Below are 461373 nucleotides of genomic sequence, written 5' to 3'. Positions count from 1 at the left end.
GTCGCTACGACGTGCCCATCCGCGGGCGCCATGTCACGGTGATCGGCCGCGGGCTCACCGTCGGCCGCCCGCTCGGGCTGCTGTTCACCCGCAAGGGACTCGACGCCACCGTCACGCTCACGCACTCGCGCACCGAAGACCTCGCTGCCGAGGTGCGCCGAGCCGACATCGTCGTGGCCGCCGTCGGCGTGCCGCACCTCGTGCAGCCCGAATGGATCAAGCTCGGCGCCGCCGTGCTCGACGTCGGCATCACGCGCGTGCAAGATGAAGACACGGGCAAGGGCAAGCTCACGGGCGACGTCGACCCCGCCGTCGCAGAAGTCGCCGGGCACCTGTCGCCGAACCCCGGCGGCGTGGGGCCCATGACCCGCGCGATGCTCCTCGCGAACGTCGTCAAGGCCGCGGAGCAGCGCCTGCACCGCTAGTCGACCTGCCGGTCGCCCGGTGTTCACCACGTGTGCACCGGGCGGCCGTCTGGCGCGCGTAGCTTCGCGCCATGGCCAGTGTCGAACTCGTCGAAGCGCCGCGCGCAGCGGTCCTGGCCGGGCGCGCTGCGGCGACTCGGGTCGACGGCAGCGAAGTGAGCTCCGGCACCGGGCGAGCGGATGCCGCGCCCGCGCGTGCGACCGCCATCATCCCGGCTCGGGGCGGCTCGGTGGGGCTGCCCGGCAAGAACCTCGCACGGGTCGGCGGAGTGCCGCTCATCGCCAGGGCCGTTCGCGCCGCGCTCGCCGCGGAACGCATCGGCCGGGTCGTCGTGACGACCGACGACGCCGGCATCGCGGACGCCGCCCGGGCGGCCGGGGCGACGGTCGTCGATCGGCCCGCCGGCCTCGCGGGATCCACCGCGTCGAGCGAGTCGGCGCTGCTCCACGCGCTCGATGAACTCGAGCTGCGAGGCGAGCTCGAGGTGCTCCCGCCCGAAGCGCAGGACGGCGGCCTCGACGTCGGCGACGGACGCCCCGTCACGGTGTTCATCCAGGCCACCTCGCCCTTCATCGACCCGGCCGATCTCGACGCCGCGATCCACCATGTCGCCTCCGGCGAGCGAGACGTCGTCTTCTCGGGTGCGCCGACCCACGCGTTCCTCTGGCGCGATGACGCCGACGCGGGCTCCATGGCCGGGGTGAACCACGAGGCATCCCGCCGTCTCCGTCGTCAGGAACGCGAGCCCGAGTACCTCGAGACCGGTGCGTTCTACGTCTTCACCACCGAGGGGTTCCGCGCCGCAGGTCACCGGTTCTTCGGACGTATCGGCGTGCAGCCGGTCGACGCCGACCACGCCGTCGAGATCGACGACCCCGCCGACCTCGAGCGGGCGAGGGCGATCGCGCCGCACGTGGATCGCGGCCTCGGCCCGAACGGCCCGCTGGTCGACGTCGACGCGCTCGTGACCGACTTCGACGGCGTGCACACCGACGACACCGTCATGGTCGACCAGCTCGGCCGCGAGTCGGTGCGGGTGAGCCGCAGCGACGGCGCCGGCGTCGCGCGCCTCCGCGCCGCCGGCATCCCGGTGCTGATCCTGTCGGCCGAGCAGAACCCGGTCGTCGGGCGCCGTGCCGAGAAGCTCGGCGTCGAGTGCGCGCAGGGCGTGGGTGAGAAGGGCGAGGTGCTACGCGAGTGGGCGGAGCGCCGGGGCATCCCCCTCGATCGCATCGCCTACCTCGGCAACGACCGCGGCGACCTGCCGGCGCTCGAACTCGTCGGCTGGCCGATCGCCGTGCCGGACGCGGCTCCCGAGGCGCTCGCCGCTGCGCGTCACGTGCTCTCCCGAACGGGCGGCCACGGCGCGGTGCGCGAACTCGCCGACCTGATCCTCGCCGCGCGCGACGCCGCGGCGGACGAAGAACCCGATCCCGCGCCAGCGCGCGATCCTGAATGAGGGAGCGAACATGTCCGTGCGCATCGGCCGATCGGTCGTCGGCAGCGAGTACCCGGTCTACGTCATCGGCGAGATCGGCCTGAACCACAACGGCGACGTCGAGATCGCCAAGCGCCTCATCGACGTGGCCGTCGAGTCGGGGGCGCAGGCGGTGAAGTTCCAGAAGCGGACCCCCGAGATCGCGACGCCCGAGCACATGCGCGACGTGCCGCGGGAGACGCCGTGGGGCACGATGAGCTACCTCGACTACCGGCGGCGCGTGGAGTTCGGCGAACCCGAGTACCTCGAGATCGCCACGTACGCGTTGCGCGCCGGCATCGACTGGTTCGCGTCGCCGTGGGACGTGCCCTCGGTCGAGTTCCTCGAGGGGCTCGACGTCGTCGCGCACAAGGTCGCCTCCGCCTCGGTCACCGACCTGGCGCTGCTCGACGCGATCGCACGCACGGGAAAGCCCGTGATCCTCTCGACCGGCATGTCGACGCTCGACGAGATCGACCGGGCCGTCGAGGTGCTCGGCACCGATCGCCTCGTCATCATGCACGCCACGTCGAGCTACCCGATGCCGCCCGAGGAGGCGAACCTCCGAACGATCGAGACGCTGCGGGGTCGCTACCTCGGCGTGCCGATCGGCTACTCGGGCCATGAGCGCGGCCTGCAGATCTCGCTCGCCGCGGTCACCTTGGGTGCCGTCGCCGTCGAGCGCCACATCACGCTCGACCGGGCGATGTGGGGATCCGACCAGGCGGCCTCGCTGGAGCCGACCGGCTTCGAGCACCTCGTGCGCGACATCCGCGTGATCGGCGAGGCGATGGGCGACGGCGTCAAGCGCGTGTTCCCCGGTGAGGAGGCGCCGCGCGCCAAGCTCCGCCGGGTTCCCGCGCTGTGAGTCGCGGCCGACCCACGGCGGCCGGGGGCGTGCCCGGTCCGCGGGCCCGCCGGCTGCTCGTGATCGCCGACTCGGATTCGTACGTGAAGTGGGGTGCCGCCTTCGCCTCGCGACTACCCGGCGGGTGGAGCGCAGAACTCGTCGTCCTCACGACGCCGGTGCAGCCGAGCGTCCGGCAGTTGCATGCGGCACTCGCCGGCACCTCGTTCGAGGCAACGGCGGTGCCGACGGTCGGCCTCGACGAACTTCCCGAGCTCCTCGACCGTTTCCGGCCCGATGCCGTGCTCCTTGCGCTGCGGGGCCCCCTCGTGCGGGTCGTCGCGCCGATCGCCGCCCGCGGGCCGGGACGGCCGGTGCTCGTGAGCGGGTTCCCCGGGCTGACGATCCCGGCCGAGCCCAAGGCGATCGTGTACCGCGAGCAGGTGGACCTCATCGTGCTGCACAGCCGGCGCGAGGTGCGAGCATTCCGCGCCAACGCCGTCGCGCTCGGCATCCCGGTCGAGTTCGGGCTCGCGACGCTCGCCTTCCTGCACGGCGGCAGGGCAGCGGATGCCGCGGCGCCCGAGCCCGCCACCGACCTCGTCTTCGCGGCGCAGGCCAAGGTGCCCGCCGAGCGCGACGATCGGGTTCGACTGCTCGGCTGGCTCGCCGATGCGGCTCGACGGCGCCCCTCGCGGCGCGTCGTCGTCAAGGTGCGCGCGCGGCGCGGCGAGGCCCAGACCCATGCCGAGGCCCACGACTACGCCGAACTGCTCGGGGACCCCGGGGTGCGCCGCGCGCTCGGCGGCTCGCTGCCGCCGAATCTCGTGGTGGAGGACGGACCCATGGCCGACCATCTCGCGCGCGCCGCCGGACTCGTGACCGTGAGTTCGACAGCTGCGCTCGAGGCCGTGGCATCAGGCCTGCCGACCCTGCTGATCGACGAGTTCGGCATCACGCCGAAGCTCATCAACACGGTCTTCGAGGGCAGCGGGCTGTTCGGCGGGGCGGATGCGATCGCCGGCTGGGAGTTCCGCAGGCCCGCGGAGGAGTGGCTCGCCGACAACTACTTCCACGGCGGCGAGCACGACGACTGGGCCGCGCGACTCGATGTGCTGCTCGATCGCCGGGCCGCGGGTGAGCTGCCGCTGCGGACGCGCGCGCACAACCTCTCGGGCGGAGCACTGCGCCGGGCCTTCGAACGCAAGCGCATGCTCGGCGAACACGACCGTTCGCTCGCGGGCACTGCAGCGATGGTCGTGGCCATCCCGACGCGTTGGGTCGTGCGCCGCGCTCGCCGCGTGCGTGCGCTGCTCGCCGCTCGCCGCGTGACCGCTGCCGGGGCTTGACGTCGGCCGGCGTCTCAGTCGACCGGCGCCGAGTGCTCCTCGACGTGGGCGAGGTAGGACGTGGCGTTGCGCTGGATGCCGGCGCGCTCGATGTCGCTGAGCTCACGGCGCACCTTCGCGGGAACCCCGGCGACGAGCGATCCGGGTGGAACGACCGTGCCCTCGAGCACCACGGCGCCCGCGGCGACGAGCGAGCCGGCGCCGATCACGGCCCCGTTCAGCACCGTCGCGTTCATGCCGACGAGACTGTGGTCCTCGACGGTGCAGCCGTGCAGCACCGCGCCGTGCCCGACGGACACGCCCCGGCCGACGGTCAGCGGGTAGCCGGCGTCGACGTGGCAGACGACCGTGTCCTGCAGGTTGGACCCCTCGCCGATGCTGATCGGCTCGGCCTCGGCACGGAGCACGGCGTTGTACCAGACACTCGATCCGGCGGCGAGGTGCACGTCGCCGACGATCACGGCTCCGGCGGCCACGAACGCCGTCTCGTCGAGCGAGGGTGCGGCGATGCCGGCGATGGTCAGGATGCGGGCCGAGGGATCTGCAGACATGCGCACAGCCTACGCGCGCCCATCGCGCGGTCCCTCGTGCGGCCCGGCGTCCCCGCGACGCCATCGTGCAGACCGCACCGCCCGGGCGAGGAGGCGGTACGCGGCGCCGATCGCGAGCACCGCCACTCCCGCGACGATCGAGACGAGCGGAAGGGTCGCGACGAGCACGAGGCATCCGATCGCCCCTGCTGCGGAGAGCGCCCGCGGGACCCGCCGTTCCGGTCGCGGCTGGGTGATCGCCGCGACGTTCGCGACGAGGTAGTAGAGCAGCACGCCGAACGACGAGAAGCCGATCGCGCCGCGCAGGTCGACCGTCGCGACGAGCACGATGACGACGAGCGAGACGGCGATCTCGGCGACGTGCGGCACCTGGAACCTCGGGTGGATCCGGGAGAGCGGTCGCGGCAGCTCGTCGTCGCGGGCCATGGCGAGGGCGGTGCGGCCGATGCCCGCGAGGAGGGCGAGCAGCGCTCCGAGCGCCGCCACGGCGGCGCCGACGCGCACGACGGGTGAGGCCCATCCCCAGCCGGCGGCGTCGACGACGTCGACGAGCGGGGCGACGGATGCCGCGAGCCGATCCGGGCCGAGGGCGCCGAGTGCCGCGGCGCCGACGGCGGCGTAGACGATCACGGCGACGGCGAACGCGATGCCGATCGCCCTCGGGATCGTTCTCGAGGGCTCGCGCACCTCTTCGCCGAGCGTCGCGATGCGCGCGTACCCCGCGAACGCGAAGAACAGCAGGCCCGCCGATTGGAGGATGCCGAGCCAGTCCTGGCCGGATGATCCGGCGCCGAGGACGGGTACCCCGTCGCCCGCCGCACCGCCGTACGTCGCCGTCGCGCCCGCGGCGACGACGAGCGCGAGCACCCCCAGCACGCCGATCACGATGACCGTCGCCACTCGCGCGGTGCGGGTGATGCCCCGCAGGTTCACGGTCGCGATCGCGATGACGGCGACGATCGCGAGAGGCCGCTGCCACTCGGGAGGGGCGAGGTAGGCCGCGAAGGTCATCGCCATGGCGGCGCAGCTCGCGGTCTTGCCGATGACGAAGCTCCAGCCGGCGAGGAACCCCGGCCACTCGCCCAGGCGCTCGCGCCCGTACCGGTAGGCGCCGCCCGACTCCGGATAGCGTGCCGCGAGCTGCGCCGTCGAACCGGCGTTGGCGAGCGCCACGAACGCCGCGATCGCGAGCCCGATCATGAGCCCCGCGCCGGCGGCCTGCGCTGCGGGGGCGAACACCGCGAAGACACCGGCGCCGATCATCGCGGCGAGGCCGATCGCGACGGCGTTCCGGAGCCCGAGCCGGCGGGCGAGGGAAGGCTGGTCCACGCTCGCACACTAGAGCATGGAGGTGACGAGCATGGTGCTCGCCGGGCGGGCCGTCGACGCGACCGTGCCGGTCGCTAGGATCTTCGGCATGCCGTCGCCCTCGCACACCGCCGTCGACCGAGTCGCCGATGCCCTCGCCGCACATGGGCTCACGCCCGAGATCGTCTGGTTCGACGATGCCGTCACGACCGCCCCGCTCGCCGCGGAAGCGCTCGGGGTCGAGGTCGGCCAGATCGCGAACTCCCTCGTCTTCACGATCGACGAGGAGCCGATCCTGGTGCTGACGTCAGGGTCGCACCGGGTCGACACCGAGTGGCTCGGGCAGCAGCTCGGCGGCGTCATCCGTCGCGCCTCGAAGGAGACGGTGAAGGAGGCGACCGGCCAGGTCATCGGCGGCGTCGCCCCGCTCGGGCATCCCGCGCCGGTGCGCACCGTCGTCGACGTGCAGCTCGCCGACTACCCGGTGGTCTGGGCGGCGGCCGGCCACGCGAAGACGGTCTTCCCGACCTCCTTCGACGAGCTCGTGCGCATCACGGGCGGTACGCCGCACGCCGTCGAGGCGCCGCGCCTCTGACCCGCCGCCTCGACGACGCAGCAGTGGCCCGGACGCACAGTCAGGAGTCGCGCCTGGCGCCCTCGCTCGGACGCACGACGAAGATCGTCGGTTCGCGGTAGCCCTGCTCGGCGAACTCGCGGCGGACCGCGCGCTCGATCACGGGCACGAGCGCGTCGATCATGAGCGCGATCGCGGAACCGCCGAAGCCGCCGCCGGTCATGCGGGCGCCGATCGCACCGTTCGCCTGCGCGGTGCTGACGGCGAGGTCGATCTCGGGGACGCTGATCTCGAAGTCGTCGCGCATCGACACGTGCGAGGCGTCGAGCAGCGGGCCGATCGAGGCTGCGCCATGCTCGCGCAGGGTGCGCACGGTGTCGAGCACGCGCTGGTTCTCGGTGACGATGTGGCGCACCCGGCGGAAGGTCTCGTCGTCGAGCACCGTGGCGGCGCGATCGAGGTCGCCGACGTGCACGTCACGCAGCGATTCGACGCCGAGCGTCGCGGCACCCGCCTCGCAGGACGCGCGCCGGGCGGCGTATCCGCCCGTGGCGTGCGCGTGCGACACGTTGGTGTCGATCACGAGGATCGAGAGGCCGTCGGCGGCGAGGCCGAGCGGGATCACCTCGGCGTCGAGACTGCGGCAGTCGAGGAAGACGGCCGCGTCCGCGTGGGAGAGGAGCGAGGCCGACTGGTCGAGGATGCCCGTGGGTGCGCCGACGACGCGGTTCTCGGCGAGCTGGCCGACCTTGGCGAGCGTGGGCCGATCGAGGCCGAGCCCCCAGTGCTCGTCGAGGGCGAGCGCGACCGAGCACTCGATGGCGGCCGACGACGACAGGCCGGCTCCGACGGGCACCGTGCTGGAGATGTGCAGGTCGACGCCGGCGAGTGCCGTGAGGTCGGCGCCGAACTGCCCGAGCGCCCAGATGACGCCGAGCGGGTAGGCCGACCATCCGGCGAGCGACTCGGGCGAGAGGTCGTCGAGGTGCAGTTCGACGGTTTCGGGCGCGAAGGTCGAGGAGACTCGCACGAGACGGTCGTCCCGCGAGCCGAGGGCGACGTTCGCACGCTGGTCGATCGCGAACGGGAAGACGAACCCGTCGTTGTAGTCGGTGTGCTCCCCGATGAGGTTCACCCGGCCCGGCGCCGACCAGACGCCGAGCGGCGGGCGGCCGTATCGCTTCGCGAAGCCGTCGGCGGTCTCTGCGGCAGCGGTGGTGGCGTCGGTCACGAGCGGGTTCCTTCGGGGTCGGAGTCGGGGACGGAGGCGATCGCGGTGCGCAGCGCCTCCGCCTGGGACTCGGGGGTGACGTCGCCGATCCATGCTCCCATCGCGGCCTCGGAGCCCGCGAGGAACTTCAGCTTGTCGGCGCCGCGCCGCGGGCTCGTGAGCTGCAGCATGAGCCGTACCTCGTCCCGGTGCTCGTGCACCGGGGCCTGGTGCCAGGCGGCGATGTAGGGAGTGGGGGTGTCGTACAGCCGGTCGATGCCGCGCAGGAGGCGCAGGTACAGCGAGGCGAGCTCGTCGCGCTCGGCGAGGGTGGTCTCGGCCAGATCGGGCACGTGCCGGTGGGGGAGCAGGTGCACCTCGATCGGCCAGCGCGCGGCGAACGGCACGTACGCCGTCCAGTGCTCGCCGGAGAGCACGACGCGGGGCCCGCCGCGTTCGCGCTCGAGGAGGTCGGCGAAGAGCGTCGGTCCGTACGCGTCGATGGAGGCGAGCAGCCGCTCGGTGCGCGGCGTCACGTACGGGTAGGAGTAGATCTGGCCGTGCGGGTGGCCGAGCGTGACGCCGATCGCTTCGCCGCGGTTCTCGAACGGGAAGACCTGCTGCACGCCCGGCAGCGCAGAGAGGGCCGCGGTGCGCTGGGCCCACGCCTCGATGACGGTGCGGGCTCGGGAGACGGTCTGCGTGCCGAACGAGCCCTCGTGCGCGGGGCTGAAGCAGACGACCTCGCAGCGCCCGATCGACGGGTGGGTCCGCTCGAGTCCGACGCGGCGGAGGTCGGCGAGGGCGTCGGCGTCCGAGGCATCCGGATCGGCGAGGGCTGGGCCGAACGACGGCGAGCGGTTCTCGAAGACGGCGACGTCGTACGTGCTCGGGATCTCCGACGGGTTCCCGGGGCGCTGCGGGGCGAGCGGGTCGAGGTCGGCGGGCGGCAGGAACACGCGGTTCTGGCGCGCCGCGGCGATCGACACCCACTCGCCGGTGAGCGGATCCTGCCGCATCTCGGCGTTCGCGGGCCGCGGGTCGAGCACGCGCTCGTCGACCGCGCGCTCGGCGGGCAGCGTCGAGTCCGCGTCGTCGAAGTAGATGAGCTCGCGGCCGTCGGCGAGCAGGGTCGAGGTCACGGTGATGCGCGGGTCGACCAGGGCAGCGGATGCCGCGCCGGTCACGTCGTTCGAGTCGGTCACGCGCACACCCTACGCGCCTTTCGTTTCGCAAACAAACGCATTTCGTATTGCAAAGTCGGGATGGAGCGCGCATGATGCCGGTATGTCCATCGACACCGCGGCCCCGAACGCGCCGCTCGACGCTCCGCGACGACGCGAGCTCGCACTCGCCCTCGTCGCCGAGCGCGGCTTCGTGCGCGTCGCCGAGCTCTCGCGCGCGTTCGGAGTGACGACCGTCACGGCACGTGCCGACCTCGACGCGCTCGAGCGGCAGGGCGGTATCCGGCGGGTGCACGGCGGCGCGGTTCCGCTGTCGTCGCCGCTCGCGGTGGAACGCCCGGAACGCGAGCCGAGCTTCGAAGAGGCGCTCGAGGCATCCGTCGAACCGAAGCGGCAGATCGGCGAGCACGCCGCCTCGCTCGTGCGCAGCGGGCAGAGCATCATCCTCGACGTCGGCACGACCACCCTGCAGGTCGCCAGGGCGCTGCGCGCCCGCACCGACCTCGAGGACCTCGTGGTCTTCACGAACGGCCTGTCGATCGCCCTCGAGCTCGAGCCCGAGATCCCGCGGTTCACGGTGGTCGTGACCGGCGGCACGCTGCGGCCGAAGCAGCACTCCCTGGTGCATCCGCTCGCCGGCTCGATGCTCGACGAGGTGCACGTCGACCTCGCCTTCATCGGATGCAACGGGGTCGACGCCGCCCACGGCGTCACGAACGCGAACCTCCCCGAGGCGTCGGTCAAGTCGCTCATGATGCGGTCGGCGGCCCGCTCGATCGTCGTCGCCGACGCCTCGAAGCTCGGCGAGGTCCACCTCGGCCGCATCGCGCCCGTCGACGATTTCGACGCGCTCGTCACGGATGCCGCTGCGCCCCCGTCGATCGTCGCCGAACTCCTCGACGCCGGGCTCGCGGTGCACCACGCGCGAGACTCTAGAGTGGATCCATGACCCTTCCCACGGGCGAGCAGTTCGCCCTCGAGACGTCGACGTCGAGCGGCGACATCCGCGCCACGATCACCGCCGTCGCCGCAGGCATCCGCACCCTCAGCATCAACGGCATCGACCTCGTGCCGCCGTTCGGCGAAGACCAGACGCCGCCGGCCGGGGCGGGCATCGTGCTCGTGCCGTGGCCCAACCGCATCCGCGACGGCCGGTGGAGCCACGACGGCGTCGACCACCAGCTCGTGATCTCCGAGCCCGCGAAGAACAACGCCATCCACGGGTTGCTGCGCAACACCGAATACCGCCCGATCGCCCGCGAACGCGACTCGGTGACGCTCTCGGCCACGGTGTACCCGCAGCTCGGCTACCCGTACCTGCTCGGCACCGCCGTGCACTACGAGCTCGTCTCCGACGGACTGAAGGTCACGCACTTCGTCGAGAACCTCGGTGCCGAGGCCGCGCCCGTCGCGATCGGCACCCACCCGTACCTGAAGATCGGCGGCGTGCCGACGGCCGACCTCGAACTGCGCCTCGACGCCGCGAGCCACATCGAGGTCGACGAGCGACTGCTGCCGACGGGCGAGGTTCCGGTCGACGGCACCGAGTGGGACTTCCGCGAGGGGCGCCGCGTCGGCGACGTCTCGCTCGACGACGCGTTCGGCGAGATCGCGAGCGAAGACGGCCAGGTGCTGCACACGCTCACCGCGCCCGACGGTCGCACGGTCTCGATCTGGGCCGACTCGGCGTTCGAGTACGTGCAGGTCTACACCACGACCACGTTCCCCGGCGAGAACGGCGACGTCGCGATCGCGATCGAGCCCATGACCGCGCCGGCCGAGGCGTTCAACTCCGGTCGCGGCCTGCGCTGGCTCGACCCGGGTGAAGAGTGGCAGATCTCGTGGGGCATCCGTTTCGAGGGCTTCGCAGCGGAGTAGCAGAGCTGACCTCTGCGGCCGTCCATCCGCTTCGAGGGGTTCGCAGCGGAGTAGCGGCGTAGCCGAGTCGGCTCTCAGCCGACGACGCACGACCCCGAGTCGACGGTCGCCTCGAGACCCGGCGCCGCATCTGCGAGCGGCGAGAGCGTCGACGTCGGGATCGCGAAGCCGACGTTGTCGACCGACTCGGACTTCGCGAAGACGACCGCGGCGACCTCCCCGTCGCCGGTGAGCACCGGCCCGCCCGAGTTGCCGTGATCGACATCGGCGGCGAGCGTCACGACGTCGCGGGTCGAGGTGACGCCGTCGGTCCGGATGCTGAGCGGGCCGCTCGACATGATGTTCGCGGGGCGCAGCTCGAACGGGCCGCCGAAGGGGTAGCCGGCCACCGCGACCTCCTGGCCGAGCGACGGCGTCGCGAGCGCGAGGGGCGGGGTCGCGAGGCCGTCGACCGCGATGAGCGCCAGGTCGTGCTCGGGGTCGTACGACACGACGCGGCCGGGCACTGCGGGCTGGCCGGGCGCCTCGATGATGGGCTCGGTCACTCCGGCGACGACGTGCGCGTTCGTCACGATGCGGTCGGGGGCGACGACGAAGCCGCTGCCCGAGAGCGTCGAGCCGCATTGGAAGGCGCTGCCGGTGATGCGCACGACGGATGCCGCGGCACGCGCGAGCTCGACGTCGTCGACCTCGAACGTCGGCAGCGCAGGGGCCTCGGTCGGTCCGCCGAGCACGTCGACGAGCCAGGGCAGGCCGTTGCCGAGCGCGGCGGTGCGGATCTCGGCGAGCAGCGTCTTCGTCGGGGCGGGAGTGACGGCGTCGAGGCCCTGGAGCACTCGTGACCCGGCGATCGCCGGGGAGAGCACGGGCACGCCCATCGCCGAGACTCCCGACGCGACGAGCGCGACGACGAAGGCGCTGACGAGGAGGTTGCCGATGGCGCCGAGGATGCGGTCGAGCACGCCGAGCTTGACCGCGCGCACGCCGCGGCTGAGCAGCCGGCCGACCACCGCTCCGAGCCAGGTGCCGAGGCAGAGCAGCGCGATGGCCGCGGCGATGGCCGCAGGCACCCGCCATTCGGGCGACGGCACGATGCCGGCGATCCACGGCATGACGAAGTACGCGGCGATGCCCGCGGCGACGAGTCCCACGAGACCGGCGGCGGTGCGCAGGAGCCCGGCGCGCCAGCCGTTCACGATCGCGCCGATGAAGACGAGCACGAGGGCGATGTCGAGCAGGATGCTCCAGACCATGGGGCTCCCTTCGCGGCCGGGGACTCCAGCCTGCGGCATCCGTCTTCGAGAGTCCTGAAGGCGCGCAGGCTGCGGCGGGCGCGACCGGCGCAGCGCACACGCCGAACGACCCCGTCGTTCGGGTCGACGAGGTCGTTCGGCCGTGCACGGGGGCTACATCGTCGGCATCAGCACCGAGTCGATGAGGTACACCGTCGCGTTCGCGGTGTGCACGCCGCCGCAGATAACCGCCGCGTCGTTGACCATGAGCGTGTCGCCCGAGCCCGTCACCTCGACGGTGCCGCCCTCGACGGTGGTCTGCGTGCCGACGACCTCATCGGGCGAGAGCTGGCCCGGCACCACGTGGTACGTGAGGATCTTCGAGAGCGTCGCCGAGTCGGTCTTCAGCGATTCGATCGTCGCCGCGTCGATCTTGGCGAACGCCTCGTCGACGGGGGCGAAGACGGTGAACTCGTCGCCGTTGAGGGTGCCGACGAGGTCGACGTCGGGGTTCAACTGCCCAGAGACCGCGGCGACGAGCGTCGTCAGCAGCGGGTTGTTCGAGGCTGCCACGGCCACCGGGTCGGTGGACATGCCGACCACGGATCCCGGTCCTTCGGGAACGGCCTCGGCGTAGGCGGCGCAACCGGGTCCGACGAGGTCGGCCGCCGGGTCTGCCGCCATGGGCTCTTCGCTGGGGGTGGTCTCCTCCGACGACATCGCAGGTTCGTCGTTCTCGGCGGCGCTGCCGCCCATGCTGCAGCCGGCGAGCCCGAGCACGGCGACGGCCGTGATGGAGAACGCGGCGAGGGCGGTTCGGGTGCTGCGGATCTTGGAACGCATCGGTCGACTCCTTCGTGAATGGCGACCGCGGAAGCGGGTCGTTGCGAGGGATTCGGCACGGGTCGCGGATCGGATTGGAACGGGAATCACGGGCCTTCCGACCAATCGGATCCGGCCTCCGCTGCGAATCACCGTCGACCCGAGAAAGCAGGACCCCGTGATCACCCTCGCCCTCATCGGCCTCCTCGGAGGCCTCATCACCGGCATCTCGCCGTGCATCCTTCCCGTGCTGCCCGTGATCTTCCTCTCCGGCGGGGCGCAGAGCGCGAGGGGCACGGCGGATGTCCCGGCGGCTGGCCGATGGCGGCCGTACCTCGTGATCGCGGGGCTCGTGGTGAGCTTCAGCGTCTTCACGCTCGTCGGCTCGCTCCTGCTCGCACTGCTCGGCCTGCCGCAGGACGTGCTGCGCTGGGCGGGGATCATCGTGCTCGTGCTCATCGGCGTCGGGCTCATCGTGCCGCGCTTCGAGGAGCTGCTCGAGAAGCCCTTCTCGTGGATCCCGCGGAAGAACGTCGGAACCGAGCAGGGCGGGTTCCCGCTCGGCCTCGCGCTCGGCGCCGTCTACGTGCCGTGCGCCGGACCCGTGCTCGCGGCCATCACCGTCGCCGGGTCCACCGGGCGGATCGGCGTCGAGACCGTCGTGCTGACCGTCTCGTTCGCGATCGGCGCGGCGCTGCCGTTGCTCGTCTTCGCGCTCGCCGGCCGTCGGGTGGCCGAGCGCGTGAAGACCTTCCGCAAGCACCAGAAGGGCATCCGAATCACGGGCGGCGTCGTCATGATCGGGCTCGCCGTGGGGCTCGTCTTCAACCTGCCGCAACTGCTGCAGCGGCTCGTGCCCGATTACACGAGCGCGTTCCAGCAGGAGCTCGCCGACTCGGAGGAGGTCACACGGGCGCTCGACCTGGGCGGTCTCGTCAACGACGAGAACGCGAAGCTCGACGAGTGCACGAACGGCGCCGCGGAGCTCGAGTCGTGCGGCACGGCCCCGTCGATCAAGGGGATCCAGCAGTGGTTCAACACGGATGCCGGTGCGCCCGTCGATCTCGCCGAACTGCGCGGGCAGGTCGTGCTCATCGACTTCTGGGCGTATTCGTGTATCAACTGCCAGCGCTCCATCCCGCACGTGGTCGCCTGGGACGACGCGTATCGGGATGCCGGGCTCGCCGTCGTCGGCATCCACTCGCCCGAGTACGCGTTCGAGAAGGAGCCGCGCAACGTCGAGGCGGGCATCTCGGCCTTCGGCATCGACTACCCGGTCGGCCTCGACAACTCGCTCTCGACGTGGACGAACTATCGCAACCGCTACTGGCCGGCGCACTACCTGATCGACGCCGAGGGCGTCGTACGGCACATCTCGTTCGGCGAGGGCAACTACGCGGCGACCGAGGCGCTCATCCGCGAGCTGCTGGAGGACGCCGACCCGGCGGTCGCCCTGCCCCCGGTCACCGAGCAGGCGGACGACACCCCCGAGGCCGGTTCCACGACGCCCGAGACATTCCTCGGCACCACGAAGCGGCAGAACTTCGGCGGCGCAGAACCGTATCGCCGGGCGACGACCGAGTTCGCCTTCCCGGGCGACCTCGCCGCCGACTCCTTCGCGCTCGATGGCGCTTGGGCGCTCGACACGCAGTCGATCTCGCCCTCGGCCGATGACGCCCGCGTGCGGCTCGACTACACCGCGAGCGAGGTGCGGATGGTGCTCGGCGGGGAGGGCACGATCGTCGTCGACGACGGCGAGGAGCGACGAGCGATCGCGATCAGCGGCGTCCCCCGCTCGTACGAGCTCGTGAAGACGGATGCCGCGGCATCCGGAACCATCACCGTCACCGTGAGTCCCGGTGTCGACGCCTACTCCTTCACGTTCGGATGAGCCATGCGATCACGGAGCACCGCGGGGCCGACGTGGCCCGCACGACGACCGCCGTCAGATCTGGCATGCTGGGGCGCGTGGCCGACCGCGACAGTGACCTCACTGCGCCGGCGTCCGTCTCGACCGCAGAGCAACTGCTCACGCGGGTCGGCGCAGGCGACCGGGAGGCGTTCGGCGAGCTCTACGACCAGACGTCGGCCAGGATCTTCGGCCTCGTGCGCCGACTCGTGGTCGACCCGGCGCAGGCCGAGGAGGTGACGCAGGACGTGTACCTCGAGATCTGGCAGACCGCGCCGCGATTCGATGCGACCCGCGGAAGCGCCCTCGCCTGGATGTTCACGCTTGCCCATCGGCGTTCCGTCGACCGCATCCGGGCGTCCCAGGCCGCGCGCGATCGCGACCTCCGCATCGGCGTGCGCGACCTCGACGTTCCCGTCGACACCGTCGCCGAGACGGTCGAGATCCGAGTGGAGCACGAACGGGTCGTCGGCGCGCTCGGGGATCTCAGCGAACTGCAACGCGAGTGTGTTTCGCTGGCGTACTACGGCGGACTCACGCAGAGCGAGATCGCCGACCGCCTCGAGGTGCCGCTCGGCACCGTGAAGACCCGACTCCGAGACGGCATGATCAGACTGCGAACCGCATTGGGGGTGACGACATGAGCGAGACCAACGAACCACGAGGCGAGCGCGGTGAGACGCGCGGCGAGTCCGCGCCCGATGAGCTCGACGCGCTCCGCGACGCCGTCGCGGCGTATGCGCTCGACGCGGTCGACGCCGACGAGCGGGCGGCCGTCGAGCGTGCGCTCGCCGACGATGCCGATCTCCGCGGCGACGCCGACGGCTTCGCCGAGACGGCAGCCCTGCTCGCCGGCATGGCCGCTCCCGTCGAGCCGCCGCCCGCGCTCAAGTCCCGCCTCATGGCGCAGCTCGACGGGCTGCCGCAGCAGCTTCCGGATGCCTCGGCGCCCACGGTTCAGGAGCCGACGCCCGTGGTTCCGGCGGCGGCGTCTGCGATTCCGGATCCGGCGACCGTTGCGCCGCCGCAGGCGCCCCGCGAGCCCGGCCCGGTGGAGCAGGCCGCGCGTCGGCGCTGGTTCCAGCGTCCGGGTGCGATCATCGCGGCAGCGGCGGCATCCGTCGTGCTCATCGCCGGGGCCATCATCGGCATCGGGTGGGCCGGACCCAACGGCTGGGGTGCGCAGCGCGAGATGGCGGCGATCGCCGAGGCTCCCGACGTCGAATCGTCGACGCACGAGATCGAGGGCGGCGGCGCCGTCACCCTCTACTGGTCGGCCGAGCAGGGCCGCTCGGGAGTCGTCGTCGAGGGCCTGCCCGACGTGGGCGACACGTCGACGTACGAGCTCTGGTACATCGACGATGCGGGTGCGCAGTCGGCCGGAACGTTCGACGTGGCCGACGGCGAGACGTGGCGCGTGCTCGACGGCGACTTCGCGCCCGGCGTCGCGGTCGGCGTCACCGTCGAACCCGCCGGCGGTTCAGCGCAACCCACGACCGAACCCATCGTCGTCATCCCGACGTAGTCGACCTGCCACAACGGATGCCCCGGTGCCGATGCACCTCGGTTAGGGTCTGAGTGCGCGTGGCCGATCGGCCGGGCCAGCACACGATGAGGAGTGACGGATGCGCGTCGGCATGTTCCTGAATTACGCGGGCGGCTTCCGTGAGGTGGCCGACGAGGTCGTCGAACTCGAGCGCGCGGGCGTCGACCTCATCGCGGTGCCCGAGGCGTACTCGTTCGACGCCGTGAGCCAGCTCGGCTTCCTCGCGGCTCGCACCTCGACCATCACGCTGGCCTCCGGCATCCTGCAGCTCTACACGCGCACGCCCACGCTCACGGCGATGACCGCCGCCGGTCTCGACTTCGTCTCGGACGGCCGGTTCGAACTCGGCATCGGTGCCTCAGGTCCGCAGGTCATCGAGGGCTTCCACGGCGTGCCCTACGACGCTCCGCTCGGCCGCACGCGCGAGCTCGTCGACATCTGCCGCATGGTGTGGCGCCGCGAGCCCGTCGTGCACGAGGGGCGCCGCTACACGATCCCGCTGCCCGCTGACCAGGGCACCGGCCTCGGCAAGCCGCTGAAGCTCATCAACCACCCCGTGCGGGAGCGCATCCCGATCACGATCGCCTCCCTCGGGCTGAAGTCGGTCGAGCAGACCGCGGAGATCGCCGACGGCTGGCTGCCGATGTTCTTCCACCCCGAGCGTGCCGCCGGCGTCTGGGGCGACGCGCTCGCCGCGGGCACCGCGAAGCGCGCACCCGAGCTCGCGCCTCTCGACATCTTCGCGAGCCCCGCACTGGCGATCACCGATCACCCCGAGCAGGTGCTGCCGCTCGTCAAGCCCCAGCTCGCGCTCTACATCGGCGGCATGGGTGCACGCGGCAAGAACTTCTACAACGAGCTGATCTCGAGCTACGGGTTCGAGGCAGAGGCCGCGCACATCCAAGACCTCTACCTCGAGGGCCGAAAAGACGAGGCGATCGCGGCGGTGCCCGACGAGCTCGTCAGCGCGGTCTCGCTCATCGGCCCCGCCGGTCATGTCGCCGAGCGGGTCGCCGCCTTCGCCGAGGCCGGTGTCACGACCCTCGCCGTGACCCCGCTCGCTCGCACCTCGGCCGAGCGCATCGCGCTCATGGGCGGGCTGCGCGCGATCGTCGGCTGACGTCGACGCCGCGCCATCCGCGTCCCCGCTTCCGTGCCGGATGCCTGGGCGCCCTGGTGGCGGATGCCCCGCTCCGAAACATTCCCCGTGACGGAAACTGCCTCTGGCGCACGGGCCGGGAACGGGGCTACCGTGAGATCGTGCTCGCGATGACGCGGGCGCAAGGGACACCTGGGGAGGAGCCGCCATGGCGGGAACGTTCGAGCTCTACGAGGATGCGAGCGGGCAGTTCAGGTTCCGACTGAAGTCCGGCAACGGTCAGACGATCGCGGCATCCGAGGCCTACACGACGAAGGCAGCCGCGAAGAACGGCATCGAGTCGGTGCGAACGAACGCCGCCGACGCATCCATCGTCGACCAGACCGAGTAGTTCGAGCGCCCGCCGAGGCGGTGCCCGGGACTTCGTCTCGCCTCTTTGACGAGCCGAAGGCGTCGATCAGCCGTTCGGGTCGCGATGGATCATCGTGAACGCGGCGATGCGGCGCACGTGATTCGGTCTTCCGCATGCCATCGTGTCGAGTGACGGCGGACGAATGTCACTGGTCGAACGTATGTTCGAAGCATGAGGTCATCGTCATCGGGAATACGCGAGTGCAGAGCCGATCGCGGTGGTGCCCCCGGGGAATTCCGACATCCCGACCCGCGGATTAAAAGTCCGCTGCTCTGCCTCTGAGCTACGGGGGCTGACATGACGCAGAAGCGTTGCTATTGCTGCAAGCAGTCTATGGCACTCGAAGAATTCAATCGGCTTCGTTCATCGAAGGATGGGCACACGCCACTCTGCAAGGCGTGCAATCGACTGAAAGCTCGCGAGTACTATGCCCGAAACCGCGAAGCCCACGTGCGCGTCATCATGGCTCGTAAAGCCGTGCAGCGCCAGCACGCGATCGAGGCTGTCGGCGCGTACCTGCTCGCGCATCCGTGCGTCGATTGCGGCGAGGCAGACGTGCGCGTGCTCGACTTCGACCATCGCGTCGGGAGCGGCAAGCAGGCTGAAGTGATGCGGCTGGTCCAGAACGGCTACTCCGTCACTCGCGTCATGGCCGAGATCGTGAAATGCGACGTGCGCTGTCGCAACTGCCATGCGAAGGTCACGTACGAACGCTTGGGAGACAACTGGCGTACGACGCTCATGCGACGTACGGCCGGCGACGAATGAACGACGGGTGAGCCGCGCGTGCGCGCGACCCACCCGTCGTTCGATGTCACTTCTTGGCGTGCGCCCCGCCCTTCAGCGGAACGACGGTGAGCTTCGCGGCGCCCGGCGCCAGCGATTCCGTCGTCACGTAGAGCGACTCGGCGCGGATCGAGACGGCCGAGGGCATCACGACCTCGATGACGGACGTCGCCGAGGTCGCACCGGGGGCGACGACCGCGACCTGTCCGGCACCCATCGGCCCGCCGAAGAGTTCGGCTACGTAGAGCGTGCCGTTCGGTGCCACGGCGATGCCGGTCGCGCCACCGAATCCGGTCGCGGCGACCTCGAGGTCACCGGTGCCGGGGTCGATCGCGTACACGACGCCGCGCGGGCCGAGCGTCGGGTCCTCGGAACCTCCGGGCAGGCTCGTCACGTACAGCAGGCCATCGGGGCCCATCTCGACGTCGGTGGGCACGGGCTCGGCGCTGTATTCGTGACCGTAGACGCAGGCAGGCCACGGGGTCCCGCTGGCGTTCTCAGCAGTGACGGTGATCGGTGCCGCCGGCGGCAGCACGGCGACAGTCGAGACGACGCCCTCCGCATCGACCTTCACGACCGCGTTCGCGCCGGCATCGGCGATGTAGACCTCGCCGTTCACGACCGTGGCGCCGTACGCGTGCGTGTCGAGGATGCCCGTGTAATTCGGCATCCCGAGCGGCGGGAACTCCGGGAACGGCGCGAACTCGGCCTCGCATTCGGAGCTGAGGTCGCTGAACCCGTAGGTGTTGACGGCATCGGGGTTCTCGGCGGCCTCGTACGCGGCGAGGTCGACGATGGGTGTCTCGACGCCACCCGTCAGTGAGGTCAGCCAGGCACTCGAGTGATCGAGGCTCGTGCGCACGAAGTAGACGGTGCCGCCGTCCACCGCGGGAGCACTGATCTCCTCGCCGGGTGCTGCGGCGAGCTCGGTGACGCCGCCCTTCTTGTCGACGAGCGAGAGCACGCCGGCGAAGTTCTGCGAGACGATCGCCCGGCCCGATCCGTCGATGGCGAGTCCGAGCGGAGCGTCGAGGTCGTCGGCCATCGTCACGGGGGCACCGGGCGGGGCGGCGAGCGCGGGTGTCGCTGCGGCGAGCGTGATGGCGGCCGCCATCGCCACGCCGATGAGTGGAATACGCGTGTGCATGAACGATCTCCTCGGGATGGAGTGGGTTCGAGGGCATGCCGGACGGCGTTCCCCCGGTGGCGTCGTCTGCGCCAGTCGGAGTCAGAGTATTCCTCGGTTCCGCGGTCGTCGAGGGAGATCCTCTACCCAGAACAGGGGGCACCCCCTCGGCTCCTACGGCTCCCGATCGAGCGCACGCCACTCCACGTACGCCGCGACCGCGAGCCCGAGCATCGGGCCCCAGAACCAGAAGGGCAGCATGAGGTTGACGAGCAGGGCGTCGATCGGCGCATCCGTCCGGCCGACGGTCGTCAGCAGCATCGGCACCGCGGCGATGCAGAGGATCCCGGCCGCGATGAAGCCGGGGACCGCTGCGACCCCGACCGGCACCGGTCGACCGCCGATCCGCGGCATCCACTCGGGGAAGACCCGACCCCACGGCAGGATCAGTCCGAGCGTCAGGAGACTTGCGGCGGTAGCGCCCGCGCCGATCACGAGCCCGGTGACGAGCATCGCCGGGTCGTGGTGCACGGTGCTCGGTGCGAAGAGGGGCCAGGGTGTCACCCAGCTCGCACGAGCCACCACGTAGGGGAGCGGGCCGAGGGCAGCGAGGATCGTGATCGTCTTGCGGTGGCGAACCATCCATGACGTCAGGCGGCCCGAGCCCGCGAAGCGAAGTGCCATGATCGCCAGCGCCGCCCACACCAGGGCGGAGATCAGGCCGAGTGCGACGATCGCGAAGCCGGGGAGGCCGGCGACGAGTGCGCCGCCCACCGTCACTGCGAATGCCACGACTCCGTCGATGTTCAGCCCGGCCCATAGCACCGCTGTCGCGACCAGGAGGATCAGACCGGCGAGCAGCGAGGCACCGAGGCGCGGCGCTCGCACCACGGTGACCCCGATGGTGACGAGGCCGGCGATCACGGCGGCGGCCCCGAAGAGGTACCCGGTGAGGGAGATGCTCGACATGCTGCCGAACAGGAAGGAGAACGTGATGGCAACGCCGCCGGCGGCGACGCCCGCCACCACCGAGCGTCGACGTGCCGCACGTCCTCGCGCGAGCAGGGCGGCGAGCGCGACTCCCGCCGCGCCGGTGGCGAGGGCGAGCAGCGCCGCCGCCGTCGGGTCGAGCAGCAGCGTCGCGAGGCTCGGCGTCACAGGGCTCACGAACGGGCTGAGCGTCGGATCGGCGAGCCAGACGATCGAGAGTCCGGTGATGACCGCCGAGGCGACGAGTGCGGCGAAGGCGAGCGGTCGGACTCGTCCCGGGGTCCGGCGGCGGGTCGCGCCGGGCCGTCCAGGGACGGCGCGGGCGGCGGATTCTGCGGTGGTCACGGTGCATCTCCTCGTGATCGGCGTTCGGCCGCACGGTGCGGCAACGGTCAGCGTGCCAGCGCGACGGATCGTGCGCCTCACCCCGACGGGTGAGGCGCACGCCGAAGCGACCCGGGTAGCGTGAGCGGCGATATGGATGCACCGTCCGGCCCAGACGCCACCCTTCGATCGTCGCGGAACCCCTCGCTCGCGGATCTGGTCGCCGCGCTCGCCGCGGCCGCGGCGCTGCTGCCGCTCACGATCGTCGAGGTGCTCGGTGCCGCGCCGTCGAACCCGGGCTGGACGACCGTCGTCATCGGACTCTTCGTGCTGCTGCACGCGGCCGCGGCCCTGCGTCGGCGTTCGCCGATCGGTGGGCTCTTCGTCGCCTCCGTCATCATGCTGGCGCTCACCGCGGCGAGCCTGCCCGGGAGCCCGACCGTCGCTGTTCTCCTGCCGAGCAGTGTCGTCTACCTCGTCTTCGTCTTCACGGCGGCGGAGAGCGGCACGCGGCTGGCCGATGTCGCCGCGATCGCCTTGGGGCTCGCCGGCGCCGCGATGATGACGGCGGTGGCGATCGCGCATGACGCGGTCGATGCGACTGGGTCCGAACCCGGGGCGATGATCACGCTCGCGGGGTTCCTCGTCGCGTCGATCGGGGCGGCATGGGCGCTCGGCCGCTCTCGGCTCGAGCTCCGTCGCGCTCGCGCGGCCCGGGAACTCGCTCGAGAACAGGGCGCGGAGCTCCGGCTGCAACGGGAGCGCGAGGCCGCCGCCGATGAGCGTCGCCGGCTCGGCCGCGATCTGCACGACGTCGTGTCGCACTCGCTCGCCGTGATGGTCGCCCAAGCCGAGGCGTCGCGCCTGCTGCTCGGCCGCGACGACGCTAGGGCCCGCATCTCCATCGAGCACGTCGTGTCGACCGGTCGCAGCGCGATGTCGGACATGCGCGGGCTCGTCGCCGTGCTCGCAGCGCCGACGGGCGACGCCGAGCACGGTGCCGCTCCGATGGAGCCCAGTCCGGGCCTCGCGGACCTGCCTGAGCTCGTCGCACGCGCTACGGCACCCGGACGCGCAGCAGCGTTCGAAGAGCTCGGGTCGCCCCGCCAGGTCAGCCCGGGCACCGAACTGACGGTGTACCGCATCGTGCAGGAGTCGCTCACGAACATCCTGAAGCACACGGATCCACCGACGCGCAGCACCGTGCGCCTGGAATGGGGAGTCGACGTGGTCGACGTGATCGTGGAGGACGACGGCGGCGCGGGTCGCGCACCGACCGATCGGCGCGAGGGCCGCGGCATCCGCGGCATGCGGGAACGGGCACGGCAGCTCGACGGCACCCTCGAGAGCGGTCCGATCGTCGGAGGAGGTTGGCGCACTCGCCTGTCTCTGCCCTCCGCGCCGATGGAGATGGTGCCATGAGCGACCTCGGCCACGCGTCATCCGCTCGCATTCGCGTCGCGATCGCCGATGACCAGGAACTCATCCGTTCCGCCGTCGCCGTCATGGTGGAGGCGCATGCCGACCTCGAACTCGTCGGTGCGGCGGCCGATGGTGGCGAGCTCCTCGAACTGGCCAGGGCGCATCGCCTCGACGTCGTGCTCATGGACATCCGGATGCCCCGCCTCGACGGCATCGAGGCCACCCGCCGCCTCGTCGGGGAGCATCCCGCGACGCGGACGCTCATCCTCACGACCTACGACCTCGACGAGTACGTGTTCGCCGCGATCCGGGCAGGAGCGAGCGGGTTCCTCACGAAGGACGCCTCGAGCGACGAGATCGCCGCGGCGATCCGGGCCGTGCACGGCGGTGATGCCGTGCTCGCGCCGCGCGCGACCGCGAGCCTGGTCGAGTTCGTCGCACTGGCACCGACGCCCGCCGACCCCACCGAGCTCCTCGCCGACCTGACCCCGCGCGAGCGGGAGGTGCTCATGCAACTCGTGACCGGCGCGTCGAACGAACAGGTGGCCGCGCGCCTCTACCTGACCGGCAACACGGTCAAGACGCACGTCCGCTCGATCCTCTCGAAGCTCGACCTCGCCGACCGTGTGCACGTCGTCATCTGGGCGTTCGAGCACGGCATCGCCGGCACGCAGGATCGACGGGGAACCCGGAAGGCTCCCGGCCAACGCGAGTAATGTGTGCGGCGATGGCTTCCGAATTCTCCCGCCCCACCAAGTTCCCGCCCGGCATGTTCGAGGCCTTCAAGGGTGCCGAGGATCCGGCGCACCTCAGCCGGGTGGCCCACGACACCGCCGCAGCCCTGCTCGCACGCGTGCAGGCCGACCCCGACCCCGAGGTCGTCGCCCGTCTCGTCGCCTACACCGACGAGCACGGCATCGATGCGATCGCCGAGCTGTGGTCGCGCGCGTCGGCGAAGAGCCTGCCGGGGGCGCTGTGGCGCGTCTACCTGCTCCGCGCGCTCATCCGTCAGGACCCGCGCAGCATGAGCCTCGCGTTCCAGCGCGGCTCAGAGGTCTCGCACACGATCGATCAGGTCGTCGCAGGAGCCGCCATCCCGGCGGGGCCCGACGAGGTCGTCGAACTCGCCGATCGCATCCTGCACGGCCTGTTCACGGGCGATTTCGCGGTCGCCCTCGAACGGGCCGCGGCATTCGCGCGCGTCGCGGCGACCGGCTCGGTGAGCCTCGCCGACGATGCGGACGAGTCCGATGCCGTGCACCCCGATCGGCCGGCGAAGCTCACGATCCGGGCCCATCGGCTCGTCGAGCTCGCCGACGAGCTGACCTCCTGCGCACGGCTCTGGCGGCGCGACGCGCTCGATTGACGTGCGTCAGCGGCCGGGCGGGAATGAACCGCCTCCCGACGTCGTTTAGAATTGACGTGGCCGGCCGCAGTAACCCCGGGCTCCAATATTCGCCGCTCCGAGCGGCCTCGCGCCGAGAGGCGTTCTGCGGCCGGCCTCTTGCATGTCCGAGCGCGTCCTGCGCCGCATCCTCAGGCGGTGAGCGGATGCCTCGATGCCCGCGCGAGCCCGCGGCATCCGCGTAGCATCGGAGGATGCCCGAGACCGTCACGCTCCTCATCGAACCCGCTCCCGCCGACGCACGCGACCTCGACGTCGCCGGGACCCTGCGCGACGTCGACGCGACCGCGCCCGCACTGCGGGTCGGCGAGCTGTCGACCCAGCGCGGCGACGGCATCTTCGAGACGATCGGCGTCGTCGACGGGCATGCGCAGGAGGCCGGGCCGCACCTCGCGCGCCTGCGCAACTCCGCGCTCATCTGCGAACTGCCGGAGCCGAACCTCGACCAGTGGCAGGCTGCGATCGACACCGCAGTGGCGCGACTGCCGCAACGCGGCGAGTTCGCGATCAAGCTCGTGCTCAGCCGCGGCGTCGAGCACGGTCCCGCCCCCACCGCCTGGCTGCACGCCGTACCTGCTGCGGACTTCAGCGGGGTGCGCGAACGCGGTGTGGCGGTCGTCACGCTCGACCGCGGGTACGCGCACGACGCGGCGGAACGCGCGCCCTGGTTGCTGCTCGGCGCGAAGACCCTCAGCTACGCCACGAACATGGCGGCGCTTCGCGAGGCCCACCGCCGCGGCGCAGACGACACCATCTTCGTCTCCTCCGACGGCTACGTCATGGAGGGGCCGACGTCGAGCGTCATCCTCCGCCATGGCGACGTCTACTCGACGCCGGCGCCCTCGGGCGCGATCCTGCACGGCACCACGCAGCAGAGCCTCTTCGAGCACCTCGAGTCGACCGGGCGGGCGACGGAGTACCGCGACATCCCGATCTCCGAACTCTCCACCGCCGATGCGATCTGGCTCGTCTCGAGCGTGCGGCTCGCCGCCGGGGTGACGAGCCTCGATGGCGCACCCGTCGCCTACGACGCCGCCGAAACGCGCGGGTTCAACGACTACCTGCTCTCGCCTCGCGACTGATCCTGGCGAGACCCGCGCTCCGCTTTCAGTTCGGTGCCGACGCGGATGGCGCGGTCTCGCGTCCCCTGAACGGGGAATTGCGCGCCGCGGAAAGCGCCCTCGACGCTCGTTTGTAAATGTTGCTAACATAACCGCACGCGATCAGTGAAGTGAGCGAGCGGAGGGTGGCACCCATGAGCGAGGCGCCGCGTCACGACTCCCGCCACCGCTCCAGCGGCGAGGTCTTCGAGGGCTCGAATGCGATCGTCGAGCTGCTCTCGCAGCACGGCATCACCGTCGCGCCGCACGTCGCGGCCCGACTCGGACTCGGCCTCGCCGGGGACGCCGGTGCCATCATCGAGGTGGCGACGGCCCTGCGCGCATCGCAGCGGCTGGGGCTCACCTCGCTCCCCGATCCGCTTCCGACCGTACCGGCGGTCGACGTGGCCATCGGGCCCGACTGCGAACGGCTCGTCAGCTGGGAACGACAGGCCCTCGTGATCGCAGCCGTCTGCATCGACGACCGCATCGACGTGCTGCTCGCGGCCACGGGCCGCTCGATGGCCGAACTCGTCGAGAGCGCACTGAGCCGGCACCTGCTGCTCGTCGCCGGACACTTCGCCTTCGCGGACCCGCGAACCCGCGTCTGGGTTCACGGGCATGCGTCGCTGGCCGATCGCACCGCGGCGCACGGCGCACTCGCCGACGCGTATCGGACCATGCGGATCCCCGAGCACGAGACCTGGCACCGCTCGCTCGCCACGCTCGAGGGGTCGAGCGACCTCGTCGGGCCCCTGCTGGACATCGCGGAGCGAGCGGATGCCGCGGGTGAAGCGGAATGGGCGCACACCGTCGCACGCGAGGCGGCGAGCCACGCCGGCGGCGAGCAGGCGGTCCGGGCGCGGAGCATCGCCGGTCGCGCCGCGCTGCACGCCGGATTCGTCGAGGAAGCCGAACGCTGGTTCGGCGACGTGCTTCGCCGGGGAGATGAGCCCTGCCGATCCGCGGTGCTCGGCGAGTACCTCATCGCCGTGGCGATGCTGAGCGGCGACGTGCCCGACCTCGAACTCGACGAACGACTCGAGAACGCCGAGTCATGCACCGAGGGCGGGCGGCATGCACTCGCCCGGGCACTGCTCATCGCCGCCGGCCTGCTCGCGGAACGGGGCGCGATGCACCGGGCAGTACAACGACTCGCGCAGTCACGCGAACTCCTCGACCGATCGGGCCTCCCACGCGACGAGTGGCGCGCAATGCGCGACTGGTGCGCGCTGTTCGGCAGGGCGGGCTCCGATTCCGAGCTCGCAACGGGCTGCCCGACACCCGGCACGGAGCCCATTCCCGAGACCACGTACTTCGGTGCCATCCGCGTGCTCGCCCTCGCCCTCGAGCGCGGACTGGCCGGAGACGCCGTCGGGGCGGCGCGTCGGCTCGCCGTGCACCGGGACGTCGTCGGCGCGACCGAGGGGGTCGCCGCCGCGGTCGAGCGGTCGCCGCTCATGCGCGCCGAGCGAGCGGTCGCGATCGCACTGCTCGAACTCTGGGCGGGGGAGGTGGGACGCGCGGCGAACGGCCTGAGGCAGGCGGCATCCGACCTGCCGATCGCGCTCGCGTTCGGCGGACTCGGTGCCGCCCTGGCGCGTCGGATCGAACTCGTCTCGACGGGCGAGATCGGGCCGTGGGCGCGCGCGATCGAGTCCGTGCTGCCGCAGCCGGTCCTCGGCGTGCGGCGCGAGGACCTGATCGATCGGGCCGTTTCGGCGCACCTGCACGGGCGCAGGGCGGAAGCGGAGACCCTCGTCGCGCTCGCTGACGAGCGGTCCCTTCGCGAGTTCGGTTGCGGCCTGCACGTGCCAGGTCTCGACGCCGCCTCCGAAGACCTCGGAGGCTCCGGCGATGCCCCCGTGCACGGCGTCGGGCGCACCGAGCCGGCCCATGGCGCAGGGCGGCGCACGCCCGACGCCCGGCTGGCGAGCGAGCTCCGGCATCGGATGCGGTGCATCGACCGTGCCGGCTTCGACGCCGACCACGCGGCCGTCGCCGAACTGGCGCGAGCGATCGTCTCGCCGTACGAGCGCGCGCGGACGGAGCTCATGCTCGCTCGGACCTGCGCCGCGTTCGGCGCGAGCGACCTGGCAGAGCGGCACCTCGTGGCGGCGGAGCACCTGTTCGGCGACTGCGGTGCGATCGGATGGTTGCAGGCAGTCGCCGCCGAGCGGGAGTCGCACGGCGGAGGCATCCCGGCCGGCGCGCCCGCGGCCGCCTCGCTCGAACCGCCTCGCATCGGATGGGATGCGGGCGCGCGCGGGGTCGGCCGCATCCCGCCGCCGATCGAGGCCGGGAACGCCGAAGGGGCACCGCGTGCGGCGTCGGCACCATACCGACGCGAGGCCGCCTCCGCACCCGCCGATGAGGCCTCGCCGCAGACGTGGGATCTCGCGGACTGCCGAGCGGCGTGGGCCCAGGTGCTCACCGACCGCGAACTCGAGGTCGCCATGCTCGTGGTCGAGGGCATCTCCAACCGCGACGCGGCCGCACGGCTGTTCGTCTCCGTCCGCACGGTCGAGGTGCACGTCGGGCGGGTGTTCTCCAAGCTCGCGGTGCATTCGCGTGTCGAGCTGGCGGTGCTCGCGCACCGGATGCACGGACGGATGTCGGGCACCCATACGTAGTCCTGCGTATGCGTGGATGTGCTGATTCGCCGTCGTCCTGCCTCCACTAGCGTCGGGCTGCCCGCGAGTCGCGTGGGCCGAGACATCCGAATCGGACGGGAACGACATGCGAACACCCCATCGAATGCGCGCGCGGCTCGTGACCGCCGCGGCCGGCATCGGCCTGCTCCTGGCAGCCCTCATCCCACCGTCGATCGCGAACGCGGCGGAGCCGTGCAGCGTCGCATGGAGTGCCACGACGGCGTACTCGGGCGGGGCGAAGATCTCGTACGAGGGCGTGAACTACACCGCGAAGTGGTGGACGCAGAACAACGTGCCGGGCACCGAGCAGTGGGGGCCGTGGGGGAGCGACGGTGCCTGCGGAACGACCACGCCGACTCCGACTCCGACTCCGACGCCGATGCCCACGCCCACGCCGACGCCGACTCCGACGCCGACGCCGACTCCGACGCCGACGCCGACGCCCGAGCCGGGCACGCCGTGGACCTCCAACCCCGACGAGAAGTGCCGTCCCGACGGTCTCTACCAGACGCCGGGCGTGAACGTGCCCTACTGCACGGTGTACGACGCGAACGGTCGCGAGAAGCTCCCGAACGGACTCGAGCATCGGGTGATCGGCTACTTCACCAGCTGGCGCACGGGCGTCGACGGCACCCCGCGGTACCTCGCGAGCGACATCCCGTGGACCAAGATGAGCCACATCAACTACGCCTTCGCGCACATCGACGGCGCCGGAAAGGTGTCCGTCGGTGCGGAGAACGCGAACGACGCGGCGACCGAGCTGACCTGGCCCGGCGTCGCCGGCGCCGAGATGGACCCGGCGCTGCCGTACCGGGGCCACCTCAACCTGCTCGAGAAGTACAAGAAGGCCAACCCGGGCGTGAAGTCGCTCGTCTCGGTCGGCGGCTGGGCCGAGACCGGCGGATACTTCGGTGCCGACGGCACCCGCGTCGCGAACGGCGGCTTCTACACGATGACCGAGTCGCAGGCGAAGATCGACGTGTTCGCGGACTCGGCGGTCGCGTTCATCCGCCAGTACGGCTTCGACGGGGTCGACATCGACTACGAGTACGCGACCAGCAACAACAAGGCGGGCAACCCCGACGACTTCGGGGTCTCCGACCCTCGCCGCGCCACCCTGTGGGCGAACTACGCCAAGCTCATGAAGACGCTGCGCGAGAAGCTCGATCGCGCCGGTGCCGCCGATGGCCAGCACTACCTGCTGACGGTCGCCGCCCCGGCCTCGGGCTGGTTGCTCCGCGGCCAGGAGGTGCACCAGGTCGTGCAGTACCTGGACTACGTCAACATGATGTCGTACGACCTGCACGGCGCGTGGAACGAATACGTCGGCGGCAACGCACCGCTCTACGACGACGGCAAGGACGCCGAGCTCACCGCGGGCGGCGTCTACACCGCCTACAAGGGCATCGGCTACCTCAACACCGACTGGGCGTACCACTACTTCCGCGGCGCGATGCAGGCCGGTCGCATCAACATCGGCGTACCGTTCTACACCCGCGGATGGACCGGGGTGACCGGGGGCACCGACGGGCTCGGCGGCAAGGCGCCATTGGCTGACCAGACCAAGTGCGCATTCGGCACCGGCCCGACCATCGGCGGCTCCGACAAGTGCGGCAACGGAGCAGGCGGCATCGACAACCTGTGGCACGACAACGACGCGTTCGGCATCCAGATGGCCGCCGGCGCGAACCCGATCTGGCATGTCCTCAACCTGCAGAACGGCAAGGTCGGCGACTACGCGGCGAGCTACGGCTCACCGACAGCCCCGCTGGTCGGCGCGTACGCGCACAAATTCGACCCGGTGTCGAAGACCGAGTGGTGGTGGAACTCCTCCACCAAGACCTTCCTCTCGGGCGACAGCGACCAGGCGATCCAGGCCAAGGCCGACTACGTGTCCCAGAAGGGCCTCGGCGGCATCATGATCTGGGAGCTCGCGGGCGACTACGGGTACGACGCCGCGAAGGGCCAGTACACGATGGGCTCGACGCTCGTGAACCGCATCCACCAGACCCTCTCGGCATCCCAGCCCTACGGGGCGTCGAAGGCGGCCGCCGCGATGCCGACGAAAGCGATCGACCTGCAGGTGTCGTACGACGAGTTCGCGCTCGGCGACAACAACTACCCGATCAACCCGAAGGTGACCTTCACCAACAGGTCCACTGCGGCGATCCCCGCCGGGACGAAGATCACCTTCGACACCGGCACGAGCGACACCGGCGAGCTGAAGGAGCAGAACGGCTGGGGCATCTCCAAGGTCGCCACCGGGCACACCGGCAACAACGTCGGCGGGCTGAAGGGCGACTTCCACACGTACACGATCACGGTTCCATCCGGGGGCATCCCAGCAGGCGGCTCGCTGTCCACGAAGCTGTCGTGGTCGATGCCGATGGCCCAGCTCTCGAACCTCCGCGTGCAGATCGGGGCCGAGACCTTCGCGACGCTGTACGACCTGCCGCGGAACGCGCTGGTCGTCGCACCCGGCGGATCGGGCGGCGGCCCCGGCGGAGGCACGGGCACGTGCGACGCGGCGGCGTGGAGCGCCGCGACCGTGTACACCGGAGGCCAGCAGGTGTCGTACGGCGGCGCCGAGTACACCGCGAAGTGGTGGACGCAGGGCAACACCCCCGGATCCTCCGATGTCTGGGGCACGGCGACCGCCTGCTGATCTGCAGGCGGACCTGACGGAGCCGAGTACGTACTCCTACGTACTCGGCTCCGTCGCGTTCACCGGAACATGTGTGGATCGTGCGGACGCAGCGCCGAGGCATCCGCTCGTAGCTTGGCGATGAGGGGCGCGACCGCGCCCGTTCCTCCTCGACGAAGGACACCATGCAGAGACAGAGAAGCACGCGACGGGGCCTGCGCACAGCGCTGGCCACCCTCGCCACCGGCGCGATGGTCGCCGGTCTCGCCGCGGTCGGTGCGGCCGCCCCCGCCGTCGCCGCCGAGACGGCGCCGAGTGCCGTCAACGGCTATCGCAACGTCGGCTACTTCGCCCAGTGGGGCGTCTACGGACGCGCCTTCCAGGCCAAGCAGCTCGAGACCTCGGGCGCGGCAGCCGACCTCACCCACATCAACTACGCGTTCGGCAACATCCACCACCAGGACCTCACGTGCTTCATCGCGAACAAGGCGCAGGGCACGGGGCCGAACGGCTCCGACGGCGCCGGCGACGCGTGGGCCGACTTCGGCATGGGCTACACCGCGGCGAACTCCGTCGCCGGCGTGGCCGACACCTGGGACCAGAAGCTCGCGGGCTCCTTCAACCAGCTCAAGCAGCTGAAGGCGAAGCACCCGAACCTCAAGGTCATGATCTCGCTCGGCGGCTGGACCTGGTCGAAGAACTTCTCGAAGGCCGCGGCGACGGATGCCTCGCGCAAGAAGTTCGTGAAGAGCTGCGTCGACCTGTACCTGCGCGGCAACCTGCCCGTCGTCGACGGGCGCGGCGGCGCAGGTGCGGCGGCGGGCGTCTTCGACGGCATCGACATCGACTGGGAGTGGCCCGGCTCGCCGAACGGCCTCGAAGGCAACTTCGTCGACACGGTCAACGACAAGGCGAACTTCACGGCGCTCCTGAAGGAGTTCCGCACGCAGGTCGATGCGCTCACGGCCGAGAACGGCCACCCGTACCAGCTCTCCGCGTTCCTGCCGGCGAATCCCGCCGACATCGCCTCCGGCGGCTGGAACGACCCCGAGAAGTTCCGCTACCTCGACTTCGGCAACATCCAGGGCTACGACCTGCACGGAGCGTGGAACCCGACCCTCACCGGGCACCAGGCCAACCTGTTCGACGACCCTGCCGACACCCGGCCGGCGACGCAGAGGTTCAGCGTCGACAAGGCTGTCAAGGAGTACCTGAAGACCGGCATCTCGCCGAAGCAGCTGGGCATCGGCCTGGCCGCCTACGGGCGCGGCTGGCAGGGCGCGACGTCGGCGAACGCCTGGGGCACCGCGACGGATGCCGCACCCGGAACCTGGGAGAAGGGCAACGAGGACTACGACAAGCTGAAGTCCCTCGGCACCGACCACTACGACGCCGCGCTCGGCGCGGCATGGCGCTACGACGGCAACCAGTGGTGGAGCTACGACAACACCCGGTCGACCACGCGCAAGTCGCAGTACATCGTCGACAACGGGCTCGGCGGCGGCATGTGGTGGGAGCTCGACGGCGACCGCAACGGCGAGCTCGTCGGCACCCTCGCCGACAAGCTGCGCGCATCGAAGCCGGGCCCGGCGACCGACCCGGTGGGGACCACGGATCCGACCGACCCGACCGATCCGACCGACCCGACGGATCCGACCGATCCCGGGGACTGCGCCGCGGCGGCGTGGGCCGTCACCGGCGTCTACACCGGGGGCCAGAAGGTGTCGTACAACGGGTCCGAGTACTCCGCAAAGTGGTGGACGCAGGGCGAGACGCCCGGAACGGCAGCCGTCTGGGCGCTCGTCGGCGCATGCGATCCCACTGATCCCACGGACCCGACGGATCCGACCGACCCGACCGATCCCGGGGACTGCGCTGCAGCGGCTTGGGCGGCGAGCACGGCGTACAGCGGCGGCGCACTCGTGAGCTACGGCGGTTCGACGTATCAGGCGAAGTGGTGGACGCAGAACAACACTCCGGGCGCCGAGCAATGGGGCCCGTGGGAGCTGAAGGGAGCATGCTGACGCGTCCTCCGGTCGGCTGAGCCGCCAGGCACGACGAGTCCACCGACACGGATGCCCCGGAGCGAAGTTCGCTCCGGGGCATCCGTCATCTCCGCGACTCGCGGATCAGCCGAATCGGCCCGACACGTAGTCCTCGGTCGCCTGGACCGAGGGGTTCGAGAAGATCGTCGTGGTGTCGTTGTACTCGATGAGGTTGCCCGGCTTGCCGGTGCCCGCGATGTTGAAGAACGCGGTCTTGTCGCTGACTCGCGAGGCCTGCTGCATGTTGTGGGTCACGATCACGATCGTGTACTTCTGCTTCAGGTCCTCGATGAGGTCCTCGATCGCGAGGGTCGAGATGGGGTCCAGCGCCGAGCACGGCTCGTCCATGAGGATGACCTCGGGGGAGACGGCGATCGCACGAGCGATGCAGAGTCGCTGCTGCTGACCGCCCGAGAGTCCGGAGCCAGGGCGATCGAGGCGGTCCTTGACCTCGTTCCACAGGTTCGCGCCGCGCAACGACCTCTCGACGAGCTCTTCGGCGTCGGGCTTGGAAATGCGCTTGTTGTTGAGCTTCACGCCCGCGAGCACGTTCTCCTTGATCGACATCGTCGGGAACGGGTTCGGCCGCTGGAAGACCATGCCGACCTGACGGCGGACGAGCACCGGGTCGACGTCGGGGTCGTAGAGGTTGTTGCCGTCGATGAGCACCTCGCCCTCGACACGGGCGCCGGGGATGACCTCGTGCATGCGGTTCAGCGTGCGGAGGAAGGTCGACTTGCCGCAGCCGGACGGGCCGATGAAGGCCGTCACGCTGCGAGGCTCGATCGCGAGGTTCACGCCCTCGACGGCGAGGAACTTCGAGTAGTAGACGTTGAGGTCACGGACCTCGATGCGCTTGGACACGGTTTTCCTTTGCTTGCGGGGTCAGCGGCCGAACTTCGGCGCGAAGAATCGGGCGACGAGCCTCGCGATGAGGTTCAGCACCATGACGATGAGGATGAGGGTGAGCGCGGCCGCCCACGCACGGTCGAGGTACGCCTGCGGCGGGTTGCCCTGATTCGCGTACTGGGTGTAGACGAAGACGGGCAGCGACTGCATACGTCCGTCGAAGAGGTTGTAGTTCACGCTCGCGGTGAAGCCCGCGGCGATGAGGAGCGGCGCCGTCTCACCGATGACGCGGGCGATCGAGAGCATGATGCCCGTCGTGATGCCGGCGATCGAGGTCGGCAGCACGACCTTGACGATCGTCAGCCACTTCGGCACGCCGAGCGCGAAGGCGGCCTCGCGGAGCTCGTTCGGCACGAGGCGGAGCATCTCCTCGCTCGAGCGCACGACCACGGGGATCATGAGGAGCGAGAGCGCCACGGCGCCCGCGATGCCGGTGCGGGTCCCGGGGCCCAGGAAGATCGCGAACAGCGAGTAGGCGAAGAGGCCGGCGACGATCGAGGGGATGCCGGTCATGACGTCGACGAGGAACGTGACGCCGCGGGCGAGGCGGCCGCGCCCGTACTCGACGAGGTAGATCGAGGTCATGAGACCGATCGGAATCGAGATGACGGCGGCCGCTCCCGTCATGAGCAGGGTGCCGACGATCGCGTGCACGATGCCGCCGCCCTCGCCGGTGATGTTGCGCATCGACATCGAGAAGAAGTCGGCGTCGAAGCGCGCGGCGCCGAGGCTCACGACCGTGATGCCGAGCGACACGAGCGGGATCATGGCGAGGAGGAAGGCGCCCGTCACGAGCGCGGTGACGAGGCGGTCCATCGCTCGTCGACGGCCCTCGACGAGCGTCGAGAACAGCCAGATGGCGGGGATGTAGAGCAGCGCGCCGATGAAGAGCGCCCCGCCCCAGTTGTAGCCGACGCCGGAGCCGAAGGAGACGACCGCGAACACCGACGCGGAGACCGCGATCGCGGCGACGAGGATCGTCCACGGCGCCGACTTCGGGAGGCGGCCGGCGGTCAGCGAGTTGGCGATGGCGACGCCGGTCTCGGGAGCCTGAGTGGTCTGGATGGTCATCAGTTGGCTCCCGAGAATTCCTTGCGGCGGCTGACGATCCAGCGCGCGAAGGCGTTGACCGCGAAGGTCACGACGAAGAGGATGAGGCCCGTGGCGATCAGGACGTTGACGTTCAGTCCGTACGCCTCGGGGAAGCTGAGCGCGATGTTCGCCGCGATCGTGTTCGGGTTGACCGAGGTCAGGAGCTGGAACGTGATCACCGGTGATGCAGAGAGCACCATCGCGACGGCCATCGTCTCGCCGAGTGCGCGGCCGAGGCCCAGCACGGAGGCGGAGATGATGCCCGAGCGGCCGAAGGGCAGCACCGCCGTGCGGATCATCTCCCAGCGGGTGGCGCCGAGTGCCAGGGCCGCCTCCTCGTGCAGCACCGGAGTCTGCAGGAACACCTCGCGGCAGATGGCGGTCATGATCGGCAGCACCATGACGGCGAGGACGAGCGCGGCGGTCAGGATGGTGCGGCCGGTGGCCGAGGGAGTGCCGCTGAAGAGGGGGATCCAGCCGAGGTTCTCGTTCAGCCACGCGTAGGCGTCGACGAGGGCCGGTGCGAAGACGCCGATGCCCCAGAGGCCGAAGACGACCGACGGCACCGCGGCGAGGAGATCGACGACGTAGCCGAGCACGGAGGCGAGGCGGCGGGGCGCGTAGTGCGAGATGAAGAGCGCGATGCCGATGGAGATCGGCAGCGCGACGAGGAGGGCCAGGGTCGCAGCCCACACCGTGCCGAAGACGAGCGGACCGACGTAGTCCCAGAAGTTCGTCTTGAGGATGGAGGCATCCTCGCTCGAGGCCACCACGGCCGGGATGCTCTGCACGATGAGGAAGATGGCCACCGCTGCCAGCGTCACGAGGATCATCGATCCCGCGAACACCGCCGAGCGGGAGAAGACGAGGTCGCCGATGCGGAGCTTCGCCTTGATCGGGGCCGGTGCGGACGTCATCTGGTGCGATCCTCGGAGTTCTTGAGTCGGGTTCTGGAGACGCGCGATCGTGCCCGACCCCGTCGCGAGCGATCGGGGGTCGGGCACGAACCTACTACTGGATCGAGTCGATCGCAGCAGTGATCTTCTCGCGGAGCGAGTCCGAGATCGGAGCCGAACCGGCGTCGGTCGCCGCGACTTCCTGGCCCTCGGGGCTCGCGATGTACGAGAGGTAGCCCTTGACGAGGTCGACGTTCGCCGGGTCCTCGTACTGGCCGCACGCGATGAGGTAGCTCACGAGCACGATCGGGTAGACCCCGGCCTCTTCCGAGGTGCGGTCGATCTCGATGGCGAGGTCGCCCTCGGCGCGGCCTTCGGCGAACGGCGAGTGGTCGACGATCGCGGCAGCGGCCTCGGGCGAGTACGGCACGAACTCGTCGCCGACCTTGATCGAGACGGTGCCGAGGTCACCGGCGCGCGATGCGTCGGCGTAGCCGACGGTGCCGTTGCCGTTGCTCACTGCGTCGACGAGGCCCGAGGTGCCCTGTGCGGCTTCGCCGCCCTCGAACGGCCACACGCCGTCGGCTTCCCAGGTCCACACGTCGGCAGCTGCGGCGCCGAGGTACTCGGTGAAGTTCTCAGTGGTGCCCGAGTCGTCCGAACGGTGCACGGGCGTGATGGCGAGGTCGGGCAGGGTCGCGTCGGGGTTCGTCGCGGCGATCGCCGGGTCGTTCCAGTTCGTGATCGTGCCGGCGAAGATGCCTGCCACGGTCGCCGCGTCGAGGTCGAGCGAGTCGACGCCCTCGAGGTTGAAGATGACCGCGATCGGCGAGATGTAGAGCGGGAGCTCGACGATGCTCGAGTCGGCGGCGCACTTCTTGAAGCCGCCGGCGGCGAGCTCCTCGTCCTTGAACGCGCGGTCGGAACCGGCGAAGTCGCTCGCGCCCTCGAGGAAGGTCTCACGACCAGCGCCCGAGCCGGAGGGGTCGTAGTCGACGGTGACGTCGGGGTTCGCGGTCTGGAAACCGGCGATCCACGACTGCTGGGCGGCGTCCTGCGAGGACGCGCCCGCGCCGACGAGGTTGCCCGAGAGCGTCGATGCCGACTCCGACGGCGCTGCGCCGCCTTCGTTCGAGGCACAGGAGCTGAGCGCGATCGCCGCAGTGACGGCGATGACGGCGGGCACGCCGAGACGCTTGAAGTTCACGTGAATTCCCTTCCGGGGTTCGATTGCAGGGTGTGGGCCGGTGCCGACCCGCCTGCGACGCTAATGAGCGCGCCTTACGAGCATCCGTTACGACGGTAAACAGCAGGTGAACGACCGCTGTCGCACTGGACTCGCACCGGGAGTTCCCAGGAACTCCGCGGTCTCAGGCGCGCGATGGGGTGCGCTCAGGCGCGTGGTGCGTGCGTCTCGATGGCGATGATGCCGCTGGTGTCCGCGGTCTCAGGCGCGTGGTGCGTGCGTCTCTCAGGCGCGTGGTGCGTGCGTCTCGATGGCGATGATGCCGCTGGTGTCCGCGGTCTCAGGCGCGTGGTGCGTGCGTCTCGATGGCGATGATGCCCGACCCAGGGCTCGTGGCGGAGAGGTGGACGACGCTGAATGCGCCGGTCTCGAGCCCCGCGGCATCCGTCACGTAGGACCCGAGCGGTGTGCCGGTGGCGAGCGCCACCTCGCGCATGATCTCGGGGAGCACCGGTCCGTGACTGCAGATGATCGCGCTCTTGCCGGCGCGCACCCGCTTGCCGACGACCCGTCGGACCTCGTCTTCGCCGGACTCCCATGCGTCTTGGCTGATGCCGGCGTCGCGCTTGATCTCGAGGCCGGCGGCGGCGGCGAGCGGGGTGACGGTCGTCACGCAGCGCACGGCCGGGCTCGACACGATGCGCTTCGGCGCCCACGCGCTGAGCGTCGCGACGAGGCCCGCCGCCTGTTCGACGCCGCGCTCGGTGAGCGGCCGTGTCGCGTCGTCGCCCGACCACGACGATCGGCTGACGGCCTTGCCGTGCCGTACGACGGCGAGCGAGAAGGTCGAGGTGACGTCTTGATCGAGGAGCTTGGCGAAGGCGTCGAGGATCTCGACGTCGGGTTCGTAGCTGAGGTAGCCCCGGGCCCGCTTGACCGTGACCCATTCGAGCGCTGCGACCTCGGCGTTGGGCTTGAAGGTCGAACGCTGCACGGCGCGGTCGCTCACCTCGGCCGCCCAGTAGTGCACGATCTTCTCGCGGCCGCTCGGCAGCGGATACCGGGAGACGCCGAGCGGTACGCCGAGGGCGACCGCGAGCCCGGTCTCCTCGGCGATCTCGCGCACTGCGGTCTGGGGGAGCGACTCGCCCGGGTCGACCTTGCCCTTGGGGATCGTGACGTCGCCGTAGACGGTGCGGTGGATGACCAGCACGTGCACCTTGCCGTCGATGAGGCGCCAGCAGACGGCTCCCGCGGCGTAGATCGCCGTCGTCACCGCCGTGAGCCCGATCGCGGGCGCTGCCCCGAGCGCGTGCGCTGGCCGATCTGCTGCATGAGCCTATTCTGCATGTCGTCGAGCGGATGTCCCGACTCGTCGGTCGCGTGGCGCACCCACTCGCCGGAGCCGTCGAGCCACCAGGAACTCGTGGTCTCCGCCATCGCGAGGTCGAAGAGCGAGTCGATCTCGGTCAGGTGGTTCTGGTCGGTCAGGCGCACGAGCGCTTCGACCCGGCGGTCGAGGTTGCGGTGCATCATGTCGGCCGAGCCGATGAACACCTGCGGGTCGCCGTCGTTGACGAAGGAGAAGATGCGCGAGTGCTCGAGGTAGCGGCCGAGGATCGATCGCACCGTGATGTGCTCGCTCAGCCCCGGAATGCCGGGGCGCAGGCTGCAGATGCCGCGCACCCACACCTCGACCGGGACCCCGGCGTTGGACGCGCGGTAGAGGGCGTCGATGATGGCCTCGTCGACGATGGAGTTCACCTTGATGCGGATGCCGGAGGGCCGACCGGCCTCCGCGTTGCGGATCTCGCCCGCGATGAGCTTCAGCAGCCCCTTGCGCAGGTGCAGGGGAGCCACGAGCAGCCGCTTGAACTTCTTCTCGATGGCGTAGCCCGAGAGTTCGTTGAAGAGGCGGGTCAGGTCCTTGCCGACCTGGTCGTCGGCGGTGAGCAGCCCGAGGTCCTCGTAGATGCGACTCGTCTTGGGGTTGTAGTTGCCGGTGCCGATGTGGCTGTAGTGGCGCAGGCCGCCCTTCTCCTGCCGGATCACGAGCGCCAGCTTGCAGTGCGTCTTCAGCCCGACGAGGCCGTAGACGACGTGCACGCCGGCCTTCTCGAGCTTGCGCGCCCACGAGATGTTGGCCTGTTCGTCGAAGCGCGCCTTGATCTCGACGAGGGCGAGCACCTGCTTGCCCGACTCGGCGGCGTCGATGAGCGCCTCGACGATCGGGCTGTCGCCGGATGTGCGGTAGAGGGTCTGCTTGATCGCGAGCACGTCGGGGTCGGCGGCCGCCTGCTCGAGGAAGGCCTGCACGCTCGTCGCGAAGGACTCGTAGGGGTGGTGCAGCAGCACGTCTTGGCGCGAGATCGCCGTGAAGACGTCGGCGCGCAGGTTCGAGTCGCTCGGCTGCAGCTGCAGCGCGGTCGTCGGCACGTGCGTGGGGTAGTGCAGCTCGGGGCGGTCGAGCCGGGAGAGGTCGAACAGGCCGCCGAGGTCGAGCGGCGCCGGGAGCCGGAAGACCTCCTGCTCGGTGACGTCGAGCTCGCGCACGAGGAGCCCGAGCGTCACGTCGTCCATGTCGTCGGTGATCTCGAGGCGGATGGGCGGGCCGAACCTGCGTCGCAGCAGCTCCTTCTCGAGCGCCTTGATGAGGTTCTCGGTCTCGTCCTCCTCGATCTCGACGTCTTCGTTCCGCGTCACGCGGAAGACGTGGTGCTCCACGATCTCCATGCCGGGGAAGAGGTCGCCGAGGTGATTGGCGATGAGGTCTTCGAGGGTGATGTACCCGGCGTCCTCGATGGACTCGCTCGGATCGACGCGCACGAACCGGGGGAGCATCTGCGGCACCTTCACGCGCGCGAACTCCTGGCGACCGGTGCGGCTGTTGCGCACGCGCACCGACAGGTTGAGCGAGAGCCCCGAGATGTACGGGAAGGGGTGGGCGGGGTCGACGGCGAGCGGCATCAGCACGGGGAAGATCTGCTTCGAGAAGTAGTCGCGCAGGTGCTCGCGCTCGACGTCGCCGAGCTCGGCCCACGTGATGACCCGGATGCCGGACTCGGCGAGCGTCGGCTTCACGAGCTGCTGGTAGGCGGCGGCGTGCCGCTCCTGCAGCTCATGCGCCTTGGCGGAGATGTCGCTCAGCACGTCGAGGGGCGAGCGGCCGACGTTGGAGGGCACGGCGAGGCCCGTCATGATGCGCCGTTTCAGCCCGGCGACCCGCACCATGAAGAACTCGTCGAGATTCGACGCGAAGATCGCGAGGAAGTTCGCCCGTTCGAGCACGGGGACCCGCGGGTCTTCGGCGAGCTCCAGCACGCGCTGATTGAACGCGAGCCAGCTGAGCTCGCGGTCGAGGTAGCGTTCGGGTTCGAGTTCGGGTGCGCCTTCGAGGTCGAACGGCTCGAAGTCGTCGTCGAAGTCGCTCGACGTGCGGTCGTCGAGGATGCTGTCGGCGGTCATCCTGACATCATGCCACTGGGGTGTGTCCGGCAGATGAGTCGGCGGTCAACGTGCGGTGACGGGGGCGTCCTCGTCGTCTTCGTGGACGTTGAAGCGGTAGCCGACGTTGCGCACGGTGCCGATGAGGCTGTCGAGGTCGCCGAGCTTGGCCCGCAGACGTCGCACGTGCACGTCGACGGTGCGGGTGCCGCCGAAGTAGTCGTAGCCCCACACCTCGCTGAGGAGCTGCTCGCGCGTGAAGACGCGCGACGGGTGCGCGGCGAGGAAGCGCAGCAGCTCGAACTCCTTGTACGTCAGGTCGAGCGTGCGACCGTGCACCTTCGCCGAGTAGCTCGCCTCGTCGATCACGACGCCGGAGGTCTGGATGCGCTCGCTCGGCTGCGTCGACTGCGATCGCCCGATCGCGAGCCGGATGCGGGCATCGAGCTCTGCGGGGCCGGCATGCTCGAGCACGACGTCGTCGATGCCCCAGTCGGGCGTGACCGCCATGAGGCCGCCCTCGGTGACGATCAGCACGAGCGGCACCGAGAGGCCCGTCGTGCGGAGGATCTGGGAGAGGGCCTTCGCGCCCGCGAGATTGGTGCGGGCATCGAGGAAGACGAGATCGGATTCCGGCGCTCTGACCAGCTGCTCAGGCGAAGCGGGAATGATCCGCGTTCGGTGAGTCAGGAGTGACAGGGCCGGAAGAACATCATCGTTGGCTGCCGGCGACAAGATCAGCAGCTGCGCCACGCATACCCTCCAGTAGTAAGGTGCGGTCAATACTACGGGACGCGAAGCGGCGCTCCGCGACACGAATGGGGAGACGTTTTGGATCAGACCGACACGAGCAGCGGATGGCTCGGAATCGCCGTCGTGTGGGCGATCGCGCTCGTCGGCGCGATCGTGGTCGTGGCGCTGGCCTACTCCGGAACCGCGGCGTGGTTCGGGGACGAGTCGCGGCTCGGCGTCTACGGTGCACTCGGCATCGTGCTCGCGGCATCCGTCATCGGCGCCCTCATCGTGCAGCTCGCGACGCGACGCCCAGAGGGGTTCGTGTTGCGGGTCAGCTGGAGCATCACGGGCGCCGCGGCGATCGTCGCGATCGCAGCTCTCGTCGTCGCGCCCCTCGTGGTGTCGTGAGCGGGATACACTCGAAGCATGTCTGAGCTGCTCGCCCTCGAACTCCTCTTCATCGGCCTGCTCGGTCTCGCGAGCCTCGCGATCGCGTGGATCAGCGGAGTGGTCGTCTACAAGCTCTTCAAGGGCCAGCGCTAGCAGGTGAAGACGTGGCGATGATCGATCTGCCCGTCGACCTTCCGGCCGAGCTCGTGCCGCTCTCCTGGCTGCTCGGCGTCTGGGAGGGATCGGGCGTCATCGACTACACGGTCGGCGAGGAGTCGGTGACCCATGAGTTCGGTCAACGCGTCAGCTTCAGCCACGACGGCCTGCCGCACCTGAACTACACCTCGTACACCTGGCTGTTCCCCGACGACGAGGGAGGCGAGCCGACTCCGCTCGTCACCGAGACCGGCTACTGGCGCCTCGCCCGCGAACTCGGCGAGGGCGATCAGGGCCCGGCGATGCTGCCGGCGCGCGGCGAGCCGCGGTACGCCGACGCCGAGTCCGTCGAGGGGCTCCGCAACGCCGACGGCGGGTTCGACGTCGAGGTGTCGCTCGTGCACCCCGGCGGCGTCAGCGAGCTCTACCTCGGCCAGGTCAAGGGACCGCGCATCGACCTCGCGACCGACGCCGTCATGCGAGGCAGCGGCGCGAAGGACTACTCGGCGGCGACGCGTCTCTACGGCCTCGTCGACGGACACCTGCTCTGGGCGTGGGACATCGCCGCCCTCGGCCAAGACCTGCGCACCCACGCGTCGGCACGTCTCGCGAAGGTCGACTGACTCATGCCCACCACCCCGTTCCTCGCACTTCCCGGCGCCGTCGCGGCGGAAGGCGTCGACACCGGCGTCGCGGGTCACTACGGCAACCCCATCATCGAACAGCGCCACCTCGAGCGCGGCGCCGCGATCGTCGACCTGTCCAACCGGGGGGTCGTGACCGTGGCCGGTCCCGATCGGCTGTCGTGGCTGCACTCCATGGCGAGCCAGGCCCTCGCGCGCCTGCAGCCGGGCGAGGGCACCGAAGCACTCCTGCTCGACGCCTCCGGCCGGGTCGAACACGCCGCGCACGTCATCGACGACGGCGAGACGACCTGGCTCATCGTGGAAGGCGACGAGGCTGCAGCCGTGGCCGCCTTCCTCGACCGCATGCGCTTCATGCTCCGTGTCGAGGTCGCCGACGCGAGCGGCGACGTCGCGGTCCTCGGCGCCATGTCGACGGCAGCGCTCGACGCTGCAGCTCCGGCTCTCGCCCCTGCGGGCGTCGCGCTCGACTGGGTCGACCCGTGGGCGCACCCGCGGCCCGGCTCGCACCAGTACGCGCACGACACCGGCCATCCGGCATCCGACTGGCGCTGGATCGAGCGCATCGTGCCGCGCGCCGCGCTCGCCGAAGCGGCCGCAGCCGTTCGGGCCGGCTCCGTCGAGGCAGCGGGCTCGCTGGCGTCCGAGGCGCTGCGGGTCGCCGCCTGGCGCCCGCGACTGGCGACCGAGGTCGACGACCGCACGATCCCGCATGAGCTCGACTGGCTGCGCAGCGCGGTCGACCTCGGCAAGGGGTGCTACAAGGGCCAGGAGACCGTGGCCAAGGTGCTGAACCTCGGCCGGCCGCCTCGTCGACTCGTACTGCTCCACCTCGACGGCAGCGACACCGTGCTGCCGGCGCCGGGCGACGAGGTCGTCGGCGAGAAGGCGCGCCCCGAACCCGCTGGTGGCGAGGAGCCCGAGCGCAAGGTCGTCGGCCGCATCACGACCGCCGTCATGCACCACGAGCTCGGCCCGGTCGCGCTCGCGGTCGTGAAGCGCGCGGTGCCGGCCGACCTGCCGCTCATCGTGCTGAGCCACGGCACCGAGGTCGCTGCGGCGCAGGTCGAGATCGTGCCGGCCGATTCGGGGGCGGCCGTCGAGGTGCCGCGGCTGCCCCGACTCGGCGTGCACAAGGGCTGACCGCGGCGAGCAACGCCGAACGCCGAACGCCGAACGGGCGAGCCCGGCGGAGATCGCCGTGCTCGCCCGTTCGGCGTCTGCAGTGCTGGTGCTCCCTTTCGAACCCGTCTTACTCGAAGAGGGAGAGGGTGAGGTTGGCGGTGTAGTCGCCGGCGGCGACGGTTGCGGGGGTGCGGAGGAAGAGGTTGGCGGTGGCGGTCCACTGTCCTTCGGTGGCGATGTCGCCGGAGTTCCAGGCGGCGGCGAGCAGTTCCTGGTCGACGAGGCCGACGGCGTTGGCGCCGGAGTCGAGGACGGTGTCGACCTGGTCGCCTTCGGAGACCTGTCCGGATTCGCCGCCGTCGAGCAGGTCGGGGGTCCAGCCCAGGTGTCCGGCGCTGATCGGGGCCTGTCCGGCGTCGCCGGTGAAGTCGGTGGAGCTGCCGAGCACGTACCAGGCGGCGTCGGCGGGGATGTCCTCGGCGGCGCGGGTGTCGGTGACGGTGACGGTGGGCAGTGCGCCGGTGAACTGGCGCACGGTGGCGGTGGAGCCGTCTTCGACGAGGTCGGTGCTGGTGCCGGCCACGGTCATGGCGAGGACGCCGGGTTGGGCGATCTCGGTGATCGCGACGTTCACGGCGACGTCGTGGTCGCTCGCGATGCCGGCGACGCCGACCAGCAGTGCGGTGCCGATCGTGACCGCGGTGCATCGTGCGGCGAATGCTGTCTTGCTCATGGGGATTCTCCTTGCATGTTCCCGGTTCGGCCGGGCGGGGGTGGTGGTCTTCCGGGGAAGGGGGCGGTGGCCCGTCGGCGACGACGGGCCACCGCCCCGGTGATCAGTTGCAGCTCGCGGCGTCGTACCCGGCGTCGACCGAGAACGTCACCGGCGCACCGTCGACGGTCGCGGTCGCCTCGACGGCGATCGTTCCCGCCGGCACGTCCGCGGCACGAGTCGTGAACGAGTGCACGGCGTTCTTGCCGGGGGCGACGGCGGTGAACGACTTGGTGCCGTACGCCGACTCGAAGGTCAGTGCCACGGGCACGGCCTCGTTGTTCGTCGCCTTCACCGACACGATCACCTTGCCGGCGATGCACCGCGTGCTCGCCACTGCCGTCACGTCGAGCGTGGGCTCCGGAGCCTCCGTCTCGAGGTGGAAGGAGTCGAACTCCACCACCACGGGCTGCTCCTGCTGCGGGCCGATGGCCATGAGGCCGAGTCCGCGCAGGGGCTTGTCGAAGGTGATCCCGGTGTCGCCGAGCGGGGTCCAGTTGACTCCGCCGTCGCTCACCTCGGCGGAGTACACGTCGCCGGTCTTCGTGACCCGGACGTACCAGTACCCGCTCTCGGTCGAGTCGGCGATGTTGACGTTGCGGCTGCCGTATCCGGCGCCGTTCGCCTCAGCCGCCAGCTCCGCCCGCAGGTCGAGTGCAGCACCCGGGGCGTTGTAGGCGACGATGTCGGCCTTGACGTAGTTGTCGTCATCGGCCCACATCATCAGTCCGGCCAGCTGGTAGCGGTGCTGCAACGGCGCCTTGAACTTCGTCGTCGCCACCCAGTCGCCCTCGGGCGCCTTGGTGAGGATGAAGTTCCGCGGCGACAGCGGGTTGTTCCCGTTGATGTCGCCCACCTGCGTCGTGATCTTCAGGTGACCGTCCGCGACCGCGGCGTGGTTGGAGTCGTACCGCACGCTCTCCGACCAGCGGCAGCCGTCGAGCGCGGCGCCGTCGAACTCGTCGCTGGGTGCGACAGGCTCTCCGGCAGCGGGCTCGGGGCTGAAGCGGAACCAGTCCACCTTCGCCGTGACGGGCGTCGTGCCGAGGTCGCCGCCGGCCATGATGCCGATCTTCGCGTTCTGCTTGAGCTGCAGCTGGCCGGTGAGGGCGCTCCACGTCTGACCGTCTGCCGAGTAGGCACCAGTCAGTACCGTGCCGTTGCTCGTGAGCTTCAGCTGGATCGTGGTCGGGAACCCGGAGGGCAGGGCGGGGGCTGCCGGCGTGGTGCGGGCACCAGCCGTCTCGCTCTGGAACTCCACCATCCGGGTGCCGTTCTGGGCGCGAACGAAGGCGAGCTTGTTGTACTCGTTATCGCTCTGGTGCACCACGAGCCCGGCCCACTGCCAGTGCGAGTTGTGCGGCAGCGTGATCTTCGTCGTCGCCTCCCACGCGCCGGCGGGCAGCGGCTTGCCGGCGAAGCTCACGGGGCCGGTCGAGGCCTCGTTGATGTCGCCGTTGGTGACCGGGAGGTTGAGCGTCCCGCCGCTCTGCGTGATCGGCTTCGCGCTGTCCTCGCGGATCGACCAGAACGGCGAGAGCGCCGGTGCGTCGAACTCGTCGGAGAGCGGGGCTGCTGCACACATCAGCGGCTCGAGCGGCTCGGTGGGCTGAGGGCCCTCGACATCGGTGTCGATCGCGAAGTCCGCGAAGTCGACCGTGCCGGCACCCGTGGCGTGCGAGACCGTGAACATGCCCACGTCCTGCGTGGTGGCGGCACCGGTCAGGTTGACCACGCCTCCGACCTGGGTCCAGGCGGTGCCGTTCTTGGAGAAGTACGCCGTGTAGTCCGCGCCGCTCCGCTTCAGCTTCACCCAGGTGGGGTAGCTCGTGGTGCCGCCCTGAACCGAGGTGTTGAGCTGTCCGTTCCCGTCGGGGTCGGCGAGGAACTCGATGCCGCCGCTCGGCCGGATGCCGACCATCGCGTAGCCGGGCGACGTGCCCGGCAGCGTGATGTCGTTGCGCACGATGAGGCCCGCCTTGGCGGCGCCGTTCGTGTTCTGCTGGGCATCGACCTTGACGACCGCCTCCCAGTCCTCATCGCCGCCGGCGGGTGCGTAGAGCGTCGAGTACTCGTCGATGCCCTGCCACGTGTCGTCGCCGGCGCCCGTGATGCGGAAGCGGCCGTCGCCGATCCGCTCGAAGGTGCCGTCGACGTTCGTGAAGGGGACGAGGTCCCCGAAGAGCTCGCCGACCTGCGCCTGCACGACGCGAGACGTGGTGGACTTGCCGGCCGTGTTGGTCGCGACGGCGGTGAGCTTGTAAAGGCCCTCCTCCGGTGCAGCCCACTCGGCGGCGTACGGTGCTGTCTCGTCGACGCCGATGGAGGTGCCATCGACGAAGAACTCGACCTGCTCCACGTCACCCGCGGCGTCGGCCTCGACCGAGACATCCTGCCCGGGCTCGAGCTCGACATCCTGCTCGGGCGCGGTGATGGCGACCGTCGGCGAGGCTTCGGGCGAAGCGCCCTGGCCGATCGCCTCGAGGAAGTTGAGCTTGATCTCGCCGCCGCGGAAGACGACGTAGAGGTCCAGCGTCTCATCGGGGAACGCGCTCACATCGACGAGCACGTCGGTGAACCGGGTCGAACCGGTCGCCGGCACTTCGACGGTGGAGAGGAGCTCGCCGTCGGCGGCCCCGCTCCGCAGCTCGATGCTCGTTCCGGCCGAGACGGCCGAGACGCGCAGCGCGAGGTCGTCGACCCGGTAGAAGTTCACCGGGTCGAAGTGCGCCCACGCGCCGTCGCCGCCGACGATAACGCGGTCGCTCTCGATGCCTTCGACATCCCGGCTGGGTGCCGTCGTCATGGCGTTCGCGCTGTCGAAGAACTCCGCCTGCTTCCGCTTCGGGAAGACGAGCGTCGTCTCGGATCCGGTCAGCGGGTTGGCGCCGGCCTCACCGCCGCCATCCGTGTAGCGGGCGTCGAGGGCGAAGAAGATGTTCTCGTCGGCCGCGTGGCCGCCGAGCGTCGTCTCCGTGGTGCCCGTGAACCCGCTCAGCGGGGTCGTGGGGTGCGCGTGCTCGTCGTGTCCGAGCGCGGGCTGGATGATGACGTCGTCACCGTTCACCGTGCCGTCCTCGGGATCCGTCACCGTGACATCCCACGAGAGGTCGTCTCCGAAGTCGAAGAACGCGCCGTTCGGGGGAAGGGTGAACGAGACGTCCGGTCGGGTGTTGCCCACCGTGATCGGCACGGTCGTCGTCGCGGACTTGCCGTCGGGGTCGGTGACGGTCAGTCGCGCGTCGAAGACGCCTTCGGTCTCGTACGTGTGCGTCGCCGTGGCCGTCGACGCGTCGTCGGTGCCGTCGCCGTCGAAGTCCCAGGCGTACGCGAGCTCCGCGTTCTCGGGGTCCGACGAAGAGGTGCCGTCGAACGTCACCGTGAGGGGCGCGGGACCAGAGTCGACATCACTCGTGGCCTTGGCGATCGGTGAACGCGAGCCCGAGATGTAGTCGATGCGGTGCAGCCCCGAGTTGGGGTTGTCACGGCCGAAGCCGCCGCCCCAGTCGAGCACGTAGAGCGAGCCGTCGGGGCCGAACCGCGAGTCGATCGGCGCGAGGAACTGCTCCTGCGGCAGGAAGGCGTTGACCTTCTCGACGGCGTTGCCGCCGCCGGTCGCGCCGTCGGCCAGCTGGATCGAGTACATCTTGTTGCGAGCCCACTCGTAGAAGAAGGGCTTGCCGTCGTACGAGGCCGGGAACTTCGTGTCCGACTCGAGGTCGGCGTCGAAGTTGTAGACCGGTCCGCCCATGGGGGCGAGGCCGCCGCCCTGGGGGATGATCCCGGGGACCGACGAACGCTTGTAGCCGTACCACATGTCGGCAGCGCGTGCCGCCGGCAGTTCGGTCAGGCCGGTGTTGCGCGGCGAGTCGTTGACGGGTGCGGCGCAGTCGAAGAAGTCGCCGACCGTGACCGGGCTCGTCGTGTAGTCGACGTTCCGGAACGGCTCGTTGTTGCCCATGCAGAGCGGCCAGCCGTAGTTGCCGGGGCTCGTGATGTAGTTCCACTCCGCGATGCCGGCCGGTCCACGCGTGGTGGGTGCGTCGGTGCCGTTGTCGGGCGAGTAGTCGGCGAGGCTGATGGCGCCCGTCGTCTGGTCGATCGAGAAGCGGAACGGGTTGCGGAAGCCCATGGCGTAGATCTCGGGCAGCGTCTTGCCGGCCGTGTCGTTCGCCTCGGGGAAGAGGTTGCCCTCGGGGACGGTGTATCCGGGACCGTCGGGGTTCGGCGTGATGCGGAGCAGCTTGCCTCGCAGGTCGTTGGTGTTCGCCGAGGTCTCGCGGGCGTCGTGGAACGTGCCAGGGCGGGCCGACAGCGGCGCGTAGCCGCCCGAGGGCTCCGAGTGGGGGTTCACGTCGTCGCCGACGCCGAGGTACAGGTTGCCCGCCGCGTCGAAGTCGAGACCGCCGCCGGTGTGGCCGGGCTCATCGGGCAGGCGACGTGCCGGCACCTCGATGATGAGCTCTTCCGAGGCCGGGTCGATCACGCCGTTGACCATCGTGAAGCGCGAGATGCGGCTCAGGAAGCTCGACGGGTCGGAGTTGTCGGCTGCATCGGGGGAGCGGTAGACGTAGATCCGCCCGTTCTCGGTGAAGTCGTTGTCGAGCGCGATGCCGAGGAGGCCGTCCTCGCCGCCGGAGTACACGTCGAGCTCGAGGGCCGTCGTGACCGCGTTCGTCGCCGGGTCCCAGACGCGGATCTGCCCGCGGACGAGTTCGGTGTAGAAGACGCGGCCGTCTTCGGCGATGTCCATCGCGAAGGGCGCGGAGGTGTTCTGGTCGAGCGAGACCTTCTCGAAGCTGTCCCAGACGGTGCCGCCGCAGTCGCCCTCTTCGAGGCCCGCCGCGTACTTCACGCCGCCGACGATGTGCTGCATGAACTTCGGCTCGGAGTAGTGCGATCCGTAGTGGCCCATGGCCGTCGTCCAGGTGCGACCGCCGTCGTAGGGCTTGCACCAGGAGATCGGGTGGTCGTAGCCCATGGCGTTACCGCCGGCGTCGTAGCTCGTCTCGTCCATCGACGCGAGCACGTGCGCGGTGCCGCGGACGTTGTTCGAGAAGTTGTACCACTCGTCGCCGCGGTCCCAGCGGGTCTCTTCGAAGTGCTCGGTGGAGGGGTGCGTGTCGTCCTCGATACGCACGGTGCCGGGCTGGCCCGGGTCGGAGCCGGTGGCGGCGTGCCCCGGCATGAGCGAGCCGACGAGCTCGTCCCACCAGGGGTAGTTGCCGCGCATGTCGGTGGCGTTGTGGATCGCCACGATGCCGCCGCCGCCCTGCTGGTACCGCTCGAGCGCGGCCTTCTGGTCGGCGTTCCACGGGTCGCCCGACGTCTGGAACATGACGATCGCGTCGAAGTGCGGCAGATCGGTGTCGTTGAAGATCGTCGAGTCCTCGGTGTGCGTCACCTCCATGCCCTCTGCCTCGAGTGCCGCGGTGATGAGCGGGGTTCCCTTGTCGATCGCGTCCGTGTGACGGTACTGCGTCGTCTTGGTGAAGATCAGGATCTGGGTCCCGTCGTGGGCCTGGGCCGGAGCTGCGACCCCGACCACCACCCCGACGGTGAGAACAGACGCGAGTAATACGGCGACCAGCCGTTTCGCGTCCGTGCGGAGCTGGGTGAGCATTGAGACCTCCATTGGTTCCGAATGGCTGGACCGCGCTCGATCGGTCGAGCGGCGTTGCACGTCCGATCCCGAACCTAGGGGGACTTCTGGCGAGCGTCAAGCAAAAGTTGCGCCGGGTTCTGCCGAATCCTGTTCTGTCGACAGGGGAATCCTGCGCAGGCCAGCGCAGAAATATTCAGGGCGACGGATGCCTCGCCGGTAGGCTGTTCGCATGCCTCACACCCTCGTGCTGCTTCGCCACGGCAACAGCGAATGGAATCAGAAGAACCTGTTCACCGGTTGGGTCGACGTGCGGCTCAGCGAACTCGGCACCGCCGAGGCCGCCCGCGCCGGCGAGCTGCTCGCCGAGTCGAATCTCCTGCCCGACGTGCTGCACACCTCGGTGCTGACCCGGGCCATCCAGACGGCGAACATCGCCCTCGACGTCGCCGACCGCGCGTGGATCGACGTGCGCCGCTCGTGGCGCCTCAACGAGCGCCACTACGGCGCCCTGCAGGGCCTCGACAAGGCCGAGACGCTCGAGAAGTACGGCCCCGAGCAGTTCCAGCTCTGGCGCCGCTCCTTCGACGTGCCGCCGCCGGTGCTCGCCGACGACGCCGAGTACTCGCAGGTCGGAGACCCGCGATACGCGAACCTCGACGATGCCGAGCTGCCCCGCACCGAGTGCCTGAAAGACGTCATCGCGCGCATGCTGCCGTACTGGCAGGAGGGCATCGTGCCCGACCTCGCGGCCGGCAAGACGGTGCTCGTGACCGCGCACGGCAACTCCCTGCGCGCCCTCGTCAAGCACCTCGACGGCATCAGCGACGACGAGATCGCCGAGCTCAACATCCCGACGGGCATCCCGCTCGTCTACCGGCTCGGCGACGACTTCATGCCGCTCGGCCCGGGCGAGTACCTCGACCCCGAGGCGGCAGCCGCCGGTGCGGCCGCAGTGGCGGCGCAGGGCAAGAAGTAGCCCAGGCTCCCACGAACGCGAAGGCCCGGCGGATGTCGCATCCGCCGGGCCTTCTCGCGTGCTCGGTGCCTGCCGCCGTCACGGCGACGATCGGGACCACTCGTGTCGCACAGGACCGTGGATATCGGGGGTCCGACGCGAAACGAGTGGTCCGGCGCTCAGAGCGCCGACTTCTCGGGGTCCCAGTCGCCGGTGGCGAGGTACTGCACCTTCTTCGCGATCGAGACGGCGTGGTCGGCGAAGCGCTCGTGGTAGCGGCTCGCGAGGGTCGCGTCGACGGTGTCGACGGCCTCGCCCTTCCACGTCTCCCCGAGCACCTTGTCGAACACCTGCAGGTGCAGGGCGTCGATCTTGTCGTCCTCGTTCCGGATCTCCTCGGCGAGGAGCACGTCTTCGGTGCGAAGGAGTTCCACGAGCCGGCGGGCGATCTCGACGTCGAGCCGGCCCATCTCGGCGAACGTGGGCCGAAGCGACTTCGGCACGACCTTGTCGGGGAAGCGGTACCGGGCAAGCTGCGCGATGTGGGTCGACATGTCGCCCATCCGCTCGAGCGAGGCGCTGATGCGCAACGCGCTCACGACGATGCGCAGGTCTCGAGCCACGGGCTGCTGGCGCGCGAGGATCGTGATCGCGAGTTCGTCGAGCGCGACCGTCTGCTGGTCGATGTGGTCGTCGTCGGCGATCACCTCCTCGGCCAGGCTCACGTCGGACTCGTTGAACGCCCGCGTCGCCTTGTCGATCGAGTCGGCGACGAGCCCGGCGAGCCCGACGAGCCCTTCCTGCACCTCGCGCAGTTCCTGCTGGAACACCTCACGCATGTCTTCGGATCCTTGTCTGTTCTGGCCCGTGCCGGGCGCGGACGTGCCCGGGCATTCCGGCCCTCGGGACATCCTCCCGGCGGAAGATGAACAACAGGTGCCGGGATTCTGAATAGTCGTTAACGTACCGCCGCACAGGCGGCCAACGGCGAATCGGCCGCCGACGGCTGGTTAGTGTTGAGCCATGGACTCCACCTGGTCGGTGCTCACCGCGCTGGCCTTCGGCATCTTCCTCGGCGCCGCGTTCATGGTCGTGCTGCACATGGCCGAACGCCGCGGATCGAGCGCGGCGAAGGTCGTCGCTCCGACGATCCCCGACGGGGTCGACCAGGTGCTCGACGTGCTGGAGTCCGCGGGAGTCGTGCTCGACCCGTCGAACAACGTGCTGCGGGCCTCGCCCGGCGCGCTCGCGATGGGCCTCGTGCGGCAGCAGTCGCTCGTGCATCCCGAACTGCTGGAGCTCGCGGCATCCGTTCGCCGTGGCGGCGAGCCCCTCGTCGACGAGGTGACGCTCGCCCGCGGCCCGTTCGGCGACTCGACGCTGCGTCTGCACGTGCGGGTCGCGAGGCTCGGCACGCGGTTCGTGCTGCTCCTCGCCGAGGACCGCACCGAGGCGCACCGGCTCGACGAGGTGCGACGCGACTTCGTCGCCAACATCAGCCACGAACTGAAGACGCCGATCGCGTCGGTGAGCCTGCTCGCCGAGGCGCTCGACCAGGCGGCCGACGAGCCCGAGCAGGTCCGCCGCTTCGCCGGCCGGCTCTCGGTCGAAGCCACCCGCCTCGCGCACATCACGAGCGAGGTGATCGAGCTCTCGCGCCTCCAGGCACGCGACGCCCTCCGGCCGGACCGGCTCGTGCGCGTCGACAAGGTCATCGCGGCCGCCGTCGACCAGAACCGGGTGGTCGCCGGTGGCAAGCAGGTCGAGGTCGCGGTGCGCGCGTCGACGAAGGCCGAGGTCTACGGCGACCAGGCGCTCCTCATCGTCGCGGTCCACAATCTCATCGCCAACGCGATCGCCTACTCGAATCCCGGCGGCCGGGTCGGCGTCGGCGCGAAGGTCGACGGCGACGTCGTCGAGATCGCCGTCACCGACCAGGGCATCGGCATCGATGCCGACGAGCTCGAGCGGGTGTTCGAGCGGTTCTACCGCGTCGACCAGGCGCGCTCGCGCAACACGGGCGGCTCGGGGCTCGGCCTCAGCATCGTCAAGCACACCGTGCAGAACCACGGCGGCGACGTGCGCGTGTGGTCGCAGCCCGGTCGCGGTTCGACCTTCATGATCCGACTGCCGCGGGCCGAGGCCGCGATCGAACACGGTTCCGACGATGGTCGAGCAACCGATCCCAGTGAACGAGGAGACCGTACGTGACCCGCATCCTGCTCGTCGAAGACGAGATCGCCCTGAGCGACCCGCTGAGCTTCCTGCTCGAACGCGAGGGCTACGAGGTGGAGGTCGCCGCCGACGGCCCGTCGGCCGTCGAGGCCTTCGACCGATCCGGCGCCGACCTCGTGCTGCTCGACCTCATGCTGCCGGGCCTGCCGGGCACCGAGGTGTGCCGCGAGATCCGCAGCCGCTCGACGGTGCCGATCATCATGCTGACCGCCAAGGACTCCGAGATCGACATCGTCGTTGGCCTCGAGCTCGGGGCCGACGACTACGTCACGAAGCCGTACTCGACGCGCGAGCTGCTCGCGCGGATTCGGGCCGTGCTCCGTCGGCGCATCGAGATCGAGGACTTCGACGAAGCCGTGATCGAGGGCGGCCGCGTGCGGATGGACGTCGACCGGCACACCGTCGAGGTCGACGGCGAGCCCGTGCCCATGCCGCTGAAGGAATTCGAGCTGCTCGAGCTCCTCATGCGCAACCCCGGCCGGGTGCTCACGCGCGGCCAACTGATCGACCGGGTCTGGGGCTCCGACTACTTCGGCGACACGAAGACCCTCGACGTGCACATCAAGCGCATCCGCTCGAAGATCGAGCAGCAGCCGTCGGAACCGGTTCAGCTCGTGACCGTGCGCGGCCTCGGGTACCGCTTCGAGGCCTGACCGGAACTGCGCCGAACGCGCCGGCAGGTCGAACGCCGGACACGCGAAACGGGTGGGGTGCCGAAGCATCCCACCCGTTCGACGTCGATGCGCCGAGGCTACGGAACGAGGTTCTCGTACTCGGGGAGCCGGCCGTCGAGCACCGGGATGAGCTTCTCGACGCCCTCGGCGCCGGAGTACTCGAAGAACATGGGCAGGAACGCGCCGGGAATGGTGTCGATGCCCTCGAGGACGATCGGCTCGACCTCATCGGTGCCCTCGACGTCGTCGACGCCGAAGGCGATCTCGGAGCCGGCCTCGACCTCGATGGTCTGCGCTTCGCTGCCGCCCTCGCCGAACTGCACGTCGAGCGACACGTCTTCGGTGCCGTTGTTGACGACCGTCATGACGAGCGTGCCGTCGACGCCGTCGTCGGAGACGACGAGGACGTTGCGGAGGTCGAGGTCGCCGACGTCGACCGAGACGCCGTCGCTGGCGTCGTAGTGCTCGGTCGTCGCCTGGTAGGTGACCATCGAGCAGCCGCTCGCGCCGAGCGCGATGCCGAGGGCCAGAGCAGCGGATGCCGCGAGACGCGCCTTCACAGAACCTCCAAGAGCGTGGTGCGCACGAGCGGAGGCCCGGGCGCGAATGGATCGCACCGAGCATATCGTACGAGCAGCGGCTGCCCTTGGAGGGGGCGGAACCTTAGCATGATCCCGAATGTGATATCCTGATAGTTGCCGAAAGGACATCTATTCATGCTTTTTGAGGTTGGCGAAACCGTCGTTTACCCCCACCACGGTGCCGCAACGATCACCGAGGTCAAGAAACGCATCATCAAGGGTGAAGAGAAGCTCTACCTCAAGCTGAACGTCACGCAGGGCGACCTCGTCATCGAGGTTCCTGCTGAGAACGTCGACCTGGTCGGCGTTCGCGACGTCATCGGCAAAGAGGGCCTCGACAAGGTCTTCGAGGTGCTGCGCGCCCCCTTCACCGAGGAACCGACCAACTGGTCGCGTCGCTACAAGGCGAACCTCGAGAAGCTCGCATCGGGTGACGTGATCAAGGTCTCGGAGGTCGTGCGCGACCTGTGGCGCCGCGATCAGGACCGCGGGCTCTCTGCAGGCGAGAAGCGAATGCTCGCCAAGGCTCGTCAGATTCTCATCTCCGAGCTCGCGCTCGCAGAGAAGACCGACGAAGAGGCGGCTTCGACCGTGCTCGACGAGGTCCTCGCCTCCTAGCGGGAGTCTTCACGAACGGCGGGTGCCCATGCACCCGCCGTTCGTCGTTTCCGGGAGCTCGGAGCCGGGCGGCGCTCGCGCGGCCCGACTACGCTCGAACCGTGAGTTCAGCGATCGCCGTCATCATCGTCGCCGCGGGCAGCGGCACCCGGCTCGGGCACGCCGAGCCCAAGGCGTTCGTGCCGCTCGGCTCGGGCACGGTGCTGTCGATCGCCGTCGATTCCGTGCTCGGCATGCGCGAGACGCCGCGGCTCGTGCTCGTCGTGCCGTCGGAGCGCGTCGAGTCGACGCTGGCCGGGTTCGCGGCGGTCGCCGAGGCGTCCTCGACGTCGATCGACGTCGTCGCAGGCGGCGAGTCGCGACAGGAGTCCGTCGCGGCGGGCCTCGCCGTGCTCCCGGCCGACGTCGACACCGTGCTCGTGCACGACGCCGCCCGCGCACTCGCGCCGGCACTGCTCTTCGACGAGGTCGTCGGGGCGGTGCGCGCGCGGAGGCGCGGCATCGTGCCGGCGCTCGCCGTCGTCGACACCGTGAAGCGGGTCTCCGACGACGGTCACGTGCTCGAGACCGTCGACCGCTCCGAACTCCGGGCGGTGCAGACCCCGCAGGGGTTCCCTCGGGCTTCGCTCGCCCACGCCTACGCCACGGTGCAGGGCGACTTCACGGACGACGCGGCGCTCGTGGCATCCGCCGGGCTCGTCGTCGACACCGTGCCCGGCGACGTGCGCGCCTTCAAGATCACCGTGCCCGCCGACCTGCACCGGGCGGAGCAGCTCGTCGCGGAGTCCGCCGGCCCCGCGGCATCCGCCCCAGCCGGGCCGCGGGTCGGCACCGGCACCGACGTGCACGCCTTCGCCGACGATGCGACGACGCCGCTCTGGCTCGCGGGTCTCGAATGGCCGGGCGAGCGCGGACTCTCCGGGCACTCCGACGGCGACGCCGCCGCGCATGCGATCTGCGACGCCCTGCTCGCCGCGGCCGGGCTCGGCGACGTCGGCCAGGTGTTCGGCACCGCCGACGCGCGCTTCGCCGGAGCTCATGGCGAGGTGTTCCTCGCCGAGACGCGGCGACTCGTCGAGGCGGCCGGATGGCGGGTCGGGAACGTCTCGGTGCAGATCGTCGGCAACCGGCCGAAGCTCGCGCCGCGCCGGGCCGAGGCCGAGGCGCTGCTCTCCGGCGTGCTCGCAGCGCCGGTGAGCGTCGCCGCGACGACGAGCGACGCGCTCGGCTTCACCGGCCGTGGAGAGGGCGTCGGCGCGATCGCGACCGCCATGCTGTTCCCGCGCAGCTGAGCCCGCGCAGGGGGCTGACACGCCCGGCCGGTAGGCTTGGCGGGTGACCGTGCGACTCTACGACTCGAAGGCTCAGGCCCTGCGCGACTTCGCGCCCCTGCGCGAGGGGCGCGTCGGCATGTACGTCTGCGGTCCCACCGTGCAGTCGAGCCCTCACATCGGGCACCTGCGCAGCGCCCTCGTCTACGACATCATGCGCCGATGGTTCGCCGCGAGCGGCAACGACGTCGTGTTCGTGCGCAACGTCACCGACATCGACGACAAGATCCTGAACGCGGCCACCGACAACGGCACCGACGAGCCGTGGTGGGCGCTCGCCTACCGCGTCGAGCTCGAGTTCACCGCCGCGTATTCCTCGCTCGGCATCATGGCGCCGACCTACGAGCCGCGGGCCACGGCGAGCGTGCAGCAGATGGTCGAGCTCATCGCCCGACTCATCGAGCGCGGTCACGCCTACGCCGCTCCGGATGCCTCGGGCGACGTGTACTTCGACACCGCGAGCTGGCCGGCGTACGGCGAGCTCACGCGGCAGCAGCGCGACAAGATGGAGGCCGCGGCCGACGCGGACCCGCGCGGCAAGCGCGACCCGCGCGACTTCGCGCTCTGGAAGGGCCGCAAGCCCGAGGAGCCCGAGTCGGCGTCATGGAAGTCGCCGTGGGGCGATGGGCGACCCGGTTGGCACATCGAGTGCTCGGCGATGGTCACGCGCTACCTCGGCTCCGAGTTCGACATCCACGGCGGCGGGCTCGACCTGCGCTTCCCGCACCACGAGAACGAGCTCGCCCAGTCCGCGGCCGCGGGCGACCCCTTCGCGCGGTACTGGGTTCACAACGGCCTCGTGAACATCGGCGGGCAGAAGATGTCGAAGTCGCTCGGCAACTCCGTGTACGCCGCCGAGCTGTTCGAGCTCGCCTCGCCGCTCGCCGTGCGCTACCTCCTCGGTGCGGCCCACTACCGCTCGACGCTCGACTACGCGCCCGGCTCCCTCGCCGAGGCCGAGGCGGCCGTCGACCGCATCCGCGGATTCCTCTCACGGGTCGAACGGCGCCTCGCCGGCACCCGCTTCGCGGGCGTCGGCGCCCCGGTCCTCCCCGACGCGTTCGCCGCGGCGATGGACGACGACCTCGGCGTGCCGCAGGCGCTCGCAGTTCTGCACGACACCGTGCGCGCCGGAAACCAGGCGCTCGACGCCGAGGAGCTGCACGACGCAGCCGTGGCGCACGGCCAGGTCGCGGCGATGGTCGAGGTGCTCGGCATCGACCCCCGCGACCCCCACTGGGCGACGGCCGACTCGGGCCCGGCGGCATCCGCGCTCGATGCACTCGTCACTCGCCTCATCGAAGACCGACAGGCTGCGCGCGAGTCGAGGGACTACGCTGCCGCAGACCGAATCCGCGCCGAACTCTCGGCCGCGGGCATCACCATCGAAGACAGTTCTACCGGAACGCATTGGAGCTTGGGACTATGAAGGGCAGCAGCGGAAAGTCGCGCGCCGGAGCCGTGCGGAAGGCGAAGAACAAGCAGGTCGGCTCGGGCGGCCAGGGCCGCCAGGCCCTCGAGGGCAAGGGCCCGACGCCGAAGGCCGAAGACCGCGCCTGGCACCCCGCAGGCAAGAAGAAGGCGGCGCAGGAGCGCTACGCGGCGACCGGCGGCGGCAAGCGCGTCGCCGGACAGGGATCGGGCCAGCGCGCCGGCGCCCCGCGCGGTGCGTCGGGTGCAGCCCGACGCGCGAAGACGGGCGACGAGTCGGAGATCGTGACCGGTCGTAACTCGGTCGTCGAGGCGCTGCGCGCCCGCATCCCCGCGACGACGCTCTACGTCGCCGCGCGCGTCGAGATGGACGACCGCGTGCGCGAGGCGATGAAGGTCGCCACGGGCCGCGGCATCCCGATCCTCGAGGTCATGCGCCCCGAACTCGACCGGCTCGCCGGCGAGGGCGGCGTGCACCAGGGGCTCGCGCTCAAGGTGCCGCCCTACGAGTACTCGCACCCGATCGAGCTGCTCGACGAGGTGCTCGCCCGCGATGAGACGCCGCTCTTCGTCGCGCTCGACGGCATCACCGACCCCCGCAACCTCGGCGCCATCCTGCGTTCGACGGGCGCGTTCGGCGGACAGGGCGTCATCGTGCCCCAGCGCCGCTCGGTCGGCGTGAACGCCGCGGCGTGGAAGACCTCGGCGGGGGCCGCCGCGCGTGTGCCCGTCGCGATGGCCCCGAACCTCACGCAGACCCTCAAGGCGCTCAAGGAGCGCGGCGTCTTCGTGCTCGGCCTCGACGGAGGCGGCGACGTGTCGCTCCCCGGCCTCAGCTGGGCCGACCGTCCGATCGTCATCGTCGTCGGCAGCGAGGGCAAGGGACTCTCGCGGCTCGTCGCCGAGACCTGCGACGCGATCGTCTCGATCCCGATCTCGGCGTCGACCGAGTCGCTCAACGCGGGCATCGCGGCCTCCGTCACGCTCTACGAGATCTCGAAGCTCCGCGCCGACGGCTGAGCCGAGCCGAGCCGGTTCGCCGGCGAGCAGTCGCTCGTCGGCGATTCGGGGCGCGCAGGTCCCGCCGCCCGGCAGGTGACGTTGTGCCCTCGCCGGTCATCGCGGCGAGCGGATGCCGCAGTCAGACGTTCGCGCGCCAGTCGCCGTCGTCATCGGGGTCGAGCGCGGCGAACGCCGCCGTGTCGGTCGACGGGATCGTCTCGATCGGCGACGTGAAGGTGCCGGTCGGCGGGCCGATCACGGTCGCCTCGTCTCGCCGGTGGCGCAGCACGGTGTTGATGTAGGAGCTCACGGCCTCGGCGAGCGGGATGTCGTGGCCCGCCTGCTGCGCGAGGAACCAGCGGTGATCGAGCAACTGGTGGAAGACCTCGGCCGGCTCGAGCTTGCCGCGCAGGTCGAGCGGGATCGCCCGCACGACGGGCTCGAACACGCGCATGAGCCACTCGTGCGCGACCATCTCCTCGTCGAGTTCCGTCTTGCCGTAGGCCGCCCGGTAGGAGTCGAGGTCGTTGAGGAGCCGTCGAGCCTGGTTCTCGCCCGCGTCGAGTCCCGTCAGCCGGAGGAGACGCCGCTGGTGGTGCCCCGCGTCGACGACCTTCGGCTGGATGCGCACGGTCGTGCCCGACTCATCCGTCTTGATCGCGAGCTCCTCGATGTCGAAGCCGAGCTCGTTGAGCCGATTGACGCGTTCGTTGATGCGCCAGCGCTCGGCGTTCGAGAACGACTCGGAACCGGTGAGCTCGAGCCAGAGACTGCGATACGCCTCGACGATGCCGTTCGAGATGTTCACCGGGTCGAGCTCGTCGGCGACCTTGCCGCCCGCCTCGAGGTCGAGGAGCTCGCCGGCGATGTTCACGCGCGCGATCTCGAGGTCGTTCTCGCGCTGGCCGTTCGAGAGGCCGCCCTCGTAGAGCTTGCCGGTCTCGGCATCGACGAGGTAGGCCGCGAACGCGCCGGCATCACGGCGGAAGAGGGTGTTCGAGAGCGAGACGTCGCCCCAGAAGAAGCCGACGATGTGGAGGCGCACGAGCAGCACCGCGAGGGCGTCGACGAGTCGCGTCGCGGTGTCGGGGCGCAGGGTCTGGGAGAACAGCGCCCGATACGGGAGCGAGAACCGCAGGTGCCGGGTGACGAGCACGGGCTTCAGTGCGTCGCCCTCGGCGTCGCTGCGGTTGGTGATCACGGCGACCGGTTCGACGCAGGGGATGTCGAGCCGCTGCAGCGTGCGCAGCATCTCGTACTCGCCCTTGGCCATCTCGGCCGTCGTCTCCTTGATCGCCACGATGTGCGCGCCGAGGTGGGCGAAGCGCACGAGGTGACGCGAGATGCCCTTCGGCAGCGCCGCGATCGTGTCGCTCGGCCAGGCCTCGAGCGGGAGGTCCCACGGGAGGTCGAGGAGGGCCGGATCGGCCATGGCCGATGTGATGGAGAGTGAACCGCTCATTGGTGCCTCAGCGTAGTCGGGTCGGGCCGCATTGAGACGACGTGATGGAGTGTGATCCGCTCATTGGTGCCTCAGCGTAGTCGGGGTCGAAGGGCCGCGTCGGATGCCGCGGAGAAACAGCGATGCCGGCCGGGCGGGAGCCCGGCCGGCATCACCGGTCGACAGTGTCGCGTCAGCTGACGACGGCCTTCGTGCCGAGGCGGTCGCCCGACTCGATGTCGAACAGGTGCACGTGGTGCGGCGTCGCGGTCAGGTAGACCTTGTCGCCGGCGTTCGGGTGCATGCGGCCGTCGACGCGCGCGACGATGTCGGTGCGCTTGCCCTCGACCATGGAGTGGCCGTAGAGGTAGCCGTCGGCGCCGAGCTCCTCGACGAGGTCGACCTCGACCGCGAGGCCCTCGCCCTGCACGGGGGAGACGGTGATGTCTTCGGGGCGCACGCCGATCGTGGCGACCTTGCCGCTCGACTGGGCGAGCGTCTCGCGGTCGACCGGAACGGTCGCGGTGCCGAACTTCACACCGTCGTCGACCAGGTCGGCGTGGAAGAGGTTCATCGCGGGCGAGCCGATGAAGCCGGCCACGAACACGTTGTTGGGCTTCTCGTACAGGTCGCGCGGGGTGCCGACCTGCTGGAGCAGGCCGTCCTTCAGCACGGCGATGCGGTCGCCCATGGTGAGGGCCTCCGTCTGGTCGTGCGTGACGTAGACGGTCGTGACGCCGAGGCGGCGCTGGAGCGAGGCGATCTGGGTGCGGGTCTGCACGCGGAGCTTCGCGTCGAGGTTCGACAGCGGCTCGTCCATGAGGAAGACCTGGGGCTGACGCACGATGGCGCGGCCCATGGCGACGCGCTGGCGCTGGCCGCCCGAGAGCGCCTTCGGCTTGCGCGCGAGGTACGGCTCGAGGTCGAGGAGCTTCGCAGCCTCGAGGACGCGAGCTGCGCGCTCCTCCTTGCCGACGCCGGCGATCTTCAGGGCGAAGCCCATGTTCTCGGCGACGGTCATGTGCGGGTAGAGCGCGTAGTTCTGGAAGACCATCGCGATGTCGCGGTCCTTCGGCGGCACGTCGGTGACGTTGCGGTCGCCGATGAAGATGTTGCCCTCGTTGACCTCTTCGAGGCCTGCGAGCATGCGGAGCGAGGTGGACTTGCCGCAACCGGAGGGGCCGACGAGGACGAGGAACTCGCCGTCTGCGACCTCGAGGTCGAGCTGGTCGACGGCGGGACGAGTGCCGCCGGGGTAGAGGCGGGTTGCCTTGTCGAACGTGACTGACGCCATTTTCGTGTTCTCCTTCACCGGCAGGTACGTGCCGGACGATCCGTAGTGATGGACTGCGTCGACGCTGACGCCCACTCAGTATCGCACGCGGGGAAGCGTGCTCCGAATCCGGCCGGGATCCGGGCACAGCCCGGATCCGGGGAGTTCCCGGAATCCGTTTGGGTGTTTCACAGCGATCGTCCCTACTATCGTGTGTGCGTCTGCATGCATACATGCGCGCCCACACAGCGACCGGAGTGACCATCGATGAGCAACGGCGGATCGAATCAGCCACGCCCCACCCGTAACGAGCAGCGCGAAGCCGCGCGCGAGAAGGCGCGGGTGCTCCGCGAGGAGCAGAAGAAGCGCGAACGGCGCAACAAGTGGCTCATCCAGGGCGGAGTCATCCTGGCCGTCGTCGCGATCGCGGCGATCATCGGCACCCTGATCTTCAACAGCGTCAAGCCGGCGGGCCCCGGCCCGGCCAACATGGCGAGCGACGGCATCCTGCTCACGGGCGTCGACGGCGTGATCACCGCGACCGAGACCCCGGCGCTGGACGCGGGCGAGGCGCCGACGCCGACCGTGCCCGACGACAGCGGCACGGTGGCCAACATCGTCACCTACATCGACTACCTGTGCCCCTTCTGCGGACAGTTCGAGACGACGAACTCCGACTCGATCCGCACGATGGTCGAATCGGGGGCCGCGACGCTCGAGGTGCACCCGATCGCACTTTTGACCAACAAGTCGGCCGGCACCCAGTACTCGCTGCGAGCGGCGAACGCCGCCGCGTGCGTGGCGAACACCTCGCCGAACTCGTTCTTCGACTACAACGAGCTGCTCTTCGCGAACCAGCCGGAGGAGACCTCCACGGGTCTCGACAACAGCGAGCTCAAGGCGCTCGCGAAGGAGGCGGGCGTGAGCTCGCTGTCGACGATCGAGCAGTGCATCGACGACACCTCCTTCAAGAAGTGGGTGCAGGATGCCACGACGCGCGCCCTGACCGAACCGGTGCCGAACTCCGACCTCGAGGCCATCAAGGGCACCCCCACGGTGCTCGTGAACGGCAAGCAGTACGAGGGCTCGCTGACCGACCCGGCCGAATTCCAGTCCTTCGTGCTCCAGGCGACCGGGGAGACGTTCTCCGAGTCGACCTCGACGCCCTCGCCGACGCCGACGCCGACTCCCGCGCAGTAGCGCGCACGGCGCGCGAGATCGCTTCGAAGGCCCGGCCATGTGCCGGGCCTTCGTTCGTCCGGCGACCGCCGACCTGGCCATGCCGGCTCCGCGCCCGGCCATCGGTAGGATGTCCGTGAGGCATGCCCTCGCCGGCTTGGCGCAATTGGTAGCGCACCGCTCTTGTAAAGCGGGGGTTGTGGGTTCGAGTCCCATAGCCGGCTCTTGACTCAGCACGCAGCAGAACACCGGCCGTCCGACGGCACCCCGCTCCCGCACCACCAGCACGTCGAGCACTCGCGCATCCCCATGTGGATCGCGCTCGTGCTCGCGCTCCTCTTCGGCGCCGGCACGGCACTCCAGTCGCGCGTCAACGGGCAGCTCGCCGTGGCGCTCGACGACCCGTTCGTCGCCGCGGCGTTCTCCTTCGGCAGCGGGCTCGTGATCCTGCTCCTCGTGCTTCCCATGTGGAAACCGGGTCGGGCAGGGCTCGCGAAGGTCGTCGGCGAGCTGCGCGGCCGCACGCTGCCCTGGTGGATGGTGCTCGGCGGTCTCGCCGGCGCGTGGTTCGTGACGACGCAGGGGCTCTCGGCCGGTGTCATCGGCGTCGCCCTGTTCACGATCGCCATCGTCGCGGGGCAGACCGTGGGCGGCATCGTGTTCGACCTCATCGGGCTCGGCCCCGGCGGGCGCCGCCCGCTGAGCGCGACGCGCGTGGTCGGAGCCGTGCTCGCACTCGCGGCGATCGGTTGGGCGGTGTCGGCCCAGCTCGCCGGCGACGCGCCGATCCTGCTCATGGTCCTGCCGTTCACGGCCGGCGTCGGCGCATCCTGGCAGCAGGCCGTCAACGGCCGGGTCAAGGCGGTCGCCGAGAGCGCCCTGACGGCGACGGTGTTCAACTTCGCAGTCGGGACGACGGCGCTCGTCGTCGTGATGCTCGTGCACGCGGCATCCGCCGGGTGGCCCTCGGCGCTGCCGACCGAACCCTGGCTCTACGCGGGTGGGGCGCTCGGCTGCATCTTCATCGCCGGCCAGGCGATGCTCGTGCGCCGACTCGGCGTGCTGCTGCTCGCCCTCTGCGGCGTCGCGGGGCAGCTCGTCGCGGCGCTCGCCCTCGACCTGCTGCTGCCGACGGCAGACCGCCCGGTCGGCATCGCGACGATCGGCGGCACCGTGCTGGCGCTCATCGCCGTGGGCGTGGCGTCGATCCGCTGGGGTCGGCGCAAGCACGCGCTGCCGCCCGCCGAGGTCACCGCAGCGAGCTGAACCTCGAGGCCGCGCCCACTTCGGGGCCGCGGTCGGCCCGCGCGCCGTCGGGCAGGCCGCCGACGTACAGCCAGCCCAGCAGGAGCTCGCCGTCGACCAGGCCGTGCATCTCGGCCACCAGCGGATGCCGCGTGTGCGGCCCCGATCGCCACATGACGCCCCACCCGGCGTCGTCGAGGAGCAGGCTCAGCTGGTGGGCGACGCCCGCGGCGACGGACTCCTGCTCCCAGGCGGGAACCTTGAAGTGCGAGGTCGTCGACGCGACGATCGCGAGGAGCAGCGGAGCTCGCAACGGCTTGGCGGCGAGACGCGCGCCGTGCTCGCCGTCGAGGCCGGCCGCCGCGGCGAGGGCATCACCGAGTCGATTCCGTGCCTCGCCGCGCAACGCGATGACCCGCCACGGCCGGAGCGCGGCGTGGTCGGCGACCCGGCCGGCCACGTCGAGCAGCGCGACGATCTCGGCGTCGTCGGGCGCGACCTCCGTGACCTTCGGCGAGGAGCGCCGCGCGAGCATCGCCTCGCGGACGGACGCTGCCACTCAGGACTCGGCGGAGAAGTCGAGGGCGATCGAGTTCATGCAGTAGCGGTCGCCGGTTGGCGTGCCGAAGCCGTCGGGGAAGACGTGGCCCAGGTGGGACCCGCAGTTCGCGCAGCGCACCTCCGTGCGCACCATTCCGAGCGACGAGTCCTCGATGAGCTGCACGGCCTCGGGGCGCACGGACTCGTAGAAGCTCGGCCAGCCGCAGCCCGAGTCGAACTTGGTGCCGCTCTTGAACAGCTCGGCGCCGCAGGCGGCGCAGGAGTAGACGCCGGCGCGCTCCTCGTCGAGGAGTTCGCCGGTCCACGGGCGTTCGGTCGCCGCTTCGCGGAGCACGGCGTACTGCTCGTCGCCGAGTTCCGCGCGCCACTCGTCGTCGGTCTTGTCCACGTTGTACGCCATGAAAGGTCCTCCCGGTGCTCGCGTCGGTGCTCCTCCATGGTCGCAGGTCCGCCAGTGAGTGTCCGACACGGGGTGCAACGCAGCCGCACGCCCGGGTGTTCCGGCCCGGCCGCTCCGGGTGCCGGATCGGGCGGGCCGGTACACGCCGTCGCGACTCGGCTCGTGCGGAGGCGTCGGTGTCTAGGATGACGTCAGGCGGTGCATCCGGCTCGCCTCGACGGGAGGACCGCATGAGCGCCGAGCGCCTGCCGCACCCTCCCGCCGAATCGAAGCTCGACGAGCGCGACGAGCGAGTGCTCGCGTTCGAGTCGCGCGCGTGGCAGCATCCGGGTGCCAAGGCCGAGGCGATCCGCGATGAGTTCGGCATCTCGGCGGCCCGCTACTATCGGATCCTCGGCGAGCTCATCGATTCACCCGCGGCGCTGAGGCACGACCCGATGCTCGTCAAGCGGCTGCAGCGGATGCGTGCGGCCCGCGCGGCGGCGCGATCGCGTCGCTCCCTCTCGATCGGCCGACCGCTCGACTGAGCGCGGCCCCGACAGACGACTGGACCCATGGCGCAGAAGTTCCCCCGCGATCGTTTCGACTCGATCCCGCACGGCATCGACCGTGTCGGTGCCCACCGGGCGCCGGTGCGCCGGGGCGCCGGATGGATCACCTTCGGCTGGGCTGCGCTCGCGACCGTCGTGCTCGTCGCCGTCGGCATCGGCGGGGTCATGATCTTCAACGACCGGCTGAACTTCGGCGACACCCCCGTCGCGACGCCGAGCGCCACGCCCGTCGTCACCGCCGAGCCCGTGATCGCACCCGACATCCCCGTGCTGGTGCTGAACGGCACCGCGACGGCCGGCCTCGCGGCGCAGGCCGCCGAGACGCTCACCGCGAACGGGGTCCCGGTCGGGTCGACGGCCAACGCGAGCGACGACACCCTGACCGAGACGGTCGTCTACTACGCGACCCCCGAGCTCGAGGGCGCCGCCCGCGGCGTCGCGCAGTTCCTGCCCGAGGCGGATGTGCGCGTGTCCGACCAGTTCGCCGCCACCGGCAACCAGCTCGTGGTCGTGCTCGGCTCCGACTACGCCACCGCCACGGCCGGCTGACCGCGCGACACTCGGGCGTCCGCGGCCTCGGCGTCGCCGCGAATCGTTGCCATTCCGATATCCGCTCCGCTCCGCAGACCCTTGTGCAGCAGCGCCCACTCGTGAGTATCTGGTTTCGGCCGCTCGCCAGCGCGAGCGCATGGTTCCGTCCCTGGCGCCCTGCGCTCGACCGAGTGGTCCGGCACAGGCCACGGGCGCGTGCTGATCGGACACTGCAACATGGGAGCAACGCATGGCGAACGGAACCGTCAAGTGGTTCAACGCTGAAAAGGGCTACGGATTCATCACGGTCGACGAGGGGGGTCAAGACGTCTTCGTCCACTACTCCGCGATCGACATGTCGGGGTACAAGGTCCTCGAGGAGGGGCAGCAGGTCGTCTTCGAGGTCGGCACGGGTTCGAAAGGGCCGCAGGCAGAGGGCGTCCGCCCGGCCTGATGAGATCCGCGAGCGCGCCGCCGGTCCGGCGGCGCGTTCTCGCGTCTCCTGAGAGGCGCGGGTCTACGCTGACCGCATGAGAGCGCTGGCGGGGCGTGCTCCGCATCGTCGGGGAGCGCGGATCGGCGCGCTGTTGGCGGCATCGCTGCTCTTGGCCGGCTGCCAGTCGGCGACGGAGCCGGATGCCGCGCCGACCGAGGCCGCTGCCAGGCCCTCTGCCGACGCCGCTGCGTCGGCGGTGTCGTTCGCGCCGTTGCGCGGAACGCCGGCGGAGGCGGCCGCGCTCGCCCACCCGTCCCTCGCGGTGAAGATCGACAACCACGAGGAGGCGCGCCCGCAGATCGCGCTGAATCGCACCGACATCGTCTTCGAGGAACTCGTCGAGGGCGGCCTGACGCGGTACGTCGCGGTCTGGCATTCGGACGTGCCCGACGAGGTCGGTCCCGTTCGGTCGATCCGTCCCATGGACCCCGACATCGCCTCGCCCTTCGGCGGCATCATCGCCTACTCGGGCGGGCAGGACCAGTTCGTCGCGATGATGATGGCGACGCCCCTCGTGAACATCGTCTTCGACTTCGACGAGACGGGGCTCTTCACCCGTGCCGATGAGCGGCCCGGCCCGCACGACGTGATCCTCGACTCCGCCGAGGCCGTCGCCCGCAACGCCGCGCTCGCACCGCCTCCGGGGCAGTTCAGCTACGGCACCGCCGATCCGCTCGCTGCCCCGGCGCTCGCTGCCGCGCCGACCTCGCGCATCGACCTCGTGTTCTCCGAGGATCGGTTCCCCGCGTGGGACTGGGATGGCGGGACATCCGCCTGGCTCCGTTCGCAGGAGGGCGAACCGGATCTCGAGGCGTCGGGGGAGCGCGTGCGTGCCGTGAACGTCGTGACGCTCCGCGTCGGGATCGACTGGAGCTACGGCGAGGTGCCGAAGACCGTCATGATCGGTTCGGGCGAGGCCTGGGTCTCGGCCGGAGGCCGGACGGCGCACGGCACCTGGGCGAAGGATGCCGCGGGGTCGCCGATCGTCCTGACCGCCGACGACGGCTCACCGTTGCGGCTTGCTCCCGGCAACACGTGGGTCGAGCTCGTGCCGAACGAGGGTTCGGCGACCTTCACGCCCTGAGCGGACAGCCTCGGGCTCGCTTGCACTCATGGCGGTCGAGTGCCAGAATCGATTTAGCACTCACTCGTTTTGAGTGCTAACCCAACGAATCTTTGAAGACGTCCGGGAAAGGACGAGAGAAACACATGGCAAAGATCATTGCTTTCAACGAGGAGGCCCGTCGTGGCCTCGAGCGTGGCCTCAACACGCTCGCCGACGCGGTGAAGGTGACCCTCGGCCCGCGCGGACGCAACGTCGTGCTCGAGAAGAAGTGGGGCGCACCCACGATCACGAACGACGGTGTGTCGATCGCCAAGGAGATCGAGCTCGACGACCCGTACGAGAAGATCGGTGCCGAGCTCGTCAAGGAGGTCGCCAAGAAGACCGACGACGTCGCCGGTGACGGCACCACGACCTCGGTCGTGCTCGCCCAGGCGCTCGTGCGCGAGGGCCTCCGCAACGTCGCAGCAGGCGCCGACCCCATCTCGCTCAAGCGCGGCATCGAGAAGGCCGTCCGCGCCGTCGAGGCCGAGCTCCTCGCCAACGCGAAGGACGTCGAGACGAAGGAAGAGATCGCCGCAACGGCTTCGATCTCGGCCGCCGACGAGCAGATCGGCGCGCTCATCGCCGAGGCGATCGACAAGGTCGGCAAGGAGGGCGTCGTCACCGTCGAGGAGTCGAACACCTTCGGCACCGAGCTCGAGCTGACCGAGGGCATGCGCTTCGACAAGGGCTACCTGTCGGCGTACTTCGTCACCGACCCCGAGCGCCAGGAAGCGGTCTTCGAAGACCCCTACATCCTGATCGTCAACGGCAAGGTCTCGAACATCAAGGACCTGCTGCCGATCGTCGACAAGGTCATCCAGACCGGCAAGCAGCTCCTCATCATCGCGGAAGACGTCGACGGCGAAGCACTCGCGACGCTGATCGTCAACAAGATCCGCGGCATCTTCAAGTCGGTCGCCGTCAAGGCCCCCGGCTTCGGCGACCGTCGCAAGGCGCAGCTGCAGGACATCGCGACCCTCACCGGTGGCCAGGTCATCTCCGAGGAGGTCGGTCTCAAGCTCGAGAACGTCACCCTCGACCTGCTCGGCTCGGCTCGCAAGGTCATCATCACCAAGGACGAGACGACCATCGTCGAGGGTGGCGGCGACGAGGAGGCCATCGCCGGCCGCGTCGCGCAGATCCGCAAGGAGATCGAGAACACCGACTCCGACTACGACCGCGAGAAGCTCCAGGAGCGCCTCGCCAAGCTCGCCGGCGGCGTCGCCGTCATCAAGGCGGGTGCGGCGACCGAGGTCGAGCTCAAGGAGCGCAAGCACCGCATCGAAGACGCCGTGCGCAACGCGAAGGCAGCCGTCGAAGAGGGCATCGTCGCCGGTGGTGGCGTCGCCCTCATCCAGGCCGGCAAGACCGCATTCGAGAAGCTCGAGCTCACGGGCGACGAGGCGACCGGCGCGAACATCGTCCGCGTCGCGATCGACGCTCCGCTCAAGCAGATCGCCCTCAACGCCGGCCTCGAGCCGGGCGTCGTCGTCGACCGCGTGCGCAACCTCCCGGTCGGCCAGGGCCTCAACGCCGCGACCGGCGAGTACGTCGACATGCTCGCTGCCGGCATCAACGACCCGGTGAAGGTCACCCGCTCCGCGCTGCTCAACGCAGCGTCGATCGCGGGCCTCTTCCTCACCACCGAGGCCGTCGTCGCCGACAAGCCCGAGAAGAACGCGGCTCCGGCCGGCGACCCGACGGGCGGCATGGACTTCTAGTCCGCGCCTCACGCAACGAAACGATGGGCGTCTCCCGAGAGGGAGGCGCCCATCGTCGTGTCAGCGGGTTCGTGCGCGCGTGTCAGGCGCTCGCTCCCACCCGCTCAGCCGGGTCGGTGCGCGCTCGTCAGGCGTGCGCGGGCGTATTGCGTCCGGATCACCTCACGCGTGTCGCTCGCGAGCTCTGCGTCGATGTCGAGCGGCCACGACGGGCGTTCACCGGTGAGCGCCCACCTCGCCTGCCTGGCGGCGCCGTCGGCGACGTACTCCCCGCGTGCCGGCGCGACGATCGGCACGTCGAAGACCTGGGCGGCGATGCCCTGCACCGCTGGATTCTGCGCCGCACCGCCGATGAGCAGGATGCGGGCCGCGTCGACGCCCTGCCCTCGCACGGCATCGAGGCCGTCGGCGAGGCCGCACAGGAGGCCCTCGATCGCAGCGCGCGCGACCGATGCCCGCGTCGTATTGGCGAACGTGAGACCAGAGAACGAGGCGGTCGCGTCGGGAAGGTTCGGCGTGCGTTCGCCCTCGAAGTACGGCACGAGCACGGCACCGGATGAGCCGGGCACGGCCTCGAGCGCGAGTCGGCCGAGTTCCGCGTGGTCGACTCCGAGCAGGGCGGCCGTGACATCGAGCACGGGCGCCGCGTTCAGGGTGGCGATGAGCGGTAGGCTGCGCCCGGTCGCATCGGCGAACCCGGCGACCGTGCCGGAGGGATCGGCGATGGCGGCATCCGTCACGGCGAAGACCGTGCCGCTCGTGCCGATCGAGACCACGACGTCACCGGCGGATGCATCGAGGCCGAGCGCAGCGGCGGCGTTGTCGCCGGCTCCGGCGCCCACGAGGATGCCGTCGGGCGTGCGTCCCGCGCCCGCGTTCGGGGCGAGTACGCGCGGCAGTACCGGGACGTGCCCGAGCGCACGGGCGACCAGATCCAGGTCGTAGCCGTTCGGGCCCCAGTACGCCGTGCCGCTCGCATCCGAGCGATCGGTCGTGAGCTCGTCCAGCCGGGGCCCGAGCGACGACTCGCCGACCGGACCGAAGCCCCGCAGGCGCCAGGTCAGCCAGTCGTGGGGGAGGGCCACCGCCGCGACGCGAGCCGCGGCATCCGGTTCGGCGTCGCGCAGCCAGCGGAGCTTCGTGGCCGTGAACGACGCGACCGGCACGACGCCTGTGCGCCTGGCGTACTCGCTCGCGCCGACCTCGGCGATGAGGTCGAGCGCCGCCTGGGCGGATCGGGTGTCGTTCCAGAGCAGGGCATCGCGGATGACGCATCCTTCGGCGTCCAGCACGATCATGCCGTGCTGCTGGGCGGCGATCGAGATCGCGGCGACGTCGTCGAGCCCGCCGGCGTCGGCGAACGCGGAGAGCATCGCACCCCACCACGCCGCGGGATCGACCTCGGTGCCGCCCGGGTGGGCCGCGCGACCGGAGCGCACGAGCGCTCCGGTCGCGGCATCCCGAATCACGACCTTGCAGGCCTGCGTCGACGAGTCGACGCCCGCGACGAGCCTGGCACGGTGATCCGCGAGCGGCATCGTCATCGAGCGCCCAGCAGGTGCTCGGTCGCGAGCTGCTGCAGGCGCACGAAGCCGCCGCCCTTGCCGCCGAGGTAGGCCGCTGCGTCGAAGTCCTCGTAGGCCGAGCGGTCGGCGAGGAACTCGTCGTAGGTCTCGCCCTCGTTCAGGGTCGGTGTCGACAGTTCGAAGACCTTCGCGGCCTCGAGCGCCTCCTGCACCTCGGGGTCGGCGCGGAAGGCCGCGGCCCGCTCTTTGAGCAGCAGATAGGTGCGCATGTTCGCGGCGGCGGACTCCCACACGCCCTTCTCGTCCTCGGTGCGCGAGGGCTTGTAGTCGAAGTGGCGCGGGCCCTCGTACGCGGGCACGCCGCCGGGGCCGCCGTTCTCGAGCAGGTCGACGAGCGCGAACGCGTTGTGCAGGTCGCCGTGGCCGAACACGAGGTCCTGGTCGTACTTGATGCCGCGCTGGCCGTTGAGGTCGATGTGGAAGAGCTTGCCGTGGAAGAGCGCCTGGGCGATGCCGGCGGCGAAGTTCAGGCCCGCCATCTGCTCGTGCCCGACCTCGGGGTTGAGGCCCACGAGTTCGGGCCGTTCGAGCGAGTCGATGAACGCGATCGCGTGGCCGAGGGTCGGCAGCAGGATGTCGCCGCGGGGCTCGTTGGGCTTGGGCTCGATGGCGAACCGGATGTCGTAGCCCTTGTCGGTGACGTAGTCGCCGAGGAGGTTCACGGCCTCGCGGTAGCGCTCGAGCGCCTGGCGGATGTCCTTCGCGGAGTCGTACTCGGCGCCCTCGCGGCCGCCCCACATGACGAACGTCTTCGCGCCGAGCTCGGCGCCGAGGTCGAGCTGGCGGAACACCTTGCGCAGCGCGAAGCGTCGCACGTCGCGATCGTTGGCGGTGAAGCCGCCGTCCTTGAAGACGGGGGCCGAGAAGAGGTTGGTGGTGACCATCGGCACGATGAGGCCGGTCGCGTCGAGCGCGCCCTTCAGGCGGTCGATCTGCTTCTGGCGCGCGGCATCGGTCGACCCGAATGCGAACAGGTCGTCGTCGTGGAACGTCAGGCCGTAGGCGCCGAGCTCGTCGAGTTTCTCGACGACGTGCACGACATCGAGGGGCGTGCGGGTCGGGCCGCCGAACGGGTCGGTGCCGTCGTACCCGACCGTCCAGAGGCCGAAGGAGAACTTGTCGTCACGGGAGGGCGCGGTGGCCATGGGTGATCCGCCTTTCAGCGTCATCGGTGATTTGTTGGCATGTACAACATAAACTGGGCGACCCGCCCGCGCAAGTCTTCCGGGTCCGCAACTTTCGCGATTATGATTCGAAACATGAAGACCGAAGTCGCGGGCGACCGAGTGACCCTCGCCGAGATCGCCGAGGAGACGGGTTCGAGCCTCTCGACGATCTCCAAGGTGCTGAACGGCCGTGCCGACGTGTCGAAAGCGACGAGGGAGCGCATCGAGCATGCGCTGCACGAGCGCGGATACGTGCGCCGCGGCGCGGGTCGTTCCGAATCCCGGCCCGAGCTGCTCGAACTGGTCTTCCACGGCCTCGATTCCATCTGGTCGATGGAACTCATCGGCGGCGTCGAAGCCGTGGCGAAGGAGCACGGGCTGAGCGTCGTGCTCACGGTGAGCGGCGACCGGCACGCACCCGACCCCGACTGGATCGACGGCGTCATCCGTCGTCGCCCGGTGGGCGTCGTGCTCGTCTTCTCGGAGATCTCGCCCGAGTATCGCGAACGACTCCGCGCCAGGGGCATCTCCTTCGTGATCGTCGACCCGGCAGGCGACCCGTCGCCCGACGTACCGAGTGTCGGTTCGGCCAACTGGTCGGGCGGCCTCGCTGCGACTCGCCATCTCATCGAGCTCGGGCACCGCCGCATCGCGACGATCACGGGTCCCGAGGACATGATGTGCTCGCTCGCGAGGCTCGACGGGTTCCGCAGCGCCATGAACTCCGCCGGGCTCCCCGTCGATCCGGCATGGGTTCGCTTCGGCACCTTCGAGATCGCGGGCGGTCGAGACCGGGCCCGCGAGCTGCTGGCGCTGCCGACCGATCTCCGCCCGACCGCGATCTTCGCCGGCAGCGACATGCAGGCGCTCGGCACCCTCGATGCCGCGCGCGAAGCCGGGCTCGCCGTTCCGCACGACCTCTCGATCGTCGGCTACGACGACATCTCGCTGGCACCCTGGGTGAGCCCGCCGCTCACCACGGTGCACCAGCCGCTCCGCCGCATGGGCGAGGAGGCCGCCCGACTCGCCATCCGCCTGAGCGATGAACAGCCCGAGACCACCCCGCGCATGGACCTCGCGACGAACCTCGTCGTGCGCGAGAGCACGGCACCGCCGGCCGAGTAGGGACGATCCGCCCGCGACACCGACGATGCTTCCTCGGCGAGGGCGTCGCCGGGGTCACGGATGCCGATGAACGGCGCCCCTCGGGAAGGCGAAGCCCCAACCGTCGGCGAGACGCTCCATCACGACCGTCTCCACTGCGGCGAGGGTGCCGGCCCGGTCGCCACCGCCGTCGTGCAGGAGCACGATCTCGCCGGGCCTCATCGCCGCACGCAGGTTCGACGTGAGCGTCGCGACATCCTGCGTCGCCCAATCGTCGATCGTGTTCACGACGGCGAGCGGCTGCATGCCGAGCTCGACCGCGACCCGCTGGGTGGCACCCCAACTGCCGTTGGGCGCCCGCCAGAACGGCACCGGCTGGTTCACGTCGCCGAGCGCCTCGCGGATGATCGCGAGGTTCGCGATGAGATCGGCCCGCACCTCTGCTGCCGGCCACGAGCCCATGTCGGCGAAGCTCGTCGAGTGGTTGCCGAGCACGTGGCCCTCGGCGACGATCCGCTGGAGGATCGCCGCGCCGCCCGGTGCGGTGACGTTGCGGCCGATGACGCAGAACACCGCCTTCACGTCGTGCTCGGCGAGGAAGTCCAGCAGCGCGGGCGTCGCATCCGGGCTCGGGCCGTCGTCGAAGGTGAGGGCGGAGACGTCGCCGGAGTCGTTCGCGTGGTCCACGGGAGTGGTGACGGGGTCGATCGCCCCGCCGGGGACGACCTCCGGACCCCGTCCGGTCATGCGGGTTCGGCCGTGTGCACGAGGCTCAGCAGGTCGAAGTCGGCCCAGGCCGCGCCTGCTGCGCCGTGCTCATCGGTGCCGGGAGCGCCGATCGCGAACGCCCCGCCCACGACGCCGGCGAATCCTGTTCCTCCGCCCGTGCTCGGGCTGAGGGGAGAGAGGTCGGCGGAGCCGACGTCGATGCGCCGCTCGTCGTGCTCGAGCCGGGCGATCGCCGCGAAGCCGTCGATCTCCAGGACGAGGCCGACTCGTCCCCCCGGCACCTCCGCGCGACCGAGCACCCAGTCCTCGCCGTCGACATGGAGCACGAGCTCCACGACGCGGCCGCTGCCACGCGCGCGCACGCCGAACGTCAGGTGGCGGTGCTCGGAGAGGCGCAGCGCGAGGCCGGCGAGCATGCCGGGCGGCGCGGCATCCGGCACCTCGACCACCGTCGCGAGGGTCGCCGTCGGCTGCTCGAGGCGGAAGCCCGCGAACGCGTGCGGGGCGAGTTCCGCGAGGCTGCCGGACACGGCGTGCAGACGGAGGTGTCCGGGCCGTTCGCCGAGCTGCACCCTCGGTGAGCCGACGGCGGTGCGCACCGTGAGCAGTTCGGGATGCGGAGCGAGCCCGTCGAAGTCGTCGACGAGCATCGTCGGCCCGGCGGCCGGGCCCTCGGCCCACGGGACGTCGACCTCGGCGCGCAGGCGACCCTCGCCGGGCGCGAACACCGGCCACCCGTCCTCGAAGACCACAGGGACGAGCCATGTCTCGCGGCCCTGCAGGGCGTCGGCGCGCGTGACATCGGCGTTCGGGTCGCCGATGGGAAGACGCCGGGTGGCGAGCGCGGTCGCCCACCAGCCGCCGCGGCCGTCGTCGACGAGGTCCGCGTGCCCGACGTTCGCGACCCCGACTCCGCCGCCGAGATGACGGTGGGTGAGCAGCGGGTTCGCCTTCGAGCCCGTGAACGGGCCCGTCGGGCCTGCGCCACAAGCCGCGCTGACCGCGTGGTGGCGATCGGTGCCGCCCTCGCTCGCGAGGAGCAGCACCTCGCCGTCGAGGCGGTAGAGGTGCGGACCCTCCGCCCAGACGGCGCCCTCGACGGCGCCGTGCCACACGACGTGCTCCTCGCCGACGAGCGTCATGGTCGCGAGATCGAGCTCCCGCACCCACACCTCGGTCTGGTCGTGCCATTCGCCGGGCTCGGCGAGCCGGGTGCCGCACCACCAGGCCCGACCGTCGTCGTCGAAGAGCAGGGACGGGTCGATGCCGGCTGCCTCCTCGATCCACGCCGGGTCGGACCAGGGGCCGGCCGGATCGGTCGCGGTGACGACGAAGTTGCCCTGCCGGCCTTCCCCGCCGACGAGCGTGCACACGACGAAGAAGCGGCCGTCGTGGTGGCGGATCGTCGGCGCGAAGAGGCCCCCCGACGCCGCCACCGTCGACAGGTCGAGCTGCTCCTCGCGGTGCACGACGTGTCCGATCAGTTCCCATTCGACGAGATCACGGGAACGGTGCACTGGCAGGCCCGGGAAGTACTCGAACGTCGAGGTCACCACGAAGAACTCGTCGCCCACTCGGCAGATGCTCGGATCGGGATGGAAGCCCGGCAGCACCGGATTGCGCGCCGCGGTCACGGCGAATCCGTGCCGATGCGCTCGGCGGTCCAGACGGGGTGGAGCGCTCGCGTCTGGTCGACCACGCGCACCGGCCCCGAGAGCTCGACCGCCGCGGTCAGGGCCAGGTCGCCGCTCGAATGCCCGAAGCCGAGCACGAGCGCTCCCGGCTCGACGATGCGGAGGCCGTCGCGACCGGTGAACGAGGCGAGGTCGGCAGGCACCTCGACCCCCAGCCGTACGGATGCCCCGGGCTCGAGTTCGACGCGCTCGAACCCGATGAGCCGCTGCAGCGGTCGCACGACGGAGGCCACGGGATCATGCAGGTACAACTGCACGATCTCGGCACCCGTGCGGTCGCCGGTGTTCTCGATCGTGAGCGACATCCGGAAGCTGGCGGCGGTCGTCGACTCGGTCTCGTCGATGACGAGGTCGCTCCACGCGAACGGGGCATAGCCGAGGCCGTGGCCGAACGGATACCTGGCCGTCGGGTCGATGTTCGACACCTCGCTGCGCCGCGCGAGCGTCGACGCGAGATAGGTCGACGGCTGCGCACCCGGCGTGGCCGGCACGCTCACGGGGAGCCGGCCGCTCGGATTGACCCGGCCCGAGAGGATCGCGGCGAGGGCCCGTGTGCCCTCCTCGCCCGGGAAGAACGCCTGCACGATGCCGGCGGCGCGCTCCGGCGCCGTGCCGAGCACGTACGGGCGACCGGCGAGGAGCGTGAGCACGGTCGGCGTTCCGGCGTCGAGGACGGCCTCGAGCAGGGCGCCCTGAGCGCCCGGAAGGTCGAGGGTCTCCGCATCGCAGCCCTCGCCGCTCGTGCCGCGGCCGAAGAGGCCGGCGCGGTCGCCGAGGGCGAGCACCACGACGTCGGCGGATGCCGCGAGCTCGGCGGCCTCGGCGAAGCCGTCGGTCTCGCCGCCGACGATCGAGGTTCCCGCCGCGAGGGCGATCTCGGCACCGGGGAACTCCTCGCGGAGTGCCTCGACGAGGGTGGGGAGCTCGATGCCCAGCCCGCTCTCGGGGTGGTGGACGCCGACGTGCGTCGGGAAGCCGTAGCATCCGAGGACGGCGAGGGGGTCGTCGGCCGTCGGCCCGATGACGGCGATCCGGGTCGGCGCCGCGAGCGGCAGCGTTCCGTCGTTGTGCAGCAGCACGATCGCCTGCTCCGCGATCCGGCGCGCGAGGTCGCGGTTCTCGGGGGAGTCCAGGTCGACGGACCCTTTCGTCCCGGTCGAGACCGCGTGCTCGGCCGGCTCGTCGAGGAGGCCGAGCTCGACCTTCTGCACGAGGACGCGGAGCAGCGCCCGGTCGATGACCGACTCGGCGACGCGTCCGCCCTCGACGGCGGCGATGAGCGGCTCGCCGAAGGCGTGCACGGTCGGCAGTTCGACGTCGATGCCGGCCTCGAGCGCGGCGACCGCAGCGTCGCCGAGGTCGCCCGAGGTGCCGTGCAGCGTCTGGAGGAAGGCGACCGAGAAGTAGTCGGCGACCACGGTGCCGTCGAAGCCCCAGGTCTCGCGCAGGAGTCCGGTGAGCAGGTCGCGGTCGGCCGCGGTCGGCACGCCGTCGAGGTCGGTGTACGCGTTCATCACCGAACGCGGCGCCGCCTCGCGCACGACCATCTCGAACGGCGGCAACAGCACGTCGGCGAGTTCCCGCGCGCCGACCGAGACGGGCGCCAGGTTGCGGCCGGCTCGCGAGGCCGAGTATCCGACGAAGTGCTTGAGCGTCGCCACGATGCCGGATGCCTCGAGCCCGCGCACGTACGACGTGCCGACACTGCCCACGAGGTACGGGTCCTCGCCGATCGTCTCCTCGACCCGGCCCCATCGTGCGTCGCGCACGACGTCGAGCACTGGCGCGAGGCCCTGGTGCACGCCGACCGAGCGCATGTCGGCGCCGATCCGGCGTGCCATCTGCTCGATGAGCCCCGGGTCGAACGTGGCTCCCCACGAGAGTGGCACGGGGTAGGCCGTGGCACCGTACGCGGCGAAGCCGGCGAGGCACTCCTCGTGCACGAGCGCCTGGATGCCGAACCTGCTCGATGCCGCGATACGCTCCTGCAGCCGTGCGAGCGACTGCGCTCCGAGTGCGGCATCGACCGGTGCCGTGCCGAAGGGGCGGGTGATCTGGCCGAGGCCCCGGGGAAGCAGGGCGTCGAGGTCCACCGTGCCGGTCATCTCGTGCTGGTGCGGGGCGACGTCCGCGCCGTCGTCGGAGGCGCCGATCCAGATTCCGTAGAGCTGGGCGACCTTCTCCTCGAGGGTGAGCACGGCGATGAGCGCGCGCGCTCGCTCGTCGGCGGGCAGCGAGCGGTCGCGCCACGGCTCATCGGCGGCGATGGGGGAGGTGGTCGGCGGCTCGGTCGCCGCGGCGGGTCGGGTCGTGGTGTTCGTCATCCTGGCATCCGTGTTCGTGGTGTCGTTCGTGGCGTGGGTCGTTGCATCCGTCGTCGTCGGCTCGGTCATCCCTTGACCGCTCCCGTGAGGCCGCCGACGATGCGCCGCTCGAAGATGCTGAAGAACACGAGCGCGGGGATCATCGACAGCGACGTGAACGCGAGCACCTTGGCCGTGTCGACGGAATACTGGGACGCGAACGCCTGCACGCCGAGCGGCAGGGTGAACGCGGCCTCGTTGTTCAGGATGAACAGGGGGAGGATGTAGCTGTTCCAGCTCGAGATGAACGCGAGGATGCCGACCGTGATCACGCCCGGCAGTGCCAGCGGTACCACCATCCGCCAGAAGAAGCCGAGACGCGAGGCTCCGTCGATCGATGCCGCCTCCTCGATCTCGTCGGGGATGGCCCGCAGGAACGGCACGAGGATGATGATCGTCGTCGGCAGGGCGAACGCGATCTGCGGCAGGATGATGCCGCCGAGGGAGTTCATGAGGCCGAGGTTGCGCACCACGAGGTACAGCGGGGTGATCGCCACCGTCATCGGGAACATGAGTCCCGCCGCGAACATCGCGTAGAGCAGGCCGCGGGCCTTGAAGCGGTAGCGCGCGAGCACGTAGCTCGCCATGAGTCCGAGCGCGACGACGCCCACAGTGGTCACGACCGCGGCGACCGTGGAATTCAGCACCTCGCCCCAGAAGGTGCTGCTGACGAGCACGTCGGCGTAATTCGTGAACACCCAGGGCGACGGCAGTGCCGACGGGTCCGTCGTGATCTGCGAGTTCGTGCGGAAGCCGCCGATGATGATGTACGCGATCGGCGCGAGCATGAGCGAGATCACGACGATGCCGACGAAGTAGATGGCGGGGCTGCCCCAGGGCAGCTTGCCGGACTGGCGCGGCCGCGGAGGCCGGGGCAGGGCGATCGATGCGGTCATCGGTCCGTCCGTTCGGTGAGGGCGCCGGCGGTATCGCGGCGGAGAACGTAGCGCTGGTAGACGAGGGCGACGACGAGCGAGATGAGGAAGAGCACGACGGCGACGGCGTTGCCGTAGCCGTAGTTGCCCGCGTTGCGCCCGTTCGCCACCATGTAGGTCGCCATGGTCGAGGTGCCGGCCGTCGAGGCGACGTACTGGCCCCAGATGATGTAGACGAGGTCGAACAGCTGCAGCGAGCCGATGATCGACAGGAACGCCCAGATGCGCAGGGTCGGGCCGAGCAGCGGCAGCGTGATGCGGCGCTGGATCTGCCAGTAGGAGGCGCCGTCGATCTGCGCCGCCTCGGTGAGCTCCTGCGGGATGCCCTGGAGGCCCGCCAGGAAGAGGATGACGGCGAATCCGATGTACTTCCAGGTGATGATGCCGAGGAGGGTCCACATGGCGATGCCCGGGTCGGCGAGCCAGTCCTGGGTGAAGGCACCGAGTCCGATCTTCTCGAGGAGCCCGTTCAGGGCGCCCTCGCTCTGGAGCATGAGGCTCCAGCCCGTGCCGACGACGACTTCGGCGATCACGTACGGCGCGAAGATGAGCACGCGGATCACGGACTGCCCGCGCATCGGGCGGTTCAGGAGGAGGGCGAGGAGGAGCGCCGCCGGGCCCTGCAGCACGAGGGACATCACGACGATGATCGCGTTGTGCGCGACCGCCTCGTGGAACGTGGGGTCCTGGAAGATCGTGACGTAGTTCTGCAGGCCGACGAAGTCGGTCGGCGGCCCGAAGCCCTTCCACCGGAAGAAGCCGTAGTAGCCGGCCATGACGACCGGGAAGATGACGAAGGCCAGGAAGATGAGGAGCGCCGGGCCCACGAGCACGGCGATCTCGATGGTCTTGCGGAGGTCTCGGCGGGGGCGACGTCGGGCGCCGGGCGACGTCGCGACGACCCGGCCGGCGGCCGGAGACGGCGAGCCGCCTCCGGCCGCGACGTCGTCCGCGTCGACTCGTCCCGCGACGGGAGAGTTGGTGCGAACGCTCATGGTGAGTTCGGCCTCAGCCCTTCTTGATCGCGTCGTCGACCGCGTCGACGATGCCCTGGGCGGAGCCCTTGCCGGCGAGCAGGTCGACGACGCCGACGTTCAGCGCGTTGCCGACGTTCTGGCCGAGGAGCGTGTCGAGCCAGACCGAGACGTACGGGGCCTCGTTCACGGCGGCGAGCACCTCCTGCAGGGCGGGGTCGGTCACGACGCCCTGGGCGTCCTTGTTGGCGGGCAGGGTCACGAACGCGTTCGCGTAGCCCTCCTGGTACTCCTTCTGCGAGGCGAACTCGAGGAACTCGCCGCACTCCTTGGGAGCATCGACGTAGCAGGAGAAGCCGTCGACGCCGCCCATGAGCGCACCGGCTTCGCCGTCGCCGCCGTCGACCTCGGGGAAGGGGAACCAGCCGAGGTCGGGCAGGGGCTTCTCATCGGGCGTGAGCGAGGCGATCACTCCCGGGTCCCAGGCGCCCATGAGCTCCATCGCGGCCTTGTGGTTCGCGACGAGGCCGGCGGAGGAGCCGGCGCCCTGCTGGGCGGTCGTGGTCAGGAAGCCCTGGTTGAACGGCTCGATGCCCGCGAACTCCTCGAGGTCCTCACCGGCGCGGAGCCAGCATTCGTCGGAGAAGCTGGGGTCCTCGGTCAGGCCCGTGATGACGTCCTGGCCGCACTCGCGGAGGGCGAAGAAGTAGTACCAGTGAGCGGCGGGCCAGGCGTCCTTCGCGCCGAGCGCGATGGGATCGATGCCGGCGGCCTTCAACTTGTCGACGGCCTCGCCGAGCTCGTCGAACGTGGTCGGCGTCTCGGTGATGCCGGCCTGTGCGAACAGGTCCTTGCTGTAGTAGATGCCGCCCGGCAGCACCGAGGACGGCACGCCGTAGAGCTTGTCGTCGACCGTGAACGCCGAGAGCGCGCCCTCGCCGAGGGCGGTCTTCGTCTCGTCGGAGAGCGCGGCGCTGAGGTCCTGCGCCTGACCGGCCTCGACGACTGCCGCGAGCTTGCCGCCGCCGCGCGCCATGAAGATGTCGGGTGCGTCGCCGGAGTTGAGGGCGGTCTGGAGCTTGCCGTCCATGTCCTCGTTCTGGATCGCCTGGATGTCGATCGTGACGCCCGGGTTCTCCTCCTCGAAGGCGGCTGCGGTCGCCTCCCAGTAGGCCTTGCCGTCACCGGTGGTGGAGTTGTGCCAGAACGTCAGGGACACGTCCCCGTCGCCCGATTCCTCGCCGCCGGCGCTGCACCCCGCCAGCGCCCCCACGGCAAGTGCCGCGGCGGCGCCGATGGCGGTGAACCTGCCGATGCCTCGTGTGTTCATCGTTGAACCTCTCGAAAGTTTCGGCCTCAACGCCGAAAGTGATCTGGACACCGGAACTCTAGCCCGGAGCGGATTTGCCGTCAAGCGCAACAAATTATGCGCGTCGACCGTCGGCCCGCGGCTCCGAGAACATAGAGTGGGCGAGTGGCAGACCGAACCGGCACGTTCGACGGCGTGCATCGTCGAAACCTCTCGAAACTTCTCGTGCTGGCGCATCTCGAAGGACCGCTCTCGCGTGCCCGGCTCACGGCGGAGACCGGCCTGAACCGCTCCACGGTCGCCTCGCTCGCCTCCGAGCTCGCCGACCTCGGTCTCGTCGAGGAGCGGGCGCCCGACCCGACGAACCGGGTGGGGCGGCCGTCGCCGGTCGTCGCGGCGCACCCCTCGGTGCAGGCGATCGTGGTCAACCCCGAGGTCGACGCCGTGACCATCGCCGCGGTCGGACTGAACGCGCGGATCGTGGTGCGCGAGCGCCTCGAGGTCGACCACCTCGTGACACCCGCAGAGACGGCGGACCTCGTTGCCGGCGTCCTGGCCCGATGGCGGACGACCGAGTTGCGCGACGCCCGCATCGTCGGGGTCGGCCTCGCCGTGCCCGGCCAGGTGCGTTCCGACGACGGACTCGTGCGCTGGGCGCCGCACCTCGAGTGGACGGATGCCCCGGTGCGGGAGCTCGTCGAGTCGGCCACGGGCCTGCCCGCCGGCGTCGCGAACGATGCGAGCCTCGGTGCTCGGGCCGAACACCTCTTCGGCGCCGGGCGGGGAGTCGACGACCTCGTCTACCTCAACGGCGGTGCGAGCGGCATCGGCGGCGGGCTGGTGGTCGGAGGTCGTCTCGTCAGCGGCACGCGGGGGTACGCCGGAGAGTTCGGCCAGAACCGTCCGGGCATCGCGAGGCAGGACGATCGCCGCGTGCCCGACGGCGTGCTGGAGGACGAGGTGAGTCGTGCCCGCCTGCTGCAGGTCGTCGGACTCACGCACGCCGACGAGCCGACGCTCGCCGCCGCGATCGCGGCGTCCGGCGGTCTCGCCGTCGCCGAAGAGCTCGCCAGGCAGCAGCGCATCCTCGCGACCGCGCTCGGCAACGCCGTCAACGTGCTGAACCCGTCGCTCATCGTGCTCGGGGGGTTCCTCGCCACGCTCGCTACGCACGATGCAGCGGCGCTCGAGGCGGCGGTCGCGGCGCAATGCCTGCCGGTGGCGAGCGAGGGACTCGACATCAGGGTCGCCGAGCTCGGCGAGAACCGGTTGCTCATCGGCGCCGCTGAACTCGCCTTCGCGCGGCTCCTGGCGGATCCGCTCGCGGACTGAGGCTCGGCGCGCGCCGGACGCCTCGGAAGGGCCCGCCCAGCCGGTCCCGCGATCCGTACATGAAACCGAATGCGACTCGGAGTTGCCTCGGGGCAACCGACCTGGGCTACAATCGAACCCTGTCGAATCGATTCGAGCCGCGCGAAGGCCGAATCCCACCCGGCGGTGTCCCACGGAACGCCGCCGCCCAGTCTCCCGGCGCCCGAGGGCGTGCGCCGCCGCATCCGAGCACGCCTGGAACGCACATGTCCTCAACCAGCTCCATCCCGATCATCCGCCCCGACGACACCAGGTCGACCCCCGTCGTCGGCGTGCACCCGGGCGACCGGCTGACCAGTCGGCAACGACTCGTCTACGTGCTCGTGCTCGGCGCGCTCACCGCCCTCGGCCCGTTCACGATCGACCTGTACCTGCCGGCCTTCCCGGTGCTGCAGGACGAGCTCGGCGTCTCGGCGTCGGCCGTGCAGCTGACGCTCACGGGCACCATGATCGGGTTCGGCCTCGGCCAGCTCATCGTCGGACCGTGGAGCGACAAGGTCGGACGGCGCCTCCCGCTCATCCTCGCGACGGCGCTGCACATCGCGGCATCCCTCGCGGCCGCCTTCGCTCCCGACATCGTCTGGCTCTCGGTCTTCCGCCTGCTGCAGGGCTTCGGCGCCGCGGCCGGCGGCGTCGTCGCGATGGCGATGGTGCGCGACCTCTTCGGCGGCAAGCCCCTCGTGCGCATGCTGTCGCGTCTCGCGCTCGTGAACGGGCTCGCTCCCGTGCTCGCCCCGGTCATCGGCTCCCAGCTCCTCCAGGTCATGGACTGGCGCGGCATCTTCGTCGTGCTCGCGGTGTACGGTGCGGTCGTCGTCGTGGCAGTCGCGTTCTTCATCGTCGAGACCCTGCCGCCGTCGCGCCGCGGGATCTCGGGCCACTCGACCCTGCGCGATCGCTACGCCGCGCTCTTCCGCGATCGCGTCTACCTCGGCGCTGCCATCATCGGCGGCATGACGTTCACCGGCCTGTTCGGGTACCTCTCGACCTCGTCGTTCCTCTTCCAGGAGGTCTACTCCTTCAACGCGCAGGAGTACGGGTTGCTCTTCGCCGTGAACTCGGTCGGCGTCATCGTCGGCGTGCAGGTCAGCTCGCGACTCATGCGCGGCTCCGTGCAGCCGCAGTGGATCCTCGCGGGCACGACGGTCGTGCACCTCGCGATGGCCGCGACGATCATGGCGCTCGACGCCTCCGGCGCCGGATTCTGGGGCACCGCGGTCCCGCTCTGGTTCTACATCCTCGCGTGCGGCTTCGCGTTCCCCGCGGTGCAGGTGCTCGCGCTTGCCCACCACGGCGCCGAGGCCGGCACGGCGGCGTCACTGCTCGGGGCGCTGAACTTCGGCCTCGCCGGTGCCATTTCGCCGCTCATCGGCCTCATGGGCGTCGGCAGCGCCGTGCCCATGGCGTTCGTGATGCTGCTCGCGGGCGTCGTGGCGATCGCGGCCCTGTGGCTGCTCGTGCGTCCGAAGACGGTGCCGCCGCTGAGCGACTGACGGCGCGCGGCATCCGTCGGCGAAATCGGCGGCGACCTCACGCGGATGCCGCGGGCCCGACGGTAGCGTGGGGGAATGAGCCTCGAGCCGGTGGAGACGTCAGCGACCCCGGCGAGGGCCTCTCGTCTCCTCCCGATCATCGCCGGAGTGTCGGCGCTCCTCCTCTCGGGCCTCATCGGCATGCTGGTCATGTCATCGTCTGGCGACAACCGATTCGCGATCGATGAGGCGTGGGCCGAGTTCATGGTGAGCGTCCGCACGCCGTTCGGTGAGTGGTTCTCCTACGTCATGAACGCGGTGGGCGGCGGCGTCATCGGCGTGTTCATCGTGCCGGTCGGAGCGGCGATCGTGCTGCTCATCGTCCGGAGGCCGTGGGGTGCGCTCTACTTCATCGTCGCGTCGGCGGCGAGCGCAGGCGTCGTGCAGGTGCTGAAGCACCTCTTCGGCCGGGTGCGACCTGAGGACATGATCGTCGTCTCCGATTTCGGCTCCTTCCCATCGGGCCACGTCGCCAACGCGGCGACGATCGCGGTCGTCATCGGCGTAATCGTGCCACGTGCCTGGGTCTGGGTGGTCGGCGCGGTCTACACCGCGCTGATGGCGTTCAGTCGCACCTACCTCGGTGCGCACTGGCTGACGGACACACTCGGCGGGGCACTCGCCGGGGCGGGAGTGGCGCTCCTCCTCTGGGCAGCGCTCGCCGGTCCGCTCGAGCGCGAACGAGTGGCCTGGGGCGAGCGGCGTCGCGCACTCGCGGCCTGAGCACCCGAGCGCGACCGCATGGCCTGCGGCGGTCAGGCGTGCGGTGCGATCACCGGCGCCGATTCGCGCTCGACGATGCGGAACTCGGCGAGCTGCAGCTCGGGCGCCGGTTCGGGTGATGCCTCCGTCGCGGCGATGCGCGCGAGGAGGGTCTCGACGGCAGTGCGCGGGGTGCGCCGCCCGCGCGAGGCGGTGCACCCGGTGCGGGCGGGTGGCACGGGCAGGGGATACGCTCGCACTCTGACGATGAGGGGAACCGCGTGACCGCGACATCCGCAGGCACCAACTGGGCCGGCAACCTGAGCTACCGCGCGTCGCGCGTCGTGCGACCGACCTCGATCGACGAGCTTCGCGAGGTGCTCGCAGGCGATGGGCCGTTCCGCGTGCTCGGCTCGCGGCACAGCTTCAACGACATCGCCGACACCGAGGGCACGCTCATCGAGACGGCTGGGCTGCCGGTGACGATCGACGCCTCGAGCGCACCGGGCGCTGTGCGCATCACCGGGAGCCCCCGCTACGGCGAGCTCGCCTCGGCGCTGCACGCTCGCGGACTCGCGCTCGGCAACCTCGCCTCGCTGCCGCACATCTCGGTGGCCGGCGCCGTCGCGACCGGCACGCACGGCTCGGGCGACCGCATCGGCTCGCTCGCGAGCGCCGTGCGCGCCATCGCGTTCATCACGGCGACCGGCGAGTCACGCACCCTCGAACGCGGCGACGCCGACTTCGCGGGCACCGTCGTGAACCTCGGCGCCCTCGGCGTCGTCACCGCGCTCGAGCTCGACGTCGAGCCGACGTACGACGTCGCGCAGACCGTCTACGAGCGTCCCGCGTGGAGCGCCGTGCTCGCCGAGTACGACGCCGTCACCGCGCTCGGTTCGAGCGTCAGCATCTTCACGACGTGGGCGAACACCTACCGCGCCGACCAGCTGTGGGTCAAGCGGCGGCTGCCGGTCGAGACGGATGCCGCGGCATCCGCTGCACTCATCGCCCGGCTCGGTGCGACGGAGGCGACGGCGCCGCGCCACCCGTTGCCCACCATGGCCGCCGATGCCTGCACGGCGCAGCTCGGCGAGCCAGGGCCGTGGCACGAGCGCCTGCCCCACTTCCGGCTCGATTTCACGCCCTCGGCCGGAGAGGAGCTGCAGTCGGAGTACCTGGTGCCCCGCTCCGACGCCGTCGCCGCACTCGAGGCGATGCGCGGTCTCGCCGCGCAGATCGCCCCGCTGCTGCAGGTGTGCGAAGTGAGATCGGTGCGCGGCGACGACCTGTGGCTGAGCCCGGCCCACGGCACCGACGTCGTGGGAATCCACTTCACATGGAAGCGGGAGCAGGCCGCCGTCGAGTCGCTGCTCCCGACGATCGAAGCGGCGCTGCCCGCAACGGCCAGGCCGCACTGGGGCAAGGTCTTCACCCTCGACTCCGATGAGGTGCGACGGCGCTACCCGCGCTGGGCGGACTTCGCTGCACTTCGGGAGCGGTTCGACCCCGAGGGACGATTCCGCAATGCGTACACGGCGCGGCTCGGGCTCTGAGGCGAGGCGACGCAGCCGCTGACGTCGGTGCGTCGCTCCTTCGTCAGCTGCCGGCCGGCGGCACCGTCTTGCGCATCACGGTCTTGCTCTTCCCGATGTGACGCTCGAACGCGAACCCCGCCTGCTCGAACATGGCCCTCGTGCCGTTGTGCAGGAACGAGGACGACGTCTTCTTGCCGGGGACGAGCTCGTTGGGGAACGAGACCACCTCGCCCCCGCCGGCCTGCGCGATCAGCTCGAGTGCGCCGTCCAGCGCCTCTCGTGCCACTCCGGAACGCCGGTGATCGCGGTCGACGAAGAAGCACGTGATGCGCCACGGCGCCGGGCTGGCCTCGCCCGCGTCGTACTGCTTGCGGTGGTAGATGTTCGGCAGTTCGACCGGGCTGCCGTACTCGCACCACGCGATCGCGTCGTCGCCGTCGAACACGAGCGCGGCATGCGCGACGCCCTCCGCAACGAGGCGCTGCTTGAACGTCGGCCGGTCGTGCTCGTCTTTGACGGTGCGCTCCGTGTCGTCGTGGAAGTACGAGCAGTAGCACCCGCCCCAGACCCCGTTGTGCTTCTGAGCGAGCGCGAGCCACGCCGGAAAGGTCTCGGGCGTGAGCGGTTCGATCCGGTGCGTCGTGACGCGATCCATGCGGTCATCCTGCCAGCATCGCCGAGCGATGTCACGGGTCTCATCGCCGGCCCGAAGATGCTCGGTGCGCCGCGGCCGCCAGCTGATGAGTCACCTCGCTGGATGGTCGCCCCCGGCGAGTTGATCGAGCGCGTGTTCGAGCACCTCGCCGAGCAGCTCGAGGCCGTCGCGGACCCCGCCCGCAGAGCCGGGGAGGTTCACGATGAGCGTCGACCCAGAGACACCCGCCAGCCCGCGCGAGAGCAGGGCGGTCGGGGTCGTCGCCGCACCGCGACGACGCAGTTCTTCCATGAAGCCCGGCAGCTCGCGATCGAGGAGCGGAGCCGTGGCCTCGGGTGTGCCGTCGCTCGGGGAGACCCCGGTGCCGCCCGTCGTGACGACGACCGACGGGTGGCCGGCCAGTGCCCGCTGCAGCGCGTCGGCGACGGGCAGGCCGTCGGCGACCACCTCGGGCCCGACGACGTCGAAGCCGCGCTCGGCCAGCCATCCGGTGATGACCGGGCCGGTTCCGTCGACCGCGACGCCAGCCGCGGCTCGCGTCGAGGCGACGATGACGACGGCGGTGCGCGGCATCCGCTCGGTCGCGGTCATTCGCGCGACCAGTCGCCGCTCTTGCCGCCCGCCTTCGCGAGCACCATCACATCGGTGATGACGGCGCGATTGTCGACGGCCTTGATCATGTCGTAGAGGGTGAGTGCCGAGACGGACGCCGCGGTGAGCGCCTCCATCTCGACGCCGGTGACGCCCTTCGTGGTGACCGTTGCGACGATGCGCACGCGGTCGCCCTCTGGCGTGATGTCGACGTCGAGCTTCGTGAGCGGCAGCGGGTGGCAGAGGGGGATGAGCGTCGAGGTCTGCTTCGCCGCCATGATGCCGGCGATGCGCGCCGTGCCGATCGCCTCGCCCTTCGGCAGGCTGCCGTCGGCGATGGCGTCGACCACCTCGGTCCGCGTGACGAGCACGGCCTGTGCGCTCGCCGTGCGCCGGGTGACCGCCTTGTCGGTGACGTCGACCATGTGCGCGGACCCGTCGCCGCGCAAGTGGGTCAGTCGTGGTTCAGTCATCGATCCTCCAGACGTCGACGTGGGCTCCGGCCGGCAGGTCGCCGACTCCCACGGGCAGGTGCACGAGCACGGTGGCGTTCGCGTAGGCGTGGAGCAGGTGCGAACTCGGCGCCCCGACCTCGACGTCGCCGTCGCCGTCGAGCACGCCGCGACGCACCTGGTGCTTGTCGAGGGGCGACGTCACGTCGTGCGCGAGCCGCAAACGCGCCCGCGCTCGGTCGGGAGCGAGCCCGGCGAGCTCCCGCAGCACCGGACGCAGGAACAACTCGAACGAGACGAGTGCGCTGACCGGGTTGCCGGGGAAGGACACCACGGGAATCTCGATGGGAGCTCCACCACCGTCGGGGTCGATCGCCGCGATGCCGAGGCCCTGCGGCCCGCCCGGCTGGATCGCGACCTTGACGAACTCGACGCCGAGCGGCGCGAGCGCCTCGCGCACCACCTCGAACGCGCCGGCGCTGACACCGCCCGTGGTCACCACGAAGTCGGCTGGGCCGGCTGCTCCGGACGGGGCCACCCGAACGGATGCCGCGACCGCGGCCCGCACGGACGCAGCGTCGTCGGGCGCGAGCGCTTCGGAGACCTCCACGCCGCACTCGCGCAGGGCGGCGCCGATCATCGCGGTGTTCGCGTCATGGATCTGGCCGGGGCGGAGCGGCTGCCCCGGAGGTCGCAGTTCGTGTCCGGTCGAGAGGAGGAGCACGCGGAGGGGTCGCCGCACGAGCACGTCGGTGACGCCGGCGGCGGCGAGCGAACCGAGCTGCGCGGGGCCCAGCCGGGTGCCGGCGGAGAGTAGCAGGGAGCCCGCGCCGATGTCGCTGCCGGCACGGCGGATGAACGTGCCCGGTTCGACGGCGGAGGTGAAGCCGACGACGGAGCCGGTGGGGGAGTCGTGGCGACCCGAGCCGAGGCCGAGGAAGGCCGGCGGGTCGACGGCCTCGATCGGCACGACGGCATCGGCGCCCTGCGGGATCGCCGCTCCGGTCATCACGGGAGAGGCGGTGCCCGGTTCCAGCGCGACGGGAGCATCACCGGCGGCGCTCGTGCGGCCGACGTCGAGGCGCACCGGCGCGCCCGGTCGGGCGCTCGCGAGTTCGGCGGAACGGACGGCGTAGCCGTCCATCTGGGAGTTGTCGAAGCCCGGCAGGTCGACGGGGGAGCGCACGTCCTCGGCGAGGACCCGTCCGCGGGCGGAACCGGCCGAGAGTTCGAGCCGCTCGGAGCCGGTCGCACCGAGACGGGACGCGAGCGGATCGAGCAGTGCGTGCACCGCACGTTGGTGTTCGACGTAGCTGCGCATGCGGACCTCGGCTCTCTGCGGTCGGTTCTGCGGTCTCTCGAGTTTCGAGGAGCACCGGCGTGTGGTCGGGTGCTCAGCCGCCGGCGAATGGCGGGAGGATGTCGACGGCTTCGCCGATGGGTGTCGCCGGATCGCGCTGCACGGTGCCGTCGACGAGGAAGGAACCGCTCTGGAGGACCCGCTGCATGTCGGCACCGTATCGTGCCGCCAGCTCGTCGCGGAGGGTGCCGACCGTGGCGTCGCCGTCGACCTCGAGGCGCTCCTCTTCGACGCCTGCCGCCTCGGCGGCCGCAGCGAAGTACCGCACCGTCACCATCGTCATGTGCACGATGCTACCCGAGCGCGGAACCGCGAATCCGTCACGCGGAAACCTCGCGCGTAGACTTGCGGGCATGACCGAGCCGCTCGTCGAACCCGGGCCAGCGCTGCCTCCGGCGCGACTCGCGCGCTTCAGTCGGCAGCTCATGCTCCCGGGCTTCGGCGAGCTCGCCCAACGGCGGCTGCAGGCGGCCCGGGTACTCGTGGTCGGCGCAGGCGGCCTCGGCAGTGCGGTCGTGCCCGCGCTCGCCGGATCGGGCGTCGGCACGATCGGCATCGCGGACTTCGACACGGTCGAACTCAGCAACCTGCCGCGCCAGCTCAGCCACGGCGTGGCCGACCTCGGCCGCAGCAAGGTCGACTCGCTCGCCGAGACGGTCGCCGCGAGCGACCCCGAGTGCCGCGTCGTGCGCCATCACGAGCGTCTGACCTCGGCGAACCTGCCCGGCATCCTCGACGAGTACGACCTCGTGGTCGACGGCAGCGACAACTTCCCGACCCGCTACCTGACGAACGATGCCGCGCATCTTGCGGGAAAGCCGCTCGTCTGGGGAGCGATCCTGCGGTACCACGGTCAGGTCGGGATCGCCTGGCGCGGCCATGGCCCGGGGTACCGCGACCTGTTCCCGGTGCCGCCCGCTCCGGGGGAGGTGCCGTCGTGCGAGCTCGGTGGCGTGCTGCCGAGCCTGTGCCTCGTCATCGGCGCGCTCATGGCGACCGAGGTCGTGAAGCTCGTCACCGGTGTCGGTCGACCGCTCCTCGGACGTGTCGTGAGCTATGACGCGCTCTCGGCTCGCACGCGCGAGATCCCGTACTCGGTCATCGCCGACGCCGACGAGATCACCTCGCTCATCGACTACGAACTGTTCTGCGGGGTCGATGGCGCGAGCGCCGCGGATGCCGCCGCCGACGGCACCCTCGCGGTCGCGCCGATCTCGGCGGCCGAGGTGCTGCAGCGCATCCGTGCGGACCAGCCGCTCAGGCTCGTCGACGTGCGCGAGCCGTCCGAAGCGGCGCTGCGACGCATTGACGGCAGCACCCTGCTGCCGTTGGCCGAATTGCTGGGCGGCGCCGAACCGCCACCGGGCGACGGCCCGATCGTCGTGTACTGCGAGGTCGGCATCAGGTCGCAGCGCGCCGCGCGTGAGCTGCGGCGGCGCGGTCACGCCGAGGTGAGCTCGCTCGACGGCGGTATCGAACGCTTCGCCGCCGTGGCCGACGACCTCATCGCGCGCTGAGCGGCTGACCTCGGAGGCGGAGGGTTAGGATCACGGGGTGATCGAACCGTACGCCGTCGTCTCCGACCGACCGCTCGACGAGGCCGCCGTCCGGCGAGCCGTCGAGTCAGATGCCAGCGGCGCCGTGGTCATGTTCTGCGGCGTCGTGCGAGACCACGACGGCGGGCGGGGTGTGCGGTCGCTCGACTACCGGGCGCACCCCGAGGCCGAGCGGTTCCTCGCCGACTGCGTGCGCCGCATCGCCGAGGAGACGGGCTTCGCCGTCGCCGCGGCGCATCGCGTCGGCGACCTCGCGATCGGCGACGTCGCGCTCTTCGCGGCTGCCGGCGCCGGTCATCGAGCGCAGGCATTCGACGCGTGCGAACGGCTCGTCGAGCTCATCAAGCAGGAGGTGCCGATCTGGAAGCGCCAGCACTTCGACGACGGCGTCTCGGAGTGGGTCGGCCTCTGACGACGGGCGCTCAGCCGCCGATGTAGCTCATCTCGATCTTGCTGCGTTCCGCACGCAGTTCGGGGGTGAGGGTCGCGCGGATCTCGGAGTACCGGTCGTCGCGAGCGCCCCAGATCGACGCCATCGCCGCGGCGAGCCCGTCGTCGTCCACACCGCTGCGCAGCAGCGCGCGCAGGTCATGGCCCTCGCTCGCGAAGAGGCACGTGAACAGCTTGCCCTCGGTCGAGATGCGGGCCCGGTTGCAGGTGCCGCAGAAGGCGTTCGTCACGCTCGAGATCACGCCGATCTCGCCGCCGCCGTCGAGGTAGCGCCAGCGCGCCGCCGTCTCGCCCGGTGCCGCTGCAGCGACGGGCTCCAGCGGGAGTTCGGCGCCGATGCGCTGCACGATCTCGGCCGACGAGACGACCTCGTCGAGCTGCCAGCCGTTGGACGTGCCGACATCCATGTACTCGATGAAGCGGAGCGAGAACGGCGAACCGTGGAATCGCCTGGCCATCGGCAGGATCTCGTGGTCGTTGAGCCCGCGCTTGACGACCATGTTGATCTTGATGGGGCCGAGGCCGGCGGCGTGCGCGGCGTCGATGCCGTCGAGCACGCGCGAGACCGGAAACCGCACGTCGTTCATCGACTGGAACAGCTCGTCGTCGAGCGAGTCGAGCGAGACGGTGACGCGGGTGAGCCCGGCGGCCTTCAGCGCGTCAGCCTTGACCGCGAGCGCCGAACCGTTGGTCGTGAGCGCGATCTCGAGCGGGCGGCCGTCGGGGGTGCGCAATGCGGCCAGCTGTTCGACGAGGCCCTCGAGGCCACGGCGCAGCAGTGGCTCGCCGCCCGTCAGTCGCAACTTCTCGACGCCGTGCGCCGCCGCGATGCGCGAGATGCGGGTGATCTCCTCGAAGCTCAGCAGCTCGTCGCGGTCGAGGAACGCGTAGTCGCGACCGAACACCGCCTTGGGCATGCAGTAGACGCACCGGAAGTTGCATCGGTCGGTGATCGAGATGCGCAGATCTCGCATCGGGCGATCGAGCCGGTCAGTGATCGAGCCCTGCGAGCTGCCCGTCGAGGGCAGCCGGCGCACGCCGATCGTCGCGCCCGCCGTCGCGACGCGGGGCGCCGAGACGGGAACGGCCGTGTCCGTCATCGAGTCACCCCCTGTTCGTGGAAGCCACCGTAACACCGGCTCAGGCGTGCTCGCGCACCGAGATCTCCGCCGCCGCGACGATGAACGCGAGTCGCGCACCCGGACGGAGCTCGAGGGCGACTGCCGCAGCGCCGGGCAGGTCGACCGCGAGTCCGGGATGTTCCTCGGTCGTCAACCGCACCCCTCCGGGGGCGGGCTGCAGCAGCGAGACGGTGCCGATCCAGCGGTTCGCCACTGGGCTGTCGGATGCCGCGGCGCCAGCTTCACCGAGCGGCGAGACGTGCACGGCCGCCGGGCTGAACACGGCCGAGGCGGGTGCGCCCGCCGCGGCGGAGCCGGCCGGATCGCCCCCGTCACCGAGGTGCTCGGCCGGCACGAGTCGCAGGAGCGAACCGTCGGCGCCCGAGACGGCGACGCCGCCGGATCCGGTCGCGACGCCGGTCGCGAGGTTCACGCCCGCGAGTGCCGCGACGAACGGGGTCGCGGGGTGACCGAGCACCTCGGCCACCGGACCGAGCTGCGCGATCCGTCCGTCGTGCAGGATTGCCGCGCGCTGCGCGAGCACGATCGCGTCGAGCGGGTCGTGCGTCACGAGGATCGTCGGGGTCGCCGTCTGGGCGCACAGCTCGCCGATGAGGCGTCGCATGGTCGCGGCGGTGGGCACGTCGAGTGCCGCGAACGGTTCGTCGAGCAGCAGCAGCTCGGGCCGGGCGGCGAGGGTCCGGGCGATCGCCACCCGCTGCTGCTGCCCGCCCGAGAGCTCGGCGGGGCGCCGACGCGAGAGCTCGGCGGCGCCGACGCGCTCGAGCCAGGTCATCGCGTCGAGCCGCGCCGCCGATCGGCCGCGCCCCTGTGCTCGTGGCCCGAAGGCGACGTTCTCGAGCACGTCGAGGTGGCGGAACAGCAGCGGTTCCTGACCGAGCAGCCCGACCCTGCGTTCGGCCACCGGGAGGTCGATCGCCGCCCCTGCGCCGCCGTCGCGCCGTGCCAGTTCGCGATCGCCGAGCCGCACGAGACCCTCGGCGGGCGCCAGGTGACCTGCGATCGTCGCGAGCAGCGTCGACTTGCCCGAGCCGTTCGGCCCGAGCACGGCGAGCAGCTCGCCGCGCTCGACCCGCAGGGAGGCCTCGACCCGGAAGGCGCCGCGCTCGCTCGCGAACTCCGCGACGAGGGCCCCGGATGCCTCGACACCCGTCATCGCGGCGCGTCCTCTCGCCAGCCGCGCATCACGAGCAGCACCGCGATCGCCACGGCGACGAGCATGAGCGAGAGCGCGATCGCCGTGTCCTCGCTGACCCCGGCGCCGTTGAACGCCGTGTAGATCGCCAGCGGCATCGTGCGCGTCACCCCGGCGGTGTTGCCCGCGAACAACGCCGTCGCACCGAACTCGCCGAGCGCCCGGGCGAAGCAGAGCACGGTTCCGGCGAGCACCCCAGGCCCGACGAGCGGCAGGGTGAGGCGCCGGAACACGGTCAACGGGCTCGCACCGAGCCCTGCGCCGACGGCTTCGAAACGGGTGCCGACCGCACGCAGCGACCCCTCGACCGAGATCACGAGGAACGGCAGCGCCACGAACACCTGTGCGATCACGACCGCCGCCGTCGTGAACGGCAGCCGCACGCCGAGCAGGGCGAGGCTCTCCCCGAAGAGGCCGGTTCGTCCGAGCAGGGCGAGCAGCGCGATGCCGCCGACGAGCGGCGGCAACACGAGCGGCAGGGTGACGAGGGCTCGAAGCACCGCCGCCGTTCGTCGGCCGGCGCGGGCGATGACGAGCGCGAGCGGAATGCCGAGGAGCAGGCAGCAGACAGTGGCGACGCCGGCGGTCGCGAGCGACAGCGAGAGCGCCTGGACCGCGGCGGGCGAGGTGACGGCCTCCGGGACGGCGCTCCAGTCGAGCCGCAGGAGGAGCGCGACCATCGGCAGCGCGAGCACGGCGATGCCGATGGCAGCGGGCACGACGAGCAGACCCGGGACCGGGCTCACCCGGCGACCGCCTCCCGTCCCGCGTCGCGTCGCCGCGACCGGAGTCGCCTCGGTCACGGTGCGCCGAAGCCGAAGGACTCGAGTATCGCCGCGCCGTCGGGGGAGGTGACGAACTCGGCGAAGGCCGCGGCCGCTTCGGGGTTCGGTGCGCCGGCGAGCGCGGCGATCGGGTACCGGTTCACCGCGGCATCCGCACCGTCGATCGCAACGCCTTCGACCTCGTCGCCGGCTGCGGCGATGTCGGTGACGTACACGAGCCCGGCGTCGGCCTCGCCGGCGCGCACCTTCGTGAGCACCGCGGTCACGTTCTGCTCCTCGCTCGCCGGGGTCACCTGCACGCCGGCCTCCTCGAACAGCGTCGTCGCCGCGGCACCGCAGGGGACCGCGGGCGCGCACACGATGACGAGCGGGGCCGGGGCCGCGTCATCTGCCAGGTCGTCGAGTCCCTCGATGCCGAGCGGGTTGCCCGGGGCCACCGCGATCTCGAGCGCGTTGGTCGCGAAGACCTCCGGCTCGCCGTCGACGAGGCCTTCCTCCGCGACCCGGTCGAGGTTCTTCTCGTCGGCCGATGCGAACACGTCGGCGCGTGCGCCCTCGATCAACTGGGTCGCGAGCACGGACGAACCGTCGTAGGTGATCGGTAGCACGTCGAGTGAGGGATGCAGGTGCTCGAAGCGCGCGGCCAGTTCGTCGAATGCGTTGCCGAGCGATGCCGCGGCGAAGACGGTGAGTTCGCCGTCGAGCGGGGAGACGGCGTCGCTCGATCCGCTCGCAGGCGCGGGGGTGGCCGACGCGGCATCCGTCGCCCCTCTCTCCGAGGTGCAAGCCGTCAGGACGACGGCGAGCGAGATGGCACCGAGCGCGAGGGCGGCAGCGGTGCACGCACGGTTCACGAGTGCTCCTGCTCGGTCTCGACGACGACCATCGTCGCCTTCACGATCGCGACACCGCGCGAGCCGACCTCGAGTCGGAGTTCGCGTGCCGCCTCGGACGACATGAGCGAGACGACCCGGTGCGGGCCGCACTGCAGCTCGACCTGGGCCATGAGGCCGTCGAGCTCGACACGGGTGACGAGTCCGACGAATCGATTGCGCGCGCTTCGGCGCACGGTCGACCGGTCGTCACCCGCAGCCGCGATCGCCTGGGCGCGCGCGGCGAGCTCGACGCCGGGCACCACCTGACGGCCGGCAGCGTCCCTTGAGACGCTCAGCACGCCGTCGCCGACCCACCTGCGCACGGTGTCGTCGCTCACGCCGACGAGCTCGGCGGCTTCACTGATCCGATATTGCGTCATGAACTGCACAATACTTCCGCATCTGCGGAGTGGCAACCGCGGTTTCCACAAATCGGAATCTCAATTCCAAAAACCTGTGGACGGTCGACCCAGTGGCTGCTACCTTCGAACTCGGCCGACGCAGCAACCCTGCCCATCGCTCGGCCGCCCATGAGTCGGATCAACGGAGATCCACCCGGTACCCCGGGGAAGTCCACCGCGCCGGCGATGAACAAGCAAGGAAGCCCTCTCATGGATTCGCTCGGACTCTCAACCGTCACGGCTACCGACGGCAAGCCCGCCACCGCCCAGCCCGCCGCCTCACCTTCCACCCCCGCGCCCACCCCGGCCGACTACCTCGCCCGCGCCGTCGCCATCGCGACCGAGAACGTGCGCAACGCGGGCGGCCCGTTCGGAGCCATCGTCGTCACCGCCGACGGCCGCGTGTTCGAGGGGGTGAACCGCGTCACCGCGAACCTCGACCCGACCGCCCACGCAGAGGTCTCGGCGATCCGTGCAGCCTGCCAAGGCACCGGCAGCTTCGATCTCTCGGGCGCCACGCTCTACTCGAGCTGCGAGCCGTGCCCCATGTGCCTCGCCTCCTCTCTCTGGGCGCGCATCGACAGCGTGCACTTCGCAGCGACCCGTGACGACGCGGCCGACGCCGGCTTCGACGACGCCGTCTTCTACCGCTACTTCGAGGGAGATGCCCCCGACCGGGAGATCATGCCGGTCTCCGACATCGAACTGCCCGCCGCGGTACGCGTGGCCCCGTTCACCGAGTGGCGCCGCACCGCCACCCGTACCGAGTACTGAGTGGAAGCGCACATGTCACAGGACACCAGCACCCGCGGCGCAGACCACGCGGACGAATCGAAGAACTCCCTGCCAGCCGACACCTTCGCGGTCGCGAGCATCCCGAACCCCCTGCCCACCGGCGCGACGACGACCGTCGACGCCGAGCCCAAGAACGCCTTCGACCGGTTCTTCGAGATCACCGGCCGCGGATCCACCGTCGGCCGTGAGATCCGCGGCGGCATCGTGACCTTCTTCACGATGGCGTACATCGTGATCCTCAACCCGCTGATCCTCGGCAACGTGCCCGACGTCGACGGCAACGTGCTCGACCCGGCACAGGTGGGTGCGGCCACCGGCCTCACCGCAGGCGTCATGACGATCCTGTTCGGTCTCTTCGCACGACTCCCGTTCGCCCTCGCGGCGGGCCTCGGCATCAACTCCTTCCTGGCGGTCTCGGTCGTCGGGCAGGTGACGTGGCCCGAGGCGATGGGCCTCGTCGTCATCAACGGCGTCATCATCGTGCTGCTGGGTGCCACCGGTGCCCGCACCGCGATCTTCAAGGCCGTGCCCCAGGCGCTGAAGGCCGCGATCACGGTCGGCATCGGCCTGTTCATCGCATTCATCGGCTTCGTCGACTCGGGCTTCGTGAACCGCACGCCGGGCGGCCCGCCCGTGCAGCTCGGCGACTCGGGCTCGATCACGTCGATCCCGACCCTCGTGTTCCTCATCACCCTCGTGCTGATCGGCATCCTCGTCGCGCGTCGTGTGCCCGGAGGCATCCTGATCGGCATCGTGACCGGCACGATCATCGCGATCATCGCGCAGGCGATCCTCGTGCTCGGCCCGAGCTTCGAAGACCCGAGCGGGTGGCACATGACGATCCCGCAGCTCCCGACCTCGCTCGTGACGATCCCCGACTTCGGCCTGGTCGGTCAGTTCGACCTGTTCGGCGCCTTCGGTCGCATCGGCATGCTGTCGGCGACGATGCTCGTCTTCACCCTCGTGTTCTCGAACTTCTTCGATGCGATGGGCACGATGACGGGTCTCGCGAAGAACGCCGGTCTCGCGCACAAGGACGGGACCTTCCCGCGCCTGCGCTCCGCGTTCATCGTCGAGGGCGCCGGCGCCATCGCGGGCGGCGCGACCTCGACCTCGTCGAACACGGTCTACGTCGACAGCGCGTCGGGCATCGGCGAGGGCGCCCGCACGGGCCTTGCCGCGATCGTCGTCGGCGTGCTGTTCCTGGTCTCGATGTTCCTGACGCCGCTGACCCTCGTCGTCCCGATCGAGGTCGGCTCGGCCGCCCTCGTCGTCGTCGGTGCGATGATGATGACGCAGATCCGCGAGATCAAGTTCAGCAACTTCGCGATCGCGTTGCCGGCCTTCCTCACGATCGTGACGATGCCGCTGACGTACTCGATCGCGAACGGCATCGGCGTCGGGTTCATCTCCTGGGCCCTCGTCAACGCCCTGTCGGGCCGTGCCCGCAAGGTGCACTGGCTCATGTGGGTCGTCTCCGCCGGCTTCGCGCTGTACTTCGTGCGCGGACCGATCGAGGCGATGCTGGCGGGCTAGGGTCGCAAGCGACGCACGAACGGCCGTGTCTGCCCCGGTGCGCACCTTTCGGTGCCCACCGGGGCAGACCGCTGCGCGGCGGACAGCGCGAGGCCGCCCGGTCGACGCGATTGCAGAGAAGAGAGGTACGGCACGTGCCGAAGACGACGCCATCGACGGATGCCTCGGGCGACGGGCGCCGTCGCGCCCTCGACCCGGCCGACCGCGTCGACTCGGTCTGGCGCTCGCGGGGCATGCCCGCGCTCCTGACAATGACCGCACTCGGCTTCGCCGGATACGCGGTCCTGCTCCCGGTCGCGCCGCTCTGGGCGGTTGCGGGCGGCGTGGATGCCGCCGGCGCGGGACTCGTCACCGGCGTCTTCATGTTCGCCACGGTCATCGGCCAGTTGTTCGTGCCCGCCGCCCTGCACCGGTTCGGGTGGGGCGCCGTGCTCGTCGTCGGCCTCGCGCTGCTCGGCGTGCCGTCGCTCCTGCACCTCCTCTCCGCCGACCTGCTGCCCGTGCTCGCGATCGCCGCCGTGCGCGGTGCCGGGTTCGCTGTGCTGACGGTGGCCGGCTCGAGCGCCGTCGCCGAGCTCGTCGAGCCCGCGCGCCGTGGTCGGGCCATCGGCGCCTTCGGGCTCGCCATCGCGGGTCCGCAGCTCGTGCTGCTGCCGATGGCGCCGTGGGTCGCCGAGGCGGTCGGCTATTGGGCGGTCTTCCTCCTGGGCTCACTGCCGCTGATCGCGATCATCCCGGCCGTACGCCTCGCCCGGCACCTGCACGCCTCGCACCACGACCCCGGCGAGCCTCGGCATGCCTCCGCCGCCGCGCGGTTCTCGGAGTTGCGCGCGCTCGCCGCCCCCGTCGGCGTCCTCCTCGGGGTCACGCTCGCGGGCGGCGCGCTGCTCACCTTCGTGCCGCAGCTGCTCGACGGTGCCGCCGCGGTGGCCGCACTGGCGTTCGTGACGGCGACCGCCGCTGCCGCCCGCTGGCTGGTGGGCGGTCTGGCCGATCGAGTCGGAACGCATCGACTGCTCTGGCCGTTCGTGCTGGTGACGGTGGCGGGCCTCGCGCTCGTGGCCTGGTCCGTCTCGCCGGGCGCACAGACGGTGCCGCTGCTGCTCACGGGCGCGGCACTCGTCGGGCTGAGCTACGGAGGCCTGCAGAACCTCACGCTCGGGGAGGCGTTCGCCGTCGTGCCGCGTGACTCGGTCTTCGCGAGCACCGTCTGGAACATCGGCTTCGACACCGGCACCGGCATCGGCGCCGTGGTCGTCGGCGCGCTCGCGGCCGGGTTCTCGTTCCAGGTCGCGTTCATCGCTGCGGCGGCGATCGCCCTCCTGACCCTGCCGCTCGCGCTGCTGCGTCGACCGGTGCTGCGGTGAGGCTCAGCCTCGGCCGATGAACGGCATGCCGGCAGCCGTGGCAGTCAGCTGCGGCACGCTCGCCTCGGCGGGCAGACCCGCGAGGTGCACGATGAGCCCGGCGACGACCGCGACGTCCATCATCGGCTCGACGTCCGGGCCACCGATGACGTCGTCGAGCAGCCCGGTGCGCGCGTTGCCCACGTCGAGCTGCGTACAGGTGATGCCGTACGCTCGGCCGTCGAGCTCGATCGACTTCGAGAGCCCGGCGATCGCGTGCTTCGTCGTCGTGTAGGCGACCGAGCGAGGTCGCGGTGATTGCGCGGCGATGGATCCGTTGTTGAGGATGCGCCCGCCCATGGGGCGCTGCGTCGCCATCTGGCGGAACGCCGCTCCGGCCGCGAGTACCGCGCCGGTCACGTTGACCGCGAGGGTCGCCGACCAGTCGTCGAGCGTCAACTCGCCGACATCGGCGGCAGGCCCCGGCACGCCGGCGTTGTTCACGAGCACGTCGAGTCGACCGAACCGGAGCACGTGGGCGGCCACGAGCGCGTCGACCGCCGCCGCGTCGGTGACATCGACCGGGGCGACGAGGGCATTCGGATGCCTCGCGCCCGAGTCGTCGGACGCGGCATCCTCGAGCGGTCTCCGCCGCCGACCGGCGAGCGTCACCGCGAAGCCGGCCGCGAGGAGCGCCTGGGCGGTCGCCCGTCCGATGCCCGTTCCGGCGCCCGTGACGATGACGGACCGGAGCGGCGTCTCGGCGCGCTCGGCGTTCACGCCGCCGTCTCCGGTGGCTGAGCCTCGGCGGCCTGCGACTCCTCGATGAGCTGCAGGATCTTGGCGGCGACGCTCACCGCGATGGTCGCCGGCGCCTTGCCGCCCACTTCGGGCACGCCGATCGGGGTCGTCACCCGGGCGAGATCTCGCTCGTCGTGCCCGAGCTCGGCCAGCTTCACCTGGAACCGCGCCCACTTCGAACGCGAGCCGATGAGCCCGATCGAGCCGAGGTCCCCTCGGCGCAGCGCGGTGTCGGTGACCGCGAGGTCCTCGATGTGGTCGTGGGTCATGATGAGCACGTGCGCGCCCGGAGGGAGCGCCGCGAGGCCGGCCTCGGGCACGGGCTCGTGGTGCACGTGCACCTCGGCGACGGCGTCGGCGAGCACGCCCGACTCGCCGGGCGTGCCGAGTCGTGCTGGCGCGAGCATCTCGGCGCGCGAGTCGACGAGGTGCAGGGCGAGCTCCTGGCGGGCGAGGATGCGGGCCAGTTCGAGGCCGACGTGCCCCATGCCGAAGATCGCGACGGACGGGACGACCCGAACGGGTTCGAGCATGAGGGTGACCTCTCCTCCGCAGCATTGCACGCCGTACTCGGTCGTGGCCTTGTCGCTGAGCTTCAGGGCGAGCAGCTCGGGCTCGGCACCGCCGTTCGCGAGCAGTTCACGAGCACGCTTGATCGCGGTCGCCTCGAGGTTGCCGCCGCCGACCGTGCCGAAGACCCGGTCGGGTGCGACCACCATCTTCGCGCCGCCGTTGCGGGGAGCGTGACCCCGCACGATCGCGAGCGTGACGATGACCGCCGGGGTCCGCTCCTCACGGAGCCGCTGCAGTGCGTCGAGCCAGTCCATCGGCCGGGCCCGCTCAGGCCTCGGTGGTCGCCAGCGCGGGCACGTCGGCGCCGACCGGTGCGGAGCCGGCCGAAGCACCCGTCGGGTCGTGCTCGGCCGAGGCATCCGCTGCCGGCGACGTCGCGGCGACCGACGCCGACCCTGCCGACCGCGCCGCCTCGATCGCCCAGTAGACCGCCTCGGGGGTCGCCGGCGACCCGAGCTCGACGCTGTGACCGGCGGGCGCGAACTCGCCGACCGCCTCCCGGATCGCCTCGCGGGCGCTGAACGCGAGCATGAACGGGGGTTCGCCGACGGCCTTCGACCCGTAGACGGCACCGTCTTCGCGGGCGTTCTCGAAGAGTCGCACGTTGAACTCCTCGGGCATCTCCGAGAAGCTCGGCAGCTTGTAGGTGCTCGCGGACTGGGTCAGCAGTCGGCCGCGATTCGGCCCGTCCGTCTCGTCCCAGAGGAGCTCCTCGAGGGTGAGCCACCCGACGCCCTGCACGTAGGCGCCCTCGATCTGCCCGATGTCGAGCATCGGCGACAGGGAGTCCCCGACATCGTGCACGATGTCGACCCGGCGCACCCGGTAGGCGCCCGTGAATCCGTCGACCTCGACCTCCGTCGCGGCGCAGCCGTAGGCGAAGTACTTGAAGGGGGAGCCCTTCATCAGGTCGGGGTTCCAGTGCAGCCCCTCGGTTCGGTAGTAGCCGGCGGCCCAGAGCTGCACGCGCTGCAGGTATGCCGCGTTCGCGACCTCGGCGAACGTGAGGCTCTCGTCGAACTTGCCGAGGCCCGTGATGAGACCGCCCTCGAAGCGGACATCCCGCTCGTCGACGCCGAGGAGCCGGCCGGCGACCTTCGCCATGCGTTCGCGGATCTGCTCGCACGCGTTCTTGACGGCGCCGCCGTTCAGGTCGGCGCCTGAGGATGCCGCGGTCGCGGAGGTGTTCGGCACCTTGTCGGTGCGCGTGGGGGCGAGCCTGACCTGGTCGAGACGCAGCCCGAGGGCAGTCGCCGCGACCTGCAGCATCTTCGTGTGCAGCCCCTGGCCCATCTCGGTGCCGCCGTGGTTGATGAGCACCGAGCCGTCCTTGTAGACGTGCACGAGGGCGCCGGCCTGGTTGAAGGCGGCGAAGTTGAACGAGATGCCGAACTTCACGGGCGTGATCGCGAGCGCGCGCTTCGTGTCGACGCTGGCGGCGTTGAACGCGGCGATCTCGGCGCGGCGCTCGTCGAAGTCGCTCTCGTCGACGAGGCGCTGCCAGATCGCCTCGAGGCGATCGGCGTCCTTCACGAGCTGCCCGTAGGGGGTGCTCTGCCCCGGCCGGTACATGTTCTTCCGGCGGATCTCCGCCGGGTCGATGCCGAGCACCGGCGCGACCCGGCCGAGGATGTCCTCGATGAGGAAGACGCCCTGCGGGCCGCCGAAGCCGCGGAAGGCGGTCTGCGAGGTCTTGTTCGTCTTCGCGATGCGGCCGTACGCGTGCACGTTCGGGATCCAGTAGGCGTTGTCGATGTGGCACAGCGCCCGGCCGAGCACCGGCTCGGAGAGGTCGATGCTCCAGCCGCCGTCGGCGGTCAGCGTGGCGTCGAGCGCCTGGATGAGTCCGTCTTCGGTGAATCCGGCCTTCCAGCTGATCTGGAACGGGTGGCGCTTGCCGGTCATCGTGATGTCCTGCGTGCGGTTCAGGCGAAGTCGCACCGGCCGGCCGGTGAGCTTCGCGCCGAGCGCGGCGATCGCGGCGAAGCCGTGGGGCTGCATCTCCTTTCCACCGAAGGCGCCGCCCATGCGAAGGGACTGCACGGTGACCTGGCTCGACGAGATGCCGAGCACGTGCGCGACGATCTCCTGCGTCTCGGACGGGTGCTGCGTCGAGCTCTGCACGAAGTACTGCCCCTCGGAGTCGAGGATCGCGAGCGAGGCGTGCGTCTCGAGGTAGAAGTGCTCCTGCCCGCCGAACTCCGTGACGCCCTCGAAGACGCGCGGTGCGCCCGCGAGCGCGGCCGCGGCGTCGCCCCGTTCCACCGTGCGGGCGATGCCCTGGTACGACTCCGCGGCGATGGCCTCGGACACGGTGATGTACGAGGGAAGCGGTTCGTAGTCGACCGTCACGGCCTCGGCTCCGAGCCGCGCCGCCTCCTGAGTCTCGCCGAGCACCCACACGAGTGCGTGCCCGTAGAACATCGCCTCGCTCGGGAAGAGCGGTTCGTCGTGCTTGATGCCGGCGTCGTTGATGCCGGGCACGTCGTCGGCCGTGAGCACGCGTACGACGCCGGGCACGTCGTACGCCGGTGCCACGTCGACCGTGACGCGCGCATGCGCATTCGTCGACTGCACGGGCCAGGCCGTGAGCACGCCGGCGGTGTGCGCGGCGAGGTCGTCGGTGTACATCGCGGCGCCCGTGACGTGCAGGGCGGCGCTCTCGTGCACGGCGCGCAGGCCGACGACGGGGTTCGCGGGGCGATCGGCGAGTGCGCTCATGCCGAGACCTCCTTCGACTCGATGACCGTGCTGCTGTACAGCTTCAACAACGAGCTGCCGAGCATGAGCGATCGGTACTCGCTCGAGGCCCGGTGGTCGGACATCGGCGTGCCCTCGGCCTGGAGTACCGCCGACGCGGCGCGCACGGTCGCGACGTTCCACGGCCGGCCCACGAGCGCCGCCTCGGTGGCGTAGGCGCGAAGCGGGGTGGCGGCGACGCCGCCGAGCCCGATGCGGGCGGCCGTCACGACGCCCCCCTCGATGTCGAGCGCGAAGCCGAGCGCGACGCTCGAGATGTCGTCGAAGCGGCGCTTCGCGATCTTGTGGAAGGCGGTCACGCGCGCCAGCGGCAGCGGGATGCGGATCGCGCGGATGAGTTCGTCGGCGCCGCGGATCGTCTGCCGGTACCCGGTGAAGTAGTCGGCGAGGTCGACCTCGCGCTCACCGCCGGCCGAGGCCAGCACGAGGCGCGCGCCGAGTGCGAGCAGCGCCGGCGGAGTGTCGCCGATGGGGGAGCCGGTGCCGAGGTTGCCGCCGAAGGTGCCGCGGTTGCGGATGAGCCGTGAGGCGAACTGCGGGAAGAGCTGGGCGAGGAGCGGCACCTGGCCGTCGAGTCGTCGTTCGACCTCGGACAACGGCAGGGCCGCGCCGATCTCGATGAACTCCTCACCGATCTCGAGCGTGCGCAGCTCGGGCAACTGCTCGATCGCGACGACGAGCGGGGCGCGTCGGCCGCGCAGATTCACCTCGACGCCGAGGTCGGTCGACCCCGCGAGGAGCAGTGCGGTGGGCTCGTCGCGGAGGAGGCCGAGTGCTTCGGAGAGCGAGGCGGGGCGGATGAATCGGCCGCCACCGCTCGAGAAGTCGGTCGGCACGGTTGCCGGGGCCGGCCGGCTGCGCCGGGCGGCCAGTTCGTCGTCGGCCTCGGGGGAGCCGAGCGTGTAGGCCGCATCGCGGATCGGGCGGTAGCCCGTGCAGCGGCAGAGGTTGCCGCTCAGGGCGTGCAGGTCGAAGCCGTTCGGGCCGTGCTCCTCGCAGACCTCATCGCCGGCGGCCGCGGGGGCTCGGTCGGCGCGGTAGTACTCGCCCGCCATGCTGCACGCGAAGCCCGGGGTGCAGTATCCGCACTGCGAACCGCCGGCCTCTGCGAGCTTCTCCTGCACGGGGTGGAGCTCATCCGGCGAACCGAGGCCTTCGGCGGTCACGATCTCCTGGCCGTTCAGCGCGGCGGCCGGAACCAGGCACGCGTTCACAGCCGTCCACGAGGTGCCCCCGTTGTCGTCCGGTGTCGCGACCAGCATCGCGCACGCCCCGCACTCGCCTTCGGCGCAGCCTTCCTTGCTGCCCGAGAGGCCGGTGTCGCGCAGCCAGTCGAGGGCCGTCGTGTGGGCGGTCGCGCCCTGCAGCGGGCGTTGCCGCCCGTTGACCGTCATGGTGATCTCGTCCATGGGATCTCCTCGGTTCGGCGCCCGCATGGACGCCATGGCACCGGGGCCCCGATGGCCCCACCTCGCGCCGCGTCTGCCCGGGGCAGACACTCGATACTACCGCGCCGCGACCGAAAATCCCCAAAAATTCGGAATCAACATTCCGCAGAGTGGATATTACGGCTCAGGCCGCCGAGGTGACGTCCGCGATCTCCTGCACGATCTCCCGGAGCACCGGGATGGCCCGCTCGGCGAAATCCTCGCCGACGCGGGCAACGGGACCTGACACCGAGACGGCGGTCGGCACCGGTGCGCCCGGCACGGTCATCGCGTAGCAGCGCACGCCGACCTCCTGCTCGCCGTCGTCGATCGCGTACCCCCGCTCGCGGGTCGTCTTCAGGTCGGCGATGAGCCCGTCGATCGTGTCGATCGAGTACTCGGTGGCCTTGGGCATGCCCGTGCGCGCGATGATCTCGCGCACGGTGCCGTCGTCGAGCTGGGCGAGGATCGCCTTGCCGACGCCCGTGCTGTGCAGGTGGGAGCGGCGGCCCACCTCGGTGAACATCCGCATCGCGTGCGGCGATGGGGCTTGCGAGACGTAGATGACCTGGTCGCCGTCGAGGGTCGCGAGGTTCGCGGTCTCGCCGAGTCGCTCGACGAGCTCCTTCAACTGCGGCTTCGCGAGCTGGCCGAACTGGCGGTTCGCGACCTCGCCGAGGCGCACAAGGCGCGGGCCGAGCGCGTAGCGGCGGTTCGCGAGCTGCCGCGCGTAGCCGAGTGAGACGAGCGTGCGGAGGAGCCGGTGGATCGTCGGGAGCGGCAGACCGGCCATCGTCGACAACTCGCTCAGCGTGACGTCCCCGCCGGCATCGGCGATCAGTTCGAGGAGGTCGAAGACCCGGGCCACGGATTTGACGCCTTCGGTGGGGCTGTCCGCCATCCGGTGCACTCCTGTTCCATCGTTGCGGCAATCGGAATCCGCATCGCGGAAAATCTGCCGTTCGCAGTCAAGATACCGCACCGATCCGGGGCGAGAACGGATGAATCGAGCGCGCCGTTCTCCGTGGTGGTACATTCGGATCGAGTTTCCGGAATACAGATATCTGCATCCACGATGCGAAAACAATTCGATTGACGAACGTCTCGTCGCAGGAGAGAGTGGCAGCATGACCATCGAGATCACCCGAGCCTCGACTATCGACGGAGCCGACGAGATCCTCTCGGATGGCGCCCTCGCCTTCGTCGAGGCGTTGCACCACCGGTTCGACGCACGCCGGCACGAGCTCCTCGAGGCGCGGCGGGTGAGGCGCGATCGCATCGCCGCGGGGGGCACGCTCGACTTCCTGCCCGAGACGCGGGCGATCCGCGAGGGCGACTGGCGCGTGGCATCCGCCCCCGATGCCTTGCTTGACCGACGTGTCGAGATGACCGGGCCGGCGGCCCCGGCCAAGATGGCGATCAACGCCCTGAACTCCGAGGCACGCGTCTGGCTGGCCGACCTCGAAGACGCGTCGAGCCCGCACTGGCACAACGTCGTCGGCGGCGTCAAGAACCTGCGGGATGCCGCGCTCGGCACGCTCGCCTTCACCTCGCCGGCCGGCAAGGTCTACGCGCTCCGCACCGACGTGCGCCGGCCCACGGTGGTGACCCGCCCGCGCGGCTGGCACCTGCCCGAGCACAACGTGCTCGTCGACGGCGTGCCGGGCTCGGCGGCGCTCGTGGACTTCGGCCTGCACTTCTTCCACACGGCGCAGCTGCTGATCGACAACGGCCACGGCCCCTACTACTACCTGCCGAAGCTCGAGAGCCACCTCGAGGCGCGCCTCTGGAACGAGGTCTTCGTGTTCGCGCAGGAGCAGCTCGGAATCCCGCAGGGCACCGTGCGGGCGACCGTCTTGATCGAGACGATTCCCGCGGCGTTCGAGATGGACGAGATCCTCTACGAACTGCGCGACCACGCGTCCGGCCTGAACGCCGGGCGCTGGGATTACCTCTTCAGTCTCATCAAGGTCTTCCGCGACGCGGGCCCCGAGTTCGTGCTGCCCGACCGCGCCTCGGTCGTGATGACGGCGCCGTTCATGCGCGCCTACACCGAGCTGCTGGTCAAGACCTGCCATCGGCGAGGGGCCTTCGCGATGGGCGGCATGGCCGCCGTCGTGCCGAACCGCAGCGACCTCGAGGTCACGCGAGCGGCGTTCGAGAAGGTGCGCGCCGACAAGACCCGCGAGGCGAACGACGGCTTCGACGGCTCATGGGTCGCTCACCCCGATCTCGTGCCCGTCTGCCGCGAGGTGTTCGACGCCGTGCTCGGCGATCGGCCGAACCAGCTCGAGAAGCAGCGTCCGGAGGTCGAGGTCACCGCGGCCGAGCTCCTCGACGTCGCATCGGCGCACGGCGAGGTCACCGAAGCCGGGCTGCACGGCAACCTCTACGTCGCGGTCGCCTACACCGCGGTGTGGCTGTCGGGCAACGGCGCCGTCGCGATCCACAACCTCATGGAGGATGCCGCGACGGCCGAGATCTCCCGTTCGCAGGTGTGGCAGCAGCTTCGGAACCAGGTCGTCTTCGCCGACACCGGCCGGGCGATCACGCCCGAACTCGTGCGAACGGTGCTCGCCGAGGAGGTCGAACGCCTTCGCGGCGAGGTCGACCCCGAACGCTTCGCCCGATACTACGAGCCGGCGGCCGCCCTCATCGCCGACATCTGCCTCTCCGAGGAGTACGTCGACTTCCTGACCCTGCCCGCCTATGAGCTGCTCGAGTCCGAACGATGAGCGCATCACCGGGCTCGCTCACCGCCGCCGACCTGGCGCGCGTGGATGCACGGCTGAAGGCCACCGACGAGCTGCTGGCCACCGCCTACCCCGGCGACGACGGCTCACGCCAGCCGGTGCACACCGTGTACGTGCCGGCCGACCGGTACACCCCCGAGCTGGCGGCCGTGTGGGGGCAGGATGCGCTCGCCGCCGTCGAGGCGTTCGGCGGACTCGAGGCGATCGCGGCCGCGGTGGGTCTCGACGACGGCATCGCGGCCGCCGTGGCGCCGCGCGTGCGCGAGAAGCTCGAACGCGAACCGATCGAAGACCTGCGCATCGACTTCGAAGACGGCTACGGCGATCGCGGCGACGAGGCCGAAGACGCCGATGCCGTGCGGGCGGCCAAGCGGGTCGTCGCCGCAGCCGGCGCCGGCTTCGCCCCGCCGTTCATCGGCATCCGCTTCAAGTGCTTCGAAGCGCCGACGCGGGCACGCGGCATCCGCACGCTCGACCTGTTCGTCACCACCCTCGTCGAACACGGCGGGCTGCCCGACGGCCTCGTGCTGACGCTGCCGAAGGTGTCGACCGTCGCGCAGGTCGAGGCGATGGCGGATGTCGCGGCAGCCCTCGAGCGCGCGCACGGCCTGCCCGAGGGGCGACTTCGCTTCGAGGTGCAGGTCGAGACGCCGCAGCTCGTGCTCGGCGCCGACGGCCGCTCGCCCGTCGCGCAGCTCCCGCTCGCCGCTCCCGGCCGCATCAGCTCCCTGCACTACGGCACGTACGACTACAGTGCGTCCCTGCAGATCGCCGCCGCCTACCAATCGATGGAGCATCCCGTCGCCGATCTCGCGAAGGGGATCATGCAGCTCGCGGTCGCGGGCACCGGCATCCGCCTCTCCGACGGGTCGACGAACATCCTCCCGATCGGGGATCGAACCGAGGAGGCGTGGGCGCTGCACGCCCGCCTCGTGCGCCGATCGCTCGAGCGCGGCTACTACCAGGGCTGGGACCTGCACGCGCACCAGCTGCCCACCCGGTTCCTCGCGAACTACGCGTTCTACCGCGAGGGGTACCCCGAGGCATCCGCGCGGCTCCGCGACTATCTCCAGCGCACGCCGGGTGCGGTGCTCGACGAGCCCGCCACCGCGAGAGCGCTCGCCGACGTCGTGCTGCGCGGCGTCGAGTGCGGTGCGATCGGCGAACCGGAGGTCGTCGCCGACATCGGCATCGACCGGCGGGCGCTGACACTGCTCGCCCACCCGAGGCTGGCGACGCGATGACCGGATGCACCGCACTCACCCCGAACGACAAGGAACACGCATGAGCTACTTCACTCCCGAGGGCGGTCTTCCGGCCCAGACCGAGCTCCTGACCGACCGCGCGATCGTGAAGGAGGCGTACACGGTCATCCCCAAGGGCGTGCTGCGCGACATCGTCACGAGCAACCTGCCGGGGTTCACGAAGACCCGATCGTGGATCATCGCCCGGCCCATCGCAGGATTCGCGACGACGTTCTCGCAGTTGATCGTCGAGATCGCACCGGGCGGCGGCGCCGAACGGCCCGAGGCCGAGGCCGGCGTTGAAGGCGTCGTGTTCGTGACGGCGGGTGCGCTCGTGGTGACGCTCGAGGGGGAGCGGCACGTGCTCGAGCCCGGCGGCTACGCCTATCTCGCGGCCGGCGCGTCGTGGTCGCTCGCGAACGAGGGGGCGGCCATCACGAGCTTCCAGTGGATCCGGAAGGCGTACGAGGCCGTCGACGGCATCGCGCCGCCGGCGTCGTTCGTCACGAGCGACCAGGAGGTCGCGCCGCGCGAGATGCCCGGTACGAACGGGGCATGGGCGACCACGCGCTTCGTCGATCCCGACGACCTCGCGCACGACATGCACGTCAACATCGTGACGTTCCAGCCCGGTGGCTCGATCCCGTTCGCCGAGACGCACGTCATGGAGCACGGACTCTTCGTGCTCGAGGGCAAGGCGGTGTACCGGCTGAACGACGACTGGGTCGAGGTCGAGGCCGGCGACTTCATGTGGCTCAGGGCGTTCTGCCCGCAGGCCTGCTACGCGGGCGGTCCCGGGCCGTTCCGGTACCTGCTGTACAAGGACGTGAACCGCCAGATCCGTCTGACGTAGCCAGGGATCGCGGTCCTCTCCGCCTGAAGCCGTTACTCGACGACGACAACGTAGGCGTCGTGCGATTCGGCCCAGGCGGTAGCCGCGGCGACCATCGCGTCTCGGTCGCTGTCGCCCCCGAGCTCGGTCCCGCCGGATTCGTCGACGGAGGAGATCGTGCCCCAGACACCGAAGCCCCAGTAGACGATGACGACGACGCGACCCAGCTCGTTCGCGTAAGAGCTTGCGACCTCGCGGATGCTTCGTACGCCCGCCATGGGCGCGAACTCGTCGGCCGTCTGTGTCTGCGCCGCGCCAGGAGCCGCGTCGGCGGCTATCTGGTCGTTGACCCGCTGCGGGAGGGGCTGTCCGGGTGTGACGACGACGACGGTGCCATCGTGGAGGGTGATGTCGCGCGGAGCGTTCGTCGCGAGCACCTGCTTCTCGAACTCGGAGAGCTCACCGTCCGCGTCTGAGTCCCCTTCGATCGGCGCGGGGGGCGCCGTGGCGGCCGCCTGCGGGGTCGTGCCTGCGTCCGAAAGAGACGAGACGTTCCCCGGGGTGCAGCCGGTGAGCACGGTCATCGTGAGCACGACTGCGGCGGCTGCGGTGGCGGTGCGGATGGTGATCATTCGGCGGTCCCCTCCGGGGCGGACTTTTGGAGGCCCCGCCCCCTCCCGAGAACCCACCCCACGACGAAAGCGGCGATGACTGCCGCGATGGCGAGGATCCCCATGCCCCAGAGTCTGGAGGCCGGCACGAATGGAGCCCCGCCAACGAAACCGAAGTCAGCCACAGGCTGGTATGCGAACCATCCGAAGGTGGCAGTCGGCCCCGGGAGCAGGACCAGAACGAGCCCGAGAACAGCGAGAGCCCCTGCCCCGATGATGATCGCTTTGAGACCGGTCGTCATGAGCTGCTCCCTTTGGGGTCGTGATCCTGACCAACGTATCCGAACGCGCGAATCGGCAGCGGACACTCGGCGCCGCTTTGATCGCGTTCGGCGCGTGCGCCCTTCCGTCGTGCCTCCGCGCAGCCGAGGAATGCGCAGCGCAGGCCGGCGTCAGGAGCAAGCCACGGCGCCGCCAACGCTCGTTCGCCCTCCGGCGAGCGGATCGAACGGATGCCGCGGCGTCCGCTCGATTCGAACGGTTGACGCGGCCCAACCGCTCGCTTACACTTTCACACAGCAGAAGGAATCTTCCGCATTACGAAAACACCGAAGGAAGCACGATGACGTACACGGTGAACTGCTCGATCCTCCTCACTGAGCTGCCCCTCCTCGAGCGGCCCGCTGCAGCACGCGCGGCCGGCTTCGACGCCGTCGAGTTCTGGTGGCCGTTCGCGGAGTCGGTTCCGAGTGACCGTGACGTCGACGCCTTCGTCGCCGCCGTGCGCGACGCCGGCGTGCAGCTCACCGGACTGAACTTCAACGCCGGCGACATGCCGGGCGGCGACCGCGGCCTCGTGTCATGGCCGGCCCGCTCCCGCGAGTTCCGCGACAACCTCGCCGTCGTCGCGGGCATCGGCGACGCACTCGGATGCCGCGCGTTCAACGCCCTCTACGGCAACCGCATCGACGGGGTCTCCGCCGAGGTGCACGACGGGGTCGCGGTCGAGAACCTGGCCGCGGCTGCGGAGGCCGTCGCCGTGATCGGCGGCACCGTGCTGCTCGAGCCCGTGAGCGGTGCTCCGCGGTATCCGTTGCGCACCGCCGCCGATGTGCTCGAGGTCATCGACTCGGTGCGCGAGGCCTCCGGCGTTCGCAACGTCAAGCTGCTCGCCGACTTCTACCACCTCGCCGTCAACGGCGACGACGTGGCCGCCGTCATCGAGGCGCACGCCGCCGACTTCGGCCACATCCAGATCGCCGACGACCCGGGCCGCGGCGCACCGGGCACCGGCGACCTGCCCCTCGACGACTGGATCGCCCGCAGCCACGAGCTCGGCTACTCCGGTGCGATCGGCCTCGAGTACAAGGCCCCGATCGCGTCGGCATTCGACTGGCTCGCGTCGGCACCCGCCGCCGAAGCCGCACGCTGAACCACAGCGCACCCACACTCGACTCCAACGAAGGATCCATCATGAGCAACATCACCGTCATCGGCCTCGGCATCATGGGACTGCCCATGGCCAAGAACCTCGTCGCCGCAGGCCACCATGTCACCGGCTTCAACCTCAGCCAGGATCGGATCGACGAACTCGTCGCCGCCGGTGGCCATGGAGCCGGAAGCATCGCCGAGGCGGTCGCGGCCGCCGACGTCATCATCACGATGGTGCCCGACTCGCCGGATGTCGCGGCCGCCGTCCGCGGCGACGACGGCATCTTCGCCAACGCGAAGGCCGATGCCCTCTGGATCGACGCGTCGAGCATCCGCCCCGACGTCGCCGCCGAGCTCGCCGACGAGGCGCGCGCCGCCGGCCTCCGCGTGGTCGACGCCCCCGTCTCGGGCGGCGAGCAGGGCGCCATCGACGCCGTGCTCTCGATCATGGTCGGCGGAACCGAGGCCGACTTCGCGAGCGCGCTGCCCGTGCTCGAGGCCGTCGGCAAGACCATCGTGCACGTCGGCCCCTCGGGCGCCGGTCAGACGGTGAAGGCGGCCAACCAGCTGATCGTCGCCGTCAACATCCAGGCGCTCGCCGAGGCGATCCTGTTCCTCGAGGCGTACGGCGTCGACACCGACGCGGCCCTGAAGGTGCTCGGCGGCGGGCTCGCCGGCTCGAAGGTCCTCGACCAGAAGGGCCAGAAGATGCTGAACCGCGACTTCGCCCCCGGCTTCCGTCTCGCGCTCCACAACAAGGACATGGGCATCATCACCGCCGCGGCCCGGCAGGCCGGCATTACGATCCCGCTCGGTGCCCACGTCGCCCAGCTCGTCGGCTCGACCGTGCAGCAGGGCGACGGCGGCCTCGACCACTCGGGCCTCTTCAAGCTGACCGCCGCCGCCTCCGGCCGCAACTGACTCTTCACATCCGACGCAAGGAAGACATCATGACTCGCATGCGTACCGTTGACGCGGCCGTGCTCATCCTCGAGAAGGAGGGAGCGACCGAGGCCTTCGGGCTCCCCGGCGCCGCCATCAACCCGTTCTATTCCGCGATGCGCGCCCACGGCGGCATCCGTCACACCCTCGCCCGCCATGTCGAGGGCGCCTCGCACATGGCCGACGGCTACACCCGTGCCGCCGACGGCAACATCGGCGTCTGCATCGGCACCTCCGGCCCCGCGGGCACCGACATGATCACGGGACTCTACGCCGCACAGGCGGATTCGGTGCCGATCCTCTGCATCACCGGCCAGGCGCCCGTCGCGAAGCTCCACAAGGAGGACTTCCAGGCGGTCGGCATCGACGCCATCGCGAGGCCGCTCACCAAGATGGCGATGACCGTGCTCGAGCCCGCTCAGGTGCCCGGCGCCTTCCAGCAGGCGTTCCAGCTCATGCGCTCGGGTCGGCCGGGCCCCGTGCTGATCGACCTGCCGATCGACGTGCAGATGGCCGAGATCGAGTTCGACATCGAGACGTACGAGCCGCTGCCCGTCGTCAAGCCGGCCGCGACCCGCGCCCAGGCGGCGAAGGCCCTCGACCTGCTGACGGCGAGCGAGCGCCCGCTCATCGTCGCCGGAGGCGGCATCATCAACGCCGGGGCATCCGATCGCCTCGTCGAGCTCGCCGAACTCCTCGGCGTGCCCGTCGTGCCGACCCTCATGGGCTGGGGTGCGATCGCCGACGACCACCCGCTCTCTGCGGGCATGGTGGGCCTGCAGACCTCGCACCGCTACGGCAACGAGAGCCTGCTCGCGAGCGACTTCGTGATCGGCATCGGCAACCGCTGGGCGAACCGCCACACCGGCGGCTTGGACACGTACACGAAGGGGCGTACCTTCGTGCACATCGACATCGAGCCCACCCAGATCGGCCGGGTCTTCGCACCCGACTACGGCATCGTGTCGGATGCTGCTGCGGCACTCGATGCGATGATCGCTGTTGCGCGTGAGCGTGCCACGGCGGGCGCCCTGCCCGACTACTCGGCGTGGGCGGGCGACTGCCGTGCCCGCAAGGCGACCCTGCACCGCAAGACCCACTTCGACAACGTGCCGATCAAGCCGCAGCGCGTCTACGAGGAGATGAACCGGGCGTTCGGCCCCGACACCACCTACGTGACCACGATCGGCCTCTCGCAGATCGCGGGTGCGCAGATGCTGCACGTGTTCGGCCCGCGCAAGTGGATCAACGCCGGCCAGGCCGGCCCGCTCGGCTGGACGGGACCCGCCGCCCTCGGCGTCGTACGCGGCAAGCCGGGTGAGACGGTCGTCGCGCTCTCGGGCGACTACGACTTCCAGTTCATGATCGAAGAGCTCGCGGTCGGTGCGCAGCACAAGCTGCCGTACATCCACGTCGTCGTGAACAACAGCTACCTCGGCCTCATCCGCCAGTCGCAGCGCGGCTTCGAGATGGAGGCGCACGTCTCGCTCGCGTTCGACAACATCAACACGCCGCACGTCGAGGGCAGCAGCGCGAACGGCTACGGCGTCGACCACGTGAAGGTCGCCGAGGGCCTCGGCTGCAAGGCCATCCGCGTCGAGCGTCCCGACGACCTCGGCGCCGCATTCGCGGAAGCGGGCGCGCTCATGGCCGAGCACCAGGTGCCCGTGGTCGTCGAGGTCATCCTCGAGCGGATCACGAACATCTCGATGGGCGTCGAGATCGACGGCGTCAACGAGTTCGAGGATCTCGCCGAGTCGCCGGAGGACGCCCCGACGGCGATCCTGTCGCTCGCGAAGGTCTGAGATGCGCATCGTCGTCGCTCCCGACAAGTTCAAGGGGTCGCTGACCGCCCCCGCGGTGGCGTTCCACGTCGCCGCGGGGCTGCGCTCGGTCGCTCCCGACGTCGAGGTGGTGTCGGTGCCGGTCGCCGACGGCGGCGAGGGAACGCTCGATGCCGCGGTCGCCGCGGGCTACGAGCTGCGCACGGCGGAGGTCGCGGGCCCGACGGGGGAACCGGTCGCTGCTGCCTTCGCCGTGCGCGGCAGTCACGCCGTCATCGAGATGGCTCGCGCCTCGGGGCTCGACCTGCTGCCCGGCGGCGTGCCCGACGCCCTCGGCGCAACGAGCCTCGGCACCGGCCAGCTCGTGCGCGCCGCGCTCGACGCCGGTTGCCGGGAGATCGTGCTCGGCATCGGCGGCAGTGCGTCGACCGATGGGGGAGCCGGACTCCTGCAGGGGCTCGGGGCGCGATTCGCGGATGCCGCGGGCGCCGAGCTGCCCCTCGGCGGCGCCGCGCTCGCCCGGCTCTCGGCCGTCGACCTCTCGGGGCTCGACCCCCGCCTCGCCGAGACTGAGATCGTGCTCGCGAGCGACGTCGACAACCCGTTGCTCGGCTCCGATGGGGCCGCCGCCGTGTTCGGGCCGCAGAAGGGCGCGACCGTCGCCCAGGTATGGATCCTCGACGACGCGCTCACCCGGTTCGCCCTCGAGCTCGCTCGCGCGTCGGCGGACGCGGGAAGACCGGCCCGTGTCGACGACGCAGCGCTCGCTCCCGGCTCAGGCGCAGCGGGAGGGGTCGGCTTCGCCGCCATCGCGGTGCTCGGCGCGCACCGGCGCCCGGGCATCGACGTGGTGCTCGAGTTCGCGGGCCTCGCCGATGCCCTGCAGGGGGCCGACGCCGTGATCACGGGGGAGGGCAGCCTCGACGAGCAGAGCCTCGGCGGCAAGACTCCCATCGGCGTCGCGCGCGCAGCGGCCGCAGCCGGGCTGCCGGTCTACGCCGTGTGCGGGCGAACGACGCTCTCCGCCGGCGACCTCGCCGCGGCCGGGTTCGCGGGCGTGCGCTCGCTCGCCGAGTTCGAGCCCGATTCGGGGCGCAGCATCGCCATGGCTGCCCCGCTGCTCGAGCGGGTCGCCGCCTCGCTCGGCGCGCAGATCGCCGCCGATGTCGCCGCTGGAACTGGGCAGACAGTCGCGCCGGCAGCCGGGTCGGCGGTTCCCTACGACCGCGTGCTGGTCGGCGAACGCGTGCTCGTCGACGGCGCATTCATCCCGGCCGAGGTCGGAATCCGTGATGGCGCGATCGCCGCGATCGTGCCGTTGGGCACCGGCCTCGCGAGCGCCGAGACCGACCGGCTCGCCCCCGACGAAGTGCTGATCCCCGGACTCGTCGACACGCACGTGCACGTCAACGAGCCAGGTCGCACCGAGTGGGAGGGGTTCGCCTCGGCGACCCGTGCCGCGGCCGCCGGGGGCGTCACGACCATCATCGACATGCCGCTGAACAGCATTCCGCCGACGATCTCGGTCGCGGCGCTCGACGAGAAGCGCGCGGCGACGGCCGGACAGCTCTTCGTCGACGTCGGGTTCTGGGGCGGCGTCGTGCCGGGAAACGCCGACGAGATCGAGCCGCTCGTCGCCGAAGGCGTGTTCGGTTTCAAGTCGTTCCTGCTGCCCTCGGGCGTCGACGAGTTCCCCCACATCTCGGCCGACGAGATGGAGGTCGCGATGCGCCGCATCGCGGCCGCCGGCTCGATGCTCGTCGTGCACGCTGAAGACGAACACGTCATCGACGACGCACCGCACAAGGGCGGCCCGAGCTACCTCGACTTCCTCGCGTCGCGTCCCCACGAAGCCGAGGACACCGCGATCGCCCAGGTGATCGAGCGGGCGGCGCGCACCGGGGTCCGTGCGCACGTGCTGCACCTGAGCTCGGCGGACTCGCTCCGGCAGATCGCCGAGGCGAGGGCCGCGGGCGTCGACCTCAGCGTCGAGACGTGCCCGCACTACCTCACGTTGTTCGCCGAAGACGTGGCGGCGGGAGCGACGGCCTTCAAGTGCTGCCCGCCGATTCGCGAGGCGTTGAACCGCGACGCGCTCTGGATCGGTCTCGCCGACGGCGTGATCGACTTCATCGTCTCGGATCACTCGCCGTCGACGCCCGAGCTGAAGTACGCGGGCGACGGCGACTTCGAGGTCGCCTGGGGCGGCATCGCCTCGCTGCAGCTCGGACTGCCGCTCATCTGGACCGAAGCGCGAGCCCGCGGCATCCGTCTCGAACAGGTCGTGGACTGGATGTCCGCACGGCCCGCCGAGCGGGTCGGCCTCACGACGAAGGGGCGCATCGCAGTCGGCGCCTCGGCCGACTTCGCGGTGTTCGCGCCCGAGGCGGTCTTCACCGTCGACGCCGCGGCGCTCGAACATCGGCACCCCGTGACGCCGTACGACGGGCGCGAACTGACGGGAGTGGTGCGCAGCACCTATCTCGCCGGTACGCCCGTCGATCGCGAGCGGGCGCAGGGCCGGATGCTTCGGAAGAACTCATGAAGGGAACAGAGCACGACATGATCAACTCGTCAGACGAACTCGAACCGGGCCAGATCGCGCCGGACTTCACGCTCACCGACGCGAGCGGCGCATCCCGCTCCCTCGCGGAGCACCGCGGCCGGCCCGTGATCGTGTACTTCTACCCGGCGGCGTTCACCCCCGGCTGCACGACGGAGGCCTGCGACTTTCGCGACAACCTCGCGTCCTTGCAGTCGGCCGGGTACGACGTGCTCGGCATCTCGCCCGACCCGGTCGAGCGGCTCGCGCAGTTCGCGGCGGCCGAGGCGCTGAGCTTCCCGCTGCTGTCCGACGAGGATGCCGCGATCGCGAGGGCCTGGGGTGCGTGGGGCCAGAAGACCGTCGACGGCCGCACGTTCGACGGACTCATCCGCTCCACCGTCGTCGTCGACGCCGAGGGGCGCGTCGTCTCGGTCGAGTACAACGTGCAGGCCGACGGTCACGTCGCGCGACTTCGTGAGCGGCTCGGCCTGCCGAGGCTTGTCTCGTCGGTCACCGTTCAGTAGAATTGTCGCATGCTGAAATAACAGTTCCACGATATGAAATCATTCGATTCATATTTCCATACGCCGTGGATGCCAGCAGAATCAGAGAGTGGATCAAGCAATGCTGCTTGAAGTATTCAATGGAGCCGATCGCCGAGCGGCGATCGCCGCGCTCCGCCCCTGCGTCGACATCGGCCGCTGGGGCGAAGCGATCGTCGACGGGCGGCCGTACGCCTCCGTCGACGAGGTCGTCGCCGCGGCCGAGTCCGCGGCGACGCCGTTCACGCCCGACGAGATCGAGGGCGCGCTCGTGCATCATCCGCGCATCGGGGATCGCGCAAGCGGTGATCATCGCGAGGCGGAGCTCAGCCGAGCCGAACAATCCGGGCTCGACCCGAGCGACGTCGAGGTGCAGCACGCGCTCGCCGAGGGCAACCGCGAGTACGAACGCCGGTTCGGTCGGGTGTTCCTCATCCGCGCCGCAGGGCGCAGCGCCGGGGAGATCCTCGACACGCTGAACGAACGGCTCGGGCATACGCCCGACGAGGAAGACGAGATCGTCGCGGAGCAACTCCGCGAGATCGCGATCCTCAGACTGAAGGGAATCCTCGCCGAATGAGCATCTCGCAGATCACCACACACGTGCTCGACGCGGTGCACGGCCGGCCCGCCGCCGGCGTGCCCGTCGAACTCCTCGCCCGCCAGGGCGACGAGTGGCGGCTCATCGGCACCGGGACGACCGACGCCGACGGCCGGGCCACGCGACTCGCCGCGAGCTCGGTGCCGAGCGGCGAGTACCGGTTGCGGTTCGACACCGGCGCCTATTTCGCGGCCCGCGACACCGAGACCTTCTACCCCGAAGTGCTGCTCACCTTCCTCGTCGCCGAGGAGGGACGGCACTACCACGTGCCGCTCCTGCTGAGCCCCTTCGCCTATTCGACGTACCGAGGAAGCTGAACCATGACCGATACACTCATCGCCAACGACTCCACCACGACCGTGAACAGCGCAGACGACTCCGGGATCATCCTCGGCGCGAACCAGTACGGCAAAGCCGAGGTCCGCGTCGTCAAGGTCACGCGTGACACGGCCCGACACGAGATCGAGGATCTCAACGTCACCTCGCAACTGCGCGGGGACTTCGCCGGGGCCCACCTCGAGGGCGACAACTCCCACGTCGTCGCGACGGACACCCAGAAGAACACGATCTTCGCCTTCGCCCGCGACGGGGTCGGCTCGCCCGAGGCGTTCCTGCTTCGCTTGGCCGACCACTTCACGAGTTCCTTCGACTGGGTGAGCGGCGGCCGCTGGGAAGCGGAGAGCTTCGCCTGGCAGCGCATCGAGGCGCATGGAGCCGGGCACGACCACTCGTTCGTCCGCTCCGGCCAGGAGATCCGCACGGCCGTCGTCGTCGCCGACGGCGCAGACCGCCACGTGATCGCGGGGCTGAAGGACCTCACGGTGCTGAAGACCACGCAGTCGGGGTTCGCCGGATACCCGAAGGATCGCTATACGACCCTGCAGGAGACGGCCGACCGCATTCTCGCGACCGACGTCGCCGCTCGCTGGCGGTACACGAGCCCCGAGGTCGACTTCAACGCCGTCTACGAGAACGTCAGGGCACTGCTGCTCGAGGCCTTCACCGAGCAGTACTCCGCCGCGCTGCAGACCACGCTCTTCGACATGGGGCGGCGGGTGCTCGAACGCCACCCCGAGATCGGCGAGATCCGCTTCTCGATGCCGAACAAGCACCACTTCGTCGTCGACCTCGCCCCGTTCGGGCTCGACAACCCCAACGAGGTGTTCTACGCCGCCGATCGGCCCTACGGGCTCATCGAGGCGACGGTCACGCGCGACGGGCTCGCGCCCGCGCCCGTCGCGTGGGAGGGCATCGCCGGCTTCTGCTGATCCGGGCGGACGGAACCAAGCGAAGGGCGGATGCTGCGGCATCCGCCCTTCGTCGTCGTTGTCGACGCGCTGCGGTTCGCCGCGCTAGCGTCGAGCCATGACGGAAGGTCGGCACGCGTGAGCGGGACGCCACCACAGCCCGCGACCGGGTGGCCCGCGGCGCGCTCGATCGCGGATGCCGCCGACGCACGCGCCGGGGTCGTGACGCGTCAGGCGACCGCTGACGAGCTCGACGGCGTGCTCGCGCGCTTCGAGGCGACCTGGGGCGAGGGGCGCGGACCCGATCGCTCGATGCTGCAGGCCATCGCGCACGCCGGAGGCACCCTGCTCGTCGCCGTGCCGCATGAGCACGCGGAAGTCGCCGGAATCCTCGGCGCCGCCCTCGGCTTCCTCGGCTGGGCCGGCGGCCTTCACCTGCATTCGCACATGAACGCCGTCGATCCCGCCGCGCGGGGACGTGGCATCGGTCTCGCCCTGAAGCTCCGCCAGCGCGCGATCTGCCTCGAGCACGGCATCGACGAGATCCGGTGGACCTACGATCCGCTCATCCGCCGCAATGCGCACATGAACCTCGTCCGGCTCGGCGCCGAGGTCGTGGCCTATCGTCCCGACTTCTACGGCAGGCTCGGCGACCGCATCACGGGCGCCGACCGAAGCGACCGCTTCGAGGTGCGCTGGCGGCTCGATTCCTCTCGCACTGCACGCGCGCTCGCCAGGCGGCCGCAGCCTGCGTGGTCGGCCGAGGGCGGCCTCGCGCTCGACGCCGACTTCGAGCGACTGCGAGCGGATGCCCCGGCCGACGCCGCTCGCCTCCGCGAACGTTCGCGAGAGGCCTTCGCCGCGCTCGCCGGCCGTGCGCTGCGGCCCGAGCTCGACGCCGCGGGCGACTACGTGTTCACGAACGACGACCCCGACCGGGAGACCGAATGACACCCACGACCGTGACTCCGCGCATCGAGGCGATCGAGTTGCATCGCATCGAAGTGCCGCTCGTGCGTCCCTTCGAGACGAGCTTCGGCCGGGAGACCGTGCGCGAAGCGCTGCTCGTGCGAGTGCGCACCGATGCGGGCGACGGCTGGGGCGAGTGCGTCGCCGGCCGCGATCCGTTCTACTCGGCCGAGTACGTCGGCGGAGCGGCATCCGTCATCGAGCGCTACCTCGCGCCGGCGCTGCTGGCCGCGCACGCCGTCGGTGCCTCGCATCCCGCCCCGGCTGACGGCGACCGATCGGCCGGCGTGCCGCTCGCAGCATCCGTCGGGCCCGCGCTCGCATTCGTCGCCGGTCACCGCATGGCGAAGGGGGCGATCGAGGCGGCCGTGCTCGACGCCGAGCTGCGGGCGCAGGGGCGGTCGATGGGCGCCGCGTTCGGCGCGGTGCGCGACTGGGTCGACTGCGGCGTCTCGGTGGGAATCGCCCCGACGCTCGAGGAGCTGCTCGACGAGGTGACCGGCTACCTCGAGCAGGGATACCGGCGCATCAAGCTGAAGATCAAGCCCGGGTGGGACCTCGTGCCCGTCGCCGCGGTCCGCGAGCTCATGGGGCCCGGCGGCCTGCTGCAGGTCGACGCGAACACGGCGTACACCGCCGACGACATCCCGCTGCTCGCGAGCCTCGACCCGTTCGGGCTGCTGCTCATCGAGCAGCCGTTCGCCGAAGAGGACATCGCGACCCACGCACTGCTCGCGAGCGCGTGCGAGACGCCGGTCTGCCTCGACGAGTCGATCCTCGACGCCGTGACCGCGGTCGACGCGATCGAGCGCGGGGCGACCTCGGTCGTCAACATCAAGCCCGGGCGCATGGGCGGCTACCTCGAGGCGCTGCGGGTGCACGACGCCTGCCGCGCGCTCGACGTGCCGGTGTGGTGCGGCGGCATGCTCGAGACCGGCATCGGCCGTGCGGCGAACGTGGCACTCGCGGCACTGCCGGGCTTCGTGCTGCCAGGAGACACCTCAGCATCGTCGCGCTACTACGCCGAAGACGTCACCGAGCCGTTCGTGCTCGGCGAGGGCGAGCATCGGGGGCAGCTCCGGGTTCCGGATCGCGCGGGCACGGGGGTCACCGTGCGCGACGACCTCGTGCACGACTGGGCGAGCGCGCCGCCCGTCGTGCTCGCGCGCTGACACCTCAACCTCCCGTGAGACCGACCGGGCGAGTCCGGCGCGGGGTCAACCCTCGAGAAGGGTGAGTGCACGCTCGCCGATGGCCGCGGCGGAGCCCGCACGCCCCGGATCGTCGTCGAGCGCGAACCAGGTCGACGACAGCGCGCACCACGCCACGAGCCACTGCGCGAGCCGTGACCGTTCGATGCCGCTCGCCTCGACGACCACGCCGAACTGCCGTTCGAGACGGCCCGGGAGCAGGGCGCGCTCGGGCGAGGGGTTGCAGAGCAGGTTGCAGTAGTCGAAGCCGGCTTCGCCGACGAGCCCCTTCGGGTCGATCGCGAGCCAGCCGCGTTCGCCGAAGTCGAGCACGTTGCCGTGGTGCAGGTCGCCGTGCAGCACGACCGGCTCGCGCGGGTCGTCGAGGAGTGCCGCCGCGACGTCGGCGCCGCGGCGGTGCTGCGGGCCCAGTCCGTCGGCCGCGGCGAAGAGCTCGCGGAACCACGTCGGCAGGTCGACGAGATCCGGTGGGTCGGTGCGGTCGAGCACGAGAGCGGATGCCGCGTGGATGCGGCCGGCCGCCGCGCAGATCGTGCGGGTGGCCTCGTCGTCGCGGCCATCGGCGACCATGCGCACGAGGTCGCGGTTGCCGGTCGCGCGTTCGAGGAGCAGGGCCTCATCGCTGTGGGCGAGGACCCTCGCGGCGCCGCGGCCGTCGAGTGCCACGAGGAGCTCGGCGCCGCGTTCCTCCTCGTCGGTGTGCGCGAGCTTCAGCATCGCCGGCGACCCGTCGCTCGTCTGCACGGGGATGAGGCGGCTCGAGGGCGTCGTCACCGGCTCGCCGTCGGGGCGTAGGCGCCAGTGCCGCAGCCATGCGGCATCGCCGGCGAATCCGGGGTTCACCGGGCCGAGGTCGCTCACTGGCGATTCCACTCCTTGCCGGCCCACGGGTCGTAGTCCATCTCGAGCGGCTCCTGCTCGGGCCGCTGCTCCTCGGGCACGTGCTGCAGGTTCACGCGGATGCGGTACCAGAGCGAGGAGCTGCCGCGCATGCCGTCGACGAGCACGTCGGCGGGGTGCAGGAGCGCCGCGACATCCGAGTGCCGCGCCTTCCAGCGCTCGAGGCCCTCGAGCGCCTCGGGCTTGGTCTCGGCGCGGGCGATCTCGATGAGCGGCATCGTCGAGGCGCGTCGCCCCGAGCCGTCGGAGGACTTGGGCGGCTTCTCGGCCGGTCCGAGCTCCTCGGCGAGGGCGAGCAGGCGGTCGAGGCTGCCGACGGCGTCGTCGATGCCGGCCGCCGGGTCGCCGAGGTCGGCGAAGCGCTCGAGCACGGTCGCCACCGTGAAGCGCTCGGGGTGGCTGCCGCGCACCTCGCTCCAGTCGAGCGGCGTCGAGACTCGTGCGTCGGGCAGCGGCCGGATGGAGTACGCCGAGGCCACGGTGCGGTCCTTCGCGTTCTGGTTGAAGTCGACGAAGACGCTCTCGCCGCGCTCCTCCTTCCACCACCTCGCCGAGGCCATGCCCGGTGCCCGGTTCTCGACCTCGCGAGCGAGGGTCTCCGCGGCGAGCCGCACCTCGCGATAGTCCCATCTCGGCTCGATGCGCACGTTGATGTGCAGGCCGCGGGAGCCCGAGGTCTTCGGCCAGCCGACGAGCCCGTGATCGGCGAGCACCTCACGCGAGACCATCGCGACGTCGACGATCTGGGCCCACTCGACGCCCGGCATCGGGTCGAGGTCGACCCGCAACTCGTCGGGGTGGTCGAGGTCTTCGGCCCGAACCGGGTGGGGGTTCAGGTCGAGGCATCCGAGGTTCACGACCCAGGCGAGGGCTGCGGCGTCGCGGATCACGACCTCCTCGGCCGAGTTGCCCGACGCGTAGTGCAGGGTCGCGGTCTCGATCCAGTCGGGCCGCTTCTCGGGGGCGCGCTTCTGGAAGAAGGCCTCCTGGTCGATGCCCTTCACGAAGCGCTTCAGCACCATCGGGCGCCCGCCGGCACCACGCAGTGCTCCCTCGGCGACGGCGAGGTAGTAGCGCACGACGTCGAGCTTCGTCAGGCCGGGCTCGGGGAACACGACCTTGTCGGGGCTGCTGATGCGCACCTCTCGGTCGTCGATCTGCAGCACCTCGGCCGTCGACGCCTTGGGGCTCACGCTCTCCACACTATTGCGCGAGGCCGCCGAGCGGGAGGGCGTGGCATCAGCCGGATGCCACGGAGGCCTCGGTCGACGCGGCGGCGGCGCGGGCGTAGCGCCGAGGGGTCTCGCCGATCACGGCCCGGAACTGGCGCGTGAAGTGAGCCTGGTCGGAGAAGCCGAGGCCGGCGGCGAGTTCGGCCAGCGACGGCGGCTCGGCGGACGCGAGCGCCTGTGACGCCTCCTGCATGCGATAGCGCCCGATGAGCCACTTCGGCGTGAGGCCGAGCCTGCCGCGAACGAGCCGCTCGAGTGCGCGGAGGCTCAGGCCCGTCGCCGCGGCGAGCCCGTCGGCGCGCACGATCGAGCGGTCGGTCTCCGCGAGCTCCACGACTCGGCGCAGCTGCGCGGCCTCGTCGTCGAGCTCGATGCGCTGGGAGCGGAGCCACGCCTCGAACCCGGCGATCGCGGATGCATCCTCGCCCGCCTCGATCTCGGTGCGCACATGTTCGGCGAGGCCGGAGGCATCCGTCACGCGGAGTGCAGCGAACCTGACCGAGGAGCCGACGAGGTCGCGCATCGGACCGGGTGCGAGGCGGTGGGCGACGCCGGGCTGCAGCAGCACGCCGAACGCCCAGCCCTCGCCCTCGAGCCGCTGGCGGCTGCGACCGAGCTCGGGTCCATAGAGGGCCGCCTCGTGCGGTTCGATCACGAGGTTCGCCGACGGGTAGTCGAGCACGCCCTGCTCGATGACGACGCCCGGCGGGAGCCGCCAGCGGGGAATCCACACGTGGCGCACGAGGCCCTCGAGATCGGCACTCACGGCATGGCGGGCGAGTCGGACCGGCGCGTCATCGGCGGCCGCCTGCGCCGCGGCCGCCGCCGCGAGCGGCGCGATGCCGGGCTCGCCCGGTCGGCCGGCGAGCACGCCCTTCGTGGCGGCGCCGGCGCGCGAGCGCCAGTAGTTCTCACCCGTCTGCATGGGGCAAGTATGGCGAGCCCCACCGACGCACCGCCGCCGACCACGTCGCCCCGTCGCGTTTGTGCAAGACGCGGGCACCGGGGCATCCGTAGCGTCGAACCCGACCAGTTCGACCACCAGGAGGACACCATGACCGACTTCGAGATGACGCTCTTCGTCGCCGCCGACCCTGCCCGCGTCTGGGACGCGATCACCGGCGAGGAGGGCAGCCGCGCCGTCATGTGGGGCTCGGCCCTGCGCGGCGACCTCGTGCCCGGCGCCCGCTACGAGTACGTCGGGCCCGGGCAGGACGGCGACGAGACCGTGCACGTCTACGGCGAGGTGCTGCAGGCGGAGCCGGGCACGGTGCTGCAACTCACCGAGCACCCCGGTCCCACCTACCGCGAGAACCACGCCGAGCTCCGCAGTCGCATGACGTGGCGTCTGGAGCCTGCGGGTGATTCGCTCACGAAGCTCACGTTCACCAACGACGAGTGGAGTGAGGGCCACCCCGCCGAGGCCGAGACCTCCGACACCTGGCCGCTCGTGCTCTCGAGCTTCAAGTCGTGGGTCGAGACGGGCAGGGCGTTGCCGTTCCCCTCGTGACCATGCGCGGAGTAGGTTGAGGCCACCACCGGTCGGCGAAGGAGACACCATGGCGAAGGCGCCCGCGTTCAGGATCGTGCGCTGGGAGCTCAAGGTGCTCTACATCGTCGTCGCGTGGATCGTCGGATACGCGCTCGCCGACCTGCTCCGCCGTCTGAACACGGCGGAGGTCGGCATCGGCATCGTCAGCCTGCTCTTCGACCTCGCCGCGTTCGTGTTCGCGGTACGGATCTTCCGCGGCCAGGGTGAGCCGATCGACCCGCCGCGAGCATGGTGGCGCATGACCGGGTGGCGGCCGCTCAGTCGCCGGCTCGGCATCCTGTTCGGCGCGGCCACGGCCATCGCGTTGGTCTGCTTCGTCGGCGAGATGACGGGTGCCGTCGAGCCGACGACGAACGGAGCCTTCAGTTGGCTCGGGATCACCCTGCAATGCGGCGTGCTCACGTTGCTGTACCTCAACTCGGCCGCGCACATGACGCGTCTCGGCATCGTGAAGCCCGAGCGACTTCGCCCGATCATCCGACTGACGTAGGCGCCCCAGCCACGCGAAGTGACGCGAATCGACCGTTGCTCGCCGAGGAGCGATCGATTCGCGTCATCTCACTGCGGCCGACGGTGCCGGTGCTCGCTAGGATCGCGAGCATGGCCGACGATCCGGTGAAGCAAGCGCAAGAAGCCGCCGCGGCGGCCGCTGAGGCGGCGGAGGAGCTGCAGGCGCAGGCCGCCGAGGCAGTCAGGAAGGCCGAAGAGGCGGCGGCGCTCGCGAAGGCGGCCGCTGAGGCCGCAGCGGATGCTTCGACGCCGGCCGCAGCCGAAACAGTCGCAGCCAAATCAGCCGCAGCCGCGACATCCGGCCCGCTCGACCAGACCCAGGTCGACGCGATCCGCGCCGGCTATGCCATCGAGGGCCGAACCCTCGAGATCGGCGCCCTCGTCAACGGCGAGGCGCTGCCCGACGTGCCCGTGCGCATCCCGCTCGCGATGACGAACCGGCACGGGCTCGTCGCAGGCGCGACCGGCACGGGCAAGACCCGCACGCTGCAGGTACTCGCCGAGCAGCTCTCGTCCCACGGCGTGGCCGTGTTCGCGGCCGACATCAAGGGCGACCTCTCGGGTGTCGCGACGCCCGGGGAGGGCAACGAGAAGCTGCTCGCCCGCACCGAGGGAATCGGCCAGCAGTGGACCCCGGCGAGCTTTCCGACCGAGTTCTACTCCCTCGGCGGCGTCGGCCGGGGCGTGCCGATCCGGGCGACGATCTCGGGCTTCGGCCCGCTGCTGCTCTCGAAGGCGCTCGGCCTGAACGAGACGCAGGAGTCGAGCCTCGGCCTCGTCTTCCACTACGCGAACACCAACAACCTCGCGCTGCTCGACCTCGAAGACCTGCGCGCGGTGCTCGCCTACCTCGTGAGCGACGAGGGCAAGCCCGAGCTCGAGGGTCTCGGCGGGCTGTCGAAGGCGACGGTCGGCGTGATCCTCCGGGAGCTCATCACCTTCGCCGACCAGGGCGCCGACGTGTTCTTCGGCGAACCCGAGATCGACACGGCCGAGTTCCTTCGCGTGGCGTCCGACGGGCGCGGCATCATCAGCCTGCTCGAGGTGCCGGGGGTCGCCGACAAGCCGGCGCTCTACTCGACCTTCCTGATGTGGCTGCTCGCCGATCTCTTCACCGATCTGCCCGAGGTCGGCGATCTCGACCAGCCGAAGCTCGTGTTCTTCTTCGACGAGGCGCACCTGCTCTTCGCCGACGCCTCGAAGGACTTCCTCGCCCAGATCACGCAGACCGTGCGGCTCATCCGCTCGAAGGGGGTCGGCGTCTTCTTCGTCACGCAGACGCCCAAAGACGTGCCGGCCGACGTGCTCGCCCAGCTCGGCTCGCGCGTCCAGCACCAGCTGCGCGCCTTCACACCCGACGACGCGAAGGCGTTGCGCGCGACCGTCTCGACGTACCCGAAGTCGGGCTACGACCTCGAGGAGGCGCTCACCCAGCTCGGCACGGGTGAGGCGATCGTCACCGTCATGAACGAGAAGGGGGCGCCGAGTCCCGTCGCCTGGACGCGGCTGCGTGCCCCGCAGGCGTCGATGTCGCCATCGCCCGATGCCGTGGTGGACGCAGCCGTCGCGGCATCGCCGCTCACCGCGAAGTACGGCACCGGCATCGACCGGGAGTCGGCGCACGAGATCCTGACCAAGAAGCTCGCGGATGCCGCGGCGAAGGTCGACGCCCAAGCGGCGGCGGAGGCCAGGGCGAAGGCCGACGCCGAGTTCGCGAAGATGCAGGCGAAGATCCAAGCGGATGCCGCGAAGGCCGACAAGAAGGCGCAGGCCGAGTACGACCGGCTCATGAAGCAGACCTCGACGACCTCGCGGTCGCGCTCCTCGCGATCGAAGGAGAAGTCGGCGCTCGAGCAGGTGCTCGGCTCGAAGACCACGCAGAACGTGCTGACGAGCGTCATCACCGGCATCTTCGGCATGGCCAGGCGCAAGTAGTCGCATGCCCGCCGGGCGCACCGGCCGGTTGGCCGCCGTGCGGGAGGATGGACCCGTGCCAGAGATCCGCCCGTACCGTGCCGCCGACCGCGATCAGGTCGCCCGGATCTGCCTGCTCACGGCGGCCGGAGGCGGTGACGCCGCCGGCGTCTACTCCGACGACACCCTGATGCCCGAGGTGTTCGCGCTGCCCTACGTCGAGTACGCGCCCGAGCTCGCGTTCGTCGTCGCCGATGGCGATCGGGTGCTCGGCTACGTGATCGGCGTGGCCGACACCGCCGCCTTCGTCGAGTGGTGGAAGCGCGAGTGGGGGCCGGCGTTCGCCACGAGGCATCCGTCGCCCGGCGCCCCCACCGGCCACGAACCGGACTTCACCGAGGCGCAGCTCATCGAGGCCGGCACGGCGCCCGAGCGCATGCTCATCGCCGAACTCGCCGAGTACCCGGCGCACCTGCACATCGACCTCCTGCCCGAGCTGCAGGGCCGCGGGTTCGGCCGTCGCCTCATCGACACCCTCCGAGACGCACTCGCCGCACACGGGGTGCCGGCCGTGCACCTCGGCATGGACGCTGCGAACACGGGAGCCAGGGCGTTCTACGACCGGCTCGGATTCCACGAGCTCCCGTCGAGTCGCCCGGGCTCGCCGCTGCTCGGCATCGCGACCACCGACGCGAGCGACGCGACGGCAACGGGCTCAGCCGTCAGCGAGTGAGCGAACGCCGCTCGAACCAGTAGAGCAGGCGCGGGTTCGCTTCGCGCAGGTCGGCGAGGGTCATCGGCTCCGAACCGACGGTCTCCTCGACGCCGAGCACCTCGGCGACCCGATCCATGGTGGCCTCGTCCCAGAACCTGCCGCGCATCCGGAACGCGCCGCGGCCGGTGCGTTCGACCACGAAGAGCTCCTGCGTCGTGTCGAGACTGTTCGCCCGGTACAGGTGCACCCGCAGCACTCCGGCGACGTCGCGTGCCGCGACGGTCGAGACACCGCCGAAGAAGCCCCGTTCGACGATGCCGTAGCGGCTGATCGACGCGTTCGCACGGCGGTAGCCGACCCATGCGACGAAGATCGCCGCTATGACGACCGCGGTGGTGGCGGCCATGACGGGCCACGCGTCGTGCGAGTCCATCAGCCAGATCTCGGCGGCGAGCACCGGTAGGGCGAGTGCCAGGAGCGGCAATCCGACGCTCCGTCCGAGGGAGCGGCGTGGCCTCAGGGTGAACACCCTGAGGCCGTCGCCCCCTGCTGCCGCCGCTCCGATGGAGGAGCCCCCTGCGTCCCCACTCCTCAGTTCCATCGCCGCCGCTGACATCCCTCTCATCATGGGCGTCGCGGCGGAATCGCACCATTCCGCATTAATGAGGACACGGGGCCGGAAACGACGAACGGCCCCGACGAATCGGGGCCGTTCTCGTACTCATCTACCGCGGAGGATGGGGGATTCGAACCCCCGAGGGCTTGCACCCAACACGCTTTCCAAGCGTGCGCCATAGGCCACTAGGCGAATCCTCCCGGGGACTCCCCACGCACCCGCCAGAGCCCGGCTGCCCTTGCTGCGTTTCCGCCCTGGGGGAGTTGACCTGGATGACGCCACGTGAGGAGCCGGAGACAGTCTACCCGAGCGCAGGCAGGTGTCTTGACCGCGGCCGGTTCAGCGAGCGGATGCCTCGGCCAGGCTGGCCGGAAAGGCCCGAGCGGGTGTCTTGACCGCGGCCGGTTCAGCGAGCGGATGCCTCGGCGCCGCGGGCTGCCCGCGCGGCGAGGAACGCGTCGAACGCCTCGCGGCTGGTCTTCGACGGCGTGTATCCGAGTTCGGCCTTCAAGCGCGTGTTGTCGAGCACCGGCCGGTACCGCAGGAAGCCGACGCGCTCGGGTCCGTGCACCGTGAGCCGGGTCGCGTGGCCCACGCGAAGCGCGAGGGTGAGCAACGACGGCGACACCGTGATCGTGCGCTTGCCGAGGGCCGCGGCGATCTCGGTGACCGTCATGCGGCCGTCGCCCGCGACGTTGAACGCACCGGTGACCTCGCCGGTCGCCCCGCGCACGATCGCGCCGACGACGTCGTCGACCCAGACGAAGACGAACGGGCTGTCGGAGCCGCGGATCGCGAGGATGCGCGGGCCGTCCCAGAGTGCGGTGATCTGGTTCGCCACCGACGGGCCGAGGATCGTGCCGATGCGGAGCACGACCTGGCCGAGCGCCGGGTGCGCGACCCGGTACGCGGCGAGCATCTCTTCGACGAGGCGCTTGTGCCGCGAGTAGCTGAACTCCTCGTTGCCACGGATGCCGTCGGTCTCGACGAGCCACTCGGGGTTGTCGGCGTGATACCCGTAGGCGGCGCCCGACGACGAGACCACGATGCGCCGCACGCCGAACGCGACGGCGGCGTCGAGCACGTTGCGCGTGCCCTCGACGTCGACGCGGTACTCCACGTCTTCGCTGAGGCCTCCGGGGTTCACGATCGCGGCGAGGTGCACGATCGTGTCGATACGGTGGTCGCGCACGACCGCGGCGACGTTCGCGGCATCCGTCACGTCGCACGGCTCGAACACGACGCCGTCGGGAAGCTGCGCGGGCGTGCGCACGTCGCCGGCGACGACGAGCTGGACGTCGGGATGCCCGGCGAGGGCGCGCACCGCGCTCGATCCGAGGAACCCGGCGCCGCCGGTGACGAGTACGCGCCTCATTCGGCGACTCCTCGGCCGGTCGGCTCGTGGTCGGTGGCCTCGATGCGCTCGCTTCGTTCGCTCCTCGACCGTCCGGCAGTCGACCGGCGGTCCGCTCGCTTCGAGTGCCTCGCCCAGAGGGTCGCGACCGTGAGGCCCGCGACGATGTCCCAGATGCCCCACCAGCCGGCGACGACGGCCATGCCGCCGAGCCCGCCGAAGAACGCGAAGACGAGGCCGAGGCCGAGGCCGGCGTTGCGGATTCCGACTTCGAAGGTGATGGCCTTGCGGTCGCGTACGCCGAGGCCGCCGATGCGCGCGCTCGCGTACCCGAGGCCGAGCGCCACGGCGTCGTGCAGGAACACCGCGAGCAGCACGACGCCGATGAACGCCATGAAGATCGCCCAGTTGCCGATGAGGGCCGCGGCGATGAAGCCGACGAGACCGATGAGGCTGACCCAGCGCGCGTAGGGCTGTACCTTCGCCGCGAAGCGGGGCAGCTTGGCGCGGATCAGGAGGCCGGCGAAGAATGGCACTCCGATGATCAGGAAGATCTCGAACAGCATCTGCCAGCCGTCGAGGCTCACCTCGTGCACCAGCTTGCTCGCCGTCGGGTGCAAGCCGCCCCAGAACGCGAGGCTGATCGGCAGCAGGAAGATGTAGATCACGTTCGAGACGGCTGTCATCGACACCGAGAGCGCCACGTTGCCGCCCGAACGGTAGGTCAGCACCTGCGAGATGTTGCCGGGCGGGCAGCACGCCACGAGGATCATGCCGAGCGCGATCGACGCCTGCACGTTGAGCAGCAGCGTCAGGCCGAAGGTCACGGCCGGCAGCAGGATGATCTGCGCCGCGAGCGCGATGATCATGGCCTTCGGCGCCTTGGCGACGGCCTTGAAGTCGGACGGCGCCGTGTCGAGCGCGATGCCGAACATGATGAGCCCGAGCACGATGTTCAGTGCGATGAGCGAGCCCGGGGTGAAGTTCAGGACGACGTCGTCGATGTTCATGCGGTGCCGCCCTCGGTGTGGATGGCCGTCGCGGTCGCCGCGACGAGGCTGTGGGGGAGGAGCGGGCCGCGCTCAGAGGTCGGCGGCAGCGTGCCGAGCAGTCGCTTCACGGTGCGCCGGTAGGCGTCCTTGTTGACGTAGTACGACATGCGGTCGAGACCGAGGTAGTCGTAGCCGCCGGTGAGGTCGGGCCACGGGGCATCCGCTCGCTGACGGAACCGAGCGGCGGCCTCTGGGGCGTCGTCGGCGGCGGCGAGGTAGGCGGCGATGAGCTCCGCCTGCTCGAAACGGCCCTGCCAGCCGATGCCCGACGCCTCGATCATGCCGAGCACGAAGAGGCCGTTGAACGAGGGCGGGAAGACGTTCATGAAGAGCGACGGCGACGCGCCCTCCCAGTTCAGGTGGGTGCGCTCGACGAAGGGGTAGTCGAGGTGGTAGCCCGTCGCGAGCATGATGAGGTCGTAGTCGCCCGAGGATCCGTCGGCGAAGTGCACCGTGCGCCCGTCGAACCGGTCGATGTCGGGCACGACCCGCAGGTCGCCCTGGCCGAGGTGGTTCAACACCATCGTGTTCACGATCGGGTGCGACTCGTAGATCTTGTAGTCGGGCTTCGGGAACCCGAACTTCACCGGGTCGCCCGTGAACGCCTTGAGCACGCGCGTGTCGATGAACTGCTTGATGCGCGCCGGCAGCGGGCGCCCCTGGTTCAGGGTGTCCGACGGGCGGCCGAAGAGGTAGCGGGGCACGAAGTAGTACCCGCGGCGCACGCTCAGGTCGACGGATGCCGCGTGGTGCACCGCATCGACCGCGATGTCGCACCCGGAGTTGCCGGCGCCGATGATGAGCACTCGCCTGCCGTCGAACGTCTTCGCCGACTTGTAGGCGCTCGTGTGCATGATCTCGCCCGTGAACTCGCCGGCGAAGCCCGGCACGTTGGGCTCGGCGAGCGTGCCGTTGGCGAGGATCACGCCCGAGTAGTCGCCCGTGATGGTCTCGCCGTCGGCGGTGACGGCGGTGACGCGCCAGCGCGGCGCGGCGGACCCGGCGCCGGCGCCGGAAACGGGCGTGCCATCAGGAACGGGGAGCGGCGAGACATCCGTCACCCTCGTCTCGAAGCGGAACCGCTCGCGCAGGCCGAACGCGTCGGCGAAGGCGCGGAAGTACTCGAGCAGTTCGCGGTGGCTCGGGTAGTCGGCGGTCGAGGCCATCGGGAACTCGGTGAACTCGGTCGTCGTGCGACTCGAGATGAGGTGCGCGGACTCGTACATGGTCGAGCGCGGGTTGTCGATGTTCCAGAGGCCGCCGACGTCGGGGCCGGCCTCGAATCCGTCGAAGGGGATACCGGCGCGGCTGAGCGCTCGCGCGCCGGCGAGGCCGGATGGGCCCGCTCCGATGAGGGCGATGTTGTTCACGGGTGGGTGTCTCTGTTCGGGTCGCACCGCTGGGGGAGACGGCACGGCACGTCGATGTGCCCGAACAGCATAAGCGAATACTGCTCGGGTTCTGGACGCCGCCGATCATCCGCTCGACGGATGCCCCGACCACGACGTTCGCACCGTGGTACGACGTCGTCGGCACCTGCCGCCGATGTGCTCGTCCGCCCGCTTTCCTAGCGTGGAGACAGTGCCCCACTCCTCCTCCGACATCCATGTCCCATCCGCTTCGAACTGGCTCGGCCACCCCGCTGCCGCGGCCCTCCGCCTGGGCGGCGCCGCGCTCGTGCTGCTCGCCCTCGGCATGATGTGGGCGTCCCGCATCGTCTTCCCGGGCAACACCTACGTGAGCGGGCTGGGGGCTGCGGGGGAGATCACGTCAGTCGCCTTCAACGTGTCGCTCGCGATGGTCGCGCTCGGCGGCGCGGCGTCGGCCGTCGGGCTCTGGGGCATGCGGAGCGGCCGCGGCCTGTTCGGCGCGTGGGCGGTGAGTACGAGCCTGCTCGCCGCGAGCGCGATGTTCGGGGTCGGCGCGGCCGTGCCGTGCAGCACCGGCTGCCCGATCCCGCTCTCGCCGGGTGCCGCCCCGCAGGACCTCGTGCACACGACGGCCGCGGTGCTCGGCTTCGCGCTCGCCGGGGTGGCGATCATCCAGACCCTCAGGTTCGGTCGGGTCTACGCGGTGCTGGCGGTGCCGAGCCTCGTGCTCGTGATCGCGGCCGCCTCGGCGGGCGGCATCCTCTCGCTCGCAGGCGTCGCCACCGGACTCGGCGGATGGCTCGAGCTCATCGCGACGACGTCGGCGCTCCTCTGGCTGACCGCCGTGTCGCTGGCGACCCAGCACCGCATCACGACCGCAGCCGTGCTCGGCCGATCGATGGCGGATTCCCAGACCCCGCATGCCGCGCGCCCAATAGGCTGGACGGGTGGCGCACCGCATCTACATCTGCTCGGCTGAGGGCAATACGGGCAAGTCGACCGTGGCGCTCGGCGCACTCGATACCCTGACCCACCGCACGACCCGGGTCGGCGTGTTCCGGCCCATCGCGCGATCGACCGCCGAGCGCGACTACGTGCTCGAGCTGCTGCTCGCCCACGAGGGCGTCGTGCAGATCCCCTACGACGACGCGGTCGGCGTGGGATACGACGACGTGCACGCCGACCCCGAGGGGGCGCTCGCGACGATCGTGAGCCGGTTCAAGGCCGTCGAAGACAGGTGCGACGCGGTCGTCATCATCGGCTCCGACTTCACGGATGTCGGCAGCCCCACCGAACTCGCCTACAACGCGCGCATCGCCGCGAACCTCGGCGCCCCGGTGCTGCTCGTGCTCGGCGGTCGGGTCGGCGATGGGCAGGGGCGCAGCCGGTCGGAGCGGCTCGGCTACTCCGATGCCCGCAGCCCCGAAGAGCTCGCACAGCTCACCGAGCTCGCCGTCGAGGAGCTCGAGCGCGAGCACGCGACGCTGCTCGGCATCGTCGCGAACCGCGCCGACCCCGAGCGACTCCCCGAGATCGTCGACGCCGTGGCGTCGGCCGCGCGGCCGAACAGCGCATCGATCGCCGTCGGGCGCGGCGCAGAGACATCCGTCGCCACCTGGGCGATTCCCGAAGACCCGTACCTCGTGGCACCGTCGATGCGCGCCATCATGGAGGCGGTCGACGGCACGCTGCACGCGGGCGACCCCGAACTCCTGAACCGCGAGGCGCTCGGCGTCATCGTCGCGGCGATGTCGATGGAGAACGTGCTCAACCACCTCACCGAGGGCGCCGTGGTCGTCGTGCCCGGCGACCGCAGCGAGGTGCTGCTCGGCGTGCTCACCGCGCACTCGAGCGCGACGTTCCCGTCGCTGTCGGGCATCGTGCTGAATGGCGGCATCCCGATCGCCGAGCAGGTCGAGCGGCTCATCGACGGCCTGAAGGCCGGGCTCCCGATCATTCGCACCGAGCTCTCGAGCTACGACACGGCGCTCGCGATCACGCACACGCGCGGCCGGCTCGCCGCTGAGTCGCAGCGCAAGCGCGACACCGCCCTCGCCCTCTTCGAGAAGCACATCGACGGCCAGGCGCTGCTCGACCTGCTCGAGGTCGCGCGGCCCGAGGTCGTGACGCCCCTCATGTTCGAGTACGACCTGCTCGAGCGGGCGAGGCAGACCCGCAAGCGCATCGTGCTGCCCGAGGGGTACGACGACCGGGTGCTGCGAGCCGCGGCGACCCTGCTCGCCCGAGATGTCGCCGACCTCACGATCCTCGGCGAGGAGATCGAGGTGCGGTCGCGGGCGATCGGCCTCGGCCTCGACCTCTCGAAGGCCGAGGTGCTCTCGAACCACGACTTCGTGCACGTCGCCCGCTTCGCCGAGGAGTACCAGCGTCGGCGCGCGCACAAGGGCGTCACGCTCGAGCAGGCGCGGGAGACCGTGCAAGACGTGTCGTACTTCGGCACGATGATGGTCGAGCTGGGCCTCGCTGACGGCATGGTCTCGGGTGCCGCGCACACGACGGCGCACACGATCCGGCCGTCGTTCGAGGTCATCAAGACGCGGCCCGGCGTCGACGTGGTCTCGAGCGTGTTCCTGATGGCGCTCGCCGACCGGGTACTCGTCTATGGCGACTGCGCGATCGTGCCCGACCCGACCGCCGAGCAGCTCGCCGACATCGCGATCTCGTCGGCCGCGACCGCGGCGCAGTTCGGCATCGAGCCGCGCATCGCGATGCTCTCGTACTCGACGGGGGAGTCCGGCTCGGGCGCCGACGTCGACAAGGTGCGCCGGGCGACCGAGCTCGTGCGCGAGCGCGCGCCGCAGCTCGCGGTCGAGGGGCCGATCCAGTACGACGCGGCAGCGGATGCCGCGGTTGCGCGCACGAAGCTGCCCGAGTCGGATGTCGCGGGGCGGGCGACGGTCTTCATCTTCCCCGACCTCAACACCGGCAACAACACGTACAAGGCGGTGCAGCGCTCCTCGGGCGCCGTCGCGATCGGGCCGGTGCTGCAGGGCCTGCGCAAGCCCATCAACGACCTCTCGCGAGGAGCGCTCGTGCAGGACATCGTGAACACCGTGGCCATCACGGCGATCCAGGCGGCGGATCCGGCATGAGCGTCGTGCTCGTCGTGAACTCGGGGTCTTCGTCGTTGAAGTACCAGCTCATCGAGGTCGAGCGATCCGAGACGCTCGCGAGCGGGCTCGTCGAGCGCATCGGCCGCGGCGTCGGGCACGCCCGGCATCGTCACGAGGGGCCTGAGAACGACAGCCTCGGCTCAACGTGGGACGCGGCCGTCGAGGTGCCCGACCACGAGGCCGCCTTCGCGGTGATGCTCGAGGCGTTCGCCGCGCACGGCCCCTCGCTCGAGGCGCACGCCCCGATCGCGGTGGGCCACCGGGTCGTGCAGGGCGGGGCTCGCTTCTTCGAGCCGACCGTGATCACCCCGCTCGTGAAGATCAACATCGACGAGCTCTCAGCGCTCGCGCCGCTCCACAACCCCGCGAACCTCGAGGGCATCGAGGCGGCGCAGCGTGCCTTCCCCGAGGTGCCGCACGTCGCCGTGTTCGACACCGCGTTCCACCAGACGATGCCGCCGGCCGCATATACCTACGCGATCGACCGCGAGCTCGCCGCGAGGCACCGCATCCGCCGCTACGGGTTCCACGGAACCTCGCACCGCTTTGTCTCGCGTGCCACTGCCGCGTTCCTCGAACGCCCGGTCGAGGAGCTCCGCATGATCGTGCTGCACCTCGGCAACGGTGCATCCGCCTGCGCAGTCGCCGAGGGCCGCTCGATCGAGACGAGCATGGGCATGACGCCGCTCGAGGGGCTCGTCATGGGCACGCGCTCTGGCGACATCGACCCAGCGGTGCTGCTGCATCTCGAGCGACGGGCCGGCCTCGACGCCGACGGCCTCGACCATCTGCTGAACTCGCAGAGCGGCATCCTGGGGCTGAGTGGTCACGCCGACATGCGCGATCTCGTGGCGGCGCGCGACGCGGGCGACGAGGCGGCGACGCTCGCGCTCGACGTCTACGCGCACCGGGTGCGCTCCTACGTCGGGGCGTACGCCGCCCAGCTCGGCCGGGTCGACGCGATCGTCTTCACGGCGGGCGTCGGCGAGAACTCGGCGGTCGTGCGAGAGCGCGCGCTCGCCGGTCTCGAGGGCTTCGGCGTCGAGCTCGATCCCGACCGAAATGCCGTTCGCGGCGGCGAAGCCCGGCGCATCTCGACGGATGCCTCGAAGACCGCCGTGCTCGTCGTGCCGACGAACGAAGAGCTCGAGATCGCGCGCCAGACGCTGGAGCTCGTCGGCGCCTGAGGTTGCACCCGATGCGACCCGGGGGAGCCCGTCGCGGCAGCGTGCGAATATCCACAAGAACTGTTGCACAAGGTTTCTTGTGGAACTATGCTGGCGGCATGAACGACCCACGCGAGACCATCGACCTGCACGATGCCGGCGCCATGCGGGCGCTCGCGCACCCGATGCGCCTCCGCATCCTCGGCCTGCTGCGGGTCGAGGGCCCGAGTACGGTCGGCGCCCTCGCCGAGCGCACGGGCGAGGCTCCGGGTTCGGCGAGTTACCACGTCGCAACCCTCGCCAAGCACGGCTTCGTGGTCGAGGCGCCCGAGCTCGCCCGCGACAGGCGCGAGCGGTGGTGGCGGGCCGCGCACCTCGTCACGAGCTGGCAGACCGCGGAGTTCCTGGAGGACCCCGAGGCCCACGCGGCATCCGATGCCATGCGGCGCGTCGTGCTCGACTCGTACCACCGCGAACTGCTCGAGGCGATCGACGCCGAGGCCGAGCTCGAGCCCGAGTGGGTCGCGGCCTCCGACTCGAGCGACGGCGCGGCCCGCCTCACGATCGACGAGTTCCGCGAGCTGAACGCCGAACTCGACGCGGTGCGCGAGAAGTGGTGGGCCGTCGGCCGTGAACCGCGCCCGGGCACGAGAGCCGTGCGCTGGATGACCCACACGTTCCCGAGGCCCGAGCGATGACGAATGACACCACGCGCACGACGGTCGAGCCTTCGACCACGGATGCTCCGCGCCGCCGCACCCCGCTCGTCGCCCTCTTCGCCGCGCAGCTCTTCTCGCTGTCGGGCAACGCGATCGCGCTCATCGCGATCCCGCTCATCGCGCTCACCCAGACGGGGTCCCCCCTCGCGGCCGGCGTCGCGGGCGTCTTCGCGACCGTGCCGCTCGTCATCGGCGGGGCACTCGGGGGAGTGCTCGTCGACCGGTTCGGCTACCGCACCTCGTCGATCGTCGCCGACGTCGCGAGCGGCGTCACGGTGCTCGCGATCCCGGTGCTCGCGGCGACCGTCGGGCTGCACTTCGGGGTGCTGCTCGCCCTCGTCTTCCTCGGCGGCCTGCTCGACGCCCCGGGCGACACCGCGAAGACCGTGCTCATGCCAGACCTCGCCGAGCTCGCGCGGGTACCGCTCTCGCGCGCTGCCGGTGCGCAGTCGACCGTGCAGCGCACCGCCATGATGATCGGTGCGGGCGTCGCCGGCGCGCTCGTGGCCATCGCCGGCCCGATGCCGGCGCTCCTCGTCGACGCAGCCGGCTTCGCGGTGTCGGCCCTGCTCGTCGTGTGCTTCGTGCCGCGGCGAGCCGCGGCATCCGTCCCCGAAGGGGAAGCCCCCGTGCAGGGCGGGTTCGTGGCCGGCATCCGATTCATCGCCGCCTCGCCGCTCCTGCGTTCGATCGTGCTGCTCGTGACCCTCACGAACGCGATCGATGCGGCGGGCATCACGGTGCTGAAACCGGTCTACGCGACGCAGGTGCTCGGCGACCCGGCGGTGCTGGGATTCATGGTCGGATGCTTCGCGGCCGGCGCGCTCACCGGCTCGGCGCTCTTCGCCGCCGCCGGCCATCGTTACTCGGGTCGCGTGGTGTTCGCCCTCTGCTTCGTGCTGGCGGGAATGCCGCCGTATCTCGCGATGGCGCTCGGCGCGCCGGTGCCGGTGCTGCTGCCGATCCTCGTGTTCTCCGGCCTCGCCGCCGGGGCCCTCAACCCGATGATGGCGACCGCGATGTACGGGCTCGTGCCCGACGGCGTGCGAGCCCGCGTGTTCGGCGCGATGACCGCGGGCGTCGCGGCCTCGATGCCGCTCGGCGCCTTCCTCGGCGGCCTCTCGGTGGAGCGGTTCGGGCTCGCTCCCACGTTGCTGGGGTGCTCGATCATCTACCTCGTGCTCGGCTCGAGCCCGCTCTACGTGCGCTCGTTCACGGGGCTCTCGGCCGCTCGCACCCCTACGGGGGTACGGGGTGCGAATGGCTCACCCGTGTGATGTGAGCGCTGCACCGGCTCCGTACGCTCGCAGCACGGTCGATATCGGCCGGTGAAGCACACCCCCGAAACGTTCGTCTGAGTTCCATTCGCACCTTCGGATGACGAGATGAGCGCACATGAGCTTGCAGGTCGTAGAACGCCCCGACGGTGCACTGGGCACCATGTCGCCCGTGATCCTCACGGCGGGTCGTCGCCGAGAGGGTGCCGACCCGGCGCAGAGCGGCTTCGCGCAGCTCTCCCGCCAGATCAAGGCCGAGGGCCTCCTCGACCGATTCGTCGGCTTCTACGTGCGCAAGGCCGCCTTCTGGACCGTCGTGCTCGGCGCCGTCATCGCGGCATCCGTCATGATCGGCGACTCGTGGTGGCAGCTCGTCGTGGCCGCAGCGCTCGGCGTGATCTTCACCCAGTTCGCCTTCATGGCGCACGAGGCCTCGCACCGCCAGGTCTTCCGCTCCGGGCCCGCCAACGACTGGGCCGGGCTCTTCCTCGCGAACTTCGTGGTCGGCATCAGCTACAGCTGGTGGATGAACAAGCACACGCGCCACCACGGCAACCCGAACGTGATCGGCCGCGACCCCGACATCGTCAAGGACACGATCTCCTTCCTCGAAGAGGATGCCGCGGAGAGCCGCGGGCTCGTGCGCATGATCACGCGCAAGCAGGGCTACCTGTTCTTCCCGCTGCTGCTGCTCGAGGGCATCAACCTGCACGTGCACGGCATCCGCCACGTGCTCGGCAAGGGCACGGTCAAGCGACGCGGCCTCGAGATCACGCTCATCGCAGTTCGCCTCATCGGCACGGTCGCGCTCGTCTTCTGGGCGTTCCCGCCGCTGCTGGCCGCCGTCTTCCTGTTCGTGCAGCTCGGCGTCTTCGGCGTCTACATGGGAGCCTCGTTCGCCCCGAACCACAAGGGCATGCCCCTCATCCCGCGCGGCATGCGCGTCGACTTCCTCGAGCGCCAGGTGCTCACGAGCCGCAACATCCGCGGCGGCAAATTCATGGACTCGTTCATGGGCGGCCTGAACTACCAGATCGAGCACCACCTGTTCCCGAGCATGGCGCGGCCCGCGCTCGCCCGCACGCAGCAGATCGTGCGCGAGTACTGCCGCGAGAACGACGTGCGCTACACCGAGACGGGCCTCGTCGAGTCGTACGCGATCGTCATCGCCTACCTCAACCGGGTCGGGCTCGCGGCGCGCGACCCCTTCGACTGCCCGATGATCAACTCGTACCGCCGGCGCGACTGACGCCCGCGGGCGAGCACGTCGCGGGCGAGCAGGTCGCGGACGCCCGGGTCACGGCACGACCGTGCACTGCGGGTTGGTGCCGGCGAGTCCCATCGACGCGTTGGCCTGCGACCAGGCCGAGGTCCAGCCGCTCGAGTGCACGAAGCGCACCGCGACCGACTTCGTCCCGCCGAGGAGGCCCGACAGGAGGCCCGAGTCGAACTTGGTCGTGTAGACGCCCGACACCGGCCCGGTCGTCGTCACCGAGCCGAGCAGCGGCCCGACGACGAGCTCCAGCCCGCTGAGATCGCCGACGCCGTACTGCGCGTTCGCGCTCGTGAATCCGGACCCGGCGGGCACGGTCCACGTGACGGTGATGACCGGCGTGAGACCGGCGAGGCCGGGAACCAGGGTGCACGTGGGACCGAGCACCGGTCGCGGCACCGTGAGCGCGGCGAACGAGCCGGTCGCTTGCTCCGGACCGCTCCACGCCGCATCCGTCTCCACCGCCGCGCCGAGCGCCCCCGTCGACAGGATGAGCGCGCCGCCGATGACGGTCGCGGCCGTGCCCGCCGCCCATCGCTTCACGGCGCTGTCCGCCGTCCGCGTCTCGCGACGAGTAGCAGGACCCCGCCGCCGAGCGCTGCGACCGCAGCGCCCCACAACGATGCGCCGACTGCCCATCCGCTCCGCGCCAACCCGTCGTCGCCGGTCGCGGTGCTGCTCCCGCCCGTCGCCACCGTCTCGCCGTACCCGTCGGCCGTGACGGTGAACACGGAGCTCGTCGGTGCCGGGTCGTCAGGCCCTGACATCCGCGCTTCCACTCGAAGCCATCGGGCCTCGGTATCGGGCATGGTGCCGAGGTCGAAGACGTCGCGCTCGAGGAGCGGGGTGGTCGGCACGAGCACCGACGCGTTCGGGCAGGTCCCGTCGACGGTGCGACGGTCGCACGCCGTCACGGTCACGTCGAGGAACGGGTTCGCCGAGCCCGCGGCGGCGAGGGACATCCGGATGGTTCCGGGCGACGGGGCGTCCGCCTCGACGCCGACGATCCACACGGCGCTCCCGCCCGGTGCGAGCGATCCCATGGCGGCGGCATCGCCGATCGACGTGAGGCGGATCACGTCGCCCTGCACGACGGTGACGGTCGTGGCCGCCTCCGCGCGGCTCGGCGATGCCGCGAGGGAGGTCGCGAGCACCGCGATCCCCACCGCGGCGACGACGGAGGTCGCCCCGCGGCCGCTCGACGATCGGGCGTGGCGAGGGCCGCTCGGCCGGCCGGCGGTCGAACCATGCGGGCCTCGCGGCCAGAACGCCCACACCACGAGAGCCGAGGCGAGAAGCGTCAGGGTGCCGAGCACGAGCGGGTTCCCGAGCGCCGCGATCGTCGGCGCCACGCCCGGCACCGCTAAGAGCACCACCCGGACCGTGGAGACACGATACGGTGCCGGGTCGTCGACCGGGTTGGCGTCGCCGCGCAGCGTCAACGCCCGCTCGGCTCCCGAGCCCGAGATCGCGACCACTCGGTGCGTGATCGGCAGCCGGCCCGGGCGGTCGACTGTCACCACATCGCCGACCTCGATCGATGCCGCCGGCACCTCTCGCACGAGCGCGGCGGCGCCGGCAGGGATCGCCGGCGACATCGACCCGGTCGCGAACAGCATGATCGAGACGCCGAACGCCACAGCGGCCACGACGAGCACGATGCACACGGCGCCCCCGGCTGCGGCGACGGTCAGCAGGACGTCCCCGATGACGGATGCCGCGCTGCGCCGCCGTTCCGACGCGGCCGCCTGCGGTGGCGAGGTCATGACGCCGACGTCGCGGTGACCGACCAGGTGATGACGCCGGTGCGACCCTGGGTCGTGTTCGGGGCGGTCGTCTTCAGCCGGACCTCGAAGCAGAACCGCACGGTGTTGCCGGCGTTCGCCGACAGCGCCGCCTGGACTCCCGCGGGCACCGCGTTCGCCGCGACGTACGCCCCCGAGTGCACGACGGCGGCGCACGAGGTCGCCGTCGTCGTGACAATCGCCCGGTACTCGAGCTGCCCGGTCAACTGGGTGTCGCCGGTCGGGACGGCCGAGGCGAGCAGGGCGGTGCCGCCCACCGTGCTCGCGGCGGTGGGCGAGTCGCCGGCGCCGGTGGTGCGCACGTCGAGACCGGCGGTGAAGAGAGCACCGGGCGACATGCCCGTCGCGGCGAAGGCGAGCGTCGCGGGGGACTGGTCGTGGCTGGCGAACGTCGTGTCCGTCGAGTTCTTCGAGACCGTGTCGAACACGCTGGAGCCGAACGTGCCGCTCGCGTTCTCGGCATCGTTCCACGCTGCGAGCGTCGCGGTCGCGCCGACTCCGAGCACGAGACCTCCGGCGAGGAGCGCTCGCCAGCGACCGGGCGGTCGTGACCGGGCCTTCGGGCCCCGGTGCCGAGCCACGGGACTCCCTACGGCAGCGGCGTCGTGGACGTGCCGATGAACACCCAGCTCACGGTGCCCGTGAGGTTCGGGTCGAGATCGGGGCCCGCCGTCACGACGAAGCAGAGGTTCACCGGGGTCGTCACCGCGGTGAGGTCGAAGGCGTCGGTGAGTCCGCCGGCCGTCGTCGGGGAGTCGGGCACGAGCACGGTGCCGGTGGTCGTCGAGTCGCATCCGAAGGCAGTCGGCTGAATCAGCCGGTACGTGAGGTCCGCGCTGATCGGGTCGGCACCGAGCGCTTCGATCTGCACACCCGCGGCGTTCGTCGACCCCGCCTCGAGCTGCACGGCGAACGGCGCGTAGACCGTGTCGCCGGGAGCGAGCGCGTCGGCGTCGACCTCGAACGCGAGTGTCTTGCCCGGTGACGTCGGGCTGCTCGAGAAGGCCGTGCCATCCGTGCTGCCCTCGATGCCGAACTGGCCCGACCCGAAGGTGCCGGTCGCGAACTCGGAGTCGTTCCACGCCGCCAAGGTGATGGCGGCGCCGACGCCGAGCACGAGCCCGCCCGCCAGAATGGCCGAAACCTTGCGCCGCCGGTTCGATCCCGGACGGGAACCGCCGTCGTCGATCCGCTCGTCGACCTGCGTGCCTGTACTCATGATGCGCCCCCCGGCTCTGGTCCCCCGACCACGTCATGCACGATGCTCCGGAGCCTATTCGCCGCATCCGCCGCTCCGAAGTCCCCTTTCCTGCGGACACGAATGACCCCCCGATGGGGGATTTCCCGCAAACTCTTCCGCCGGGGCCCGATCGCGCCCTAGGTTGTGCATGAGCGCACGGCGATGACGGCGGGTGCTCGGGGGAAGCACAACGATATCTGGGGGGGTATCCGATGCGTTCGGATCGTTCGACGACCAATTCGCCTGCGCGCCGTCGCCGCGGTGCGCACCGAGCCGAGCGGGTACCGCGCAGAGGTGCGGCATTCCGAGCGCTCGCATTCGGCGGCACGCTCGCCCTGCTGTCGGCCGGCGCGGTGATCCCCGCGCAGGCGGCGCCCGGCGACACCTCGCACGCCGAGGGGGAGTTCCTCTCGGGTTCGCTCCTCGATCTCATGAACCTCGACGCCGTCGTCGGCATCGACGGCGAGACGGCCACGAGCGACGGTGTCACGCCCGAGACGAACTCCCAGAACCTCGGCCTCGGTGCCCTCGGCCTGCTGAACGTCGACATCGGTGGCGGCATCCAACTGCCGATCAACTTCACGAATGCGGGCGTCGTCGGGCAATACGCGAGCGCCGCGACGGATGCCTCGTCGATCGGCGCATCGGGCCTCATCTCCGATGCCGGGGCGATCGGAACCGGTGTCACCCCGGCTCCCGGGGTCGCGCCCGGCCCGATGACGTTCGACCTCGCCCAGTTGCTCGGCACGGGCTTCGCAGGCACCATCTCCGATCTCGACCTGGCTCTCGGCGTCGTCAGCGCGAACGCCTCGGTGGCCGCGGGGGGCATACCAGTCGGTGACTACGAGATCGCGAGTGCCACGGTCGTGCTCGACAGCCCGGTGATCGAAGGCGTGACAGGCTCCGTGAACGGAGCCGTCGCCACGCTCGACACCGCGGTCGACGGGCTCGCCGGTCCCTCGGGCTCGCTCGTTTCCGGAGTACTCGGCGCCGTCGACAGCGTGCTGGCCGTCGGCGGTCTCGGTGATGCATCGGCCTCGGTCACCGTCGACCTGCCTGCGGCAGTGGCGCCGATCCTCGCGGCTCCACTCGACTCAGGCGGGGGCGTCGTCATCAACCTCGCCGCCGGCACCATCACCCTCGACCTCGACCAGCTCGTCGGAGGTCTCAACGGACTGGACCCCAGTACGGAGCTGCTCTCCGCTGCGGTCCTCACGGAAGTGACCACCCAGGTGGCTGCGCTCATCGACGGCCTCGTCGACGATCTCGGCACGGCGATCACCACGGCACTGAACAACGCGACGGTCACGATCGACGTCGACGTGAACGCGATCGGACTCGTACCGCTCGTCAACGTGACCGTCGACGGCACCCTGCTCCAGATCGCGAACGGCACGGCCGTCGTCGACATCACCGCGCTCGGGCTGCTCCCGATCACCGGGCTCACCGACGCCATCATCCTCGGGGCGCTCGCCCCCATCGTGAACGCCGTGATCAGCCCCACCACCGGTGCCCTCGGCACCTTCCTCACCTCGCTGACGACCAACGTCCTGAACCCTGTCATCAACTCGCTGAACCCGGCGATCGAGCTGCTCGACACGGTGGTGTCCCTGCTTGCGAACGTGCAGGAACCCGAGCCGCCGGTGCAGGGTGCGGTGTTCCAGGAGACGGCACTCCGGCTGAGCCTGCTGCCGACGACGATCGTGCCCGAACTGCTGCAGCTCAACCTGGCGCGCGCACTCGTGGGGCCCAACTCCCTTGCGCCCCCGGCGCCGGTCCTCACCGCCCTGACTCCTGACGAGGGGCCGGTGACCGGCGGCACATCCGTGTCGGTGACGGGCACCGACCTGGCCGGTGCGACCGGACTCACGGTCGATGGCGTGCCCGTGCCCTTCACGCAGGTGAGCGCGACGGAGGTCACGTTCACGACTCCGGCCCATGCTGCAGGAGCCGTCGATGTGGTCGTCACGACGCCGGGCGGGCCGAGCAACGCATTGCCGTTCACGTTCGTGCCGGTTCCCGTGCTGACGGCGCTCTCGCCCGATGAGGGCCCGGTCGCGGGTGGTACCCCTGTCACGGTGACGGGTACCGATCTCGCGGGTGCGACGGAGGTCACGGTCGACGGCGTGTCGGTGCCGTTCACGCAGGTGAGCGCGACGGAGATCACGTTCTCGACCCCGGCGCACGTCGCCGGTGCCGTCGATGTCGTGGTCACGACGCCCGGCGGACCGAGCAACGCGTTGCCATTCACGTACATTCCGGTGCCGGCGCTCACCGCGCTGACGCCCGACTCGGGTCCGGTCGCGGGCGGAACCATCGTGAGCATCACGGGCACCGGCCTGGCCGACGCCACCGGAGTGACGATCGATGGCGGATCGGTGACGTTCACGCAGGTGAGCGACACCGAGATCACCTTCACGACCCCTGCACACGCTGTCGGCCCGGTCGACGTGGTCGTCACGACGCCCGGAGGTGTGAGCGGCGCGCTGCCGTTCACCTACGTTCCCGCTCCAGTGCTCGTCTCGCTCGCGCCTGACGAGGGCCCGGCCGCCGGCGGCACGCCCGTCACGATCACGGGCACCGCGCTCGGCGAGGCGACGGGCGTCACGGTCGACGGCGTGACGGTGCCGTTCACGCAGGTGAACGACACCGAGATCACCTTCACGAGTCCGGCCCACGCGGCAGGAGCGGTCGACGTGGTCGTCACGACGCCCGGTGGGCCGAGCAATGCGCTGCCGTTCACGTACCTGCCCGGGCCGGCGCTGTTGGCCCTCGATCCCGACCTCGGCCCGATCTCGGGCGGCACGCCCGTGACGATCACCGGCTCGGGCTTGGCAGGCGCGACGCTCGTGACGATCGACGGGGCATCCGTGCCGTTCGCGCAGGTGAGCGACACCGAGATCACGTTCACGACCCCCGCTCACGCGGCGGGAGCCGTCGACGTGGTCGTCACGACGCCGCTGGGGGTCAGCAACGCGCTGCCCTTCACGTTCGTGCCGGCACCGTCGCTGACCGCCCTCGATCCGAACCAGGGTCCGACGATCGGCGGCACCATCGTCACCATCACGGGCACAGCCCTCGCCGGGGCCACGGCGGTGACGATCGACGGGGCATCGGTGCCGTTCACGCAGGTGAATGACACGACGGTCTCGTTCGTGACGCCGCCGCACGCCGCAGGAATCCCGATGAGGGGCCGGTGGCCGGTGGCACCTTGGTGACCATCACGGGCACCGACCTGGCGGGCGCGACCGAGGTGTCGATCGACGGGGCATCCGTGCTGTTCACGCAGGTGAGCGGCACCGAGATCACGTTCGTCACTCCGCCGCACGTGGCGGGTGAGGTCGACGTGATCGTCGTGACGCCCGGCGGCCCGAGCGACGCCCTGCCGTTCACCTACGTGCCGGCGCCTGCGCTGACCGAGCTCGATCCTGATGCCGGCCCGGTGGCGGGTGGCACGTCGGTGACCATCACGGGCACCGATCTCGCGGGTGCCTCCGAGGTGTCGATCGACGGGGCGTCCGTGGTGTTCACGCAGGTGAGCGGCACCGAGATCACGTTCGTCACTCCGCCGCATGTGGCGGGCACGGTCGACGTGACGGTGACGACGCCGGGTGGCGAGAGCGACGCGCTGCCGTTCACGTACTTCGAGGTCCCGGTGCTGACGTCGCTGGCTCCCGATGAGGGACCGGTGGCGGGTGGCACGTCGGTGACCATCACGGGCACCGATCTCGCGGGTGCCTCCGAGGTGTCGATCGACGGTGTCAGCGTTCAGTTCACTCAAGTGAGCGGAACCGAGATCACGTTCGTCACTCCGCCGCATGTGGCGGGCACGGTCGACGTGACGGTGACGACGCCCGGCGGCGAGAGCAATGCGTTGCCGTTCACCTTCGTGCCGGCACCGGTGCTGACCGAGCTCGATCCCGATGAGGGGCCGGTGGCCGGTGGCACCTTGGTGACCATCNGAGAGCAATGCGTTGCCGTTCACCTTCGTGCCGGCACCGGTGCTGACCGAGCTCGATCCCGATGAGGGGCCGGTGGCCGGTGGCACCTTGGTGACCATCACGGGCACCGACCTGGCGGGCGCGACCGAGGTGTCGATCGACGGGGCATCCGTGGTGTTCACGCAGGTGAGCGGCACCGAGATCACGTTCGTCACTCCGCCGCACGTGGCGGGTGAGGTCGACGTGACGGTGACGACGCCGGGTGGCGAGAGTGACGCTCTGCCGTTCACGTACGTGCCGCTGCCCGTACTGGCGGAGCTGGCGCCCGATGAGGGGCCGGTCACCGGCGGCACGCCCGTCTCGGTGACGGGCACCGGTCTGGCCGGTACCACGGAGCTCACGGTCGACGGCGTCTCGGTGCCGTTCACGCAGGTGAGTCCGACGGAGGTCACGTTCACGACGCCGGCTCACGCGGCGGGCGCGGTCGACGTGGTCGTCACGACGCCGGGCGGGGCGAGCAACGCGTTGCCGTTCACCTTCGTGCCGGTGCCGGTGCTGACGGCGCTCTCGCCCGATGAGGGTCCTGTGATCGGTGGCACGCCCGTGACAATCACGGGCACCGACCTGGGCGGCGCGACGAGCGTCACGGTCGACGGTGTCGCGGTGTCGTTCGTGCCGGTGAGTCCGACGGAGATCACGTTCACGACGCCGGCGCACGCTGCCGGCGCGGTCGATGTGGTCGTCACGACGCCAGGCGGGCCGAGCAACGCTCTGCCGTTCACGTACGTGCCACGGCCGGCGCTCACGTCGCTCACTCCTGATGCCGGGCCGACGGCGGGCGGCACGCTCGTCACGATCACGGGCACCGATCTCGCTGGTGCCACCGAGGTGACGATCCACGGGGTGTCGGCGGTCTTCACGCAGGTGAGTGACACGGAGATCACGTTCACCACCCCGCCGCACGTCGCGGGCAACGCCGTCGTCTCGGTGACGACGCCGGGCGGCTCCAGCAACGGCTTGCTGTACACGTACTTCGACGTTCCGGCGTTGACAGCACTGGCGCCCGATGAGGGGCCTGCCGCCGGCGGCACGCTCGTCACGGTGACCGGCACCGACCTGGCCGGCGCGACCGGGCTCACGGTCGACGGGGCATCCGTGCCCTTCACGCAGGTGAGTGAGACGGAGATCACGTTCACGACACCGGCGCATGCGGCCGGGCCGGTCGACGTGGTCGTGACGACGCCGGGCGGGGCGAGCAACGCGCTGCCGTTCACGTACCTGCCCCCGCCGGTCCTCACGGAGCTGACCCCCGACAACGGGCCGGAGACCGGCGGAACTCCGGTCACCATCGCGGGCACCCAGCTCGGTGGGGCGACGAGCGTCACGGTCGACGGGGTCCCGGTGCCATTCACGCAGGTGAGCGACACGGAGATCACGTTCACGACGCCGGCTCACGCCGCAGGTGAAGCCGACATCGTGGTGACGACACCGAACGGGGCATCCGCGCCGCTGGTGTTCACCTTCACCCCGGTCACGACGGTCGACGGGGTCACACCGCCGACGGGTCCGCCGGCAGGCGGCACCGAGGTCACGATCTCGGGCCACTGCTTCACGGGCGCCACCGCGGTGCGATTCGGTTCGACGCCGGCGACCTCGTTCCGGGTCGTGAACGACACCACGATCGTGGCCGTCTCGCCGGCCGGCACCGGCACCGTGGACATCACCGTGGTCGGCAGCGCGAGCTGCGGTACGGGAAGCCTGCCCGGCGGCTTCGGCTACGTCGCCGCCGGCGGCTCGTCCGGTGCTGCGGCGGGCGGCAGCATCGCGTCGACCGGTGTCGAGCCGATCGTCCCGACGCTGCTCGGGGTGCTCGCCCTCATGATCGGCGCAGCGGCGATGGTGGTCGCGCGTCGACGCCGAGGCACTCAGCGCTGATCGACGGAGATGGCCCGTTCGCAGCGGTTGCTGCGAACGGGCCATCCGCCCGTCGGGCTCGTCAGCGGGCGTGCCGCGCGCAGTCGATGCAGAGTTCGGCAGTGGGCCGCGCCTCGAGGCGCGGCACGGTGATGCGCTTGCCGCAATTGGCGCAGAAGCCGTAGCTGCCGTCGTCGATGCGCGCCAGGGCGTGATCGATGTCGGCGAGCTCCGCACGAGCGTCGGCGAGCACCGCAGTTCGCTGCGACCACTCCTGCGTCATCGTCGGCCCCTCGGGGTCGTGTTCGTCATCGGCGGTGGCGCCGGACCTGGCGGCCCGTACCTCGCTCATGACGTCGCCGAATTCGGCGAACCTGCCCTCCGCATCGGCCCGCTCCTGCAGGAGTTTCGTCCGGAACCGATCGAGCTGTGCCGGTGTCATCGTCGACGTCATGACGCCCCCTTCCGATTCCCGCATGGTACGCCCCTGACATCCGGCCGTGGTGTCGGACGCGGCAACTACGATTGATACGTGGTCACCGCCCTGTATCGCCGCTACCGGCCAGAGACGTTCGCCGAGATGATCGGCCAGTCCCAGGTGACGGAGCCGCTCATGACGGCGCTCCGCACCGATCGTGTCAATCACGCCTACCTGTTCAGCGGCCCTCGCGGCTGCGGCAAGACGACGTCGGCGCGCATCCTGGCGCGCTGTCTGAACTGCGCAGAGGGCCCGACGGATGTCCCGTGCGGCGTCTGCCCCAGCTGCGTCGAGCTCGCTCGGGGCGGCGGCGGGTCGCTCGACGTCGTCGAGATCGACGCGGCGAGCCACAACGGCGTCGACGATGCGCGCGACCTGCGCGAGCGCGCCGTGTTCGCCCCTGCGCGTGATCGCTTCAAGATCTTCATCCTCGACGAGGCCCACATGGTCACGCCGCAGGGGTTCAACGCCCTGCTGAAGCTCGTCGAAGAGCCGCCAGAGCACATCAAGTTCATCTTCGCGACGACCGAGCCCGACAAGGTGCTCGGCACGATCCGGTCGCGCACGCACCACTATCCCTTCCGCCTCGTGCCGCCCGGGCCGATGCTCGAGTACGTGCAGCAGCTCTGCACCGAAGAGGGGGTCGAGGTCGCGCCGGGCGTGCTGCCGCTCGTCGTGCGAGCGGGCGGCGGTTCGCCGCGAGACACGCTCTCGCTCCTCGACCAGCTCATCGCCGGTTCCGAGGGGCCCACGATCGACTACGAGCGGGCCGTTGCGCTGCTCGGGTACACGCATGGTGCGCTGCTCGACGAGGTCGTCGATGCGATCGGCGCCGGCGATGCAGCGGGGGCGTTCGCCGCGGCCGACCGGGTCGTGCAGACCGGCCAAGACCCGCGTCGCTTCGTCGAAGACCTGCTCGAGCGGCTGCGCGACCTCATCGTCGTCGCGGCCTCGTCGCCCGAGACCGCTGCTGCGGTCCTGCGCGGCGTACCCGAAGACGAGTTGGCCCGCATGGCGGCCCAGGCCGCGGCGTTCGGCCAGGCGGAGCTCTCCCGCGTCGCCGACCTCGTCAACCAGACCCTCACCGAGATGACCGGCGCCACGTCGCCGCGCCTGCACCTCGAGCTCATGCTCGCGCGCGTGCTCGTGCCGGCGGCCGACGACACCGAGCGCGGCGCCCTCGTGCGCGTCGAGCGGCTCGAGCGCCGGGTCGGCGTGGCCGACGCCGTCGGAGCGGCTCCTGCTGCGCCCGACGCGAGCCCCGCCGTTCGCGCTGAGCCGGCCACACCGGCCGCTCGGGTTCCCGCCGAACGGCCGTCGCCGCCGGCAGCGGTCGGCGACGTCACCTCGGCGTCGCGTGCGCCTGCGACATCCGCGGCCGCGAAGTCCGAGGCGACGCCGGCGGCTCAGGCGCCCGTGCCCGCGAGCGCGGGCACTGCGCCCGACGTGTCCGAAGCCGCTCGGCCGGCGAAACCCGTCGGACCGGTCACGCTCCAGCAGATCCGCGATGCCTGGCCAGAAGTGCTCTCCTCGCTGCAGCGCACGAAGCGCAGCGCCTGGATGGTCGCCTTCACCGCGCAGGTGCGCGACTTCCGCGACGGCGATGTGCTCGTCCTCGCCTTCCCGAGCGAGCACGACGTCGCCGGGTTCCGCGGCGGTGCGCCCGGGCAGAGCGTCAGCGAACTGCTCCGCGAAGCGATCGTCGACGTGCTCGGCGTCCGGGTGAAGTTCGTGGCGCGGGTCGACGGGGCCGGCGGCACGCCGACCGGTGGTTCGCCGGCCGCGACCCCGCCGGCACCCGCGACACCGCAGCAGCCGGTCACGCCGTCGATGCCGAATGCAGGCGCTCCGACGGCTGAGGCGACGGGTCCGGCAGCAGTGCAGGGGGAGGGCCTTGCAGCCGCAGCGCGTCCCTCGGCATCCGAGACGCGATCGAACCAGGCCTCGAGCTCATCCGCGTCGCGTCCATCAGCTTCCGACCCGGCGGCAACGGGCCCGGCGCCGTCGGGCCCGGTCGACTCGTGGGCGACCGTGGCGATCCCGCGCGATCCGAGTGAGAGCGACGGCGCCGAGTCCGCGGCGTCGGGCAGCCGCACCGCGACGGCACTCGCCGAGCGACCGGAGTCGCCCGCAGCCCGCTCTGCGCCATCGGCGACGGTCGTCGAGCCTACCGTGGCTCCTTCGGCGGCCGCGCGCGTCGACCTCGACGCTCCGCCCGACGATGCCGACGCGCCTCCAGAAGACCAGGAGCCGCCGTTCGATCCGGGGCCCGAACCCGATGTGATCGTCGAGGCCTCGTCCGCACCGGCGGCTGCACCGGCATCGGCTCCGGTTGCCCGTGCCGACCGGGCACCCCAGCGCGTCACCCGCCCGCAGCCGAATGCTGGCGGCGACGGCATCCAGCGGTACGGCGAGGCCGTCGTGCGCGAGGTGCTCGGTGCCACGTTCCTCGAAGAGATCGAAGCGCCGGCCCGGCCCGGCTTCGGGGAGCGTGGCTGATCATGTACGAAGGCATCGTCCAAGAACTGATCGACGAGCTCGGGCGTCTGCCCGGCATCGGCCCGAAGTCGGCCCAGCGCATCGCGTTCCACATCGTGCAGACCGAGCACTTCGACGTCAGCCGCCTCGCCGAGATCCTCATGCAGATCCGCGAGAAGGTGCGGTTCTGCGAGATCTGCGGCAACGTCTCCGAAGAGGCGACGTGCGGCATCTGCCGTGACCCGCGACGCGACCCCGCCCTCATCTGCGTGGTCGAGGAGGCGAAAGACGTCGTCGCCATCGAGCGCACCCGCGAGTTCCGCGGGTTCTACCACGTGCTCGGCGGCGCGATCAGCCCGATCGACGGCATCGGCCCAGACGAGCTCCGCATCCGCCAGTTGATGCAGCGACTCGCCGACGCGACGGTGACCGAGGTCATCATCGCGACAGACCCGAACCTCGAGGGCGAGGCGACCGCGACCTACCTCAGCCGCCTGCTCTCGACGCTCGAGATCCGGGTCACGCGACTCGCCTCCGGCCTCCCCGTCGGCGGCGACCTCGAGTACGCCGACGAGGTCACCCTCGGCCGCGCATTCGAGGGTCGCCGCGTCGTCGGCTGACCTCGGGCGCTTGACGCTCCGCTCGCGCGCGGCTAGAACGGAGCCATGGCGAGCAAGGGTGCGGAGTGGGTCGCGGGATACGTCGCGGCATGGCAGTCGAACGACCCGGCCGAGATCGGGGCGCTCTTCACCGATGACGCCCGATATCTCACGAGTCCCGATTCCGAGCCCCGCATCGGTCGCGACGCGATCGTCGCGGGCTGGCTCGAAGACCTCGACGAGCCGGGTTCGTGGGCGTTCGACTGGCACATCGTGCACGAGCACGACGACTTCGTCGTCGTCCAGGGGCGAACCGACTACCCGGCCGAGCGCGACTACCTGAATCTCTGGATCATCCGTCTAACCGACGACGGCCGCGCCACCGAGTACACCGAGTGGTACATGCCGCGGCCGCACGAGGGCTGATCGCGACTACCGCAGCACCTCGACGAGCACGACCCACGCGATGATCAGCGCCGCGATGATGCTGAGCACCGAGCCGACGGCCATGACGATGAGGCCGATCTCGACCGTGCCGCCGATCACGAGCATGGCGCCGGTGAGAAAGGCCGCGACGGGCAGCACCCCGGCGACGCTCTTCAGCGCCCGCTCGGTCGGAGCGACGTGGCGTTCCCCGGCGACCACCCGGATCGCGTGCACCTGGAAGACGCCGGCGACGAGCGCCGCGACGAGCACCTCGATGCCGTAGGCCATGGCAGGCTGACCGGGGACCAACCCGAACGCGCCCGCCGTGATCGCCAGCACGAGCGCCGCGATCGAGGAGGCGGCACGGGGCGGCAGCGTCACCGACTTCATGATCTCGGCGATGTTCACCGACATCGCGACGATGAGGAGGCCCGCGAGGGCGGCGGTCGCGCCCACCATCGCGACGTTGAACTCCGACCAGCTCGCCAGCGGCTCCGACATGGGACCACGCTACCGCCGCCTCGCTCTCGCGGACGTCACATAGCCGGGCGCGTATGCGGGCCCGCCGTATGATGGTGCTTCCGGCGCCGGCCACCCGAGCGGCAGCCAGCAAACCACCCCTGGGAGACCACGTGAGCTTGATCGTGCAGAAGTTCGGCGGGTCGTCCGTCGCCGACGCGGAGAGCATCAAGCGGGTCGCCAAGCGCATCGTCGAGACCCGCAAGGCCGGCAACGACGTCGTCGTGGCGGTCTCCGCGATGGGCGACTCGACCGACGAGCTGCTCGATCTCGCGAACGAGGTCACGCCGCTTCCCGCGCCCCGTGAACTCGACATGCTGCTCTCGGCCGGTGAGCGCATCTCGATGGCGCTGCTCGCGATGGCGATCAAGGGCATGGGCCACGAAGCGCGCTCGTTCACGGGCAGCCAGGCCGGCATGATCACGGATGCCACGCACGGCGCCGCCCGCATCGTCGACGTCACGCCGGTTCGCCTGCGCGAAGCCCTCGACGACGGCGCGATCGTCATCGTCGCCGGCTTCCAGGGCTTCAACCGCGACACCCGCGACATCACGACGCTCGGCCGCGGCGGTAGCGACACGACCGCCGTCGCGCTCGCGGCCGCCCTCGAGGCCGATGTGTGCGAGATCTACACCGACGTCGACGGCGTCTTCACCTCCGACCCGCGCATCGTGAAGAAGGCTCGCAAGCTCGACAGGATCACGAGCGAAGAGATGCTCGAGCTCGCGGCATCCGGAGCCAAGGTCCTGCACATCCGCGCAGTGGAATACGCGCGCCGCCACGGCGTGACCCTGCACGTGCGCTCGTCGTTCAACAACAGCGAGGGGACCATCGTCTACGACCCCGCGCGCCTTCCCGAAGGAGAAGCTGTGGAAGAGTCCGTCATCGCAGGTGTCGCGGTCGATCTGACCGAGGCGAAGATCACGGTCGTCGGCGTTCCCGACAAGCCGGGTGTCGCCGCGAAGATCTTCAAGATCGTCGCCGGCACCAACGCGAACGTCGACATGATCGTGCAGAACGTCTCGGCCGCCTCGACCGGTCGCACCGACATCTCGTTCACGCTTCCGAAGTCCGAGGGCGAGCGGGCGCTCACGGCCCTCGCCGGCTCGCAGGAGGCCATCGGCTTCCTCTCGCTGCAGTACGACGACCAGATCGGCAAGCTCTCGCTCGTCGGCGCTGCCATGCGCTCGGCCGCGGGGGTCTCCGCCCGCCTGTTCGAGGCGCTCTACACGGCCGGCATCAACATCGAGATGATCTCGACGAGCGAGATCCGCATCTCGGTCGTCACGCGCGCCGACAGCGTGCACGCTGCTGCCCGCGCCGTGCACTCGGCATTCGAGCTCGACGGCGACGACGACGCGGTCGTGCACGGCGGCACCGGGCGCTGATCGCCTGATCGCAGGTCGAGCGGATGCCGCATCCGCTCGACCATCGAAATCCTCGCGGAACCCGGGGCAATCCTGCCAAGGTTCCGCGAACCGCCGGGCGGCGCCGCCCGGGCTGGGACAATGGAAGAACGCTTCCCGGCGGCCGAGCGGCTGCCGGGCGATGGAGGAGTGCACGTGGCCAACACCAACGGAGTGAACATCGGCGTCGTCGGCGCCACCGGTCAGGTCGGCGCGGTCGTGCGACGCCTGCTCGAGGAGCGCGACTTCCCGGTCGCCTCGATCCGCTACTTCGCCTCGGCGCGGTCGGCCGGCTCGACGCTGCCCTGGAAGGGCGACGACATCGTGATCGAAGACGCCTCGACGGCTGACCCGAGCGGGCTCGACATCGCGATCTTCTCCGCCGGCGCCACGCTCTCGAAAGCACAGGCGCCGCGATTCGCCGCCGCCGGCGTCACGGTCATCGACAACTCGAGCGGCTTCCGCATGGACCCCGACGTTCCGCTCGTCGTGAGCGAGGTGAACCCGCACGCGATCGACCAGGCCGTGAAGGGCATCATCGCGAACCCCAACTGCACGACCATGGCCGCGATGCCCGTGCTGAAGGTGCTGCACGACGAGGCCGGTCTCGAGCGGCTCATCGTGAGCACCTACCAGGCGGTCTCGGGTGCGGGTCTCGCGGGCGGCGAGGAGCTGCTCGAGCAGGCCCGTGCGGCCGTCTCGCAAGACACGATCGGGCTCGTGCACGACGGGGCATCCGTCACGTTCCCGGCAGCCGAGAAGTTCCCGCGCACGATCGCCTTCGACGTGATCCCGCTCGCCGGTTCGATCGTCGACGACGGCGACCTCGAGACCGACGAAGAGAAGAAGCTCCGCAACGAGAGCCGCAAGATCCTCGAGCTGCCGGGGCTTCGCGTCGCGGGCACCTGCGTGCGCGTGCCGGTCTTCACGGGTCACTCCCTCACCATCCACGCCGAGTTCGCGAACGAGATCACCCCCGAGCGGGCGACCGAGCTGCTCGCCGTCGCCCCCGGTGTCGAACTCTCCGAGGTGCCCACGCCGCTGCAGGCGGCCGGCACCGACCCGAGCTACGTCGGGCGCATCCGCCAAGACCAGTCGGCGCCCGAGGGCAAGGGCCTCGTGCTCTTCGTCTCGAACGACAACCTGCGCAAGGGCGCGGCGCTGAACGCCGTGCAGATCGCAGAGCTCATCGCGGCGAAACTGCCTGCCGCGGTCTAGCACCATCACGAACGGATGCCCCGTGGCCGACCGGCCACGGGGCATCCGTCGTTCTCGCTGTTCGCCGGTCGAGGAGGTGCGCCAGCGCGTTTCGAGACCCACTCGAGGGTCTCGAAACGCTGCGATCCTCGACCGGCCGCCGGCAGCCGTTGCCGGTTCGTGACCTCGATGATCTTGACGTTTCTGAGTTTTGTATACAGAATACTGAGGTAGCAGTTCCCCCGATCCGGCGCTCGACGCCGGCCCTCCTGCAATGACGAAAGAGGTAGCGGAATGGCCCGCGCGAACTCGAAGATGAGACGTCTCCTGGCGATCGGCGCGGCAAGCGCTCTCGCCGTCGGCCTGGCGGCCTGCAGCGGCGGAGGAGGTGCGAAGGACGAGAACACCGTGGTGTGGTCGACCTGGGGCACCGCCGAAGAGCTCACCCGCTACCAGGACTTCAACAAGGAGTTCATGAAGCGCCACCCCGACATCACGGTCAAGCTCCAGCCGGTCGCGAGCTACGACGAGTACCACTCGAAGCTCCTCGCCCAGCTCGCCAGCAACACCGCACCCGATGTCTTCTACGTCGGCGACGACAAGATGGGCCAGTTCGTCGACTCCGGCCGGCTCATGCCGCTGAAGGAGCTCATGGAGGGCGAGGACAGCCAGACGAAGCCCGACGACTTCTTCCCGGGCCTCTTCGGTGCCGCTGAGAAGGATGGCGAGTACTACGGTGCGCCGAACGACTCGAACCCCGATGTGCTCTGGTACGACAAGCAGGCGCTCGAAGCCGCCGGCATCACGGAGGACCCGGCCACCCTCGCTGAGAACGGCGAGTGGACGACCGAGAAGTACCTCGAGATGAACGCCGAGCTGAAGGACGCGGGCCTGACCGGTTCGATGTTCTGGAACTACTGGGCGACGCACTGGAGCTGGTTGTCGTCGCAGGGGCTGCCCGCACCGTACGACGAGTCGGGCGCCTTCACGGCGAACAGCGACCCGGCGAGCGTCGAGGCGATCGACACCCTCGGTGCCCAGTTCCAGGACGGCACCTTCGTCGTCGCGGACACGCTGCCCGACGGCGCCGGCGCAGACAGCGTCTTCGTGACCCACAAGGCCGGATTCTTCGTGCAGGGCCGCTACACGATCGGCACGGTCGAATCGACCGGCGAGCAGGACAGCTACGACATCGTGCGCTGGCCGACGCCCGACGGCGAGGTCGCACCGACCGGCGTCGCGGTCTCGTTCCTCGCGATCAACGGCAAGACGGCGGCGCCTGACGCGGCCTTCACGTTCTGGACCGAGTTCCTCTCGGCCGAGGGGCAGACCTTCCGTCTCGAGGGCGGTGGCAACGCCGTGCCCTCGATCAAGGGTGCCGACGACGTCGTGCTCGAGGGCGACTACCCCGCCCACGCGCAGACCTTCCTCGACATGCGAGACGTCGGCTTCACGAACTACGCCGCCGAGGCCCGCGTGCCCGGTCTCTCGATCGACATCAGCGACCTCTTCCTGAAGCTCTACGAGGGCAAGCAGGACGCGCAGACCACCCTCGACGAGGCCGCCGATCTCGTGGCGGAGAAGTCGGGCGAGTAGCGTGACCGCACTCACCACCGGTGAGCGGATGCCGCAGGCCCAGCCTGCGGCATCCGCCCCACGCCGCCCGCGGAAGGAGTCGGCCTGGCGCCGACGGGACCGACGATGGGGCTACGTGTTCGTCGGCCCGCAGCTGCTCGGCATGTCGCTGTTCGTGGTGCTGCCGTTCGCGGCGAGCATGGTGCTCGCCTTCGCGAGCTGGGACGGACTCGGGGAGCTCACCTGGGTCGGCTTCGAGAACTTCAGCGCCCAGTTGCAGGACGAGCTGCTGCTGCGCTCCATCGTGAACACGCTCATCATCGCGTTCGTGACGGTGCCCATCGGCCTCGGCCTCGCCGTCGTCATCGCGGTCGCGCTCGAGAAGCTGAAGACGCGCACGCTCTACCTGGTGCTGTTCTTCGCGCCGGTGGTGACCTCGACGGTCGCGGTCGCGATGATCTGGCAGCAGATGTTCCGTGCCGACGGAGTGCTCTCGACGGCGATCTCGAACATCTTCGGCATCGCTCCGCCCGACTGGCTCGGCGACCCGAAGCTCGCCCTGCTCGCGGTCTGCATCGTGACCATCTGGTCGTCGCTCGGGCTCAACGTCATCATCTTCCTCGCGGGCCTGCAGAACATCTCGCCGTCGGTCATCGAGGCGGCCCGCATCGACGGTGCCGGTGCCTGGCGGCTGCTCACCAGCATTCGCCTGCCGCTGCTGTCGCCGATCGTGTTCTTCTCGTCGGTGGTCGCGTTCATCTCGTCGCTGCAGACCTTCGACACCGTCTACGTACTCGTCTCGAACGCCGGTCCCGACAACGCGACCCGCACGATCGTGTACCACATCTACGATCTCGGCTTCGGCAAGTTCGAGATCGGCCCGTCGAGTGCCGCGAGCGTGATCCTGCTCGTGATCACCCTCGTGATCACGGCGATCCAGTTCGGCGCCCAGAAGAAGTTCGTGCACTACGAGGATGACGCAGCATGAGCCTTGCGAACCCGCGCCTGGTCGACGGAACCCAGACCCCGCCCACGGACTCGACGGTCGCATTGAGCGCGCCCGGTTTCGAGCACCGCCCCACGGGCGCGCGCACCGGCAAGGGCGGCCGACGCCTCGGTGCCACGGCCCTGCACGTCGCCCTCATCGTCGCCGGACTCGCGATGGTGTTCCCGTTCGTCTGGATGCTGCTGACGTCGTTCAAGTCGCTGCCCCAGCTGCTGCAGGACCCGCTCGCGTTCCTGCCCCAGCCCTGGACGTTCGACAACTACGTCGAAGCATGGAACGCGGTGCCGTTCGGCCAGGCCTACGTCAACAGCATCTACATCGCGGCGCTCGTCGTCGTCGGCACGCTGCTCACCGCGTCGATGGCCGGCTACGCCTTCGCGCGCATCCGCTTCCGTGGCAGCCGGGTGCTGTTCATCGTGTTCCTCGCGACGCAGATGATCCCCAAGCAGGTCACCCTGATCCCGTTCTACATCCTGATGACGCAGCTCGGCTGGGTCGACTCGCACCTCGCACTCATCGTGCCGGGTCTGCTCGCGAACCCGTTCGCGGTGTTCCTCATGCGTCAGTTCGTGCTGTCGCTGCCGAAGGAGCTCGAGGAGGCGGCGATCGTCGACGGCGCCGGCCGCTGGCGGATCTTCTGGAGCGTCGTGCTGCCGAACCTGAAGCCGGGCCTCGCGGCGCTCAGCATCATCGTCGCGCTCGATGTGTGGAACGCGTTCCTGTTCCCGCTCGTGCTGCTGAACAGCCCCGACCTGTTCACGGTGCCGCTCCTGCTCTCGAGCTTCCAGGGGCAGTTCGGCTCGGTCAACTACGGGCTCGTCATGGCCGCCTCGGCGATCTCGACGATCCCGATGCTGATCGTGTTCGTCATCGGCCAGCGCCGCATCCTCAACAGCATGGCGGCCTCGGGACTGGGCGGACGATGAGCGTGACAAGGTCGATGACTGCCAGCCGGTCGAGTAGCGAAGCGTATCGAGACCAAGCGGATGCCTCGGAGCTGGCCGGCCTCGCCGGCCGCCATCTCGATCTCGTGCAGGCTCCGTTCACGTTGCCGCGCTCGCGCGTGCTCGTGTTCCGGGCCGACCGGGCGGAGCTGGCCGACCGGATCGGCGACGAGGAGGCCGTCGATCCCGCCCCCGCGACGGCGCTTCGCGTGCACACCTCTGAGTACGAGCGCTGGCTCGACGACTGCCGAGTGATCGACGAACTCGTGGTGAGAGGCGCCGACGGCGTAGCGCTGCCCGTCACGCGTGTGCTGCCGCACGTCATCGAGTTCGGCGGGGGAGCGGCGACGCTCACGTTTGCCGGACCCGGAGCGCTCGGCATCGCCGGCGTCGGCTCGAGCGTCGAGTGGACGGTGCCGGACGGCGCGCGCACCCGCGTGGAGCTCACCGCTGAGGCACCGGCCTTGCGTTTGCACGTCGGAGCCGACCGCTCAGTGCGGCACGAGGCATCCGCTGCGCCAGACGACGACCTCGTGGCGACCGAGCGCCTCTGGATCGACTGGTTCGCGAAGTGCCCGATCGTGCGCAGCGACCTGCAGCAGATGGCCGCCTTCTGCTGGTGGGTGCTCGGCGCGAACATCGTCGAGCTGCCGTCGATCGGCGAGGCGCGCGGGGTCGTGCCGTCGAAGATCGGGTACGTCGGTGTCTGGCAGTGGGACGCGTACTTCATCGCGGTGGGCCTGCGCCACGGCGATCCGGCGCTCGCCCGCGAGCAGCTCGAGATCGCCTTCCGATTCCCCGGTGACGACGGGCAGCTGCCCGACGTCGTGCACGAGCAGGGCGTGCTCGCCTCGAGCGACGACCTGCCCGCTGCCGACCGCGACCGCCTGCGCCGCGCCGGTTCGCAGATCGCCGATCCGAACGCCTCGGTGCCGCTGACCAAGCCGCCGCTCGCAGCATGGGCCCTTGCGAAGGTGCTCGAGGTCGAGGACGCGCCGGAATGGGCCCGCGCACAGCTCGAGACGATCCGTCGCTCGCAGGACTGGTGGTTCGCCGGCAGCGATCTCGACGGCGACGGGATGCCCGAGTACGGTCACCCCTACTCCTCGGGTCTCGACGACTGCCCCATCTTCGACGGCCCCTTGCCGACGACCGCGCCCGACCTCGGCGCCTACCTCGTGCTCCAGGACCTGGAGCTCGCACGGCTCGCCGAACGCTACGGCACGGATGCCGCGGGCGACCCCCGCGCGCACCGGGACCGCGCCGCTCGCACCCTCGAGCTGCTCCTCGGCATGTGGCATCCGGAATCCGGCCGGTTCCTCGCCCGGGCTGCGGGGGAGACGGTCGGCACTGACGCGATCGTCGGCTTCATGCCGCTCCTGACCGGCGGGCTGCCGCAGCCGGTCGTCGATGCGCTCATCGCCGCACTCGCCGACCCGGCCCGATACGGCCTGCCCTGGACGGTGCCGACGGTCTCGGCCGCCGATCCCGACTTCTCGGCCGAGCGGATGTGGCGCGGGCCGGTGTGGGTGAACACGAACACGCTCATCATCGAAGGGCTGCGGGCCTCGGGGCATCCGGAACTCGCCCGCGACCTCGCCGAACGCACGGTCGCGCTCGTGGTGAACGCCGGCGGACCTCACGAGTACTTCAACCCGGCCACCGGGCGGAAGGCGAGCACCGCGACGACCGCGTTCGGCTGGTCCGCGGCGCTCTTCATCGACCTCGCGGTCGGACTGTCGGCTCCGTCGGTCGAGCCCCTGCCGGTCGAACTTCTGCCGGTCGAGTAGCGAAGCGTATCGAGACCTCGTGCGGGGTCTCGATACGCTCCTTCGTCGCTCCTCGACCGGCGGAGCCCGGGGCCATCCCACCCACTGTGTGTATTCAATATTCAGATCAGACAAGGAAGTCCAGATGAACACGACCCGTACCCTGCTCGCGTCCGCCTCGACCCTCGCAGGCGTCGCGCTCCTCGCCGGCTGCGCCATGGGCGGCGGCCAGTCCGCCGGTCCCGTGGTGCTCGACCCAGACGCGAAGCTCGCGGGCGAGATCACCGTGTGGTCGTGGGACGTCGCCGCGACCGCGCTCGACCGCCTCGGCGCCGACTTCGAGGCCGAGCACCCCGGCACGACCGTGAACGTGGTCGACGTCGGGTACGACAACGCCTACGACAAGCTCTCGGTCGGCCTCCAGGCGGGCAGCGGCCTGCCAGACGTCGTGACGATCGAGACCGACCGCGCCCCCGGCTACATCAACGAGTTCCCGAGCGGCCTCGTCGATCTGGACCCCGTGCTCGGCGATGCGGAGGCCGACTTCGACCCGTTCAAGTGGGCGGCGCAGTCCGACGCCGACGGCGCGCTCAAGGTCGCGCCGTGGGACTCGGGCACCGTGGGCCTGTTCTACCGCACCGACTACTTCGAGGAGGCGGGCATCGACCCGGCCTCGATCGCGACGTGGGACGACCTCGTCGCGGCCGGCGAGCAGATCAAGGCCGAGAGCGGCCACACCCTCCTCTCCCTCGACGTCGCGACGGGCGGCGGGTTCCAGATGCTCCTGCAGCAGCAGGGGCAGGGACTGTTCGACGAGCACGGCGACATCACCGTCAACTCGCCCGAAGCCGTCGAGGCGCTCACGCTGCTGCAGACGCTCAACGAGAAGGGCCTGCTGAAGAACGTCAAGGGCTGGGACGGCCGCGTCACGAGCGCCAAGGACGGCGACTCGGCGGTCACTCCCGAGGCGGTCTGGTGGATCGGCACGCTGCTCGGCGACGCCCCCGAACTCAGCGGCAGCTACGGGGTGACCGAGCTGCCGGCCTTCGAGGAGGACGGCGTCCGCACGTCCAACAGCGGCGGCTCGGGTCTCGCCGTGCCGGCGCAGGCGAAGAACCCGCAGCTCGCGGCCGCGTTCGTCGACTTCGCGCTCGCCGACGCTGAGAACCAGGCTTCGATGATGGAGCACGAGGGCCTCTTCCCGTCCTACCTGCCGGCACTGCAGGGCGAGTACTTCGCCGAGCCGCAGGAGTACTTCGGCGGTCAGCCCGTCTACGAGCTCTTCGCCGAGCAGACCGCGAACATCCCCGCGATCACCTTCACGACCGACAACGCCGAAGCGAGCGACATCGTCGCGAACGCCGTCGTCGCCGCCGTGCTCAACGGCGCCGACCCGCAGCAGGCGCTCGACGACGCGGCGCAGCAGATCGCGACGGCGACCGACCGCGAGATCGCGGAGTAGCACCATGACCGCACCGACGCTCGCCACCGGCGAGCGCGGGCGTGGAGCGAACGAGGGGCGAGGCATCCGAGGCGACGAACCGGATGCCGCGCCCCGCCGTTCCCGGACGCTGGGGCGCAGGCTCCAGCGACCGGGGGCGTGGTTCGCCCTGCCCGCGGCCGCCCTGCTCGCGATCTTCTTCGCCTACCCGCTCGTCACCTCGCTCTGGCAGAGCTTCTTCGCCACCTCGGGCGGGGTCTCGAGCTGGGTGGGCCTCGAGCAGTACGCGCGGCTCTTCTCCGATCCGCTGATCGCGAAGAGCCTCTTCAACGCCGGCCTCATCCTGATCGTGCAGGTGCCCCTCATGATCGGGCTCGCCGTCGGGCTCGCGTACCTGCTGAACCAGTCCTGGCTCAGGTTCCGCTCCGGGTTCCGCCTCCTGACCTTCCTGCCCGCCGTGACGACGCTTGTCGCCTACGCCGTCGTGTTCCGCGTGATGCTCGCGACCGACGGGGGAGCGGTGAACCATATGCTCGGCCTCGTCGGCGTCGCACCCGTCGACTGGCTCAACAACGAGTGGTGGGCACGCGTCGCGCTCGTCGCGGCGATCACGTGGCGATGGACCGGCTACAACATGGTGATCATCCTCGCCGGGCTGCAGGCGATCCCGGGGGAGCTGTACGAGGCCGCCCGCATCGACGGTGCCGGGCGCTGGCAGATCTTCACGAAGATCGTCATCCCGCAGCTGCGGCCCGTGTTGATCTTCACGACCGTGACCTCGACGATCGGCGCGCTGCAGCTCTTCGACGAGAACTGGATCCTCACCGAGGGCGGCCCGAACGACGCCACGCTCACCCCCGTGCTCTACCTGTACAAGGTCGGGTTCCGCCAGTTCGACTTCGGCTACGCCTCCGCGATCGCGTGGATGCTCGTCGTCATCACCGCGATCATCGCGATCGTGCAGTTCCGCATCATGAGGGAGAAGCCGTGACCGCGACCTCGGCACTGACGTCCGTCAACCCCGAGGCGAGGGGTGCGCGTGAGTCGCGCCCGACCGGGTTCCGCCCGGCGCTCGCCCGCGGCATCCTTCGCCTGCCCGTCTACCTGCTGCTCGCGGTCGCGAGCGTCTTCTCGGTGCTGCCGTTCCTCTGGATGGTGATCGCCTCGACGCACTCGACCCCCGAGCTGTTCGGCACGCCGCTGCCCGTGCTGCCCGGCGACCAGCTGTGGGAGAACCTCGCGCGGCTGCAGGAGTCGGTGAACTTCAGCCAGGTCATGCTCAACAGCCTCGGCATCGCCGTCGTGTACACGGTGTTCTCGGCGGTCGTGAGCGTGATGGCCGGCTACGGACTCGCCACCTACCGGTTCAGAGGGCGCGGAGTGCTCCTCGGCGTCGTGCTCGTGACGATGATGATCCCGATGCAGGTGCTGCTCGTGCCCCTGTTCCAGATGATGGCGAGCGCCGGATGGATCGACAGCTACCAGGCCGTCATCCTGCCGTTCCTCGCGAACGCGTTCGGCATCTTCCTCATGCGGCAGTCGTTCCTCGACTTCCCCGCGACGCTCATCGAGGCGGCGCGCATCGACGGGGCCGGGGAGCTGCGCACCTTCTATCGCATCGTGCTGCCGGTGGCCCGGCCGCAGCTCGCCGCACTCGTGATCTACACCTTCATCAGCCAGTGGAACGCATTCATCTGGCCGCTGCTGATGCTGAACACCGAGGACCGGTACACGGTTCCGGTGGCGCTCAACACGATGATCGGCATGTCGCGCGTCGACTACTCGGGACTCATGCTCGGCTCCCTGCTCGCGACGCTGCCGCTCATGCTGCTGTTCCTGGTGTTCCAGAAGCAGTTCGTGTCGGGCCTGATGGGCGGCGCCGTCAAGGGCTGAGCGGGCGGCATCGCTGCTCGACCGGTGCGGGCGGGGCAGTCGGGTCAGGCGGAGAAGTAGGGGCTCGAGGCGTTGTCGAGGATCCGCTGCATGCCGTGCATCCAGTTGGCCTTGAGGGCCGCCACGGCACCCGGAACGTCGCCGACCTCGAGACGCGCGGCGATCGCGGCGTGCTCGGCGGCGACTCGCTCGACCATGACGTCGTTCGGTACGAGCAGCGACTCGTACCGGTGGAAGGCGCCCCGCACGCTCGCGATGACATCGAGCAGACGCACGTTCGGGCACGCGGAGAGCATGATGCCGTGCCACTCGTCGTCCTTCGTGACCACGAGCGCGTGCTCGACGACCTCCTGGTCGAACTCGGCCGCGAGCTCGGAGAGCCGCCCGCCGATCTCGCGCAGCCGTTCGATGGGGCTGAGCTCGAGCGCGAGCCCTTCGAGGGCGGCCATCACGGGGGCGAGGTCCTCGAACTCGCTCGCGCTCAGCGGCACGAACCGGAAGCCCTTGCCGTTCTCGCTCGTGATCTGACCCTCGCTCTCGAGCGCGATGAGGGCTTCGCGGAGCGGCGTGCGGCTGACGCCGAGCTCACCGGCGAGCTGCACCTCGTTGATGCCCTCGCCGGGTTGGACCGCACCCGATCGCATGCGCGCGAGCAGTTCCTCGCGCACCTGCGATCGCAGGTTCTTGCGTTCGATCGCCATGTATTCGCCTTCCGGGCCGCTCACGGCCGCTCGGGCCATCCGCGGCCAGCCTAGGCGTTTGCGAGGGCTTGACCGGTTCCGGCATTCCGTTTACGGTGTCTGTATACAGAATACATTCTGCACCGCAGCGTGTACACCCCAAGAGACCGAGGAGCAGGTGTGGCCGTCGACGTCCCCCGCAGCATCCGACTCGATGCGCTCGCCTACGGCGGCGATTACAACCCCGACCAGTGGCCAGAAGAGGTCTGGCACCAGGACGCCCGGCTCATGCGCGAGGCCGGCGTCAACATCGTGAGCCTCCCGGTGTTCTCATGGCCGCAGCTCGAGACCGCCCCCGGCGTCTACGACTGGGGATGGCTCGATCGCGTCATCGAGATCCTCTGGGAGGCCGGCATCCGCATCGACCTCGCGACGGCGACCGCGACGCCCCCGTCATGGCTCGTTCGCAGCCACCCCGAGATGCTGCCGAGCGACGAGAGCGGCCGGCGCCTCGAGTTCGGCTCGCGCCAGGCCTACTGCCCGAGCTCGCCCGTCTGGCGCGAGCACGTCGGGCGCATGACCCGGGCGATGGCCGAACGCTATGGCGAGCACCCCGCGCTCGCGCTCTGGCACATCTCGAACGAGTACGGCGATCACGTCTCGCGGTGCTGGTGCCCCGAGTCATCCGCTCACTTCCGCCGTTGGCTCGAGCAGCGCTACGGCACCCTCGACGGGCTGAACGAGGCGTGGGGTGTGAACGTCTGGGGTCAGCGGTACACCGAGTGGGCGCACATCGAGGCGCCGCGGCGCTCGACCGGGCCCGTGAATCCCACCCAGCTGCTCGACTTCGAGCGGTTCTCCTCCGACGCGCTGCTCGAGCTCTTCGAGATCGAGGTCGAGATCCTCCGGGAGGTCACGCCCGAGATCGGCGTGACCACCAACTTCATGAGCATCCTGCGCGACCTGAACTACTGGGACTTCGCGGCCGTCGAGGACCTCGTCACCGACGACGCGTACCCCGACCCGGCCGATCCGCTCGCGCACGTGCCCGCGGCGCTGAACTACGGCTACATGCGTTCGCTCAAAGGCGGACAGCCGTGGCTGCTGCTCGAGCAGGCTCCGAGCGGCGTGAGCTGGCGAGACGTCAACGTGCCGAAGGCGCCCGGCCAGATGCGCATCGGCAGCCTGCAGGCCATCGCGCACGGTTCCGACGGCGCCATGTGCTTCCAGTGGCGTCAGGCGAAATACGGGCAGGAGAAGTTCCACTCGGCGATGCTCGGGCACCGCGGCGAGGCCTCCCGCACCTTCCAGGAGGCGAAGGCGTTCGGTGCCGAACTGCAGCGTCTCGAACCGGTGCGCGGCAGCCGCGTGCGCTCCCGCGTCGCACTGGTCATCGACCACGACTCGTGGTGGGGCTCGTCGGCCGCCGAGTCGCTGCCGTCGCAGCGGCTCGAGTGGCTCGCGCAGGCGCGCGCCTGGAACGCGGCCCTCTTCGCGCTCGGCCACCCCGTCGACGCGGTGCAGGCGACCTCCGACCTCTCGGGCTACGACCTCGTCGTCGCGCCCAACCTCTACGTGACGGATGGCGCCCAGGCCGCCGCGTTCGCGACCTTCGTCGAGCGAGGCGGCCAGCTCGTGGTCGGCCCGTTCTCGGGCGTCGTCGACGCGACCGAGAAGGTGCACGACGGCGGCGCTCCCGGCCCGCTCAGGGGCCTCCTCGGCGTCGAGGTCGACGAGCAGTGGCCGGTGGCCGACGGGCGGGCCGAGCGCGTCGCCTTCGCCGACGGCCTCGCGGAGTTCGACGCGCCGATCTGGGGCGAGTGGCTAGAAGTGCACCCCAGCACCGACGTGGTGGCGGGCTACGCGAGCGGCGAGCTCGACGGTCGGCCGGCGATCACGCGGCGCCCGGCGTCGGTCGAGGCATCCGCTGGTCTCGACACGCCGAGCTCCTCGGCCGGCGCCGCCTGGTACGTCAGCTGCGTGCTCGAGCCGACGGGCCTCATCGAGCTCTTCCGCGCCGTGCTCGGCGCCGCCCGCCTGCCGGCGCGCGACCGCACCCACGCCGACCTCGAAGCCGTCACCCGAAGCGACGAGAACACCGACTACACCTTCGTCCTGAACCACGGTCGCGACGAACTCGTCGTCGACGTGCCCGAAGGCGCCCGCGACCTGCTCGCGCCCGAGGGTCTCGATACGCTCCGCCACTCGACCGGCGGGCGAGCCACCCTCACCCTGCCGCGTTTCGGCGCCGCCGTGCTCGCGACCCCGCGGGCCGGCGCCGCCCCGTTCATCACCCTGTCCGACATCGACGACTGAAGGCTCCCATGAACCAACCCTTCACCCACCCGTACCTGCCGAACACCGCACCCGACGTCAAGCAGGCCATGCTCGACGCCACCGGCGCGGCGTCGGTCGCGGAGTTCTACGCCGACGTGCCCGATGAGCTTCGCCTCAGCCGGCCGCTCGACCTGCCCGCGCCGTTCCCGGCCGAGCAGGATCTCGCGCGTCACGTGCGCGGTCTCCTCGCGAAGAACCGCTCGACCGAGGACCGCCTGAGTTTCCTCGGACACGGCACCTACCAGCACTACGTGCCGGCGGTCGTCGACGAGGTCATCAACCGGAGCGAGTTCCTGACCGCCTACGCCGGTGAGCCCTACGAGGACCACGGCCGATTCCAGGCGCTGTTCCAGTACCAGTCGCTCATGGCCGAGCTGCTCGCCATGGACGTCGTGAACGTGCCCACCTACGACGGCTACCAGGCGACCGCGACCGGTCTCGCGATGGCCGGTCGCATCACGGGCCGCAGGCGCGTGCTCGTCGCGAGCGACGTGCTGCCCGCGAAGTACTCGAAGGTGGCCGACTTCGTGCGCGTGCACCTCGACCTCGAGCACGTGCCCACGGTGAACGGCACCGCGGATGCCGCGGCGATAGCCGCCCGCCTCGGCACCGACGTGGCAGCGGTCTGGTTCGAGACGCCGAGCGCGACGGGCGCCGTCGAGACGGCGCTGCGCGCGATCTCCGACCTCGCCCACGAGGCGGGTGCGATCGTCGTCGTCGGCACCGACCCCATCGGCTACGGCGTGCTCACCCCGCCCGCCGAGCAGGGCGCCGACATCGTCACGGGCGACATCCAGTCGCTCGGACTGCACCAGTGGTACGGCGGCGCGCACGGCGGATTCATCGCCGTCGCCGACGACCCGACCTTCATCATGGAGATGCCGTCCCGCCTCTTCGGACTCGCCACCACCGACGTGCCCGGCGAAGTGGGCTTCGGCGACGTCGCCTACGAGCGCACGTCCTTCGCCCAGCGCGAGGAGGGCAAGGAATGGGTCGGCACGGCCGCCGCACTGTGGGGCATCGCCGCCGGCGTCTACCTCGCGCTCATGGGTCCGCAGGGCATGGCCGACCTCGGCGAGCTGCTGCTCGCCCGCACCCGCTACGCGCAGCAGCGGCTCGCCGCGATCCCCGGCGTCGTGCTCGCCGACGGCGCGCTGCACCTGCGGGAGTTCACGGTGAACGTCGCCCGCGCCGGCCTCACCGCCCAAGGCGTCGTCGAGGCGCTGCGCCGCGACGGCATCGAGCCCGGCGTCGTCGTCGGCGAGCACACGCTGCTCGTCTGCGTCACCGAACTCACGAGCCAGGCCGACATCGATCGGCTCGCGGCATCCCTCGCCGGTCTCGCGACCGCAGCGGATGCCTCGACCACCCCCGTCACCACTGCAACGATCCTCGAGGAGCAGAACGCATGAGTCTCCCACTCGCGCCCAAGCCGGCCATCCGCCGGTTCCACCAGGCCAGCTGGGACGAGCCGGTCATCTTCGAGCTCTCGACACCGGGCGAGCGAGGCGTGTTCGTCACGCCGATCGAACCGGGCGTGCGCGACGCGGTCGGCGACGTCGTGGCGGCGCTGCCCGCCGGTCTTCGCCGTGCGACGCCGCCCGCGCTGCCCGAACTCGGCCAGATGCGCGTGCTGAAGCACTACCTGCGCCTCTCGCAGGAGAACCTCGGCGCCGACCTGAACGTCGACATCGGCCAGGGCACGTGCACGATGAAGTACTCGCCGAAGATCAACGACCAGCTCATCGGCACCCCGCAGCTCACGGCGATGCACCCGCTGCAGGACCCGGCCGACGCGCAGGGCGTGCTCGAGATCGTCTGGAGCCTCGAGCGCATGCTCGCCGAGATCTCCGGCATGGACCAGGTCTCGCTGCACACGCAGGGCGGCTCGGCCGCGATCTGGGCCAACATCGCCATGATCCGCGCCTACCACGAGGCGAATGGCGAGGGCGAGCAGCGTCGCGAGGTCATCACGACGATCTTCAGCCACCCGTCGAACGCGGCGGCGGCGAAGGCCGCGGGTTACGAGGTCATCACGATCTTCCCCGACGCGGAGGGCTACCCCGACCTCGCCGCCCTCAAGGCGGCGCTCTCGCCGCGCACGGCGGCGATCATGGTCACCAACCCCGAGGACACCGGCATCTACAACCCGGCGATCAAGCAGTGGGTGGATGCCGCGCACGAGGTCGGCGCGCTCGCCGCGTACGACCAGGCGAACGCGAACGGCATCCTCGGCATCACCCGCGCCCGCGACGCCGGGTTCGACGTGTGCCACTTCAACCTGCACAAGACGTTCTCGACGCCGCACGCCTGCGGCGGCCCGGGCGCCGGGGCGAACGCGGTCAGCGCCGCGCTCGCGCCCTTCCTGCCCGGCCCGCGGGTCGTGCGCGAGGTCGCCGCCGACGGCGCGGTGCGCTTCGACCTGCGCGACACGGATGCCCGGTCGATCGGCTCGGTCGCGCCGTTCCACGGCGTGATCCCGAACATCGTGCGCGCCTACTCGTGGATCATGGCGCTCGGCGCCGAGGGCCTGCTCGCCGCGGCCGAGATCGCGGTGCTGAACAACAACTACCTGCTCGCGAAGGTGCTCGAGATCCCCGGCGCCTCCGCGCCGTACGCGGCGGGTCGCCGCCGCATCGAGCAGGTGCGGTACTCGTGGCAGGAGCTCTTCGAGGACACCGGCATCTCGTCGGAGGAGATCGGCATCCGCATGACGGACTTCGGCATGCACTACTGGACGAGCCACCACCCGTACGTCGTGCCGCAGCCCTTCACCCTCGAACCGACCGAGTCGTACTCGAAGGCCGAGATCGACGAGTACGTGGCCGTCCTCGCCGAGGTCGCACGCGAGGCGCGCGAGACCCCGGAGGTCGTGCGCACCGCGCCGCACAACCAGACGGTGCACCACACCCACCACGACGACCTCGACGACCCCGAGCGCTGGGCAATCACGTGGCGCGCGTACCAGCGCAAGTACTTCGGTGCCGGAACGCCGGCTTCGGCGGCGGAGCCGGCGGAGACCGCGGCCTGAGCGTGATCGCCCTCGTCGTGAACCCGATCGCCGGAGTCGGCGGGCCCGCCGGGCTCGCCGGCTCCGACGGCGCGGCCGTGCAGGAGCGGGCGGAGGCGCTCGGCTCCCGCCGTCGCGCCGCCGAGCGCGCGCGGCTCGCGCTCGAGACGGTGGCGGCGCGAAGCGCGGCGGATGCGTCGCGACCGGTCGTGATCACGGCTGCCGGCGCGATGGGCGAGGACGTGGTGAGAGCCGCCGGTCTCGAGCCGCGCGTCGTCTTCCGCGCGTCGTCGAGGGACGGGGCGGGTGAGACGACCGCGGCCGACACGACCGCCGCCGCACGTGCGCTCGTCGACGCCGGAGCGAGCCTCGTGCTCTTCGCCGGCGGCGACGGCACCGCGCGCGACGTCGCCGCCGGGCTCGGCACGGACGCCGCGGCGCTCGGCATCCCGGCCGGCGTGAAGATGTACTCGCCCGTGTTCGCCGTGAGCCCCCGGGCAGCGGGTGCGCTCGCCGCGTCGTGGGTCGCGGCATCCGAGGCCGGTCGCTCCCTGCCCGTGCAGGAGCGGGAGGTGCTCGACGTCGACGAGGCCCAGCTCCGGGTCGCCAGGGTCGAGCCGAGACTCTACGCGACCATGCCGGTGCCGTACCTCGCCGGCCGCACCCAGGCCCGCAAGTCGGCGACGCCGGCGAGCGAGCACGCGGCCGTCGTCGCGGCGGCCCGCGGCGCCGTTCGGTCACTGCGGCCCGGCGTCCGCTACCTGCTCGGACCGGGCGGCACGATGGCCGAAGTCGCCCGCGAGCTCGGCGTGGCGAAGACCCCGCTCGGCGTCGACGTCGTGCTCGACGGCGCCGTCGTGCGCGCCGCAGCGTCCGAGTCCGAGCTGCTCGACGAGATCGCCGCAGGCCCGGCGAGGGCCGTCGTCTCGGTGATCGGCGGGCAGGGCTTCCTGCTCGGCCGCGGCAACCAGCAGCTCTCGGCGCGCGTCCTGCGCGCCCTCGGCCCCGACCCGCTCGTCGCCGTCGCACCGGAGCAGAAGCTCATCGACCTCGGCGGGCGACCCCTGCTCGTCGACACCGGCGACGCCGCAGTCGACGCACGGCTCGCGGGATTCGTCCGCGTGATCACGAGCGCGGCCACCACCAGCATCTACCCTGTCACCGCACCCGATGCCGAGGCATCCGACCCCGAAGGAGAAGGCCATGCGCCTTGAGAACAAGCAGGCCATCGTCACCGGCGGCGCGGGCGGCATCGGCCGCGCCACGTCGATCGCCCTGGCCGCCGAAGGAGCGGCCGTCGCCGTCGTCGACCTGAACGCCGACGCCGCGGCAGCGGTCGCCGAGGAGATCCGCGCGGCGGGCGGCACCGCGATCGCGATCGCGGCCGACGTCTCGTCCGAGGCCGACATCGAGCGCGTCGTCGCGACGGCGGTCGCCGAGTTCGGCGGGGTGAACGTGGTCTTCAACAACGCGGGCATCATCCGGCGCACGACGGCCGTCGAGACCACCGTCGAGGAGTGGGATCGCGTCTTCGGCGTGAACGTGCGCTCGATCTTCCTGATGTGCAAGCACATCGTGCCGATCATGGCGGCCGCCGGCGGCGGTTCGATCGTGAACACCGGCTCGGGATGGGGTCTGAAGGGCGGCGGCCAGGCCCTCTCGTACTGCGCCTCGAAGGGCGCGGTCGTGAACATGACGCGTGCGCTCGCGATCGACCACGGCCCGCAGGGCATCCGCGTGAACTCGGTGAACCCGGGCGACGTCAACACGGGGATGCTCCGCGACGAGGCGCGCCAGCTCGCACAGGATCCCGACGCGTTCCTCGCCGAAGCCGCCGACCGGCCGCTGCAGCGCATGGGCGAGCCGCGCGAGATCGCCGCGGCCGTTGTGTGGCTCGCGAGCGACGAGTCGAGCTACGTCACGGGCTCCGCGCTCGTCGTCGACGGCGGCGGCATCGCGTAGCAGGATTCGGCCGAACGACGGATGCTCCGTGGCCGATCGGCCACGGGGCATCCGCTCTGTTCGGGGCTCGTGCGGGGCTCGCTCAGCCCTGGGGGATGGCGGCGACGACGTCGATCTCGACGAGGATGTTCGCGAGGCGCGAGCCCACCGTGGTGCGCACGGGGTACGGCTCGGTGAAGAACTCGGCGTACGCGACGTTGTACTCGGCGAAGTCGGCGAGGTCCTCGAGGTGGGCGGTGACCTTCACGACGTCGTCGAACGTCAGCTCGTACTCGGCGAGCACTGCGCCGATGTTGCGCAGCACCTGGCGGGTCTGCTCGGCGACGCCGCCGGGAACGACCTCACCGGTGGCGGGATCCTGGGGGCCGAATCCGGCGGTGTAGAGGAAGCCGTTGGCGACGACGCCGTGGCTGTAGGGGCCGGCGGGCTTCGGGGCGTTCGAGAGGGTGACGGCGATCTTGGACATGGTTCCTCCTGTGGGGTGATCGGTCGAGGTCGTGATGGTCTGCGGCGAGCCCGCGAACTCAGCCGAGCTCTCGGGCGATGGCGTCGGCGGTCTCCCGCATCGCGGGCAGGTTCGCCCGCAACCGGTCGAGGTCGGCGACCATGCGGATCGCCGTGACGGAGAGTGCGCCGACGATGCCGAGGGAGCTCCGGATCGGCACGGCGATGCAGTTGACGAAGGCCTCGAACTCGCGGTCGTCGGTGGCCCAGCCGCGGGAGCGCACGAGGGCGAGCTCCCGGTCGAGTCGCTCGCGCGTGGTGATGGTCAGGTCGGTGTACCGCTCCCAGGTGATGCCGGCGAGCACCGCGTCGCGGCCCGCGGTGTCGAGGTCGGCGAGGATCGCCTTGCCGACGGCCGAGCAGTTGGGGATGACGGCGCGGCCGATGCGCGAGTACATGCGCACGCCCGACTCGTCTTCGGCCTTGTCGACGTAGACGATCGATCGGTCCATGAGCGCCGCGAGGTGCACGGTGTTACCCGTGCGGCGCTGCAGGCGGCGAACGTGCTCGGCGCCGGCCTCGCGCAGGTCGAGCGAGTCGAGCGCTTCCTTCGAGAGGGCGGCGAGCCGGGTTCCGAGCGTGTAGCGCCCGGTGCTGCGGCGCCGCACCCACCCGACCTCCTCGAGCGCCTGCAGCTCGCGGAACATCGTCGAACGATGCAGCTCGAACGCCTCGGCGAGCTCGGCGACCGTGCGCGGGTCGGCCGCGATCGCATCGATGATGCGGGCGGCACGCTTCACGCTCTGCGACATGTCAGACCTCCTCTTCCTCTTCCGCGATGTCTCGGGACCATTCGTCTCCCACGGGACCCGGGATGTCTGCGGTCCGGTGCGACACGAGTGGTCCCGAACCGGGCGCGGCGTGCGTGGCGCGGGCGGCGGCGCGACGGATGCCTCGGCCGGGCGTCGCCCCGGTGAGCTCGCCGCCCGCGAGCACGGGCACGCCCGCCACGAGCACGTCGTCGATGCCGACGCCGAGGCCGAGCGGCGCGGAGTAGCTCGCGGTCGCGCCCACGGCATCGGGGTCGACGAGCACGAGGTCGGCGACGAAGCCCTCGCGAACGGCGCCGCGGTCGCCGAGCCCGAAGCGAGCCGCCGACCGGGCGGAGACGAGCGCCGCGGCATCCGCCCAGCCGAGCGTCGCCTGCTCGCGCACGAGCATCGCGAGGGAGCGCGGGAACGAGCCGCGCGCTCGAGGGTGCGGGTGCCGGCCGATGAAGATGCCGTCGGAGCCGCCCATCGCGGCCGGGTGCGAGAGGATCTCCGCGAGCCCGGCGTCGCTGCGTTCGTGCTGCACGGCCATCACGACGTTGACCTCGAGCCGCGAGGCGACGAGCACGTCGAGCGCGAAGTCGATCGCGTCGATCGAACCGCCGGAGCGAGCGGATGCCTCGGCGGCCCCTTCGGCGATCGTCAGGCCGTGCGTCCAGTCGTAGTCGGGCGCCGCGACGTGGGCGAGGGTCAGCATCGACGGCCACTCGGGCCCGAGGCTCGCGTAGCCGGTGATCGTCGGGAACCACTCCTCGCGGAGCATCGCGCGGATGCCGGGATCGGCGAGCTCCGCGGCGACCTCTGCTGCGGGTCGCACCGTCAGCGAGGCGGGCAGGATCGGCATCGCGAGGATCGAACAGCCGCGCGTGTACGGGTAGGCGTCGAAGGTCGCGTCGACGCCGGCGCGGTCGAGGTCGGTGAGGAGCTCCCGCACGAGGTGCGGCTCGGCGTGGAAGTGGGAGACGTGCACGCGCGCACCCGAGCTGCGTGCGATGGCGGCCACCTCGGCGATGCCCGCGGCGGAGTTCGCCTCATACCCGCCGCGCATGTGCGAGACGTAGACGGCCCCCGCAGCGGCGACGGGCACGGCGAGGGCGGCGAGCTCCTCAGTGCCGGCGAAGACGCCTGGCGCGTAGTCGAGGCCCGTGGAGAGGCCGAGGGCGCCCTCGCCGAGCCCGTCGGCCACGAGGGCCCGCATGCGAGCGAGCTCGGCGGGCGAAGCGGCATCCGTCGACCGGCCCATGACCTCGAAACGCACCGTGCCGGCGGGCACGAGGGTGGCGGCGTTCAAGGCGGTGGTGCCGTCGTAGGCGCCGAGCAGCGCGGCCACCCCGCCGCCGCGGTAGCTCGGGTGCGATCCGTTGATCGCCGCGAAGTACTCGGTCGCGTACGTGCCGTCGCCCGGGGCGTAGCCGACGCCGTCCTGCCCGCCGATGACGGTCGTGACGCCTTGCCGCAGCAGGGCGAGCTGCACCTCGGGGTCGAAGAGGGCGCCGTCGGCGTGGGAGTGCGCGTCGACGAAGCCGGGCATGAGGAGCCGGCCGCGCCCGTCGATGACGTGCGCGTCGCCCGGGGCGAGCGTGCCGGTGGGTGCGATGGCCTCGATGCGCTCGCCGGCGATGAGCACGTCGGATGCCGCGGCGCCGATGCCGTCGGCATCGACGACGACCACGTCTCGGATGATCACGGTCATCGCGAACCCTAGAAGAACGTGCGCACGAGCGCGACGACGAGATCGGAGCCGCCGCCCTCGACGACCGGGATGAGGCGCCACTTGTCGAACGCGGTGCAGGGGTGCGACAGGCCGAGCGACACGACCTCGCCGATGGCGAGGTCGAAGGGTGCGTCGGCGCGCAGGTAGGCGTGCTGGTCGTTGAGCGCGGTGACGGATGCCCCGGCGAGCGGTCGTTCGCGGGCCCCGGACGCCTCGGCAACACCGAACGGCACGGGAAGACCCTCGTCGTACGGGAAATCGCGCTTGCCACCGTCGAGCAGTGCGAGGCCCGGCTCGGGGTGCGAGACGACGCGGGCGTAGCCGCGCATCGCCGGGGTGAGCTCGCCGTCGATCGGCGAGATGCCGTGGTAGATGCCGTCGTCGTGGAGGAGGGAGGCGCCCGAGCGGAGGATCCAGCGGGTGCGCGGTTCTGCTCCCTGAGCCTGTCGAAGGGCGCCCGTGTGCGCCTCGGCTCCCGTCGACGGGCTCAGGGAACGGATGTGCGGTCCGAACACCTCGGCGACGAGTTCGAGATAGGCGCTGCCGCCGGCGCTGACGATGAGCTCGCCGTCGGCGAGACCGCGCACCGCCTCGTGCACCTCGAGCATCTCGGCGAGGTAGGTGCGCACCGCCTCGAGCGCCGCCGGGGAGCGATCATGGCCGAGGCTGCCCTCGTACCCGGCGGTGCCGGCGAGCCGGAGGACGGGCGAGGCGGCGATGCGCTCGGCGACGCGCACGGCCTCGTCGACGCTGCGCGCACCGGTGCGGCCGCCGGCTCCGCCGAGTTCGACGAGCACGTCGATCGGGCGGGGGAGCGTCACGCCCTCGAGCCCGCGCTCCATCGCCTCGACGGTCGCCACCGAGTCCGCCCACGAGTGGAACGAGAATGCGGGGTCGGCCAGTTCGCCGGCGATGAACTCGAGCGCGTCAGGCGCCACGAGCGTGTTCGCGAGCATGATCGAGGCGATGCCGAACGATCGCGCGGTGCGCACCTGCCCCGGGGTCGCGAGCGTGACGCCGGTGGCGCCGTGGTCGAGCTGGAGCTGCCAGAGGGCGGGGGCCATCGTGGTCTTGCCGTGCGGCATGAGCTCGAGTCCGCGCTCGTCGCACCAGCCCTGGATCACTGCGGCGTTGTGTTCGAGAGCGCGCGCGTCGAGTGCGAGGAGCGGGGTCCAGAACTCGGCGAGCCTCGGGCCGGTCGCGAGGAACTCGCTGACCGTGAGCCCTGCGGCTCGGGCGGGCAGTCCCTTGTCGGCCGCGTTCAGTCGCTCATCGTCGAGTGCCTCGAGTCGCGTGTGCTGCAGCATCCGAGCCCCTTCCCTCATGTTGCAGATACTGCAACGCGTTTGCGCTGAATCTGCACACCAGACAGCATAGGGGCGTGCTGGACATTCCGCTGCCCGACGTCGTCGCCCTCGGCGAGACGATGGCCCTCGTCGCCCCCGTGCTCGCCGAACCGCTCGAGACGGCCCACGAATTCCGCGTCGACTCGGCGGGCGCCGAGTCGAACGTCGCCGCGCATCTCGCGGCACTCGGCGGGCGAGCGGCGTGGGCGGGCCGACTCGGCGACGACGCGCTCGGCCGGCGAATCGAGCGTCACTTGCGCGAGCGCGGCGTCGACACCCGCTGGGTCGAAGCGGACCCCGAGGCGCCGACCGGCGTCTACTTCAAGGATCCGGGTCGCGGCGTGCGCTACTACCGGGTGGGGTCCGCGGCCTCCCGAATGGCCCCGCCCTTCCTCGACTCGCTCCCGCTCGACACCGCCCGCGTCGTGCACGTGAGCGGCATCACCCCTGCGCTCTCCGCGAGCTGCGACGCGCTCGTCGACGCACTCGTCGACCGCGTCGCCGCCTCGCCCGCGATGCTCAGCTTCGACGTGAACCACCGCAGCGCCCTCTGGCCGGCGGGGGTCGCGGCCGGTCGCCTTCGCGAACTCGCCTCCCGTGCCGACCTCGTCTTCGTCGGGCTGGACGAGGCCGAGGCGCTGTGGGGCACGGCGACGCCGGAGGCGGTGCGGGCGCTGCTGCCCGAGCCGACGCTCCTCGTCGTGAAGGACGGCGCGATCGGGGCCACCGAGTTCCGCGCCGGCGCCGGTGCGGACGACAGGCCGACCCACGTGCCGGCGATGGTCGCGGAGGTCGTCGAGGCCGTGGGCGCCGGCGACGCCTTCGCGGCGGGCTACCTCGCGTCGTGGCTCACCGGAGGCGACGCGCGCGAGCGTCTCGCCGCGGGGCATGCCCGAGCCGTGACCGTGCTCGGCGACACCGCCGACTTCCCCCGCGCCGAATCCAACCTGAGGAGCACCCGATGACCACCACGAGCAACGCCGAGTTCGACGAGATCTTCGAGGGGCAGCCGCTCATGGCGATCTTCCGGGGTCTGGGAGTCGAGCGGAGCCTCGAGCTCGCCGAGCGGGCGTGGGGGCTCGGCATCAACGTGGTCGAGCTGCCGATCCAGACGGAGGCCGATCTCGAGGCGCTGCGCGTGGTCGCGGCGGCCGGGCGGGCCGCCGGTCGCCTCGTCGGAGCGGGCACCGTGGTGTCGACGCGCCACGTCGAGCTCGCGGCATCCGCCGGCGCGGCCTTCACCGTGAGCCCGGGATTCGACCCGGCCGTCTCGCGCGCCTCGGCGCAGGCCGGCATGCCGCCGATGCCGGGCGTCGCGACGGCGACCGAGGTGCAGGCGGCGATGGCGATGGGGCTCACCTGGGTGAAGGCGTTCCCTGCGTCGCTCCTCGGACCGGGCTGGTTCTCGGCCATGGCCGGCCCGTTCCCCGGTGCCCGATTCGTCGCCACCGGCGGCATGGATGCGTCGAACGCCGGCGAGTTCCTCGCTCGGGGCGTGCGCGCGGTCGCCGTCGGCTCGGCGCTCGAGGATCCGGCGCAGCTGCCGGCGCTCGCCGCATTGCTCGCCGAGTAGCCGAGGCGTTCGGAGGATCCGAAGCGCGGTGCCGACCTGGTCGGCACCGCGCTTTCGTCGTCTTCGCAGCGGAAACGAGTGGGAAACGATGTGGAAACAGAAACAGGATGATTTGTTTCCAGTTACTATCTTTTCTGTTAGGGTCGCTTCCAGTAACGCGTGAGCACCGACCCCCCTGCGCACGGCGAACTGCACCACCTTCCACGCAACGAAGCACGAGAGGAATGCCGAGATGACTCGAACCAAACGCTCCCTCGCGGTGGCACTGGCCGCCGGAGCGGCCGCGATCGCCCTGGGAATGACCGGATGCACCCCGTCGGCCGGAGGAGGCGGCGACGACGCCCCGGTCCTCCGCGTCTGGGCGGGCAGCGCCACCCCGATTAACAACAACTTCAACCCGTTCGCCGTCGACACGGCCGTGCACGCGACCTTCGGCGTGATCTACGAGCCGCTGTTCTTCTTCAACCAGCTCTCGGCCGACGCACCCGTCGGACTCATCGGTGACAGCTACGAGTACAGCGAAGACGGCCGCACGCTCACCGTCACGATCAAGCCCGGCCTGCAGTGGAGCGACGGCGAGGACCTCACTGCCGACGACGTCGCCTTCACGTTCGGCTACGGCTCGAACAAGTCCGAGCAGTTCGTCTCGGCCGAGGCCACCGACCCAACCACCGTGGTGCTCACCTACACCGAGCCGCAGTTCACGAGCGCCTCGCTGACGCTCGGCTCGACGTACATCATCCCCGAGCACATCTGGGCCGACATCGACGACTTCATGGCCGAGACGAACCCCGAGCCCGTCGGCTCGGGTCCGTACGTGCTGAAGAGCTTCTCCGACGCCGCCTACACGGTCGAGGCGAACGAGCTCTTCCGAGACGGCGCTCCCGCCGTGACCGAGGTGCAGTACCTCGGCCTCGACTCGAACCAGTCGTCGCAGGACCTCCTGACGACCGGCAAGATCGACTGGGTCGGCCAGTTCATCGCGAACCCCGACGCCGTCACCGGCGCGGGTGACATCACGACGCTGAACCTCCAGCAGGACCCGACGACGATCACGACCTGCGCGAACGCCGACCTCGGCTGCAAGGGACCGCAGACCGACCCGGCCGTGCGCCAGGCGATCAACGTCGCGATCGACCGCGCCACGATCGCCGACAAGGCGTTCGCCGGGCTCGCGGGCGAGTCCTCGCCGTCGTTCACCCTCCAGCCGCGCGACGAGCAGTGGCTGAGCGACCCTGAGCTCGCGACGAGCCCCCAGGAGGCGGACGCAGCGGAAGCCGGCGCCATCCTCGAGGCAGCCGGATACACGAAGGACGCCGACGGCTTCTACGGCAAGGACGGCACGGCGATCGAGATCGACCTGTTCTCGCCCGACGGCTGGACCGACTACAACGACGCGGCCAAGCTCATCTCCGAGCAGGCGGCCGAGGCGGGCATCCGCATCAACGCCCGCACCGTCTCCGACGCCGAGTACTGGACGCCGATCCAGTCGGGCGACTTCCAGATGGCGCTCTACGGCCTCACGCAGAGTCTCGTCGCCGACCCGTACTCGAACTACCACGAGTACTTCGCCGGCTCCTCGACCGTGAAGGTCGGCGAGTCGCCGCTCGACGGACAGAACTACGCGCGTTACTCGAACCCGGCCGTCGACGCGGCCGTGCTCGCCGCGGGTGCCACGCAGGGCGTCGCGACGAAGCAGGCGGCCTATGCGACCATCCAGACCGAGATCGCGCGGGACCTTCCGTACATCCCGGTGGTGCTGAACGCCTCGCAGTCGTTCTTCAACACCGAGAAGTTCAGCGGATGGCCGAGCGAGGACGACCTCTACGCCGCGCCGCTGCCGTACCTCGCGGTGGCGAACGCGGTCGTGCTCGCCCACCTCACCCCGGCGAAGTAGCCCGGTCGGTCCCATGGAACTCCCCAACTCGAGGACGGCAGCGGCATGAGCTTCTACCTTCGGCGGGTCGCCTTCTACCTGGTGACCCTCTGGGCGGCGATCTCGCTCAACTTCCTGCTCCCGCGACTCCTGCCGGGCGACCCAGCGGCCATCATGCTGGGCAAGCTCCGGCGTGCCAGCGGCGGACGCCCGCTCTCCGAGGAGACGATCGCGGCGATCACCTCGATCCTGGGTGCCGGGAAGGACATGTCCCTCTGGGACCAGTACGTGGCGTACTGGGGCCGGTTGCTTCAGGGAGACCTCGGCGTCTCCTCCACGAGGTACCCGGCCCCGGTCGCCGATCTCATCGCGGCGGCACTGCCGTGGACGATCATCCTGGTCGGCGTCGCGACCGTCATCTCCTTCGTGCTCGGCATCATCGTGGGCGCATGGGTCGGATGGCGGCGCGGCACCTGGCTCGACCACCTCGTGCCGGTCACGACGGTCTTCCAGTCGATCCCGTACTTCTGGCTGGCACTCGTGCTCGTCGCGGTGTTCTCCGTGCAATTGGGGTTGTTCCCGATCGTCGGCGGCTACGACGTCTTCGAGTTCCCGGCCGGCCCAGAGCTCAGCTGGGCGTTCATCGGGAGCGCGATCTACCACGCGATCCTCCCGGCGATCACGATCGTGCTCTCCTCGGTGGGCGGCTGGCTCCTCGGCATGCGCAACATGATGGTGTCGACGATGTCGGAGGACTACGTCGTCACCGCCGAGGCGAAGGGGCTCACCCCTCGCCGGGTGCGCACCAAGTACGCCTCGCGCAACGCCGCCATCCCGAGCCTCGCCGGGTTCGGCATCGCCCTCGGCTTCGTCGTCGCCGGTTCCATCGTCATGGAGCAGGTGTTCAGCTATCCCGGGATCGGCAAGCTCATGATCCAGGCGGTGCAGGGCCTCGACTACGCGCTCATGCAGGGCGTCTTCCTCGTGATCACGCTCACGGTGCTCGCCGCCAACTTCTTCATGGACCTCATCTACGGCTTCATCGACCCGAGGGTGCGACACAATGGTTGACTCCCAGCCCACGCTCGAGCGTGCCGACGACTCCTACGCGACCGGCGACGACGCACTGTTCCAGTCACCCGTCTCGGCTGAGGCGGTGCGCGAGACGAACCGCGAGGCGACCGCCACCGCCGCGATCGCCGCTGCACGGGCGACTCGCGGAGGCCGCTTCCGGCACATCCTGCCGAGTCGCTCGGGCAAGCTCGTCACGGGCGTCGTGATCGTCGGCCTCATCACGCTCTTCGGCATCTTCGGCCCGATGATCGCCCAGCCGCCGCGCGACTCGAGCAACGAGGCGCTCCAGCCGCCCTCGGCCGAGCACTGGCTGGGCACGACCAAGCTCGGGTACGACGTCTTCTCGCAGCTCGCGTGGGGCACGCAGGGCTCGCTCTTCATCGGCATCGTCGCGGGCATCGTGGCGCTGCTCCTCGCCGTGATCTTCGGCGTCTTCGCCGGCTACTTCGGCGGGGTGCTCGACGAGGTGCTCACGCTGTTCACGAACATCGTGCTCGTGATCCCCGGCCTTCCGGTCGTCATGGTGATCGCCGCCTACGTGCAGAACGCCGAGGGCCTCGGGCCGCTAGCCCGGAGCTCCCTGCTCGTCGCGCTCGTGCTCGGCATCACGGGCTGGGCCGGATCCGCCGTCGTGCTGCGGGCGCAGGCGCGGTCGCTTCGCACCCGCGAGTACGTCGCGGCAGCGCGCGTGGCCGGCGAGAAGCCCGGCCGCATCATCTTCGTCGAGATCCTGCCGAACCTCGTGCCGCTGCTCGCGGCCCAGTTCATCTTCGGCGTCATCTTCGCGGTGCTCGGCGAGGCCGGACTCTCCTACCTCGGCCTCGGGCCGACCGGGTCGATCACGCTCGGCACGATGCTGAACGACGCCCAGACCGGCCAGGCGGTCGGCACCGGAGCCTGGTGGTGGTTCGTGCCGCCCGGCCTCATCATCGCCGCGCTCGGCGCCGGACTGTCCCTCATCAACTTCGCGATCGACGAGGTCGTGAACCCGAAGCTCAGGCTCGCGCCTGAGAACGCGAAGCGCCAGCGCCGGGCCGCCAAGGCAGGCAAGGGCGTCGCCGACACCGGAGCATTCGCATGAACGCCGATTCCATGAACGCCAACGCCAGGAACGTCGCCGTCCTCGGCGAGCCCGTCCTGACCGCACGGAACGTCTCGATCGAGTACGAGGTCGACCCGCCGGTGAAGGCCGTGCGCGGGGCGTCGATCACGCTGCATCGCGGTGAGATCCTCGGCCTCGCGGGGGAGTCGGGCTGCGGCAAGACGACCCTCGCCTACGGGCTCAACCGGCTGCTCAAGGCCCCGGCGCTCATGACCGGGGGAGACGTGGTGTTCCACGACGCATCCGGTGACGACGTGGATGTCGTCGCCCTCGACGGCGAGGCCCTGCGCCGGTTCCGATGGAACAAGGTGTCGATGGTCTTCCAGGGCTCCATGAACTCGCTGAACCCCGTCATGAACGTGCGGAAGCAGTTGCACGACGTGTTCTCGACCCACCGGCCGGAGATGCGGCGCGCCGAGCGAGAAGCCAGGAGCGCCGAGCTGCTGACCCTCGTCGGCGTCGACCCGACGCGGCTCTCGAGCTTCCCGCACGAGCTGTCGGGCGGCATGCGACAGCGCGTGATGATCGCGATGGCGCTCGCCCTCGACCCGCAGGTCATGATCATGGATGAACCGACCACGGCGCTCGACGTGGTCGTGCAGCGCGGCATCATCCGCGAGATCATGCGGTTGCGCGAGCGACTCGGCTTCGCCGTGATCTTCATCACGCACGACCTGCCGCTACTCATCGAGATCAGCGATCGCATCGCGATCATGCTCGACGGCGAGATCATCGAGCAGGGCGACGCCGAGCAGATCTACCGGGCGCCGGGGCATCCGTACACGAGGCGGCTCCTCTCGAGCTTCCCGAGCCTGCGCGGCGAGCGCGGCGACTTCATCCGCACCGGCGTATCGGCCGGAGGTGCTGCATGAGCGGGCAGGCGCAACCCCAGGCGCAGGCCCAGGCGACCTTGACCACGACGCTCGAGGCGCGCAACCTGGTCAAGGACTTCCGGCTGCGGAGCGGCACCAAGGTGCGCACGCTCAACGCGGTGAAGGATGTCTCGTTCACGCTCGAGCCCGGTCGCACCATCGCCCTCGTCGGCGAGAGCGGCTCGGGCAAGTCGACGATCGCACGGATGATGGCCAAGCTCGAGACGCCGACGTCCGGCGAGGTATTGCTCGACGGGCGCACGAGCGCGACTCGCGGCGGAGGACTCGCCCGGTATCGGCGCGACGTGCAGATGGTGTTCCAGGACCCGTTCAGCTCGCTGAACCCGTTCCACCCGATCCTGCACCACCTCGAGCGGCCGCTGCGCATCCACAACCCGCGGCTGTCGTCGCGGGAGATCCGCGAACGCGCCGAGGAGCTGCTCGAGCGCGTGCGCCTCTCGCCCGCGGCGACCTTCGCCGATCGTCGGCCGCACGAGCTCTCGGGCGGGCAGCGGCAGCGCGTCGCGATCGCGCGTGCGCTCGCCCCGGGATCGCGGTTCATCATCGCCGACGAGCCCGTGTCGATGCTCGACGTCTCGATCCGCCTCGGCGTGCTGAACCTCCTCGCAGAGCTGCAGCGGCAGGAGCACCTCGGCGTGCTCTACATCACGCACGACCTCGCGACCGCGCGGCACTTCTCCGACGAGATCCTCGTCATGTACCGCGGGGAGATCGTCGAACGAGGACCGAGCGAGCAGGTGATCCTCGATCCGCAGCACGAGTACACGAAGACGCTGCTCGAGGCCGCGGCCGACCCGGATCGACTCGGGCGGCTGCGCGACGACGTGCGGAACGGCGGGTGAGTCAACAAACAGTAAACATTCTTTTCAGATAGAGTGACCACGAACACGAAACGAGAGAGGCGGCCCGACGTGAACCAGATCGACCCCGGCACCCCGACGTGGCTCGCCGCGCGCAACGACCGCACCGCCTTCCGGCTCATCCTCGAGCACGGTGCACTCACTCGATCCCAGCTCGGCGAGCTCACGGGTCTCTCCAAGCCCACTGCGTCGCAGATGCTGGCTCGGCTCGAGCGGGTGGGCCTGATCCGACCCGTCGGCGAGCTGTCGGGCGGCCGCGGACCGAACGCGATCACCTACGGCGTGCGGACCGACCGCATCACGGGCGTCGCGATCTCGATCCTCGACCGGGCCATCCAGGCCGTCGTCGTCGATGCCGTCGACCATGACCACCCGATCGTGCAGATCGCGACGGACTCGCACGAGCGCTCTCCCGAAGGTGACGTGCGCGCCGCCGTGCGGGCGGCCTGCGCCGAGGCCGGCATCGACGAGAGCACGGTCAGTCGTGTCGTGATCGGCGTGCAGGCCGCCTTCTTCGTCGATGGCGACGAGCTCTCGTTCACCGACACCCTGCCGGGGTGGCCGGCCACCGGGGCTCGCGCGCGCATCGAGCGGGAGCTCGGCCTGCAGGTGACGATCGACAACGACGTCAACCTCGCGACCATGGCCGAGCGTTCGGCCGGTGCGGCTCAGCAGGCTCCGAGCTTCGCACTGTTCTGGATCGGCGACGGCCTCGGTGTCGGTCTGGATCTGGGCGGAGTCGTGCACCGGGGCGCTTCGGGCGGGGCCGGCGAGATCGGCTACCTCGCGGTGCCGCGAACGGCGGAGCCGCTCGCTCCCGCCGCGAACGACTTCACCGACCTGCTCGGGGGCCCCGCCGTGGTCCGCCTGCTCGGCGACGGCGGGAGCGGAGAGACGCTCGCCGAGGTGCTGCCCCGCCTCACCCACGACGACGACGCCCTCTCGGCGCTCGCCGACCGCGTGATCCTCGCCGTCAATCCGCTGCTCGCGATCCTCGATCCCTCGATGATCGTGCTCGGCGGGCCCACCGGCATCGCGGGCGGCGCCCGGCTCGCCGAGCTCGTCGCCGAGCGCGTCGATCCGGCGGCGCACCCGAAGCTCGTGATGCGCACGAGCGGAACGGGTTCCCAGCCGGTGCTCCTCGGCGCGCGCCAGCAGCTCGTCGAGCAGATCCGCGACCACCTCGAGGCGGACATCTCGCTCGCCTCCTGAATCGGCCGAAGGCGGATGCCACGGGGCATCCGTCGTCCGTTCACCGACCCTTCGCTCCTTGCGCCAGTGGCGCAGGCGACCCACGCACGAATTGAGGACCCATGAAGCTCGCCATCGTCGGCGGAGGCTCGACCTACACGCCCGAACTGATCGACGGGTTCGCACGCCTGCGCGACACCCTCCCGCTCGAGGAGATCCGCCTCGTCGACCCCGATGAGCGCCGTCTCGCGCTCGTCGCCGGCATGTCGCAGCGGATGCTCGAGCACGCGGGGCATCCCGCGAAGGTCATCGGCACGACCGATCTCGTCGCCGGCGTCGCCGACGCCGACGCGGTGCTCATCCAGCTGCGTGTCGGCGGGCAGGACGCCCGCCATGCCGACGAGACCTGGCCGCACGAGGCCGGATGCATCGGCCAGGAGACGACCGGACCCGGCGGCCTCGCGAAGGCGCTGCGCACCGTGCCCGTGGTGCTGCGCATCGCCGACGTCGTGCGAGCGCATGCGAAGCCAGACGCCTGGATCGTCGACTTCACGAACCCCGTCGGCATCGTGACCCGGGCGCTGCTCGAGGCGGGCCACCGCGCCGTCGGCCTCTGCAACGTGGCGATCGGATTCCAGCGCCGGTTCGCGTCGCTCTTCGACGTCGAGCACGACCGGGTGAGCCTCGGCCACGTCGGCCTCAACCACCTCACGTGGGAGCGGAGCGTCGTGATCGACGGTGCCGACCGGCTGCCGGGGCTGCTCGAGCACCGGCTCGGCGAGCTCGCCGAAGAGGTGCACCTCGCGCCGGCCCTCATCGCGCAGCTCGGCGTCGTCCCCTCCTACTACCTGCGCTACTACTACGCCCACGACGAGGTGCTGCGCGAGCAACTGCACGAGCCCACGCGGGCCGAGGCGGTGCGCGCCATCGAGCGGGAGCTGCTCGAGCTCTACGCGGATCCGGCCCAGCACGAGAAGCCGGCGGCACTCGAGGGGCGCGGCGGCGCGTTCTACTCGGAAGCGGCGATCGAGCTGCTCGCGGCGATGCGCGACGGCGCGAGCCGATCCCGCGTGGTCAACCTGCGCAACGACGGCGTTCTGCCGTTCCTGCCCGACGACCACGTCATCGAGGTGCCGGCCGTGTTCCGCGACGGGGGCTTCGTCGCGGAACCGGTCGCGCCCCTGCCCGACGACATCCGCGGGCTCATCGCTGGGGTCGCGGGCTACGAGCGCCTCGCGCTCGACGCCGCCGTGCACGGGGGGCGCGACCGCGTGCTCCGAGCCATGCGCGCGCACCCGCTCGTGCTGCAGCACGATCGTGCCGAGCAACTGACCGACCTGCTGATGGCCGAGAACGCACCGTTCCTCGAGTGGGCGCGATGAACGGCGTCATCGTCGCCGTCGACGGCGGCGGCTCGAAGACCGACGCGGTCGCGCTCACGATCGACGGCGAACTCGTCGCGCACGCGCGCGGCGCCGGCTCGAGCCCGCACTTCGAAGGGCTCGGCGAGGCCGTGGCCGTCGTCGACGAGCTCGTGCGAACGGTCGCGGCGCGACGCCCCGTCGCACATGGGGGCCTCTACATTTCGGGACTCGACCTCGCGGTCGAGGTCGAGCAGTACGCCGCCGCGATCGCCGGATTCGAGTGGTCCGGGCCGTCCACCGTCGTCGCCAACGACCTCTACGCCGTGCTCAGGGCGGGCACCGACGAACCCGACGCCGTGGCGATCGTCTGCGGCACGGGAGTGAACGCGGTCGGCGTGCGCGCCGACGGCGCCGAGGTGCGGTTCCCCTCACTCGGCCCCATCTCGGGCGACTGGGGCGGCGGCAGCGGCATCGGCGAGCAGGCGCTCTGGCACGCGGCGAGGGATGTCGACGGCCGGGGCCCGCGCACAGTGCTCACCGCCGCGATCCTCGAGCAGCTCGGGGTCGCCTCGGTGCCCGCGCTCATCGAGGACCTGCACTTCGGCCGGCGCGACTCCGGCGAGCTCACGGCGCTCACGCCGACGGTGTTCGAAGCCGCGCGGGCCGGGGACGCCGTCGCGACCGGGCTCGTCGACCGGCAGGCGGAGGAGATCGTGGCGTTCGCCCGGGCATGCGTGACCCGGCTCGGGCTCACCGATCGAGCCATCCCGATCGTGCTGGGGGGCGGCATCATGCGGGCGGGCGACGATCGACTCATCGGCGGCATCACCCGGGGCCTCGCCCTCACCGCTCCGCGTGCGCGCCTCGAGATCCTGGATTCGGCGCCGGTCGTCGGCGCGGCTCTCCTCGCGCTCGACCGGGCGGGGGCGAGCGCCGGCGCGCTCGAGCGAGCTCGCGTCGCGGTCGCGGCCGCAACGCGGGAGCGCATCGATGCCACGGTCGGGTCGGGCCGGTAGCGCCGAGACGTTTCGCTACTCGACCGGCCGCGCGCTGCCGAGGCGCCGCACCGCGACATCCTGGTGCGCGAGCCGGCGGAGCGCGAGCAGCACCGGTTCGTAGAGCGCGGTGCCGAGCACGGTGTACTCGACGGCGGTGTGCGGCTCGCGGGGCATCCGCTCGAGGTCGTAGGTGGCGAGGTCCGCGGCCGCCCGACCGTAGCGTGCGAGGCGCTCGGGCGTGATCGGCATGCCGGCGTCCTCGGCGGCGGCGAGGGCGCCCTCGAGCTGGGCGACCGCGGCGAACCCGGGATCGTAGACCTGGCCGAGCGCCTCGAGCGCGGCGCGCGCACGCGGAAAGGGGTCGGAGGCCTCGGCGGGTTCGGCTCCTTCGGGCGGCAGCGCGCCGACGGCGCGCCCGAGCGTGGCGTACAGGTCGTCGCCGGGCTCGTCGACGAGCTGGAGCACGGCGCGCGCCTGCTGCACGCTGAGCCCGACCGGACCCGTGAGGGCGCGCACGAGCCGGAGCCGGCGGAGGTGCCGCTCGTCGTAGCTCGCCTGGGTGGCCGAGGTCGCGACGCCCGGTTGCAGGAGCCCCTCGCGGAGGTAGTACTTCACGGTCGCGACCGGCAGGCCGGCCTCGGCGGCGAGTGCGGAGATGCGCATCGGAACCCCTTGCATTGGATAGTGCAACTCTCTAATATTGGAGAGTACAACTATCCAATCATGATTCCGCGAAGAAGGGACCGGCCATGCCGTCCGCACCAGATCTGATCCTCATCGGCGTCCTCCTGCTCGCGCTCGTCACGGTCGAGAGCGGCGGTTACTTCCTCACCCGGGTGGTGCGCGGGCTGGCGCCGGCGAACCGCCTGCAGACGAGCTTCTACCGTGCCGGGCACGCGCACGCGGCCGTGCTGCTCGTGCTCTCGATGGTGATCCTCTCCGTCGTCTCGTACGCCGCGCTCGACGGGTTCTGGCTGTGGCTCGCGCGCCTCGGTGCGCCGATCGCGGCGATCCTCATGCCTGCGGGCTTCTTCCTCTCCGTGCTCGGCCGCGAGCCCGAGAAGCCGAATCGGCTCATCGTGCTCCTGTGGATCGGCGCCGCGTCGCTCACCGCCGGGCTCATCGCGGCGGGTGTCGGCCTCATCTCGGGCGGCATCGCGGCCCTCTGAGGCCGAGGAAGGGTGCGCGATCGCACCGACCGGCGTAGCGTCGGCCCATGGCCATTCCGCAGCGCTTCTCACTCGTCACGCTCGGCGTCGCCGACGTCGAGGTCGCCACGGCGTTCTACCGAAGGCTCGGATGGCGCGAGGCGCCGTCGTCGATCCCCGGTGAGATCGCGTTCTTCGCCACTCCCGGGGGAGTCCTCGCCCTTTGGGAGACCGCCGAACTCGCGAAGGATGCCGCGCTGCCGACCATGCACGCGAATGCCCCAGGCTTCCGCGCGGTCGCCCTCGCGATCAACCTCGCCTCGCCCGAAGAGGTCGACGACGCGGTCGGCGACTGGGTGCTCGCGGGCGGTTCGATCTCCAAGGCGGCCGCCGCGACCGAGTGGGGCGGCTACAGCGGGTACGTCGCCGACCTCGACGGCAACCTCTGGGAACTCGCGCACAACCCGTCGTGGCCCCTCGACGAGCGGGGCCTGCCGGTGCTGCGCGGCGCCTGAACGCCGCTGGTCGGGGGCGGCATCCACGGCATCTACACTGGAATCCGTGACTTCAGAGGAAACCGTCGACGTCGTGCTGATCGGCGGGGGCATCATGAGCGCGACGCTCGGCTCCCTGCTCTCGCAACTCCAACCCGATTGGACGATCCGCGTCTACGAGCGACTCGGCGAGGTCGCGCAGGAGTCCTCGAACGCGTGGAACAACGCGGGCACCGGTCACGCAGCCCTCTGCGAGCTCAACTACATGCCCGAGAACCCCGACGGCACGGTGAGCGCCGACAAGGCGGTCTCGATCAACGAGCAGTTCCAGGTGAGCCGGCAGTACTGGTCGTACCTCGTCGAGCAGGGCGCGCTGCCCGAGCCGCACAACTTCATCAACACCGCTCCGCACATGACCTTCGTCAGGGGCAAGGCGAACATCGAGTACCTGAAGAAGCGCGTCGCCGCACTGGCCGACCAGCCGCTCTTCGAGGCGATGGAGTTCACCGAAGACCTCGAGCGCATCGCCGAGTGGACCCCGCTCCTCGCGAAGAAGCGCAACCCGAAGGCGCGCGTCGCCGCAAGCCGCACGGTCGCCGGCACCGACGTCGACTTCGGCGCACTCACGAAGCTCCTCTTCCGCGACATCGAGCGCCGCGGCGCCGAGATCGCGACCAACCACCAGGTCACGTGGCTGAAGCGCCAGAAGAACGGCACCTGGAAGCTGCGCCTGCGCCACCTCGTCGGCAACACCCCCAAGACCGTCAACGCCCGCTTCGTCTTCGTGGGCGCCGGCGGCGGTGCGCTCGCGCTCCTGCAGCACTCGGGCATTCCCGAGATCAAGGGCTTCGGCGGCTTCCCGATCTCCGGTCAGTTCTTCCGCACGACGAACCCCAAGATCGTCGCGCAGCACCACGCGAAGGTCTACGGCAAGGCTGCGAAGGGCGCCCCGCCGATGTCGGTGCCGCACCTCGACACCCGTGTCGTCGACGGCGAGACCGCGCTGCTGTTCGGGCCCTACGCCGGCTTCACGCCGAAGTTCCTGAAGAGCTCGACGTGGTTCGACCTGCCCTTCTCGATCCGGCTGCACAACCTCGGTCCGATGATCCAGGTGGGCCTGAAGAACTTCGATCTCGTCAAGTACCTCGTCTCCGAGCTCGTCGCCTCGCGCGAGAAGAAGCTCGCAGCGCTCCGCGAGTTCATGCCGACCGCCAAGAGCGAGGACTGGGAGCTCATCACGGCCGGCCAACGCGTGCAGGTCATGAAGAAAGATCCTGAGAAGGGCGGCGTGCTGCAGTTCGGCACCGAGGTCATCACCGGCGCCGACGGCACCATCGCAGGCCTGCTGGGCGCCTCTCCCGGTGCGTCGACCGCCGCGCCGATCATGCTCGACGTGCTCGGCCGCTGCTTCCCCGACCGCATGGCCGGCTGGGAGCCGAAGCTGCGCGAGATGATCCCGAGCTACGGCACGAAGCTCTCGAGCGACCCCGAAGCGGCCGCGGCATCCCTCGCGGCCACCGCGAAGGTGCTCGACCTCACCGCCTGAGGCGCTCGATCCAGGTCTCGACAGGCTCGACCAGCAGGTCCTCTGCGGGTCGAGCTTGTCCAAACCCCGAATGCTCTGGTACCGTCGTACCCGCTATGAAGTGAGCACACACCCCGTCCCGCGCCTGAGGCGCCGTCGACATCGGGTGTGCTCACGGCTCTGATCAGGCCGTGCCGGTCGCGACAGCGGCAGCGTGCACCCATCGACGGCAATGCCCCCGCGGGGTCCTTCCGCTCCCGGGCGGTCGCCGGCGCCGCGCGCCCGCGTTCCGCAGCTCGGTGCATCGTGCTTGCAGCACGCGCGCCGCGGCATCCGTCGACTGCCCGGGGGCATTCGCGCAAAGGGCGTATCGCATGGCTGTATCCGTCATCCATTCCCACCATCTCCGTGTCGACGGGCTCTCCGTCTCGTATCCCGACCGACGCGTGTTCTCCGACCTCGGCTTCGCCGTCTCACCGGGCCAGCGGCTCGGGCTCATCGGCGAGAACGGGGCCGGCAAGTCCACACTGCTCCGGCTCATCGCCGGCGAGTTCGAGCGAGCGGATGCCTCGGCATCCGTCGACTCAGAGGCCACCACCTCGGGTCGCATCACGAGGCCGCGGCGCACCGCGCTGCTCGCCCAGGAACTGCCGTTCGGCCCCGACGAACGCATCGGCGAGGTGCTCGAGGCCGCGCTCTCCGAGGTGCGGGCGATCGAGCTCGAGCTCGACGCCGCATCGGCGGCGCTCGCCTCGGAGTCCACCGCCGCCTCCACGGCGCGCTACTCGGCGGCCCTCGACGCAGCCGAACGTGCCGACGTGTGGAGCGCCGAGGCGCGGCGCGACGAGCTGCTCGACGGGCTCGGCGTCGGCTCGCTCGGTCTCGGCCGCCGCGTCGACGAGCTCTCGGGCGGCCAGCGATCGAGGTTCGCGCTCGCCGCGCTGCTCCTCAGCGCGCCCGACGCGCTGCTCCTCGACGAGCCGACCAACCACCTCGACGACGCCGCGGCGGCGTTCCTCGAGGACCGGCTGCGCACCTGGCGCGGACCGGTCGTGTTCGCGAGCCACGACCGGGCGTTCCTCGATCGCGCGGCCACCGGGCTCCTCGACCTCGATCCGGGCAGGACGGGTGCCCTCGCCCTGGCCGCTGGGGGATCCGAGCGCGGTGCGGCGGGCGGATCGGCCGACGATCTGCTCGCCGCCTCGGGCGGCACCGTGTTCGGAGGCGGATTCAGCGAGTTCCTCGCGGTGAAGGCCGACGAGCGTCAGCGCTGGCTCCGACAGTACGACGACGAGCAGGAGGAGCTGCGGCGACTCCGCATCGGGCTGGCCGAGACCGCTCGCGCGGTCTCGCACAACGCGCCCATCTCCGACAAGAACAAGATGGCGTTCGGGCGCCGCGGCGATCGCGTCGAGCAGCAGGTGAGCCGGCGGGTGCGCAATGCGCAGCTGCGGGTCGAGACGCTCGAGCGCGACCAGGTACCGAGGCCGCCCGCGCCGCTCGTCTTCGCCGGCATCCCATCGGGCTCCCACGCGTTCGACGAGGAATCCGGCCTGCTGCTGCAGCTGTCGGATGCGGTCGTCGACGGTCGGCTCTCGCTCGAGGCGCTGCACGTCGCGCCACTCACGCGGCTGCTCGTGACGGGAGCGAACGGCGCGGGCAAGTCGACGTTGCTGGGCGTGCTCGCGGGTGCGCAGCGGGTCGACGGCGGCATCGTGCACCGGCGGAAGGGACTGCGCGTGCAGTTGCTCGAGCAGGACGTGCGGTTCACGGATCCCGGTGCGTCGCCGCGTCGGCTCTACGAGCGCGCCCTCGGCGAGCGGCGGGCCGAGCAGGTGCCGCTCGGCAGCCTCGGCCTCATCGCCCCGCGCGACGAGTCGAGACCGGTCGGCGCGCTCTCCGTCGGGCAGCAGCGGCGACTCGCGCTCGCCCTCGTGATCGCGAGGCCGCCGCACGTGTTCCTGCTCGACGAGCCGACGAACCACCTCTCGCTGGCGCTCGCGACGGACCTCGAGGAGGCGCTCGGCGCCTACCCCGGCGCGGTCGTCATTGCGAGCCACGACCGGTGGCTCCGTCGCCGGTGGTCGGGCGAGGAGCTCGAGCTCGTGGCGGGCAGAGCCGTGGCGCGCAGCGCCGTGCCGGCCGGGGCGCTGCAGTAGACGAGCGGATGCCGCGGCGACACGCGCGCCGCGGCATCCACTTGCTTCCCATTCGAACATGTGTTCGAATGAGGGTATGCGGTGGAGCGGGCAGGAGCTGGGCGTCGAGCAGTCCGGCGCACTTCCCGGGCTCGTCAAGCTCAACAACCTGGTGCGTTCGGTGCAGACCCCCGATTTCGCGGGCGTCACCTTCCACGAGGTGCTCGCGAAGTCCGCGCTCAACCGGGTGCCCGGTCAGTCGGCGATGCCCTTCGGCTGGACCATCAACCCCTATCGGGGCTGCACCCACGCTTGCGCCTACTGCTTCGCGCGGCCCACGCACACCTATCTCGACCTCGATGCCGGCGACGACTTCGACCGGCAGATCATCGTCAAGGTGAACGTCGCCGAGGTGCTGCGGCGCGAGCTCGCGAAGCCGTCGTGGCGGCACGAGCCCGTCGCCCTCGGCACCAACACCGACCCCTACCAGCGTGCCGAGGGTCGATACACGCTCATGCCCGGCATCATCGAGGCGCTCGCGACGAGCGGCACGCCCTTCAGCATCCTCACGAAGGGCACGCTGCTCCGGCGCGACCTGCCGCTCCTCAGAGAAGCCGCCGCCCACGTGCCCGTCGACATCGCGATGTCGATCGCGATCTACGACGACGAGTTGCAGCACTCCGTCGAGCCGGGCACCCCGAGCACGAAGGCACGTCTCGCGACCGTGACCGCGGTGCGCGACGCGGGGCTCGACTGCTCGGTCTTCCTGATGCCGATCCTGCCCTACCTCACCGACACGAGAGCGCACCTCGACGAAGCGTTGCGCTCTGTGAAGGCCGCCGGCGGCACGAGTGTGCTCTACTCGGCGCTGCACCTGCGGGGCGCGGTGAAGCCGTGGTTCATGCAATGGCTCGAGCGCTCCCACCCCGACCTGGTCCCCAAGTACCGGTCGATGTACTACGGCACCAACGCCTACGCGCCGAAGGCGTATCGGCAATGGCTCGGCGAACGCATCCGCCCGCTGATCAGGGCGCATCGACTCGAACACGGTCGTGAAGACCCGGTCACCGGGGGAGTGCGCTCCTCTGCGCTCGCCGGTGGTCCGGCGCGCGGCGCGGCCGATGGCCGACGGTTCGCCGGGGCTGCCCGAATGGTCGCCACGGGCGATGAGCTCCCCGGGTCGCTGAGCCTTCCACCCGATCCGTCGGCGCTGTTCTGACCGCGTCGTCCCCGAGAGCCGCCCGGAAACTGGGATAATCCGCTGGAGGCCCGAACAGTGGTGTTCGCAGGCGGTACGAGCGGAGGTAACGATGACCCTGGGGTTGCCGGGGCACCTTGCGCGCGAATCGCTCAGTCGCGCGCTCGCGAACGCCGGGCATGCTGCGGCGTTCACCTGTCTCGGCGTCGGCGTGGTGCTCGGCGGTGTCATGGCGACGATCGGCGGCCAGCCCGAACGATGGAGCAGCGCGTTGCTGCTGATCGTGATGATCGTGCTGCTCGCGCTCGTCGCGCGGTACCCGACGGTGACGCTGACGGTGCTCTATCTCATCGTCGGAGCCGGCATCGTCCTGGCCGTCACGATCATGGTCATGCCCGGCGGCGAGTTCGCGACCACGAACAACGCGGTGCTCGCCCTTCCGAGCACCGCTCTCCTCCTCGTCGGGGGCGCGGGAAGCGGGTCGGCGATCGCGCTCACATGGGCGACCCTCGGCTTCGCGCTCGGCGAGGCTGCGGTGTTCCTCGGCGTCGTCGTGGCGGGCGGGACGTACGCGCCGAATATCGCAGTCTGCTTCGCCTTCGTCGTCGTCGTGATCGTCCGGGTGTTCGACGGCCTCACTCGCCGCATCGACATGCGGCGCGACACCGGCCTGCATCGCGCCAGCCAGCAGACGAGGGAACTCGCCATCCGTCACGATTACGAGCTGCGCGCGACCGCGAGGCTGCACGACACGGCGCTGAGCCACCTCGTGGCCATCGCCGCGGCCGGATCGGGGCCGGTCGACGAGCGCCTGCGCGTCGGCATCCGGCAGGACCTCGGCCTCATCGTCGGGCGCGACTGGGCGATCGACCACGCCCTCGGCAGCGACGGCTCCGCGAGTGCCGCGGCGCAGGGCGCGAGCACCCTGAGATCCTTCGCGCCGTCCGCGTCGTCGCCGACGTCCGGGAGGAACGGGCGGCAGAACGGATGGCGCGGCCGAGGGCGCGCCAACGGCGCCACCGACCCGCGCACGCCCGTCGAAGAGACGGTCCCATCGCTCGCCCACGCGTTCTCGGCGGCGGCCAACGCGGGCCTCGAGGTCCGCGTGACCGGCGATTTCACGGTGCTCGGCACACTCGGTCCGCGACGGGTCGCGGCTCTCGACGCCGCGGTCGCGCAGTGTCTCATCAACGTCGCCCGCCATGCCGGGGTCGCCGAGGCCGAGCTCGCGCTGGGCCTCGGCGGCGGCGAGGTGACGGTCGCCGTCATGGACAGCGGTGTGGGGTTCGACGAGAGCGAGGTGCCGCCCGATCGCATCGGGCTGCGCACCTCGATCCGCGCACGCATCGAGCAGGAGCAGGGCACCGTCCGCCTCTGGTCGACCAAGGGCATCGGCACGACCATCGTGCTGACCGTGCCGGAGGGCGGCGAATGAGCGGACATCTGCGACTGACCCAGCAGGAGGCCGACCCGATCGGGGCGATCAGCGCGTCGCCGATCGTGACGGTCGGGGCGATCCTCGCCTTCGCGCTGGCGGCCGTGCAGACGTGGTCGCACTGGAGCGAGGTCGGGTCGCCGCTGGCCGCCGGCCTCGCGCTGCTGCTCGTGGCGGCCGCGGGCACGGCGGCGATCATCGCAGCGGCTCCCGCGCGTGCACCGTTCACGAACGAGCGTCTCTGGATCATCGTGACCCTGGCGGTGGGCGGTGCGATCGCCGAGTACGTCAGCACGATCGGCAACAATCGCCAGCTCTACGACGACTTCGGGCCGACCGTCATCGGCATGCTGATCCTCTCCCTCGCCCCGTTCTGCACCTGGGTGTCGCTCGCGTTCGCCGGAGTGCTCTCGGCTGCCGTCGTCTCGATCCTCGTCGCCGGAGCATCGATGTACGCGGCATCCGAGGCGCCGGTCGCCGCACTCATCACGCTGAACTCGGCACCGGTACTCGCGATGTCGGCGGCAGCGGCGGGCTATTCGTACGGAATCGTGGCCGAGACGCTCGCATGGCAGCGCGAGGCCAACCGGGCGGCATTGCAGCGCGACGCGGAACTGCGGGCCGGCATCGCCCGATCGGTGCAGCAGAGCCGCGTCTCGGTGCTCGGGCGCGAGGTGCTGCCGTTCCTCGCGGGCGTCATGACGGCGGAGCGCATCTCGGTGGCCGATGCCGACCGGGCACGTGAACTCGCCGAAGCCCTCCGCCGTGCGCTGCGGGCCGGCATCGAATCGACCTGGCTCGACGACCTTGCGGCGAACATCCGGTTGAGCCGCGGTGTCGACACGATCATCGACGACCCGACCGGTGCGGCGGCGGCACTCACCGCCGACCAGCGTTCCGCCCTGACGGCGCTCATCTCGTGGCTCGGCGATGCCGCCCGTTCCCGGCTCATCAGGGTCGCGTTCACCGGCGGGAGCGACGGCGAGGGGCACGGCGACATCGTGCTCGTCTCCGATTCGGGAGCCTCGCCGCCGAGCCGGCGAGAACTCGATCGCTTCGTCGCGGTGGCGCGCGCAGTCGCCTTGCGTGCGGATGCGACGCTGACGCGAGAGAATGTGACAGTGGGGTTGAGTTATGACATCGATTGAGCACGCACCGACACCGGTTCCGGCTTCGCCGTATCGACTGGCGCTGCTCGACGACCACGAACTCATCGTCGATGGTCTGGCCCGCTGGTTCACCGACTTCGCGGCCGACTTCACGGTCGTGATCCGCGCGACGAGCTGGATGGATCTCGTCCGCGACCCCGAGTTCCCCGTCGACCTCGTGCTGATGGACCTGCAACTCGGCGACACCGTCTCGATCGAGTCCCGCATCCGTGCGTGCCGCGCCGCCGGGGCGAAGGTCATCGTCGTGACCGCGATCGACGACGAGGAATCGCGTCGGCGTTCGCTCGTGGCGGGCGCTGTCGGCTTCGTCTCCAAGACGTTGCCGGCCGATGAGCTCGTCGACTACGCACGACGCGTGATGCGGGGCGAGCGGGTGCAGCGCCATCAGCCGGCTCCGCGGGCGGATTCGGCGATTGCCGGCGATCGTCCCGACCGCCATGGCGTGGCACTGAGCGCGGCCGAGGAGAAGGCCCTGCGCTACTACGCGCAAGGGCTCAGCACGGTCGAGGTCGGCCGGCGCATGGAAGTGGGCTACGAGACGGCGAAGACCTACCTGCGACGTGTGCGGGAGAAGTACGCCAAGGCGGGCCGCCCGGCCAGTCGCAAGGCCGAGCTGATCCGTCGTGCGGCGGAAGACGGGTACCTCGAGTAGATGGCGAAGCTGTACTTCCGCTATGGGGCGATGAACTCCGGCAAGTCGACGGCGTTGCTCCAGGCGGCCTTCAACTACGAGGAACGCGGGCACGAGGTGCTCCTTGCGAAGCCTGCGATCGACACGAAGGGCGACCGCGACATCGTGTCGCGACTCGGTGTCATCCGCGAGGTGGATTTCACGATCGGACCCGAGTCGAGCGTGCGCGAGGGATTCGAGCGGCACCGCAGCCTCGTCGTCGAGCGCAGCGGTCGCGACGTGAGCTGCCTGCTCGTCGACGAGGCCCAGTTCCTGAACTCCGACCAGGTCGACGACCTGCTGCGGATCGCACTCATCGACGGCGTGCCGGTGCTCGCCTACGGCATCCGCACGGACTTCCAGACCGTCGCCTTCCCCGGCAGTCGGCGTCTGCTCGAGATCGCGCACAGCCTCGAAGAGCTGAAGACGATCTGCCGGTGCGGACGCAAGGCGATCTTCAACGCACGCCTCATCGACGGCCAGTTCGTCTTCGACGGCGACCAGGTGGCGATCGACGGCGAGGCGGTCACGTACGAGTCGCTGTGCGGCGTCTGCTACCTCGCCGAGAGCGGCGGCGTGCTGAACGGGCGTCACTGAGCGGAGTTCTCGCTCGGACGCTCGCAGCGTCCCCGCGGCGTGGGCTGGCGCTTTCGGTGCGCGGCGCGTGAAGATGGAGGAGGACTCCTCGGAGGTGCGCCATGAACGAGATCGCGGTGGGTGTCAGTACCGGCGGATCCGCCACGATGCGCGCCGTGCGCTGGGCGGCCGAGCGAGCGTCCGCGTCGGGCAGCAGCCTGCGGCTCGTGCACGTCGTCGACGACGACTCGGCGATCGTCGCGCGAGCGGCCGCCGCGCCGGGGGAGGCGACGAGCGTCGAGAGCATCGACGCCGAACGACAGGTGCGGCAGTGCCTCGACGACGCTGCAGCACTCGTGATGGCCATCGACGACGGCATCGAGGTCGTCACGACGCTCGAGCGAGGGTCTCCGGTCGACGTCTTCGAACACATCTCCGCCGATGCCGGAATGCTCGTCGTCGGCAGCGACTGGCACGGGGGGCGCCGGGCGAGCCGCCGTCGGGTGTTGAGCCTCCGCATCGCTGCGGTCAGCCGAACGGCGGTCGCGGTCATTCCCGACCTCGATCCCGGGGGTCGCCGTGGAATCGTCGTCGGGGTCGACGGCTCGCACATCTCCGATCGAGCACTCGCCTTCGCCGCCGACGAGGCCGATCGCACCCGGGAACCGCTCATCGCGGTGCACTCGTGGGACGTCGTCGCAATGGTCGGCGGCGAGTACGGGTACGGTGCTCCGGTCATCGCGGCGGATGACCTCTCGCTGGCGGAATCGGAGATGCTCGAGGCGGCACTCGCTCCGGTCATCGCCGCGCACCCCGGCCTCGAGATCGTGCGATCCGTCGTGGCGGGCGACCCGGTGCACGATCTCACGGAGGCTGCAGCGGGAGCGAGCATGCTCGTGGTCGGCAGTCACGGCCGCGGTGCGCTCGCGAGGTTCCTGCTCGGGTCCGTCAGCCAGGGCGTGCTCGCCGACCTGGTGGCACCGACGATCGTGCTCAGGTGACGGGCGCCGCCCGACTCGGCACGCCGTCCTCCCTCGCGCCCGTCGCGAGGAGAGTCGCCGGCGTGGACGCCGCTCGGGGACTCGCCCTGATCGGCATGTTCGTCGCGCACGTCGCGCCCGTCGCGGCATCCGCTGACCTGGTGTCGTTGATCGCGATCGCCGACGAACGGCCCCGACTGCTGTTCGCCCTCACCGCGGGCATGGGGTTGGCCTTCATCTCGGGCGGCATCCGGCCGATCGTCGACGGGCGGAGGACGCTGCGTCGTCAGATCGCGATCCGGGCGGTGATCCTCATCGTGCTCGGACTGCTCATCGCCGCGACCCTGCATCCGCTCGTGTTCATCATCCTCGACGTCTACGGGGTCGCATTCCTCGTCATGTTGCCGTTGCTCTTCATTCCGGCGCGCGCGGCGCTCGGCGTCGGCATCGCCCTGCTCGCGATCATGCCGGGACTCGCCGAGCTCGCGAGCGCCACTGATCTCGTCGCTGAACTGCAGCTCGGCCCGTTCGCGATCATCGTGGACTGGTTCGTCAGCGGCGCATACCCAGTGGTCGAGTGGGTACCCGTGATGATGATCGGCCTCGCGCTCGTGCGCCTCGACCTCGGTTCGCCGCGTGTCGTCGCGCTCGCCGCGCTCGTGGGCGCCGCCACGGCCGCGGTGCTGCTGCCCATCGTCGCACTCATGCCAGGAGGCGTCGCTGCGCCACTCGACGTCGAGGTCGAGGTCGATCCGGCGGTGTCGGCGCTGCGCACCTCGCTCGAGGCGCTCGGCAACGTCGGCGCCGGGGTCGTCGTCGTGGCGGGGATGCTGCTGCTCACGTTCTTCGCACGCCCGCAGGTGCGGCGAGTGGCGGGCGTCGTGCTCTCGCCGGTCATCGCCATGGGCTCGATGCCGCTGACCATCTACACGCTGCACCTCGTGGTGCTCGCCGCCTCGATCCGCGTCGAGAACGGCTACTACACCGACGACTCCGGTGAGCTCCTATTCGGGCTGGTCGTGGGGTCGATGGTGTTCGCGTGGCTGTGGCGGCACTACCTCGGCCGCGGGCCGCTCGAGCGGATGCTCAGGTGGGCGAGCGGTCGGAGCCGAGCGGATGCCGCGCGCGCGACCACTCCGGAATGAACCGCAGGCGGCGTTCGGATGGCGAGCCGCGCCCGTCCAGCGTAGGTGCGCAGTCGGTACGGCAGAATGGAACGGTTCGATCGGGAGGATCTCCATGCGCATCTCCGTCATCGGCTGCGGCTATCTCGGCGCGGTGCACGCGTCGGCGATGGCCGAGCTCGGCCACGACGTGATCGGCATCGACGTCGACGAGCGCAAGATCGAGGCGCTGGCTGCCGGTCGGCCGGCGTTCTACGAGCCCGGCCTGCCCGAGATCCTCGCCTCGGCGACGGCGAGCGGGCGGCTGCGCTTCAGCACCGACATCGCCGAGGCTGCCGAGGCCGACGTGCACTTCCTCGCTGTCGGCACGCCGCAGTCCGCCGAGACGGGGGCCGCCGACGTCTCGTACGTCGATTCGGCGTTCACCGCTCTGGTTCCGTACCTCGCTGAGGGGGCTCTGATCGTCGGCAAGAGCACTGTGCCCGTGGGCACGGCGGCTCGGCTGGCAGCGCGTCTCGCCGCAGAAGCCCCGCACGCCGGTCTGGCATGGAACCCCGAGTTCCTGCGCGAGGGATTCGCCGTGAAGGACACCCTCTCGCCCGATCGCCTCGTGTACGGCGTCGCCCAGGGCGACGGCGGCCGCGCAGCATCCGTGCTCGACCACGTCTATCGGGCCGCGATCGAGGCGGGCACGCCTCGCATCGTGACCGACTACGCGACCGCCGAACTCGTGAAGGTCGCCGCCAACGCCTTCCTCGCGACGAAGATCAGCTTCATCAACGCGATGTCCGAGATCGCCGACGCCACCGGCGCGGATGTCACGGCGCTCGCCGACGCGATCGGCCACGATGCGCGCATCGGTCGGCGCTTCCTGAACGCCGGCGTCGGATTCGGCGGCGGCTGCCTCCCGAAGGACATCCGCGGCTTCGTCGCGCGCGCGGAAGAACTCGGTTTGAACGACACCCTCGCATTCCTCGGCGAGGTCGACGAGACGAATCTTCGCCAACGGCGCCGCGTCGTGGACCTCGCTGTGCAGGATCTCGGCGGCTCGGTGGCCGGCAAGAAGGTCGCGGTGCTCGGCGTGACCTTCAAGCCCGATTCCGACGACGTGCGCGACTCGCCCGCACTCGACATCGCGGTCAGCCTCCAGGAGCTCGGTGCCCGGGTCGTCGTCACCGACCCCGAGGGACTCGAGAACGCCCTCGCGCGGCGCCGCGACCTCGGCACGGCGCCCACGACCCGGGAAGCGCTAGCCGGCGCCGATCTCGTGATCCTCGCCACCGAATGGAACGAATACCGCACGCTCGACCCCGAGGCGACCGGGCGACTCGTGGGGGAGCGCCGGATCATCGACGGCCGCAACGTGCTCGATCCCGCAGCGTGGCGTGCCGCCGGCTGGCAGTATCGCGGGATCGGCCGCCCGTAGGGGCCGGTCTTGCCGGGTCGCTGCAGCGGGAATGAGAAAACCCCCTCCCGAAGGAGGGGGTTTCACCCGGTCGGGGTGACAGGATTTGAACCTGCGACCTCGTCGTCCCGAACGACGCGCGCTACCAAGCTGCGCCACACCCCGGGTCGGCCCTTGCGAGCCTCAACAAGAATAGCCGATAAATCGGTCCCGCCAGACCACTGCATGCGGGCGGCGGCGGTTCGTGCGGAACCGTCGGCGAGCAGCGGGGCTACGCGGCGGGCACGAGGGTCAGCAGCGTGGCCTCGGGCGGGCAGGCGAAGCGCACAGGGGCATAGATCGAGGTGCCCAGGCCCGCAGAGACGTTCAGGAATGCCGACCGCAAGCCGTGGCGCCAGATGCTGAGGCCCTTGACCTGATCGCGGGGGATGTCGCAGTTCGTGACGAGGGCACCGATGCCGGGGACGCACACCTGGCCGCCATGCGTGTGTCCGGCGAGCAGCAGCTGCGCACCGTGGTTCACGAAGGAGTTGAGCACGCGCTGGTACGGCGCGTGGGCGACGCCCACGGTCACGGTCGGGCGATCGATGGCGGATGCCTCGTCGGGCCAGGTCTCATCGCCGAGCGGGTCTTCCGAGCGCAGCTCGTCGATCGCCGCGGTGATGAGATCCAGCCGGTCGTAGCCCTTGTGCGGATCGTCGACGCCGAAGAACTCGAAATGCGTGCCCCGCAGGTCGAGGGCGGTCGCGGTGTTGTCGAGGTCGCGCCAGCCGAGGTCCGCGAAGTAGGCGTGCAGTTCGCCGATGTCGATGGGCTTCGCGCGCAGCCCGAGGCGCGACGGGCCCGAGAAGTAGGCGAACGGATTCTTCAGGACGGGCCCGAAATAATCGTTCGAACCGTTGACGAAGACGCCTGGCACGCCGCGGAACGGCTCGAACGCCCGTCGGATGCCTTCGATGCCGCGTTCGTGCCCCAAGTTGTCGCCGGTGTCGACGACGAGGTCGGGTTTCAGGGCGGCGAGGCCGCGCACCCACTCCTGCTTGTCGCGCTGCCACGGTGCCATGTGCAGGTCGGAGAGGTGCAAGACGCGGATCGGGTCGGCGCCCGGAGGAAGCACGGGGACATCGACCCGGCGGAGTGTCCACCGGGTGCGCTCGACCAGTGAACCGTACGCGAAGGCGGCAGCGCCCGCCGCGGCGATCGCCAGAGCGATCGTCGCGACGGGCGGGATACGAGTCGTCGCCATCGATCGCGACTAGCCGTCGCCGGGGGCGTTGCCGCCGAGCTTGCCGACGCTGATCGTGATCTGGTCGCCGGGCTTGGCGAAACCGCCGCCCGCCGGGTTCTGCGAGATCACGACGCCCACCTTCGTGGGATCGGCCGTGTTCTCATTCTGGCGCTGCACCTTGAAGCCGGCCTGCTTCAGCGCGGCTTCGGCCTGATCACCCGTCATGCCGACGACGTTCGGCACTCCGGTCATCGAGCCGTTGCTCGTGAAGATGCGGATCGTTGCGCCCTTGCCGGCTTGGCCCGAAGGGTCCGTGCCGCTGACGGTGCCCGCCGGAAGGTTGGAGTCCTGCGGGCCGCCGTCTTCGGCGACGAAGCCTGCGGCCTCGATCGCCTTCTTCGCTGCATCGAGGGAAAGTCCCGCAACCTGCGGAATATCGGCGAGAACCTGTTTGAAGGCCGACTGGTCGGGGGCGGTGAAGTCGGCGCCGCCCCACTTGTTGTCGGCCAGTTCCATGATCGATGGCCAGATGCGGTGGCGGGCGGTCGCAGCGGAACCGCTGTCGAAACTCACGTTTCGAAGGTTCTGACGGCTGTCGCCACCGGTGACGTTGCCGACCCAGACCGCTGTCGAGGCGGTCTTGCTCGCGCCGACCATCCACGTGTCGAATGCGTCGTCCGTGGTTCCGGTCTTTCCGATGTGCTCGACACCCGTACCGGTGTTGGATGCATCGGCGGTGCCACCCTTGAACGTCTGCTGCATGGCGTACTGCATGGAGCGGGCTACTTCGGGGGTGACGGCAGCGGTGCATGTCGATTTCGGCGCTTCGACGGGAGTGCCGTCGCTCTTCGTGATCGACTCGATGGCGATCGGCGTGCAGGCCACACCGTCATTGGCGATTCCGGCGAACGCAGTGGCCATGCTGAGCGGTGCCACCTCTTCGGTGCCGAGCACCGCTGCCGGCTGGAACTCCTCGTTCGGGTCGAGGGCCTGGCTACCGTCAGGATTCAGGACGGGCGTGCCGTCGTCGTTCCACGCGTACCGCTCGCCGAGTCCGAGGCCGTCGGCACGCTTGACTCCGAACGCTTCGGCCGTCTGCTTGATACCGCAGAGGTTCACCTGTTGAGCCATGGCCATGAAGGAGGAGTTCACCGAGTACTTCGTCGCGTCGACGGCGTTGTTCGCAGTACGAGCGTCGTCGTTCCTCGGATTGAAGGACACGTTGATGGTGCCGCCGCTGCAAGCACCGGGGAAGGTCGTGAACGTGCGCCGAGAGCCGTTGAACGACTCGAGAAGCGAGTGTCCCTCTTTTACCCACTCACCCAAGGTGAACACCTTGAAGGTCGAGCCCGGCTGGAACCCACTCGAGCCGCCGTAGTCGAAATCCGTACTGTAGTTCACGGCCGAAGTCGACGGATCTGTCGCGAGTATCTCGTCGGTCTGTGAATACGTCTTGTTCTGCGTCATCGCCAGAATCCGGCCGGTGCCGGGCTGAACGGTCACGGCGGCGGCACCCACATCGAATCGCGAGTCGGTGAACGGGACGTTCTGAGCCATTGCGTCGAGTGCCCGCTGTTGCAGTTCGGGGTCGAGGGTCGTCTGCACCTGCAGGCCGCCCTCTTCGAGCAGTTGAAGCCCCTCGTCGATGTCGGGCGTATCCGGCAGGTCGTAGTAGTTGAGGATCACGTTCTTCACGTAATCGCAGAAGTAGGCGCTGCCCTGCGCCGTCTGGCAGCCGGTGCTCGGTTCCGTGATGACCGGGGTCACCGGAGAGGCGACGGCAGCATCATGGTCCTCCTGCGTGATTTTCCCGTATTTGAGCATCTGGCCGAGGATGTAGTCGCGACGTTCCTTGTTCGCCGCGTACGGTGTCGGCTCGCCCTTTTCGTTGACCGAGGCGACACCGTTCTCGGGGTCATCAGGCTGATCGAGTCGGAATTTCTCGGGGTGGTTGACGATCGCGATCAAGCTCGCGGCTTCGGGCAATGAGACGTTCGCGGCCGACTTGCCGAAATAGTATTGCGAGGCGGACTCGACGCCGTAGACGCGACCGCCGAAGGCGGCGATGTTGAGGTAGCCCTTCAGGATGTCGTTCTTCTCGAACTTCTTCTCGATGGCGATCGCGTACTTCATCTCCTTGAGCTTCCGGGAGATGCCCGCGTTGCCGTCGGATTCAGTCGCGGCAGCGTAGGCGGCGTCCTTCTCTTCCTGGGTCTTCGCTTCGCGGATGCCGTTGTTGATGAGCACGTTCTTCACGTACTGCTGCGTGATCGAAGAACCACCCTGGGTGTCCCCGCCGATGATGAATTCATTCATCACGGCTCGCGTCGTGCCCTGGATGTCGACGCCTGCGTGTTCGTAGAATCGGGGGTCTTCACCGGCGACCGCGGCATCCTTCAAGTACAGGCTCATGGCGTCGAACGAGACCACTTCGCGGTTGTCGCTGAAGAAGGAGGCGAGCAGGGTCTGCGAACCGTCGGCCTGAGTGGCGTAGATGTCGGTCTTCGCAGAGAGCTCTTTGGGCTCGAGGTACCCGGGCAGGTTCTCGAAGATCGAGATGCTGTTGTTCGCCGCCATGCCGGTGACGGCGAGGGCCGGGGTCACGGCGGCGGTGACGAGCACACCTGCGAGAGCGCTCATGCCGACGAAGCCGAGGATTCCGGCGCCGACGTCGCTCATCGTACGTTTTTGGGCAGACATATAGTGGAGCTTAACGGAGAAGGCTGACAAATCCCGCTATGCACGCTGTGCGTCGCAGTGCGGTGAAGGCGCGCCGACGCACGCGATTCCCGCGCTCCGTTCGACACCGCGCACATCCGACGGTCGCGGCCGTCGATGCATGCGACACAGAGACGAGGAACCATGACGACCTGGGAGTACATCACCACCCCGCTGCTCATCCACAACACGGCGGCGATCCTGAACAACTGGGGTTCCGAGGGGTGGGAGCTCGTGCAGATCGTGCAGGGCCCCGAGGGCGGCCTCGTCGCCTACCTGAAGCGCCCCACCGGCGGAGAGTCGTCCGCCGCGGCATCCGCCGGCGCGGCAGCCGCAGCCCAGGCCGCCAAGCAGTTCGAGGGCGAAGCCTGATGGCCGCCGTCGAGGCGCGGCTCGCCGAGCTCGGCATCGAGCTGCCCGATGTCGCTCCGCCCGTCGCCGCCTACGTGCCGGCCGTCGTCACCGGCGCCCACGTCTACACCTCGGGTCAGCTGCCCTTCACCGCGGGCTCGCTGCCCGCGACGGGCAAGGTCGGCGATGGACACGGACTCGTGCCGACCGACGATGCGAAGGCCTACGCCCGCACCGCTGTGCTCAACGCCCTCGCGGCGGTGCGCGCCGAGATCGGTTCGCTCGACCGGGTCACCCGCATCGTGAAGCTCGTCGGCTTCGTGGCATCCGACCCGTCGTTCTCGGGTCAGCCGGGCGTCATCAACGGCGCGTCCGAGCTGCTCGGCGAGGTCTTCGGCGAGGCGGGCCGCCACGCGCGGTCCGCGGTCGGGGTCGCGGTGCTGCCGCTCGACTCGCCCGTCGAGCTCGAACTCGTGGTCGAGTTCGAATAGCAGCAGGCAGCAGGCACGAATGACGGATGCCGCGTCGGGAGCGATCCCGACGCGGCATCCGTCATTTCAGGGCTGGAGGCCGCCCTACTTCACCTGCTCGCTGATGACCTGCATGATCGAGGTGTCGGCGAGCGTCGTCGTGTCGCCGATCTCGCGGCCCTCGGCGAGGTCGCGGAGGAGTCGGCGCATGATCTTGCCTGAGCGCGTCTTCGGCAGCTCGTTGACGATGAACACCTGGCGGGGCCGGGCGATCGCGCCGATCTGCTGCGCGACGTGCTTGCGCAGTTCGTCGCTCGCCGCTGCGACATCGGTCACCTGGTCGGCCTGGCTGGCCTTCAGGATGACGAACGCGACGACGGCCTGGCCGGTCGCCTCGTCGGACGCGCCGACGACCGCGGCCTCGGCCGTCCACGGGTGGGCGACGAGGGAGGACTCGATCTCGGCGGTCGAGAGCCGGTGGCCCGAGACGTTCATGACGTCGTCGACCCGGCCGAGCAGCCAGATGTCACCGTCCTCGTCGCGGCGGGCACCGTCGCCGGCGAAGTACTTGTCGCCGAACTTCTCCCAGTAGGTCTCCTTGAACCGCTCCGGGTCGCCCCAGATGCCGCGGAGCATCGACGGCCACGGCTCCGTGATCGTGAGGAGGCCGCCTCCCTCGCCCTCGATCGGCGTGCCCTCGTCGTCGACGATGTCGATCGAGATGCCGGGCACCGGAACCTGCGCCGAACCGGGCTTCAGGTCGGTGATGCCGGGCAGCGCGGAGATCATGATCGCGCCGGTCTCGGTCTGCCACCACGTGTCGACCACGGGGATGGAGCCGCCGCCGATCACGTGCCGGTACCAGATCCAGGCCTCGGGGTTGATCGGTTCGCCGACCGAGCCGAGGAGTCGCAGCGACCGCACGTTGTAGTCGCGCACGACGTCGCGTCCCTGCTTCATGAAGGAACGGATGGCCGTGGGCGCCGTGTACAGGATCGAGACGCGGTACTTCTCGATGATCTCCCACCAGCGGCCGGGATGCGGCGTGTCTGGCGTGCCCTCGTAGAGCACCTGCGTGGCGCCGTTGGCCAGCGGTCCGTAGACGACGTAGGAGTGGCCGGTGATCCAGCCGACGTCGGCGGTGCACCAGTAGACGTCGCGCTCGGGGTGCAGGTCGAAGACGTTCTTGTGGGTGAACGCCGTCTGGGTGAGGTATCCGCCCGAGGTGTGCAGGATGCCCTTGGGGTTGCCGGTCGTTCCCGAGGTATAGAGGATGAACAGCGGGTGCTCGGCGTTGAAGCCCTGCGCCTCGTGCTCGGCATCGGCCGCGGCGAGCTGCTCGCTCCACGACACGTCGCGCCCGTCGACCCATGCCACGTCGTCGCCGGTGCGGTTCACGACGAGCACCGAGCGCACCGTGGTCTCGGCGGCCTCGATCGCCTCGTCGACCGTGGGCTTCAGCGGGAAGGCCTTGCCCTTGCGGTAGCCGCCGTCGGCGGTGATGACGACCTCGGCCTGGGCGTCGTCGATGCGCGACTGCAGGCTCTTCGAGGAGAATCCGCCGAACACCACCGAGTGGACGGCGCCGATGCGCGCGCACGCGAGCATCGCGATGACGGCCTCGGGGATCATCGGGAGGTAGATAGCGACGCGGTCGCCGGACTGCACGCCGAGCGTGAGGAGGGCGTTGGCCGCGCGCTTGACCTCGGCGGTCAGCTCCGCGTAGGTGATGGAACGGCTGTCGCCCGGCTCGCCCTCGAAGTGGAGCGCGACGCGGTCGCCGAGGCCCGCCTCGACGTGGCGGTCGAGGCAGTTGTACGCGACGTTGAGTTCGCCGTCGTGGAACCACTTGGCGAAGGGCGGGTTCGACCAGTCGAGGGTCTGCGTGAACGGGGTGCTCCAGGTGAGCAGCCCGCGGGCCTGGTCGGCCCAGAATCCGAGCCGGTCGGCCGCGGCGTCTTCGTAGAGATGCTCGTCGGCGACGGCTTGGGCGGCGAACTCGGGGCTCGGGCGGAATCGCCGGATCTCCTCGAGCGCGTGATCGATCTGAACGGTCATGGTTCTTCAGTCGCTCCTTCGCGAGTGTTCTTCGGATGGGTCGCCTGCCCCACGCAGCACACTACCCGCCGCTCCGATCAGGCGCGGAATCGTGGCGTCGTGTAGCGTCGCAGACGGATTTCGCGGCGGAACGGCGCGCGTTCCTGTGTCTAAGCGCAGAGAATTCTGTATGTCGGCACAAATGAGGACAAAAAGTGCTTGCGCATACTTCTACAGGCCGTATGCTGAGTACCGCCCGAACACTCGTTTCGTGGCCTGCAGCGCTCGTGATTCCCCCCAATCCTTGCGCTGCCGAGGCGGCACCTGTTCCCCCCAATGGGTGCCGCCCCCTTTCGTTAACGGGCAGTGCCCGTGTGCACCGCAAACGAGATCGAGTCCTCCTCCACAATGATGTGGGGGAGGCTCTTTCCGTATCAGGGGTCGAACGGATGCCGCAGCGCCGCAGTCGGTTCGTACGCTCGCGACATGACCCTTCCCTTCGTCGCTTCGCCCTCCTGGCAACGTGAACCGCCGGTGCCGCCCGCCATCGAGCGTGCGTTCGGGCCTCGCGTCACCGGGCCCTCGCGTGAAGCCGAGTCGCGCGCCATCGCCGTCGACGCGCTCGAGCCCGCGATGCCGAGTTCCTCGCATGCCGCACCGGTGCAGCAGCATGGCGGCGATCTCTCGCTGCTCGGCCCGCTCGAGGCGTTCGCCGTCGATGGGCCGGTCACCGATCTCTTCGTGAACGGCGACCGCGGACTCTGGATCGACCGTGGCGCCGGAGCCGAGCCCGAACCGGGTTGGGCGGCCGATGAGGCGGAGGTGCGCGCGCTCGCCGTGCAGCTGATCGCTCGCGGCGGGCGCCACATCGACGAGGCGACACCGGCGGTCGACGTGCGACTCGGCGCCGGCATCCGCGTGCACGCCGTGCTGCCACCCGTCTCGGTGAGCGGCACGACGATCTCGGTGCGCGTGCCACGGGCTGGGGGATTCTCGCTCGCGGCGCTCGCGCGGGCCGGGATGGTCGATGAGGCGCAGCGGGAGGTGCTGCGGGACGCGGTCCGTTGCCGCAAGAACCTCCTCGTGACGGGCGCCGGCGGCACCGGGAAGACGACGCTGCTCGCCGCGCTGCTCGCGGAGGCACCCGATCGGGAACGATTGGTCGTCATCGAAGACGTCGCGGAGCTCCAGGTCGATCATCCTCACGTGGTCTCGCTCGAAGCGCGGCAGGCGAACCTCGAGGGCACGGGTCGGGTCGGACTCGACGCACTGCTCAGGGAGGCGCTTCGCATGCGACCCGATCGACTCGTCGTCGGCGAATGTCGGGGCGCCGAGCTCCGCGAACTCCTCGCCGCGCTCAACACCGGGCACGACGGCGGCGCGGGCACGCTGCACGCGAACTCGCTCGCCGACGTCCCAGCACGTCTCGAAGCACTCGGCTCCATCGCCGGTCTCTCTCCCGATGCGCTCGCCCGACAGACGGTGAGCGCGTTCGACCTCGTGCTCCACCTCGACCGAGCCGGCGGTCGGCGCCGCCTCGCGCAGATGGGGCGATTCGAGCAGCGAGGCGACCGGCTCGTCGTCGAGGCGATATGAACGGGCGGATGTCGGCGCCGAGACAGCTGCTCGACCGCGTCACCGGGCGTCGGCGCACCGACCCGGCGGCCGAGGTCGACGCGATCGCCGCCGTCACGGAGCGGCTCGCCGTGCTCCTCGCCGCCGGGGTCCCTGCCCCGAATGCATGGAGCCACGTGGGTGCCGACTCGATGTCGGTCGCCGATGCCGCCGTCCTCGAGACCGCGGCAACGGCGGCGAGAAGCGGCGATCCGGTTGCGCCGGTCATCGTCGAAGGGCTCGCCGACCGCCCGACGACGTCGTCGGCGTGGCCGGTGCTCGCGGCGGCTTGGGCGGTCGCCGCCGAGTCGGGTGCACCACTGGCCGGGAGCCTGCGCGACCTCGCGACGGTATTGCGCGACGAGGCACAGTTGCGACGGGAGGTGCGGTCGGCGCTCGCCGGCCCCGAGGCGAGCGCTCGCCTCGTGATGGCGTTGCCGGCGATCGCGGTGCTGTTCGGCGCGACGCTCGGCTTCGACACGATCGGCGTGCTCTTCGGCAACCCGATCGGGCTCACCTGCCTGGCGCTCGGCCTCGCCATGCTCTGGCTCGGACACCGGTGGAACCGGGCTCTCGCCGAGCGAGCCGGTCGTTCACGCGTCGATGCCGGCCTCGAACTCGAACTGCTCGCGATCGCGATGTCGAGCGGAGTGTCGATCGATCGGGCGCGAGGGTTGACCCGCGACACCATCGTGGCGTTCGTCCCGCATGCCGGGGACGGCGCAGAGGTCGAGGCCGTGCTCGGCCTCGCAGCACGAGCGGGTGCCCCGGTCGCCGAGCTGCTGCGCGCCGAGGCCTTCCGGCTCCGCAGGGCCGCGAGATCGGCGGGCGTCGAGCGGGCGGCCGCGCTCGGCGTGCGACTCATGCTGCCGCTCGGACTCTGCGTGCTTCCGGCGTTCGTACTGCTCGGCGTCGCGCCGCTCATGATCTCGGTCGTCACCGGCACGCTCGGCGGTGCCGTGTGACCCGATCCGATTCGTGCCATTCGAGAGCCGGCCAGCCGGCACCACAGGAGGGAACACCATGCACGTACGATCCGACACCGAACCCCGACGAGAGCGCAAGCGACCCGGGCCGATCTCTCGCCTCGTCAGGCGGATCGTCGTCCGCCTGGCGGGCGAACGGGGAGCCGCGACCGCCGAGTACGCCGTGGCGACGATGGCGGCGGTCGGGTTCGCCGGCCTCCTCGTCATCATCCTCCGCGGCGACGAGGTGCGAGGCATCCTCACCGATCTCGTGCGGAATGCGCTCACGGTCGGCTGACGGCGAACGCGGGAGCGTGACCGCAGAGTTCGCGGTCGCGCTACCCGCCATCGCACTCGTCCTCGCGGCCAGCCTCGCCTCGGTGCAGCTGGCGGGCCAGCAGGTGCGACTGACGGACGCGGCCGCGGACGCGGCCCGCGCGCTCGGTCGTGGCGAGTCGGAAGGCGCAGCGGCGGCCATCGCCGATCGCGTCTCGGGCGGGGCCGGGCTCTCCGCGGCGACCGACGGGCAGTTCGTCTGTGCCACGCTCACCGGTTCCGGCAGCGGGCTGCTCGCTGCGATCGAGTTGCGCGCGGAGTCCTGCGCGGTGACGGGAGGCCGGTGATGGTCCCGCGCCGATCCACCGACCGGCGTCGGGTCGCCGCCGTCGATCGCGCCGGAGATCCCGAGACGGGGGCGGCGTCCGTGGTCGCGGTCGGCATCATCGGGGCGATGACCGCGCTCGCCGTGGCGCTGCTCGTGCTGCTCGGCGTGTTCGTTGCGTCGCAGCGCGCGGCGAACGCCGCCGACGCCGCCGCGCTCGCGGCGGCGGATGCGATGTCTGGCGCCGTCGCCGGTGTGCCGTGCCGGCTCGCCGGTGCCGTCGCTGCTCGCAACGGCGCTCGGCTCGACGCCTGCGAGGGCGATGGTGCCGCCGCATCCGTCACGGTCGTCGTCGAGGCGGTGCCGGGAATCGCGGTCACGGCCTCAGCGAGGGCAGGGCCGCCCGGTTGGGCGGGTCAGCCGTCGGCGCCGCCGTGATCGGCGCGAACTGATCGATCAGTCGAACACGGTCTCGACGAAGCGGTATTCCACCGCCGTCGGTCGGTCGTCTCCCGGTTCTGCGAACTCCATGCCGGCCGCGCGGGAGTACACGTAGTGCTTGCCCTGATCCGTGTTCAGCTCGAGTCGCGGTCGAGGGTCTCCGGACTCGAGGAAGGCGGTGGCCACCGTCTTCCCCTCGAGCGGTCCATCGACCAGCATCGCCGTGTACGAACTCGTCGTTGAGGTGTCCATGATCGCCATTCTCCTCGGCGTGCCGAGAACCGCAAGGGGGCGCGTGGAGCAAGCGGGAACCGGTCCCGTCGTGCCGCGAGTGCGCCTCCTCCCGGCCAGTGTGTGTATGGTGTGGCTGTCGGCGCAGCATTTCGCCGGCTCTGGCACACCGCTCGGGGGCGCGGCATCGAATGTGCGTTCTCGTCCCAATTGTCAACAAAGAGGAGTCTGGTGTCAGGCGCGAAAAAACTGGTCATCGTCGAGTCGCCCACGAAGATGAAGTCGATCGCCCAGTACCTGGGCGACGGTTACGAAGTGCTGTCTTCCGTCGGGCACATCCGCGACCTCATCGAGCCCAAGAACCTGCCGGCAGAGCTGAAGAAGGGCCCGCTCGGCAAGTTCTCCGTCGACGTCGACAACGGCTTCGAGCCGTACTACGTGGTGTCCGACTCCAAGAAGAAGACCGTCGCCGAACTCAAGCGCGCGTTGAAGAATGCCGACGAACTCCTGCTCGCAACCGATGAGGACCGCGAGGGCGAGGCCATCGCGTGGCATCTCCTGCAGGAGCTCAAGCCGAAGGTGCCCGTGCGCCGCATGGTCTTCCACGAGATCACGAAGGACGCCATTCAGAAGGCGAAGGACAACACCCGCGAGCTCGACACGGCACTCGTCGACGCGCAGGAGACCCGGCGCATCCTCGACCGCATCTACGGGTACGAGATCTCGCCGGTGCTCTGGCGCAAGGTCGGCCCCGGCCTCTCCGCCGGCCGTGTGCAGTCGGCGGCCACCCGCCTCGTCGTCGACCGCGAGCGGGAGCGCCTCGCCTTCGTGGCCGCGGGCTACTGGGACCTCGCCGGGCGCTTCTCGGCCGAGGCATCCGACAACGCGACCTCGTTCGAGGCCAAGCTCGTGCGCCTCGGCGGCGAGCGCGTCGCGACCGGCCGCGACTTCGACGACGCCGGAACGCTGAAGAGCAAGGCCGTCGTGCTCGACGAGGCGACCGCGGCCGCTCTCGTCACCGCCCTGTCGGCGGAGAGCGTCTCGCGCACCGTCTCCAAGGTCGAGTCGAAGCCCTACTCCCGCCGCCCGGCCGCACCGTTCACGACCTCGACGCTGCAGCAGGAATCAGCCCGCAAGCTCCGTCTCTCGGCCCGCGACACCATGCGCGTGGCGCAGTCGCTCTACGAGAACGGCTACATCACCTATATGCGCACCGACTCGTCGTCGCTGTCGCAGCAGGCGATCACCGCCGCCCGCACCCAGGCGACCGCGCTGTACGGCGCCGACTCGATCCCCGACAAGCCCCGCGTGTACGCCGGCAAGTCGAAGAACGCGCAGGAGGCGCACGAGGCCATCCGCCCGTCGGGCGAGGTGTTCCGCACCCCCGCCGAACTGCAGAGCGTCCTGCGCGGCAGCGAGTTCAAGCTGTACGACCTCATCTGGAAGCGCACGGTCGCCTCGCAGATGGCCGACGCCAAAGGCCAGACGGCGACGGTCACGATCGAGGTCGGGCCCACGGCGACGGATGCTGCAGCTCCCGCCGAGGCATCCGCACCCGTCGGCGGCACGATCGCCGAGTTCACCGCGAGCGGTACGGTCATCACCTTCCGTGGCTTCCTCGCCGCATATGAGGAGAGCCGTGACGAGGAGCGCAACGCCGACGAGACTCCCGGCGAGGCGAAGCTGCCCCCGCTGAAGGAGGGGCAGTCGCTCGCCATGGCCGACCTCGAGGCCAAGGGCCACGAGACGTCGCCGCCGCCGCGCTACACCGAGGCGAGCCTCGTGAAGCGACTCGAGGAGCTCGGCATCGGCCGTCCTTCGACGTTCGCCTCGATCATCTCGACGATCATGGACCGCGGGTACGTCACCCAGCGAGGCCAGGCGCTCGTGCCGAGCTGGATCGCGTTCTCGGTCGTGCGACTGCTCGAGGAGCACTTCGGCGATCTCGTGGAGTACGACTTCACCGCCGAGATGGAGGACGACCTCGACCACATCGCCGCCGGCGAGGCCGACCGCGTCGACTGGCTCTCGAGCTTCTACTTCGGCTCCGACAAGCACCGGGGCCTGCGCCAGGTCGTCGACAACCTCGGCGAGATCGACGCCCGCGAGATCAACTCGGTGCAGATCGCGCCCGACATCACGCTGCGCATCGGCAAGTACGGCCCGTACCTCGAGATCGTCGAAGAGGGCGCCGCGCCGGACGCGACGCCGCGACGGGTGAACCTGCCCGAGGGCCTCGCCCCCGACGAGCTCACCGAGGCGAAGGCGCGCGAGCTCATCGACGCGCCCGTGCAGGAAGCGCGAGTACTCGGCGTGAACCCCGAGAACGGCAAGGAGGTCGTCGTGAAGGACGGCCGCTTCGGCCCGTACGTCACCGAGCTCGACCCCGAGCCGGCGGCTGCTCCTGAGGCCGAGGCCGCCGAGGCATCCGTCGACCCCGCCACCGGTGAGGTCGTCGACGCGCCGAAGCCGAAGGCCAAGCGCGCCGCGAAGAAGCCCCCGGCCGAGAAGCCGCGCACCGCCTCGCTCTTCAAGAGCATGCAGGTGGCGGAGATCGACTTCGAGACGGCGCTGAAGCTCCTGAACCTGCCGCGCGTCGTCGGGATCGACCCCGAGACCGAGACCGAGATCACCGCACAGAACGGCCGCTACGGCCCGTACCTGAAGAAGGGCACCGACACGCGCACGCTGCCGAGCGAGGACGCGATCTTCGAGATCGGCCTCGACGGCGCGCTGGAGCTCTTCGCCCAGCCGAAGTACGGCGGACGTGCCGCTTCGAGCGCCCTGAAGGAGTTCGACGCCGACCCGGTGAGCGGCAAGCCCATCAAGGTGAAGGACGGCCGATTCGGGCCCTACGTCACCGACGGCACGACGAACGCGACCATCCCGCGCGCCGAGTCGGTCGAGGAGATCACCTTCGAACGCGCCGTCGAACTGTTGCAGATCAAGCGGGACAAGGGTCCGGCTGCGCCGCGGGCGAAGAAGCCAGCCGCGAAGAAGCCCGCTGCGAAGAAGGCGCCTGCGAAGAAGGCCCCTGCCAAGAAGGCGGCGACCGACAAGTGAGCGACGGGCTCTTCATCACCCTCGAGGGCGGCGACGGGTCCGGCAAGACGACTCAGGCCGAGCTGCTCGGCGCCTGGCTCGTCGAGTCCGGAAGGACCGTGGTGCGCACGCGCGAACCCGGTGGCACCGACGTGGGCATCGAGGTGCGCGAGATCGTGCTGCACCACCGCGGCGACATTGCACCCCGCGCCGAGGCGCTGCTCTACGCCGCCGATCGGGCGCATCATGTCGCGACCGTCGTGCGCCCGGCCCTCGCCCGCGGCGAGGTCGTCCTGCAGGACCGCTACATCGACTCGTCGGTCGCCTACCAGGGCGCCGGGCGCGTGCTCGACGCCGAGGCGGTTCGCGGGCTCTCGGTGTGGGCGACGGAAGGGCTGCGGCCCGATCTCACGATCCTGCTCGACCTCGACGCCGCGTCGGCGCGCACGAGGCTCGACGACGCGCGCACGCGCTACGACCGGCTCGAGGCCGAGGCAACCGAGTTCCACGACCGGGTTCGCGGTGCCTACCTCGAGATCGCCGCTGCGGAGCCCGAGCGCTTCCTCGTGGTCGACGCGGCGCAGCCCGTCGAGGAGATCGCCGAGGCGATCCGTGCCCGAGTGGCCGGTCTCCTCTGAGCGCGTCGATCGCATCGTGCGCGTCGGGGGCGTCGAGCGCATCGTCAGCCGCTGACGGTAGCGTTGAACCGTGAGCGTGTGGAGTGAGCTGACGGGGCAGGACGCCGCGATCGCGCTCTTCCGCGCCGCTGCCGAGTCTGCAGGGGCGAGAGCGACCGCCGGCACCGGCACCCAGCAGATGACCCACTCGTGGCTCGTCACGGGCCCTCCGGGCTCCGGGCGTTCGAACCTCGCGTACGCCTTCGCGACGGCGCTCATCTCGGGTGCGCCCGACGGCGACGAGCGAACGCAGGCGCAGGTCGATGCGCGCAGTCACCCCGACCTGCACGTGCTCGCGACCGAGGGCGTCATCATCAAGCGCGACGACGTGCGCGACATCGTGCGCCGCTCGCACTACGCGCCGTCGATCGGCAGGCACCGGGTCATCATCGTCGAAGACGCCGATCGTATGACCGAGCAGACCTCCAACTTCCTCCTCAAGGAGCTCGAGGAGCCGCCGGAGCGCACCGTGTGGATCCTCTGCGCGCCGAGCGAGGCCGACCTCATCCCCACGATCCGGTCGCGCGTGCGTTCGGTGCGGCTCCAGGTTCCGAGCATCGCGGATGTCGCGGCGCTCCTCGAACGCCGCGACGGCGTCGATCCCGTGCGCGCCGAGCGCGCCGCGCGCGAGGCGCAGAGTCACATCGGCATGGCGCATCGGCTGGCCACGAACGAAGAGGCGCGGCGGCGCCGCTCCGAGACGCTCGAGCTCGCGCTCGCGGTGCGCTCGGCATCGGGTGCTGTGGCCACCGCGGCGAGGTTCATCGAGATCGCCGGTGAAGACGCGAAGGCCATCGGCGAGCTTCGCGACGCCGAAGAGCGAGCGAATGCCCTGCACTCGCTCGGCGTCGCGCCGGGTCAGGCGGTGCCGAACGCCCTCCGCCCGCAGCTGAAGGCGCTCGAAGACGACCAGAAGCGCCGCGCGACCCGCAGCCTCCGCGACGGCATCGACCGAATCCTCGTCGATCTCGCGTCGCTCTACCGCGACATCCTGCTTATCCAGCTCGGCGCCGACGTGCCGCTCGTGAACCGCGAGCTCGAGACGGGCATGCAGCGCGCCGCGGCATCCGCTTCGCCTGCTCGCACGCTCGCGACGCTCGACGCGATCCAGCAGGCGCGCACCCGCATCGACGGCAACGTCTCGCCGGCGCTCGCGCTCGAGGCGATGCTCATCTCCGCCATCCGACGAACGACCGAACGAGGGGCCGCATGACCGACACGACCAGCGCACGGCGACGGATGCCGCGTGGCGCGCGCGCGATCGCGATCGTGGGCGCACTCGCCGCGATGCTCGCACTGAGCGGTTGCGTGCCCGAATTCCTGAGCCCGAAGCAGCCGATCTCGACGCCGACCGGTGAAGAGGTCGCCGCCGACCTGGAGCCCTTCTACACGCAGGTGCTCGAGTGGGAACGATGCGGCGACGGTATGGGCTGCGCCACGGCGAAGGCCCCCCTCGACTGGAGCGACCCCTCGGCAGGCGAGACCGAGCTCGCCCTCGTACGCCACGTGGCCACGGGCGACAAGCTCGGCTCCCTGCTCGTGAATCCCGGCGGACCGGGTGGTTCCGGCTACGACTTCGTGATGGACTCCCTCGACTACGCCGTCGGCCAGCCGCTGCAGGATCGGTTCGACGTCGTGGGCTTCGACCCACGCGGCGTCGGCCGGTCGTCGGGGGTCGTCTGCTACGACGCTCCCGAGATGGACGAGTACCTGTACGGCATCACTCCCGGTGTTCGCGGCAGCGACGAGTGGATCGCCGAGGTCGAGACGACCGAGAAGGCCTTCGGCGACGCGTGCGCCGAGAACACCGGGGAGCTCCTCGGCAACGTCGACACCGAGAGCGCGGCACGCGACATGGACCTGCTGCGCGCGATCCTCGGCGACGAGCAGCTCAACTACCTCGGCTTCTCGTACGGAACGTTCCTCGGCGCGACCTATGCCGAGCTCTACCCCGACAAGGTCGGCAAGCTCGTGCTCGACGGTGCGATCGACCCCTCGGCCAGTGAGACCGAGGTGTCCCAGGCGCAGGCCGTCGGATTCGAGAACGCGCTGAAGGCGTACCTCGAGTACTGCCTCTCAGGAAGCGAGTGCCCTTTCGACGGCACCGTCGATGACGCCCTCGACGAGATCAGCGGGCTCCTCGCCTCGGTCGATGCGAGTCCGCTGCGCGGTACCGATGGCCGCCTCGTCGGCGCCGACACGCTGGTGACCGCGATCATCTACCCGCTCTACAGCGCCGATTCGTGGCCGTACCTGGGCGACATGTTCGAGTCCGTCATGTTCGGAGACGCCGACATGGCGCTCGCCTTCGCCGACGGCTACAACGGGCGCAGCGAAGACGGCACCTACCTCGACAATTCGGCCGAGGCGTTCACCGCGGTGAACTGCCTCGACTACACGTACCAGTCCGACGTCGCCGTGATGCGCGAGAAGGCCGCCGCGACGGCGGAGATCGCGCCGGTCATCGGCCCGTACTTCGGGTTCGGCGATCTCGGCTGCGTCAACTGGCCGTACCAGAGCGACGTCGAGCGCGCCGAGATCCACGCGGAGGGCGCCGCGCCGATCCTCGTCATCGGCACCACGGGCGATCCCGCGACGCCCTACGAATGGGCGGTCGCCTTGGCGGAGCAGCTCGAGAGCGGCACGCTCGTCACCTACGAGGGCGAGGGGCACACGGCCTACAACAAGTCGAACCCGTGCGTGAACGACGCCGTCGAGGCCTACTTCATCGACGGCACCGTGCCCTCCAGCGACCCGAAGTGCTGAAGGTGGTCAACGAGGCTCCCGAAACCCGCTAACATGGATTCTCGTGCCAGTCGGTGCGCTTCAGCGCTCCGGATGCCACGCCGCCTTAGCTCAGTCGGCAGAGCGTTTCACTCGTAATGAAAAGGTCGTGGGTTCGATTCCCACAGGCGGCTCCACATCAGGAAGACCCGGAGAGATCCGGGTCTTTCCTCGTTTCAGGCGCGCTGGAACGACCTCGTAGGCAGACGAACGGCCCGGGGTCTCCGGGCCGTTCATCGCGCAGGAGGAAGAGTCAGGCGCTCGTCGACGCTAACCCGCCTTCGCCGGCGCCGCACTGCCCCGAACGGGGGCATGTTCGCACACGGACGGCCCGGGGTCTCCGGGCCGTCCGCATCTCACGCGAGGAAGAGCGCGTGCGGTCGGCGGGTCATTGCAGGGCCGGGCGAAGCGCGACCGCGTAGGCCTGGTACCCGGCGGCGTTGGCATGGAACGAGTCGTTCGAGCGCAGCCAGCTCCAATCGTTGATCCAGGGCGAGCTGCTGCCGATGCCGTGACCCGCGAACGGCGACTCGACATCGACGTACACGGCTCCGGATTGAACGGCTGCCGCTTCGATCGCGTCGTTGAGCGCCGCGGTGCCGGTGTTGACCCGTACAGCCCACTGGTAGCGGGAGGTGGGTGCGAAGAGCAGCGGATAGCCGGTGACGGCGACCCGCGCGCCCGGTGCCTTCGCGATGATCGCCGCGATCGTGTTCCGCACGTTCTGGGCGAGAGTGCCGCTCTGGACGATGGTCTCACCCGCCACGATGTGCGACTCGCACGTGCTGTTCACGAGCACGAAGCAGTTCTGCATCACGTTCGCGAATCCCACGTCATTGCCGCCGACCGTGAGCGTGACGCGCACGGCATTCGCCGGAAGGGCGGGAACCTGCTTCGAGATCACGTCGGCCGTGGTGGCGCCACGGCAGGCGGGTCGAGCGGCGAGGGCGAGGTTCGCATCGGCGTCGAGCAGTGCCGGATACCCCTTCGAACTCGTGTAGCAGGTCGTCTCGAGGTAGCTGCCGGCGCCGAGGCCCGCCGCATAGGAGTCGCCGACCGCCGCATAGGCGAGCTGGGCGGTGCCTCCGCCGTTGCCGTTCCCGCCGCCACCAGGCTTGCCCTTTCCGGTCGTGGCGGCCAGTGCCGGCGAGGCGACCGACCCGAGTGCGACGACGGCCGCGACGACCGCCGCGATGAGTGCGACGCGGCGCCGAGATGCGGCGATCACGGGAGTGCCAGCGCGAAGAGGATCGCGTCGCGATAGGCGGAGTAACCGGCGGCGTTCGGATGGAGGAAGGTGATCGGGTCAGCCGGGTTCTCGCCGAGCCACGAGGCGCCGGAGCCGACTCCGTGGCCAGCGAACAGCCCCGTCACGTCGACGTAGCGGGCATCGATTCCGGATGCCGCGGCGCCTCCGACGCCCGCCTGGATCTGCGAGTTCATCGCGACGGTGAGCAGGTTCACCTGATCGGTCAGCTCGCTGTAGCCGGGCCTGAAGGGAATCGCGTACCCCGTCACCAGGATCTCCGCGCCGGGTGAACGACTCGCGATCGCCCCGACGAGTCCGCCGACATCGATGGCCAGCTGGTCCGTGGAGAGGTACGCCTGCGCGGCCCCGACGGCCGCGAGGCACGCCTCGACCGGTGATGGCGGCGTGCACGCCGCAAGGATTCCGGTCAGGTCGACCTCGTTCGCGCCGACGGTGAGGGTCACGAGCGTCGTGCCGCGGTTCAGCTGCGAGAGTTGGTCGGCCGCGACATCCGCGATCGTCGCCCCGCTGCAGGAGGGGTTCCGCAGCAGGTTCGTGCGCGGAGCCGAGTCGAGCAGGGTCGGGTAGCCGTTCGGGCTGCGGAAGCAGGCGTCGACGTAGCCGCCGGCTCCTTGGCCCGCGGCGACCGAGTCGCCGAGGGCGACGTACTTGGCGACGGCCGATGATGAGGAGGGGGAGGAGGGTGGCGCGGCTGCTGCCGGGCCGGCGATCCCCGCAGGGATGGCCACGAGGGCGATGATGGCCGCGGCGGCGATGCCGGTGACGCGGCCCTTCCAAGCGAGAACAGCCGTCATGACTGAACGTTAGACCTGATCGTGAGGATTCCACATGATCCCCGAACAGGGGGAACGCGCCGGCGCAATAGGCTGTCGTCATGACGGAACGACTGCGGTGGGGCATCCTCGCGACCGGCGGCATCGCGCACGCCTTCGCCAACGACCTGAAGCTCAACGGATTCACCGTGCAGGCGGTCGGGTCGCGCTCGCAGGAGAGTGCTGACGCGTTCGCCGCCGAGTTCGGCATCCCGAACGCGCACGGCAGCTACGAGGCACTCGCCGCCGACCCCGAGGTCGACGTGATCTACGTCTCGACGCCGCACCCGATGCATGCGGCGGGCGCCACGCTCGCGCTCGAGGCGGGCAAGCACGTGCTCGTCGAGAAGGCGTTCACGGTCAACGCAGCCGAGGCGCGTGCCTTGGCGGAGCTCGCCGCCTCCAAGGGCCTGCTCGTGCTCGAGGCGATGTGGACCAGGTACCTGCCGCACATGGCCCGCATCCGCGAGATCATCGCCGAGGGCGTATTGGGCGACCTCCGGACGCTCATCGCGGACCACACGCAGCTGCTCTCCGATGACCCGGCGCACCGCATCAACGCGCTCGAGCTCGGTGGCGGTGCTCTCCTCGACCTCGGCATCTACCCGGTCTCGTTCGCGTGGGACCTCTTCGGTGCGCCGGACACCATCCACGCCTCGGCGACGTTCCGGCCCACGGGCGCCGATGCGCAGATCGCCGTCGTCTTCGGATACGAGGGCGGTCGCATGGCGGTCACGCACTCGGCGAGCGATGCGCAGGGCGCGAACACCGCCGTCGTGCTCGGCACCGAGGCTCGCATCGAGATCGATCACGTCTGGTACACGCCGACGACCTTCCGGGTCGTCGCCGCCGACGGAACCGTGCTCGAGGAGTACCGCTCCGAGGTCACGGGTCGAGGCATGCACTTCCAGGCCGAAGCCGTCGAGCGCCTCGTCGCGGCGGGCACCCTCACCGGCGACCTGCTTCCGATCGACGAAACCGTCGCGATCATGGCGACGCTCGACGAGATCCGTCGACAGATCGGCCTCGCCTACCCGGGCGAATGACCGGCGGCGCCGACCTGTAGGCGATCGGGTGCATTACAGGTTCTCTTGAGGATGACTCCGTAGGATTCCCGGGTGATCGACGAGACGGATGGCGCGGGGGAGACCCCCGACGAGGGCGAGCCCTCGGTCGCGGCCGGCGACCCCTCGATCGCGGACCCCACGCCCGACTCGTCGGACTCCGAGACCGTCGTGCTCACGACCAGCGAGCCCGAAGCGTCGGAGGCTGCCGAACCGGCCGAACCGGCCGAACAGGCCGGGTCGGGCGTGCTCGCCGCGATCGCCGCGTTCGCTCGCAAGCACCGGCTGCCGCTCATGATCGTGGGCGGCGTGGTCGCCTTCGGCCTGATCGGTGCGGGCGCGATGGCGGCCGGCGTCGCGAGCAGCGGAGGGGCTGCGGCATCCGTTGCGGCCGTCACGACGCCGACGCCCACGCCGACCGTCGATGCGGCACGACCGGTGCCCGCAGCGGTCGCGGCAGCTGCCCGTCTCCGCACCTGCTCGGTCGCCGATCGCGCGGCCGACGGGCGCCTCGCGAACTTCCAAGCGCAGGTGATGAACGCCGCGACCGGCGAGGTGCTCTACGACCGTGGCGGCACGACGGCCTCGCGCACCGCGAGCGTCATGAAGGTGCTGACCTCCGCCGCGGCGCTCTCGGTGCTCGGCCCCGACTACCGCACCGCGACGACCGTCGTGAAGGGCGCCGAGCCGGGCTCGGTCGTGCTGGTCGGCGGCGGCGACGCGACCCTCTCCCGCACCCCTGGCGGCACGGAGACCGTGTACCCCGGCGCCGCGCACCTCGATGACCTCGCCGCCCAGGTCGAGGCTGCATGGTCCGCAGATCCGTCGAACCCGCCGCTGACGAAGCTCATCCTCGACGCGAGCTACTTCAGCGGCGACGAGTGGGAGCCGAGCTGGAACCTCAAGGAGCGCGAAGACGGCTACATGTCGAACATCGCCGCGCTCATGGTCGACGGCGATCGCGACAACCCCGGCTCGAACACCTCGTGGCGCAGCGGCGACCCGGTTGCCCGCGCTGGCGACGCGTTCGCGAGCGAGCTCGGCGGCATCAGCGTGATCGAGCGTGGCACCGCTCCGGCGGGCGCCCAGCAGCTCGGGCAGGTGCAGTCGCCGACGGTCGCGCAACTCGTCGACAAGGCGCTCGTCGTCTCCGACAACACGGTCGCCGAGATGCTGGCGCGCCTCGTCGCGATCGAGACGGGCGCCGGCAACTCATTCGGTGCGATCAACGCCGGCGTGCTGCAGGGCCTCGCCGCCTACGGCGTCGACACCACGGGCATCACGATCGTCGACGGCTCCGGCCTGTCCGACAACAACGCCGTGCCGCCCGCGTACCTGACCCGGCTCTTCGTGAAGATCAACGCGCGCGAGGGCAACCTCGGGGTGCTCATGGACGGGTTGCCCGTGTCGGGCCAACGGGGGTCGCTCGGGTACGACGACCGATTCTCGGGCGACAACTCGGTGGCCGACGGCGCGGTCTCGGCGAAGACGGGCTGGATCGACACCGGCTACACACTCTCGGGCGTCGTGCGGGCACAGGACGGCGCCACCCTGACGTTCGCGATCTACGCCCTCGGCGATGTCACCGACGAGGCGAAGCAGGCGATCGACACGCTGACGACGGGCTTCTACCTCTGCGGCGACAACCTCTCGAACCAGTGATCCCGCGGTTCGGCGAGCGACGAGTACCACCCGATGTCGTCACGTCGGCCGTCGTCGGGATGCTCAGGCTGCGTGCGTGCGCGCGCGGAACGAACTCGGCGGCTCGCCGAACTCGGCGCGGAATGCGCGGCTGAAGTGCGCGGCATCCGCGAAGCCCCACCTCGTGGCCACCTGGCCGATGGGACGATGCGCCGTCAGCGGATCGCCGAGTTCTCGGCGACAGCGGTCGAGTCGGCGCGCCCTGGTGAACGTCGAGACGGTGAGCCCCTCCTCGTGGAAGAGCGCGTGCAGGTGCCTGGTCGAGATGTAGACGGCCGCGGCGATGCTGCCGGGCGTGAGATCGGGATCGCTCAGATGGTCGTCGATGTAGCTCTGCACGCGTCGGAGCATGGCGAGGTGCGGTCGATCGGCATCGCGCGCCACGTCGAGTTCGCGCGCGTAGAGGGTGGTCACGAGGTCGACGGCGTTGCGTGCCAGCCGCCCGCCGATCGGGCCGTCGAGCTGCTGCAGGTCGCCCGCCAGTTCACCGAGGAAACGGGCAACGACCCGCGCGAGACCGGTGCCGCCGTCGATGGTGGCGGCGGTCATGCCGCGCACGGCGTCGGTCGGCAGTTCGAGCATGCGATGCGGCACCATGAGTACGAGGGTGCTGAACTTCTCCTCGAATACGAGCGTGTACGGCGAGTCGGTGTCGTAGACGGTGAGGTCGCCGGGGCGGAGGACCGCCTCGCGGTCGTCCTGGATGAGCAGGCCCGTACCGGCCAGTTGCAGGCCCACCTTGAAGCAGCGGTGGCTCGATCGGGCGACGAGCTCGGGCGTGCGGTGGATCTCGTGGCCGTCGGCGGTGACGACCGAGACGTGCACGTCGTCGTTGGTCGAGGCGCGGATGTCGCCGCGGAACGAGTCCTGCCGGTCCGAGCGCACCTGCAGCGGCACGAACGACTGCGAGACGAGTGCGCTGAACTCGCCGAAGCCGAGCGGCAGGGCCACCCGATCGAGTGGGGCGAAGCGCACGGATTCGTCGGGCACGTGCATGCACCTCATCTCTGGGGGAAGGGACGTCAACGTCCGAGTGGGGAGACTCTACGCCTGTTGAGGCAAAACCGACAGGTCGAGCCTGCGTTGGGGGTCAACCACCCTTCGCTCTGCGACAAGGCGGGAGACGCCCAGAGGGGAATCATGAGGCGGAACCGGGCGACGCCGCCGTGGCTCGCTCCCCGTCGGATAAGGAACCCCCTGCCATGACCTCCACGACGTCCACACCACCGAAGCAGAGCAGCGGCCTCGGTCGCCGCCGCCTGGGCGTGCCATCCGTCACCCTCATGATCATCGCCGCGTCGGCCCCCCTCACCGTCGTCGCCGGCGGGGTCACGACCACGTTCGCGGTCACGGGAGTGATCGGCGTGCCGATCGGCTTCATCGTGCTCGCCGCAGCGCTCGCCGTGTTCGCCGTCGGCTATGCGGCGATGAGCCGGTACGTGACCAATGCGGGCGCCTTCTACGCCTACATCGCGCAGGGAATCGGCCGGCCGTTCGGGGTCGGCGCGTCGCTCGTGGCGCTCGTCGCGTACAACGCGATGCAGGTCGGCATCTACGGGCTCTTCGGGTTCCAGATGTCGATGTTCCTCGAGGCGAAGCTCGGCATCACGACCCCGTGGTGGCTCTGGATCCTCGTCTGCATCGGCGTCGTCGCCGTGCTCGGGGTGAACCGGGTCGACCTCTCGGCGAAAGTGCTCGGCATCCTCGTGGCGCTCGAGTTCGTCGCCGTTCTGGTCTTCGACATCGTCTCGTTCTCGGTCGCGCCCGAGGGAGTGAGCACGGCGGGCCTCGAACTCTCGAACCTGTTCGTGCCGGGGGTCGGCGCCGTGCTCTCGTTCGGCATCGCCGCCTTCATGGGCTTCGAGTCGGCCGCGATCTACGGCGAGGAGTCGAAGGACCCCAAGCGCACGGTCGCCCGCGCCACCTACGCGGCGGTCGCGATCATCGGCGTCTTCTACGCGTTCAGCGCCTGGGCCTTCACCGTGGGGATCGGTCCGTCGCAGATCGCCGAGGCCTCGGCGACGTACGGCCCCGACCTCATGTTCGTCTTCATGAGCGAGCATGCCCCGGTCATCATCAGCGACCTCATGCAGGTGCTGTTCCTCACGAGCCTGTTCGCGGCCCTGCAGTCGTTTCACAACGCGGTCGCCCGCTACCTGTACTCGCTCGGGCGCGAGGGGGTTCTGCATCCCCGACTCGGCTCGGTGCGCGCCGTCTCCCGTGCGCCGTGGGCCGGTTCGCTCGCGCAGACGATCATCGCGCTCGTGGTCACGCTCGGCTTCGTCTTCGCGGGTGAGGTCATGGGGCTGAAGAACGATTTCGCGCCCACCGAGTTCCTCTATCCGGTGCTCACGATGTTCACATGGTTGACGAACACGGGTGCGATGGGCCTCGTACTGCTCATGTGCATCATCGCCATCTCGGTGATCGGGTTCTTCCGGCGCGACCGGCGCGGACTCGGCCGCTGGTCGACGTTCATCGCACCGCTCATCTCGGCGGTCGTCCTCTTCACCGTCTTCGTGCTCATCGTCGCGAACTTCAACGTGCTGCTCGGCCAGGCCGAGACGACCCCGGTGACGTTCGTGCTGCCCGCGCTGCTCATCGTGCCGGGCGTGCTCGGCGTCATCTGGGGCTTCGCCATCCGGAGTCGGAATCCCGAGCTGTATGCGCGCATCGGTCACGGCATCGAGGAGGCCGAGGTCGACCTGATCGACGGCGAGGGGCACCGCGGGATCTGAGCCGTGCGCAGGGCGGCCGGTGGCCGACGCGGCTATGAGCCGAGAGCCGCGACGGCGGCTGGGGCTGACATGGCGGCGAGCATGACGGTCATGCCCGCCGCCATCGCGCCGTGTCGCAGCGCCGCCCGTCCCGTCCGCACGGCCCTGGCAGCCACGCACGCGCCGAGCGCGATCACGGCGATCAGGGCCGGCCACTGGAGCGGCAGCACGGTGCCGCCGTGGTGGACGGCGGGCGAGGCCTCGGCCGCCCCGACGCCGGCGAGTAGCCATCCGGTCGCGATCAGGGCGAGGGCGTGGTGCAGGTCGGCGAGGGGGCGGCCGCATCGTGCCGCCGGGTCGGTCCGACGGGTGCCGCGTCGGGCCCGGATGCCGATGGCGAGACCCGTTGCGACGAGGAGCGCCGACCAGGCGAGCCCCGGCACCAGGTGCGTGACGGCCGTGTCGAACATGGCGGCGGTCATGACGAGGGCGGCCACGACGTCGAGAGCCCGTACCCGGCCGGGCGCCAGGGCGGCCGCCGTTCCCGCCAGGGCCCCGAGGAGCATGACGCCGTGCGCGATCTCGACCATTCGTCTTCCGAATCTTCCCTGTTCCGGCGCGTGCGGTTATATTACTCGACAAACGTAGAGAAAAAGGTCCAGCATGACGACGACGTCCACACACCACTCGATCGGCCGGCGCGACGAAGCCAGCGCGGCAGCGCCCCAGGCGCCGAACGGCCGAGCGCCGCACGCGGCGAACGACCCGCTGCGCGGACTCTCCGCCGACGAGATCGACGCAGCGCGCGACATCCTGCACGAGGCCGCGCTCATCGGCGAGGCGACCCGCTTCGTCTACGTCGGACTCGACGAACCGGCCAAGGCCGATGTGCTCGCGGGCACCGACCTGCCGCGCATCGTGCGCGCCCTGGTCCTCGACCGGTCGACGGGCGCGTCGGCCGACCTCCGCGTCTCGATCACCGACCGTGCAGTGCTCACGAACGAGCCGATCGACGGTGCGAACGGCCACGTGCCGATCCTCGACGTCGAGTTCGAGGCGATCTACGACCTCCTCGGGGCGGAGCAGGAGTGGCACGACGCCCTCGCCAAGCGCGGCATCACGCACGGGCAGGTCGCCCTCGCGCCGCTCTCGGCCGGCAATTACGGCTTCGAGGCCGAGGCGGGCCGTCGCATCATCCGGGTGCTCGCATTCAGGCGCGAGAACGAGCAGGACCACTGCTGGGCCCACCCTGTCGACGGCCTCTGCGCGTACGTCGACATGATCGAGGGACGCATGTTCGAGCTCATCGACCACCGCGTGTACGACATCCCGGCGGAGGGCGGGAACTTCGACGACCCCGCGGTGCAGGGCGCGCCGCTCGACACCCTGAAGCCGATCGAGATCAGCCAACCCGAGGGGCCGAGCTACTCGGTTGACGACGATCGGGTGAGCTGGGCGAACTGGCGCTTCTCACTCGCCTTCGATGCCCGGGAAGGGCTCGTGCTGCGCCGCATCCGCTACGTCGACGCCGACCAGGGCGGCGAGGAGCGCGACATCGTCTACCGCGCCTCGATCGCCGAGATGGTCGTGCCCTACGGCGACCCCTCGCCCGCGCGCTTCTGGCAGAACTACTTCGACACCGGCGAGTACGTGTTCGGCCGCTACGCGAACTCGCTCCAGCTCGGGTGCGACTGCCTGGGCGAGATCCGATACTTCGACGCGACGATCGCCGACGAGTTCGGCCACCCCCGCGTCATCCCGAACGCCATCTGCATGCACGAGGAGGACTACGGCACCCTCTGGAAGCACACCGACATCTACACCGGCTCGAACGAGGTGCGCCGCCAGCGCCGGCTCGTCATCAGCTTCTTCACCACCGTGGGCAACTACGACTACGGCTTCTACTGGTACCTCTACCTCGACGGCACCATCGAGTGCCAGGCCAAGCTCACGGGAGTGCTCTTCACATCGGCTTTCGACGCCGAGGCCGGCGACCACGCGAGCGAGGTCGCCCCGGGTCTCGGGGCGCCGTACCACCAGCACCTCTTCAGCGCGCGCCTCGACATGATGGTCGACGGCCTCGCGAACGCGGTCGACGAGGTCGACGCCGTGAGCGTGCCGATGGGCGAGGGCAACACCTACGGCAACGCCTTCACCAAGCGGACGACGCGCCTGCGCACCGAGGCCGAGGGCGCGCGCGACGCCGACCCCGTGGCAGGACGCACCTGGCATGTCGTGAACACCGAGAAGACGAACCGCCTGGGGCGTCCCGTCGGCTACGAGCTCATCGCCCAGGGATCGCCCACGCTGCTCGCCGACCCCGAATCGGTCATCTCCCAGCGCGCCGGCTTCACCCGGAAGCACCTCTGGGTCACGAGGTACGACCAGGCCGAGCGGTACCCGGCGGGCGACCTCGTGAACCAGGGCCCGGGCGGCGACGGCCTCCCGCGCTACACGGCCGCCGACCGCTCGATCGACGGCGACGACATCGTGCTCTGGCACACGTTCGGTCCGACGCACTTCCCGCGCGTCGAGGACTGGCCCGTCATGCCCGTCGACACCGCCAAGTTCACGTTGAAGCCCTACAACTTCTTCGGTCGCAACCCCACGCTGAACGTGCCGTCGTCGGCCTCGCTCGGCATGGCCTGCCACACCGGCGCCGCGCGCGCCGAAGCCGCCTCGGCCGGTCGCGACGCGAGCGGGCACGCGGCGCACGAAACCCGCGAGACGAGCGGATGCCACTGCGCCGCCGGGGCGTGCACCTGCGCCGGTCACGGGCACTGACCAGGGTGGAACAGGCCGGATGTCGCAGCCGCGGCATCCGGCCCCGTCGCCGTCGCTCGGCAGCGCGTCAGCGCAGCAGTTCGAGGTAGCCGTCGAGGAGTCGCGTCAGACGCGCGGATGCGGCGCTCGCGGGGGAGACGACGGCGATCACCTGCACGCCGTCGACGAAGGCCATGAGGTGGTCGGTCGCCACCGCGACGTCGACGTCGTCGCGCGCCTCGCCGAGCTGCTTCGCGCGCTCGAGATGATCGGCGATCTCGACCCGCCACTCGTCCATGGTGCGCTCGTGCAGGGCGAGCAGGTCGGGTTCGTTGGCCGCGTACTCCCAGAAGGGGATCACGATGCGGGCCTCGAGGATGCGCTCCTCATCGAGGGGGAAGATCTGCAGCATGAGCTCGCGCAGCGCGGCCATGCCCTCGAGGTCGGCGCGAACCGCCGCGAACCTGGCGTTGGTCGCCGCGTAGACATGCTCGAACGTGGCGCCGATCAGTTCTTCCTTGTTGCGGAAGTAGGGCACCAGTCCGCCGTTCGCGACCCCTGCCGACCTCGCGATCTCGCGCATGGTCGTCGCGCGGAAGCCCTTCTCGGCGATGAGTCGCCAGGTCGCGCGCACGATCTCGAGACGGCGTTCGTCGTGGTCGACGATCTTCGGCATGGTCTCCTCCCGTGACCGGCGGCTGAGCCGTCGAGGTCGCCGTCCACGATACGCGTGCAGGGTCGGCCGCCGGGGATGCACGCGGAAGGGCCGGGAGCGAAACGATCCCGGCCCATCCGCACGCGGTTCGCAGTGCTCGCAGCTCAGCCGTTGATGACCTGCGGCACGCCGAGCGACTTGAGGCCCTCGACGCCGAACTCCAGCCCGTAGCCCGACTGCTTCGCGCCGCCGAACGGCACCATCGGGTGGATCGTGCCGTGCGAGTTGATCCACACGGTGCCGGCCTCGATGCGCCCCGCGACCCGCCGGGCCTCGTCGCGATCGGTCGCCCAGACCGAGGCGCCCAGCCCGACCTCGACGCCGTTGGCGAGGGCGATGGCTTCATCGACGTCGTGATAGCGAATGATCGGCAGCGCCGGCCCGAACTGCTCCTCCTGGACGAGCGGGTTCGCGTCGTCGATGTCGGCGACGAGCGTCGTCGGGTAGAAGTGGCCCGGCTGGTCGCGGTCGGGCTCTCCGCCGAGCAGCACGCGCGCCCCCGAGGCCTTCGCCGACTCCACGAGCCGGTCGACGACGTCGAACTGCTGGCGGTTCTGCAGCGGGCCGAGCACGTTCGCCTCGTCGAGCCCGACGCCCATCGGCATTGCGCGCGCGACCTCGACGAGGGCCTCGCACACGGCGTCGTAGACGCGGTCGTGCACGTAGAGGCGCTTCAGCGCGGCGCAGGTCTGTCCGGTGTTGATGAAGGCGCCCCAGAACAGCCCCTCGGCGATCGCCTTCGGGTCGACGTCGGGCAGCACGATGCCGGCGTCGTTGCCGCCGAGCTCGAGCGTGAGGCGCTTGACGGTGTCGGCGGAGCTGCGGATGATCGCCTTGCCGGTCGCCGTCGAACCCGTGAACATGACCTTGCCGATTGCCGGGTGCGATGAGAGCGCTGCGCCGATCTCACGGCCGCCCGAGACGATCTCGACGACGCCCTCCGGCAGCACTCGGTTGATCACCGCGACGAGCGCGAGCACGCTGAGGGGCGTGTACTCCGAGGGCTTCACGACGACCGTGTTGCCCATGCGCAGTGCCGGCCCGAGCTGCCACACGGTGATCATCTGCGGCCAGTTCCACGGGCCGATGGCGGCCACCACCCCGATGGGACGGTACTGCAACTCGGCGTGCGTCTGGCCGTCGTCGAAGACCACCTCGGTCTCGAGCGGGGTGGCGGCGGCGGCGCGCAGCCAGCCCGACGCCCCGCCGACCTCGAACCGGGCGTTGGGGCCGTTCAGCGGCTTGCCCTGCTCTCGCGAGAGGATGCGCGCGAGCGCCTCGGCCTCGGCGTCGATCGCGTCGGCGGCCGACATGAGCAGTTCGCTGCGCCGCTCGTGGCCGAGCGCGGCCCACGACGGCTGGGCCGCCGCCGCCCGGGCGATCGCGCGTTCGAGGTCCTCGACCGAGTGCACGGGGGCCCGGCCGACGATCTCGCCGGTCGCCGGGTCGATGATGTCGCGTCGCTCTCCGTCGTGCGACTGGATCTCGGCGAGCAGGTCGTCATGCGTGCCTTCGAGCACGGGGGTCGGGCTGTCCATGGTTCCTCCACAATGAGTCGGGTTTCCACGGTAGGCAGGGCCGGCACGCCGAGCCTTGTCGATGCGTGCGGCGTGCTTGACCGTGCGCGCAGAACGAGGATGACGGGTGCGCTGCGTCGCGCGGCTTGCGACGGGTCGACCTGATCCCGCGGTTCGCGGTGCGCTGAACCGTGCCCTGAACCCTGCGCACGGTCCCTGATCGCTGGAAGAATGGATGCATCGGCCGAGCCGTGCCGTGTATGACGAGCGAAGGAGCGAGCCATGACCCGGGCCCTGTTCATCATCGACGTGCAGAACGACTTCACCGAGGGCGGTGCGCTCGGCGTCGACGGCGGAGCAGCGGTCGCCGCCGGCATCACGCGCCTGCTGCAGCAGCACCGCGGCGAGTACGCGCTCGTCGCGGCATCCCGTGACTGGCATTCGGGCGAGAACGACAACGGCGGGCACTTCGCCGTCGATGCGGAGCCCGACTTCGTCGAGACCTGGCCGGCGCACTGCGTCGAGGGCACCGAGGGCGCCGAGTACCACCCCGACCTCGACACCTCCGCCGTCGACGTGCACATCCGCAAGGGGCAGGGCGTGCCCGCCTACTCGATCTTCGAGGGCACGGATGACGCGGGCGACAGCGTGACCGAGGTGCTGGCCGCCCGGGGCATCACCGACATCGACGTCGTCGGCCTCGCCACCGACTACTGCGTACGGGCGAGCGCTCTCGACGCGGTCGAGCACGGCCAGCGCGTGCGAGTCTTCACCGACCTCGTCGCGGGCGTCGCAGCGGACTCGTCGACGGCAGCACTCGCCGAGCTGGGCCACGCCGGTGTCGTGATCGCCGAGTCGACGGTGCTCGACGAGGCCGCCTCGTGAGGCAGGCGGGCGCGACGACGACTCCGACCCTCTACGCGGAAGCCCCCGACGGGGTGCTGATCGGGTACCGCGTGCACGCGATCGAACCGGTCGATCCGGTCGAGCCGGCTGACCGTGCCAGTGGAACGGATGCCGCGCTGCCGCCCGTGCTCCTCGTGCACGGCTTCGCCTCCGACGCCGCGATCACGTGGGAGGGCACCGGCTGGGTGCGCGCCCTCGAGGACGCCGGCCGTTCGACGATCACGCTCGACCTGCGCGGCCACGGCTCGAGCGACAAGCCGGTCGACGCCGCGTCGTACGCCCCCGAGATGCTCGGCGCCGACCTCGTCGCGGTGCTCGACTCCGCCGGCGCCGAGGTGGTCGACGTCGTCGGCTACTCGATGGGCAACCGCGTCGTCTCGGCGCTCGCGACGAGTGCTCCCGAGCGGGTACGCCGGGTCGTCGTCGGCGGAGCCGGACCGAACGAGCTGTTCGCCACCTGGGCGATCGACGACGCCCGCGCCGTGCTGCTCCGCGACGAGACGCCGCGCGACCCGGTCATCGGCCAGGTGCTGCGCCCCGCGATCGCGGCGGGCGCCGACCGCGAGGCGCTGCTGGCCGTGATCGAAGGCGTGTCGGGCGCGCCCCTCTCGATTCCCGGTGACATCCCCGTGCTCTTCGTTGCGGGCGAGAACGACCCCGTTCCCGCCCGTGCGCAGGAGCTCGCCCGTGAGTGGGGCGCCGACTTCGTCTCCGTTCCCGGCCGCGACCACGTTTCGACGCTCACGTCACGGGCGTTCAAGTCCTCGGCGATCGACTTCCTCGCCGAGGACTGACCGCGGGCCGGGTGCCGAGGCACCCGACCCGCGGAGACGCGGCAGCGGTCAGATCGCCGCCTGCTTCGGCGCGAGCGGCGTCGGCTCCATGGGCTGGTCGTTCGCCGTCAGGTCGATGCCGTAGTCGCGCGCGTAGACGACCCGCGTCGCGATGTCGACCTCCTCGCCCGCCTGCGTGAGCTCGAACACCCGGCCGCCGCGCATGCGGTTGCGCTCCGCCCCCGCCAGCCCGTAGGCGCCGAAACCGGTGCCCGGCGCGTAGCCGAGCAGCACGCCGTAGTAGTTGCCCACGTAGTCGTTGACGTGGTCGTGGCCGACGAAGACGCCCTTGACGTCGCCACGCTCGAGGATCGCGTTGTACATGCCGGAGTTGAACGGTCCGGGGCACTCGTCCTCGTTGCGCTCGCCGACGATGGCGTGACGGGTGCGTCCGCGCGCGGCATCCGCTTCGGTGCGGGTGTCGACACCGCCCCACCACATGAACCGGTGCTCCCAGAGCGCGATGTGGATGAACATCAGGCCGGGCACCTTGCGCTTGAACTTCTTCTCGAGGCGCTGCGACTCCTCGCGGTACCAGGAGACCTGGTCCATGCGCAGCCAGTCCCACGTGGGGTAGCCGGCGAAGTCCTGCCCATCGATGGCTCCCGGGGCGTATCGGCCCGAGTCGAGGAGCCAGAGGCTGAAGGCCGTGTCGTTGCCGCGACCCGCCGTGCGGATCGGGACGATCGTGTTGCCGGTGCCCGTGACGCCCGCGATGTTCTCGGCGTTCATGTTGAAGTCGTAGCTGCGGTAGAAGTCGAGCATCATCGCCTCGTCGACCCCCGACTGCGGCAGCGAGTCCTCGTCGTGGTTGCCGTAGGTGACGGCCCACGGGATGCCGCGGCTCTCCATCGGCCAGACGACATTGTTGATCGCCTGCTTGACGGCCAGTCGCGTCTCGCAGCCGCCGGTGATGACGTCGCCGTTGATGAGCACGAAGTCGGGTGCCTCGGCATCGAGCGTCTTCTCGATCAGCTCCACGGTGCGGCGGTCGGTCAGCTCGTCGTCCTGCGTGTCGTTGAACTGCACGACCTTGAACGTGCCGTCGTCACGGAAGCGCAGCTTCGGCGCCTTGGCGCGCGGGCTGCCGGTCGCGCCGCGGTCGGCGTCGCCGGCTTCGGCGTTCGCGGCCGTCGGGAGTGCGGCGGCGCCGAGCACGCCGAGGCCTCCCGCGGTGAGGATGGTCCGGCGGCTGACGGGCGGCATGCCTGGCATCGATCGTTCTCCTGTTCGTCGGTGGCGGCGCGGGACGGCGCCGCGGTCGACGTTAGGGAGAGCGGATGACCCGGGGGCGACCTGCAGGTGAACGGAGAGGAGCGACGTGCGGCCGCGACGAGCGGATCGGGGTCGACGCGGATCGCGGCGCCGCGGAACGCACCGAGGCTCGCCGGATCGGCAAGAATGGTGCAATGGGAGACACGACCGCCGATCATGCGCCGAAGGCCGGCGTCGTCCGGCGCACGCGGTCGCCCGCTGGAACGGTTCGCCTCGCCGAGGTCGCCGCGTTGGCCGGTGTCAGCGAGGCCACCGTGAGCCGGGTCCTCAACCGCAAGTACGGCGTCTCGGCGAGCACCCGCGAGCAGGTGGAGCGCGCGCTCGCCGAGATCGGCTACGAACGCCCGGTCAAGGGCGAGATCGTGCTGCTGCTCGTTCCGGCGCTCAAGGACGCGATCTTCGCCGCGATGTGCACCGCCGTCGAGAGCGAGTTGAGCCCGCACGGGCTGCGCGCCGTCGTCTGCCCGGTGGTGCCGGGTTCCGTCGTCGAGCGCGACTACATCGAGGTCATGCTCGACGCGGGCATCGCGGCCGCGGTCTTCCTCTCATCGAGCAACACCCTGCGCAACGCCGACCCCGTCGCTCGCGAGATGCTCGAGGCGCGCGGCATCCCGTACATGAGCGTGAACGGTGCGTTCGCGAACTCGCGCACCCCGGTCGTCTCCACCGACGACTGGCAGGCTGCCGAGATCGCGGTGTCGCACCTGTACGACCTCGGCCATCGTCGCATCGGCATGTGCGCAGGGCCGGTCGGCAACACGCCCGCCGACCGTCGCGTCGAGGGGTTCCTCGAGGCCATGGATGCACGGGGACTGAGCGACGCCGAAGACCTGGTGGTGCGACACCACTTCAGCGTCGACGGCGGGCGCCACGCCGCCGATGAGCTCCTCCCGCTCGGTGTCACGGCGATCGTGGCGTCGAGCGACGACATGGCGCTCGGCGCCATCAAGGCGGCCACCCGGCGCGGACTCGAGGTGCCGAAGGACCTCTCGGTGATCGGCTACAACGACTCCTACCTGCTGGACTTCACCGATCCGCCGCTCACGACGGTGCGCCAGCCGGTCGAGAGCCTGGCCGAGAGTTGCGCGCGAACGCTCGTCACCATGATCCAGAATCGTGCGGTGCAGGCGACCGAGGCGCTCATCGATCCTGAGCTGAGGCTGCGGCAGTCGACCGGGCCCGTGCCGGTCTGAGTCCCCGCCCGCCGTCGGGGCCGAGACGGATCGTGCGCCGCTCGCCCGGCGCGACCCGGTGGGCATCGCCGAACGACGCCTCGCCGAGGTGCGGATCTCGGAAGCGGTCGTCGCGAACCGCGATCGGCACCCAGGCGAGGTCGCGCGAGGTGCCGTTCTCGAGCCACAGCTCGTGGCCGAGGTGGATGCCGACGCTGATGACGCCGCCACCGAAGGGGATGTCGTGCGCGGCGAGCCGGTGGATGCCATGGGGGAGTGCGGGCCGAGTGGTCACCGTGCGAGTGGGCGCGTCGGGCTCGAGACCGAGGAAGCCGGCGACGACCTGTGCGACGAGCGTGAAGGACACCTCGGGGTAGTCGCCGTTCGGGCCCTGCGCGGTGACCTCGTGCGGTGCGTCGCGGGCGTCGTACACGGTGCGCATCCAGTCGAAGGCGGTGTCGGGGCGGCCGTGGCGGAGGAACACGTCCGGCAGGTAGCTGAGCGCCTCGACGTTGCGCGGTCTGGTCTCGAGTGCTCGACTCGCACGATCGATGCGGTCGAGCACGGCGCTCCGGTCCGGGTGGTCGGCGTCGACGAGGCCCTTCATCGGTGGGAACCACGTCGCCTCCTTCATCCACTCCCGCAGCGGGAGCCCGTCGGCGTCGCGCGCCGACACGAGTTCGCCCTTGCCCGTCGGTCCGTCGGACGCGCCCCAATCGGAGGCGAACAGCGCGGCCAGTCGGTCGGCCGCAGACGCGAACCGAGCGGATGCCTCGTCGTCCCCCAGCGCGGACTCGAGGCGTGCGGCGTGGCGGTTCGCCGCATACTGTGCCGCGAAGGCGTCGCCCGCCTCGAGCAGCGGACCGGCCGGCCGTTCGTTGTAGCTCGCGGCGCCGTCGAAGATGCCCGGTCCTTCCGCCTCGGCGATTCCGTCGGGGAGGATGCGGTCGTGCGCCGCCACGAACTCCGTGAGGATGCCGCGCCAGTACCCGCGATGCTCGAGCAGCGAACGGTCGCCGGTCCATCGGAAGAGCACGTGGATCAGCTCCACGAGCTCGAAGACGGCGGGCAGTTCGCGCACGAAGTCGTCGGGGCCTCGGTAGTCGATGGCGAGCGGGGTCGCCCGGTCGAAGTTCAGCGCCCACACCGGCCACCCGCGATGCTCCGCCGTGGCCGAGCGCACGAAGCTGTGGAGCATGGCCGCATTGTGCGAGGCCAGCCCGAGCAACTGCGCGCCGACCGCCTGGTGCGCGAAGTCCCGCAGGTAGTAGCCGCTCCGGAACAGGTAACCGGCGTGATAGCTCGCGCGGTACTCGGCGGTGCGGCGAGGGCCGGGGTCCGCCTCGGAGACGTCGAGCGGTCCGCGCCGGCCGTCGGCCACCACGAACCGGCGGGCCGCCCGAGCAGCCCAGTCGAACATCTCGGCGAGCGTCGCATCGTCGGTCTCGATGCGGATGCCGGTCATTGCGCGACCAGCTCGATCAGTCCGGCTTCCTGCGGGCGGAGGATCGGCATCGGCAGACCGACCTCGGCGAGCACGATGCCCGGCCAGATGCCCGGTTCCGTCCACCAGTCCGGCTGGCGTCGGGTCGTCGTCGGGTCGGCGGATGCCTCCGGTCGAATTCGCGTCACGCGGTAGGCGGCTTCGGGGTCGAGCCCGGTGAGCCGCAGCGCAGGTCCGGGCAGGTGGGCGGGGGAGTCGACCGTCGCGATGGTGGCGATCGCGTGCGCGCGGTCGGCCGAGACGAGGGTCTGGGCGATGATCGACGGCTCGGTCTCGAGGCGATGGATCCTGCCGCGTTCGATGAGCGGGCGCAACCGCACGAACTCGGCGATCCATCCGGCGAGCGACGCCCGCTCATCAGCGGTCGCCTCCCGGATGTCCCACTCGATGCCGAAGCTGCCGACCATCGCGGTGATGGCACGGAAGTCGATCGAACTCGAGCGGCCGGTGACGTGGGCGGTGGCGGCGCCGACGTGCGCGCCGAGCAGCTCGGGGGGCATCAGGAGGCTGGTCCAGCGCTGGATGCGCTGGCGCTCCAGGGGGTCGTTCGAGTCGCTCGTCCAGAACCGATCGGTGCGCTCGACGATGCCGAGGTCGATGCGGCCGCCGCCGGCCGAGCACGACTCGATCTCGAGCCACGGGCACGCCGCGCGGATCTCGTCCATGAGTTCGTAGACGGCCCTCGTCTGACGGTGCACCCCGGCCCGTCCGGAGGTGCGGTCGACGGGCTCGACGAGGTCGCGATTGTGGTCCCACTTGATGTAGTCGATGCGATGGGCGGTGACGACGTCGACGATCCGGTCGCGCAGGTGGGCGCGTGCGTCGGGATCGCCGACGTTGAGCACGAGCTGCTGCCGGGCCAGCGGGGCATCGCGGTGCAGCGGCGCGAGGATCCAGTCGGGGTGCGCGCGCGCGAGCTCAGAGTCGGGGTTGATCATCTCGGGCTCGAACCAGATGCCGAACTGCATGCCGAGCTCTCGCACGCGTTCGACGAGTGGCGTCAGCCCGTTCGGCCACACCGCGGGGTCGACGGTCCAGTCGCCGAGTCCGGCGCGGTCGTGGCGGCGGCCGAGGAACCAGCCGTCGTCGAGCACGAAGCGCTCGACGCCGACGTCTGCAGCGAGGGCTGCGAGCTCGTGGAGCGGTGCGAGCGTGTGGTCGAAGTAGACCGCCTCCCAGGTGTTCAGCGTCACCGGGCGGCCGACGGCGGGATGCACGGGTCGAGCGCGCAGCGCCTCGTGGATGCGGGCGGATGCATCGTCGAGTCCCTCGCCGTGGGCCGCGTACAGCCACGGCGTCTCGTACTCCTCGCCCGGGCCGAGCACGACCTCGCCCGGGAGCAGCAGTTCGCCTCCGCCGAGGGCGGTCCTGCCGCCGTTCGTGCGGTGCGCCCAGAGACGCGCATTCCCAGACCAGCCGAGGTGCACCGCCCAGACCTCGCCACGGGCGAAGCCGAAGTCGGCGGTGCCGGCGACGAGCAGCGTGGCCGAGTCCGGGCCGGGGCGTCCGCGTCGTTGCTCGCGCAGGTGGGTGCCGTCGACGATCGTCGAGCGCTGCGGGCGGCGTTCGCCGCCGTGTCGTCCCGAGAAGTCGAGCAGCTCGACGGCGCGGCCGGGCACGGGCAGCGCGAGGTCGAGCCCGTCGACCCGATACCGTCCAGCACCGTCGTTGCGGACGACCGCGCGCGTCCGCAGCAGGCCGGAGCGGAGGAGCTCGAACTCGAGGCGCATCGCGAGCCCGTTCGCGGCATCCGTGGCGGTGGCGATGAGGCGCTGCGCGACCGTGGCCGAGTCGACGCGCTCGTACTCGTTGGCGACGGCGTCGAAGTCGGGGAACCCGGCGGCCCCGTCGCGATCCCCGGTGAGACCGGGCGGGCCCATCCAAGCCTGCTTGGGCTCGGGCAGCACTCCGACGGCGAGCGGCCGATCCGGTTCGCTCGTCACACGCGTGCCCGGCGCGTGCTCCGTGACACGGGCGAGTGCGCCGGCATCGAGCGGCCCGAGGTCGCGTCCCCAGTGGCAGATCACCGGCAAGGCGGTGTCGGAGGTCGCGACCACGACGCTCACGCCCCCCGCGCGCAGGTGGAACACCGCTTCAGTCATGTCTCCTCCATTGCAAGTTTGCAGACAGTCGCTGCATATATACACATAATATGTTACTGTCGCCGAGTCGCCGATGACGCGACTCACCGAGAAAGGACTGCGAACAATGAGGTTCACGTTGAACAAGCGAGCACGCGGGATGGCGGTCACAGCAGCCGCCGTCGCGAGCGTCGCCGCACTCGTCGGATGCTCGGCCACGGCCGCCGACGACGGCGCTACCGATGGCGACGTGTCGGGCAAGATCACGATCTGGACGTGGAACGCGCCCGGCGACGGCCTCGAGGCTGCGGTCCCCGCGTTCCAGAAGCTCTACCCCGATGTCGAGATCGACGTGCAGGACGTCGGCAACCCGGCGATCTGGGAGAAAATCACGACCGGCATGGCCGCCGGCGGGCAGGGCCTGCCCGACGTGCTCAACATCGGCATCGACTACATGGGCAACTACGTCGAGCAGTTCCCGGGCGAGCTCGTCGACCTCCGCGAATTCGGCGCGGATTCGCTCGAGCCCGAGTTCCCCTCCGGCGCGTGGAAGAGCGGTTCGGGCGCCGACGGCGCCGTGTACGGCATTCCCTACGAGGTCAACGCCACCGGGTTCTTCTACCGCAGCGACATCTTCGAGGAGGCCGGCATCGACATCGACTCGATCGAGACGTGGGACCAGCTCATCGATGCCGGCGTGATCATCAAGGAGAAGACGGGCGTTCCGCTCTACAACCAGGACAAGGCGGCGACCGAGGCGGACTCGGCCGGTCTCTGGCAGCTCCAGACGGCGCTGCAGGACTCGTTCTACTTCGACGAGAGCGGCGACATCACGATGAACGGCGATGCCGGCGTGACATCCCTCGAACTCATCAAGAAGGCGAACGACCTCGGCATCGTCGGCGACGTGCAGGGGAGCTGGGACAACCTGCTCGCGCAGCTGCGCGGCGAGAAGCCGACGGCGATCATGCCCGCGGGCGGCTGGATGGCCGGCGTCATGGAGAACGAGGCCCCCGAGATGGCGGGCAACTGGGGCGTGCGGCTGCCCCCGTCCGTCGAGCCCGGGGGCATCACCGCGGCGGTGAACGGCGGAACCTACCTGTCGATCCCGACGGCGAGCAAGAACCAGAAGACCGCGTGGGAGTTCGTGAACTTCGCACTCGGCACGCTCGAGGGCCAGAAGCTCGTCTACGAGGGCGGCGGCATGTTCCCCGGGTACAAGCCGATGCTCGAGTCCGAGGGCTTCGCCGCGCCGAGCGAGTACTTCGACGGACAGTCGCCGAACGCCATCTTCATCGCGGAGCTCGAGCAGGACACCCCCGTCCTGAACTACACGAGCGACTACGCGCGGGCGCTGAAGGCGTACACCGATGCGCAGACGCGAGTGCTGCTCTCCGGAGCCGACCCCCAGCAGGCGCTCGACGAGGCGGCCGACCAGGTCGTCCAGCAGACCGGCCGCAAGCTGGCCGACTGACGGACCGGATGCGCCGGTCCGCGATGTCCAGCGACATCGCGGGCCGGCGCGCCCTCCCATGGAGCGAACACACATGAATGTCCTGTCCTCGACCGCCCATGCCTCGGCCGGCCCGACCGCGGAGGCAGCGCCGTTCGCGGCCCCGCCGAGGCCCCCGCGGCGCCGCCGACGCTCTTCGATCGGCCACCCGCGGATCACGCCCTACCTCTTCCTGCTGCCGACGATCGTGCTGTTCCTCGGCTTCAAGCTCTACCCGTACCTCTCGGCCTTCTGGACGAGCCTCACCTCGAACATCGGCGGGGTCATCACCTTCGTCGGGCTCGACAACTACCTGCGCCTCCTGGAGGACCCGCTCTTCTACAAGGCGCTCGGCAACACCGCACTCATCCTCGTGGTGCAGGTGCCGCTCATGCTCGGCCTGGGCATCGTGCTCTCGGTCGCCTTCAACTCACTGCTCCTGAAGGGCCGCGCGTTCTTCCGCATGGCGTTCTTCGTGCCGATCGTCATGGGCCTCGTCGCCTACGGCATCCTCTTCAGTGCCCTCTTCGACTCCAGCGCCGGCATCGTGAACGAGCTGTTGAGCTATGTCGGCATCGGCCCTATTCCGTGGCTCGTCGATCCGTTCTGGGCGAAGATCTCGATCGTGCTGGCGATGACCTGGCACTACACCGGCCAGAACGCGATCATCTACCTCGCGCAGTTGCAGTCGATCCCCGGCGAACTCTACGAGGCGGCGCAGGTCGACGGCGCGAACGGATGGCAGCGGTTCGTCAACATCACCCTGCCGGGGCTCCGCCCGGCGCTGCTGCTGACCGTGGTCCTCTCGACGATCGGCACCCTCCAGCTCTTCGACGAGCCGTACGTGCTCACGAACGGCGGGCCCGACAACGCCACCCTCACGGTCGGGATGTACCTCTACCAGAACGGCTTCAAGTACTTCGACTTCGGGTACGCCTCGGCCATCGGGTATGCGTTGACCGTCATCATCGCCGTGGTCTCGCTCATCCAGTTCCGCCTCTTCCGCGAGCGAGCGCCGAAGCCGATCTCCCCGAAGAAGTCGATGTCCCCGAAGGAGAAGACCCGATGACCGAGTCGCTCATCGGCGTGCGCGGGCGCCGAACCAAGTCCCTCGTGCTCACGACGGTGATCGCCGCGGGGGCCGTGCTCATGCTGCTGCCCTTCTACTGGCTCATCATCGCCACGACGTATCCGTCACGCGAGATCTTCGCCTCCCCGCCCAACGTGCTGCCGGGTCCGGCGTTCTTCGACAACCTCACCGGGCTCCTCAGCGACACGCTCTTCGGCCGCGCGATCGGGAACTCGGTGCTGGTCGCATCCGTCTACACGCTGCTCGGCCTGGTCGTCTGCACGGCAGCCGGCTACGCGTTCGCGAAGTTCGAGTTCCGCGGGCGCGGCCTGCTGTTCGGTGCGGTGCTGATCACGCTCGCGCTGCCCTCGCAGGTGACGCTCGTGCCGCTCTTCCAGATCATGGTGACGCTCGGATGGCTCGACACCTACCAGGCGCTCATCCTGCCGAACCTCGCATTGCCGTTCGGCATCTTCCTCATGCGCCAGACCATGCAGGCGGTGCCCGACGAGCTGTTGCAGGCGGCGCGGGTCGACGGGGCGGGGGAGTTCCGGGTGTTCTCCCGGATCGTGCTGCCGACCGTTCGGCCGGCACTCGCGGCGCTCGCGATCTTCCTCTTCCTCGCCCAGTGGAACGAGTTCGTCTATCCGCTCGTCGTGCTGCGCACGCCCGAGTCGTTCACCATCCCCGTCTCGCTCGCCTCGTTGCAGGGCATCGGCACCACGGATTACGGGCAGCTGATGATGGGCACGTTCCTGTCGGTCCTGCCGATCCTCGTGCTCTTCCTGTTCCTGCAGCGTCATTTCGTCGCCGGCATCCTCGCCGGCGCAGTCAAGCAATAGGAGTTCCGCACGTGCTACTTGAAGACCACCACCTCTCGCTCATCGAGTGGACCGAGCTCCCCAGAGGCATCCGCCTCGGCACCGGCGGTGCGTGCCGGGTCTCGGAACTGAGCGAGGACGGCGGGCTCGTCCGTATCCGCCTCGACGCGCAGGGCGAGGGCCAGGCCGTGCTCGAGCTTCCGCTCGGCGATGCTGCCGGATACTGGAACCCCGGGCTCTCGGGAGGCCGGGGGCTCCCGGCCGACTGGGCCGGGCGCGACGCGTTCAGTGCGGTGCGGTCCGCCCCGATCGGAGCGCTCTACGACGCCGACGGCAGCAGCAGGCTCGCCTTCGGGTTCGACTGCCTCGTGCACGAGGGAGAGCTGCAGTACGGCGTCTCCGAGGAGGAGAAGACGTTCGTCGTGCGCCTGCCGATCGAGGGGCGCCTGGCCGAGCTCGAGGCCGGACTCGACCTCGTGGTCGTGAGCGAGGCGATGCCGTACGCGCGTGCCGTTCGCGCCGTCTCGGAGGCCGTGCGAGCCGACCTTCCGGTGCGTCCGGCGTCGACGGCGTCCCGCGAGCCGGTGTACTCGACCTGGTACGCCCACTCGCAGCGCATCTCGGAGGAGGTCATCGAGGCCGATGCCGCAGTGGCGGCGGAGCTGGGGTGCCGTTCGGTCTTCATCGACGACGGCTGGCAGCGCTTCGGCGATGGCCGGTGGTACGCGGGGTGCGGCGACTGGGTGCCCGACACGGACAAGTTCCCCGACCTCACCGCCCTCTCGGGCAGGCTCCACGGGCAGGATCTCGATGTCGTGCTGTGGATCGCGCCGCTCCTGCTCGGGGAGCAGAGCGAGGCGTTCGATCGTCTGCACCGCTTCGCTCCGCACCATTCCGAGTCGCTCCGGTGTCGCGTGCTCGACCCGCGCCATCCCGAGGTGCGCGCGCACCTCGTCGAGACCTGCGCCCGACTCGTGCGCGAGTACGACCTCGACGGGCTCAAGATCGACTTCCTGAACTCGGCCATGGTCTACGCGGGCGAACCGTCGTCCGGCGACGTGGCCGACGTGGGCGAGGCGATGACGCTCCTGCTCCGCGGCGTCGCCGATGCGGTCGACCTCGAGCGGCCCGGAGCACTGATCGAGTTCCGCCAGCCGTACGTGTCACCGGCCGTCGCGTCGTACGCCGACGTCGTGCGCGCCGACGACTGCCCGGCCGACGCCGTCCAGAACCGCCGGTCGATCCTCGACCTGCGCCTGCTCTCGAACGGGCAGGTCGTGCACGCCGACCCCATCATGTGGGATCCGACCGCGTCGCCCGATGCGGCAGTGCGGCAGTTGTTCGGCGCGTTCTTCGGCGTGCCCCAGATCTCGATGCCGCTCGTCTCGCTGCCGGCCGCCCACCGGGACGCGGTCGCTGCGGTCCTCGGCGTCTGGCGTGAGCTCAGCGGCGTGTTGATCGACGGCGAGATCACGGCGGGCCTGCCCGTCGACGGCTATCCGTCGGCGGCGGCACGACTCGGCGGGACGCTCGTCGTCGTGGCGTACGGCGGCAGCGTCCTCGACCTCGAGCTCGACGGCGTGCGCCGACTCGTCGTGCTGAACGCGTCGGGTTCGGCGCAGCTCGCCTACCGCTCGAGTACTCCCGCGACGTCGATGGCCGGGCTCACGGTCGTCACCGGTACCGCGGCCGGTGCCGCCGCGGGCCGTGCGGAGCTCGGGAGGCAGGGCTTCCTGCCGATCCCGCCGTGGTCGATCGCGGAGCTCATGCTCGACTGAGTTCCGCGTCGGGATCCTGTGCACCGCAGCGCGGCGCGCTCGGTGTCGAACGCGAACGCCGCCCGTCGCCCCGGGAATCGGGACGGCGGGCGGCGTTCGCCGTCGGAGGACCGAACAGGCCTACAGCGTGTTGCCGAGCTTGAAGCCCTTCTCCTCGTCGCCTTCGCGGGTGTACGAGAAGCCGTCGGCGCCGATCGTGACCTCGAGTTCGGAGTCGTCGGTGCGGGCGACGACCGGCTTGGGGTTGCCGTCGAGGTCGAGCACGAGTGAGGCCTCGGTGTACCAGGAGGGTACGACGGGGTTGCCCCACCAGTCGCGGCGCTGGTTGTCGTGCACGTCCCACGTGACGACGGGGTTGTCGGGGTCGCCCGTGTAGTAGTCCTGGGTGTAGATCTCGACCCGGTGGCCGTCGGGGTCGCGCAGGTAGAGGTAGAACGCGTTCGAGACGCCGTGGCGGCCCGGGCCGCGCTCGATGGCGTCGGAACGACGGAGCGCACCGAGCTTGTCGCAGATCGCGAGGATGTTGTGCTTCTCGTGCGTCGCGAAGGCGACGTGGTGCATGCGGGGGCCGTCGCCGCCGGTCATGGCCGTGTCGTGCACGGTGGGCTTGCGGCGCATCCATGCGGCGTAGACCGTGCCCTCGTCGTCCTGGATGTCTTCGGTCACTCGGAAGCCCAGGTCCTGCATGAACTTCACGGCGCGCGGCACGTCGGGGGTGACCTGGTTGAAGTGGTCGAGGCGCACGAGTTCGCCGGGGGTGTGCAGGTCGTACCGCCACGACAGCCGCTCGACGTGCTCGGTCTGGTAGAAGAACTCGTACGGGAATCCGAGCGGGTCCTCGACGCGCACCGAGTCGCCGATGCCCTTCGTGAAGCCCTCCGAGCGACGCTCGACGCGACATCCGAGCTCGCTGTAGAAGGCCACCGCGACGTCGAGTTCTTCGGGCGAGCGGACCCGGTACGAGAACGCGGCGACCGCGGCGACGGGGCCCTGGCGCAGCACGAGGTTGTGGTGGATGAACTCCTCCGTCGACCGGAGGTAGATCGCCGCATCGTCCTCTTCGGTGACGTAGAGTCCGAGCACGTCGACGTAGAACTCTCGCGATGCCGCGAGGTCGGTGACGACGAGCTCCATGTAGGCGCAGCGGAGGATGTCGGGCGCCGGCACCGATGGCGTCGGGATCGCATTGTCGGTCTGGATCGGGGCCTCTTGAGTGACGTAGAAGCCGGAGGAGGTCTTGACTCGGTCGTTGAGCGCAGACATTGGTTCGTCCTTCAGTTGTGGAGCGGTCGGTGGGGGAGGGCGGGGCCGGCTACTTGGCGCCGAAGCGCGGCGAGTGCGCCTCGTTGAGCGTGATGTGCACGGCCTGCTGGTCGGTGTAGAAGTCGATCGAACGGTAGCCGCCCTCATGACCGAGGCCCGACGCCTTGACACCGCCGAACGGGGTGCGGAGGTCGCGCACGTTGTTGGAGTTCAGCCACACCATGCCCGCTTCGACCGACTGGGCGAAGTTGTGTGCGCGTTTCAGGTTGTTGGTCCAGATGTAGGCGGCGAGCCCGTAGCGGGTGTTGTTCGCGAGCTCGAGCGCCTCCTCATCGGTGTCGAACGGCGTGATCGCGACGACGGGTCCGAAGATCTCCTCCTGGAAGATGCGGGCGTCGGGCGAGACATCCGCGAACACCGTGGGGGCGACGTAGTTGCCGGTCTCGAGCCCGTCGGGGCGACCGCCGCCGGCGACGAGCCGGCCCTCGGTCTTGCCGATCTCGACGTAGCTCATGACCTTGTCGTAGTGCTCGGGGTGCACGAGGGCGCCGACCTCCGTCTTCGGGTCGTGCGGGTCGCCGACCACGATGTTCTTCGCCCGCTCGGCGTAGCGGGCGACGAAGTCGTCGTAGATCGAGCGCTCGACGAGCACGCGGGACCCTGCCGTGCAGCGCTCGCCGTTCAGCGAGAACACGCCGAAGACGGTCGCGTCAAGCGCCGAGTCGAGGTCAGCGTCGGCGAAGACGACGGCGGGCGACTTGCCGCCGAGCTCCATCGAGAGGCCCTTCAGGAACGGTGCCGCGTTGCCGAAGATGATCTGGCCGGTGCGACTCTCGCCCGTGAAGGAGATGAGCGGCACGTCGGGGTGCTTGACGAGCGCGTCGCCGGCCTCCTCGCCGAGGCCGTTGACGAGGTTGAAGACGCCGTCGGGCACGCCCGCCTCGCGGAAGATCTCGGCCCAGAGCGACGCCGACAGGGGCGTGAACTCGGCGGGCTTCAGCACGACGGTGTTGCCGGTCGCGAGCGCGGGCGCGAGCTTCCACGACTCGAGCATGAAGGGCGTGTTCCACGGCGTGATGAGGCCGGCGACGCCGATCGGCTTTCGGTTCACGTAGTTCACCTGGCGACCCGGCACCTTGTAGGTGTCGTCGCGCTGGGCGACGATCAGGTCGGCGAAGAAGCGGAAGTTCTCGGCGGCGCGCTGCGCCTGGCCGAGCGCCTGCGTGATCGGCAGGCCGGTGTCGAACGTCTCGAGCTCCGCGAGCCGGGCGTCGCGCGCCTCGACGAGGTCGGCGATCCGGTGCAGCACCCGCGAGCGCTGGCGGGGGAGCATGCGGGGCCAGGGCCCCTCGTCGAACGCGCGCTTCGCCGCGGCGACCGCGAGGTCGATGTCGGCCTGCTGGCCGGCCGCGGCCTGCACGTAGGTCTCGTTCGACACGGGGTCGAGCACGTCGAACGTCTCGCCGCCGACGGAGTCGACGAACTCGCCGTCGATGAAGTGGCGGATGCGGTCGGGCAGGCCTTCGGGGATGTAGTGCGTCATGTCATGCGGCTTTCGTGGGGAGGGTGATGGTCAGGGTGACGGCAGCGGATGCCGCGACTGGGCGGCGAGCACGGCGTCGAGCGTCGCGGTGCGGTGGCGCCGCGCGGCGAGCTCGACCTGGAGGGCATCGGCGCCCGCCTCGATGAGCTCGAGGATGCGTTCGTGCTCCTCGACGGACTCGTGTGCGCGGCCGGGAACGAAGCTGAACGAGGAGTCGCGCAGCACCTTCATGCGGTTCCAGCCCCGGTGCACGAGATCGAGGATGTGCGGGTTCGGGCACTCCTCGAAGAGCACGGCGTGGAACTCGAGGTTGAGCTCGGTGAACCGGCTCGGCTCGAAGTCGTCGAGGGTGCGTCGCATCCGCTCGTTGATCTCGCGCGCGCGAGCGAGGTGGTCGGGGGAGATGAACGGCGCCGAGAGCGCCGTCGCCGCACCCTCGACGAGCGCGAGCGTCTGCATCGTGTGCAGGTACTCGGTCTCCTTGATGAGGGCGACCTGGGCGCCGACGTTGCGCTCGAAGGTGACGAGGCCCTCGGCCTCGAGCAGGCGGATCGCCTCGCGCACCGGCACGACCGAGACGTCGAGCTCACGGGCGATCGCCCCGAGCACGAGCCGGTAGCCGGGGACGTATCGGCCGTCGTCGATGCGCGTGCGGATGAACCGGTAGGCCTGCTGCGACTTGCTCTCGGTCGAGCGTTCGGTCTGCATCTGGGGGCTCACCATGCCTCCTGCGCGGCGCGGTAGCGGGCGAGCCATTCGGCGTTCATGGGGAAGAGTCCGTCGACGGATGCCCCGGCCGCGACCTGCTCGGCCACGTACGCCTCCTGCCGCTCCTGTTCGAGCGCCTCGGAGAGCACCTCAAGGGCGAGCTGCGGCGGGATCACGATGACGCCGTCGCCGTCGCCCACGATGACGTCGCCGGGCTGCACCGCGGCGCCGCCGCAGGCGATCGTGACGTCGACCTCCCACGGCACGTGGCGCCGACCGAGCACCGAGGGGTGCGGGCCTTGCGAGAACACGGGGATCTCGAAGCCTGCGACCGCGTCGTAGTCGCGGACGCCGCCGTCGGTGACGATGCCGGCGGCGCCGCGCACCTGGGCGCGAAGGGCCAGCACGTCGCCGACGGTGCCGGTGCCGCGCTCGCCGCGGGCCTCGACGACGAGCACCTCGCCGGGAGCGACGGTGTCGAAGGCGAGCTTCTGCGCGTTGAACCCGCCGCCGTGGCTCTGGAAGAGGTCGGGCCGGAACGGGATGAACCGGAGCGTCTTCGCGCGGCCGACGATGCGGTCACCGGCGTGGTTCGCGGCGACGCCCTCGATGAAGATGTCGTGGTAGCCGCGCTTGCGGAGCGCGACCGAGAGGGTGGCGACGGCGACGCGGCCGAAGTCCGCGCGCAGCTCGTCGGTGAGCTCGAAGGCGGGAACGGTGCCGGCGGCGGGAGCTGCGGCATCCGCTGCGCTGGTGGAGGCCGGAGCTGAAGCGCGCCCGGCGGCGACGGCCGCGGCGAGCTCCTCGTCACTGCCCCAGGCCTCGACGCGCTGCAGCTCGTCGGTCGCGGGCCGGGTTCCGAAGTCGCCGAACTCGGCGACGCCCTGCGTGATGGTCGTGACGAGCCGCCCGGTGCTCGGAGCCCCGGGCGCGTCGGGGGCGTCGACCTCGACCTCGACGACGTCGCCCGGCAGCACCACGGACGACCCTGCTGGCGTGCCGGTGAGGATCACGTCGCCGGTCTCGAGCGTCATGAGCTGCGAGAGGTCGGCGATGAGCCGGCCGAACGGGAAGAGCAGCGTGTCGGAGGTGTCCTCCTGCACGAGCTGCCCGTTGACCCACGTGCGCACGCGCCAGTCGCCTTCGCCGAGACCTGCGACGGGGATCGCGACGGGACCGATCGGCGTGAAGCCGTCGCCGCCCTTCGATCGCACGTTCGAGCCCTTGTCGGCGGCGCGCAGGTCGTAGAGGCCGAAGTCGTTCGCCGCGGTCACGGATGCCACGTGCTGCCAGCCGTCGGCGGGGGAGACCCGGCGTGCCGGTTCGCCGATGACGATCGCGATCTCGCCCTCGAAGGCGAGCAGCTCGGTGCCGGCGGGGCGCTCCAGTGTGGCGCCGGTCGGTGCGAGCGAGGAGGCCGGCTTCAGGAAGTAGCTCGGCTGCGCCGGAGTACGCCCGCGTTGCGCGGCCCGCGACGGGTAGTTGAGGTGCACGGCGATGATCTTGCCGGGGGCGGTGATGCCGAAGTCCACATTGTCCTCGTCTCTCGATATCTCAAATGATATACGATTCGCGAGGGTGTGTCGAGCGGTGATCGCACCGGTTCGCCAGATCGATCGAGCCGGCTCGTCAGTAGCTCGCGCGGGGAGCCGCGGCATCCGCCGGGATGAACCGGTCGGCGAGCGCCTCGGAAGCACGGGCGACGATCGCGACATCCGCCCCGACGGAGACGAACGCCGCGCCGGCGGCGAGGTAGCGATCGGCGTCGGCGGGAGCGAAGGCGTTGACGCCGACGGGCTTGCCCGCGGCGGCTCCCGCGCGGATCGAGCGCAGCACGCCCTCGACGACGTCGGGGTGCGACTGCTGGCCGATCAGGCCCATTGAGGCGGCGAGGTCGGCAGGGCCGACGAACAGCGCGTCGACGCCGTCGACGGCGGCGATGTCCTCGACCGCATCGACCGCGACCGCGGACTCGATCTGCACCGTGAGGCTGATCGTGGTCGCGGCGTCGTGCAGGTACCGGTCCACGCGGTTCCAGCGCGACGAGCGGGCCAGTGCGGCACCCACGCCGCGCACGCCGTCGGCGGGGTACCGCACCGCGCGAGCGAGCTCAGCGGCCTGCGCGGCCGAGTCGACCATGGGCACGAGCAGGTTCTGCACGCCGAGGTCGAGGTACTGCTTGATCAGCACGGTGTCGCCGATCGGGGGTCGTACGACCGGCGCCACCGGGTAGGCCGACACGGCATGGAGCTGCGCGAGGATCGAGTCGAGTCCGTTGGGCGAATGCTCGCCGTCGATCAGCACCCAGTCGAGGCCGCTGCCGGCCGCGATCTCGGCCATGATCGGGCTCGCCGAGCAGACCCACATGCCGACGAGCGGGCGGTCGCTCGCCGCGATTCGCGTGGTCAGCGTCTCGGGAAGGGTCATTCGAATCGGCACGTCACTGCTCCAAGTTGTCCGTAGTCTGCGTGCACGGTATCGCCGCGCTCGACCCACATGGGTCGCGTGAACGACCCCGCGAGGATGATCTCTCCGGCCTCGAGCGACTGCTCGTGCTGGGCGAGCTTGTTCGCGAGCCAGGCGACGCCCATCGCGGGGTGGCCGAGCACCGCGGCCGCGACACCCGACTCCTCGATCGTCTGGTTTCGGTAGAGCAGCGCCGAGATCCACCGGAGGTCGACGTCGTCGACCTTCACGGGGCGGCCGCCGACCACCATGGCACCCATGGCGGCGTTGTCGGAGATCGTGTCGACGATCGTGCGGCCCTGCATCTCGATGTGGGAGTTCAGGATCTCGAGGGCCGGCACGACGTACGCAGTGGCGTCGAGCACGTCGAAGATCGTGACATCCGGGCCCTGCAGGGGCTTGGCGAGCACGAAGGCGAGCTCGACCTCGATGCGCACGTTCGAGAAGCGGTCGAATTCGACGGATGCCCCGGACTCGACCACCATGTCGTCGAAGATGACGCCGTAGTCGGGCTCCGTGATGCCGGTCGCGACCTGCATGACCTTCGAGGTGAGGCCGATCTTGCGGCCCACGAGGCGCGCGCCGTCGGCCTGGCGCCGCTTCGCCCAGACGCTCTGCACGGCGTAGGCGTCGTCGACCGTCATACCCGGGTTCCGGGCGGTCAGCAGCGGCACGGTGCCACGCTCGTGATGGGCCGCGACGAGCTCGTCGGCGATCTCCTCGATGCGGGTCTGTTCCAGCAACTTGCGCTCCACTTCGTCTTCGGAGGGGTCCCGAGGTGATCGTATACGACGACGAGTGACGGCCAGCACCCTGGGTCCGCGTCGTATTTGAAATCGTATATTATGACGAGGACTCGTCTCGGGCTCGACGACGAGTCGTCCATGACCGCGGACCCGACAGAGGAGTCGCCCCCGCATGACCACGACATCCGCCCCCGCACCGGCCCAAGCGCCGACCCAGAGCGACGCGCGACGACGGGAACTCCGCCGTGTCGCATTCGCCACCGTGATCGGCACCACCATCGAGTGGTACGACTTCTTCCTGTATGCGAGCGCCGCCGGCCTCGTGTTCCAGGTGCTCTTCTTCGCGCCCGCCGGGCCCGAATTCGCCACGATCCTCTCGTTCGCGACGATCGGCGTGAGCTTCCTGTTCCGCCCGCTCGGCGCGTTCCTCGCCGGCCACTTCGGCGACAGGATCGGCCGCAAGGCGATGCTCGTCGTGACGCTCGTGCTCATGGGCGCGGCGACGACCCTCATCGGCGTGCTGCCGACCTACGAACAGGTCGGCATCCTCGCGCCCGTCCTCCTCGTGCTCCTGCGCATCCTGCAGGGGCTCTCGACCGGCGGCGAGTGGGGCGGCGCCGTGCTCATGGCGGTCGAGCACGCACCCGACGGCAAGCGCGGCCGTTACGGCGCGTTCCCGCAGATCGGCGTTCCCATCGGGCTCCTGCTCGCCTCGGGCGTGCTCGCCCTCATGACGGGCGTCATCTCGCCGGGCGACGCCTTCCTCGAGTGGGGCTGGCGCATCCCGTTCCTCCTCAGCTTCGTGCTGATCATCGTCGGCATGATCGTGCGCCGCTCGGTCGACGAGAGCCCGGTCTTCACCGAGATCGCCGCCCGCAAGGAGCAGACGAAGACGCCGATCAAGCAGCTCTTCAAGCGGCACTGGCTGCTCGTGGTCCTCGCCGCGCTCACCTTCGCCGGCAACAACGCGGCCGGCTACATGACGACCGGCGGCTACATCCAGAACTACGCGACAACGCCGATCGCCGACGGTGGCCACGTCGGCATGGAGCGCACGCCCGTGCTGCTCGCGGTCGCGGCATCCGCCGTCGTCTGGCTCATCATCACCTGGATCGCCGGCTCGGTCTCCGACCGCATCGGTCGCCGCAACACCTACATCATCGGCTGGATCGCCTTCCTCGCCACGGTGTTCCTGCTGTTCCCGCTCGTGAACACCGGCAACGTCTGGCTGCTCTTCGCCGGCCTCGCGCTCTTCACGATCGGCAACGGCTTCACCTACGGGCAGCAGGCCGCGTACTTCACCGAGCTGTTCCCGGCGTCGATCCGCTACTCGGGCGTCTCGATCACGTACGCGCTCGGCGCGATCCTCGGCGGCGCCTTCGCACCGATGATCTCGGCGGCGCTCGTGCAGGCCACCGGCACCGCGACCTCCGTGGCGTTCTACATCGCGGGCATCATGGTCGTCGCGTTCATCGCGACCCTGCTGCTGAAGGACCGCACCGGCATCCCGCTCGGGCCCGACCACGAGGCCGAGCAGTCGGCGAGCGCCATCTACGGCGTGAAGTAGGCGCAGTCGAGACACGGATGCCCCGGCGGGAACGTTCCCGCCGGGGCATCCGTCGTTCGCGGCGGCTCAGCGCGAGTTCACCCGGATGATCTCCTCCTGGTACGGCGCGACGACCGCGCCCGAGATGCGGCAGTCGAGCAGCAGGAAGCGGCGATCCGCCACAGGCGTCGCCGCCCAGTCGGCGAGCCGGTCGAGGTCGGAGAGACTGCGCACGATCACGCCCTCGGCGCCGAACGCCGCGGCAGCGGCCGCGAAGTCGACCTCGGGGATCAGCATCGGGGCCTCGGCGAGGCCCTTGAGGCCGTAGAGGTTCACCTCGGCGCCGTACGCGGCGTCGTTCCAGACGACCGCGATGCCGCGACCGCCGGCGGTGCGCACGGCCGTCTCGAGGTCGGCGATCGCCATGAGCCCGCCGCCGTCCCCCGTGGTGAGCACGACCGTGGCCTCGGGCTTGGCCATCGCTGCACCCGCGACGCTCGGGAACCCCTGCCCGATCGACTGGAACGCCGTGCCGATCATCATCATGCGGTCGGGCGAGGCGACCGGCCAGTACATGTTCGCCCAGCCGATGAAGTGGCCCCCGTCGGAGACGACGACCCGGTCCTCGGGCAGGAGCTCGGCGATGCGGCGCGCGGTGCTGCGGGGGTCGAGCCGGCCGTCGGCGGCGAGTTCGTCGCCCGGCGCGTACGCCCGGAGGACTGCCGCGTCGATCGAGTCGCGCCAGCCCGACGGCTCCGCTCCGGTCGCCTCGAGCTCGTCGACGATCGCGCGGGCCACGAGTGCGGCGTCCCCGCGCACGTAGCCGCCCACGTTCGGGTGGGTCGCGGAAGCCGCGACATCGACCTGGAACACGCGGGTGCCCGGCGCGAAGAGCTCACCGAAGCGCATCGTGAACTGGTTGAGCGACGCACCGAACACGACGGCCACGTCGGCCTCGCGCACGAGCTCCATCGCGCCGTCGGCGCCGAACCCGCCCGAGACGCCGAGGTCGTAGCCGGCATCGGGGAACACGCCGCGGCCGAGCGCCGTCGAGGCGGTCACGGCGCCCGTGGCGGCGGCGAGCTCGCCGAGGACTCCGCCGGCGCCGGCGAGCCAGGCGCCGCGGCCCGCGAGCAGGAACGGCCGGCTCGCACCCGCGAGCGCGAGCGCGATCTCGGAGATCTGGCGCTGCGCGAACTCCCCGGTCGGCACGAGCGGGGCGGGCAGCCGCGGGCTCGTCGCCTCGTGCAGCGGGCCGGCCTCGACGGAGGCGACGTCGTAGGGGATCGCGAGGACGACCGGCATCCGGTAGGCCAGCGCATGCTCGATCGCGATGATCGTCGTCGCCTGCGCGTCGGTGCGGCCGACCGTGTAGGTGCGGGCGCCGACCGCCGACGCGAGGGCGATCTGGTCGACGTCCCAGGGGCGACGGCCCGAGGTCGGCTCATCGCCGACCACGAGCACGAGGGGCACCCGGGCCTGCGCCGCCTCGGCGAGCGAGGTGAGGGTGTTCGTGAACCCGGCGCCGTACGTCGACGTCGCCGCGGCGATGCGGTTCGACGCGCGATAGTGCGCGTCGGCGGCCACGACACCGCCCGCTTCGTGGCGAACCGCGGTGAACGAGGCATCCGTGGCGCGTTCGATCGCGTCGAGGAAGTAGGCGTTGCCGTTGCCCATCACGCCGAAGACGTGGTCGACGTGGGCGGAGAGGGCGTGCGCGACGTGCGCGGAGACCGAAGACATGGCGGTGTCCATTCGAGACGATGACGGATGCGGATTCCGTATGTGTCTCGCGCGGCGGCGGGGATCACCCGAGTCGGCTTCGTGCCCATTTTTCGAGCACCGGCGCAGCAGAGCGCCTGGACGAATCGAGTATACGGTTCCGCCGGCGAGTGTTGTCGCAGCGATCGTCGCGCGGCGTCACGGTCACGACGCGCACGGCATGATGGTCGCATGAAGACCACCCAGCTGCGCCAGTACGTGATCGTCGACGGACTCTACGAGGAGTTCGTCGCCTGGTGGCAGGAGACCATGCCCGTGTTGCGACCCGCGATGGGCTTCGCCGTCGAGTTCGCCTACGGCTCGCCCGAGTCGAACGAGTTCACGTGGGCCGTGAGCGTGCCGGGCGATCTCGCCGAATTCGAGCGGGTGGATGCCGCGTACAAGGTCTCGCCCGAGCGCGCGGCGGTCTTCGACGGGCTCCCCGACCGCGTCGCGTCGATGCACCTCTCCTTCATCGAGACGTACTGAGACACGCGCCGGGCGCGTCGAGACGTACCGCGCGTCTCGTCGGCTCGCGCCCACCCGCCACCGTGTACAGCACGCCTGCAGCGAGACATCCGTAGAATCGGGTCATCCCCGGAAGAGAATGCGGCCGATGCTGCCCACCGGCAGGCTCGCCCGCGAGGACCCTGGTCGACGACGCCCCCGGCACGGTCGACCGAGAAGGAAGATCGTGAGCCACGAGTTCGATGCCCGCCGCACGGAATGGATCGCCAAAGAGGAACTCGCCGAGCGGATGATCCCGCTCATCGGCGGCCTCTACCGAGACCACGGGGTGGTGACCTCCATCCACGGCAGGCGGCTCATCAACCGCTCGCCGATCGCCCTCCTGAAGGCGCACCGCTTCGCGCGCCAGGCCGGTGAGGTCGAGCTCGACCTCGCCGACACCATGCGCGTGCTCGAGGTGCTGCGCGAGATCGCGCCCGGCCCCGCGTCGATCGACGTCGCGCGCCTCGTCTCCGGCTACGCCGACGCCGTCGGCGAGGGCGACGCCCGCGAACTCGCCGACTTCGTGCGCGACGAGCTCACGCCGGTCATCGCGGCCGAGGGCGAGCCCGAGGCATCCGGCACCGATGTCGTGCTCTACGGCTTCGGCCGCATCGGGCGCCTGCTCGCGCGCATCCTCATCGCGCACGCCGGTAACGGCAAGGGCCTGCGCCTGCGTGCGATCGTCGTGCGCAAGGGGTCCGACAACGACCTCGTCAAGCGCGCGAGCCTGCTGCGCCGCGACTCGGTGCACGGCCCCTTCGCCGGCACGATCGAGGTCGACGAGGAGGCGAACACGATCCTCGCGAACGGCACGCTGATCCAGGTGATCTACTCGAACGACCCCGCGTCGATCGACTACACGGCCTACGGCATCGCCGACGCGATCGTCGTCGACAACACCGGCCGCTGGCGCGACGAGGCCGGGCTCTCGCAGCACCTGCAGTCGAAGGGCGTCTCCCGGGTGCTGCTGACCGCTCCGGGCAAGGGCGCGATCAAGAACATCGTGCACGGCATCAACCACGACGACATCACCGACGCCGACACGATCCTCTCGGCCGCCTCGTGCACGACGAACGCCATCACGCCCGTGCTGAAGGCGATCGAGGACGCCTACGGCGTCGTGCGCGGCCACGTCGAGACCGTGCACTCGTTCACGAACGACCAGAACCTGATCGACAACTTCCACTCGGGCGACCGGCGCGGGCGCTCCGCTGCGCTCAACATGGTCATCACCGAGACCGGCGCCGCGAAGGCCGTCGCGAAGGCCCTGCCCTCGTTCGCCGGCAAGCTCACGGGCAGCGCGATCCGCGTGCCCACGCCCGACGTGTCGCTCGCGATCCTGAACCTGCAGCTCGAGCAGCCGGCCGAGAAGGCGTCGCTGAACCGCTACCTCCGCCAGGTGTCGCTCACCTCGCCGCTCCGCCAGCAGATCGACTACATCGAGTCGCCCGAAGTGGTCTCCACCGACTTCGTCGGCTCGAACCGGGCGGGCATCGTCGACGGCCTCGCGACGATCGCCGACGGCACCGACGCGATCGTCTACGTCTGGTACGACAACGAGTACGGCTACTCGTGCCAGGTCGTGCGCGTCATCGAGGCGATGGCCGGCACGCACCCCGTCGTGCTGCCCGAGCGCCGCTCGGTCGAGCTCGAGCGCGAGGTCGTCGCGGCGGTCTGAGCCGGGACCTGCGTCGCGATCCGGGCCGCTCTCCTCCCTCGGCCGGATCGAGCATCCGGATGCCCCGTGCGCCCGTGCGCCCGGGGCATCCGTCGTTCCCCACCCGTCGTAGGCTGTCTGCATGAGCACTGAAGCCGTCATCGTCGACGTCATCCGCACCCCGGTGGGGCGCGGCAAGCCGGGGGGAATCCTCTCGGGCGTCCACCCCGTCGACCTGCTCGCGGGCGTGCTCGACACGCTCGTCAATCGCAACGACCTCGACCCCGGTCTCATCGACGACGTCATCGGCGGCTGCGTCAGCCAGATCGGCGAGCAGAGCTACAACATCACGCGCAACGCCGTGCTCGCTGCGGGCTTCCCCGAACACGTGCCCGGCACCACGATCGACCGGCAGTGCGGCTCCAGCCAGCAGGCGGCGACCTTCGCGGCGCAGGCGGTGCTCGCCGGCCAGGCCGACATCGTCATCGCGTGCGGCGTCGAGTCGATGAGCCGCGTGCGACTCGGCTCGAGCGCCGCGGGCGCCGATCCCTACGGATCGCGCATCCGCAACCGCTACCCCGACGGGCTCGTGAACCAGGGCGTCTCGGCCGAACTGATCGCCGCGAAGTGGGGCTTCGATCGCGATGAGCTCGACGCCTTCGCCGCGCGATCGCACGCGCTCGCGGCGGCGGCGCAGGAGTCGGGTGCCTTCGCGAGCGAGGTCGTGCCCGTGCCCGGCGTCGACTCGCTGACCGACGAGACCGTGCGGCCCGGCACGTCGGCGGAGTCTCTCGGGGGCCTGAACGCCGCCTTCCGCACCGATGATCTCGCCGAGCGCTTCCCCGAACTCGACTGGCGCATCACGCCCGGCAACTCCTCCCCGCTCACCGACGGCGCCTCAGCCGCGCTCATCATGAGCGCCGAGCGCGCCGAGCAGCTCGGGCTCACGCCGCGGGCGCGATTCCGCGCCTTCTCGGTCGTCGGCAGCGACCCGCTCTACATGCTGACCGGCGTGATCCCGGCGACCGAGAAGGTGCTGTCGCGCGCCGGGCTCGGCCATGACGACATCGACGCCTACGAGGTCAACGAGGCGTTCGCGTCGGTGCCGCTCGCCTGGCTCGCCGACACCGGGGCGGATGCCGCGAAGCTGAACCCGCGCGGCGGCGCCATCGCCCTCGGGCACGCGCTCGGCTCCTCGGGCACGCGGCTGCTCACGACGCTCGTGAACCAGCTCGAGGCCACCGGCGGCCGGTACGGCCTGCAGACGATGTGCGAGGGCGGCGGCATGGCCAACGCCACGGTCATCGAACGCATCTGACGAATCGGCCGATTCCGACCGGATCCCGCCGTTTCGATCGGGCACCCGACCTTTCGACCGGACCCCACCCATTCCGAAGGGACGCACCACATGCAGCTGACCGACGCAGGAGCGATCGTCACCGGAGGCGCCTCGGGGCTCGGGCGCGGCACCGCCGCCGTGCTCGCCGCCGCGGGCGCCGAGGTCGTCATCCTCGATCTCCCGAACTCGCCGGGCGAGCAGACCGCGCACGAACTCGGCGACCGGGTGCGTTTCGCACCGGCCGACGTCACCGACGAGGCATCCGTGCAGGCCGCGATCGACCTCGTGCAGGAGCGTGCGCCGCTCCGCGTGGCCGTCAGCTGCGCGGGCATCGCGACCGCCGGCCGCACGGTCGGCCGCGACGGGCCGCTCGCACTCGACGCGTTCGAGCGCACCATCCGCATCAACCTCATCGGCACCTTCAACGTCGCCCGGCTCGCCGCCGCTGCGATGGCGGCCAACGAGCCGATCGCGACCCAGTCGCTGCCCGGCGTGCCCGAGACCGCGGAGCGCGGCGTCATCGTGAACACCGCCTCGGTGGCGGCGTTCGACGGGCAGATCGGCCAGGCCGCCTACGCGGCGTCGAAGGGCGGCGTCGCGGCGATGACCCTGCCGCTCGCCCGCGACCTCTCGAAGCTGCTCGTGAGGGTCGTGACGATCGCGCCCGGCATCATGCAGACGCCCATGATGGCCGGCATGCCACCCGAGGTGCAGGCCTCGCTCGAGGAGCAGATCCCGCACCCCTCGCGCATGGGCACGCCCGCCGAGTACGCGGCGCTCGTGCGCCACATCGTCGAGAACCCCCTGCTGAACGGCGAGACGATCCGCCTCGACGGCGCGATCCGGATGCAGCCGAAGTAGCCGGTCGGGTCCCGCCCGCCGGGCATGGCGGCGAAGACGACGAGGGGCGGATGTCGCGGCATCCGCCCCTCGTCGTTCGCCGGTGCCGGCGCGCGCCGCTCAGAGCTCGGTGCGGCGCGGGCTTCGGTTGCCCGGGAAGTCGAGCGTGCCCCTGCCGCCGCCCCGTGCCGCCTTGACGATGCCGTCGATCGCATCCCAGGCGGAGAACGCGACGACGCCGGCGACGAAGAGCACCGAGAGTACCCACTCGGCATCGGCGTCGAGGAGCGGCTCGACCACCGCGAGGAACTCGGGACTGAACAGCCGCCCCTCGACGAAGAGCCAGACGACGGGAATCGCGAACGCGGCGTTCAGTGCGACGTTGACGAGCGCGTTGGCCCAGTTCCAGTCGCTGCGGTAGACCCACACGGCGAAGGCGGCCTCGAGTGCGATGAGCGCGAGCAGGTACGGCAGCCAGAACGACCACAGGTCGGGTGCGAGCAGCGGCACCGAGGTGCGCTCCCCGTCGGCCCACACGATGCCGAACTGCTGCCACACGAGGAAGCCGGCGGCGATCGCGAGCCATACGAGGGTGGCGATGAGGTCCATGCGGCGGTGCGGTCGCCGGAGCTCTGGCAGCTGCGGGAGCTGCTCGGGCGTCCAGCCGAGCGTCTCGTCGACGTCGGTACCCGTGCCGTATCGCTCGATCAGGGCGAACACGAGGGTGGTCCAGAATGCCAGGTGCACGGCCACGGTGATCCCGATGCCGATCGACGAGCCGATGACCTCCCACCCGCCGCCGGCGATCACGAGTCCGAGCGCTGTGGCTGCCGCGACGGTCGCCGGCACGAACGACTCGAGGAAGAGCAGGAGCCGCTTCCAGATCAGGAAGTAGCGCGGCCCGATCAGCATGAGCGGGCGATCGCTGTAGGTCGCCGCGAGCGACGCGGGGTGGCCGAGCTCGACGAGGGCGTCGCGCTCGGCGGTCTCGGGCGTCGAGGCGCCCGAGTCGATGCGGGCCTCGATCGTGTCGGCGACGCGCTCGGCGAGGTCGCGCGAGAGGTCGTCGCGTTGCGAGGCGGGGAGGCTGCGCGTGGCTGCGAAGAGGTAGCGGTCGGTCAGCTCGGTCATGATGCGTCTCCTGTGGTCAGTCCGCCGAGGGCGTCGTCGATGCGCCGCCAATCGGTCATGAGTGCGTCGGCGAGCAGCTCGCCGGTCGGGCTCGTCCGGTAGAACTTGCGAGGCCGGGCCTCGTCGGTGTTCCACTCGCTCGTGAGCAGGCCCTGCTTCTCGAGCCGTCGAAGCAGCGGGTACAGCGTGTTCGCATCGACGAGGATGCCGAGGGTGTTCAGCGACTCGAGCAGCGCGTAGCCGTAGTCGGGCGTGCGCAGCCGCACCAGGCAGGCGAGCACGACGGTGCCGCGACGGAGCTCCTGCAGGTGCCCGGCGGTCGTCCCATCGAGGTTCATGCGTCACACGATACTGTGCGTCACACACTAATGCAACAGGAACTTCATAGTGCAGCGGATGCCGCGGCTCGCGTCCGCGCCGGTGGCGGTGCGACGGGCCGACTCGGGGTTGGATGCGCCGAGTCGCCGGATGAAACGCGCGACACGCCGAGTCGCCCCGGCGTGTCGCGCGTTTCATCCGCCGACTCGGCGAGTGAGGAGGAGCGAGGCGGGCGGGAGGAGGCCCGGGCGAGAGGAGGCCCGCGAGCGGGAGGGGGGCGGGGTGATGGGGGGCGTGGCGGGAGGAGGCCCGGGCGAGCAGGGGTGGCGAGGGGGCGGGCGCGCCGCTACTGCTCGGCGTGGGCCTCGAGGAACCGGTACACCGCGGAGTCGTCGACGCCCGGGAAGGTGCCCGACGGCAGCGGCGAGAGCACGTGCGCGTGCAGTCGGGCGCTCGGCCACGCCCGCCCGGCCCAGCGCTCGGCGAGCTCGGACGGCGCGCGGCGGCAGCACGACTCGTCGGGGCAGGTCGACACGGCGCGCTGCGTCGTCTCGCGCCCGCGGAACCACTTGGCCTGGTTGAACGGCACGCCGACGGAGATCGAGAACTCCGCGGCATCCGTGCGCCCCGTCTGCGTCGCGCACCAGAAGGTGCCGGCGGGGGTGTCGGTGTACTGGTAGTTCTCGGTCGTGCGGTTGGTGTGGCCGAACGCGGTGCGGGCACTCCACTTCTTGCACACCCATTGGCCTTCGATCGAGCCCGTGACGTCGGTCGGCAGTGGCAGGCCGTCGTTCTCGTAGCCCTTCAGCAGTGCGCCGTCGCCCGCGACGCGGAGGAAGTGCAGCGTCATGTCGAGGTGGCTCGTCGCGAGGTTCGTGAAGCGCAGCGCAGCAGCCTCGTGCGTCACGCCGAACGCGTCGCGGAAGTCCTCGATGGCCAGGCGCTTCTCCTTCTTCGCGGCCTGCAGGAACGAGACGGATGCCTCGCGCGGCATCAGGCAGGCGGCGGCGAAGTAGTTGATCTCGAGCCGCTGCCACAGGAATTCGGCGTAGCTCTCGGGCCGCTCGTGCCCGAGCAGCCGGTGCGCCATCGCCTGCAGCGCCATCGACCGCAGGCCGTGGCCGCCGGGGATCGAGGCCGGCGGCAGATAGATGCGGCCGTTGGCGATGTCGGTGATCGACCGTGTCGAGTCGGGCAGGTCGTCGACGTAGATGAGCTGGAAGCCGAGCTTCTCCGCCATCACGCTCACCTCGCGGTGCGTGAGGGCGCCCGAGCGGTGGCCCGAGGAGCGCACCTGGTCTTCGGCGAGCTGCTCGATCTCGGGGAAGTAGTTGTCGCGTTCGCGCATGCGCTCCCGCAGCTCGGTGTTGGCCCGCCGCGCCTCCTCAGGCGTCGCGATGGCCTCGCTCGCCCGGCGCTGCAGCTCCTGGTGGAGCCCGACGATCGCCTCGAGCGATTCGTCCGTGATGCCGCGGCCGGGGCGGATCGCGGGCAGTCCGAGGCTCGCGTAGAGCGGGCTCGACTGCGCCCGACCGAGTTCGAGCTCGAGCGCGGCGCGGCGGCTCGGCGCCTCGCGCGAGAGGAGGTCGGCCAGCTCGACGTCGAGCGACGCGGCGAGCGAGTCGAGCAGTGAGAGCTTCGGCTCGCGCTTGCCGTTCTCGATGAGGGAGAGCTGGCTGCCGGCCATGCCCACCGCCTCGCCGAGCTGGTCGAGGGTGAGACCTCGCTCGCTGCGGAAATGACGGATGCGCTGGCCGAGGGTCGCGAGATCGGGGGAGCCTGCCTTCATGGCTTAAGGATAGCGAAAGATCTCGCATTCTTAACGCGTGATTTGACCGAACGGATGCCCCAACAGCGCGCATTCTTGAAGTACGAACCAGTTCCGACCCTCGTCGGCACACTTTGGAAGGGACGAAGATGACCATCTCCGAGTTCTCGATCGGCACAGAGGCATCCGACTCGGCCGGGAGCATCCGTCGCGGTACCACCGACGCAGCATTGCGCACGTGGGTCGACGAGATCGCCGGCCTCACCAAGCCCGATGAGATCGTCTGGTGCGACGGTTCGCAGCACGAGGCCGACCTGCTGACGAAGCAGCTCGTCGCCGAGGGCAAGCTCATCAAGCTGAACCCGGAGTGGCGCCCCAACAGCTTCCTCGCGCGCACCGACCCGAAGGACGTCGCCCGCGTCGAGGACCGCACCTTCATCTGCTCGACGTACGAAGAGGACGCCGGCCCCACGAACAACTGGCGCGACCCGCGCGAGATGCGCACGGAACTCACTGACGTCTTCGACGGCTCGATGAAGGGCCGCACGATGTACGTTGTGCCGTTCTCGATGGGTCCGCTCGGCGGCCCCATCTCGCAGCTCGGCGTCGAGATCACCGACTCGCCCTACGTCGTGCTCTCGATGGGCATCATGACCCGCATGGGCGATGCTGTCTACCGCCTCATCGAGGCCGGCGAGCCCTGGGTGCGCACCGTGCACTCGGTCGGCTACCCGCTCATCGACGGCGTCGGCCACCGCCGCGCCGAGGCCGACTGGCCCTGCAACGACACCAAGTACATCGTGCAGTTCCCCGACTCCCGCGAGATCTGGTCGTACGGCTCGGGCTACGGAGGCAACGCCCTGCTCGCGAAGAAGTGCTTCGCGCTGCGCATCGCGAGCGTCATGGCCCGCGACGAGGGCTGGCTCGCCGAGCACATGCTGCTCATCAAGATCACCTCGCCCGAGGGCAAGTCGTACCACGTCGCTGCGGCCTTCCCGTCGGCGTGCGGCAAGACCAACCTCGCGATGCTGCGCCCGACGATTCCCGGCTGGAAGGTCGAGACGATCGGCGACGACATCGCCTGGATGCGTCCCGGCGACGACGGCCGCCTCTACGCGATCAACCCCGAGGCCGGCTTCTTCGGCGTCGCGCCGGGCACCGGCGAGACCACGAACCCGACGGCCGTGCAGACGCTCTGGGGCAACACGATCTTCACGAACGTGGCGCTGCGCCCCGATGGCGACATCTGGTGGGAGGGCCTGACCGACGAGGCCCCCGACGAGCTCACCGACTGGCAGGGCAAGCCGTGGACGCCGGATTCGGGTCGCCCCGCGGCGCACCCGAACTCGCGCTTCACGGTGGCTGCGGCCCAGTGCCCGCAGATCGCCGACGACTGGGATGCGCACGACGGCGTGCCGATCGACGCGATCCTCTTCGGCGGACGCCGTGCGACGAACGTGCCGCTCGTGGCCGAGGCCCGCAGCTGGAAGCACGGCGTCTTCATGGGCGCGACGATCTCGTCCGAGAAGACGGCCGCCGCCGAGGGCACGGTCGGCGAGCTCCGCCGCGACCCGTTCGCGATGCTCCCGTTCTGCGGCTACAACATGGCCGACTACTGGGGTCACTGGGTCAAGATGGGCCGCGTGCTCGGCGAGAACGCGCCGAAGATCTTCCAGGTCAACTGGTTCCGCAAGGGCGCCGACGGCTCGTTCCTCTGGCCCGGGTTCGGCGAGAACTCGCGCGTGCTCGAGTGGATCGTCGGGCGCATCGAGGGCACGAGCGACGTCGTCGAGACGCCGATCGGGCTGATCCCGGCATCCGGATCGCTCGACCTCGACGGCCTCGAGATCGCGGATGCCGCGCTCGAGCAGCTCTTCGACGTCGACCGCGACTCGTGGCTCGCCGAGTGCGACCTGACCGAGGAGTACTTCGAGCAGTTCGGCGATCGCGTGCCCGCGGCGCTGCGTGCCGAGCTCGCGAGCCTGCGCTACCACCTGGCGCACCAGGAGGCGTAGCTCGCGGAGGCGTCGCACTCGCGTGATCGCGGGTGCGACGCTTCCGTGCCGCCTGCGGATGCCGCGGTCGTGCTCGTTCGGGAAGGCGCGCCGCCCGCGGCATCCGTCGACGGCACCACGGCACGTCGCATGCCGAGTCGCCCGCCGCCGCGCTAGCGTGTGCCGCAAGGAGGCGTCATGGAGTTCGGCACGGTCATCGAGACAGTCGGCGAGGTCATCGACTTCATCGGCGTACTGGCGATCGTGGTCGGCGTCGTGTACGCGAGCCTCGATGCCGGACTCAGGGGCATCCGGGGGAAGTCCCCGATCTACGATCGGTTCCGCCGTGTGCTCGGCCGCGCGATCCTGCTCGGCCTCGAGCTGCTCGTCGCCGCCGACATCATCAAGACGGTGGCCGTGACGCCCACGCTCGACTCGGTGCTCGTGCTCGCGATCATCGTGCTCATCCGAACGTTCCTCAGCTGGTCGCTCGAGCTCGAGGTCTCTGGACGTTGGCCGTGGCAGAAGCGCAGCGCGCCCGACAGCGAATCGTCGCTTGCGCAGACCGAGGCCGGCTGACGGTTCCAGGCGGGGCCGGCAGGGCCGGCAGGGCCGTCACCCTCGCGTCAGTTGGCCGCTGACGGTGGTGCCGGGCCGGTGACGGATGCCTCGCCGAGCGGCCACGCGCCGAGCACGCTGCGATGGTGGGCGCCCGACGACGGTCGCATGTCGACGAGTGCGAGCTGTCGCAGCGTCACCCGGTCGCCGGGCTCGACCCCGCCGCGGCGCTTCACCGTGACGTGCGGGCGGAATTCGGTGCGAAGGCGGCCTGCTGCGACACCGGCGCGGTCCAGGGCGGCGATCGTCGTGGCCCGGAGCGCGGAGAGCTCACCGCCGTCGCGGATGAGCGTGACCGGCACGTCGTGCCGTCGCCCGAACAGGGCGGGCTCGCCGGCGGCGCTGTGGATCGGCCGGGAGCCCCTCCCAACCTCGCGGAGCACAGCCGCCACGACCTCAGGGTGATCGGTGCTGAACGGCTCCAGGAGCGTGACGTGCAGCGGCCATTCGGCGACCGTGAACGAATCGCCGGCGGTGAGCGGCGAGAGCGGCAGCACGACGACGAGGTGCATCATCCGCCGATTCTCGTCCACCACGGGCCAGGCGTACAGCGCGGGCCGCGGGCCGATCGACTCAGACGACGTGCGGTTCGTCGAGGCGGCCGAGCAGTCGTAGCATCGCGGCCGGCGCGTAGCGGAACTCGATCGTGCCGCTCGCGCCGGGCTCGGTCGGGCCGATCCAGGTGCTGGATCCCTCGTGCATCCGGACCCATCCGTTCTCGAAGAGCAGGTCGGTGCCGATGACGAAGGCCATGGCCGGGGTCTCGCCCTGGCGTACGGCGATCGAACCCTCGAAGACCTGCGACGCCGAGGCGTCCTGATCAGGGCGGCACTGCACCCCCATGAGCGGGCGCGCGATCGGCGTGGCGAACCCGGTGACGTGGAACGGGCTCGCCTTCGCCGCGTCGGCGACGACGCCGAAGTTCACGCTCGTCGAGACGAGGCTGAGCGCGGCTTGGCCGTCGAGCACGAGTCGGCTCGAGACGCGGAAGCGGTAGTACAGGCGACCGGCCTCACGGGCCGGAGGGAGCACCGCCGTGCTCGCCCAGTTGCGCGACCACGCGAGCGGGTCGCCGTCGCGACCCGGCGGGTCGTAGAGGCTCGCGGTGAGGCGAACCGCACCGTCGGGCTGCGTCGGTGCGGCCCGCAGCGACGAGCGGCCGCGGTCGCCATCGGGCATGACGTCGCGCACGGCGGTGAAGGCCGGCAGCCGCAACGGCTCCCAGTGCCTGAGCCAGCCCTGGATGCCGGCCTGGACGCGGTCGAACGAGTTGCCGAGTCCGCTCCGGGTGGTGGCCGTGTCGGCGTCGTCGGTTCCGACGGGCAGCTCGTCGATGAGGTCGACGGGGAGTTCGTCGAGGTGTGCGAGATCGCGCTCGTTCGAGACGGTTGCGATGGTCATGGGGGTCCTCCGTGGGGCGTGGGCTCTGGGCATCCGGTCGGGGATGCGGGAGTCACGCTACGAAGGTCGCGCCGGGGCGCCATCCGAGCAAGCACTGAGTTTCGCTCGGGTTCGCACTGAGGTGGCGGCCCGCTGGGCGCAGCGCGGTTCACTCGGCGACGCGCCAACGCACCACCGACCTCATACGAGCAGCTGGTGCGCCGCCAGATCGCGGTAGAGCGGCACGGCCGCCACGAGCTCGGCGTGCGTGCCCTCGCCGATCACGCGGCCCTCGTCGAGCACGATGATGCGGTCGGAGTCGATGACCGTCGAGAGCCGGTGCGCGATCACGATGAGCGTGCGCCCCGCTGAGACCGCGTCGACCGCGTCGCGCATCATGCGCTCGTTGACGCCGTCGAGCGATGAGGTCGACTCGTCGAGCAGCAGGATCGGGGGAGCCGCGAGCAGAGCGCGGGCGATCGCGAGCCGCTGGCGCTCCCCGCCCGAGAGCATGATGCCGTCGTCGCCCACCGCGGCGTCGAGGCCTGCGGGGTCGCGATCGAGCACGCCGCCGAGGTTCACGGCGCGCAGCACCTGCTCGCACGCCGCATCGCTCGCGTCGGGGCTGCCGAGCTTCAGGTTGTCGCGGAGGCTGCCGGCCAGCACCGGGGCATCCTGTTCGACGTAGCCGATCTGGGCGCGGAGCTCCGCCCGGTCGATCGATCGCAGGTCGAGGCCGCCCATGCGCACCGTGCCGACCGAGGGGTCGTAGAAGCGCTCGACGAGCGCGAGGATCGTCGACTTGCCTGCGCCCGACGGGCCGACGAGCGCGATGCGCTGGCCGCGGGGGACCTGGAAGGAGACGCCGCGCAGCACGGGCTGACGATCCGTGACGTCGGGCTCCGGCAGGTGCTCGTCGGCAGTCTCGTTCGCGGGATCGGCCGGGTCCTGGCGCGTCACCGCATACGCGAAGGAGACGTCGTCGAAGGCGATCGCCGGGGCGTCGGGCAGGACGCCCGCGTTCGCCTCGCCGACCATGAGCGCGAGCGGTGCGAGTTCGCGGTCGTGCGCGTCTTCGTCGGGCAGGTCGAGGATCTCCTGGATACGGCCGAGGGCGCCGAGTGCCTGGTTCACCGAGGTGATCGCGCCGAAGAACAGGCCGAGCGGCATGATCATCATGAACAGGAAGAGGATGAAGGCGACGAGGTCGGCGACCTCGAGAGCGCCGGATGCCACGCGGAAGCCGCCGACGCCGAGCACCACGAGGAACGAGACCTGCATCGCGATGCCCGCGACCGGCACGATGAGGGCGGAGATCTTCGCGACCTTCACGCCCATCTGCCAGGCGCCCTCGGCGTGCGCCTCGACGTCGAGGATCTCGCGCTCGGTCGCGCCGGCCGCGCGGATCGTGCGCACGGCGCCGATGGCGCGTTCGACGGATGCCGCGACGTCGCCGACCTTCGCCTGCGCCTGGTGCGACGCCTCGCGCACATGACGCGACAACAGCGTGACGGTCGTGATGGCGACGGCGATGACGAGCACGGTGAGGCCGAGCAGCACGGGGTCGATGACGAGCATCGCGATGAGGGCGCCGATGAAGGTGACGGTGCCGCCGATCGCCTCGACGAGGCCCTGCGTGAGCACGGCGCGCAGCATCGTCGTGTCGCTGCCGACGCGCGAGACGAGGTCGCCGGTGCGGCGGGTGTCGAACTCGGCGATCGGCAGCCGCAGCAGCTTGCCGATGAGGCGCTTGCGGCTCGAGAGCACGACGCCTTCGCCGGTGCGCTGCAGCAGGTAGTGCTGGTAGCCCGTGATCACGCCGCTGACGATGACGAGGGCGACGAGGGCCCAGACGATGCCGCCGAGCGCCTCGCCGGCCTCGACGACCTGGATCACCTGGGCGACGAGCAACGGCTGGGCGAGGCTCGCGAGCGCGCCGACGACCGAGAGGATCGCGACCCAGATGAGCACGGGACGGTGCTCGAAGATGAAGGGCAGCAACTGTCGGAAGGTGGCACGCGGGCCGGTGGTCTCCGTGCGCCGCGAGAAGGGGGATCGTCTGGTGCGGGTGTCGCTCATTTCCTCTTCCTGACGTACGCGACGAGCGGATGCCGCATCCGCTCGGTGTCGCGAAACGCCGTCTTGAAGCTTACGTGGCCTAACTGCGTCCGTACTTCTTGTGCACCGCCTGCTTGGAGACCTCGAGGGCGAGGGCGATGAGCTGCCAGCTCGATCCGGCGGCACGCGCTCGCCGCACGGCGGTCGCCTCGGCGCGGTCGAGTTCGCGGGTGAGTGCGACCCGAGCATGGTGGAGGTCGCGGAGCGCGCGATACGGGTCGTCGCCGTCGGCGGCGGCGATCGCGGTCCTGAGGGTGTGGTCGTCCATGGCGTCAACCGTAGTTGACTCCGGATGCATCGTCAACGCCGGTTGACCTCGAGGTGGCGAGCCCCGGGGCGACGCGCCGCAGACGCGGACGGCGGGGCGGCTGATCCAGCCGCCCCGCCTCCTCGCCGATTCCCTTGGCGGCTAGCCGAGCTCGTTCCAGAAGCCGCAATTGTGCGCGGCCTCGAAGGAGTCGATCATCTCGAGTCCGCCCGCCTCCTCGGTCTTCAGCTCGAGCACTTCGCGTCCGTCGGCGAACTCGCCCCACTCCGGCCCGCCGTCGAGGCTCGGGACTCCGCTCTCGAAGAACGACGTCCACAGTGCGACCATCTGGTCGGCGAGGGCGTCCTGCTCCTCGTTCAGCGAACGCTGCGCCGCCGCGTAGTTGAACAGGTACTGGAGCTCGGTGGTGTGCGTCGCGCCGAGCTCGAGCGTCGAGGGCGGGAACGGGTCGCCCAGCGAGCGCCATCCGGGCGTCGTCTCGTCGGCGAACTCGTAGAAGTACACCGAGCGGCCGGCATCTGCGAAGGCGTCGGACGCGACGATCGAGGGGCAGGCGAACATCGAGTCGCCGCTGAGCCAGCCCGAGGCGAAGGTCGGGTCCTCGCCGGCATCGGCGGGGTAGAGCTCGAGCACGTCGGGGGCCAGCGCGCCGAACTGCGCGGTGACGCCGGCTTCGTACTCTGCGGGGTCGAGGGGGTACTGCGCCGAGGCGAATCCGAGCCACTCGTCGCGCGTGACGCCCATCAGGATCGGCACGTCGGCGAGGGTTCCATCGGCTGCCGCCTCGAGGGGCCCGACGGGCTGATCCGGTCCGCCGCTCGCCGGTGCCGCGAAGCCGAAGCCGGTCGCCGATCCCACGATCGTCGAGGTCGGCACCGCGCGGAGGCACTCGGCATCGTCGGCCGCGCATCCCCACTGCGTCGTGAACTCGGCCGGGTCGGATGCCGGTGCGCCGGCGCCGCACGCCATGGACTGCACCACGGCCTTGTCGAAGAGCCCCTCGGCGGTCGGCGACGCGAGCTGGAAGCAGACCGAGCCGCCGCCGGCGGACTCGCCGACGATCGTGACGTTGTCGGGGTCGCCGCCGAACGACTCGATGTTCTCCTGCACCCAGCGCAGCGCCTGCTGCTGGTCGAGCATGCCCCAGTTGCCCTGGGCGCCGTACTCGCCCTCCTCGGCCGTCGCCGACGTGGCGAAGAAGCCGAACAGGCCGAGGCGGTAGGCGGGGATCACCGTGACGGCATCGCCGGCAGCGGCGAAGTTGCGACCGTCGTAGATGTTCGGCGTACCGGCGGTGTACCCGCCGCCGTGCAGGAAGACGACGACCGGCAGCTTCTCCGCCCCTGGTTCGCCGGACGCGTAGACGTTCAGGTAGAGGCAGTTCTCGCTCAGCGAGCCGTCGGAGTCGCCGTTCACCCCTTGCGCGCAGTCGGGTCCGGGCTTCGACGCGTCGAGCACGCCCGCCCAGGGCTCGGGTGCCTCGGGCTCGCGCCAGCGGAGGTCTCCGACCGGGGGCTCGGCGAACGGGATGCCGAGGTATTCGACGCCGTCAGCCGTCGCGACGCCCGTCAGCGCACCCTGTGCGATCTCGAGTTGCGGGGCGGCGGCCGGCGTGGCCCCGTCGGCCGTGACGCCGGCGATGCATCCGCTCAGCAGCAGTGCCGTCGCCGTTGCCGCGACCGCGATCGACGCGGCCTTCGCGGGTCTCCAAGACGTCATGTGTCCTCCTCGTGTCCACCCGGAATCTACGAGGTGTCAACACCGTTGTCAATGTCGTGGATTTCTCTCGCTCGCTCGGAGTCCCGCGAGCAGTGCACGATGGAGGGATGGACCACACGACCGCCGCGCTCGTCGGCATCTCGCATGGCACGGCATCGGCAGATGGACAGGCCGCGGTGCAGCGACTCATCGACGCCGTCGGCGATGCTGCAGCAGGGCGCTCAGCGTCGGTAGCAGCGGACGTCCCAGTGCCATCGCCGGCGATCGTGCGTCTCGGGCACGTCGACGTGCAACAGCCGGATGTCGCGGCCACTCTCGATGCGCTGCCGCGCTCGGCGCCGGCCGTCGTCGTGCCGCTCCTGCTCTCGGCTGGGTATCACGTGCACGTCGACCTCCGGCGCGAGATCGACGGTGTCGTGGATCGACCGGTGCGCCTCGCCGGCGCCCTTGGGCCCGACGACCGGCTCGTCGAGGTGCTGCGGCGTCGTCTCGACGAGGCCGGCGCGACGCACGACGACCTCGTGGTGCTCGCGGTGGCGGGCTCGAGCGACGCGCGAGCGGTGGACGACTGCCGCGACATGGGCGAGCGGCTCGCGGTGGCGCTCGGCGCACCGGTGACCGTCGGATTCCTCTCGGCGGCCGAACCCAGGCTCGCGGACGCGATCGCAACGGTCCGAGATGGGGGAGGGGATCATCGCGTCGTCGTGGCGAGCTACCTGCTGGCGCCGGGGTACTTCCAGGACCTCGCGGCGGCTGCGGGTGCCGATCTCGTCACCGAGCCGCTGCTGACCCCCGATGATGCCCCGGTCGAGCTCGTCGACGTCGTGCTCGACCGGTTCGCGGCGTCCGTCTCCGAGGCTGTCGCCGAGGCATCCGATGCCGCGCCGGAAGCATAGCGCTGGGCGCCTCGCCTCACCGATTGTGACGCCGCATTGCCGTGATTGACGCCGTGTTTCCTTCCTTGCCGTGATGTGACGGCTCGCGGCCCGGCTCGCCGCCGATCCGCCTAGCCTCGGTCGAAACCCGCATTCAGCGGTGACCGAGGAGAGACATGACGCAGGAGACGATCGAGGCGCCGAACCGCCCCGCGGCCCGCTCCGGCGAGCGTCCGCCCCGACCGGCGAGTCGCCCGCACGGGCAGTGGAAGGTCGACGGCACGGCACCGCTCAACGGCAACGAGGAGTGGAAGCAGGTCGACAACGGCCTGAGCGTGCGCGACCGCATCGAGAAGATCTACTCGAAGGGCGGGTTCGCGTCGATCGACCCGACCGACCTGCACGGCCGCTTCCGGGTCTGGGGGCTGTACACCCAGCGCAAGCCCGGCATCGACGGAGGCCGCACCGCGACCCTCGAGCCGCACGAGCTCGAAGACGAGTTCTTCATGCTGCGCGTGCGCATCGACGGCGGGCAGCTCACGACCGAACAGCTTCGCGTGATCGCCGACATCTCGATCGACTTCGGCCGGGGCACCGCCGACCTCACCGACCGGCAGAACATCCAGCTGCACTGGATCCGCGTCGAGGACGTCCCTGAGATCTGGCGCCGTCTCGAGGCCGTCGGCCTCGGCACGACCGAGGCGTGCGGCGACGTGCCGCGCGTCGTGCTCGGCTCTCCCGTCGCCGGCATCGCCGCCGACGAGCTCATCGACCCGACCGCGCAGATCGAGGAGATCACGAGCCGCTTCATCGGCGATGAGACGCTCGCGAACCTGCCCCGCAAGTTCAAGACCGCGATCACCGGGCACCCGAGCCAGGACGTCGTGCACGAGATCAACGACGTCGCGTTCGTCGCGGTGGAGCACCCCGAGCTCGGCATCGGATACGACCTCTGGGTCGGCGGCGGGCTCTCGACGTCGCCGCGCCTCGCAGAGCGCCTCGGCGTCTTCGTCGCGCCGGAGCTCGTGGCCGACGCCTGGCACGGCGTCGCCCAGATCTTCCGCGACTACGGCTACCGGCGGCTGCGCAACAAGGCACGCCTCAAGTTCCTGCTCGCCGACTGGGGCACCGAGAAGTTCCGCCAGGTGCTCGAGACCGAGTACCTCGAGGCGCCGCTGCCCGACGGGCCGGCGGCCCCCAAGCCGCTCGCGCACGGCGACCACGTCGGCGTCCACCGTCAGAAGGACGGCCGGGTCTACATCGGCGCGACGCCGATCGTCGGCCGCGTCTCGGGACCGACCCTCGCGAAGCTCGCCGAGCTCATCGAGGCGCACGGCTCCTCGCGCCTGCGCACGACGCCGCACCAGAAGCTCGTGATCCTCGACATCCCCGAGGATCGCGTCGAGTCGCTCATCACGGGCCTCGACGAGCTCGGCCTGTCGGCACGCCCGAGCCTCATCCGCCGCGGCACGATCGCGTGCACCGGCATCGAGTTCTGCAAGCTCGCGATCGTCGAGACGAAGGCGTTCGCCACGGCCGCCGTGCTCGACCTCGAGCGCACGCTCGACGGGTTCGACCTGCCGCACCCCATCAGCCTGCACGTCAACGGCTGCCCGAACTCGTGCGCGCGCATCCAGACGGCCGACATCGGGCTCAAGGGCCAGCTCATCATGAACGACGCCGGCGAGCAGGTGCCCGGCTACCAGGTGCACCTCGGCGGCGGGCTCGCGACGGCCGACCGCGAGGACGCCGGCCTCGGCCGCACCGTGCGCGGCCTCAAGGTCGAAGCCGACGGCATCGCCGTCTACGTCGAGCGGGTCGTGAAGCGCTTCCTCGACGAGCGCGACGCCGCGGCCGACGAGACGTTCGCCGAATGGGCGCACCGCGCCGACGAGGAGGTGCTCCGATGAGCGTCTCCCTCGCCCCCCGCGCCACCGCGCTGCGCACGCACGACGAATTGCGCGCGCTCGCCGAGGCGGGCAACGCCGAACTCCGCAGCCTCGCGGCCGACGAGGCATCCGCCTACGAGGTCATCGCCTGGGTCGCGCGCAATTTCGACGCGGATGCCGCGGCCGTCGCCTGCTCGATGGCCGACGCCGTGCTCCCTCACGTGGTGGCGCAGTCGCTGCCGGGCGTCGACGTGCTGTTCCTCGACACGGGCTACCACTTCGCGAAGACGTACGAGACGCGCGACCGGGTCGCAGCCGCACTGGACGTGCGCGTGGTCGACGTGCTGCCCGAACTCACGGTGGTCGAGCAGAACGCGAAGTACGGCCTCGACCTCTTCGCCCGCGACGCAGCGGAGTGCTGCGCCATGCGCAAGGTCGCACCGTTGCACGACGCGCTCACGGGGTACGAGCTGTGGTTCACGGGCGTCCGTCGCGACGAGGCGCCCACGCGCACGAACACCCCGCTCGTGACGTTCGACGAGCGCAACGGGCTGGTCAAGGTCAATCCGCTCGCGGCGTGGAGCTTCGACGAGCTGATCGACTACTCGAACGCCTTCGGCGTGCCCGTGAACGACCTCCTGACCCAGGGCTACCCGTCGATCGGCTGCGAGCCGTGCACACGCAAGGTCGCCGAGGGCGAAGACCCCAGGGCCGGCCGCTGGGCGGGCCTCGACAAGACGGAATGCGGGCTGCACGTATGAGCGCCATCGACACGATCCCCGTCGAGACCGGCATCGACGCGCTCGACGCCCTCGAGTCCGAGGCGATCCACATCATCCGCGAGGTCGTCGCCGAGTTCGAGCGGCCCGTGCTGCTCTTCTCGGGCGGCAAGGACTCCGTGCTCGTGCTGCACCTCGCGGCCAAGGCCTTCTGGCCCGGCCGAGTGCCGTTCCCGGTGCTGCACGTCGACACCGGCCACAACTTCCCCGAGGTCATCGACTTCCGCGACCGCACGGTCGAGCGGCTCGGCCTCCGGCTCGAGGTGGCGTCCGTGCAGGACTACCTCGACGACGGCCGGTTGCAGGAGCGCGCCGACGGCACGCGCAACCCGCTGCAGACGCAGCCGCTGCTCGACGCGATCGCGGCGGGCAGGCACGATGCCGTCTTCGGCGGCGCCCGCCGCGACGAGGACAAGGCCCGAGCCAAGGAGCGCATCCTCAGTCTTCGCGACGAGTTCGGCCAGTGGGACCCGCGCAACCAGCGCCCCGAGCTCTGGGACCTGTACAACGGCCGCCACACCGTCGGCCAGCACGTGCGGGCGTTCCCGATCTCGAACTGGACCGAACTCGACGTGTGGCGCTACATCGAACGCGAGGGGATCGAGCTGCCGCCGCTGTACTACGCGCACGAACGCGAGGTCTACCGCCGCGACGGCATGTGGCGTGCGATCTCCGACGTCTCGCCCGCGCGCCCCGACGAGGTCGTCGAGCGTCGCACGGTTCGCTACCGCACCGTGGGCGACATGAGCTGCACCGGGGCCGTCGAGTCCCACGCGGCATCCGTCGCCGATGTCGTGGCCGAGGTCGCGACCTCCACGCTCACCGAGCGCGGGGCGACCCGGGCCGACGACCGCATCTCGGAGGCCGCCATGGAGGATCGCAAGAAGGACGGGTACTTCTGATGAGCGACGCACTGTTCCGCTTCGCGACCGCCGGCTCCGTCGATGACGGCAAGTCGACCCTGGTCGGCCGCCTGCTGCACGACTCGAAGGCGATCCTCGCCGACCAGCTCGAGTCGGTCGCCCGCACGTCCGCCGAGCGCGGCTTCGGCGGCGAGCCCGGCGCGATCGACTTCGCGCTGCTCACCGACGGACTCCGCGCCGAGCGCGAGCAGGGCATCACGATCGACGTGGCCTACCGCTACTTCTCGACCGGCCGCCGCTCGTTCATCCTCGCCGACTGCCCCGGGCACGTGCAGTACACGCGCAACATGGTGACCGGCGCCACGACCGCCGATGCCGTCGTCGTGCTCGTCGACGCCCGCAACGGCGTGCTCGAGCAGACGCGGCGACACCTCGCCGTCGTCGCGCTGCTGCGCGTGCCGCACGTGATCATCGCGGTCAACAAGATCGACCTGCTCGGCTACTCGCAGCAGGCCTACGACACGGTCGCATCGGATGTCGCCGCGCTCGCGCGCGAACTCGGCCTCGCCGACACGCATGTGATCCCGGTGTCGGCGCTCGAGGGCGACAACATCGTCGACCGATCGGCGAACACCCCGTGGTACGAGGGCCCGAGCCTGCTCGAACTGCTCGAGACGCTGCCGTCGCTCGACGAGCTCGAGACCGAGTTCGAGGCGCTTCGCTTCCCCGTGCAGCTCGTGATCCGCCCGCAGGGCGCGCTCGCGCACGACGTCGACGACACCGAGTCCTTCCGCGACTACCGTGCCTTCGCGGGACGCATCTCCTCCGGCACGGTGCGGGTCGGCGACCGCGTGCAGGTCTTCCCGGGCGGCGCGACCACGACCGTGACGGGCATCGACGCCGGGTCGGCCTCCGTCGACGAGGCATCCGCCCCACGCTCGGTGTCGCTGCGACTGGCCGACCAGCTCGACGCCGCACGCGGTGCGGTCATCGTGGCCGCGGGCGCGCTGCCCGAGCCGCGACGCGAGCTCGACGCATCCGTGTTCTGGCTCGGCGCGGCAGCGCTCCGCCCCGGCGCGCGCGTGCTCGTGAAGTCGGGCACGACGACCGTGCAGGCGCTCGTGCCCGAGATCGTCGGACGCCGCGACCTCGACTCCCTCGAGCTCGAGCCGGCCGACCTGCTCGAGATCAATGACATCGGCCAGGTGCGCGTGCGCCTCTCGGCCGACCTGCCCGTCGAGGAGTACGCCGCGCACCGTCGCGCCGGCGCGTTCCTCGTCATCGACCCGCAGTCGGGCGCCACGCTCGCCGCCGGGATCGTCACCGCACCGGTGACCCCAGACACCGGCGTAGCCGGGAGCACCACCCGCACGACCACCGACACCGAAGGAGTAGCAGCATGACCGCAACATCACGCGCCCGTTCCCGCCTCGGCCTGGTCGCGGGCATGATGCTCGCGGCGGCGATCGTCACGGCAGCGGTGCTCTCCCTCAGCGGTTGCGCTCCGCAGTCGGCCGCGGGAGAGGCAGCGGATGCCTCGGCGACGACCACGCCCGCCGCCGAGCTGCGCCTCGGCTACTTCGCGAACGTCACCCACGCGCCCGCGCTCGTGGGGCTCGAGGAGGGCCTCTTCGCCGACGCCCTCGGCGACACGAAGCTCACGACGCAGGTCTTCAACGCCGGCCCCGCCGCGATCGAGGCACTCTCGGCCGGCGCGATCGACGCGACCTACATCGGGCCGAACCCGTCGATCAACACGTTCATCCAGTCGGGCGGGCAGTCGGCGCACATCGTCGCCGGCGCCGCCACCGGTGGTGCTGCACTCGTCGTCCGCGACGGCATCGACTCGCCGGCCGACCTCGAGGGCGCGACCCTCGCGACGCCGCAGCTCGGCAACACGCAGGACGTGGCGCTGCGCTCGTGGCTCGCGAGCGAGGGATACGAGACCGACACCACGGGCGGCGGCGACGTGCACATCACGCCGACCGAGAACGCGCAGACCCTCACGCTCTTCCAGCAGGGCGCGATCGACGGCGCCTGGCTGCCCGAGCCGTGGGTCTCGCGGCTGATCGTCGACGCCGGTGCGCACGTGCTCGTCGACGAGGCCGACCTCTGGGAGGACGGCGCGTTCCCGACGACCGTGCTGCTCGTCCGCGCCGACTTCCTCGAGGAGCACCCCGAGACGGTGGAGGCGCTGCTCGAGGGCCACGTGGCCTCCGTCGCATGGCTCGAGGACCATGCCGACGAGGCGCCGACCGTCATCAACGCCGCCCTCGAGGCCGAGACGGGCAAGCCGCTGGCCGACGAGGTGCTCACCCGGGCGCTCGAGTACGTCACCTTCTCGGTCGATCCGCACGCAGAGACCTTCGAGACGCTGGTCGCGAACGGCCTCGAAGCCGGCACGCAGAAGGACGGCTCGATCGACGGGCTGTTCGACCTGCGTCTCCTGAACGGGCTCCTCGAGTCCGACGGCGGCGAGCCGGTCTCGGCCGGCGGCCTCGGCGAGGAGTAGGAGCGACCATGAGCGGGCAGACGGCCATCCGCATCGAGCAACTCGGCAAGCGCTTCGGCGCGGGCCCGCTCGTGCTCGACGACGTGAACCTGTCGGTCGGGGCCGGAGAGTTCGTCTGCCTGCTCGGCGCCTCCGGATGCGGCAAGTCGACGCTGCTGAACCTCATCGCCGGCCTCGACCGCCCGACGACGGGCACCATCGACGTGCCCGCCGAGGGCGCCGCCGTGATGTTCCAGGAGTCGGCGCTCATGCCGTGGCTCACCGCCCGCCAGAACGTCGAGCTCGCGCTGCGCCTGCGCGGCGTCGCGCGGTCGGCCCGGCGAGGCGAGGCGCTGGAGCTCCTCGACACGGTCAACCTCGCGGATGCCGCGGAGAAGCGCCCCCATGAACTCTCGGGCGGCATGCGGCAGCGCGTCGCGCTCGCCCGTGCCCTCGCGCAGGACCGGCCGGTGCTCCTCATGGACGAGCCGTTCGCCGCCCTCGACGCGATCACCCGCGACCTCCTGCACGAGGAGCTCGAACGGGTCTGGCGCCGCACCGGTCGCACCATCGTCTTCGTCACACACAATGTCCGCGAAGCTGCTCGGCTCGGGCAACGGGTCGTCCTCCTGTCGTCCCGGCCCGGCCGAGTCGCGGGCGAGTGGCGCATCGCCGAGACATCCGGACGCCGCATCGAGTCGCCCGAGGTCGCGGCGCTCTCGATCGAGATCACGGAACAGCTCCGGAAGGAGATCCGCCGAAATGCCGCATGACGAGAATTCCACAGCCGGTCGAGTAGCGACGCAGGAGCGTATCGAGACCTTGGAAGCCGACACCGAGATCCCCGCACCGGGTCTCGATACGCGTCCTCCTTCGTCGGACGCTACTCGACCAGCCAATGACGACCTCAGAAGTCTCGAGGCCGGCCTCGACCGCCTGCAGACCGATCCCGAGCACGCACCGCGAGCCTGGCAGCGCTTCACCACGAGCGTCCTGCCGCCCATCCTCTTCGTCCTGGCGCTCATCGCCGTCTGGCAGCTCTACGTCGTGATCGCGCAGCCGCGCCCCGACATCGTTCCCGGCCCGCTCGACGTCGTCGCCGCCATGTCGCAGGCATGGGAGTCGGGCCGACTGCAGACCGCCGTGCTCACGAGCCTCGAGCGCGGCGTCGTCGGCTTCCTCATCGCGGTCGTCGTCGGAACGCCCCTCGGCCTGCTGCTCGCCGAGGTGAAGCCGCTGCGCCGGGCGGTCGGCCCCAGCATCTCGGGCCTGCAGGTGCTGCCGTCGGTGGCGTGGGTGCCCGCCGCGATCCTCTGGTTCGGGCTGACGGACGCCACGGTCTACTTCGTCGTGCTCATGGGCGCCACGCCGTCGATCGTGAACGGCCTCATCGCGGGCGTCGAGCAGGTGCCGCCGCAGCTGCGCCGCGTGGGAACCGTGCTCGGCGCCGGGCGCACCCGGCTCGCCACCCTCGTCGTGCTTCCCGCGGCGCTCCCGGGCTACGTCGCCGGCCTCAAGCAGGGCTGGGCGTTCTCGTGGCGCTCGCTCATGGCGGCCGAGATCATCGCCGTCGGCGGCACGATCGGCTTCGGCCTCGGCTCGATGCTGCAGCAGAGCCGAGAACTCGCCGACATCGGCGGCGTGCTCGCGGCCGTGCTCGTGATCCTCTTCATCGGCATCCTCATCGAGCTCGTCTTCTTCGCCCCGCTCGAACGCCGGATGCTGCGTCGCCGCGGACTCCTCGGAGGCACCCGATGACCGCCGCCGGATCTGTCGTGCTCGTCGGCGCCGGACCGGGCGACGCGGGCCTCCTCACGATCCGCGGCCTCCGTGCTCTGGAGGCCGCCGACGTGATCGTCGCCGATCGCCTCGGTGCCCGCGGAGTGCTCGACGGGCTCGCCGCCGAGGGCGTCGCGCTCAGCGCCGAGGTCGTCGACGTCGGCAAGCTGCCCGGTCACCACGCGGTGCCGCAGGACGCCATCAATGCGCTGCTCGTGAGCCTCGCCCGCGACGGCAAGCGCGTCGTGCGGCTGAAGGGCGGCGACCCCTTCATCTTCGGCCGCGGCGGCGAGGAACTCGCGTTCTGCCGAGACCACGGCATCGACGTCGAGGTCGTGCCCGGCATCACGAGCGCCATCTCGGTGCCCGCGATCGCCGGCATCCCGCTCACGCACCGCGGGCTCGCGACGACCTTCACCGTCGTCACGGGGCACGAGCAGATCCAGTCGCTCGGCGGCGGCCGCGACCACACGGTCGTGCTGCTCATGGGCATCGGGACCCTCGCGAACTCCGCCATCACCCTCGCCCGCGGCGTACGCGGCGTCGACTGCCCCGTCGCGATCATCGAAGACGGCTACGGCCCCGCCCAGCGCGTGACCGTCGGCACGCTCGACACGATCGCGCTGCAGGCGGCGCGCCGCGGCGTCCGCTCGCCCGCGGTCGTCGTCGTCGGCGACGTCGTGGCCTTGAGCCCGTACGCCCCCGAAGCCATCACGACCTCGGCGGTCGCACCCGCCGCGACCCCCGCCACCGAGGCGCCGCCCGCCTCAGCAGACCGAAAGACCACGCAGCCATGACCCTCTCCCTCCGCGTCGCGATCATCGGCGCCGGCCCGGCCGGCATCTACGCCGGCAACATCCTGAACCGCCAGGTCGGTGAGTCCGGCGGCGAGGTCGCGATCGACCTGTACGAGTCGCTTCCGGCGCCCTACGGCCTGATCCGCTACGGCGTGGCGCCCGACCACCCGCGCATCAAGGGCATCGTGAACTCGCTGCACGAGATGCTCGACGCCGGCACGATCCGCCTCATCGGCAACGTCGAGGTGGGCCGCGACATCACGGTCGCCGAGCTGCAGGAGCGCTACGACGCCGTCATCTTCGCCACCGGCGCCCTGAAGGACGCCCCGCTCGACATCCCCGGCATCGACCTGCCCGGCTCGTACGGCGCGGCCGACTTCGTCGCCTGGTACGACGGTCACCCCGACGTGCCCCGCACCTGGCCGCTCGAGGCGCAGTCGATCGCCGTCATCGGCAACGGAAACGTCGCACTCGACGTCGCCCGCGTGCTCGCGAAGCACCCGAAGGACCTGCTGTCGACGGATGTCCCAGCGAACGTCGTCGAGGGCCTCGAGGCCTCGCCGGTCACCGACGTGCACGTCTTCGGCCGCCGCGGTCCCGGTCACGTGAAGTTCACCCCGATCGAGCTCCGCGAGCTCGGCGAGGTGCCCGACGTCGACGTCATCGTCTACGACGACGACTTCGAGCGCGCGGCGAACGACCCGCACGCCGAGGCGCTGTTCGCCTCGAACAACCAGGTCAAGGTCATGACCCGCACGCTCAACGGATGGCGGAAGCCCTCCGATCACGAGTACACGGCGTCCCGTCGTCTGCACCTGCACTTCCTGCACGCCCCGGTCGAGGTGCTGGGCGCCGAGGCCGTCGAGGCCGTGCGCTTCGAACTGACCCGCCCCGTCGGCGACGGCTCGGTCGAGGGCACCGGCGAGTTCGTCGACGTGCCCGTGCAGGCCGTGTACCGCGCCGTCGGCTACGCCAGCTCGCCGGTCGCCGGCGTGCCGTTCGACGAGCAGCGCGCGGTCATCCCGAACGCGGGCGGGCGCGTGACGGATGCCGCGGGGGAGCACCTGCCCGGTGTCTACGCGACCGGCTGGATCAAGCGCGGCCCGGTCGGCCTCATCGGTCACACGAAGGGCGACGCGCTCGAGACCATCACGAACCTCGTCGAGGATGCCGCGTCGGGCTCGCTGCCCGCCCTGCTCGTCGACCCCGCCGACGGCGAAGAGGTCTTCGAGCTGCTCGAGGCTCGCGGCGTGCACTACACGACGTGGAGCGGATGGCTCGCGCTCGACGCGCACGAGCGCTCGCTCGGCGAGGCGTTCGAGCCGCACGAGGTGTACGGCGAGATCGTGCGCGAGCGCGTCAAGGTCGTGCCCCGCGACGAGCAGGTCGGCATCTCGCGCGACGGGGCACTGGTCGTCTCGTGACGTACGTCATCGCGCTGCCCTGCGTCGACGTCAAGGACCGGGCCTGCATCGACGAGTGCCCGGTCGACTGCATCTACGAGGGTGAGCGCTCGCTCTACATCCACCCCGACGAGTGCGTCGACTGCGGTGCCTGCGAACCGGTGTGCCCGGTCGAGGCGATCTACTACGAGGACGACCTGCCCGACGTCTGGGCCGACTACTACAAGGCCAACGTCGAGTTCTTCGACGAGATCGGCTCGCCCGGCGGTGCCGCGAAGACGGGCGTGCTCGACTTCGACCACCCGGTCATCGCCGCGCTGCCGCCGCAGGCGGCGCACGCCTGACGCACGCGTCTGATGCGCGCCCGACGCAGGGCAGTGTCGGGGGAGTCGGGCTCAGCCGAGCCCGGGCCGGGCGAGCGCCGCGAGCGCCCGGGCGAGGAAGTACCGGGTGCGGCCCGTCGGCGTTCGCGGGTCGTACCCGAGCTGCGCGGTGATCGCGTCGGCCCGTGCCTGCACGCTCGAGTGGTGCATGCCGAGCACGGATGCCGCGGCCCGCATGCTGCCCGCATCGGCGACGGCGTCGAGCACCTCGCGAGTGCGCGGGTCGAGCGCGGCGAGCGCCGTGGCGTCGGGATGCGGCTCGCCCCGCCGGTCGGCAGCCTCCGCGACGAGGAGCACGGCGCCGAGCTCGGCGGCATCGACGACGGGTTGGTGCACGGTGCTCAGCCGGAGCGCCACGAGCGCCGACGCCCACGACTCGGGGAGCCGTTCGGCCGGCCCGTCGACACCGATGCCGGCGAGGATGCCGCTCGGCACGTCGACCGCACGCCCGACGAGCACGACTCTCGCGAGGCCTCGCGATGTCGCGACGACGGCGTTCGGGCCGGGCACGAGCGCCGCGGCATCCGGATGGAAGGCGACCGCGCGCACGTGATCGCGCGTGTCGAGGCGCAGCCTCGAGGCCGCCACCGCGCGTTCCGCGGGCGCGGCACTCGAGGAGACCACCACCTCGACGGCGGCATCCGCCGTGTTCGCGCGCCGGGCCGAGGTGATCGCGACCGCGAGGGCGAGACGTTCGAGCACCATCGCGTCGTTCGCGTGCGCCTGGCCCTCGCGCTCGATCCAGACGCGGGAGCCGTCGCTCGTCCGACGCGACGGCCAGACGGATGCCTCGGCGTCGGTGCCTGACTCCGCCCGCTCGCCGTCGGGGGCGATGCGAGTCGGGGCCCGCCCCTCGATCGCGCGGCCGGCGGTCGTGCCGGTGAGCACGGCGGCACCGCGGAGCAGGGTCTCGACGCCGACGCCGCCGGCGACGAGCGTGTCGAAGTACGAGACGACCTTCAGGGTGTCGCTCGCCTCGGGGTCCAACGCGGTCAGTCGACCGACGAGTTCCTGCATATGCCTGGCTCCATCGCGGGGTTCTGCCAACCCTAGGTCACGCCGGTGGTTCCCGCGGCCGCAGGCGGGGGCAGGCACGCTCGCCGCCCGCGACCGCGGAAGATCAGGCCCCGAGGATGCGGCCGACCCAGTTGGTGCGGGTCTCCGTCATCGAACGGGAGAGTGCCGCGTGCGGGGCCATCATGTCGAATCCGTGGAAGCCGCCGGGCCAGACGTGCAGCTCGGCCTGGCCGCCGTCGGCCCAGATCTGCGAGGCGTAGGCCACGTCCTCGTCGCGGAACACCTCGGCGCTGCCGCAGTCGATGAACGCGGGCGGCAGCCCGGAGAGATCGGTGGCGCGCGCCGGGGCGGCGTAGATCGAGACGTCGCCCGTTGCGCGCCGGTCGCCGAGCAGCGCACCCCAGCCGGTGACGTTGCTCGTGCGGTCCCACACGCCGACGCCGTCGATCTGTCGCGTCGACACGGAGGCATCGCGGTCGTCGAGCATCGGGTAGATCAGCACCTGGCCGGCCAGTGCGGGGCCGCCGCGGTCGCGCGCGAGCAGTGAGACACCGGCTGCCAGCCCGCCGCCGGCACTCGCGCCGGCGATGATGAGCCGGGTCGGATCGATCCCGAGCTCGTCGGCGTGCTCGGCGGTCCAGAGGAGTCCCGCGTAGCAGTCCTCGACCGGGTACGGGTCGGGGAACTCGGGCGCGAGGCGGTACTCGACCGTGACGCACACGGCGTCGAAGCGTTCGATCCAGTCGACGATCGCGGCGATGCCCACGAAGCGATCGCCGATGATCATGCCGCCGCCGTGGGTGTGGAAGATCCCGGGACCGGTGCCGGTACGGCCCTCGCGAGCCAGGACCGTGACGATGATGTCGGCACCCTCGTGCCCCGGGATCGTCACGTCGCGCCGCGTGATGCCCCGTGCGACGAGCAGGTCGTCGACCGAAGCGACGATCGGGGCCTGGCGCATGAGCGTGATCATCTCGGGCGTGATCGATGGCGGCAGCGATTCGGCGAGCAAGCCGAGGACGGCCTCCAGCTCGGGATCGAAGGGGGGACGGGCCAGGGTGTCGGTCATGTGGAGCTCCTCCGTCGTGCGCCACCTCGTCGTGACGACTCCTTCGATCCTCCGGCGCATCCCGGTGCCGCGAAACCGCCGTCCGCGGCGGGATGCGAGCCATTCTCCCGCCGTTCGGCGGATCATTTCCGCGTATGACGGGCGGCCGGGACATCCGCTCGCCCCCGGCGTATCGTGGCCGCAACGAATCCCGAGGAGCCATCATGTCGCACCGCGAACCGCAGACCAGCACCGAGCCGCACGCCGGCACGGTCATGGGCATGCGCGGTTGCGAGGCGTCTGCGACGTGCGGCAGCGACCGGCCGGGTCACCGGCTGCACGTGATGCAGGAGCGGCTCGCCGGAGCGACGGCGAGCAAGTGGGTCGACGCGATCGTCGTCGAGATCGACGGCGACGGATTCGCCACCGTCGCCGAGTTCGCGGGGGAGCGACTGCGCCGCGTGTGGCATCACGACGCCTTCGGCGGCGTGCTGGTCGTGGGTGCACCCGTCGCGGTGCACGACGTGTACGGAGTGCTCGCGCACGGCGGTCGCCGCTTCAGCGTCGCGGCGGCCTGATCGGGCGGAGCTGAGCGGACCGGGCTGGCCCGGGCCTCACGCCATCGGCATCGCCTCGCTCATCGAGCCCATCATCTTCTCCATCGCCATGACGGCCTGATCGCACGCCATCGCGCACATGCGGCAGTGCTCGCTCATCTCGGCGTGCTTCATGCACTCGGCGGAGCAGGCGCGCGCCATCGTGACCGTCGACTGCATCATCGACATCATCACCTGCGCGTCCCAGCCGTGCATGCGCAGCATCATGCGCATCATCGTGTCGCACATGTCGGCGCAGTTCGCGCAGAGGCTGGCGCAGCGCCCCATGCCCTCACCCGCATCGGCGTCGGCGCACATCACGCACGCCTGCATGCAGGCGGACAGGGCCTCCATACACTCCTGCATCATCGCCGGATCCATGCCCTGCATGGGCATCTCCGACGACGACATGGCCCCCTTCATCATGTCCATCGTCATGTTCATCGGCTCGACCCGCCATCCTGGGCGGCCGAGCGTCGACGATGCCGGCGGATGACTCGGCTGCCCTGTTCGCAGCCATGCTACGCCGGCCCATCATGCGCGAGAAGGGGTGCATGTGACGATCGCGTGAATGATCGACGGGGACGACGAAGGGCGGATGCCACGCGGCATCCGCCCTTCGCATCGCAGTGCTCAGGCGTCGATGTCGACGTCCTTCGTCTCCTTCGAGACGAGCAGTGCGATGAAGGTGAGCACGGCCATGGCCGACAGGTAGATGCCGACCCAGAACGGGCTGCCACCGCCGGCCTGCCAGAGCGCCACCGCGATGAACGGGGCGACGGCGGCGCCGAGGATCGACGACACGTTGTACGAGATGCCGGAGCCCGTGTACCGCACGTTCGTCGGGAAGAGCTCGGGCAGCAGTGCGCCCATCGGGCCGAACGTCATGCCCATGAGCGAGAAGCCCACGACGAGCCAGAGCATCACGCCCCAGAACCCGGCATCGAGCAGGGGCACCCAGAGGAGCCCGAACACGATGATGCCGAGCGTCACCCAGAGGAGCGTCTTGCGGCGACCCCAGCGGTCGGCCCACGGACCCGACAGCAGGGTGAAGACGCCGAAGAACACGACGCCGCCGATGAGCATCAGCACGAAGGTGTTGTACGAGTACCCGAGGCCGGGCAGTGCGCCGTCGACGGCTTCGACCGGAGCGCGGCCGTAGCTCAGCGAGAACGTCGTCATCAGGTAGAAGAGCACGTACGTGGCCAGCATGAAGAACGTGCCGAGGATGAGCTGCTTCCAGTGGTGCTTGAAGACCTCGCCGAGCGGGAGCTTCTTCAGCTTGCCCTCCTTCGACGCCTTCGAGAACGCGGTGGACTCGACGAGGCGCAGGCGTACCCACAGGCCGACGATCACCATGACGACCGAGAACAGGAACGGGATGCGCCAGCCCCAGTCGAGGAACGCCTGCGACGGCATCGTCGGGTCGTCCGACGGCAGCGCCGCCGCGATGATGAGGAAGAGGCCGTTCGCGATGATGAAGCCGATGGGCGCACCGAGCTGCGGGAACGTGCCGTACCAGGCGCGCTTGCCCTTCGGCGCGTTCTCGGTCGCCACGAGCGCGGCGCCCGACCACTCGCCGCCGAGGGCGAAGCCCTGCGCGATGCGGAGGATCACGAGGAGCAGCGGCGCCAGCCAGCCGACCATCGCGTAGGTCGGCAGGAGGCCGATGAGGAACGTCGCGATGCCCATCGTGAGCAGCGCGCCGACGAGGGTGGCCTTGCGGCCGTGCTTGTCGCCGAGGTGACCGAAGATGACCGCGCCGAGCGGACGAGCCACCATCGCCGCGCCGAAGACGGCGAACGAGGCGAGGAGCGCCGTCGTGGGGTCGCCGGTCGGGAAGAAGAGGTGGGGGAAGACGAGTACCGCTGCGGTCGCGTAGACGTAGAAGTCGTAGAACTCGATCGTCGTGCCGATGAGGCTGGCGAGCACGACGCGGCTGCGGGGATTCGCGGGTGCTGCGGGGGTTGCTGGGGCGGCCGAGGCCGCGGTCGATGTGGACATCGTCGCGAGGACTCCAAGGGGTTTCGATGCGCCCGTCTCCGGGCACGTCGGTCTGGCGTCGAGCGGAGTCGGTGGGGTGGAATCGTCGCTTGTGGCAACCGAACTACCCTACGCCGGGATCGTTGTCGGTCCTCTGAGAAGGCGGGTCACGTGCGACGAACGGTGGCATCGGCGCGGTGAACGGCGCGCCGGACACGTGCGGGATGGATCGAACGACGGATGCTGCGGCATCCGCTCGTCGTTAGGCTGAGCCCCATGGATACCCTGATCAGCATTCTGCACGTCGCCGGCGCCGTCTTCATCGTCGGCCCGATGGCGATCCTCCCGATGACGGCGATGCGGGCGGTGCGCGCCGGAAACGGGGCGCAGGTCGCGGTCCTCGCGAAGTCCACCACGATCTTCGCGTGGCTCTCGCTCCTCGTCTTCGTGTTCGGCTTCGGCGCCATGAGCATGGCGCCCGACGAGTACGAGCTCTCGATCACGACACCGTGGATCCTGTGGTCGATCATCCTCTACGTCATCGCCTTCGCACTGACGCTCTTCGTCGTCGTGCCGTCGATGAAGAAGGCCGCCGAGGCGCTCACTGCCGGCGCAGGCACCGGTGTCGGCGACGGCGGCGACGCGCCCAAGGCGAGCTACCCCGCGATCGCGGCGGGCAGCGGCATCTCCTCGCTGTTGCTTCTCGCCGTCGTCGTGCTGATGGTCTGGAAGCCGTAGCTACGAGAGTTCGCGCAGGGCGCGAACCGTCGCGATGGCGGCCTCGGCCGCCTCGCGTCCCTTGTCCTCCTTCGAGCCGGGCAGGCCCGCGCGGTCGAGCCCCTGCTGCTCGTCGTCGAGGGTGAGCAGGCCGAATCCGACGGGCTTGCCGGTGTCGAGCGCGACCCGGGTGAGGCCGTCGGTCGCGGCCGCCGACACGTACTCGAAGTGCGGCGTGCCGCCGCGGATGATCACGCCGAGCGCGACGACCGCGTCGGCCCCGGCATCGAGCGCCGCCTTCGCGACGACCGGCAGCTCGAAGCTGCCGGGAACGCGAACGAGCGAGAAGTCAGCACCGGATGCCTCGAGCGTGCGCGTCGCTCCGGCGATCAGGCCGTTCGTGATCTCGTCGTGCCAGCTGCCGGCGACGATCGTGACCGTCAGGCCGCGGCCGTCGACGTCGAGTGCGGGGGATCCTGCTCCGCTCATGATGGGTGTCCTTCCAGGAGGGTTTCGGCTGCGCCGTCGGTGAGTTGCCGGTCGTCGATCGCGTGCCCCATGCGGTGCCGCTTGGTGTCGAGGTATCCCGTGTTGCCGGTGCCGACACCCACGACGAGCGGGAGCCGCTCGCTCACCGTGATGCCGTGCGCCTCGAGCTGGCGAACCTTCTCGGGGTTGTTCGTGAGCAGTCGCACCCGGTCGATGCCGAGGTCGGTGAGGATCGCGGTCGCCGCGCTGTAGTCGCGCGCGTCGATCGGCAGCCCGAGCGCGAGGTTCGCGTCGAGGGTGTCGAGTCCGTCCTCCTGCAGGCGGTACGCCCGGAGCTTGTTGATGAGGCCGATGCCGCGCCCCTCGTGGCCGCGCAGGTAGATGACGACGCCGCCGTCCTGCTGGATGGTCTCGAGCGCGGCGTCGAGCTGCGGCCCGCATTCGCACTTGAGCGAGCCGAAGGCCTCACCCGTGAGGCACTCGGAGTGCACGCGGACGATCGCGCCGCCGGCCGCGGCGGCCGGGTCGCCGGCGATGATCGCGACGTGGTCGGCGCCGGTCGCGCGGTCGCGGTAGGCGCGCACGCGGAACTCGCCGTGCTCGGTCGGCAGGGCCGTCTCGACCTCGAAGTCGACGGAGGACGTCTCGGGCACTGCTGCGGCTGGCGACGTCGCCGCGAGGTCGTGGCCCGAGTGGTGCTGCTCGAGCCAGTCGATGAGCGCCGCGACGGTCGTGACCGGCAGGCCCTCGCGCTCGCCGAGTTCGATGAGCCCGGGCAGGCGCATCATCTCGCCGTCATCGGCGACGATCTCGCCGATGACGCCGACGGGCGAGAGGCCCGCGAGCCGCATGAGGTCGACTGCGGCCTCGGTGTGCCCGGCGCGCTCCCGCACGCCGCCGTCGACCGCGCGCAGCGGGATGACGTGGCCCGGGCGGATGAGCCGGTCGGGGGTCGACGTGCGATCGGCGAGCACGCGGAGGGTGTGGGCGCGGTCGGAGGCCGAGATGCCGGTCGACGTGCGGTCAGCGGCGTCGACCGAGATCGTGTACGCCGTGCCGCGCACGTCTTCGCTGCGCTCGGTCATGAGCGGCAGCGCGAGACGGTCGGCGAGCTCGTTGGGCATGGGCGCGCAGAGGTAGCCGCTCGTGTGGCGCACCATCCAGGCGATCCACTCCTGCGTCGCGAACTCGGCGGCCATGATGGCGTCGCCCTCGTTCTCGCGGGCCTCGTCGTCGGCGACGATGACGGGCTTGCCGGCACGGAGCGCCTCGAGCACCTCGGGCATTGTCGCGAGACTCATGCGGCACCTCCGGCCGTCGACCGCGGTTCGCCGAATTGGGGCGCCGACGGCTGCGGCGCGGTCGGCTGCTGCGAGGGCGGCGCCGCCTGGAATCCGATGACCGAGTTCGGGCGCGCTTCGGGCGTGGCTTCCCAGCCCGGGGCGAAGCGGAGCATCCGTGCGACCTGGCGCGCGACGATGTCGGTCTCGATGTTCACCCGGTCGCCGACGGTGCGCTCGCCGAGCGTCGTCGCGGTGAGCGTCTCGGGGATGAGGGAGACCTCGAACCACGAGCCGCCGGGCTCGTCGCCCACGGCGCTGACCGTGAGGGAGACGCCGTCGACGGCGATCGAGCCCTTATCGACGACGAGCGGTGCGTGCGCGGGGTCGAGCGAGAACCGCACGACCCGCCATGCCTCGCCCGGGCGGATCTCGAGCACCTCGGCGGTGCCGTCGATGTGTCCCTGCACGATGTGCCCGCCGAGGCGGTCGCCCACCCGTGCCGCGCGTTCGAGGTTCACGGCGAGCCCTTCGCGCACGGTGTCGAGCGTCGACATCGCGAGGGTCTGGGCCATGACGTCGGCCGTGAAGCGCTCGGCGTCGAACTCGACGACGGTCAGGCACACGCCCGACACGGCGATCGAGTCGCCGTGCGCGACGCCCTCCACGGCGAGCGGGCCGCGCACCGTGAGTCGTGCGGCGTCGGCGGTGCGCTCGACGCGCTCGACCGTGCCGAGTTCCTCGATGATTCCGGTGAACACTGTCAGTTCCCTTCCGTGGGTCTGGCGACGAGCAGCACGTCGTCGCCGAGCCGTTCGATGACGGCGAAGTCGAGGCGGATCGCCGCGTCGATCGTCGGGACGCCGAGCTCGCCGAGGGCGAGGCGCGGGCCGCCGAGGAGCGCGGGCGCGAGGTAGACGAGCAGTTCGTCGACGAGGCCGTCGGCGATGAAGGCGCTCGCGAGCGTCGGCCCGCCCTCGATGAACAGCGAGCGGATGCCGCGGCGCGCGAGCTCGGCGAGGTCGGCTCGCAGGTCGGCGCCCTCGAAGAACAGCGGCGCGTGCGGGTGCCGGGTGATCGCGGCATCCGACGGCACGGCCCGACGACCGAAGACGACGGGTACGGGCTGGGCGTCGAAGAACTCGCCGCCCGGTGCACGAGCGGTGAGCGACGGGTCGTCGGCGAAGACGGTGCCGGTGCCGACGGCGATCGCGTCGGCGGCCGAGCGGCGGCGGTGCACGTCGGCGCGGGCCTCGGGGCCGGTGATCCACTGGCTCGTGCCGTCAGCTGCCGCAGCACGGCCGTCGAGGCTCGACGCCCACTTCACCGTGACGCGCGGGCGGTGGTTTCGTGCGGCGAAGAGCCAGTCGTCGAGCATCGCCTCGACGTCGTCGCCGAGCACGCCCGCGGTGACCTCGACGCCGGCGGCGCGAAGCCGCTCGGCACCGCCTGAGGAGTGCTCACCGGGGTCGGCGACGGCGTAGACGACGCGTCCGATGCCGGCCTCGATGAGCGCGAGGGCGCACGGTCCGGTGTGCCCGGTGTGGTTGCAGGGTTCGAGGGTCACGACCGCGGTCGCGCCGTGGGCGGCGCCGGGTTCGAGCTTCGCGAGCGCGTCGACCTCGGCGTGCGCGGTGCCGACGCCGCGATGCCAGCCCTCGGCGAGGCGCTCGCCGGCGGGGGAGAGGATCACGCAGCCGACGCGCGGGTTCACGCCTCGCGCGGGGCCGAGAACGGCGAGGTCGAGCGCGCGGCGCATCGCCGCGGCATCCGCTGCCTGCTGTTCGCTCGCACTCATCCGTGATCCTGTCTCAGGGCTCCGGGGTGCTGGGCGGCGCCGACGCTCGTCGACGACCTTCGCCGGCGGCGCCACAGCGCTGCCGACACGTGCCCCTCCCATCCGGACTTTCACCGTCGGTACCGGAGTTCCACCGGTTCGACCACGGGTGCGGGGCCCTTCGACCTCGCGCTCGCAGTTCGCGGACTGTCACCGCCGGTTCGGACTTACACCGACCCCGGAGCACGTTTCTGTGTTCGATTCTAGGTCAACGCCTGCGACGCGCAGCTATTCCCGGTCTCGGGGCGACTCGTGCGGCGACTCGACGAGCGCCCGCGCTGTGCCCTCGTCCACGATGAGGTCGGTGATCAGGCCTGCGGCGAGGGCGCCGCGGAGGCTCGCGAGCTTGGCCCGGCCGGAGACGACGCAGATGCGTCGGGGTGCGCGTCGCAGCACCGAGAAGTCGGGACCGGTGGCGCGCTCGTTCAGCGTGATGCCGTCGGTCGAGCCGTCGGCACGATAGAAGACGGTCGCGACGTCGCCGACGGCACCCTCGCGGGAGAGGCCCTCGTAGTCGGCCCGCTCGAGGTAGCCGCCCTGGTAGACGTGGCTCGGCACCTCGGCGAACGGGGAGCCGACGCCGAAGAGTGCGACGTCCATGCGCTCCTGCAGGTCGAGGAGACGCCGGGTGCTTCGCTCCCGCCAGAAGGCGCGGCGCGTCTCGGGGTCGTCGAAGAAGGCGGGCACCGGGAACTGCTGCACGCGGGCGCCGAACGCGTCGCCGAAGCGGCGCAGCAGCTCGCTCGCGTAGACGATGCCGGTGGTGCGGCCGTTGCCGGCGCCGTTCAACTGCACGATCTCGGAGTTGTGCGTGGCCTTCGGTACGAGGTGCCGGCTCATCGCGCTCATCGTCGAACCCCACGCGATGCCGATCGTCTGGTTCGAGTCGACGAAGCGCCCGAGAATTCGTGCAGCCGAGAGCGCCACGCGGTCGAGTCGGTCGACGTCGCTCGCGTGATCGGGCACCGGGATCACGTGCGCGCCGACCGCGAATCGCTCGAGGATCTCCTGCTCGATCCGGCTCGGCAGGTCGAGCGGCGAGTGCAGGGAGATCTCGACGAGTCCGCTGGCCCTGGCGTGGCTCAGCAGCCGCGAGACCGAGGATCGCGAGGTGTGCAGCTCGTGCGCGATGGCATCCATCGTGAGGTCCTGCATGTAGTAGAGGTGGGCGGCGCGGAGCGCGTCACGCGTCTTCCCGGGCACCGACTCGGTGCCGTCCTCGATGGGAATCGCTGCCTGTTCGTTCATCCTGGCCATCCTTGCACGTTTGTTCACTCGGCTTGCAAGTTCGTTCCGCCGTGTTCACGATGTATTCATCCACATCAGGCATGCTCATGCAAGCCGCCGTTCCACACCCGAGAGGACAGCGATGTCTCCGCAGCAGACGATCCCCACCACGCCCCGCCCCGGTTCCGGCGGCGAGCGAGCGGATGTCGCGGCCATCCGAACCCGGCCGCAGGCCTCCGTGCTCGTCATCGGCGCCGGCATCAATGGCATCGCGACGTTCCGCGACCTCGCCCTGCAGGGCGTCGACGTCGTGCTCGTCGAGCGCGGCGACTTCGTCTCCGGGGCATCCGCCGCCTCGTCGCACATGATCCACGGCGGCATCCGCTACCTCGAGAACGGCGAGTTCCGGCTCGTCAAGGAGTCGGTCACCGAGCGCAACGCGCTCATCCGCATCGCGCCCCACTACGTGAAGCCGCTCGAGACGACCGTGCCGATCTTCTCGACCTTCTCCGGCATCCTGTCGGCGCCGATGCGCTTCCTCACCCACAAGTCGGGCAAGCCCACCGAACGCGGCGCCGCCCTCATCAAGGCCGGGCTCGTGCTCTACGACTCCTTCTCGCGCGACGGCGGTTCGGTGCCGCGGCACCGCTTCCACGGCCGCAAGCGCTCGCTCGCCGAGCTGCCCGCCCTGAACGACGGCATCAAGTACACCGCGACGTACTACGACGCGAGCATGCACGACCCCGAGCGGCTCGCGCTCGACGTGCTCTTCGACGGCCTCGCAGCAGGTGACCACGCCCGCGCCGCGAACTACCTCGAGGCGGTCGGCATGGGTGCCGAAGGAGTGCGCCTGCGCGACACCGTCACCGGCGCGGAGTTCGACGTCGCCGCCGACGTCGTCGTGAACACCTCGGGGCCGTGGACCGACCTCACGAACGAGGGGCTCGGCCGGCCGACCGCCTTCATGGGCGGCACCAAGGGCTCGCACATCGTGCTCGACAACGACGAGCTCCTCGCCGCCACCGGCGGCCGCGAGATCTTCTTCGAGCACGAAGACGGTCGCATCGTGCTGATCTACCCGCTGAAGGGCAAGGTCATGGTCGGCACGACCGACCTCGAGCACGACATGCGCGAGCCCGCCGTGTGCACCGAGGCCGAGGTCGACTACTTCTTCGAACTCATCGCGCACGTTTTCCCAGCGGTGCCCGTCGACCGCTCGCAGATCGTCTACCGCTTCTCGGGCGTGCGCCCGCTGCCCCGGCACGACGACGAGGCGCCGGGCTTCGTCTCCCGCGACTACCGCATCGAACGAGCGGATGTCCCTGAGCGCCCTGGCACCACGCTCCTGAGTCTCGTCGGCGGCAAGTGGACCACGTTCCGCGCCCTCGCCGAGCACCTCTCCGACGAGGTGGTGGCGCTGCTCGGCCGCGACCGCACCCACTCCACGGCGGGCCTCGCGATCGGCGGCGGCGCCGGCTACCCGACCACCGAGGACGCGCGACGCGTCTGGACGGTCGCGCACGGCGACGAGGTCGGCCGTCTCCGCGCCGAGGAACTGCTCGAGCGCTACGGCACCCGCGCCGAGGCGTTCATCGCCTCGACCGAGGGCGAACGCGACGAGCCGCTCGCCCACCACACGGGCTACAGCCGGCGCGAGATCGCGTGGCTCGCCCGCAACGAACGGGTCGTGCACCTCTCCGACATCGTGCTGCGTCGCACCAGCATCGCCTTCACCGGTGCCCTCACCGCGCCGCTCCTCGACGAGCTCGCCGAGGTCGTCGGCGCGGAGCTCGGATGGGACTTCGAACGCCGCGCCGTCGAGATGGCCACCACGAGGGAACTGCTGGCCGAGCGCCACGGCGTCGAGCTCGAGGCATCCGCCACCCTCGTCTGACGATCTGCAGGTCGAGCCGGTCGGGACACGGTTCGTCGCGGTCTGCGCGGAGGTCTCGACCGGCTCGACCAGCAGGGCGCAATCTGCACGGATGTGCACCGGAATCCGTGTCGTCCGGGCCGCAACGCCCGGTAGCTTCGACGGAGCCTCCCGGTCGACGGTCGTCCAGGCGGCCGGCACCACACCTCAAGAAAGAAGGTCAACGTGGACAATCTCGGAACCGTGTTCCTGTCCGAACTCGTCGGCACGGCGATGCTCGTGCTCCTCGGCTGCGGCGTCGTCGCGAACGTCATCCTCGCCAAGACGAAGGGCTTCGGCGGCGGCACGCTCATGATCAACTTCGGCTGGGGCCTCGCGGTCTTCGCCGGCGTCATCGTCTCCTACGCCTCGGGCGCGCACCTGAACCCCGCGGTCACCGTGGGCCTCGTGGCCAACGGCGCGACCGAGTTCGGCAACGCCGCAGCGGGCATCGAAGTGCCCGTCGACGTCGTGTCGGTGCTCACCTACATCGGTGCCCAGATGATCGGCGCCTTCCTCGGCGCGGTCGCGTGCTGGCTCGCCTACAAGCAGCACTTCGACGCCGAGCCCGACGCCGGCGCCAAGCTCGGCGTCTTCTCGACGGGCCCCGCGATCCGCTCCTACGGCTGGAACCTCGTGACCGAGTTCATCGCCACGTTCGTGCTCGTCTTCGTCGTGATCGGCTTCGGCGGCGGACGCCAGGGCGACGGCGGCCTCGCAGCCCTCGGCGCACTGCCCGTGGCGCTGCTCGTGATCGGCATCGGCGCTTCGCTCGGTGGCCCGACGGGCTACGCGATCAACCCGGCACGTGACCTCGGTCCGCGCATCGCGCACGCCATCCTGCCCATCGCGGGCAAGGGCGGCAGCGACTGGGCGTACTCGTGGGTGCCCGTCGTCGGCCCGCTCGTCGGCGGTCTCGCGGCAGGCTGGGCGGCGATCCCGCTGCTGCCGCTGCTCACCTGATCTTCCCCTTCCGATTCATCCATTCGTTTCACTGACAGCAACGGAGTTCTCAGATGGCCGACTACATCCTCGCGATCGACCAGGGCACGACCTCGTCGCGCGCGATCATCTTCGACAAGGCCGGATCGATCGTCTCGACCGGACAGCTCGAGCACGAGCAGATCTTCCCCAAGGCGGGCTGGGTCGAGCACGACCCGGCCGAGATCTGGCGCAACACGGGCGAGGTGATCGGCCAGGCCCTCGGCAAGGTCAACCTGACCCGGCACGACATCGCCGCGGTGGGCATCACGAACCAGCGCGAGACCGCGGTCGTCTGGGACAAGAACACCGGCGAGCCGGTGTACAACGCGATCGTGTGGCAGGACACCCGCACGCAGTCGATCGTCGACCGGCTCGCGGCCGACGGCGGCGTCGAGCGGTTCAAGCAGCAGGTCGGCCTGCCGCTCGCGACCTACTTCTCGGGCACCAAGATCGTCTGGATCCTCGAGAACGTACCCGGTGCGCGTGAGAAGGCCGAGGCCGGCGACCTGCTCTTCGGCACGACCGACACCTGGGTGCTGTGGAACCTCACGGGCGGCGTGGACGGCGGCGTGCACGCGACGGATGTCACGAACGCCTCGCGCACCATGTTCATGGACCTCGAGACCCTCGCCTGGGACGACGACATCCTGGCCGCCTTCGGCGTGCCGAAGTCGATGCTTCCCGAGATCAAGAGCTCGTCCGAGGTCTACGGGATGGCGAACGAGCACTCGCTGCTCCGCGAGACGCCCATCTCGGGCATCCTCGGCGACCAGCAGGCCGCGACGTTCGGCCAGGCAGCCTTCGAGACCGGCGAGGCGAAGAACACCTACGGCACGGGCAACTTCCTGATCTTCAACACGGGCGAGGAGATCGTCCACTCGAAGAACGGGCTGCTCACGACCGTCGGCTTCAAGCTCGGCGACCAGCCGGTGCACTACGCGCTCGAGGGCTCGATCGCCGTCACCGGGTCGCTCATCCAGTGGCTCCGCGACAACCTCGGCCTCATCTCCTCGGCCGCCGAGGTCGAAGAGCTCGCGAAGTCGGTCGAGGACAACGGCGGCGCGTACTTCGTGCCCGCGTTCTCTGGCCTGTTCGCGCCGTACTGGCGCCCTGACGCCCGCGGCGCGCTCGTCGGCCTCACCCGGTACGTCAACAAGGGCCACATCGCCCGCGCAGCCCTCGAAGCCATCGCGTTCCAGACTCGCGACGTCATCGAGGCCGTGAACGCCGACGCCGGAGTGGACCTCACGGAGCTCCGCGTCGACGGCGGAGCCACCGCGAACGACACGCTGCTGCAGTTCCAGGCCGACATCCTCGGCGTGCCGGTCGTGCGACCGGTCGTCGCCGAGACCACGGCACTCGGTGCCGCGTATGCGGCGGGACTCGCGGTCGGCTTCTGGTCGAGCCTCGACGAGCTGCGGGCCAACTGGCAGGAGGACAAGCGCTGGACCTCGTCGATGGACGAGGCGGAGCGTGGGCGCCTCGACCGCAACTGGAAGAAGGCCGTCTCGAAGACCCTCGACTGGGTCGACGACGACGTCGTCTGACGGTCGGCCGGTCGGCTGCGAGCTGGGGAGCGCGCAGACACACGGCGACCTGATGACGGCTCGATCGACCGTGCCGAAGTACGGTTGAAGAGCGGGGCCGGTCGCATGGGGGTGCGCCCGGCCCTTTCACGTCTCGGAGGCCGCGGGCAGCCCGTGAATCGGTCAGCCGGCGAGGAGCGGTGCCAGCAGGCCCGGCAGTTCGGCCAGCGAGCTGATCTCGAGCACCGTGGTCGCCGCCGGAACGGGCGCCGAGTCGTCGCCGGTGCGATTCAGCCACACGCCGATGAGGCCGGCCTCCGCAGCGCCGACCGCGTCGGTCGCGAATCGGTCGCCGATGTACGCCGCTCGCCCGATCGCTGTGCCGAGGCCGAAGCGCTCGAGCGCGATGCGGAAGATCTCGGGATCGGGCTTCGCCACCCCGACGTCGCCCGAGGCGATGACGTGCTCGAAGCGATCGCGGATGTCGAGCCGCTCGAGCTTGGCGAGCTGGAAGTCGAGCTCGCCGTTCGTGATGATGCCGAAGCGCGCATCGGGCAGCGACCGGACGAGTGCGTCGAGCGCGGGCACTGCATCGTCATGCAGCGACCACGATGCGCGGTACCGCTCGAAATACCGGTCGAACCAGGCGCCGGCCGCAAGATCGTCGAGCTCTTCGCCATGCGCGATGGCGAAGTCGCGCGCGCGAGCCCTGCGTTGGCCCTCGAAGGTCAGCCGACCCGCGAGGTAGGAGTGGTAGTGCTCCTCTTCGAGATCGTGCCAGTGATCAGATGCCGCCGCCGAGTCGCCCTCGTATGCCAGATCTCGCATGTGCAGGGCGAGGCCGGCGGTCACCGCCGCGCGATGCGCCATGAGGGTGTCGTCGAGGTCGAACAGGATGACCGGAGCGGCCGGGCCCGGGGGAGCGGTCGCGCTCATGCCACGATCTCGAGGATCGGCTCCCAGCTCGCGTACGCGTCGGGTTCGACCTCGGCTCGGCGCTCGGCGTGCCACGCCGCCAGGGTGCGCCCGTCGCGACCGGGCACCGTGGCGATCCGCGGCGTGATGCGCCGGAATCCCGCGGCGCGGGCGACATGCGCCGACGCGAGGTTGCCCTCGTTCGCACGCCAGAGCAGCGTCTCGGCACCGGCACCGGCACCGGCGACGGCACCGCCGAGCGCCCATTCGCTCACCGCCGTCGCCGCCTCGGCCATCAGCGCCTCACCGCGGTGCTCGGCGCCGAGCCAGAACCCGATCTCGTGGTCGCGACGGAGGCCGATGACGCCGAGCAGCGGAGCGCCGTCGGCACGGCGGATCGCCCACGTCAGCTCGTCGCCGGAGTCCCACGCAACGGGAATATACTCCGTGAGGAATGCTCGCGCATGCTCGGTGGTGTACGGCCACGGGGTCGTGAGGTACTTGAGGAAGAGCGGGTCGGCGCAGTAGTGCGCCACGAGCTCGGTGTCGGCCTCGACGGGAAGGTCGAGCACGAGCCGTTCGGTGCGGAGCACGACGGGCAGCATGGTCAGCGCGCGCGCCGGAGGAAGCCGATGCGGTCGTAGACCGTCCCGAGGGTGGCCTCGGCGACCTCGCTCGCCCGATCGGCATTGACGGCCAGCAGGCGGTCGAGTTCGGCCGTGTCGTCGAGCAGCTCCAGCACCCGCGCGCGGATCGGCTCGAACTCGCTCACGACAACTTCGGCGAGCGCCTTCTTGAAGTCGCCGTACCCGCGCCCGGCGAACTCCTGCTCGATGTCGGTGATGGTGCGGCCCGAGAGCACGGAGAAGATCGTCAGCAGGTTCGACACCCCGGGCTTGTGCTCGCGGTCGAAGCGCACCTCGCCGTCGGTGTCGGTCACGGCGCGCATGATCTTCTTCGCGGTGACCGAGGGCTCGTCGAGCAGCCACAGGATGCCGGCGGGCGTCTCGCCCGACTTCGACATCTTCGACGTCGGGTTCTGGAGGTCGTAGATGCGGGCGGTCTCGCGCTGGATGGCGGGTTCGGGCAGCACGAAGGTGTCGGCGCCGAACCGGGCGTTGAACCGGGTCGCGAGATCGCGCGTGAGCTCCACGTGCTGCTTCTGGTCGTCGCCGACGGGCACGATCTCGGTCTGGTAGAGCAGGATGTCGGCGGCCATCAGCACGGGATACGCGAAGAGGCCGACGCTCGTGGCATCGGCGCCCTGCTTCTGCGACTTGTCCTTGAACTGCGTCATGCGGCCGGCCTCGCCGAAGCCGGTGATGGTGTTGAGCACCCACGCGAGCTCGGCGTGGGCGGGCACGTGCGACTGCACGTAGAGCGTCGAACTCGAAGGGTCGATGCCGGCGGCGATGTACTGCGCTGCCGTGCGGCGGGTCTTCTCGCGGAGCTCGGCTGGGTCCTGCGCCACGGTGATGGCGTGCATGTCGACGACTGAGAAGAAGGCGTCGTGCGTCGACTGCAGCTCCTTCCACTGCAGGAGGGCGCCGATGTAGTTGCCGGCGTGGAGCGAATCGGCGGAGGGCTGCATGCCCGAATAGAGGCGGGGCTTCTGCGTCATGGGAGTTCCTTCGGTGGGTGCGGCCGTTTGCCCGCAGGTCAGATGGCGTAGTCGACGACCACGGGAGCGTGGTCGGACCATCGCGTGTCCCACGAGTCGGCGCGATCGATCACGTAGGCGACTGCGGCGTCGGCCAGGGCGGGCGTCGCCAGCTGGTAGTCGATGCGCCAGCCTGTGTCGGTGTCGAACGCCTTGCCGCGCTGCGACCACCACGTGTAGGGGCCCTCGACCTCGCCGGAGAAGCGGCGGCCGACGTCGATCCAGCCGAGCCCGCCGCCAGCGTTGTAGTCGTCGTCGCCCTCTGCGCCGACGAAGCGATCGAAGTACGCGCGCTCCTCGGGCAGGAAGCCGGCGCGCTTCACGTTGCCCTTCCAGTTCTTGATGTCGAGGGTGCGGTGGCCGACGTTCAGGTCGCCCACGATCACGGCGAGCTCGGAATGCTCCGCGAGCCGCGGCATCCGCTCGACCATCGCGTCGAGGAACTTGTACTTCTCGACCTGCTTCGGAGTGTCGACCACGCCGGAGTGCACGTACGCCGAGACGACCGTGACGATGCGATCGCCGACCTCGTAGTCGGCCTCGAGCCAGCGCCCCGCGCTGTCGAAGTCGGCGGCGCCGAGCTCGACGCGGTGGATGCTCGCGCGATTGCGGCTCGCGATCGCGACGCCCGCGCGACCCTTCGCGGTGGCGGGGTCGTGCAGGATGTCCCATTCGTCGCCGAGGAGGCCCTGCAGGTCTTCGGTGGAGGCGCGAACCTCCTGCATGGCGAGGATGTCGACGTCACGCGCCGCGAGCCACTCGCCCATGCCCTTGCGGAATGCGGCACGCACTCCGTTGACGTTGACGCTGGCCAGACGGAGGGGCTTCGCTGAGGGCATGGATCGATCCTACGGGAGGCCTCGGACGTCGCTTGGCCGTCGGGATCGATCGGTGACATCGAGCCCCCGACGTCGCTTGGCCGTCAGTCGGAGCCCGTGGTCGCCTCGAGATCGGCGAGCTGCAGCTCCGCCTTCGCGAGTCGGCGCCGGGCGGGGATCCGCTCGAACCAGTTGGCCGCCTCGAGCTCCTTGCGCGCCTCGCGCACCCGCACCTGCGCCGCCGTCACGAGCGCCCGCCGCTCCCGGTCGCGCTCTTCGGCTGCGAGCTGCTCGGGCGTCACCATGCGCAGCGATTCATGGGCGTCGGATGCCTCGACGGCGATCCAGCTCGCCGCGACGAGGATCACGATGCTCGTGAGCCGGAACCACAGCAACAGGCCGATGAACACCGTGAAGGTCGCGAGGAGCGGGTTCGTGCTCGATCGCGAGAGCAGGGCGCCGCCGATCACCTGCAGCACCGAGATCGCGGCGGATCCGAGCAGGGAGCCGACCCACATGCGGTGCCAGGGCATCGCGGCCCCCGACAGGAATCGGAACATCACGGCGAGGGCGAGGGTGTCGATCACGAAGACGACGAGGAGCGAGCCGCCCTGCACGAGGAAGCCGTACCAGCCGGATTCGTTCGAGAGTCCCAGCAGCTGCACCAGCCAGCCGAGGAAGGAGGTCGTCGCGACCGAGAGCACGGTGGCGAGGAGCAGGATCGCACCGAAGCCGAACCCGGCGAGGAAGTCGCGCGCTTTGAGGATGACGTAGGCGCGACGGTCCTTGGGGAGGCCGAAGATGCTGCGCACCGCCATGCGGGAGTACGTGATCCACCCGATCGCCGTCCAGATGAAGCCCGCGAGGGCCACGGCGCCGGTCCAGCCGAAGAGGCTCGTGCTGGAGGCGGCGATCTGCTCGAGCTCGTCGGTGGGGATGACGCCCTCGTCGCCGATCAGGCCGGGGGCGTAGGTGTTGAGCAGGGCGACGAAGGCGTTCAGGGTCTGGTCGTTGCTCGTGAGCCAGATGCCGAAGACGGCGAAGGCGACGTAGACCGCCGCGAAGATCGCGAAGAGCGCCTGGTAGCTCATGCCCGACGAGAGGATGAAACCGTTGCGGTCGAGGAAGTGCCGCCAGACGCGCACCGGGAAGAGGGCGAGGGTCTTCTGGGTGAGCGTGCTGACGGTGCTGATCGGCTGCTCGAACCGATCGCGGATGGGCTGGCTCACCGCGTCGAAGCGCTCCCTCGCAGTGGGGGAGTGCTCGTCGAGCCCCAGTGGGTCGCGGCCGGCGCGTTCGTCGAACGTCTCCCCATGATGTGGGGCTCCCGACCCGCGCTCGCTCACGCTCCAACCCTAGCGACGGCGGGCGATCCTGGACGTCGCTTCCGCCTGCGATCGCCGTCGGAGCGCGGGTTCGCCCGTCCCCCGCGTTCGGGGGACATTTCATGAGGAATCCTTGAATTGATGGGGTGGTGCGCGGAAACTGGAGCCGCTGACCCATACCCGAGACAGCGCTTCATCAGTGAAGTCTGGAGTCCGCCATGTACCCGACACGAGCCCGCGCGCGCGAGGATTCTCGCGCCACCCGTCGATCGATGCGTGCCACCGAGCCGCCGCCAGGATGGACGGGGGGTGCGCGGCTCATCCTCTCGTCGATCGTCGTCGGCGGACTGGTGCTGCTCGGCGTCCCCTCGATGGCGGTGGCCGACGACGCGGTCCCGCCCGCGGATGCGGTCGTCGCCGAGGCATCCGCCCCCGCAGCCGAGCCGGCCCCTGCGGCCGAGCCGGTCGAGGTTCCCGTCGTCGAACCCGAACCGGTGGCGGAGCCCGCGCCGGAGCCGGTCGCCGAGCCCGCACCCGAGCCGGCCGCCGAACCCCCGGTGCCCGAGAGTGCAGCCGTGCCGGAGGCGTCGAGCGAGACCGTGGTCGAGGTTGCGGTCGAGGCGCCGGCGCAGGCCCGCGTCATGGCGGCCGGTGAGGGCGGTCCTCCCGTGACGATCCCCGAGTGGAAGGATCACGTCGACATCTGTCACGCGACCTCCAGCGCAACGAACCCGTACGTGGCGATCAGTCCGAGCGTCCGCTCGATCATCGACCCGAACGGCGACCCCGACGACCCGACGGATCCGACGCACGCGCACTCCGTTCACCAGGACTACGGGGACATCATCCCCGCGTTCTACTACTTCGATGCGGAAGACGTGCAGCAGTACTTCCCGGGGCTGAACCTCGACCTGCTGCCGATCTTCGAGAACGACTGCAACATCCCGGAGCCAGCGCTGCTGCTCTCGGTGGTGCCGTGCCCGCCCGATGGTGCTGCGGCACGCGTGCTCCACTTCCTGGCCTCCGACATCGTGATCAGCTTCGACTACGAGCTGACGGTCTACGTGGCCGGCACCGATGAGCTCGTTGCCGAACTGAGCTTCGAAGCCGCGACCGGCACCTTCGAGGGCGACTTCGAGCCGCTCCCGCCGGGCAGCTATGACGTGGTGCTGCACCGCGTCGGGGCCGACCCGTCGACGGATCGCACCGCCACCGTCGAGCTCGGCACCTGCCCGCCTCCGCCCGAGCCCGGATGGGAACTCATGAAGAGCTCCGACCCGGCTGACGGCGAGACCGTCGAGGCCGGCGACATGATCACGTACTACCTCCACGCGGAGAACACCTCGGAGGCGACGGTCGAGGGCGCGCAGGCGTTCGACGACATCACCGACGTGCTCGACAACGCCACCCTGGTGCCCCCGCTCGATCCGACCCTCGAGCTGAATGGGAACGTCCTGACCTGGACAATTCCGACACTGGCGGTTGACGGCTCCGCCCAGGTCTCCTACACGGTGCAGGTCGGCGAGGACGTCGTGGGCGAGTTGCTCCACAACGTGGTCGAGCCGTCCGAGGGCGGTGAATGCCCCACGACCGAGGACGGCAACGGCTCGTGCGTGGTCGACCACCCCGTGAAGTCGATCGGCCTGGACGGCATGGCGCAGTGCGTGAACGACACCCCGTGGTTCATGTACGCGATCACGCCGTACGGCATCGAGGACACCGCGGCCAACCCGATCTCGCTGATCTGGTGGACCCCGGCGGCATTCGCCGGTCGTGACCCGTCGATCCCGGCTGACGACGTCGCCGCCCTCCTGGCCGACGGCGCCTCCCAGGTCGACGCGATCCCGTACCCGTCAGGGTGGATGAGCGGTGACACGATCTCCGGTCAGCAGCTCTGGCCCGGCGCCGAGGTCGACGCCGAGGGAAACCCGACCGACTGGCCCGGGTGGACGCTGCAGGCGGACGGCACGTGGGTGCTCGACCCGAGTGCGCCGTTCTACGACCTCCGCAGCGAGGCCGTGGTCGAGATCCGCATCAACCCGTCGAACGACGCGATCGCGGTCTACCCGCCGCCGACGCCGAACTGCAACGCGGCGCCGCCGCAGAACCCGCCGGGCAGCACGCCGGCAGGTGGCTCGCCGACCGCGCTCGCCGAGTCGGGCAGTGAAGCGCTCGCCATGTTGCCCGCGGGTGCGCTGCTCCTGCTGGCCGGCAGCGCAGCACTCGGATTCGGCGCCCGGCGTCGCGTCCGGGCCTGAGGTGGCCCCCGACCTCGGCTGAGGTCGAACAGACGGATGCCGCGACTCGCGAGAGTCGCGGCATCCGTCAGTTCGGGGTACAGGGGCGCCTCGACGCCGAGCGGCGGGGCGAGCGCTCAGATGCCGTCGGGAAGGGCCGCTCGGCCAGTGATCATGCGGGATCGACGGTGCAATCGGAGCCTGAGGGATCCATCTTCGTACCCCACGAATTGGGGGACACCAAGAGGTGAGAATTCCTTGAGTTCTGCGGAAACGTGCGAGCAGACTGGTGCCGCTGACCCGAGAAACGCCCGAGCCGGCCTACCAGCACCCGAACGTGGAGTTCGAACATGCATCGCAAACTGCGCACCCGATCCGCCATCCGCCCCGACGACTCGGCGTCGCCTCCGACCTCGCCGATCCGAGCACTGCTCGCCGCGATCACGGTCGGCGCGCTGATCCTGTTCGGCGGCCCGACACTCGCGGCCGCCGATGAGCTGGCGACGCCGCCTGCGGCCGCCGACGAGGCCGCCACGACGGCGGAAGATGAGCCCGCCGCGACGGAGGCGGACGACCCGCCTGTCGACGAGACACCAGCGGCGCAAACGGTCGAGCCGCCTGCCGAGGAGGCGCCGCCTGCCGAGGAGGCACCGTCGGCTGAGGAGGCGCCGCCCGCCGCGGTCGTGGAACCTCCGGTCGAGGAGGCGGCCGCCCAGCAGCAGGCCGCGGCTCCCGCGCCCGTCGACTGCATGGCGATCCCGATCGGCAACGACGACCGCAGCGCGCGCGACGCGTGCCTCGCGGAGCAGCAGGCCGGTCTTCGCAGCTTCGCTGCTGCCGCCGCCGACCCGGCGCCGGCGCCGAACCCCGACCTCCCGAACAGCTGCGGGCTCGACTTCGCGCTCGTGCTCGACAAGTCGGGATCGATCGGCGACGAGGGCATGGGGGACCTCAAGGCCGCCGCCGACGCGTTCACCGACGCGCTGAAGGACACGGGCTCCGAAGTCTCCGTCACCTCCTTCGACCAGGATGCGGCACTGCTGCAACCGGCGATCGCACTCACGAGCGCGAACCTCGCCGACATCCAGGACTCCTACGGCAGCCTGGTCTCCGACGGATGGACGAACTGGAAGCGCGGACTCGAGGTCGGCGCCGGCTCGTTCGGGGGCTTCAGCGAACAGCCCGTGGAACTCACGATCGTGATCACCGACGGCAACCCGAACACGGTCGACCCCGGCAACGGCGGTGAATTCCCCGACGGCTCGCCCGAAGCGGTGAACCCGGCGATCCTCGAGGCCAACTCGATCAAAGCGGATCCGTCGCACGTCTTCGTGGTGGCGGTCGGTCCGAACGTCTCCCTCGGCCCGATCCAGTCGATCTCCGGCCCTGACGCGTTCAACGGCTCGAACATCTCGACCGCCGACTACATGAACACCGACGACTACGCGAGCCTCGCCGAAGACCTGCAGCTCGTCGCGAAGGCGCTGTGCGCCGGCAACGTCATCGTCCACAAGCAGGTCGGGGTCGCCTTCCCGGGCACGCCCGGCGGCGTGGGCTGGGAGTTCTCGACGGCGACCTCGGACGTCGCCCCGACGAGCGACGTCACCGACGCGTCCAGCCAGACAGACCCGTATGCGGTGACGGGCTTCGCCGTGGTGCCCGACCCGCCCGCCCGCCAGGTCGTCTTCTCGGAGACTCCGAACAACGGCAGCCTCCTGACCGGGGCCAAGTGCGGTACGACCTCCGAGATGGCCGACGCCGTCGCCGTGCCGTTCGACCCGGCCGCTCGGACCTTCACCGCCAGCGTGGCGAAAGAGGTGACGACCCACTGCTGGGTGCTCAACACCTTCGCACCGCGGTGGCTCGGCTGGAAGACGGTCGATCCGACCGACGGCAGCACGGTGCTGCCCGGCCAGGACGTCACCTACACACTGCATGCCGAGAACGACGGATTCGTGCCGGTGACCGGCGCCACGCTCGTCGACGACCTCGGCGACGTGCTCGACGACTCCGAGATGGTCACGCCGATCGCGCCGCCGCTCAGCATCGCCGGCGACCTCCTGACGTGGTCGATCCCGACCCTGGCCCCGGGGGAGGAGGCGAGCATCTCCTTCACCGTGCGCGTCGACGACGATGCGTTCGACCGAGTACTGGCGAACCTCGTCACCCCGAGTGAGAACGGGAGATGCCCCGACACCGTCACTCTCGCCGCCTCGCAGGCGGTGCCCGTCGACGATTGCGTCACCGAGAACCCGACGCCCGACGTGACGATCGACAAGACCGTCGTGCAGACCGACCTCGATGTCGTGAGCGGCGAGTGGACGCTCGGGTACACGCTCGACGTCGAGAACACGGGTGACGTCGACACCGAGTACTCGCTGTCGGACGCCACGGACTTCGGCCCTGGCATGACGATCTCGGCCATCGAGTACTGGGAGCCGGGTGAGGACACCAACGCCCCGGGACATCCGCTGGCAGGGCCGTTCACTCCGAACGGTGAGCACCTCATCGCCACCGACGTTCCGATCGCCGTCGGCGTCACCGACAACTGGTACGTGCGGATCACCGCGACGATCGACGACGAGGGCATGCCCGAGTACGGCTGCGACGGCGAAGAGGGCGGCGGGTTCTCGAACACCGGCATCGTCAGGATCGGCACCGGCGTCCGCGAGGACGAGGACTGCGACGCTCCCGCACGCCTGACGCTGATCAAGGAGGTCGACAACCAGGCGATCGAGGACATCAACGAGGTCATCGATCCCGACGTTCCGCTCGCCGTGCCGAGCGACTGGCTGCTGAAGGCCGAGGGGCCGGTCACGGTCGAGGACCCCGGCATGTCCGACCCGGGCAGGAGCTACCTCGTTCCCGAGGGATGGTACGACCTGAGCGAGCGTCCGAACCCCGACTCCGACAACCCCTATGTCGTCGACGGCACCTACGTGCCCGGCGAGTGGGTGTGCGACGGGGGCCCGGAGCTCGAGAGGCTGCAGCCCGAAGCGGAGGTCTACGTGCCGGCAGGCGGCGATGTCACCTGCAGCATCGAGAACACCGCCGACCCGGCCGACCTCGGCATCGTGAAGGACTACGAGCTGAGCGAGGGCGTCGAGGCCATCGACGACTTCGATCCCGACGGCGACCCGGCGGACTCGGACTTCTGGTTCACCCTCACGGTGACGAACCACGGCCCCGACGTTCCCGGCGCCATGGTGACCGACACGCTGCCGGACACGCTCGAGGTGCTCAGCGCGATCGAGATCACCCCGGCCGATCCCAACTGGGATGCGTCGTTCACGGGCAACGAGTTCACCGCGGTGTACGACGGCACCTACGCCGCCGGGTCCGAGACGGTGTTCCGGTTCCAGGTGCGGTTCCTCGGCGAGCCGGTCGTACCGCTGCCCGAGAACCCCGAGGTGCCGCCCGAGCCGATTCCGGCCGAGCCCGTGATGAACGAGGCGTGCGTCGAGATCGTCGTGCCCGAGCCTCCGATCGACGACGACAGCGCCGCGCTCGCCGCGGTCGAGGTCCCGTCGCTGCCCACCAGCGACCTGAACCCCGACAACGACTGCGACGACACCACGGTGCCGACGAAGGCCATGCAGGCGAACGCCTACGTGCAGTGCATCAACGACGTGCCGTGGCTGTACCACAACGTCATGACCGCCGGACCGGTCACCCCGTCCGACATCACGGTCACGTGGACCCCCGACCCGGTGTTCTACCCCGACGCGGTGCCGGTTGTGACGGTCATCCCCTGGGAGGAGCGCAACGGCCGCGTGCTGTGGCCGTACGGCGAGGTGAACGACGAGGGGATCTCGATCGCCTGGCCCGGATGGCGCCTCGCGGAGCCCGGAGACGTCGTCGGCGAGGGCACGATCGTGGACTCGTGGGAGAACATGGTGAAGGACTCGTCGCTGCCGAGCTACGCGTTCGCCGACCAGCTGCACCCGATGACGATCACGTTCGAGATCAACCCGAGCCAGTCGGTGCTCGCGGTCTACCCGCAGGCGACACCCGCCTGCGCGGTGACCCGTGAGGCCGGGCCGCTGATCGAGAAGACCTCGAGCGTCACCTCGGCGATGCCCGGCGGAACGTTCGACTACACCCTGTCGATCACGAACCCGGGTCTCGGTGCCACCAAGGCGATGGAGCTCTTCGACGAGATCCCGGCCGACCTCAAGGTGAACTCGATCACCACGCCGCCCGCCCCGGCATTCCCGCGCTGGGACGACTGCGAGGTGACGGGCAAGGATTCCGCCGGCTACGGCGGCACCCTGCACTGCATCCTGAACGGCCAGATCGGCGGCACGCGACCGGATGCACCCGACGTGGTGCTCTCGGTCACGCTGAATCCGAAGTCGACGTCGTCGAGCATCGTCAACACTGGTGAGATCTGCTGGAACGACCTCCCCGACGACCAGACCGCGCCATCGGCCGAGGGGGCGATCCCGCTCGATCCCGCCGAGCAGATCCTGTGCGACGACTCATCCGTCACCGTGCACGTTCCGCAGCCCGGCGCCGCCATCGCGAGTACCGGCTTCGCCGGCGCGCCGTTCATCTGGATCGCCGCGGGCATGCTCCTGGTCGGCGGCATCGCGGTCGCCTACGTCGTGATCCGGAGGCGCCGCACCGGGGGAGTGTAGGCGCACGAGATCAGGCGCGCGGATGTCGCGGCTCGCGTGAGCCGCGGCATCCGCGTGCCGTCTCGCCGCAGTGCGAGGCGCGGCGTGTCCCCCGATTTCCTGTTTCACCCCCTGTTTTGGTGTCAGCCCGAGGGTTCCTCGCGAACGCCCCCGGTGCGAGACTGACGAACGAGTCCTCTTACCCGTGGATTCTGGAGTTCGTACCCGCGTTCTCCGTGGCCCGGTCGCCCGGGTCGGAACACAGCCGGATGCGGTGGTGACATCGCGTCCGAAACCCGAAGGCTGATGATGAGCGCCCAGCGACGTCTGCGTACCCGTTCAACGACCCCGGCGACCGAGCCCCTCGGCGCCCGGTCTCTCCGACTGCAGGCGAGTCGGGCCAGGCGGAGGCTCCTGTCCTTCGTGGTGGCCACCGCGCTCGTGGCATCGGGCGGCGCCGTCGTGATGGCGGTCGCGCCGGCCGAGTCGGCGCAGGCCGCGACGCTCGGGCCGATCACGACCTCGTTCGAGATCGACGGGAACACCGCACCGAACGGCGGTCTCGACTGGAACAACGTCGTCGGCAGCACGCCGAAGGCGCCGTACGCGGCCGGCGGCGGGCCGTCCTCGGGCATCCTCGACGCGCAGCGCACTGCCGACAGCGGCGCGACGCTCGGCTCACCGGGCACCTGCGGGGCCAGTGAGACGCTGAGCGTGTTCCCCGGCGGTGCGAAGGTCAACGACGACCCGTGGGCGACGCTCGTCACGAACTCGGCGAACGCCAAGGGCGACGCCTGCACCGGCGGCTCGGCCTACGAGGTCGTCACGGTCGGCGGCGTGCCGCACACCATCTTCTACGCCTACTGGACCCGCCTGTCGGGCAACGGCGACATGACCTCGTACGAGGTGTTCGAAGGGCCCGCGGCCGGTCGTGCCGACGACTACCTCATCGAATTCAACTACGACCCCTCGGGCAACCCGAACACCTCGGTGCGCATCCTGGGCTGGGACGGCAACAGCTGGGAGCCGACCGGTGCGCCGATCGTCTACCAGGCCGCGGTCGGCGGCAACACCGACACCAACACCTCCGGCACCGACGCGACGTTCGGTGAGATGGCCGTCGACCTCACGGCCTCGGGCCTGCTCCCGGCCGACGGCGCCTGCCGCAGCTTCCTCGACTCCGGCTTCATCACACGCACCGGCAACAGCGACACCGCGACGCTGCAGGACCGCCTCGTCTCCTCCGACCCGATCACGCTCTCGAACTGCGGCGGCCTCGTCGTGAAGAAGGTCGGCACGGCCGGCGCGCCGAACGCCTCGTTCAACTACTCCGTGACCCGCGCCGGGGGTGCCGCCGTGCACGACGGCACCCTCACCGGTCCCGGCGTCGGCCAGACGCCGACCGGTGACACGGTCGCCGGCAACGCCGGGCTCGGCGCGCCGATCGGCGTCGGCGACACCCACACCTGGGGCAACGTCTTCGCCGGAACCAACTACTCCCTCACCGAGGCGACGCCGCCGGCGCCCTGGGCGTTCCAGTCGACCGTCTGCACGGTGACGAACCCCGCGACGAACCAGCTCGAGACCTACACGAACCCGGCCGCGTTCGCGATCTACATCGGCGCGACGACCACGTGCACGATCACCAACGTCACGTCGGGTGTCAAGATCACCAAGGTCGCACAGGGGGATGCCGCGACCTTCGACTACACCGTGACCGGCCAGCAGGGCAACGTGCAGGTCGCCGGCAACGCGAGCTCGCAGGTCTTCTACTATGTGCCGGGCACGCCGGTGACGATCACCGAGCTCCCCGAGATCTCGACGCCCGCGTGGAACCTCACGGCACTCGCCTGCGATGGCGGCGCAGCGGTGGTCAACCTGCCCCTCGGCCAGGCGAGCGTCACCACCGTCGCAGGCCAGGTCGTGAACTGCACCTACACGAACGTGCAGGACGGTCAGATCAAGATCATCAAGAACGTCGCGGGCGCGAACGACACGTTCGACTTCTCGACCACCGGCGCCGACCTCTCCGACTTCGAGCTCACGACGGTCGGCGGCACCGCGACGAAGCTCTTCGAGAGCGTGGCACCCGGTGCGTACTCGGTGACCGAGACGTCGCCGGCCCCGAAGTACGACCTCACGAGCCTGTCGTGCGTCGATGACGTCACCGGCGACTCGATCCCGACGCTCGCCACCGGCACCGCGGCCATCAACGTGCAGCCGGGCGAACTCGTGACGTGCACCTACACGAACACGCAGCGCGGCAACATCATCGTCACGAAGCAGACGAACCCCGACAAGTCGAGCGCCGTGTTCGACTTCACGCTGACCGGTCAGGCGGGCTTCACGCTCGTCGACGGCGCCTCGAAGTCGTTCATGAACATCACTCCCGGCTCGTACACGCTGGACGAGCTGGCCGAGGCGGGCTGGGATGTCACGAGCATGACCTGCTCGGGTGAGAACCCGACCACCGACTCGCCCATCGGCATCACGCTCTCGCCGGGTGAGACCGTCGAGTGCACCGTGCTCAACACGGCGACGAAGGGCGACGTGACCGTCGAGAAGAAGGTCACCGGCGTACCCGCCGACTACGCGTGGTCGTTCCCGATCTCGATCAGCCCCGAGGTCCCGGGCCAGCCCGGCACGCGAAACGCCACGAACCTCGTCCCGACGGTCGCATGGACCGACCTCGACGTCGGCGTCCAGTACACGCTGACCGAAGGCGACCTCACGGGCTGGGATGAAGGCGACATCACCTGCACCGGCATCACCGACGAGAAGGCGGATGTCGCCGGCTTCCAGTTCACCGTCACTCCCGGTCTCTCCCTCGACTGCGAGGTGACCAACGACGCCGAACCCGGCGAGGTGACCGTCGAGAAGACCGTCACGGGCGTCGCGGCCGGCCAGGCCTGGTCGTTCGACCTGACCATCTCGCCCGCGGCCGGCGTCCTGCCCGCGGCGAAGCAGGTCGTCAGCGGCTCGGGCGACTCCTCCGACTCGGTGACCTGGACGAACCTCGTGATCGGCACGGAGTACACGATCACCGAGACGCTCCCGGCCGGCTGGACCGGCGGAGTCGTCGAGTGCGGCCCCGACTCGAACCCGGGTCTTCCGGGCGACCAGTTCGTCGCGGCTCCGGGCTCGTCGCTCGAGTGCTCCGTCGAGAACGCGGCGTCACCGGGCTCCGCGAAGGTCACCAAGACCTCGGTGGGCGCCTCGGGCTCCTTCACCTTCGTGCTCACTCCGATCGACCCTGCGGGAGATCCCGTCGAGCAGGTCATCCAGACGCCGGCAGGCGGCGGGGCCGGCGAGACCACCTTCGCGAACCTCGTGCCGGGTACGAAGTACTCGATCGCCGAGCAGGACCCCGGCTCGGGATGGGTCGCGGGCGAACTCGTCTGCACGGTCACGCACGCCGGAGGCGGCGGCGCAGTCGCCGTCACCGAGTCCGGCTTCACCGTGGCGGCGGGTGACGTGTTCGACTGCACGATCACCAACACGGCCAAGGGCACGATCATCATCGTCAAGAACATCGACGGCGCCGACGACACGTTCGACTTCACGGGCACGTGGCCCGGAACCACGAACTTCGGGGTGACGACCGAGAACGGAACCGGCCAGGAGGTGTTCTCGAACATCGTCGCCGGCAGCTACACCGTGACGGAGCTGCTCACGAACACCCATGTCGGTGAACTCCAAGGCTGTGTCGAGAGTCGCTCCGGCGGCGCCGCCGACAACGGATCGAGTGTTCAGGGACTCGTCGGCTCGATCGACCTCGACCCGGGCGAGACGATCACCTGCACCTACTCGAACACGCAGCTCGGCAAGATCATCGTCGACAAGAACGTGACGTTCGACAGCGATCAGTCGTTCGACTTCGAGTACACGGAGAAGGCCGGCACCACGAGCTTCGCGCTCACCAGATCCGCCGACCCGTGGGAATCCGACCTGCTCGAGCCGGGAACGTACACGATCGAAGAACTCGGCGAGACGAACTGGACTCTGCAGAGCCTGCAGTGCGTCGGTTCGAACGGCGTCGTGTACGACGACGGCCTCGCGACGATCACCCTCCTCGCCGGGGAAGTGGTCACCTGCACCTACGTCAACACTCCCGACACCGGTGACGTCACGGTGCGCAAGATCGTCGAGGGTGTCCCGGCAGGGTACGACTTCGACTTCATCATCGCGATCTCACCGCAGGTCGGGGTCCAGGCCGTGCAGCAGCACGTCACCGACGAGGACTCGAGCGTCGAGTGGACCGACCTCGTCGTCGGGGAGACCTACACCCTCACCGAGATCGGCCAGGACGGATGGACCGAGAGCGACTTCACCTGCAACGGCGGCGCCCTCGAGGACGCCGACGGCACGCTCGATGGATTCCAGTTCGTCGTGACGCCGGGGCTCTCGGTGGGCTGCGAGATCACGAACACGGCCGAGCCGGCCGACGTCACCGTGACCAAGCACGTCACCGGGGTTCCCGACGGCTTCCAGTGGTCCTTCCCGCTCACGATCGCCCCGACTGACGGTGTCGTCGGCGCGAACCCGCAGTCGGTGAGCGGCACCGGCAACACGACCGACACGGCGACGTGGACCAACCTCGCGATCGGCACGATCTACACCGTCACCGAGGGCGCGCTGCCGCCCGGTTGGTCGGGTGGCGCCGTCGTCTGCGAGGACGGCGACCCGCAGACCGTCGGGAACACGTTCGTGGCGACGCCGGGAGCATCGCTCACCTGCGAGGTGACGAACGACGTGGTGCCGCCGACCGGCCTCATCACGAAGGACCTCGTCTCGATCGAGCAACTCACCGACGGCACCTGGGATCTCGTGTACGAGGTGAAGGTGACGAACCAGAGCCCCGTGGCGCCGCTCGTCTACGACCTCGACGACCAGCCGTACTTCGGAGTCGGGATCATCATCAACGACGCGTCGGCCGAGGGCCCGAGCGGCGAAGCGGCGAGCTGGGACCCGAAGGCCTCGAACTACGTGCTCGCCGATGACGAGTCGGTGCCGGCCTCGGCGACCGACACCTACACGATCACGATCAATGCGACCGCCGGCGAAGAGGTGTTCAACACCTCGCAGGACCAGTGCCAGGAGGGACGGACCACCGAGGGCGGGTTCCGCAATACCGCGTTCCTCACGGTCGGGGAGGGCGACCCCCAGCCCGCAACCGACTGCGGGGAGCCGGGTCGCACGACCGTCACGAAGGACCTCGTCGGCTCGCCGGTGCGGATCGACGACATCGCCGACCCGAACTTCGGCGACTGGATCGTGAACTACGAGATCGTGGTCACGAGCGAGTCCGACCTGCCGCTCTACTACGATCTCGACGACGACCTCGGGTTCCCCGACGGCGTCGACATCGAATCGGCGACGGCGACGAACGACGCCGGGATCGACACGACCGCCTGGAACGGCGACACCGTGACGGTGCTCGCCGACGACGAGCTGATCACCGCCGGTGACGTGCACACGTTCTCCATCGTGGTGCGCGCCGACGTCGATGCGATCACCGTCATCGACGACGTCACGTGCGTCGCGACGACGAGCGGGCATGGCTTCTTCAACGAGGCGACGATGCTCAACGGCACGATCACCGAGGTGGTCTCCGACTGCGAGACCATCCCGGTCGGGCGCCTCACGTTGCTGAAGACGGTCGACGTCTCGGCCTTCGCGGGCATCGACATCGATGATCTCGGCTTCGGCGACATCACGATGCTGACGCCGAACGACTGGAACCTCAGCGGCATCGGTACGACGCGAACGGTCGGGTCGCTCGGCGGCGCCGGTGTCGTGTTCACGGTGCCCACGGGCGACTACCTCCTCAACGAGGCGGCCACCACCGAGGCATCCACGCACCCCCTGCTCTCGTACTTCTTCGCGCAGGGTTGGCGATGCGGCGATGAGCCGGCCACCTCGGCGACCGTGAACCTGGGCGAGCTCACCTCGTGCTCGCTCGTGAACAAGGCCGAACTGGTCGATGTCGGCATCGAGAAGAACTACGACCTCAGTGGCCTTCCCGACGACGCGATCGAGGGCGGCGACGAGTTCGACTTCGTGCTGACGGTGACGAACCACTCGAGCATCCCCGTGGCGGAACTCGACGTGACCGACCTCGTCGACCCCGAACTCGAGGTCACGGGTCCTGCGGCCTTCGAGGGCGCGGGCACCTGGACCGAGCAGCCGACCGTCGGTGACAACGCGTTCACCGCTCACGGCGTCGGACCCTTCGCGCCGGGCGCCGTGACGACCATCACCATCCCGGTGCGTCTGCCGATGCCCGACCCGGTCGAGGCCGAGATCGTCGACCCCGACGACCCGGTGCCGCCGCTGCCCGAGATCGAGTTGGGAGACGTGCCGAACGAGGCGTGCGTCGCGATCACCTCCGATGAAGGCGTGCTCGGCGACCTGATCGAGGCCAACAACTGCGACGAGGTCGAGGTGCCTCGCAAGGCGATCGACCCGGCCGCCTACGTGCGCTGCATCGCGGATGTCCCGTGGCTGTACTTCAACGTCGCGGCCAGCGAGCACGTGGAGACCGGTGACATCACCGTCACCTGGACCTCGGCGGATCCCGATGGCGACGGCCCGCTCGAGCCGCTCACGAAGGTCGAGACGGTGCCGTGGGAGGACCACGACAGCCGGCTGCTCTGGCCGGGTGCCGCAGTGGACGAGAACGGCGTGCCGTACGAGTTCCCGGGCTGGCGCCCGATCACCGAGGAGGACCTGACGAACCCGCCGGTGCCCGGCACCAGGTTCGGCGACCTCATCCTCGATGAGAACGTGCCCACCTACCCGTGGCGCGACATGGTGAACCCGGCGACGATCACGTTCTCGGTGAACCCCTCGCAGTCGGTGCTCGCGGTGTACCCGCAAGCGCTGCCCGCCTGCGCGATCGAACGTGAACCTGCGGTCGACATCGTGAAGACGGCGAGCGTCCAGGAGGCGAAGCCCGGCACGAACTTCGACTACACGCTCGCCGTCTCGACCACCGGCACCGGTTCGGCCGACCCCGTGGAGGTGTTCGACGAGATCCCGTCGAACCTGCGGGTCGACGAGATCACGACGGCGCCGTCGCCTGCGTTCCCCCGCTGGGAGAACTGCGACGTGACCGGCACGGACTCGGCGGGCTACGGTGGCACGTTGCACTGCGACCTGCTCGGAGTCCTCGGGCCGAACTACCCGACGGCGCCGCCGATCGTGCTCGACGTGCACGTCAACCCGAACACCAAGGCGACGAGCATCGTCAACACGGGCGAGGTGTGCTGGCAGAACGCCGACGATGCGTCATCGGATCCCGTGGTGCTCTGCGACGACTCGACCGTCACGGTTCGAGTACCGCAGCCGATGGCGGTCACCGGGTTCGCCGGTGAGGCGTACATCTGGGTCGGTGCGCTGCTGCTCCTCCTCGGCGGCGTGTTCGTCGGCGGAGCGTACGTGGTCCGGCGACGTCGGGCAGGCGGAACGGTGTAGCACCGCTCAACGCACGACGACGAGCGAAGCGGACCGGGTCATCGACCCGGTCCGCTTCGCTGCGTGTCCCCCATTCGAGGCGCATGAGCAAATCTCGCGTACCCCGCTTTCGGGTGACATTGAGGATGAAGATCCTGATGATTCCGGGATTCCGGGCGAATCGTGTCCCCCGGATTGGTGCCATGCGCGCCCTATCGTGTCCCCCATTTCCTCTGCTTGACTCGCCCCGACTGCGCAACAGTCTCGTTCCGCTTTCTCACCCGAGCACAAGAAGGCCACCATGAACAGCTGGTTCGGAAACACGCCCAACGACGATGCACGACCCCGTCGGTCGCGTCGACAGCGAGTGGAGACCAGGAAGCGCAGGGCGACGGCGCTCGTGGCATCGCTCTCGGTCGGAGCGCTGCTCGCGATCGGGCTGCCGATGACGGCGTTCGCCGAGCAGGCGGTCGAGCCGGCACCGGATGCCGCGACGACGAGTGAGACCCAGGAAGCGACGTCGGGCGACGAGTCGACGAACGAGGCGCCTTCGAACGAGACGCCCGCGAGCGAGACGCCGGCGAGCGAGACCCCGGCGAGTGAGGAGCCCGCGAGCGAGGAGCCCTCCGAGGCTCCGACCGAGGCTCCCGCCAAGGAGGCGCCGGCCGACCCGCCGGCACAGGCCCCGCCGGCACAGGACCTCAGCACGCCGATGGACATCACGCCCATGGCGATCTTCCCGGCGGACACCGCCGACTGTACGACGAACTGCGCGAACCTCTCCATCACGAACGTCGTCTCCGGGGGAGCAGCGACACCGGGCCAGTGGACCCTGCACGCCGTTCGCTCGAGCAACAGCGACAACTACAACTTCACCTCGGGCCAGACCCGCCCCGTGCCCCGCAACAACACCTACACGCTCTTCGCCGACAGCGGGCCGGCGAACTACACCCTCACCGACTTCACGTGCACGACCGGCGGCTCGGGCAACCAGGACCCCTCGTGGGACGAGGACGACCGGACCGTGACGTTCAGCAACACGAACGGCTCTCCGACCCAGAAGTTCGCGAACTGCACGTTCACCCACACCTACAGCGGCCCGGCCACCGTCAACGTCCAGGTCGGCGGCACCCGCACCGGCATCTCCAGCGTCGGAGGTCTCGGAGGAGTGACCCTCCAGCTCTACACCGACAACGGCGGCTCCTTCGGCTCCGTCATCAACCAGCCGTGGGCCACGTGTGTGTCGACCGCCGCAGGCGTCTGCACCTTCACCGTTCCGAATGCCAACAACTCGAACTTCTGGGTCGCGCAGGCCGTGCCCGGCGTCCCGGCCGGCTGGTCCGCCAATGACACCCTCGCCGTCGGCGAGACGCCCGCGTCCGCCGCCTACCGATTCCGCATCGCGGACGTCGACGCAGGTGAGACCCTCAGCTCGCTGGCCGACTTCATGATCGCCACGGGCAACACGGCGAACAACGCCTCGGGCGGCATCTGGCAGAACTCGCTCGCGAACCCGACCCGTGCACAGCAGTGCGGTGTGCGCATCGCCCTCGTGATCGACCTCTCGGGCTCCGTGGCGCCGAACTTCACCGACCTGAAGAACGCGGCGAAGGGCTTCGTCACCGCCCTGCAGGGCACTCCCTCGCAGGTGGGCATCTTCACGTTCAACAACGTCGCCCCCGCGACCGCAGGAGCGAACCTCGGCATCACGCCGGTCTCCACCGTCGCCGGTGCCAACATCGTGCGCAACCACATCGACTCGTTCAGCACCCCGACCGAGGCCACGAACTGGGATCGCGGCATCTACCAGGTCGCGACGAGCGGCACGCAGTACGACATCGCGCTCGTGCTCACCGACGGCAACCCGACGGTCTACGCGAACGACGAGGGCCCCGGTAACCGCACCCGCTTCCGCGAGGTCGAGAACGGCGTGTTCTCGGCGAACGCAGTCAAGGCGCTCGGCACCCGCGTCATCGCCTTCGGCGTCGGCAGCGGTGTCGGCGGCTCGCCCGACAACCTCATCGCGATCTCGGGCGACCAGCTGAACTCCGACTACTTCCAGTCCTCGAGCTACGACCAGGCCGGAACGATCCTCCGAGACCTCGCGCTCGGCGCCTGCCAGGGCTCGGTCTCGGTCGTCAAGCAGGTCGTCTCGAGCTCGAGCACCGGTGAGCAGAAGACCGGTCAGACGCCCGCGGGCGGGTGGAAGTTCACCGCCCAGCCCACGACCGCCGGCATCACCCCGCCCACGCAGGAGGGGACGACCGCCGCCGGTACCGGCGCGGTCAACCTCCCGCTCACCTTCGCGGGCGGCACCACGAACGGCACGGTGAAGGTCACCGAGGATCCGCAGGGCCACAGCATCGTGCAGACGGGCGGCAAGAACGCGGTCTGCACCGATCAGGCCACGGGCAACGCCATCACCGTGTCCAACGAGGCGAACGGCTTCTCGATCCCGGTGAGTTCGACGCAGGCGGTCACCTGCAACGTCTGGAACCGACCGCCACTGCCGCAGTCGAACTTCAGCGTCAACAAGGTCTGGGTGGTCAACGGCACCACGTACCAGCACGGCAACCAGCCGCCCGGGCTCACCGCGCAGTTGACGGTCGGCGGAGTCAATGCGCCCTGGGTGACCACGCAGGGCCCGCTGCCGGCCAACACGGTCGTCTCCCTCAACGAGACGACGGGCGTGGGATCGCGCGACCTGTGCACGATCACCGACCGGAAGGTCACGCTCGCGAACGGCCAGGTGCCGGCCAACGGCGCCCTGCCGTTCAGCCCGACCCTCCAACCCGGTGACAACAGCTACACGATCACCAACACGGTCACCTGCGATTCCCAGCTCACGCTGAAGAAGACGGTGGCGAACGGCGGCGTGGCCGCGAACACGTGGAACCTCGACGCCGTGGCGCCCGGAGGCGCGCTCGCCGGCCCGAACGGAGCGACCGGCACCGTCGGCGCGACGGCACTCGTGACGCCGAACGTGACCTACCCGCTCACCGAGAGCGGCGACCCGCGCTACGTGCAGACGCTCGGCTTGAACGCCGTCCCCATTCCGGGTTCGTCCGGCAGCTGGGACTGCGTGCAGGTGAACGGTCAGGGAGTCGTCGTGCCCGGGTTCGCCGACGGCCTGAACGGCGGCGTGACGGTGCCCCTCGGATTCCGCGTGCAGTGCACCGCGGTCAACCAGACCGCGCAGCTCACACTCGTGAAGAGCGTCGAGCAGCTCGACGGCGCCGACGCCGAACCGGGCGACTGGAACCTCGTCGCCACGCCGAGCGGCTCGATCCCGGGCCTCGGTCCGGTGCAGACCACGAGCGGCAACACCGTGCTCGTCCGACCGGGCACGAGCTACACGATCTCCGAGACCGGCGGCCCCGCCGGCTACGAGCAGCTGAGCATCCAGTGCAAGACGAGCCCGAACGGTCAGTACGTCACGACGACGACGATCACGCTCACGGCTCTCGCACAGGGCACCTGCGTCATCACGAACAAGCCGATCCCGCCGCAGCTGAAGCTGACGAAGGTCGTCACCGGAAACGTGGCGCTCCCGACGTCGTGGAACCTCGCCGCCAAGGTCGGCGCCACGATCGTCGCCCAGGGCGACGGCGGCACGGCCGGATTCGTCGATGTGCCGGCCGGTGAGACGATCGCGCTCTCCGAGTCGACGGCACTGCCGAACGCCGACCAGTTCCAGGCCGGAACGTGGCTCTGCTCGAAGAACGGGGGAGCAGCAGTTCCCGGCCCCTCGGTGTCTCCGCTCGCTCCGGGCGACAAGGTCGACTGCACCGTGACGAACACGCTGAAGGCGATCACCCCGACGATCGTGAAGAACGCAGCCGTTCCCACGCCCAACGCCGACGGCGTCAGCTGGGACATCGGCTACGACATCGTCGTGACGAACCCGAGTGCGTTCCAGGATCTGACGTACAGCGTCACCGACACGCTCGACTTCGGGGCGAACGTCACGGTGAACAGCGCGAACTACCAGCGCACGCTGCCGGCACCGCCGGGCTCTCTGACGCCGTGGAACGTCGCGTTCGGCAGCGAGCAGGCCTTCGCCGGTGAGCCGAGCCTCGTCAAGGGCACCTCGCACACCTGGCACGTGACCGTCAACGCGACGGTCGCCCCGGGCGCCGACTTCGGCGGCACGAGCCCGACCTCCTGCGACGCCGGCACCCCCGGCACCGTCGGCTTCCTGAACACCGCGGTCATGACCGTCGGCGGCGTCACCTACCCCGCTGAGGACTGCTCGATCCCGGTCAAGCCGACGATCACGAAGGTCGGCGGCACCGCCGTCGACAACGGTGACGGCACCTGGACCCTGCCTTACACGATCACGGTGACCAACCCCTCGGCCACCACGAGCGTGCAGTACGACCTCGACGACACGCTGGGCTACCCGGCATCCGTCGACGTGGTCGACCGCACCGTCACCCCGCCGGCCGGCGTCAGCCTCGTGCCCGGCTGGACCGGCGTCGCGCCGAACACCCTGCTCGCCGACAACGTGACGCTCGCCGGCACCGCCGGTGTCGACACGCACGTCTACACCGTCGCGGTGAAGGTCGCGATCGGGGCGGATGCTCCGGCACTCCTCTGCCCGAACCTCGACAACACCGCGAAGGTCACGGCCGGAAACCAGTCCGGCTCCGCGACCGGCTGCGTCTCCATCGACAAGCCGACCATCGTGCACGACAAGACCGTCGTGCCCGGCTCGGTGAGCCAGGCGATCGATGGAACATGGAGCATCAGCTACGACATCACCGTCACGAACACCGGCGCGATCGGAGGCGTCTACGACCTCCTCGACGACACCAGGTTCGGTACCGGCGTCGACACCACCACGGCGACCTTCACGGTGTCGAAGGACGGCGGGGCAGCTGCTCCGTGGGTCGACGGCACGGCGCTCGCCACCGGCACGTACCTTCCGGCAGGCGACCCCGATCCGAGCGATGTCTACCGCGTCGACGTGAGCGGCATCGTCGTGACCGGGCCCGCGCTCTCGCCCGCGCAGACGGCCTGCCCGTCGACACTGGATGCCGGCGCATTCAACAACGCCGCCATCCTGACCGTGGCCGGCGCCTCGACCACCGACACCGCCTGTGATGCTCCGAGCTCGCCGAGGATCGTGAAATCGGGCGGCACTGCATCCCAGCAGCCCGACGGAAGCTGGAACGTGAGCTACCTGCTCACGGTCTTCAACACGACACCGGGCGCTCGGCCGAGCCATTACACGCTCGTCGACGACCCTGCATTCCCGATCGGCGTGGTGTACAACACCTATTGGATCGACGGGGCTCCCGCCGTCGCCTACGACGGTTCGACGCCGATCTCGATCGTCACCGACCAGCCGATCGAGGCTGGCGGGTCGGACGCATACGTCATCACCTTCAACCTCGACGTGCCCTCGGGTGCCGTTCCGCCCGAGGACCGAGTGTGCGCGACCGGCGGACCCGGCCAGGGCAAGGGATTCTTCAACGAGGCGATCCTCACGAGCGGCGAGATCATCAGTACCGACGACGACTGCCCGCCGGTGCGTGACACCGGGGTGCCAACGGTGCAGAAGGGGAACCCGACGGCGACCCAGAGCGCCGACGGCGTGTGGACGCTGGTGTACCCGATCACGGTCACCGGCAACAGCGAGTACATCACGAAGTACACGTTGCAGGACACCCTGAAGTTCGGAGCCGAGGTCGAGATCCTCACCGCCGAATGGAGTGGCGAGACATCCGGCACCTGGGCGGACCCCGAGGCGAACCCGACGGCGACCCTCGTCGCCTCGCCGCGCACGCTCGGCATCGACGCGGTCGAGGAGTACACCGTCACGGTGACCGCGAAGGTCAGCAAGGCGGCCTTCACCGACCCGACGACCGGCACGTGCACGCCGAGCGACGAGGACCCGAACGTCGGGTTCCTGAACGAGGCGAAGCTCACCTCGGGCACGAGCACGCAGACCGACACCGGCTGCGGCGTGCCTGCCGAGCCCGAGGTGACGAAGAGCACCACGGGATCCGTGACCAAGGTCGGGGACCACTGGGAGGCGAGCTACACCATCACGGTGAAGAACACCTCGCCGAGCCAGGGACTCGTCTACGACCTCGATGACGTGCCCGACTTCGCCGATGCCGCCACCATCACGGCGCGCACGGTGACGAGCTCCGACGCCACGGTCGACCCCGACTGGAACTCCATTCCGGTGGAGACCGACTCGATCGTCGCGAACCAGGCGCTTCCGGGCGGTGCGAGCGACGTGTTCACGGTGCTCGTGAAGTTCACGGTCGAATCCGCGCCGAGCGACCCGTCGCTGAGCTGCGAGGAGCAAGGACTGCTGAACACCGCCACGGTCACCTCGGGTGACACGTACACGGATGACGCCTGCTTCGACGTTCCGGTCGTCGTGGTGCTCGAGAAGCTGTGGACGATCAACGGCGGCTCGCCGATCGAGTGGGACAGCCCGTCCCTCCCGGCAGGCTTCACCGCTCAGGCCACACTCGACGGACAGAACGTGCCGTGGAGCATCGAGCAGGGTCTGTACGTCGATGGCGCCGAGGTGACCGTCGACGAGGGCGAAGTGCTCGTGCCGAACGGCTGCGTCGCCGACGACCCGATCGGCGTGGGCGACAAGACCCTCGCGGGCACGGTCAGCACCTACACGGTGAGGAACCCCGTCACCTGCACGCAGACGGTCAGCCTCGAGAAGCACGTCGACAACCTGCACGGGGGTGCAGCAGTGCCCGTGGACTGGAGCGTCAGCGGCACGAACGTCGGCGACGACTCCGACACCTTCACGGGTGCCGGGACGTCGAGCGGCCCCGTGAAGCTCGGCGTCGGCTACACCCTCAACGAGGTCAGCACGAGCTACGAGAACGGCATCGAGTACACCGTCTCGGCGACGTGGAGCTGCACCTCTCCGCAGGGGGAGGATGCCTTCACCCTCGTGCAGGTGCCCGGTTCGACGAGTGCGACCCTGACGGTCACCGAGCTCGGCGCGTCCGTCGACTGCGATATCACGAACACGGATGTCGCGCCGAAGCTGACGCTCGAGAAGAAGGTGATGCCGCTCGAGATCGCGCCGGACTTCCCGGCGACGCTCTGGACGCTCGCTGCTGCCGACGGCGCCAACCCGCCGGTCGTCACGGGCGATGGAACGGCGACCGGAACCGTCGACTCCAACCTGGCCTACACGCTCTCGGAAGCGGCTGACTTCGCTGGTGACGACGAGTTCACGCCCTCGCTCTGGAACTGCGTCTCCACGAACGGCGTCGAGCCGCTCGTGCTCGACGCGGCCGACGGCGACGTCGCGCTGCAGCCCGGGCAGGAGGTGACGTGCGAGATCACGAACACCGCGGCCCCGGCGGCCTACCGGCTCGACAAAGAGGTCGTCTCGACCGTTCAGAACGCCGATGGCACCTGGACGATCGACTACAAGATCACTGTCACCGACGAGAGCGTCGTCTCGGCCGTCACCTACGACCTGAGTGACACGCTCGCCGACTTCGGCGAGGGCATCACGGTCTCCGAGGCGACATGGACGGGTCCCGGCGGTTCGAGCGGCAGCTGGCTGGATCCGGCCATCGAGCCTACCGAGGAGCTCGCGAACAACGTGATCCTCACGGCGGGCGAGGTGACGCACGAGTACTTCGTGACCGTCGAGGCGACGGTGACCGAAGACGCATGGGACGACGAGACCGTCGAGTGCACCGAGGGCGAGGGTGGCTTCCGCAACACGGCCATCCTCACCGTCGGCGACCTGCCGACGGAGGATAGCGCGTGCGATGAGCCCGGACGGGCCAGCGCCGAGAAGACGGTCGTCGGCTCGCCGACGGACAACCTCGACGGCACGTTCACCGTGGCGTACGAGATCGTCGTGACCGCCGACCCCGACAAGGACCTCTCCTACGACCTGAGCGACGAGCCGGCCTTCCCGGCGGGCACGACGTTCACGGCCACGGCCGAGGATCCGAACGGCGACCCGGTCGCCGGCTGGACCGGCACCGGTGACGACACCGTCCTCGCCGAGGCGCGACAGATCCTGGCGGGCGTCGACCAGATCTGGTCGATCACGGCGGTCGTCGACATCACGGGCATCACCGACATCGATCTCGCGACGTGCGTCGAGACGCAGAGCGGCCACGGCTTCTTCAACGGGGCGCTCTTCACGAGCGGCACGATCGAGACGCCGATCAGTGGCTGCGTCGACATCCCGATCGTCGAGGTCGGCATCGTGAAGACCGCGGTGCTGCCCGACGGCGTCGACGCGGTCGAGGCCGGCACCGACGACAACTCCTTCAACTGGGTGCTGACGGTGACGAACAACGGGCCCACGCCGGTGGACGGCGTCGTCGTCACCGACACGCTCGCCGACTCGCTCGAGTTCGACCCGGCCGACATCACGCTCGACCCGATCGGATCGTGGACGTTCCTCCAGAACGGCAGCGAGCTGACCTGGACGACCGATGCGACCTTCGCCCCCGGACCGATCGTGACGATCACGATCCCCGTGACGCTGAAGGACCCCGCGGTCGGGCCGGAACTGCCGGAGAACCCGGGTGAGGTCCCGCCGCTCGTACCGGCGGAGAACATCGAGAACACGGCCTGCGTCGAGGTCTCGGAGTTCGACATCGATCCCACGAACGACTGCGACACCGCAGACGTGCCGACCAAGGCGATGCAGGCGAACGCCTACGTGCAGTGCGTGAACGACGTGCCGTACCTCTACCACAACGTGCAGACGACCGGCTCGGTCGCTCCGGGACCGATCACGGTCACGTGGACGCCCGACGCCAGCGTCTACCCGGACGCGACTCCGATCGTCATGGAGATCCCGTGGGAGGAGCGCAACGGTCGCACGCTGTGGCCGTACGGCGTGGTGAACGATGAGGGCATCTCGATCGGATGGCCCGGCTGGCGCCTGATCCAGGAGGGCGACGTCGTCGGCGAGAACGGCATCGTCGACATCTGGGAGAACATGGTGAAGGACTCGAAGCTCGAGAGCTACGCGTTCGCCGACCAGTTCAACCCGATGACGATCACGTTCCAGGTCAACCCGAGCCAGTCCGTGCTCGCGGTCTACCCCCAGGCCACGCCGGCCTGCGAGGTGCAGCGCGATCCGACGGTCGAGATCCTGAAGACGTCGAGCGTGACCGAGGCGAAGCCGGGCAGTTCCTTCGACTACACGTTGTCGGTCACCAACTCGGGGCTCGGCGCGGTCGAGGCCGTGGAGCTGTTCGACGAGATCCCCGGCGACCTCAAGGTCACCGGGATCACGACCGATCCCGCTCCCGCGTTCCCGCGCTGGGACGACTGCGAGGTCACCGGTGTGGACTCGGCCGGCTACGGCGGCACGCTCCACTGCGTGCTGAACGGCATGATCGGCGGCACCCAGCCCGATGCGCCCGACGTCGTCCTGAGCGTGATGCTGAACCCCGCTTCCAAGAAGTCGAGCATCGACAACACGGGCGAGGTCTGCTGGAACGACCTGGCGGCGCCGCCCGAGGTGCAGCCCGAGGGGGAGGTCTCGGTGCTCTCGGCCATCGATCCCGAGCTGCCGGTGCTCTGCGACGACTCGACGGTCACCGTCAAGATCCCGCAGGCGGGCGCCATCGCCTCGACCGGGTTCGCGGGAGCGCCACTCCTGTGGGGTGCGGGCGGCCTGCTCGTCGCCGGTGCGCTCCTGATCGCCGCGATGATGATCCGTCGTCGCCGAGCGGGGGAGTCCGCCGAGTAACGGCTCCGCCACCGCGAACGGGAAGGGCCGGGTCGAGTGACCCGGCCCTCTCTCGTGCCCTGAGCGATGCCGGGGGTCCCCAGGCTGCGGTGGCATCGTCGCCCGCAAACGGAAGAGCCTGTCGGATGCCCCGCCTCAGCGGGATCCGACAGGCTCGACCTGCGAGTGGTGGTGCGACTACGGCTTGCCGCGCATGACGGCCTGCTTGACCTCGGCGATGGCCTTGGTCACCTCGATGCCGCGGGGGCACGCCTCGGTGCAGTTGAAGGTCGTGCGGCAGCGCCACACGCCCTCTTTGTCGTTGAGGATGTCGAGACGCGTCTGCGCGTTGTCGTCGCGCGAGTCGAAGATGAAGCGGTGGGCGTTCACGATCGCCGCCGGGCCGAAGTACTGGCCGTCGGTCCAGAAGACGGGGCACGACGAGGTGCACGCCGCGCACAGGATGCACTTGGTCGTGTCATCGAAGATGGCACGCTCGGCGACCGACTGCACGCGCTCCTTGCCGGGCTCGGGCTTCGAGTTCGCGACGAGGAAGGGCTGCACGTCGCGGAAGCTCGCGAAGAACGGCTCCATGTCGACGATGAGGTCCTTCTCGAGCGGCAGGCCCTTGATGGCCTCCACGTAGATGGGCTTCGAGATGTCGAGGTCCTTGATGAGCGTCTTGCAGGCGAGGCGGTTGCGGCCGTTGATGCGCATCGCGTCGGATCCGCAGATGCCGTGCGCGCACGAGCGACGGAACGTCAGCGAGCCGTCCTGCTCCCACTTGATCTTGTGCAGGGCGTCGAGCACGCGGTCGGTCGCGTACATCTCGACGTCGAAGTCCTGCCAGCGCGGCTCGGTGTCCACGTCGGGGTCGAAGCGGCGGATGAGGAACGTGACGGTGAACGACTGGATCGCGTCCGTCGGCGGGGTCTCGAGCGTTGCGGTGCTCACGTCAGTACTTCCTCTCCATGGGCTGGTAGCGGGTGATCGTCACCGGTTTCCAGTCGAGTCGGATGTGGTCGGCGGCATCCGACGAGTGCGCGTCGCCCGACAGGTACGCCATCGTGTGCTGCATGTAGTTGGCGTCGTCGCGGTTCGGGTAGTCGTCGCGCATGTGGCCGCCGCGGCTCTCTTTCCGGTTGCGGGCCGAGTACACGACGACCTCGGCGAGGTCGAGGAGGAACCCGAGCTCGACGGCCTCGAGCAGGTCGGTGTTGAAGCGCTTGCCCTTGTCGTGCACGGCGACGTTCCGGTACCGGTCGCGGAGGCCCGCGATGACCGTCGTGACGTGCTCGAGCGATTCGTCGGTGCGGAACACCTGGGCGTTCTTGTCCATCTCGTCCTGCAGTTCCTTGCGGATCGCAGCGATGCGCTCGGTGCCGTCGGAGTCGCGGAGCTGCTCCAGCATCCCGCGCACGGCCGCGGCCGGGTCGTCGGGGAGGGGAGTGAACTCGGCCGTCTTCACGTACTCGACCGCGTTGCGGCCGGCGCGCTTGCCGAAGACGTTGATGTCGAGCAGGGAGTTCGTGCCGAGACGGTTCGAGCCGTGCACCGAGACGCAGGCGCACTCGCCCGCGGCGTAGAGGCCCGGCACGACGGTGTCGTTGTCGGAGAGCACCTCTGCGGCGACGTTGGTCGGGATGCCGCCCATGGCGTAGTGCGCGGTCGGCATGACGGGCACGGGCTCGAACACGGGGTCGACGCCGAGGTAGGTGCGTGCGAACTCGGTGATGTCGGGCAGCTTCGTCTCGAGCACCTCTGCGCCGAGGTGGGTGCAGTCGAGGAGCACGTAGTCCTTGTGCGGCCCGGCGCCGCGGCCCTCGGCGACCTCCTGCACCATGCAGCGCGCGACGATGTCGCGCGGCGCCAGGTCTTTGATGGTCGGCGCGTAGCGCTCCATGAAGCGCTCGCCCGAGGCATTGCGGAGGATCGCGCCCTCGCCGCGGGCGCCCTCGGTGAGGAGGATGCCGAGGCCGGCGAGACCGGTCGGGTGGAACTGGAAGAACTCCATGTCCTCGAGCGGCAGGCCCTTGCGCCAGATGATGCCGACGCCGTCGCCCGTGAGCGTGTGCGCGTTCGACGTCGTCTTGTAGATCTTGCCGAAGCCGCCGGTCGCGAAGATCACGGCCTTGGCCTGGAAGACGTGCAGCTCACCCGAGGCGAGGTCGTAGGCCACGACGCCCGACGGCTTCTGGACCCCGTCGACCTCGGTCATGACGAGGTCGAGCACGTAGTACTCGTTGAAGAAGTTGATGCCGAGGCGCACGCAGTTCTGGAACAGCGTCTGCAGGATCATGTGACCCGTGCGGTCGGCGGCGTAACAGGCACGGCGGACCGGAGCCTTGCCGTGGTCGCGGGTGTGGCCGCCGAAGCGTCGCTGGTCGATCTTGCCCTCGGGCGTGCGGTTGAACGGCAGGCCCATGTTCTCGAGGTCGATGACCGCGTCGATCGCCTCCTTCGCGAGGATCTCCGCAGCGTCCTGGTCGACGAGGTAGTCGCCGCCCTTGACGGTGTCGAAGGTATGCCACTCCCAGCTGTCCTCCTCGACGTTCGCGAGCGCCGCGGCCATGCCGCCCTGCGCCGCACCCGTGTGCGAGCGAGTGGGGTAGAGCTTCGAGATGACCGCGGTCTTCGCGCCGGGGCCGGCCTCGATCGCCGCGCGCATGCCGGCGCCGCCGGCGCCCACGATGACGATGTCGAACTGGTGGTAGTGGACGCCGTCGATGACCGTGGTCTCGGCGTCGGCGCTCTGGGTGTTCACGGATCTCCTAAGCGGCGCAGAACGAGGGAAGCAGATCGGCGGGTGCGCCGACGGGGCAGGGCTCGAAGGTGAAGACGACGAGCGTGCCGAGGATGATGAGCACGGCGGCGGCGGCGAAGAGGGCGCCCTTCAGCACCTTCTGCACGACGCCCGGGCTCGTGTAGTCGTTGACGATCGTGCGCATGCCGTTGGCGCCGTGGATGAGGGCGAGCCAGAGCATCAGCACGTCCCACCACTGCCAGAACGGGTCGGCCCACTTGCCGCCGACGAAGCCGAAGTCGATGGCCTTGACGCCGTCGCCGACCATGAGGTTCATGAAGAGGTGTCCGAAGATGAGCACGATCAGCACGACGCCCGAGGCGCGCATGTAGATCCAGCCCCATTTCTCCAGATTGACGCCGCGGCGGCGGGGGCGGTCGGCTGGTTTCAGCGCCGACGTTTCGATGGCAGTCATGTCCCGCGGCTCCCTAGTGGCTGAAGACGTTGATGAGGTGGCGCGGCGTGAACGCGAGCATGGTCACGACCCAGAGGGCGATCACGATCCAGAAGAGGAGCTTCTGGTGGCGCGTGGCCCAGGTCCAGAAGTCCACGAGGATGATGCGCAGTCCGTTGAACGCGTGGAACACGATCGCACCGACCAGGGCGACCTCGCCGAGGCCCATGATGGGCGTCTGGTAGGTGCCGATGACCGCGTTGTACGCCTCGGGGCTGACCCGCACGAGCGCCGTGTCGAGGATGTGCACAAGAAGGAAGAAGAAGATCGCGACACCCGTGATGCGGTGCAGCACCCATGACCACATTCCCTCACGGCCGCGGTACAGCGTGCCACCAGGCTTCTGTTTCGCAGGCGTCGCGGGTGCGGTCAGGGTTCCTGCCGAAGTCTCTGGCATGAACAACCCTCCCTGGCTGTGTGAAGCGCCCCGAAGATGCCGGGGCATGACGGGCACACGGCCCGATTCGAGTGTAGACCCGGGCTGCTTCGCCCGCCGCTTAGGGCGGCCTAACTCTCTCGACGTCGAGATATCGAATGCCGCGGCATCCGTGGCCCGTGTCGTCGCCGGTCGCTCCCGTTAAGCTGTGCGGATGGACGAATCCCCGATCGACGGCTTCTACAGCGTCATCCCCGCCGGCGGCGTGGGCTCGCGGCTGTGGCCGCTCTCCCGTGCCGACGCGCCCAAGTTCCTGCACGACCTCACGGGATCGGGTCAGACCCTCCTGAAGGACACCTGGGACCGGCTCGCGCCGCTCTCGGGCGACGACCGCATCATGGTCGTCACCGGTCGCGCACACCGCGCCGCCGTCGAGGCGCAGTTGCCCGGCCTCGCCGACCACAACGTCGTGCTCGAGAGCGAGCCGCGCGACTCGACGGCCGCCATCGGCCTCGCCGCGGCGATCCTCGAGCGTCGTGAGCCGGGCGTGATCATCGGATCCTTCGCGGCCGATCATGTCATTTCGGGGGCAGCGCTCTTCCGCGCCGCGGTCGCCGACGCCGTCGCGGCGGCCCGGGCCGGGTACATCGCGACGATCGGCATCACGCCGACCGAGCCCGCCGTGGGGTTCGGGTACATCGAGTGCGGTGCGCCGCTCGCCATCGAGGGGGCCGAGCGAGTCGAAGCGGTCGCGAGCTTCGTCGAGAAGCCCGACCTCGACACCGCCAAGCGCTACCTGGCCGGGCACGACCACCTGTGGAACGCCGGCATGTTCATCGCCCGCGCCGACACCCTGCTCGAGGAGATCGCGCGGAACAAGCCCGAACTGCATGCGGGCCTCCTCGAACTGGCCGAGGCCTGGGACGACCCGTCGACGCGGGGCCCGGCGGTCGACCGCATCTGGCCGCGCCTCGAGAAGATCGCGATCGACTACTCGGTCGCCGAGCCGGCCGCCGCGGCCGGTCGGCTCGCCGTCATCCGCGGGCACTTCGCGTGGGACGACGTGGGCGACTTCGCCTCGCTCGCCAAGCTCAACACCGCGGGGCGCTCCGGCGAACTCGCGATCCTCGGCGAGAACGCGCGCGTGCTGTCGGACGCCTCGAGCGGCATCGTCGTGAGCCGGTCCAAGCGGGTCATCAGCCTGATCGGCGTGCACGACATCGTCGTGGTCGACACGCCCGACGCGCTGCTCGTCACGACGAGCGAGCACGCCCAACGCGTCAAGGCGGTCGTCGACGCCCTCCGCCTCGGCGGATCCAACGACGTGCTGTAGGGCACAAGAGAAAGAGGTATCGGATGTCTCAGGGTCGGGGGTCTCACCGGCGAGCCGCCGCTCGTCGGACTGCACTGCGCCGAAGCATCTCCGTCGGGGTCGCGATCGCCGCGGCATCCGTCGCGCTCGCGGCCTGCGCTCCCGCACCGGACCCCGGAGACGGCGGGTCGGCGAGCGAATCGTGCGTGCGCATGGTGACGAACTCGGGCGGCCTCGAGGACCGTTCGTTCAACCAGTCGAGCTGGGAAGGACTGCAGCAGGCCGAGGACGAGTACGGCATCGAAGCCGAGGCCATCGTCTCGACCGGCGAGACCGACCTCGCGCCCAACGTGTCGCAGGCCGTCGAGTCGGGGTGCGAGCTCATCGTCACCGTCGGCTGGGAGCTCGCGGAACCCACGCTCGACCAGGCGGGCGAGAACCCCGAGCTCGCCTTCGCCATCGTCGACGAGACCGTCGAGGCCGACAACGTGAAGCCCGTCGTCTTCGACACGGCCCAGGCCTCCTACCTGGCCGGCTACCTCGCGGCCGGCGTCTCGAAGACCGGGGTCGTCGCGACGTTCGGCGGCGGCAACCAGCCGCCCGTCACCTTGTTCATGGACGGCTTCGTCGACGGGGTCGCGAAGTACAACGAGGTGCATGGCACGCAGGTGCGCGTGCTCGGCTGGGACAAGGCGGCTCAAGACGGCGCGTTCACGGGCGATTTCGAAGACGTCAACAAGGGCAAGACGCTGACCGAGAGCTTCATCGACCAGGGTGCCGACGTCGTCCTGCCGGTGGCGGGCCAGGTCGGCGAGGGTGCCGCCTCGGCTGCGCTCGAACGCGGCGGGGTGTCGATCATCTGGGTCGACAGCGACGGCTACGAGTCGCTCGCGGCGAAGTATCGTCCCGTGCTCCTCACGAGCGTGCTGAAGAACACCCAGGATGCGATGGTCGAGATCGTCGGCGCGGTGCTCGACGGCTCGTTCACGAACGAGCCGTTCGTCGGCACGCTCGAGAACGGCGGGGTCGAGATCGCCGAGTACCACGATCTGGCGCCGCTCGTGACACCGGCGCTCGACGGCGAGATCGAAGGGCTGCGCCAGGCGATCATCGCCGGCGACATCGTGGTGGAGTCGCCGAGCGCGCCATGACGCCCCCGTACGCGGGGCAGGACCCGTGCTCATATGAGCACAACATCGCGTCTTGATAACCATTGGATGTCGTGGACCGCTTGCGCGGTGCAACATTCGGTAACGTGACTGCACGAGCCTCGGAACGGTCGGGGCGACAGTCTTTGGAGGACACAGTGAAGGTCACGACCAAGAGGGCCGCGTTCAGCGGTCTCGCGCTGCTCGGCGCAACCGTGCTGCTCGCCGGCTGCGCATCCGCACCCGAAGAGTCGGGCGACGACGGTGGCGAGGCCATCGACTTCATGCCCTGCATGGTGTCCGATGCCGGCGGCTTCGACGACAAGTCCTTCAACCAGCTCGGCTTCGAGGGTGCCTCGAAGGCGGCTGACGAGCTGGGCGTCGAACTGACCAAGGTGCAGTCCGACTCCGAGACCGACTACGCGCCGAACATCACGAACCTCGTCGACCAGGGCTGCGACCTCATCGTCACGGTCGGCTTCGCGCTCTCGGCCGCCACGGTCGAGTCCGCGCTCGAGAACCCCGATGTCGAGTACGTCATCATCGACGACGCGGCCGACAACGACTTCGACGGCGAGGTCGACGCGCCGAACATCAAGCCGATCCTCTTCGACACGGCCCAGGCTGCATTCCTCGGCGGCTACGCAGCTGCCGACTACACGAAGACCAACACGGTCGGCACCTTCGGCGGCATGAACTTCCCGACCGTCTCGATCTTCATGGACGGCTTCAAGCAGGGCGTCGACTACTACAACGAGCAGAAGAGCAAGGGCGTCACGGTCCTCGGCTGGGACGGCACCGACGGCCTCTTCACCGGTGGCTTCGAAGCCAACGACACCGCGCGCAACACCGCGCAGGGCCTGCTCGACCAGAACGTCGACGTGCTGCTGCCCGTCGGCGGTCCGATCTACCAGTCGGCCGCAGCGGCCATCCGCGACTCCGGCCGTGACGTCGCACTCATGGGCGTCGACGCCGACTTCACCGAGACCGACCCGTCGGTCGCCGACCTCGTGCTGACCTCGATCCTCAAGGGCATCGACGTCGGTACCTACGAGGCCGTCCTGGCCGCCGGCAACGGCGAGTTCGACCCGGCTCCGTTCCTCGGCACGCTCGAGAACGAGGGCGTCGGCCTGGCGCCGTTCCACGACTTCGAGTCGAAGGTCTCGCCGACGCTCCAGGCGGAGCTCGACGACCTGAAGGCTGCGATCATCGCGGGCGACGTCACCGTCAACTCCTACCTCGCCGGCTGAGTCGAGGCACCACGTATCGGGGAGGTCGGCTTGCCGGCCTCCCCGATCTGCGTGCGGGTGCGCATTCGCGTAGCCCGGACAACATCTGAGCAGGACCCCATTCGGTCCCACAACATCCGCGCAGCATCTCCAACGGATGCGGCACCCTCACTAGGATCGGGAGCATGAAGCTCGAACTTCGCGGCATCACGAAGCGATTCGGCAGCTTGGTCGCCAACGACCACATCGACCTCACCGTGGAGGCTGGAGAGATCCATTGCCTGCTCGGCGAGAACGGTGCAGGCAAGTCGACGCTCATGAACGTGCTCTACGGTCTCTATCAGGCAGACGACGGCGAGGTCCTCCTCGACGATGAGGTCATGCACTTCGCGGGCCCCGGCGATGCGATGGCCGCGGGCATCGGCATGGTGCACCAGCACTTCATGCTCATCCCCGTCTTCACGGTCGCCGAGAACGTCATGCTGGGCCACGAGGCGACGAAGGCCGGCGGCATCCTCGACCTCGCCACGGCTCGCGCTCGGGTCCGTGAGATCTCCGATCGCTTCGGCTTCGACGTCGACCCCGACGCGCTCGTCGATGATCTCCCGGTCGGCGTGCAGCAGCGCGTCGAGATCATCAAGGCGCTCTCGCACGATGCACGGGTGCTCGTCTTCGACGAGCCGACCGCAGTGCTGACTCCGCAGGAGACCGATGAGTTGATGCAGATCATGCGTCAGCTGAAGGAATCGGGCACCTCCATCGTCTTCATCACGCACAAGCTGCGCGAGGTGCGCGAGGTCGCCGACCGCATCACCGTGATCCGCCTCGGCAAGGTCGTCGGCGAGGCGTCACCGACCGCGTCGAACGTCGAGCTCGCCGCGCTCATGGTCGGCCGTGCCGTCGAACTCACCGTGCACAAGGAGGAGCCGAAGATCGGCGAGGCCGCGCTCGTCGTCGAGGGGCTCAGCGTCATCGACCACATCGGCCAGCTCGTCGTCAACGACGTGAGCTTCACCGTTCGCAAGGGCGAGATCCTCGCGGTCGCCGGCGTGCAGGGCAACGGGCAGACCGAGCTCACCGAGGCGCTCGTCGGGCTCCAGCCGCGGGTGCAGGGCTCCATCAAGCTCGACGGCGTCGAGCTCACGACCTCGAACGTGCGCAAGATCCTCGACGCCGGCGTCGGCTTCATCCCCGAAGACCGCAACGAAGACGGCCTCGTCGGCGAGTTCTCGATCGCCGAGAACCTCATGCTCGACCGTTCGAACGGTGCCCCCTTCGTGAAGGCGGGCAACGTCCAGCGCGGGTTCCTCGCCGAGTTCGCACGCGATCGCGTGAAGGAGTTCGACGTCCGCACCCAGGGCATCGACGAGAAGGTCGGCCGTCTCTCCGGCGGCAACCAGCAGAAGGTCGTGCTCGCTCGTGAGCTGAGCCGCGACCTGAGCCTGTTCGTCGCGGCGCAGCCGACGCGCGGCGTCGATGTCGGCTCGATCGAGTTCATCCACAAGCGCATCGTCGCCACGCGCGACTCCGGGGTTCCCGTCGTCGTCGTGTCGACCGAGCTCGACGAGGTGGCCGCCCTCGCCGACCGCATCATGGTCATGTACCGCGGCCGCATCGTCGGCATCGTGCCAGGCGACACCCCCAGAGACGTGCTCGGCCTGATGATGGCCGGCGAAGCCCCCGCAGAAGGAGCCGCCGCATGAGCGACCCCCAGCCGCCGCGGGGCGACGCCCCCGGCACCGACCACGACGCCGACGTCGCGATCGAGGAGCCGGGCGCGCTCGCACCCGGCGCCGCGCCATCGCCCGTCACGACGGCGACGCCCGCGACGCCCGCAGGGGAGGTCGAACCGCCGTCGCGCTGGCACACGATGCTGCGCCAGATCTCCACGGGCAACGCGATCATCTCGGTGCTTTCGGTCGTGCTCGCCCTCCTCGTCGGCGCGATCATGATCGCGTTCACCGACGAGCGGGTGCAGGCCGCGAGCGGGTACTTCTTCGCGCGTCCCGGCGACACCTTCGTCGCCATCTGGGAGTCGGTCTCCGGAGCGTACTCCGCCCTCTTCCAGGGGTCGGTCTACAACTTCCGGCGTGACACCTTCGCGGCCGGCATCCGGCCGTTGACGGAGACGCTCACCTTCGCCACGCCGCTCATCGCCGGTGGCCTCGGCGTCGGCCTCGCGTTCCGCGTCGGCATGTTCAACATCGGTGGTCGCGGCCAGATGCTCATCGCGGCATCCGTCGCCGGGTGGATCGGCTTCGCCGTCGACCTGCCGATGGGGCTCCACATGCTCGTCGCGCTCGTCGGCGGACTGCTCGGCGGCGCGCTCTGGGCCGGCATCGCCGGTCTCCTGAAGGCGCGCACCGGTGCGCACGAGGTGATCGTCACGATCATGCTGAACTACGTGGCCTTCTACCTGGTCTCCTGGATGCTGCGCACCCCCGGCCTCCTGCAGGCGCCCGGATCCTCGAACCCGAAGACGCCGGCCATGAAAGAGACGGCGATCTTCCCGCTGCTGCTCGGCCAGCAGTACAACCTGCACTTCGGCTTCATCCTCGTGATCGCGGCGACGATCCTCGTGTGGTGGATCCTCTCCCGTTCGAGCCTCGGCTTCAAGTTCCGTGCGGTCGGCGAGAACCCGAACGCGGCGCGCGTCGCGGGCATCAACGTCTCGTCGATGTACGTCTACGCCATGCTCATCGCGGGTGCGCTGCTCGGCCTCGCCGGCGTCAGCCAGGTGCTCGGCACCGTGACGACCGGATTCACCGCCGGCATCGACGCCGGCATCGGGTTCGACGCCATCACGGTGGCGCTGCTCGGCCGGTCGACCCCGTGGGGCATCTTCATCGCCGGCATCCTGTTCGGTGCGTTCAAGGCGGGCGGCTTCTCGATGCAGGCTGCCGAGGGCGTGCCCGTCGAGATCGTGCTCGTCGTGCAGTCGCTCATCGTGCTCTTCATCGCGGCGCCGCCGCTCGTGCGCACGATCTTCCGCCTGCCCGACCCGAAGGCCGGTCCGAAACGACCGCGACCCATCGTCACGAAGGAGGTCGACGCGAAATGAGCACGACCGCAGAGCACCACCGCACGGCGCCGCAGCCCGACGCGCTCGACACCACCGTCGTGACGAGCTGGAAGGCCCCGATCGCGTTCGCCGTCTTCACGCTCGTGGCGCTCGCCCTCGCGGTGTTCGCACCGCGCGAGGGCGTCACGAAGTTCCGGCTCTCCTCGCCCACCGATGCGGTGCAGCTTCCCGAGATCACGGTGCCGACCATGCCGGCGCTCTGGACCGTCGTGGTGCTCCTCGCCCTGGTGACGGCGTACTCCGCCTGGCTCGTCGCCTCGAAGAAGCGCGTGCCCCTCTGGACAATCGTCGTCTTCGCGATCCTCTTCATGTTCGGCTTCCTCACGTGGGCGGCCGCGGGAGCCTCGCTGCCGATGATCGGCCTGCTGTTCGGCTCGTTGAGCCTCGCCGTGCCGCTCATCTTCGGTTCGCTCGCGGGCGTGCTCGGCGAGCGCGTCGGCGTGATCAACATCGCGATCGAGGGCCAGCTGCTCGCCGGTGCGTTCACGGCCGCCGTCGTGGCGTCCATCACCGGGCAGCCCTGGTTCGGGCTCCTCGCGGCCATGGTCGCCGGCATGCTCGTCGCGTTCGTGCTCGCGGCCTTCGCGATCAAGTACTTCGTCGACCAGGTCATCGTCGGTGTCGTGCTCAACGTGCTCGTCACGGGCCTCACGAGCTTCTTCTTCTCGCAGGTGCTCGCGCCGAACGCGGCACTGCTCAACACCCCGCCGCGGTTCGATCGCTGGCCGATCCCGGTGCTCGGCGACATCCCCATCATCGGGCCGGTCTTCTTCCGGCAGACGGTCGTCGTGTACCTCATGTACATCGCCGTCGCGGCGGTCTACATCGGGCTGTTCCACACGAAGTGGGGCCTCCGGCTCCGTGCCGTCGGCGAGCACCCGCAGGCCGCCGACACCGTCGGCATCAACGTCAACCGCACCCGCTTCTGGAACGTCGCCCTCGCCGGCGCGATCGCCGGCCTCGGCGGCACGTTCTTCACGATCGGCTCCGGCATCGCCTTCAACAAGGAGATGACCGCCGGCGCGGGCTTCATCGCCCTGGCGGCCGTGATCTTCGGCCAATGGGACCCGATCAAGGCGACGCTCGCCGCGCTGCTGTTCGGCTTCGCGTCGAACCTGCAGAACACCCTCTCGGTCATCGGCTCGCCGGTGCCCAGCGAGTTCATGCTCATGCTGCCCTACGTCGTCACGATCTTCGCGGTGGCCGGTCTCGTGGGCAAGGTGCGCGGCCCGGCCGCGGCGGGCAAACCGTACATCAAATCCTGATCGGGCGCGCGAAGCGCCCGGACACCGACATCCTGGAACGGGGGAGCACCATGACCGCAACGGATGCGATCGACTGGAACGAGCTCCGCGGGCGTGCCCGCGAGGCGATGGCGAAGGCGTACGTGCCGTACTCGGAGTTCCCGGTGGGGGCCGCGGCGATCGTCGACGACGGCCGCATCGTGAGCGGCTGCAACGTCGAGAACGCCTCGTACGGCGTGACGCTCTGCGCCGAGTGCTCGCTCGTCTCCGCGCTCGTCATGTCGGGCGGCGGCAAGCTCGTCGCCTTCGCCTGCGTCGACGGCCACGGCGCGGCGCTCATGCCCTGCGGGCGCTGCCGGCAGCTGCTCTACGAGCACTCGGCCGACGGGATGCTGCTCGACACCGTGTCGGGAATCAAGACCATCGACGAGGTGCTGCCCGACGCGTTCGGTCCCCGGCAGCTCGCCGAATTCAGAGGAGTGAAGCCATGAGCACCGTCGAACCGTTCGACGCCGTCGACCTCATCCGCGCGAAGCGCGACGGTCGCGAACTCGAGACGCCCGAGATCGACTGGCTCGTCGACGCCTATACGCGCGGCTACGTCGCCGACGAGCAGATGTCCGCCATGACGATGGCGATCTTCCTGAACGGCATGACCCGCCGCGAGATCCGCGATCTCACGATGGCGATGATCGCCAGCGGCGAGCGCATGGACTTCTCGGGGCTCGGCAAGCCCACGAGCGACAAGCACTCGACCGGCGGCGTCGGCGACAAGATCACGCTTCCCCTGATGCCGCTCGTTGCCACCTTCGGCGTGGCGGTGCCCCAGCTGTCGGGTCGTGGGCTCGGGCACACGGGCGGCACGCTCGACAAGCTCGAGTCGATCCCCGGATGGCGCGCCGACCTCACGAACGACGAGATGTTCGCCCAGCTCCGCGACGTGGGGGGCGTGATCTGCGCTGCCGGCGCAGGACTCGCGCCGGCCGACAAGAAGCTCTACGCGCTCCGCGACATCACGGGCACGGTCGAGGCCATCCCGCTCATCGCCTCCTCGATCATGTCGAAGAAGATCGCCGAGGGCACCGGTGCCCTCGTGCTCGACGTGAAGTTCGGTTCCGGGGCGTTCCTCACCGACATCGAACGCTCGCGCGAACTCGCGCGCACCATGGTCGAACTCGGCGAAGACGCGGGGGTCGCGACCTCGGCGCTCATCACGAACATGAACGTGCCGCTCGGCCTCACGATCGGCAACGCCAACGAGGTGCGGGAATCGGTCGAGGTGCTCGCCGGCGGCGGCCCCTCCGACGTCCGCTCGCTCACGGTCGCCCTCGCCCGCGAGATGCTCGCGCTCGCGGGGCAGCCCGACGCCGATGTCGAGGGCGCCCTCGACGATGGGCGCGCCATGGACACGTGGCGGCGAGCCATCCGCGCCCAGGGCGGCGACCCCGACGCCGCCCTGCCGGTGGCGCGGGAACAGCATGTCGTCACGGCAGAGCGCGACGGCGTGCTCGTGGAGCAGCAGGCACTGCCGTTCGGCATCGCAGCCTGGCGCCTCGGTGCCGGACGCGCACGCAAGCAGGACCCCGTGCAGCACGCTGCCGGCATCGAGCTGCACGCCAAGCCGGGCGACACCGTGCGAGCGGGCGAGCCGCTCTTCACCCTGCACGCCGACGAGCCCGCCCGGTTCTCGCGGGCGCTCGAGGCTGTCGAGGGGGCATGGCGCATCGGCGATGCCGGTGACCCGATCAACGACGGCGGCCCGCTGATCGCCGACCGCATCGGGCGCTGAGCGGCGTCCTCCGATCGCGGAGCGAGTGCGGGGGAGCGATCGAGATCCGAGTGACGGGTCTCGACATGCTCCTTCGGCGCGCCTCCGCCGGCCTTGCTTCGAGATTGCCGAGACTTCCCGGGCGCCCTGTCGCTATCGTTGACTCGTGAACACGATTCCGACGGAGTACCGCCTCGAAGGCGACGGCACGAACATCCAGGCCCTGCCGAAGATCTCGCTGCATGACCACCTCGACGGCGGCCTTCGTCCGCAGACGCTCCTCGAGCTCGCCGACGAGATCGGTCACGAGGTTCCCGCGAGCGATGCCGAGGGCCTCGACCGGTGGTTCGCCGAGCAGTCGAACTCCGGCTCGCTCGTCGAGTACCTGAAGACTTTCGACCTCACGACCGCCGTCATGCAGACCCGCGAGGGGCTCACTCGCGTCGCGCGCGAGTTCGTGCAGGACCTCGCGGCCGACGGCGTCATCTACGGCGAGATCCGCTGGGCCCCTGAGCAGCACCTCACGCGCGGCCTCAGTCTCGATGAGACCGTCGAGGCGGTCCAGTCCGGGCTCGAGCAGGGCGTCGACGAGGTACGCGCTCAGGGCCGCGGCATCCGGGTCGGCCAGCTCGTCACGGCCATGCGCCACGCCGACCGCGGTCTCGAGATCGCGGAGCTCGCGGTCCGGCACCGCGACCGCGGCGTCGTCGGATTCGACATCGCCGGGGCCGAGGCCGGTTTCCTGCCGAGTCGCCACCGCACAGCGTTCGACTATCTCGCGAGCCAGTACCTGCCGGTCACGGTGCACGCCGGCGAGGCCGACGGTCTCGAGTCCATTCGCAGCGCCCTCTTCGACGGTCGCGCCCTGCGGCTCGGTCACGGCGTGCGCATCGCCGAAGACCTCATCATCGATCGCCAAGACGATGAGAACACCTACGTGTCGCTGGGTCCGGTCGCGCAGTGGGTGCGCGACCGCGAGATCGCGCTCGAGACCAGCCCGTCTTCGAACCTGCAGACCGGCGCGATCGCGGCGTGGGGCGATGAGCTCATCGACCACCCGTTCGACCTGCTCTACCAGCTCGGTTTCCGCGTGACCGTGAACACCGACAACCGCCTGCAGTCGGGCACGACGCTCACCCGCGAACTCGCGCTGCTGAGCGACGCGTTCGGCTACGACCTCGAGGACTTCGAGACGTTCCAGCTGAACGCGGCGGCGGCGGCGTTCCTGCCGCTCGACGACCGCGAAGAGCTCGCCGAGCAGATCCAGAACGGCTTCGACGACGCCTGACGCACGGATGCCCCGCGCACCGAGCACCCGCCTGCACCATCCTGAACGGACCCCGATGACCCTCCCGCCGCTCCCCGACGACGCGATCGTGCTCAGGGCGCACGTCGACGACTGGCGTGCCGCCGTGCGCGAGGCGGGCCGCGCCCTCACGCGCTCGGGCTCCACTCGTTCGGAGTACGCCGACCGGATGATCGCGGTCATCGAGGAGTTCGGCGCCTACGTGGTGATCGCGCCGGGCCTCGCACTCGCGCATGCCCGGCCGGGACCCGACGTGCGTCGCGAGGGGCTCGCCGTGGTGACGCTCGCGGAGCCCGTGCCGTTCGGCCATCCGCACAACGACCCCGTGCGGGTCGTGGTCGGCCTCGCCGTGTCGAACGCCGAGGAGCACGTCGCCTCGGTGGCGCAGCTCGCCAATGCGTTCAACGACAGCGGCATCGTCGGCCGCATGGCGCGGGCGGAGTCGGCCGACGAGATGCGGACCCTGCTCGGCTTCGACGCGGAGGCCGGGGCGTGAAGATCATCGCCGTCTGCGGACTCGGCATCGGCACGTCTGCGATCCTGAAGGTCAATGCCGAGCGCGCGCTCGACCGGCTGGGGCTCACGGCCGACGTCGATGCCAGCGATCTCGCCGGTGTCGCCGTGGCCGCCGCCGACGCCCAGGTCATCCTGACGTCGACCGAGCTCGCGGGCGCTGTGCGCGCCGCGATCGGTCGCAGCTTCGCCGAGATCGTCGAGGTGTCGAACTACTTCGATGTCGAGGAGATCGGCGCGAAGCTCGAGACGTCGCTCGGCTGATCCCCTCGAGCCCGGCACCACGACGGCCGGCAGCTACGCGACGAGCTCCCGCATTCCCGCGTCGAGCGCCGAGATGGCAGCGGATGCCGCGGCGCGACGCTCAGCGACGGTGCCCGTCTCGGACACCGCATCGAGGTAGACCTTGAGCTTCGGCTCGGTGCCGCTCGGTCGCACCATGACCCGGCCGCCGCCCTCGAGGACGATGCGGAGCACGTCGGACGGCGGCAGGTCGCCGTATCCCTCGGCGAGGTCTTCGATGCGCTCGACCCGGATGCCGCCGACCGAGGCGGGTGGCTCGGCGCGCAGGCGCTCCATGATCTCGCCGATGCGGGAGAGCTCGGTGACCCGGATCGAGATCTGGCCCGAGTCGTGGCAGCCGAACCGTTCGACGAGGTCGTCGAGGTGATCGGCGACGGTGCGCCCCTCGGACTTGAGCTGTGCCGCGAGGGAGAGGAAGGCGAGACCGGCGGAGATGCCGTCCTTGTCGCGCACGGTGCCGGGGTTCACGAGGTAGCCGAGGGCCTCTTCGAACCCGAAGACGAGTCCGGGCGCACGGGAGATCCACTTGAATCCGGTGAGCGTGGCTTCGAAGTCGAGGTCGTAGGCCCTGGCGATGGCCTCGAGGCCGGGGGAGGAGACGATCGAGCACGCGAGCGCGCCGTTCGGGCCCGAGTCTCCGGTGACGGCGGCGGCCCGCTCCGCGGCCTGCCAGCCGAGCACCAGACCCACCTCGTTGCCGGAGAGGCGTCGGTAGCCGGAGTCCGCAGCGGCGTCGGGGATCGCGATCGCGAGCCGGTCGGCGTCTGGGTCGTTCGCGACGATGAGCTCGGCGTCGACCTCTCGAGCCCGTGCGAATGAGAGGTCCATCGCGCCGGGCTCTTCGGGGTTCGGGAAGGACACCGTCGGGAACGCCGGGTCGGGCTCGATCTGCGCCTCGACCAGTCGCGGCGCCTCGAAGCCGGCCGCGGCGAGCACGCTCGCCATGGTCTGCCATCCGACACCGTGCATCGCGGTGTAGACCACGCGCGGCTGTGCTGCCGGGGGAGCGGCGACCGCGGCGGTCTGGCGGACGTACTCGTCGACGACCGCCTCGGAGGCCGTCTCGAAGACGCCGCGAGGCAGTTCGGTGACGAGCCGGGTGTCGGCGACGCGCTGGATCTGCGCGGCGATCTCGGCGTCGGCCGGCGCCACGATCTGCGAACCGTGGTCGTCGCCCCCGAGGTAGACCTTGTAACCGTTGTCGTTCGGTGGGTTGTGCGAGGCCGTCACCATGACGCCCGCCGACACGTCGAAGTACCGCACGGCGAAGGCGAGCACGGGCGTCGGCAGCAGCCGGGGCAGCAGGATCGCGCGCACCCCGGCGCCCGCCATGATCTCGGCCGTGTCGCGCGCGAAGACGGCGGAGTTCTTGCGGCCGTCGAAGCCGATCACGATCGAGGGCGTCTGCCCGAGCGCGGCGTGCTCGACGAGGTGGGCGGCGAGGCCCGCTGCCGCCTGGGAGACGAGCACCCGGTTCATCCGGTTCGGTCCGGCGGCGATCTCGCCGCGGAGGCCGGCCGTGCCGAACGCGAGTCGCTGATCGAAGCGGTCGGCGAGGTCGGCGGATGCCGCGGGATCGCCGCTGCGCACCGCGTCGACGATCGACGTGAGTTCGGCGATCGTCTCGGGGTCGGGGTCCTGCGCCAGCCACGCCTCGGCGAGGGCGATGCGTTCCGCGTCGCGGGAATCGTCGGTCTGCGACATCCGCTGCCCCTTAGAGTTCTGCGACGATCTTGGCGAGCAGGCTCGAGATCACCGGTTCGGCCGTGCGCCCGGCTTCGATGACCTCTTCATGGCTCAGCGGCGTCGTCTGGATGCCGGCTGCGAGGTTCGTGATGAGCGACATGCCGAGCACCTCCATGCCGGCCTGGCGGGCGGCGATGGCCTCGAGGGCGGTCGACATGCCCACGATGTGGCCGCCGATGATCTTCGCCATCTGCACCTCGGCGGGCGTCTCGTAGTGGGGCCCGCGGAACTGGCAGTAGACGCCCTCGTCGAGCGCCGGGTCGATCGAGTGCGCGAGGTCGCGGAGCCGCTTCGAGTAGAGGTCGGTGAGATCGATGAAGGTCGCGCCCTCGAGCGGCGAATCGGCCGTGAGGTTGATGTGGTCGCTGATGAGCACGGGGGTACCGGGGGTCCAGTGCTCCTTGATGCCGCCCGCGCCGTTCGTGAGGATCATCGTCTTCGCGCCCGTCGCGGCCGCGGTCCGCACGGAGTGCACGACGCGGCGCACGCCGTGGTCTTCGTAGTAGTGGGTGCGGGCGCCGATGACGAGGGCGCGCTTGCCGCTCGGCAGCAGCACTGAGCGCAGCGTGCCGACGTGGCCCTCGAGAGCGGGCTTGGAGAACCCGGGCACCTCGGTCGCGGCGATCGTGTGCGTCGTCTCGCCGATGAGCTCGGCGGCGCGGCCCCAGCCGCTGCCGAGCGTCAGTGCGACGTCGTGCCGCTCGACTCCGGTGAGCTCCGCGATGCGCTCGGCCGCGAGGGCGGCGATCGCGAAGGGGTCGGCAGTGGGATCGTCGAGCGGGTTCGCAGCGTGCATCATCCCACTCTAATGAGCAGCGGATGCCGCGGCGAGGTCGTGCTCGTTTGCTGGCCCGAGGGCGTGAACTGGCAGAATGTGAGCATGGCCTATGAGTTCGAGCGCACCCAACGTATTGCCGTACTCGGAGGAGGGCCTGGAGGGTATGAGGCCGCACTCGCCGGGGCGCAGCTCGGGGCCGAGGTGACGCTCATCGAGCGCGCCGGCGTCGGCGGCGCGGCGGTGCTCACCGACGTGGTGCCGTCGAAGTCCCTCATCGCGACCGCCGAGGCCTCCAACGCCGTGAAGGAGGCCGCCGATCTCGGCGTGCAGTTCTTCGCGAAGGGCGACTCCGAGAAGGCCGTGAAGCCGAACGTCGCGATCAACCTGGCCGCCGTGAACAAGCGGCTGCTCGGCCTCGCCGCCCAGCAGTCCGAGGACATGCGGTCGAATCTCATCGAGGCCGGCGTGCACCTCGTGCAGGGCGAGGGTCGCCTCGACGGACCGAACGCCGTCATCGTCTCGACCGCGAAGGGCGGCACCGACTTCGACCGCATCGAGGCCGACACGCTCGTGATCTCGGTCGGCGCCTCGCCGCGGGTGCTTCCGACCGCCGTCCCCGACGGCGAGCGAATCCTCACGTGGACCCAGCTCTACCACCTGCAGGTCGTGCCCGAGCACCTCATCGTGGTCGGCTCCGGTGTCACGGGTGCGGAGTTCGCCTCGGCGTACCGGGCCCTCGGCGCCAAGGTCACGCTCATCTCGAGCCGCGACCAGGTCCTTCCGGGAGAGGATGCCGACGCGGCATCCGTCATCGAGAAGGTCTTCAAGCGCAACGGCATGAAGGTCATGAACAAGTCCCGCGCCGAGTCCGTCGTGCGCGACGGCGACAGCGTCGTGGCGACCCTGACCGACGGGCGCGAGGTGCGCGGCAGCCACTGCCTCATGGCGGTCGGCTCGGTGCCGAACACGCTCGACCTCGGCCTCGAGGACGCCGGCGTGCAGCTCGCCGAGAGCGGCCACATCCGCGTGAACCGCGTCGCTCGCACGTCGATGCCGAACATCTACGCGGCCGGCGACTGCACGACCTTCCTGCCGCTCGCCTCCGTCGCCTCGATGCAGGGCCGCACCGCGGTGTTCCACGCGATGGGCGACGTCGTGAACCCGCCAGAGCTGCGCAACATCACCTCGAACATCTTCACGCAGCCCGAGATCGCCACGGTCGGCTGGACCGAGAAGGAGATCGACGAGGGAGTGGTGCCCGGCGTCGTGTACAAGCTGCCGCTCTCGTCGAACCCACGCGCCAAGATGATGGGCATTCGCGACGGCTTCGTGAAGCTCTTCGCGTCGAGCGGGTCGGGCGCGATCATCGGCGGCGTGATCGTGGCGCCGAAGGCCTCCGAGCTCATCTTCCCGCTCGCGCTCGCCGTCGAGCACCGCCTCACGGTGGACCAGTTCGCCGAGGCGTTCCCGGTGTATCCGTCGCTCAGCGGTTCTTTGACGGATGCCGCGCGGGCCATGCACGTCGTACGCTGAGGTTGCAGCGCCGCGGGGGCGGTGCGCCGTCCTCAGGGGGTAGTCATGAACCTGCGAGTGAAATCGGTCGAGTCGTCGATCGCCGACTCCCATGACGAGGAGCGGAGCCTGAAACGTTCCCTCGGCACGTGGGACCTCGCCCTGATGGGCATCGCGGTCGCGGTCGGGGCCGGCATCTTCTCGGTCGGGGCGCAGGCCGCGGCGAACTTCGCCGGGCCGAGCGTCATCGTCTCCTTCGTGCTCGCCGCCGTCACGTGCGGGCTCGCGATCATGTGCTACGCGGAGTTCGCCTCGACCGTGCCCGTCGCGGGCAGCGCCTACACGTTCACCTACGCGACGATGGGGGAGCTGCTCGCCTGGATCATCGGCTGGGACCTCATCCTCGAGCTCTTCACCGCGGCGGCGGTGCTCGCCAAGTACTGGGGGGTCTACCTCGGCGAGGCGCTGCTCGCGTTCGGGCTGCCGTTCCCGTCGACGTTCCAGCTCGGCGGCCTCGAGGTGAGCTGGCCGGCATTCCTCATTGTGGCCGTGTTCACGGTCCTCCTCGTCGCCGGCACGAAGCTCACGGCGCGCGTCGGCGCGGTGTTCACGATCATCAAGGTCGCGATCGTGCTCTTCGTGATCGTCGTCGGCTTCTTCTTCGTCAAGGCGGCGAACTTCACTCCGTTCATCCCCGAGGCGGTGCCCACCGAGGGCGGTGCCACGGACGTCTGGACGCAGTCGCTCCTCTCCTGGATGACCGGCGCCGCGCCCGCGCAGTACGGCGTCTTCGGCATGCTCTCGGCGGCGGCGCTCGTGTTCTTCGCGTTCATCGGCTTCGACGTCGTCGCCACGAGCGCCGAGGAGGTGCGCGACCCGCAGAAGCGGCTGCCGCGCGGCATCTTCATCGGGCTCGGCATCGTGACGCTGCTGTACGTGCTCGTGTCGATCGTCATGACGGGCATGGTCTCGTACACGGAGCTCGCGGCGGAGGAGACGCCGTCGCTCGCGACCGCCTTCCGGCTCGTCGGGCAGGACTGGGCGTCGGCCGTGATCTCGCTCGGCGCGCTCGCGGGCCTCACGACCGTGATCATGATCATCCTGCTCGGCCTCTCGCGCATCGTCTTCGCGCTCAGCCGTGACGGCCTGCTGCCGCGCTGGCTGTCGAAGACCACCCAGCACACGAAGACGCCCGCGCGCATCCAGATCATCGCGGGCACGGTCGTGGCGTTCGTCGCCGCCTTCACCGACGTCGGCCTCCTCGAGGAGATGATCAACATCGGCACGCTCTCGGCCTTCGTGCTCGTGAGCATCGGTGTCGTGGTGCTGCGCCGCACACGCCCCGACCTGCAGCGCGGCTTCCGCGTGCCGTGGTCGCCCGTGCTGCCGATCCTCTCGGCGGCGCTCTGCGTCTGGCTCATGTTCAACCTGACGACGCTCACGTGGGTGCGGTTCCTGGTCTGGCTCGCGATCGGGCTCGTCATCTACCTGCTGTACGGGCGTCGTCGCTCGCGGCTCGGCCTCGAGCTTCGCGTGAGCGAGGTCGAGCTGCCCACGGTGCAGGGGGCGGAGCCACCAACCGGCCGCTGAGCGGAGGGGGAGGGGTCCGCTCGCGGGCGTTGCCGAAACGTGATCCGGAGGGTCGGGTCCGGACTTCGGCGTGCCAGTAGATTCGTCTCGCCGGGCAGCCCGGCGAGACGGAGGCGACTCACATGGAACAGCGCTCGATCGGCCTCATGACGATGCTTCTCGCGGCAGCGCTGGCGCTGACTGCCTGCGTCCCGTCGCTGGAGCCTCCGCCCACGGCGACCCCGACACCGCACGCCACCGCGGCGCCGATCGAGTCGGTGCCGCCGACCTCCACCGCGGACGGGGCGGATCCGGTCGTCGCGCGCATCGTCGTTCGACCCGAACAACTCGAACTCGTGAACGCCGCTGGCGTCGTCGTCGGCGAGTTGTCGTACGACGCGGAGGCGGTGGCATTCGTGGACACGATCTCGAACGTGCTCGGCGGCCCACCCGATGTCGAGGAGCGGCCCGGCGGCCACGAGTGGTTCCCGTGGACGAAGTACACCTGGCCGGGCGTGGTCGTCATCGACGACCACGAGCCCGACGGCATCTCCTCCGACATGAATGTGGCGATCGAGTTCACGCATCCGATCGTCGGCGACGGGATCTCGGTCGCCACGGTGCAGGGTTTCCGCCCCGGGGACGACGCACAGGCGCTGGCTGCCGAGCTGGGAGAGACCTGGCATGGAAGCGGCTACGACGAGTTCCCTGCGGAGACGGGTCCGGACGTCGGAGAACGCTGGTACTCCGAGTGGGACGGTACCTACGGGCCGGCGAACGCCAACGCGGTCGCCGTGAGCCATTGGAACCGCGAGAACGATCCCACCGTGACGAGTGTGGTCCGTGCTCCCTGGAACTTCGGCATCGGGCACGTCTGAACGAACGCGCCCCATCGCAACAATGTTGTCAACAGCGTTGCGCAGACGTCGCCGATCGCGATACGGTCCGAATGCAGCATCCGTTCGCCGACCGGTTCCGCGTTTCGAGGGACCGTCGGCGGCCCCTTCGACAGCGACGTTCCAGGAGGCACGATGTACGACGAAGACCCGACCCAGGCAGCCGACGCCCGAGGGCTCACGCGACGAACCATGCTCGGCGTCGGCGCGGCCGGCACCGCGGGCCTGCTCCTCACCGCTGGTGCGCACCCGCGCCGCGGCATCCTCGGTTCCTACAACCGCATGTGGGACGCGATCGTCATCGGAGCCGGCGCGTCCGGTCTCGGCGCCGCGCGAGTGCTCGCCGATGCCGGCAAGCGCGTGCTCGTGCTCGAGGCCCGTGATCGCATCGGCGGCCGCATGTGGACCGACCGAACCTCGATGGGCATCCCGATCGAACGCGGCGCCGAACTCGTGCACGGCACGACGGTGTCGACCTGGGGGCTCATCAACGAACTCGGCCTCGCGACACACCGGCAGACGACCATCTTCTCCCGGCTTCGGCCAGACTCCCCGTGGACCGATGCATTCGACTTCGAGGGCCTCCACTTCCCCCTCGGGGCCCCCTCGTACCCGAACGGACTGCCCGATCCGAGCGACGGCGAGACCGCCCTCGCCTGGCTCGGGCGTGTCGGCATCCCGCCCGAGAACTATCCGACGGCGCTGGCGGCGATCGAGGTCGACTCGGAGCAGTTCGACGTGCTGCCGGCGTGGTTCGTCGTCGACACCGTGGTCGCCTGCCTCGAGACGCAGGACCTGTCCGGGCCGCTCCCGCCCGAGGAATACGGCGACTACCGGGTCATCGGCGGGTACAACCAGGTGTTGCAGCCCCTCGTGGCAGGACTCCCGCTGCTGCACGGCGCTCGGGTGCACACGGTCGAGCACCGGCCGGGCAGGGTCGACGTGCACTCGAGCATCGGCTCGTTCAAGGCCAAGACGCTCGTGGTCGCCCTGCCGGGTGGCGTGCTGAAGCACGGCGACGTCGTCTTCGACCCGCCGCTGCCCGCCGACAAGCGCGACGGATTCCAGGAGATCGAGTACCTGCCGGTCTTCAAGGGGATCCTCGAGTTCGCGCAGCCGGTGCTGCCGCCCGGCCACCCGGTGCCGCACGCCTGGGACATCATGACGACGTTCTCGAAGAACCCGCCGAGCCTCTGGAACGGCTCGGTCGGAACACCGGGCTACGACGGCGAGATCGTCGTCGCCTGGATGACGGGCGGCAAGGCGCAGGAACTCCTCGACCTGTCCGAGACCGAACGGTTCGAGGCGGCGCTCGACAACGTGCGCACCGCCGTCGGCGACCAGGGACTCCAGTACGTCAACGCCTCGACCTACGACTGGTCGAAGGACGAGTTCGCGAGGGGCGCGTACCCCGGGCCGTTCTCACGGCGCAGCGGCCTGAACGCGCCGATCGCGGACACCGTCTTCTGGGCGGGCATGGTGACGAGCACGATCCACTCCTCGCGGAACTCCGGCGTGTCCGCGGCGAACGCCGCGCTCGCCGCACTGGCGCTGCGCTGAGGGGCTCTCCGCCCGACCTCTCGTCCCACCGCGTCGACGGCCGTCGACGTCGGCCCCCTGATCGACCCCTCGCACCAACATCGCACCACCACCCATCCAGGAGGCAGTACCGATGCACGAACATGGAACGAACGACGTCACGACGCCCGCGCTCGGCGGGTTCACCCGGCGAACCCTGCTCACGGCGGGGGCCGTCGGCGCGGCTGGCCTCCTGCTGACCGCCGGAGCGAAGCCGACGCCGGGCAGTTGGCAGACCCGCACGTGGGATGCGATCGTGATCGGCGCCGGCGCGGCCGGGCTGGGAGCGGCACGAACCATTGCCGATCAGGGCCGCAGCGTGCTCGTGCTCGAAGCTCGGAATCGCATCGGCGGCCGGATGTGGACCGACCGCACGTCCATGTCGATCCCGATCGAGCGCGGCGCCGAGCTCGTGCACGGCAGCACCGTCTCGACCTGGCAGCTGATCGACCAGCTCGGTCTCTCGACGCACCGCCAGACGAAGCTGTTCGGCCGTCTCCGCCCGGGCACACCGTGGATCGACGGCTTCCACTACGAGTCGTGGCACTTCCCGCTCGGAGCCCCCTCGTACCCGAACGGACTCCCGGCGGCGGCCCCGGGCGAGACCGCTCTGCACTGGCTGCAACGGGTCGGCATCGTCCGCGACAACTACCCCATCATGCTCGCGGCGATCGAGGTCGACACCGAGCAGTTCGACGTGCTGCCCGCCAAGGAGGCCGTGAAGGTCGTCGAGATCGCGCTCGGCTACCAGGGCCTCACGGGCCCGATGCCACCCGAAGAGTACGGCGACTACCGCGTCATCGGCGGCTACGACCAGGTGCTGCAGCCGCTCGTCGCCGGCCTTCCGCTGCTGCTGAACGCCAGGGTGCACACGGTCGAGCACGCACCCGGTCACGTCGAGGTGCACTCGACCCAGGGCTCGTACACGGCGAAGTCGCTGGTCGTGGCATTGCCCGGCGGCGTGCTGAAGCACGGCGACGTGGTCTTCGACCCGCCGCTGCCGCCGGCGAAGGTCAACGGGTTCCAGGCGATCAGCTACCTGCCGGTCTTCAAGGGCATCCTCGAATTCGCCCATCCCGTGCTCCCCGCCGGCCATCCGGTGCCGCAGGGCTGGGACATGCTCACGACCTTCTCGAAGAATCCGCCGAGCAACTGGAACGCCTCGGTCGGCACGCCCGGCTTCAGCGGCGAGGTCATCGTGTCGTGGATGACCGGAGGCAGGGCGCAGGAGCTGCTCGATCTGCCCGAGTCGCAGCGTTTCGCCGCCGCACTCGACAACCTGCGCACGGCGACCGGCGACCAAGGCCTGCAGTACACGAAGTCGTCGACCCACGACTGGTCGAAGGACGAGTTCGCGCGGGGCGCGTACCCCGGCCCGTTCTCGCGCTGGAACGCCAACGGCCTCTACGCACCGGTGGACGAGACGATCTTCTGGGCCGGCATGGTCACCAGCACGATCGCGTGGTCACGCGATACGGGCGTCGACGCCGCGAACGCCGTGCTCGGGGCGCTGGCGGGGCGCTGACGCGAGGGAGATCGACGAACCGCCGTGCAGTGCCGACTGGCACCGCACGGCGGTTCTGTTCGTTCGAGGGTCGTCGCGACTACGCGTCGACGATGGCGAGCAGCAGGTGCCCGCTCGAGACGGTCGCGCCGGCCTCGGCGTTGACCGTGCCGATGACGCCGTCCTTGTGGGCGAGGATCGGCTGCTCCATTTTCATGGCCTCGAGCACGAGCACGAGGTCGCCCTTGACGACCTTGTCGCCCTCGGCGACGGCCACCTTCACGATGGTCGCCTGCATCGGCGCCTTGACGGCGTCGCCCGTGCCGGTGTCGACGGCGTGCGACGCAGCGCGGCGGCGCGGAGCAGCACCGGCGGTGCGAGATGCGGATGACCCGCCGCCCACGATGCGCTTCGGCAGCGTGACCTCGACCCGGCGTCCGGCGACCTCGACGACGACGCTCGTGCGTTCGGCGGGTCCGGCGTTGTCGGCGAGTTCGCCCGACCAGGGCTCGAGCTGGTTGTCGTACTCGGTCTCGATCCAGCGCGTGTAGATCGAGAACGCCTCGTCGCCGTCGGGGGCGAAGGCGGGGTTGCGCACGATGTCGCGGTGGAACGGCAGCACGGTCGGCAGGCCCGCGACCTCGAACTCGTCGAGTGCGCGGCGCGCGCGCTCGAGCGCGTCCTTGCGGTCGCGACCGGTGACGATGAGCTTGGCGAGGAGGGAGTCGAACGCGCCGGAGATCTCGTCGCCGGAGGTGACGCCCGAGTCGATGCGGATGCCGGGGCCGCCCGGGAAGCGCAACTGGTGCACGGGGCCGGGCGCAGGCAGGAAGCCGCGGCCGGGGTCCTCGCCGTTGATGCGGAACTCGATCGAGTGCCCGGTCGTCACGGGGTCGGCGTAGTCGAGCACGCCGCCCTCGGCGAGGCGGAACTGCTCGCGCACGAGGTCGATGCCGGTGACCTCTTCGGAGACCGGGTGCTCGACCTGGAGCCGCGTGTTGACCTCGAGGAACGAGACTGTGCCATCTTGGCCGATCAGGAACTCGCAGGTGCCGGCGCCGACGTAGCCCACCTCGCGGAGGATGGCCTTCGACGATTCGTAGAGCAGCGTGGTCTGGGCGTCGGTGAGGAACGGCGCGGGCGCCTCCTCGACGAGCTTCTGGTGGCGGCGCTGGAGCGAGCAGTCGCGGGTCGAGACGACGACGACGTTGCCGTGCTCGTCGGCGAGGCACTGCGTCTCGACGTGACGAGGCTTGTCGAGGTACTTCTCGACGAAGCACTCGCCGCGGCCGAACGCCGCGACCGCCTCGCGGGTGGCCGAATCGAAGAGCTCGGGCACCTCTTCGCGGGTGCGGGCGACCTTCAGGCCGCGGCCGCCGCCGCCGAAGGCGGCCTTGATCGCCACGGGCAGGCCGTGTACGTCGACGAAATCGAGCACCTCCGCGGCATCCGCGACGGGGTTGAGGGTGCCGGGCGCGAGCGGGGCGCCGACCTTCTCGGCGACGTGGCGTGCCGAGACCTTGTCGCCGAGTCGCTCGATCGCCTCGGGCGAGGGGCCGATCCAGATGAGGCCCGCGCCGATCACGGCACGGGCGAAGTCGGGGTTCTCGGCGAGGAATCCGTAGCCGGGGTGCACGGCGTCGGCGCCCGAGCGACGGGCGATCGAGAGGATCTTGTCGATCACGAGATACGTGTCGGCGCTCGTCGTGCCGTCGAGGGCGTACGCCTCGTCGGCGAGCTTCACATGCCGCGCGTCGCGGTCTTGGTCGGCGTAGACGGCGACGGAGCCGAGGCCGGCGTCACGGGCGGCCCGGATGACGCGGACGGCGATCTCGCCACGGTTGGCGATGAGGACCTTGGAGATGCGCGGCATAATGCTCAAGCCTATTGCGCGCGCGGGTCGGCTCTTTGGGTGCCTTCCACAAAAAGAGCGGATGTCTCTTGCGGGCATCGACAATCGACGCGAGCGGTCACTCGGCAGCGGGCCGGCGGTTCCAGAGCGACGGCCACGCCACGCCGAGCTCGCGCACGAGGTCCCGGAGCGTCGAGAGCGAGAGGCCGACGACCGTCGACGGGTCTCCCTCGACCCGCCGGATGAAGGGACCGCCGAGGCTGTCGATCGTGAACGCGCCTGCAACGAGCAGTGGCTCGCCGGTCGCGATGTACGCGTCGATCTCGGCGTCGTCGAGCGCCGCGAAGCGCACGGTCGCGACATCCGCTCGACCGACCGCGCCGTTCACCCGGCCGCCCCGGTGGTCGATGAGCCAGTGACCCGACCAGAGCTCGCCGTGACCGCCGTTCTGGGCGAGCCAGCGCTGCCGGGCCACGTCGGGCAGGTGCGGCTTTCCGTGGATCGAGCCGCCGGTCAGGAACGCCGAGTCGCCGCCGAGGATGAGCCCGTCGATCGGCTCTCCGCCCGGCTCGGCGCCGACGAGCGCCTCGGCCTTCGCCTGTGCGAGCAGTTGCACCATCTCGCGAGCGGCGAGCGGGCCGGAGAGCGCCTCGTGCGCGGCGACGACGGCTTCCTCGTCGACACCGGGGGGAAGCGCTGTCGGCTCGATCCCGGCCGCGCGAAGGGTCTGCAGTCGGGCCGGCGAAGTCGAGGCGAGGTAGAGGCGCATGCCTCCATCCTGCCCGCAGGCCCGCCGCTGTGGAATGCTCGTTGCATGCCAGAGAACCGACGCCCGCGTCGAACCGGTGGGCGCAAGCCCTCGCGCTCGCCCCGCCCCACCCCGAAGCCGCCCGCCACCGACGGGCCGGTGATCGAGCTCGAGGTCGAGCGGGTCGCCCACGGCGGCGTCTTCGTCGCGCGGCACGAGGGCCGAGTCGTCTTCGTCGCCGACGCCATCCCGGGGGAGCGCGTGGCCGCCCGCGTCAGCGACCAGGGCAAGGAGAAGTTCTGGCGCGCGGAGACCGTGGAAGTGCTCGAGGCTTCGCCCGACCGCCGCGAGCACGTGTGGGCCGAGGCATCCGTCGATCGCGCGCCCGAGCTTCGACCCGGCGGCGCGGAGTTCGGCCACATCCGCATGGAGCGGCAGCGGGCGCTGAAGGGCGACGTGCTGCGCGACGCGCTCTCGCGCATGGCGGGCGTCGAGGTCGGCGTCGAGGTCGCCCCGGTCGATCCCGCGCTCGCCGAGGGCGTCTCGGTCGACGACGGCACCGGATGGCGCACGCGGATGCGCCTCCATGTCGGTGCGGACGGCCGTGTGGGGCCGTACGCGGCGCGCAGCCACTCGATCGTGCCCGTGACGTCCGTCCCCCTCGCAGTGGCCGAACTGGCGGCGCTCGCGCCCCTCGGCGACCGATTCCCGGGCGCGACCGCCATCGACCTCGTGGCACCGAGCGCGGGCGATCCGGCGATCGTGATGGTCGAGGGCGACCGCCCGGCACGCGGTTCGCGTCCGACGATCGAGGAGCGCGTGGGCGATCGCAGCTTCCGGCTCGACCGGGACGGCTTCTGGCAGGTCCACCGCGGCGCCGCGGCCACGCTCACGCGCGCCGTGCAGGAACTCGTCGACGACGACCTCTTCGACCCCCGTGCAGCCAACCACGACCTCTACGGCGGAGTCGGGTTGCTCGCGGCAGCCGTCGGCGACCGGTTCGGCGAGACCGTGCGCATCACGACGGTCGAGTCCGACGCGCGTGCCACCGAGCACGCGGGGGCGAACCTCTCGGAGTGGCTCGGCGCCCGCGCCGTGACGGCTCGCGTCGACCGGTACCTCGCCGAACTCGAGGCCGGATCGGGTGCCGCTGAACGCGCGCGCCTCCGCGACGCGACGATCGTGCTCGATCCACCGCGTGCCGGAGCGGGCCGAGAGGTCGTCGAACGGCTCGTTGAGCTGCACCCGCGGCAGCTCGTCTACGTCGCCTGCGACCCGGTCGCCTTCGCGCGCGACGTGGGCCTGTTCCGCGAGCGCGGCTACGAGCTCGACGAGCTGCGTGCCTACGACCTGTTCCCGAACACCCATCACGTCGAGGCGGTCGCCCGCCTCCGCGCTATCGTGTGAACGTGAACGAGGGGGACGTCGGAGCTGCAGCACCGACACGAGAAGCGGATGCCGTGGCGACCGTGGCGACCGTGGCGATCGTCGACGACCACGAAGCCGTGCGACTCGGCCTGCGCGCGGCCTGCCGCGACGCGGGCTACGACGTCGTGGTCGACGCGGCGAGCGTGCCAGAACTGCTCGACGGCCTCGCCGGCCGTGCGTGCGACGTCGTCGTGCTCGACCTCTCACTGGGGGACGGCACGACGGTAACCGACAATGTGCGGGCCGTGCTCGCGACCGGCAGCGCCGTGCTCGTGCACAGTATCGCCGATCGGGTCGCCGCAGTGCGCGAGTCGCTCGCGGCGGGCGCCGCCGGCGTGATCCCCAAGGCCTCGCCGATGTCGGCCGTGATCGCCGCGATCGCCACGGTCGCTCGCGGCGAGGTGCTCAACAACGTCGAATGGGCGAGCGCGATCGAGGCCGATCGTGACTTCGCGAAGGCGCAGCTCGGACGGCGCGAGCACGACGTGCTGCACCTCTACGCCTCGGGACTTCCGCTGAAGCTCGTCGCCGCCCAGCTCGGTATCGCCCACTCCACGGCACGCGAGTACCTCGACCGGATCCGCGCGAAGTACATCGAGGTGGGTCGACCTGCGCCGACGAAGGTCGACCTCCTGCGCCGCGCCGTCGAAGACGGGATCCTCCCCGGGCTCGACGATGGCGGAGATGCCCGCCGTTGACTGGCGGGTGACGCGACTCTCGCGTCGCCGCTCAACGGTGACCCGAGCGCAGGTCGAGACCGTCACGGGCCGGGCGCTCGGACTCTTCGGCCTCGTGTTCGGGGCGCAGACCGTGCCGATCGCGCTCGTGCAGGCCGATGCCCTCCTGCCCGGCGCCGGTGCCGCGCTCATGGCGGTGCTGTACGGCGCCATCGTGGGCCTCGCAGTCGCCACCGTGACGAAGGTCGCGGTGCGCACGGCGTGCCTCGCCTTCGCGCTGCTGTACGCCGTGGCTCTCATGGCGTGGCCGTTCCTCGTCGACGACCCTGCAGCCCTCGACGGCGCGGCGCCATGGCTGTACTACCTGTGCACCGTCGCGACGACGGCGGCGGTCGTCGCGGTGCAGCCGCTGTGGGCCGCCGCCTACACGATCGTCGTCCCCGCCGTGTACGGGGTCATCCGCCTGCTCCCGTCCGGCGGGGATGCCGGTCCGCTGCTCGCGGTGCTCGACGCGCTGTACGCCGTCGTGCTCGGTGTCGTCGTGCTCGTCATCGTGACGATGCTGCGGCAGACCGCCGGAGCCGTCGATGCCGCGCAGGAGGCGGCCCTCGAACGCTACGACGTCGCCGCGCGACTCCACGCCAACGAGATCGAGCGCGTCAAGGTCGACGCGCTCGTGCACGACAGCGTGCTCACGACCCTGCTCTCGGCTGCGGCGGCCTCAACGCCCGAGCAGCAGCAGCTCGCGGCCCGCATGGCGCGTGATGCCGTGCAACGCCTCGACGAGGCCGGAGCGACCGGCCCGCGGGCGCTCGACCGGGTGGGCCTTCCGGTGCTCGTGCGGCGGCTGCGGGCAGCCCTCACGACGTTCACCACCCCCTTCACGGTGCGGGTCGTGAACGCCGGCGGCGTCGAGCTGCCCGTCGAGGCGGTCGAGGCGCTCTACGCGGCTGCCGTGCAGGCGATGGTCAACAGCCTGCAGCACGCCGACGAGCCGGGCCTGTCGACGCGGCGGGAGCTCCGCATCAGGGGCGTGCGCGCCGGCGGCTGCGTCATCGAGGTCGCCGACAACGGCCGAGGGTTCGCGATGGACCGAGTGCCCGCCGAGCGGCTCGGGCTGCGCGTCTCGATCGAGGAGCGCATGGCCAACGCCGGGGGCATGGCGCACATCGAATCGAGGATCGGACACGGCACGACCGTGACGGTGGCATGGCCGCAGGGAGCAGGTGGCGCGGCATGATCTCGATTCCCCGCTGGCTCCTGCTCGTGCTCGGCGCACTGTTCTCGGCGTACCACGTCGTGCTCGGCATCTACTCGCTGGGCCAGGCGGCGTCGCCGTGGCCGGCGGTCGTCGCCCTGCTGCTCTACTCGACGGCGACGACGCTCAGCCTGTGGCCCGCCAAGCGAGTGCGCATGCCCGACTGGCTCGCGGCCTTCGACCTCGCCGTGTCGATCGTGCTCCCGCTCCTCGTGACGAGCCAGCTCGACCCCGATGCCGAGAACGGGTACGCCACGTGGTACGTCGCGGCGGTGGGCACGCTCATGACGATCACCGCGGCTCGGCGTCAGCTGACCGCGGCATGGCTCGGCGTCATCGCGCTCGCGGTGCAGAGCGTCGTGTGGGCGGGCCCGTTCTCGCTCGGCGGGCTCGGCGTCATCGGCAGCATCGTCTGGGTCGGCATCGCGCACATGCTGACGACCGCGTTGACGACCGCGGCACGCGAGACGCGTCGCTACGCGCAGGCTGAACGGGAGGCCGCCGCGTGGCAGGCCGCGCAGGACGCGCACCTGTTCGAGGGCCGCATGCGCCTCGCCCACACGAACCGGCTCGCAGCGCCGATGCTGCGCCGCATCGCGGATCGCGGCGGGGCGCTCACCGAGGAGCAGCGGACCGAGTGCCGCATGCTCGAAGCGGCGATCCGCGACGAGATCCGCGGTCGCATGCTCCTGACCGACGCGGTGCGTTTCGAGGTGCAGCGCGCCCGCGCCCGCGGCATCACGGTGACCCTCCTCGACGAGGGCGGCATCGACGATCTCGACGAGGCGACGCGGAACCGAGTGCTCTCACGCCTCGCCGACGCCGTGGCGGAGTCGTCCGCCGATCGCATCATCGTCCGCACTGCCGCGGAGGCATCGCCGGTGGCGGTCACCGTCGTCGGGCTCCGCGAGTCGAGCACTTCGTCGTCGGACTCGGACGAGGCGGAGGTCGAGTTGTGGCTGGAGATCCCGCGCGTGCTCTGAAGCGGCGGGCAACGCCGCACGCGAGCTGCGCTCGAGCGTGAGCGATCGGGATCTCGAACACCGTCGGTGCCAGACATGAATCGGGGCTGACCTGAATCTGTACCTGACATGAAGGTGGGGGGCCGATCTGAGATCGACCCCCCATCAAGCCCGAGTCACCGCGACAACCCGAATGTCGCCCTGACTCGCCCCCAACTGCCATCGGTTACCCGACCGATGACGGTGGCGACTCCTGTGGAGCCTGCACTGACAATATTGGTGCACGATCCCACAGAAGCAAAGTCATCATTTCGGGGGACAAGGCGTGTCCCCCTTCCCCGGAATCCGTGGCGTTCCGGGCCGAGCATGCCGAGCGGCGACGCCGTTCCCACGGATTTCGGGGGACATCCGCTCAATTCCCGGCGCGCACCCAGCGGCCGGGTCCGACCTCGAGCGGACGGCGCATCGCCCCGCCGCTGCGGATCCAGGCGCTGCGGCCGGGGTCGGCGGATGCCTCGCCCGCCGTCTGCTCGTCGAGTGCTGCGAGCAGCACCGCCGTCACCGCGGCTGCGTCTTCGGGCGTGACCACTCGGGTCTCGAAGCGCAGCGCGGCCGCGCGTTCGTCGATGTCGTCGCTCATGTCGTTCGCCCCTACAGCGGGATGTTCCCGTGCTTCTTGGCCGGCAGGCTCGCACGCTTCGTGCGGAGCGCGCGAAGCGCCTTCACGACGGCGACCCGGGTCGCTGCCGGCTCGATCACGCCGTCGAGCTCGCCGCGCTCGGCGGCGAGGAACGGGGAGGCCACGTTGTACGTGTACTCGTTCGCGAGCTGCGTGCGTACGGCGGCGACGTCTTCACCTGCCAGCTCGGCGGCCTTGATCTCGGCCCGGTAGAGGATGTTCACCGCACCCTGGCCGCCCATGACGGCGATCTCGGCCGTCGGCCAGGCGAGGTTGATGTCGGCGCCGAGCTGCTTGGAGCCCATGACGATGTACGCGCCGCCATAGGCCTTGCGCGTGATGATCGTGACGAGCGGCACGGTCGCCTCGGCGTAGGCGTAGAGCAGCTTCGCGCCGCGGCGGATGACGCCGGTCCATTCCTGCTCGGTGCCGGGCAGGTAGCCCGGAACGTCGACGAGCGTGAGGATCGGGATCGAGAACGCGTCGCAGAAGCGCACGAACCGCGAGGCCTTCTCGCCGGCCGCGATGTTCAGCGTGCCGGCCATCTGGCTCGGCTGGTTGGCGATGATGCCGACGGTTCGCCCGTCGACCCGCGCGAAGCCGACGATGATGTTCGGCGCGAACAGCGGCTGCACCTCGAGGAAGTCGCCGTGGTCGACGATGCCCGCGATGACCGTGTGCATGTCGTAGGGCTGGTTCGGCGAATCGGGGATGACGGTGTTCAGTCGCCGGTCGTCGTCGGTGATCTCGAGTTCGGCCTCGGCGTCGTACACCGGGGCATCCGTCATGTTGTTGTCGGGGAGGAACGAGATGAGCGTGCGCGCGTAGTCGAGCGCATCGGACTCGTCGCTCGCGAGGTAGTGGGCGACACCCGAGACCGAGTTGTGCGTGAGGGCGCCACCGAGCTCCTCCATGCCGACGTCTTCGCCCGTGACGGTCTTGATGACGTCGGGGCCGGTGACGAACATCTGGCTCGTCTTGTCGACCATGATCACGAAGTCGGTGAGTGCGGGGGAGTACACCGCGCCGCCGGCCGCCGGACCGCACACGATCGAGATCTGCGGGATGACGCCCGAGGCCTGGGTGTTGCGGCGGAAGATCTCGCCGTACTTGCCGAGGGCGACGACGCCCTCCTGGATGCGGGCTCCGCCCGAGTCGAGGATGCCGATGATCGGGACGCCCGTCTTCAGCGCGAGCTCCATGACCTTGATGATCTTCTCGCCGGCGACCTCGCCGAGCGATCCGCCGAAGATCGTGAAGTCCTGCGAGTACACGGCGACCTGGCGACCGTGGATGGTGCCGGTGCCCGTGACGACGGCGTCGCCGTAGGGCCGCTTGCCCTCCATGCCGAACGCGTGGGTGCGGTGCCGCACGAACTCGTCGAGTTCGACGAACGAGCCGGGGTCGAGCAGCTCGGCGATGCGCTCGCGCGCCGTCATCTTGCCTTTGGCGTGCTGCTTCTCGATCGCCGCCTCACCCGACGCCGTCACGGCTTCGTGGTAGCGCAGCTTGAGGTCGGCGAGCTTGCCGGCGGTCGTGGAGAGGTCGGGGCCGTCAGTCGCTTCGGTCACGCCGTTCACTCTACCGCTGAGCTGTTGGCCGACTTCGTTGACGGATTCCTACAAGATCGGACGCGCCACTGGTGGCAATCGCCATGCGAGTGGGCAGGCGCCCGGCTGGATAGGGTGATCGCATGGATTGGGAGCGATCGCGCGCCGCGGTGCCGAGGTTCGAGTTCCGCGACGAGGTCGGGTCGACCAACGACGAGCTCAGGGCGGCGGCGAGCGGTCCGGATGCCGCCGAGTGGGGCCATGGCGCCGTCATCGTCACCGACAACCAGACGCACGGGCGCGGCCGCCTCGGCCGCGTCTGGCTCGCCCCGACGGGCAAGACGCTCGCGATCTCGGTGCTGCTGCGCCCGGAACTCGAGGGTGGCGGCCCGCTGCCGCCCGACGCCTATGGCTGGATCCCCCTCATCGCGGGGGCCGCGATGACCGTCGCCGTGCGGCGTGCAGTCGAACCGCACCTCGCGCAGGCGGCGGAGGCCGAGCCGTCTTCCTCGGCGCTCGACGCGAGCGGCCCCGCGCCATCCGCTCGTCGCAGCCGTCGCCGCTCCCAGGTCGAGGAGGCCGAGGCGCAGGACGACAGCGGCGGGGTCGAGGTCCTGCTCAAGTGGCCGAACGACGTGCTGGTCTCGGGCTACAAGATCTGCGGCATCCTCTCCGAGCTCCTGCCGGACTCCGGGGCGGTCATCGTCGGCGCGGGCCTCAACCTCACGCTCGACGAGCACGACCTGCCCACGCTGACGTCCACGTCGCTGCTGCTCGTCACGGGCGCCCAGCCCGACGCCGACGCCGTGCTCGCCGACTACCTCGACACCTTCCTCGAGATGTTCGACGCCTTCGTGCGATCCGGTGCGGATGCCGCGGCGAGCGGCATCTCCGCGAGGGTCGCCGAGCTCTGCGGCACGATCGGCAGCGACGTGCGCGTGGAACTGCCGGGCGACCGCGAGCTCCTCGGGCGCGCTGATCGGCTCGACGTCGACGGTCGACTCGTCGTGATCGACCGCGAGAACGGCGAGCCGTGGTCTGTCGCCGCAGGAGACGTGACGCACCTGCGGTATTAATGGCGTATGAGGCCTGCCGTGACACCCGAGTCGGCCGTGCCGGCGGCGCAGCCGCCCGAGCGCGTCGTCGCGCGAGTGCGCCGGCACGCCCGCATCCTGATCCTCCCGGCGATCCTGCTGATCGTCGTGGCCGGGGCGACGGCCTACGGCGTCGGCATCATGCCCGAGACCTGGCAGGTGCTCGCGGTCCTCGGCGGCGCGCTGGTCGTCGTGCTCCTCGGTTCGTTCCTGCCGTTCCTCGCCTGGCTCACGCGCCGCGCGACGATCACGACCCGACGCGTCATCGTCCGCAGCGGCGTCGCGGTCCGCGTACGACAGGAGCTGCTCCTGAGCCGAGGCCACGATGTCACGGTGCGGCGCACCTGGGGCCAGAGTGCGTTCGGATCGGGCGATGTGCGCATCGAGACGGGCCATGAGAAGCCGCTCGTGCTGAAGGACGTGCCGAATCCCACGCTCGTGCAGGGTGCTCTGCATGAGCTCATGGGCGAGGAGCAGGCTCGCCTCTCCGAACGCCGACGCGCCGAGCAGACCATGATCGACGGCGACACCGTGGCGTGGGGCGGACGCTGAACCTGAGCGATCGTGCAGCGGGACGTCGATAAAGGACGTAACGTGGACAGGTGGTCTCGCGTCGCCCGAGCGCGAGCCGCACGATGAAGGGTTTCTCTTGGCCGACGAATGCAAACACGGTTTCGATGACGGCCTCTGCGCCATCTGCTTCCCCCCGCCCGAACCCGAGGCGAAGCCTGCGCCCGCCCCGGTGGCACGCTCCGCACGGTCGACGACGACCCGCAGCGGACGGCCTCCGGCGCGCGTTCCCGGCGCCTCCCGGCCGACGATCGCGTCGGACGCACCGCGTCTCGACCTGAAGGCGATGCGCATCTACCACGTGACGCACATCGACAACCTGCCGCCGATCCTCGATGCCGGCGCCCTGCTCGCCGACGCAGCCGGCGCAGTTCCGGTCGTCGACCTCGCCGCCCCGCACGCACGCGAGTACCGGCGCGGTGCCGCGATCGACGGCACCGATGCCGTCGTGGCCGACTACGTGCCGTTCCTGCTCACGACCGACGCGCACGTCTGGAACGCGGTGCGCACGGCGACGCCCGACCCTCGCCTCGGCGAGGAGGCCGTGAAGCGCGCACCCGCCGACTTCGTCATCTTCGTCAGCTCGCTCACGAGCGCGCAGGCGGGCAAGGCCGAAGTGGCGGGCACCATCGTCGTGACCGAAGCGGATGCAGCGGTCGCCGGCGCGGCCGTCGCGACCGAGTGGGTCGACGTGCAGCGTCTGCTGCAGCGCCTGCACCGCGAAGAGGATGGTGCGGGCCTCGACGGTGCCGAGCTACTCGTGCGCGAATGCCTGCCGCTCGACGACGTGGCGCTCATCGCGGTCGCCAACGAACCCGTCCGCGACCGCGTGCGGGCCGAGCTCGCCGGTGCCGGCGTCCGCGCCCGCGTCGCGGTCTACCCGCCCTGGTTCCAGCCGACCGCCGAACCGGCGGAGTAGGCCGCGTTCAGGGGGTGTTCGTCGGCGACGGCGCCCCCTCGGGTTCCGCAGGCGTCGCTCCGTCGGGCTCCTCGAACAGGGTTCGCTGCGCCTCTTCGACGCGCGCGAGGTTCGAGAGCCCGTCGGCGCGGTGGTGCCCGAACACCCAGTACCGGTAGAGCACGAAGCGGAACGCCGTGCCGAGACCGAGGCCGACCACGTTCGTCGCGACGTTGTCGGCCAGGAGGCTCGTGTACCCGAGCCAGTGATGGCTGAGCCAGAGGCATCCGAGCGCGATCGCCATGCCGCCGAGCGAGACGATCGCATACTCGATGAACTCGCGCACGTAGTTGCGGCGGCGGTGCTTGCGGAACGTCCAGTAGCGGTTGCCCAGCCAGTTGAAGACGATCGCGACGCTCGTGGAGATCGTCTTCGCGCCGATCGCCGACTGCGCCCAGTGGCCCTCTCCGAAGACGCCGAGTCGCAGCATGTTGAAGAGGGCGACGTCGATCACGAGGCCGATGAGGCCCACGACCCCGAACTTCACCGCGTAGGCGAGCAGGCCGTCCCAGAGTCGTCGGAGGGCGCTCGCGAAGCGGGTGGACACCGGCACATCCTATGCGGTCGGGCGCGGCCTAGACTGAACTGGGCGCCCGCGCGGGCGCCGATGGCGGCGGTGAACGGAGTGCATGGCGTGCGGGTCGGAGTGATCGGTGGAGGGCAGCTCGCCCGGATGATGATCCCCGCGGCGATCGAACTCGGAGTCGACCTCCGAGTGCTCGCCGAGGCCGAGGGCATGTCGGCGGCGATCGCCGCCGACCGCGTCGGCGACTACACCGACACGGCCACCGTGCTCGAGTTCGCGCGAGAGGTCGACGTCGTCACCTTCGATCACGAGCACGTGCCGCAAGACGTGCTGCGCGCCCTCGTCGACGCGGGTGTGCCCGTGCACCCCGGGCCCGACGCGCTGCGCGTCGCGCAGGACAAGCTGGTGATGCGCGAGCGCCTCTCCGAACTCGGCCTGCCCGTGCCCGACTGGGCTCGCGTCGAGACCGTCGCCGACCTCGACGACTTCATCGCCGACCACGGCGGCGTCGCGGTCGTGAAGACCCCGCGCGGCGGCTACGACGGCAAGGGTGTGCGCGTCGTGCGCAGCGCCGCCGAGGTCGCGGAGTGGTTCGCCACGATCGCCGAAGACGGCGGCGCGGGAGCGCTCCTCGTCGAGGAACTCGTCGACTTCCGCCGCGAACTCGCCCAGCTCGTGGCTCGTCGCCCGTCGGGCGAGGTGGTCGCCTGGCCCCTCGTCGAGACCGTGCAGGTCGGCGGGGTCTGCAGCGAGGTCATCGCGCCGGCGCCCCGATCGGCGGGCAGGCTCGCGGATGTCGCGGCCGACGTCGCCATCACGATCGCCGAGGGCCTCGGGGTCACCGGGGTGCTCGCCGTCGAGCTCTTCGAGACGAGCGACGAGCGGATCCTCGTCAACGAGCTCGCGATGCGACCGCACAACAGCGGCCACTGGTCGATGGACGGCTCGACCACCGGGCAGTTCGAGCAGCACCTGCGTGCCGTGCTCGACCTGCCGCTCGGCGCCACCGGCAGCCGCGACGGCTGGTCGGTCATGGTCAACGTGCTCGGCGGGCCGGCCGAGGGTTCGCTGACGGACCGCTATGCGGCGGCCCTCGCCGACCATCCCACCGTCAAGGTGCACAACTACGGCAAGGCGCCGCGCCCGGGGCGCAAGATCGGACACGTCACCGCGACGGGCGACGATCTCGACGCCGTCGTCTACGAGGCGCGGGCCGCGGCGGCGTTCTTCCAGGACTGACGTCGGCTCCGCCGGCCGCGTGCCCTGCGGTCATCTCACAGCGCACGGCCCTACACTCGATCAAGTGATTGAGACGAACACCGTACCCCTCGTCGGCGTCGTGATGGGTTCCGACTCCGACTGGAACGTCATGCGCGAGGCATCCGCCCTGCTCGACGAGTTCGGCGTCGCCCACGAGGTGGAGGTCGTCTCGGCGCACCGCACGCCCGAGAAGATGATCGCGTACGGCAAGGAGGCGGCCGGACGCGGGCTCAAGGTCATCATCGCCGGCGCCGGTGGCGCAGCCCACCTGCCCGGCATGCTCGCCTCCGTCACGACCCTGCCCGTCGTCGGCGTGCCAGTGCCGCTGTCGCGCCTCGACGGCCTCGACTCGCTGCTCTCGATCGTGCAGATGCCCGGCGGCATCCCCGTCGCGACGATGGCCATCGGCGGCGCCAAGAACGCCGGCCTCTTCGCCGTGCGCGTGCTCGCGGCATCCGACCCCCACCTCGCCGGCGCGCTCGACGCGTATGCGACCGACCTCGCCGCGCTCGTCGAGGAGAAGAACGAACGGCTCAAGCAGAACCGATGACGCTCGCCGCCAGCCCGATCCGCTACCCGGACGTCGCATCGCGCACGGTCATGACCCGCCGCGCGTGGTGGCTCGTCGTGCTCAACTTCCTGATCCCCGGTGCGCCGCAGGTGCTCGCCGGCAGCCGGAAGCTCGGCAGGTTCGGGCTGGGGTCGACGCTCGCGCTCTGGACCCTCGTGGTCGTGGGCATCGTGGTCTGGTTCCTCTGGCCCGCAACGCTCTTCACGGTCTTCTCGATGTCGATCACGCTCTGGATCGTCGCCATCGTGCTCGCGTTCTACGCGGTGCTCTGGGTGATCCTGACGCTCGACACGCTGCGCCTCGTGCGCCTCGTGAAGACGGCGCCCTCCGCACGCATGTGGGTCGCGGGCCTCACCACCATCGCGATGATCGGGATCTCGGGCACCGCCGCCTACGGCGCCTACTTCGCGACGACCACGAGCGGTTTCATCGCATCCGTCTTCGCCCCGGGGCCGAGCGAGCCGCCCGTCGACGGCCGCTACAACATCCTGCTCCTCGGCGGCGACTCCGGTCCCGATCGGGAGGGCATGCGACCCGACAGCATGACCGTCGTCTCGATCGACGCCGAGACCGGGCAGGCGGTCACGATCGGCCTGCCGCGCGACCTCGAGTACGTGCCGTTCCCCGAGGACTCGCCGCTCGCGGCCGTCTACCCCGAGGGCTACGGCGCGATCGACGGCTGCGAGGTCGACGTGTGCCAGCTCAACTCGATCTACACCGAGGTCGAGCTGAAGAGCCCCGAGATGTACCCCGATGCCGTCGCCGAGGGCAGCGAGCCCGGCATCGAGGGCGTCAGGGATGCGGCGGAGGGCATCACCGGCCTCGAGATCCAGTACTACGCACTCATCGACATGCAGGGCTTCCAGCAGCTCATCGATGCGCTCGGCGGGGTCGACATCAACGTCGACACCCGAATCCCCATCGGTGGCGACGAGAACAACGAGGGCGTCGACGGGTGGATCGAGCCGGGTCAGCAGCACCTCGACGGCTACCACGCGCTCTGGTACGGCCGCGCGCGCTACGGCACCGCCGGCGGCGACTACGAGCGGATGGCGCGCCAGCGCGTACTGCAGGAGGCGGTCCTCCAGCAGTTCACGCCGGCGAACGTGCTCTCGAAGTTCCAGGAGGTCGCGTCGGCGGGCACCGACACCGTGAAGACCGACATCCCGCAGTCGATGCTCGGCTACTTCGTGAACCTCTCCATGAAGACCAAGGAGCTGCCGATCACCACGGTCGAGCTCGTGCCGGCGAACGGCGTCGATCCGACGGATCCCGATTGGGACTACATCCGATCGCTCATCGAGCCGGCCGTCGCCCCCGCCACGGAGGAGCCGGCGACGGAGTGAGACGGCGATCGAGCGGATGCCGCGGCATCCGCTCGATTCGGCGGTTCAGAGGTCGGCGTGCAGCTGCCAGACGCGTTCGGCCGAATCGCGCCAACTGAACGCGTGCGCGCGGTCGCCCGCCGTCACGGCGAGCCGCTCGGCGAGTGCCGGGGACTCGACCACGGTGCTGATCGCCGCCGCGAGTCGTTCGGTGTACCCGCCGCCGATGCCGATCGGCACGGGCAGTCCGCCCTCGGCCGCCACCTCGACGTAGGCGGGAGTGTCGGAGTGGATCACCGGCAGCCCGAACGAGAACGCCTCGATGAGCGAGGTGCCTGAGCCCTCGTCGTGACTGGGCGCGACGAACGCGGTGGCACCGGCCAGGATCACCGCGAGGTCGGCTGCGTCGGGGGCGTCGATGGCATGGACGCGACGCGGATCGACGCCGGACTCCTCGGCGACGGTGGCGAGGTGCAGTTCGCCCCAGGTCGCCGGGCCGACGACGACGAGGTCGATGTCGGGCATGCCGGGGCGGCCGAGGGCCTCGAGCAGGTCGACGATGCCCTTCCGCGGTTCGAGCGTGCCGGCAGCGACGAGATACGCGGGAGGCAGGCCGAGCCGCGCGGCCCGCGCCGCAGCCTCGGCGGGATCGGCCGGAACTGAGAGACCCGGCCTCGGGGCGGTGCCGATGACACGGACCCGATCGCCGAAGTCGACGACGTTGGCGAGCCGCTCCGCGAGGGCGTGGGTCGGCACGACGACGGCGTCGGCGTGCTTGCGCGCTCGCTTCAGCATGCCCTTGTGCCACGCCACCGACGCGGTCGTGAGCGTCTCGGGGTGCGTCCAGGCGAGGAGGTCGTGGACCGTGACGACGACCTGGTCGCCCGAGATGCTCCGGTCGTGTCGCCGGAGCGGCGCGAAGAGGCCCGGGGCGTGGATCATGCCGCCGCCGGGCGAAGTCGTCAGTCCGAGCTGCCAGGCCGCCGCGAGCTCACGACGGGCGAGGGTGGTCTTGTAGAGGCCGGAGAGCCCCGGGAATTCCGACTCGAGGCGCTCGTAGTCGGCGGGCGGCGACGAGGACACGATTCCTTCGACCTCGCAGCCGGGGGGCGTGGCCTGGATGAGGGCGCGCGTGAGCGCCTCGGCGTAGGCGCCGTGCGGTCCGGGAACCGGTGCGATGACCTGATCGACGATCACTCGCAGGGTCGTGGGCATGGGGCTCCTTCACTCGACTGGTGCGCGGGCACCGTCACCAATCTAGCGTCGCGCCCCTGATGAAACCGGGGGAATGCGCCTCCTGTGGAGGGAACGAGCACGCCGACAGGGCAAGATGGAGTGTCCCCCCGTCCTCGAGCCCGAAGAGTCAATGAGTTCGTCAGCTGTCAGCCCGCGCGTGGTCGCGGTCGTCGTCGCCTACAACCGGCGCGATCTTCTCGTCGAGGTGCTCGAAGCACTCGCAGTCCAGCGCCATCCGCTCGCTCGAGTCGTCGTGGTCGACAACGCATCGACGGATGATTCGGCCGACGTCGCACGGGCCGCCGGTGAACTCGTCGACCTGGTGTCGCTGCCGCGCAACACCGGCGGCGCCGGCGGGTTCGCGGCCGGAATGGCGGTCGCGCTCGATCGGCACGAGCCCGACTGGCTCTGGCTGATGGACGACGACACCGTGCCGAACCCCGACGCGCTCGCGGCGCTGCTCGCGGCGGTCGACGGGACCGACGTCGTCGCGGCCGGTTCCCGAGTCGTCTGGACGGACGGCACCGAGCACCCGATGAACACTCCGCGGGCGAAGCCGTTCGTCTCGAAGGCCGAGCGCGTCGCGGCAGCACGTCGCGGTGGGGTGGCCGTCCGCAGCACCTCGTTCGTCTCCATGCTCGTCCGCGCCGACGTCGTGCGCGAGGTCGGGCTGCCGATCGCCGACTACTTCATCTGGAACGACGACTTCGAGTACTCGACGCGAGTGCTGCGCGGTCGTCGCGGACTGCACGTTCCCGCATCCGTCGTCGTGCACAAGACGAAGGTGCTCGGCGCGACCGACGCCGATCCCGGTCCGCGCTTCTACTACGAGGTGCGCAACAAGCTCTGGATGTTCCGACGATCGCAGAGCCTCTCGCCGTTCGAGAAGTTCGTGTACGGAGGGTCGAGCATCCGCCGCTGGATCAAGACCTTCGCCCGTTCCTCCGACCGCGCCATCCTCCGTGACGGATGGCGGCGCGGGTATCGCGACGGCACCCGCACCCGACCGCGCCCGAACTCGATGGCGCTCGCCGGACTCGGACCAGCGAGCGAGGCGGTCGGGCGGGTGGAACCGTCATGAGCGAGAAGTTCACGCTGTTGATGCCGGTGTATCGCGGCGATGACGCGGCGCATTTCACGAAGGCGTTCTCGTCGAGTGTGACGGCGCAGACGCGACGCCCCGACGAGGTCGTGCTGGTGCAGGACGGTCCGGTCGGCGCGGCACTCGATGACGCGATTCTTGCCGCCATCGACGGATCGCCCGTTTCCGTCGTGCATCACCGGATAGCGGAGAATGTGGGACTCGCCCACGCGCTGTCGGAAGGACTGGCGCGTTGCGCGCACGACATCGTCGCGCGCATGGACGCCGACGACATCTCGCTGCCCGAGCGCTTCGCCAAGCAGGTTCCCCTCGTCGAGTCCGGACTCGACCTCGTCGGCACTGGGATGCTCGAGTTCCTCGACGACGTCGGCTCGATCGTCGGCCGCCGCGTGCCGCGCACGGACGCCGACGACATCGCACGATATGCGCGGTTCCACGATCCATTCAGTCACCCGACGGTCGTCTACCGACGCTCAGCGGTCGAGCAGGCCGGCGGCTACTTGCCGCTCGGGCTCATGGAGGACTACTGGCTGTTCGCTCGCATGATCGACAGCGGTGCCGCCGTCGGAAATCTCGCCGAGCCGCTCGTCATGTATCGCGTCGGCGCTGGTGCATACGCCCGTCGCGGCGGACGTGCGCAGTGGGCGAGCGAGCGTCAGCTCCAGCGCGCGCTTCGATCGATCGAGTTCACGACTCGATGGCAGTATCTCCGGAACATCGGCGTACGCGGTGCGTATCGGTTCGTGCCCGAGCCCGTGCGACGTATGGCGTACCGGCGGTTCATCGCCGGGACACCCGCCTGAGCCGGAGCGCAGCCATCGGTGCGAAGCGAAGCGCCGTCGAGTGTCGTGTACCGTGAACGGTGGCTTTCGAGCCTTCGCGATCGGTACTCTGCGGCCGTTCGCCGCCACGTGCATGAAAGGACCCCAAATGAACGAGCGTTCCTCGGTTCGTATCGCGGCTTCGGCCGATGTCTCAGACGAAGCGATCATCGGTGAGAACTCGTCGATCTGGCATCTTGCACAGGTCCGCGAGGAAGCGGTCCTGGGGAAGAACTGCATCGTCGGACGCGGTGCCTACGTCGGAACCGGCGTCGTCATGGGGGACAACTGCAAGCTGCAGAACTACGCCCTCGTGTACGAACCCGCAGTGCTCGGAGCGGGGGTGTTCATCGGTCCCGCCGTCGTGCTCACGAACGACACCTACCCGCGTGCCATCACTGCCGATGGGGAGCTGAAATCAGCCCACGATTGGACGCCGGTCGGTGTCACGATCCTCGAGGGGGCTTCGATCGGCGCTCGCGCGGTGTGCGTCGCTCCCGTGCAGGTGGGACGCTGGGCGACGGTGGCAGCCGGGGCCGTCGTCACGAAGGACGTGCCGGACTTCGCCCTCGTCGCTGGAGTCCCCGCGCGGAGAATCCGCTGGGTCGGCAAGGCCGGCGTCCCGCTCGAACACGACGGTGTCGACTGGGTGTGCCCTTCGACGGGCGAGCGGTACGTCGAAGAGGGCGAGACGCTGGTCGAGCGCGACGCCTAACTGTCCTGGGCGCGCAGGCGGCCGACCGCTTCCAGCGAGTCGCCGTCGAAGACGACGTTGCCCTTCTCGATCAGGATCCCTCGTTGGCACAGCTGCGACACCATGTCGAGATCGTGACTGACGACGACCAGCGTCTTGCCGGCATCGTGGAGCTCGCGGATGCGCGCGAGGCACTTACGCTGGAACGGTTCGTCGCCCACGGAGAGGATCTCGTCGACGAGCAGGATGTCGACTTCGGTGTGTATCGCGACTGAGAACGCGAGTCGCAGGAACATCCCGGAGGAGTAGTGCTTCACTTCAGTGTCGATGAACTGCTCGATCTCCGAGAACGCCACGATGTCATCGAATCGCGCGTCGATCTCCGCCTTGTTCATACCGAGGATGGCGGCGTTGAGGTAGACGTTCTCGCGACCGGAGAGGTCGGGGTGGAAGCCCGCGCCGACCTCGATGAGACCGGCGACGCGACCGCGGGTGAGGATCAGCCCGGCATCGGGTTGCAGGACTCCGGAGATGAGCTTCAGGAGCGTCGACTTTCCCGACCCGTTGTAGCCGAGGAGAGCGACGGACTCGCCTTCCGAGATGGTGATGTTCACGTCGTTCAGCGCATCGAACGTCGAACTGAGCTGCCGGCGTCGGGTCGCAGCGATGAACGTCTCTTTGAGTGAATGAGTGTGGCGGAACTTGAACGTCTTGCGCACGTTCTCGACCACGATGCGGACGCGATCCGCCGAAACTTCAGAGGTCTTGTGCAAAACGTCCCTCCAGACGACGGAATACGAATTGGCCGAACGCGAGGACGATCAGGGAGATGCCGAACGACACGAGGCCGAGGAGCAGGCCGTCAGCGCTCTGTTCGGCCCCGCCCGTGGTCGGGTACCAGAACCCGGCATGCATGAGTTCCACAGCCGCGGTGAGCGGGTTCAGCTGGTAGACGAGCACCAGCCATGGCGGAAGCACCGCCTCGACCATCGACATCTGGTACAGCACGGGAGACGCCCAGGTGGCGACGAGGGCGATGAGGTCCACGAAGTTCTGAGCATCTCGGAACGAGACGTTCACCGAGCCGAACAGCAGGCTGAGCCCCGTCGCGAACGCGAGGATGATCGCAATCGCGAGCAGCACGCCGAGGAGTTGCACGGCGCTCGGCGTCCAGCCCACGATGAGGCAGACCACCAGGGTGATGGCGACCTGCGGGAGGAAGTTCACGAAGGCGACAAGGGACGAAGACACCGGGAACAGCTCGCGGGGCAGGTAGATCTTCTTGATGAGTGGAGCGTTGTCGACGAGTGACTTGGTTCCGTTACTGAACGCCTCGTTGAAGAGGTTCACCATGATGAGGCCGCTGAAGATGTAGATCGCGTAGTTCGGGATCACATCGTTCTGCTGGAGGAAGATGCCGAGCGCGAGATAGAAGACCGCGAACTGCGTCAGCGGCTTCACGTACGACCAGAGCCAACCGAGCACGGATCCTCGGTACCTGACCCGCACTTCCTTCCGAACCAGCAGGCTCAGCAGATACCGGCGGTTGAAGACGTCGATCAGTCCTGCACTCTGCCCCGGACGGATGAATCCGCTTTGTCCGGTCGGCGCCACGCCGCGACTCACTGCTCGGGCGTTCCGCTGGGAGATCTGCCCTCGAGCCCGAGCGTGTCGCCCCATGTCGCCGGCGCGGTGATGCGTTCGACGCTCTGCCGGTACTCATTGCTCAGCCGCTTCCAACGGCGACGGATGCTCAGATTGAGGCGAATGCTCGACACGAGGAGTGCGCGGAACTGCGAGCGGTCTCGCACGTGCCACGTCACGCCGGAGCCCTCGGCATTGCTGACCGCGAAACTGTCGAGGGAAGGAAGCTTCCACCACGGCGTTCCGTGCGGGAGATGCGCTTCAGGATGGGCTTTACTCGACGCGGGAACGTTTCGGAACCAATGGCGCCATCCGTACTTCGCCACGAAGCGGTAGGCGCCGAACCCGGTCGGCTTCGTTCCATCGGCCCCGGGGTCGTCGCCGAAGAATGCGGTCGGCGGGAAGTACCCGAACTGCGAGATGTCCTTCGTCAGAGTGCTCTCGCGGAACTCCGGGGCCTTCGCCCTGATCGCCGGCAATCGGGTCTGCAATTCGCCGTGCAGGTGGTCGGGACCGGCCAGGACGCTTTCGTACGCCAGCTGGCGGAGGGTCACTGCGTAGTAGTCGAGCGTGAGCACGTGTCGGATGTCGTTCGCGAGATTCGACATCGGAAGACGGCCGCCCTTGCGGTGCGGCGAATGAAGCAACGCCGCGACGAGTCGGTTCCGAGCGTGGAAGAACGCCTGCCAATCGCGGGTGTCATCCTTGTCGACCCATGAGACGTGCCAGATCGCTGCGCCGGGGAGACTCACCGTGCGGTAGCCGTGCTCGGCGGCGCGCAGCGAGTACTCGGCGTCGTCCCACTTGATGAAGACCGGGAGCGAGAGGCCGATCTCGCGGATGATCTTGACCGGGATGAGGCTCATCCACCAGCCGTTGTAGTCGACGTCGAAACGACGATGCAGCCAACCGGTCTGACGGAGGTTCGACGACGTGAAATCGTGGCGGTCCGGCGTGACCGGTCCCCACATGAACGTCCATCTGTCGACCGACTCAGCGTATGCGTGGAGCTTCGTCTTGTCATACATGTCGAACATGTGCCCACCGACGATCGTCGGGTTCGTGCAGAAACGCGCGAACGCGAGCGCCCGCCTGACGCACTCGGGCTCGATGGCCACATCGTCGTCGAGGAGCATGAGGAAGTCGGAACGGCCGGCATCGAGGACTTCGTACATGCCACGTGAGAATCCGCCGGACCCTCCGACGTTCGCCTGCTCGATGACGCGGAGGCGACCGCCCAGCGCCTGCTGGGCACTCGGGTACGCCGTCTGTTCACGGATCTTCTGCGTGCCCTGATCAACTACGAGAACCTCATCGATGCCCGCGACTGCATCGGGATCCGAGCCGATGGTCTCGAGCAGGGCGAGGCAGTAGTCCGTGCGGTTCAACGTCGTGATGGAGACGGTGAGGTTCCCGTCCGTAACGGGCGCACTGCCCTCTGGCGCGAGCCAGTCTGCCTCGACGAGGCTGAACTCGCCTCGGTTGGAGATGAGATCGAACCAGAACCAGCCGCCATCGAGGAAGTTGTCAAACGAGAGGTCGAACACGGTGGTCGTGTCCGCCTCCATTCGCTTGCTGGCAACCGTCTGGATCACGCCCCGCGCGTTGGAGCGGTACACGGCGACATCGCCTTCCCCGGACGTGGTGACCGAGAGCCGCACGCCGCGGAGGTCGGTCCAGCGTTGCCAGTAGCTCGCCGGGAAGGCGTTGAAGTAGGTGCCGAGCGAGACACGCCCGCCCGCAGGGACGGTGAGGCTTCTCCGGCCCGTGATCATGCCGAGTGCGTTCACGTGGGACACGCGCAGCGGGGTGGTGTGAACCTCGTTCGGAACCGGCCCCCGCCGGTGCCGGATCTGCGAGGCTTCGGGCCGAACTTCCTGGCGGACCTCCGTCCACTCATCCGCGTCGAGGTAGAGCGGCGCCATATCGGGTTCGCCGGGGCCGGGGAAGATGACCTTGCTGAGTACGATGCCGGATGTCATTCGATTCCTGTGTCAGACGTTCTTGGCAGCGAAGAGCGGCTTGAGCTTGTTCTCGAACATTGAGAGCGCGGAACCGATCGCCATGTGCATGTCAAGGTACTTGTACGTTCCGAGACGTCCACCGAAGAAGACCTCGGGCTCGCCTGCTTGGAGTTGGCGGTAGCTAAGCAGCGACTCGCGATCCGACGCGGTGTTCACGGGATAGTACGGTTCGTCCGCGTGGGTTGCGAACCGGGAGAACTCCCGCATGACGACTGTCTTGTCGTTCGGGTAGTAGTCCCGCTCGGGGTGGAAATGCCTGAACTCGTGGATTCGGGTGTAGGGCACCGTCGCGTCGGCGTAGTTCATCACTGGGATGCCCTGGAAGTCGCCTACGGGAATCACCTCGCGTTCGAAATCGAGCGTGCGCCAGGCGAGTTGACCGCCGGTGTAGTCGAAGTAGCGGTCGATCGGACCCGTGTACACGATCGGCACGTTGCCGACCGAGGATGCCTTCGTAGCATCGTGCGCGGCATCGAAGAAATCGGTGTCGAGGCGCACCTCGATGTTCGGGTGATCCGCCATGCGCTCGAGCCATGCGGTGTACCCGTCGACCGGAAGCCCCTCGTAGGTGTCGTTGAAGTAGCGGTTGTCGTAGTTGTAGCGGACGGGGAGGCGGCTGATGATGTCGGCCGGCAACTCGGTTGGATCCGTCTGCCACTGCTTCGCGGTGTACTCCCGGATGAACGCCTCGTAGAGCGGCCGTCCGATGAGCGAGATGGCCTTCTCTTCGAGGTTCGACGCATCCGAGGTCGAGAATTCGGCGGCCTGCTCGGCGATCAGCGCGCGTGCTTCGGCGGGGGAGTGCCCCGCTCGGAAGAACTGGTTGATGGTGCCCAGGTTGATGGGCAGCGGATAGACCTCGCCGCGGTAGTTCGTGTACACGCGGTGCTTGTAGTCAGTGAATGCCGTGAACCGGTTCACGTAGTCCCAGACCGGCTGGTTCGACGTGTGGAAGAGGTGCGCACCATATTCGTGCACTTCGATTCCGGTCTCAGGGTCAGGCGCGCTGTACGCGTTGCCGCCGATGTGCGACCGACGATCGATCACGAGAACCTTGAGTCCGAGCTCCGTCGCCGCCCGCTCCGCCACCGTCAGGCCGAAGAAGCCCGATCCGACCACCAGGAGATCAACGTTCACGCGCACGTCCTTACAATCACGGCATCCCGGGAGTTCGCCGGGCCGACGACCAAGGATACCTGAAGTGGTTCGCGGTTCGGTGTGCGCAGACGGGCCGGAGGTCGCGGCGTTGGCGAACAGGTCCGTCGAAGGGCGGCTGCTAAGCTTCCTAGCTGACGATGTCCGCGCGAGGACTCGTTGCCGGGTGAAGATCACCCCAGATTCCCGCAGCGAAAGTAGGTGCCGATGTCGAGCGCTCGAACGAAGCTGAGCCTGGTCGTGCCAGCGTACAACGAGCACGAGGCCGCTCAAGAGATCGTCGACTTCTACCGGCAGATACGGGCTACGCACCCGGATCATGAATTCGAACTCATCGTCGTCGACGACGGATCGAGTGACGGAACCGCCGACGCCATCGCGGCGGTGTTTGACTCCGACGACGACGCCCGCGTCGTGAGCCTTTCGCGGAACTTCGGGTCCCACGCTGCGATCACCGCCGGGTTCGCTCATGCGACCGGCGACGCTGCGCTGACGTTGAGCGCCGATCGGCAGGAGCCGATCGAGTCGATCGCATCCTTCATCGCGGAATGGACCGCGGGGGCTGACATCGTCTGGGGTCTGCGGTCGGTTCGCGCCACGAAGAGGGGGATGTCGGAATCATTCGCGACCGGATTCTCCAAGGTGTACCAGCGCTACTCCGACGTTCCGAGCTACCCCAGCGAGGGGCCGTCCCAGATTCTCGTCGCCCGCAGCGTCCTCGATGTGCTCAACGAAATGCCCGAACTCAATCGGAACGTCCTCGCGATGGCCGCATGGACCGGGTTCGACCAGCGTCGTGTGTACTTCGAACAATTGCCGAGGCCTCACGGTGCGAGCAAGTGGACGTCGAAGAAGAAGATGAAGCTCGTAGTGGACTCGTTCGTCGAGTTCTCGCATGCTCCGCTGCAGTGGCTCGCATTCGCAGGTGTCACGCTCGGTGCGCTTGGCGTGCTCGCGTTGCTCGGCTCCCTCGTGCTCGTCTTCACGCCGGCGTCGGGCGGGGCGGGCTGGCTGATGGTCGCAGGCCTCGTGCTCGCGGTCGGAGGGTTCAACGCCTTGGCGACCGGGGTGCTCGGCGAATACGTCTGGCGTGCGGGCGACGACGCTCGTCACCGTCCGGCGTTCATCGTCAAGTCCGTCACCGGCCCGAGTAGCGGTAACGCGTGAAGCGTGTCGTGAAGGCCGGCGGTGTCAATCAGGTGCAGCTCGTCTGCGCACCGGTATCTGGAGGAGAATCATGACCCGAAATGTGCCACTGGGACTGCCCACGGTCGGCCAGGAGGAACTCGACGCGATCGCAGAGGTCTTCGCGTCCGGATGGCTCTCCGGCGCAGGACCCTCGTGCCTCGCGTTCGAGCGTGAGTTCGCGGCGGTCGCGGGAGTCGAGAACGTCCTCTCGACGAGTAACTGCGGGTCGGCACTCCACCTTGCGCAGACCGTGCTCGGCGCGGGCCCCGGCGATGAGGTCATCGTCGGCGACTACACGTTCCCCGCGACGGGGCACTCGGTCATGTGGACCGGCGCGAAGCCCGTGTTCGTCGACGTGCGACCCGACATTTGGTCGATCGATCCGGCGAAGGTCGAAGCAGCGATCACTCCTCGAACCGTCGGCATCATCGCGGTCGACGTCTTCGGCCAGCCCGCCGACTACGACGAGCTTCGCAGCATCGCCGATCGTCACGGACTCTGGTTGATCGAGGACGGCGCGTGTTCGGCCGGAGCAACCTACAAGGGCCGGCAGGCTGGAAGTCTTGCCGACCTCACCGCCTTCAGCTTCCACGGACGCAAGGGCATCACCGCGGGCGAGGGAGGCGCGCTGACCGGCGCCGACGCTGATGTGATCGCTCACGCGCGAAAACTGCACACCTACGGAATCGCCCCGGCCATCTCGCGAGAAGGATCGGCGACACTTCCGGTTCCGTCGTTCGACGAGCTCGGATACAACTACCGGATGTCCGACATCCAAGCCGCGATCATGCGGGTGCAGGTGCGCCGCCTTCCAGACCTCCTCGCCAATCGGCAGCGTGTCGCAGATGGCTACGCGGAACGACTCGGCGATCTGGACCAGATCACGCTGCCCGTAGCGCTCTCCGACCGAACGCACCCGTGGCAGTCGTACGTGATCACGGTTGATCCCGATCTCGATCGCGGTGCCGTCGCCCTCGCCCTTCGCGAACGCGGCGTGGGATGCAACTTCGGCACGTACGCGAGCCACCTCCAGCCGCTCTACGGGGAGCAGCGGCCGCTCCCGGTTTCGGCGGATCTCTTCAATCGTCACATCGCTATCCCGATGTACGCGGGCCTGGCAGACGACGACGTCGCATACGTGTCGGATGTCGTCCGCGATGTGGTCTCGTCGTCCTCGGTACGTCGCTGACACTTCAATTCCAAGACCAACGAGCAAGGAGCCATTCAACACATGTCCGAGCAGAAGACCGTCTTCATCACCGGTGGGGCCGGGTTCATCGGCCTCCACGTCGTCAACCAGCTGCTGGAGAAGGACTACAAGGTCCGCATCTTCGACAACATGGTTCGCGGAGACCGCGACAAGGCGAATGAACTCGCTCTGTCCCACGGCGTCGAGGTCATCGACCAGGATGTCCGATACGGTGGCTCCGTCACCGCAGCAATGAAGGGTGCGGACCGGGTCATCCACCTTGCCGCCGACTCGATCAACAAGTCCGTGGCAGACCCGTACAGCTCTCTGAACATGAACGTCGACGGCACCCACAACGTGTTCGCCGCGGCCGTCCACCACGGTGTCGAGCGTGTGGTCTTCGCATCGAGCGCGTCCGTCTACGGCGACCCCAAGAAGCTGCCGATGCACGAAGACGACCAGCTCAGCCCGCTGACCCCGTACTGCATCGGCAAGCGCACGGCCGAGGACCTCGCCGGCTACTACCAGCGCCAGTACGGCATGAGCTGGATCGGACTGCGGTTCTTCAACGTGTACGGCCCCGGCCAGAAGACCACGGCGTACTACACCTCGGTCATCAACCACTTCGTCAACCGACTCCGCAACGGTGAGCCGCCGGTCATCGACGGCAAGGGCGAGCAGTCGATGGACTTCATCCATGTTCACGACATCGCGCGCGCCGTGGTCCTTGCGACCGAATCCGAAAAGGCGAACGTGCCGATCAACGTCGGCACCGGCATCGACACGAGCGTCGCCGACCTCGCCCGTATCCTGATCGGCGCGGTCGGTGCCGACGTCGAACCGATCTTCAACCCGCGCGATGTGCTCGTCAGCCGTCGCGCGGCGGACACCACGCGTGCGAAGGAGATCATCGGTTTCGAGTACACCATCCCCGTCGGGGAGGGCATGGCCGACCTGATCCGAATCGAAACCGCGAAGTGACTGAGCGCACCCCGGGCCGGATTCCGCCCAATCCCTACCACGAACAGTGCTGGGTGATCGGTGACCCGTCCATCGGAGAGGGCACTTGGATCGGTGCCTTCACCTTGATCGACGGTTCAGGAGGGCTGACGATCGGCTCGGGGTGCGACATATCCTCTGGTGTGCACATCTACACGCATTCGACGGCTCGTCGATGCGTCTCGGGCCGGGATTTCGCGGAGATCGAACGTGAGCCCGTGCACATCGGTGATCGCGTGTTCATCGGTGCGAACGCCGTCGTGAACATGGGCGTGAGCATCGGAGATGAGGCGGTCGTCGGTGCTGGTGCGGTCGTCACGAAGGACGTGCCGGCACGAACGGTCGTGGCAGGTGTGCCCGCACATATCGTGGCGACGGTGTCGCTGGGTACCTCTGAAGACCCGCGACCGAGCTTCGTCCCGCTGCAGGACTGACGCCAGCGGTTCGTCGCCGCATGCAGAACGGCCGCGCGATTCCGCCCTTGTGCGGGCGAATCGCGCGGCCGTTTCGCGTCAGTTGTTGACTGAGGAGTTCTTCGCGAGGGCTGCATCCACGATGCGGTGAGCGGGAAGGATCGAAGCCCGTTCCTGCGCGGGATCCGCTTCGCCGTTGACCAGCGCGACGAATCGTTCGAACTGCGCGGCGAGCGGTTCCTTTCCGATGATCTCCGGAACCTCCATCTCAGTGGATTGCCGGAAGCCGGCGCCGTCGCTCTCGTCGCTCGAGATCGTGGTGTGCCGATACGAGGTGACTCCGCGCCGCAGAAGGTCGATTTCGATCATCTGATCGAGCGACTGCACGATCATGGTGCGAACCTTGCGCTGGCCGAGTCGTGACGCCGAGGCGGAGGCGACGCCGCCTCCGGGGAATCGAAGCGAAGCCTCGACGACGTCTTCAGCACCCGGAAGCGAAGACGGGTGGAACAAGCCGGCTTCGACGTTGATCGCCTCGGGCTCGACCCCGCCGAACAGTTGGGCGATCAGGTCGACATCGTGGACGAGGAGGTCCCAAGCGACCCCGGTCTTGATCCGAGGAGCATACGGCGAGTGACGTTCGGCCCGCACGTAGAGCGGTTCGCCCATCATGCGCCGCGCGACGACGACTGCGGGGTTGTATCGCTCGAGGAACCCGCACATCAGTGGGACACCCGCACGTTCAGAGGCAGTGAGGATCTCAACCGTCTGATCGAAGGAGGGGCAGACGGGCTTCTCGATCAGCATCGGAAGCCCTGCGTCGATGATCTCCTTCGCGATGTCGTAGTGGTACTCGGTCGACGCAGCGACGACCACCGCATCCATTCCCGCGACGGCCGAGATATCGGGGGCCCAGGAGGCTCCATAGCGCTCAGCCGTAGGGCGGCCCGTCCCTTCGAACGGGTCGATCACCACCGAGAGTGCGACATCGGGGTTCTCGGCGATCACACGGGCATGATTTCGCCCCATGGATCCCGCCCCGACCAGTGCGACGTTGCGCCGGCTCATGCGGCGAGCGCGTTTCGGACTGCGGACGCGATCGCCTCGACGTCGCCACTGCCGAGGTACGGGTGCACGGGGAGCGAGACGCAGCGCTTCGCGACGGACTCGGCGACCGGCGTTGCCGAGACGATCACGTCGGGTCGGTTGCGGTACGTGTCGTAGTCGTAGACGGGCAGCGGGTAGTAGATGCCGCTGCCGACGCCCTGCGCGGTGAGGCTCGCCACGAAGGCGTCGCGGTCTGCGCCTTCGGGAAGCAGGACGGTGTACTGGTGCCAGACGTGCTCGCGGTTCTCGAGTTGTCGGGGAAGGACGAGCCCGTCAATCCCGTCGAGGAGCTCGGTCAGTCGACGCGCGTTGGTTCGTCGCTTCTCGAGCTGAGCCGGGTAGGCCTTGAGCTGCGGCATCACGACGGCCGCCTGCAGATCGGTGAGGCGATAGTTGTGTCCGGCCATCACGTACTCGTACCGCTGGCGCATGCCCTGGTTGCGGAGGATCCGGAGTTTGGCTGCGATGGCGTCGTCGTTCGTGGTGATGATGCCGCCCTCACCGGTCGTGAGGTTCTTCGTCGCGTAGAAGGAGAAGGTTCCCAGTCCGAACGTGCCGACGCCGCGGCCGTTGAACGTCGCACCGTGCGCCTGAGCGGAGTCTTCGACGATGTGCAGACCGTGACGCTCGGCCACCTCTGCGAGCGCACCGATGTCGCATGCCTGTCCGTAGAGGTGCACCGGCATGATGACCTTCGTGCGATCCGTGATCTGTGCTTCGACACTCGCGGGATCGAGGCCGAAGTCTTCAGTGCGGATGTCGCCGAAACGCACCGTTGCGCCGGCCTCGAGGATCGCGTTCAGGGTCGCGATGAACGTGAACGGACTGGTGATCACTTCGTCACCGGGTTGAAGGTCGAGTGCCTGGATCGCTGCGACCAGAGCCGTCGTTCCGTTGTTCACTGCGATCGCGTGACGGGCGCCTTGGAGTGCGGCGAACTGCGTCTCCAATTCAGCGACGACGGGGCCCTGCGCGATGACCCCGGAACGGATCACTGAGAGCACGCTCTCCTCGACCTCGATGCCGAGCTGCACCACAGAGATGGGAATCACCGTGAGGTTCCTGCTTTCATGAGAGGGGCGGCGCGGCTGCGTTTGCGCCGCATCGATACTACCCGAGCACTCCTATCGCGTCCGAAGCGCTCCCTGAGAGGTCGTCCCGAGACGTTGCGCTAGCATGTAGCCGGACCAGCCGCGGGCGGTCTTGATCGGTTCGGTCGCCCGGAAGTGGATTTCGCGTCGAGACGCCGTGCGATCTGTACGGCGGACGAACAGGAGACAGCTCGGTGATTGACGACGAGCCTATCGCCGAAGGCGAAGCGACCCCGATTCCGTCGCCCGGCGCGGACGCGAAGACGACGCGGCAGCGAACGATCATCATCAACACCCTTCGCTACGTCCTACTCGCCCTCGTCATCGCGGCGGCGGTCTGGCAGCTCTGGGTGAACTGGGAAGTCGTCAGCAGCACCGTCTCGGGCCTGCAGTGGCAGCGGGTACTGGTGTCATTCCTTGCGCTGCTCGCCGGGATCGCATTCGCGACCCTGAGCTGGCAGGTGCTGGTCGACGACCTGGGAACCCCGATCGGCATCGGTCGAGGCGCGCAGATCTTCCTCGTCGGACTCCTCGGCAAGTACCTTCCGGGATCAGTCTGGGCGTATGTTCTCCAGATCGAGCTCGGACGAAAGGCCGGACTCGCCCGCGCCCGTGTGTTCGCAGCAACACTCTTCTCGCTCATGGTGGTGGTCGTGGCGGCGCTCATCGCGGGAGCGATGGCAGTGCCCGAGCTGGTCGCTGAAGACCCGCGACTCAGTTGGCTCCCGTGGCTGTACCTGTTGCTGCCGTTCGCGCTCGTGATGCTGCATCCGAAGATCCTGACCGCAATCGTGCGATTCGGCTTCCGCGTCCTTCGCCGCCCGCGCCCCGACCATCCGGTCACCTTCAGCGTGGTGGCGAAGTCCCTCGGGCTCGCCATCCTCTCCTACGTGGCTTACGGCGTGCACCTTTGGCTGCTGGCCGATACCGGTCAAGGGCTGACATTGGGCCCGCTCGCTCTCTGTATCGGCACGATGGGGATCGCGATGATCGCCGGCCTCGTCGTCTTCCTGCTGCCATCGGGTGTCGGGGCGCGTGAGCTCGTCATCGTCGTCGCACTGACGCCATTCGTGGGTGTGGGTGCAGCGACCGCATTCGCCGCGGTGTCGAGGCTGATGTTCATCGTCGCCGACCTGCTGACCGCAGGAAGCGCGACGCTGATGGCAGTGATCACCCGGCGACGTACCGGTGAGTACCACGGCGATCCCGGCGTCGAGTAGCTAGTCCAAGTGGTTCGCCGGTCATACGGCGTCAGCAGAAGAAGGAGTCAAACGTGTCGCGAGTAGTCGTCGTCGGCTCAGGCATCGTCGGCCTTGCCGTAGCGCAGCGCCTGGCGGAGCGAGGCGATGAGGTCATCGTTCTCGAGAAGGAGAGCGGACTCGCGCTGCACCAGACCGGACGGAACTCCGGCGTCATCCATTCGGGTCTCTATTACAAGCCCGGCAGCTTCAAGGCGCGCATGTGCCAAGCCGGGGCCCGGTCTATGCGCGAGTTCGCGGAGCAGCACGACGTGCGGTTCCAGATCACGGGAAAGCTCGTCGTGGCGACGGACGCGAGCCAGCTACCCCAGCTCGATATCCTCGCCGAGCGCGCGGTCGCGAACGGGGTGCCTGCTCGCGTGGTGACAGCTGCGGAAGCGCGTGAATACGAGCCCAACGTCAGATCGGTGAGCGCGCTCCGGGTCGAGTCGACCGGCATCATCGACTACCCGGGTGTCTGTTCAGTTCTTGCAGGCCAAATCGAGGCGCTTGGCGGTACCATCCGATTCGACGAGGCGTTCCTGTCGGCGCGAGAGACGACGACGGGAATCGTCGTCACGACAGAGCGCGACGAGATCTCCGCCGATCTGCTGGTGAACTGTGCGGGTTTGTACAGCGACCGGGTTGCCGAACGCAGTGGCATCCGACCCGACGTCCGAATCGTCCCGTTCAGAGGCGAGTATTTCGAGCTGACGCCCGAACGAAGCGACCTCGTCAATGGGCTCATCTACCCAGTGCCAGATCCGAGATTCCCCTTCCTCGGCGTTCACCTGACGAAGATGATCGATGGCTCAGTGCACGCGGGTCCCAACGCCGTCCTCGCTCTCGCCCGTGAGGGCTATCGGTGGCGTGACATCAACGTCGGGGAGCTCGCACAATCCCTGGCATGGCCCGGTCTCTGGCGGCTCGGCGCGCGCAATGTCGTGCCGGGTGCGAAGGAAGCGCTCCGCTCGGCGTCCCGTTCGTTGTTCGCTCGCAGTCTGTCAGAGCTCGTGCCGGGCATCGCCAAGACCGATCTCGTTCCTGCGAAGGCCGGCGTGCGAGCACAGGCGATGCATCGGGACGGCAGCATGGTCGACGACTTCTACATCCAGACAGGGCCGCGCCAGGTTCACGTCCTGAACGCCCCATCTCCCGCGGCAACGTGCGCGCTCGAGATTGCTACGCACATCGTCGCTGAACTGGAGCCGCTCGCCGCATGATCACCGCCAACGAGACTGAACAAGGCGCCCAGATCGAATCCCAATCGGATACCGACTTCAGAGGTCCCGCCGAGCCTTCGCAACATCCGCGCGGGCGCAACGCCATACCGGTCGTCAGCATGATCGTGACCGTCGTGATCGGATCCCTGATCCCGCTGATGCGGACGCCCGGCTTCTACTACTGGGACGACACGGCGGGCGTCGCCGTCGGCGTCTGGCAGCGGATCGCCGAGCAGGTGCTCAGCGGCTCACTGCCCTTCCTGCAACTCGACATGTGGCGAGGCGGAAACCTCATCGCCGAAGCGGCGACGGGCATGTGGAACCCCGTGATGCTCGGGCTCATGCTCGGCACGTACCCGTTCGACGACATCGCAACGGCGATCACGATTGCAAAGATCGCACTCTTCGTGATCGCGTCGGTCGCGGTGTACCTCCTTGCACGTGGATACGGGGCGATGCCGTGGATGGCAGCTCTCGTCGGAGTGGTGATGCCGCTGTCGGGCTGGGCGTTGTTCATGGACGGAACGTCGTGGATCAACGGAACGGCGATCACGGCGTTCACCCCGCTCGCATGGTGGGCGATTCGTCGCAGCTACCTCAACGGTTTCACGCCTCGCTCGATCATCTTGGCCGTCGCCTGCAGCTATCTCCTCGTATCTGTAGGCAACCCGTACGGGATGCTCACGATCGCCATCGTGTTCGCTGCCGTCGCGGTGGAGGCGTTCCTCGCGAAGCGTGGCAAAGACATCTGGTGGCTGTTCGGCATCGGCTTCGCGGTGCTCCTCATGAGCATCGTGATCTACCTGCCGTTCCTGATGTCGTCCTCGGTCGGATTCCGGGCTGACTCGGTGACCTACAACGACGAGATGCTGTCGCCGGGGCTCAGCGACTTCCTCGGCATGAGCATGCCCACGTTCAACCCGTTCATCAGGGCCTTCGGCCTCCCGTACATGACGTTCCCCGGCATGTACCTCGCTTGGTTCATCCTGCCGCTGTTGCCTTGGCTTCGGTGGAGGTCGATCGGTCGGAGTGGCTGGCGAGCGATGTCGAGTGTGCTGGTGTTCGGCGGCGTCTTCCTCGTCTTCGCCCTCGGTCCGACACAGCTCGGGATGTTCCGGTGGCCGGCACGCCTCATCCCGTTCGTGTACCTCGCGGTGTTGATCGTGATCGCCGTGATGCTTTCGCGGGGAATCACCCGTGAGCGCTTCGGGCTCAGGCTCACGCTGTCCGGAGTCGCGGTCGCGGCGGGCGTCTGGATGGCGTTCTCGGATGTACCCAGCCTCTGGCTGTGGCACGGGCTCGCCGCGCTCGGAATCGCCGTGCTGGGATCCCTGTTCCTGTGGAAGGGGGATGCCGGAGCGAGGGGTTTCGCCATCCTTGGTGGCGGGATGGTCCTGTTCTTGCTGCCACAGATCGTCGTCGCCCCGTACAACAACAACGTCGCCGTCTACGACCTGCCCCGATCGCGATCGGAGCTGGTCGAACGGTTCGGCGACCGGTACGAGGGACTGACCGTACAGGTGGCCGACTTCATGGCGATGCCGGATCGTTTGCATCCAGACGAGGCGTGGCAGGATCTCTTGGCGGGGAACATGTATTCCGTCGCAGGGGTTGAATCCACCACCGCGTACAGCGGCATCGGATTCTCGAAACTCGACAACGCGCTGTGCCTCCACTACAACGGCAGCAGCTGCGCCGCCGCATGGGACGCCTTGTGGGAACCCGTCGCCGGCGAAGACGCGCTGCTTGCCGACCTCCTTCGTGCCGAGACGGTCGTCGTCGCGAACGACTTCGGGGTCGACGATGAGGTCCCCGACGGCTGGTCCGTCTCCGAGCGCACCGACATCGCCACCGTGTACAAGCGCGACGATGCCCTTCCCTTCCCCGACGGCCGATTGAGCGATTCCGGAGCTGACGTTTCGGTCGTCTCTGACGAGGCAGACGGTCTCGCCGAGCGGGTGACGTTCACCTCGAGCAGCGGTGAAGATCGGAGTCTCACCTTCGCTCGACTCGCCTGGCCGGGATACACAGCGAGCGTGAACGGCGAGTCCGTTCCCGTCTCGACGAACAGTGTCGGCCTGCTCGAGGTCGAGCTCCCGGCCGACGTTGAGGGCGAACTGCGCATCGAATTCACTCCACCCGGGCTCTGGGCGGGCCTCGTCGCATTCGCACTCGGGATCGCGTCGACTGCGGTCCTGGTGATCCTGCGGCGCAGAAGGCGTCAGGCAACCTCGCGCGTGGGCTGACCTGATCCGGGGTGGCGTCAGCTCGGCCTCCGCACTCGCGCGTTAGAGTGAGGATGTCGTGAGCGCCCGGCACCCGTTGCCGGTCGCTTGCTCGCGTTCGGTGGGGGGTACCGATGTTAAGTGTCCGAATTCAGCGGGCGGTCAGCGTGGTCGCCGCACTCGGGTTGGCCTTGGGTGCCGCGCTGATGCCGCCGGCAGCCACCTCGGCAACGGCAGCTTCGGCCGGTGACTTCACGCCCGGCAACATCATCTCGGACGCGCGGTTCTTCGATGCGAACGCGATGTCGCAAGCCCAGGTGCAGACGTTCCTCGAGCAGATGATGCCGAATTGCCGGGCCACGGACCCGAACCTGCCGTGTCTTCGGAACTTCGTGGGTACGACCAATACCAAGCCGAGTTCAGGAGCCGGGCATTGCACCGGCTACAACTCGGAGGGGTGGGAATCCGCGGCGCGGATCATCTGGCGAGTCGGACAGGCGTGCGGGATCAACCCCCAGGTGCTGCTCGTGACCCTTCAGAAGGAGCAGACGCTCATCACGTCGACCGCACCATCGGAACGGCAGTATCGAGTCGCGATGGGGTACGCATGCCCGGACACGGGAGCCTGCGACACGCAGTACTACGGGTTCTTCAATCAGGTCTACTCCGCCGCATGGCAATTCCGTCAGTACACGAACTTCCCCGATCGGCGCTACAAGATCGGTTCGACGAGCATTCAGTACAACCCTTCGGTCTCGTGCGGTTCATCGACGGTCTACATCCAGAACCAAGCCACCGCCAACCTCTACAACTACACGCCCTATCAGCCCAATCAGGCTGCGCTCGCGAATCTCTATGGAAGCGGTGATGGTTGTTCCGCATACGGCAACCGCAACTTCTGGGTGACGTTCAGCGACTGGTTCGGATCGCCGACGGCCGCAGGCGCGGCGCAGATCAACGCGCAGTATCTCTATCAAGGTGGTCCGACCGGTCCGCTCGGGCCACCCGTGGGCGGTCTCATCTCCATTCCTCAGAACGGGGGCGGCTCGGCGCAGGTCTATCAGAACGCGTCGATCTACTGGACGCCGCGGACGGGCGCCTGGTACGTCTGGAAGGAGATCCGAACGTACTACTGGCAGGCGAACGGCTCGGCTGGACGTCTGGGATGGCCGACGAGCAATCCCGTAGCGGTGGCAGCAGCATCCGCGGGGCAGGGGCAGGTGTTCGAGAACGGCTCCATCTACCAGTGGTCCGGTGGTGCGTTCAGTGTGGAAGGCGCCTTCCGATCCAAGTACTGGGCGGTTGGGGGGCCCGGCGGATCACTGGGGTGGCCGCTCGCCGATCGAGTGGCAACCTCGGGCGGATTCGCCCAGCGCTATCAGAACGCTGACGTCTATTCCACGGGCGCAGCGGGAACCTGGCTGGTCAGCGGTGCGATACTCAATTGGTATGGGAGCTCCGGCGGACCCACCGGCGCTGCGGGCTGGCCGGCATCCGACACCGTCCGGGTCGTCGAGAACGGTGGCGGGCTCGGTCAGGCGTTCGCGGGCGGTTCGGTGTACTCGTCGGCGGCCGGGACGTTCCTGGTGAGTGGCTCGGTGCGGAATGCGTACTGGTCGCGCAATGGCTCGGCTGGTGCGTTGGGCTGGCCGACAGGTGCACAGTCGTGTTCCGGTGGCGTGTGCTCTCAGGCATTCCAATACGGAACGCTCGTGGTCGACGCCAACGGAACCGCTCGAGTCACGTGGCCGGCCATCGAGTCGTTCTTCGCCTCCCAAGGCGGAGCCACGGGCGTTCTCGGTGTCGCATTGAGCGAGGCCATCCGGATTCCGGAGAACGGTGGCGGGTTCGGTCAGGCGTTCGCGGGCGGTTCGGTGTACTCGTCGGCGGCCGGGACGTTCCTGGTGAGTGGCTCGGTGCGGAATGCGTACTGGTCGCGCAATGGCTCGGCTGGNAGGCGTTCGCGGGCGGTTCGGTGTACTCGTCGGCGGCCGGGACGTTCCTGGTGAGTGGCTCGGTGCGGAATGCGTACTGGTCGCGCAATGGCTCGGCTGGTGCGTTGGGCTGGCCGACAGGTGCACAGTCGTGTTCCGGTGGCGTGTGCTCTCAGGCATTCCAATACGGAACGCTCTCGCTCTGACCGGCCAGCGGTGCAGGGCACACCGCGGCGGCGATTTGGTGAAGTCTCAAGCTGCAGGGATGCTTCCCCGGACGGCATCGGCGATCGAGGTTCGGCCGATGAGTCGGTTCGGCTCCGGACCGTCGATCAGATCGAGTAGTGGCTCGGCAGCACTCGATCGTCGACGATCTCAGGCAACCAGGACCGACGACGACGTAGCCATGTGATCCGCCAGATGATCGCGTGCACCACAGCAGTTCCAAGGCCCACCGCGAGGAGTCCGAGTCCCAGCCGCATGCCGGGGATCTCGTAGTCGATGACGACGGTTCCGGCGCCCGGAGGCAGCTCGACGGCCAAGAGTCCGCCCGCGTCCTCCGTGACCTTGAGTGTCTCGGATCCGAGCTTGGCGGAGTAGCCGTTCCACGCGAGCCGATCGAGGATGACGGTGCCGCCGGACGGAGCCTCGTAGGTGAACTCGGCCCGATTCCCGGACTGGCCCGCGTCGCTGATCTCGACCCCCCTCGAGGGAGTCACAACCGGGCTTCCGATCGGTTCGTCGCGCTGCAGTACGACGCGCACATCGTCCTCTTCGACGACGTGCCAGCCATCGGTCCACTCGTCAAGCTCGTCGATGTCGGGTCGTGCAGTGCTCACGACGAGCGTGTCGACGCCCATGAGATCGACGAGGGGTGCACCGAGGGCTCCGTGCGCCGACCCGAAGATCGCCGACCATTCCAGCGTGTTGTAGATGGAGCCGCGGTAGTCCATGTTGAGCGCGTACGAGTACTCCAGGAAGTTGATCCCGGTGTATCGGTTCATGCTCTCGATGCCGGCAGCCGCAAGGGAGTTTCCGAAGCTCAGGCGACCGCTGTAGATCGAGCCGTCGCCGGCGACATCGAAGATGTTGGCCACTTGGAGCACGGTGCCGTCGAGGTTCGACGACGCATCTCGGATCGTCTGGAGGTTCGTCGGAACGCTCTGATCCACGTCGTTCCCGATCATCTGGTAGCTCCACCCGAACTGCTGGGCCTGGATCGGCGCGATGACTGCGGTACCCGCGATTACGACGGCGAGCAGTCCGCGGTTTCCGAGCCGCTTGTAGGCGAAATACGCGGCGATGAAGAGCACGCCGATGAGCGCCGCGAGCAGGGCGTGCAGGCCGTACAGCCGGGGAGTGGAAGCCCATGAGACGAAGAAGATCGAAATGACGACGAGCGTCGTGGCTGCCATCCGGCGACGAAGATGGGTCTGCGCGATGCCTGCAGACAAGGCCAGCGCGAAGACGACCGCGACACCGACATAGGAATACTCGACCAAACGAATCGGCCACCGGAAGAGCCACAGAACATCGGGTCCGAGAGTGAGGAGGAGGAACACCACGGTTGAGATGAACAAGCTCGCCCGTCGTTTCCACGGCCCGAGCGAGCCCCATCTCAGCCAGGGGAGCATCGGCAGGATGATCCAGCTCAGGTAGGTGGACGGAACCACGTCGCTGATGCTTCCCCAGGCTCGCATGCGCGGCAGGTAGCCCGGGCTGCTCATCCCGAACAGATCGCTGAGCGATGGCGTGAGATAGTTCGAATTCTCGGCGAATCCGCTGACCGGTCGATCGATCTGACCCATGACGTTCACGAGCGGCAGATAGACGAAGAGGACGATGAGTCCGACGCATGCGCCGGCGACCACCAACCCCACAAGCCGCCGGAGGTCGCGAGCGAGCACGAGTTCGACGGCGAGCCCGAAGAGTACGACGAGTATCCCGAGCACGGCATATGGATTGCCGACGGTCGCCGCGAGCCCTCCGAAGAGCACGGCGGGGAGCGGACCCGTGCGACCGCTGCTGTATGCACGTGCCGCCCACCAGAAGTGCACCACCCACGTGATGGACATGAGGCCGGAAGCCCAGTTGCCCGCTTCATAGAAGAGCGTGTACCCCGCGAACGGCACGATCACGGCCGCGAGCATGCTCGGGCCCCGGTTCGCGCCGTAGACGCGAGCCAGCATGTACACGCCGACCGCGAGCAGTGCGAGGAACTCCGCCATGACGATGAACGACGCTCGCGCGAGGTTATCGAAGAACGAGATGAGGACCGCGTTCGCCACCGTTACAGGGTTGAACACCCCGTAGGCCGCTTCGCCGACGACGTTGGCGCCTCCCCATCCGGTGTGGTCGAAGAGCAGGTACTCACCATTGCGGAGTCCCGTTCCGAGCATGTGCCAGAGCGGGAAGAAGGAGTTGGCGTTATCGCCCCAGTACGTGAATCCGGGCCACGCCGTCTTCACGATGATGGCGATGCCGATGACCACTGCTGCGATCACCGCGGAATCGAGCAGGAGTTGAACTCGACCTCGACGCCAGAACGCGTTCGTGCGAAGCGCCGTTCCGGCCGGATCCATTACATTCATGACCCAGTGAGCTTAGCCGACGCGCCGACCTCGTCAGTGATGCCCTACGTCTGCGCGAGGCTCACGTGCGTGCGAGCGCATCCCGCCAGCTCATGTCTCGCGCAGCCTTCACCGCGCACACCACCAGCAGCATCCAGCCGCCCTCGAAGAGCGCGAAGCTCTCGGCGAACGAGGTCACGGCGATCGCGACGAGCATGAGCGCCGGCCACACGTACACCACGCTGCGACGGGTCGAGGCGAGCAGCCAGGCGCGCACGAGCGCGAGGCCGAGCATGCCGATGAAGAGCAATGCACCGATCACGCCGACCTGGAAGTAGACGTCGATGTAGGCGTTCAGGCCCGAGCCGTGGGCGCGACCCGTGGCGAGGTCGATCCACGTGTACGGCGGTGCATCCGGCCATGGACCGACCCACCCCCAGCCCTGCAGGGGGTTGAGGTTCAGGTACCGCGACATCTCGCGCCAGACCTCGAGGCGGACGTCGAACTCGTCACGGGCGTCGATGAGCTCGATGATGCGGACGCGGAAGATCCAGCCCGCGACGATCGCGACGACGCCGGTCACGAGAAGCGCGACCTGCCAGCGCCACCTCGTAGGTGCCGAGGCCCTCCGCAGGCCGTACAGCGCCGCGAGCGCCACGAGCGCGGCGCCGAGGGCGAACCAGGTCGTCGGCGAGCCGGAGAGGACGAGGCACAGTGCGGCGAGCGTCGACGAGAGGACGGCGCGGGTGCGCTGGACGATCTTCATGCGCCATTCGACGAGGAAGGTCAGGAGGGCGACGAGCGCCACGAAGCCGAGCATGTTGCGCGAGCCGAAGACGCCTTGGATCGGCCCCAGCTGGGCAATGGCGCCTTGGATGCCGAGGACGCGGATCGGCAGGTCGAGGATGATGCCGGAGAGCACTTCGAGGGCGAGCGAAGCGCCGAGCAGGGCTCGCATGACGTCGCCGAACGCACGCACGATCTGGATGGTGTCGCGCATGAGTGCGATGTACACGCCGATGAACGCGAAGGCGACGAGGTAGCCGACGCGGGCGAGCGACGTCAGCGCCGGCAGGCTGCTCCAGAGCGCGGACGCCGCGCACCAGCCGATGAACACGAGGATCGAGAGCGGCAGGATGCCGTACCACTCGACGGCGCGCCACCGCGCCACGAGCGACGCAGCGCAGAGCACGACGAGTCCGGCGATGGCGGCGATGAGGCCGGGGGTTCCGATGATGCTGCGAACGGCATGCGTCGTGAACGCGAGGCCGACGGCGAGCAGCGTCAGCGCTTGGGCGAACCGGGCTGAGCCGACGAACTCGCGAAGCACCATGTTCAGTCGCGATCGACCGGCTCGATCGTCGCTCCGATCGGCATCGGCTCCGGGAACGCTCATCGAGGATCGATCCCGAAGCGCGAGACACGCCTCATCGAGCGACCTCGGGGGGCGGCATCCGCGATGCCGGGACCGGGACCGGTTCTGCAGGAAGCGGTTCGTGCTCCCATTGCCGGCGCTTGGTCGACCAGGCGATCGCGATGAGCAGGAGCCATCCGCTCTCGATCAGGAGCCGGCTCTCGGCGAAGCTCTGCCCGATGAGCGCGACGAGCAGGAGCAGCGGCACGAGCGCCGCTGCCGAATGGGGGAGCGGCCGCCCCGAGGCATCCATCGGACGATCGACGGCGAGGAACCACGAGCGCCAGAGTGCGCCGATCACGATCGAGGCGAACGCGATCACCCCGATGATGCCGAGTTGCAGCCAAACGTCGAGCCAGGCGTTGTGCGCCTGCAGGTAGGTGACGCCCTTGCGCACGGCCAGCCCCTCGAAGGGCTCGACCCACGGCACCCAGTATCCCACCCAGCCCCAGCCGAACCACGGCCGTTCGGAGGCGAGCCCGATGACCGAGTTCCAGATGTCGAACCGCCCGGTGAGGTCTTCGCTCTTGCCGAAGAGGTCGAGCAGTCGATCCCACAGGCCGATCAGCAGGGCGACGGATGCCACGAGCGTCGCGCCTGCCGTCCAATAGACGCCGCGACGACGGTCGGGTCCGACCCGTCGAGCCCAGAGTGCGAAGCCGAGCGCGACGAGCACGATGACGGCGACGAGGATGACGGTCGCCGATCGGGTGAGTGCGAAGACGACCCCGGCCACGACGATCCACGTGATGCCGGAGGCGCGCCGCACGCTGCCGGCCGCGAGCAAAGCACCGAACACGATGAGCCCGAGCAGCGCAGCCATCGCGAGGAGGTTGCGGCTCGCGACGATGCCCTCGATCGGGCCGCCGTCGAAGAGAAGTCCGCGCGACCAGTAGAAGGCCATGGGCAGCTTCTCGCCGGTGACCTCGAAGTCGGGGAAGTTCGGCAGCAGGGGGCCGCCGACGACGATCGCGACCCAGAGCTCGAAGGCGAGTGACAGACCGAGCACCCATTTCAGCGCGCCGCCGAGGCAACGGACGAACCGCGTCCAGTTCAGGCACAGCACGAGCGCGATGGCGGTGAACGTCGTCGCGAGCGTGATGCCGACGCCGAGCGCGGATGCCCCCGGGTAGAACGACCAGGCGATCGAGGCTGTCGCGAGCAGTAAGAAGACGAGTGTCGACTTCGGCACACGGCGCCAGATCCACGCCGGCCGGTCCTGCGCGACCATGACGACCGCGCCGATCAGCACGAGCGCCGCGATGATGCCGAACCCCCACCATCCGAGGAGGTTCCGCCAGAACTGTCCGGCGAGCACCGTGAACATGGCGAATGTCGCGTACGCCGTGATCCAGCGTCGTCGATCGGTGCTCATGAGGTACAGGCTATCGCGGGCCCTGTTGCGAACAGGTGACGGATGTCCGGGCGGAGGCGATCAGCAGTCTTGATAGCTTGGAGCCTGACGACCGGGAGGAACCTCGAGCATGTTCATTGCCATCGGCAACACCCCGCGCGACTACGCGTGGGGCTCCACGACGGCGATCGCGGCGTTCCGCGGAACCGCGGCATCCGGAGCGCCCGAGGCCGAGCTGTGGCTCGGCGCCCACCCGGGTTCGCCGGCTCGGGTTCTCGACGCCGCATCCGTCGGACACGCCGACCTCGCGTCGTGGATCGCCGCCGCACCCGACCAGGCGCTCGGTCCTCGTCTCGCTGCTGAGGGGGCTCGACTGCCCTTCCTCCTGAAGGTATTGGCGGCGGCCGCGCCGCTCTCGTTGCAGGCGCACCCGACGCCCGCTCAGGCGCGTGCCGGCTTCGCCCGTGAGGAGGCCGACGGCGTGTCGCTCACGGCATACGACCGCAACTACAAGGACGAGTTCCACAAACCCGAGCTCATCGTCGCCGTGAGCGACACGTTCGACGCGCTCTCGGGATTCCGTCCGCTCGACGAGGTGCGCGGCGTGCTCGAGGTGCTGCGGGCAGCGGATGCCGCGGCGCCCGAGTCCGATCCCGCCGCCCTCGACCTGCTCGAATCCCACCTGACGGGAACCGACCCGCTGCGTGACACCGTCGAGTGGCTGCTGCGCGACGGACGCGGCGGCGACACCGGCGAGGCGTCGTGGGTGATCGACCGCGTCGAGGAGCTCGCGACCTCCGAGCAGGCATTGGCATCTCCGTACGCGCGCTCGTTCGAAACTGTGGGGGCGCTCGCCGCGGCGTACCCCGGTGACCCGGGCGTCGTGATCTCGCTGCTGCTGAATCGAGTGCGCCTCGTGCGCGGCGAGGCGCTCTTCCTCGCCGCCGGCAACATCCACGCCTACCTCGACGGCCTCGGCATCGAGCTCATGGCCGCGAGCGACAACGTGCTCCGCGGCGGTCTCACGCCGAAGCACATCGACGTCACGGAGCTCCTCGACGTGCTCGACTTCACGCCGATCCCCGCGCCGTATCTCGCTCCGATCGAGGTCTCGCCCGGAGTCGCCGTGTTCCGACCCGACGTGCCCGATTTCGAGCTGTACCGAGTCGAGCCTGCCGCCGAGCCTGCCCGTGTCGCCTTCGACGGGCCGGCGATCGTGGTGGTAGAACGCGACGGCGTCACGATCGGCGGCGGCACCGGGGCATCCGTCTCGCTCGGTCGCGGCGGCTCGGCGTACGTGACGCCGGATGAGGGCGAACTCTCGATCACCGGCCCCGGCATCGCCTGGATCGCGACGACGGGGACGCCGGAGCTGGTCTCCGCCTAGGAGGCGACCCGCATGCCGAAGAGACGGCGGTAGGCGGTCGGCGTCGTCTGGAGCACCTTCACGAAGTGGTGCCGCATGACGGCGGCGGCCCCGAACCCGGTGTCGCGGGCGATCTCCTCGAGCGTGAACGAGGTTTCCTCGAGCAGCTGCTGGGCGCGGAGCAGACGCTGGCGATTGAGCCACGCATTCGGCGTCGTGCCCGTCTCGGCCCGGAATCGGCGTGCGAACGTGCGGGGCGACATGAGCGCCTTCCGCGCGAGAAGGTCGACCGTGAGGTCTTCGTCGAGGTGCTCGACCATCCACTCCGTGATCTTCGCGAACGAATCGCTCCGGCACTCGGCGACCGGGGTCTGGATGAACTGCGACTGACCGCCATCGCGCTGCGGCGGCACGACCATGCGGCGGGCGATCATGTTCGCGGCACTGGCGCCGAGTTCGGTGCGCACGATGTGGAGGGCCGCGTCGATGCCGGCGGCAGTGCCTGCGCCGGTGACCACCTTGTCGTCCTGCACGAAGAGCACGTCGGCGTCGACGTCGGCACGGGGGAACATACCGGCGAGCCGCTCCGTGTACATCCAGTGGGTCGTGGCTCGGCGGCCGTCGAGCACGCCCGCGCGGCCGAGTGTGAATGCCCCAGAGCACACCGACAGCACCCAGGCGCCGCGCTCGACCGCCTCGCGCAGCACCTGGGAGACGCGCTCGTCGACGGGTTCATCGATCAGGGCGGCCGGAACGGCGACCAGGTCGGCGGTACGGGCGAAGTCGAGCCCCTCGTGCACGACGATGTCGAAGCCGAGCTTCGTGGGGATGGGCCCGGGATCGGCCGCGACGACGTGGAAGTCGAAGGTCGGGCCGCCGGTGTCGCTGCGGTCGATGCCGAACACCTCGCAGATCACGCCGAATTCGAACGGCGCCATCTGGGGCATGGCGATGCAGGCGATGGTCTGGAGCACGGCGGCCTCCGTTGGCAGGAATCGGTCGTTTGATGTCCACTCTGCCACTTTCGGCAGTATCTCTCAAGTCATAGATTTACTGCCATGACCACGATCATCTTCCTCGTCCTCGCGGGACTCGCCGTCTGGGGCGTGCTCGCCACCGTGCTCCGCCTCGACACCGATGGCTACGGTCGACCGGAGATCCGCGACCGCACCCGCCACGCCGAGCACCAGCCCACGCGGCCCGCCTGATCGGACTGCAGCGGGCGAGCGCCGCTCCCGGATACGATCGACTCCGGCGGGGAGACACCCGGCCGGAAGGTGGGAACATGAGCTGGCTGGTCACCGGAGGAGCAGGCTACATCGGCGCGCACGTCGTGCGCGCATTCGAGACCCAGGGCATCGGAGCCATCGTGCTCGATGACCTCTCTTCGGGAAAGACCGACTTCGTGCCGAAGGATACCCCGGTCGTTCATGGCAGCATCCTCGACGGCGCCGCGATCGAACGGGCCATCGAAGAGCACGGCGTCACGGGCGTCGTGCACCTCGCCGGGTTCAAGTACGCCGGGGTCTCGGTCGAGCGACCGCTGCACACCTACCGCCAGAACGTCACCGGCACCACGACGCTGCTCGCGGCGATGGAGTCCAAGGGCGTCGATCGCATCGTCTTCTCGTCGAGCGCCGCCGTGTACGGCACACCCGACGTCGACCTCGTGACCGAGGCGACCCCGAAGCACCCCGAGTCGCCGTACGGCGAGTCCAAGCTCATCGGCGAATGGCTCCTCGCAGACCAGGCGAAGGCAACGGGCCTCCGTCACACGAGCCTGCGGTACTTCAACGTCGTCGGCTCGGGCACGCCGGAGGTCTTCGACGTGAGCCCGCACAACCTCTTCCCGCTCGTCTTCGACGCCCTCCTCGCCGGGCGGACCCCGCGCATCAACGGCGGCGACTACCCGACGCCCGACGGCACGTGCGTCCGCGACTACATCCACGTCGCCGATCTCGCCGAGGCCCACGTCGTCGCCGCGCGTCGCCTCGACGCCGGCGACAGCCTCGAGCCGGTCTACAACCTCGGATCCGGAGACGGCGTCTCGGTCGGGGAGATCATGCGAGCGGTCGCCGACGTCACCGGCATCGAGTTCGCTCCCGAGGTCGGCCCGCGCCGCGGCGGAGACCCCGCTCGCATCGTCGCCTCGGGTGAACTCGCGGCCCGTGACCTCGACTGGCGCATGCGTCACACGCTCACCGAGATGGTCGAGAGTGCGTGGCGCGCCCGCCGCGCGGCATCCGCTTCATAACGTCTGCTCAACGTCCCGGCGTGTCGAGACGGCCATCAAGCCTCGATGGCCGCATGAGGGTTTACGATCTGCGACTTGACTCACGGGAATTACACCGGTGTAATTGGTCATGACACACCCTCTGGGTGGTCGGTACAACTGGGTGGGAGACGATATGAGCAATCCTGAATATCGTTCTGGAGTACCTGACGATTGGTTCATCGATCCTGTCAGGCTGGGCGTTCCGGGGGTTCGCGCAGTCTCAGACGATGACAATCCGTTGGCATGGCAGAGCGACGCGCTGTGCGCGCAGACCGATCCCGAGGCGTTCTTCCCCGAAAAGGGCGGATCGACCAGGGATGCGAAGAAGATCTGCACCGGATGCGAGGTGCGCAACCAGTGTCTCGAGTACGCGCTCGGCAACGACGAGCGGTTCGGCATCTGGGGCGGACTCTCCGAGCGGGAGCGGCGCAAGCTCCGCAAACGAGCGGTCTGAGTCGCGGAGCTCGCCACGGCGAGCTCCGCGCTCGCGACCTCCCGCGGTCGAGGCGGGCTCGCCGTGGCCGCGCGTCCAGACATTCGACCGGATTTTCGAGGCACGCCCGGATCGGTGACGGATCCTGCCGGATGTGCCGCCTAGGCTGACCCCGATGTTCCCCAGAGTCACCGCCGTCCTCGTCGCACATCACGGTGGCGACCACCTCAGGCACTCGCTCGAAGCGATTCGAGCGCAGAGCCGTGTTCCCGATGCCCTCGTCGTGATCCTCACGGAGGCCGACGCCGAAGCGCGAGAGATCGCCGCAGCTTCGTCTCCGACGCACATCGTGGAACTCTCGCAGCGCCTCTCCTTCGGCGAGGCCGTGCGTGCCGCGGATCGCGTGCTCGACGCGCCGACGTCCGACGGTGACGCCCTGTGGCTGCTCGCAGAGGACACCGCGCCGGCGCCCGAAGCGCTCGAACTCCTCGTCGCCACGCTCGAGACCGCCAAGTCCGTCGCGATCGCCGGACCGAAGCTCCGCGAATGGGACGAACCCGACCGGATCGCGACCTTCGGCCGGACGATCACCCGTTTCGGTCGCAGCGTCTCGCTCGTGTCGGGCGAACTCGACCAGGGCCAGCACGACGGACTCAGCGACGTGCTCGGCCTCGACCCCGCTGCCATCCTCGTGCGGCACTCGGTCTGGCGCGCGCTCGACGGATTCGACCCGGCGCTGCCGACGGTCGACGACGCACTCGACTTCTCGATCAGGGCACGTCTGGCCGGCCACCGGGTCTCCGTGGTGCCGGGCGCCCATGTGCGGTTCGCCGGCGACGGAGTCGTGGGGCAGCCGGCGGATCCGCGCGCCAGGGCTGCCAGGCGACGCACCCGTGCGGCCCGAGCGGCGGCCCTCCACCGGCGGCTCGTGTACGCGCCCGCCGTCGCCGTCCCCGTGCACTGGCTGAGCTTCCTGCCGCTCGCGATCCTTCGATCGGTCCGGCTGCTGCTCGTGAAGTCCCCGGGGGCGATCATCGGGGAGTTCGCCGCAGCGCTCGGCACGATGTTCTCGGGAATGCGCGTCGCGCGCGCCCGGCGGCACCTGAAGACCGCGCGCACGACCGGGTGGTCGGCGATCGCTCCGTTGCGGATGCCGCCCGACGAGGTGCGCCGCCGCCGTCAGCACGCCGCCGAAGAGCGGCGCGAGCGAGCGCGGGGCAGGAAGCACGAACTGCAGTTCATCGGAACCGGTGGCGGTTGGGTGCTCCTCGTCTCCATCGTGGCGAGCGTCGCTCTCTTCTCCTGGTTGCTCGGCGCAGGCGGGCTGAGCGGCGGCGGCATCCTGCCGCTCTCGAGCGGCCTCGGCGAGCTGTGGCACAACGCGGCCTACGGTTGGCGCGACATCGGCGCGGGATTCGTCGGCGCCGCCGACCCGTTCGCGGGAGTGCTCGCGGTGCTCGGTTCGATCGCCTTCTGGGCGCCGTCCTTCGCGCTCGTCCTGCTCTGGCTCCTGGCGGTGCCGGTCGCGACGCTGGGCGCGTGGTTCGCCGCCTCTCGACTGACGGAGCGCGGTTCGGTGCGCGCCGTGGCCGCACTCGTCTGGGGTCTGGCCCCGCCGCTCCTGGTCGCCCTCGGCGACGGGCGCCCAGGCGCCGTGCTCGCTCACATGCTGCTCGGGTGGCTCGCGTTCGCCGTGTTCGGCGCGGCGACGTCGTGGGCCGCCGCGGCGACGGCGTCCCTGCTGTTCGCGGCGGTCATCGCGGCGGCGCCGAGCCTCGCGCCGGCGCTGCTCGTGGCGTGGCTCGTAGGTCTCGCGGTCAGTGGACGCGCTGCGGTGCGCCTCGCCGGACTGCCGTTGCCGGCATTCGTGCTCTTCGCGCCCCTCCTGTTCGAGCAGTTCGGTCGCGGCACCCCCATCGCCCTGCTCGCCGATCCCGGCCTGCCGCTGCAGAGCGTCGTCCCGTCTGCATGGCAACTCGCGCTCGGATTCCCCGGCGCTGCGTGGGGCGGTTGGCCGGAGTTCCTCGGCGACGGTTCGGTGATCGACGCGAAGCTCGTCGTGACCCTGCTCGTCGTGCCGCTCATCCTCGCGGCGCTCGCGGCCGTGCTCGCACCCGGCATCCGCGGGGCCGCACTCAGCCTCGGCCTCGCGCTGCTCGGCTTCGCGACCGCCGTGGCCGCCGGGCACGTCGCCGTGGCGGTCGCCGGACCCGAAGCGGTGCAGCTCTGGACGGGCCCCGGGCTGAGCCTCGCCTGGCTCGGGTTCGTGCTCGCCGCGGTCATCGCGTTGAACGCGGTGCGGCGCGGCGGTGCCGTCCTCGCATGGGTCGTCGCTGCGACGACGATCGCGGCGGTCGTGCCGACGGGGCTCGCCATCGCGACCGCCTCGACCGCGATCGCCCCTGCCGCCGAGCGCACGCTGCCGGCATTCGTTGGCGCCGAGGCCGAAGCCGACCCGCGCGTGACGACGCTCCGCATCCAGCCCGAGGTCGACGGCAGCATCAGGTCGACCCTCGAACACGGAACCGGCACGACGCTCGACGAGCAGTCGACGCTCGAGCAGACCCTCGACGAGATGAGCGAGTCTGAGGAACAGCTCGCCGAGGTCGCCGGAAACCTCGCCTCACGCAGCGGATTCGATCCGGATGCCGCGATCCGCGAGTTCGGCGTCTCGTTCGTGCTCCTCGCCGCGCCCGCCGGAGACGACCGCGAGGCCGCGGCGACCGAGGCCCGCGCGCGCACCGCCCTCGACGGCAACGCCGCGCTCATCGCCGTCGGCGAGACGGACTTCGGCACGCTCTGGCGGTTCAGCGCCGCCGAGCCCGACGCGCCGGCCGCGCAGATCCCGCCGAACGCCGGCGGTGCGCTGACGGGGCTCATCACCGCCGTGCAGATCATCGTGCTGGCCGCGACGATCCTGCTGTCCATTCCGACTGGGGCGGGTCGTGAGGCCGACCGTCGACCCCAGTGGCGCCGACCGCCGCGGCGCCGGCCGTGGCCTGCCGCGAAGGCTCGGAAGGATTCCGCCGAGGAGGCCGCGGGGGCCGACGCATCCCCGGAGCCGGTCCTTGCGGATCAAGAAGCCGGCGATTCCCCAGCGGCAGGAGAGTATGCCGACGCCGTCGAATCGGATGACGCGGCCGAGCCTGCCGATGCGGCCGAGCCTGCCGACGCGGCTGAGCCAGCGGCGGCCGATGAACCAGCGGGTCCCGACGAACCCTCGACGGACGAGCAGGAGCCGCCCGCGGCATCCGACCGAGCCGAACCGACCGAGACGAAGGGAGACGACGATGCGAGCTGAGCGCGCACGCACCCTGGCCCGCATCGGCGGCCGGGCCGCCGGACTCCTCGTGGCGGCCGCACTCGCCGTCGCCGTGCTCGGAGCCGCCGCCCTCGTGCCGTGGCCGGAGCACCGCGTCACCCCGCCGTCGCTCGTCGTCCAGCCCGCGGAGAGCCGACAGCAGCGCGTCTGCCCCGGCCCACTGCTCACGCTCGCCGACGACGCGGCTGCCGCGACGACCGCATCCTCGATCGGCGGGGCGGACGCGACGCTCGGCGCGGAGCCCGACGACGCCGAGATCGCCGAGACCCCGCTCGACGCGCCCGGCAATCCGCAGGCCGACCGCGACGGCACCCCCGTTGTGATCGAGGTCGAGCCCGGCACCGTCGACGCCGGCATGATCGCCGGGGCGCAGTCCCAATCGGCCGACACCGAGACGATCGCGGGATTCGCCGCCACCGCCTGCACCGAGGCCACCGCCGAATCGTGGCTCGTGGCAGGGGCGACGACACTCGGCCGCACGAGCCTCGTGATGCTGGCGAACCCCACCGACGTCGCAGCCACGGTCGACGTGCGGGTGACGGGCGAGACCGGTGCGGTCGAAGCCGGCTCGGCGCTCGGCATCATCGTCCCGGGCGGCAGCCAGCGCGTGGTCTCGCTCGCCGGACTCGCCCCGAACCTGGCCTCTCCGATCGTGCACGTCACGAGCACCGGCGGCACGATCGCGGCGGCGCTCGAGCAGTCCGCCGTCGACGGGCTGGCGCCCGCCGGGGTCGAGCTCACCGGTCCGGCGGCGATGCCCGCCAGCACGCAGATCATCCCCGGATTCGTGGTCGCGGAGTCGGGCGGCATCGACCCCGCCGATGACCACGCCGAGGGCGATGCGTTCCCAGCGGTGCGGCTGCTCGCCACGGGCGACGAGCCCGTCGACGTGACGATCGGGCTCGTTCCCGAAGCGGGCAGCACCTCGGGCTCCACGATCGAGGCGACGCTCCAGCCGGGCCGCGCGACCGACGTTCCGCTCGGGGTGCTGGACGCGGGTGCGTACACCGTGCGTATCGAGGCCGACGGCCCCGTGCTCGCGGCCGCCCGCGCCTCGGTCACCGCCCCGGGCGACGCCCAGCAGCCTGGATCGGCGGATGCCGCGGCTGCGGGCGACTTCGCGTGGACGGTGTCGACCTCCCCGCTGCTCGAGGACGCGGTCGTCGCGGTCCCCGACGGACCCTCGCCCGTCCTCCACCTCGCGAACGAGGGGGAGGACGAGGCCGAGGTGCAGGTCACGATCGACGGCGAGACGCGTGCCGTGGCGATCGACGCGGGCTCAGCGGCATCCGTCGAGGTCGACGCAGGCTCGATGGTCACGCTCGCCGGAGTCTCCGGGGTGCACGCCTCGGTCTCGTTCGGCGACGAAGGCGAACTCGCCTCGTTCGGCGTGCAGCCGCCCGGACCGCTCGACGCGCCCATCCGCGTGTTCCCGCGCTAGGCGTCCGACAACAGTCAGGCCGTCGCGAGGCGCGCCGTGCCGCGCTGCCGCCGACGTGCTCAGAGGTGGCGGTAGCGGCCCGGCGCGAGCTCCCACGGGTCCTTGCCGAGCAGGTCGGCGATGGCCCGGAAGACGCAGCTCTCGATGAGCAGCTTCTCCTCGCGCTCCTCGCCCTCCTGCAGCCGGAGGAACCGCACGATCGGCAGCCGGTAGAACACGATGCGACGCTCGTCGTGGAAGACCTTCCAGCGATCGACGTGGTCGTCGTGGATCGCCTCGGCCGGCCCCTGCGCGACTTCGAAGACGACGCCGTCGAGTTCGGGCCAGAGCCCGCGCAGGTACGCCGCGGTCGTGCCGACCGTCACGTCGAATTCGTCGAGCCGGTTGTGCAGCATCGGCAGGTGGGGCCCCGTCACGGCTGAGCGGAGCCCGCGGCCGTGACGGTCGCGGGCGAGGCGCCGTGGCGATCGCGGCTCTGAGACGGCACGACGGGAGCGGGGCATGCCCTCATCGTACTGAGTCGTGCCCACCGATCCGCTCCGATGCTCGCTACTCTGGTGGAGCCATGAGACGTTGTTCGCGCACTGCCTGCGCTGCCGAAGCGGTTGCCACGCTGACGTTCGACTATGCCGATTCGATGGCCGTGCTCGGTCCGCTCGCGGTCACCCGCGAGCCCCACGGCTACGACCTCTGCGCACGGCATGCCGAGCGCACGTCGGCCCCCGTGGGGTGGCAGGTCGTGCGGCACGTCAGCCTCGGTGAGGTAGGTTTCAAGGCATGAATTCCGCAGCATCCTCCGAGGCACGAGCGCGCCTCGACGCCATCGTGAAGGCCTACGACGTCCGCGGAATCGTCGGCGACGGGCTCACCGCCGAAACCGTCCAGGCGCTTGCAGCGGCCTTCGTCGACGAGGTCGGCGCAGGCGGCGGCACGGTCGTCGTCGGGCATGACATGCGCGACTCCTCGCCCGGCTTCGCCGAGGCGTTCGCCAGGGGGGCCGTTGCGCGCGGTGCCGATGTCGTCTCGATCGGGCTGTGCTCGACCGACGAGAGCTACTTCGCCTCCGGCTCGATGAACGCGCCGGCGGCCATGTTCACGGCGAGCCACAACCCTGCCGCTTACAACGGCATCAAGTTCTCGCGTGCAGGCGCGCAGGGCATCTCGCTCGACACGGGCCTCGCCGCGATCCGCGATCGCGCAGCCGACTACCTCGAGCAGGGCGTCGCGCCCGTCGCCGTGCCAGGCACGGTCTCGACCGTCGACGTGCTGGCGGACTACGCGGCGTACCTGCGCTCGCTCGTCGACCTCAACGGCATCCGCCCGCTCAAGATCGTCGTCGACGCCGGCAACGGCATGGGCGGGCTCACCGTGCCGGCCGTGCTGGGCACCGCTGCCGGGCTTCCTGCCCTTCCGCTCGAGATCGTGCCCCTCTACTTCGAGCTCGACGGCACCTTCCCGAACCACGAGGCGAACCCGCTCGAGCCCGCGAACCTCGTCGACCTGCAGCGGGCGGTCGTCGAGCACGGCGCCGACCTCGGGCTCGCCTTCGACGGCGACGCCGACCGTTGCTTCGTCGTCGACGAGCAGGGCGGTGCGGTCGACCCCTCGGCGGTGGCCGCCATCGTGGCGCTCCGCGAGATCGCCCGCGTGCAGGCGATGGGCGAAGCGGATGTCGCGGTGATCCACAACCTCATCACCTCGCGCTTCGTGCCCGAGGCGATCGAGGCCGCAGGCGCGACTCCCGTGCGCACCCGCGTCGGCCACTCGCTCATCAAGGACCAGATGAAGGCGACGGGCGCCGTCTTCGGCGGCGAGCACTCGGCGCACTACTACTTCCGGGACTTCTGGGGCGCCGACAACGGCATGCTCGCGGCCATGCACGTGCTCGCCGAGTTCGGCGCGCAGGAGGCCCCGCTCTCCGCGATGTCGACGCGCTTCACCCCGTACGCGCTCTCGGGTGAGATCAACTCGGTCGTCGACGACGTGCCCGCCGCCTACACGCGCATCGTCGAGGCGTTCACCGATCGCGCCGAGTTCGACGAGCTCGACGGCCTCACGGTCACGGGCATGACCTCCGGCGACGAGGCGTTCTGGTGGTTCAACGTGCGGCCCTCGAACACCGAGCCGCTCCTGCGCCTGAACGCCGAGGGCGAGGATGTCGCGACGATGGCGGCCATCCGCGACGAGGTCCTCGCGCTCATCCGCGCCTGAGTCCTGCGAGGCCGTGCACACGCCTGCGCATCGGCACTCCGACGCGAGCTGGCAGAATGGGCGCATGACCACGCTGCCCGCGACCACCGCCCTCCCGTACAAGGTCGCCGACCTCTCCCTCGCCGAGGCCGGCCGGCACCAGCTGCGGCTCGCCGAGAACGAGATGCCGGGCCTCATGGCCCTCCGCGCTGAGTTCGGCGCGTCCAAGCCGCTCGCGGGCGCCCGCATCGCCGGCAGCCTGCACATGACGGTGCAGACCGCCGTGCTCATCGAGACCCTCGTCGCGCTCGGCGCGCAGGTGCGCTGGGCGAGCTGCAACATCTTCTCCACGCAAGACGAAGCGGCCGCCGCGATCGTGGTCGGCCCCGAGGGCACCGTCGACGCCCCCGCGGGTGTGCCGGTCTTCGCCTGGAAGGGCGAGTCGCTCGAGGAGTACTGGTGGTGCACCGACCGCATCTTCGACTGGTCGGCGGAGGCCGCGGCATCCGGTGCCGACTGGATCGGCCCCAACATGATCCTCGACGACGGCGGCGACGCCACGATGCTGGTGCACCACGGTCGCGACTTCGAGGCAGCGGGCGCGGTGCCGGCGGCCGCAGATGACGCCAGCCACGAGTACCGGGTGGTGCTGGACACGCTGCGCGCGAGTCTCGAGCTCAGCACCGACCGCTGGACGCGCATCGCCGAGGAGCTCAAGGGCGTCACCGAGGAGACCACCACCGGCGTGCACCGCCTCTACGAGCTGCACGCCGAAGGCGCCCTGCTCTTCCCGGCCATCAACGTCAACGACTCGGTCACGAAGTCGAAGTTCGACAACAAGTACGGCATCCGACACTCGCTGCCCGACGGACTCAACCGCGCGACCGACGTGCTCATGGGCGGCAAGGTCGCCTTCGTCGTGGGCTACGGCGACGTCGGCAAGGGCGCTGCAGAAGCGCTGCGAGGCCAGGGGGCCCGGGTCATCGTCTCGGAGGTCGACCCGATCTGCGCGCTGCAGGCTGCGATGGACGGCTACCAGGTCGCCCGCCTCGACGACGTCATCGGCGAGGTCGACATCCTCGTCACCTGCACGGGCAACAAGGACGTCGTGCGCACCTCGCACATGCTCGCCATGAAGCACCTCGCGATCGTCGCGAACGTCGGCCACTTCGACAACGAGATCGACATGGCCGGACTCGAGTCGCTCGCGGGCGCCGAGCGCATCGAGATCAAGCCGCAGGTGCACGAGTGGCGGCTGCCGACGGGGCGCTCGATCCTCGTGCTCTCCGAGGGCCGGCTCATGAACCTCGGCAACGCCACGGGGCATCCGTCGTTCGTCATGTCGAACTCCTTCACGAACCAGGTGCTCGCCCAGATCGAGCTGTGGACCAGGCCCGAGCAGTACCCGGTCGGCGTCTACGTGCTGCCGAAGCACCTCGACGAGAAGGTCGCGCGCCTGCACCTCGACTCGCTCGGCGTCGAGCTCACCGAGCTCTCGCCCGAACAGGCCGCCTACATCGGCGTTCCGGTCGAGGGCCCGTACAAGGTCGACCACTACCGGTACTGAGCGGTTCGGATGCCGCGGCTCGCGGCATCCGTCAGCCCGCCTCCGGTCGGCGCGATCGTGACTCAGCGCTCGGGGAACCCGGGCGGCGTCGCCGTGAGCACCGGCGAGAGCGAGGCCATGCGGGCGTCGACGAGCGAGAGCGCCACTGCGTCGCGTTCGCGGCGGAGCGCCGCGACGCCGGCGAGGAAGAGCTCGGGCGGCGCATCGGGCAAGGGCGAGACGAACGGCGCAACCTCTGCGGCGAGCGACGCTGCGACGCGGGCGCGACTCTCGGGCACCAGGTGCGCGGCGTTCGTGAAGAAGGAGGCGACCCGGCGCGCGAGCGGGTCGGGCAGGCGCGCGACATCGGCGATGGCCGCCCAGGCGACGAGCTGGGGCGGCACGCCGAATGCGGTCGACGGCAGCTTCGGCACGCGCTCCACCTGGCCGTGAGTACCCGCCAAGAGGTCGCCGAGTCGCTTCGACGACGGGTTCAGGAAGCCGACGAGGACGGCGAGGCCGCCGAAGGTCAGGTAGATCTCGACGACACCGGTGAGCGCCCTGATGAACGCGTGCCGGAACCCGATCGCCCCGCCGTCGTCGCGTACCACGCGCAGACCCAATGCGAGCTTGCCGAGCGAACGACCGTGCGTGGCTGTCTCGACTGCGGTGGGCACGATCACGATGCAGGTCACGATGCCCGCGATGAGGATGGCCTGGAAGCCCTTCTCGTCGATGCCGAGCCCCGAGAGCGCCAGCAGCAGGCCGAGGATGAGGAGCACGGACACGAGGACGTCGATCATCGCGCCGCCTGCTCGGATGATCGCGCTCGCGGGTCGCACGTCGAGCGTCACGGCCTCGCCGGTGACGACGCCCTCGTCGTCGAATCGGGCCGCGCTCGGGGCGACGGCGGGGGCATCTGCCATGGGTAGTATTCAAGCAGATGGACCTCGATGCGCTCGCCTCCGCCCGTCATGACGACTGGCAGCGGCTCGACGCGCTCGCACGACGTCGACGGCTCGACGGCGCCGAGGCCGACGAGCTGATCGAGCGGTACCAGAGCGCGGCCTCCGACCTCTCGCTCGTGCAGGCGACAGCGGGTTCGACCCCCCTCGGCGACCGGCTGTCCGTCACGCTCGCGAGGGCTCGACTCGCCTTCACGGGTGCACCCGAGAACCCGATGCGCCAGTTCACCCGGTTCGCGATCGTGAGCCTGCCGGCCGCGTTCTACCGCTTGCGGTGGCTGACCCTCGCCGTGGCGATCGTCACGGTCGTCGTTGCGGCCCTCTACGCGTGGTGGATCAGCGCCGACCCCCGCGTGCTGGCGGCGATCGGCAGCGAGGATGAGCTGCGACAGCTCGCCGAGGAGGGTTTCGTCGCCTATTACTCGGAGAACCCGGCGGCTTCGTTCGCGGGCGCCGTGTGGACGAACAACGCCTGGATCGCGGCACAGTGCGTGGCCTTCGGCATCCTCGGGGTGTGGGTGCCGTGGGTGATCCTGCAGAACGCGCAGAACCTCGGCGTGAACGCCGCGGTCATGTTCGCCTACGACGAGGCCGACACGTTCTTCCTCTACATCGCGCCGCACGGACTGCTCGAGCTCACGTGCGTCTTCGTCGCGGCGGCGGCCGGCCTCCGTATCTTCTGGGCCTGGGTGGCGCCGGGCGCCCGGTCTCGGGGCGTGGCACTCGCCGAAGACGCCCGCGCGCTCTTCAGCGTCGCCATCGGCCTCGTGTTCTTCCTCTTCGTCTCGGGAATCATCGAGGGCTTCGTCACCCCCGCCCCGTGGCCGTGGCCGGTGAAGATCGGCATCGGCGTCGCGGCGCTCGGCGGGTTCCTCGCGTACATGCTCGTGCTCGGCGGCCGCGCGAGTCGCGCAGGTGAGACCGGCGACCTCGTCGAGTTCGATGCAGGGTCGCAGCGCATCGTCGCGGGCTGACCATCGCGTGTCCACGGCCGCGGAGACGACGATGGCGGATGCCCCGTGGGACATCCGCCATCGTCGTCTGAGAGGTTACGCGGCGAGCTGCTTCGTGCGGTCGAAGACGAGCTTGTAGATGAGCGCTGCGATGACGGCGCCGAGGATCGGGGCGACGACCGACACCCACAGCTGGCTCCATGCGATGCCGCCGCCGTAGAGCGCGGTGGCGATCGAGCGGGCCGGGTTGAACGAGGCGTTCGACACTGGGATGGCGATGAGCGCGAGCAGCGTCAGCGTGAGGCCGATCGCGAGCGGGGCGAAGCCGACGGCCGCGCGGGTGCTCGTGACGCCGAGGATCACGAAGAGGAAGATCGCCGTCGCGACGGTCTCGATGAGGAAGACCGAGCCGAGGCCGTAGTTGCCGGGGGAGAGCTGGTCGTAGCCGGTCGATGCGCCGGTGAAGATGACGATGTCGAACTTCGGACCGGCCGAGAGGATGCCGAGGAGCACGGTCGTCGCGAGGATGCCGCCGAGGATCTGCACCGCGATGTAGGGGCCCACCGCCTTCCAGGAGAACTTGCCGGCGACGGCGAGGCCGATGCTCACGGCGGGGTTGAAGTGTCCGCCCGAGATGGGCCCGAACGCGTATGCGCCGACCACGACCGTGAGGCCGAGGGCGAGCGAGACACCGAGGAAGCCGACGTTCAGGCCGCCTTCGCCGCCATTGAATCCGGCGGCGAACACGACGGTGCCGATGACGCCGAAGACGAGGATGAAGGTGCCGATGAATTCGGCGGTGAGCTTCTGGGCGGTCGAGGGAGCCTCGACGGCCGTGGTCGCATCAGACACGGGGGGTCCTTTCGTAGGGGAGACAAGACGGAATCGGCACCAACCCCCTGGCGCCTGAAGCGAACCTATCGAGCGGCAGGCGCGGCGAGCGTGAACCGCGCGCGAATGTTGTGAATCCGCTGGGGATCGATGCCGCGCCGCGTCACCTGCCGTCGTGCGAGGCCCGAAACCGTCATCCGGCGTCAGAGCCGGCCGGTCGCCTTCAGCTCCAGGTAGAGATCGGCGAGGGCGGGCGGCAGCTCGAGCGGCGCTGCGCTCACCGTCAGGCCGCCGAGTCGCCGTACGGCGGCGCCCACGCGCTCGCCGTCGAGAAGGCCCCGTTCGGCGGCGGCGGCGGCGTAGACCTGCTCGAGGTCGTCGCGCCCGCGCGCGGCGTCGAGGAGCGACGGGTCGGCGACGGAAGCGACCACCACGGTGTGCCGAGCGGTCAGCTGGGGGAGGACCGAGAGGAGTTCACGTGCCGTTCCGGGTGAGTCGGCGGCGGTCAGCAGCACGACGAGTGCGTGCCGACTCGTGATGCGGCGCACCTGCGCCGGAACGGCCGCCCAGTCGGCCTCGATCAGTTCGGCCTCGATGCCCGCCATCGTGTCGACCATTCGGGCGAGGAGCGCCGGACCGCTGGCGCCGTGCACCCGCCCGCGGAGCCGACGATCCCACGCGAGGAAGTCGACCTTGTCGCCGGCGTGCGAGGCGAGCGCTGCGAGCAGGAGGGAAGCCTCGAACGCGGTGTCGAGGCGCGGTTCGTCGGCGATCCGGGCTGCCGCGGTGCGCGAGGTGTCGGTCACGATCACGATGCGGCGATCGCGCTCGGGACGCCAGGTGCGCACCATGAGACGCGTACTCCCGGGCATCTCGGGGTCCGCGTGCCTCGCCGTGGCGCGCCAGTCGATCGAGCGCACGTCGTCGCCGCGCACGTACTCCCTGATGGAGTCGAACTCCGTGCCCTGACCGCGGATGAGCAGTGGTGTGCGGCCGTCGAGCTCGCGCAGCCGGGTGAGCCGCGACGGCAGGTGCACGCGCGAGTGGAAGGGCGGGAGCACGCGGATGCGGCCGGGCGCCGAGAGCGTCGCCTGCCGGGGCCAGAGCCCGAGGGGGCCGGCGGAGCGGATCGTGACCTGGTCGCTGCGCCGGTCGCCGCGTCGCCACGGGGTGAGCTGGAGGGTCATGCGACGGCGCTCGAACGGAGGGATCCGGAGCGGGGTGCGATTGGGGCCGGCGACCCCGGCCGACGGCTCCCAGCCGTCGCGCACGGTGGCGCGGAGCATCCGCTGCCCGAGGTTCTCGACGCGCAGCACCGAGGTCACCGGCTCGCCGAGCCGCACGCGGTCGGGCAACTCGCGGCGCAACGCCACCCGGCGCGGTGATGCGGCGAGCGACAGGTCGAGCGCGCCGGCGCCGGTGACGAGCACGAGCCACCCCACGAGCGCGAGCCAGGCCTCGGGCGCGCCGGCGGCGCCCGCCACGACGACGGGCACGACGCCGAGTGCGACGAGGAGGACGAACCGACCGGTCAGGGCCATCAGGGGATCCGGGTCATGTCAGAGCGGCACCTGCACCTGTTGCACGATCGACTGCAGCACCGCGTCGATCGAGACGCCCTCGAGCTCGGCCTCGGGCCGGAGCTGCACCCGGTGGCGCCAGACGGGCAGCAGCATCGCCTGCACGTGGTCGGGCGTGAGCGACTCGTAGCCCGTGAGCCACGCCCACGCCTTCGCCGCGGCGAGCAGGCCCGTCGTGCCGCGAGGGCTCACGCCGAGCCGCATCGACGGGCTCCGGCGCGTCGCGCGAGCGAGGTCGACGAGGTAGCCGAGCACGTCGTCCTCCACGCGAACCGCGGATGCCGCGGCGCGAGCCGCCGCGAGTTCGGCCGCGCCGAGCACGGGGGTGACGCCCGCCGCGGCGAGGTCGTGGGGGTCGAATCCGTCGGCGTGGCGACGGAGGAGCGAGAGCTCGGCGGTGCGCTCGGGCACGTCGAGCACGAGCTTCAGCAGGAACCGGTCGAGCTGCGCCTCGGGCAGGGAGTAGGTGCCCTCGTACTCGATCGGGTTCTGCGTCGCGGCGACCATGAACGGGTCGGGGAGCGGGCGCGTGACGCCGTCGGCCGAGACCTGGCGCTCCTCCATCGCCTCGAGCAGTGCCGACTGGGTCTTCGGCGGCGTGCGGTTGATCTCGTCGGCGAGGAGGATGTTCGTGAACACCGGCCCCTCGCGGAAGGCGAACTCGCCCGAGCGGGGGTCGTAGGCCAGCGATCCCGTGACGTCGCCGGGCATGAGGTCGGGGGTGAACTGCAGGCGGCGCGTGTCGAGCTGCAGGGTGCGGCTGAGCGTACGCACGAGCAACGTCTTCGCGACGCCGGGCACGCCCTCGAGCAGCACGTGCCCGCGCGTCAACAGGGCGATGATGAGGCCGGTCACGGCGCCGTCCTGACCGACGACGGCCTTGCCGACCTCGGTGCGCACGCGATTGAGCGCGGCGCGCAGCTCGTCGTCGGTGGCAGCGATCGCCGGAGCGGGGATGGGGTCGGTCATGGTCGCCTTCCTGTGGGGTCGTCACGATCGGTGGGTTCGGCGCTGCGCGGATCGAGCGAGCGCTGCACCGCGGCCTCGAGCTCTGCGAGCCCGGCGGCGAGGTCGACGAGTGCGCGATCGTCGGCGGGCAGGTCGTCCGCGAGCAGGCGGTGAACGGATGCCCCGTCGCGGCCGGTCGCCCGCGCCGCGGCATCCGTGACCTCGTCGACGCCGGCGGATCGGGGGAGTCGGAGCACCCGTGCGATCCGCACGACGGCGCCGATGCGCAGTTGGTCGACGGCGTGGGTGCGAGCCGAGGTGCGCGCGTAGAGCCTGGCCCGGCCCCGGCTCGTCTCGCCGGCGGGCACGTGCACCGGGAGGCGCTCGACGACGAGCGGTCCGAACCGACGGCCCTGCCAGACGCCCGCGACGATGACGACCACGAACGCGAGCACCATCACGGGACTCACCCAGCCCGGCGTGAGCTCGGCCAGGCTCGGTGCGTCGGCGGCGTCGGCATCCCCCGGGCCGGGGAGGTACCAGACGAGTTCGTCGCTCGCGCCCGTCAGTCCGATCGCGAGGGCGGCGTTGCCCGCCTCGGTGATCGTCTCGTTCGCGAACACGCTCGTCGAACCGACGATCGTGAGCTCGGCGCCGCCCGCGGTCGGGCCGCTCGCGACCGCGAAGCCGAAGTCGCCGTCGCGGAAGCAGCCCTGCCAGCCGGCATCGGCCGCTTCGTCGTCGACGGTGACGAGCCGCTGTCCGTCGGAGAGCGAGCCGGCGCGGACCGCGGGCCCCAGGTCGCACGCGACCTCGTCGATCGGGCCACTCGCGGCGCCGGCGAACCGGACACCCGGCGCGAGCGTCTCGAGGGCCGTGAACCCGGGTTCGACGAGGATCAGCCGATCGGTCGCCTCGGAGAGCTCCGTCAGCCGGCGGTCGTCGAGGATCGCGTACTCGTCGTAGACGAGCACCGTCGCCGTGCCGTCGGCCGCGTCCAGCGCGGCGTCGAACGAGCGCGCCTCAGTGACGACGACCCCATGGTCGCGGAGCACCTCCACGAGCGCCTTCGCGCCCGCAGGGGCGGGATTGTCAGCAGCGAGCGGGGCGCCCGGCGCGCGTGCGCCGCCTTGGATCGTCATCACGATGAGCGCACCCAGCACGAGCACCGCGGCGATCACGATCCAGGTCCGACTGCGGCGCAGGAACGCCCGGACGGTCGGCGTGACGGCGGGCGCCGAGGCGTCGCCGTCGACGTCGAGATCGGTGCCGGGGCCCGAGGCATCCGCCGTCGCCGGATTCGCGCTCGAGCCGTCGATCAACGCCCTCATCGAGCGGCCTCGACCGGGTCGCGGTCGTCAGCGGATGCCTCGTGCCCGTCTCGCCTCGTCGGCCGCGCCTCGGCGATGCGGCGCTCCAGCTCGGTCACCCGCGCGTACTCGTCGGCGGATCCGGCGCGGCCGAGATAGCGCACCCCGTCGAACCCGGCCGCAGCTGTGCGCAGCTCGGCGGCCAAGTCGGGGAACGAGCCCGCCGCGGCATCCGCGAAGGCCCGTGCCGTGGTGCCGGGGTGCACCGTGACGACCTCGCGCTCGACGAGACCGCGCACGAGGGCACGGAAGCGCTCCTCGATGGCGAGCGGCCAGTCGCCCGCGCTCGCCGCCGCGATCGCGGCCCGACGCAGCGTCTCGAGATCGCGGCGGTCGTGGTCGTCGAAGAGCGCCACCTCGCTCCGGCGGCGGCGCCGGAGCCGTGGCAGTCCGAAGACGAGGAGGCCGACGACGACGAGGGCGACGACGAGGAGCACGAGCAGCAGCGTCAGCACGGGACCGGGAAGCCCGGTGGCACCGTCGAAGAGCCCGAGGAACCAGTCGCGGATCGCCTGCATCGCGACATCGAACGGACTCGGCTTCGCCGCCTGGTATTCGGGCCCGGTCAGCTCGTCCTCGAGCCACCGACGCGCCTCGGGGGCATCGGGGTCGAGCGGGGTGCCGCGCAGCCGGATCACGGCCACGCGGGGCCGGCGGCCGTCGAGGCAGGGGCCGTCGCCGTCGACGGGGCGGCATACGGATCGGTCACCGGGAGGCCGGCGTCGCGCTGCTCGATGTGGCGCACGAGCTCGAGGTCGAGGGCCTCGGTGCGCATGCGCAGGTCGATGTAGATGACGGCGACGAGGGCCGCTTGCACGACGGCGGTGATCGCACCGATCAGGAGGGAGAGGATGACGGTCACGATCATCGTCACCACGGTGATCGCGATGGCGGCACCCGTGCCGGTCGGGTCGATGATCGCAGCGACGATCGTGCCGATGAGGGAGACCGGCTGCACCACGACCTGCGCCGCGAGGTTGAGGATGAACCCGACGAGCAGGAGCGTGCCGAAGGTCCGCCAGAAGAAGCCGTCGGTGAGCCGCCACGACCGCTTCATCGCCGTGCCGATGCCGACGCCCTCGAGCACGATGACGCTCGGCACGAGCGAGAGCTTCGTGCCGAGCCATGCGGCCACGACCGCCGCACCGAGCCCGGCGAGGATCATGACGAGGATCGTCACGATGACGGTCACCGGGTCGAAGAAGGTGGCGACGACGATGATCGCGATGAAGAACGCGAAGGCCACGACGATGGCGCCGGTGACCATCGCGGTCCAGCCGAGGAGGGGCCAGAAGCGCTTCGCGGCGCGCTTCCACAGCGCGGCGAAGCGGAGTCGTTCGCCGAGGGTGCCGCTGGCGACCTCGACGACCATCACGCCCTGCAGGAATGCGCCCGCGATGAGCGAGAGGGCGATGGGCACGAGCATGAGCAGCAGGAAGCCGCCGATGGCGCCCGACATCAGTGCATCGGCGTCGGCGGAATCGGTTGCGCTCTCGACACGCGAGACGACGAACACCATGAACGGGATGAAGACCGCCAGCATCGCGACGACCGAGACGAGCTGCACCACGAGACCGGTCCCGAAGGTCGCCGCAGGGTTTCGCCGGAGCACCTTGAACGGAGCCCAGAGCACCGTGCCGAATCCCAGCGGATGCAGCGGGAGCAGGCCCGGCTTCGGGGGCGGCGTCCAGCCGAGCGGCGAACCGTACGGAACCTGGCCGTACATTGGCGATGTCGGAGCGGCCGGAGCCGGGAGGGCCGACGGCGACGCTTCGACGCTCGGGGGAGGGAAGGCAGACGGGTCGAATCGGGCCGAACGAGCGGCATCCGGAGCGGGGCCCGGAGCGGGAGCACCGCCGGGCGCCTGCCAGTCGTGGTCTGACACCTGTGGGGCTCCTTCCGGCGGATTCCCACCATGCTCGCACATATCGCCGACGCGCCGGGCACGCGCCGATCGGCCTTCCGGTGGTCTTCCCGCCCCGACCGACTACGCTTTAGGCACTGGTTTCGGCCGTGATCCGGCGGTGCTGACAGGAATGAACGATGAACCCACGCGTACTCGTCGTCGATGACGACACGGCCCTCGCCGAGATGATCGGCATCGTGCTGCGCACCGAAGGGTTCGAGCCCTTCTTCTGCGCCGATGGCACGGGAGCGCTCGCCGCCTTCCGCGAATCGAAGCCCGACCTCGTGCTGCTCGATCTCATGCTGCCGGGCATCGACGGCATCGAGGTGTGCGGTCGCATCCGCGCCGAGTCCGGCACGCCCATCATCATGCTGACCGCGAAGACCGACACGTCCGACGTGGTCAAGGGCCTCGAGTCGGGTGCCGACGACTACATGGTCAAGCCCTTCAACCCGAAGGAGCTCGTCGCGCGCATCCGCACGCGCCTGCGGCCCACGCCCGACCAGGCGGTCTCGACCCTCAGTGTCGGCGACCTCACGATCGACGCGGCCGGCCACGAGGTGCGACGCGGCGACACCCGCATCAACCTCACGCCGCTCGAGTTCGACCTCCTCCTGACCCTGGCGTCGAAGCCGCAGCAGGTCTTCACGCGCGAGATGCTGCTCGAACAGGTGTGGGGCTATCACTACAAGGCCGACACCCGGCTCGTGAACGTGCACGTGCAGCGCCTCCGTGCGAAGGTCGAGCACGACCCCGACAACCCCCGCATCGTCATGACGGTGCGCGGCGTCGGGTATCGAGCCGGCGCGACCACCTAGGGGACCGGATGTCGCAGGCGGAGGCCCCGGCCCGGTTCGGGGTCGGTTCGTGGCGCGAGATCCGGCGCGCCCTGGCCGCGCTGCCGCGCCGCGCCCTCGAACTGTGGCGGCATTCCCTGCAGTTCCGCACCGTCCTCATCACGTTCGCGCTGTCGTCGCTCGCGATCTTCGTGATCGGGCTGTACATCTCGTTCAGCATCGCGTCGAACCTGTTCAAGACGCAGCTCGACAGCGCCCTCGGCGACGCCAACCAGGCGACGCTCGCTGCTCAGAGCATCCTCGACGGCGCCGACGCCGCCGACCCGGCGTCGATGCAGGGGGTCATGGCCGACATCGTGACCACGGTCAGCAGGGTCTCGGGCAGTCCTGCGATCGCCTACATTCAGCCAGGCGTCGTGTCGACCTCGACCGCTCCGCCGACGCGCATCGCGCCGATCCTCCAGGGGGGCGTCATCACCCCCGAACTGCAGGGTCACGTGCGTGCAGACCCCGACGGGCAGTACTGGCAGTCGGTTGCGCTCGAGGATGACGACGGCGCCGTCGGCCCCGGGATCGTCGTCGGCAGCTCGATCGGCGTGCCAGGGGTCGGGGACTACGGGCTGTACGTCGGCTACAGCTTCGCCGCAGCCCAGGAGACGCTCGCATTCATGCAGCTGGTCGGCACGATCGGTGCGGTGGCGCTGCTCGTGCTGCTGAGCGCGACCACACTGCTCGTCGTGCGCTGGGTGATCGAACCGATCCGTTCGGCGGCGACGACGAGCCGCCGACTCGCGGCCGGCGACCTCGGCGTTCGCATGCCCGAGAAGGGCGAGGACGAGCTCGCGACACTCGCCGCATCGTTCAACGGGATGGCCGACAGTCTCCAGGCTCGCATCCGTGAGCTCGCCGAGCTCTCGGTCATGCAGCAGCGGTTCGTCTCCGACGTCTCGCACGAACTGCGAACACCTCTGACGACGATCCGACTCGCCGGCGATGTCCTCTACGGGCAGCGCGACGACTTCCCCGGCCCGACCTCTCGAACCGTCGAACTGCTGCACACGCAGACCGAGCGCTTCGAGACGCTGCTCGCGGACCTCCTCGAGATCAGCCGCTACGACGCGGGTTCGGTGGAGCTCGCGACCGAGGCGACGAACCTCGTGCACCTCGCCGGCGATGCGATCGAGTCGATGCACGAACTCGCACGCAGCCGGGGCAGCGAACTCCGACTCGAAGCGCCGGGCGGTCACCTCGACGCGAAGGTCGATCCCCGTCGCATCCGCCGCATCGTGAGAAACTTGCTCGGCAATGCGATCGAGCACGGCGAGGGTCGGCCCATCGTCGTCGCGGTCGACAGCAACGAGGAGGCGATCGCACTGTCGGTGCGCGACTACGGTCTCGGCATGACCGCCGACGAGTCCGCCCGCGTCTTCGATCGGTTCTGGAGGGCCGACCCCAGTCGCACTCGCACGATCGGCGGCACCGGGCTCGGACTCGCCATCGCCCTCGAAGACGCCGTCGCCCACGGCGGCACGCTCGACGTCTGGTCGCGACGCGGATTCGGTACGGTGTTCCGCCTCACCCTGCCCCGATCCGGCGACTTCGCCGACGAGCTCGTCGAGTCGCCTCTACCGCTGGAACCCGAGGACATCGATGCCACCGGTCCGCCTGCGACGGGAGTGGTACGCGCCGTCGATGCCGACACGAGCGTCGAGACGGATGCAGCAGGGCGCGCCGCATCGACGAAGCAGGTCGGCAACGGGGGATGGGGAGGCGCATGATGCGTAGAGGAGTGCTCGCCGCATCCCTCGTCGCCGTGGTCGCCGGCCTGCTCGGCGGCTGCGTGTCGATTCCGAGTTCTGGCGGCGTCAACGCCGGATCACCACCCATCGTCGACGAGTTGCCCGAGTTGGACACGATCGTCGCGCCGCCGGCGAAGGACGCCTCGCAGCTGGACATCGTCAAGGGCTTCATCGACGCCGCGGCGAGCCCGCGCAACAAGTACCAGGCGGCCCGTGAGTTTCTCACGCCGGCCTTCGCCGACGAGTGGAACCCCTACGCCGCCGCGACCGTCGACGTGCTCGCCGACCGTGAGTTCACGCAGGTCGGCACGACAGCGGTCGTCGCGGATGCGACGCCCGCTGCGCAGCTTTCGGCGACGGGCCAGTACGACATCTCCGACTCGATCGCGCCGCTGGAGCTCGGCTACGAACTCGAGCAGGACGACGAGGGGCAGTGGCGAATCTCGGTCGCGCCTGACGGCCTGTTGATCGACCAGACGACGTTCGTGCAGAGTTTCAGCAGCTACCCCCTCTACTTCTATTCGTACGACTTCGACTATCTCGTCCCAGACCTCCGGTGGTTCGCCGGTCGCGACTCGGCGCAGACGAGCATCGTTCGGGCGCTGCTGGTCGGTCCGTCGGAGTGGCTGAAGGCGGGGGTCCGCTCGGCATTCCCCGAGGGAACGCGTCTCGATTCGGCGTCCGTGCCCATCGCAGGGCGCGTGGCGAGCGTCGACGTCACCGGGGCGACTGACGACGATGTCACGAGCGTGCAGCGCATGCAGTTCCAGTTGGAGGCGAGCCTCGACGGGGTGAGCAACGTCGATTCCGTGTCGCTTTCACTGAACGGCGCCGAGCAGGACGTGCCCGAGCTCTCGCCCGAGCCGGTCAGGAACCCCCCGGTCGATCCGCGGCCCGTCGTCTTCGACGGCACGACCTTCGGATACCTCGCCGCCTCCGGGGCCGGCATCGAGCAGATACCCGACCTCTCACCGCAAGTCGAGGCGCTGGCCCCGATGGGGGCGGCGCTCGGCGCCGGCGCTGAGGCCGCCGCGGTGCTCGCGGCCGATGGAGTCTCGGTCGTCCGGGCAGGGGAGGAAGCGGAGTCGCTCGATCCTCGAGGCGGACTCATCGTGCCCGCGATCGACGGCACGGGCGCCGTCTGGTCGGTGCCCGCCGGACTTCCGGGGCAACTCGTCGCCTACCCCGCCGACCGGTCGCTCGAGCCGATCCAGCTCGCCGTGCCGTGGACCGGAGCGTCGATCGCCGCCCTCGAGATCTCACGGGACTCGACGAGGCTCGTTGCGCTCCTCGGCGATGGCACCTCGACGCAATTCGTCGCCGCCTCGATCCAGCGGGATGCCGCGGGTACCCCGGTCGCGCTCAGCGCGGTCACGCTCGGGCTCTCCGATGTCGCCGGCGTGCCGCGCGACGTCACCTGGCTGGATTCCCGCACCGTCGCTTCGCTCACGGCACTACCCGACGGGAGCACGCGCGTGATCACCCAGGAGCTCGGCGGCTTCGCCGTCCCGCGGGCGGGGCCCGACGGCGGCGTCGCGATCGACGGTGGCAACAGCGTGCACGATCTCCGGATCCTGACGGGCGCAGGCGACCTCGAGGCGCCCAGCGGCGTCGGCTGGCAGGCGAGAGCGACGGGCATCCGGCTCCTGGCCTCGCAGCAGCCCGACTGACCCACCCGCCCTCCCCAGCCCCTCAAGGGGCGGGATCCGCCCGCCGAGGATCCGCCGGAGGCCCGTCTGCCTCGACCCCTGCGAGGCTGCGGGAGTGTCCGAGAGCCACGCCGACGATCGCGAGGCCGACTCAGTGCTCCGCACGCGTCTGCTGCGTGGGGCGCGCGAGTCCCTCCACGATGCGCTCGCGGTGCTGTTGCCTGTCTCATGCTCCGGCTGCGGTGCTGTCGATCGCGCCGTGTGCGCGCTGTGCCGGGCTGCACTCGTGCCGGCACCGCGGCGCGTCGATCGCCTCGGCCTCGAGATCTGGGCCGGCGTCGAGTACGCGGGAGCCGCGGCATCCGTGATCGGTGCCTTCAAGGACGGGGCTCGAACGGATGCCGCGCCGGCCCTCGTGCCGGCACTGCGGGCGGCGCTGTTCGCCGCGCTCGTCACGGTGCCCATCGGCGTCCCGGTCGAGGTGTGCACGATCCCGTCGACGTCGGAGGCACGGCGGGCGCGGGGATACGTGCCCGTCGAGGCGCTGCTCGGGCGGTGCGGCATCCGAACGGCGCCCGTGCTCGCGCTTGCGAGGGATCGCGTCGACCAGGCCGGACTGGACGCCGAGGAGCGGCGACGGAACGCGGCCGGCGGGCTCGTCGCCGGGCCGCTCGTGCGCTCCCGCCGCTGGTTCGGGCGACCGCACGGCCAGCGCTTCTCCTCGCTCGCCGGGCGCCGCTTCCTGCTCGTCGACGACATCGTCACGACGGGGTCGACGCTCGCCGAGGCGGTGCGCGCGCTCGCCGCCTCCGGTGGCGAGACGGTGGCGATCTCGGTCCTCGCCGAGACGCCGCGCAGGTTCCCGCGACATGCAGGCACCTCACGGGAAACACTCCGTGACATCGCCGCGCAAGGGGGCTACGGTGGCAGGACAGGCGTGGTCGATCCACCCTTCAGAACCGGGTGACACGTCGGTGAACGGAGGTCGTCATGGAACTGAACATCGTCGGACGAAACCTGGGGATCACGGACCGATTCCGCGCCTACGTGGCGGAGAAGTCCGAGAAGGTGTCTCATCTGGCAGAGCGCGCGATCTCACTCGACGTGAAGCTCAGTCGGCACAATGAGAAGAACGGAAACCCCGGGCCCGACCGCGTCGAGCTCACCCTCGTCGGCAAGGGACCCGTGGTCCGTGCCGAAGCCGACGGCTCGGACAAGTACGCGGCGTTCGACGTCGCACTCGGGCGATTGCTCGAGCGCGTCCGGCGGGCGAAGGATCGCCGGAAGGTCCACCGTGGAGGATCCCGACGACCGACCTCCCTCCGGGAGGCGACCGACGCCGGATTCTCCGATGTCGGGGTGCATGCCGCAGCTCCCGAGGTGCTCGCGCAAGTGCGTACCGGCAGCATTCCCGTCGTCGACGAGTTCGAACCGCACGTCGATGAAGACGAGGTGTACACGCCGGTCGTCATCCGTCGCAAGGTGTTCACGGCGACGCCCATGACGGTCGACGACGCGCTCTACTTCATGGAGCTCGTCGGGCACGACTTCTACCTCTTCGTCGACACCGAGTCGGGCCGGCCGAGCGTCGTGTACCGCCGGAAGGGCTGGGACTACGGGCTCATCGGGCTCGACGAGCGAGCGGAGGGACGCTCGCCGACGACGTCGCCCGTCGAGCTGCAGCGCGCCACCGCGTGAGGGCGATCGCCTGAGTCGTGTGCTCGCCGACCCCGCCGGGTCGTTCGGTTCCGGCCGAGCGTCCGACGGGGTCGGGGGCGGGCAGCCCGTTCACCGCTAGCATGGCTAAGATAGCCGTCTGCATGGCGGCAGCGGGCGTGCCCGGACTGCATCCGCGGCCGTGCGCCCAACGACAACAGGAGAACATTCGTGGCTTCGATTCTGGAAAGGGTCCTCCGCGTCGGCGAGGGCCGCACCCTCAAGCGGCTGGAGAACTACGCAGCGGCGATCAACGCCCTCGAAGACGGATTCCAGTCGCTCAGCGACGACGAGTTGCGCAATGAGACCGTCGAGCTCCGCGAACGCTACTCGAACGGCGAGTCGCTCGACGACCTCCTGCCCGAGGCATTCGCCGCGGTGCGCGAGGCGAGCCGCCGCACGCTCGGCCTCCGGCACTTCGATGTGCAGCTCATGGGCGGGGCCGCGCTCCACCTCGGCAACATCGCCGAGATGAAGACCGGTGAGGGCAAGACCCTCGTCGCGACGACCGCCGCGTACCTGAACGCCCTCACGAGCCGTGGCGTGCACGTCATCACGGTCAACGACTTCCTCGCGAGCTACCAGTCGGAGCTCATGGGCCGCGTCTTCCGCGCCCTCGGCATGACCACCGGATGCATCGTCGCTGGCCAGAACCCGCAGGTGCGCCGCGAGCAGTACGCCGCCGACATCACGTACGGCACGAACAACGAGTTCGGCTTCGACTACCTGCGCGACAACATGGCGTGGCAGGCGAGCGACATGGTGCAGCGCGGCCACCACTTCGCGATCGTCGACGAGGTCGACTCGATCCTCATCGACGAGGCTCGCACGCCGCTCATCATCTCGGGCCCCGCCTCGGGCGAGGCGAACCGCTGGTTCACCGAGTTCGCGAACCTCGCGAAGCGGCTCGTGCCCGACGTCGACTTCGAGGTCGACGAGAAGAAGCGCACCGTCGGCGTGCTCGAGCCCGGCATCGAGAAGGTCGAGGACTACCTCGGCATCGACAACCTCTACGAGTCGGCGAACACGCCGCTCATCTCGTTCCTCAACAACTCGATCAAGGCGAACGCCTTGTTCAAGCGCGACAAGGACTACGTCGTCATGAACGGCGAGGTGTTGATCGTCGACGAGCACACCGGCCGCATCCTGGTCGGTCGCCGCTACAACGAGGGCATCCACCAGGCGATCGAGGCGAAGGAGGGCGTGCAGGTCAAGGCCGAGAACCAGACCCTCGCGACCGTCACGCTCCAGAACTACTTCCGCCTCTATTCGAAGCTCTCGGGCATGACGGGTACCGCCGAGACCGAGGCATCCGAATTCATGTCGACCTACAAGCTGGGCGTGGTGCCGATCCCCACGAACAAGCCGATGGTGCGCATCGACCAGCCCGACCTCGTCTACAAGAACGAGGAGGCGAAGTTCGCCCAGGTCGTCGAGGACATCGTCGAGCGCCACAAGCAGGGCCAGCCCGTGCTCGTCGGCACGACGAGCGTCGAGAAGAGCGAGTACCTGTCGCGCCTCCTCGCCAAGAAGGGCGTGCGCCACGAGGTGCTGAACGCCAAGAACCACGCTCGTGAGGCCGCGATCGTCGCTCAGGCCGGCCGCCACGGTGCGGTCACCGTCGCGACGAACATGGCCGGTCGTGGTACCGACGTCATGCTCGGCGGCAACGCCGAGTTCATCGCCGTGCAGCTCATGCACGAGCGGGGGCTCAGCCCCGTCGACACTCCCGACGAGTACGAGGCCGCCTGGGACGAGGTCTTCGAGAAGGTCAAGGCCGAGGTCGCCGTCGAGGCCGAGAAGGTCCTCAGCGCCGGTGGCCTCTACGTGCTCGGCACCGAGCGTCACGAGTCGCGTCGCATCGACAACCAGTTGCGCGGTCGTTCCGGCCGTCAGGGCGACCCCGGCGAGAGCCGGTTCTACCTCTCGCTCACCGACGACCTCATGCGTCTGTTCAACGCTGGCGCCGCCGAGAGCCTCATGTCGCGCGGCGTGCCCGACGACGTCGCCATCGAGTCCAAGGTGGTCTCGCGGGCCATCCGCTCAGCCCAGTCGCAGGTCGAGGCGCGCAACGCCGAGATCCGCAAGAACGTGCTCAAGTACGACGACGTGCTGAACCGTCAGCGCGAGGCGATCTACAGCGACCGCCGGCACATCCTCGAGGGCGACGACCTGCACGAGCGCACGCAGAAGTTCCTCGAAGACGTCATCGACGAGGTGCTCGACTCGCACACGGCCGAGGGCAACCCCGACGAGTGGGACTTCGACGCGCTCTGGACCGAGCTGAAGACGCTCTACCCGATCGGCATCACGATCGACGAGGTCGTCGCAGAGGCCGGTGAGAAGGGCCGGGTCAACCGCGACTTCATCCGCCGTGAGATCCTCTCCGATGCCAAGGTCGCCTACCGCCGCCGCGAGGAGCAGCTCGGGTCGCCCGCCATGCGCGAGCTCGAGCGACGCGTCGTGCTCTCGGTCATCGACCGCCGTTGGCGCGACCACCTCTACGAGATGGACTACCTGAAGGACGGCATCGGCCTGCGCGCCATGGCGCAGCGCGACCCGCTGGTCGAGTACCAGCGCGAGGGCTACGCGATGTTCCAGCAGATGATGGGCTCGATCCGCGAGGAGACGGTCGGCTTCCTCTTCAACCTCGAGGTGGAGGTGGCGCCGCAGGCAGGTGCCGCCGGAGCGAAGATCGAGGCGAAGGGGCTCGGCCGCCAGGGTGCGACCGACGACAAGCTCAGCTATTCGGCGCCGAGCGACGCAGGCGGCGTGGAGGTGCGCAACCAGCGTGGCCAGGTGCAGCAGGCCGCGACGCAGCGTGCGCGCCGTGCCGTCGCAGAGAGCCAGGCTCCCGCTGCCGAAGAGTCGCGCGGAGCCTTCGGTCAGCGCACCGGGGGCGAGGTTGCGCCGCAGAACCGCGCCGAGCGTCGGGCACAGGACCGCAAGGGCAACTGACACGCGTCTCGAGACCCCGGCCGGTGCAATGCACCGCCGGGGTTTCGCGTGTCCGGTCGAGGGCAGTCGATGGCGATCGCGCGCCAGCGCTGATCGAAGGGTCTAGAGCACGCCGATAGCGCTCGCGCGCCAGCGCTGATCGAAGCCCTCGATGCGGATCGCGACTGCTCGGGAGCGCGCTCGCTGGTGCACCATGACGACGGCCTCGATCACGCCGTCGGTCGGCTCGTACAGGTGCACGCGACCGACGGAGAACGCCGGGCGCTGCGGCGCCTGGCCTTTGGCCCGACGCGCGCGCGCCGCAAGCACGACCCGCTTCGACAGGTTGCGGTAGACGTCGTCGTCGACCCACCTGGCGAGTTGCTCGAGGTCGCGTGCGCCGGCCAGGGCCTCGATCACGCAGTGCGTGAGGCTGCGCAGGAGCGGCTCGGGGTCGGGCAGCTCGGTGCGGCGTGCAGGCTGGCGTGCGAAGAACTCGTCGTCATCGCCGAGGATGCGCGCCGAAGAGCTGCGGCTGACGGCGGTTCGGCCGCCGATCGCGTCGCGTGCGGTCATCTGTGCTCCATGGGGGAGGAGTGGCTCGCAGGGTCTTTCGACCATGCGACAGGATCACCCCCGTGTGGGGGACATGGGTGATTCCTGAGTGAACCGTAAATGAGTGGTGGAAACGGTGTCAAGGAATTTCGCCGCCTGTGGATAACGTTTCGGGCCGGCAACGTCGCGGGGTAGCGTCACTGCATGCGCTGGGACCTCCTGTTCGACGACCTCGAGTCGCAGCTCGACCAGGAGCAGCGCGATGAGGAGCGCGCCCTCGCGATCGAGGAGGAGCGACTTCGGCTGGGCAGGCTGACCCTGCGCGACCGCCTCGCGGCGATCGCGCGATCGGACTCCGACGGCGCCGGTGCATCCGTGCGGATCGAATTGCACGGAGGGCGCACGATCTCGCTTCGCCCGCAGGTGTTCGGCCGGGACTGGGTCAGTGGTCGGTCGGCGGCGCCGTCGCAGCTCGAGCTGCAGTGCGTCGTGCCCATCGCGGCGATCGCGGCCGTGCTGCCCTCGCATTCGCAATTGGAGCCGAGCCTCGAGTCCGTCCCCGAGGCATCCGCTCGCATCGCTGAACGCATCGGGCTGCCGTTCGTGCTGCGCGATCTCTGCCGGCGCCGAACCCCCGTGCGTCTCTGCACCATCGACGGCGAGGTGCACGGCACGATCGACCGAGTTGCGCGCGACCACCTCGACCTCGCTCTCCACGACGCCGATCGGCCGCGTCGCGACAACGCGGTTCACGGCTACCGCATCGTTCCCTTCGCCCGGCTGCTGGTCGTCGACTTCCGCTGACGAAGCGCCGATCAGTCGACCGGCCGCAGCCGTCCGGTGCGGGCGCCGGAGAGTTCGGTGATGTTGGAGAACTCGCCCTCGTTCCAAGCGGAGATCTTGCGGGTCTCCTCGTATTGGATCTCGATCCAGACCTCGAGTTGCACTCGTTCGATGCGCCACGGCCCGGCCGAGCCGACTCGGATCGCCGGCAGCTCACCGGACCGGATCAGCTCGTCGACCGCCGCGACGTCGACGGCGAGGATCTCGGCCGCGTCGGCGAGCGTGAGGAACCGGCCGATCTCGTCGCCCGAACCTGGAGAGGTCATGTCTCGATTATCGACCGGCCGGCACCCGGCGGAGACGATTGTGGATAACTTCGGACCCGTGTCGCGGCTTCAGGCGACGATGGACGACGGCGCGACCCGGCGCCATTCCGAAGGGAACGCACATGTCGGCAGATCGCCAGCAGCGCGCCGAGCGAGGAGCGGTCCGCCTCGACCCGCGCCTCGTCATCGGCATCGTCCTCATCGCGGCGTCGACGTTCGGCGTCTGGACACTGGTCTCCGGCCTCGACGACGGCGTGGAGGTCTACGTCGCGCGGGAGACCCTGACACCGGGCACGCACATCCGGGCCGACGATCTCGCCACCGAGTCGGTACGCCTCGGTACGAGCACATCGCGGTACCTGACCGAGGGCGACTTCCCCGAGGGCGGGCTGGTCGTCGCGCGGACGATCGATGCCGGCGAACTCGTGCCCGATGCCGCCGTCGACGAGACCGATCGCACCGGACTCGCGACCGTCGTCGTGCCGAGCAGGGGGCCGTTGCCCGCCGATGTCGCCGCGGGGACGCGGGTCGACGTCTGGACGGCGAAGGAGGCGGAGCGCGGGTACGAACCGCCCACCGTGCTCGTCTCGGGCGCCGAGATCGCCGGCGTCATCGAGGCCGAGGGCATGGTGTCGACGGGCGGCACCTCGGTCGAGCTCCTCGTGCCCCGCGAGAAGGTCGCTGCGCTGCTCGGCGCGTTGGCCTCGGGTGACGCGATCGACCTCGTGCCCGCCCGATCGTCGGGGGAATGACGTGGCACGACTCGCGCTCGCGCTCGACGGCGCCACCGAAGACCGCATCCTCGCCGACATCGTCGAGCACGGCCACACGATCGTCGCCCGCCTCGCGAGCTGGCGTGCCGTACTCGACAACCTCGATGTGCTCGTTCCCGACCTCGCGGTCGTCAGCGCGGCCCGCACCACGCTGAGTGCCGAACTGCTCGCCGGCTGCGACGAGCGGGGGATCCGTCTCATCGCGCTCGCGGCAAGCGACGCAGAGCGCGCCCACGCGACGCAGCTCGGGCTGCACGAGGTCGTCGACCACTCGGCGCCGTGGGCGGAGATCGAACCGCTCGTGAGCGGGGGCGTGCCGGTGCCGTCGCGCGTGGGCGACCTCCTCGCGCGACAGGAGCGCGCGGCATCCGTGATCGCCGTCTGGGGGCCGAGCGGAGCACCCGGCCGCACCACCTTGGCCGTGAACCTCGCTGCCGAGATCGCGGCCGCGGGCCACACGGTCGCGCTCGTCGACGGCGACCCGTACGGCGGGGCGATCGCGCCGGCCCTCGGGCTCCTCGATGAGGCGCCGGGGTTCGCGTCGGCGTGCCGGCTCGCCGGCTCCGATGCGCTCGATCGCGTCGAGCTCGAGCGCATCGCGCAGCGGTACTCGGCACCTCGCGCCGCCTTCAACGTGTTCACGGGACTCGTCGGACCGAGCCGCTGGCCCGAACTCGCGGGCGAGCGGGTCACCGCGGCGATCGGGGCGATGCGGGCGTGGGTCGAGTACGTCGTCGTCGACACCGGGTTCAGCCTCGAGCGCGACGAGGAGCTGACGAGCGATCAGTTCGCACCGCGTCGCAACGCGGCGACCTTCTCCGCACTCGCCGCGGCCGACCGCGTCGTCGCCGTCGGCCTCGCCGACCCCGTCGGGCTGTCGAGACTGCTCCGCGGACACATGGACCTCGTGGACCTCGTGGATCCCGAACGGGTCGACGTGGTCGTGAACCGCGTGCGGACGAGCGCGCTGGGCATCGACGCCCACGCCCAGGTGCGCCAGACGCTGCGCCGGTTCGGTGGACTCGGCGACGCGACGCTGTTGCCGCACGACTCCAAGGCGACGGATGCCGCGATCCTCACGGCCCGCACACTGCGCGACGCCGCGCCGCGGTCGCCGTTGCGCACGGCCATCCGCGACTACGCCCTCGACGGGCTCCTTCCCACCCCGAAGCCGGTGCGTCGTCGCGGCCTCGCGATTCCGGCCCTGCGGCGGGCGGCGACCTGAGACGTGGCACGGGCAGTACGCTTGAACCGTGTCGACCCTCAGTGATCTCGTCCTCGCCCAGGGCCGCAGCAGTCAGGCCGATGTCGACTGGCTGCACATGCTCGTCGGCGACCTGCAGCTGCTCGCCGATCTCGCGTTCGCCGACATCGTGCTGTGGGTGCCCTCCGGTGACGACGCGTTCGTCGCCGTCGCCCATTCGCGCCCGTCGAGCGCCGCGACGCTGTTCTACCGGGACTTCGTCGGCCAGGAGATCAAGCCGCAGTGGCGCGAGCTCGTCGGCCAGGCCTACTCGACCGCTCGCATCGTGGACTCGTCCGCTCCCGACTGGTACGAGGAGATGCCGACCCGGGTGCGTGCCGTGCCCGTCATGCGCCGTCTCACGACGACCGGCACGAGCGTGGCGCCCGAGCCCGTCGCGGTGATCACCCGCCACACCAACCTCGGTGCCACGCGAACGCCGAGCCGGCAGGAGCTCACGTTCAACGAGTGCGCCGAAGAGCTCTTCCAGATGATCGCGTCGGGGGACTTCCCCGATCTCGGTGCGCCGACCGGGCCGCGTCGCGGCGCCCCACGCGCCTCCGACGGCCTCATCCGCCTCGACGTCGACGGCATCACGACGTTCGCGAGCCCGAACGCCCTCTCCGCGTTCAACCGAATGGGCTTCGACGACGAGCTCGAGGGCGAGTCGCTCGCCGAGGTGACCACGCGCCTCCTCTCCGGCAAGCTCGTGGTCGACGAGTCGCTCCCGCTCGTCGTGACCGGACGCGCACCCTGGCGCACCGACGTCGAATCGCGCGGGGTCACGGTGTCGCTCCGGGCGATCCCGATCCGCCACCGCGGTGAGCGCATCGGCGCGATCGTCCTGAGCCGCGACGTCACCGAGCTCCGTCACCAGGAGCAGGAGCTCATCACCAAGGACGCGACGATCCGCGAGATCCACCACCGGGTGAAGAACAACCTGCAGACTGTCGCGTCGCTCCTTCGCATCCAGGCCCGCCGCACCCACTCCGACGAGGCGCGTGAGGCGCTCACGCAGGCGATGCGCCGCGTCGGGGCGATCGCCGTCGTGCATGACACCCTCTCAGAGGGTCTCTCGCAGAACGTCGACTTCGATGCGGTGTTCGACCGCACGCTGCTGCTCGTCGCCGAGGTCGCCGCAGCCCACAACACGACGGCCCACCCCAAGCGCTCGGGTTCGTTCGGCGTGCTGCCGAGCGCGTACGCGACGCCGCTCGCGCTCGCGCTCACCGAGCTCGTCACGAACGCGGTCGAGCACGGCCTCGCCGGTCAAGAGGGCGACGTCGAGATCTCGGCCGACCGCTCGCAGACGACGCTCAGCGTGACCGTGCGCGACACCGGCTCGGGCATGCCCGAGGGCAAGGTGGGCGAGGGGCTCGGCACGCAGATCGTGCGCACGCTCATCCAGGGCGAGCTGAGCGGCACGATCGACTGGCACACGGTCGTCGGGCGCGGCACCGAGGTCACGATCGAGGTTCCGCTCCGCTGGATCGCGCCGGCCTGATCGAGCGGATGCCGCGGGTGGCCGTGCCGACTGCGGCCGCGGTGTTCCTACGGCGGCCTCGGAACACGCCTCCTCAGGCCTCGGGACGGCCGCCGAAGAGCGCGACGGTGTCGCCGACCGGGCCGAGGTGCGCGAGCTTCTCGGGGTTCAGTTGGTTCGCGACCACTTGCGCGGAGCCGTCGGCGAACTCGACCATCAGCACGCTCAGCAGTGCGCCGTCGGGCGCGCGAACCCACAGTGCGGGAGCGCCGTTCACCGAGCGCCGCTCGAATCGCACACCGACCCGGGAACCTCGTCGAACGAGGCCGGCGAGGAACCGCGCCACGGCGAGCGCGCCGTGCATCGGGTGCTGGATGGCCGGTGCCTTGCCGCCGCCGTCGCCGTAGAACACGACGTCGTCGGCGAGACGGTCGACGAGACCGTCGACGTCGCCAGCCTCGAGCGCGGCGAAGAACGCATCGGCGAGCGCGGAATCTCGTTCGTCGACCCCGTCGAACCGCGGCCGCCGCTCGGCGAGCCGGGCCTTCGCCCGGTGCAGGATCTGTCGGCAGGCCGCCTCGTCACGATCGACGACGTCGCCGATCGCCCGATAGTCGTAGGTGAACACCTCGCGGAGCAGGAACACGGCCCGCTCCACCGGGCCGAGTCGCTCGAGTACGGCGAGGAAGGCGAACGACAGCGTCTCGTCGCGTTCGATGCGGTGGGCGGGATCCGCATCGTCGTCGGGCAGGGGCTCGGGCATCCACGGTCCGACGTAGACCTCGCGAGTGCGCCGCGCCGATCGCAGCACGTCGATGGCGAGCCGGGTGGTGACCGTGACGGCGAAGGCGTCTGGATTCCGGATCTCCTCGCCCGACACCGTTCGCTCCTGCAGGCGCACGTAGGCGTCCTGCACGACGTCCTCCGCCTCGACCACGCTTCCGAGCATGCGGTAGGCGACGGAGAACATGAGTGGTCGGAGCGCCGCCTGCGCCTCGTCGGTCATCGACATGCTTCGAGGATGGCACAGCGCACAGCAGGCGGCGACGGATCTCGGATGCGGTGTCACAGATGCGGCGGCATCCTCGTCGGAGGTGGTGAGAGAGTAGAGGAGACCGAGATGCGAGTGTTCATCGCCGGCGCCACGGGCGCCATCGGAACAAGGCTCGTGCCGCTGCTGCTGGCCGACGGCCACGAGGTGTTCGGCACGACGACCAGGCCCGAACGAGTGGCCGACCTCGAAGCGGCCGGGGCGCGCGGGCTCGTGATGGACGGCCTCGATGAGGCATCCGTGCGCGCCGCCGTGCTCGAGGCGCGACCCGACGTGATCGTGCACGAGCTGACGGCGCTCTCGGGCGGCGTCTCCGACCTCAAGCACTTCGATCGCACCTTCGCCACGACGAACGAGCTGCGCACGCGCGGCACCGACCACCTGCTGGCGGCGGGCACCGAGGTCGGTACGGCGCGATTCATCGCGCAGAGCTATGCGGGCTGGCCGAGCGAACGCACCGGCGGCGCCGTGAAGACCGAGGAGGATCCGCTGGATCCTCACCCGACGGATGCCTCGAGGGAGACGCTCGCGGCGATCCGGCACGTGGAGGAGGCGACGTCCGCTGCCGGCGGCCTCGCGCTGCGCTACGGCGCGCTGTACGGCCCCGGGCAGGCGCTCGGACGTGGCGGCGAGATGGTGACGATGCTCGAGGCGGGCAAGCTGCCCCTCGTGGGCGGCGGCACGGGCGTCACCTCGTTCTGCCACATCGACGACGCGGCATCCGCAACCGCCGCAGCCGTGCTTCGAGGCCCTGCCGGCGTGTACAACATCGTCGACGACGAGCCGGCGCCCGTCTCGGAGTGGCTGCCCGCGCTCGCCGAGGCGGTCGGTGCGAAGCCGCCGATGCACGTGCCCGCCTGGGTGGCGAAGCCGCTCATCGGCGAGCACGGGGTCTCCATGATGACGCAGGTGCGCGGGGCGTCGAACGCGAAGGCGAAGCGCGAACTGGGCTGGACACCGATCTGGCCGAGCTGGCGGGAGGGATTCCGCACCGGGCTCGGGTGACGCGTCGACCTGGTCGACGAGACCGCCTGCGCCGGTGGGCGCGCGCGGTCGCCGGCATCGGCGCGATCGCACGCCTGAGAACGCGACTCATTCCTATCTTGAGCCGAACGCCGATTCCCGGCCTACGCTGGACGTGACATGGCACACGATCACGACCACGCAGCGACCGCGAACCGCACCCGTCTCTGGATCGCGATCGCGATCATCGGCGCCTTTCTCGTCGTGCAGGTGATCGGCGCCGTCTTCAGCGGCTCCCTCGCACTGCTCGCCGATGCCGGACACATGGCGAGCGACCTCATCGGGCTCGTCATCGCGCTCGTGGCCGCCTTCGTCGCGGCCCGGCCGGCGACCGATCGCCAGACCTACGGGTACCGGCGGGCGGAGGTCCTCGGGGCGCTCGTGAACGGCGTGATCCTCGTGGTCGTCGCCGTCTCGGTTGCGATCGGCGCCGTCGGCCGGCTGATGAGCGGCGCGGAGGGCGAGGCCCACGAGGTGCAGGGCGTGCCGATGCTCGTCGTCGCGGCGATCGGCCTCGTCGCGAACGTCGCGGCGATGCTCGTGCTGCGGGGCGGAGCCAAGGAGTCGATCAACCTCCGTGGCGCCTACCTCGAGGTGCTCGGAGACATGATCGGCTCCGCGCTGGTCATCGCCGCAGCCCTCGTGATCGTCTTCACGGGCTGGGATGCCGCCGACCCGATCGCATCGCTCCTGATCGCGGCGCTCATCGTGCCGCGAGCACTGTCACTGCTCCGCGACGTCGCACGGGTGCTCTTCGAGTCGGCGCCGGCCGACACCGACGTCGCGGAGATCCGGGCGCACATCCTCCGCACCGACGGCGTCGTCGCGGTGCACGACGTACACGTGTGGGCGATCACCTCGGGTTCGCACGTGTTCAGCGCGCATGTCGAGGTCGCGCCCGAGGTGTTCGCCTCGGGCCGCACGGGCGAACTGCTCGACGAGCTCGGCGGATGCCTCAGCGATCACTTCGACGTCGAGCACTCGACGTTCCAGCTCGAGCCGGCGGGCCGGGCGGAGCAGGAGCGATCGCGACATCCGTGACGTTCGGATGCCGCCGGGCAGCCGTTACTTGTCTTCGGGGCCGCGCTCGAAGACCTCGGGGTCGAGGTGACGTTCGGATGCCGCCGGGCAGCCGTTACTTGTCTTCGGGGCCGCGCTCGAAGACCTCGGGGTCGAGCACGAGCTGAGCGGCTTCTTCTTCGTCGGTGATGACGTCGGCGCCGGCCTGCTCGGCCTTCTTCGCCTTGCGGGCCGAGGCGAAGTAGTGCCAGAGCGTGGGGATCAGTGTGAGGACGACGGCGCCGAGGAGGATGACGTCGATGTACTCCTGCACGAAGTCGGCGATCGGCGGGATGTAGCCGATGAGGTACCCGAAGTACGTGAGGCCTGCACCCCAGATGAGTGCGCCGACGAGGTTGTAGAGGGTGTACTTCTTGTAGTTCATGTGCCCGACGCCTGCGGCGACCGGGGCGAAGGTTCGAACGATCGGCACGAAGCGCGCGAGGATGATCGCGAGGGCGCCGAAGCGCTCGAAGAAGGCGTTCGTGCGTTCGACGTTCTTGATGCTGAACAGGCCCGATTCCTTGCGTTCGAAGACGCGTGGACCGAACTTGTGGCCGATGAGATACCCGACCTCGCCGCCGATGAACGCCGCGATGCCGATCGCGAGGCACACCCACCAGATGTCGACGCCGAAGACGAGCGACGTGTGGGTGAGCAGTCCCGAGATGACGAGCAGCGTGTCGCCGGGCAGGAGGAAGCCGACGAGCAGCCCGGTCTCGGCGAACACGATCGCGCAGACGACGACGAGCGCCCATGGGCCGGCGCCCGAGATGATCGTCTCGGGGTCGAGCCAGGGGATGAGCGAGGTGTGGATCACTGGGGGATCTCCTGTCGTCGTCGAGACACGGCGATTGCCGGGTCAGCAGCGGCGTGGTTTCGTTGCAGTCTACCGAGGGCGATTGCGTGCGGCATCCGACTCGAGTATGACGACGGCTCACCCCGTGGGGTGAGCCAAGTCGCGGAGCGGTCGGCCGAGCGGCCGTCGAGGTCAGGCCGAGAGCGCCTCGAAGATCGCGCTGTTCATGCGGAAGGAGGTGCGGACCTCGGCGATGAGCAGATCGACCTGCTCGGGCGCGAGTGCGAGATCGTTCATCGCCTCGCGGTAGCCGCGCTTGTAGCGCACGACCCCGTCTTCGGCGATGTCGAAGCGGTAGAAGTTGAGTTGCTCCGGGGTGGCGCCGTAGTGGCGGGCCACGAGCCGGGCGATCGCCTGGCCGCCCGAGAGGTCGCCGAGGTAGCGCGTGTAGTGGTGCGCGAGGTAGCGCACGTCGTCGTCGGAGACGGCTCGCAGGTGCGCGGCGTACTCGACGGTCGCCGGCAGCGCGGGGTGCGAGGTGCGCCAATCGGCGGCGCCGAGCGCGGTCAGGTCGGCCTCGATGGCGCCCATGCGGGCGAGTTCGGGGTCGAAGATCGCCGGGTCGCCGTCGCGGCTGCCGCGCTCCTCGAGCGCTTCGTACACCCAGCCGAACTGTGCGAGGTAGCGGGTGTACTCCTCGAGCGAGAGCTCGCCGCCCATGAGCTGCACGATGTAACCGCGGGACTCCGCGGCCTTGTGGTCGTCGGCGGAGGCCGCGCGCACGAGCGCCGCGACGTCGAGGGGCTCGGCCTCGGTGCGGGCCGGGGCAGTGGGGGCGATCGTCATGAGGCGACCCTTCAGTTAGGTTAGGTTTGCCTTACATCATAGGGGGCGATGCAGAACGGCGCTCGGTGTTCGTCGCACAGGGACGCCAACGGATGTCGGTGGCCGGCCCTACTCTCGGTCGCATGCGACACGGCTTCATCTATACGGGCAGCGATCCGAACGTGGCGGTCGAACTGGCGCAGCTCGCCGAGGCATCCGGTTGGCAGGGGTTCTTCGTCTGGGAGGGCATCTGGGCGACCGACCCGTGGGCGACCCTCGCGGCCGCGGCGATGGTGACCGACCGCATCAGACTCGGCACGATGCTGACGCCGGTGCCGCGGCGCCGGCCCTGGGAGCTCGCCGGCCAGACCATGACGGTCGACCGGCTCTCGGGCGGGCGCGTCATCCTCTCGGCTGGGCTCGGCGTTTCCGAGGCCGAGCCGCGCTTCTGGATCTTCGAAGACGACCCGGGGCGCAAGCACCGTGCCGAGCTGCTCGACGAGTCGCTCGAGCTCATGCAGCAGCTGTGGCGCGCCGAGCCGTTCGAGTTCGAGGGGCAGCACTATCGGGCGAAGCGCACCGACTCGATGCTGCCACCCACGATCGTGCAGCAGCCGCGCATTCCGACGTGGGTCGTGGGGCTCTGGCCGCGCATGAAGTCGATGCGCCGCGTCGCCCGATTCGACGGGTGGATCCCGAACTACGCGCCGCCGGGCAACTCGCCCGAGAGCGCCGACGAGCAGGCGCGCCTCTTCACCCCCGAGATCGCGGCAGAGGCGATCGCGTGGATCCGCGCGGAGCGTGAGCGTCTGGGGCTGGCCGACCGACCGTTCGACGTGATCCAGGAGGGCACCACCACGGGCACGGATGCCGCGGCTGATGCTGCGATCGTCCGGCCGTGGGCCGAGGCCGGTGCCACGTGGTGGCTCGAGTCCGACTGGAGCGTTCCCGCAGACCGGGTCGCCGATCACTCACGCGACCGACTGCGCGCAGGCCCGCCGCTGCCGTGATCATGGCGCGGGCCGGTGTGGCGGCGCACGTCTCCGATTGCACGGACTGAGGCCGCGGCGCTCGACGCGGCGTCGCGCCGTGTCGCTACTCGAGGCGCTCGAGCGGTGCGGTGTCGCCCAGTGTGTCGTCGGAGTCGTCGGTGGTCGCCGCGCGATCGGCCTCGGCCGAATCGATCAGGTCGTCGTCGAGGTCGGGATCGAAGGGTGCATCGGGATCGCGGTCGAGGTCGAGTGGCTCTTCCAGCGGATCGACGAAATCGGTCATGATCGGGTCCTCTCCTGCGGTTGCTGCCGGTGATCCGACGCTAACGCGTCGGGCGAGCGCGCAGAAGGGGCTTGCGCGGCACGAGGATCGTGCTGCGACGCCCGCTACGTCGGCATCGACCGGGCGCGCAACACGACGGGCCGCAACCGGTCTGGTCTCTCAGACCTGCCCGAGTGGTTTGCGACGGGCGCCGAGCTTCAGGCCGAGGTGTCGTCCTTCTTGATCTCGTTGCCGTCGGCGTCGTACTCGACCCATTCCTCGCTGATCAGGGGATCGAGCGATGCGGGACGGTTGGGGTCGCGGTCGAGGCTCAGCGGCTCTTCGAGCGGGTCGACGAAATCGGTCATGATGTTCCTCCTGAGACGTCTGTGGTTCGACGTTACCGCGACTACCGACGGTTCGACAGGATCGCGCGCAATCGAGTGCGGAAGGTGGGACTTGAACCCACACGCCCGAAGGCACAGGAACCTAAATCCTGCGTGTCTGCCGATTTCACCACTCCCGCGAGTGCCCGATCATTCTAGGCGTTGCGGGTGCGCCGGCTCCGGAGCAGCCAGAGGGCGATCGTGAGTGAACCGGCACCGATCAGCGCGATGGGCAGGTCGAGGAAGAACTGCATGACGGCGAAGGCCGGGAGCAGCGTGAGCGCCGCTGCGACCCAGGTCGACGCGGCATCCGGGCGCCGGAATCCGTCGGGGATGGTCGTCGATGCCGTCTCGAACCGCGCGAGCGGCATGGAGACGAGCAGCACGAGCGCGAGCACGACGACGAAGACGACGAGTCGTGTCAGCCACCAGGCGGCGCTGCCAGGGGCCGGCGACAGGGGCGGGGCGAGGAGGGCGAGGCCGGCCACGGCGATGATCACCGGGAGGTGCCAGAGGTAGATCGTCATGGCGCGGGCGCCGAGGAAGAAGACGCCCGCCTGCATGCGCCTGCCGCGCATGAGGGCGGCGAGCGGCCGGTGCACGAGGGTGAGCAGGCTCACCTGGGCGATGCCGAGCAGCGCGAGGGGCACGGTCGGCGGGTTGAGGTTCACGAGCATGTCGGGGGAGTACCAACCCGCAGCGACGAGCCCGGCGAGCACCGTGTAGGCGACCACGACGAGCCCGACGAGCTGGGCCGGATGCCTCGCCCTGAACCATCCGTCGGAGTACCAGAACCCGAGCTGCTGCACGAAGAGCCAGACGAAGACGAGGTTCGCGAGGCCGATCTCGTCGATGCCCGTCGCGATGCGCGTGGCGTCGACGATGACGGCACCCGCGAAAAGCACGAGCATCGTCCGGGCGGGGGCGACCCCGTGCAGCCGCGCCATTATCGGGGCGAACGACTGTGCGAGCAGGAACGCCCCGAGGAACCAGAGGGGACTGCCGACGCCCGTCGCCACCGTGTCGAGCAGGGCTGGGTCGACGCCGGCGAGCGTCGCGGCCCCGAGGGCGATCGAGAAGAAGAGGAAGAGCGGCAGCGCCGGCCGGGCGAGTCGCAGCACGCGGCCCCGCACGAAGTCGACCTGGTCGCCGCCGCGTCGTTCGAGGCTGCGCCACGCGGTGAGCGCGGTGAACCCGCCGAGTGCGAAGAAGAGCGGCATGATCTGCCCCGCCCACGTCGCGGCGGCGAACCAGGGCTGGGCCTCGAGCGGGCGCGAGGCGATGATCGCGCCGTCGGCTCCGATGCCGACGCCGATCATGAGCAGGTGGATGACCACCACGAGCAGCACGCACGCGACACGCGTGAGATCGACGACGAGATCGCGTCTCGCGATGGCCGCGCGCGCGACCTCCGAGTCGAGTGAGATGCTCATGCTGCCTCCGCTTCGAGTGAGCCGATTCTAGTGAGCGGCGCGAGCGGCTCCGGTGCGCGTGGACGTGTCCGGATCCACGGCCGGCGCGGGCTTGTGGATAACTTCGGAGCGCGGCATCCGTTGCATCGCATGATGGGTGCCATGACCGACCCCGTGCGCACCATCGCCGACCGGGTGCGCACCCGAGTGCTGCGCGACGGCGTCGATCTCTCCCGCGACGGGTCGGCGGCGGCGAGATACGCGCACGAAGAGGTTCGGCGCTACAGCGAGCGCGCACTCTCAGGGGCGCACGCCCAGCTCGGCGACGAGGTCGGCACGACGCGCGAAGTCGTCGCCTCGATCACGGGCTACGGACAGCTGCAGCCGTTCTTCGACGACCCCGACGTCGAGGAGATCTGGATCAACGCGCCGACGAAGGTGTTCGTCGCGCGCCACGGCATCGCAGAACTGACGACGGTCGTGCTGTCGGACCGCGAGGTGCGAGAACTCGTCGAGCGGATGCTGCAGCACTCGGGCCGACGCGTCGACCTCTCGTCTCCGTTCGTCGATGCGACCCTGCCCGATGGCTCACGACTGCATGTCGCCATCCCCGATGTGGCGAGGTCGCACTGGTCGGTGAACGTCCGGAAGTTCCAGCGGCGCATCCGCTCGCTGGCGGCGCTCGTCGAACTCGGCTCGCTCACGCCGCATGCCTCGGAGTTCCTCCGTATGAGCGTGCTCGCCGGAGCGAACATCCTCGTCTCCGGCGCCACGCACACCGGCAAGACGACGATGCTGAACGCACTCGTGTCGGGGGCGCGCACGGGGGATCGCGTCGTCACCGTCGAGGAGACGTTCGAACTCGACCTCGATGTGCGCGACCTCGTCGCGTTGCAGTGTCGCCAGCCGAGCCTCGAGGGAACCGGCGAGATCACGCTGCGCCGCCTGATCAAGGAGGCGCTCCGCATGCGGCCCGACCGCCTCATCGTCGGCGAGGTGCGCGAAGCCGAGAGCCTCGACCTGCTCATCGCGCTCAACTCGGGGCTTCCCGGGATGTGCACGATCCACTCGAACTCGGCGCGGGATGCGCTCGCGAAGCTGTGCACGCTGCCACTCCTCGCGGGTCGGAACATCGACTCCGCGTTCGTCGTGCCCACGGTCGCGAGTTGCATCGACATCGTGGTGCACCTCACGATCGATCGCGACGGCCACCGACGGGTCGCCGAGATCGTGGCGCCGACCGGCGAGTGCACCGGCGCTGCGGTCGACGCCGAGGCGATCTTCGTGACCCGAGGGGGCATGCTCGTGCCGACGGGCGCCGCACCCGCACGACTCGAGAAGTACCGCGCTGTCGGGCTCGACCCCGACATCGTGCTCTCGGCGGCGACCCGATGAACGCGAGCCTCGTCTTCGGCGCACTCCTCGGCCTCGGCGTGCTGTTGACCGTCTCTCCGCTGCTCTGGCCGGCGAAGGCCGAGGCGGGGCGTCGCCCCGGTGCAGCCACGAGCCGCATCTCCGATGAGCTCGCGCTCGCAGGTCTCGCCGGCGTGCCGATCGCCGTGATCGTGATCGTCGCAGTGCTGTTCGCGCTCGTGGCGGGCGCGGTCGCACACGCGGTCTTCCTTGTCCCCGTCCTCACGATCGTGGCGACGCTGCTCGGCGCCGCGCTCGTGCCACTCCTCGTGCACGCCCGCGCCACCCGGCGGCGGGCGGCCAATCGAGCCGTCTGGCCCGACGTTGTCGATCACCTCGTGTCCTCCGTTCGCGCCGGCATGTCGCTCCCCGACAGCCTCGGCGCACTCGCCGAACTCGGTCCGGCGTCGACGAGGGCGGCATTCGCGTCGTTCGACGACGAGTACCGGCGCACCGGCAACTTCGGCGCGTGCCTCGATCGATTGAAGGGCGTGCTCGCCGATCCCGTGGCCGATCGCATCCTCGAGACCCTCCGCATGGCCCGAGAGGTCGGCGGCAGCGACGTGACGGCAGTGCTGCGAGGCCTCTCGGGATACCTGCGGGAAGACGCGGCGCTGCGTGCGGAGGTCGTCGCCCGGCAATCATGGATCCGCAATGCCGCGCGGCTCGGCGTGGCGGCGCCGTGGCTCCTGCTCCTGGTGCTCGCATCCCGCCCCGAGGCCATCGTCGCCTACGATTCCGCGGCCGGTGCTGCCCTGATCATCGCTGGCGTGGTGGTGACGATCGTCGCCTACCAGGCGATGGTGGCCCTCGGACGTCTCCCCGAGGAGCGCCGATGGTTCCACTGAGCAGCGTCCCCGCCCTCGGGCTCCTCTGCGGCGCCGTGCTCGGTCTCGGCCTCTGGCTCGTCGTGTCGGCGGTGCCGCGAATCGGTCGCGCCCGGCTCATCGACCGCGTGGCGCCGTACGTCGCCGACATCTCGGCCGAGGCGCGCTCCCTGCTCGCCCATCGCCCCGCCGACCCCACGCCGGTGCTCGGCATGTTCGTGCGACCGATCCTCCGAGCCCTCCGCACCGTCATCTCCGAATGGCTGGGTGGTGCGGACACCGTCGCACGACGCCTGCGACAGGCGGGGTCGACCGCCTCGGTCGAGCGATTCCGTGGCGAGCAACTCGCGTGGGGTGCTGCGGCCTTCGCGATGACCTCGGCTCTCGCGATCCTCGCTCCCTCCTTCGGCTCGCTGCCGACGGTCGTTCGCCTCGCCATGCCGTTCCTCGCTGCGGCGCTCGGCGCCGTCGTGCGCGACTGGATGCTGCAACGCGCCGCTCGTCGCAGGCTCGCCCGCATCTCGGCCGAGCTGCCCACAGTGCTCGAATTCCTCACGCTGAGCCTCACCGCGGGCGAGGGCATGCTCGACGCGATCCGCCGGGTGGCTCGCCTCGGCAGCGGGGCGGGCGTGCTGCCCGAGGAGTTCGCCGCGACCGTCGCGTCCGTCGGCACGGGAGTGCCGCTCGGGCAGGCGCTCGCCCGGCTTCGCGACGACCTCGATCATCCTGCGCTCTCGCGCGCCCTCGATCAGGTGCTCGGCGCACTCGAACGGGGTGCGCCGCTCGCCTCGGTGCTCAGATCGCAGGCCGGCGATGCCCGCGACGAAGCCAAGCGCACGATCATCGAACAGGCCGGCCGCAAAGAGGTCGCGATGCTCGTTCCGTTGATCTTCCTGATCCTGCCGGTGACGATCGCGTTCGCGCTCTTCCCGGGATATCTCGTACTTCAGGCGGGCTTCTGATGGGGCGCAGCCGCACCGAACGCACGGCTCCGTGCACCGACGAAGGGGAATCACATGCGCAATCTGCTGAAGCAGCGGTTCGAGGACGAACGAGGAGACGTACCCGGCTGGGTCCTGATCACGCTCATGACGGCGGGACTCGTGATCGTGATCTGGGGCCTCGCCGGCCCCGCCCTCTCCGGCGTCTTCGATCAGGCGATCAGTCGGGTGCTCGGCGGCGTCTGAGTACGTCGCTGCTGGCTCGCACCCGCGCCCTGGCGCACGAGGAGCGCGGCTCGGCCGTCGCAGAGTTCACCATGGTGGGGGTTCTGCTCACGGTGCTCGCGCTCGCCGTGGTGCAGCTCGCCCTCGCCTTGCACGTGCGCAACACGGTGCTCGACGCCGCAGCGGAGGGCGCTCGATATGCGGCACTCGCGGGGTCGAGCGAGGCAGCCGGCATCGCGCGCACCCGGGAGTTGATCGGTGCGGCGATCTCCGCGGAGTACGCTGACGAGATCGTCGCCGGCCTCGGCTCGGTGGGCGGCGTTCCGACGGTTTCGGTGACCGTGCGTGCGCCACTGCCGGTCATCGGCTTGCTCGGCGTGGAGCATGCGCTGGAGGTGACAGGGCATGCGGCGCTCGAAGTGGTCGAGTGAGGCGGGGTCGGCCTCGCTCGAGTTCCTGACGGTCGGCGTCATCCTGCTCGTGCCACTCGTCTACCTGGTGCTCGCGATGTCGGCCATCCAGGCCGGCGCGCTCGCCGTCGAGGGTGCGGCCCGCCAGGCTGCCCGTGTCGCGGTGCAGGCGATCGACTCGGGCGCTGCGGACGTCGCGGTCGAGCGCTCCGTGCGAGTGACACTCGAGGACTACGGCATCGACGCCGACGCGGCATCCGTGGTCGTCTCCTGCACCCCGACCGGCGACTGCCTCGCTGCCCAGGAGCGTGTGCGGGTGACAGTCTCGGCGAGTGTGCCGCTGCCGCTCGTGCCCGAGTTCCTCTCGCTCGACCGGGCGACGAGCGTGCCCCTCGAAGGCACGGCGACCCAGACGGTGTCGCGCTTCGCGGCGAACACGAGCACGGCCGTCGAGGGTGGAAGCGGTCGATGATGGGCTGGATCCGCACTCGCCTCGACCGCGACGAGCAGGGGTCGACGCTGCTCCTCACGATCTTCTACTGCGTGCTCGGACTCTCGCTGATCATGGTCGTCGTGTCGGCGACTTCGCTCTACCTCGAGCGCAAGCGCCTGTTCACGGTCGCCGATGGTGCCGCGCTCGCCGCAGCGGAGGCATGGAGCCTCGATGCCGTGCAGGTCGAGGGCGACCACCTCTCGCTCGAGCTCGACTCGGTCGAGGTCGGGCGGGCGGCGAGCGCCTACCTCGCCGACGCCGTGCACGAGCTGCACGACGTCGAGCTCGTGCGGGCGGCATCAACCGATGGCCAGAGCGCCACGGTCACGATGCGGGCCGTCTGGTACGCGCCGATCCACACCGAGCTGCTGCCGCTCTCGGTGCCGATCGAAGTGACGGCGACGGCACGCTCAGTGTTCCACTGAGGGCGCTCGACCGGCGACCGGTGCTGGTTGACGCTGTGGTCGCACTCTCGGCGCCGGAGTTCCGCCGAACCGGCGGCGTGCGATTGACTGGAGTCATGACCGTCGAGATCTCAGACCACTTCGCCCGCATCCTCTCGTCGCCGGTGTTCGCCCACCTCGGCACCGTGCGCCCGAACGGCGAGGTGCAGGTGAACCCCATGTGGTTCGAGTTCGACCCCGAGACGCAGACGATCCGCTTCACGCACACCTCGAAGCGTGCGAAGTTCCGCAACCTGCAGGCGAACCCGCACATGACGCTCGAGATGACCGACCCCGAGAACCCGCTCAAGTACGTCGAGGTGCGTGGCCGGCTCGCCGAGGTGCTGCCCGACCCCGAGGGTGCGATGTACGTGCGGCTCGGCCAGCGCTACGGCAACCCGAACGAGCAGGCGCCCGCCGACAAGGCCGACCGGGTCGTGCTCGTCATGGCGATCGAGAAGGTCAACGGGCGATGAGCGGCAGCGCCGGGCGCGGCACCAGCGGCGGCGCAGGTCGGGCCGACGGCCGCCGCTACGCCTGGATCGCGATCATCGGGGTCGTGCTCGCCGTGCTCTCCCTGCTGACCCCGGCGCTCGCCTCGCTGCCACTGTCGGCGCTCGCCGTGGTGCTCGGGCTCCGCGGGCGACGCGAGGTGAGGAAGGACCCGACCCTCGTGGCCGGGTGGCTCTGGATCGGCGCCGTGGCGGTCGGCGGGTTCGTGCTCGTCTTCCAGCTCATCCTCATCGTGCTGTCGTTCGGTACGCCGACGAGCTGAGCGGCACGACGACCGGCTGAGCGACTCGTGACGCCCCCTCAGCGCCGCCGGTGCGGCACGTAGCGGGGGATCCAGCGCCAGAGCATCGCCGCACCCACCAGGCCGAGCACGCCGACGACCACGTTCGCCGCCATGATCGACGCGATCGAGGTCACTGCCGCGATGATGAGCGGCGCGCCGGCGCCGCCGGTGTCGCCGATCATGCGGAACGCGCCGAGGAACGGCGCGGGGTTCTGCTTCGGCGCGAGGTCGGCGCCGAGCGTCATGATGATGCCGCTCGTGATGCCGTTCGCGAGGCCGAGCCACACGGCGATGACCGTGAACCAGAGCGCGTTCGACGGCAGGTCGTGCGTGAAGGCGAGCGCGATGTGCCCCGCCGCCATGCCGAGCATGCCGGGGATCGCGCTCCAGAGGCGCCCGAAGCGGTCCATGAGCTGACCGCTCGCGTAGAAGAGGGCGAAGTCGAGCGTGCCCGAGATGCCGATCACGAGCGCCGCCTGCTCGGCCGGCATGTCGATCGAGACCGACCACAGGGGCAGCATGACCGTGCGGCTCACGCGGATCGCGGCGAGCAGCCCGATGCCGGTGCCGATGCGGGCGAGCACCCCGCGGTTCTCGCGGATCGCCCGGAACACGCTCGGCGACGACTCGGCCGCCGCCTCAGCCTCGCCGGCGGTGAGCGGCGCGCCCGAGGCATCCGTCGCGCTCGAGGCATCCGGCGCAGCAGGGCTGGACGCAGCGGATGCCTCGCGCGCGAGCCTCGCGGCACCGAACACCTGCTCGGGGTCGGGCAGCAGCACGAGCACGCCGACGACGGCGAAGCACGCGCCGACGAGCACCCAGAAGACGGCCTCGCTCGACCCCGTCGACGCGATGATCGCGGCGGCGACGAAGGGGCCGACGGCCCAGCCCGCGCGGAACACGCCGCCGAGCGTCGAGAGCGCCCGAGCCCGCGTGCGCACCGGCACGTAGCTCGTGAGGAATGCATGCCGCGCCAGCCCGAACACGGCGGTCGCGATCCCGAGGAGGAAGACGCCGATCGCGAGGGCGGGCAGCGTGGGGGAGACGATGGCGATGAGCACGCCGATGACCGCGAGCATCGCCGCCCCGATCATCGCGTTGCGCTCGCCGATGCGGGCGACGAGCCATCCGGCCGGCAGGTCGCCGGCGAGTTCGCCGACCATGAGCATCGCGGCGATGAGGCCCGCGAGGGCGAGTGAGGCGCCGCGCTCGGTCGCCACGAGCGGCACGATCGGGATCATCGCGCCTTCGCCGAGCGAGAAGACGAGGGTCGGCAGGTAGACCGGGAGGATGATCGAGCGCCAGGAGAATCGGGGCGCGGAATCGGTCATCGAATCGACGCTACACCCGCGCACGCGGTGCACCACGTGGGCGGGCGACTCGCGTAGGCTGGGAGGCCATGTTGGATCTTGACCTCTCGCAGGAGATCGCCGCGCTGCGCTCCACCTTCAGCGACATTCGCGCCGTCGTCGACGTCGACGGCATCAAAGCCGACATCGAGCGGCTCTCCGAAGCGGCGGGTGCTCCCGATCTCTGGGACGACACCGCGAACGCCCAGAAGGTGACGAGCGCGCTCAGCCACCGCCAGTCGGAGCTCGCGCGCGTCACGAGCATCGACTCGCGGCTCGACGACCTCGAGGTGCTCGTCGGGCTCGCCAACGAGATGGGCGACGAAGACAGCGCCGCTGAGGCCCGCACCGAGCTCGAGTCGCTGCAGAAGGCGATCGGCGACCTCGAGGTGCAGACGCTGCTCGACGGCGAGTGGGACGACCGGCCTGCGGTCATCACCATCCGCGCCGGCGCCGGCGGCGTCGACGCCGCCGACTTCGCCGAGATGCTCATGCGCATGTACCTCCGCTGGGCCGAGAAGCACGGCTACAAGGCCACCGTCATGGACACGAGCTACGCCGAAGAGGCGGGCATCAAGTCGGCGACGTTCGAGATCGACGCGCCCTACGCGTTCGGCACCCTGAGCGTCGAGGCCGGCACGCACCGCCTCGTGCGCATGAGCCCCTTCGGTGCGGCGGGCAAGCGCCAGACGAGCTTCGCGGCCGTCGAGGTCATCCCGCTCATGGAGGAGGCGCAAGAGGTCGAGATCCCCGAGAACGACATCCGCGTCGACGTCTTCCGTTCGAGCGGCCCCGGCGGCCAGTCGGTCAACACGACCGATTCCGCCGTGCGCATCACGCACCTTCCGACCGGCACGGTCGTCTCGATGCAGAACGAGAAGTCGCAGATCCAGAACCGTGCAGCCGCCATGCGCGTGCTGCAGTCGCGACTGCTCCTCATCCAGAAGGAGCAGGAGGCGGCCCAGAAGAAGGAGCTCGCGGGCAACATCACCGCGAGCTGGGGCGACCAGATGCGCTCCTACGTGCTCGCGCCGTACCAGATGGTGAAAGACCTGCGCACCGAGCACGAGGTCGGCAACCCGAGCCATGTCTTCGACGGCGACATCGACGGCTTCATCGCCGCCGGTATCAAGTGGCGCAAGCGCCCCGCCGAGTAGACATCGAGCCGAGCAGGCACCTGAACGAGCGGATGCCTCCGGCCGCGGCCGACTGAGCCGCGGCCGCCTGAGCTGCGCGCCGGCGAGCCGCGCAGTCGGTCGAGCCGCCCGCGCCGGCGCGATCAGACGCGCTCGGCTTCGACCGCCGCCGCGAGGGCTGCCGGCAGCCCGCCGATGAGGGCCGCGAGCCCGAGGTCGAACGAGCGGTCGGTCGGATGCACGCCGTGGGCGGCGGCCTTCACGCTCCGCAGCGCTTCGGCGCGGCTGAAGGTCGGCGCGAGGGGCGCTGCGGTGCCCGGTGACATGATGTCGTCGGGCGCGAGCGTGTCGAGGGCCGAGCCGATGATGAACGATTCGAGAGCGACGATCGCGTCGACGGCGCCGCCGACGGGCCACCCCTCCGCCACGAATCGCTTCGTGATCGACTCGTAGTTCGCGACCGAGCGCTCCTGGCCGTCGATCGCCGTGGTCGCGAGCAGCGCGATCGCGGCGGGGTGTGTGGCGAACGCCGAGCGGTAGGAGTGCGCCCAGCGCAGCACCGCGTCGACGAGCGTCGTCTCGGGGGTGTCGAATCCCGAGACGTCGAGCAGTTCGGCGACCCGGCCGCGCATGGCTCGCACGACATCGGCCTTGCCGCCGAAGTAGTGGTACAGCGCCGGGGGATGCACCGACAGCGAGCGGGCGAGCGCCGCCATCGTGAACCCGTCGGGCCCGGCCGTGCGGGCGAGGCTGAACGCGGCGTCGACGATCTGGTCGGCGCTCAGCACCGGCGTGCGCGGGCGGCCCGCGCTGCGCTTGGCCGGGGAGGGACTCACAGGGCTCCTTCGAGTGGTCGACACGGGATTTGTCGATGAGCGTATTCGGGAGTAGCGTGTGCCCGAATTTAACCACATTAAATTGTGCCGCCGAAGAAGGCGGGCGAGAGAGCGAGCACTACATGCACGGGGTCGTCGCGGACACCATCCTCATCGGCGCGCGCGTGATCACGATGGACCCGCGCCGGCCCGAGGCATCCGCCGTCGCGATCCGGGCCGGCCGGATCCTCGCGGTCGGCGACGCCGCCGACCTCGCCGACTACCGCGGAGCGCGCACCGTCGTGCAGGATCTCGCCGGGGCATCCGTGACCCCGGGGCTCATCGACGCGCACATGCACCCGATCCAGGGCATCGAGCTCGCGGTGGGCCTCGACTTCGGGGGAGTGCGCGAGCCCGGGACCTTCCTGCGCATGCTCGCCGACGAAACCGCTCGCGTCGCCGACGGCACGGCGGGCGGCTGGGTGCGGGGCTGGAACGTCGACTACGACCTCTTCTCGACCCTGCCGATGACCGCTGCAGCGATCGACGCGGCCACCGCCGGTGCTCCGGCGTTCCTGATGTTCTTCGACGGGCACACCGCCCTCGCGAACACCGAGGCACTGCGCCGCTCGGGCATCACCGGCGCCCGTCGCTTCGGCGACACCTCCGAGATCGTCGTCGACGAGGCCGGCCGGCCGACGGGATGCCTCCGCGAGGACTCGGCCTTCGACATCGTGCTGCGTACCGCCCCCGAGTACACCCGCGCGGAGACCCTCGATCGGGTCCGCGGCATCCTCGGCGGCCTCGCGGCATCGGGCATCACCGGCGGATGCATCATGGACGGCAACCCCGCGACCCTCGACCTGCTCGATGAGCTCGACGGCAGCGCATCCGCCGACCACGAAGCCCCGAGCGGGCTGCCCGTGCGGATCGTCTCGGCCATGGCGCACAACCCCGGCTACGACGAGGAACGCACACGCCATCACCTCGCGCAGCGCGATCGCCGGGGCAAGCGCTGGCGCGGCGGCCTCGTGAAGCTCTTCGCCGACGGCGTCATCGACACCGGCACCGGATGGCTCTACGAACCCGACACCCACGGCGACGGCGGCACCTCGTTCTGGGCCGACGCCGACGAGTTCGAACGCGTCGTGCACCGCTACGCTGCGGCCGGATTCCAGATCGCGACGCACGCGATCGGCGACCGGGCGATCGGCGAGACGATCGACGCCTACCTCGCCGCCGGCGTGCACTCGAACGGCACCGCCCCGCACCGCATCGAACACCTCGAGCTGCTCGCCGACCGCGACCTCCGCCGCATGGCGCACGCCGGCATCACCGCGTCGGTGCAGCCCCTCCACATGCAGTGGCGGAAGGCCGACGGCTCCGACTTCTGGGCCGAACGCCTCGGCCCCGAGCGCGCCGCCCTCGGCTGGCGGGTGCGCGACATGATCGACGCCGGCGCCCCCGTGGCGCTCGGCTCCGACTGGCCCGTCGCGCAGACCGATGCGCGCATCGGGCTCGCCTGGGCGCGGCTCCGCCGCGAACCCGGCAACCGCGACGCCCCGGTGTTCGAGCCCGACCAGGTGCTCACGCCGTACGAAGCCCTACAGGGCTACACCGTCTGGGCCGCAGAGGCCCAGGGCGACCGCGATCTCGGCGTCATCGCGCCGGGCTACCGCGCCGACCTCGTCGTCTGGGCCGACAGCCCGCTCGACGTCGGCGCGGACGAACTGCTGCACCTCCCCGTGCTGACGACGATCGTCGACGGGCAACCCGTGTTCGCGGCATCCGCCGCCTGACCCCCTTCGAATCAGAGGCAACCATGCAAGACGTCGGCGCGCTCGCGCTCCTCCCCGTCGTCATCATCCTCGTCGTGGCCGTGCTCACACGGCGCACGCTGTTCGCGATGCTCTGCGGCACCCTCGTCGGTGCCGTGCTGCTCGGCGGCTGGGAGTTCTTCGACTCCTGGATCGGCTACTTCGGCACCGCCATGGCCGACGAGACCCTGCAGTGGCTCATGCTCGTCGTCGTGCTCTTCGGCATCCTGATCACGCTCTTCGAGCGCTCGGGTGCCGTGCGGGAGTTCGCGGCCTGGGCCGAGCGCTTCGTGAACTCGCGGCGGAAGTCGACCATCCTGAGCTTCCTGCTCAGCATCGTGCTCTTCGTCGACGACTACCTGAACGTGCTCACCGTCGGCACGTCGATGAAGGCCGTGACCGACCGCTACAACGTGCCGCGCACCGAACTCGGCACGATCATGAAGATGACGGCGGCGCCGATCGCGGTCATCGTGCCGTTCTCGACGTGGGCGCTGTTCTTCGCGGGCCTCCTCGAGGCGCAGGGCGTCACGGCCAACGGCTCGGGCTTCGGCGCCTACCTCCAGGCCATCCCGTTCATCTTCTTCGGCTGGATCGCGATCGCGATCGCCGCACTCGTCGCGTTCGGATGGTTCCCGAAGCTCGGCGCACTGAAGAAGGACATCGCACGAGCGGATGCCTCGGGCGACGTCTTCCCCGTCGGCACGACCGCCGAGGAGCGCGAGGCCGAGGGCGGGTTGCCCCTGCACGCCGAGGTCGGCGAGTTCGCGGCATCCGGCGACGGGGGAGCCCGGGCCGTCGCGTCCGCTCACGTCGAGACCGAGGCCGCTCCCGTCGCAACCGGGTCGACCGCCACGGCCGTCGCGACCCGTTCCCCCGAGTACGCGAAGCCCCGCCCGTGGAACTTCCTCGTGCCGATCGCCGTCATGATCGCCGTGACGATCCTCACCGAGGTCGACGTGCTGAAGGGTACGGTCGCCGCCCTCATCGTCGCCATCGTCATGTACACGGTGCAGCGACGCCTGAAGGTCAAGGGCGTGCTCGAGGCCGCGTTCGACGGGGTCGGCAGCATGCTCTTCGTCATCGTGCTCACGGCACTCGCGTTCATGGTGCAGCACATGAACATCGACCTGCACCTCGCCGACTGGGTGATCGAGTCGACCCAGCCCGTCATGAACGGCGCGCTGCTGCCCGCGATGGTGTTCCTCGTCTGCGGCGTGTACGCCTACGCGACGGGATCGTTCTGGGACCTCGCGGCCGTCATCACGCCGATCGTGATCCCGCTCGCCTTCGCGATGGACGTGAACCCGATCATCGCGGGCGCGGCGGTGTTCTCGGGCGCTGCACTCGGGTCGACGACCTGCCTCTACGGCGACGGCATCATCCTCGCATCGCGGTCGACCGGAATCAAGCCGCTCAACCTGATGACGGCGATCCTGCCGTACGCCGGCATCGCGGCTGCCGCGTCGCTCGTGCTCTACCTGATCGTCGGATTCGCCGGCGTGTAGAGCCGGTCGTCCCTGAATCAGTGGGCGGCGACCCGGTTTTCCGGTGTCGCTGCCCACTTTTGCCTCGCCCTTCCTTAGGCTCGATGGCGATGATCCGCTTCGACTCCGTCACCAAGACCTACCCCGGCCAGGCGAGGCCCGCCCTCAACGACATCGGGGTCGAGATCCTCCGCGGGGAGTTCGTCTTCCTCGTGGGCGCTTCCGGCTCCGGCAAGTCGAGCTTCCTCCGGCTCATCCTCAAAGAGGAGAAGCCGTCGAAGGGCGCCATCCACGTGCTCGGTCAAGACCTGGGCTCGATCTCGACGCGCAAGGTGCCGTACTTCCGGCGCGACCTCGGCGTCGTGTTCCAGGACTTCCGGCTGCTGCCGAACAAATCCGTCTACGAGAACGTGGCCTTCACGCTGCGCGTCATCGGCAAGTCGCGCGGCTACGTGCAGTCGGCGGTTCCCGAGACGCTGAAGCTCGTCGGGCTCGACGGCAAGGGCAAGCGGATGCCCCACGAACTCTCGGGCGGTGAGCAGCAGCGCGTCGCGATCGCGAGGGCGATCGTCAACAAGCCGCAGATCCTGCTCGCCGACGAGCCGACCGGCAACCTCGACCCCGTGACGAGCGCCGGCATCATGACCCTGCTCGAGCGCATCAACGCGAGCGGCACGACGATCGTCATGGCGACCCACGAGGCCGGAATCGTCGACCAGATGCGCCGCCGCGTCATCGAGCTCTCGGCCGGCGACATCGTGCGCGACGAGCGCAGCGCCGGCTACGACGGGCAGACCGTGCGCGACGTCGACTACGTGCCGGAGCAGGCCTCCGGAGAAGCCGGAGAGTCGGCCCAGGCCGAGACCGCCATGGCCGCGGTCGCCGCTCCGAAGGTCACGCCCGAGGTCATGCGCGACGCCGAGCCGCTCTACGTCGAACCCGAGGCGACCGACGCCGTGACCGACGCCGCCGCCGAGATCACCGCGGCCGCGACGGGCACGATCCAGGTCGACCCCGAGAAGCTGAAGCCGAAGCAGGCCGGCGGTGCCGCGGCATCCGAACACCTGACGCTCGCCGAACGGCTCGGGCTCAGGGCCCCGGGAGGCCCCCGGGAAGGCGACGACGACCAGGAAGTGGGGCCGACGAAATGAGGCTCGGTCTCGTGCTCTCCGAGGCGGCGAACGGCCTTCGCCGCAACGCCTCGATGGTGGTCTCCGTCGTGCTCGTCACGTTCATCTCCCTCACCTTCGTCGGCACGGCCGCCCTCCTGCAGCTGCAGATCGGCCAGATGAAGAACTACTGGTACGACCGGGCGCAGGTCGCCGTCTACCTCTGCACGAGCGTGTCGACGACCGCCGGCTGCACCGACGGCGAGGCGACCGAGGAGCAGAAGACCGCGATCGAGGACCAGCTGTCGTCGGACACGCTGTCCAAGTACATCGACGAGTTCTACTTCGAAGACCACGATCAGGCCTTCGCGAACTTCCAGGAGCAGTTCGAGGGCACGCCCGCGGCCGACTACGTGACGCCCGAGGTGCTGAACGAGACGTTCTGGGTGAACCTCGTCGACCCGTCGCAGGCCGCGGTGCTCGTCGAGAGCTTCGCGGGCATGGCGGGAGTGGAGGGCGTCGTCGACCAACGTCGCTACCTCGATCAGATCTTCGACGTGCTGAACGCGGCGAGCTACACCGCGATCACCGTCGCGGCGATCATGCTCGTGGCCGCTGCGCTGCTCATCGCGACGACCATCAGGCTCTCGGCGTTCTCACGGCGGCGCGAACTCGGCATCATGCGCCTCGTCGGGGCATCCAATCGCTTCATCCAGACGCCGTTCATCCTCGAGGGGGTGTTCGCGGGGCTCATCGGCTCCCTGCTCGCGGGCGGGGCGGTGGTGGCGATCGTGCACTTCTTCGTGCAGGGCTATCTGGCCGAGAACCTGTCGTTCACGTTCGTCGATCTCACCGACGCGCTGATCGTCGTGCCGCTGCTGATCCTCGTGGGCGTGGTGCTCGCGGCGGTCTCGGCGGGCATCGCCATCACGAGATACCTGAAGGTCTGACCGGCCGGGTTTCGACAGGCCCGGCCGCGAGCGGCTAGACTGAACGGCTGCCTCGGATGCCCCGGGGCATCCGCATTCGACGCAAGGAGCAGGCACGTGCCCAGGGAGACCGGTCAGAAGGTCGTGGCGACCAACCGCAAGGCACGCCACGACTACACGATCGAGGACACCTACGAGGCGGGTCTCGTGCTCACCGGCACCGAGGTGAAGTCGCTGCGCGAGGGGCGTGCGTCGCTCGTCGACGGCTACGCCTTCATCGAGGGCGGCGAGATGTGGCTCGACGCCGTGCACATCCCCGAGTACACCGAGGGCACGTGGAACAACCACGCGCCGCGCCGCAAGCGCAAGCTCCTGCTGCACAAGCAGGAGATCGTGAAGATCAGCCACCGCACGAGCCAGGGCGGCTACACGCTGGTGCCGCTGCAGATCTACTTCTCGGGCGGGCGCGCGAAGGTCGAGATCGCCGTCGCGAAGGGCAAGCGCGAGTACGACAAGCGGCAGGCACTGCGCGAGCGTCAAGACAAGCGCGAAGCCGATCGCGCCATGGCGAGCCGGAAGAACCTCGGCGACTGAGCTCCGCGGCGGGTTCGAACACGGGCCCGAGCGGCCGCTCCAGCCGAGGCTCGGCGGCCGCGTGTAGGCTCGGCACGATGGAGACTTCGACGCGCATCCCGGTTCCCGGCACCTACAATTTCCGCGATGTCAGCGGCCTGCCGGCGCTCACCGGCACCGTCCGCAGCGGCGTGCTGTTCCGCTCCGACGGGCTCTCCCGCCTCGGCGACGCCGGGCAGGCGAAGCTCCGCGAGCTCGGGGTCGGCATCGTCATCGACCTGCGCGACGAGAACGAGGCGGAGATGATGCCCGACGACCTCGGCGAACTCGACGTCGAGGTGCTGCGCCTGCCCGTCTTCGAAGGCTCCGGCGCGTCGCAGGGCATGGCGGGCATCTCGCTCGAAGCGCTGTACGAGCGCATCGTCACGCAGCACGCCTCGGTCGTGGTCGATGCCCTCCGCGAGATCTCGACCGCGGGCGACCGTGCGGTCGTCGTGCACTGCACGGCGGGCAAGGACCGCACGGGCGTCGTCGTGGCGCTCGCACTGCTCGCCGTCGGCGTCGACCGCGATGCCGTCGTGGCCGACTACGCCTCGACGGAAGAGAATCTCGCGGGCGAGTGGCTCGAAGGCATGATCGCGCGCATCGCGAGCTACGGGGTCGCCGATTCGCCCGCGCTGCGCACCCTCATGGGCGGCAGCCCGCGTGAAGCCATCGAGGGCGTCATCGACCTCGTCGAACGGGACCACGGCTCGGTGCGCGAGTACCTCCTCGCGTCAGGCCTCGAACTCAGCGCACTCGCCGCGCTCGAGACCCTGCTCGTCGAGCCCGCCTGAGTCGCTTCGCCCAGACGAGCATGAGCGATCGCTCACGCAGCGTCGGCCGCGAACCGGGCCTCGACGGATGCCGTGATCACGAGCAGGGCCGGCGTGAACTGCGACGGGCCGCCGCCACCGCTCGCCATGTCGGCCGAGGCGCGCATCGCGAACATCCGCTCGGCCGGGGCGCCGGGCGGCACCGGCTGAGCAGTGAGCAGCCCGGTGTCGGCGAGCTCGACCGGAGACGGCGAGCCGAGTCCGAGCGCGGCCGCGTAGACGGCGGCCTTCGCCACCGCGTCGGCGACGGCACCGCGCTGGGCGGACTCCTGGGTGCGCTTGCGCGAGGCATCCGTCAACCGCCAGTCGATGCCGCCGATGCCGACCGAGTCGCCGAGCGAGACGGTGCTCACCCAGTCGCCGAGGCGTTCGAGGTCGGTGAACACGACCTCGAGGTCGGCGCTCGCCTGGTGCACGACGGGCAGCTGCTTGCCCTCGTTGTTCCAGGGGCGGTGCGAGGAGACGCGCAGTTGGCCGGCGGACCAGGTGTCGAGGGCTCCGGATGCCTCGAGCTCGCGCACCTCGGCGATGAGCTGTTCGTGGGCGGTCGACGTGCGCGCGAGCGTCGCGTCGCGTTCGGCTCCGGATGCGCTCACCGTGAGTGAGACGGCGCCGAGCTCGGGGGCGATGCGTTCTTCGGCGGTGCCGCGCACGGCGATGACGGTAGCCACATGGACCTCCAGGTGAATCCGCTCGGGAATGGCGGAGCGGCCGCGCCTGTTCTAGACTGTAAGGCCGGGTACTCAGCGTTTCAACGATGCGCACCCGGTTCGGACTCAGGTCCATTGGAAACTCCACAGTGCGACAACGGCCCGCCAGGCTGCATGTCCAGTTCCGACTGGGCGATCGGCCACGGCGATTCATGGGGATGATCGGTTTCGACATCGTCTGCGAACCCACGAGAAGCGGGCCGAGGATCCAGGGTTATCTCGTAAACGATCTCTGGAAAACAATAAGTGCCAATGCAAAGCGCACTGACTTCGCCCTCGCTGCATAAGCGAGCTCGATAGTCCGTCAGCCCGCGGGTGTGTTCCCGCCCCGGTAGCTGGCGTCATCTAGGGAACTTGCTGCGTGTCGTCGCCTGAGCGGCACGCGGGACTTCATCAGGCTGGGCCTGTCGACCTAGACGCCTGTGGCAAAGGTCGGGGCCGAGCAGAACGCTTACACAGGCTGCGCCCGGAGAAGGCGTGGAATCACAGCGATGGACGGGGGTTCAATTCCCCCCATCTCCACACATCGGCCGTTGTCGCACAGTGAAGTCGGATGCCCGGCACCGTGTTCTCACGGTGCCGGGCATTTCCGTTGTGCCCGATCGGGGCCGCTGCACGGTTGGGACCGGTCAGGACCGGGCGGCCTCGCGCAGCAGTGCGGTCATACGACCGACGGCCGGGTGGGTGCGCATCGAGCGCTTCACCCGGAGCATGATGCGGCGTTGCACGTCGGGGTCGTCGAGGGAGACGAGGGCGACGCCGTCGGGCAGCCCCAGGGCTCCGAGCCTCGGCAGCACCGTGATGCCGACGCCGGCCGCGACGTAGTCGAACGCGGTCGCGTAGTCGGGCGCATCCAGGCGGAATCGGGGGACGAAGCCCCGCGCCGCGCAGGCCGACAGGGTGATCTCCCGGCAGGGGCCGCGTGCGTAGTCGTTGTCGACCCATGGTTCGTCGGCGAGCTCGGCGAGGCTCACCGATTCCCGCAGTGCGAGCGGATGCCGCTCTGGAACGACGACGACGTAGCCCTCGGTGCGGAGGGGCTCGATGTCGTAGCCGTCGGCGATGCCGTCGGCGACGGCCGGGTCGCGATCGCCGCGAACCGATTCCGCGACGTAGAGCTCGACGTCGGGTTCGCCGGTGAGTTGCCCGTGCTGTTCGACGAGGCTGAGCTCGAGTCTCAGGTCGGGGAACTCGGCGAGCATGGTGGCGGCGATCGCGGGCATCCACGAGCGGTTCGAGGAGGAGAAGCAACTGATGCGCAGCGTTCCGCTGCGACCGGAGCGGAGGTCATCGGCGAGCGAGTCGAAGTCGGCCAGTTGGTCGAGCACTCGCGTCGCACGATCGGCGACGGCGAGACCGGCGGCGGTCGGCACGATGCCCCGCCCGCGCTTCTCGATGAGCGTCAGCCCCGTCTCGCGTTGCAGCGTGCTGACGTGCTGGCTGACGGCCGACGGCGTGTAGCCCAGCCGGGCAGCGGCACGGTGGATGGAGCCTGACTGCACGACGGCTCGGAACACTCGGAGGCGATGCGGATCCACCATGACCCCGATCGTACAGTGCTACTGAACGAATCAGTAGGATTGTTCGCTTGTGCTGTGGTGTTCTCGCCAGCAGGCTTGACTCATGCAACAGTCCTCGAGCGCCGCCCTCACCCAGACGCACGTCACGAAGCCTCGAGAACCGATCGGCTGGCGGGTGCTCACGGCGATGGTCGTGGTGCTCGTGCTGTGGGCGTCGGCGTTCATCGCGATCCGCGCGATCGGCGAGTCGATCTCGCCGGGCCCGCTCGCCCTCGGGCGCCAGCTCGTGGGGGCCGTGGTACTCGTGGCGATCGCCGTGGTGCGCAGGCCGCCGCTGCCCCGCCCGCGGGCGCTCGCACTCATCGCGGCATACGGGGTGCTCTGGTTCGCGGGTTACACGCTCGTACTGAACCTCGCCGAGCGTCACCTCGATGCCGGGACCGTCGCGATGCTCGTCAACATCGCACCACTGCTCGTCGCGCTCGCCGCCGGCGTGCTGCTCAAGGAGGGATTCCCGCGACGACTCATGATCGGCATCGCGATCGCCTTCGCGGGCGTGGTCATCATCGCGATGGGCGGAATCGGGGCCGATAGCGAACCGATCGGGATCGTGCTCGGCATGCTCGCCGCGGTGCTCTACGCGGCGGGAGTGCTCGTACAGAAGGTCGCCCTGCGCTCCGCCGACGCACTGAGCGCGACCTGGATCGGCTGCGTGGTCGGAGCGGTCGTACTGCTGCCGTTCCTGCCGCAGGCCGTCGTCGAGCTCACCGACGCTCCGACCCCCGCCGTGCTCGGAGTCGTCTACCTCGGCGTCTTCCCAACCGCCGTCGCCTTCCTGCTCTGGGCCTACGTGCTCAAGCGCAGCACGGCCGGCGCCACCGCATCGGCGACGCTGGCAGTGCCCGCGATCGTGGTGCTGCTCTCCTGGCTCCTGCTCGGCGAACTGCCGACGCTGTTCGGCATGATCGGCGGCGCGCTCTGCCTCGCGGGCGTGGCGTGGAGCCGGCGCACGCCCCGGCGGGCATGAGAATGCCGCGTGGCGCCAGGACGGCGCGCCACGCGGCATCCGTTCGTCAGCGGGCCGCGCCCGCCAGCGTGCCGGTGACCTGACCGGCGGGGTCGTAGATCACGCAGGAGACGACTCGGTCGTCCATCTGCTCCCAGCTCTCCTGCGAGGGGCGGTAGGCGTAGAAGCCGAGCGCCGACGAGTCGTAGGCGAGGCCGACGAAGGGTTCGAACTGCGCGAGGCAGGCCTCGTCGGACTGCGTCTGGATGACGTCGTCGCCGGGGTACTCCTCGCCCTCGAGCGTGAGGTCGAAGTACACCTCTTCGTCGTGCGGCTGGTCGCACGGCACGACCGGCACCTCGGAGACGAGTTCTTCGGAGACCTCGTTCATGCAGTCGCCGACCATCAGCGCGAAGACGTCGGCGTCACCCTCCTCGACGATCTCCTGGGTCGTCTCGTCGCGCTCGGGCTGCGGCGCCGGGCCTCCGGTGAGGTCGCGGAGGATGCTGCAGCCGCTGAGGGGGATCACGACCGCGACGGCGGCGATGGCGACGATGGCGCGCGTCAGGGTGCGGCGCTTCTGGATGTTCACGAGGTAGGGCCTCTCGGTTCGAATGGGGTCGGGATACGGGGTCGGATGACCGGGAGGGCGCACCGATCGACCGGCGCCCCCGCCCCATCCGGTTGATTTCGACGTCAGCCTATCGGGAGCCGACGACGCGCTGCACGCCGTCAGCGCAGATGCGGAAGCACGTCGGCCGCGATGAGCTCGAGGTGCTCGAGATCGCGCAGGTCGACGAGCTGCAGGTAGACGCGCTCGGCCCCGAGCTCGCGCAGTCGCAGCACCTTCTCGACGGCGGCCGCGGGAGAGCCGGCGATGTTGACGCCGGCGAACGTCGCCGGGTCTTCGCCGATCGCTGCGAGCCGGCGTCGGTAGTCGGCATCGGAGGTCGCGACCACCGTGGGCAGCGCGACGCTCATGCGCATCGATTCGGGGTCGCGATCGATGTCATCGCATGCCCGCCGCACCCGGTCGAACATGTCGGCGACGACGGCCTCGTCGCGGAATCCGATGTTGAACTCGCTCGCGAACCGGGCGGCGATCGCCGGGGTGCGCTTCGGCCCCGAGCCGCCGATGATGATCGGCATGACGGTCTGCGCCGGCTTCGGAAGTGCGGGGGAGTGCGCGAGGCGGTAGTGCTCGCCGGCGAAGTCGTAGTGCTCGCCGATGGGAGTCGACCAGAGGCCCGTGACGACCTCGAGCTGTTCCTCGAGCATGCCGAAGCGCTTGGCGGGGAAGGGGATGCCGTAGGCCTCGTGCTCCTCGGCGAACCATCCGGTGCCGAGCCCGAGCTCGACCCGGCCGCCCGACATGTCGTCGACCTGTGCAACCTGGATCGCGAGCACCGACGGGTGCCGGAACGTCGCCGAGGAGACGAGCGTGCCGAGCCGGATGCGCCGGGTCTCCCGGGCGAGCCCGGCGAGAGTGGTCCAGGCATCCGTCGGACCGGGGAGGGGATCGCCGTCGCCCATCGCGAGGTAGTGGTCGGAGCGGAACCATCCGTCGAAGCCGAGTCGCTCGGCGGCGCTCGCCTGCGCGAGCTGGTCGTCGTAGCTCGCGCCCTGCTGCGGCTCGGTGAAGATGCAGATCTCCATGCCGCGCCGCCTACGCCTCGTCGCCGAGCGCCGCGAGCACCTCGTCGTGGAGGGCGCCGTTGGTCGCGAGCGCGCTGCCGTGCCATGGCCCGGGCTCGCCCGTGATCGCCGTGAAGCGGCCGCCGGCCTCCTCGACGATGGGGATGAGGGCGGCGAGGTCGTACGGCTTGACGTCGAACTCGCCCGTGATGTCGATGAGCCCCTCGGCGAGGAGCATGTACGACCACAGGTCGCCGTAGGCCCGGTCGCGCCAGACGCGCTCGGAGAGGGCGAGCAGGCGGTCGAGGTAGCCCGCGTCGCGCCACTGGGCGAGGCTCTGGAAGCTCAGCGAGGCGTCGGCGAGGGAGGCGACGCCGGAGACCTGCAGGCGACGGGCCCCGGGCACGGATGCCTCGCCGCCGGCGGCGTCGGCATCGCTCGTGCCGGCGTCGCTCGCTCCGGCCTCGGCTGCCGACGTCGTGGTCCAGGCGCCGAGTCCGGTCGCCGCCCACCAGCGGCGGCCCATGGCCGGGGCGGATGCCACGCCGACGACCGGCACACCGTCGATCGCGAGCGAGATGAGCGTGCCCCACACCGGCACGCCCCGCAGGAAGTTCGCGGTGCCGTCGATGGGGTCGATGATCCACTGCCGCGCGCCGTCGCCCTCGGTGCCGAACTCCTCGCCGAGGATGCCGTCGTCTGGGCGGGCCGCGGCGAGGCGCTCGCGGATCGCCCGCTCGACGGCGAGGTCGGCCTCGGTGACGGGCGAGCGGTCGGGCTTCGTCTGCACGTCGAGGTCGATCGCGCGGAACCGCCCGATGGAGACCGCGTCGGCAAGGTCGGCCAGTTCGAGGGCGAGCGCGAGGTCGGAGTTGAGCTGGTCAGCGGAGTCGGCGGTCACTCGATCAGGCTATCGCGGGCGATCATGGAGAGCGGACCTCGTCGCGACGCGCCGATCTCCGGCTCGATTGGCGCAACAGCGCATTCTCCTGATACTGTGATTCCTCGGTTCGGGTTGTTGAAAATCCGGGCCGAAACAACGCAGTATGCACCTCTAGCTCAATCGGCAGAGCAACTGACTCTTAATCAGTGGGTTCTCGGTTCAAGTCCGAGGGGGTGCACGATAAAGCCTCGAACCTCTCGCCGGGTTCGGGGCTTTTTCATTTCCCGGGGTACCGCATCCGACGGGTACCGATGGCGCTTCGCGTCGCCGTGTCAGTCGTCGAAGCCGCGTGCGGTCAGCGCGTCGCCGAGGTGCTCGGCGGTCTGCAGCGCCCGCACGATGACGGGTACGGCGAGCGCCACGACCGAACCCTCGGCGCCGCGCGCCTTCCTCGCCTCGAGCACCTCGCGCACGATGTCGGCGAGGAGCGGGACGCACCTGATCGTCAGCGCGAGCGTGAGCCCCACCCGGTCGGGGTCGATCCAGCGACGGAACGGGCGGAGCAGCGCCTGCATCGCGTCGAGGGTCGCCGTCACCGGCGTCGTGAGCGTGTACAGCGCCGCGAGGGCGACGGCGAGCACGAGACGCACCGCCATCGTCGCAGCGGCCTCCCAGCCGCCGAATACGACCTGCACGGGCACGGCGAAGGCCAGGAGCCAGAGGACCGGCACGATCTGCCGCCAGACGAGCCCCACGGGCAGCCATGCGACGAGGAAGAGGGCGACCACGAGGCCCGACGCCACGGCGAGGGCGACGAGCGAGGTCTGGAGGGCGATCACCGTGACGAGCACGGCGAGCAGGCCGAGCTTCGCGAGCGCCGGCGCCCGATGCACGAGCGAGCGTCCGGGATGGAACACCCCGATCATCGCGGGCTGCCGATGAGCTCGAGATAGGTCTCGAGCGCCACCTCGGGCCGATCGTCGGCGACGACTCGCCCGGCCTCCATCACGATGACGCGGTCGAAGCCGTCGAGCAGCTCGAGCTGGTGGCTGACGACGACGAGCTGCTGCGGCAGCTCGGCGAAGTGCTCGCCGACGAGGCGCGCGTTGCGTGCGTCGAGCAGCGTGGTCGGCTCGTCGGCGACGATCACGGCCGGTTCTGCGACGAGCACCGAAGCGAGGGCGAGCAGCTGCTTCTGCCCGCCCGAGAGGCGGTGCGCCGGTCGGTCGGCCAGCTCGTGGAGTCCGAACCGGTGCAGGGCCGCCTCGACGCGCGCCGCGGCATCCGCTCGCTCGAGCTTGTGCCGGCGCAGCGTGAACGCGACGTCCTCGCGCACCGTGGGCATCACGATCTGGTTGTCGGCGTTCGTGAACACGAAGCCGACGGTGCGGCGCACCTCGCGCGCATGCCGGGCGAGGTCGAGCCCGCCGACGGTGACGCGGCCGGCGGTCGGCGTGACGAGGCCGTTGATCATGCGCGCGAGCGTCGACTTGCCCGAGCCGTTCGCCCCGACGATGCCGATACGGTGCTCGCGGAGCACGAGCGAGACGTCGTCGACGACGCGTTCGGCATCGAACTCGTGGCTGACATGGTCGAAGACGATCTCGTTCATTGCATCCGCTCCACGATCATCGCGATTCCCTGGCCGCCGCCGATCGAGCACGCGGCGAGTCCGGGGCGGGCGTCGTCCGACGCGAACATGCGGGCGGCGAGGCGCACGAGCAGCACGGCCCCCGAGGCGCCCCACGGATGCCCGAGCGCGATGGCACCGCCGTCGCCAGAGATGATCGACTCGTCGAGCGCGAGCTCGTCGCTGACCGCGAGGAGCTGCGCTGCGAACGCCTCGGTGATCTCGACGAAGCCGAGCTCAGCTGGAGCGAGGCCGGCTCGGGTGAGGGCGAGGCGGGCGGCGGGTGCGGCGCCGAGGCCCGGCAGCGCGGGATCGCTGCCGGTGACGGCGGCCGCCACGATGCGCAGCGCGGGGAGGCCGAGGTCGCGTGCGGTTCGGCCGGTCGTGACCGCCATCACCGCGGCGCCGTCGGAGAAGCCGCAGGAGTTGCCCGCGGTGACGGTGCCCGTCGTGCCCACTGCGGCGCCGGCGTCGGGGTCGGTCTCGGAGACGACGGCGAAGGCGGGCGCGAATCGTGCGAGCCGTGTCACGTCCATCGATGCTCGCGGGCGGTCGTCTCGCGCGATGCCGCCGACTTCGACGATCTCACCGTCGAAGACGCCGTTCGACTGGGCAGCGGCGGCGCGTGCGTGCGACCGTGCCGCCCAGGCGTCCTGGCGTTCACGGGAGATGCCGCGCAGGGCGGCGAGCCGATCGGCGGCGGGGCCCATGTCGGGATCGGGGAACCCGACCGGCGCGAACGGGGCGCGCGTGTAGCGATCGCCCGACTCCGGCCAGAACCGGTGCGGCGCCGTCGATGCCGACTCCGCGCCGCCGGCGAGGAACAGCTCGCCTTGACCTGCCCCGACCCGCGCGGCCGCCTGCATGACGGCGTCCAGACCCGAGCCGCACTGCCGATCGATCGTGACGCCGGGCACCGAGTCGCCGAGTCCGGCCCGCAAGGCAGCGACGCGCGCGAGGTCGCCGCCCGGTCCCATGCAGTTGCCGAGCACGACGTCGTCGATCGGCAGGCCGCTCGGCGCGACGGTCGCTGCGACCTCGGCGAGGACCGGGGCGGCGAGCGCGTCGACGGTGAGCGCGGCCAATCCTCGTCCCGCCGTGCCGATCGCGGTGCGCAGCGGGGCGACGATCACGGGTGCCGAGCGAACGTCGCCGACGGGGGTCATACGTTGCTCCGTTCGGAGGTCGACGAATGCGACGGGTGCGGCACGCCGAGGGTTCCGGCCGCGAGCGCGGCGCGGAGGATCCCGCGTGCGGGCTTGCCCGAGGCGGTCGTCGGAACGGCGCCCACGAACCAGCGCCGCGGCAGTTCCGCCGCAGGAATGTGCTGCCGTGCGGCGTCGATGACCGCCGAGGCATCGGTCGCGGCGTCGAGCTCGACCACGGCGACGATGCGTTCGCCGAGCAGGTCGTGCGGCTCGCCGAGCACGACGGCGGCCACGACCCCGGGCAGCGCGAGGAGGCGCGCCTCGAGGTCTTCGGCGAGCACGGTCGCGCCCGCGGTCGTGATCGCGGCGTCGCCGCGACCGACGATGCGGAACGCGTCGGCGCCGATCGGTTCGGCGAGGTCGCCGACGGTGGCGAAGCCGCGGTCGGCGCGGCGGAGCATGCCGCCGCCGACGACCCCGAGTGCGAGGTAGGGGGAGCGCGCCCAGAGCTCCGGACCGGCCGCGGTCGGCCGGAGCTCGACCTCGACGCCCGGGAACGGCTCAAGCGAGTCGCCGCGGCCGACGGCCACGAAGGAGAGTTCGGCGGCACCGTAGTACTCGGTCAGGCGGATGCCGCGAGCGGTCGCTCGTGCGCGCAGTGACTCGCTCAACGCGGCGCCGGCGACGATCGCCGCGGGAGGTGGTGCGTCGACCTCGAGGAGCCGTGCGAGACGCGTCGGGGTCGCGTGCACCGCGCTCGCTCCGACGACCTGGTCGCCGACCGTGGCGCCGAGCCAGAGCGCATGGAGGGCTGCGTAGAGGTGCATGGAGACGTGAAGCGGTCCGGTGACGGCGATGCGGTCGCTCGCTCGGAGCCCGGCGACCTCGGCGAGCGGGGCCGCAGAGGCGAGCCAGGAGGCGTTCGTCCGGGCCACTGCTCGTGGCATACCCGCTGGGTCCGACGAGCCCGAGGTGAGCACCGCGAGCTCGGTTCCGGACGGCAGCTCGCTCGAGACACGCACCGCATCGGCGGAATCGCCGCCCACGAGTACCGGGCGCCCACGCTCGAGACAGGCGAGCACGAGCGTGACGAGCCCGACGGGGTCGGTGCCGGCCGGGCAGGCGACCACGTCGTCGCCGCTCGGCAGCCGTGCTGCGGCGACCGCGTCGGCGAGCTCGCCGTAGCGCACGGCGTCGCCGCCGAACGCGAGGGCGATGCCGCCGCGCGGTCCCCGCAGCCAGTCGCTCACGCCGAGCGGTCCGTCGGCTCCGGAGCGGTCGCGGCGGAAGCCTGGTCGGTGACGATGGCTCCCGACCGAGCCCACGGCCACGACTTCGGCTCGATGAGCCCCGGCCATGCGCGGTGCACGCCCTTCGCCACGAGCACCGTCACGACGACCTTGAGGAGGTCGCCCGGAAGGAACACGGTGGAGCCGATCAGTGCGACGTCGAGGGGCGTGCCGGTGATCAGGGCGAAGACGGGCACCCCGACGAGGTAGATGGCGACGATCCCGCCGAGCGCGGTCCAGGCGAGCGCCGGCACGATCGGGTACCGGGGCAGCAGCCGTGCGGTCGCCCAGCCGATCACGGCGGCGCCGAGCAGCCAGCCGACGAGGTATCCGACCGACGGCCCGACGAAGACGCCGAGACCGCCCCGGCCGCCCGAGAGCAGCGGCAGGCCGGCGGCGACGAGCGCGATGAAGAGGAGCACTGAGAGCGTTCCCTTCCGTGCTCCCAGGATGGCGCCGGCGAGCATGACGCCGAGCGTCTGGAACGTGATCGGCACGGCGGCGCCGCCGATGGAGAGCGCCCCGGGCAGGCCCAGTGCGGCGATGAGGGCGGCGAACACGGCGATCTGCGCGAGGTCGCGGGCGCTGCTCCTCCGCGGGCGGGCCGGCGGGAGCGGCGCACTCGACTCGATCGTGCTCGGACCGGTGCTCGGAGTGGTGCTGTGGGCGGAGCTCAACGGGTTCCCCTCTCGTGGCGTGCGGGCGATTGCCCGTAGATCACGCTACGAGGAGCGGGGGAGCCGATTCGCGGATCGCGGTACAAGAATGCGGGGCCGATTTTGGAGCGGGAGGTCCGCTCCGGTGAAACCCAGCCGGCGGACGCGGCTACCGGCTCAGGCGGCGCGAGCCTCGAGTGCCGTCGCGGCACCGATCGTCGGCAGCGCGGCCGCCTCGACCTGGGCGGATGCCTCGGCGAACTGCTCGTCGGCCGTGACCTCGACGGGCGCAGCAGCCTCGGGCTGCGCGGTCTCGACCGGGTCGGCCCAGACGATGAGCGGGGCGGGCTCCCAACCGAGTGCCATGGTCTCTTCGCCGGCCGGAACGACGACCGCGACGGAGTCGCGCTCCTCGAGGATGGCGCGGGTGAGCTCGGCTGCGATCTGGTGGGTGAGCATCGCGTGGAAGATGCGGTCGGTGTCGCCGTCGGACTTGCGGACGAGCGACCAACCGCCGCCCGGCCCGATGAACTCGGACAGGCGCGAGTTCAGCAGTTCGA

The 461373-nt window shown here is 70.1% G+C and carries 396 protein-coding genes, 7 tRNA genes, 2 other RNA genes, 5 pseudogenes and 1 riboswitch (2 of these 411 running past the window's edge); of the genes and pseudogenes, 244 read left to right on the top strand and 166 right to left on the bottom strand.

Annotated features, from left to right (window positions below):
- The 4 genes from ASD23_RS11735 to ASD23_RS11720 all read left to right on the top strand — a co-directional run.
- Nucleotides 1-425, top strand: partial view of a bifunctional methylenetetrahydrofolate dehydrogenase/methenyltetrahydrofolate cyclohydrolase gene (locus ASD23_RS11735; protein ID WP_056010572.1) — the final stretch only. It extends 460 nt beyond the left edge of the window; the window shows 425 of its 885 coding nt (coding positions 461-885); its start codon lies beyond the left edge, outside the window; the stop codon is at nucleotides 423-425.
- A 71-nt stretch (nucleotides 426-496) separates the two neighbouring features.
- Entirely contained in the window at nucleotides 497-1885 is a 1389-nt protein-coding gene (locus ASD23_RS11730; protein ID WP_082571392.1) for an acylneuraminate cytidylyltransferase, read from the top strand.
- A gap of 10 nt (nucleotides 1886-1895) precedes the next feature.
- Nucleotides 1896-2771: an N-acetylneuraminate synthase family protein gene (locus tag ASD23_RS11725; RefSeq protein ID WP_056010569.1), complete on the top strand. Its 876-nt coding sequence runs from the start codon at nucleotides 1896-1898 to the stop codon at nucleotides 2769-2771.
- Between the two features lie 29 nt (nucleotides 2772-2800).
- Nucleotides 2801-4099 carry a DUF6716 putative glycosyltransferase gene (locus ASD23_RS11720; RefSeq protein ID WP_056010566.1) on the top strand — a complete coding sequence of 433 codons (1299 nt, stop codon included), beginning with the start codon at nucleotides 2801-2803 and terminating at the stop codon, nucleotides 4097-4099.
- A gap of 14 nt (nucleotides 4100-4113) precedes the next feature.
- On the opposite strand, the gene ASD23_RS11715 is transcribed toward ASD23_RS11720, so the two are convergent.
- Together ASD23_RS11715 and ASD23_RS11710 are read right to left on the bottom strand one after the other, a co-directional pair.
- Complete coding sequence (locus tag ASD23_RS11715; RefSeq protein ID WP_056010563.1) at nucleotides 4114-4650, bottom strand: gamma carbonic anhydrase family protein; 537 nt, start codon at nucleotides 4648-4650, stop codon at nucleotides 4114-4116.
- Between the two features lie 9 nt (nucleotides 4651-4659).
- On the bottom strand, nucleotides 4660-5979 hold the full coding sequence (locus tag ASD23_RS11710) for an APC family permease (RefSeq protein WP_056010560.1): 1320 nt from the start codon (nucleotides 5977-5979) through the stop codon (nucleotides 4660-4662).
- Between the two features lie 88 nt (nucleotides 5980-6067).
- On the opposite strand from ASD23_RS11710, the gene ASD23_RS11705 reads away from it, so the two are divergent.
- A complete protein-coding gene (locus tag ASD23_RS11705; protein ID WP_056013072.1) occupies nucleotides 6068-6553 on the top strand; it encodes a YbaK/EbsC family protein in 486 nt (161 codons plus the stop codon).
- A gap of 40 nt (nucleotides 6554-6593) precedes the next feature.
- Here the strand turns inward: ASD23_RS11705 and galK are convergent, their stop codons facing one another.
- Nucleotides 6594-7763, bottom strand: coding sequence for a galactokinase (galK, locus tag ASD23_RS11700; RefSeq protein ID WP_056010557.1), 1170 nt, complete (start codon nucleotides 7761-7763; stop codon nucleotides 6594-6596).
- Nucleotides 7760-8929 carry a galactose-1-phosphate uridylyltransferase gene (galT, locus tag ASD23_RS11695; RefSeq protein ID WP_056013069.1) on the bottom strand — a complete coding sequence of 390 codons (1170 nt, stop codon included), beginning with the start codon at nucleotides 8927-8929 and terminating at the stop codon, nucleotides 7760-7762. Before galT ends, galK begins: the two co-directional genes overlap by 4 nt.
- A gap of 100 nt (nucleotides 8930-9029) precedes the next feature.
- On the opposite strand from galT, the gene ASD23_RS11690 reads away from it, so the two are divergent.
- Nucleotides 9030-9875 (top strand): DeoR/GlpR family DNA-binding transcription regulator, encoded by an 846-nt coding sequence (locus ASD23_RS11690; protein ID WP_056010554.1) that lies wholly within the window; start codon nucleotides 9030-9032, stop codon nucleotides 9873-9875.
- Nucleotides 9872-10804, top strand: a complete 933-nt coding sequence (locus tag ASD23_RS11685; RefSeq protein ID WP_056010551.1) for an aldose 1-epimerase family protein — start codon at nucleotides 9872-9874, stop codon at nucleotides 10802-10804. The genes ASD23_RS11690 and ASD23_RS11685 overlap by 4 nt, the downstream gene beginning before the upstream one ends.
- Before the next feature lie 74 nt (nucleotides 10805-10878).
- Here ASD23_RS11685 and ASD23_RS11680 read toward each other — a convergent pair whose 3' ends face one another.
- Both ASD23_RS11680 and ASD23_RS11675 read right to left on the bottom strand, forming a co-directional pair.
- A complete protein-coding gene (locus ASD23_RS11680) occupies nucleotides 10879-12057 on the bottom strand; it encodes a MarP family serine protease (RefSeq protein WP_056010548.1) in 1179 nt (392 codons plus the stop codon).
- 153 nt (nucleotides 12058-12210) lie between these two features.
- Nucleotides 12211-12879, bottom strand: coding sequence for a fasciclin domain-containing protein (locus ASD23_RS11675; RefSeq protein WP_056010542.1), 669 nt, complete (start codon nucleotides 12877-12879; stop codon nucleotides 12211-12213).
- Between the two features lie 157 nt (nucleotides 12880-13036).
- On the opposite strand from ASD23_RS11675, the gene ASD23_RS11670 reads away from it, so the two are divergent.
- From ASD23_RS11670 to ASD23_RS11650, 5 genes are all read left to right on the top strand, one after another.
- Nucleotides 13037-14749, top strand: coding sequence for a cytochrome c biogenesis protein CcdA (locus tag ASD23_RS11670; RefSeq protein WP_056010537.1), 1713 nt, complete (start codon nucleotides 13037-13039; stop codon nucleotides 14747-14749).
- Nucleotides 14750-14814: 65 nt separating this feature from the next.
- Entirely contained in the window at nucleotides 14815-15411 is a 597-nt protein-coding gene (sigK, locus tag ASD23_RS11665; RefSeq protein WP_056013066.1) for an ECF RNA polymerase sigma factor SigK, read from the top strand.
- On the top strand, nucleotides 15408-16292 hold the full coding sequence (locus ASD23_RS11660; RefSeq protein ID WP_082571389.1) for an anti-sigma factor: 885 nt from the start codon (nucleotides 15408-15410) through the stop codon (nucleotides 16290-16292). Before sigK ends, ASD23_RS11660 begins: the two co-directional genes overlap by 4 nt.
- 100 nt (nucleotides 16293-16392) lie before the next feature.
- Nucleotides 16393-17433, top strand: coding sequence for an LLM class F420-dependent oxidoreductase (locus ASD23_RS11655; RefSeq protein WP_056010534.1), 1041 nt, complete (start codon nucleotides 16393-16395; stop codon nucleotides 17431-17433).
- 187 nt (nucleotides 17434-17620) lie between these two features.
- Entirely contained in the window at nucleotides 17621-17803 is a 183-nt protein-coding gene (locus ASD23_RS11650) for a YegP family protein (protein WP_056010529.1), read from the top strand.
- A 239-nt stretch (nucleotides 17804-18042) separates the two neighbouring features.
- Here ASD23_RS11650 and ASD23_RS11645 read toward each other — a convergent pair.
- A tRNA-Lys gene (locus tag ASD23_RS11645) sits at nucleotides 18043-18117 on the bottom strand.
- A 4-nt stretch (nucleotides 18118-18121) separates the two neighbouring features.
- On the opposite strand from ASD23_RS11645, the gene ASD23_RS11640 reads away from it, so the two are divergent.
- Nucleotides 18122-18592: a hypothetical protein gene (locus ASD23_RS11640; protein WP_157377071.1), complete on the top strand. Its 471-nt coding sequence runs from the start codon at nucleotides 18122-18124 to the stop codon at nucleotides 18590-18592.
- Nucleotides 18593-18638: 46 nt separating this feature from the next.
- Here the strand turns inward: ASD23_RS11640 and ASD23_RS11635 are convergent, their stop codons facing one another.
- Nucleotides 18639-19757, bottom strand: a complete 1119-nt coding sequence (locus ASD23_RS11635; protein ID WP_056010523.1) for a ScyD/ScyE family protein — start codon at nucleotides 19755-19757, stop codon at nucleotides 18639-18641.
- Between the two features lie 153 nt (nucleotides 19758-19910).
- Nucleotides 19911-21071, bottom strand: a complete 1161-nt coding sequence (locus tag ASD23_RS11630; protein ID WP_056010520.1) for a hypothetical protein — start codon at nucleotides 21069-21071, stop codon at nucleotides 19911-19913.
- Between the two features lie 132 nt (nucleotides 21072-21203).
- On the opposite strand from ASD23_RS11630, the gene ASD23_RS11625 reads away from it, so the two are divergent.
- From ASD23_RS11625 to ASD23_RS11595, 7 genes are all read left to right on the top strand, one after another.
- Entirely contained in the window at nucleotides 21204-22472 is a 1269-nt protein-coding gene (locus ASD23_RS11625; protein ID WP_056010517.1) for a sensor histidine kinase, read from the top strand.
- Nucleotides 22469-23188: a response regulator transcription factor gene (locus ASD23_RS11620; protein ID WP_056010515.1), complete on the top strand. Its 720-nt coding sequence runs from the start codon at nucleotides 22469-22471 to the stop codon at nucleotides 23186-23188. The genes ASD23_RS11625 and ASD23_RS11620 overlap by 4 nt, the downstream gene beginning before the upstream one ends.
- A gap of 11 nt (nucleotides 23189-23199) precedes the next feature.
- Nucleotides 23200-23838: a hypothetical protein gene (locus tag ASD23_RS11615; RefSeq protein WP_056010512.1), complete on the top strand. Its 639-nt coding sequence runs from the start codon at nucleotides 23200-23202 to the stop codon at nucleotides 23836-23838.
- A 233-nt stretch (nucleotides 23839-24071) separates the two neighbouring features.
- A complete protein-coding gene (locus tag ASD23_RS11610) occupies nucleotides 24072-24959 on the top strand; it encodes an aminodeoxychorismate lyase (RefSeq protein WP_056010508.1) in 888 nt (295 codons plus the stop codon).
- Between the two features lie 173 nt (nucleotides 24960-25132).
- Nucleotides 25133-27610, top strand: coding sequence for a helix-turn-helix domain-containing protein (locus ASD23_RS11605; protein ID WP_056010505.1), 2478 nt, complete (start codon nucleotides 25133-25135; stop codon nucleotides 27608-27610).
- Between the two features lie 106 nt (nucleotides 27611-27716).
- Entirely contained in the window at nucleotides 27717-30296 is a 2580-nt protein-coding gene (locus ASD23_RS11600; RefSeq protein WP_200941711.1) for a glycosyl hydrolase family 18 protein, read from the top strand.
- 164 nt (nucleotides 30297-30460) lie between these two features.
- Nucleotides 30461-32299, top strand: coding sequence for a glycosyl hydrolase family 18 protein (locus ASD23_RS11595; RefSeq protein ID WP_056010499.1), 1839 nt, complete (start codon nucleotides 30461-30463; stop codon nucleotides 32297-32299).
- Nucleotides 32300-32404: 105 nt separating this feature from the next.
- On the opposite strand, the gene pstB is transcribed toward ASD23_RS11595, so the two are convergent.
- The 7 genes from pstB to ASD23_RS11560 form a co-directional block, all read right to left on the bottom strand.
- Nucleotides 32405-33184, bottom strand: coding sequence for a phosphate ABC transporter ATP-binding protein PstB (gene pstB, locus ASD23_RS11590; protein ID WP_056010496.1), 780 nt, complete (start codon nucleotides 33182-33184; stop codon nucleotides 32405-32407).
- 21 nt (nucleotides 33185-33205) lie between these two features.
- Nucleotides 33206-34300 (bottom strand): phosphate ABC transporter permease PstA, encoded by a 1095-nt coding sequence (gene pstA / locus ASD23_RS11585; RefSeq protein WP_056010493.1) that lies wholly within the window; start codon nucleotides 34298-34300, stop codon nucleotides 33206-33208.
- Nucleotides 34300-35238: a phosphate ABC transporter permease subunit PstC gene (pstC, locus tag ASD23_RS11580; protein ID WP_056013058.1), complete on the bottom strand. Its 939-nt coding sequence runs from the start codon at nucleotides 35236-35238 to the stop codon at nucleotides 34300-34302. Before pstC ends, pstA begins: the two co-directional genes overlap by 1 nt.
- Nucleotides 35239-35332: 94 nt before the next feature.
- Nucleotides 35333-36424: a phosphate ABC transporter substrate-binding protein PstS gene (locus ASD23_RS11575; RefSeq protein WP_056010490.1), complete on the bottom strand. Its 1092-nt coding sequence runs from the start codon at nucleotides 36422-36424 to the stop codon at nucleotides 35333-35335.
- Between the two features lie 319 nt (nucleotides 36425-36743).
- The gene (locus tag ASD23_RS11570; RefSeq protein ID WP_056010487.1) at nucleotides 36744-37679 is read right to left on the bottom strand and encodes an NUDIX hydrolase; all 936 of its coding nucleotides are present in this window, start codon (nucleotides 37677-37679) and stop codon (nucleotides 36744-36746) included.
- Entirely contained in the window at nucleotides 37676-39868 is a 2193-nt protein-coding gene (locus tag ASD23_RS11565) for an RNA degradosome polyphosphate kinase (protein WP_056010485.1), read from the bottom strand. Before ASD23_RS11565 ends, ASD23_RS11570 begins: the two co-directional genes overlap by 4 nt.
- A gap of 45 nt (nucleotides 39869-39913) precedes the next feature.
- On the bottom strand, nucleotides 39914-40600 hold the full coding sequence (locus ASD23_RS11560; RefSeq protein ID WP_056010482.1) for a response regulator transcription factor: 687 nt from the start codon (nucleotides 40598-40600) through the stop codon (nucleotides 39914-39916).
- A 78-nt stretch (nucleotides 40601-40678) separates the two neighbouring features.
- Here ASD23_RS11560 and ASD23_RS11555 point away from each other — a divergent pair, with 78 nt between their 5' ends.
- From ASD23_RS11555 to ygfZ, 3 genes are all read left to right on the top strand, one after another.
- Nucleotides 40679-40990: a hypothetical protein gene (locus tag ASD23_RS11555; protein WP_056010479.1), complete on the top strand. Its 312-nt coding sequence runs from the start codon at nucleotides 40679-40681 to the stop codon at nucleotides 40988-40990.
- A 152-nt stretch (nucleotides 40991-41142) separates the two neighbouring features.
- Nucleotides 41143-41751, top strand: a complete 609-nt coding sequence (locus ASD23_RS11550) for an FABP family protein (protein ID WP_056010476.1) — start codon at nucleotides 41143-41145, stop codon at nucleotides 41749-41751.
- A 3-nt stretch (nucleotides 41752-41754) separates the two neighbouring features.
- The gene (gene ygfZ / locus ASD23_RS11545; protein ID WP_056010473.1) at nucleotides 41755-42915 is read left to right on the top strand and encodes a CAF17-like 4Fe-4S cluster assembly/insertion protein YgfZ; all 1161 of its coding nucleotides are present in this window, start codon (nucleotides 41755-41757) and stop codon (nucleotides 42913-42915) included.
- Between the two features lie 109 nt (nucleotides 42916-43024).
- Here ygfZ and ASD23_RS11540 read toward each other — a convergent pair whose 3' ends face one another.
- Nucleotides 43025-43630 carry a hypothetical protein gene (locus ASD23_RS11540; RefSeq protein ID WP_056010468.1) on the bottom strand — a complete coding sequence of 202 codons (606 nt, stop codon included), beginning with the start codon at nucleotides 43628-43630 and terminating at the stop codon, nucleotides 43025-43027.
- 103 nt (nucleotides 43631-43733) lie between these two features.
- Nucleotides 43734-49292, bottom strand: coding sequence for a ThuA domain-containing protein (locus ASD23_RS11535; protein WP_162248742.1), 5559 nt, complete (start codon nucleotides 49290-49292; stop codon nucleotides 43734-43736).
- Nucleotides 49293-49503: 211 nt separating this feature from the next.
- Between ASD23_RS11535 and ASD23_RS11530 the strand changes: the two genes are divergently transcribed.
- The gene (locus ASD23_RS11530; protein WP_056010460.1) at nucleotides 49504-50250 is read left to right on the top strand and encodes a phosphoglyceromutase; all 747 of its coding nucleotides are present in this window, start codon (nucleotides 49504-49506) and stop codon (nucleotides 50248-50250) included.
- Nucleotides 50251-50408: 158 nt separating this feature from the next.
- Here ASD23_RS11530 and phoU read toward each other — a convergent pair whose 3' ends face one another.
- Nucleotides 50409-51068: a phosphate signaling complex protein PhoU gene (gene phoU, locus ASD23_RS11525; protein WP_056010456.1), complete on the bottom strand. Its 660-nt coding sequence runs from the start codon at nucleotides 51066-51068 to the stop codon at nucleotides 50409-50411.
- A 184-nt stretch (nucleotides 51069-51252) separates the two neighbouring features.
- Here phoU and ASD23_RS11520 point away from each other — a divergent pair, with 184 nt between their 5' ends.
- Nucleotides 51253-52440 carry a sensor histidine kinase gene (locus ASD23_RS11520; RefSeq protein ID WP_056010453.1) on the top strand — a complete coding sequence of 396 codons (1188 nt, stop codon included), beginning with the start codon at nucleotides 51253-51255 and terminating at the stop codon, nucleotides 52438-52440.
- Complete coding sequence (locus ASD23_RS11515) at nucleotides 52437-53117, top strand: response regulator transcription factor (protein WP_056010451.1); 681 nt, start codon at nucleotides 52437-52439, stop codon at nucleotides 53115-53117. Before ASD23_RS11520 ends, ASD23_RS11515 begins: the two co-directional genes overlap by 4 nt.
- Nucleotides 53118-53215: 98 nt before the next feature.
- Here the strand turns inward: ASD23_RS11515 and ASD23_RS11510 are convergent, their stop codons facing one another.
- Complete coding sequence (locus ASD23_RS11510) at nucleotides 53216-53698, bottom strand: hypothetical protein (RefSeq protein WP_056010448.1); 483 nt, start codon at nucleotides 53696-53698, stop codon at nucleotides 53216-53218.
- Between the two features lie 156 nt (nucleotides 53699-53854).
- Here ASD23_RS11510 and ASD23_RS11505 point away from each other — a divergent pair, with 156 nt between their 5' ends.
- From ASD23_RS11505 to rlmB, 4 genes are all read left to right on the top strand, one after another.
- Nucleotides 53855-54337 carry a CarD family transcriptional regulator gene (locus ASD23_RS11505; protein ID WP_022889889.1) on the top strand — a complete coding sequence of 161 codons (483 nt, stop codon included), beginning with the start codon at nucleotides 53855-53857 and terminating at the stop codon, nucleotides 54335-54337.
- A 101-nt stretch (nucleotides 54338-54438) separates the two neighbouring features.
- Complete coding sequence (gene ispD, locus ASD23_RS11500) at nucleotides 54439-55629, top strand: 2-C-methyl-D-erythritol 4-phosphate cytidylyltransferase (RefSeq protein ID WP_056010445.1); 1191 nt, start codon at nucleotides 54439-54441, stop codon at nucleotides 55627-55629.
- 43 nt (nucleotides 55630-55672) lie between these two features.
- Entirely contained in the window at nucleotides 55673-57097 is a 1425-nt protein-coding gene (cysS, locus tag ASD23_RS11495; protein WP_056010443.1) for a cysteine--tRNA ligase, read from the top strand.
- Nucleotides 57094-58119: a 23S rRNA (guanosine(2251)-2'-O)-methyltransferase RlmB gene (rlmB, locus tag ASD23_RS11490; protein ID WP_056010438.1), complete on the top strand. Its 1026-nt coding sequence runs from the start codon at nucleotides 57094-57096 to the stop codon at nucleotides 58117-58119. The genes cysS and rlmB overlap by 4 nt, the downstream gene beginning before the upstream one ends.
- Nucleotides 58120-58240: 121 nt before the next feature.
- Here rlmB and ASD23_RS11485 read toward each other — a convergent pair whose 3' ends face one another.
- Together ASD23_RS11485 and ASD23_RS11480 are read right to left on the bottom strand one after the other, a co-directional pair.
- Nucleotides 58241-59563 carry a DUF4032 domain-containing protein gene (locus tag ASD23_RS11485; RefSeq protein ID WP_056010435.1) on the bottom strand — a complete coding sequence of 441 codons (1323 nt, stop codon included), beginning with the start codon at nucleotides 59561-59563 and terminating at the stop codon, nucleotides 58241-58243.
- A 172-nt stretch (nucleotides 59564-59735) separates the two neighbouring features.
- The gene (locus tag ASD23_RS11480) at nucleotides 59736-60836 is read right to left on the bottom strand and encodes an ABC transporter ATP-binding protein (protein ID WP_056013056.1); all 1101 of its coding nucleotides are present in this window, start codon (nucleotides 60834-60836) and stop codon (nucleotides 59736-59738) included.
- Nucleotides 60837-61082: 246 nt separating this feature from the next.
- Here ASD23_RS11480 and ASD23_RS11475 point away from each other — a divergent pair, with 246 nt between their 5' ends.
- From ASD23_RS11475 to ASD23_RS11465, 3 genes are all read left to right on the top strand, one after another.
- Nucleotides 61083-62015 (top strand): DsbA family protein, encoded by a 933-nt coding sequence (locus tag ASD23_RS11475; protein ID WP_056010432.1) that lies wholly within the window; start codon nucleotides 61083-61085, stop codon nucleotides 62013-62015.
- 130 nt (nucleotides 62016-62145) lie between these two features.
- Nucleotides 62146-62218, top strand: a tRNA-Thr gene (locus ASD23_RS11470).
- A 1-nt stretch (nucleotide 62219) separates the two neighbouring features.
- Nucleotides 62220-63260 (top strand): DMT family transporter, encoded by a 1041-nt coding sequence (locus ASD23_RS11465; RefSeq protein ID WP_235507727.1) that lies wholly within the window; start codon nucleotides 62220-62222, stop codon nucleotides 63258-63260.
- On the opposite strand, the gene ASD23_RS11460 is transcribed toward ASD23_RS11465, so the two are convergent.
- Both ASD23_RS11460 and msrB read right to left on the bottom strand, forming a co-directional pair.
- Nucleotides 63244-63798 carry a nitroreductase family protein gene (locus tag ASD23_RS11460; RefSeq protein WP_235507726.1) on the bottom strand — a complete coding sequence of 185 codons (555 nt, stop codon included), beginning with the start codon at nucleotides 63796-63798 and terminating at the stop codon, nucleotides 63244-63246. The two genes, ASD23_RS11465 and ASD23_RS11460, sit on opposite strands and share 17 nt — an antisense overlap.
- Entirely contained in the window at nucleotides 63799-64200 is a 402-nt protein-coding gene (msrB, locus tag ASD23_RS11455) for a peptide-methionine (R)-S-oxide reductase MsrB (protein ID WP_056010429.1), read from the bottom strand.
- Nucleotides 64201-64430: 230 nt separating this feature from the next.
- Between msrB and ASD23_RS11450 the strand changes: the two genes are divergently transcribed.
- The 5 genes from ASD23_RS11450 to groL all read left to right on the top strand — a co-directional run bounded on the left by ASD23_RS11450 (nucleotide 64431) and on the right by groL (nucleotide 68607).
- On the top strand, nucleotides 64431-64727 hold the full coding sequence (locus ASD23_RS11450; protein WP_199470538.1) for a DUF3263 domain-containing protein: 297 nt from the start codon (nucleotides 64431-64433) through the stop codon (nucleotides 64725-64727).
- A gap of 27 nt (nucleotides 64728-64754) precedes the next feature.
- Nucleotides 64755-65300, top strand: a complete 546-nt coding sequence (locus ASD23_RS11445) for a LytR C-terminal domain-containing protein (RefSeq protein ID WP_056010423.1) — start codon at nucleotides 64755-64757, stop codon at nucleotides 65298-65300.
- Between the two features lie 232 nt (nucleotides 65301-65532).
- Nucleotides 65533-65736 carry a cold-shock protein gene (locus ASD23_RS11440; protein ID WP_056010420.1) on the top strand — a complete coding sequence of 68 codons (204 nt, stop codon included), beginning with the start codon at nucleotides 65533-65535 and terminating at the stop codon, nucleotides 65734-65736.
- Nucleotides 65737-65812: 76 nt separating this feature from the next.
- A complete protein-coding gene (locus ASD23_RS11435) occupies nucleotides 65813-66862 on the top strand; it encodes a DUF3048 domain-containing protein (RefSeq protein WP_082571388.1) in 1050 nt (349 codons plus the stop codon).
- A 125-nt stretch (nucleotides 66863-66987) separates the two neighbouring features.
- The gene (gene groL / locus ASD23_RS11430; protein WP_056010414.1) at nucleotides 66988-68607 is read left to right on the top strand and encodes a chaperonin GroEL; all 1620 of its coding nucleotides are present in this window, start codon (nucleotides 66988-66990) and stop codon (nucleotides 68605-68607) included.
- Between the two features lie 104 nt (nucleotides 68608-68711).
- Here the strand turns inward: groL and ASD23_RS11425 are convergent, their stop codons facing one another.
- Nucleotides 68712-70145, bottom strand: a complete 1434-nt coding sequence (locus ASD23_RS11425; protein WP_056010412.1) for an FGGY family carbohydrate kinase — start codon at nucleotides 70143-70145, stop codon at nucleotides 68712-68714.
- Between the two features lie 2 nt (nucleotides 70146-70147).
- On the bottom strand, nucleotides 70148-71338 hold the full coding sequence (gene xylA, locus ASD23_RS11420) for a xylose isomerase (RefSeq protein ID WP_056010409.1): 1191 nt from the start codon (nucleotides 71336-71338) through the stop codon (nucleotides 70148-70150).
- 114 nt (nucleotides 71339-71452) lie between these two features.
- On the opposite strand from xylA, the gene ASD23_RS11415 reads away from it, so the two are divergent.
- Entirely contained in the window at nucleotides 71453-72484 is a 1032-nt protein-coding gene (locus ASD23_RS11415; RefSeq protein ID WP_200941710.1) for a LacI family DNA-binding transcriptional regulator, read from the top strand.
- A 54-nt stretch (nucleotides 72485-72538) separates the two neighbouring features.
- Here ASD23_RS11415 and ASD23_RS11410 read toward each other — a convergent pair whose 3' ends face one another.
- From ASD23_RS11410 to ASD23_RS11385, 6 genes are all read right to left on the bottom strand, one after another.
- The gene (locus tag ASD23_RS11410; RefSeq protein WP_056010403.1) at nucleotides 72539-73210 is read right to left on the bottom strand and encodes a polysaccharide deacetylase family protein; all 672 of its coding nucleotides are present in this window, start codon (nucleotides 73208-73210) and stop codon (nucleotides 72539-72541) included.
- The gene (locus ASD23_RS11405; RefSeq protein ID WP_056010399.1) at nucleotides 73207-74826 is read right to left on the bottom strand and encodes a glycoside hydrolase family 43 protein; all 1620 of its coding nucleotides are present in this window, start codon (nucleotides 74824-74826) and stop codon (nucleotides 73207-73209) included. The genes ASD23_RS11410 and ASD23_RS11405 overlap by 4 nt, the downstream gene beginning before the upstream one ends.
- Nucleotides 74823-77210, bottom strand: coding sequence for a beta-glucosidase family protein (locus ASD23_RS11400; RefSeq protein WP_056013047.1), 2388 nt, complete (start codon nucleotides 77208-77210; stop codon nucleotides 74823-74825). Before ASD23_RS11400 ends, ASD23_RS11405 begins: the two co-directional genes overlap by 4 nt.
- A gap of 65 nt (nucleotides 77211-77275) precedes the next feature.
- Nucleotides 77276-78145 (bottom strand): carbohydrate ABC transporter permease, encoded by an 870-nt coding sequence (locus ASD23_RS11395; protein ID WP_056010396.1) that lies wholly within the window; start codon nucleotides 78143-78145, stop codon nucleotides 77276-77278.
- Nucleotides 78142-79179: a carbohydrate ABC transporter permease gene (locus tag ASD23_RS11390; protein WP_056010393.1), complete on the bottom strand. Its 1038-nt coding sequence runs from the start codon at nucleotides 79177-79179 to the stop codon at nucleotides 78142-78144. The genes ASD23_RS11395 and ASD23_RS11390 overlap by 4 nt, the downstream gene beginning before the upstream one ends.
- Before the next feature lie 13 nt (nucleotides 79180-79192).
- On the bottom strand, nucleotides 79193-80488 hold the full coding sequence (locus ASD23_RS11385; RefSeq protein ID WP_056010390.1) for an extracellular solute-binding protein: 1296 nt from the start codon (nucleotides 80486-80488) through the stop codon (nucleotides 79193-79195).
- A 144-nt stretch (nucleotides 80489-80632) separates the two neighbouring features.
- Here ASD23_RS11385 and ASD23_RS11380 point away from each other — a divergent pair, with 144 nt between their 5' ends.
- The 3 genes from ASD23_RS11380 to ASD23_RS11370 all read left to right on the top strand — a co-directional run bounded on the left by ASD23_RS11380 (nucleotide 80633) and on the right by ASD23_RS11370 (nucleotide 84093).
- On the top strand, nucleotides 80633-81799 hold the full coding sequence (locus ASD23_RS11380) for an ROK family transcriptional regulator (RefSeq protein WP_056010387.1): 1167 nt from the start codon (nucleotides 80633-80635) through the stop codon (nucleotides 81797-81799).
- Nucleotides 81800-82044: 245 nt separating this feature from the next.
- Nucleotides 82045-83331, top strand: coding sequence for a multidrug effflux MFS transporter (locus tag ASD23_RS11375; RefSeq protein WP_082571386.1), 1287 nt, complete (start codon nucleotides 82045-82047; stop codon nucleotides 83329-83331).
- Between the two features lie 75 nt (nucleotides 83332-83406).
- A complete protein-coding gene (locus tag ASD23_RS11370) occupies nucleotides 83407-84093 on the top strand; it encodes a phosphatase PAP2 family protein (RefSeq protein ID WP_056010384.1) in 687 nt (228 codons plus the stop codon).
- 32 nt (nucleotides 84094-84125) lie between these two features.
- Here ASD23_RS11370 and ASD23_RS11365 read toward each other — a convergent pair whose 3' ends face one another.
- Complete coding sequence (locus ASD23_RS11365; protein WP_157377070.1) at nucleotides 84126-84311, bottom strand: hypothetical protein; 186 nt, start codon at nucleotides 84309-84311, stop codon at nucleotides 84126-84128.
- A 42-nt stretch (nucleotides 84312-84353) separates the two neighbouring features.
- Between ASD23_RS11365 and ASD23_RS11360 the strand changes: the two genes are divergently transcribed.
- On the top strand, nucleotides 84354-85625 hold the full coding sequence (locus tag ASD23_RS11360) for a D-arabinono-1,4-lactone oxidase (protein WP_056010375.1): 1272 nt from the start codon (nucleotides 84354-84356) through the stop codon (nucleotides 85623-85625).
- Nucleotides 85626-85668: 43 nt separating this feature from the next.
- On the opposite strand, the gene ASD23_RS11355 is transcribed toward ASD23_RS11360, so the two are convergent.
- The 5 genes from ASD23_RS11355 to ASD23_RS11335 form a co-directional block, all read right to left on the bottom strand.
- Nucleotides 85669-86262, bottom strand: coding sequence for a GNAT family N-acetyltransferase (locus ASD23_RS11355; RefSeq protein WP_056010373.1), 594 nt, complete (start codon nucleotides 86260-86262; stop codon nucleotides 85669-85671).
- Nucleotides 86263-86352: 90 nt separating this feature from the next.
- Nucleotides 86353-86853 carry a MogA/MoaB family molybdenum cofactor biosynthesis protein gene (locus ASD23_RS11350; protein ID WP_200941709.1) on the bottom strand — a complete coding sequence of 167 codons (501 nt, stop codon included), beginning with the start codon at nucleotides 86851-86853 and terminating at the stop codon, nucleotides 86353-86355.
- Entirely contained in the window at nucleotides 86850-87326 is a 477-nt protein-coding gene (gene moaC / locus ASD23_RS11345) for a cyclic pyranopterin monophosphate synthase MoaC (protein ID WP_056010371.1), read from the bottom strand. The genes ASD23_RS11350 and moaC overlap by 4 nt, the downstream gene beginning before the upstream one ends.
- Complete coding sequence (locus tag ASD23_RS11340) at nucleotides 87319-88626, bottom strand: molybdopterin molybdotransferase MoeA (RefSeq protein ID WP_056010369.1); 1308 nt, start codon at nucleotides 88624-88626, stop codon at nucleotides 87319-87321. The genes moaC and ASD23_RS11340 overlap by 8 nt, the downstream gene beginning before the upstream one ends.
- Nucleotides 88627-88699: 73 nt before the next feature.
- Nucleotides 88700-88948 (bottom strand): MoaD/ThiS family protein, encoded by a 249-nt coding sequence (locus ASD23_RS11335; RefSeq protein WP_056010367.1) that lies wholly within the window; start codon nucleotides 88946-88948, stop codon nucleotides 88700-88702.
- A 70-nt stretch (nucleotides 88949-89018) separates the two neighbouring features.
- On the opposite strand from ASD23_RS11335, the gene ASD23_RS11330 reads away from it, so the two are divergent.
- Both ASD23_RS11330 and ASD23_RS11325 read left to right on the top strand, forming a co-directional pair.
- The gene (locus ASD23_RS11330) at nucleotides 89019-90182 is read left to right on the top strand and encodes a ThiF family adenylyltransferase (RefSeq protein ID WP_056010365.1); all 1164 of its coding nucleotides are present in this window, start codon (nucleotides 89019-89021) and stop codon (nucleotides 90180-90182) included.
- Between the two features lie 37 nt (nucleotides 90183-90219).
- Nucleotides 90220-90633, top strand: coding sequence for a molybdenum cofactor biosynthesis protein MoaE (locus ASD23_RS11325; protein ID WP_056010363.1), 414 nt, complete (start codon nucleotides 90220-90222; stop codon nucleotides 90631-90633).
- A gap of 10 nt (nucleotides 90634-90643) precedes the next feature.
- On the opposite strand, the gene moaA is transcribed toward ASD23_RS11325, so the two are convergent.
- Genes moaA through ASD23_RS11300 form a run of 5 tightly spaced genes read right to left on the bottom strand, consistent with a single transcriptional unit; the run spans nucleotide 90644 to nucleotide 95048 of the window.
- Entirely contained in the window at nucleotides 90644-91771 is a 1128-nt protein-coding gene (gene moaA, locus ASD23_RS11320) for a GTP 3',8-cyclase MoaA (RefSeq protein WP_056010361.1), read from the bottom strand.
- 40 nt (nucleotides 91772-91811) lie between these two features.
- A complete protein-coding gene (locus ASD23_RS11315; RefSeq protein ID WP_056010359.1) occupies nucleotides 91812-92969 on the bottom strand; it encodes a sulfate/molybdate ABC transporter ATP-binding protein in 1158 nt (385 codons plus the stop codon).
- Nucleotides 92966-93754 carry an ABC transporter permease gene (locus tag ASD23_RS11310; protein ID WP_056013038.1) on the bottom strand — a complete coding sequence of 263 codons (789 nt, stop codon included), beginning with the start codon at nucleotides 93752-93754 and terminating at the stop codon, nucleotides 92966-92968. The genes ASD23_RS11315 and ASD23_RS11310 overlap by 4 nt, the downstream gene beginning before the upstream one ends.
- A 53-nt stretch (nucleotides 93755-93807) precedes the next feature.
- Nucleotides 93808-94647, bottom strand: coding sequence for a molybdate ABC transporter substrate-binding protein (modA, locus tag ASD23_RS11305; RefSeq protein ID WP_056010357.1), 840 nt, complete (start codon nucleotides 94645-94647; stop codon nucleotides 93808-93810).
- Nucleotides 94644-95048 (bottom strand): TOBE domain-containing protein, encoded by a 405-nt coding sequence (locus ASD23_RS11300; RefSeq protein ID WP_056013036.1) that lies wholly within the window; start codon nucleotides 95046-95048, stop codon nucleotides 94644-94646. Before ASD23_RS11300 ends, modA begins: the two co-directional genes overlap by 4 nt.
- 231 nt (nucleotides 95049-95279) lie before the next feature.
- Here ASD23_RS11300 and ASD23_RS11295 point away from each other — a divergent pair, with 231 nt between their 5' ends.
- The 3 genes from ASD23_RS11295 to ASD23_RS11285 all read left to right on the top strand — a co-directional run bounded on the left by ASD23_RS11295 (nucleotide 95280) and on the right by ASD23_RS11285 (nucleotide 98767).
- Nucleotides 95280-95843: a nucleoside deaminase gene (locus tag ASD23_RS11295; protein ID WP_082571385.1), complete on the top strand. Its 564-nt coding sequence runs from the start codon at nucleotides 95280-95282 to the stop codon at nucleotides 95841-95843.
- 12 nt (nucleotides 95844-95855) lie between these two features.
- Nucleotides 95856-97400, top strand: coding sequence for an NCS2 family permease (locus ASD23_RS11290; RefSeq protein WP_082571384.1), 1545 nt, complete (start codon nucleotides 95856-95858; stop codon nucleotides 97398-97400).
- Nucleotides 97401-97534: 134 nt separating this feature from the next.
- Entirely contained in the window at nucleotides 97535-98767 is a 1233-nt protein-coding gene (locus tag ASD23_RS11285) for an MFS transporter (RefSeq protein ID WP_235507722.1), read from the top strand.
- Between the two features lie 3 nt (nucleotides 98768-98770).
- On the opposite strand, the gene ASD23_RS19280 is transcribed toward ASD23_RS11285, so the two are convergent.
- The 5 genes from ASD23_RS19280 to ASD23_RS11260 form a co-directional block, all read right to left on the bottom strand.
- On the bottom strand, nucleotides 98771-99526 hold the full coding sequence (locus tag ASD23_RS19280; protein WP_056010355.1) for an SDR family oxidoreductase: 756 nt from the start codon (nucleotides 99524-99526) through the stop codon (nucleotides 98771-98773).
- Entirely contained in the window at nucleotides 99523-100374 is an 852-nt protein-coding gene (gene xdhC / locus ASD23_RS19275; protein ID WP_056010353.1) for a xanthine dehydrogenase accessory protein XdhC, read from the bottom strand. Before xdhC ends, ASD23_RS19280 begins: the two co-directional genes overlap by 4 nt.
- Before the next feature lie 13 nt (nucleotides 100375-100387).
- Complete coding sequence (gene xdhB / locus ASD23_RS11270) at nucleotides 100388-102841, bottom strand: xanthine dehydrogenase molybdopterin binding subunit (protein ID WP_082571383.1); 2454 nt, start codon at nucleotides 102839-102841, stop codon at nucleotides 100388-100390.
- The gene (locus ASD23_RS11265) at nucleotides 102838-104289 is read right to left on the bottom strand and encodes a xanthine dehydrogenase small subunit (protein ID WP_056010350.1); all 1452 of its coding nucleotides are present in this window, start codon (nucleotides 104287-104289) and stop codon (nucleotides 102838-102840) included. Before ASD23_RS11265 ends, xdhB begins: the two co-directional genes overlap by 4 nt.
- 163 nt (nucleotides 104290-104452) lie before the next feature.
- Nucleotides 104453-105208, bottom strand: coding sequence for an IclR family transcriptional regulator (locus ASD23_RS11260; protein WP_056010348.1), 756 nt, complete (start codon nucleotides 105206-105208; stop codon nucleotides 104453-104455).
- Between the two features lie 226 nt (nucleotides 105209-105434).
- On the opposite strand from ASD23_RS11260, the gene aceB reads away from it, so the two are divergent.
- From aceB to ASD23_RS11245, 3 genes are read left to right on the top strand one after another with little or no spacing between them, the layout of a single operon-like run.
- Nucleotides 105435-107042: a malate synthase A gene (gene aceB / locus ASD23_RS11255; RefSeq protein ID WP_056010346.1), complete on the top strand. Its 1608-nt coding sequence runs from the start codon at nucleotides 105435-105437 to the stop codon at nucleotides 107040-107042.
- The gene (locus ASD23_RS11250; RefSeq protein ID WP_056010344.1) at nucleotides 107039-108304 is read left to right on the top strand and encodes a DUF6986 family protein; all 1266 of its coding nucleotides are present in this window, start codon (nucleotides 107039-107041) and stop codon (nucleotides 108302-108304) included. The genes aceB and ASD23_RS11250 overlap by 4 nt, the downstream gene beginning before the upstream one ends.
- Before the next feature lie 40 nt (nucleotides 108305-108344).
- Nucleotides 108345-109157 carry a bifunctional allantoicase/(S)-ureidoglycine aminohydrolase gene (locus tag ASD23_RS11245; protein ID WP_056010342.1) on the top strand — a complete coding sequence of 271 codons (813 nt, stop codon included), beginning with the start codon at nucleotides 108345-108347 and terminating at the stop codon, nucleotides 109155-109157.
- A 32-nt stretch (nucleotides 109158-109189) separates the two neighbouring features.
- On the opposite strand, the gene ASD23_RS11240 is transcribed toward ASD23_RS11245, so the two are convergent.
- Nucleotides 109190-109768, bottom strand: a complete 579-nt coding sequence (locus ASD23_RS11240; protein ID WP_056010340.1) for a hypothetical protein — start codon at nucleotides 109766-109768, stop codon at nucleotides 109190-109192.
- On the bottom strand, nucleotides 109765-110049 hold the full coding sequence (locus ASD23_RS11235; protein ID WP_056010337.1) for a hypothetical protein: 285 nt from the start codon (nucleotides 110047-110049) through the stop codon (nucleotides 109765-109767). The genes ASD23_RS11240 and ASD23_RS11235 overlap by 4 nt, the downstream gene beginning before the upstream one ends.
- 320 nt (nucleotides 110050-110369) lie before the next feature.
- Between ASD23_RS11235 and ASD23_RS11230 the strand changes: the two genes are divergently transcribed.
- From ASD23_RS11230 to menC, 11 genes and pseudogenes are all read left to right on the top strand, one after another.
- Complete coding sequence (locus tag ASD23_RS11230) at nucleotides 110370-111179, top strand: hydroxypyruvate isomerase family protein (RefSeq protein WP_056010335.1); 810 nt, start codon at nucleotides 110370-110372, stop codon at nucleotides 111177-111179.
- Between the two features lie 41 nt (nucleotides 111180-111220).
- Nucleotides 111221-112099 (top strand): 2-hydroxy-3-oxopropionate reductase, encoded by an 879-nt coding sequence (locus ASD23_RS11225; RefSeq protein ID WP_056010333.1) that lies wholly within the window; start codon nucleotides 111221-111223, stop codon nucleotides 112097-112099.
- Between the two features lie 29 nt (nucleotides 112100-112128).
- A complete protein-coding gene (gene gcl / locus ASD23_RS11220) occupies nucleotides 112129-113925 on the top strand; it encodes a glyoxylate carboligase (RefSeq protein ID WP_056010330.1) in 1797 nt (598 codons plus the stop codon).
- A gap of 1 nt (nucleotide 113926) precedes the next feature.
- Nucleotides 113927-115066 (top strand): annotated as a pseudogene (locus ASD23_RS19270) (glycerate kinase); the annotation flags it as partial.
- 66 nt (nucleotides 115067-115132) lie between these two features.
- A complete protein-coding gene (gene allB, locus ASD23_RS18860; RefSeq protein WP_056013023.1) occupies nucleotides 115133-116449 on the top strand; it encodes an allantoinase AllB in 1317 nt (438 codons plus the stop codon).
- Nucleotides 116450-116466: 17 nt separating this feature from the next.
- Nucleotides 116467-116973 (top strand): thioredoxin-dependent thiol peroxidase, encoded by a 507-nt coding sequence (bcp, locus tag ASD23_RS11210; protein ID WP_056013019.1) that lies wholly within the window; start codon nucleotides 116467-116469, stop codon nucleotides 116971-116973.
- Nucleotides 116974-117073: 100 nt separating this feature from the next.
- Nucleotides 117074-117571 (top strand): 2-oxo-4-hydroxy-4-carboxy-5-ureidoimidazoline decarboxylase, encoded by a 498-nt coding sequence (gene uraD, locus ASD23_RS11205; protein ID WP_056010329.1) that lies wholly within the window; start codon nucleotides 117074-117076, stop codon nucleotides 117569-117571.
- Nucleotides 117568-117909, top strand: a complete 342-nt coding sequence (uraH, locus tag ASD23_RS11200; protein WP_056010327.1) for a hydroxyisourate hydrolase — start codon at nucleotides 117568-117570, stop codon at nucleotides 117907-117909. The genes uraD and uraH overlap by 4 nt, the downstream gene beginning before the upstream one ends.
- Before the next feature lie 3 nt (nucleotides 117910-117912).
- Nucleotides 117913-118860, top strand: a complete 948-nt coding sequence (gene pucL, locus ASD23_RS11195; protein ID WP_056010325.1) for a factor-independent urate hydroxylase — start codon at nucleotides 117913-117915, stop codon at nucleotides 118858-118860.
- Nucleotides 118861-118977: 117 nt separating this feature from the next.
- Entirely contained in the window at nucleotides 118978-119790 is an 813-nt protein-coding gene (locus ASD23_RS11190) for a hypothetical protein (RefSeq protein WP_157377069.1), read from the top strand.
- The gene (gene menC / locus ASD23_RS11185) at nucleotides 119787-120980 is read left to right on the top strand and encodes an o-succinylbenzoate synthase (protein WP_056010321.1); all 1194 of its coding nucleotides are present in this window, start codon (nucleotides 119787-119789) and stop codon (nucleotides 120978-120980) included. Before ASD23_RS11190 ends, menC begins: the two co-directional genes overlap by 4 nt.
- Before the next feature lie 45 nt (nucleotides 120981-121025).
- Here menC and ASD23_RS11180 read toward each other — a convergent pair whose 3' ends face one another.
- From ASD23_RS11180 to ASD23_RS11170, 3 genes are read right to left on the bottom strand one after another with little or no spacing between them, the layout of a single operon-like run.
- Nucleotides 121026-121880, bottom strand: coding sequence for an aminoglycoside phosphotransferase family protein (locus tag ASD23_RS11180; RefSeq protein ID WP_200941708.1), 855 nt, complete (start codon nucleotides 121878-121880; stop codon nucleotides 121026-121028).
- The gene (ligD, locus tag ASD23_RS11175; RefSeq protein WP_056010319.1) at nucleotides 121877-123112 is read right to left on the bottom strand and encodes a non-homologous end-joining DNA ligase; all 1236 of its coding nucleotides are present in this window, start codon (nucleotides 123110-123112) and stop codon (nucleotides 121877-121879) included. The genes ASD23_RS11180 and ligD overlap by 4 nt, the downstream gene beginning before the upstream one ends.
- A 46-nt stretch (nucleotides 123113-123158) precedes the next feature.
- A complete protein-coding gene (locus tag ASD23_RS11170; RefSeq protein WP_056010318.1) occupies nucleotides 123159-124076 on the bottom strand; it encodes an AraC family transcriptional regulator in 918 nt (305 codons plus the stop codon).
- Nucleotides 124077-124205: 129 nt separating this feature from the next.
- Between ASD23_RS11170 and ASD23_RS11165 the strand changes: the two genes are divergently transcribed.
- From ASD23_RS11165 to ASD23_RS11150, 4 genes are all read left to right on the top strand, one after another.
- The gene (locus tag ASD23_RS11165) at nucleotides 124206-124661 is read left to right on the top strand and encodes an SRPBCC domain-containing protein (protein WP_056010317.1); all 456 of its coding nucleotides are present in this window, start codon (nucleotides 124206-124208) and stop codon (nucleotides 124659-124661) included.
- 49 nt (nucleotides 124662-124710) lie between these two features.
- Nucleotides 124711-125193: a hypothetical protein gene (locus ASD23_RS11160; protein WP_056010315.1), complete on the top strand. Its 483-nt coding sequence runs from the start codon at nucleotides 124711-124713 to the stop codon at nucleotides 125191-125193.
- Nucleotides 125194-125303: 110 nt separating this feature from the next.
- Nucleotides 125304-127148, top strand: a complete 1845-nt coding sequence (locus ASD23_RS11155) for a helicase HerA-like domain-containing protein (protein WP_056013013.1) — start codon at nucleotides 125304-125306, stop codon at nucleotides 127146-127148.
- 55 nt (nucleotides 127149-127203) lie between these two features.
- Nucleotides 127204-127860 (top strand): GNAT family N-acetyltransferase, encoded by a 657-nt coding sequence (locus tag ASD23_RS11150; RefSeq protein WP_235507721.1) that lies wholly within the window; start codon nucleotides 127204-127206, stop codon nucleotides 127858-127860.
- Here the strand turns inward: ASD23_RS11150 and ASD23_RS11145 are convergent.
- From ASD23_RS11145 to ASD23_RS11125, 6 genes are all read right to left on the bottom strand, one after another.
- Nucleotides 127850-128326 (bottom strand): hypothetical protein, encoded by a 477-nt coding sequence (locus ASD23_RS11145; RefSeq protein ID WP_129230782.1) that lies wholly within the window; start codon nucleotides 128324-128326, stop codon nucleotides 127850-127852. The two genes, ASD23_RS11150 and ASD23_RS11145, sit on opposite strands and share 11 nt — an antisense overlap.
- 247 nt (nucleotides 128327-128573) lie before the next feature.
- A tRNA-Ser gene (locus ASD23_RS11140) sits at nucleotides 128574-128658 on the bottom strand.
- Nucleotides 128657-128753: signal recognition particle sRNA small type (gene ffs, locus ASD23_RS18605), an RNA gene on the bottom strand. The genes ASD23_RS11140 and ffs overlap by 2 nt, the downstream gene beginning before the upstream one ends.
- Nucleotides 128754-128864: 111 nt before the next feature.
- On the bottom strand, nucleotides 128865-129833 hold the full coding sequence (locus tag ASD23_RS11135; RefSeq protein WP_056010309.1) for an NAD-dependent epimerase/dehydratase family protein: 969 nt from the start codon (nucleotides 129831-129833) through the stop codon (nucleotides 128865-128867).
- On the bottom strand, nucleotides 129830-130822 hold the full coding sequence (locus tag ASD23_RS11130; RefSeq protein WP_056010307.1) for a bile acid:sodium symporter family protein: 993 nt from the start codon (nucleotides 130820-130822) through the stop codon (nucleotides 129830-129832). The genes ASD23_RS11135 and ASD23_RS11130 overlap by 4 nt, the downstream gene beginning before the upstream one ends.
- The gene (locus ASD23_RS11125; RefSeq protein ID WP_082571381.1) at nucleotides 130819-132234 is read right to left on the bottom strand and encodes a flavin-containing monooxygenase; all 1416 of its coding nucleotides are present in this window, start codon (nucleotides 132232-132234) and stop codon (nucleotides 130819-130821) included. The genes ASD23_RS11130 and ASD23_RS11125 overlap by 4 nt, the downstream gene beginning before the upstream one ends.
- Before the next feature lie 211 nt (nucleotides 132235-132445).
- Here ASD23_RS11125 and ASD23_RS11120 point away from each other — a divergent pair, with 211 nt between their 5' ends.
- The 6 genes from ASD23_RS11120 (at nucleotide 132446) to ASD23_RS11095 (ending at nucleotide 139779) form a co-directional block, all read left to right on the top strand.
- Nucleotides 132446-133213: a DUF998 domain-containing protein gene (locus ASD23_RS11120; RefSeq protein ID WP_056010305.1), complete on the top strand. Its 768-nt coding sequence runs from the start codon at nucleotides 132446-132448 to the stop codon at nucleotides 133211-133213.
- The gene (pta, locus tag ASD23_RS11115) at nucleotides 133182-135347 is read left to right on the top strand and encodes a phosphate acetyltransferase (protein ID WP_056010302.1); all 2166 of its coding nucleotides are present in this window, start codon (nucleotides 133182-133184) and stop codon (nucleotides 135345-135347) included. The genes ASD23_RS11120 and pta overlap by 32 nt, the downstream gene beginning before the upstream one ends.
- Nucleotides 135344-136555: an acetate/propionate family kinase gene (locus ASD23_RS11110; protein ID WP_056010300.1), complete on the top strand. Its 1212-nt coding sequence runs from the start codon at nucleotides 135344-135346 to the stop codon at nucleotides 136553-136555. The genes pta and ASD23_RS11110 overlap by 4 nt, the downstream gene beginning before the upstream one ends.
- 98 nt (nucleotides 136556-136653) lie before the next feature.
- Nucleotides 136654-137232 carry a winged helix-turn-helix domain-containing protein gene (locus ASD23_RS11105; RefSeq protein WP_056010298.1) on the top strand — a complete coding sequence of 193 codons (579 nt, stop codon included), beginning with the start codon at nucleotides 136654-136656 and terminating at the stop codon, nucleotides 137230-137232.
- A complete protein-coding gene (locus ASD23_RS11100) occupies nucleotides 137229-138530 on the top strand; it encodes an MFS transporter (protein WP_056010296.1) in 1302 nt (433 codons plus the stop codon). The genes ASD23_RS11105 and ASD23_RS11100 overlap by 4 nt, the downstream gene beginning before the upstream one ends.
- A 118-nt stretch (nucleotides 138531-138648) precedes the next feature.
- Complete coding sequence (locus tag ASD23_RS11095) at nucleotides 138649-139779, top strand: fatty acid desaturase family protein (RefSeq protein WP_235507720.1); 1131 nt, start codon at nucleotides 138649-138651, stop codon at nucleotides 139777-139779.
- Nucleotides 139780-139827: 48 nt separating this feature from the next.
- On the opposite strand, the gene ASD23_RS11090 is transcribed toward ASD23_RS11095, so the two are convergent.
- Genes ASD23_RS11090 through ASD23_RS11075 form a run of 4 tightly spaced genes read right to left on the bottom strand, consistent with a single transcriptional unit; the run spans nucleotide 139828 to nucleotide 142827 of the window.
- Entirely contained in the window at nucleotides 139828-140346 is a 519-nt protein-coding gene (locus ASD23_RS11090) for a hypothetical protein (RefSeq protein WP_056010294.1), read from the bottom strand.
- The gene (locus tag ASD23_RS18855; RefSeq protein WP_157377068.1) at nucleotides 140343-141569 is read right to left on the bottom strand and encodes a signal peptidase I; all 1227 of its coding nucleotides are present in this window, start codon (nucleotides 141567-141569) and stop codon (nucleotides 140343-140345) included. Before ASD23_RS18855 ends, ASD23_RS11090 begins: the two co-directional genes overlap by 4 nt.
- On the bottom strand, nucleotides 141566-142189 hold the full coding sequence (locus tag ASD23_RS11080) for a SipW-dependent-type signal peptide-containing protein (protein WP_157377067.1): 624 nt from the start codon (nucleotides 142187-142189) through the stop codon (nucleotides 141566-141568). The genes ASD23_RS18855 and ASD23_RS11080 overlap by 4 nt, the downstream gene beginning before the upstream one ends.
- An 8-nt stretch (nucleotides 142190-142197) precedes the next feature.
- Nucleotides 142198-142827: a SipW-dependent-type signal peptide-containing protein gene (locus ASD23_RS11075; protein WP_157377066.1), complete on the bottom strand. Its 630-nt coding sequence runs from the start codon at nucleotides 142825-142827 to the stop codon at nucleotides 142198-142200.
- Nucleotides 142828-143060: 233 nt separating this feature from the next.
- Between ASD23_RS11075 and ASD23_RS11070 the strand changes: the two genes are divergently transcribed.
- From ASD23_RS11070 to ASD23_RS11060, 3 genes and pseudogenes are all read left to right on the top strand, one after another.
- Nucleotides 143061-146066 carry an IPT/TIG domain-containing protein gene (locus ASD23_RS11070; RefSeq protein ID WP_056010290.1) on the top strand — a complete coding sequence of 1002 codons (3006 nt, stop codon included), beginning with the start codon at nucleotides 143061-143063 and terminating at the stop codon, nucleotides 146064-146066.
- Nucleotides 146045-146809: pseudogene (locus tag ASD23_RS19450) on the top strand (IPT/TIG domain-containing protein); the annotation flags it as partial. The gene ASD23_RS11070 and the pseudogene ASD23_RS19450, both read left to right, overlap by 22 nt.
- Nucleotide 146810: 1 nt before the next feature.
- Nucleotides 146811-148724: IPT/TIG domain-containing protein (locus ASD23_RS11060; protein ID WP_235507719.1), on the top strand; the 1914-nt coding region annotated here is incomplete at its 5' end.
- Between the two features lie 61 nt (nucleotides 148725-148785).
- On the opposite strand, the gene ASD23_RS11055 is transcribed toward ASD23_RS11060, so the two are convergent.
- Nucleotides 148786-149157, bottom strand: coding sequence for a TraR/DksA family transcriptional regulator (locus ASD23_RS11055; protein WP_056010284.1), 372 nt, complete (start codon nucleotides 149155-149157; stop codon nucleotides 148786-148788).
- 78 nt (nucleotides 149158-149235) lie between these two features.
- Here ASD23_RS11055 and ASD23_RS11050 point away from each other — a divergent pair, with 78 nt between their 5' ends.
- Genes ASD23_RS11050 through ASD23_RS11040 form a run of 3 tightly spaced genes read left to right on the top strand, consistent with a single transcriptional unit; the run spans nucleotide 149236 to nucleotide 152684 of the window.
- Nucleotides 149236-151680: a DNA polymerase III subunit gamma and tau gene (locus ASD23_RS11050; protein ID WP_056010282.1), complete on the top strand. Its 2445-nt coding sequence runs from the start codon at nucleotides 149236-149238 to the stop codon at nucleotides 151678-151680.
- 2 nt (nucleotides 151681-151682) lie between these two features.
- Complete coding sequence (gene recR / locus ASD23_RS11045; RefSeq protein WP_056010280.1) at nucleotides 151683-152279, top strand: recombination mediator RecR; 597 nt, start codon at nucleotides 151683-151685, stop codon at nucleotides 152277-152279.
- A gap of 45 nt (nucleotides 152280-152324) precedes the next feature.
- Entirely contained in the window at nucleotides 152325-152684 is a 360-nt protein-coding gene (locus ASD23_RS11040) for a nuclear transport factor 2 family protein (protein ID WP_056010278.1), read from the top strand.
- A 6-nt stretch (nucleotides 152685-152690) separates the two neighbouring features.
- Here ASD23_RS11040 and ASD23_RS11035 read toward each other — a convergent pair whose 3' ends face one another.
- Nucleotides 152691-153185: a hypothetical protein gene (locus ASD23_RS11035; protein WP_056010276.1), complete on the bottom strand. Its 495-nt coding sequence runs from the start codon at nucleotides 153183-153185 to the stop codon at nucleotides 152691-152693.
- 131 nt (nucleotides 153186-153316) lie between these two features.
- Here ASD23_RS11035 and ASD23_RS11030 point away from each other — a divergent pair, with 131 nt between their 5' ends.
- The 9 genes from ASD23_RS11030 to ASD23_RS10990 all read left to right on the top strand — a co-directional run bounded on the left by ASD23_RS11030 (nucleotide 153317) and on the right by ASD23_RS10990 (nucleotide 164434).
- Nucleotides 153317-154591 (top strand): aspartate kinase, encoded by a 1275-nt coding sequence (locus ASD23_RS11030; RefSeq protein ID WP_056010274.1) that lies wholly within the window; start codon nucleotides 153317-153319, stop codon nucleotides 154589-154591.
- A 174-nt stretch (nucleotides 154592-154765) separates the two neighbouring features.
- Nucleotides 154766-155827 carry an aspartate-semialdehyde dehydrogenase gene (locus ASD23_RS11025; protein ID WP_235507718.1) on the top strand — a complete coding sequence of 354 codons (1062 nt, stop codon included), beginning with the start codon at nucleotides 154766-154768 and terminating at the stop codon, nucleotides 155825-155827.
- A gap of 294 nt (nucleotides 155828-156121) precedes the next feature.
- Nucleotides 156122-157402: an ABC transporter substrate-binding protein gene (locus ASD23_RS11020; protein WP_235507717.1), complete on the top strand. Its 1281-nt coding sequence runs from the start codon at nucleotides 156122-156124 to the stop codon at nucleotides 157400-157402.
- Between the two features lies 1 nt (nucleotide 157403).
- Entirely contained in the window at nucleotides 157404-158369 is a 966-nt protein-coding gene (locus tag ASD23_RS11015) for a carbohydrate ABC transporter permease (protein ID WP_082571378.1), read from the top strand.
- Nucleotides 158366-159313, top strand: coding sequence for a carbohydrate ABC transporter permease (locus ASD23_RS11010; protein ID WP_082571377.1), 948 nt, complete (start codon nucleotides 158366-158368; stop codon nucleotides 159311-159313). The genes ASD23_RS11015 and ASD23_RS11010 overlap by 4 nt, the downstream gene beginning before the upstream one ends.
- A gap of 14 nt (nucleotides 159314-159327) precedes the next feature.
- Nucleotides 159328-161121: an amylo-alpha-1,6-glucosidase gene (locus tag ASD23_RS11005; RefSeq protein ID WP_056010267.1), complete on the top strand. Its 1794-nt coding sequence runs from the start codon at nucleotides 159328-159330 to the stop codon at nucleotides 161119-161121.
- 124 nt (nucleotides 161122-161245) lie between these two features.
- Nucleotides 161246-162562, top strand: a complete 1317-nt coding sequence (locus ASD23_RS11000) for an ABC transporter substrate-binding protein (protein ID WP_056010265.1) — start codon at nucleotides 161246-161248, stop codon at nucleotides 162560-162562.
- A 4-nt stretch (nucleotides 162563-162566) separates the two neighbouring features.
- A complete protein-coding gene (locus ASD23_RS10995; RefSeq protein ID WP_082571376.1) occupies nucleotides 162567-163532 on the top strand; it encodes a carbohydrate ABC transporter permease in 966 nt (321 codons plus the stop codon).
- Complete coding sequence (locus ASD23_RS10990) at nucleotides 163529-164434, top strand: carbohydrate ABC transporter permease (protein WP_235507716.1); 906 nt, start codon at nucleotides 163529-163531, stop codon at nucleotides 164432-164434. Before ASD23_RS10995 ends, ASD23_RS10990 begins: the two co-directional genes overlap by 4 nt.
- 44 nt (nucleotides 164435-164478) lie before the next feature.
- Here the strand turns inward: ASD23_RS10990 and ASD23_RS10985 are convergent, their stop codons facing one another.
- The gene (locus ASD23_RS10985) at nucleotides 164479-165135 is read right to left on the bottom strand and encodes a GntR family transcriptional regulator (protein WP_056010263.1); all 657 of its coding nucleotides are present in this window, start codon (nucleotides 165133-165135) and stop codon (nucleotides 164479-164481) included.
- A 159-nt stretch (nucleotides 165136-165294) separates the two neighbouring features.
- On the opposite strand from ASD23_RS10985, the gene ASD23_RS10980 reads away from it, so the two are divergent.
- From ASD23_RS10980 to ASD23_RS10960, 5 genes are read left to right on the top strand one after another with little or no spacing between them, the layout of a single operon-like run.
- A complete protein-coding gene (locus tag ASD23_RS10980; RefSeq protein WP_056010261.1) occupies nucleotides 165295-167430 on the top strand; it encodes a beta-galactosidase in 2136 nt (711 codons plus the stop codon).
- 8 nt (nucleotides 167431-167438) lie between these two features.
- A complete protein-coding gene (gene gcvPA, locus ASD23_RS10975; RefSeq protein ID WP_056010259.1) occupies nucleotides 167439-168863 on the top strand; it encodes an aminomethyl-transferring glycine dehydrogenase subunit GcvPA in 1425 nt (474 codons plus the stop codon).
- The gene (gcvPB, locus tag ASD23_RS10970; RefSeq protein ID WP_056010258.1) at nucleotides 168860-170482 is read left to right on the top strand and encodes an aminomethyl-transferring glycine dehydrogenase subunit GcvPB; all 1623 of its coding nucleotides are present in this window, start codon (nucleotides 168860-168862) and stop codon (nucleotides 170480-170482) included. Before gcvPA ends, gcvPB begins: the two co-directional genes overlap by 4 nt.
- 2 nt (nucleotides 170483-170484) lie before the next feature.
- The gene (locus tag ASD23_RS10965) at nucleotides 170485-171675 is read left to right on the top strand and encodes an ATP-NAD kinase family protein (RefSeq protein WP_200941707.1); all 1191 of its coding nucleotides are present in this window, start codon (nucleotides 170485-170487) and stop codon (nucleotides 171673-171675) included.
- Entirely contained in the window at nucleotides 171665-172423 is a 759-nt protein-coding gene (locus ASD23_RS10960; protein WP_056010255.1) for an SDR family NAD(P)-dependent oxidoreductase, read from the top strand. The genes ASD23_RS10965 and ASD23_RS10960 overlap by 11 nt, the downstream gene beginning before the upstream one ends.
- An 82-nt stretch (nucleotides 172424-172505) precedes the next feature.
- Here the strand turns inward: ASD23_RS10960 and ASD23_RS10955 are convergent, their stop codons facing one another.
- From ASD23_RS10955 to ASD23_RS10940, 4 genes are read right to left on the bottom strand one after another with little or no spacing between them, the layout of a single operon-like run.
- Nucleotides 172506-172889, bottom strand: a complete 384-nt coding sequence (locus ASD23_RS10955) for a RidA family protein (RefSeq protein WP_056010253.1) — start codon at nucleotides 172887-172889, stop codon at nucleotides 172506-172508.
- A 58-nt stretch (nucleotides 172890-172947) separates the two neighbouring features.
- Nucleotides 172948-173679: an IclR family transcriptional regulator gene (locus ASD23_RS10950; protein ID WP_056010251.1), complete on the bottom strand. Its 732-nt coding sequence runs from the start codon at nucleotides 173677-173679 to the stop codon at nucleotides 172948-172950.
- Between the two features lies 1 nt (nucleotide 173680).
- Entirely contained in the window at nucleotides 173681-175390 is a 1710-nt protein-coding gene (locus ASD23_RS10945) for an N-acyl-D-amino-acid deacylase family protein (RefSeq protein ID WP_082571375.1), read from the bottom strand.
- An 8-nt stretch (nucleotides 175391-175398) separates the two neighbouring features.
- A complete protein-coding gene (locus tag ASD23_RS10940; protein ID WP_082571374.1) occupies nucleotides 175399-176718 on the bottom strand; it encodes an alanine racemase in 1320 nt (439 codons plus the stop codon).
- Nucleotides 176719-176792: 74 nt separating this feature from the next.
- On the opposite strand from ASD23_RS10940, the gene ASD23_RS10935 reads away from it, so the two are divergent.
- From ASD23_RS10935 to ASD23_RS10890, 10 genes are all read left to right on the top strand, one after another.
- Nucleotides 176793-177722, top strand: coding sequence for a sugar kinase (locus tag ASD23_RS10935; RefSeq protein ID WP_235507715.1), 930 nt, complete (start codon nucleotides 176793-176795; stop codon nucleotides 177720-177722).
- Entirely contained in the window at nucleotides 177719-178330 is a 612-nt protein-coding gene (locus tag ASD23_RS10930) for a bifunctional 4-hydroxy-2-oxoglutarate aldolase/2-dehydro-3-deoxy-phosphogluconate aldolase (RefSeq protein WP_056010247.1), read from the top strand. Before ASD23_RS10935 ends, ASD23_RS10930 begins: the two co-directional genes overlap by 4 nt.
- A gap of 232 nt (nucleotides 178331-178562) precedes the next feature.
- Complete coding sequence (locus ASD23_RS10925) at nucleotides 178563-180227, top strand: ABC transporter substrate-binding protein (RefSeq protein WP_056010245.1); 1665 nt, start codon at nucleotides 178563-178565, stop codon at nucleotides 180225-180227.
- Nucleotides 180228-180272: 45 nt separating this feature from the next.
- On the top strand, nucleotides 180273-181277 hold the full coding sequence (locus ASD23_RS10920; protein ID WP_056010243.1) for an ABC transporter permease: 1005 nt from the start codon (nucleotides 180273-180275) through the stop codon (nucleotides 181275-181277).
- Nucleotides 181270-182361: an ABC transporter permease gene (locus ASD23_RS10915; protein WP_082571373.1), complete on the top strand. Its 1092-nt coding sequence runs from the start codon at nucleotides 181270-181272 to the stop codon at nucleotides 182359-182361. The genes ASD23_RS10920 and ASD23_RS10915 overlap by 8 nt, the downstream gene beginning before the upstream one ends.
- Nucleotides 182358-183254, top strand: a complete 897-nt coding sequence (locus ASD23_RS10910; RefSeq protein ID WP_056010241.1) for an ABC transporter ATP-binding protein — start codon at nucleotides 182358-182360, stop codon at nucleotides 183252-183254. Before ASD23_RS10915 ends, ASD23_RS10910 begins: the two co-directional genes overlap by 4 nt.
- A complete protein-coding gene (locus ASD23_RS10905; protein ID WP_056010239.1) occupies nucleotides 183251-184117 on the top strand; it encodes an ABC transporter ATP-binding protein in 867 nt (288 codons plus the stop codon). Before ASD23_RS10910 ends, ASD23_RS10905 begins: the two co-directional genes overlap by 4 nt.
- Nucleotides 184118-184186: 69 nt before the next feature.
- Nucleotides 184187-185347, top strand: coding sequence for an ROK family transcriptional regulator (locus ASD23_RS10900; protein WP_056010237.1), 1161 nt, complete (start codon nucleotides 184187-184189; stop codon nucleotides 185345-185347).
- A 101-nt stretch (nucleotides 185348-185448) separates the two neighbouring features.
- On the top strand, nucleotides 185449-186708 hold the full coding sequence (locus ASD23_RS10895) for a 6-phospho-beta-glucosidase (RefSeq protein ID WP_056010235.1): 1260 nt from the start codon (nucleotides 185449-185451) through the stop codon (nucleotides 186706-186708).
- Nucleotides 186705-187706: an N-acetylglucosamine kinase gene (locus tag ASD23_RS10890; RefSeq protein ID WP_056012973.1), complete on the top strand. Its 1002-nt coding sequence runs from the start codon at nucleotides 186705-186707 to the stop codon at nucleotides 187704-187706. Before ASD23_RS10895 ends, ASD23_RS10890 begins: the two co-directional genes overlap by 4 nt.
- Before the next feature lie 15 nt (nucleotides 187707-187721).
- On the opposite strand, the gene ASD23_RS10885 is transcribed toward ASD23_RS10890, so the two are convergent.
- Nucleotides 187722-188351 (bottom strand): MerR family transcriptional regulator, encoded by a 630-nt coding sequence (locus tag ASD23_RS10885; protein WP_056010233.1) that lies wholly within the window; start codon nucleotides 188349-188351, stop codon nucleotides 187722-187724.
- An 86-nt stretch (nucleotides 188352-188437) separates the two neighbouring features.
- Between ASD23_RS10885 and ASD23_RS10880 the strand changes: the two genes are divergently transcribed.
- The 12 genes from ASD23_RS10880 to ASD23_RS10825 all read left to right on the top strand — a co-directional run bounded on the left by ASD23_RS10880 (nucleotide 188438) and on the right by ASD23_RS10825 (nucleotide 201571).
- The gene (locus ASD23_RS10880; protein WP_056010231.1) at nucleotides 188438-188857 is read left to right on the top strand and encodes a hypothetical protein; all 420 of its coding nucleotides are present in this window, start codon (nucleotides 188438-188440) and stop codon (nucleotides 188855-188857) included.
- Nucleotides 188858-188904: 47 nt separating this feature from the next.
- Nucleotides 188905-189351 carry a VOC family protein gene (locus ASD23_RS19265; protein WP_056010229.1) on the top strand — a complete coding sequence of 149 codons (447 nt, stop codon included), beginning with the start codon at nucleotides 188905-188907 and terminating at the stop codon, nucleotides 189349-189351.
- A gap of 37 nt (nucleotides 189352-189388) precedes the next feature.
- The gene (locus ASD23_RS10870) at nucleotides 189389-190876 is read left to right on the top strand and encodes a malate:quinone oxidoreductase (RefSeq protein ID WP_268753235.1); all 1488 of its coding nucleotides are present in this window, start codon (nucleotides 189389-189391) and stop codon (nucleotides 190874-190876) included.
- Nucleotides 190877-191229: 353 nt separating this feature from the next.
- Entirely contained in the window at nucleotides 191230-193014 is a 1785-nt protein-coding gene (locus ASD23_RS10865) for an ATP-binding cassette domain-containing protein (protein WP_056010227.1), read from the top strand.
- 76 nt (nucleotides 193015-193090) lie between these two features.
- A complete protein-coding gene (locus ASD23_RS10860; protein WP_056010225.1) occupies nucleotides 193091-194212 on the top strand; it encodes an Rv2578c family radical SAM protein in 1122 nt (373 codons plus the stop codon).
- A 91-nt stretch (nucleotides 194213-194303) separates the two neighbouring features.
- The gene (locus tag ASD23_RS10855) at nucleotides 194304-195626 is read left to right on the top strand and encodes a sensor histidine kinase (RefSeq protein ID WP_056010223.1); all 1323 of its coding nucleotides are present in this window, start codon (nucleotides 194304-194306) and stop codon (nucleotides 195624-195626) included.
- On the top strand, nucleotides 195623-196774 hold the full coding sequence (locus tag ASD23_RS10850) for a hypothetical protein (RefSeq protein ID WP_056010220.1): 1152 nt from the start codon (nucleotides 195623-195625) through the stop codon (nucleotides 196772-196774). The genes ASD23_RS10855 and ASD23_RS10850 overlap by 4 nt, the downstream gene beginning before the upstream one ends.
- On the top strand, nucleotides 196761-197447 hold the full coding sequence (locus ASD23_RS10845; protein WP_056010218.1) for a response regulator transcription factor: 687 nt from the start codon (nucleotides 196761-196763) through the stop codon (nucleotides 197445-197447). Before ASD23_RS10850 ends, ASD23_RS10845 begins: the two co-directional genes overlap by 14 nt.
- Nucleotides 197448-198062, top strand: a complete 615-nt coding sequence (locus tag ASD23_RS10840) for a thymidine kinase (RefSeq protein WP_056010216.1) — start codon at nucleotides 197448-197450, stop codon at nucleotides 198060-198062.
- Nucleotides 198063-198163: 101 nt separating this feature from the next.
- The gene (locus tag ASD23_RS10835) at nucleotides 198164-199042 is read left to right on the top strand and encodes a universal stress protein (RefSeq protein WP_056010214.1); all 879 of its coding nucleotides are present in this window, start codon (nucleotides 198164-198166) and stop codon (nucleotides 199040-199042) included.
- 62 nt (nucleotides 199043-199104) lie between these two features.
- Nucleotides 199105-200166, top strand: coding sequence for a heparan-alpha-glucosaminide N-acetyltransferase domain-containing protein (locus tag ASD23_RS10830; RefSeq protein WP_157377065.1), 1062 nt, complete (start codon nucleotides 199105-199107; stop codon nucleotides 200164-200166).
- 94 nt (nucleotides 200167-200260) lie between these two features.
- Nucleotides 200261-201571, top strand: coding sequence for a UDP-glucose dehydrogenase family protein (locus ASD23_RS10825; protein ID WP_056010211.1), 1311 nt, complete (start codon nucleotides 200261-200263; stop codon nucleotides 201569-201571).
- A gap of 70 nt (nucleotides 201572-201641) precedes the next feature.
- Here the strand turns inward: ASD23_RS10825 and ASD23_RS10820 are convergent.
- The 3 genes from ASD23_RS10820 to ASD23_RS10810 all read right to left on the bottom strand — a co-directional run bounded on the left by ASD23_RS10820 (nucleotide 201642) and on the right by ASD23_RS10810 (nucleotide 205508).
- Nucleotides 201642-201715 (bottom strand) — tRNA-Pro (locus ASD23_RS10820).
- 106 nt (nucleotides 201716-201821) lie between these two features.
- Nucleotides 201822-202796 (bottom strand): metallophosphoesterase, encoded by a 975-nt coding sequence (locus tag ASD23_RS10815; protein WP_056010209.1) that lies wholly within the window; start codon nucleotides 202794-202796, stop codon nucleotides 201822-201824.
- A 9-nt stretch (nucleotides 202797-202805) separates the two neighbouring features.
- Nucleotides 202806-205508, bottom strand: coding sequence for a transglycosylase domain-containing protein (locus tag ASD23_RS10810; protein WP_157377064.1), 2703 nt, complete (start codon nucleotides 205506-205508; stop codon nucleotides 202806-202808).
- Between the two features lie 132 nt (nucleotides 205509-205640).
- Between ASD23_RS10810 and ASD23_RS10805 the strand changes: the two genes are divergently transcribed.
- Together ASD23_RS10805 and ASD23_RS10800 are read left to right on the top strand one after the other, a co-directional pair.
- Nucleotides 205641-205868, top strand: coding sequence for a hypothetical protein (locus ASD23_RS10805; RefSeq protein ID WP_056010205.1), 228 nt, complete (start codon nucleotides 205641-205643; stop codon nucleotides 205866-205868).
- Complete coding sequence (locus ASD23_RS10800) at nucleotides 205868-206338, top strand: RidA family protein (RefSeq protein WP_056010203.1); 471 nt, start codon at nucleotides 205868-205870, stop codon at nucleotides 206336-206338. The genes ASD23_RS10805 and ASD23_RS10800 overlap by 1 nt, the downstream gene beginning before the upstream one ends.
- 84 nt (nucleotides 206339-206422) lie before the next feature.
- On the opposite strand, the gene acs is transcribed toward ASD23_RS10800, so the two are convergent.
- Entirely contained in the window at nucleotides 206423-208375 is a 1953-nt protein-coding gene (acs, locus tag ASD23_RS10795) for an acetate--CoA ligase (protein WP_056010201.1), read from the bottom strand.
- Nucleotides 208376-208840: 465 nt separating this feature from the next.
- Here acs and ASD23_RS10790 point away from each other — a divergent pair, with 465 nt between their 5' ends.
- The 5 genes from ASD23_RS10790 to ASD23_RS10770 are packed head-to-tail and all read left to right on the top strand — an operon-like array spanning nucleotide 208841 to nucleotide 211972.
- Nucleotides 208841-209950: a TadA family conjugal transfer-associated ATPase gene (locus ASD23_RS10790; protein WP_235507713.1), complete on the top strand. Its 1110-nt coding sequence runs from the start codon at nucleotides 208841-208843 to the stop codon at nucleotides 209948-209950.
- 8 nt (nucleotides 209951-209958) lie between these two features.
- Nucleotides 209959-210933 (top strand): type II secretion system F family protein, encoded by a 975-nt coding sequence (locus ASD23_RS10785; protein ID WP_056010198.1) that lies wholly within the window; start codon nucleotides 209959-209961, stop codon nucleotides 210931-210933.
- 58 nt (nucleotides 210934-210991) lie between these two features.
- Nucleotides 210992-211231 carry a DUF4244 domain-containing protein gene (locus ASD23_RS10780; protein ID WP_082571370.1) on the top strand — a complete coding sequence of 80 codons (240 nt, stop codon included), beginning with the start codon at nucleotides 210992-210994 and terminating at the stop codon, nucleotides 211229-211231.
- A gap of 16 nt (nucleotides 211232-211247) precedes the next feature.
- On the top strand, nucleotides 211248-211556 hold the full coding sequence (locus ASD23_RS10775) for a TadE family type IV pilus minor pilin (protein WP_235507712.1): 309 nt from the start codon (nucleotides 211248-211250) through the stop codon (nucleotides 211554-211556).
- The gene (locus ASD23_RS10770; protein WP_082571369.1) at nucleotides 211556-211972 is read left to right on the top strand and encodes an Rv3654c family TadE-like protein; all 417 of its coding nucleotides are present in this window, start codon (nucleotides 211556-211558) and stop codon (nucleotides 211970-211972) included. Before ASD23_RS10775 ends, ASD23_RS10770 begins: the two co-directional genes overlap by 1 nt.
- An 18-nt stretch (nucleotides 211973-211990) precedes the next feature.
- Here ASD23_RS10770 and ASD23_RS10765 read toward each other — a convergent pair whose 3' ends face one another.
- Complete coding sequence (locus ASD23_RS10765; protein WP_056012954.1) at nucleotides 211991-212227, bottom strand: hypothetical protein; 237 nt, start codon at nucleotides 212225-212227, stop codon at nucleotides 211991-211993.
- Nucleotides 212228-212437: 210 nt separating this feature from the next.
- Between ASD23_RS10765 and topA the strand changes: the two genes are divergently transcribed.
- The 5 genes from topA to ASD23_RS10740 all read left to right on the top strand — a co-directional run bounded on the left by topA (nucleotide 212438) and on the right by ASD23_RS10740 (nucleotide 218846).
- Complete coding sequence (gene topA / locus ASD23_RS10760) at nucleotides 212438-215269, top strand: type I DNA topoisomerase (RefSeq protein ID WP_082571368.1); 2832 nt, start codon at nucleotides 212438-212440, stop codon at nucleotides 215267-215269.
- Nucleotides 215266-215886, top strand: a complete 621-nt coding sequence (gene tmk / locus ASD23_RS10755; RefSeq protein WP_056010192.1) for a dTMP kinase — start codon at nucleotides 215266-215268, stop codon at nucleotides 215884-215886. Before topA ends, tmk begins: the two co-directional genes overlap by 4 nt.
- A gap of 70 nt (nucleotides 215887-215956) precedes the next feature.
- A complete protein-coding gene (locus ASD23_RS10750; RefSeq protein ID WP_056010190.1) occupies nucleotides 215957-217138 on the top strand; it encodes a DNA polymerase III subunit delta' in 1182 nt (393 codons plus the stop codon).
- Entirely contained in the window at nucleotides 217135-218691 is a 1557-nt protein-coding gene (locus ASD23_RS10745) for an alpha/beta hydrolase (RefSeq protein WP_056010188.1), read from the top strand. Before ASD23_RS10750 ends, ASD23_RS10745 begins: the two co-directional genes overlap by 4 nt.
- Nucleotides 218692-218770: 79 nt before the next feature.
- Nucleotides 218771-218846: transfer RNA gene (locus ASD23_RS10740), tRNA-Thr, on the top strand.
- Nucleotides 218847-219097: 251 nt separating this feature from the next.
- Here the strand turns inward: ASD23_RS10740 and ASD23_RS10735 are convergent.
- Both ASD23_RS10735 and ASD23_RS10730 read right to left on the bottom strand, forming a co-directional pair.
- Nucleotides 219098-219937, bottom strand: coding sequence for an SGNH/GDSL hydrolase family protein (locus ASD23_RS10735; RefSeq protein WP_056010186.1), 840 nt, complete (start codon nucleotides 219935-219937; stop codon nucleotides 219098-219100).
- Nucleotides 219934-220773, bottom strand: coding sequence for an SGNH/GDSL hydrolase family protein (locus tag ASD23_RS10730; RefSeq protein WP_056010183.1), 840 nt, complete (start codon nucleotides 220771-220773; stop codon nucleotides 219934-219936). The genes ASD23_RS10735 and ASD23_RS10730 overlap by 4 nt, the downstream gene beginning before the upstream one ends.
- A gap of 80 nt (nucleotides 220774-220853) precedes the next feature.
- On the opposite strand from ASD23_RS10730, the gene ASD23_RS10725 reads away from it, so the two are divergent.
- Nucleotides 220854-221837 (top strand): Gfo/Idh/MocA family protein, encoded by a 984-nt coding sequence (locus tag ASD23_RS10725; protein WP_056010181.1) that lies wholly within the window; start codon nucleotides 220854-220856, stop codon nucleotides 221835-221837.
- A 72-nt stretch (nucleotides 221838-221909) separates the two neighbouring features.
- Nucleotides 221910-223517 carry a D-alanyl-D-alanine carboxypeptidase/D-alanyl-D-alanine-endopeptidase gene (locus tag ASD23_RS10720; protein WP_235507711.1) on the top strand — a complete coding sequence of 536 codons (1608 nt, stop codon included), beginning with the start codon at nucleotides 221910-221912 and terminating at the stop codon, nucleotides 223515-223517.
- A gap of 63 nt (nucleotides 223518-223580) precedes the next feature.
- Here ASD23_RS10720 and ASD23_RS10715 read toward each other — a convergent pair whose 3' ends face one another.
- On the bottom strand, nucleotides 223581-224546 hold the full coding sequence (locus tag ASD23_RS10715) for a helix-turn-helix domain-containing protein (RefSeq protein ID WP_235507710.1): 966 nt from the start codon (nucleotides 224544-224546) through the stop codon (nucleotides 223581-223583).
- Between the two features lie 212 nt (nucleotides 224547-224758).
- On the opposite strand from ASD23_RS10715, the gene ASD23_RS10710 reads away from it, so the two are divergent.
- The gene (locus ASD23_RS10710) at nucleotides 224759-226294 is read left to right on the top strand and encodes an APC family permease (protein WP_056010177.1); all 1536 of its coding nucleotides are present in this window, start codon (nucleotides 224759-224761) and stop codon (nucleotides 226292-226294) included.
- Nucleotides 226295-226326: 32 nt separating this feature from the next.
- On the opposite strand, the gene ASD23_RS10705 is transcribed toward ASD23_RS10710, so the two are convergent.
- Nucleotides 226327-226863, bottom strand: coding sequence for a hypothetical protein (locus tag ASD23_RS10705; protein WP_056010175.1), 537 nt, complete (start codon nucleotides 226861-226863; stop codon nucleotides 226327-226329).
- 73 nt (nucleotides 226864-226936) lie between these two features.
- Between ASD23_RS10705 and ASD23_RS10700 the strand changes: the two genes are divergently transcribed.
- Nucleotides 226937-229057, top strand: a complete 2121-nt coding sequence (locus ASD23_RS10700; RefSeq protein WP_082571367.1) for a primary-amine oxidase — start codon at nucleotides 226937-226939, stop codon at nucleotides 229055-229057.
- Between the two features lie 67 nt (nucleotides 229058-229124).
- On the opposite strand, the gene ASD23_RS10695 is transcribed toward ASD23_RS10700, so the two are convergent.
- Together ASD23_RS10695 and ASD23_RS10690 are read right to left on the bottom strand one after the other, a co-directional pair.
- Entirely contained in the window at nucleotides 229125-229712 is a 588-nt protein-coding gene (locus tag ASD23_RS10695; protein ID WP_056010173.1) for a TetR/AcrR family transcriptional regulator, read from the bottom strand.
- A 143-nt stretch (nucleotides 229713-229855) separates the two neighbouring features.
- Nucleotides 229856-231289, bottom strand: a complete 1434-nt coding sequence (locus ASD23_RS10690) for an aldehyde dehydrogenase family protein (RefSeq protein ID WP_056010171.1) — start codon at nucleotides 231287-231289, stop codon at nucleotides 229856-229858.
- A gap of 261 nt (nucleotides 231290-231550) precedes the next feature.
- Here ASD23_RS10690 and ASD23_RS10685 point away from each other — a divergent pair, with 261 nt between their 5' ends.
- Both ASD23_RS10685 and ASD23_RS10680 read left to right on the top strand, forming a co-directional pair.
- On the top strand, nucleotides 231551-232153 hold the full coding sequence (locus ASD23_RS10685; RefSeq protein ID WP_056010169.1) for an isochorismatase family protein: 603 nt from the start codon (nucleotides 231551-231553) through the stop codon (nucleotides 232151-232153).
- Nucleotides 232150-232968 carry an alpha/beta fold hydrolase gene (locus ASD23_RS10680; RefSeq protein WP_056010167.1) on the top strand — a complete coding sequence of 273 codons (819 nt, stop codon included), beginning with the start codon at nucleotides 232150-232152 and terminating at the stop codon, nucleotides 232966-232968. Before ASD23_RS10685 ends, ASD23_RS10680 begins: the two co-directional genes overlap by 4 nt.
- Nucleotides 232969-233016: 48 nt before the next feature.
- On the opposite strand, the gene ASD23_RS10675 is transcribed toward ASD23_RS10680, so the two are convergent.
- Nucleotides 233017-234222, bottom strand: coding sequence for a metallophosphoesterase family protein (locus ASD23_RS10675; protein WP_056010165.1), 1206 nt, complete (start codon nucleotides 234220-234222; stop codon nucleotides 233017-233019).
- 194 nt (nucleotides 234223-234416) lie between these two features.
- Here ASD23_RS10675 and ASD23_RS10670 point away from each other — a divergent pair, with 194 nt between their 5' ends.
- Nucleotides 234417-235475, top strand: coding sequence for a LacI family DNA-binding transcriptional regulator (locus tag ASD23_RS10670; protein ID WP_082571365.1), 1059 nt, complete (start codon nucleotides 234417-234419; stop codon nucleotides 235473-235475).
- Here the strand turns inward: ASD23_RS10670 and ASD23_RS10665 are convergent.
- Both ASD23_RS10665 and ASD23_RS10660 read right to left on the bottom strand, forming a co-directional pair.
- A complete protein-coding gene (locus tag ASD23_RS10665) occupies nucleotides 235423-236919 on the bottom strand; it encodes a hypothetical protein (protein ID WP_056010163.1) in 1497 nt (498 codons plus the stop codon). The genes ASD23_RS10670 and ASD23_RS10665 overlap by 53 nt on opposite strands.
- Complete coding sequence (locus tag ASD23_RS10660) at nucleotides 236916-239060, bottom strand: alpha-galactosidase (RefSeq protein WP_056010161.1); 2145 nt, start codon at nucleotides 239058-239060, stop codon at nucleotides 236916-236918. Before ASD23_RS10660 ends, ASD23_RS10665 begins: the two co-directional genes overlap by 4 nt.
- 139 nt (nucleotides 239061-239199) lie before the next feature.
- Between ASD23_RS10660 and ASD23_RS10655 the strand changes: the two genes are divergently transcribed.
- The 4 genes from ASD23_RS10655 to ASD23_RS10640 all read left to right on the top strand — a co-directional run bounded on the left by ASD23_RS10655 (nucleotide 239200) and on the right by ASD23_RS10640 (nucleotide 244199).
- Complete coding sequence (locus ASD23_RS10655; RefSeq protein WP_056010158.1) at nucleotides 239200-240513, top strand: ABC transporter substrate-binding protein; 1314 nt, start codon at nucleotides 239200-239202, stop codon at nucleotides 240511-240513.
- 73 nt (nucleotides 240514-240586) lie between these two features.
- The gene (locus tag ASD23_RS10650) at nucleotides 240587-241600 is read left to right on the top strand and encodes a carbohydrate ABC transporter permease (RefSeq protein ID WP_082571363.1); all 1014 of its coding nucleotides are present in this window, start codon (nucleotides 240587-240589) and stop codon (nucleotides 241598-241600) included.
- Nucleotides 241597-242442: a carbohydrate ABC transporter permease gene (locus ASD23_RS10645; protein WP_056010155.1), complete on the top strand. Its 846-nt coding sequence runs from the start codon at nucleotides 241597-241599 to the stop codon at nucleotides 242440-242442. Before ASD23_RS10650 ends, ASD23_RS10645 begins: the two co-directional genes overlap by 4 nt.
- A gap of 11 nt (nucleotides 242443-242453) precedes the next feature.
- Nucleotides 242454-244199 carry a glycoside hydrolase family 36 protein gene (locus tag ASD23_RS10640; RefSeq protein WP_056010152.1) on the top strand — a complete coding sequence of 582 codons (1746 nt, stop codon included), beginning with the start codon at nucleotides 242454-242456 and terminating at the stop codon, nucleotides 244197-244199.
- Between the two features lie 120 nt (nucleotides 244200-244319).
- Here the strand turns inward: ASD23_RS10640 and hpaD are convergent, their stop codons facing one another.
- From hpaD to hpaH, 6 genes are all read right to left on the bottom strand, one after another.
- Nucleotides 244320-245462 (bottom strand): 3,4-dihydroxyphenylacetate 2,3-dioxygenase, encoded by a 1143-nt coding sequence (gene hpaD, locus ASD23_RS10635; protein ID WP_056010149.1) that lies wholly within the window; start codon nucleotides 245460-245462, stop codon nucleotides 244320-244322.
- A 49-nt stretch (nucleotides 245463-245511) separates the two neighbouring features.
- Nucleotides 245512-247005 (bottom strand): 5-carboxymethyl-2-hydroxymuconate semialdehyde dehydrogenase, encoded by a 1494-nt coding sequence (gene hpaE / locus ASD23_RS10630; RefSeq protein WP_056010146.1) that lies wholly within the window; start codon nucleotides 247003-247005, stop codon nucleotides 245512-245514.
- 30 nt (nucleotides 247006-247035) lie between these two features.
- On the bottom strand, nucleotides 247036-247713 hold the full coding sequence (locus ASD23_RS10625; protein ID WP_056012942.1) for a GntR family transcriptional regulator: 678 nt from the start codon (nucleotides 247711-247713) through the stop codon (nucleotides 247036-247038).
- A gap of 8 nt (nucleotides 247714-247721) precedes the next feature.
- The gene (locus ASD23_RS10620; RefSeq protein WP_056010143.1) at nucleotides 247722-249245 is read right to left on the bottom strand and encodes a fumarylacetoacetate hydrolase family protein; all 1524 of its coding nucleotides are present in this window, start codon (nucleotides 249243-249245) and stop codon (nucleotides 247722-247724) included.
- Nucleotides 249246-249342: 97 nt separating this feature from the next.
- Complete coding sequence (locus tag ASD23_RS10615) at nucleotides 249343-250152, bottom strand: aldolase/citrate lyase family protein (protein ID WP_056010140.1); 810 nt, start codon at nucleotides 250150-250152, stop codon at nucleotides 249343-249345.
- A complete protein-coding gene (gene hpaH / locus ASD23_RS10610; RefSeq protein WP_056012939.1) occupies nucleotides 250137-250922 on the bottom strand; it encodes a 2-oxo-hept-4-ene-1,7-dioate hydratase in 786 nt (261 codons plus the stop codon). The genes ASD23_RS10615 and hpaH overlap by 16 nt, the downstream gene beginning before the upstream one ends.
- A gap of 175 nt (nucleotides 250923-251097) precedes the next feature.
- Between hpaH and ASD23_RS10605 the strand changes: the two genes are divergently transcribed.
- A complete protein-coding gene (locus tag ASD23_RS10605; protein WP_056010137.1) occupies nucleotides 251098-252492 on the top strand; it encodes an MFS transporter in 1395 nt (464 codons plus the stop codon).
- Between the two features lie 66 nt (nucleotides 252493-252558).
- Here the strand turns inward: ASD23_RS10605 and ASD23_RS10600 are convergent, their stop codons facing one another.
- Nucleotides 252559-254214, bottom strand: a complete 1656-nt coding sequence (locus ASD23_RS10600) for a thiamine pyrophosphate-binding protein (RefSeq protein ID WP_056012935.1) — start codon at nucleotides 254212-254214, stop codon at nucleotides 252559-252561.
- Nucleotides 254215-254424: 210 nt separating this feature from the next.
- Between ASD23_RS10600 and ASD23_RS10595 the strand changes: the two genes are divergently transcribed.
- The 4 genes from ASD23_RS10595 (at nucleotide 254425) to ASD23_RS10580 (ending at nucleotide 258599) form a co-directional block, all read left to right on the top strand.
- Nucleotides 254425-254721 carry a hypothetical protein gene (locus tag ASD23_RS10595; protein WP_056010134.1) on the top strand — a complete coding sequence of 99 codons (297 nt, stop codon included), beginning with the start codon at nucleotides 254425-254427 and terminating at the stop codon, nucleotides 254719-254721.
- 241 nt (nucleotides 254722-254962) lie between these two features.
- Nucleotides 254963-256420 carry a glyceraldehyde-3-phosphate dehydrogenase gene (locus ASD23_RS10590; protein ID WP_056012932.1) on the top strand — a complete coding sequence of 486 codons (1458 nt, stop codon included), beginning with the start codon at nucleotides 254963-254965 and terminating at the stop codon, nucleotides 256418-256420.
- Between the two features lie 121 nt (nucleotides 256421-256541).
- Nucleotides 256542-257717 carry a thiolase family protein gene (locus tag ASD23_RS10585; RefSeq protein ID WP_056010131.1) on the top strand — a complete coding sequence of 392 codons (1176 nt, stop codon included), beginning with the start codon at nucleotides 256542-256544 and terminating at the stop codon, nucleotides 257715-257717.
- Between the two features lie 90 nt (nucleotides 257718-257807).
- Nucleotides 257808-258599, top strand: a complete 792-nt coding sequence (locus tag ASD23_RS10580) for an SDR family NAD(P)-dependent oxidoreductase (RefSeq protein WP_056010129.1) — start codon at nucleotides 257808-257810, stop codon at nucleotides 258597-258599.
- 99 nt (nucleotides 258600-258698) lie between these two features.
- On the opposite strand, the gene ASD23_RS10575 is transcribed toward ASD23_RS10580, so the two are convergent.
- From ASD23_RS10575 to ASD23_RS10565, 3 genes are all read right to left on the bottom strand, one after another.
- The gene (locus tag ASD23_RS10575) at nucleotides 258699-259709 is read right to left on the bottom strand and encodes a permease prefix domain 1-containing protein (protein WP_056010126.1); all 1011 of its coding nucleotides are present in this window, start codon (nucleotides 259707-259709) and stop codon (nucleotides 258699-258701) included.
- Complete coding sequence (locus tag ASD23_RS10570) at nucleotides 259706-260047, bottom strand: PadR family transcriptional regulator (protein WP_056010123.1); 342 nt, start codon at nucleotides 260045-260047, stop codon at nucleotides 259706-259708. The genes ASD23_RS10575 and ASD23_RS10570 overlap by 4 nt, the downstream gene beginning before the upstream one ends.
- 326 nt (nucleotides 260048-260373) lie before the next feature.
- Complete coding sequence (locus ASD23_RS10565; protein WP_056010120.1) at nucleotides 260374-261816, bottom strand: helix-turn-helix transcriptional regulator; 1443 nt, start codon at nucleotides 261814-261816, stop codon at nucleotides 260374-260376.
- A gap of 128 nt (nucleotides 261817-261944) precedes the next feature.
- Here ASD23_RS10565 and ASD23_RS10560 point away from each other — a divergent pair, with 128 nt between their 5' ends.
- The gene (locus tag ASD23_RS10560; protein ID WP_056010118.1) at nucleotides 261945-263810 is read left to right on the top strand and encodes a phosphoenolpyruvate carboxykinase (GTP); all 1866 of its coding nucleotides are present in this window, start codon (nucleotides 261945-261947) and stop codon (nucleotides 263808-263810) included.
- 177 nt (nucleotides 263811-263987) lie between these two features.
- Entirely contained in the window at nucleotides 263988-264368 is a 381-nt protein-coding gene (locus ASD23_RS10555) for a DUF1622 domain-containing protein (protein ID WP_056010115.1), read from the top strand.
- Between the two features lie 47 nt (nucleotides 264369-264415).
- On the opposite strand, the gene ASD23_RS10550 is transcribed toward ASD23_RS10555, so the two are convergent.
- The 5 genes from ASD23_RS10550 to ASD23_RS10530 all read right to left on the bottom strand — a co-directional run bounded on the left by ASD23_RS10550 (nucleotide 264416) and on the right by ASD23_RS10530 (nucleotide 269892).
- Complete coding sequence (locus ASD23_RS10550) at nucleotides 264416-264922, bottom strand: 2'-5' RNA ligase family protein (RefSeq protein ID WP_056010111.1); 507 nt, start codon at nucleotides 264920-264922, stop codon at nucleotides 264416-264418.
- A gap of 58 nt (nucleotides 264923-264980) precedes the next feature.
- Nucleotides 264981-265808, bottom strand: coding sequence for a hypothetical protein (locus ASD23_RS10545; protein ID WP_056010108.1), 828 nt, complete (start codon nucleotides 265806-265808; stop codon nucleotides 264981-264983).
- A 180-nt stretch (nucleotides 265809-265988) separates the two neighbouring features.
- The gene (locus ASD23_RS10540) at nucleotides 265989-267866 is read right to left on the bottom strand and encodes an ABC transporter ATP-binding protein (RefSeq protein ID WP_056010103.1); all 1878 of its coding nucleotides are present in this window, start codon (nucleotides 267864-267866) and stop codon (nucleotides 265989-265991) included.
- A 79-nt stretch (nucleotides 267867-267945) separates the two neighbouring features.
- Nucleotides 267946-268173 (bottom strand): hypothetical protein, encoded by a 228-nt coding sequence (locus ASD23_RS10535; RefSeq protein ID WP_056010100.1) that lies wholly within the window; start codon nucleotides 268171-268173, stop codon nucleotides 267946-267948.
- A gap of 141 nt (nucleotides 268174-268314) precedes the next feature.
- Entirely contained in the window at nucleotides 268315-269892 is a 1578-nt protein-coding gene (locus ASD23_RS10530; RefSeq protein WP_056010097.1) for a carboxylesterase/lipase family protein, read from the bottom strand.
- Between the two features lie 107 nt (nucleotides 269893-269999).
- Here ASD23_RS10530 and ASD23_RS10525 point away from each other — a divergent pair, with 107 nt between their 5' ends.
- The 11 genes from ASD23_RS10525 (at nucleotide 270000) to fdxA (ending at nucleotide 281112) form a co-directional block, all read left to right on the top strand.
- Nucleotides 270000-270788, top strand: a complete 789-nt coding sequence (locus ASD23_RS10525; protein ID WP_056010095.1) for a sirohydrochlorin chelatase — start codon at nucleotides 270000-270002, stop codon at nucleotides 270786-270788.
- A 155-nt stretch (nucleotides 270789-270943) separates the two neighbouring features.
- Nucleotides 270944-272677 (top strand): nitrite/sulfite reductase, encoded by a 1734-nt coding sequence (locus tag ASD23_RS10520; RefSeq protein WP_082571361.1) that lies wholly within the window; start codon nucleotides 270944-270946, stop codon nucleotides 272675-272677.
- The gene (locus tag ASD23_RS10515; protein WP_056010093.1) at nucleotides 272674-273417 is read left to right on the top strand and encodes a phosphoadenylyl-sulfate reductase; all 744 of its coding nucleotides are present in this window, start codon (nucleotides 272674-272676) and stop codon (nucleotides 273415-273417) included. Before ASD23_RS10520 ends, ASD23_RS10515 begins: the two co-directional genes overlap by 4 nt.
- On the top strand, nucleotides 273414-274337 hold the full coding sequence (gene cysD, locus ASD23_RS10510; RefSeq protein ID WP_235507709.1) for a sulfate adenylyltransferase subunit CysD: 924 nt from the start codon (nucleotides 273414-273416) through the stop codon (nucleotides 274335-274337). Before ASD23_RS10515 ends, cysD begins: the two co-directional genes overlap by 4 nt.
- The gene (locus tag ASD23_RS10505; protein ID WP_082571360.1) at nucleotides 274337-275701 is read left to right on the top strand and encodes a sulfate adenylyltransferase subunit 1; all 1365 of its coding nucleotides are present in this window, start codon (nucleotides 274337-274339) and stop codon (nucleotides 275699-275701) included. The genes cysD and ASD23_RS10505 overlap by 1 nt, the downstream gene beginning before the upstream one ends.
- A complete protein-coding gene (locus tag ASD23_RS10500) occupies nucleotides 275698-276810 on the top strand; it encodes an ABC transporter substrate-binding protein (protein WP_082571359.1) in 1113 nt (370 codons plus the stop codon). The genes ASD23_RS10505 and ASD23_RS10500 overlap by 4 nt, the downstream gene beginning before the upstream one ends.
- Nucleotides 276811-276818: 8 nt before the next feature.
- Nucleotides 276819-277562: an ABC transporter ATP-binding protein gene (locus tag ASD23_RS10495; RefSeq protein ID WP_056010089.1), complete on the top strand. Its 744-nt coding sequence runs from the start codon at nucleotides 276819-276821 to the stop codon at nucleotides 277560-277562.
- Between the two features lie 67 nt (nucleotides 277563-277629).
- Nucleotides 277630-278547 carry an ABC transporter permease gene (locus ASD23_RS10490; RefSeq protein ID WP_056012924.1) on the top strand — a complete coding sequence of 306 codons (918 nt, stop codon included), beginning with the start codon at nucleotides 277630-277632 and terminating at the stop codon, nucleotides 278545-278547.
- A complete protein-coding gene (gene cobA, locus ASD23_RS10485; RefSeq protein WP_082571357.1) occupies nucleotides 278544-279365 on the top strand; it encodes a uroporphyrinogen-III C-methyltransferase in 822 nt (273 codons plus the stop codon). Before ASD23_RS10490 ends, cobA begins: the two co-directional genes overlap by 4 nt.
- Nucleotides 279362-280789, top strand: a complete 1428-nt coding sequence (locus ASD23_RS10480; RefSeq protein ID WP_056010086.1) for an FAD-dependent oxidoreductase — start codon at nucleotides 279362-279364, stop codon at nucleotides 280787-280789. The genes cobA and ASD23_RS10480 overlap by 4 nt, the downstream gene beginning before the upstream one ends.
- A complete protein-coding gene (gene fdxA, locus ASD23_RS10475) occupies nucleotides 280786-281112 on the top strand; it encodes a ferredoxin (RefSeq protein WP_056010084.1) in 327 nt (108 codons plus the stop codon). The genes ASD23_RS10480 and fdxA overlap by 4 nt, the downstream gene beginning before the upstream one ends.
- A 51-nt stretch (nucleotides 281113-281163) precedes the next feature.
- On the opposite strand, the gene ASD23_RS10470 is transcribed toward fdxA, so the two are convergent.
- Together ASD23_RS10470 and ASD23_RS10465 are read right to left on the bottom strand one after the other, a co-directional pair.
- Complete coding sequence (locus ASD23_RS10470) at nucleotides 281164-282168, bottom strand: helix-turn-helix domain-containing protein (RefSeq protein ID WP_056010082.1); 1005 nt, start codon at nucleotides 282166-282168, stop codon at nucleotides 281164-281166.
- 103 nt (nucleotides 282169-282271) lie between these two features.
- Nucleotides 282272-283237, bottom strand: coding sequence for an alpha/beta hydrolase (locus tag ASD23_RS10465; protein WP_056010079.1), 966 nt, complete (start codon nucleotides 283235-283237; stop codon nucleotides 282272-282274).
- Between the two features lie 203 nt (nucleotides 283238-283440).
- On the opposite strand from ASD23_RS10465, the gene ASD23_RS10460 reads away from it, so the two are divergent.
- Nucleotides 283441-283794 carry a hypothetical protein gene (locus ASD23_RS10460; protein WP_056010077.1) on the top strand — a complete coding sequence of 118 codons (354 nt, stop codon included), beginning with the start codon at nucleotides 283441-283443 and terminating at the stop codon, nucleotides 283792-283794.
- Between the two features lie 36 nt (nucleotides 283795-283830).
- On the opposite strand, the gene ASD23_RS10455 is transcribed toward ASD23_RS10460, so the two are convergent.
- A complete protein-coding gene (locus ASD23_RS10455) occupies nucleotides 283831-284250 on the bottom strand; it encodes a hypothetical protein (protein WP_200941706.1) in 420 nt (139 codons plus the stop codon).
- A 195-nt stretch (nucleotides 284251-284445) separates the two neighbouring features.
- The gene (locus ASD23_RS10450) at nucleotides 284446-285816 is read right to left on the bottom strand and encodes an MFS transporter (RefSeq protein ID WP_056010074.1); all 1371 of its coding nucleotides are present in this window, start codon (nucleotides 285814-285816) and stop codon (nucleotides 284446-284448) included.
- Nucleotides 285817-286071: 255 nt separating this feature from the next.
- Here ASD23_RS10450 and ASD23_RS10445 point away from each other — a divergent pair, with 255 nt between their 5' ends.
- Nucleotides 286072-286533: a DUF2269 family protein gene (locus ASD23_RS10445; protein ID WP_056010072.1), complete on the top strand. Its 462-nt coding sequence runs from the start codon at nucleotides 286072-286074 to the stop codon at nucleotides 286531-286533.
- Here the strand turns inward: ASD23_RS10445 and ribH are convergent, their stop codons facing one another.
- From ribH to ASD23_RS10420, 5 genes are all read right to left on the bottom strand, one after another.
- A complete protein-coding gene (ribH, locus tag ASD23_RS10440; protein ID WP_056010070.1) occupies nucleotides 286534-287001 on the bottom strand; it encodes a 6,7-dimethyl-8-ribityllumazine synthase in 468 nt (155 codons plus the stop codon).
- Nucleotides 286998-288302, bottom strand: a complete 1305-nt coding sequence (locus tag ASD23_RS10435; RefSeq protein WP_056010068.1) for a bifunctional 3,4-dihydroxy-2-butanone-4-phosphate synthase/GTP cyclohydrolase II — start codon at nucleotides 288300-288302, stop codon at nucleotides 286998-287000. Before ASD23_RS10435 ends, ribH begins: the two co-directional genes overlap by 4 nt.
- Nucleotides 288299-289042 carry a riboflavin synthase gene (locus ASD23_RS10430; RefSeq protein WP_082571356.1) on the bottom strand — a complete coding sequence of 248 codons (744 nt, stop codon included), beginning with the start codon at nucleotides 289040-289042 and terminating at the stop codon, nucleotides 288299-288301. The genes ASD23_RS10435 and ASD23_RS10430 overlap by 4 nt, the downstream gene beginning before the upstream one ends.
- A gap of 2 nt (nucleotides 289043-289044) precedes the next feature.
- A complete protein-coding gene (gene ribD / locus ASD23_RS10425; RefSeq protein WP_056010066.1) occupies nucleotides 289045-290079 on the bottom strand; it encodes a bifunctional diaminohydroxyphosphoribosylaminopyrimidine deaminase/5-amino-6-(5-phosphoribosylamino)uracil reductase RibD in 1035 nt (344 codons plus the stop codon).
- 86 nt (nucleotides 290080-290165) lie between these two features.
- A riboswitch (FMN riboswitch) is annotated at nucleotides 290166-290308 on the bottom strand.
- Between the two features lie 38 nt (nucleotides 290309-290346).
- Nucleotides 290347-291366 (bottom strand): sugar-binding transcriptional regulator, encoded by a 1020-nt coding sequence (locus ASD23_RS10420; protein ID WP_200941705.1) that lies wholly within the window; start codon nucleotides 291364-291366, stop codon nucleotides 290347-290349.
- Between the two features lie 121 nt (nucleotides 291367-291487).
- On the opposite strand from ASD23_RS10420, the gene ASD23_RS10415 reads away from it, so the two are divergent.
- The 3 genes from ASD23_RS10415 to glpK all read left to right on the top strand — a co-directional run bounded on the left by ASD23_RS10415 (nucleotide 291488) and on the right by glpK (nucleotide 295788).
- A complete protein-coding gene (locus ASD23_RS10415) occupies nucleotides 291488-293239 on the top strand; it encodes a glycerol-3-phosphate dehydrogenase/oxidase (RefSeq protein ID WP_056010064.1) in 1752 nt (583 codons plus the stop codon).
- 252 nt (nucleotides 293240-293491) lie between these two features.
- Entirely contained in the window at nucleotides 293492-294220 is a 729-nt protein-coding gene (locus ASD23_RS10410) for an MIP/aquaporin family protein (RefSeq protein WP_056012917.1), read from the top strand.
- Nucleotides 294221-294273: 53 nt separating this feature from the next.
- The gene (glpK, locus tag ASD23_RS10405) at nucleotides 294274-295788 is read left to right on the top strand and encodes a glycerol kinase GlpK (protein ID WP_056010062.1); all 1515 of its coding nucleotides are present in this window, start codon (nucleotides 294274-294276) and stop codon (nucleotides 295786-295788) included.
- A gap of 162 nt (nucleotides 295789-295950) precedes the next feature.
- On the opposite strand, the gene ASD23_RS10400 is transcribed toward glpK, so the two are convergent.
- The 5 genes from ASD23_RS10400 to ASD23_RS10380 all read right to left on the bottom strand — a co-directional run bounded on the left by ASD23_RS10400 (nucleotide 295951) and on the right by ASD23_RS10380 (nucleotide 300506).
- On the bottom strand, nucleotides 295951-296703 hold the full coding sequence (locus ASD23_RS10400) for an HAD family hydrolase (protein WP_056010060.1): 753 nt from the start codon (nucleotides 296701-296703) through the stop codon (nucleotides 295951-295953).
- Nucleotides 296700-297275: a GNAT family N-acetyltransferase gene (locus ASD23_RS10395; RefSeq protein WP_162248741.1), complete on the bottom strand. Its 576-nt coding sequence runs from the start codon at nucleotides 297273-297275 to the stop codon at nucleotides 296700-296702. The genes ASD23_RS10400 and ASD23_RS10395 overlap by 4 nt, the downstream gene beginning before the upstream one ends.
- A gap of 14 nt (nucleotides 297276-297289) precedes the next feature.
- Nucleotides 297290-298303 (bottom strand): tryptophan--tRNA ligase, encoded by a 1014-nt coding sequence (trpS, locus tag ASD23_RS10390; protein WP_056010056.1) that lies wholly within the window; start codon nucleotides 298301-298303, stop codon nucleotides 297290-297292.
- Nucleotides 298304-298341: 38 nt separating this feature from the next.
- Nucleotides 298342-299181, bottom strand: a complete 840-nt coding sequence (locus ASD23_RS10385; protein WP_056010054.1) for an exodeoxyribonuclease III — start codon at nucleotides 299179-299181, stop codon at nucleotides 298342-298344.
- A gap of 83 nt (nucleotides 299182-299264) precedes the next feature.
- A complete protein-coding gene (locus ASD23_RS10380; RefSeq protein ID WP_157377063.1) occupies nucleotides 299265-300506 on the bottom strand; it encodes a YihY/virulence factor BrkB family protein in 1242 nt (413 codons plus the stop codon).
- A 251-nt stretch (nucleotides 300507-300757) separates the two neighbouring features.
- Between ASD23_RS10380 and ASD23_RS19080 the strand changes: the two genes are divergently transcribed.
- The 4 genes from ASD23_RS19080 to ASD23_RS10360 all read left to right on the top strand — a co-directional run bounded on the left by ASD23_RS19080 (nucleotide 300758) and on the right by ASD23_RS10360 (nucleotide 324523).
- Nucleotides 300758-302743, top strand: a complete 1986-nt coding sequence (locus ASD23_RS19080) for a DUF7927 domain-containing protein (protein ID WP_056010049.1) — start codon at nucleotides 300758-300760, stop codon at nucleotides 302741-302743.
- 329 nt (nucleotides 302744-303072) lie between these two features.
- Nucleotides 303073-307362: a DUF7927 domain-containing protein gene (locus ASD23_RS10370; protein ID WP_056010047.1), complete on the top strand. Its 4290-nt coding sequence runs from the start codon at nucleotides 303073-303075 to the stop codon at nucleotides 307360-307362.
- Between the two features lie 402 nt (nucleotides 307363-307764).
- On the top strand, nucleotides 307765-314817 hold the full coding sequence (locus tag ASD23_RS10365) for a prealbumin-like fold domain-containing protein (RefSeq protein WP_157377062.1): 7053 nt from the start codon (nucleotides 307765-307767) through the stop codon (nucleotides 314815-314817).
- Nucleotides 314818-315097: 280 nt separating this feature from the next.
- Nucleotides 315098-324523 (top strand): DUF11 domain-containing protein, encoded by a 9426-nt coding sequence (locus ASD23_RS10360; RefSeq protein WP_157377061.1) that lies wholly within the window; start codon nucleotides 315098-315100, stop codon nucleotides 324521-324523.
- Between the two features lie 177 nt (nucleotides 324524-324700).
- Here the strand turns inward: ASD23_RS10360 and ASD23_RS10355 are convergent, their stop codons facing one another.
- Genes ASD23_RS10355 through sdhC form a run of 4 tightly spaced genes read right to left on the bottom strand, consistent with a single transcriptional unit; the run spans nucleotide 324701 to nucleotide 328156 of the window.
- A complete protein-coding gene (locus tag ASD23_RS10355; protein ID WP_056010041.1) occupies nucleotides 324701-325456 on the bottom strand; it encodes a succinate dehydrogenase iron-sulfur subunit in 756 nt (251 codons plus the stop codon).
- A gap of 1 nt (nucleotide 325457) precedes the next feature.
- A complete protein-coding gene (sdhA, locus tag ASD23_RS10350) occupies nucleotides 325458-327266 on the bottom strand; it encodes a succinate dehydrogenase flavoprotein subunit (protein ID WP_056010039.1) in 1809 nt (602 codons plus the stop codon).
- A 7-nt stretch (nucleotides 327267-327273) separates the two neighbouring features.
- Nucleotides 327274-327720, bottom strand: a complete 447-nt coding sequence (locus ASD23_RS10345; RefSeq protein ID WP_056010037.1) for a succinate dehydrogenase hydrophobic membrane anchor subunit — start codon at nucleotides 327718-327720, stop codon at nucleotides 327274-327276.
- A 13-nt stretch (nucleotides 327721-327733) separates the two neighbouring features.
- On the bottom strand, nucleotides 327734-328156 hold the full coding sequence (gene sdhC / locus ASD23_RS10340) for a succinate dehydrogenase, cytochrome b556 subunit (RefSeq protein ID WP_082571537.1): 423 nt from the start codon (nucleotides 328154-328156) through the stop codon (nucleotides 327734-327736).
- A 193-nt stretch (nucleotides 328157-328349) separates the two neighbouring features.
- Here sdhC and ASD23_RS10335 point away from each other — a divergent pair, with 193 nt between their 5' ends.
- The 11 genes from ASD23_RS10335 (at nucleotide 328350) to ASD23_RS10285 (ending at nucleotide 340001) form a co-directional block, all read left to right on the top strand.
- A complete protein-coding gene (locus tag ASD23_RS10335) occupies nucleotides 328350-329468 on the top strand; it encodes a mannose-1-phosphate guanylyltransferase (RefSeq protein WP_056010032.1) in 1119 nt (372 codons plus the stop codon).
- A gap of 23 nt (nucleotides 329469-329491) precedes the next feature.
- Nucleotides 329492-330598, top strand: a complete 1107-nt coding sequence (locus ASD23_RS10330) for a BMP family lipoprotein (RefSeq protein ID WP_056010030.1) — start codon at nucleotides 329492-329494, stop codon at nucleotides 330596-330598.
- A gap of 155 nt (nucleotides 330599-330753) precedes the next feature.
- On the top strand, nucleotides 330754-331845 hold the full coding sequence (locus ASD23_RS10325) for a BMP family lipoprotein (protein ID WP_056010028.1): 1092 nt from the start codon (nucleotides 330754-330756) through the stop codon (nucleotides 331843-331845).
- 164 nt (nucleotides 331846-332009) lie between these two features.
- The gene (locus tag ASD23_RS10320) at nucleotides 332010-333527 is read left to right on the top strand and encodes an ABC transporter ATP-binding protein (protein WP_056010026.1); all 1518 of its coding nucleotides are present in this window, start codon (nucleotides 332010-332012) and stop codon (nucleotides 333525-333527) included.
- Nucleotides 333524-334885, top strand: coding sequence for an ABC transporter permease (locus ASD23_RS10315; RefSeq protein WP_082571354.1), 1362 nt, complete (start codon nucleotides 333524-333526; stop codon nucleotides 334883-334885). Before ASD23_RS10320 ends, ASD23_RS10315 begins: the two co-directional genes overlap by 4 nt.
- Nucleotides 334882-336171 (top strand): ABC transporter permease, encoded by a 1290-nt coding sequence (locus ASD23_RS10310; RefSeq protein WP_056010024.1) that lies wholly within the window; start codon nucleotides 334882-334884, stop codon nucleotides 336169-336171. Before ASD23_RS10315 ends, ASD23_RS10310 begins: the two co-directional genes overlap by 4 nt.
- A gap of 50 nt (nucleotides 336172-336221) precedes the next feature.
- On the top strand, nucleotides 336222-336641 hold the full coding sequence (locus ASD23_RS10305) for a cytidine deaminase (protein WP_056010022.1): 420 nt from the start codon (nucleotides 336222-336224) through the stop codon (nucleotides 336639-336641).
- Nucleotides 336638-337939 carry a thymidine phosphorylase gene (locus tag ASD23_RS10300; RefSeq protein WP_056010020.1) on the top strand — a complete coding sequence of 434 codons (1302 nt, stop codon included), beginning with the start codon at nucleotides 336638-336640 and terminating at the stop codon, nucleotides 337937-337939. Before ASD23_RS10305 ends, ASD23_RS10300 begins: the two co-directional genes overlap by 4 nt.
- Before the next feature lie 154 nt (nucleotides 337940-338093).
- On the top strand, nucleotides 338094-339206 hold the full coding sequence (locus ASD23_RS10295; protein ID WP_157377126.1) for an adenosine deaminase: 1113 nt from the start codon (nucleotides 338094-338096) through the stop codon (nucleotides 339204-339206).
- 55 nt (nucleotides 339207-339261) lie between these two features.
- Entirely contained in the window at nucleotides 339262-339720 is a 459-nt protein-coding gene (locus ASD23_RS10290) for a PTS sugar transporter subunit IIA (RefSeq protein ID WP_056010015.1), read from the top strand.
- Entirely contained in the window at nucleotides 339717-340001 is a 285-nt protein-coding gene (locus tag ASD23_RS10285) for a PTS sugar transporter subunit IIB (RefSeq protein WP_056010013.1), read from the top strand. Before ASD23_RS10290 ends, ASD23_RS10285 begins: the two co-directional genes overlap by 4 nt.
- Before the next feature lie 33 nt (nucleotides 340002-340034).
- Here the strand turns inward: ASD23_RS10285 and ASD23_RS10280 are convergent, their stop codons facing one another.
- Both ASD23_RS10280 and ASD23_RS10275 read right to left on the bottom strand, forming a co-directional pair.
- Nucleotides 340035-341744 carry a phospho-sugar mutase gene (locus tag ASD23_RS10280; protein ID WP_056010011.1) on the bottom strand — a complete coding sequence of 570 codons (1710 nt, stop codon included), beginning with the start codon at nucleotides 341742-341744 and terminating at the stop codon, nucleotides 340035-340037.
- A gap of 10 nt (nucleotides 341745-341754) precedes the next feature.
- On the bottom strand, nucleotides 341755-342582 hold the full coding sequence (locus ASD23_RS10275) for a purine-nucleoside phosphorylase (RefSeq protein ID WP_157377060.1): 828 nt from the start codon (nucleotides 342580-342582) through the stop codon (nucleotides 341755-341757).
- 84 nt (nucleotides 342583-342666) lie between these two features.
- Here ASD23_RS10275 and ASD23_RS10270 point away from each other — a divergent pair, with 84 nt between their 5' ends.
- The 5 genes from ASD23_RS10270 (at nucleotide 342667) to ASD23_RS10250 (ending at nucleotide 349644) form a co-directional block, all read left to right on the top strand.
- Nucleotides 342667-344097, top strand: coding sequence for an NAD(P)H-quinone dehydrogenase (locus ASD23_RS10270; protein WP_056012911.1), 1431 nt, complete (start codon nucleotides 342667-342669; stop codon nucleotides 344095-344097).
- A 45-nt stretch (nucleotides 344098-344142) separates the two neighbouring features.
- The gene (locus tag ASD23_RS10265; RefSeq protein WP_056010007.1) at nucleotides 344143-345666 is read left to right on the top strand and encodes an APC family permease; all 1524 of its coding nucleotides are present in this window, start codon (nucleotides 344143-344145) and stop codon (nucleotides 345664-345666) included.
- A gap of 122 nt (nucleotides 345667-345788) precedes the next feature.
- Nucleotides 345789-346523 carry a hypothetical protein gene (locus ASD23_RS10260; RefSeq protein WP_056010005.1) on the top strand — a complete coding sequence of 245 codons (735 nt, stop codon included), beginning with the start codon at nucleotides 345789-345791 and terminating at the stop codon, nucleotides 346521-346523.
- Nucleotides 346524-346676: 153 nt separating this feature from the next.
- Nucleotides 346677-348101, top strand: coding sequence for a flavin monoamine oxidase family protein (locus tag ASD23_RS10255; RefSeq protein WP_056010003.1), 1425 nt, complete (start codon nucleotides 346677-346679; stop codon nucleotides 348099-348101).
- A 112-nt stretch (nucleotides 348102-348213) separates the two neighbouring features.
- Nucleotides 348214-349644: a flavin monoamine oxidase family protein gene (locus tag ASD23_RS10250; RefSeq protein ID WP_056010001.1), complete on the top strand. Its 1431-nt coding sequence runs from the start codon at nucleotides 348214-348216 to the stop codon at nucleotides 349642-349644.
- Between the two features lie 79 nt (nucleotides 349645-349723).
- Here ASD23_RS10250 and ASD23_RS10245 read toward each other — a convergent pair whose 3' ends face one another.
- Nucleotides 349724-351496 carry an acetyl/propionyl/methylcrotonyl-CoA carboxylase subunit alpha gene (locus ASD23_RS10245; protein WP_056009999.1) on the bottom strand — a complete coding sequence of 591 codons (1773 nt, stop codon included), beginning with the start codon at nucleotides 351494-351496 and terminating at the stop codon, nucleotides 349724-349726.
- A 97-nt stretch (nucleotides 351497-351593) separates the two neighbouring features.
- Nucleotides 351594-352244: a Maf family protein gene (locus ASD23_RS10240; protein ID WP_056009997.1), complete on the bottom strand. Its 651-nt coding sequence runs from the start codon at nucleotides 352242-352244 to the stop codon at nucleotides 351594-351596.
- Nucleotides 352245-352289: 45 nt separating this feature from the next.
- On the opposite strand from ASD23_RS10240, the gene ASD23_RS10235 reads away from it, so the two are divergent.
- The 4 genes from ASD23_RS10235 (at nucleotide 352290) to ASD23_RS10220 (ending at nucleotide 356569) form a co-directional block, all read left to right on the top strand.
- Nucleotides 352290-353630 carry a class I SAM-dependent RNA methyltransferase gene (locus ASD23_RS10235; protein WP_157377059.1) on the top strand — a complete coding sequence of 447 codons (1341 nt, stop codon included), beginning with the start codon at nucleotides 352290-352292 and terminating at the stop codon, nucleotides 353628-353630.
- 62 nt (nucleotides 353631-353692) lie between these two features.
- Complete coding sequence (locus ASD23_RS10230) at nucleotides 353693-354349, top strand: response regulator transcription factor (protein WP_082571536.1); 657 nt, start codon at nucleotides 353693-353695, stop codon at nucleotides 354347-354349.
- A complete protein-coding gene (locus tag ASD23_RS10225; protein ID WP_157377058.1) occupies nucleotides 354336-355568 on the top strand; it encodes a sensor histidine kinase in 1233 nt (410 codons plus the stop codon). Before ASD23_RS10230 ends, ASD23_RS10225 begins: the two co-directional genes overlap by 14 nt.
- On the top strand, nucleotides 355565-356569 hold the full coding sequence (locus tag ASD23_RS10220) for a hypothetical protein (protein ID WP_056012906.1): 1005 nt from the start codon (nucleotides 355565-355567) through the stop codon (nucleotides 356567-356569). Before ASD23_RS10225 ends, ASD23_RS10220 begins: the two co-directional genes overlap by 4 nt.
- A gap of 391 nt (nucleotides 356570-356960) precedes the next feature.
- Here the strand turns inward: ASD23_RS10220 and ASD23_RS10215 are convergent, their stop codons facing one another.
- Together ASD23_RS10215 and ASD23_RS10210 are read right to left on the bottom strand one after the other, a co-directional pair.
- Nucleotides 356961-357188, bottom strand: a complete 228-nt coding sequence (locus ASD23_RS10215) for an acyl-CoA carboxylase epsilon subunit (protein WP_056009991.1) — start codon at nucleotides 357186-357188, stop codon at nucleotides 356961-356963.
- Between the two features lie 11 nt (nucleotides 357189-357199).
- A complete protein-coding gene (locus ASD23_RS10210) occupies nucleotides 357200-358798 on the bottom strand; it encodes an acyl-CoA carboxylase subunit beta (protein WP_056012903.1) in 1599 nt (532 codons plus the stop codon).
- Nucleotides 358799-358920: 122 nt separating this feature from the next.
- Between ASD23_RS10210 and ASD23_RS10205 the strand changes: the two genes are divergently transcribed.
- From ASD23_RS10205 to ASD23_RS10195, 3 genes are all read left to right on the top strand, one after another.
- Nucleotides 358921-359853 (top strand): biotin--[acetyl-CoA-carboxylase] ligase, encoded by a 933-nt coding sequence (locus ASD23_RS10205; protein WP_056009989.1) that lies wholly within the window; start codon nucleotides 358921-358923, stop codon nucleotides 359851-359853.
- Between the two features lie 18 nt (nucleotides 359854-359871).
- Entirely contained in the window at nucleotides 359872-360423 is a 552-nt protein-coding gene (locus ASD23_RS10200) for a PH domain-containing protein (RefSeq protein WP_235507708.1), read from the top strand.
- A gap of 190 nt (nucleotides 360424-360613) precedes the next feature.
- Nucleotides 360614-361360, top strand: coding sequence for a DarT ssDNA thymidine ADP-ribosyltransferase family protein (locus ASD23_RS10195; RefSeq protein WP_147305604.1), 747 nt, complete (start codon nucleotides 360614-360616; stop codon nucleotides 361358-361360).
- Between the two features lie 7 nt (nucleotides 361361-361367).
- On the opposite strand, the gene ASD23_RS10190 is transcribed toward ASD23_RS10195, so the two are convergent.
- Nucleotides 361368-361946 (bottom strand): GtrA family protein, encoded by a 579-nt coding sequence (locus ASD23_RS10190; protein WP_235507707.1) that lies wholly within the window; start codon nucleotides 361944-361946, stop codon nucleotides 361368-361370.
- 69 nt (nucleotides 361947-362015) lie between these two features.
- Between ASD23_RS10190 and ASD23_RS10185 the strand changes: the two genes are divergently transcribed.
- The 3 genes from ASD23_RS10185 to ASD23_RS10175 all read left to right on the top strand — a co-directional run bounded on the left by ASD23_RS10185 (nucleotide 362016) and on the right by ASD23_RS10175 (nucleotide 365102).
- A complete protein-coding gene (locus tag ASD23_RS10185; RefSeq protein WP_268753208.1) occupies nucleotides 362016-363164 on the top strand; it encodes a 5-(carboxyamino)imidazole ribonucleotide synthase in 1149 nt (382 codons plus the stop codon).
- A gap of 103 nt (nucleotides 363165-363267) precedes the next feature.
- Nucleotides 363268-363735 carry a 5-(carboxyamino)imidazole ribonucleotide mutase gene (gene purE / locus ASD23_RS10180; protein ID WP_200941728.1) on the top strand — a complete coding sequence of 156 codons (468 nt, stop codon included), beginning with the start codon at nucleotides 363268-363270 and terminating at the stop codon, nucleotides 363733-363735.
- Nucleotides 363732-365102, top strand: a complete 1371-nt coding sequence (locus ASD23_RS10175) for an LCP family protein (RefSeq protein WP_056009983.1) — start codon at nucleotides 363732-363734, stop codon at nucleotides 365100-365102. The genes purE and ASD23_RS10175 overlap by 4 nt, the downstream gene beginning before the upstream one ends.
- Nucleotides 365103-365147: 45 nt before the next feature.
- Here the strand turns inward: ASD23_RS10175 and ASD23_RS10170 are convergent, their stop codons facing one another.
- A complete protein-coding gene (locus ASD23_RS10170; protein ID WP_056009981.1) occupies nucleotides 365148-366296 on the bottom strand; it encodes a glycosyltransferase family 4 protein in 1149 nt (382 codons plus the stop codon).
- 151 nt (nucleotides 366297-366447) lie between these two features.
- Between ASD23_RS10170 and ASD23_RS10165 the strand changes: the two genes are divergently transcribed.
- The 3 genes from ASD23_RS10165 to ASD23_RS10155 all read left to right on the top strand — a co-directional run bounded on the left by ASD23_RS10165 (nucleotide 366448) and on the right by ASD23_RS10155 (nucleotide 368955).
- Nucleotides 366448-367398 carry a glycosyltransferase gene (locus ASD23_RS10165; protein WP_056009979.1) on the top strand — a complete coding sequence of 317 codons (951 nt, stop codon included), beginning with the start codon at nucleotides 366448-366450 and terminating at the stop codon, nucleotides 367396-367398.
- Nucleotides 367395-368222, top strand: coding sequence for a glycosyltransferase (locus ASD23_RS10160; RefSeq protein ID WP_056009977.1), 828 nt, complete (start codon nucleotides 367395-367397; stop codon nucleotides 368220-368222). Before ASD23_RS10165 ends, ASD23_RS10160 begins: the two co-directional genes overlap by 4 nt.
- 127 nt (nucleotides 368223-368349) lie before the next feature.
- Nucleotides 368350-368955, top strand: a complete 606-nt coding sequence (locus ASD23_RS10155) for an acyltransferase (protein ID WP_056009975.1) — start codon at nucleotides 368350-368352, stop codon at nucleotides 368953-368955.
- Here the strand turns inward: ASD23_RS10155 and ASD23_RS10150 are convergent.
- Genes ASD23_RS10150 through glf form a run of 4 tightly spaced genes read right to left on the bottom strand, consistent with a single transcriptional unit; the run spans nucleotide 368952 to nucleotide 373739 of the window.
- Nucleotides 368952-369707 (bottom strand): ABC transporter ATP-binding protein, encoded by a 756-nt coding sequence (locus ASD23_RS10150; RefSeq protein WP_056009973.1) that lies wholly within the window; start codon nucleotides 369705-369707, stop codon nucleotides 368952-368954. The two genes, ASD23_RS10155 and ASD23_RS10150, sit on opposite strands and share 4 nt — an antisense overlap.
- On the bottom strand, nucleotides 369691-370548 hold the full coding sequence (locus tag ASD23_RS10145) for an ABC transporter permease (RefSeq protein ID WP_056012896.1): 858 nt from the start codon (nucleotides 370546-370548) through the stop codon (nucleotides 369691-369693). The genes ASD23_RS10150 and ASD23_RS10145 overlap by 17 nt, the downstream gene beginning before the upstream one ends.
- A gap of 8 nt (nucleotides 370549-370556) precedes the next feature.
- Nucleotides 370557-372560, bottom strand: coding sequence for a glycosyltransferase (locus tag ASD23_RS10140; RefSeq protein WP_056009971.1), 2004 nt, complete (start codon nucleotides 372558-372560; stop codon nucleotides 370557-370559).
- 12 nt (nucleotides 372561-372572) lie between these two features.
- Nucleotides 372573-373739: a UDP-galactopyranose mutase gene (glf, locus tag ASD23_RS10135; RefSeq protein WP_056009969.1), complete on the bottom strand. Its 1167-nt coding sequence runs from the start codon at nucleotides 373737-373739 to the stop codon at nucleotides 372573-372575.
- A 225-nt stretch (nucleotides 373740-373964) separates the two neighbouring features.
- Between glf and ASD23_RS19260 the strand changes: the two are divergent.
- The 5 genes and pseudogenes from ASD23_RS19260 to ASD23_RS19430 all read left to right on the top strand — a co-directional run.
- Nucleotides 373965-374291 (top strand): annotated as a pseudogene (locus ASD23_RS19260) (glycosyltransferase); the annotation flags it as partial.
- A gap of 75 nt (nucleotides 374292-374366) precedes the next feature.
- Nucleotides 374367-374924, top strand: a complete 558-nt coding sequence (locus ASD23_RS19255) for a hypothetical protein (RefSeq protein WP_235507782.1) — start codon at nucleotides 374367-374369, stop codon at nucleotides 374922-374924.
- A 70-nt stretch (nucleotides 374925-374994) separates the two neighbouring features.
- Nucleotides 374995-376134: a DegT/DnrJ/EryC1/StrS family aminotransferase gene (locus ASD23_RS10125; RefSeq protein WP_056009965.1), complete on the top strand. Its 1140-nt coding sequence runs from the start codon at nucleotides 374995-374997 to the stop codon at nucleotides 376132-376134.
- A 42-nt stretch (nucleotides 376135-376176) separates the two neighbouring features.
- A complete protein-coding gene (locus ASD23_RS10120; protein ID WP_056009963.1) occupies nucleotides 376177-377115 on the top strand; it encodes an NAD-dependent epimerase/dehydratase family protein in 939 nt (312 codons plus the stop codon).
- A complete protein-coding gene (locus ASD23_RS19430) occupies nucleotides 377112-377567 on the top strand; it encodes an acyltransferase (RefSeq protein ID WP_056009960.1) in 456 nt (151 codons plus the stop codon). Before ASD23_RS10120 ends, ASD23_RS19430 begins: the two co-directional genes overlap by 4 nt.
- A 78-nt stretch (nucleotides 377568-377645) precedes the next feature.
- On the opposite strand, the gene ASD23_RS10110 is transcribed toward ASD23_RS19430, so the two are convergent.
- Complete coding sequence (locus tag ASD23_RS10110) at nucleotides 377646-378614, bottom strand: Gfo/Idh/MocA family protein (protein ID WP_056009958.1); 969 nt, start codon at nucleotides 378612-378614, stop codon at nucleotides 377646-377648.
- Nucleotides 378611-379705, bottom strand: coding sequence for a DegT/DnrJ/EryC1/StrS family aminotransferase (locus ASD23_RS10105; protein WP_056009956.1), 1095 nt, complete (start codon nucleotides 379703-379705; stop codon nucleotides 378611-378613). The genes ASD23_RS10110 and ASD23_RS10105 overlap by 4 nt, the downstream gene beginning before the upstream one ends.
- 233 nt (nucleotides 379706-379938) lie before the next feature.
- On the opposite strand from ASD23_RS10105, the gene ASD23_RS10100 reads away from it, so the two are divergent.
- From ASD23_RS10100 to ASD23_RS19445, 4 genes and pseudogenes are all read left to right on the top strand, one after another.
- Nucleotides 379939-380964 (top strand): lysylphosphatidylglycerol synthase domain-containing protein, encoded by a 1026-nt coding sequence (locus ASD23_RS10100; protein ID WP_056009954.1) that lies wholly within the window; start codon nucleotides 379939-379941, stop codon nucleotides 380962-380964.
- 53 nt (nucleotides 380965-381017) lie between these two features.
- Complete coding sequence (gene lhgO / locus ASD23_RS10095; protein ID WP_056009952.1) at nucleotides 381018-382205, top strand: L-2-hydroxyglutarate oxidase; 1188 nt, start codon at nucleotides 381018-381020, stop codon at nucleotides 382203-382205.
- A 119-nt stretch (nucleotides 382206-382324) separates the two neighbouring features.
- Nucleotides 382325-384451, top strand: coding sequence for a hypothetical protein (locus ASD23_RS10090; RefSeq protein ID WP_056009950.1), 2127 nt, complete (start codon nucleotides 382325-382327; stop codon nucleotides 384449-384451).
- Between the two features lie 113 nt (nucleotides 384452-384564).
- Nucleotides 384565-386384, top strand: a pseudogene (locus ASD23_RS19445) (LGFP repeat-containing protein); the annotation flags it as partial.
- A 312-nt stretch (nucleotides 386385-386696) separates the two neighbouring features.
- Here ASD23_RS19445 and ASD23_RS10080 read toward each other — a convergent pair.
- From ASD23_RS10080 to ASD23_RS10070, 3 genes are all read right to left on the bottom strand, one after another.
- A complete protein-coding gene (locus ASD23_RS10080; protein ID WP_157377056.1) occupies nucleotides 386697-388868 on the bottom strand; it encodes a hypothetical protein in 2172 nt (723 codons plus the stop codon).
- 148 nt (nucleotides 388869-389016) lie between these two features.
- On the bottom strand, nucleotides 389017-390330 hold the full coding sequence (locus tag ASD23_RS10075; RefSeq protein ID WP_235507704.1) for an O-antigen ligase family protein: 1314 nt from the start codon (nucleotides 390328-390330) through the stop codon (nucleotides 389017-389019).
- A gap of 31 nt (nucleotides 390331-390361) precedes the next feature.
- Nucleotides 390362-391723: an O-antigen ligase family protein gene (locus ASD23_RS10070; RefSeq protein ID WP_056009944.1), complete on the bottom strand. Its 1362-nt coding sequence runs from the start codon at nucleotides 391721-391723 to the stop codon at nucleotides 390362-390364.
- 109 nt (nucleotides 391724-391832) lie between these two features.
- Between ASD23_RS10070 and manA the strand changes: the two genes are divergently transcribed.
- Complete coding sequence (gene manA, locus ASD23_RS10065) at nucleotides 391833-393089, top strand: mannose-6-phosphate isomerase, class I (protein WP_056009942.1); 1257 nt, start codon at nucleotides 391833-391835, stop codon at nucleotides 393087-393089.
- Here manA and ASD23_RS10060 read toward each other — a convergent pair.
- Nucleotides 393086-394042 (bottom strand): GlxA family transcriptional regulator, encoded by a 957-nt coding sequence (locus ASD23_RS10060; RefSeq protein WP_056009940.1) that lies wholly within the window; start codon nucleotides 394040-394042, stop codon nucleotides 393086-393088. The genes manA and ASD23_RS10060 overlap by 4 nt on opposite strands.
- Before the next feature lie 84 nt (nucleotides 394043-394126).
- On the opposite strand from ASD23_RS10060, the gene ASD23_RS18845 reads away from it, so the two are divergent.
- From ASD23_RS18845 to ASD23_RS10040, 5 genes are all read left to right on the top strand, one after another.
- Complete coding sequence (locus ASD23_RS18845; protein ID WP_157377055.1) at nucleotides 394127-394276, top strand: hypothetical protein; 150 nt, start codon at nucleotides 394127-394129, stop codon at nucleotides 394274-394276.
- A gap of 77 nt (nucleotides 394277-394353) precedes the next feature.
- Nucleotides 394354-395322: a UDP-glucose 4-epimerase GalE gene (galE, locus tag ASD23_RS10055; protein ID WP_056009938.1), complete on the top strand. Its 969-nt coding sequence runs from the start codon at nucleotides 394354-394356 to the stop codon at nucleotides 395320-395322.
- 154 nt (nucleotides 395323-395476) lie between these two features.
- The gene (locus ASD23_RS10050) at nucleotides 395477-395797 is read left to right on the top strand and encodes a WhiB family transcriptional regulator (protein ID WP_082571351.1); all 321 of its coding nucleotides are present in this window, start codon (nucleotides 395477-395479) and stop codon (nucleotides 395795-395797) included.
- A gap of 154 nt (nucleotides 395798-395951) precedes the next feature.
- Entirely contained in the window at nucleotides 395952-399077 is a 3126-nt protein-coding gene (locus ASD23_RS10045) for a glycosyltransferase family 2 protein (RefSeq protein ID WP_056009936.1), read from the top strand.
- A complete protein-coding gene (locus ASD23_RS10040; protein ID WP_056009934.1) occupies nucleotides 399067-400539 on the top strand; it encodes a DUF5719 family protein in 1473 nt (490 codons plus the stop codon). The genes ASD23_RS10045 and ASD23_RS10040 overlap by 11 nt, the downstream gene beginning before the upstream one ends.
- Before the next feature lie 59 nt (nucleotides 400540-400598).
- On the opposite strand, the gene ASD23_RS10035 is transcribed toward ASD23_RS10040, so the two are convergent.
- On the bottom strand, nucleotides 400599-401042 hold the full coding sequence (locus tag ASD23_RS10035) for a hypothetical protein (protein ID WP_056009931.1): 444 nt from the start codon (nucleotides 401040-401042) through the stop codon (nucleotides 400599-400601).
- Between the two features lie 62 nt (nucleotides 401043-401104).
- On the opposite strand from ASD23_RS10035, the gene ASD23_RS18600 reads away from it, so the two are divergent.
- The 3 genes from ASD23_RS18600 to ahcY all read left to right on the top strand — a co-directional run bounded on the left by ASD23_RS18600 (nucleotide 401105) and on the right by ahcY (nucleotide 404296).
- Nucleotides 401105-401320: a DUF3499 family protein gene (locus ASD23_RS18600; protein WP_082571350.1), complete on the top strand. Its 216-nt coding sequence runs from the start codon at nucleotides 401105-401107 to the stop codon at nucleotides 401318-401320.
- Nucleotides 401317-402750 carry a phosphomannomutase/phosphoglucomutase gene (locus tag ASD23_RS10030; protein WP_056009929.1) on the top strand — a complete coding sequence of 478 codons (1434 nt, stop codon included), beginning with the start codon at nucleotides 401317-401319 and terminating at the stop codon, nucleotides 402748-402750. Before ASD23_RS18600 ends, ASD23_RS10030 begins: the two co-directional genes overlap by 4 nt.
- Nucleotides 402751-402814: 64 nt before the next feature.
- Complete coding sequence (gene ahcY, locus ASD23_RS10025) at nucleotides 402815-404296, top strand: adenosylhomocysteinase (protein ID WP_056009927.1); 1482 nt, start codon at nucleotides 402815-402817, stop codon at nucleotides 404294-404296.
- 62 nt (nucleotides 404297-404358) lie between these two features.
- Here the strand turns inward: ahcY and ASD23_RS10020 are convergent, their stop codons facing one another.
- A complete protein-coding gene (locus tag ASD23_RS10020) occupies nucleotides 404359-405201 on the bottom strand; it encodes an RDD family protein (protein ID WP_056009925.1) in 843 nt (280 codons plus the stop codon).
- A gap of 17 nt (nucleotides 405202-405218) precedes the next feature.
- Here ASD23_RS10020 and ASD23_RS10015 point away from each other — a divergent pair, with 17 nt between their 5' ends.
- Entirely contained in the window at nucleotides 405219-406214 is a 996-nt protein-coding gene (locus tag ASD23_RS10015) for a stage II sporulation protein M (protein ID WP_056009923.1), read from the top strand.
- Between the two features lie 75 nt (nucleotides 406215-406289).
- Here ASD23_RS10015 and aqpZ read toward each other — a convergent pair whose 3' ends face one another.
- The 6 genes from aqpZ to ASD23_RS18835 all read right to left on the bottom strand — a co-directional run bounded on the left by aqpZ (nucleotide 406290) and on the right by ASD23_RS18835 (nucleotide 412807).
- The gene (gene aqpZ / locus ASD23_RS10010; protein WP_056009918.1) at nucleotides 406290-407045 is read right to left on the bottom strand and encodes an aquaporin Z; all 756 of its coding nucleotides are present in this window, start codon (nucleotides 407043-407045) and stop codon (nucleotides 406290-406292) included.
- Between the two features lie 182 nt (nucleotides 407046-407227).
- Complete coding sequence (locus ASD23_RS10005; RefSeq protein WP_056009916.1) at nucleotides 407228-408565, bottom strand: DUF58 domain-containing protein; 1338 nt, start codon at nucleotides 408563-408565, stop codon at nucleotides 407228-407230.
- Between the two features lie 18 nt (nucleotides 408566-408583).
- Nucleotides 408584-409573 (bottom strand): AAA family ATPase, encoded by a 990-nt coding sequence (locus ASD23_RS10000; protein WP_056009914.1) that lies wholly within the window; start codon nucleotides 409571-409573, stop codon nucleotides 408584-408586.
- Complete coding sequence (locus ASD23_RS09995) at nucleotides 409570-410883, bottom strand: DUF4350 domain-containing protein (RefSeq protein ID WP_082571349.1); 1314 nt, start codon at nucleotides 410881-410883, stop codon at nucleotides 409570-409572. The genes ASD23_RS10000 and ASD23_RS09995 overlap by 4 nt, the downstream gene beginning before the upstream one ends.
- Complete coding sequence (locus ASD23_RS18840) at nucleotides 410880-411566, bottom strand: DUF4129 domain-containing protein (protein ID WP_056009910.1); 687 nt, start codon at nucleotides 411564-411566, stop codon at nucleotides 410880-410882. Before ASD23_RS18840 ends, ASD23_RS09995 begins: the two co-directional genes overlap by 4 nt.
- Nucleotides 411557-412807, bottom strand: a complete 1251-nt coding sequence (locus tag ASD23_RS18835) for a hypothetical protein (RefSeq protein WP_162248740.1) — start codon at nucleotides 412805-412807, stop codon at nucleotides 411557-411559. The genes ASD23_RS18840 and ASD23_RS18835 overlap by 10 nt, the downstream gene beginning before the upstream one ends.
- Before the next feature lie 158 nt (nucleotides 412808-412965).
- Between ASD23_RS18835 and mtrA the strand changes: the two genes are divergently transcribed.
- The 6 genes from mtrA to secA all read left to right on the top strand — a co-directional run bounded on the left by mtrA (nucleotide 412966) and on the right by secA (nucleotide 421747).
- Nucleotides 412966-413646 (top strand): MtrAB system response regulator MtrA, encoded by a 681-nt coding sequence (gene mtrA, locus ASD23_RS09980; protein ID WP_056009906.1) that lies wholly within the window; start codon nucleotides 412966-412968, stop codon nucleotides 413644-413646.
- Between the two features lie 8 nt (nucleotides 413647-413654).
- Nucleotides 413655-415403 carry an MtrAB system histidine kinase MtrB gene (mtrB, locus tag ASD23_RS09975; protein WP_082571348.1) on the top strand — a complete coding sequence of 583 codons (1749 nt, stop codon included), beginning with the start codon at nucleotides 413655-413657 and terminating at the stop codon, nucleotides 415401-415403.
- Nucleotides 415400-417094, top strand: coding sequence for a GerMN domain-containing protein (locus tag ASD23_RS09970; protein WP_162248739.1), 1695 nt, complete (start codon nucleotides 415400-415402; stop codon nucleotides 417092-417094). The genes mtrB and ASD23_RS09970 overlap by 4 nt, the downstream gene beginning before the upstream one ends.
- Before the next feature lie 94 nt (nucleotides 417095-417188).
- Nucleotides 417189-418040, top strand: a complete 852-nt coding sequence (locus ASD23_RS09965; protein WP_056009902.1) for a ComF family protein — start codon at nucleotides 417189-417191, stop codon at nucleotides 418038-418040.
- Nucleotides 418041-418063: 23 nt separating this feature from the next.
- Complete coding sequence (gene hpf / locus ASD23_RS09960; RefSeq protein WP_056009898.1) at nucleotides 418064-418771, top strand: ribosome hibernation-promoting factor, HPF/YfiA family; 708 nt, start codon at nucleotides 418064-418066, stop codon at nucleotides 418769-418771.
- A gap of 189 nt (nucleotides 418772-418960) precedes the next feature.
- Nucleotides 418961-421747 (top strand): preprotein translocase subunit SecA, encoded by a 2787-nt coding sequence (secA, locus tag ASD23_RS09955; RefSeq protein ID WP_056009896.1) that lies wholly within the window; start codon nucleotides 418961-418963, stop codon nucleotides 421745-421747.
- 102 nt (nucleotides 421748-421849) lie between these two features.
- Here secA and ASD23_RS09950 read toward each other — a convergent pair whose 3' ends face one another.
- Nucleotides 421850-422302, bottom strand: a complete 453-nt coding sequence (locus tag ASD23_RS09950) for an Rv3235 family protein (protein ID WP_235507703.1) — start codon at nucleotides 422300-422302, stop codon at nucleotides 421850-421852.
- Between the two features lie 183 nt (nucleotides 422303-422485).
- Here ASD23_RS09950 and ASD23_RS09945 point away from each other — a divergent pair, with 183 nt between their 5' ends.
- Nucleotides 422486-423085 (top strand): hypothetical protein, encoded by a 600-nt coding sequence (locus ASD23_RS09945; RefSeq protein WP_056009894.1) that lies wholly within the window; start codon nucleotides 422486-422488, stop codon nucleotides 423083-423085.
- 11 nt (nucleotides 423086-423096) lie between these two features.
- Here ASD23_RS09945 and ASD23_RS09940 read toward each other — a convergent pair whose 3' ends face one another.
- Nucleotides 423097-423390, bottom strand: coding sequence for a helix-turn-helix domain-containing protein (locus ASD23_RS09940; RefSeq protein WP_056009892.1), 294 nt, complete (start codon nucleotides 423388-423390; stop codon nucleotides 423097-423099).
- Between the two features lie 122 nt (nucleotides 423391-423512).
- Here ASD23_RS09940 and ASD23_RS09935 point away from each other — a divergent pair, with 122 nt between their 5' ends.
- Genes ASD23_RS09935 through ASD23_RS09925 form a run of 3 tightly spaced genes read left to right on the top strand, consistent with a single transcriptional unit; the run spans nucleotide 423513 to nucleotide 426910 of the window.
- Complete coding sequence (locus ASD23_RS09935; protein ID WP_056009890.1) at nucleotides 423513-424142, top strand: SAF domain-containing protein; 630 nt, start codon at nucleotides 423513-423515, stop codon at nucleotides 424140-424142.
- A gap of 1 nt (nucleotide 424143) precedes the next feature.
- Nucleotides 424144-425388: an AAA family ATPase gene (locus ASD23_RS09930; RefSeq protein ID WP_056009888.1), complete on the top strand. Its 1245-nt coding sequence runs from the start codon at nucleotides 424144-424146 to the stop codon at nucleotides 425386-425388.
- A 28-nt stretch (nucleotides 425389-425416) separates the two neighbouring features.
- Entirely contained in the window at nucleotides 425417-426910 is a 1494-nt protein-coding gene (locus tag ASD23_RS09925) for a sensor histidine kinase (protein ID WP_056009886.1), read from the top strand.
- 73 nt (nucleotides 426911-426983) lie between these two features.
- Here the strand turns inward: ASD23_RS09925 and ASD23_RS09920 are convergent, their stop codons facing one another.
- Nucleotides 426984-427901: an RNA polymerase sigma-70 factor gene (locus ASD23_RS09920; RefSeq protein ID WP_200941704.1), complete on the bottom strand. Its 918-nt coding sequence runs from the start codon at nucleotides 427899-427901 to the stop codon at nucleotides 426984-426986.
- A gap of 108 nt (nucleotides 427902-428009) precedes the next feature.
- Here ASD23_RS09920 and ASD23_RS09915 point away from each other — a divergent pair, with 108 nt between their 5' ends.
- Complete coding sequence (locus ASD23_RS09915; protein ID WP_056009884.1) at nucleotides 428010-428945, top strand: NAD-dependent epimerase/dehydratase family protein; 936 nt, start codon at nucleotides 428010-428012, stop codon at nucleotides 428943-428945.
- Nucleotides 428946-429083: 138 nt separating this feature from the next.
- A complete protein-coding gene (locus tag ASD23_RS09910) occupies nucleotides 429084-430004 on the top strand; it encodes a cation diffusion facilitator family transporter (protein WP_056009882.1) in 921 nt (306 codons plus the stop codon).
- Nucleotides 430005-430098: 94 nt separating this feature from the next.
- Here the strand turns inward: ASD23_RS09910 and ASD23_RS09905 are convergent, their stop codons facing one another.
- Both ASD23_RS09905 and ASD23_RS09900 read right to left on the bottom strand, forming a co-directional pair.
- Nucleotides 430099-430839 carry a DedA family protein gene (locus tag ASD23_RS09905; protein ID WP_199470591.1) on the bottom strand — a complete coding sequence of 247 codons (741 nt, stop codon included), beginning with the start codon at nucleotides 430837-430839 and terminating at the stop codon, nucleotides 430099-430101.
- 174 nt (nucleotides 430840-431013) lie between these two features.
- Entirely contained in the window at nucleotides 431014-431667 is a 654-nt protein-coding gene (locus ASD23_RS09900) for a biliverdin-producing heme oxygenase (protein ID WP_056009878.1), read from the bottom strand.
- Nucleotides 431668-431789: 122 nt separating this feature from the next.
- On the opposite strand from ASD23_RS09900, the gene ASD23_RS09895 reads away from it, so the two are divergent.
- Complete coding sequence (locus ASD23_RS09895) at nucleotides 431790-432656, top strand: LLM class flavin-dependent oxidoreductase (RefSeq protein WP_056009876.1); 867 nt, start codon at nucleotides 431790-431792, stop codon at nucleotides 432654-432656.
- Between the two features lie 85 nt (nucleotides 432657-432741).
- Here ASD23_RS09895 and ASD23_RS09890 read toward each other — a convergent pair whose 3' ends face one another.
- The 4 genes from ASD23_RS09890 to ASD23_RS09880 form a co-directional block, all read right to left on the bottom strand.
- Complete coding sequence (locus tag ASD23_RS09890) at nucleotides 432742-432921, bottom strand: hypothetical protein (protein ID WP_056009874.1); 180 nt, start codon at nucleotides 432919-432921, stop codon at nucleotides 432742-432744.
- 197 nt (nucleotides 432922-433118) lie between these two features.
- The gene (locus ASD23_RS18830; protein WP_157377054.1) at nucleotides 433119-433268 is read right to left on the bottom strand and encodes a hypothetical protein; all 150 of its coding nucleotides are present in this window, start codon (nucleotides 433266-433268) and stop codon (nucleotides 433119-433121) included.
- 76 nt (nucleotides 433269-433344) lie between these two features.
- Nucleotides 433345-433426 (bottom strand) — tRNA-Leu (locus ASD23_RS09885).
- A gap of 15 nt (nucleotides 433427-433441) precedes the next feature.
- Nucleotides 433442-434719, bottom strand: coding sequence for an acyltransferase family protein (locus ASD23_RS09880; RefSeq protein WP_056009872.1), 1278 nt, complete (start codon nucleotides 434717-434719; stop codon nucleotides 433442-433444).
- Between the two features lie 141 nt (nucleotides 434720-434860).
- On the opposite strand from ASD23_RS09880, the gene ASD23_RS09875 reads away from it, so the two are divergent.
- From ASD23_RS09875 to ASD23_RS09840, 9 genes are all read left to right on the top strand, one after another.
- Nucleotides 434861-436093, top strand: coding sequence for an ATPase, T2SS/T4P/T4SS family (locus ASD23_RS09875; protein ID WP_082571533.1), 1233 nt, complete (start codon nucleotides 434861-434863; stop codon nucleotides 436091-436093).
- Complete coding sequence (locus ASD23_RS09870; RefSeq protein WP_056009868.1) at nucleotides 436090-436959, top strand: type II secretion system F family protein; 870 nt, start codon at nucleotides 436090-436092, stop codon at nucleotides 436957-436959. Before ASD23_RS09875 ends, ASD23_RS09870 begins: the two co-directional genes overlap by 4 nt.
- Complete coding sequence (locus tag ASD23_RS09865; RefSeq protein ID WP_235507702.1) at nucleotides 436947-437900, top strand: type II secretion system F family protein; 954 nt, start codon at nucleotides 436947-436949, stop codon at nucleotides 437898-437900. Before ASD23_RS09870 ends, ASD23_RS09865 begins: the two co-directional genes overlap by 13 nt.
- 54 nt (nucleotides 437901-437954) lie before the next feature.
- Nucleotides 437955-438125, top strand: coding sequence for a hypothetical protein (locus ASD23_RS19075; RefSeq protein ID WP_165877364.1), 171 nt, complete (start codon nucleotides 437955-437957; stop codon nucleotides 438123-438125).
- Between the two features lie 11 nt (nucleotides 438126-438136).
- Nucleotides 438137-438535, top strand: coding sequence for a TadE/TadG family type IV pilus assembly protein (locus tag ASD23_RS09860; protein WP_442854327.1), 399 nt, complete (start codon nucleotides 438137-438139; stop codon nucleotides 438533-438535).
- Nucleotides 438510-438986, top strand: a complete 477-nt coding sequence (locus ASD23_RS09855) for a hypothetical protein (protein WP_056009864.1) — start codon at nucleotides 438510-438512, stop codon at nucleotides 438984-438986. The genes ASD23_RS09860 and ASD23_RS09855 overlap by 26 nt, the downstream gene beginning before the upstream one ends.
- Entirely contained in the window at nucleotides 438983-439432 is a 450-nt protein-coding gene (locus ASD23_RS09850; protein ID WP_056009861.1) for a pilus assembly protein TadG-related protein, read from the top strand. Before ASD23_RS09855 ends, ASD23_RS09850 begins: the two co-directional genes overlap by 4 nt.
- Nucleotides 439433-439527: 95 nt before the next feature.
- The gene (locus ASD23_RS09845; protein WP_056009859.1) at nucleotides 439528-439926 is read left to right on the top strand and encodes a PPOX class F420-dependent oxidoreductase; all 399 of its coding nucleotides are present in this window, start codon (nucleotides 439528-439530) and stop codon (nucleotides 439924-439926) included.
- Nucleotides 439923-440225: a hypothetical protein gene (locus ASD23_RS09840; RefSeq protein ID WP_056009857.1), complete on the top strand. Its 303-nt coding sequence runs from the start codon at nucleotides 439923-439925 to the stop codon at nucleotides 440223-440225. The genes ASD23_RS09845 and ASD23_RS09840 overlap by 4 nt, the downstream gene beginning before the upstream one ends.
- Nucleotides 440226-440455: 230 nt before the next feature.
- Here ASD23_RS09840 and ASD23_RS09835 read toward each other — a convergent pair.
- A pseudogene (locus ASD23_RS09835) lies at nucleotides 440456-441487 on the bottom strand (MFS transporter); the annotation flags it as partial.
- A 158-nt stretch (nucleotides 441488-441645) separates the two neighbouring features.
- Between ASD23_RS09835 and prfB the strand changes: the two are divergent.
- A complete protein-coding gene (prfB, locus tag ASD23_RS09830; RefSeq protein WP_056009853.1) occupies nucleotides 441646-442752 on the top strand; it encodes a peptide chain release factor 2 in 1107 nt (368 codons plus the stop codon).
- A 122-nt stretch (nucleotides 442753-442874) separates the two neighbouring features.
- Here the strand turns inward: prfB and ASD23_RS09825 are convergent, their stop codons facing one another.
- Complete coding sequence (locus ASD23_RS09825) at nucleotides 442875-443567, bottom strand: TetR/AcrR family transcriptional regulator (protein WP_056009851.1); 693 nt, start codon at nucleotides 443565-443567, stop codon at nucleotides 442875-442877.
- Between the two features lie 35 nt (nucleotides 443568-443602).
- Here ASD23_RS09825 and ASD23_RS09820 point away from each other — a divergent pair, with 35 nt between their 5' ends.
- The 6 genes from ASD23_RS09820 to ASD23_RS09795 all read left to right on the top strand — a co-directional run bounded on the left by ASD23_RS09820 (nucleotide 443603) and on the right by ASD23_RS09795 (nucleotide 450297).
- Nucleotides 443603-445345: an amidohydrolase gene (locus tag ASD23_RS09820; protein WP_235507701.1), complete on the top strand. Its 1743-nt coding sequence runs from the start codon at nucleotides 443603-443605 to the stop codon at nucleotides 445343-445345.
- Between the two features lie 23 nt (nucleotides 445346-445368).
- Nucleotides 445369-446871: a Na+/H+ antiporter NhaC family protein gene (locus ASD23_RS09815; RefSeq protein ID WP_056009847.1), complete on the top strand. Its 1503-nt coding sequence runs from the start codon at nucleotides 445369-445371 to the stop codon at nucleotides 446869-446871.
- A gap of 89 nt (nucleotides 446872-446960) precedes the next feature.
- On the top strand, nucleotides 446961-448001 hold the full coding sequence (gene ftsE / locus ASD23_RS09810) for a cell division ATP-binding protein FtsE (protein ID WP_056009845.1): 1041 nt from the start codon (nucleotides 446961-446963) through the stop codon (nucleotides 447999-448001).
- On the top strand, nucleotides 447998-448909 hold the full coding sequence (gene ftsX, locus ASD23_RS09805; protein WP_056009843.1) for a permease-like cell division protein FtsX: 912 nt from the start codon (nucleotides 447998-448000) through the stop codon (nucleotides 448907-448909). Before ftsE ends, ftsX begins: the two co-directional genes overlap by 4 nt.
- A 96-nt stretch (nucleotides 448910-449005) precedes the next feature.
- Entirely contained in the window at nucleotides 449006-449482 is a 477-nt protein-coding gene (gene smpB, locus ASD23_RS09800) for an SsrA-binding protein SmpB (RefSeq protein WP_056009841.1), read from the top strand.
- A 77-nt stretch (nucleotides 449483-449559) separates the two neighbouring features.
- Nucleotides 449560-450297, top strand: a complete 738-nt coding sequence (locus tag ASD23_RS09795) for a tyrosine-protein phosphatase (protein ID WP_056009839.1) — start codon at nucleotides 449560-449562, stop codon at nucleotides 450295-450297.
- Nucleotides 450298-450329: 32 nt separating this feature from the next.
- Here ASD23_RS09795 and ASD23_RS09790 read toward each other — a convergent pair whose 3' ends face one another.
- The gene (locus ASD23_RS09790; RefSeq protein WP_056009836.1) at nucleotides 450330-451007 is read right to left on the bottom strand and encodes an SIMPL domain-containing protein; all 678 of its coding nucleotides are present in this window, start codon (nucleotides 451005-451007) and stop codon (nucleotides 450330-450332) included.
- A gap of 193 nt (nucleotides 451008-451200) precedes the next feature.
- On the opposite strand from ASD23_RS09790, the gene ssrA reads away from it, so the two are divergent.
- Nucleotides 451201-451571: a transfer-messenger RNA gene (ssrA, locus tag ASD23_RS18590) on the top strand.
- 104 nt (nucleotides 451572-451675) lie between these two features.
- On the opposite strand, the gene ASD23_RS09785 is transcribed toward ssrA, so the two are convergent.
- Nucleotides 451676-452587 (bottom strand): LysR family transcriptional regulator, encoded by a 912-nt coding sequence (locus tag ASD23_RS09785; RefSeq protein WP_056009833.1) that lies wholly within the window; start codon nucleotides 452585-452587, stop codon nucleotides 451676-451678.
- An 82-nt stretch (nucleotides 452588-452669) separates the two neighbouring features.
- On the opposite strand from ASD23_RS09785, the gene ASD23_RS09780 reads away from it, so the two are divergent.
- Nucleotides 452670-453593, top strand: a complete 924-nt coding sequence (locus tag ASD23_RS09780; protein ID WP_082571343.1) for a DMT family transporter — start codon at nucleotides 452670-452672, stop codon at nucleotides 453591-453593.
- A 46-nt stretch (nucleotides 453594-453639) separates the two neighbouring features.
- On the opposite strand, the gene ASD23_RS09775 is transcribed toward ASD23_RS09780, so the two are convergent.
- From ASD23_RS09775 to ASD23_RS09765, 3 genes are all read right to left on the bottom strand, one after another.
- Nucleotides 453640-454164 carry a septum formation family protein gene (locus ASD23_RS09775; RefSeq protein ID WP_056009831.1) on the bottom strand — a complete coding sequence of 175 codons (525 nt, stop codon included), beginning with the start codon at nucleotides 454162-454164 and terminating at the stop codon, nucleotides 453640-453642.
- Nucleotides 454165-454304: 140 nt separating this feature from the next.
- Complete coding sequence (locus ASD23_RS09770) at nucleotides 454305-455228, bottom strand: LLM class F420-dependent oxidoreductase (RefSeq protein WP_056009829.1); 924 nt, start codon at nucleotides 455226-455228, stop codon at nucleotides 454305-454307.
- 10 nt (nucleotides 455229-455238) lie between these two features.
- Nucleotides 455239-456108, bottom strand: a complete 870-nt coding sequence (locus ASD23_RS09765; protein ID WP_056009827.1) for an inositol monophosphatase family protein — start codon at nucleotides 456106-456108, stop codon at nucleotides 455239-455241.
- A gap of 147 nt (nucleotides 456109-456255) precedes the next feature.
- Here ASD23_RS09765 and ASD23_RS09760 point away from each other — a divergent pair.
- A tRNA-Lys gene (locus ASD23_RS09760) sits at nucleotides 456256-456328 on the top strand.
- A 94-nt stretch (nucleotides 456329-456422) separates the two neighbouring features.
- Here ASD23_RS09760 and ASD23_RS09755 read toward each other — a convergent pair.
- The 6 genes from ASD23_RS09755 to ASD23_RS09730 all read right to left on the bottom strand — a co-directional run.
- Nucleotides 456423-457007: an energy-coupling factor transporter transmembrane component T family protein gene (locus ASD23_RS09755; protein ID WP_235507700.1), complete on the bottom strand. Its 585-nt coding sequence runs from the start codon at nucleotides 457005-457007 to the stop codon at nucleotides 456423-456425.
- A 5-nt stretch (nucleotides 457008-457012) separates the two neighbouring features.
- The gene (locus ASD23_RS09750) at nucleotides 457013-457702 is read right to left on the bottom strand and encodes an energy-coupling factor ABC transporter ATP-binding protein (RefSeq protein WP_056009823.1); all 690 of its coding nucleotides are present in this window, start codon (nucleotides 457700-457702) and stop codon (nucleotides 457013-457015) included.
- Nucleotides 457699-458886 (bottom strand): thiolase family protein, encoded by a 1188-nt coding sequence (locus tag ASD23_RS09745; protein WP_056009821.1) that lies wholly within the window; start codon nucleotides 458884-458886, stop codon nucleotides 457699-457701. Before ASD23_RS09745 ends, ASD23_RS09750 begins: the two co-directional genes overlap by 4 nt.
- Nucleotides 458883-460118: an AMP-binding enzyme gene (locus ASD23_RS09740; RefSeq protein ID WP_157377052.1), complete on the bottom strand. Its 1236-nt coding sequence runs from the start codon at nucleotides 460116-460118 to the stop codon at nucleotides 458883-458885. Before ASD23_RS09740 ends, ASD23_RS09745 begins: the two co-directional genes overlap by 4 nt.
- On the bottom strand, nucleotides 460115-460834 hold the full coding sequence (locus ASD23_RS09735; protein ID WP_235507699.1) for a biotin transporter BioY: 720 nt from the start codon (nucleotides 460832-460834) through the stop codon (nucleotides 460115-460117). The genes ASD23_RS09740 and ASD23_RS09735 overlap by 4 nt, the downstream gene beginning before the upstream one ends.
- A gap of 156 nt (nucleotides 460835-460990) precedes the next feature.
- On the bottom strand, nucleotides 460991-461373 hold the 3' portion of the coding sequence (locus ASD23_RS09730; protein WP_056009817.1) for a hypothetical protein. The gene runs 106 nt beyond the window's last position; 383 of the gene's 489 nt are visible here — the last part of the coding sequence; its start codon lies beyond the right edge, outside the window — the gene reads right to left on this strand; it ends in the stop codon at nucleotides 460991-460993.

It is taken from the genome of Agromyces sp. Root1464, assembly GCF_001427265.1.
GTDB classification, from domain to species: domain Bacteria; phylum Actinomycetota; class Actinomycetes; order Actinomycetales; family Microbacteriaceae; genus Agromyces; species Agromyces fucosus.
Note: the sequence above shows the minus strand (reverse complement) of the source record. Positions and strands in the feature narration are given on the sequence as shown.

Coding starts and splice junctions, on each gene's coding strand:
- ASD23_RS11730 (WP_082571392.1), top strand. CDS start 497: ATGGCCAGTGTCGAACTCGTCGAAGCGCCGCGCGCAGCGGTCCTGGCC.
- ASD23_RS11725 (WP_056010569.1), top strand. CDS start 1,896: ATGTCCGTGCGCATCGGCCGATCGGTCGTCGGCAGCGAGTACCCGGTC.
- ASD23_RS11715 (WP_056010563.1), bottom strand. CDS start 4,650: ATGTCTGCAGATCCCTCGGCCCGCATCCTGACCATCGCCGGCATCGCC.
- ASD23_RS11705 (WP_056013072.1), top strand. CDS start 6,068: ATGCCGTCGCCCTCGCACACCGCCGTCGACCGAGTCGCCGATGCCCTC.
- ASD23_RS11690 (WP_056010554.1), top strand. CDS start 9,030: ATGTCCATCGACACCGCGGCCCCGAACGCGCCGCTCGACGCTCCGCGA.
- ASD23_RS11685 (WP_056010551.1), top strand. CDS start 9,872: ATGACCCTTCCCACGGGCGAGCAGTTCGCCCTCGAGACGTCGACGTCG.
- ASD23_RS11680 (WP_056010548.1), bottom strand. CDS start 12,057: ATGGTCTGGAGCATCCTGCTCGACATCGCCCTCGTGCTCGTCTTCATC.
- ASD23_RS11675 (WP_056010542.1), bottom strand. CDS start 12,879: ATGCGTTCCAAGATCCGCAGCACCCGAACCGCCCTCGCCGCGTTCTCC.
- sigK (WP_056013066.1), top strand. CDS start 14,815: ATGCTGGGGCGCGTGGCCGACCGCGACAGTGACCTCACTGCGCCGGCG.
- ASD23_RS11660 (WP_082571389.1), top strand. CDS start 15,408: ATGAGCGAGACCAACGAACCACGAGGCGAGCGCGGTGAGACGCGCGGC.
- ASD23_RS11655 (WP_056010534.1), top strand. CDS start 16,393: ATGCGCGTCGGCATGTTCCTGAATTACGCGGGCGGCTTCCGTGAGGTG.
- ASD23_RS11650 (WP_056010529.1), top strand. CDS start 17,621: ATGGCGGGAACGTTCGAGCTCTACGAGGATGCGAGCGGGCAGTTCAGG.
- ASD23_RS11640 (WP_157377071.1), top strand. CDS start 18,122: ATGACGCAGAAGCGTTGCTATTGCTGCAAGCAGTCTATGGCACTCGAA.
- ASD23_RS11635 (WP_056010523.1), bottom strand. CDS start 19,757: ATGCACACGCGTATTCCACTCATCGGCGTGGCGATGGCGGCCGCCATC.
- ASD23_RS11625 (WP_056010517.1), top strand. CDS start 21,204: ATGGATGCACCGTCCGGCCCAGACGCCACCCTTCGATCGTCGCGGAAC.
- ASD23_RS11620 (WP_056010515.1), top strand. CDS start 22,469: ATGAGCGACCTCGGCCACGCGTCATCCGCTCGCATTCGCGTCGCGATC.
- ASD23_RS11615 (WP_056010512.1), top strand. CDS start 23,200: ATGGCTTCCGAATTCTCCCGCCCCACCAAGTTCCCGCCCGGCATGTTC.
- ASD23_RS11610 (WP_056010508.1), top strand. CDS start 24,072: ATGCCCGAGACCGTCACGCTCCTCATCGAACCCGCTCCCGCCGACGCA.
- ASD23_RS11605 (WP_056010505.1), top strand. CDS start 25,133: ATGAGCGAGGCGCCGCGTCACGACTCCCGCCACCGCTCCAGCGGCGAG.
- ASD23_RS11600 (WP_200941711.1), top strand. CDS start 27,717: ATGCGAACACCCCATCGAATGCGCGCGCGGCTCGTGACCGCCGCGGCC.
- ASD23_RS11595 (WP_056010499.1), top strand. CDS start 30,461: ATGCAGAGACAGAGAAGCACGCGACGGGGCCTGCGCACAGCGCTGGCC.
- pstA (WP_056010493.1), bottom strand. CDS start 34,300: ATGACCATCCAGACCACTCAGGCTCCCGAGACCGGCGTCGCCATCGCC.
- pstC (WP_056013058.1), bottom strand. CDS start 35,238: ATGACGTCCGCACCGGCCCCGATCAAGGCGAAGCTCCGCATCGGCGAC.
- ASD23_RS11565 (WP_056010485.1), bottom strand. CDS start 39,868: ATGACCGCCGACAGCATCCTCGACGACCGCACGTCGAGCGACTTCGAC.
- ASD23_RS11550 (WP_056010476.1), top strand. CDS start 41,143: ATGATCGATCTGCCCGTCGACCTTCCGGCCGAGCTCGTGCCGCTCTCC.
- ygfZ (WP_056010473.1), top strand. CDS start 41,755: ATGCCCACCACCCCGTTCCTCGCACTTCCCGGCGCCGTCGCGGCGGAA.
- ASD23_RS11540 (WP_056010468.1), bottom strand. CDS start 43,630: ATGAGCAAGACAGCATTCGCCGCACGATGCACCGCGGTCACGATCGGC.
- ASD23_RS11535 (WP_162248742.1), bottom strand. CDS start 49,292: ATGCTCACCCAGCTCCGCACGGACGCGAAACGGCTGGTCGCCGTATTA.
- ASD23_RS11530 (WP_056010460.1), top strand. CDS start 49,504: ATGCCTCACACCCTCGTGCTGCTTCGCCACGGCAACAGCGAATGGAAT.
- phoU (WP_056010456.1), bottom strand. CDS start 51,068: ATGCGTGAGGTGTTCCAGCAGGAACTGCGCGAGGTGCAGGAAGGGCTC.
- ASD23_RS11520 (WP_056010453.1), top strand. CDS start 51,253: ATGGACTCCACCTGGTCGGTGCTCACCGCGCTGGCCTTCGGCATCTTC.
- ASD23_RS11505 (WP_022889889.1), top strand. CDS start 53,855: ATGCTTTTTGAGGTTGGCGAAACCGTCGTTTACCCCCACCACGGTGCC.
- rlmB (WP_056010438.1), top strand. CDS start 57,094: ATGAAGGGCAGCAGCGGAAAGTCGCGCGCCGGAGCCGTGCGGAAGGCG.
- ASD23_RS11485 (WP_056010435.1), bottom strand. CDS start 59,563: ATGAGCGGTTCACTCTCCATCACATCGGCCATGGCCGATCCGGCCCTC.
- ASD23_RS11480 (WP_056013056.1), bottom strand. CDS start 60,836: ATGGCGTCAGTCACGTTCGACAAGGCAACCCGCCTCTACCCCGGCGGC.
- ASD23_RS11475 (WP_056010432.1), top strand. CDS start 61,083: ATGAGCAACGGCGGATCGAATCAGCCACGCCCCACCCGTAACGAGCAG.
- msrB (WP_056010429.1), bottom strand. CDS start 64,200: ATGGCGTACAACGTGGACAAGACCGACGACGAGTGGCGCGCGGAACTC.
- ASD23_RS11450 (WP_199470538.1), top strand. CDS start 64,431: ATGAGCGCCGAGCGCCTGCCGCACCCTCCCGCCGAATCGAAGCTCGAC.
- ASD23_RS11445 (WP_056010423.1), top strand. CDS start 64,755: ATGGCGCAGAAGTTCCCCCGCGATCGTTTCGACTCGATCCCGCACGGC.
- ASD23_RS11440 (WP_056010420.1), top strand. CDS start 65,533: ATGGCGAACGGAACCGTCAAGTGGTTCAACGCTGAAAAGGGCTACGGA.
- ASD23_RS11435 (WP_082571388.1), top strand. CDS start 65,813: ATGAGAGCGCTGGCGGGGCGTGCTCCGCATCGTCGGGGAGCGCGGATC.
- groL (WP_056010414.1), top strand. CDS start 66,988: ATGGCAAAGATCATTGCTTTCAACGAGGAGGCCCGTCGTGGCCTCGAG.
- ASD23_RS11425 (WP_056010412.1), bottom strand. CDS start 70,145: ATGCCGCTCGCGGATCACCGTGCCAGGCTCGTCGCGGGCGTCGACTCG.
- xylA (WP_056010409.1), bottom strand. CDS start 71,338: ATGGCCACCGCGCCCTCCCGTGACGACAAGTTCTCCTTCGGCCTCTGG.
- ASD23_RS11415 (WP_200941710.1), top strand. CDS start 71,453: ATGAAGACCGAAGTCGCGGGCGACCGAGTGACCCTCGCCGAGATCGCC.
- ASD23_RS11410 (WP_056010403.1), bottom strand. CDS start 73,210: ATGACCGGACGGGGTCCGGAGGTCGTCCCCGGCGGGGCGATCGACCCC.
- ASD23_RS11400 (WP_056013047.1), bottom strand. CDS start 77,210: ATGACGAACACCACGACCCGACCCGCCGCGGCGACCGAGCCGCCGACC.
- ASD23_RS11395 (WP_056010396.1), bottom strand. CDS start 78,145: ATGACCGCATCGATCGCCCTGCCCCGGCCTCCGCGGCCGCGCCAGTCC.
- ASD23_RS11390 (WP_056010393.1), bottom strand. CDS start 79,179: ATGAGCGTTCGCACCAACTCTCCCGTCGCGGGACGAGTCGACGCGGAC.
- ASD23_RS11385 (WP_056010390.1), bottom strand. CDS start 80,488: ATGAACACACGAGGCATCGGCAGGTTCACCGCCATCGGCGCCGCCGCG.
- ASD23_RS11375 (WP_082571386.1), top strand. CDS start 82,045: ATGTCCTCAACCAGCTCCATCCCGATCATCCGCCCCGACGACACCAGG.
- ASD23_RS11370 (WP_056010384.1), top strand. CDS start 83,407: ATGAGCCTCGAGCCGGTGGAGACGTCAGCGACCCCGGCGAGGGCCTCT.
- ASD23_RS11355 (WP_056010373.1), bottom strand. CDS start 86,262: ATGGATCGCGTCACGACGCACCGGATCGAACCGCTCACGCCCGAGACC.
- ASD23_RS11350 (WP_200941709.1), bottom strand. CDS start 86,853: ATGACCGCGACCGAGCGGATGCCGCGCACCGCCGTCGTCATCGTCGCC.
- moaC (WP_056010371.1), bottom strand. CDS start 87,326: ATGACTGAACCACGACTGACCCACTTGCGCGGCGACGGGTCCGCGCAC.
- ASD23_RS11340 (WP_056010369.1), bottom strand. CDS start 88,626: ATGCGCAGCTACGTCGAACACCAACGTGCGGTGCACGCACTGCTCGAT.
- ASD23_RS11335 (WP_056010367.1), bottom strand. CDS start 88,948: ATGACGATGGTGACGGTGCGGTACTTCGCTGCGGCCGCCGAGGCGGCA.
- ASD23_RS11330 (WP_056010365.1), top strand. CDS start 89,019: ATGACCGAGCCGCTCGTCGAACCCGGGCCAGCGCTGCCTCCGGCGCGA.
- moaA (WP_056010361.1), bottom strand. CDS start 91,771: ATGACGGACACGGCCGTTCCCGTCTCGGCGCCCCGCGTCGCGACGGCG.
- ASD23_RS11315 (WP_056010359.1), bottom strand. CDS start 92,969: ATGACGGGTGTCGAGGCATCCGGGGCCCTCGTCGCGGAGTTCGCGAGC.
- ASD23_RS11300 (WP_056013036.1), bottom strand. CDS start 95,048: ATGACGCAATATCGGATCAGTGAAGCCGCCGAGCTCGTCGGCGTGAGC.
- ASD23_RS11295 (WP_082571385.1), top strand. CDS start 95,280: ATGGATTCGCTCGGACTCTCAACCGTCACGGCTACCGACGGCAAGCCC.
- ASD23_RS11290 (WP_082571384.1), top strand. CDS start 95,856: ATGTCACAGGACACCAGCACCCGCGGCGCAGACCACGCGGACGAATCG.
- xdhC (WP_056010353.1), bottom strand. CDS start 100,374: ATGGACTGGCTCGACGCACTGCAGCGGCTCCGTGAGGAGCGGACCCCG.
- xdhB (WP_082571383.1), bottom strand. CDS start 102,841: ATGAGCGCACTCGCCGATCGCCCCGCGAACCCCGTCGTCGGCCTGCGC.
- ASD23_RS11265 (WP_056010350.1), bottom strand. CDS start 104,289: ATGGACGAGATCACCATGACGGTCAACGGGCGGCAACGCCCGCTGCAG.
- ASD23_RS11260 (WP_056010348.1), bottom strand. CDS start 105,208: ATGGCGGACAGCCCCACCGAAGGCGTCAAATCCGTGGCCCGGGTCTTC.
- aceB (WP_056010346.1), top strand. CDS start 105,435: ATGACCATCGAGATCACCCGAGCCTCGACTATCGACGGAGCCGACGAG.
- ASD23_RS11250 (WP_056010344.1), top strand. CDS start 107,039: ATGAGCGCATCACCGGGCTCGCTCACCGCCGCCGACCTGGCGCGCGTG.
- ASD23_RS11245 (WP_056010342.1), top strand. CDS start 108,345: ATGAGCTACTTCACTCCCGAGGGCGGTCTTCCGGCCCAGACCGAGCTC.
- ASD23_RS11240 (WP_056010340.1), bottom strand. CDS start 109,768: ATGATCACCATCCGCACCGCCACCGCAGCCGCCGCAGTCGTGCTCACG.
- ASD23_RS11235 (WP_056010337.1), bottom strand. CDS start 110,049: ATGACGACCGGTCTCAAAGCGATCATCATCGGGGCAGGGGCTCTCGCT.
- ASD23_RS11230 (WP_056010335.1), top strand. CDS start 110,370: ATGACGTACACGGTGAACTGCTCGATCCTCCTCACTGAGCTGCCCCTC.
- ASD23_RS11225 (WP_056010333.1), top strand. CDS start 111,221: ATGAGCAACATCACCGTCATCGGCCTCGGCATCATGGGACTGCCCATG.
- gcl (WP_056010330.1), top strand. CDS start 112,129: ATGACTCGCATGCGTACCGTTGACGCGGCCGTGCTCATCCTCGAGAAG.
- bcp (WP_056013019.1), top strand. CDS start 116,467: ATGATCAACTCGTCAGACGAACTCGAACCGGGCCAGATCGCGCCGGAC.
- uraD (WP_056010329.1), top strand. CDS start 117,074: ATGCTGCTTGAAGTATTCAATGGAGCCGATCGCCGAGCGGCGATCGCC.
- uraH (WP_056010327.1), top strand. CDS start 117,568: ATGAGCATCTCGCAGATCACCACACACGTGCTCGACGCGGTGCACGGC.
- pucL (WP_056010325.1), top strand. CDS start 117,913: ATGACCGATACACTCATCGCCAACGACTCCACCACGACCGTGAACAGC.
- menC (WP_056010321.1), top strand. CDS start 119,787: ATGACACCCACGACCGTGACTCCGCGCATCGAGGCGATCGAGTTGCAT.
- ASD23_RS11170 (WP_056010318.1), bottom strand. CDS start 124,076: ATGCAGACGGGTGAGAACTACTGGCGCTCGCGCGCCGGCGCCGCCACG.
- ASD23_RS11165 (WP_056010317.1), top strand. CDS start 124,206: ATGACCGACTTCGAGATGACGCTCTTCGTCGCCGCCGACCCTGCCCGC.
- ASD23_RS11160 (WP_056010315.1), top strand. CDS start 124,711: ATGGCGAAGGCGCCCGCGTTCAGGATCGTGCGCTGGGAGCTCAAGGTG.
- ASD23_RS11155 (WP_056013013.1), top strand. CDS start 125,304: ATGGCCGACGATCCGGTGAAGCAAGCGCAAGAAGCCGCCGCGGCGGCC.
- ASD23_RS11135 (WP_056010309.1), bottom strand. CDS start 129,833: ATGAGGCGCGTACTCGTCACCGGCGGCGCCGGGTTCCTCGGATCGAGC.
- ASD23_RS11130 (WP_056010307.1), bottom strand. CDS start 130,822: ATGAACATCGACGACGTCGTCCTGAACTTCACCCCGGGCTCGCTCATC.
- ASD23_RS11110 (WP_056010300.1), top strand. CDS start 135,344: ATGAGCGTCGTGCTCGTCGTGAACTCGGGGTCTTCGTCGTTGAAGTAC.
- ASD23_RS11105 (WP_056010298.1), top strand. CDS start 136,654: ATGAACGACCCACGCGAGACCATCGACCTGCACGATGCCGGCGCCATG.
- ASD23_RS11100 (WP_056010296.1), top strand. CDS start 137,229: ATGACGAATGACACCACGCGCACGACGGTCGAGCCTTCGACCACGGAT.
- ASD23_RS11095 (WP_235507720.1), top strand. CDS start 138,649: ATGAGCTTGCAGGTCGTAGAACGCCCCGACGGTGCACTGGGCACCATG.
- ASD23_RS18855 (WP_157377068.1), bottom strand. CDS start 141,569: ATGACCTCGCCACCGCAGGCGGCCGCGTCGGAACGGCGGCGCAGCGCG.
- ASD23_RS11075 (WP_157377066.1), bottom strand. CDS start 142,827: ATGAGTACAGGCACGCAGGTCGACGAGCGGATCGACGACGGCGGTTCC.
- ASD23_RS11070 (WP_056010290.1), top strand. CDS start 143,061: ATGCGTTCGGATCGTTCGACGACCAATTCGCCTGCGCGCCGTCGCCGC.
- ASD23_RS11055 (WP_056010284.1), bottom strand. CDS start 149,157: ATGACGTCGACGATGACACCGGCACAGCTCGATCGGTTCCGGACGAAA.
- recR (WP_056010280.1), top strand. CDS start 151,683: ATGTACGAAGGCATCGTCCAAGAACTGATCGACGAGCTCGGGCGTCTG.
- ASD23_RS11040 (WP_056010278.1), top strand. CDS start 152,325: ATGGCGAGCAAGGGTGCGGAGTGGGTCGCGGGATACGTCGCGGCATGG.
- ASD23_RS11035 (WP_056010276.1), bottom strand. CDS start 153,185: ATGTCGGAGCCGCTGGCGAGCTGGTCGGAGTTCAACGTCGCGATGGTG.
- ASD23_RS11020 (WP_235507717.1), top strand. CDS start 156,122: ATGAGACGTCTCCTGGCGATCGGCGCGGCAAGCGCTCTCGCCGTCGGC.
- ASD23_RS11010 (WP_082571377.1), top strand. CDS start 158,366: ATGAGCCTTGCGAACCCGCGCCTGGTCGACGGAACCCAGACCCCGCCC.
- ASD23_RS11005 (WP_056010267.1), top strand. CDS start 159,328: ATGACTGCCAGCCGGTCGAGTAGCGAAGCGTATCGAGACCAAGCGGAT.
- ASD23_RS11000 (WP_056010265.1), top strand. CDS start 161,246: ATGAACACGACCCGTACCCTGCTCGCGTCCGCCTCGACCCTCGCAGGC.
- ASD23_RS10995 (WP_082571376.1), top strand. CDS start 162,567: ATGACCGCACCGACGCTCGCCACCGGCGAGCGCGGGCGTGGAGCGAAC.
- ASD23_RS10985 (WP_056010263.1), bottom strand. CDS start 165,135: ATGGCGATCGAACGCAAGAACCTGCGATCGCAGGTGCGCGAGGAACTG.
- gcvPA (WP_056010259.1), top strand. CDS start 167,439: ATGAACCAACCCTTCACCCACCCGTACCTGCCGAACACCGCACCCGAC.
- gcvPB (WP_056010258.1), top strand. CDS start 168,860: ATGAGTCTCCCACTCGCGCCCAAGCCGGCCATCCGCCGGTTCCACCAG.
- ASD23_RS10960 (WP_056010255.1), top strand. CDS start 171,665: ATGCGCCTTGAGAACAAGCAGGCCATCGTCACCGGCGGCGCGGGCGGC.
- ASD23_RS10955 (WP_056010253.1), bottom strand. CDS start 172,889: ATGTCCAAGATCGCCGTCACCCTCTCGAACGCCCCGAAGCCCGCCGGC.
- ASD23_RS10950 (WP_056010251.1), bottom strand. CDS start 173,679: ATGTCGCAGAGCGTGAAGCGTGCCGCCCGCATCATCGATGCGATCGCG.
- ASD23_RS10945 (WP_082571375.1), bottom strand. CDS start 175,390: ATGACCGTGATCATCCGAGACGTGGTCGTCGTCGATGCCGACGGCATC.
- ASD23_RS10940 (WP_082571374.1), bottom strand. CDS start 176,718: ATGCTGCAGCACACGCGACTCGAGGCACTCGACGATGAGCGACTGAAC.
- ASD23_RS10930 (WP_056010247.1), top strand. CDS start 177,719: ATGACCACCACGAGCAACGCCGAGTTCGACGAGATCTTCGAGGGGCAG.
- ASD23_RS10925 (WP_056010245.1), top strand. CDS start 178,563: ATGACTCGAACCAAACGCTCCCTCGCGGTGGCACTGGCCGCCGGAGCG.
- ASD23_RS10920 (WP_056010243.1), top strand. CDS start 180,273: ATGAGCTTCTACCTTCGGCGGGTCGCCTTCTACCTGGTGACCCTCTGG.
- ASD23_RS10915 (WP_082571373.1), top strand. CDS start 181,270: ATGGTTGACTCCCAGCCCACGCTCGAGCGTGCCGACGACTCCTACGCG.
- ASD23_RS10910 (WP_056010241.1), top strand. CDS start 182,358: ATGAACGCCGATTCCATGAACGCCAACGCCAGGAACGTCGCCGTCCTC.
- ASD23_RS10905 (WP_056010239.1), top strand. CDS start 183,251: ATGAGCGGGCAGGCGCAACCCCAGGCGCAGGCCCAGGCGACCTTGACC.
- ASD23_RS10895 (WP_056010235.1), top strand. CDS start 185,449: ATGAAGCTCGCCATCGTCGGCGGAGGCTCGACCTACACGCCCGAACTG.
- ASD23_RS10890 (WP_056012973.1), top strand. CDS start 186,705: ATGAACGGCGTCATCGTCGCCGTCGACGGCGGCGGCTCGAAGACCGAC.
- ASD23_RS10885 (WP_056010233.1), bottom strand. CDS start 188,351: ATGCGCATCTCCGCACTCGCCGCCGAGGCCGGCCTGCCGGTCGCGACC.
- ASD23_RS10880 (WP_056010231.1), top strand. CDS start 188,438: ATGCCGTCCGCACCAGATCTGATCCTCATCGGCGTCCTCCTGCTCGCG.
- ASD23_RS19265 (WP_056010229.1), top strand. CDS start 188,905: ATGGCCATTCCGCAGCGCTTCTCACTCGTCACGCTCGGCGTCGCCGAC.
- ASD23_RS10865 (WP_056010227.1), top strand. CDS start 191,230: ATGGCTGTATCCGTCATCCATTCCCACCATCTCCGTGTCGACGGGCTC.
- ASD23_RS10860 (WP_056010225.1), top strand. CDS start 193,091: ATGCGGTGGAGCGGGCAGGAGCTGGGCGTCGAGCAGTCCGGCGCACTT.
- ASD23_RS10855 (WP_056010223.1), top strand. CDS start 194,304: ATGACCCTGGGGTTGCCGGGGCACCTTGCGCGCGAATCGCTCAGTCGC.
- ASD23_RS10850 (WP_056010220.1), top strand. CDS start 195,623: ATGAGCGGACATCTGCGACTGACCCAGCAGGAGGCCGACCCGATCGGG.
- ASD23_RS10845 (WP_056010218.1), top strand. CDS start 196,761: ATGACATCGATTGAGCACGCACCGACACCGGTTCCGGCTTCGCCGTAT.
- ASD23_RS10840 (WP_056010216.1), top strand. CDS start 197,448: ATGGCGAAGCTGTACTTCCGCTATGGGGCGATGAACTCCGGCAAGTCG.
- ASD23_RS10835 (WP_056010214.1), top strand. CDS start 198,164: ATGAACGAGATCGCGGTGGGTGTCAGTACCGGCGGATCCGCCACGATG.
- ASD23_RS10825 (WP_056010211.1), top strand. CDS start 200,261: ATGCGCATCTCCGTCATCGGCTGCGGCTATCTCGGCGCGGTGCACGCG.
- ASD23_RS10815 (WP_056010209.1), bottom strand. CDS start 202,796: ATGGCGACGACTCGTATCCCGCCCGTCGCGACGATCGCTCTGGCGATC.
- ASD23_RS10805 (WP_056010205.1), top strand. CDS start 205,641: ATGACGACCTGGGAGTACATCACCACCCCGCTGCTCATCCACAACACG.
- ASD23_RS10800 (WP_056010203.1), top strand. CDS start 205,868: ATGGCCGCCGTCGAGGCGCGGCTCGCCGAGCTCGGCATCGAGCTGCCC.
- acs (WP_056010201.1), bottom strand. CDS start 208,375: ATGACCGTTCAGATCGATCACGCGCTCGAGGAGATCCGGCGATTCCGC.
- ASD23_RS10790 (WP_235507713.1), top strand. CDS start 208,841: ATGACCCTTCCCTTCGTCGCTTCGCCCTCCTGGCAACGTGAACCGCCG.
- ASD23_RS10785 (WP_056010198.1), top strand. CDS start 209,959: ATGTCGGCGCCGAGACAGCTGCTCGACCGCGTCACCGGGCGTCGGCGC.
- ASD23_RS10780 (WP_082571370.1), top strand. CDS start 210,992: ATGCACGTACGATCCGACACCGAACCCCGACGAGAGCGCAAGCGACCC.
- ASD23_RS10770 (WP_082571369.1), top strand. CDS start 211,556: ATGGTCCCGCGCCGATCCACCGACCGGCGTCGGGTCGCCGCCGTCGAT.
- ASD23_RS10765 (WP_056012954.1), bottom strand. CDS start 212,227: ATGGACACCTCAACGACGAGTTCGTACACGGCGATGCTGGTCGATGGA.
- ASD23_RS10745 (WP_056010188.1), top strand. CDS start 217,135: ATGACCGACACGACCAGCGCACGGCGACGGATGCCGCGTGGCGCGCGC.
- ASD23_RS10730 (WP_056010183.1), bottom strand. CDS start 220,773: ATGACGGCTGTTCTCGCTTGGAAGGGCCGCGTCACCGGCATCGCCGCC.
- ASD23_RS10725 (WP_056010181.1), top strand. CDS start 220,854: ATGACGGAACGACTGCGGTGGGGCATCCTCGCGACCGGCGGCATCGCG.
- ASD23_RS10710 (WP_056010177.1), top strand. CDS start 224,759: ATGACCTCCACGACGTCCACACCACCGAAGCAGAGCAGCGGCCTCGGT.
- ASD23_RS10705 (WP_056010175.1), bottom strand. CDS start 226,863: ATGGTCGAGATCGCGCACGGCGTCATGCTCCTCGGGGCCCTGGCGGGA.
- ASD23_RS10700 (WP_082571367.1), top strand. CDS start 226,937: ATGACGACGACGTCCACACACCACTCGATCGGCCGGCGCGACGAAGCC.
- ASD23_RS10695 (WP_056010173.1), bottom strand. CDS start 229,712: ATGCCGAAGATCGTCGACCACGACGAACGCCGTCTCGAGATCGTGCGC.
- ASD23_RS10690 (WP_056010171.1), bottom strand. CDS start 231,289: ATGGACAGCCCGACCCCCGTGCTCGAAGGCACGCATGACGACCTGCTC.
- ASD23_RS10685 (WP_056010169.1), top strand. CDS start 231,551: ATGACCCGGGCCCTGTTCATCATCGACGTGCAGAACGACTTCACCGAG.
- ASD23_RS10675 (WP_056010165.1), bottom strand. CDS start 234,222: ATGCCAGGCATGCCGCCCGTCAGCCGCCGGACCATCCTCACCGCGGGA.
- ASD23_RS10670 (WP_082571365.1), top strand. CDS start 234,417: ATGGGAGACACGACCGCCGATCATGCGCCGAAGGCCGGCGTCGTCCGG.
- ASD23_RS10665 (WP_056010163.1), bottom strand. CDS start 236,919: ATGACCGGCATCCGCATCGAGACCGACGATGCGACGCTCGCCGAGATG.
- ASD23_RS10660 (WP_056010161.1), bottom strand. CDS start 239,060: ATGACTGAAGCGGTGTTCCACCTGCGCGCGGGGGGCGTGAGCGTCGTG.
- ASD23_RS10655 (WP_056010158.1), top strand. CDS start 239,200: ATGGCGGTCACAGCAGCCGCCGTCGCGAGCGTCGCCGCACTCGTCGGA.
- ASD23_RS10650 (WP_082571363.1), top strand. CDS start 240,587: ATGAATGTCCTGTCCTCGACCGCCCATGCCTCGGCCGGCCCGACCGCG.
- ASD23_RS10645 (WP_056010155.1), top strand. CDS start 241,597: ATGACCGAGTCGCTCATCGGCGTGCGCGGGCGCCGAACCAAGTCCCTC.
- hpaD (WP_056010149.1), bottom strand. CDS start 245,462: ATGTCTGCGCTCAACGACCGAGTCAAGACCTCCTCCGGCTTCTACGTC.
- hpaE (WP_056010146.1), bottom strand. CDS start 247,005: ATGACGCACTACATCCCCGAAGGCCTGCCCGACCGCATCCGCCACTTC.
- ASD23_RS10625 (WP_056012942.1), bottom strand. CDS start 247,713: ATGCAGACCGAACGCTCGACCGAGAGCAAGTCGCAGCAGGCCTACCGG.
- ASD23_RS10605 (WP_056010137.1), top strand. CDS start 251,098: ATGACCACGACATCCGCCCCCGCACCGGCCCAAGCGCCGACCCAGAGC.
- ASD23_RS10600 (WP_056012935.1), bottom strand. CDS start 254,214: ATGTCTTCGGTCTCCGCGCACGTCGCGCACGCCCTCTCCGCCCACGTC.
- ASD23_RS10595 (WP_056010134.1), top strand. CDS start 254,425: ATGAAGACCACCCAGCTGCGCCAGTACGTGATCGTCGACGGACTCTAC.
- ASD23_RS10585 (WP_056010131.1), top strand. CDS start 256,542: ATGAGCACTGAAGCCGTCATCGTCGACGTCATCCGCACCCCGGTGGGG.
- ASD23_RS10580 (WP_056010129.1), top strand. CDS start 257,808: ATGCAGCTGACCGACGCAGGAGCGATCGTCACCGGAGGCGCCTCGGGG.
- ASD23_RS10575 (WP_056010126.1), bottom strand. CDS start 259,709: ATGACCGAGCTGACCGACCGCTACCTCTTCGCAGCCACGCGCAGCCTC.
- ASD23_RS10570 (WP_056010123.1), bottom strand. CDS start 260,047: ATGAACCTCGATGGGACGACCGCCGGGCACCTGCAGGAGCTCCGTCGC.
- ASD23_RS10565 (WP_056010120.1), bottom strand. CDS start 261,816: ATGAAGGCAGGCTCCCCCGATCTCGCGACCCTCGGCCAGCGCATCCGT.
- ASD23_RS10560 (WP_056010118.1), top strand. CDS start 261,945: ATGACCATCTCCGAGTTCTCGATCGGCACAGAGGCATCCGACTCGGCC.
- ASD23_RS10555 (WP_056010115.1), top strand. CDS start 263,988: ATGGAGTTCGGCACGGTCATCGAGACAGTCGGCGAGGTCATCGACTTC.
- ASD23_RS10550 (WP_056010111.1), bottom strand. CDS start 264,922: ATGATGCACCTCGTCGTCGTGCTGCCGCTCTCGCCGCTCACCGCCGGC.
- ASD23_RS10545 (WP_056010108.1), bottom strand. CDS start 265,808: ATGACCATCGCAACCGTCTCGAACGAGCGCGATCTCGCACACCTCGAC.
- ASD23_RS10540 (WP_056010103.1), bottom strand. CDS start 267,866: ATGAGCGACACCCGCACCAGACGATCCCCCTTCTCGCGGCGCACGGAG.
- ASD23_RS10535 (WP_056010100.1), bottom strand. CDS start 268,173: ATGGACGACCACACCCTCAGGACCGCGATCGCCGCCGCCGACGGCGAC.
- ASD23_RS10530 (WP_056010097.1), bottom strand. CDS start 269,892: ATGACGTCTTGGAGACCCGCGAAGGCCGCGTCGATCGCGGTCGCGGCA.
- ASD23_RS10525 (WP_056010095.1), top strand. CDS start 270,000: ATGGACCACACGACCGCCGCGCTCGTCGGCATCTCGCATGGCACGGCA.
- ASD23_RS10520 (WP_082571361.1), top strand. CDS start 270,944: ATGACGCAGGAGACGATCGAGGCGCCGAACCGCCCCGCGGCCCGCTCC.
- ASD23_RS10515 (WP_056010093.1), top strand. CDS start 272,674: ATGAGCGTCTCCCTCGCCCCCCGCGCCACCGCGCTGCGCACGCACGAC.
- cysD (WP_235507709.1), top strand. CDS start 273,414: ATGAGCGCCATCGACACGATCCCCGTCGAGACCGGCATCGACGCGCTC.
- ASD23_RS10505 (WP_082571360.1), top strand. CDS start 274,337: ATGAGCGACGCACTGTTCCGCTTCGCGACCGCCGGCTCCGTCGATGAC.
- ASD23_RS10500 (WP_082571359.1), top strand. CDS start 275,698: ATGACCGCAACATCACGCGCCCGTTCCCGCCTCGGCCTGGTCGCGGGC.
- ASD23_RS10495 (WP_056010089.1), top strand. CDS start 276,819: ATGAGCGGGCAGACGGCCATCCGCATCGAGCAACTCGGCAAGCGCTTC.
- cobA (WP_082571357.1), top strand. CDS start 278,544: ATGACCGCCGCCGGATCTGTCGTGCTCGTCGGCGCCGGACCGGGCGAC.
- ASD23_RS10480 (WP_056010086.1), top strand. CDS start 279,362: ATGACCCTCTCCCTCCGCGTCGCGATCATCGGCGCCGGCCCGGCCGGC.
- ASD23_RS10470 (WP_056010082.1), bottom strand. CDS start 282,168: ATGCAGGAACTCGTCGGTCGACTGACCGCGTTGGACCCCGAGGCGAGC.
- ASD23_RS10465 (WP_056010079.1), bottom strand. CDS start 283,237: ATGACCGACACCCTGGCCCGTCCCCCCTTCGATCCCGAGCTGGAGGCC.
- ASD23_RS10460 (WP_056010077.1), top strand. CDS start 283,441: ATGTCGCACCGCGAACCGCAGACCAGCACCGAGCCGCACGCCGGCACG.
- ASD23_RS10455 (WP_200941706.1), bottom strand. CDS start 284,250: ATGACGATGGACATGATGAAGGGGGCCATGTCGTCGTCGGAGATGCCC.
- ASD23_RS10450 (WP_056010074.1), bottom strand. CDS start 285,816: ATGTCCACATCGACCGCGGCCTCGGCCGCCCCAGCAACCCCCGCAGCA.
- ASD23_RS10445 (WP_056010072.1), top strand. CDS start 286,072: ATGGATACCCTGATCAGCATTCTGCACGTCGCCGGCGCCGTCTTCATC.
- ribH (WP_056010070.1), bottom strand. CDS start 287,001: ATGAGCGGAGCAGGATCCCCCGCACTCGACGTCGACGGCCGCGGCCTG.
- ASD23_RS10435 (WP_056010068.1), bottom strand. CDS start 288,302: ATGAGTCTCGCGACAATGCCCGAGGTGCTCGAGGCGCTCCGTGCCGGC.
- ribD (WP_056010066.1), bottom strand. CDS start 290,079: ATGAGTGCGAGCGAACAGCAGGCAGCGGATGCCGCGGCGATGCGCCGC.
- ASD23_RS10420 (WP_200941705.1), bottom strand. CDS start 291,366: ATGAACGAACAGGCAGCGATTCCCATCGAGGACGGCACCGAGTCGGTG.
- ASD23_RS10415 (WP_056010064.1), top strand. CDS start 291,488: ATGTCTCCGCAGCAGACGATCCCCACCACGCCCCGCCCCGGTTCCGGC.
- ASD23_RS10410 (WP_056012917.1), top strand. CDS start 293,492: ATGCTCGTGCTCCTCGGCTGCGGCGTCGTCGCGAACGTCATCCTCGCC.
- glpK (WP_056010062.1), top strand. CDS start 294,274: ATGGCCGACTACATCCTCGCGATCGACCAGGGCACGACCTCGTCGCGC.
- ASD23_RS10400 (WP_056010060.1), bottom strand. CDS start 296,703: ATGAGCGCGACCGCTCCCCCGGGCCCGGCCGCTCCGGTCATCCTGTTC.
- trpS (WP_056010056.1), bottom strand. CDS start 298,303: ATGACGCAGAAGCCCCGCCTCTATTCGGGCATGCAGCCCTCCGCCGAT.
- ASD23_RS10385 (WP_056010054.1), bottom strand. CDS start 299,181: ATGCCCTCAGCGAAGCCCCTCCGTCTGGCCAGCGTCAACGTCAACGGA.
- ASD23_RS19080 (WP_056010049.1), top strand. CDS start 300,758: ATGCGTGCCACCGAGCCGCCGCCAGGATGGACGGGGGGTGCGCGGCTC.
- ASD23_RS10370 (WP_056010047.1), top strand. CDS start 303,073: ATGCATCGCAAACTGCGCACCCGATCCGCCATCCGCCCCGACGACTCG.
- ASD23_RS10360 (WP_157377061.1), top strand. CDS start 315,098: ATGAACAGCTGGTTCGGAAACACGCCCAACGACGATGCACGACCCCGT.
- ASD23_RS10345 (WP_056010037.1), bottom strand. CDS start 327,720: ATGACTGCCATCGAAACGTCGGCGCTGAAACCAGCCGACCGCCCCCGC.
- sdhC (WP_082571537.1), bottom strand. CDS start 328,156: ATGCCAGAGACTTCGGCAGGAACCCTGACCGCACCCGCGACGCCTGCG.
- ASD23_RS10335 (WP_056010032.1), top strand. CDS start 328,350: ATGGACGAATCCCCGATCGACGGCTTCTACAGCGTCATCCCCGCCGGC.
- ASD23_RS10330 (WP_056010030.1), top strand. CDS start 329,492: ATGTCTCAGGGTCGGGGGTCTCACCGGCGAGCCGCCGCTCGTCGGACT.
- ASD23_RS10320 (WP_056010026.1), top strand. CDS start 332,010: ATGAAGCTCGAACTTCGCGGCATCACGAAGCGATTCGGCAGCTTGGTC.
- ASD23_RS10315 (WP_082571354.1), top strand. CDS start 333,524: ATGAGCGACCCCCAGCCGCCGCGGGGCGACGCCCCCGGCACCGACCAC.
- ASD23_RS10310 (WP_056010024.1), top strand. CDS start 334,882: ATGAGCACGACCGCAGAGCACCACCGCACGGCGCCGCAGCCCGACGCG.
- ASD23_RS10305 (WP_056010022.1), top strand. CDS start 336,222: ATGACCGCAACGGATGCGATCGACTGGAACGAGCTCCGCGGGCGTGCC.
- ASD23_RS10300 (WP_056010020.1), top strand. CDS start 336,638: ATGAGCACCGTCGAACCGTTCGACGCCGTCGACCTCATCCGCGCGAAG.
- ASD23_RS10290 (WP_056010015.1), top strand. CDS start 339,262: ATGACCCTCCCGCCGCTCCCCGACGACGCGATCGTGCTCAGGGCGCAC.
- ASD23_RS10280 (WP_056010011.1), bottom strand. CDS start 341,744: ATGTCGCAGACCGACGATTCCCGCGACGCGGAACGCATCGCCCTCGCC.
- ASD23_RS10275 (WP_157377060.1), bottom strand. CDS start 342,582: ATGCACGCTGCGAACCCGCTCGACGATCCCACTGCCGACCCCTTCGCG.
- ASD23_RS10270 (WP_056012911.1), top strand. CDS start 342,667: ATGGCCTATGAGTTCGAGCGCACCCAACGTATTGCCGTACTCGGAGGA.
- ASD23_RS10265 (WP_056010007.1), top strand. CDS start 344,143: ATGAACCTGCGAGTGAAATCGGTCGAGTCGTCGATCGCCGACTCCCAT.
- ASD23_RS10260 (WP_056010005.1), top strand. CDS start 345,789: ATGGAACAGCGCTCGATCGGCCTCATGACGATGCTTCTCGCGGCAGCG.
- ASD23_RS10255 (WP_056010003.1), top strand. CDS start 346,677: ATGTACGACGAAGACCCGACCCAGGCAGCCGACGCCCGAGGGCTCACG.
- ASD23_RS10250 (WP_056010001.1), top strand. CDS start 348,214: ATGCACGAACATGGAACGAACGACGTCACGACGCCCGCGCTCGGCGGG.
- ASD23_RS10245 (WP_056009999.1), bottom strand. CDS start 351,496: ATGCCGCGCATCTCCAAGGTCCTCATCGCCAACCGTGGCGAGATCGCC.
- ASD23_RS10240 (WP_056009997.1), bottom strand. CDS start 352,244: ATGCGCCTCTACCTCGCCTCGACTTCGCCGGCCCGACTGCAGACCCTT.
- ASD23_RS10235 (WP_157377059.1), top strand. CDS start 352,290: ATGCCAGAGAACCGACGCCCGCGTCGAACCGGTGGGCGCAAGCCCTCG.
- ASD23_RS10225 (WP_157377058.1), top strand. CDS start 354,336: ATGCCCGCCGTTGACTGGCGGGTGACGCGACTCTCGCGTCGCCGCTCA.
- ASD23_RS10220 (WP_056012906.1), top strand. CDS start 355,565: ATGATCTCGATTCCCCGCTGGCTCCTGCTCGTGCTCGGCGCACTGTTC.
- ASD23_RS10215 (WP_056009991.1), bottom strand. CDS start 357,188: ATGAGCGACGACATCGACGAACGCGCGGCCGCGCTGCGCTTCGAGACC.
- ASD23_RS10205 (WP_056009989.1), top strand. CDS start 358,921: ATGGATTGGGAGCGATCGCGCGCCGCGGTGCCGAGGTTCGAGTTCCGC.
- purE (WP_200941728.1), top strand. CDS start 363,268: ATGGGTTCCGACTCCGACTGGAACGTCATGCGCGAGGCATCCGCCCTG.
- ASD23_RS10175 (WP_056009983.1), top strand. CDS start 363,732: ATGACGCTCGCCGCCAGCCCGATCCGCTACCCGGACGTCGCATCGCGC.
- ASD23_RS10170 (WP_056009981.1), bottom strand. CDS start 366,296: ATGCCCACGACCCTGCGAGTGATCGTCGATCAGGTCATCGCACCGGTT.
- ASD23_RS10165 (WP_056009979.1), top strand. CDS start 366,448: ATGAGTTCGTCAGCTGTCAGCCCGCGCGTGGTCGCGGTCGTCGTCGCC.
- ASD23_RS10160 (WP_056009977.1), top strand. CDS start 367,395: ATGAGCGAGAAGTTCACGCTGTTGATGCCGGTGTATCGCGGCGATGAC.
- ASD23_RS10155 (WP_056009975.1), top strand. CDS start 368,350: ATGAACGAGCGTTCCTCGGTTCGTATCGCGGCTTCGGCCGATGTCTCA.
- ASD23_RS10140 (WP_056009971.1), bottom strand. CDS start 372,560: ATGACATCCGGCATCGTACTCAGCAAGGTCATCTTCCCCGGCCCCGGC.
- ASD23_RS19255 (WP_235507782.1), top strand. CDS start 374,367: ATGTCGGAATCATTCGCGACCGGATTCTCCAAGGTGTACCAGCGCTAC.
- ASD23_RS10125 (WP_056009965.1), top strand. CDS start 374,995: ATGACCCGAAATGTGCCACTGGGACTGCCCACGGTCGGCCAGGAGGAA.
- ASD23_RS10120 (WP_056009963.1), top strand. CDS start 376,177: ATGTCCGAGCAGAAGACCGTCTTCATCACCGGTGGGGCCGGGTTCATC.
- ASD23_RS10110 (WP_056009958.1), bottom strand. CDS start 378,614: ATGAGCCGGCGCAACGTCGCACTGGTCGGGGCGGGATCCATGGGGCGA.
- ASD23_RS10090 (WP_056009950.1), top strand. CDS start 382,325: ATGATCGTGACCGTCGTGATCGGATCCCTGATCCCGCTGATGCGGACG.
- ASD23_RS10075 (WP_235507704.1), bottom strand. CDS start 390,330: ATGAGCGTTCCCGGAGCCGATGCCGATCGGAGCGACGATCGAGCCGGT.
- ASD23_RS10070 (WP_056009944.1), bottom strand. CDS start 391,723: ATGAGCACCGATCGACGACGCTGGATCACGGCGTACGCGACATTCGCC.
- manA (WP_056009942.1), top strand. CDS start 391,833: ATGTTCATTGCCATCGGCAACACCCCGCGCGACTACGCGTGGGGCTCC.
- ASD23_RS18845 (WP_157377055.1), top strand. CDS start 394,127: ATGACCACGATCATCTTCCTCGTCCTCGCGGGACTCGCCGTCTGGGGC.
- galE (WP_056009938.1), top strand. CDS start 394,354: ATGAGCTGGCTGGTCACCGGAGGAGCAGGCTACATCGGCGCGCACGTC.
- ASD23_RS10050 (WP_082571351.1), top strand. CDS start 395,477: ATGAGCAATCCTGAATATCGTTCTGGAGTACCTGACGATTGGTTCATC.
- ASD23_RS10045 (WP_056009936.1), top strand. CDS start 395,952: ATGTTCCCCAGAGTCACCGCCGTCCTCGTCGCACATCACGGTGGCGAC.
- ASD23_RS10040 (WP_056009934.1), top strand. CDS start 399,067: ATGCGAGCTGAGCGCGCACGCACCCTGGCCCGCATCGGCGGCCGGGCC.
- ASD23_RS10035 (WP_056009931.1), bottom strand. CDS start 401,042: ATGCCCCGCTCCCGTCGTGCCGTCTCAGAGCCGCGATCGCCACGGCGC.
- ASD23_RS18600 (WP_082571350.1), top strand. CDS start 401,105: ATGAGACGTTGTTCGCGCACTGCCTGCGCTGCCGAAGCGGTTGCCACG.
- ASD23_RS10030 (WP_056009929.1), top strand. CDS start 401,317: ATGAATTCCGCAGCATCCTCCGAGGCACGAGCGCGCCTCGACGCCATC.
- ahcY (WP_056009927.1), top strand. CDS start 402,815: ATGACCACGCTGCCCGCGACCACCGCCCTCCCGTACAAGGTCGCCGAC.
- ASD23_RS10020 (WP_056009925.1), bottom strand. CDS start 405,201: ATGGCAGATGCCCCCGCCGTCGCCCCGAGCGCGGCCCGATTCGACGAC.
- ASD23_RS10015 (WP_056009923.1), top strand. CDS start 405,219: ATGGACCTCGATGCGCTCGCCTCCGCCCGTCATGACGACTGGCAGCGG.
- ASD23_RS10005 (WP_056009916.1), bottom strand. CDS start 408,565: ATGGCCCTGACCGGTCGGTTCGTCCTCCTCGTCGCACTCGGCGTCGTG.
- ASD23_RS10000 (WP_056009914.1), bottom strand. CDS start 409,573: ATGACCGACCCCATCCCCGCTCCGGCGATCGCTGCCACCGACGACGAG.
- ASD23_RS09995 (WP_082571349.1), bottom strand. CDS start 410,883: ATGAGGGCGTTGATCGACGGCTCGAGCGCGAATCCGGCGACGGCGGAT.
- mtrA (WP_056009906.1), top strand. CDS start 412,966: ATGAACCCACGCGTACTCGTCGTCGATGACGACACGGCCCTCGCCGAG.
- mtrB (WP_082571348.1), top strand. CDS start 413,655: ATGTCGCAGGCGGAGGCCCCGGCCCGGTTCGGGGTCGGTTCGTGGCGC.
- ASD23_RS09970 (WP_162248739.1), top strand. CDS start 415,400: ATGATGCGTAGAGGAGTGCTCGCCGCATCCCTCGTCGCCGTGGTCGCC.
- hpf (WP_056009898.1), top strand. CDS start 418,064: ATGGAACTGAACATCGTCGGACGAAACCTGGGGATCACGGACCGATTC.
- ASD23_RS09950 (WP_235507703.1), bottom strand. CDS start 422,302: ATGACCGCACGCGACGCGATCGGCGGCCGAACCGCCGTCAGCCGCAGC.
- ASD23_RS09945 (WP_056009894.1), top strand. CDS start 422,486: ATGCGCTGGGACCTCCTGTTCGACGACCTCGAGTCGCAGCTCGACCAG.
- ASD23_RS09940 (WP_056009892.1), bottom strand. CDS start 423,390: ATGACCTCTCCAGGTTCGGGCGACGAGATCGGCCGGTTCCTCACGCTC.
- ASD23_RS09935 (WP_056009890.1), top strand. CDS start 423,513: ATGTCGGCAGATCGCCAGCAGCGCGCCGAGCGAGGAGCGGTCCGCCTC.
- ASD23_RS09920 (WP_200941704.1), bottom strand. CDS start 427,901: ATGTCGATGACCGACGAGGCGCAGGCGGCGCTCCGACCACTCATGTTC.
- ASD23_RS09915 (WP_056009884.1), top strand. CDS start 428,010: ATGCGAGTGTTCATCGCCGGCGCCACGGGCGCCATCGGAACAAGGCTC.
- ASD23_RS09910 (WP_056009882.1), top strand. CDS start 429,084: ATGGCACACGATCACGACCACGCAGCGACCGCGAACCGCACCCGTCTC.
- ASD23_RS09900 (WP_056009878.1), bottom strand. CDS start 431,667: ATGACGATCGCCCCCACTGCCCCGGCCCGCACCGAGGCCGAGCCCCTC.
- ASD23_RS09895 (WP_056009876.1), top strand. CDS start 431,790: ATGCGACACGGCTTCATCTATACGGGCAGCGATCCGAACGTGGCGGTC.
- ASD23_RS09890 (WP_056009874.1), bottom strand. CDS start 432,921: ATGACCGATTTCGTCGATCCGCTGGAAGAGCCACTCGACCTCGACCGC.
- ASD23_RS18830 (WP_157377054.1), bottom strand. CDS start 433,268: ATGACCGATTTCGTCGACCCGCTCGAAGAGCCGCTGAGCCTCGACCGC.
- ASD23_RS09880 (WP_056009872.1), bottom strand. CDS start 434,719: ATGAGCATCTCACTCGACTCGGAGGTCGCGCGCGCGGCCATCGCGAGA.
- ASD23_RS09875 (WP_082571533.1), top strand. CDS start 434,861: ATGACCGACCCCGTGCGCACCATCGCCGACCGGGTGCGCACCCGAGTG.
- ASD23_RS09870 (WP_056009868.1), top strand. CDS start 436,090: ATGAACGCGAGCCTCGTCTTCGGCGCACTCCTCGGCCTCGGCGTGCTG.
- ASD23_RS09865 (WP_235507702.1), top strand. CDS start 436,947: ATGGTTCCACTGAGCAGCGTCCCCGCCCTCGGGCTCCTCTGCGGCGCC.
- ASD23_RS19075 (WP_165877364.1), top strand. CDS start 437,955: ATGCGCAATCTGCTGAAGCAGCGGTTCGAGGACGAACGAGGAGACGTA.
- ASD23_RS09855 (WP_056009864.1), top strand. CDS start 438,510: ATGCGGCGCTCGAAGTGGTCGAGTGAGGCGGGGTCGGCCTCGCTCGAG.
- ASD23_RS09850 (WP_056009861.1), top strand. CDS start 438,983: ATGATGGGCTGGATCCGCACTCGCCTCGACCGCGACGAGCAGGGGTCG.
- ASD23_RS09845 (WP_056009859.1), top strand. CDS start 439,528: ATGACCGTCGAGATCTCAGACCACTTCGCCCGCATCCTCTCGTCGCCG.
- ASD23_RS09840 (WP_056009857.1), top strand. CDS start 439,923: ATGAGCGGCAGCGCCGGGCGCGGCACCAGCGGCGGCGCAGGTCGGGCC.
- prfB (WP_056009853.1), top strand. CDS start 441,646: ATGTTGGATCTTGACCTCTCGCAGGAGATCGCCGCGCTGCGCTCCACC.
- ASD23_RS09820 (WP_235507701.1), top strand. CDS start 443,603: ATGAGCGTATTCGGGAGTAGCGTGTGCCCGAATTTAACCACATTAAAT.
- ASD23_RS09815 (WP_056009847.1), top strand. CDS start 445,369: ATGCAAGACGTCGGCGCGCTCGCGCTCCTCCCCGTCGTCATCATCCTC.
- ftsE (WP_056009845.1), top strand. CDS start 446,961: ATGATCCGCTTCGACTCCGTCACCAAGACCTACCCCGGCCAGGCGAGG.
- ftsX (WP_056009843.1), top strand. CDS start 447,998: ATGAGGCTCGGTCTCGTGCTCTCCGAGGCGGCGAACGGCCTTCGCCGC.
- ASD23_RS09795 (WP_056009839.1), top strand. CDS start 449,560: ATGGAGACTTCGACGCGCATCCCGGTTCCCGGCACCTACAATTTCCGC.
- ASD23_RS09785 (WP_056009833.1), bottom strand. CDS start 452,587: ATGGTGGATCCGCATCGCCTCCGAGTGTTCCGAGCCGTCGTGCAGTCA.
- ASD23_RS09780 (WP_082571343.1), top strand. CDS start 452,670: ATGCAACAGTCCTCGAGCGCCGCCCTCACCCAGACGCACGTCACGAAG.
- ASD23_RS09770 (WP_056009829.1), bottom strand. CDS start 455,228: ATGGAGATCTGCATCTTCACCGAGCCGCAGCAGGGCGCGAGCTACGAC.
- ASD23_RS09750 (WP_056009823.1), bottom strand. CDS start 457,702: ATGAACGAGATCGTCTTCGACCATGTCAGCCACGAGTTCGATGCCGAA.
- ASD23_RS09745 (WP_056009821.1), bottom strand. CDS start 458,886: ATGACCCCCGTCGGCGACGTTCGCTCGGCACCCGTGATCGTCGCCCCG.